The organism is Pseudomonas monteilii, from assembly GCA_001534745.1.
Classification (GTDB): domain Bacteria; phylum Pseudomonadota; class Gammaproteobacteria; order Pseudomonadales; family Pseudomonadaceae; genus Aquipseudomonas; species Aquipseudomonas alabamensis.
The window spans coordinates 457,303-918,675 of record CP013997.1; the positions used below are offsets into that span (position 1 = coordinate 457,303).

Annotated in this window: 396 protein-coding genes, 7 tRNA genes, 3 rRNA genes, 2 other RNA genes, 6 pseudogenes and 1 other annotated feature (2 of these 415 cut by a window edge); of the genes and pseudogenes, 245 read left to right on the forward strand and 169 right to left on the reverse strand. The window is 64.5% G+C overall.

Annotated features, from left to right (window positions below; genetic code table 11):
* The 3 genes from APT63_02100 to APT63_02110 form a co-directional block, all read left to right on the forward strand.
* On the forward strand, positions 1-170 hold the end of the coding sequence (locus APT63_02100) for an MFS transporter (GenBank protein ID AMA44503.1). 1,225 nt of this gene lie to the left of the window's left edge; only the last 170 of its 1,395 coding nucleotides appear in the window; its start codon lies off the left edge, out of view; it ends in the stop codon at positions 168-170.
* 9 nt (positions 171-179) lie between these two features.
* The gene (locus APT63_02105) at positions 180-749 is read left to right on the forward strand and encodes a single-stranded DNA-binding protein (protein AMA44504.1); all 570 of its coding nucleotides are present in this window, start codon (positions 180-182) and stop codon (positions 747-749) included.
* A gap of 216 nt (positions 750-965) precedes the next feature.
* Positions 966-1,466 carry a hypothetical protein gene (locus tag APT63_02110; protein ID AMA44505.1) on the forward strand — a complete coding sequence of 167 codons (501 nt, stop codon included), beginning with the start codon at positions 966-968 and terminating at the stop codon, positions 1,464-1,466.
* A gap of 33 nt (positions 1,467-1,499) precedes the next feature.
* Here APT63_02110 and APT63_02115 read toward each other — a convergent pair whose 3' ends face one another.
* The 4 genes from APT63_02115 to APT63_02130 all read right to left on the reverse strand — a co-directional run bounded on the left by APT63_02115 (position 1,500) and on the right by APT63_02130 (position 4,974).
* Positions 1,500-2,036, reverse strand: a complete 537-nt coding sequence (locus APT63_02115; GenBank protein ID AMA44506.1) for a hypothetical protein — start codon at positions 2,034-2,036, stop codon at positions 1,500-1,502.
* Positions 2,037-2,041: 5 nt separating this feature from the next.
* Positions 2,042-2,230 (reverse strand): hypothetical protein, encoded by a 189-nt coding sequence (locus APT63_02120; protein ID AMA44507.1) that lies wholly within the window; start codon positions 2,228-2,230, stop codon positions 2,042-2,044.
* A gap of 239 nt (positions 2,231-2,469) precedes the next feature.
* Positions 2,470-3,459, reverse strand: coding sequence for an L-asparaginase 1 (locus APT63_02125; protein AMA44508.1), 990 nt, complete (start codon positions 3,457-3,459; stop codon positions 2,470-2,472).
* A 72-nt stretch (positions 3,460-3,531) separates the two neighbouring features.
* The gene (locus APT63_02130) at positions 3,532-4,974 is read right to left on the reverse strand and encodes a sodium:alanine symporter (GenBank protein AMA44509.1); all 1,443 of its coding nucleotides are present in this window, start codon (positions 4,972-4,974) and stop codon (positions 3,532-3,534) included.
* 175 nt (positions 4,975-5,149) lie between these two features.
* Between APT63_02130 and APT63_02135 the strand changes: the two genes are divergently transcribed.
* On the forward strand, positions 5,150-5,968 hold the full coding sequence (locus APT63_02135; GenBank protein ID AMA44510.1) for a Cro/Cl family transcriptional regulator: 819 nt from the start codon (positions 5,150-5,152) through the stop codon (positions 5,966-5,968).
* Between the two features lie 4 nt (positions 5,969-5,972).
* Here the strand turns inward: APT63_02135 and APT63_02140 are convergent, their stop codons facing one another.
* Positions 5,973-6,764, reverse strand: coding sequence for a hypothetical protein (locus APT63_02140; GenBank protein ID AMA44511.1), 792 nt, complete (start codon positions 6,762-6,764; stop codon positions 5,973-5,975).
* A 548-nt stretch (positions 6,765-7,312) separates the two neighbouring features.
* Here APT63_02140 and APT63_02145 point away from each other — a divergent pair.
* Together APT63_02145 and APT63_02150 are read left to right on the forward strand one after the other, a co-directional pair.
* A complete protein-coding gene (locus tag APT63_02145; GenBank protein AMA47763.1) occupies positions 7,313-8,182 on the forward strand; it encodes a dTDP-4-dehydrorhamnose reductase in 870 nt (289 codons plus the stop codon).
* Positions 8,175-9,104, forward strand: coding sequence for an NAD-dependent dehydratase (locus tag APT63_02150; protein AMA44512.1), 930 nt, complete (start codon positions 8,175-8,177; stop codon positions 9,102-9,104). Before APT63_02145 ends, APT63_02150 begins: the two co-directional genes overlap by 8 nt.
* A gap of 51 nt (positions 9,105-9,155) precedes the next feature.
* Here APT63_02150 and APT63_02155 read toward each other — a convergent pair whose 3' ends face one another.
* The 5 genes from APT63_02155 to APT63_02175 form a co-directional block, all read right to left on the reverse strand.
* Positions 9,156-9,839 carry a hypothetical protein gene (locus tag APT63_02155; GenBank protein AMA44513.1) on the reverse strand — a complete coding sequence of 228 codons (684 nt, stop codon included), beginning with the start codon at positions 9,837-9,839 and terminating at the stop codon, positions 9,156-9,158.
* 109 nt (positions 9,840-9,948) lie between these two features.
* Complete coding sequence (locus tag APT63_02160) at positions 9,949-10,464, reverse strand: hypothetical protein (GenBank protein ID AMA44514.1); 516 nt, start codon at positions 10,462-10,464, stop codon at positions 9,949-9,951.
* An 8-nt stretch (positions 10,465-10,472) separates the two neighbouring features.
* Entirely contained in the window at positions 10,473-11,738 is a 1,266-nt protein-coding gene (locus APT63_02165; GenBank protein AMA44515.1) for a peptide ABC transporter permease, read from the reverse strand.
* Positions 11,738-12,448, reverse strand: a complete 711-nt coding sequence (locus tag APT63_02170; GenBank protein ID AMA44516.1) for a methionine ABC transporter ATP-binding protein — start codon at positions 12,446-12,448, stop codon at positions 11,738-11,740. The genes APT63_02165 and APT63_02170 overlap by 1 nt, the downstream gene beginning before the upstream one ends.
* Before the next feature lies 1 nt (position 12,449).
* Complete coding sequence (locus tag APT63_02175; protein ID AMA44517.1) at positions 12,450-13,037, reverse strand: zinc-binding protein; 588 nt, start codon at positions 13,035-13,037, stop codon at positions 12,450-12,452.
* Positions 13,038-13,167: 130 nt separating this feature from the next.
* Here APT63_02175 and APT63_02180 point away from each other — a divergent pair, with 130 nt between their 5' ends.
* Positions 13,168-13,524 carry a hypothetical protein gene (locus tag APT63_02180; protein ID AMA44518.1) on the forward strand — a complete coding sequence of 119 codons (357 nt, stop codon included), beginning with the start codon at positions 13,168-13,170 and terminating at the stop codon, positions 13,522-13,524.
* Between the two features lie 4 nt (positions 13,525-13,528).
* On the opposite strand, the gene APT63_02185 is transcribed toward APT63_02180, so the two are convergent.
* Genes APT63_02185 through APT63_02195 form a run of 3 tightly spaced genes read right to left on the reverse strand, consistent with a single transcriptional unit; the run spans position 13,529 to position 15,544 of the window.
* A complete protein-coding gene (locus tag APT63_02185; protein ID AMA44519.1) occupies positions 13,529-14,401 on the reverse strand; it encodes a co-chaperone YbbN in 873 nt (290 codons plus the stop codon).
* A gap of 31 nt (positions 14,402-14,432) precedes the next feature.
* Positions 14,433-15,092 (reverse strand): methyltransferase, encoded by a 660-nt coding sequence (locus tag APT63_02190; GenBank protein ID AMA44520.1) that lies wholly within the window; start codon positions 15,090-15,092, stop codon positions 14,433-14,435.
* Complete coding sequence (locus APT63_02195) at positions 15,092-15,544, reverse strand: hypothetical protein (GenBank protein ID AMA44521.1); 453 nt, start codon at positions 15,542-15,544, stop codon at positions 15,092-15,094. The genes APT63_02190 and APT63_02195 overlap by 1 nt, the downstream gene beginning before the upstream one ends.
* 106 nt (positions 15,545-15,650) lie before the next feature.
* Here APT63_02195 and APT63_02200 point away from each other — a divergent pair, with 106 nt between their 5' ends.
* The 10 genes from APT63_02200 (at position 15,651) to APT63_02245 (ending at position 23,145) form a co-directional block, all read left to right on the forward strand.
* The gene (locus APT63_02200) at positions 15,651-16,115 is read left to right on the forward strand and encodes an NrdR family transcriptional regulator (GenBank protein ID AMA47764.1); all 465 of its coding nucleotides are present in this window, start codon (positions 15,651-15,653) and stop codon (positions 16,113-16,115) included.
* 2 nt (positions 16,116-16,117) lie between these two features.
* Positions 16,118-17,248 (forward strand): bifunctional diaminohydroxyphosphoribosylaminopyrimidine deaminase/5-amino-6-(5-phosphoribosylamino)uracil reductase, encoded by a 1,131-nt coding sequence (locus APT63_02205; GenBank protein AMA44522.1) that lies wholly within the window; start codon positions 16,118-16,120, stop codon positions 17,246-17,248.
* A 40-nt stretch (positions 17,249-17,288) separates the two neighbouring features.
* Positions 17,289-17,954 (forward strand): riboflavin synthase subunit alpha, encoded by a 666-nt coding sequence (locus APT63_02210; protein AMA44523.1) that lies wholly within the window; start codon positions 17,289-17,291, stop codon positions 17,952-17,954.
* An 18-nt stretch (positions 17,955-17,972) separates the two neighbouring features.
* Entirely contained in the window at positions 17,973-19,064 is a 1,092-nt protein-coding gene (locus APT63_02215) for a 3,4-dihydroxy-2-butanone 4-phosphate synthase (GenBank protein AMA44524.1), read from the forward strand.
* Between the two features lie 92 nt (positions 19,065-19,156).
* Positions 19,157-19,633 (forward strand): 6,7-dimethyl-8-ribityllumazine synthase, encoded by a 477-nt coding sequence (gene ribH, locus APT63_02220; GenBank protein AMA44525.1) that lies wholly within the window; start codon positions 19,157-19,159, stop codon positions 19,631-19,633.
* Positions 19,630-20,130 (forward strand): N utilization substance protein B, encoded by a 501-nt coding sequence (locus tag APT63_02225; protein AMA44526.1) that lies wholly within the window; start codon positions 19,630-19,632, stop codon positions 20,128-20,130. The genes ribH and APT63_02225 overlap by 4 nt, the downstream gene beginning before the upstream one ends.
* A gap of 18 nt (positions 20,131-20,148) precedes the next feature.
* Positions 20,149-21,114, forward strand: coding sequence for a thiamine monophosphate kinase (locus APT63_02230; GenBank protein ID AMA44527.1), 966 nt, complete (start codon positions 20,149-20,151; stop codon positions 21,112-21,114).
* Complete coding sequence (locus APT63_02235) at positions 21,111-21,614, forward strand: phosphatidylglycerophosphatase (protein ID AMA44528.1); 504 nt, start codon at positions 21,111-21,113, stop codon at positions 21,612-21,614. Before APT63_02230 ends, APT63_02235 begins: the two co-directional genes overlap by 4 nt.
* Before the next feature lie 17 nt (positions 21,615-21,631).
* A complete protein-coding gene (locus tag APT63_02240) occupies positions 21,632-22,372 on the forward strand; it encodes an ABC transporter substrate-binding protein (protein ID AMA44529.1) in 741 nt (246 codons plus the stop codon).
* A gap of 155 nt (positions 22,373-22,527) precedes the next feature.
* Positions 22,528-23,145 (forward strand): GTP cyclohydrolase, encoded by a 618-nt coding sequence (locus tag APT63_02245; GenBank protein AMA44530.1) that lies wholly within the window; start codon positions 22,528-22,530, stop codon positions 23,143-23,145.
* Between the two features lie 60 nt (positions 23,146-23,205).
* Here the strand turns inward: APT63_02245 and APT63_02250 are convergent, their stop codons facing one another.
* The 5 genes from APT63_02250 to APT63_02270 all read right to left on the reverse strand — a co-directional run bounded on the left by APT63_02250 (position 23,206) and on the right by APT63_02270 (position 28,637).
* Complete coding sequence (locus APT63_02250) at positions 23,206-25,104, reverse strand: 1-deoxy-D-xylulose-5-phosphate synthase (GenBank protein AMA44531.1); 1,899 nt, start codon at positions 25,102-25,104, stop codon at positions 23,206-23,208.
* Between the two features lie 121 nt (positions 25,105-25,225).
* Entirely contained in the window at positions 25,226-26,113 is an 888-nt protein-coding gene (locus tag APT63_02255; protein AMA44532.1) for a geranyl transferase, read from the reverse strand.
* Positions 26,110-26,352: an exodeoxyribonuclease VII small subunit gene (locus tag APT63_02260; protein ID AMA44533.1), complete on the reverse strand. Its 243-nt coding sequence runs from the start codon at positions 26,350-26,352 to the stop codon at positions 26,110-26,112. The genes APT63_02255 and APT63_02260 overlap by 4 nt, the downstream gene beginning before the upstream one ends.
* Before the next feature lie 78 nt (positions 26,353-26,430).
* Positions 26,431-27,084: a 3,4-dihydroxy-2-butanone 4-phosphate synthase gene (locus APT63_02265; protein AMA44534.1), complete on the reverse strand. Its 654-nt coding sequence runs from the start codon at positions 27,082-27,084 to the stop codon at positions 26,431-26,433.
* Positions 27,085-27,159: 75 nt separating this feature from the next.
* Positions 27,160-27,301, reverse strand: a binding site (FMN riboswitch).
* A gap of 439 nt (positions 27,302-27,740) precedes the next feature.
* Positions 27,741-28,637: an esterase gene (locus APT63_02270; GenBank protein AMA44535.1), complete on the reverse strand. Its 897-nt coding sequence runs from the start codon at positions 28,635-28,637 to the stop codon at positions 27,741-27,743.
* A gap of 328 nt (positions 28,638-28,965) precedes the next feature.
* Between APT63_02270 and APT63_02275 the strand changes: the two genes are divergently transcribed.
* From APT63_02275 to APT63_02295, 5 genes are read left to right on the forward strand one after another with little or no spacing between them, the layout of a single operon-like run.
* Positions 28,966-30,660: an ATPase gene (locus APT63_02275; protein AMA44536.1), complete on the forward strand. Its 1,695-nt coding sequence runs from the start codon at positions 28,966-28,968 to the stop codon at positions 30,658-30,660.
* An 8-nt stretch (positions 30,661-30,668) separates the two neighbouring features.
* Entirely contained in the window at positions 30,669-32,729 is a 2,061-nt protein-coding gene (locus tag APT63_02280) for a potassium-transporting ATPase subunit B (GenBank protein ID AMA44537.1), read from the forward strand.
* Positions 32,730-32,740: 11 nt separating this feature from the next.
* Positions 32,741-33,301 carry an ATPase gene (locus APT63_02285; protein AMA44538.1) on the forward strand — a complete coding sequence of 187 codons (561 nt, stop codon included), beginning with the start codon at positions 32,741-32,743 and terminating at the stop codon, positions 33,299-33,301.
* A gap of 14 nt (positions 33,302-33,315) precedes the next feature.
* Complete coding sequence (locus APT63_02290; GenBank protein AMA44539.1) at positions 33,316-35,940, forward strand: histidine kinase; 2,625 nt, start codon at positions 33,316-33,318, stop codon at positions 35,938-35,940.
* Positions 35,937-36,638: a two-component system response regulator gene (locus APT63_02295; protein ID AMA44540.1), complete on the forward strand. Its 702-nt coding sequence runs from the start codon at positions 35,937-35,939 to the stop codon at positions 36,636-36,638. The genes APT63_02290 and APT63_02295 overlap by 4 nt, the downstream gene beginning before the upstream one ends.
* Positions 36,639-36,857: 219 nt before the next feature.
* Here APT63_02295 and APT63_02300 read toward each other — a convergent pair whose 3' ends face one another.
* The 8 genes from APT63_02300 to APT63_02335 form a co-directional block, all read right to left on the reverse strand.
* Complete coding sequence (locus tag APT63_02300) at positions 36,858-37,574, reverse strand: hypothetical protein (GenBank protein ID AMA44541.1); 717 nt, start codon at positions 37,572-37,574, stop codon at positions 36,858-36,860.
* Positions 37,575-37,741: 167 nt separating this feature from the next.
* Positions 37,742-38,269, reverse strand: coding sequence for an inorganic pyrophosphatase (locus APT63_02305; GenBank protein AMA44542.1), 528 nt, complete (start codon positions 38,267-38,269; stop codon positions 37,742-37,744).
* 93 nt (positions 38,270-38,362) lie between these two features.
* The gene (locus APT63_02310; protein ID AMA44543.1) at positions 38,363-39,178 is read right to left on the reverse strand and encodes a zinc-dependent peptidase; all 816 of its coding nucleotides are present in this window, start codon (positions 39,176-39,178) and stop codon (positions 38,363-38,365) included.
* 7 nt (positions 39,179-39,185) lie between these two features.
* Complete coding sequence (locus tag APT63_02315) at positions 39,186-39,833, reverse strand: hypothetical protein (GenBank protein ID AMA44544.1); 648 nt, start codon at positions 39,831-39,833, stop codon at positions 39,186-39,188.
* A gap of 1,102 nt (positions 39,834-40,935) precedes the next feature.
* Entirely contained in the window at positions 40,936-41,736 is an 801-nt protein-coding gene (locus tag APT63_02320) for an ethanolamine ammonia-lyase (protein ID AMA44545.1), read from the reverse strand.
* Positions 41,737-41,745: 9 nt separating this feature from the next.
* The gene (locus APT63_02325) at positions 41,746-43,140 is read right to left on the reverse strand and encodes an ethanolamine ammonia-lyase (GenBank protein ID AMA44546.1); all 1,395 of its coding nucleotides are present in this window, start codon (positions 43,138-43,140) and stop codon (positions 41,746-41,748) included.
* A gap of 75 nt (positions 43,141-43,215) precedes the next feature.
* Positions 43,216-44,664: an ethanolamine transporter gene (locus APT63_02330; GenBank protein AMA44547.1), complete on the reverse strand. Its 1,449-nt coding sequence runs from the start codon at positions 44,662-44,664 to the stop codon at positions 43,216-43,218.
* A 183-nt stretch (positions 44,665-44,847) separates the two neighbouring features.
* Positions 44,848-46,368 (reverse strand): aldehyde dehydrogenase, encoded by a 1,521-nt coding sequence (locus APT63_02335; GenBank protein ID AMA44548.1) that lies wholly within the window; start codon positions 46,366-46,368, stop codon positions 44,848-44,850.
* Positions 46,369-46,633: 265 nt separating this feature from the next.
* Here APT63_02335 and APT63_02340 point away from each other — a divergent pair, with 265 nt between their 5' ends.
* From APT63_02340 to APT63_02355, 4 genes are all read left to right on the forward strand, one after another.
* Positions 46,634-48,529, forward strand: a complete 1,896-nt coding sequence (locus tag APT63_02340; protein AMA44549.1) for a Fis family transcriptional regulator — start codon at positions 46,634-46,636, stop codon at positions 48,527-48,529.
* 66 nt (positions 48,530-48,595) lie between these two features.
* Positions 48,596-49,945 (forward strand): UDP-N-acetylmuramate:L-alanyl-gamma-D-glutamyl-meso-diaminopimelate ligase, encoded by a 1,350-nt coding sequence (locus tag APT63_02345; protein AMA44550.1) that lies wholly within the window; start codon positions 48,596-48,598, stop codon positions 49,943-49,945.
* A complete protein-coding gene (locus tag APT63_02350) occupies positions 49,942-50,574 on the forward strand; it encodes an aromatic acid decarboxylase (GenBank protein ID AMA44551.1) in 633 nt (210 codons plus the stop codon). Before APT63_02345 ends, APT63_02350 begins: the two co-directional genes overlap by 4 nt.
* Positions 50,571-50,864 carry a hypothetical protein gene (locus APT63_02355; GenBank protein ID AMA44552.1) on the forward strand — a complete coding sequence of 98 codons (294 nt, stop codon included), beginning with the start codon at positions 50,571-50,573 and terminating at the stop codon, positions 50,862-50,864. Before APT63_02350 ends, APT63_02355 begins: the two co-directional genes overlap by 4 nt.
* Before the next feature lie 329 nt (positions 50,865-51,193).
* Here the strand turns inward: APT63_02355 and APT63_02360 are convergent, their stop codons facing one another.
* The gene (locus APT63_02360; GenBank protein ID AMA44553.1) at positions 51,194-51,835 is read right to left on the reverse strand and encodes a nucleoside-diphosphate sugar epimerase; all 642 of its coding nucleotides are present in this window, start codon (positions 51,833-51,835) and stop codon (positions 51,194-51,196) included.
* 29 nt (positions 51,836-51,864) lie between these two features.
* The gene (locus APT63_02365) at positions 51,865-53,598 is read right to left on the reverse strand and encodes a peptidase C13 (GenBank protein AMA44554.1); all 1,734 of its coding nucleotides are present in this window, start codon (positions 53,596-53,598) and stop codon (positions 51,865-51,867) included.
* A 160-nt stretch (positions 53,599-53,758) separates the two neighbouring features.
* Between APT63_02365 and APT63_02370 the strand changes: the two genes are divergently transcribed.
* The 3 genes from APT63_02370 to APT63_02380 are packed head-to-tail and all read left to right on the forward strand — an operon-like array spanning position 53,759 to position 55,434.
* Positions 53,759-54,121, forward strand: coding sequence for a murein hydrolase transporter LrgA (locus APT63_02370; GenBank protein ID AMA44555.1), 363 nt, complete (start codon positions 53,759-53,761; stop codon positions 54,119-54,121).
* Positions 54,118-54,834 carry a hypothetical protein gene (locus APT63_02375; GenBank protein AMA44556.1) on the forward strand — a complete coding sequence of 239 codons (717 nt, stop codon included), beginning with the start codon at positions 54,118-54,120 and terminating at the stop codon, positions 54,832-54,834. The genes APT63_02370 and APT63_02375 overlap by 4 nt, the downstream gene beginning before the upstream one ends.
* A 9-nt stretch (positions 54,835-54,843) precedes the next feature.
* Positions 54,844-55,434, forward strand: coding sequence for an ATP-dependent protease (locus APT63_02380; GenBank protein AMA44557.1), 591 nt, complete (start codon positions 54,844-54,846; stop codon positions 55,432-55,434).
* 10 nt (positions 55,435-55,444) lie between these two features.
* On the opposite strand, the gene APT63_02385 is transcribed toward APT63_02380, so the two are convergent.
* Together APT63_02385 and APT63_02390 are read right to left on the reverse strand one after the other, a co-directional pair.
* Positions 55,445-56,785 carry a phosphoesterase gene (locus tag APT63_02385; GenBank protein ID AMA44558.1) on the reverse strand — a complete coding sequence of 447 codons (1,341 nt, stop codon included), beginning with the start codon at positions 56,783-56,785 and terminating at the stop codon, positions 55,445-55,447.
* A gap of 3 nt (positions 56,786-56,788) precedes the next feature.
* Entirely contained in the window at positions 56,789-57,478 is a 690-nt protein-coding gene (locus tag APT63_02390; GenBank protein AMA44559.1) for a 3-methyladenine DNA glycosylase, read from the reverse strand.
* Between the two features lie 497 nt (positions 57,479-57,975).
* Here APT63_02390 and APT63_02395 point away from each other — a divergent pair, with 497 nt between their 5' ends.
* From APT63_02395 to APT63_02455, 13 genes are all read left to right on the forward strand, one after another.
* Positions 57,976-59,247, forward strand: a complete 1,272-nt coding sequence (locus tag APT63_02395) for a gamma-glutamyl-phosphate reductase (protein AMA44560.1) — start codon at positions 57,976-57,978, stop codon at positions 59,245-59,247.
* A gap of 1 nt (position 59,248) precedes the next feature.
* Positions 59,249-59,908: a nicotinate-nicotinamide nucleotide adenylyltransferase gene (locus APT63_02400; GenBank protein AMA44561.1), complete on the forward strand. Its 660-nt coding sequence runs from the start codon at positions 59,249-59,251 to the stop codon at positions 59,906-59,908.
* Positions 59,909-59,950: 42 nt separating this feature from the next.
* The gene (locus APT63_02405; protein ID AMA44562.1) at positions 59,951-60,370 is read left to right on the forward strand and encodes a ribosome silencing factor; all 420 of its coding nucleotides are present in this window, start codon (positions 59,951-59,953) and stop codon (positions 60,368-60,370) included.
* A gap of 9 nt (positions 60,371-60,379) precedes the next feature.
* A complete protein-coding gene (locus tag APT63_02410) occupies positions 60,380-60,847 on the forward strand; it encodes a 23S rRNA (pseudouridine(1915)-N(3))-methyltransferase RlmH (GenBank protein ID AMA44563.1) in 468 nt (155 codons plus the stop codon).
* 17 nt (positions 60,848-60,864) lie between these two features.
* Complete coding sequence (locus APT63_02415) at positions 60,865-62,754, forward strand: penicillin-binding protein 2 (GenBank protein ID AMA44564.1); 1,890 nt, start codon at positions 60,865-60,867, stop codon at positions 62,752-62,754.
* A 38-nt stretch (positions 62,755-62,792) separates the two neighbouring features.
* Positions 62,793-63,896: a rod shape-determining protein RodA gene (locus APT63_02420; GenBank protein ID AMA47765.1), complete on the forward strand. Its 1,104-nt coding sequence runs from the start codon at positions 62,793-62,795 to the stop codon at positions 63,894-63,896.
* 17 nt (positions 63,897-63,913) lie between these two features.
* Positions 63,914-64,924, forward strand: coding sequence for a lytic transglycosylase (locus tag APT63_02425; GenBank protein AMA44565.1), 1,011 nt, complete (start codon positions 63,914-63,916; stop codon positions 64,922-64,924).
* A complete protein-coding gene (locus APT63_02430; protein ID AMA44566.1) occupies positions 64,924-65,928 on the forward strand; it encodes a hypothetical protein in 1,005 nt (334 codons plus the stop codon). The genes APT63_02425 and APT63_02430 overlap by 1 nt, the downstream gene beginning before the upstream one ends.
* 207 nt (positions 65,929-66,135) lie before the next feature.
* A complete protein-coding gene (locus APT63_02435) occupies positions 66,136-67,296 on the forward strand; it encodes a D-alanyl-D-alanine carboxypeptidase (protein ID AMA44567.1) in 1,161 nt (386 codons plus the stop codon).
* 73 nt (positions 67,297-67,369) lie between these two features.
* The gene (locus APT63_02440) at positions 67,370-67,645 is read left to right on the forward strand and encodes a hypothetical protein (protein ID AMA44568.1); all 276 of its coding nucleotides are present in this window, start codon (positions 67,370-67,372) and stop codon (positions 67,643-67,645) included.
* The gene (locus tag APT63_02445; protein ID AMA44569.1) at positions 67,645-68,292 is read left to right on the forward strand and encodes an octanoyltransferase; all 648 of its coding nucleotides are present in this window, start codon (positions 67,645-67,647) and stop codon (positions 68,290-68,292) included. The genes APT63_02440 and APT63_02445 overlap by 1 nt, the downstream gene beginning before the upstream one ends.
* Before the next feature lies 1 nt (position 68,293).
* Positions 68,294-69,310 carry a lipoyl synthase gene (locus APT63_02450; GenBank protein ID AMA44570.1) on the forward strand — a complete coding sequence of 339 codons (1,017 nt, stop codon included), beginning with the start codon at positions 68,294-68,296 and terminating at the stop codon, positions 69,308-69,310.
* Positions 69,311-69,742: 432 nt separating this feature from the next.
* Entirely contained in the window at positions 69,743-70,681 is a 939-nt protein-coding gene (locus APT63_02455) for an LD-carboxypeptidase (GenBank protein AMA44571.1), read from the forward strand.
* A 47-nt stretch (positions 70,682-70,728) separates the two neighbouring features.
* Here the strand turns inward: APT63_02455 and APT63_02460 are convergent, their stop codons facing one another.
* The 6 genes from APT63_02460 to leuS form a co-directional block, all read right to left on the reverse strand.
* Positions 70,729-72,060: a murein transglycosylase gene (locus APT63_02460; protein ID AMA44572.1), complete on the reverse strand. Its 1,332-nt coding sequence runs from the start codon at positions 72,058-72,060 to the stop codon at positions 70,729-70,731.
* A 60-nt stretch (positions 72,061-72,120) separates the two neighbouring features.
* Positions 72,121-72,285, reverse strand: coding sequence for a lipoyl synthase (locus APT63_02465; GenBank protein ID AMA44573.1), 165 nt, complete (start codon positions 72,283-72,285; stop codon positions 72,121-72,123).
* Positions 72,286-72,679: 394 nt separating this feature from the next.
* The gene (locus tag APT63_02470) at positions 72,680-73,627 is read right to left on the reverse strand and encodes a transposase (GenBank protein ID AMA44574.1); all 948 of its coding nucleotides are present in this window, start codon (positions 73,625-73,627) and stop codon (positions 72,680-72,682) included.
* Between the two features lie 318 nt (positions 73,628-73,945).
* Positions 73,946-74,983: a DNA polymerase III subunit delta gene (locus APT63_02475; GenBank protein AMA44575.1), complete on the reverse strand. Its 1,038-nt coding sequence runs from the start codon at positions 74,981-74,983 to the stop codon at positions 73,946-73,948.
* Between the two features lie 40 nt (positions 74,984-75,023).
* Complete coding sequence (locus APT63_02480) at positions 75,024-75,629, reverse strand: hypothetical protein (GenBank protein ID AMA44576.1); 606 nt, start codon at positions 75,627-75,629, stop codon at positions 75,024-75,026.
* Between the two features lie 61 nt (positions 75,630-75,690).
* Positions 75,691-78,297, reverse strand: a complete 2,607-nt coding sequence (leuS, locus tag APT63_02485; GenBank protein ID AMA44577.1) for a leucine--tRNA ligase — start codon at positions 78,295-78,297, stop codon at positions 75,691-75,693.
* A gap of 236 nt (positions 78,298-78,533) precedes the next feature.
* Between leuS and APT63_02490 the strand changes: the two genes are divergently transcribed.
* The gene (locus APT63_02490; GenBank protein AMA44578.1) at positions 78,534-78,851 is read left to right on the forward strand and encodes a hypothetical protein; all 318 of its coding nucleotides are present in this window, start codon (positions 78,534-78,536) and stop codon (positions 78,849-78,851) included.
* 77 nt (positions 78,852-78,928) lie between these two features.
* Complete coding sequence (locus APT63_02495) at positions 78,929-79,696, forward strand: hypothetical protein (protein ID AMA44579.1); 768 nt, start codon at positions 78,929-78,931, stop codon at positions 79,694-79,696.
* Here APT63_02495 and APT63_02500 read toward each other — a convergent pair.
* From APT63_02500 to APT63_02515, 4 genes are read right to left on the reverse strand one after another with little or no spacing between them, the layout of a single operon-like run.
* Complete coding sequence (locus APT63_02500) at positions 79,693-81,210, reverse strand: apolipoprotein N-acyltransferase (protein AMA44580.1); 1,518 nt, start codon at positions 81,208-81,210, stop codon at positions 79,693-79,695. The genes APT63_02495 and APT63_02500 overlap by 4 nt on opposite strands.
* Positions 81,211-81,212: 2 nt before the next feature.
* Positions 81,213-82,058, reverse strand: a complete 846-nt coding sequence (locus APT63_02505; GenBank protein ID AMA44581.1) for a magnesium/cobalt efflux protein — start codon at positions 82,056-82,058, stop codon at positions 81,213-81,215.
* Positions 82,059-82,063: 5 nt separating this feature from the next.
* Entirely contained in the window at positions 82,064-82,558 is a 495-nt protein-coding gene (locus APT63_02510; GenBank protein ID AMA44582.1) for an rRNA maturation factor, read from the reverse strand.
* Positions 82,551-83,549, reverse strand: coding sequence for an ATP-binding protein (locus APT63_02515; GenBank protein ID AMA44583.1), 999 nt, complete (start codon positions 83,547-83,549; stop codon positions 82,551-82,553). The genes APT63_02510 and APT63_02515 overlap by 8 nt, the downstream gene beginning before the upstream one ends.
* A 215-nt stretch (positions 83,550-83,764) precedes the next feature.
* Here APT63_02515 and APT63_02520 point away from each other — a divergent pair, with 215 nt between their 5' ends.
* On the forward strand, positions 83,765-84,091 hold the full coding sequence (locus APT63_02520; GenBank protein AMA47766.1) for a hypothetical protein: 327 nt from the start codon (positions 83,765-83,767) through the stop codon (positions 84,089-84,091).
* A 23-nt stretch (positions 84,092-84,114) separates the two neighbouring features.
* Here the strand turns inward: APT63_02520 and APT63_02525 are convergent, their stop codons facing one another.
* The 4 genes from APT63_02525 to APT63_02540 all read right to left on the reverse strand — a co-directional run bounded on the left by APT63_02525 (position 84,115) and on the right by APT63_02540 (position 87,570).
* Complete coding sequence (locus APT63_02525) at positions 84,115-84,666, reverse strand: hypothetical protein (GenBank protein AMA44584.1); 552 nt, start codon at positions 84,664-84,666, stop codon at positions 84,115-84,117.
* Between the two features lie 163 nt (positions 84,667-84,829).
* The gene (locus APT63_02530) at positions 84,830-86,113 is read right to left on the reverse strand and encodes a glutamate-1-semialdehyde 2,1-aminomutase (protein AMA44585.1); all 1,284 of its coding nucleotides are present in this window, start codon (positions 86,111-86,113) and stop codon (positions 84,830-84,832) included.
* 18 nt (positions 86,114-86,131) lie between these two features.
* Complete coding sequence (locus APT63_02535; protein AMA44586.1) at positions 86,132-86,755, reverse strand: thiamine-phosphate diphosphorylase; 624 nt, start codon at positions 86,753-86,755, stop codon at positions 86,132-86,134.
* 17 nt (positions 86,756-86,772) lie between these two features.
* Entirely contained in the window at positions 86,773-87,570 is a 798-nt protein-coding gene (locus APT63_02540) for a hydroxymethylpyrimidine/phosphomethylpyrimidine kinase (protein AMA44587.1), read from the reverse strand.
* Between the two features lie 160 nt (positions 87,571-87,730).
* Between APT63_02540 and APT63_02545 the strand changes: the two genes are divergently transcribed.
* The 3 genes from APT63_02545 to APT63_02555 all read left to right on the forward strand — a co-directional run bounded on the left by APT63_02545 (position 87,731) and on the right by APT63_02555 (position 91,546).
* Positions 87,731-89,383, forward strand: a complete 1,653-nt coding sequence (locus APT63_02545) for a DNA alkylation response protein (protein AMA44588.1) — start codon at positions 87,731-87,733, stop codon at positions 89,381-89,383.
* A gap of 69 nt (positions 89,384-89,452) precedes the next feature.
* Positions 89,453-90,916 (forward strand): AMP nucleosidase, encoded by a 1,464-nt coding sequence (locus APT63_02550; protein AMA44589.1) that lies wholly within the window; start codon positions 89,453-89,455, stop codon positions 90,914-90,916.
* A gap of 6 nt (positions 90,917-90,922) precedes the next feature.
* Positions 90,923-91,546, forward strand: coding sequence for a pseudouridine synthase (locus APT63_02555; protein ID AMA44590.1), 624 nt, complete (start codon positions 90,923-90,925; stop codon positions 91,544-91,546).
* 19 nt (positions 91,547-91,565) lie between these two features.
* Here the strand turns inward: APT63_02555 and APT63_02560 are convergent, their stop codons facing one another.
* Positions 91,566-92,042: an AsnC family transcriptional regulator gene (locus APT63_02560; protein AMA44591.1), complete on the reverse strand. Its 477-nt coding sequence runs from the start codon at positions 92,040-92,042 to the stop codon at positions 91,566-91,568.
* Positions 92,043-92,440: 398 nt separating this feature from the next.
* Here APT63_02560 and APT63_02565 point away from each other — a divergent pair, with 398 nt between their 5' ends.
* Positions 92,441-93,247: a hypothetical protein gene (locus tag APT63_02565; GenBank protein ID AMA44592.1), complete on the forward strand. Its 807-nt coding sequence runs from the start codon at positions 92,441-92,443 to the stop codon at positions 93,245-93,247.
* Positions 93,248-93,604: 357 nt separating this feature from the next.
* Here the strand turns inward: APT63_02565 and fieF are convergent, their stop codons facing one another.
* Both fieF and APT63_02575 read right to left on the reverse strand, forming a co-directional pair.
* The gene (fieF, locus tag APT63_02570; protein AMA44593.1) at positions 93,605-94,474 is read right to left on the reverse strand and encodes a cation-efflux pump FieF; all 870 of its coding nucleotides are present in this window, start codon (positions 94,472-94,474) and stop codon (positions 93,605-93,607) included.
* Between the two features lie 25 nt (positions 94,475-94,499).
* A complete protein-coding gene (locus APT63_02575; protein AMA44594.1) occupies positions 94,500-94,910 on the reverse strand; it encodes a polyribonucleotide nucleotidyltransferase in 411 nt (136 codons plus the stop codon).
* A 117-nt stretch (positions 94,911-95,027) separates the two neighbouring features.
* Between APT63_02575 and APT63_02580 the strand changes: the two genes are divergently transcribed.
* The gene (locus APT63_02580) at positions 95,028-97,550 is read left to right on the forward strand and encodes an ATP-dependent helicase (GenBank protein AMA44595.1); all 2,523 of its coding nucleotides are present in this window, start codon (positions 95,028-95,030) and stop codon (positions 97,548-97,550) included.
* Between the two features lie 1,045 nt (positions 97,551-98,595).
* Here the strand turns inward: APT63_02580 and APT63_02585 are convergent.
* Together APT63_02585 and APT63_02590 are read right to left on the reverse strand one after the other, a co-directional pair.
* A complete protein-coding gene (locus APT63_02585) occupies positions 98,596-98,943 on the reverse strand; it encodes a hypothetical protein (GenBank protein ID AMA44596.1) in 348 nt (115 codons plus the stop codon).
* Between the two features lie 76 nt (positions 98,944-99,019).
* Complete coding sequence (locus APT63_02590) at positions 99,020-99,334, reverse strand: hypothetical protein (protein AMA44597.1); 315 nt, start codon at positions 99,332-99,334, stop codon at positions 99,020-99,022.
* Between the two features lie 1,256 nt (positions 99,335-100,590).
* Between APT63_02590 and APT63_02595 the strand changes: the two are divergent.
* Positions 100,591-101,145, forward strand: a pseudogene (locus tag APT63_02595) (MFS transporter).
* Positions 101,146-101,506: 361 nt separating this feature from the next.
* Here APT63_02595 and APT63_02600 read toward each other — a convergent pair.
* Positions 101,507-102,058, reverse strand: coding sequence for an acetyltransferase (locus APT63_02600; protein AMA44598.1), 552 nt, complete (start codon positions 102,056-102,058; stop codon positions 101,507-101,509).
* A gap of 170 nt (positions 102,059-102,228) precedes the next feature.
* Here APT63_02600 and APT63_02605 point away from each other — a divergent pair, with 170 nt between their 5' ends.
* The gene (locus APT63_02605) at positions 102,229-102,498 is read left to right on the forward strand and encodes a hypothetical protein (GenBank protein AMA44599.1); all 270 of its coding nucleotides are present in this window, start codon (positions 102,229-102,231) and stop codon (positions 102,496-102,498) included.
* Between the two features lie 232 nt (positions 102,499-102,730).
* Here APT63_02605 and APT63_02610 read toward each other — a convergent pair whose 3' ends face one another.
* Both APT63_02610 and APT63_02615 read right to left on the reverse strand, forming a co-directional pair.
* Positions 102,731-103,231, reverse strand: coding sequence for a hypothetical protein (locus APT63_02610; protein ID AMA44600.1), 501 nt, complete (start codon positions 103,229-103,231; stop codon positions 102,731-102,733).
* 173 nt (positions 103,232-103,404) lie between these two features.
* Positions 103,405-104,061, reverse strand: a complete 657-nt coding sequence (locus APT63_02615; GenBank protein AMA44601.1) for a hypothetical protein — start codon at positions 104,059-104,061, stop codon at positions 103,405-103,407.
* A gap of 151 nt (positions 104,062-104,212) precedes the next feature.
* On the opposite strand from APT63_02615, the gene APT63_02620 reads away from it, so the two are divergent.
* Both APT63_02620 and APT63_02625 read left to right on the forward strand, forming a co-directional pair.
* Complete coding sequence (locus tag APT63_02620) at positions 104,213-104,974, forward strand: ABC transporter substrate-binding protein (protein AMA44602.1); 762 nt, start codon at positions 104,213-104,215, stop codon at positions 104,972-104,974.
* Positions 104,975-104,996: 22 nt separating this feature from the next.
* Positions 104,997-105,476: a nuclease gene (locus APT63_02625; GenBank protein ID AMA47767.1), complete on the forward strand. Its 480-nt coding sequence runs from the start codon at positions 104,997-104,999 to the stop codon at positions 105,474-105,476.
* Between the two features lie 37 nt (positions 105,477-105,513).
* On the opposite strand, the gene APT63_02630 is transcribed toward APT63_02625, so the two are convergent.
* Positions 105,514-105,981 carry an AsnC family transcriptional regulator gene (locus APT63_02630; GenBank protein AMA44603.1) on the reverse strand — a complete coding sequence of 156 codons (468 nt, stop codon included), beginning with the start codon at positions 105,979-105,981 and terminating at the stop codon, positions 105,514-105,516.
* Between the two features lie 157 nt (positions 105,982-106,138).
* Between APT63_02630 and APT63_02635 the strand changes: the two genes are divergently transcribed.
* Both APT63_02635 and APT63_02640 read left to right on the forward strand, forming a co-directional pair.
* Positions 106,139-107,080: a hypothetical protein gene (locus tag APT63_02635; protein ID AMA47768.1), complete on the forward strand. Its 942-nt coding sequence runs from the start codon at positions 106,139-106,141 to the stop codon at positions 107,078-107,080.
* Positions 107,081-107,116: 36 nt separating this feature from the next.
* A complete protein-coding gene (locus APT63_02640; GenBank protein AMA44604.1) occupies positions 107,117-108,448 on the forward strand; it encodes a DEAD/DEAH box helicase in 1,332 nt (443 codons plus the stop codon).
* Between the two features lie 607 nt (positions 108,449-109,055).
* Here APT63_02640 and APT63_02645 read toward each other — a convergent pair.
* Both APT63_02645 and APT63_02650 read right to left on the reverse strand, forming a co-directional pair.
* Positions 109,056-110,306 (reverse strand): NAD(FAD)-utilizing dehydrogenase, encoded by a 1,251-nt coding sequence (locus tag APT63_02645; GenBank protein ID AMA44605.1) that lies wholly within the window; start codon positions 110,304-110,306, stop codon positions 109,056-109,058.
* Between the two features lie 145 nt (positions 110,307-110,451).
* A complete protein-coding gene (locus APT63_02650) occupies positions 110,452-111,366 on the reverse strand; it encodes a histone deacetylase superfamily protein (GenBank protein AMA44606.1) in 915 nt (304 codons plus the stop codon).
* 141 nt (positions 111,367-111,507) lie between these two features.
* On the opposite strand from APT63_02650, the gene APT63_02655 reads away from it, so the two are divergent.
* The 4 genes from APT63_02655 to APT63_02670 all read left to right on the forward strand — a co-directional run bounded on the left by APT63_02655 (position 111,508) and on the right by APT63_02670 (position 115,354).
* Positions 111,508-112,077 (forward strand): GNAT family acetyltransferase, encoded by a 570-nt coding sequence (locus APT63_02655; protein AMA44607.1) that lies wholly within the window; start codon positions 111,508-111,510, stop codon positions 112,075-112,077.
* Positions 112,078-112,151: 74 nt separating this feature from the next.
* Complete coding sequence (locus tag APT63_02660; GenBank protein ID AMA44608.1) at positions 112,152-113,021, forward strand: acyl-CoA thioesterase II; 870 nt, start codon at positions 112,152-112,154, stop codon at positions 113,019-113,021.
* Positions 113,018-113,608, forward strand: coding sequence for an HAD family hydrolase (locus tag APT63_02665; GenBank protein ID AMA44609.1), 591 nt, complete (start codon positions 113,018-113,020; stop codon positions 113,606-113,608). Before APT63_02660 ends, APT63_02665 begins: the two co-directional genes overlap by 4 nt.
* A gap of 339 nt (positions 113,609-113,947) precedes the next feature.
* On the forward strand, positions 113,948-115,354 hold the full coding sequence (locus APT63_02670; GenBank protein AMA44610.1) for a GABA permease: 1,407 nt from the start codon (positions 113,948-113,950) through the stop codon (positions 115,352-115,354).
* Positions 115,355-116,075: 721 nt separating this feature from the next.
* On the opposite strand, the gene APT63_02675 is transcribed toward APT63_02670, so the two are convergent.
* Positions 116,076-117,701, reverse strand: coding sequence for a chemotaxis protein (locus APT63_02675; GenBank protein AMA44611.1), 1,626 nt, complete (start codon positions 117,699-117,701; stop codon positions 116,076-116,078).
* A 226-nt stretch (positions 117,702-117,927) separates the two neighbouring features.
* Here APT63_02675 and APT63_02680 point away from each other — a divergent pair, with 226 nt between their 5' ends.
* Positions 117,928-119,235, forward strand: coding sequence for a chemotaxis protein (locus APT63_02680; GenBank protein AMA44612.1), 1,308 nt, complete (start codon positions 117,928-117,930; stop codon positions 119,233-119,235).
* Positions 119,236-119,670: 435 nt separating this feature from the next.
* Here APT63_02680 and APT63_02685 read toward each other — a convergent pair whose 3' ends face one another.
* The 5 genes from APT63_02685 to APT63_02705 form a co-directional block, all read right to left on the reverse strand.
* Positions 119,671-120,804 carry an ADP-ribosylglycohydrolase gene (locus tag APT63_02685; protein AMA44613.1) on the reverse strand — a complete coding sequence of 378 codons (1,134 nt, stop codon included), beginning with the start codon at positions 120,802-120,804 and terminating at the stop codon, positions 119,671-119,673.
* A gap of 187 nt (positions 120,805-120,991) precedes the next feature.
* Complete coding sequence (locus tag APT63_02690) at positions 120,992-121,621, reverse strand: hypothetical protein (GenBank protein AMA47769.1); 630 nt, start codon at positions 121,619-121,621, stop codon at positions 120,992-120,994.
* 98 nt (positions 121,622-121,719) lie between these two features.
* Positions 121,720-122,385, reverse strand: a complete 666-nt coding sequence (locus APT63_02695) for a hypothetical protein (GenBank protein ID AMA44614.1) — start codon at positions 122,383-122,385, stop codon at positions 121,720-121,722.
* Entirely contained in the window at positions 122,382-123,842 is a 1,461-nt protein-coding gene (locus APT63_02700) for a hypothetical protein (protein AMA47770.1), read from the reverse strand. The genes APT63_02695 and APT63_02700 overlap by 4 nt, the downstream gene beginning before the upstream one ends.
* Positions 123,843-123,854: 12 nt before the next feature.
* A complete protein-coding gene (locus tag APT63_02705; GenBank protein ID AMA44615.1) occupies positions 123,855-124,283 on the reverse strand; it encodes a hypothetical protein in 429 nt (142 codons plus the stop codon).
* A gap of 178 nt (positions 124,284-124,461) precedes the next feature.
* On the opposite strand from APT63_02705, the gene APT63_02710 reads away from it, so the two are divergent.
* Positions 124,462-125,412, forward strand: a complete 951-nt coding sequence (locus tag APT63_02710) for an AraC family transcriptional regulator (protein ID AMA44616.1) — start codon at positions 124,462-124,464, stop codon at positions 125,410-125,412.
* Between the two features lie 12 nt (positions 125,413-125,424).
* Here the strand turns inward: APT63_02710 and APT63_02715 are convergent, their stop codons facing one another.
* Positions 125,425-126,759 carry a histidine kinase gene (locus tag APT63_02715; GenBank protein ID AMA44617.1) on the reverse strand — a complete coding sequence of 445 codons (1,335 nt, stop codon included), beginning with the start codon at positions 126,757-126,759 and terminating at the stop codon, positions 125,425-125,427.
* On the reverse strand, positions 126,759-127,451 hold the full coding sequence (locus tag APT63_02720) for a two-component system response regulator (protein AMA44618.1): 693 nt from the start codon (positions 127,449-127,451) through the stop codon (positions 126,759-126,761). Before APT63_02720 ends, APT63_02715 begins: the two co-directional genes overlap by 1 nt.
* A 326-nt stretch (positions 127,452-127,777) precedes the next feature.
* Here APT63_02720 and APT63_02725 point away from each other — a divergent pair, with 326 nt between their 5' ends.
* The 3 genes from APT63_02725 (at position 127,778) to APT63_02735 (ending at position 131,707) form a co-directional block, all read left to right on the forward strand.
* A complete protein-coding gene (locus APT63_02725; protein ID AMA44619.1) occupies positions 127,778-129,955 on the forward strand; it encodes a TonB-dependent receptor in 2,178 nt (725 codons plus the stop codon).
* Positions 129,956-130,184: 229 nt separating this feature from the next.
* Positions 130,185-130,877 (forward strand): hypothetical protein, encoded by a 693-nt coding sequence (locus APT63_02730; protein ID AMA44620.1) that lies wholly within the window; start codon positions 130,185-130,187, stop codon positions 130,875-130,877.
* A 2-nt stretch (positions 130,878-130,879) separates the two neighbouring features.
* The gene (locus APT63_02735) at positions 130,880-131,707 is read left to right on the forward strand and encodes a hypothetical protein (GenBank protein ID AMA44621.1); all 828 of its coding nucleotides are present in this window, start codon (positions 130,880-130,882) and stop codon (positions 131,705-131,707) included.
* A gap of 61 nt (positions 131,708-131,768) precedes the next feature.
* On the opposite strand, the gene APT63_02740 is transcribed toward APT63_02735, so the two are convergent.
* Positions 131,769-132,392, reverse strand: coding sequence for a glutathione S-transferase (locus APT63_02740; protein ID AMA44622.1), 624 nt, complete (start codon positions 132,390-132,392; stop codon positions 131,769-131,771).
* Between the two features lie 461 nt (positions 132,393-132,853).
* Here APT63_02740 and APT63_02745 point away from each other — a divergent pair, with 461 nt between their 5' ends.
* From APT63_02745 to APT63_02755, 3 genes are all read left to right on the forward strand, one after another.
* The gene (locus tag APT63_02745; GenBank protein ID AMA44623.1) at positions 132,854-135,043 is read left to right on the forward strand and encodes a TonB-dependent receptor; all 2,190 of its coding nucleotides are present in this window, start codon (positions 132,854-132,856) and stop codon (positions 135,041-135,043) included.
* A 376-nt stretch (positions 135,044-135,419) separates the two neighbouring features.
* Complete coding sequence (locus APT63_02750; GenBank protein ID AMA44624.1) at positions 135,420-135,665, forward strand: hypothetical protein; 246 nt, start codon at positions 135,420-135,422, stop codon at positions 135,663-135,665.
* A gap of 14 nt (positions 135,666-135,679) precedes the next feature.
* Positions 135,680-135,931, forward strand: a complete 252-nt coding sequence (locus APT63_02755) for a hypothetical protein (GenBank protein AMA44625.1) — start codon at positions 135,680-135,682, stop codon at positions 135,929-135,931.
* A gap of 705 nt (positions 135,932-136,636) precedes the next feature.
* On the opposite strand, the gene APT63_02760 is transcribed toward APT63_02755, so the two are convergent.
* Positions 136,637-136,930: a hypothetical protein gene (locus tag APT63_02760; protein AMA44626.1), complete on the reverse strand. Its 294-nt coding sequence runs from the start codon at positions 136,928-136,930 to the stop codon at positions 136,637-136,639.
* 4,757 nt (positions 136,931-141,687) lie between these two features.
* Here APT63_02760 and APT63_02765 point away from each other — a divergent pair.
* The 9 genes and pseudogenes from APT63_02765 to APT63_02805 all read left to right on the forward strand — a co-directional run bounded on the left by APT63_02765 (position 141,688) and on the right by APT63_02805 (position 156,925).
* Positions 141,688-142,167 (forward strand): hypothetical protein, encoded by a 480-nt coding sequence (locus APT63_02765; GenBank protein ID AMA44627.1) that lies wholly within the window; start codon positions 141,688-141,690, stop codon positions 142,165-142,167.
* Positions 142,168-142,577: 410 nt separating this feature from the next.
* On the forward strand, positions 142,578-142,787 hold the full coding sequence (locus APT63_02770; GenBank protein AMA44628.1) for a hypothetical protein: 210 nt from the start codon (positions 142,578-142,580) through the stop codon (positions 142,785-142,787).
* A 168-nt stretch (positions 142,788-142,955) separates the two neighbouring features.
* Positions 142,956-144,492 (forward strand): annotated as a pseudogene (locus tag APT63_02775) (transposase).
* A gap of 814 nt (positions 144,493-145,306) precedes the next feature.
* The gene (locus APT63_02780; GenBank protein AMA44629.1) at positions 145,307-147,610 is read left to right on the forward strand and encodes a hypothetical protein; all 2,304 of its coding nucleotides are present in this window, start codon (positions 145,307-145,309) and stop codon (positions 147,608-147,610) included.
* Positions 147,607-148,887 (forward strand): restriction endonuclease, encoded by a 1,281-nt coding sequence (locus APT63_02785; protein ID AMA44630.1) that lies wholly within the window; start codon positions 147,607-147,609, stop codon positions 148,885-148,887. Before APT63_02780 ends, APT63_02785 begins: the two co-directional genes overlap by 4 nt.
* A gap of 496 nt (positions 148,888-149,383) precedes the next feature.
* A complete protein-coding gene (locus APT63_02790) occupies positions 149,384-149,623 on the forward strand; it encodes a hypothetical protein (GenBank protein ID AMA44631.1) in 240 nt (79 codons plus the stop codon).
* Positions 149,624-150,594: 971 nt separating this feature from the next.
* Positions 150,595-153,983: pseudogene (locus tag APT63_02795) on the forward strand (restriction endonuclease subunit R).
* Positions 153,984-155,450, forward strand: coding sequence for an SAM-dependent methyltransferase (locus tag APT63_02800; protein ID AMA44632.1), 1,467 nt, complete (start codon positions 153,984-153,986; stop codon positions 155,448-155,450).
* Between the two features lie 1,193 nt (positions 155,451-156,643).
* Positions 156,644-156,925: a restriction endonuclease subunit S gene (locus tag APT63_02805; protein AMA47771.1), complete on the forward strand. Its 282-nt coding sequence runs from the start codon at positions 156,644-156,646 to the stop codon at positions 156,923-156,925.
* A 1,649-nt stretch (positions 156,926-158,574) separates the two neighbouring features.
* Here APT63_02805 and APT63_02810 read toward each other — a convergent pair.
* The 8 genes and pseudogenes from APT63_02810 to APT63_02845 all read right to left on the reverse strand — a co-directional run bounded on the left by APT63_02810 (position 158,575) and on the right by APT63_02845 (position 168,972).
* A complete protein-coding gene (locus APT63_02810; protein ID AMA44633.1) occupies positions 158,575-158,850 on the reverse strand; it encodes a hypothetical protein in 276 nt (91 codons plus the stop codon).
* Positions 158,847-159,827 carry an integrase gene (locus tag APT63_02815; GenBank protein ID AMA44634.1) on the reverse strand — a complete coding sequence of 327 codons (981 nt, stop codon included), beginning with the start codon at positions 159,825-159,827 and terminating at the stop codon, positions 158,847-158,849. Before APT63_02815 ends, APT63_02810 begins: the two co-directional genes overlap by 4 nt.
* Before the next feature lie 942 nt (positions 159,828-160,769).
* Positions 160,770-162,026 (reverse strand): annotated as a pseudogene (locus tag APT63_02820) (integrase).
* Between the two features lie 187 nt (positions 162,027-162,213).
* Positions 162,214-162,604: a transfer-messenger RNA gene (ssrA, locus tag APT63_02825) on the reverse strand.
* 102 nt (positions 162,605-162,706) lie between these two features.
* Positions 162,707-163,003 (reverse strand): tmRNA, encoded by a 297-nt coding sequence (locus tag APT63_02830; GenBank protein ID AMA44635.1) that lies wholly within the window; start codon positions 163,001-163,003, stop codon positions 162,707-162,709.
* A gap of 184 nt (positions 163,004-163,187) precedes the next feature.
* On the reverse strand, positions 163,188-166,022 hold the full coding sequence (locus APT63_02835) for a 4Fe-4S ferredoxin (GenBank protein ID AMA44636.1): 2,835 nt from the start codon (positions 166,020-166,022) through the stop codon (positions 163,188-163,190).
* Between the two features lie 73 nt (positions 166,023-166,095).
* A complete protein-coding gene (gene lldD / locus APT63_02840; GenBank protein ID AMA44637.1) occupies positions 166,096-167,241 on the reverse strand; it encodes an alpha-hydroxy-acid oxidizing enzyme in 1,146 nt (381 codons plus the stop codon).
* Between the two features lie 66 nt (positions 167,242-167,307).
* The gene (locus APT63_02845) at positions 167,308-168,972 is read right to left on the reverse strand and encodes an L-lactate permease (GenBank protein ID AMA44638.1); all 1,665 of its coding nucleotides are present in this window, start codon (positions 168,970-168,972) and stop codon (positions 167,308-167,310) included.
* 226 nt (positions 168,973-169,198) lie between these two features.
* Here APT63_02845 and pdhR point away from each other — a divergent pair, with 226 nt between their 5' ends.
* Positions 169,199-169,966 carry a transcriptional regulator PdhR gene (gene pdhR / locus APT63_02850; GenBank protein AMA44639.1) on the forward strand — a complete coding sequence of 256 codons (768 nt, stop codon included), beginning with the start codon at positions 169,199-169,201 and terminating at the stop codon, positions 169,964-169,966.
* Between the two features lie 276 nt (positions 169,967-170,242).
* Here pdhR and smpB read toward each other — a convergent pair whose 3' ends face one another.
* Positions 170,243-170,725, reverse strand: coding sequence for an SsrA-binding protein (gene smpB, locus APT63_02855; protein ID AMA44640.1), 483 nt, complete (start codon positions 170,723-170,725; stop codon positions 170,243-170,245).
* A 160-nt stretch (positions 170,726-170,885) separates the two neighbouring features.
* Here smpB and APT63_02860 point away from each other — a divergent pair, with 160 nt between their 5' ends.
* Positions 170,886-171,320, forward strand: coding sequence for a ribosome association toxin RatA (locus APT63_02860; GenBank protein ID AMA44641.1), 435 nt, complete (start codon positions 170,886-170,888; stop codon positions 171,318-171,320).
* Between the two features lie 81 nt (positions 171,321-171,401).
* Here APT63_02860 and APT63_02865 read toward each other — a convergent pair whose 3' ends face one another.
* Entirely contained in the window at positions 171,402-171,929 is a 528-nt protein-coding gene (locus APT63_02865) for a hypothetical protein (GenBank protein ID AMA44642.1), read from the reverse strand.
* 97 nt (positions 171,930-172,026) lie between these two features.
* Between APT63_02865 and APT63_02870 the strand changes: the two genes are divergently transcribed.
* Positions 172,027-172,434: a Fur family transcriptional regulator gene (locus APT63_02870; protein AMA44643.1), complete on the forward strand. Its 408-nt coding sequence runs from the start codon at positions 172,027-172,029 to the stop codon at positions 172,432-172,434.
* A 182-nt stretch (positions 172,435-172,616) separates the two neighbouring features.
* Here APT63_02870 and APT63_02875 read toward each other — a convergent pair whose 3' ends face one another.
* Complete coding sequence (locus APT63_02875; GenBank protein AMA44644.1) at positions 172,617-174,287, reverse strand: DNA repair protein RecN; 1,671 nt, start codon at positions 174,285-174,287, stop codon at positions 172,617-172,619.
* 296 nt (positions 174,288-174,583) lie between these two features.
* Between APT63_02875 and APT63_02880 the strand changes: the two genes are divergently transcribed.
* The 8 genes from APT63_02880 (at position 174,584) to APT63_02915 (ending at position 185,196) form a co-directional block, all read left to right on the forward strand.
* The gene (locus APT63_02880; GenBank protein AMA44645.1) at positions 174,584-175,144 is read left to right on the forward strand and encodes a molecular chaperone GrpE; all 561 of its coding nucleotides are present in this window, start codon (positions 174,584-174,586) and stop codon (positions 175,142-175,144) included.
* Between the two features lie 101 nt (positions 175,145-175,245).
* Positions 175,246-177,171: a molecular chaperone DnaK gene (gene dnaK / locus APT63_02885; protein AMA44646.1), complete on the forward strand. Its 1,926-nt coding sequence runs from the start codon at positions 175,246-175,248 to the stop codon at positions 177,169-177,171.
* Between the two features lie 210 nt (positions 177,172-177,381).
* Entirely contained in the window at positions 177,382-178,506 is a 1,125-nt protein-coding gene (locus APT63_02890) for a molecular chaperone DnaJ (GenBank protein ID AMA44647.1), read from the forward strand.
* 13 nt (positions 178,507-178,519) lie between these two features.
* Positions 178,520-179,326, forward strand: a complete 807-nt coding sequence (locus APT63_02895; GenBank protein AMA44648.1) for a 4-hydroxy-tetrahydrodipicolinate reductase — start codon at positions 178,520-178,522, stop codon at positions 179,324-179,326.
* Positions 179,327-179,824: 498 nt separating this feature from the next.
* Entirely contained in the window at positions 179,825-180,961 is a 1,137-nt protein-coding gene (locus tag APT63_02900) for a carbamoyl phosphate synthase small subunit (GenBank protein ID AMA44649.1), read from the forward strand.
* A gap of 107 nt (positions 180,962-181,068) precedes the next feature.
* A complete protein-coding gene (carB, locus tag APT63_02905; protein AMA44650.1) occupies positions 181,069-184,290 on the forward strand; it encodes a carbamoyl phosphate synthase large subunit in 3,222 nt (1,073 codons plus the stop codon).
* A 2-nt stretch (positions 184,291-184,292) separates the two neighbouring features.
* Positions 184,293-184,769, forward strand: a complete 477-nt coding sequence (greA, locus tag APT63_02910) for a transcription elongation factor GreA (GenBank protein ID AMA47772.1) — start codon at positions 184,293-184,295, stop codon at positions 184,767-184,769.
* Positions 184,747-185,196 (forward strand): MFS transporter, encoded by a 450-nt coding sequence (locus APT63_02915; protein AMA44651.1) that lies wholly within the window; start codon positions 184,747-184,749, stop codon positions 185,194-185,196. Before greA ends, APT63_02915 begins: the two co-directional genes overlap by 23 nt.
* 13 nt (positions 185,197-185,209) lie before the next feature.
* On the opposite strand, the gene APT63_02920 is transcribed toward APT63_02915, so the two are convergent.
* The gene (locus tag APT63_02920) at positions 185,210-185,518 is read right to left on the reverse strand and encodes an RNA-binding protein (protein AMA44652.1); all 309 of its coding nucleotides are present in this window, start codon (positions 185,516-185,518) and stop codon (positions 185,210-185,212) included.
* 102 nt (positions 185,519-185,620) lie between these two features.
* Between APT63_02920 and APT63_02925 the strand changes: the two genes are divergently transcribed.
* The 16 genes from APT63_02925 (at position 185,621) to APT63_03000 (ending at position 201,620) form a co-directional block, all read left to right on the forward strand.
* Positions 185,621-186,244: a 23S rRNA methyltransferase gene (locus APT63_02925; GenBank protein AMA44653.1), complete on the forward strand. Its 624-nt coding sequence runs from the start codon at positions 185,621-185,623 to the stop codon at positions 186,242-186,244.
* 218 nt (positions 186,245-186,462) lie between these two features.
* Positions 186,463-188,376, forward strand: a complete 1,914-nt coding sequence (hflB, locus tag APT63_02930) for an ATP-dependent metalloprotease (GenBank protein ID AMA44654.1) — start codon at positions 186,463-186,465, stop codon at positions 188,374-188,376.
* A gap of 8 nt (positions 188,377-188,384) precedes the next feature.
* Positions 188,385-189,236, forward strand: coding sequence for a dihydropteroate synthase (folP, locus tag APT63_02935; protein ID AMA44655.1), 852 nt, complete (start codon positions 188,385-188,387; stop codon positions 189,234-189,236).
* A gap of 20 nt (positions 189,237-189,256) precedes the next feature.
* Positions 189,257-190,597 carry a phosphoglucosamine mutase gene (gene glmM, locus APT63_02940; GenBank protein ID AMA44656.1) on the forward strand — a complete coding sequence of 447 codons (1,341 nt, stop codon included), beginning with the start codon at positions 189,257-189,259 and terminating at the stop codon, positions 190,595-190,597.
* 66 nt (positions 190,598-190,663) lie between these two features.
* The gene (locus APT63_02945) at positions 190,664-191,419 is read left to right on the forward strand and encodes a triose-phosphate isomerase (protein ID AMA44657.1); all 756 of its coding nucleotides are present in this window, start codon (positions 190,664-190,666) and stop codon (positions 191,417-191,419) included.
* 4 nt (positions 191,420-191,423) lie between these two features.
* A complete protein-coding gene (locus tag APT63_02950; protein AMA44658.1) occupies positions 191,424-191,822 on the forward strand; it encodes a preprotein translocase subunit SecG in 399 nt (132 codons plus the stop codon).
* A gap of 18 nt (positions 191,823-191,840) precedes the next feature.
* Positions 191,841-191,926: transfer RNA gene (locus APT63_02955), tRNA-Leu, on the forward strand.
* A 98-nt stretch (positions 191,927-192,024) separates the two neighbouring features.
* Positions 192,025-192,101: transfer RNA gene (locus tag APT63_02960), tRNA-Met, on the forward strand.
* Between the two features lie 128 nt (positions 192,102-192,229).
* Positions 192,230-192,688, forward strand: coding sequence for a ribosome maturation factor RimP (locus tag APT63_02965; protein AMA44659.1), 459 nt, complete (start codon positions 192,230-192,232; stop codon positions 192,686-192,688).
* Between the two features lie 59 nt (positions 192,689-192,747).
* A complete protein-coding gene (gene nusA / locus APT63_02970) occupies positions 192,748-194,229 on the forward strand; it encodes a transcription elongation factor NusA (GenBank protein ID AMA44660.1) in 1,482 nt (493 codons plus the stop codon).
* 27 nt (positions 194,230-194,256) lie between these two features.
* Positions 194,257-196,791, forward strand: a complete 2,535-nt coding sequence (locus APT63_02975; GenBank protein ID AMA44661.1) for a translation initiation factor IF-2 — start codon at positions 194,257-194,259, stop codon at positions 196,789-196,791.
* Positions 196,792-196,911: 120 nt separating this feature from the next.
* Positions 196,912-197,310, forward strand: a complete 399-nt coding sequence (locus APT63_02980; protein ID AMA44662.1) for a ribosome-binding factor A — start codon at positions 196,912-196,914, stop codon at positions 197,308-197,310.
* Positions 197,311-197,313: 3 nt separating this feature from the next.
* A complete protein-coding gene (locus APT63_02985) occupies positions 197,314-198,231 on the forward strand; it encodes a pseudouridine synthase (protein ID AMA44663.1) in 918 nt (305 codons plus the stop codon).
* Positions 198,232-198,378: 147 nt separating this feature from the next.
* Entirely contained in the window at positions 198,379-198,648 is a 270-nt protein-coding gene (locus APT63_02990; GenBank protein AMA44664.1) for a 30S ribosomal protein S15, read from the forward strand.
* Between the two features lie 251 nt (positions 198,649-198,899).
* A complete protein-coding gene (locus APT63_02995) occupies positions 198,900-201,005 on the forward strand; it encodes a polyribonucleotide nucleotidyltransferase (GenBank protein AMA47773.1) in 2,106 nt (701 codons plus the stop codon).
* Positions 201,006-201,266: 261 nt separating this feature from the next.
* Positions 201,267-201,620 (forward strand): phospholipid-binding protein, encoded by a 354-nt coding sequence (locus APT63_03000; GenBank protein AMA44665.1) that lies wholly within the window; start codon positions 201,267-201,269, stop codon positions 201,618-201,620.
* Between the two features lie 107 nt (positions 201,621-201,727).
* Here APT63_03000 and APT63_03005 read toward each other — a convergent pair whose 3' ends face one another.
* From APT63_03005 to APT63_03050, 10 genes are all read right to left on the reverse strand, one after another.
* On the reverse strand, positions 201,728-204,640 hold the full coding sequence (locus APT63_03005; GenBank protein ID AMA44666.1) for a hypothetical protein: 2,913 nt from the start codon (positions 204,638-204,640) through the stop codon (positions 201,728-201,730).
* 82 nt (positions 204,641-204,722) lie between these two features.
* Positions 204,723-205,592, reverse strand: a complete 870-nt coding sequence (locus APT63_03010) for a histidine kinase (protein AMA44667.1) — start codon at positions 205,590-205,592, stop codon at positions 204,723-204,725.
* Between the two features lie 128 nt (positions 205,593-205,720).
* A complete protein-coding gene (locus APT63_03015) occupies positions 205,721-207,385 on the reverse strand; it encodes a glucose-6-phosphate isomerase (GenBank protein ID AMA44668.1) in 1,665 nt (554 codons plus the stop codon).
* A 213-nt stretch (positions 207,386-207,598) separates the two neighbouring features.
* A complete protein-coding gene (locus tag APT63_03020; protein AMA44669.1) occupies positions 207,599-208,468 on the reverse strand; it encodes a pantoate--beta-alanine ligase in 870 nt (289 codons plus the stop codon).
* Positions 208,465-209,265: a 3-methyl-2-oxobutanoate hydroxymethyltransferase gene (gene panB / locus APT63_03025; protein AMA44670.1), complete on the reverse strand. Its 801-nt coding sequence runs from the start codon at positions 209,263-209,265 to the stop codon at positions 208,465-208,467. Before panB ends, APT63_03020 begins: the two co-directional genes overlap by 4 nt.
* A gap of 213 nt (positions 209,266-209,478) precedes the next feature.
* Complete coding sequence (locus APT63_03030) at positions 209,479-209,976, reverse strand: 2-amino-4-hydroxy-6-hydroxymethyldihydropteridine pyrophosphokinase (protein AMA44671.1); 498 nt, start codon at positions 209,974-209,976, stop codon at positions 209,479-209,481.
* The gene (locus tag APT63_03035) at positions 209,960-211,342 is read right to left on the reverse strand and encodes a poly(A) polymerase (GenBank protein ID AMA44672.1); all 1,383 of its coding nucleotides are present in this window, start codon (positions 211,340-211,342) and stop codon (positions 209,960-209,962) included. The genes APT63_03030 and APT63_03035 overlap by 17 nt, the downstream gene beginning before the upstream one ends.
* Positions 211,343-212,049: 707 nt before the next feature.
* Complete coding sequence (locus APT63_03040; protein ID AMA44673.1) at positions 212,050-213,492, reverse strand: Fis family transcriptional regulator; 1,443 nt, start codon at positions 213,490-213,492, stop codon at positions 212,050-212,052.
* Between the two features lie 4 nt (positions 213,493-213,496).
* Positions 213,497-216,466 carry an ATPase gene (locus APT63_03045; protein ID AMA44674.1) on the reverse strand — a complete coding sequence of 990 codons (2,970 nt, stop codon included), beginning with the start codon at positions 216,464-216,466 and terminating at the stop codon, positions 213,497-213,499.
* Positions 216,456-216,632 carry an MFS transporter gene (locus tag APT63_03050; GenBank protein ID AMA44675.1) on the reverse strand — a complete coding sequence of 59 codons (177 nt, stop codon included), beginning with the start codon at positions 216,630-216,632 and terminating at the stop codon, positions 216,456-216,458. The genes APT63_03045 and APT63_03050 overlap by 11 nt, the downstream gene beginning before the upstream one ends.
* 14 nt (positions 216,633-216,646) lie before the next feature.
* Between APT63_03050 and APT63_03055 the strand changes: the two genes are divergently transcribed.
* Positions 216,647-216,835 (forward strand): hypothetical protein, encoded by a 189-nt coding sequence (locus APT63_03055; protein AMA44676.1) that lies wholly within the window; start codon positions 216,647-216,649, stop codon positions 216,833-216,835.
* A 516-nt stretch (positions 216,836-217,351) separates the two neighbouring features.
* Here APT63_03055 and APT63_03060 read toward each other — a convergent pair.
* Positions 217,352-218,239, reverse strand: coding sequence for a glutamyl-Q tRNA(Asp) ligase (locus APT63_03060; GenBank protein ID AMA44677.1), 888 nt, complete (start codon positions 218,237-218,239; stop codon positions 217,352-217,354).
* A 63-nt stretch (positions 218,240-218,302) separates the two neighbouring features.
* A complete protein-coding gene (locus tag APT63_03065) occupies positions 218,303-218,749 on the reverse strand; it encodes an RNA polymerase-binding protein DksA (protein ID AMA44678.1) in 447 nt (148 codons plus the stop codon).
* A 210-nt stretch (positions 218,750-218,959) separates the two neighbouring features.
* On the opposite strand from APT63_03065, the gene APT63_03070 reads away from it, so the two are divergent.
* Both APT63_03070 and APT63_03075 read left to right on the forward strand, forming a co-directional pair.
* Positions 218,960-220,132, forward strand: a complete 1,173-nt coding sequence (locus APT63_03070) for an aminotransferase (protein AMA47774.1) — start codon at positions 218,960-218,962, stop codon at positions 220,130-220,132.
* Positions 220,132-220,839: an XRE family transcriptional regulator gene (locus APT63_03075; protein AMA44679.1), complete on the forward strand. Its 708-nt coding sequence runs from the start codon at positions 220,132-220,134 to the stop codon at positions 220,837-220,839. The genes APT63_03070 and APT63_03075 overlap by 1 nt, the downstream gene beginning before the upstream one ends.
* On the opposite strand, the gene APT63_03080 is transcribed toward APT63_03075, so the two are convergent.
* From APT63_03080 to APT63_03090, 3 genes are all read right to left on the reverse strand, one after another.
* A complete protein-coding gene (locus APT63_03080; protein AMA47775.1) occupies positions 220,808-221,152 on the reverse strand; it encodes an MFS transporter in 345 nt (114 codons plus the stop codon). The two genes, APT63_03075 and APT63_03080, sit on opposite strands and share 32 nt — an antisense overlap.
* Before the next feature lie 387 nt (positions 221,153-221,539).
* Entirely contained in the window at positions 221,540-221,818 is a 279-nt protein-coding gene (locus APT63_03085) for a competence protein TfoX (GenBank protein AMA44680.1), read from the reverse strand.
* Positions 221,819-221,960: 142 nt separating this feature from the next.
* A complete protein-coding gene (locus APT63_03090) occupies positions 221,961-223,520 on the reverse strand; it encodes a hypothetical protein (GenBank protein ID AMA44681.1) in 1,560 nt (519 codons plus the stop codon).
* Between the two features lie 116 nt (positions 223,521-223,636).
* Between APT63_03090 and APT63_03095 the strand changes: the two genes are divergently transcribed.
* The 19 genes and pseudogenes from APT63_03095 (at position 223,637) to APT63_03185 (ending at position 250,661) form a co-directional block, all read left to right on the forward strand.
* The gene (locus tag APT63_03095; GenBank protein AMA44682.1) at positions 223,637-225,958 is read left to right on the forward strand and encodes a penicillin-binding protein 1B; all 2,322 of its coding nucleotides are present in this window, start codon (positions 223,637-223,639) and stop codon (positions 225,956-225,958) included.
* Positions 225,959-226,009: 51 nt separating this feature from the next.
* Complete coding sequence (locus tag APT63_03100; GenBank protein ID AMA44683.1) at positions 226,010-226,771, forward strand: hypothetical protein; 762 nt, start codon at positions 226,010-226,012, stop codon at positions 226,769-226,771.
* Positions 226,768-227,100 (forward strand): pseudouridine synthase, encoded by a 333-nt coding sequence (locus APT63_03105; GenBank protein ID AMA44684.1) that lies wholly within the window; start codon positions 226,768-226,770, stop codon positions 227,098-227,100. Before APT63_03100 ends, APT63_03105 begins: the two co-directional genes overlap by 4 nt.
* A 408-nt stretch (positions 227,101-227,508) precedes the next feature.
* Complete coding sequence (locus APT63_03110) at positions 227,509-229,233, forward strand: acetolactate synthase 3 catalytic subunit (protein AMA47776.1); 1,725 nt, start codon at positions 227,509-227,511, stop codon at positions 229,231-229,233.
* A gap of 1 nt (position 229,234) precedes the next feature.
* Positions 229,235-229,726 (forward strand): acetolactate synthase small subunit, encoded by a 492-nt coding sequence (gene ilvH, locus APT63_03115; GenBank protein AMA44685.1) that lies wholly within the window; start codon positions 229,235-229,237, stop codon positions 229,724-229,726.
* A gap of 52 nt (positions 229,727-229,778) precedes the next feature.
* The gene (locus APT63_03120) at positions 229,779-230,795 is read left to right on the forward strand and encodes a ketol-acid reductoisomerase (protein ID AMA44686.1); all 1,017 of its coding nucleotides are present in this window, start codon (positions 229,779-229,781) and stop codon (positions 230,793-230,795) included.
* A gap of 148 nt (positions 230,796-230,943) precedes the next feature.
* Positions 230,944-231,795: a CDP-diacylglycerol--serine O-phosphatidyltransferase gene (locus APT63_03125; protein AMA44687.1), complete on the forward strand. Its 852-nt coding sequence runs from the start codon at positions 230,944-230,946 to the stop codon at positions 231,793-231,795.
* Between the two features lie 76 nt (positions 231,796-231,871).
* Positions 231,872-232,885, forward strand: coding sequence for a mononuclear molybdenum enzyme YedY (locus APT63_03130; protein ID AMA44688.1), 1,014 nt, complete (start codon positions 231,872-231,874; stop codon positions 232,883-232,885).
* Positions 232,885-233,499, forward strand: coding sequence for a sulfoxide reductase heme-binding subunit YedZ (locus APT63_03135; GenBank protein AMA44689.1), 615 nt, complete (start codon positions 232,885-232,887; stop codon positions 233,497-233,499). Before APT63_03130 ends, APT63_03135 begins: the two co-directional genes overlap by 1 nt.
* A 484-nt stretch (positions 233,500-233,983) precedes the next feature.
* Positions 233,984-235,530 (forward strand): 16S ribosomal RNA (locus tag APT63_03140).
* 68 nt (positions 235,531-235,598) lie between these two features.
* A tRNA-Ile gene (locus APT63_03145) sits at positions 235,599-235,675 on the forward strand.
* Positions 235,676-235,695: 20 nt separating this feature from the next.
* A tRNA-Ala gene (locus tag APT63_03150) sits at positions 235,696-235,771 on the forward strand.
* Positions 235,772-236,019: 248 nt separating this feature from the next.
* Positions 236,020-238,932: ribosomal RNA gene (locus APT63_03155) — 23S ribosomal RNA — on the forward strand.
* Positions 238,933-239,047: 115 nt separating this feature from the next.
* A 5S ribosomal RNA gene (gene rrf / locus APT63_03160) occupies positions 239,048-239,163 on the forward strand.
* The 16S, 23S and 5S rRNA genes sit together here with 2 tRNA genes alongside, the layout of an rRNA operon.
* A gap of 125 nt (positions 239,164-239,288) precedes the next feature.
* Positions 239,289-242,768, forward strand: a complete 3,480-nt coding sequence (locus APT63_03165; protein ID AMA44690.1) for an exodeoxyribonuclease V subunit gamma — start codon at positions 239,289-239,291, stop codon at positions 242,766-242,768.
* A complete protein-coding gene (locus tag APT63_03170; protein ID AMA44691.1) occupies positions 242,765-246,442 on the forward strand; it encodes an exodeoxyribonuclease V subunit beta in 3,678 nt (1,225 codons plus the stop codon). Before APT63_03165 ends, APT63_03170 begins: the two co-directional genes overlap by 4 nt.
* Entirely contained in the window at positions 246,439-248,514 is a 2,076-nt protein-coding gene (locus APT63_03175) for an exodeoxyribonuclease V subunit alpha (protein ID AMA44692.1), read from the forward strand. The genes APT63_03170 and APT63_03175 overlap by 4 nt, the downstream gene beginning before the upstream one ends.
* Positions 248,515-248,539: 25 nt before the next feature.
* Positions 248,540-248,686, forward strand: a pseudogene (locus tag APT63_03180) (addiction module antitoxin).
* Between the two features lie 487 nt (positions 248,687-249,173).
* Positions 249,174-250,661, forward strand: coding sequence for a sulfate transporter (locus APT63_03185; protein AMA44693.1), 1,488 nt, complete (start codon positions 249,174-249,176; stop codon positions 250,659-250,661).
* Between the two features lie 106 nt (positions 250,662-250,767).
* Here APT63_03185 and APT63_03190 read toward each other — a convergent pair whose 3' ends face one another.
* Positions 250,768-251,712 (reverse strand): LysR family transcriptional regulator, encoded by a 945-nt coding sequence (locus APT63_03190; protein AMA44694.1) that lies wholly within the window; start codon positions 251,710-251,712, stop codon positions 250,768-250,770.
* 134 nt (positions 251,713-251,846) lie between these two features.
* On the opposite strand from APT63_03190, the gene APT63_03195 reads away from it, so the two are divergent.
* Both APT63_03195 and APT63_03200 read left to right on the forward strand, forming a co-directional pair.
* Positions 251,847-253,370: a methylmalonate-semialdehyde dehydrogenase gene (locus tag APT63_03195; GenBank protein ID AMA44695.1), complete on the forward strand. Its 1,524-nt coding sequence runs from the start codon at positions 251,847-251,849 to the stop codon at positions 253,368-253,370.
* Positions 253,371-253,380: 10 nt separating this feature from the next.
* The gene (locus tag APT63_03200) at positions 253,381-254,268 is read left to right on the forward strand and encodes a 3-hydroxyisobutyrate dehydrogenase (protein ID AMA44696.1); all 888 of its coding nucleotides are present in this window, start codon (positions 253,381-253,383) and stop codon (positions 254,266-254,268) included.
* A 40-nt stretch (positions 254,269-254,308) separates the two neighbouring features.
* Here the strand turns inward: APT63_03200 and APT63_03205 are convergent, their stop codons facing one another.
* A complete protein-coding gene (locus APT63_03205) occupies positions 254,309-254,653 on the reverse strand; it encodes a cupin (GenBank protein AMA44697.1) in 345 nt (114 codons plus the stop codon).
* Positions 254,654-254,823: 170 nt separating this feature from the next.
* On the opposite strand from APT63_03205, the gene APT63_03210 reads away from it, so the two are divergent.
* Positions 254,824-255,588: a hypothetical protein gene (locus APT63_03210; protein ID AMA47777.1), complete on the forward strand. Its 765-nt coding sequence runs from the start codon at positions 254,824-254,826 to the stop codon at positions 255,586-255,588.
* A gap of 129 nt (positions 255,589-255,717) precedes the next feature.
* A complete protein-coding gene (locus APT63_03215; protein ID AMA44698.1) occupies positions 255,718-257,385 on the forward strand; it encodes a gamma-glutamyltranspeptidase in 1,668 nt (555 codons plus the stop codon).
* Positions 257,386-257,732: 347 nt separating this feature from the next.
* On the opposite strand, the gene APT63_03220 is transcribed toward APT63_03215, so the two are convergent.
* The 5 genes from APT63_03220 to APT63_03240 all read right to left on the reverse strand — a co-directional run bounded on the left by APT63_03220 (position 257,733) and on the right by APT63_03240 (position 264,721).
* Entirely contained in the window at positions 257,733-259,652 is a 1,920-nt protein-coding gene (locus APT63_03220; protein AMA44699.1) for a chemotaxis protein, read from the reverse strand.
* Positions 259,653-259,826: 174 nt separating this feature from the next.
* Entirely contained in the window at positions 259,827-260,708 is an 882-nt protein-coding gene (locus APT63_03225; GenBank protein AMA44700.1) for a metallopeptidase, read from the reverse strand.
* Positions 260,709-260,900: 192 nt separating this feature from the next.
* Positions 260,901-261,986 carry a tRNA (uridine(54)-C5)-methyltransferase TrmA gene (locus tag APT63_03230; protein AMA44701.1) on the reverse strand — a complete coding sequence of 362 codons (1,086 nt, stop codon included), beginning with the start codon at positions 261,984-261,986 and terminating at the stop codon, positions 260,901-260,903.
* Entirely contained in the window at positions 261,983-263,278 is a 1,296-nt protein-coding gene (locus APT63_03235) for a guanine permease (protein ID AMA44702.1), read from the reverse strand. Before APT63_03235 ends, APT63_03230 begins: the two co-directional genes overlap by 4 nt.
* Before the next feature lie 219 nt (positions 263,279-263,497).
* On the reverse strand, positions 263,498-264,721 hold the full coding sequence (locus tag APT63_03240) for an MFS transporter (protein ID AMA44703.1): 1,224 nt from the start codon (positions 264,719-264,721) through the stop codon (positions 263,498-263,500).
* 310 nt (positions 264,722-265,031) lie between these two features.
* Between APT63_03240 and APT63_03245 the strand changes: the two genes are divergently transcribed.
* The 3 genes from APT63_03245 to APT63_03255 are packed head-to-tail and all read left to right on the forward strand — an operon-like array spanning position 265,032 to position 267,648.
* A complete protein-coding gene (locus APT63_03245; GenBank protein AMA44704.1) occupies positions 265,032-266,468 on the forward strand; it encodes a cytochrome D ubiquinol oxidase subunit I in 1,437 nt (478 codons plus the stop codon).
* A gap of 3 nt (positions 266,469-266,471) precedes the next feature.
* Entirely contained in the window at positions 266,472-267,479 is a 1,008-nt protein-coding gene (locus tag APT63_03250; GenBank protein AMA44705.1) for a ubiquinol oxidase subunit II, read from the forward strand.
* 16 nt (positions 267,480-267,495) lie between these two features.
* Entirely contained in the window at positions 267,496-267,648 is a 153-nt protein-coding gene (locus APT63_03255; GenBank protein ID AMA44706.1) for a cyanide insensitive terminal oxidase, subunit III, read from the forward strand.
* A gap of 3 nt (positions 267,649-267,651) precedes the next feature.
* On the opposite strand, the gene APT63_03260 is transcribed toward APT63_03255, so the two are convergent.
* Together APT63_03260 and APT63_03265 are read right to left on the reverse strand one after the other, a co-directional pair.
* Positions 267,652-268,776 (reverse strand): 50S rRNA methyltransferase, encoded by a 1,125-nt coding sequence (locus APT63_03260; GenBank protein ID AMA44707.1) that lies wholly within the window; start codon positions 268,774-268,776, stop codon positions 267,652-267,654.
* A 95-nt stretch (positions 268,777-268,871) separates the two neighbouring features.
* Positions 268,872-269,573 carry a LuxR family transcriptional regulator gene (locus tag APT63_03265; GenBank protein AMA44708.1) on the reverse strand — a complete coding sequence of 234 codons (702 nt, stop codon included), beginning with the start codon at positions 269,571-269,573 and terminating at the stop codon, positions 268,872-268,874.
* Between the two features lie 201 nt (positions 269,574-269,774).
* Here APT63_03265 and APT63_03270 point away from each other — a divergent pair, with 201 nt between their 5' ends.
* Positions 269,775-270,551 carry a ferredoxin--NADP(+) reductase gene (locus APT63_03270; GenBank protein ID AMA44709.1) on the forward strand — a complete coding sequence of 259 codons (777 nt, stop codon included), beginning with the start codon at positions 269,775-269,777 and terminating at the stop codon, positions 270,549-270,551.
* A 44-nt stretch (positions 270,552-270,595) separates the two neighbouring features.
* Here the strand turns inward: APT63_03270 and mscL are convergent, their stop codons facing one another.
* A complete protein-coding gene (gene mscL, locus APT63_03275) occupies positions 270,596-271,015 on the reverse strand; it encodes a large-conductance mechanosensitive channel (protein ID AMA44710.1) in 420 nt (139 codons plus the stop codon).
* Between the two features lie 173 nt (positions 271,016-271,188).
* Here mscL and APT63_03280 point away from each other — a divergent pair, with 173 nt between their 5' ends.
* Positions 271,189-272,559: a DNA repair protein RadA gene (locus APT63_03280; protein ID AMA44711.1), complete on the forward strand. Its 1,371-nt coding sequence runs from the start codon at positions 271,189-271,191 to the stop codon at positions 272,557-272,559.
* A gap of 176 nt (positions 272,560-272,735) precedes the next feature.
* On the opposite strand, the gene APT63_03285 is transcribed toward APT63_03280, so the two are convergent.
* Entirely contained in the window at positions 272,736-273,113 is a 378-nt protein-coding gene (locus tag APT63_03285) for a pilus assembly protein (GenBank protein AMA44712.1), read from the reverse strand.
* A gap of 163 nt (positions 273,114-273,276) precedes the next feature.
* On the opposite strand from APT63_03285, the gene APT63_03290 reads away from it, so the two are divergent.
* The 3 genes from APT63_03290 (at position 273,277) to APT63_03300 (ending at position 276,603) form a co-directional block, all read left to right on the forward strand.
* Positions 273,277-275,343, forward strand: coding sequence for a carbon starvation protein A (locus APT63_03290; protein AMA44713.1), 2,067 nt, complete (start codon positions 273,277-273,279; stop codon positions 275,341-275,343).
* An 18-nt stretch (positions 275,344-275,361) separates the two neighbouring features.
* Entirely contained in the window at positions 275,362-275,562 is a 201-nt protein-coding gene (locus tag APT63_03295) for a hypothetical protein (GenBank protein ID AMA44714.1), read from the forward strand.
* Between the two features lie 63 nt (positions 275,563-275,625).
* Positions 275,626-276,603 (forward strand): GTP-binding protein, encoded by a 978-nt coding sequence (locus tag APT63_03300; GenBank protein ID AMA47778.1) that lies wholly within the window; start codon positions 275,626-275,628, stop codon positions 276,601-276,603.
* A 13-nt stretch (positions 276,604-276,616) separates the two neighbouring features.
* On the opposite strand, the gene APT63_03305 is transcribed toward APT63_03300, so the two are convergent.
* The 3 genes from APT63_03305 to APT63_03315 all read right to left on the reverse strand — a co-directional run bounded on the left by APT63_03305 (position 276,617) and on the right by APT63_03315 (position 282,639).
* Complete coding sequence (locus APT63_03305) at positions 276,617-277,174, reverse strand: hypothetical protein (protein AMA44715.1); 558 nt, start codon at positions 277,172-277,174, stop codon at positions 276,617-276,619.
* A 195-nt stretch (positions 277,175-277,369) separates the two neighbouring features.
* Positions 277,370-278,623: a serine hydroxymethyltransferase gene (gene glyA, locus APT63_03310; GenBank protein ID AMA44716.1), complete on the reverse strand. Its 1,254-nt coding sequence runs from the start codon at positions 278,621-278,623 to the stop codon at positions 277,370-277,372.
* A gap of 185 nt (positions 278,624-278,808) precedes the next feature.
* Entirely contained in the window at positions 278,809-282,639 is a 3,831-nt protein-coding gene (locus tag APT63_03315) for a diguanylate phosphodiesterase (GenBank protein AMA44717.1), read from the reverse strand.
* A gap of 300 nt (positions 282,640-282,939) precedes the next feature.
* Here APT63_03315 and APT63_03320 point away from each other — a divergent pair, with 300 nt between their 5' ends.
* From APT63_03320 to APT63_03330, 3 genes are all read left to right on the forward strand, one after another.
* Positions 282,940-283,359 carry a hypothetical protein gene (locus APT63_03320; protein ID AMA47779.1) on the forward strand — a complete coding sequence of 140 codons (420 nt, stop codon included), beginning with the start codon at positions 282,940-282,942 and terminating at the stop codon, positions 283,357-283,359.
* Positions 283,360-283,515: 156 nt separating this feature from the next.
* Positions 283,516-285,183 carry an energy-dependent translational throttle protein EttA gene (locus tag APT63_03325; protein ID AMA44718.1) on the forward strand — a complete coding sequence of 556 codons (1,668 nt, stop codon included), beginning with the start codon at positions 283,516-283,518 and terminating at the stop codon, positions 285,181-285,183.
* A gap of 218 nt (positions 285,184-285,401) precedes the next feature.
* Positions 285,402-286,742: a glutamate dehydrogenase gene (locus APT63_03330; GenBank protein ID AMA44719.1), complete on the forward strand. Its 1,341-nt coding sequence runs from the start codon at positions 285,402-285,404 to the stop codon at positions 286,740-286,742.
* Positions 286,743-287,123: 381 nt separating this feature from the next.
* On the opposite strand, the gene APT63_03335 is transcribed toward APT63_03330, so the two are convergent.
* The 3 genes from APT63_03335 to APT63_03345 form a co-directional block, all read right to left on the reverse strand.
* On the reverse strand, positions 287,124-287,612 hold the full coding sequence (locus tag APT63_03335; GenBank protein ID AMA44720.1) for a transcription elongation factor GreAB: 489 nt from the start codon (positions 287,610-287,612) through the stop codon (positions 287,124-287,126).
* 91 nt (positions 287,613-287,703) lie between these two features.
* On the reverse strand, positions 287,704-289,557 hold the full coding sequence (locus APT63_03340) for a hypothetical protein (GenBank protein AMA44721.1): 1,854 nt from the start codon (positions 289,555-289,557) through the stop codon (positions 287,704-287,706).
* 75 nt (positions 289,558-289,632) lie between these two features.
* Entirely contained in the window at positions 289,633-290,121 is a 489-nt protein-coding gene (locus APT63_03345) for a hypothetical protein (GenBank protein ID AMA44722.1), read from the reverse strand.
* A 252-nt stretch (positions 290,122-290,373) separates the two neighbouring features.
* Between APT63_03345 and APT63_03350 the strand changes: the two genes are divergently transcribed.
* The 5 genes from APT63_03350 (at position 290,374) to APT63_03370 (ending at position 295,284) form a co-directional block, all read left to right on the forward strand.
* Entirely contained in the window at positions 290,374-292,812 is a 2,439-nt protein-coding gene (locus APT63_03350) for an ATP-dependent protease (protein AMA44723.1), read from the forward strand.
* A gap of 162 nt (positions 292,813-292,974) precedes the next feature.
* Positions 292,975-293,313 carry a hypothetical protein gene (locus APT63_03355; protein AMA44724.1) on the forward strand — a complete coding sequence of 113 codons (339 nt, stop codon included), beginning with the start codon at positions 292,975-292,977 and terminating at the stop codon, positions 293,311-293,313.
* Positions 293,314-293,413: 100 nt separating this feature from the next.
* The gene (locus APT63_03360; protein AMA44725.1) at positions 293,414-293,902 is read left to right on the forward strand and encodes a hypothetical protein; all 489 of its coding nucleotides are present in this window, start codon (positions 293,414-293,416) and stop codon (positions 293,900-293,902) included.
* Between the two features lie 373 nt (positions 293,903-294,275).
* Positions 294,276-294,581 (forward strand): cation transporter, encoded by a 306-nt coding sequence (locus APT63_03365; protein ID AMA44726.1) that lies wholly within the window; start codon positions 294,276-294,278, stop codon positions 294,579-294,581.
* Between the two features lie 85 nt (positions 294,582-294,666).
* Positions 294,667-295,284, forward strand: a complete 618-nt coding sequence (locus tag APT63_03370) for a peptidylprolyl isomerase (GenBank protein AMA44727.1) — start codon at positions 294,667-294,669, stop codon at positions 295,282-295,284.
* Positions 295,285-295,422: 138 nt separating this feature from the next.
* Here the strand turns inward: APT63_03370 and APT63_03375 are convergent, their stop codons facing one another.
* From APT63_03375 to APT63_03385, 3 genes are all read right to left on the reverse strand, one after another.
* Positions 295,423-295,668 (reverse strand): hypothetical protein, encoded by a 246-nt coding sequence (locus tag APT63_03375; protein ID AMA44728.1) that lies wholly within the window; start codon positions 295,666-295,668, stop codon positions 295,423-295,425.
* A 145-nt stretch (positions 295,669-295,813) separates the two neighbouring features.
* Positions 295,814-296,152, reverse strand: coding sequence for an alkylphosphonate utilization protein (locus APT63_03380; GenBank protein ID AMA44729.1), 339 nt, complete (start codon positions 296,150-296,152; stop codon positions 295,814-295,816).
* Positions 296,153-296,275: 123 nt separating this feature from the next.
* Positions 296,276-297,244 (reverse strand): octaprenyl-diphosphate synthase, encoded by a 969-nt coding sequence (locus tag APT63_03385; protein AMA44730.1) that lies wholly within the window; start codon positions 297,242-297,244, stop codon positions 296,276-296,278.
* Between the two features lie 245 nt (positions 297,245-297,489).
* On the opposite strand from APT63_03385, the gene rplU reads away from it, so the two are divergent.
* The 5 genes from rplU to APT63_03410 all read left to right on the forward strand — a co-directional run bounded on the left by rplU (position 297,490) and on the right by APT63_03410 (position 301,284).
* Positions 297,490-297,804 carry a 50S ribosomal protein L21 gene (gene rplU, locus APT63_03390; protein ID AMA44731.1) on the forward strand — a complete coding sequence of 105 codons (315 nt, stop codon included), beginning with the start codon at positions 297,490-297,492 and terminating at the stop codon, positions 297,802-297,804.
* A gap of 36 nt (positions 297,805-297,840) precedes the next feature.
* Complete coding sequence (gene rpmA / locus APT63_03395; GenBank protein ID AMA44732.1) at positions 297,841-298,098, forward strand: 50S ribosomal protein L27; 258 nt, start codon at positions 297,841-297,843, stop codon at positions 298,096-298,098.
* A gap of 207 nt (positions 298,099-298,305) precedes the next feature.
* Complete coding sequence (gene obgE / locus APT63_03400) at positions 298,306-299,529, forward strand: GTPase Obg (protein ID AMA44733.1); 1,224 nt, start codon at positions 298,306-298,308, stop codon at positions 299,527-299,529.
* 164 nt (positions 299,530-299,693) lie between these two features.
* Positions 299,694-300,812: a glutamate 5-kinase gene (locus APT63_03405; protein AMA44734.1), complete on the forward strand. Its 1,119-nt coding sequence runs from the start codon at positions 299,694-299,696 to the stop codon at positions 300,810-300,812.
* A 10-nt stretch (positions 300,813-300,822) separates the two neighbouring features.
* Positions 300,823-301,284, forward strand: a complete 462-nt coding sequence (locus tag APT63_03410) for a hypothetical protein (protein ID AMA44735.1) — start codon at positions 300,823-300,825, stop codon at positions 301,282-301,284.
* A 650-nt stretch (positions 301,285-301,934) separates the two neighbouring features.
* Here the strand turns inward: APT63_03410 and APT63_03415 are convergent.
* From APT63_03415 to APT63_03425, 3 genes are read right to left on the reverse strand one after another with little or no spacing between them, the layout of a single operon-like run.
* Positions 301,935-304,802: a chromosome partitioning protein ParA gene (locus tag APT63_03415; GenBank protein AMA44736.1), complete on the reverse strand. Its 2,868-nt coding sequence runs from the start codon at positions 304,800-304,802 to the stop codon at positions 301,935-301,937.
* Positions 304,799-305,473 carry a chromosome partitioning protein gene (locus tag APT63_03420; protein ID AMA44737.1) on the reverse strand — a complete coding sequence of 225 codons (675 nt, stop codon included), beginning with the start codon at positions 305,471-305,473 and terminating at the stop codon, positions 304,799-304,801. Before APT63_03420 ends, APT63_03415 begins: the two co-directional genes overlap by 4 nt.
* Positions 305,463-306,740, reverse strand: coding sequence for a hypothetical protein (locus APT63_03425; GenBank protein AMA44738.1), 1,278 nt, complete (start codon positions 306,738-306,740; stop codon positions 305,463-305,465). Before APT63_03425 ends, APT63_03420 begins: the two co-directional genes overlap by 11 nt.
* Positions 306,741-306,907: 167 nt before the next feature.
* Between APT63_03425 and APT63_03430 the strand changes: the two genes are divergently transcribed.
* Genes APT63_03430 through APT63_03440 form a run of 3 tightly spaced genes read left to right on the forward strand, consistent with a single transcriptional unit; the run spans position 306,908 to position 308,841 of the window.
* The gene (locus tag APT63_03430) at positions 306,908-307,705 is read left to right on the forward strand and encodes an energy transducer TonB (protein AMA47780.1); all 798 of its coding nucleotides are present in this window, start codon (positions 306,908-306,910) and stop codon (positions 307,703-307,705) included.
* Positions 307,698-308,153 carry a ribosomal-protein-alanine acetyltransferase gene (locus APT63_03435; GenBank protein ID AMA44739.1) on the forward strand — a complete coding sequence of 152 codons (456 nt, stop codon included), beginning with the start codon at positions 307,698-307,700 and terminating at the stop codon, positions 308,151-308,153. The genes APT63_03430 and APT63_03435 overlap by 8 nt, the downstream gene beginning before the upstream one ends.
* A gap of 34 nt (positions 308,154-308,187) precedes the next feature.
* On the forward strand, positions 308,188-308,841 hold the full coding sequence (locus tag APT63_03440) for a carbonic anhydrase (protein AMA44740.1): 654 nt from the start codon (positions 308,188-308,190) through the stop codon (positions 308,839-308,841).
* A 42-nt stretch (positions 308,842-308,883) separates the two neighbouring features.
* Here APT63_03440 and APT63_03445 read toward each other — a convergent pair whose 3' ends face one another.
* Both APT63_03445 and APT63_03450 read right to left on the reverse strand, forming a co-directional pair.
* Positions 308,884-310,020, reverse strand: coding sequence for a hypothetical protein (locus APT63_03445; GenBank protein AMA44741.1), 1,137 nt, complete (start codon positions 310,018-310,020; stop codon positions 308,884-308,886).
* A 183-nt stretch (positions 310,021-310,203) separates the two neighbouring features.
* A tRNA-Met gene (locus APT63_03450) sits at positions 310,204-310,280 on the reverse strand.
* Positions 310,281-310,521: 241 nt separating this feature from the next.
* Here APT63_03450 and APT63_03455 point away from each other — a divergent pair.
* From APT63_03455 to APT63_03475, 5 genes are all read left to right on the forward strand, one after another.
* Positions 310,522-311,733 (forward strand): Fosmidomycin resistance protein, encoded by a 1,212-nt coding sequence (locus APT63_03455; protein AMA44742.1) that lies wholly within the window; start codon positions 310,522-310,524, stop codon positions 311,731-311,733.
* 99 nt (positions 311,734-311,832) lie between these two features.
* On the forward strand, positions 311,833-313,017 hold the full coding sequence (locus APT63_03460; protein ID AMA44743.1) for an MFS transporter: 1,185 nt from the start codon (positions 311,833-311,835) through the stop codon (positions 313,015-313,017).
* Positions 313,010-313,651, forward strand: coding sequence for a DNA-3-methyladenine glycosylase (locus APT63_03465; GenBank protein ID AMA44744.1), 642 nt, complete (start codon positions 313,010-313,012; stop codon positions 313,649-313,651). Before APT63_03460 ends, APT63_03465 begins: the two co-directional genes overlap by 8 nt.
* Positions 313,652-313,758: 107 nt before the next feature.
* Entirely contained in the window at positions 313,759-314,811 is a 1,053-nt protein-coding gene (locus APT63_03470; GenBank protein ID AMA44745.1) for a 6-O-methylguanine DNA methyltransferase, read from the forward strand.
* Between the two features lie 59 nt (positions 314,812-314,870).
* Positions 314,871-317,303 carry a mechanosensitive ion channel protein MscS gene (locus APT63_03475; GenBank protein AMA44746.1) on the forward strand — a complete coding sequence of 811 codons (2,433 nt, stop codon included), beginning with the start codon at positions 314,871-314,873 and terminating at the stop codon, positions 317,301-317,303.
* A 21-nt stretch (positions 317,304-317,324) separates the two neighbouring features.
* On the opposite strand, the gene APT63_03480 is transcribed toward APT63_03475, so the two are convergent.
* Positions 317,325-317,588 (reverse strand): transposase, encoded by a 264-nt coding sequence (locus tag APT63_03480; protein AMA44747.1) that lies wholly within the window; start codon positions 317,586-317,588, stop codon positions 317,325-317,327.
* Positions 317,589-317,831: 243 nt separating this feature from the next.
* Here APT63_03480 and APT63_03485 point away from each other — a divergent pair, with 243 nt between their 5' ends.
* Positions 317,832-320,765, forward strand: a complete 2,934-nt coding sequence (locus tag APT63_03485; GenBank protein AMA47781.1) for a hybrid sensor histidine kinase/response regulator — start codon at positions 317,832-317,834, stop codon at positions 320,763-320,765.
* A gap of 42 nt (positions 320,766-320,807) precedes the next feature.
* Here the strand turns inward: APT63_03485 and APT63_03490 are convergent, their stop codons facing one another.
* From APT63_03490 to APT63_03530, 9 genes are all read right to left on the reverse strand, one after another.
* Positions 320,808-322,787 (reverse strand): chemotaxis protein, encoded by a 1,980-nt coding sequence (locus tag APT63_03490; GenBank protein AMA44748.1) that lies wholly within the window; start codon positions 322,785-322,787, stop codon positions 320,808-320,810.
* A gap of 282 nt (positions 322,788-323,069) precedes the next feature.
* Positions 323,070-324,170 carry a GTP-binding protein gene (gene ychF / locus APT63_03495; protein ID AMA44749.1) on the reverse strand — a complete coding sequence of 367 codons (1,101 nt, stop codon included), beginning with the start codon at positions 324,168-324,170 and terminating at the stop codon, positions 323,070-323,072.
* 22 nt (positions 324,171-324,192) lie between these two features.
* Complete coding sequence (locus APT63_03500; protein ID AMA44750.1) at positions 324,193-324,777, reverse strand: peptidyl-tRNA hydrolase; 585 nt, start codon at positions 324,775-324,777, stop codon at positions 324,193-324,195.
* A gap of 78 nt (positions 324,778-324,855) precedes the next feature.
* On the reverse strand, positions 324,856-325,455 hold the full coding sequence (locus tag APT63_03505; GenBank protein ID AMA44751.1) for a 50S ribosomal protein L25/general stress protein Ctc: 600 nt from the start codon (positions 325,453-325,455) through the stop codon (positions 324,856-324,858).
* Between the two features lie 122 nt (positions 325,456-325,577).
* On the reverse strand, positions 325,578-326,519 hold the full coding sequence (locus tag APT63_03510) for a ribose-phosphate pyrophosphokinase (GenBank protein ID AMA44752.1): 942 nt from the start codon (positions 326,517-326,519) through the stop codon (positions 325,578-325,580).
* Positions 326,520-326,567: 48 nt separating this feature from the next.
* Positions 326,568-326,642: transfer RNA gene (locus tag APT63_03515), tRNA-Gln, on the reverse strand.
* Between the two features lie 33 nt (positions 326,643-326,675).
* Positions 326,676-327,521, reverse strand: coding sequence for a 4-(cytidine 5'-diphospho)-2-C-methyl-D-erythritol kinase (locus tag APT63_03520; protein AMA44753.1), 846 nt, complete (start codon positions 327,519-327,521; stop codon positions 326,676-326,678).
* Positions 327,522-327,524: 3 nt separating this feature from the next.
* Complete coding sequence (locus APT63_03525) at positions 327,525-328,139, reverse strand: lipoprotein localization factor LolB (protein AMA47782.1); 615 nt, start codon at positions 328,137-328,139, stop codon at positions 327,525-327,527.
* Between the two features lie 8 nt (positions 328,140-328,147).
* Positions 328,148-329,875 carry a hypothetical protein gene (locus APT63_03530; GenBank protein AMA44754.1) on the reverse strand — a complete coding sequence of 576 codons (1,728 nt, stop codon included), beginning with the start codon at positions 329,873-329,875 and terminating at the stop codon, positions 328,148-328,150.
* 169 nt (positions 329,876-330,044) lie between these two features.
* On the opposite strand from APT63_03530, the gene APT63_03535 reads away from it, so the two are divergent.
* From APT63_03535 to APT63_03555, 5 genes are read left to right on the forward strand one after another with little or no spacing between them, the layout of a single operon-like run.
* Positions 330,045-331,322: a glutamyl-tRNA reductase gene (locus APT63_03535; protein ID AMA44755.1), complete on the forward strand. Its 1,278-nt coding sequence runs from the start codon at positions 330,045-330,047 to the stop codon at positions 331,320-331,322.
* Positions 331,319-332,401: a peptide chain release factor 1 gene (gene prfA / locus APT63_03540; GenBank protein ID AMA44756.1), complete on the forward strand. Its 1,083-nt coding sequence runs from the start codon at positions 331,319-331,321 to the stop codon at positions 332,399-332,401. The genes APT63_03535 and prfA overlap by 4 nt, the downstream gene beginning before the upstream one ends.
* Positions 332,402-333,232: a protein-(glutamine-N5) methyltransferase, release factor-specific gene (locus APT63_03545; GenBank protein ID AMA44757.1), complete on the forward strand. Its 831-nt coding sequence runs from the start codon at positions 332,402-332,404 to the stop codon at positions 333,230-333,232. It begins immediately after the preceding gene.
* Positions 333,226-333,981 carry a molybdopterin-synthase adenylyltransferase gene (locus APT63_03550; GenBank protein ID AMA44758.1) on the forward strand — a complete coding sequence of 252 codons (756 nt, stop codon included), beginning with the start codon at positions 333,226-333,228 and terminating at the stop codon, positions 333,979-333,981. The genes APT63_03545 and APT63_03550 overlap by 7 nt, the downstream gene beginning before the upstream one ends.
* Positions 333,974-334,771 carry a glutamate racemase gene (locus APT63_03555; protein AMA44759.1) on the forward strand — a complete coding sequence of 266 codons (798 nt, stop codon included), beginning with the start codon at positions 333,974-333,976 and terminating at the stop codon, positions 334,769-334,771. The genes APT63_03550 and APT63_03555 overlap by 8 nt, the downstream gene beginning before the upstream one ends.
* 23 nt (positions 334,772-334,794) lie before the next feature.
* Here APT63_03555 and APT63_03560 read toward each other — a convergent pair whose 3' ends face one another.
* The 5 genes from APT63_03560 to APT63_03580 form a co-directional block, all read right to left on the reverse strand.
* A complete protein-coding gene (locus APT63_03560) occupies positions 334,795-335,331 on the reverse strand; it encodes a hypothetical protein (GenBank protein AMA44760.1) in 537 nt (178 codons plus the stop codon).
* 168 nt (positions 335,332-335,499) lie between these two features.
* Positions 335,500-336,924 (reverse strand): deoxyribodipyrimidine photolyase, encoded by a 1,425-nt coding sequence (locus APT63_03565; protein ID AMA44761.1) that lies wholly within the window; start codon positions 336,922-336,924, stop codon positions 335,500-335,502.
* Complete coding sequence (locus APT63_03570) at positions 336,915-337,835, reverse strand: helix-turn-helix-type transcriptional regulator (GenBank protein AMA44762.1); 921 nt, start codon at positions 337,833-337,835, stop codon at positions 336,915-336,917. The genes APT63_03565 and APT63_03570 overlap by 10 nt, the downstream gene beginning before the upstream one ends.
* Positions 337,825-338,793 (reverse strand): hypothetical protein, encoded by a 969-nt coding sequence (locus tag APT63_03575; protein AMA44763.1) that lies wholly within the window; start codon positions 338,791-338,793, stop codon positions 337,825-337,827. The genes APT63_03570 and APT63_03575 overlap by 11 nt, the downstream gene beginning before the upstream one ends.
* Before the next feature lie 96 nt (positions 338,794-338,889).
* On the reverse strand, positions 338,890-339,876 hold the full coding sequence (locus tag APT63_03580; GenBank protein AMA44764.1) for an FAD-dependent oxidoreductase: 987 nt from the start codon (positions 339,874-339,876) through the stop codon (positions 338,890-338,892).
* Positions 339,877-340,066: 190 nt separating this feature from the next.
* Between APT63_03580 and APT63_03585 the strand changes: the two genes are divergently transcribed.
* On the forward strand, positions 340,067-340,984 hold the full coding sequence (locus APT63_03585; protein AMA44765.1) for an epimerase: 918 nt from the start codon (positions 340,067-340,069) through the stop codon (positions 340,982-340,984).
* Positions 340,985-340,997: 13 nt separating this feature from the next.
* On the forward strand, positions 340,998-342,014 hold the full coding sequence (locus APT63_03590) for a ferrochelatase (protein AMA44766.1): 1,017 nt from the start codon (positions 340,998-341,000) through the stop codon (positions 342,012-342,014).
* Positions 342,015-342,078: 64 nt separating this feature from the next.
* On the opposite strand, the gene APT63_03595 is transcribed toward APT63_03590, so the two are convergent.
* Together APT63_03595 and upp are read right to left on the reverse strand one after the other, a co-directional pair.
* Positions 342,079-343,344, reverse strand: coding sequence for a uracil/xanthine transporter (locus APT63_03595; GenBank protein ID AMA44767.1), 1,266 nt, complete (start codon positions 343,342-343,344; stop codon positions 342,079-342,081).
* Position 343,345: 1 nt separating this feature from the next.
* Entirely contained in the window at positions 343,346-343,984 is a 639-nt protein-coding gene (gene upp / locus APT63_03600; GenBank protein ID AMA44768.1) for a uracil phosphoribosyltransferase, read from the reverse strand.
* Between the two features lie 163 nt (positions 343,985-344,147).
* Here upp and APT63_03605 point away from each other — a divergent pair, with 163 nt between their 5' ends.
* The 3 genes from APT63_03605 (at position 344,148) to APT63_03615 (ending at position 345,681) form a co-directional block, all read left to right on the forward strand.
* On the forward strand, positions 344,148-344,705 hold the full coding sequence (locus tag APT63_03605; protein AMA44769.1) for a hypoxanthine-guanine phosphoribosyltransferase: 558 nt from the start codon (positions 344,148-344,150) through the stop codon (positions 344,703-344,705).
* A 146-nt stretch (positions 344,706-344,851) separates the two neighbouring features.
* Positions 344,852-345,322 carry a hypothetical protein gene (locus tag APT63_03610; GenBank protein AMA44770.1) on the forward strand — a complete coding sequence of 157 codons (471 nt, stop codon included), beginning with the start codon at positions 344,852-344,854 and terminating at the stop codon, positions 345,320-345,322.
* A gap of 68 nt (positions 345,323-345,390) precedes the next feature.
* Complete coding sequence (locus tag APT63_03615) at positions 345,391-345,681, forward strand: aminopeptidase (GenBank protein ID AMA44771.1); 291 nt, start codon at positions 345,391-345,393, stop codon at positions 345,679-345,681.
* 74 nt (positions 345,682-345,755) lie between these two features.
* On the opposite strand, the gene APT63_03620 is transcribed toward APT63_03615, so the two are convergent.
* Positions 345,756-347,261 (reverse strand): malate:quinone oxidoreductase, encoded by a 1,506-nt coding sequence (locus APT63_03620; protein AMA44772.1) that lies wholly within the window; start codon positions 347,259-347,261, stop codon positions 345,756-345,758.
* A 610-nt stretch (positions 347,262-347,871) separates the two neighbouring features.
* Entirely contained in the window at positions 347,872-348,105 is a 234-nt protein-coding gene (locus tag APT63_03625) for a hypothetical protein (GenBank protein AMA44773.1), read from the reverse strand.
* A gap of 145 nt (positions 348,106-348,250) precedes the next feature.
* Here APT63_03625 and APT63_03630 point away from each other — a divergent pair, with 145 nt between their 5' ends.
* Positions 348,251-348,835 (forward strand): hypothetical protein, encoded by a 585-nt coding sequence (locus APT63_03630; GenBank protein AMA44774.1) that lies wholly within the window; start codon positions 348,251-348,253, stop codon positions 348,833-348,835.
* 365 nt (positions 348,836-349,200) lie between these two features.
* Here APT63_03630 and APT63_03635 read toward each other — a convergent pair whose 3' ends face one another.
* Complete coding sequence (locus APT63_03635) at positions 349,201-349,407, reverse strand: hypothetical protein (GenBank protein ID AMA44775.1); 207 nt, start codon at positions 349,405-349,407, stop codon at positions 349,201-349,203.
* Between the two features lie 148 nt (positions 349,408-349,555).
* Positions 349,556-350,719, reverse strand: a complete 1,164-nt coding sequence (locus APT63_03640; GenBank protein ID AMA44776.1) for a glycerol acyltransferase — start codon at positions 350,717-350,719, stop codon at positions 349,556-349,558.
* Positions 350,720-350,842: 123 nt separating this feature from the next.
* Here APT63_03640 and APT63_03645 point away from each other — a divergent pair, with 123 nt between their 5' ends.
* The 4 genes from APT63_03645 to APT63_03660 all read left to right on the forward strand — a co-directional run bounded on the left by APT63_03645 (position 350,843) and on the right by APT63_03660 (position 352,837).
* On the forward strand, positions 350,843-351,028 hold the full coding sequence (locus tag APT63_03645) for a hypothetical protein (protein AMA44777.1): 186 nt from the start codon (positions 350,843-350,845) through the stop codon (positions 351,026-351,028).
* On the forward strand, positions 351,028-351,288 hold the full coding sequence (locus tag APT63_03650; protein ID AMA44778.1) for a hypothetical protein: 261 nt from the start codon (positions 351,028-351,030) through the stop codon (positions 351,286-351,288). The genes APT63_03645 and APT63_03650 overlap by 1 nt, the downstream gene beginning before the upstream one ends.
* Positions 351,289-351,302: 14 nt before the next feature.
* The gene (locus APT63_03655; protein AMA44779.1) at positions 351,303-351,926 is read left to right on the forward strand and encodes a hypothetical protein; all 624 of its coding nucleotides are present in this window, start codon (positions 351,303-351,305) and stop codon (positions 351,924-351,926) included.
* Between the two features lie 95 nt (positions 351,927-352,021).
* Positions 352,022-352,837, forward strand: coding sequence for a peptidase M48 (locus APT63_03660; GenBank protein ID AMA44780.1), 816 nt, complete (start codon positions 352,022-352,024; stop codon positions 352,835-352,837).
* Between the two features lie 104 nt (positions 352,838-352,941).
* Here the strand turns inward: APT63_03660 and APT63_03665 are convergent, their stop codons facing one another.
* From APT63_03665 to APT63_03675, 3 genes are all read right to left on the reverse strand, one after another.
* On the reverse strand, positions 352,942-353,526 hold the full coding sequence (locus tag APT63_03665; protein AMA44781.1) for a hypothetical protein: 585 nt from the start codon (positions 353,524-353,526) through the stop codon (positions 352,942-352,944).
* A gap of 247 nt (positions 353,527-353,773) precedes the next feature.
* Positions 353,774-354,772, reverse strand: coding sequence for a 16S rRNA methyltransferase (locus APT63_03670; GenBank protein ID AMA44782.1), 999 nt, complete (start codon positions 354,770-354,772; stop codon positions 353,774-353,776).
* 49 nt (positions 354,773-354,821) lie between these two features.
* Complete coding sequence (locus APT63_03675) at positions 354,822-355,784, reverse strand: glycerate dehydrogenase (GenBank protein ID AMA44783.1); 963 nt, start codon at positions 355,782-355,784, stop codon at positions 354,822-354,824.
* Between the two features lie 255 nt (positions 355,785-356,039).
* Here APT63_03675 and APT63_03680 point away from each other — a divergent pair, with 255 nt between their 5' ends.
* From APT63_03680 to APT63_03695, 4 genes are all read left to right on the forward strand, one after another.
* On the forward strand, positions 356,040-357,914 hold the full coding sequence (locus tag APT63_03680; GenBank protein ID AMA44784.1) for an adhesin: 1,875 nt from the start codon (positions 356,040-356,042) through the stop codon (positions 357,912-357,914).
* A 150-nt stretch (positions 357,915-358,064) separates the two neighbouring features.
* A complete protein-coding gene (locus tag APT63_03685; protein AMA44785.1) occupies positions 358,065-359,672 on the forward strand; it encodes a hypothetical protein in 1,608 nt (535 codons plus the stop codon).
* Positions 359,669-360,361 carry a histidine kinase gene (locus APT63_03690; GenBank protein AMA44786.1) on the forward strand — a complete coding sequence of 231 codons (693 nt, stop codon included), beginning with the start codon at positions 359,669-359,671 and terminating at the stop codon, positions 360,359-360,361. Before APT63_03685 ends, APT63_03690 begins: the two co-directional genes overlap by 4 nt.
* 121 nt (positions 360,362-360,482) lie before the next feature.
* The gene (locus APT63_03695) at positions 360,483-361,184 is read left to right on the forward strand and encodes a cell envelope biogenesis protein OmpA (GenBank protein ID AMA44787.1); all 702 of its coding nucleotides are present in this window, start codon (positions 360,483-360,485) and stop codon (positions 361,182-361,184) included.
* Positions 361,185-361,614: 430 nt separating this feature from the next.
* Here APT63_03695 and APT63_03700 read toward each other — a convergent pair whose 3' ends face one another.
* Positions 361,615-363,702, reverse strand: a complete 2,088-nt coding sequence (locus tag APT63_03700) for a phosphate acetyltransferase (protein AMA44788.1) — start codon at positions 363,700-363,702, stop codon at positions 361,615-361,617.
* 330 nt (positions 363,703-364,032) lie between these two features.
* On the opposite strand from APT63_03700, the gene APT63_03705 reads away from it, so the two are divergent.
* Positions 364,033-364,518, forward strand: coding sequence for a peptidylprolyl isomerase (locus tag APT63_03705; protein ID AMA44789.1), 486 nt, complete (start codon positions 364,033-364,035; stop codon positions 364,516-364,518).
* Positions 364,519-364,661: 143 nt separating this feature from the next.
* Complete coding sequence (locus APT63_03710; GenBank protein AMA44790.1) at positions 364,662-365,144, forward strand: glutathione peroxidase; 483 nt, start codon at positions 364,662-364,664, stop codon at positions 365,142-365,144.
* A gap of 124 nt (positions 365,145-365,268) precedes the next feature.
* On the opposite strand, the pseudogene APT63_03715 reads toward APT63_03710, so the two are convergent.
* Positions 365,269-366,408, reverse strand: a pseudogene (locus APT63_03715) (glycoside hydrolase).
* A gap of 175 nt (positions 366,409-366,583) precedes the next feature.
* On the opposite strand from APT63_03715, the gene APT63_03720 reads away from it, so the two are divergent.
* Entirely contained in the window at positions 366,584-367,900 is a 1,317-nt protein-coding gene (locus APT63_03720; protein ID AMA44791.1) for a chemotaxis protein, read from the forward strand.
* A gap of 36 nt (positions 367,901-367,936) precedes the next feature.
* On the opposite strand, the gene APT63_03725 is transcribed toward APT63_03720, so the two are convergent.
* From APT63_03725 to APT63_03735, 3 genes are all read right to left on the reverse strand, one after another.
* A complete protein-coding gene (locus APT63_03725) occupies positions 367,937-368,323 on the reverse strand; it encodes a hypothetical protein (protein ID AMA44792.1) in 387 nt (128 codons plus the stop codon).
* 191 nt (positions 368,324-368,514) lie between these two features.
* A complete protein-coding gene (locus tag APT63_03730) occupies positions 368,515-368,730 on the reverse strand; it encodes a hypothetical protein (GenBank protein ID AMA44793.1) in 216 nt (71 codons plus the stop codon).
* Between the two features lie 41 nt (positions 368,731-368,771).
* Positions 368,772-369,536, reverse strand: a complete 765-nt coding sequence (locus APT63_03735; GenBank protein AMA44794.1) for a sulfate transporter CysZ — start codon at positions 369,534-369,536, stop codon at positions 368,772-368,774.
* A 236-nt stretch (positions 369,537-369,772) separates the two neighbouring features.
* Between APT63_03735 and APT63_03740 the strand changes: the two genes are divergently transcribed.
* Both APT63_03740 and APT63_03745 read left to right on the forward strand, forming a co-directional pair.
* Positions 369,773-370,372, forward strand: a complete 600-nt coding sequence (locus APT63_03740; protein ID AMA44795.1) for an alkyl hydroperoxide reductase — start codon at positions 369,773-369,775, stop codon at positions 370,370-370,372.
* A gap of 120 nt (positions 370,373-370,492) precedes the next feature.
* Positions 370,493-371,455, forward strand: a complete 963-nt coding sequence (locus tag APT63_03745) for a thioredoxin reductase (protein AMA44796.1) — start codon at positions 370,493-370,495, stop codon at positions 371,453-371,455.
* A 93-nt stretch (positions 371,456-371,548) separates the two neighbouring features.
* Here APT63_03745 and APT63_03750 read toward each other — a convergent pair whose 3' ends face one another.
* Complete coding sequence (locus tag APT63_03750) at positions 371,549-372,397, reverse strand: nicotinate-nucleotide pyrophosphorylase (protein ID AMA44797.1); 849 nt, start codon at positions 372,395-372,397, stop codon at positions 371,549-371,551.
* Between the two features lie 240 nt (positions 372,398-372,637).
* Here APT63_03750 and APT63_03755 point away from each other — a divergent pair, with 240 nt between their 5' ends.
* From APT63_03755 to APT63_03765, 3 genes are all read left to right on the forward strand, one after another.
* Positions 372,638-374,806 carry a hypothetical protein gene (locus APT63_03755; protein ID AMA44798.1) on the forward strand — a complete coding sequence of 723 codons (2,169 nt, stop codon included), beginning with the start codon at positions 372,638-372,640 and terminating at the stop codon, positions 374,804-374,806.
* Between the two features lie 66 nt (positions 374,807-374,872).
* Positions 374,873-375,436 (forward strand): N-acetyl-anhydromuranmyl-L-alanine amidase, encoded by a 564-nt coding sequence (locus tag APT63_03760; GenBank protein AMA44799.1) that lies wholly within the window; start codon positions 374,873-374,875, stop codon positions 375,434-375,436.
* Positions 375,433-376,263, forward strand: coding sequence for a hypothetical protein (locus APT63_03765; protein ID AMA44800.1), 831 nt, complete (start codon positions 375,433-375,435; stop codon positions 376,261-376,263). The genes APT63_03760 and APT63_03765 overlap by 4 nt, the downstream gene beginning before the upstream one ends.
* Positions 376,264-376,277: 14 nt before the next feature.
* Here APT63_03765 and APT63_03770 read toward each other — a convergent pair whose 3' ends face one another.
* Positions 376,278-377,054, reverse strand: a complete 777-nt coding sequence (locus APT63_03770; protein AMA44801.1) for a hydrolase TatD — start codon at positions 377,052-377,054, stop codon at positions 376,278-376,280.
* A 2-nt stretch (positions 377,055-377,056) separates the two neighbouring features.
* Positions 377,057-378,052, reverse strand: a complete 996-nt coding sequence (locus APT63_03775; protein AMA47783.1) for a transcriptional regulator — start codon at positions 378,050-378,052, stop codon at positions 377,057-377,059.
* A gap of 430 nt (positions 378,053-378,482) precedes the next feature.
* On the opposite strand from APT63_03775, the gene APT63_03780 reads away from it, so the two are divergent.
* Genes APT63_03780 through APT63_03790 form a run of 3 tightly spaced genes read left to right on the forward strand, consistent with a single transcriptional unit; the run spans position 378,483 to position 384,027 of the window.
* Positions 378,483-381,347, forward strand: a complete 2,865-nt coding sequence (locus tag APT63_03780; protein AMA44802.1) for a PTS fructose transporter subunit IIA — start codon at positions 378,483-378,485, stop codon at positions 381,345-381,347.
* Complete coding sequence (locus APT63_03785) at positions 381,347-382,294, forward strand: 1-phosphofructokinase (protein ID AMA44803.1); 948 nt, start codon at positions 381,347-381,349, stop codon at positions 382,292-382,294. Before APT63_03780 ends, APT63_03785 begins: the two co-directional genes overlap by 1 nt.
* Positions 382,291-384,027, forward strand: coding sequence for a PTS fructose transporter subunit IIBC (locus APT63_03790; GenBank protein ID AMA44804.1), 1,737 nt, complete (start codon positions 382,291-382,293; stop codon positions 384,025-384,027). The genes APT63_03785 and APT63_03790 overlap by 4 nt, the downstream gene beginning before the upstream one ends.
* A 152-nt stretch (positions 384,028-384,179) precedes the next feature.
* On the opposite strand, the gene APT63_03795 is transcribed toward APT63_03790, so the two are convergent.
* A complete protein-coding gene (locus APT63_03795) occupies positions 384,180-384,395 on the reverse strand; it encodes a hypothetical protein (GenBank protein AMA44805.1) in 216 nt (71 codons plus the stop codon).
* A 203-nt stretch (positions 384,396-384,598) separates the two neighbouring features.
* On the opposite strand from APT63_03795, the gene APT63_03800 reads away from it, so the two are divergent.
* Positions 384,599-385,180: an aldehyde dehydrogenase gene (locus APT63_03800; GenBank protein ID AMA44806.1), complete on the forward strand. Its 582-nt coding sequence runs from the start codon at positions 384,599-384,601 to the stop codon at positions 385,178-385,180.
* 188 nt (positions 385,181-385,368) lie between these two features.
* Here the strand turns inward: APT63_03800 and APT63_03805 are convergent, their stop codons facing one another.
* The 5 genes from APT63_03805 to APT63_03825 all read right to left on the reverse strand — a co-directional run bounded on the left by APT63_03805 (position 385,369) and on the right by APT63_03825 (position 390,465).
* Complete coding sequence (locus tag APT63_03805) at positions 385,369-386,661, reverse strand: porin (protein ID AMA47784.1); 1,293 nt, start codon at positions 386,659-386,661, stop codon at positions 385,369-385,371.
* A 243-nt stretch (positions 386,662-386,904) separates the two neighbouring features.
* Positions 386,905-387,129, reverse strand: coding sequence for a hypothetical protein (locus APT63_03810; protein ID AMA44807.1), 225 nt, complete (start codon positions 387,127-387,129; stop codon positions 386,905-386,907).
* Between the two features lie 246 nt (positions 387,130-387,375).
* Positions 387,376-387,705, reverse strand: a complete 330-nt coding sequence (locus APT63_03815) for a hypothetical protein (protein AMA44808.1) — start codon at positions 387,703-387,705, stop codon at positions 387,376-387,378.
* Between the two features lie 113 nt (positions 387,706-387,818).
* Positions 387,819-388,718 carry a chemotaxis protein CheW gene (locus APT63_03820; GenBank protein ID AMA44809.1) on the reverse strand — a complete coding sequence of 300 codons (900 nt, stop codon included), beginning with the start codon at positions 388,716-388,718 and terminating at the stop codon, positions 387,819-387,821.
* Between the two features lie 202 nt (positions 388,719-388,920).
* Positions 388,921-390,465: a nitric oxide reductase transcription regulator gene (locus APT63_03825; protein AMA44810.1), complete on the reverse strand. Its 1,545-nt coding sequence runs from the start codon at positions 390,463-390,465 to the stop codon at positions 388,921-388,923.
* A gap of 159 nt (positions 390,466-390,624) precedes the next feature.
* Between APT63_03825 and APT63_03830 the strand changes: the two genes are divergently transcribed.
* From APT63_03830 to APT63_03880, 11 genes are all read left to right on the forward strand, one after another.
* Complete coding sequence (locus APT63_03830; GenBank protein AMA44811.1) at positions 390,625-391,797, forward strand: nitric oxide dioxygenase; 1,173 nt, start codon at positions 390,625-390,627, stop codon at positions 391,795-391,797.
* 466 nt (positions 391,798-392,263) lie between these two features.
* Positions 392,264-392,581, forward strand: coding sequence for an addiction module toxin RelE (locus tag APT63_03835; GenBank protein AMA44812.1), 318 nt, complete (start codon positions 392,264-392,266; stop codon positions 392,579-392,581).
* Positions 392,582-392,959: 378 nt separating this feature from the next.
* Positions 392,960-393,466, forward strand: a complete 507-nt coding sequence (locus APT63_03840; protein AMA44813.1) for a disulfide bond formation protein B — start codon at positions 392,960-392,962, stop codon at positions 393,464-393,466.
* A 553-nt stretch (positions 393,467-394,019) separates the two neighbouring features.
* Complete coding sequence (locus APT63_03845; GenBank protein ID AMA44814.1) at positions 394,020-394,961, forward strand: cytochrome ubiquinol oxidase subunit II; 942 nt, start codon at positions 394,020-394,022, stop codon at positions 394,959-394,961.
* Positions 394,962-394,964: 3 nt separating this feature from the next.
* Positions 394,965-396,983, forward strand: a complete 2,019-nt coding sequence (locus APT63_03850; GenBank protein AMA44815.1) for a cytochrome ubiquinol oxidase subunit I — start codon at positions 394,965-394,967, stop codon at positions 396,981-396,983.
* 3 nt (positions 396,984-396,986) lie between these two features.
* Positions 396,987-397,610, forward strand: coding sequence for a cytochrome o ubiquinol oxidase subunit III (locus APT63_03855; protein AMA44816.1), 624 nt, complete (start codon positions 396,987-396,989; stop codon positions 397,608-397,610).
* Positions 397,610-397,942, forward strand: coding sequence for a cytochrome o ubiquinol oxidase subunit IV (locus tag APT63_03860; protein ID AMA44817.1), 333 nt, complete (start codon positions 397,610-397,612; stop codon positions 397,940-397,942). The genes APT63_03855 and APT63_03860 overlap by 1 nt, the downstream gene beginning before the upstream one ends.
* An 11-nt stretch (positions 397,943-397,953) precedes the next feature.
* Positions 397,954-398,841, forward strand: coding sequence for a protoheme IX farnesyltransferase (locus APT63_03865; protein ID AMA44818.1), 888 nt, complete (start codon positions 397,954-397,956; stop codon positions 398,839-398,841).
* Between the two features lie 240 nt (positions 398,842-399,081).
* A complete protein-coding gene (locus APT63_03870; GenBank protein ID AMA44819.1) occupies positions 399,082-400,290 on the forward strand; it encodes a glutamate-pyruvate aminotransferase in 1,209 nt (402 codons plus the stop codon).
* Between the two features lie 245 nt (positions 400,291-400,535).
* Complete coding sequence (locus APT63_03875; protein ID AMA44820.1) at positions 400,536-400,919, forward strand: ferredoxin; 384 nt, start codon at positions 400,536-400,538, stop codon at positions 400,917-400,919.
* A gap of 77 nt (positions 400,920-400,996) precedes the next feature.
* Positions 400,997-401,533: a hypothetical protein gene (locus APT63_03880; protein AMA44821.1), complete on the forward strand. Its 537-nt coding sequence runs from the start codon at positions 400,997-400,999 to the stop codon at positions 401,531-401,533.
* 43 nt (positions 401,534-401,576) lie between these two features.
* On the opposite strand, the gene APT63_03885 is transcribed toward APT63_03880, so the two are convergent.
* Complete coding sequence (locus APT63_03885; GenBank protein ID AMA44822.1) at positions 401,577-402,692, reverse strand: tRNA 2-selenouridine(34) synthase MnmH; 1,116 nt, start codon at positions 402,690-402,692, stop codon at positions 401,577-401,579.
* Positions 402,692-403,726, reverse strand: coding sequence for a selenide, water dikinase (locus APT63_03890; GenBank protein ID AMA44823.1), 1,035 nt, complete (start codon positions 403,724-403,726; stop codon positions 402,692-402,694). Before APT63_03890 ends, APT63_03885 begins: the two co-directional genes overlap by 1 nt.
* Positions 403,727-403,968: 242 nt before the next feature.
* On the opposite strand from APT63_03890, the gene APT63_03895 reads away from it, so the two are divergent.
* The 4 genes from APT63_03895 to APT63_03910 are packed head-to-tail and all read left to right on the forward strand — an operon-like array spanning position 403,969 to position 407,199.
* Positions 403,969-404,823 (forward strand): phosphonate ABC transporter substrate-binding protein, encoded by an 855-nt coding sequence (locus APT63_03895; GenBank protein AMA44824.1) that lies wholly within the window; start codon positions 403,969-403,971, stop codon positions 404,821-404,823.
* Entirely contained in the window at positions 404,820-405,614 is a 795-nt protein-coding gene (locus APT63_03900) for a phosphonate ABC transporter (protein ID AMA44825.1), read from the forward strand. The genes APT63_03895 and APT63_03900 overlap by 4 nt, the downstream gene beginning before the upstream one ends.
* A complete protein-coding gene (locus APT63_03905; protein ID AMA44826.1) occupies positions 405,608-406,435 on the forward strand; it encodes an ABC transporter permease in 828 nt (275 codons plus the stop codon). The genes APT63_03900 and APT63_03905 overlap by 7 nt, the downstream gene beginning before the upstream one ends.
* Complete coding sequence (locus tag APT63_03910) at positions 406,432-407,199, forward strand: phosphonate ABC transporter permease (GenBank protein ID AMA44827.1); 768 nt, start codon at positions 406,432-406,434, stop codon at positions 407,197-407,199. The genes APT63_03905 and APT63_03910 overlap by 4 nt, the downstream gene beginning before the upstream one ends.
* Here APT63_03910 and APT63_03915 read toward each other — a convergent pair.
* On the reverse strand, positions 407,162-408,100 hold the full coding sequence (locus tag APT63_03915; GenBank protein ID AMA44828.1) for an effector protein: 939 nt from the start codon (positions 408,098-408,100) through the stop codon (positions 407,162-407,164). The genes APT63_03910 and APT63_03915 overlap by 38 nt on opposite strands.
* A 275-nt stretch (positions 408,101-408,375) precedes the next feature.
* Here APT63_03915 and APT63_03920 point away from each other — a divergent pair, with 275 nt between their 5' ends.
* The 6 genes from APT63_03920 to APT63_03945 all read left to right on the forward strand — a co-directional run bounded on the left by APT63_03920 (position 408,376) and on the right by APT63_03945 (position 413,044).
* Entirely contained in the window at positions 408,376-409,440 is a 1,065-nt protein-coding gene (locus APT63_03920) for a diguanylate cyclase AdrA (GenBank protein ID AMA44829.1), read from the forward strand.
* Between the two features lie 88 nt (positions 409,441-409,528).
* The gene (locus APT63_03925; GenBank protein AMA44830.1) at positions 409,529-410,011 is read left to right on the forward strand and encodes a thiol-disulfide oxidoreductase; all 483 of its coding nucleotides are present in this window, start codon (positions 409,529-409,531) and stop codon (positions 410,009-410,011) included.
* Positions 410,012-410,210: 199 nt separating this feature from the next.
* Complete coding sequence (locus APT63_03930; protein AMA47785.1) at positions 410,211-410,840, forward strand: acetyltransferase; 630 nt, start codon at positions 410,211-410,213, stop codon at positions 410,838-410,840.
* A 196-nt stretch (positions 410,841-411,036) separates the two neighbouring features.
* Complete coding sequence (locus APT63_03935; protein AMA47786.1) at positions 411,037-411,741, forward strand: matrix metalloproteinase-11; 705 nt, start codon at positions 411,037-411,039, stop codon at positions 411,739-411,741.
* A 49-nt stretch (positions 411,742-411,790) separates the two neighbouring features.
* Entirely contained in the window at positions 411,791-412,534 is a 744-nt protein-coding gene (locus APT63_03940) for a hypothetical protein (protein AMA44831.1), read from the forward strand.
* Positions 412,535-412,663: 129 nt separating this feature from the next.
* Entirely contained in the window at positions 412,664-413,044 is a 381-nt protein-coding gene (locus APT63_03945) for a hypothetical protein (GenBank protein AMA44832.1), read from the forward strand.
* A 101-nt stretch (positions 413,045-413,145) separates the two neighbouring features.
* Here the strand turns inward: APT63_03945 and APT63_03950 are convergent.
* Positions 413,146-413,230: transfer RNA gene (locus APT63_03950), tRNA-Leu, on the reverse strand.
* A gap of 108 nt (positions 413,231-413,338) precedes the next feature.
* On the opposite strand from APT63_03950, the gene APT63_03955 reads away from it, so the two are divergent.
* The 6 genes from APT63_03955 to APT63_03980 all read left to right on the forward strand — a co-directional run bounded on the left by APT63_03955 (position 413,339) and on the right by APT63_03980 (position 419,439).
* Positions 413,339-414,388: an S-adenosylmethionine:tRNA ribosyltransferase-isomerase gene (locus tag APT63_03955; GenBank protein ID AMA44833.1), complete on the forward strand. Its 1,050-nt coding sequence runs from the start codon at positions 413,339-413,341 to the stop codon at positions 414,386-414,388.
* Complete coding sequence (gene tgt / locus APT63_03960; protein ID AMA44834.1) at positions 414,385-415,518, forward strand: tRNA guanosine(34) transglycosylase Tgt; 1,134 nt, start codon at positions 414,385-414,387, stop codon at positions 415,516-415,518. Before APT63_03955 ends, tgt begins: the two co-directional genes overlap by 4 nt.
* Positions 415,519-415,582: 64 nt before the next feature.
* Positions 415,583-415,921, forward strand: coding sequence for a preprotein translocase subunit YajC (locus APT63_03965; protein ID AMA44835.1), 339 nt, complete (start codon positions 415,583-415,585; stop codon positions 415,919-415,921).
* Between the two features lie 62 nt (positions 415,922-415,983).
* Positions 415,984-417,849 (forward strand): preprotein translocase subunit SecD, encoded by a 1,866-nt coding sequence (secD, locus tag APT63_03970; GenBank protein AMA44836.1) that lies wholly within the window; start codon positions 415,984-415,986, stop codon positions 417,847-417,849.
* Positions 417,850-417,858: 9 nt separating this feature from the next.
* Entirely contained in the window at positions 417,859-418,767 is a 909-nt protein-coding gene (locus APT63_03975) for a preprotein translocase subunit SecF (GenBank protein ID AMA44837.1), read from the forward strand.
* Positions 418,768-418,890: 123 nt separating this feature from the next.
* Positions 418,891-419,439 carry a hypothetical protein gene (locus APT63_03980; protein ID AMA44838.1) on the forward strand — a complete coding sequence of 183 codons (549 nt, stop codon included), beginning with the start codon at positions 418,891-418,893 and terminating at the stop codon, positions 419,437-419,439.
* A 661-nt stretch (positions 419,440-420,100) separates the two neighbouring features.
* Here APT63_03980 and APT63_03985 read toward each other — a convergent pair.
* The 4 genes from APT63_03985 to APT63_04000 form a co-directional block, all read right to left on the reverse strand.
* A complete protein-coding gene (locus tag APT63_03985) occupies positions 420,101-420,679 on the reverse strand; it encodes a phospholipid-binding protein (GenBank protein AMA44839.1) in 579 nt (192 codons plus the stop codon).
* On the reverse strand, positions 420,676-421,269 hold the full coding sequence (locus APT63_03990; GenBank protein ID AMA44840.1) for a phosphoheptose isomerase: 594 nt from the start codon (positions 421,267-421,269) through the stop codon (positions 420,676-420,678). Before APT63_03990 ends, APT63_03985 begins: the two co-directional genes overlap by 4 nt.
* A gap of 88 nt (positions 421,270-421,357) precedes the next feature.
* On the reverse strand, positions 421,358-421,729 hold the full coding sequence (locus APT63_03995; protein AMA44841.1) for a hypothetical protein: 372 nt from the start codon (positions 421,727-421,729) through the stop codon (positions 421,358-421,360).
* On the reverse strand, positions 421,729-423,558 hold the full coding sequence (locus tag APT63_04000; GenBank protein ID AMA44842.1) for a hypothetical protein: 1,830 nt from the start codon (positions 423,556-423,558) through the stop codon (positions 421,729-421,731). The genes APT63_03995 and APT63_04000 overlap by 1 nt, the downstream gene beginning before the upstream one ends.
* Positions 423,559-423,739: 181 nt before the next feature.
* Between APT63_04000 and APT63_04005 the strand changes: the two genes are divergently transcribed.
* The 18 genes from APT63_04005 (at position 423,740) to APT63_04090 (ending at position 443,164) form a co-directional block, all read left to right on the forward strand.
* On the forward strand, positions 423,740-424,624 hold the full coding sequence (locus APT63_04005; protein AMA44843.1) for a methyltransferase: 885 nt from the start codon (positions 423,740-423,742) through the stop codon (positions 424,622-424,624).
* A gap of 55 nt (positions 424,625-424,679) precedes the next feature.
* An RNA gene (gene rnpB / locus APT63_04010) (RNase P RNA component class A) lies at positions 424,680-425,039 on the forward strand.
* A 308-nt stretch (positions 425,040-425,347) separates the two neighbouring features.
* Positions 425,348-425,803, forward strand: a complete 456-nt coding sequence (locus APT63_04015) for a division/cell wall cluster transcriptional repressor MraZ (protein AMA44844.1) — start codon at positions 425,348-425,350, stop codon at positions 425,801-425,803.
* Positions 425,800-426,747: a ribosomal RNA small subunit methyltransferase H gene (locus APT63_04020; GenBank protein ID AMA44845.1), complete on the forward strand. Its 948-nt coding sequence runs from the start codon at positions 425,800-425,802 to the stop codon at positions 426,745-426,747. Before APT63_04015 ends, APT63_04020 begins: the two co-directional genes overlap by 4 nt.
* Positions 426,744-427,037: a cell division protein FtsL gene (locus APT63_04025; protein AMA44846.1), complete on the forward strand. Its 294-nt coding sequence runs from the start codon at positions 426,744-426,746 to the stop codon at positions 427,035-427,037. Before APT63_04020 ends, APT63_04025 begins: the two co-directional genes overlap by 4 nt.
* On the forward strand, positions 427,034-428,770 hold the full coding sequence (locus APT63_04030; GenBank protein ID AMA44847.1) for a cell division protein: 1,737 nt from the start codon (positions 427,034-427,036) through the stop codon (positions 428,768-428,770). Before APT63_04025 ends, APT63_04030 begins: the two co-directional genes overlap by 4 nt.
* Entirely contained in the window at positions 428,770-430,254 is a 1,485-nt protein-coding gene (locus APT63_04035) for a UDP-N-acetylmuramoyl-L-alanyl-D-glutamate--2,6-diaminopimelate ligase (GenBank protein AMA47787.1), read from the forward strand. The genes APT63_04030 and APT63_04035 overlap by 1 nt, the downstream gene beginning before the upstream one ends.
* The gene (locus tag APT63_04040; protein ID AMA44848.1) at positions 430,251-431,618 is read left to right on the forward strand and encodes a UDP-N-acetylmuramoyl-tripeptide--D-alanyl-D-alanine ligase; all 1,368 of its coding nucleotides are present in this window, start codon (positions 430,251-430,253) and stop codon (positions 431,616-431,618) included. Before APT63_04035 ends, APT63_04040 begins: the two co-directional genes overlap by 4 nt.
* A complete protein-coding gene (locus APT63_04045) occupies positions 431,618-432,700 on the forward strand; it encodes a phospho-N-acetylmuramoyl-pentapeptide-transferase (GenBank protein AMA44849.1) in 1,083 nt (360 codons plus the stop codon). The genes APT63_04040 and APT63_04045 overlap by 1 nt, the downstream gene beginning before the upstream one ends.
* A 6-nt stretch (positions 432,701-432,706) precedes the next feature.
* On the forward strand, positions 432,707-434,053 hold the full coding sequence (gene murD / locus APT63_04050; GenBank protein AMA44850.1) for a UDP-N-acetylmuramoylalanine--D-glutamate ligase: 1,347 nt from the start codon (positions 432,707-432,709) through the stop codon (positions 434,051-434,053).
* Entirely contained in the window at positions 434,050-435,264 is a 1,215-nt protein-coding gene (locus APT63_04055) for a cell division protein FtsW (GenBank protein ID AMA44851.1), read from the forward strand. Before murD ends, APT63_04055 begins: the two co-directional genes overlap by 4 nt.
* Entirely contained in the window at positions 435,254-436,333 is a 1,080-nt protein-coding gene (murG, locus tag APT63_04060; protein ID AMA44852.1) for a UDP-N-acetylglucosamine--N-acetylmuramyl-(pentapeptide) pyrophosphoryl-undecaprenol N-acetylglucosamine transferase, read from the forward strand. Before APT63_04055 ends, murG begins: the two co-directional genes overlap by 11 nt.
* Positions 436,326-437,780: a UDP-N-acetylmuramate--alanine ligase gene (gene murC, locus APT63_04065; protein AMA44853.1), complete on the forward strand. Its 1,455-nt coding sequence runs from the start codon at positions 436,326-436,328 to the stop codon at positions 437,778-437,780. The genes murG and murC overlap by 8 nt, the downstream gene beginning before the upstream one ends.
* Positions 437,777-438,736: a D-alanine--D-alanine ligase gene (locus APT63_04070; GenBank protein ID AMA44854.1), complete on the forward strand. Its 960-nt coding sequence runs from the start codon at positions 437,777-437,779 to the stop codon at positions 438,734-438,736. The genes murC and APT63_04070 overlap by 4 nt, the downstream gene beginning before the upstream one ends.
* A gap of 6 nt (positions 438,737-438,742) precedes the next feature.
* Entirely contained in the window at positions 438,743-439,612 is an 870-nt protein-coding gene (locus APT63_04075; GenBank protein ID AMA44855.1) for a cell division protein FtsQ, read from the forward strand.
* 15 nt (positions 439,613-439,627) lie between these two features.
* Positions 439,628-440,881 (forward strand): cell division protein FtsA, encoded by a 1,254-nt coding sequence (locus tag APT63_04080; protein AMA44856.1) that lies wholly within the window; start codon positions 439,628-439,630, stop codon positions 440,879-440,881.
* 56 nt (positions 440,882-440,937) lie between these two features.
* The gene (locus APT63_04085; GenBank protein AMA44857.1) at positions 440,938-442,140 is read left to right on the forward strand and encodes a cell division protein FtsZ; all 1,203 of its coding nucleotides are present in this window, start codon (positions 440,938-440,940) and stop codon (positions 442,138-442,140) included.
* Between the two features lie 112 nt (positions 442,141-442,252).
* A complete protein-coding gene (locus APT63_04090; protein ID AMA44858.1) occupies positions 442,253-443,164 on the forward strand; it encodes a UDP-3-O-[3-hydroxymyristoyl] N-acetylglucosamine deacetylase in 912 nt (303 codons plus the stop codon).
* Positions 443,165-443,224: 60 nt separating this feature from the next.
* Here the strand turns inward: APT63_04090 and APT63_04095 are convergent, their stop codons facing one another.
* Positions 443,225-443,680 (reverse strand): RNA-binding protein, encoded by a 456-nt coding sequence (locus APT63_04095; GenBank protein AMA44859.1) that lies wholly within the window; start codon positions 443,678-443,680, stop codon positions 443,225-443,227.
* Positions 443,681-444,384: 704 nt separating this feature from the next.
* Here APT63_04095 and secA point away from each other — a divergent pair.
* From secA to APT63_04110, 3 genes are all read left to right on the forward strand, one after another.
* Positions 444,385-447,123: a preprotein translocase subunit SecA gene (secA, locus tag APT63_04100; GenBank protein ID AMA44860.1), complete on the forward strand. Its 2,739-nt coding sequence runs from the start codon at positions 444,385-444,387 to the stop codon at positions 447,121-447,123.
* A 124-nt stretch (positions 447,124-447,247) separates the two neighbouring features.
* A complete protein-coding gene (gene argJ / locus APT63_04105; protein AMA44861.1) occupies positions 447,248-448,465 on the forward strand; it encodes an ornithine acetyltransferase in 1,218 nt (405 codons plus the stop codon).
* Between the two features lie 234 nt (positions 448,466-448,699).
* Positions 448,700-449,644: a hypothetical protein gene (locus APT63_04110; protein AMA44862.1), complete on the forward strand. Its 945-nt coding sequence runs from the start codon at positions 448,700-448,702 to the stop codon at positions 449,642-449,644.
* A 991-nt stretch (positions 449,645-450,635) separates the two neighbouring features.
* Here the strand turns inward: APT63_04110 and APT63_04115 are convergent.
* The 3 genes from APT63_04115 to APT63_04125 are packed head-to-tail and all read right to left on the reverse strand — an operon-like array spanning position 450,636 to position 454,186.
* Complete coding sequence (locus APT63_04115) at positions 450,636-451,202, reverse strand: cobalamin adenosyltransferase (protein AMA44863.1); 567 nt, start codon at positions 451,200-451,202, stop codon at positions 450,636-450,638.
* A 1-nt stretch (position 451,203) separates the two neighbouring features.
* Positions 451,204-453,231 (reverse strand): PAS domain-containing sensor histidine kinase, encoded by a 2,028-nt coding sequence (locus APT63_04120; protein ID AMA44864.1) that lies wholly within the window; start codon positions 453,229-453,231, stop codon positions 451,204-451,206.
* Between the two features lie 37 nt (positions 453,232-453,268).
* Positions 453,269-454,186, reverse strand: coding sequence for a 2-dehydropantoate 2-reductase (locus tag APT63_04125; GenBank protein ID AMA44865.1), 918 nt, complete (start codon positions 454,184-454,186; stop codon positions 453,269-453,271).
* A gap of 104 nt (positions 454,187-454,290) precedes the next feature.
* Between APT63_04125 and APT63_04130 the strand changes: the two genes are divergently transcribed.
* The 3 genes from APT63_04130 (at position 454,291) to APT63_04140 (ending at position 457,139) form a co-directional block, all read left to right on the forward strand.
* Positions 454,291-454,776, forward strand: a complete 486-nt coding sequence (locus APT63_04130; GenBank protein ID AMA44866.1) for a YajQ family cyclic di-GMP-binding protein — start codon at positions 454,291-454,293, stop codon at positions 454,774-454,776.
* A 111-nt stretch (positions 454,777-454,887) separates the two neighbouring features.
* Positions 454,888-455,730: a mechanosensitive ion channel protein MscS gene (locus APT63_04135; GenBank protein ID AMA44867.1), complete on the forward strand. Its 843-nt coding sequence runs from the start codon at positions 454,888-454,890 to the stop codon at positions 455,728-455,730.
* 146 nt (positions 455,731-455,876) lie between these two features.
* Complete coding sequence (locus APT63_04140) at positions 455,877-457,139, forward strand: MFS transporter (protein ID AMA44868.1); 1,263 nt, start codon at positions 455,877-455,879, stop codon at positions 457,137-457,139.
* On the opposite strand, the gene APT63_04145 is transcribed toward APT63_04140, so the two are convergent.
* Together APT63_04145 and APT63_04150 are read right to left on the reverse strand one after the other, a co-directional pair.
* Positions 457,140-458,687, reverse strand: a complete 1,548-nt coding sequence (locus APT63_04145; protein ID AMA44869.1) for an AmpG family muropeptide MFS transporter — start codon at positions 458,685-458,687, stop codon at positions 457,140-457,142.
* Between the two features lie 43 nt (positions 458,688-458,730).
* Entirely contained in the window at positions 458,731-459,084 is a 354-nt protein-coding gene (locus APT63_04150; GenBank protein ID AMA44870.1) for a DNA base-flipping protein YbaZ, read from the reverse strand.
* Between the two features lie 151 nt (positions 459,085-459,235).
* Between APT63_04150 and APT63_04155 the strand changes: the two genes are divergently transcribed.
* The 3 genes from APT63_04155 to APT63_04165 form a co-directional block, all read left to right on the forward strand.
* Entirely contained in the window at positions 459,236-460,243 is a 1,008-nt protein-coding gene (locus APT63_04155; GenBank protein ID AMA44871.1) for a hypothetical protein, read from the forward strand.
* A gap of 315 nt (positions 460,244-460,558) precedes the next feature.
* Positions 460,559-461,290, forward strand: coding sequence for a heme iron utilization protein (locus tag APT63_04160; protein ID AMA44872.1), 732 nt, complete (start codon positions 460,559-460,561; stop codon positions 461,288-461,290).
* A gap of 65 nt (positions 461,291-461,355) precedes the next feature.
* A protein-coding gene (locus APT63_04165; protein AMA44873.1) for an exclusion suppressor FxsA crosses the window boundary here: on the forward strand, positions 461,356-461,373 show its beginning. Its footprint extends 444 nt past the window's final position; 18 of the gene's 462 nt are visible here — the first part of the coding sequence; the start codon lies at positions 461,356-461,358; its stop codon lies beyond the right edge, outside the window.

The following is a 461,373-nucleotide window of genomic DNA, read 5'->3' on the forward strand; positions in this document are numbered from 1 at the left end:
CGTTGCGCGAGGCCGGATTGACCACGCGCCTGATGGCCGTGCCGGGAGTGACCGATGCCGTAGTGGTAGAGGAAGAAGCTGCCATCTACATCAAACTCGATACGAAAATTTTGGATCGCGCGACCCTCGAGCGTCTGGTAGACCCGACCTCGACCGCGCGTGAAGCCTAGGAGAACGTTATGGCCCGTGGGGTTAACAAAGTCATTCTGGTCGGTACCTGCGGCCAGGATCCCGAAGTCCGCTATCTGCCCAACGGTAACGCCGTGACCAACCTGAGCCTGGCGACCAGCGAGCAGTGGACCGACAAGCAGTCCGGTCAGAAAGTCGAGCGCACCGAGTGGCACCGCGTTTCCCTGTTCGGCCGTCTGGCCGAGATCGCCGGCGAATACCTGCGCAAGGGTTCCCAGGTGTACATCGAGGGCAAGCTGCAGACCCGCGAGTGGGAAAAGGACGGTATCAAGCGTTACACCACCGAAATCATCGTCGATATGCAGGGCTCCATGCAGCTGCTCGGCGGCCGTCAGCAGAACCAGGACGGTGGTGGTCAGTACAACCAGGGTGGCGGTAACCAGGGTGGTGGCAACTACAACCAGGGCCAGAACCAGGGCGGCAACGAGTACAACCAGGCTCCGCCACGCCAGCAGGCCCAGCGCCCACAGCAGGCGCCACAGCGTCCGCAGCAGCAACCGGCACCCCAGCAGCAGCCGGCGGCTGATTTCGACAGCTTCGACGACGATATTCCGTTCTGAGTCGAACCGTCAGGCAGTGCGCCAGACCACAAACCCGGGGCTCATGCTCCGGGTTTTTTTATGCCTACCGCGAGTGAATGCGAAAACACCCTGGCGAAAACATGAAGTCGTCCGAAGAAACTTCTTATTTTACTGTAGGGAGCTTCTGAGCGTGCGCTTAGGTCCCCCACTTGCTGCCGTAATTGCTTAGCATCCAGATTTTCAAGGGAGTGGATCATGCAATCGGAAGATGAGGCCTTCGATCGAATCGAAGTCAAGCTGGATGCAGTGGTAGGCAAGCACCATATTCCAAGATTTTGCGAACTTTATGCGCTCTATCTTGGCGGTTATAGAAAAAGTGATGCCTACGTAGGCGGAATCCTGATTGCAGCGGGTGCTGCGATCGCCTTACTGGCTCTGCTTGTACTGGCCTTCGATCCATCAGCGGGCCGCTACTCCCGCTCCGCCGGTCTCTTCTGGCTCGGGTATGTACGTCTGTATGCAGCGCCCCTCTTTATGGCAGGCGGTGCGCTATTCACCTTGGGCTGTCATCTGTACGCCAATAAACCCGTGGGGCCCATAGACTTTTTGATGTCGATCTACACACTTACCCCTCCAGAAGGGCAGTTGCCTATGGACAAGTTGCATATTCGGTATGTGGGAGGCGACTATTTCATCATAACCGTTGATGAAGAAAACCTGGATACGTGCGCACCCGAGGACCGGCCACCTTCGTGATTGGCTGTGCGTACAGGGACTAACATGGCGTAATCAGGCGTCATCGGACCTGGCAGGTGCATCCGATTCACCCGCTGAATCACGTGGCGCCGACGGGTTGTTGAGGATCTTCACGTCGAAGATCTGCTCGATCACTTGCCTGGGGCCTTGGTTGAGGCTCCATGTAAAGATGACCAGCACTCCCAAGAGCAGCACGAAAATGATCGAGGCCACTACCCCCTGGGAAACGCCTAGCCAGAAGCTTGGCTTGTAGCCTCTTATCGCATCGGTTGTTTTGGTCTCGTAATACTGCTCGAGTGCTTCAGCTCTGGTTTCCAAGGAGATCGTCAAGAAATCTTGAGCCAGTTTGTCCGCCTGGTCGCGATAGGCCTGTAACTGAAAACTCGAGTTGCTGACTTCGTGAAAGTGGGAGAGGTCAGCGTCTGTAGGATCTCGGCCATGCTTAGCCTTGAACGCTTTGATAAATTCGATTTTCTGCCGCTTGTAGAGCGAGTAGGCAATGATGCCCAGAATGTCATCTTCGTTCTTGACCAGTTCGGTGTAGATGAAGTTGTAACCACCGTTCTCCATAGGCCTTACATTTTCCTCAAGCGTGCCGAAGCGATCTCGAAGGCAGTCCGGATTTCATCTGTGCTCTGACGCATACTGTAGATGATGTCACCTACTTCTAGCGGAAGCGTACGGCGAGTGCCGTCTCGGCGTTTGGCAAGTTTGGCGTTGGCCTCGACGACCAATTGATCCGAGAAAAACACCTTGGATTTCATGGGTCTGTACCTCTGTGCTCTTGGCATCCAGCATAGCACCAAGGCTGCCCTCGAACCACAGCGCTGAGGCGTACGTCCAGCAGACAGCTGCGCGGGTACAGGGAAGGGAATCGATGGGGCACATGAGGCGCGCTTGCCTTCAGCACCCTGCTTGGACGAGCGGCAGGATGCCGAGCAAATATCTATCTTGTGTGCGGCCTATGCAGCGTACCCTACAACAGACCAGTTGCAGGCAGCGCTCAAGCGCGCTCGCCACACAGGTCCAGCCCGAACCAGTGCTCACACGCCTGCGCATCCAGCCCCGCGCCCAACAGGGCGAACAGCTTGCCCAGTGCTGCCTCGCGGGTCATGCCACCGCCACTGATCAACCCGGTATCACGCAGGCGGCTGCCGGCTTCATAGGTGTCGAACTGCACCGCGCCTTCCGGGCATTGGCTGATGGCGGCAATGACCACGCCATCGCGGTGCGCTTCGCTCAAGGCATCGAGCAGGGCCTGGTCTTCGGACGGCCCGGTGCCACTGCCATAGCACTCCAACAGCAGCCCTTGAACACCGCTGGCCAGCACGGCCCGTACATGGGCAGCGCGTACACCAGGGAACATGGGCATGACTGCCAGGTTGACGGGCTGGCGACGCTGCCGGTAGCTGAGCACGTCCGGCACCGCTTCGGCCGTTGGGCCATGGCGCTCGCGTGGCAGCACGGTGAAGGCGTCGAAGGCCTCGCTGCGCAGCTTGGAGGCACGGCAGCCATGCAGTCGCTTGCCATGGAAGTAGAGCTGCACACCCGCGTCCATGCCGTTCTCGAGGGCATGCAAGGCACCCCGCAGGTTGTCCCAGGCGTCGCTGTCAGGCACACCGGCCGGCAGCATCGAGCCGGTCAGCACGACCGGTACCGGCAAGCCGAGCAGCAGAAAGGACAGGGCTGCTGCGCTGTAGGCCAAGGTGTCAGTGCCGTGCAGCACCAGCACACCGTCATGCCCGTCGCGCTCGACGGCGTCGACGATGGCATCGCGCATGGCCAGCCAGTTGGCCTGCTGCATGTTGGCGCTGTCGATCAGCGGGTCGAGCTCACGCAAGGTCCAGCTCAGTCGAGGGGCATCGCTGCAGGTCGCGAGGTGATCGCGCATCCGCGCTTCGAAGCCGCCCGCAGGCGCCAGGCCCGAGGGGGTCTCGAGCATGCCGATGGTGCCCCCGGTATAGAGGACGAAGAGATTCTTGACTGCACGCATGGCGCATTCCGTAACGAAAGAAGCGAAGAGAAGCAGCCGCCCGCGGACGGGGCGGCTGGCGCAGAGGCTGGATCAGTGGCGGGCGTGGGCCGCTGCAGGTGCCGCGTCGACCGGCGCGTCGACGGTCGGGTTGGCCGGCCAGGCGGCACGGTCCAGGTCCAGGTCCTGGAACTTCGCCGAGTCGAACACCGGCTGCTTGATGCCGGCACGGCGCTGGGCGTCATAGTCGCGCATCACCCGCAGGCCGACATTGAACAGCAGGGCCAGGGCGACCAGGTTGACGAAGGCCAGGCAGGTCATGGTGATGTCGGCGAAGGCGAACACGGTCGTCAGGTCCTGGGTCGAGCCCCAGATCACCAGTACCAGCACCAGGGCGCGGAAGCCCATCAGCACGGCGCGGTTGCGGGTCAGGAACTGCAGGCTGTTCTCGCCCAGGTAGTAGTTATAGAGGATGCAGGTGAAGACGAACAGCGATAGCGCCACGCTGACGAAGATACGGCCCCAGTCACCGACCACGGCGGCCAGCGAGTTCTGCGTCAGGACGATGCCGTCACCTTCGAAGCCAGGGGTATAGAAGCCCGACAGCAGGATCAGCAGCGCGGTGCAGGTGCAGATCACGAAGGTGTCGAGGAACACGCTGAACGCCTGCACCACGCCTTGCGCGCCCGGGTGCTTGACGGCGGCCACGGCGGCCACGTTCGGGGCACTGCCCAGACCGGCTTCGTTGGCGAACACGCCGCGCTTCACGCCCATGACGATGGCGCTGCCCAGCAGGCCGCCGAAGGCAGGGTCCAGGCCGAAGGCGCTCTTGAAGATGGTTTCCAGCATGGCCGGCACGTGTTCGATCTGAGTGCCGATGACGTACAGGGTCACGCCGATGTAGGCCATGGTCTTGATCGGGACCAGCAGGTCCGAGACCGAGGCGATGCGCTTGATGCCGCCGATGAAGGTCAGGGCCAGCAGCACGGCCAGCACGATGCCCGTATGGGTCGGCTCGAGCGAGAAGGCGTTCTGCAGCGAGTGGGTCACGGTGTAGGACTGCAGGCCGATGAAGGCGAAACCGTAGGTGACCAGCAGCAGGAGCGAGAAGACGATCGCCATGCCCTTGAATTTCAGGCCGTGCAGGATGTAGTACGCCGGGCCGCCGCGGTACAGACCGTCACCGTCGGCGCGCTTGTAGACCTGCGCCAGGGTGCACTCGAAGAAGCTGCTGGCCATGCCCACCAGGGCCGTGACCCACATCCAGAACACGGCGCCCGGGCCACCCAGGGTCACGGCGATGCCGACACCTGCAATGTTACCGGCGCCGACGCGACCGGCCAGGCTGAGCATCAGTGCCTGGAAAGAACTCAGTTGGCCTGCCTGGCCGCGCAGCGATTCCTTGAAGACGCCGAACATGTGGGCAAAGTGGCGGAACTGCACGAACCGCGAGCGGATCGTGAAGTAGCTGCCGAGTCCGACGATCAGCACGATGAGGAGTTTCCCCGAAAGGAAATCGTTGAGCGCATCAAGCATGGAAGAACCTCGATTCTTATTCTCTTGGCATGGAAAAAGCGGCTCGACGCGGGCGCGCCGATGCCATGGGGCGCATGGTTGGGCATGACAAGTACAGTTACAATTTCGCGGCTTGCTCTGAATTGATGCGACTTGATGCTATGATGGCGTCCATAGCATCACCCGGACGCCCACGATGAGCGAACATTTCGCCGCCAATCTCAAGCTTGCCTGCAGCCATTACCGCTCCATTTCCGAGGTCTGCCGGCAGCTGTCGATCAACCGCGCCCAGTTCAACAAGTACCTCAGCGGACAGAGCCAGCCCACGCCCTACAACCTCAAGCGCATCGGCGATTTCTTCGGCGTCGAGGACTACGAGTTGAGCCTGCCCGGCGAGCAGTTCGCCCAGCTGTTCGGAGCGCGCCAGGCGACGCCGGCGACCACGCCGGACGGCGATCCGATCAGTGAGCTGTTCAGGCCCTTGCACGCCCACGCCGGCAACCTGTCACGCTACTGCGGCTACTACTTCGAGTATTCCAACTGCCTCTCGGTCCCCGGCATGATCCTGCTGTCGCTGGTGCACCTGCGTGAGGAGCGCGGCGCGTTCCTGTTCGAGCGTCAGGAACGCCAGGAACGGACCAGCAGCACCGACGTGCAGGCCGAAGACTGGGTACGCTGCCGCTACCTGGGCGCGGCCTTCCAGTTGCAGGACCGGCTGTTCCTCGTCGACTACGAGTCGCTGACCTTCAACGAGATGAGCCAGACCATCCTGATCCCCAGCTTCAAGAGCCGCATCACCCGGCTCAATGGCCTGAAGGCCGGCGTGTCCAGCGGCGACCGGCGCAACCCGGCCTGTACCCGGGTGGTCTGGGAGTACCTGGGCACCGAGATCAACCGCATCAGCACCTATCGCCAGGTGAAGCTGTATCGTCCTGACGATCCGCGTATCGATGAGGATGTGCGTGAGCGGCTGAGCAGCAGGCCTTCGAACAACGGGCTGTTCGAAGTCGAATGACGGCCTACCCTGGCAATGCCTCGATCCAGAGACGCACGGGGTGTTCTGCGCTCCAGAGCAGCTTCAACGCCATCAGGCAGCATACGATGATGACGACAGGCTTGATCAAGTGTGTGCCGAAGCGCAAGGCGCACCGCGCGCCTAATTGCGCGCCCGTTATCGCCGCCACCGACATGATCAGTGCCAATGGCCAGAGCACGGCGCCGTTGAGCATGAAGACCGACAGGGCGCCGACATTACAGGCGGCGTTGAGAAGCTTGCTTCGGCAGACTGCTGTAAGCAGTGGCTGTGCGAGCAGCAGCATGAAGGCAATCATGAAGAAAGATCCCGTCCCAGGACCGAATACCCCGTCGTAGAAGCCGATGATCGGGACGACGGCCAACATGAAGGCGTAACGTGAGATCCGACTTTTTCGCGGCCGCTCATCGACCTTCGGGCTCAGCGCGAAGTAGGCAGCTACGGCGAGCAGCAGGAGGGGTATCGCAGCTTGAAGCACGCCTCGAGGGATCATGCTGATGGACAAGGCGCCTACTGCTCCCGCCATGCATGAAGCGATGGCAGGCCCTGCGTCGGCTCGCCAGTCGATCATGCCCCTGCGAGCGAAGGCCGCCGTTGCTGAAACGCTGGCGCAGGACGCTTGTAGCTTGTTGGTGGCCATGGCCGATAGCGGATCGAGACCGGCTACGAACAGGGCTGGCAAGGTCAGCAAACCACCGCCACCGACGATGGCGTCGAAGAAGCCTGCCAATAGCGCGACCATGCCGAGTATCAGTGCAATCGAGAGATCAATGTCCATAAGGGTCTCGAGGCGCTTAGCCGCGCACGATGAGTGGGTCGGCTCGAATGACGAGGGGATGCACGCGCGACGAATAACCGAACAGACGTACCAGCAATCGAGCATTGTCGCGCAGGGTCGCTCTGCCATGCAGAACGCTTGCGTTATCGATCAACAATGCCTTATCTGGTTGTAATACATAGGCATCTGGGACTGAAAGGCGCACGAGTTCGTGAAGTGCATCGAGGGCTTGCTTGGCGAGCGGGCTGGCGTGAGGCGCTGTCGTTCATCAAACAGGATTGGCGCCTGGCTTGCCCTCATGATTTTCCTTCTCCGTTTACACACGTCGAATCCCTCGAACCTGGGAAGTAGGAAAATTTGAACAGGTTATTTTCGAGAGTGATGCCGGAATCTATCGCTTCTGCATGCAAGATCGTTCCTAGGCTTGCGTAGGAGAAATCCGGAGCCCGCTTCGCCCTGCCAGGGTTGCGCTCTGCCGAAAAGAACCCGCAAAATGGCTGCTTTCTAACCACCTGTCCGGATCTGCTGACTCTATGCGAATGCGCCTGATGCTGTTGGGGGGTGGAAGTGCCCTGGGGCAATCGCTGATTCGCCTCGGTGCCGAGGAAGACATTCAGTTTCTGGCGCCCAGGCCGCCTGACCAGGGGTGGGATGCCGCGAGCCTGACGCAGCTGCTCGATGATCATCGTCCCGATGCCCTGGTCAACCTGGCCTATTACTTCGACTGGTTTCAGGCCGCGTCGGTCAGCGAAGCCCGCCTGGCCTTGCAGGAGCGTGGCGTCGAGCGTCTGGCCGAGCTGTGCCAGCACCACCAGATCACCCTGGTCCAGCCTTCGAGCTACCGCGTCTTCGACGGCTCACGTGCCACGGCGTACAGCGAGAAGGACGAGCCGGTGCCGCTCGGCCTGCGCGGTCAGGCGCTCTGGCGCATCGAGCAGAGTGTACGCGCTGCCTGTCCGCAGCACGTGCTGCTGCGCTTCGGCTGGTTGCTCGACGAGAGCCGTGACGGCGTGCTCGGGCGCTTCCTGACGCGGGCCGAGCAACCCCATGAGCTGCTGCTGGCCGATGACCGGCGCGGCAACCCCACCCCGGTGGACGATGCGGCACGGGTGATCCTGTCGGTGCTCAAGCAGCTCGATTGCGAGGCGCCGTTGTGGGGGACCTACCACTATGCCGGCAACGAAGCGACCACGCCCCTGGCGCTGGGCCAGGCGATCCTGAGCGAAGCCGCGCAGTGGCAGAAACTGGCCATCCAGGCGCCCACCGCCCAGGCACACGCCGCCCGTGCCGACGCCAGCGAAGAGCCCCAGCACGCGGTGCTGGCCTGCAAGAAAATCCTCCACACCTTCGGCATCAAGCCACGCGCCTGGCGCGCCGGCCTGCCTCCTCTCCTGGATCGGTTCTATCGACATGGCTGACGCGCCCATTCTGATCACCGGCGGTGCCGGTTTCATTGGTTCGCACTTGAGCGACGCGCTGTTGAGGCAGGGCCATGCGGTCCGTATCCTCGACGACCTGTCCACCGGCAAGCGCGACAACCTGCAATTGCACGATCCTCGCCTCGAGCTGATCGAAGGCGACGTGGCCGACGCAGCGCTGGTCGCGCGGGCCATGGAAGGCTGCCAGGCGGTGGTGCACCTGGCCGCGGTGGCGTCCGTGCAGGCCTCGGTCGATGACCCGGTACGCACCCACCAGAGCAACTTCATCGGCACCCTGAACGTCTGCGAGGCGATGCGCATCCATGGCGTGCGGCGCGTGGTCTTCGCCTCCAGCGCGGCGGTCTACGGCAACAACGGGGAAGGTCAGTCGATCGTCGAAGACACGCCCAAGGCGCCGCTGACCCCCTATGCGGTGGACAAGCTGGCCAGCGAGCAATACCTGGACTTCTATCGCCGGCAACATGGGTTGGAGCCGGTCGTGTTCCGCTTCTTCAACATCTTCGGGCCGCGCCAGGACCCGTCCTCGCCGTACTCCGGCGTGATCAGCATCTTCGCCGAGCGTGCCAGCAAGGCGGTGCCGATCACCGTGTTCGGCGACGGCGAACAGACGCGCGACTTCTTCTATGTGGGGGATTTGGTCAAGCTGCTGGTGCAAGGGCTGACGTTGCCGACGGTGGAAGAGGGCGCCATCAACGTCGGCCTGAACAAGGCCACCTCGTTGAACCAGCTGTTGGCGGCACTGGGCGAAGTGCTGGGTGGGTTGCCTGCGGTGAGCAACGGCCCGGCGCGCTCGGGTGACATCCGGCATTCCCGGGCAGACAACCGGCGCCTGCTGACGCGGCTGCGCCTCGACGAGCCGACCCCGCTGGTGGAAGGCCTGGCTCTGCTGCTGGGGCGCTGACCGTCCGCGCCGGAAAAAGAAGCGGCGTGCCAGGCACGCCGCGTGACGCGTTTAGAACTTGTAGCCGACACCGACCATGTAGACCCACGGGTCCACTTCCACGTTGACCTTGGTCTTGCCCACGCCCAGCGCGCTGGGGCCGTCGATCGAGGCCTTGGTGTTGATGTCCACGTACCACACGGCCGCGTTCACCAGCAGGTGATCGGTCAGCATGTAGTCCATGCCCAGCTGCCCGGCCAGGCCGACCGAGTCCTGCATCTTCAGGTTGCGGAAGCCCTGGGCCTTGCGCGTGCTGCTGAGGTCTTCGTCGAAGAACATCGTGTAGTTGATGCCGATGCCCGCATACGGCTGGAAGCGCGACGACGCGTCGAGCGGGTAGTACTGCAGCGACAGGGTCGGCGGCAACTGCTTGATGTCCGCCAGCTTGCCATCCAGGCCAGCGCCCAGCCCCTTGACCCCGACCGTGTGCTGGAACGGCGTGGCGGCCAGCAGTTCGATGCCGACGTGCTCGGTCAGCATGTAGCCGAGGGTCAGACCCAGCTGTGTGTCGCTGTCCAGGGTCGCCTTGGTGCCGGATACCTTGGCACCGTCGAGTTTCAGCTCGCCGCTGTCTTCGTTCGGCGCGGTGACGATGGCGCCGGCGCGCAGGATGACGTCACCCGGTTGATAGGCGTGCGCCACGGGGGCCGCGAGCGCCAGGGCAACGAGCGAGGCGCCGAGCAGGGACTTGTTCATGGGGGCTCCAGAAAGGACGTGAATAATCGAGGGGCCCCATGGTAAGGACGCGGCTTCGCCAAACTTTTGACCCAGCTCAAGGAACTGGGCGTAAACCGCGACGTAGACGCTATTTCAGCTCGTACGCGTAGATTTTCTCGGCCTCCATCTGGTAGCCCGCCTGCGCCAGTTCGCTGGCGACCGATTTCACCTGCATCCGGCCCTCGATCCAATAGGGTTGGTAGAGGTCTTCGAGGCGCACGCCCATCTCGCTGACCACATGCACGATCTGGTTGGCCGGCGGCGGTGGCACATGGATGCAGGCGCCGTAGTACGGCACCAGCAGGAAGTCCGTGGTCCGGCCTTCCTCGCTCACCTCCAGCGGCACGATGTAGCCGGGCAGCTTCACCGCCTGGCCATCGAGGGCCTTGACCACCGGTGCATCGGGCGCCGGTTGCTGGGCGGCCGGTGCCCCTTCGCCACCCAGGGCGCTACCCAGTTGCGACAGGTCGTGCAGCGGGGCCATCTGCGGCACGATGACCGGTGCCCCTTCAGGGATCAGCTGCGGCCAGTCCAGCTCGCGGGGTTCGGCCGCCCAGAGCGGCGCCATGGCCAAGGCCAGTACCATCGACAGCACACGACGCATGACGACCCTCACAGGTGAATGGACAAACCATCGGCCAACGATTGCCGGTAGGCACGCCAGGCCGGCACGCTGCCCATCAGCAAGGCCGCGCCCAGGATGATACCCAGCAAGGTCCATTCGTGGGCACTGGGCCAGGCCAGGGGCAGGAACAGCCCATAGTGGGCCTGTACGTAGCCTTGCGCCAGCGCGATGCCGACATAGAGCAGGGCCAGCCCGGCCAGGATGCCGACCAGGGCCAGGGTCAGCGCTTCGAGCACCAGCAGCCCCGCGATGTGCCAGGGGCGGGCGCCGACCGAGCGCAGGATGGCCATTTCCCGACGCCGTTCGTTGAGGCTGGTGAGAATCGCCGTGAGCATGCCGATCAAGCCGGTCAGTACCACGAACAGCGAGACCACGAACAGCGCCTGCTCGGCCGTGCTCATCAGGCTCCACAGTTCCTGCAGGGCGACGCCGGGCAGAATGGCCAGCAAGGGCTCGCCCCGGAATTCGTTGATCTCGCGCTGCAGGCTGAAGGTGGCGATCTTGCTGTTCAGGCCCAGCATGAACGCCGTGATGGCGGTCGGCTGCAGGTCCATGGTGCGCGCCTGATCCGCGCTGATCCGGCCCGCACCCCGCGCAGGCACACCGTTGTGCCAATCGACGTGAATGGCTTCCATGCCGGCCAGGCTGATGTGCAGCGTGCGGTCGACCGGGGTGCCGGTGCGCTCGAGGATGCCGACCACCGTGAAGGGTTTGTCGTCGTGCTTGACCAGGCTGATGGCCGCCACGCCATGGGCCAGTACCAGCCTGTCGCCCAGCGAATAATGCAGCGCCTCGGCCACGTCGGCGCCGAGCACCACCTCGAACGGATCGTTGGCGAAGGGGCGGCCCTGGGCGATGTGCAGGGGCTGCTGGCGCGCATAGCGGTAGTGGTCGAAGTAGGCGCCCGTGGTGCCCATCACACGATAGCCCCGGTGCGAATCGCCCAGGGAGATCGGGATGGCCCATTTTACCCGCGGGTCGTTGGCGTAATGGGTGTAGCTGTCCCAGCGGATGTTGTTGGTGGCGTTGCCGATGCGAAAGACCGAGTACAGCAGCAGGTTCACCGAGCCCGATCGGGCGCCGACGATCAGGTCGGTGCCGCTGATGGTGCTGGCGAAACTGGTACGAGCTTCGGTACGTACCCGTTCCACCGCCAGCAGCAGGCACACCGAGAGAGCGATGGCGAAGGCGGTCAGAAAGGCGGTGAAGCGCCGATTGGCCAGGCTGGCCAGGGCAAGACGGAGCAGGTACATCAAGCCTCCTGGGGCGTACTGGCGCGGTTGAGCTCGGCCAGCGACAGATGACGGTCGAACAGGGGGGCCAGACTCTGGTCGTGGCTGACGAACAGCAGGCTGGCGCCCGCACTTTGGCATTCGGCGAAGAGCAGCTGGAGGAAGGCTTCGCGCGTGTCGGCATCCAGCGCCGAGGTGGGTTCGTCGGCGATGATCAGCTCGGGCTGGCCGATCAGGGCCCGTGCGGCTGCGACCCGTTGCTGCTGGCCGATTGACAGCGTGTCGGCCCGCCGCGTCTGCAGCGCCTCGTCCTTCAGTCCCAGGTGCGTCAGCAAAGCGGACGCGGCACGCTCCACGCTGCCATGCCGTTGCGAGGCACGTTCGGCGCGGCTGCGCGAGAAGCGGCAGGGCAGCTCGACGTTTTCGCGCACCGACAGGAATGGCAGCAGGTTGAACTGCTGGAAGATGTAGCCGGTGTGGTCGACCCGGAAGCGATCCCGGGCGCCCTGACCCAGCGCCTCCAACGGTTGCCCGAGCAGACGAACACTGCCGCGGTCTGGCCGGTTGACGCCGCCGAGCAGGCCCAGCAGCGTGGTCTTGCCGCTGCCGCTGGGGCCCTTGAGAAACAGGGTTTCGCCTGCCTGCAGGTCGAACGCGGCGATGTCCAGCAAAGGCGGCTGACCTGGCCAGGCAAAGGACAGGTCACGCAACTCGATCAGCGGCGTCCCCATCTTAGAACGCGACCTTGGCCTGGGTGGCGGTAGCCTCCAGCCCCTTCTGACCGTTGGGGCCTATGAGCTGGACGTGCAGCGTACGCGTGGCCGGGAAGTGCTGGAACAGAGGCGCCAGGTCGAGCTGGGTGAGGGCGCCCGGCGTGGTGCAGGTCAAGGCGTAGTGGGCGTGGATGTCGCTGTGCGCGTGCTCGTGCTCATGGGCATGCGCGTCGGGCTTTTCGTGTGCATGCTCATGGGCAGCGGGTGCCTGGCCGAAAAGAGGGCTTTCCAAGGTCTGCTGCGTGACGCTGCAGCCCGCGGCGTCGTTCAGGGTGAACAGGGTCCGTGGGTCGGCCAGTTGCTCACGCACACGGGCCACCGTGGCCTTGTCCGCGTCGGAGGCGGCGGCATGCTCGAAGCCGACCAGGTTCATCGCCGGGCTGTCCAGTTCCAATTCGAGCGTGTTGCCATCGAGGGCCACGTTCAAGCTGGCAACCCCGTGCTCGTGGGCGCCAAGGGTACCGTGTTCGTGGTCATGCGCGTCGTGCGCGACGGCGGCGGTCAGGGGCAGCAACGCAAAAGGCAGGGCAAGCAACAGACGACGCATGGAAAGACTCCGGGCACGGTAGGATGTTACGTGATGTTATAACAAGTTTGGCGCAGGTGGCCAGTGCGTCTGGTGCCCATGACCCGCGCGTGGGAGCATGCCCTTCATTTGCGAACAGGAGGAACGACGCATGAGAATTCGAGGCCAGATCGGGCCATGGCCGGTGGACCTGACCATCGACCTGGACCCAGCCGAATGGGCGCAATTGAAAGCGCAGGGTGAGGTGGAGACTGCCGGCACGGTCGCTTCGCCAACGCCAACGCCAACGCCAACGCCGGTGCAACGGCCGGACGACGCGCAATGGCAGGCGGCCTGTACCGTGCTGGCCCAGGCCGGGCACATGACCGGGCCTGCCTTGCTGGAACACCTGGAAGGGCTGGCCGGCAGTACCGCCGCCGGCAAGCGCCTGCTGGTGCGGCTACGACACAATCCCAACGTCCGTGTGGAAAGTGGCGTGGATGCGCCGATCTACCACTGGGTCGAGTGAGCGATCAGTACAGGGCAGCGAACAGCTTGCGTCGGTAGGTGCCGACCAAAGGGTGATCGTTGCCCAGCAGCTCGAACACCTGCAGCAGCGACTTGTGCGGCAAGCCTTCGCCATAGCCCCGGTTGCGCTGGAACAGCTTGAGCAGGCCTTCGAGGGCTGCCTCATACTGCTGACGCGCCAGCTGCTGGATGCACAGCTGGTAGGCGGCTTCGTCATCGTCCGGGTTCTGCGCCAGTCGCGCCTTGAGGTCGGCGGCCTCCGGCAGGCTGGCGGCCTGGCGCAGGAAGGTCAGCTGGGCCTTGGCGCCGGCCAGTGCGGCCTTGTGCTCATCGGTCTTGACCGCTTCCAGCACCGTCTGCGCTTCATCCAGTTCGTTGCGCTCGGCCAGGCAGCGGGCGTAATAGATCAGGGCTTCGGCGTTGCTGTTGTCTTCGCCCAGCAGCGCGACCAGTATCGCTTCGGCCTCGGCGAAGCGGCTGTCGGCGAACAATGCCTTGGCCTGCTCCAAGGGCGAGGCAGCAGGTGCTTCAGGCCGTTGTACGTGGGGCTCGAGCAAGGCGCGGATCGCCGACTCCGGCTGAGCGCCCGAGAACCCGTCGACCGGTTGACCGTCCTTGAACAGCACCACCGTCGGCAGGCTGCGGATACCCAGCTGCGCGACGATCTGCTGCTCGGCGTCACAGTCCATCTTGGCCAGCAGCAGCTCGCCCTGGTAATCCTCGGCGATCTTGGCCAGCAGCGGCATCAGCGCCTTGCACGGTGCGCACCATTCGGCCCAGAAGTCCACCAGGACCGGCTTGTGGAACGAGTTCTCGATCACCAGCTGTTCGAACGTGGCGTCGGTGGCATCGAAAATGTACGGCGTCTCTTGGCTCATCGCGGCTCTCGCAAATCCTTGAATGGCACCACTATAAAGGCTCGCCGCTGGCGTGGTACAGGCTGACGCGGCGGAATTCGTGCGGCTCGGCCAAGTCCGGCAAGGTCAGGGCGTCCAGCGTGCCGGGCGCCCGATAAAGGCGGTGGCGGAAGTCGCGGACCCGCGAGTCCGCCACCAGCGTGTCGCGGCTTCGCAGCGGGAACTGGTCGAGCAGGGGCAGGTTGGCGCGGTCGTACAGCACGTCGGCTGCCAGGATCAGGTCGAAGCCGTCCTGGTGCGCGAAAAAGTCCTCGCTGTACTGCAGCTCGACGCCATTGAGCGCGGCATTGGCCCGACAGGCGCGCAACGCCAGCGGGTCGAGGTCGCAGGCCACCACCTCGCGTGCGCCGGCACGGGCGGCGGCGATCCCGGCAATGCCCGAGCCGGCGCCGACATCCAGCACGCGCTTGCCACGCACCCAATGCGGATGCTCGGCCAGAAAGCGCGCCAGCGCCAACCCACTGGCCCAGCAGAAGCCCCAGTAAGGCGGTGTCTCGAGGATGCGCTGCGTTTCAGCCGGGCTGAAGGCGCGGTTCATGTCCTGCGCATCGATCAGCCACAGGGCCAGGTCGCTGCCTGGAAGCGGCGTGACGCTCAGCTGCGCCTGGTCGATCACCTCGCCCAGGGCGCGTTGCAGGACGTCCAGGCCCATCAAGGCGCGCGTTCGAAGCGCAGCGGGCCGGTCGCCTGGGTGTCAGGGCGCAGGATCGACTGCGAGGGCAGGTGCAGGATCAGCTGGCCCGACTGGCTGGCACGTCCGCGCAGCTCGACACGCGCGTCGGTCGGGAAGGCCTCGGGGTTGAAGCGCAAGGCGTAGGGCAGCGGCTGGCCCGTGCCGCTCAGCGTGCTGCTGGCCAGCAAGCGCTGCGGACGACCGCGGCTGTCGATCACCAGCAGGGCCAGCTCGACCTCGGCCCCTGCCGGCACCTCCAGCAGCGTACCGCTCAGCTCGCGCTGGTAGGCCGGCAGCGGCCCTGGCGTCTTGGGCGCCTCGGCGACCTTGGGCGGCGGCGTGGTGGGCGCCGGCTCGGTCTTGGGGCGGTCGCTGCCACAGGCGGCGAGCAGGCAGGCAAGGCTGAGCACGACGAGCGCGCGATGGTGCATGGGGGAGATCCTTCACGGGCAGATTTGACCGGATGGTACCGCCTTTGGCTTGTCTTGCCAGTGGGATGCGCTACCATGGCCCTCCCTTTTTTTGTTGCCTGCCACCATGCACTGTCCATTTTGCGGTGCCAACGACACCAAGGTCATCGACTCGCGCCTGGTTGCCGAAGGCGAACAGGTCCGTCGCCGACGCGAGTGCGTCGCCTGTGGCGAACGTTTCACCACCTTCGAGACCGCCGAACTGGTGCTGCCGCGGCTGATCAAGCAGGACGGCACACGTCAGCCCTTCGATGAGGACAAGCTGCGTGCCGGCATGCAGCGCGCGCTGGAAAAGCGCCCGGTCAGCGTCGAACGCCTGGAGGCCGCCCTGGCGCACATCAAGCACCGGCTGCGAGCCACGGGTGAACGCGAGGTCAAGTCGCTGGTGGTCGGCGAGCTGGTGATGGCCGAGCTGCGCAAGCTCGACGAGGTGGCCTACATCCGGTTTGCCTCCGTCTACCGCAGCTTCCGCGACCTCGAAGAATTCCGCGAAGAAATCGACCGACTGGCCCGCGAGCCGGCCAAAGAGTGAGCATGTCCAGCCAGACCGCGATCCTCGACGCCCATTACATGGCCCGCGCCCTCGAACTGGCGCGCAAGGGGCTCTACAGCACCCACCCCAACCCTCGGGTCGGCTGCGTGATCGTGCGTGACGGCGAGGTGGTGGGCGAGGGCTGGCACGTGCGCGCGGGCGAACCCCACGCCGAAGTCCATGCGCTGCGCCAGGCAGGGGAGCGCGCGCAGGGGGGCTGCGCCTACGTCACCCTCGAGCCGTGCAGCCATCAGGGCCGCACGCCGCCCTGCGCCAACGCGCTGATCGAGGCGGGCGTGGCCCGTGTGGTGGCCGCCATGCGTGACCCCAATCCGCAGGTGGCCGGGCAGGGCCTGCAGCGCTTGGCCGCAGCCGGCATCGAGGTGCACAGTGGCGTGCTCGAGACCGAGGCGCGGGCGCTCAATCCTGGTTTTCTCAAACGCATGGAGCAGGGCCTGCCGTTCGTGCGCGCCAAGCTGGCCATGAGCCTGGATGGCCGCACCGCCATGGCCAGCGGCGAAAGCCAGTGGATCACCGGCCCCGCCGCCCGCAGTGCCGTGCAGCGCCTGCGCGCCCGCTCCAGCGCCGTGCTGACCAGCGCCGCCAGTGTGCTGATGGACGGTGCCCGCATGACCGTGCGCGGGGCCGAACTGGGCCTGGACGCCGAAGGCACTGAATTGGCCTTGTCGCGACCGCCGGTGCGTATTGTGATCGACGGGCGTCTGCGCCTGCCGCTGGACGCGCCGTTCTACCAGGCCGGGCCCGCTCTGGTGGTGACCGCACAACCGGTCGACCCGGCCTATGCCGCGGCGGGCCACGAACTGTTGAGCCTGCCTGGCGAGGCGGGCCGCGTCGACCTGGCGGCGCTGCTGAACGTGCTGGCCGCGCGTGGGTTGCACGAGATTCTGCTCGAGGCGGGTGCCGGCCTGGTCGGCGCCTTCGCCCAGCAGGGAGCGATCGACGAATACCAGCTGTTCGTCGCCGGCACCTTCCTGGGCTCCACCGCCCGACCGTTGCTCGACTGGCCCTTGTCGCGGATGGACCAGGCACCCCGACTGACCATCACCGACATGCGCGCCGTCGGCGATGACTGGCGCATCACGGCCATCCCCAAGGCGGCCGACGGCGTATAATCGCCGACACGCCGTACACGCCTTGCCCCGAGGAGGACTCATGTTCACAGGCATCATCGAATCGATCGGCAGTATCCGCAGCCTGTCTCCACAGGGTGGCGACTACCGTGTGCACGTCCAGACCGGCAAGCTCGACCTGGGCGACGTCAAGCTGGGCGACAGCATCGCCGTCAACGGCGTCTGCCTGACCGCCGTGGAGCTGCCAGGCGACGGTTTCTGCGCCGACGTCAGCCGCGAGACCCTGGCCCGTACCGCCTTCACCGAGCTGAAGAACGGCAGCCGCGTCAACCTCGAGAAAGCCCTGACGCCGACCACCCGCCTGGGCGGTCACCTGGTCAGCGGCCACGTCGACGGCGTCGGCGAAATCATTTCGCGCAGCGATAACGCCCGCGCCATCCAGTTCCGCGTACGCGCACCCAAGGAGCTGGCCAAGTACATCGCCCACAAGGGCTCGATCACCGTCGACGGCACCAGCCTGACGGTCAACGAGGTCGATGGCGCCGAATTCGAGCTGACCATCGTCCCGCACACCCTGTCCGAAACCATCATGGCCGACTACCGCCCAGGGCGTCGGGTGAACCTTGAGGTCGACCTGCTGGCCCGTTACCTGGAGCGCCTGCTGCTGGGCGACAAGGCCGCCGAGTCGAGCAAGGGCAGTGGCATCACCGAAAGCTTCCTGGCCGCCAACGGCTACCTGAAATCCTGATTGAGAAGGGGGTGCCGCGTGGCGCTCGACAGTATCGAAGAGCTGGTGGAAGACATCCGCCAAGGCAAGATGGTCATCCTCATGGATGACGAAGACCGCGAGAACGAAGGCGACATCATCATGGCCGCCGAGTGCTGCCAGGCCGAGCACATCAACTTCATGGCCAAGCATGCCCGTGGCCTGATCTGCATGCCGATGACCCGCGAGCGCTGCGAAACGCTCAAGCTGCCGCTGATGGCGCCGCGCAACGGTTCGGGCTTCGGCACCAAGTTCACCGTGTCGATCGAGGCCGCCGAAGGCGTCACCACCGGCATCTCGGCCGCCGACCGCGCCCGTACCGTGCAGGCCGCCGCCGCACGCGATGCCAAGGCCGAGGACATCGTCAGCCCAGGGCACATCTTCCCGCTGATGGCCCAGCCCGGTGGCGTGCTGGCGCGTGCCGGCCACACCGAAGCCGCCTGCGACCTGGCGCGCATGGCCGGGTTCGAGGCCAGCGGCGTGATCTGCGAAGTGATGAACGACGACGGCACCATGTCCCGTCGCCCGGAGCTGGAGGCGTTCGCCGCCCAGCACGGCATCCGCATCGGCACCATCGCCGACCTGATCCACTACCGCATGATCCATGAGCGTACCGTTCAGCGGGTCACCGAGCAGGTGATGGACACCGAGCTGGGCCCGTTCAACCTGGTCACCTACCGCGATTCGGTCGAAGGCGACGTGCACATGGCCTTGACCCTGGGCGAGATCCGCGCCGAGGAGCCGACCCTGGTGCGCGTGCACAACATGGACCCGCTGCGCGACCTGATGCTGGTCAAGAGCCCCGGCCGCTGGAGCCTGCGTGCGGCCATGGGCGCCGTGGCCGAGGCCGGCAGCGGCGTGGTGCTGCTGCTCGGTCATCCGCTGGACGGCGACCTGCTGCTGGCGCACATCCGCGAAGCCGCGGGCGAGGCACAGCCCAAGACGCCGACCACCTACAGCACCGTCGGTGCCGGTTCGCAGATCCTGCGCGACCTCGGTGTGCGCAAGATGCGCCTGATGAGCTCGCCGATGAAGTTCAATGCGATATCCGGATTCGATCTGGAAGTTGTAGAATACGTGCCCTCCGAGTGAGGCGAGCGCTGCGATCGCTTCGCCGCTCGTGGCAAAACCCTTTTTGCAGGCCGCTCACTGGCGGCCTCGCTCTTTAAGATGAGAACACCCGAATGACCCTGAAGACCATCGAAGGTACCTTCATCGCCCCCAAAGGTCGCTATGCCTTGGTGGTTGGCCGTTTCAACAGCTTCGTCGTCGAAAGCCTGGTCAGCGGCGCCGTCGACGCCCTGGTACGCCACGGTGTGGCCGAAAGCGAGATCACCCTCATCCGTGCCCCAGGCGCCTTCGAGATCCCGCTGGTCGCCCAGAAGATCGCTCAGAAGGGCGAGTACGACGCGATCATCGCCCTGGGCGCGGTCATTCGTGGCGGTACTCCGCACTTCGAATACGTGGCCGGCGAATGCACCAAGGGCCTGGCCCAGGTCTCCATGGAATTCGGTGTGCCGGTCGCCTTCGGCGTGCTGACCGTCGACTCCATCGAACAAGCCATCGAGCGTTCCGGCACCAAGGCTGGTAACAAAGGCGCCGAAGCGGCCCTGTCGGCCCTGGAAATGGTCAGCCTGCTGGCGCAGTTGGAGGCCAAGTGATTAGCGACGACAGCGATCGTTTCAATCCACGCGAGCCCAAGCCTGCGGATGCCGGCAAGCCGTCCAAGAGCCTCAAGCGCCGCGAAGCACGCAAGCTCGCGACCCAGGCGCTGTACCAGTGGCACATGGCCAAGCATTCGCTGAACGAGATCGAAGCGCAGTTCCGCGTCGACAACGACTTCACCGACATCGACGGCGCCTACTTCCGCGAGATCCTGCACGGCGTGCCGGCGATCAAGAGCGAGATCGACAGCGCCCTGATGCCTTGCCTGAACCTGACGCTGGACGAGCTGGACCCTGTGGAACTGGCCGTGCTGCGCCTGTCCACCTGGGAGCTGATCAAGCGTGTCGACGTTCCTTACCGCGTGGTCATCAACGAAGGTGTGGAGCTGGCCAAGGTCTTCGGTGCCACCGACGGCCACAAGTTCGTCAACGGTGTGCTGGACAAGCTGGCCCCGACCTTGCGCGAAGCCGAAGTCAAGGCGGCACGGCGCTGACCGTGGCGCCGATCGCCCATGGGTGAATTCGAGCTGATCGCACGCTTCTTCGCCGCCGCGCGCTGTGCTCGGGGCGGGGAGGGCGTGGCGCTGGGCATCGGCGACGATTGCGCCCTGCTCGATGTACCGGCAGGCGCCTCCCTGGCGGTGTCCACCGACACCCTGGTGGCCGGCGTCCACTTTCCCCTCGCATGCGATCCGCACGCACTCGGCCAGCGCTCGTTGGCCGTGGCGGCAAGCGACCTGGCGGCAATGGGTGCCACCCCGCTGGGGTTCACCCTGGCGCTGACCGTACCGGAGGTCGACGTCGACTGGCTGGCCCAGTACGCCGCCGGCCTGGACCAGATGGCCGGGCAGTGCGGGCTCAGCCTGGTGGGCGGCGATACCACGCGAGGTCCGCTGAGCCTGACCGTGACGGTCTTCGGCCACGTGCCGCGGGGCCAGGCGCTCACCCGGCAGGGCGCCCAGGTCGGTGACCTGCTCTGTGTGGGCGGCGACCTGGGCAACGCGGCCGGTGCCCTGCCGCTGGTCCTGGGTACGTGCGAGGCACCGTCCGGGGTGGCCAAGCCGCTCCTGGTGCACTATTGGGCGCCCTCACCGCAATTCGCCCTGGGCCAGGCCCTGCGTGGTCAGGCCAGCGCGGCCCTGGACATCTCCGACGGTCTGCTCGCCGATGCCGGCCATATCGCCAAGGCGTCCGGGCTGTGCCTGGAAATCAACCTTGAACGGCTGCCGCTGTCCGATGCGCTGAAGGCCCTGCTTGGGCAGGAGGGTGCACGCCAGGCTGCCCTGACCGGCGGCGATGACTACGTCCTGCTCTTCACCCTGCCGCCTGCGCGGCTATCCTGTCTGGAGAAGACCGGGCTGCCCGTGCAGGTCATCGGCCAAGCCGTGGCCGGGCAAGGGGTACGCCTGCTGGATGCGCAGGGCCACGACATCACCCCGACGCAGCGGGGCTATCAACATTTCAGGGGGACCCCGTGACCGACCATCCGAATCAAGTGCCCGCCGAATTCGTACCGCCCTCGGTCTGGCGCAACCCCTGGCACTTCATCGCCTTCGGGTTCGGCTCCGGAACCATGCCCAAGGCGCCGGGTACCTGGGGTTCGCTGGTGGCGCTGCCTTTCGTGCCGTTGTGGCAGATGCTGCCGGACTGGGGCTACTGGCTGCTGCTGGGCATCACCATGCTGTTCGGCTTCTGGCTGTGCGGCAAGGTCGCGACCGATCTGCGCGTGCACGACCATGAAGGCATCGTCTGGGACGAAATGGTCGGCATGTGGATCACGCTCTGGCTGGTGCCCGAGGGCTGGTTGTGGCTGGTGGCGGGCTTCCTGATGTTCCGCTTCTTCGACATCCTCAAGCCCTGGCCGATTCGCTGGATCGACCGGCATGTGCATGGCGGTGTGGGGATCATGCTCGACGACGTGCTGGCGGGTGTGTTCGCCTGGCTGGCCATGCAGGGCCTGGTGTGGTGGCTGGCCTAAGACCCAGAGGTGGCGCGATGGTCATGAGATACCTGCTGTTGTGTCTGGCGCTCGTGACCGGCAGCCCGCAGGTCATGGCCGCAGCGCTTCCCGAACAGATCCGTCTGGTCAGCGAAGCGTGGATCGACTACACCAATGCCGACGGCACCGGCCTGGCCTGGGACGTGCTGCGCAAGGTGTACGAACCGGCCGGGGTCAAGGTCGACATCCAGAGCGCGCCCTACAGCCGTGCCATCGGGCTGGTCAAACGCGGCCAGGCCGACGCCTGGGTCGGTGCGTACAAAGGCGAGAAGGACTACGCATACCCGCGCTGGCATTTCGACATGGACCATATCTATGTCCTGGGCCTGGCCAGCCGTCCGGCACCCACGTTGCAGACCATCGGCCAGTACCGCCTGGCCTGGGTGCGCAGCTACGAGTTCAAGCAGTACCTGCCCAACGTCGAGCAGTTCCGCGAGATCCAGCGGCGCGAGGGCATCCTGCCCATGCTCGAGCATGACCGGGTGGACTTCTACATCGATTCGCTCACCGAGGTCGACTACGTGATGGCGCAGGCCGCGGACAAGCGATTGTTCCGGCGCAGCCACCTGACCGAGCTGCCGCTGTACCTGGCGTTCGGCGAGGGGCCTGAGAGCCAGGCGCTGCGCGACCTGTTCGATCAGCGCATGGAAACACTGGTGCGCAGTGGCGAGCTTCGACCGATCTTCGAGCGCTGGGAGCAGCCCTATCCGTTCACACGGCAGAGCCGTCCGCAGTGAGCCGCGTTCACACCGGACGCCGGATGTGTCGCCCGGATGTACCACCGATCGAAGGGTTCGATGCATCACCTCAGGATCCTGCTCGCGCACACCGCGCGCCCTGCTGATACAATCGCCCTCACGTGAAATTCCAAGTTACCAATCAGGAGCACAACGTGCCCGTCGTTTTCGTCGCCGCCTCCAAACTCCCCACGCCTTTCGCGACCTTCACCATGCATGGCTTCCTCGATGAGGCCACGGGCCGCGAACACGTGGTGCTCAGCTTGGGTGATGTAGCCGATGGCAAGCCGGTGTTGGGTCGGCTGCATTCCGAATGCCTGACCGGCGATGCCTTGTTCAGCCAGCGCTGTGACTGCGGTTCGCAGCTCGAGGCGGCCTTGCAGGCCATCGCCCGCGAAGGCCGCGGTGTGCTGCTGTACCTGCGTCAGGAAGGCCGGGGCATCGGCCTGCTCAACAAGATTCGGGCCTATGAGCTGCAGGACGGAGGCGCCGACACCGTCGAAGCCAACGAGCGCCTGGGGTTCGCGGCCGATCAGCGGGACTACGCCATGTGCCTGCCCATGCTCGAGCACCTGGGCGTGACGTCGCTGCGGCTGATGACCAACAACCCGCGCAAGGTCAAGGCCCTGGGCGGCATGGGGATCGTGGTGGCCGAGCGGGTGCCGCTGCACACCGGCCACAACCCGCACAACAGCCACTACCTGGCGACCAAGGCGGGCAAGCTGGGGCACATGATGGGGAATGAACACCAGGGCGAAGTGCCTCAGGCGTAAAACGCGACCGGGGCTGCCCGGCAGCCCCGTAGCAGGGCGCCTGCCGGGCAGGCGCCTGTGTCAGAGGCCGAGCAGCGTCATCCGGGCGCGAACGGCCGCTTCGATGCCCGGCGCATCCAGGCCGCACTCGGCCAGCATCTGTGAAGGCTTGGCATGCTCGACGTAGAGGTCCGGCAGACCCAGGTGCAGCAGGGGTTTGACCAGCGCCTCGCGGGCCAGGAACTCACCCACCGCCGCGCCCGCACCGCCCATGATGGCGTTTTCCTCGACCGTCACCAGCAGCGCATGGCTGCCGGCCAGTTCACGGATCAGGGCTTCGTCCAACGGCTTGACGAAGCGCATGTCGACCACGGTGGCATCCAGCGTCTCGGCCACTTTCAGGGCCTCGGCCAGTTGCACGCCGAACACCAGCAGCGCGACGTCCTTGCCGTGGCGACGAACGACGCCCTTGCCGATCTCCAGCGGGTCCAGGTCGCCGCCGATCAAGGCGTTCGGGCCATTGCCGCGGGGGTAGCGCACCGCCGCCGGGCCTTCGTAGACGTAGCCGGTGCTGAGCATCTTGCGCAGCTCGCCCTCGTCGCTCGGCGCCATGATCAGCATGCCGGGGATGCAGCGCAGGAAGGACAGGTCGAAGCTGCCGGCATGGGTCGGGCCGTCTTCGCCCACCAGGCCAGCGCGGTCGATGGCGAACAGCACGTCGAGGTTCTGCACGGCCACGTCGTGGATCAGCTGGTCATAGCCACGCTGCAGGAAGGTGGAGTAGATGGCCACCACCGGCTTGGCGCCCTCGCAGGCCATGCCGGCCGCCAGGGTCACGGCATGCTGCTCGGCGATCGCCACGTCGAAGTAACGCTCCGGGTAGCGCTCGCTGAACGCCACCAGGTCGGAGCCTTCCTTCATGGCCGGGGTGATGCCGACCAGGCGTGTGTCGGCGGCGGCCATGTCGCACAGCCACTGGCCGAACACGGCCGAATACTTCGGCCCGGTCGCCTTGCGCGGCGCGACGGGCGGCGCGTTGGCCGGTTCCAGCTTGGTGATGGCGTGGTAGCCGATCGGGTCGACCTCGGCCGGCGCGAAGCCCTTGCCCTTCTTGGTGACCACGTGCAGGAACTGCGGCCCCTTGAGGTCACGCATGTTGCGCAGGGTGGCGATCAGGGTCGGCAGGTCATGGCCGTCGATCGGGCCGATGTAGTTCCAGCCCAGCTCCTCGAACAGCGTGCCCGGCACCAGCATGCCCTTGGCGTACTCCTCGGTGCGTCGGGCGATTTCCCAGGCACCCGGCAGGCGCGAAAGCACCTTCTTGCTGCCCTCGCGCATGCTGGTGTAGGTGCGGCTGGAGAGGATCTTGGCCAGGTAGTTGGACAGACCGCCGACGTTGCGCGAGATCGACATGTCGTTGTCGTTGAGGATCACCAGCATGTCAGCGTCCACTTCCTGGGCGTGGTTGAGCGCCTCGAACGCCATGCCGGCGGTCAGCGCGCCGTCACCGATCACGGCGATCGACTTGCGCGGATCGTTCTGCAGTCGGGCGGCGATGGCCATGCCCAGGGCGGCGCTGATCGAGGTGCTCGAATGCCCGACGCCGAAGGTGTCGTACTCGCTCTCGACCCGACGCGGGAAGGCGGCGACGCCGTCCTTCTGCCGCAGGGTGTGCATGCGCTGGCGCCGTCCGGTGAGGATCTTGTGCGGGTAGGCCTGGTGACCGACGTCCCACACCAGCCGGTCGTCCGGCGTGTCGAAGACGTAGTGCAGGGCGATGGTCAGCTCGATCACGCCCAGGCCGGCGCCGAAATGCCCACCGGTTTCACCGACGCAATAGAGCAACTCCTGGCGCAATTCATCGGCCAGGGTCTCCAGGTCGGCTTCGGCCAGCCGGCGCAGACCGACGGGCGTGTCGGCACGGTCCAGCAGGGGCGTGACCGGGCGTTCGCGGGGAATCTCTTGAAACGTCGTGGGCATCAGGCGAATCGTTATAGGTGTGAAGTGGCGGCAGTTTAACCCATTGAGGGACAACTGCCCATTTTGCCAGCGACTCCAACGACCGGCCGGTAATGGGGGCCGGAACGCGGGAATGATGGGCTCAGTGACGGCGCTCGACGATGTAGCAGGCCAACGCCCGCAGCGGCTCGGCAGACTCGCCGAAACCTTCCAGTGCGACCAGGGCCTGGTCGCGCAGTTCCACGGCGTAGGCCTTGGCCGCCGGCAAGCCCAGCAGCGCCGGGTAGGTCGGTTTGTCGCGAGCCAGGTCGGCGCCCTGGTGCTTGCCCAGGGTCGCCGTGTCGCTCTCGATGTCGAGGATATCGTCCTGCACCTGGAAGGCCAGGCCGATCGCCTGGGCATAGGTCTGCAACGCCGCCAACTGGCTCGCGCTGGCCCGACCGCTGGCCAGGGCGCCTAGGCGAACGCTGGCTTCGATCAACGCGCCGGTCTTGTGGCGGTGCATGTATTCCAGGGCCTGCTGGTCGAGCTTCAGGCCCACCGAGCCCAGGTCGATGGCCTGGCCGCCGACCATGCCCGCCGAACCAGCGGCCTCGGCCAGGGCACGGACCATGGCCAGGCTGGTGTCGGCGTCCTGGGTATTCAGGCGCGGGTCGAGCAGGGCACTGAAGGCCAGGCTCTGCAAGCCGTCGCCGGCCAGGATCGCGCAGGCTTCGTCAAAAGCCTTGTGCGTGGTCGGCTGGCCACGGCGCAGGTCGTCGTCGTCCATGGCCGGCAAGTCATCGTGCACCAGCGAGTAGGCGTGGATCAGCTCCACCGCGCAGGCCGCACCGTTGGCGCGCTGCCCGTCGGCGCCCAGCGCTTCGCAGGCGGCATAGGCCAGCAGCGGACGGACCCGCTTGCCGCCGTTCATGACGCTGTAGCGCATGGCGGCGTACAACCGCTCGAGTTCGGGCGAGGGGGCCTGGAACAGCGGCTCCAGGGCCGCATCGACCTGGGCCTGGCACTTGGCCTGGTAGGCGGCGATCATGCCGTCGGTTCCGCGTCGAACGGCTCGGCCGCCAGCGCGCCGTCGCGCTCGAGCAGGATCTGCACCTTCTGCTCGGCCTGCGACAGCGCGCCCTGGCATTCACGGGTCAGGCTGATGCCCTGTTCGAAGGCGACCAGCGAATCCTCGAGCGACAACTCGCCGTTTTCCAGGCGTTCTACCAGCGCTTGCAACGCGGCGAGGGATTGCTCGAAATCGATGGACGCTTTTTTACGGGCCATGGCGGCTGTCTCGTGGCTGTGGTGAACGCCGCGACACTAGCAGAGCGGGGCGGGGTGAGCAAACGCCCCAGGCACTCCTCACGCCACGGCTTCGGCCTGTTGCGCGCGCAGGGCCAGGCGATAGCGCGCCAGCTCCTCGATGGTCAGCACCGGCAGGTCGTGCTGGCGCGCGTACGCCGCCACCTGTTCGCCACGGGCCATGGTGCCATCGGGGTTCATCAGTTCGCAGAGCACCGCGGCCGGACGCAGGCCGGCCAGGCGCGCCAGGTCGACCGAGCCTTCGGTGTGGCCGCGACGGGTCAGCACACCGCCCGTACGTGCACGCAGCGGGAACACGTGACCCGGGCTGACGATGTGCCGCTCGCTGGCGCTGGACGCCAGCGCGGCCTGGATGGTGGTGATGCGGTCCTGGGCCGAGACCCCGGTGGTGATGCCTTCGGCCGCTTCGATGGTCACGGTGAAGCCGGTGCCATGACGGGCCTGGTTGTGCTGCACCATCGGCGCCAGCGCCAGCGCATCGACGGTGGCTTCGTCCAGGCACAGGCAGACGATGCCGCTGCAGTCGCGGATCATCATGGCCATGGTCTGCAGCGAGATGTTCTCGGCCGCCGCGATGATGTCGGCCTCGTCCTCGCGATCGTCGTCGTCGAGCAACAGCACAGGCTTGCCGGCACGGAAGGCGGCAAGGGCGGCGGTGACATTGGGATAGTGCGTGGGGTGTGAAGTGGACATGAAACGCTCCTCGTTGAGATGAACGTCTCGGGGCAAGCAAAAAACGCGCGTGCAAAGGCCCAGGGGACCTTCGCCTGACGCCTTCTTTCATCCGGACTATGACCGTCGGCCCTGGAATCTCACCAGGTCTGCTGACCCTTGGCATGGCCAAGGCGCTCGCGGGCTCGTCTGTCGACTTACCGCCGGTGGGGAATTGCACCCCGCCCTGAAGACCGGGCAAGCATACCCCAGGCAGGTACCCCGATGGCAAGGCGGGGGTGTACGACCTTGGGAGGGCATCGGAGCGCGAGAGGGCTTGTCGCCGGGCCTGCGCCCTGCAGGATCAGCCCTCAGCCTTCTGTGGGAGACTCTATGGTTTCTGCCAAGTGCTGATGTGGGCCCTGGCGGGCCCAATCGCGGCCGGTCCGGCGCCCCGGCGGGGGCCGCTCCTACACCCGTAGTCCCACCGCGGGGTTGCAGGTTAGGTCGAAATTCAGAGCATTGGGCGAAATCGACAGCGGCTACACGCGTAGCCGCATCACGATGTTGCAGGCTATCGCGGTCACCTGTAGGAGCGGCCCCTGTGCCGCGATCGGCCCCGCAGGGGCCGCTGCATCAACCTGCACGATGCCACCTCCATGCAGCGACCGATCCGCGACGATCGATCACCCACGCCTTCAATGCGACAGCTGCTCCACCACATACCCCAGCGACGCCGGCAACATCGGGCCATGCCCCAACCCTTCGAACACCTTCGACCGCACCGTCACCCCCGGCGCCTCGGCCAAGGCCGCGTCCAGTCGCCGTGCGCCGGCGTCGGCATCGGCCTTCGATACCTGTCCCGGTGGCACCCCTTCGGCACTGCCCTTCATCAGCAGCAGGCGAGGGTGCTGCCCGGCCAGGCGCTGCTCCAGCCCGGCCGCATCGGCCACCACCGCGCCCTGGCGCCACCACAGCGAGGGGCTGGCCGCCGCGTAGTCGGTGAAGGCCCCAGGCCGGGTGAACAACGCATGCAGAACGGCCAGCCCGCCATAGGAATGCCCCCACAGCGTCTGGTGCCGTGGATCGAGCGGCACCACCTGGCCTACCGCGGGACGCATGCGCTGCTCGAGCAGGTCGAGAAACGCATCGACGCCGCCACTGGGCAGGCCGGTGAGCGGGTCCTGCTGCTGCGCCAGCCCCTTCACCGGCGGCGTGTAGTCCAACGTGCGGCCCGCGCGGTCGATGCGGGCCTCGGTGCGGTAACCGACGGCCACCAGCACGGGCGCCTGCCCGGCCGCCAGGCCGTCCAGTTGCTCAGGTGACAGCGCCCCGATCGCGGCATTGCCATCGAGCATCCACAGGGCCGGATAACCCGCCGCCGGTGCCGGGCGCTTCGGAATGCCGACCCACAGCTGGTAATGCCGTTGGCCGTCGACGGCGTCCACAGCCAGGGTTTTGAAGCGGTAAGCCAGATCGTCACGCTGCAGCACAGGTGCCTCCATCGTCTGTCCAGGGGTCGGTTGCGCCAGGGCCGGCGGCAGAACGGCGGCCAGGGCCACCGACAGCGCCAGGGAAAACAGGGAAGCTCTCATCGAATACGCTCATGGGGGTGAAGAAACGCGAACGCCCGCGCGGCCTTCGTTGCCGTGCGACGGGCACGCTCGCGTAAAACGCCGTGGATTGCAAATGCCAAACGTGCGGGCGCCGCCGCCTGGCATGGCCGTCGTTACGAAAACTTTACGCCCAGGCAGGTCCTTGCCAATCGATCCTTTACGCCCCTCGCCCGAATACTGCAGACCTGTCCCTCGCCCTGTCAGGAGCACCCCATGGGCCCCATCGAGCTCTTTTCCCTGCTGGCCGCCACGGCCCTGTTCCTCTACCTCGTGATCGCGCTGCTGCGCGCCGACCGGACGTGATGCCATGCACAGTCATGACCTCGCCCTGATCGGGCTGTTCCTGCTGCTGGTGATTCTGCCGGCGCCCTGGCTGGGCCGCTTCTACTACCGCGTCATGGAGGGTCAGCGCACCTGGCTGCACCCGGCATTGGCACCGATCGAGCGCGGCTGCTACCGCCTGGCCGGTGTCCAGCCGCAGCAGGAGCAGGGCTGGCAGCGCTATGCCCTCGCGCTGCTGGCATTCAACCTGGCCGGGTTCGTGGCGCTGTTCGGCCTGCTCATGCTGCAAGGCCTACTGCCGCTCAATCCTCAAGGCCTGCCGGGCTTGGACGCGGCGCTGGCGTTCAACACGGCGGTCAGCTTCGTCACCAACACCAACTGGCAGGCCTACAGCGGCGAGGCGTCGCTGAGCTACCTGAGCCAGGCGCTCGGGCTGGGCGTGCAGAACTTCGTCAGCGCCGCCACCGGGCTGTGCGTGCTGGTGGCCCTGTGCCGGGGCCTGGCCCGTCGTTCGGCGAGCACCGTCGGCAATGCCTGGGCGGACCTGACCCGCGCCACCCTGTACGGGCTGCTGCCGCTGAGCCTGCTGCTGGCCGTGCTGCTGCTGTGGCAAGGCGTGCCGCAGAACCTGGCGCCCTACGTCGAGGCCCACACCCTGCAAGGCACGCTCCAGCAGCTGCCGATGGGGCCGGCCGCGAGCCAGGTGGCGATCAAGCAGCTGGGCACCAATGGCGGAGGGTTCTTCGGAACCAACTCGGCCCACCCCTTCGAGAACCCGACGGCCTGGAGCAACCTGTTCGAGCTGGTGGCGATCCTGTTGATCCCGGCGGCCCTGGTGTTCACCTTCGGCCATTACGTCAAGGACCTGCGCCAGAGTCGGGCGATCTTCGCCACCATGCTGGTGCTGCTGTGCCTGGGCGGCGGGGTGGCGCTGTGGGCGGAGACGCAGCCGCTGACCGGGCTCGACCCGCACCTGATCCAGTCCGCCGCCCCGCTGGAGGGCAAGGAGGCCCGCTTCGGCAGCCTGGCCACCAGCCTATGGGCGGTGGTCACCACGGCCGCGTCCAACGGGTCGGTCAACGGCATGCACGACAGCCTGAACCCGCTGACCGGCCTGGTGGCAATGGTCAACATGATGCTCGGCGAGGTGGTCTTCGGCGGCGTCGGTGCCGGGCTCTACGGGATGTTGCTGTTCGTGCTGATCACCGTGTTCCTGGCAGGCCTGATGATCGGACGCACGCCCGAGTACCTGGGCAAGAAGCTCGGCGCCCACGAGGTCAAGCTGCTGGTGGCGACCTTGCTGGTGATGCCGGTGGGCGTGCTGGTGCTCGGCGCCATCGCCGCCAGCCTGCCCGGCATCGAGGCGGCCCTGAGCAACCCGGGGCCCCACGGCTTCAGCGAATTGCTCTATGCCTACACCTCGGCCACGGCCAACAACGGCTCGGCCTTCGCCGGCTTCAACGCCAACAGCACGCCGCACAACCTGCTGCTGGGGCTGGCGATGCTCATCGGCCGCTTCGGCTACATCCTGCCGGTGCTGGCCCTGGCAGGCAGCCTGGCGGCGAAGAACGCCACGCCGGTCGGCCAGGACACCTTCCCCACCCACGGGCTGCTGTTCGTGGTGTTGCTGACCGTCACCTTGCTGGTGGTCGGCGGTTTGACCTTCCTGCCGACCCTGGCCCTGGGGCCGGTGGCCGATCACTTGAGCGTCGTGCGTTGAGGACTGCCATGAACCTGCCCGTAGAACCTGCCCGTGAAAGCACCCCTGTCGTGCCCGTGGCCCAGACGCACCTGTCGGCGTTGTGGCGCCCGGCGTTGTGGCAGGCCGTCGTCAAGCTCGACCCCCGGCAGTTGCGCCGTTCGCCAGTGATGCTGGTGGTCGCGGTGACAGCGCTGTTCGCCACGTTGCTGTGCCTGCTGCCCAACGACGCCGTACCGGTGTCGGTCGGCGTGCAGATCGCGCTGTGGCTGTGGTTCACCGTGCTGTTCGCCAACTTTGCCGAGGCCCTGGCCGAAGGGCGCGGCAAGGCGCGTGCCGACAGCCTGCGGGCAGGCAGCGTCGATGTGCAGGCCCGTCGCCGCACGGCCCAGGGGACCTTCGAGTCGGTCTCGGCGACCACCCTGCGTCGAGGCGACGTGGTGCGGGTCGACGCCGGTGAGCTGATCCCTGGCGATGGCGAAGTGCTCGAAGGCATCGCTGCCGTCGACGAAGCCGCCATCACCGGGGAATCGGCGCCAGTGATTCGCGAGTCCGGGGGCGATCGCTGCGCGGTCACCGGCAACACCCGGCTGGTCTCCGACTGGCTGTTGGTGCGCATCACCGCCAACCCGGGCGAGTCCACCCTCGACCGCATGATCGCCCTGGTCGAAGGCGCCCGCCGGCAGAAAACCCCCAACGAAACCGCCCTGGACATCCTGCTGATCGGGCTGACGCTGATCTTCCTGCTGGTGGTGGTGACCTTGCAGCCGTTCGCCGCCTTCGCCGGGGGCGCCTTGCCGCTGCTGTTCCTGGTGGCGTTGCTGGTCACCTTGATCCCGACCACCATCGGCGGCCTGCTTTCGGCCATCGGCATCGCCGGCATGGACCGTCTGGTGCGCCTCAACGTGATCGCCAAGTCCGGGCGCGCCGTGGAGGCGGCCGGTGACGTGCACGTGCTGCTGCTCGACAAGACCGGCACCATCACCTTCGGCAACCGTCGCTGCACCGGGTTGTACGCCGCGCCGTCGGTCAGCAAGGCCGAGCTGGCCGATGTCGCCCTGCTGGCCTCGCTGGGCGACAGCACCGCCGAAGGCAAGTCGGTGGTGACCTACGTGGAGCAACTGGGCGTGGTGCGTCATCCGCAGCCGCCACAGGCCACGCCGGTGCCGTTCAGCGCCGAGACTCGCCTGTCCGGGCTGGACCTGGGCGAGCGTCGCTACCGCAAAGGCGCGGTGGACGCGCTGCTGGCGTACCTGGGCAGCACCCGCGCAGCCTTGCCGGACAGCCTGGCGCGCGAGATCGAGCGGATCGCCCAGGCCGGCGGCACGCCCTTGCTGTTGGCGTGCGACGACCGCCTGATCGGCGCCATCGAACTGACCGACGTGGTCAAGCCAGGCATCCGTGAACGGTTCGATGCCCTGCGCCAACTGGGCATCCGCACGGTGATGGTGACCGGCGACAACCCGCTGACCGCCGCCGCCATCGCCGCCCAGGCCGGAGTCGACGACGTGATCGCCGAAGCCACGCCGCAGAAGAAGCTCGAACGCATCCGCCAGGAGCAAGGCCAGGGGCGTCTGGTCGCCATGTGCGGCGACGGCGCCAACGATGCCCCGGCGCTGGCCCAGGCCGATGTCGGCATGGCGATGAACGAAGGCACCCAGGCCGCGCGCGAGGCCGCCAACATGGTCGACCTGGACAGCGACCCGACCAAGCTGCTCGACGTGGTGCGCATCGGCAAGGAACTGCTCATGACCCGGGGTGCACTGACCACCTTTTCGGTGGCCAACGACGTGGCCAAGTACTTCGCCATCCTGCCGGCCCTGTTCGCCAGCCTCTACCCGCAACTGGACGTGCTCAACGTCATGCACCTGCACAGCCCGCAGAGCGCGATCCTGTCGGCCATCGTCTTCAACGCGCTGATCATCGTCGCCCTGATCCCCCTGGCGCTGCGCGGCGTGCGGGTCCGGGCCGCCAGCGCCAACAGCCTGCTGCGACGCAACCTGCTGATCTACGGCGTGGGCGGGCTGCTGGTGCCGTTCGTCGGCATCAAGCTGATCGACCTCGCGTTGACTGCCCTTCACCTGGTTTGAGGAACGCCCCCATGAACACTGTGCTTCGTCCCGCCATCAGCCTCCTGGCTGCGCTGGCCCTGCTGACCGGGGTCGCCTACCCGCTGCTGGTCGGCGCCATCGGGCGCCTCGCCTTCACCGAGCAGGCCCAGGGCAGCCTGGTGCGTAACCCCCAGGGCCAGGTGATCGGTTCGACGCCGATCGCCCAGGCGTTCACCGGCGATGCCTGGTTCCAGCCCCGACCTTCGGCAGGCGCCTTCGCCACCGTCGCCAGCGCCGCCAGCAACCTGGCCACCCATAACCCGGCGCTGGCCCAGCGCCTGCGTGACGATGCCGAACGCCTGAGCGGGCAGGGCGAAGGGCCGGTGCCGCTGGCCTTGCTGACCACCTCCGGCAGTGGTCTGGACCCGGACCTTCCGCCGGACGCGGCGTTGTGGCAGGTTAAGCGCATCGCCGCTGCCCGCCACCTGGACGCCGCCGTGCTGGAAGCCCTGGTGCGCCAGCAGGTGCGCACGCCGTGGGTCGGCCCGCCGGTGGTCAACGTGCTGGCCTTGAACCTGATGCTGCAGCAACGCTGGCCCCTGATGCCCTGATGAGGTACTGCTCGATGAAGGATGCGGCTCGCGCCGACGCGCTGCTGGCGGCCCTGTCCGATGGCCGGGGCCGCCTGAAGGTGTACCTGGGCGCCAGCGCCGGTGTCGGCAAGACCTGCGCCCTGCTGCGCACCGCCCATGACCTGCAACGCCAGGGCGTTCGGGTACGGGTCGGCTGGGTCGAGACCCATGGTCGCGCCGAGACCGAAGCCTTGCTGGTGGGGCTGCCTATGCAGCCACGCGTGCGACGGCCTTATCGCGACCGGACCCTCGAAGCGCTGGACCTCGACGCCCTGCTGGCGGCCCGACCCCAGGTGGCGCTGGTGGACGAACTGGCGCACAGCAATGCACCGGGCAGCCGGCATGCCAAGCGCTGGCAGGATGTCCGCGAATTGCTGGCTGCCGGCATCGACGTGCACACCACCCTCAACGTCCAGCACCTGGAAAGCCTCAACGACCAGGTTCACGGCATCACCGGCGTGCGTGTCCAGGAGACCGTGCCGGACTGGGTGGTGCTGGAGGCGCACGAGCTGGTGCTGATCGACCTGCCACCCCGTGAGCTGCTGGAGCGCCTGCGGGCCGGCAAGGTGTACATGCCCGAGCAGGCCCGCGCGGCCATCGAGGCGTTCTTCGTGCCGACCCACCTGGCCGCATTGCGCGAACTGGCGATGCAGGTCGCCGCGGCCCACGTCGAAGGCGATGTCGCCCAAGGCTATCGCCAGCAGGGGCTGCCGTTGCCGCAAGGGCGGGGGCGGCTGCTGGTGGCGGTCCAGGGCGATGCGCAGGCCGAGCGCCTGGTTCGTCACGCCAGCCGGGTCGCCGAGCGTCGCCACCTGCCCTGGGCGCTGGTGCACGTCGATACCGGTCGTGGCCTGGACGACGCGCATCGGCAACGGCTGATGGCGGCGCAGCGCCTGGCCGAGCGGCTGGGCGGCGAGGTGGTCCGGCTGCGCGCCCACGACGTGGCCGATGCCTTGCTCCAGCATGCCGCCCAACGCCGGGCCACGGTGCTGTTGCTGGCCGCCGCACGGCGTCGCCTCTGGGGGCTGGGCCTGCCAGGTCGCTTGCTGGGCCGGGCCAAGGGGCTGGAAGTCGCCGTGCTCGACCGCGAGGCCGCAGACGCGTCCCGGACACGGCGCTGGCGTCCGGCCACCCGACGCCGGTATCTGGCCCTGGCGGTGCTGGTCTCGGCCCTGGCGGCCGCGCTGTCCTGGGGGCTCTCCACCTGGCTGGCGCTGCCCAACATCTCCCTGGTGTTCCTGGCCGGTGTCCTGGTGGTCGCGGTGATCGGCGGCCTCGGGCCGGCGCTGCTGAGCGCGGGGCTGTCGTTCCTGCTCTACGATTTCCTGTTCATCACGCCGTTGTATTCGTTCTCGGTGGACCTGCAGGAAGACGTGCTGACCTTGCTGTTCTTCCTGTTCATGGCGACCGTGACCGGCAACCTGGCCACTGCTCAGCGCCGGCAGTTGCTGGCGCTGCGCGACACCCAGGCGCACACCGACGAACTGCTCGACCTGTCCGGTCACCTGGCCGCCGCCAGTGACCGTGAGGCGGTTCTGGCGGCAGCGCGCCGGCACTTCGAGGGCTGGACCGACGTGCACGTCACCGTCCATGGACAGGACCCCCATGGGGCGCTCGACCTGCCCTCGAGCCGTGCCGAGGTCGACCGCGCCACCGCGCAATGGGCCTGGAAGCACGGGCAGGCGGCCGGCCAGGGCACCGGCACGCTGCCCGCCAGCCAGGCCTGGTGGTGGCCCTTGTGCGTCGAGGGCGGCAGCGTCGGCCTGCTCGGCCTGTGGCCGAAGGCAGGTCAGCCGATACCCGAGGCACGACGACGCCTGGCCATGGCGCTGGGCCAGCCTTTGGGCCAGGCGCTGGCCCGCGCGGCCCTGGCCGAAGAGCTGGAGGCCGCCCGCTTGCTGGGCGAAACCGAAACCTTGCGCAGCGCCTTGCTGGCCTCGGTCTCCCATGACCTGCGCACCCCGCTGACCGCCATGCGTGGCAGCCTGGAGAGCCTGCAACTGTTCGGCGAGACCCTGGATCAGGCCGATCGCGACGCCCTGCTCGAAGGCACGCGCCTGGAGTGCGAGCGGCTCGACCGCTACATCCAGAACCTGCTGGACATGACCCGCCTGGGCCACGGCGCGCTCAGTCTGGCCCGCGACTGGGTCGCGCCGGCCGACATCGTGGCCTGCGCGGTGCAGCGCCTGCAGGCGGTCCTGGCGCCCGTGCGCCTGCGGCTCGAGCTGCCCGAGGGGTTGCCGCTGCTCTATGCGCACCCGGCGCTGATCGAGCAGGCCCTGGTCAACGTCCTGGAGAACGCCGCACGCTTCTCCCCACCCCAGGGGCAGGTGGTGGTGTCGGTCACCGTCGAAGGCGACCGGCTCGGGCTCTCGGTCAGCGACCAGGGCCCCGGCATTCCGCCCGAGGAACGGGCCAAGGTCTTCGACCTGTTCTACACCGCCAGCCGTGGCGATCGCGGCGGGCAGGGCACCGGGCTGGGCCTGGCCATCTGCCAGGGCATGGTGGGCGCCCACGGTGGGCAGGTCAGCGTCGAGGCCGGACCGGACGGGCAGGGCACCTGCATCACGCTACACTTGCCGCTTCACCCTCAGCCGGCCGAAGAGACCCCCGCATGACCCTGGCACCCACCGTTCTGGTGATCGACGACGAACCGCAGATTCGCAAGTTCCTACGCATCAGCCTGAGCAGCCAAGGCTACACGGTACTGGAGGCCGAGACGGCCACACAGGGCCTGGGCCTGAGCGCCACCCGCCAGCCCGACCTGATCGTGCTCGACCTCGGCCTGCCGGACCGCGACGGCCAGGACGTGCTGGTCGAACTGCGCGAATGGAGCGCCACCCCGGTCCTGGTGCTCTCCGCCCGCGCCAGCGAAGCGCAGAAGGTCCAGGCCCTGGACGCCGGGGCCAACGACTACATGGTCAAGCCGTTCGGCATCCAGGAGTTCCTGGCCCGCGTGCGTGGGCTGCTGCGCCAGGCCGGTGGCCGCGAACACACCCAGGCCGTGGTCACGGTGGGCGACCTGCGCCTGGACTTCAGCGCCCGCGAAGTCACCCTCGACGGACGCCGCCTGGCGCTGACGCCCCGGGAGTATGCGGTGTTGTGCCAGCTGGCCCGACATCCGGGACGGGTGATCACCCAGCGCCAGCTGCTGGCCGACATCTGGGGCGCGACACACCAGGACGACACGCACTACCTGCGCGTGGTGGTCGGCCACCTGCGGCAGAAGCTCGGCGATGCGTCGGCGGCGCCGCGCTACCTGCATACCGAGGCGGGGGTGGGGTATCGGTTGGGCGATGGCGAGACGTGTGGCTGAACGGCGGGCACTAAAAAGCCGGCTTGTGGCCGGCTTTCGGCGATGGTCTGGACCTACTTTTGGTAAGCCATGACCACCTGCAAAGGGTGATCGGCCATAAAGGCCTCAGGGGACGAGCCGCGAGGTTCGCGGTGGTCCGAGCCCTGTCTGCGCGAAGGCCGACAGTGACAGAAAGTAGGCGGCAGGATACCTGGCATCGCCGCGCTTGCCCAGTGGCAATTACCCCGTCTGGTACAGCCGCGTGCTGCACAGGTGCGAATACCAGAACACCCGACCGATCACCTCGATCCCGTGGACCCGTCGCTGGGCCAGGCTGTAGTACTCGCTCGGGTACTCGTCATCGTCATGGTTGTGCAGGCACAGGACGTTGTCCCGGTCCAGGGCGACCTGGTGTACCCGCAGCGTGCCCAGGTGCAACAGGGCATAGAGGTCACCGTCGACGATCTGGGTCTGGCCGCGGTCGACCGCCAGGGTAGCGCCCACTGCCAGGCGCGGCTGCATGTTGCTGCCGGGCACGGTAAGGCAGATCGCCTGGGCCAGGTCGACGCCCTGTGCGTCGAGCAATGGCCGGGGCAAGGCCAGGAAGCGGTCGGGGGTGGACTGCAGCTTGCCTTCGCAGACCGTCTGGTGAGGCAGGCGAACGATCTCGGCCTCCTGCGCGACCAGCTCGGGCGACAGCGGGACTGCTTGCTGAGGATGAGCGATGCACGGCGGGTGCTGGGCCGAGTGCGGGTGCTTGCGCCCTTGGCCCGACAGCAGCCAGCGGCGATTGACCGACAGCAACTGGGCGAATTCGTCGAGACGCGCCAGGGGAACGCCGCGCTTGAACCAGTTGTGGACGTGCTGGGGCGTGACGTCGCGATGGGCCGCGAAGTCGGCGGGGGTCAGGTTGCATTCTTGCAGGAGGGCCTTGAGGCGGTCGCCGGATGTCTTCATGGCGCCGAGTCTAGCGAGCAGGCGAGGGTGGGGGAATAAACGCGGTGTTTACGCCAGCCGGCAGGCTGTAGGAAACGTCTGGACGACCTGAAGGGTGGACCGGTAGGAACCGGGGCCAGAGGGCCCCGATCGTCGCAGGCGTGGCCAGGACGTGCCTGGCCGTCGCATCAGCCCTTGTAGGCCGCTGCCGACTTGGTGATCGCTTCGCGGGCGGCGTCAGCGCCGGCCCAGCCTTCGATCTTGACCCACTTGCCCTTCTCCAGATCCTTGTAGTTGGCGAAGAAGTGCTCGATCTGCTGGATCAGCAGCGGTGGCAGGTCGGTGTATTCCTTCACGTCGACGTACAGCTGCGACAGCTTGTCGTGCGGCACGGCGATGACCTTGGCGTCGCCGCCGCCGTCGTCGGTCATGTTCAGCACGCCGACCGGACGGGCGCGGATCACCGAGCCTGGCGCGACCGGGTACGGGGTGACGACCAGCACGTCCAGCGGATCACCGTCGTCGGCCAGGGTGTTGGGGATGAAGCCGTAGTTGGCCGGGTAGAACATCGGGGTGGCCATGAAACGGTCGACGAACAGGGTGTCGCTGTCCTTGTCGATCTCGTATTTGATCGGCGCGTGGTTGGCCGGGATCTCGATGGCAACGTAGATATCGTTCGGCAGGTCTTTGCCTGCCGGAATCTTGCTGTAGCTCATTGGGCTGTGCCCCCATGTTTGACCAGAAAAATTGGCCGCGATTATAGGCACATTCCCCCGGCCCATGCCACGCCCGCCGGGCCTTCGTGGGGCTCAGGCCGGGTCCGGGCGATAGTGAGGGTGCTCAGCCTGCAGCCGGCTCAGGCGGGCGCGCGGGTCCTGTCGATAGAACCGCTGCAGCTGCTGGTACACCTGGGGATAGGCCTCGTGCAGCAGGTCCGGTGCGCTGAAGAAGTACTCGCTGGTCACGGCGAAGAACTCGGCCGGGTTCTCGGCGGCATAGGGGTCGATGGCGGTCTGCGCCTCGGGGTTGGCGTCCAACTGACGGTTCAGGTCGTCGTAGGCGCCTTGCATGGCCTGGGCCCAGTCTTGCACCGACTGGTCGCGGTGCAGCGGTGGCAGGCCGTTGGCGTCGCCGTTGAGCATGTCGAGCTTGTGCGCCAGTTCGTGGATGACCAGGTTGTAGCCATCCCAGCCACCGCTGGCCAACACCCCCTGCCAGGCCAGGATCACCGGCCCCTGCTGCCAGGCCTCGCCACTGTGCTCGCCGTCCCAGGCATGCTCCACGCCACTGGCGTCGCGGTGTCGCTGCGGGCTGCGGAAGTCGTCGGGGTAGAGGATCAGTTCGTGAAAGCCCTGATACCAGTTCAGGTCGCCCAGGTGCAGCAGTGGCAACTGGGCCTGGGCCGCCAGAAACAGGCGCTGGTCGGCGTCCAGTTCGAGCCCGGACAGGCTGGTCAGGTGCTTGTCGTGCAGGAACAGCACACTGGCCTCGCGCAGCCAGCGGTCTTCCTCGTCGCTCAACCCGTCGAGCAGCGGCAGACGTTCACGCACGGCCTGCCACTGCTGGGCATCGAGCGGGTAGCGGGCCAGGGTGCGCCGGCGCTGCCAGGCGCGTAAGGACCACATGGGCGTCTCAGTGTGCCTTGGCCGTGCGTGCGCCGCGCCCGCGCACCAAGCCGATGATCATCGGTACCAGCGATACCAGGATGACCACCACGACCATCAGCGATAGGTGCTGCTTGATGAACGGCACGTTGCCGAAGAAGTAGCCGAGCGTCACCAGGCTGCCGACCCACAGCACCGACCCGGCGACACTGAAACCGAGGAAGCGCGGGTAGTTCATGTGCGCGATGCCGGCCACGAAGGGGGCGAAGGTGCGCAGGATCGGCAGGAACCGCGCCAGGGTGACGGTCTTGCCGCCATGGCGAGCGTAGAAATTGTGGGTCTGGGCCAGGTAGTCGCGGCGGAAGATCTTCGAGTTCGGGTTACGGAACAGCCGCTCGCCGGCGGTGCGGCCGATCACGTAGTTGGTGCTGTCGCCGAGAATCGCCGCTGCCATCAGCAGGCCGCCGAGCAGGACCGGGTCCATGCCACCACCCGCTGCCACCGCACCGGCGATGAACAGCAGCGAGTCACCCGGCAGGAAGGGCATCACCACCAGGCCGGTTTCACAGAAGATCACCGCGAACAGGATGGCGTAGATCCAGGGGCCGTAGTTGTTGACCAGCAGGTCGAGGTAGGCATCGAGATGCAGGATGAGATCCAGCGGGTTGAAATCCATGTACAGCACCTGTTCTGGAGCCACGTCGGAGCGACTCGCGATGACGGAAAGGGCCTCGGTGTAGGCAGGTATACCCAGGGGTGGGTAATTTTTCACACAAGATTAACGGCATTATACGGTCAGATGACGTTTATGCCTGGAGAGATTGTAGCGAGGGATTACCGGGCGGGGCGGCGGGGTCAGCGAGCTTCAGGCGAAAGCGAGGTGCGCTGATTCTACGGGTCCTGCGGACCCGATCGTGGGCAAGCCCGCCCCCACAGAACATAAAATATCTTTTTGATTTTAAAAGGAATAATTCAGGATTTTGTGGGCCCTGCGGGCCCAATCGCGGCCGGTCCGGCGCCCCGGCTGGGGCCGCTCCCACAGGTGACCGCGATAGCCTGCAACCCCGCGGTGGGGCTACGGGTGTAGGAGCGGCCCCTGTGCCGCGATGGGCCGCAAAGCGGCCCTAAAATCGACTAGCAATGAGGCTTCGGATCCTGCCAGCTATCGCCATGTTCTCTGCGCGACAGCGCGGCGCCAAGGCGGCGGGCGGACTACCACCCAGATCTCGACACCCTGTTGGTGTAGGCATGGCTGCGCGAGCAGCTTGTAGGAGCAACTGTCTTTTTCTACTCGGTAGATGCCCGACCGCATGGGCTGATGTGTGGGCTTACCTGCGACGCAGGTGATGCCTGACAGGGCCCTATCGCGGGCAAGCCCGCCCCACCCAGATCTCTACAACCTGTTGGTGTAAGCATGGCTGCGCGAGCAGCTTGTAGGAGCAACTGTTTTTTTGTACTCGGTACATGCCCGACCGCATGGGCTGATGTGTGGGCTTACTCGCGACGCAGGCGGTGCCTGACAGGGCCTTATCGCTGGCAAGCCAGCTCCCACTCAGATCTCTGCAGCCTGTTGGTGTAGGCATGGCTGCGCGAGCAGATTGTGGGAGCGGGCTTGCCCGCGATGGCGTCCGGTCCGTCGCCGCCTGCATCGCAGGTGAGGCTGTCCTCACAAACGAGTGCGACGGTCTTCCAGACCAGCCACGCGGTCCAGGCTGCGGGGCCGCTGCTGATGCAATCGGGTGTGCGGGCACCCTGAACGCGCCCGCCCTCACGCCCGTTCATTCGAGCAGAAAATTCCCGGCCGGCCGGGTCGCGTCCCCCTCGACCTGCTGCAGCTGCGCCTCATCCTTCAGCTTGACCCCCGACAGCTGGCGCACGCAGGCTTCGCGCATCAGGTACAGCAGCCGGTGCGCGGCCAGCCCGTAGCTCAGCCCTTCCAGGCGCACATTGGAAATGCAGTTGCGGTAGGCATCGGTCAGCCCTGCCCGTGGGCCATAGGTGAAGTAGATCCCCAGGCTGTCCGGCGAACTGAGCCCCGGGCGCTCGCCGATCAGCATCACGGTCATGCGTGCCCGCAGGCGTTCGCCGATCTCGTCGGCCACGGCCACGCGGCCTTGTTCCACCAGCGCCACGGGTGCCATCGACCAGCCTTCGCTCGCCGCCTGCTCCTCGAAGCGCGCCAGCAAGGGCAGGGCGTGACGATGCACCGCCAGGGCCGACAGACCGTCGGCGATCACCACCGCCAGGTCGACGGCGTCCGGGTGCGAGCGGGCGTGTTCCTCCAGCGTGGCCACCGACGCTTCGTCCAGACGCCTGCCCAGGTCCGGGCGTTGCAGGTACTGGTCGCGGTCGTGGGCGGCGCTGTGCAGCGACAGACTGGGCCGCCCCTGTTGTGCCAGGGCATCGCGCAGCGTGGCGTGGTCGAACGGCAGGTGCACCGCATCGCGCGCCTGGGCGTGGGCGAACTGGAAGTCCAGTTGCGCCTGGGTCGGCAGGCTGGTGCCGACCCGGCCCAGGGCGATGCGCGCCGAGGTCAGGTTGCGCAGCGATGACCAAGGGTTCGCAGGCGTGTTGTCCATGTCCAGCTCCTATCCCAGTTGCGCCAGGGCCTGGCGGAAGGCCGGCGGCAGGTGCTCGCCGAAGCGTACCCGGCCATCGGCCTGGGTGAAGATCCCGGTACGTGCCAGCCACGCCTCGAACTCCGGCCCTGGCCGCAGGCCGAGGGTCTGGCGCGCGTAGAGCGCATCATGGAACGAGGTGGTCTGGTAGTTGAGCATGATGTCGTCCGACCCCGGAATGCCCATGATGAAGTTGATGCCGGCCACCCCCAGCAGGGTCAGCAGGGTGTCCATGTCGTCCTGGTCGGCCTCGGCATGGTTGGTGTAGCAGATGTCGCAGCCCATCGGCACGCCCAGCAGCTTGCCGCAGAAGTGGTCCTCCAGGCCGGCGCGGATGATCTGCTTGCCGTTGTAGAGGTATTCCGGGCCGATGAAGCCGACCACCGTGTTGACCAGGAACGGCTTGAAGTGCCGGGCCACGGCATAGGCGCGCGCCTCGCAGGTCTGCTGGTCGACCCCGTGGTGGGCGTTGGCCGACAACGCACTACCCTGGCCGGTCTCGAAGTACATCAGGTTCTGCCCCAGGGTGCCGCGCTTGAGGCTCAGGCCGGCTTCGTAGCCTTCCTGCAGCAGGCTCAGGCTGATGCCGAACCCGGCGTTGGCGGCCTCGGTGCCGGCGATCGACTGGAACACCAGGTCCAGCGGCACGCCCCGGTTGATCGCTTCGATCGAGGTGGTGACGTGGGTCAGCACGCAGGACTGGGTCGGGATCTCATAGCGCTGGATGATCGCGTCGAGCATCTCCAGCAGCGCGCAGATCGACGCCGTGCTGTCGGTGGCCGGGTTGATGCCGATCATCGCATCGCCGTTCCCGTACAACAGGCCGTCGAGGATGCTCGCGGCGATCCCGGCCGGGTCGTCGGTGGGGTGGTTGGGTTGCAGCCGGGTCGACAACCGCCCGCGCAGGCCCATGGTGCCGCGAAACCGGGTGACCACGCGGATCTTCTGTGCGACCAGCACCAGGTCCTGCACGCGCATGATCTTCGAGACCGCCGCAGCCATCTCCGGCGTCAGCCCTGGGGCCAGGGCGCGCAGGCTGTGCTCGTCGGCCTGCTCGCCGAGCAGCCAGTCGCGCAATCCGCCCACGGTGAGGTGGCTGACCGGCGCGAAGGCCTGGGCGTCATGGGTGTCGACGATCAGACGGGTGACTTCGTCTTCCTCGTACGGGATCAGTGCCTCGTTCAGGAAGTGCTTGAGCGGGATGTCGGCCAAGGCCATCTGCGCCGCCACGCGCTCACCGTCGTTGCGGGCGGCGATTTCTGCCAGAAAGTCGCCCGAACGGGCCGGGCTGGCCTTGGCCATGACGTCCTTCAGGCTGTCGAAACGGTAGGACTGGTTGCCAACCGTGTGTACGAAAGATGCCATCTACAACCTCCAAAGCGGCGCCACCCAGGCGCCGCGTGGCTTCGAACGCCCCCGTCGAGGAGGCGCACGCGTCGATCAATGCAAGGTCTGCTCGGCCTGCTGGATCGCCGCCAGTTCTTCTTCGGGCGTGCCGGCCACCAGGTGGTGGCGGCTGTAGAACGCGAAGTAGGCGATCAGCACCGCGTAGATCACCGCCGCGCCGATCACCACGCGCGGATCGACCAGGAAGCCGGCCACCACCGCGATGCACGCCAGCACCAGTGCCACACCAGAGGTCACGATCCCACCCGGGGTGCGATAAGGACGCTCCATTTTGGGGCGTCGAATACGCAGGGTGATGTGCGCCGCCATCATCAGCACGTAGGACAGGGTCGCGCCGAACACCGCCACCAGGATCAGCAGATCGCCCTGGCCGGTGAGCGACAGCGCGAAACCGATCAGCCCCGGGATCACCAGTGCCAGCACCGGCGCCTTGCTCTTGTTGGTTTCCGACAACTTGCGCGGTAGGTAACCGGCCCGCGAGAGGGCGAAGATCTGCCGCGAGTAGGCGTAGATGATCGAGAAGAAGCTGGCGATCAGGCCGGCCAGGCCGACCAGGTTGACGAAGCTGCCCATCCAGGTCGAACCGCCGTAGGCCTTGGCCAGCGCCTCGACCAAGGGGTTGCCCGAAGCCTTGAGCGCTTCGGCACCCGCACCGCCCGGGCCGATCACCAGAATCAACAGGGCGAAGCTGAGCAGCACCAGCATCGCGCCGATCAGGCCGCGGGGCAGGTCGCGTCGTGGATTCTTGGTCTCTTCGGCGGCCAGGGGCACGCCTTCGACCGCCAGGAAGAACCAGATCGCATAGGGGATCGCCGCCCACACGCCCACGTAGCCGAAGGGCAGGAAGTCGCTGGCGCCGGCGGCCTGGGTCGGGGCGATGTCGAACAGGTTGGCGGCGTCGAAGTGCGGCACCAGGGCCAGCAGGAACACCGCCAGCGCGATGGCGGCCACCGCCGTGATGGCGAACATCAGTTTCAAGGCCTCACCGACCCCGAAGATGTGGATGCCGATGAACACCACGTAGAAGGCCAGGTAGATCATCCAGCCGCCGATGCCGAACAGCGACTGGCAGTAAGCGCCGATGAACACGGCGATCGCCGCGGGCGCGATGGCGTACTCGATGAGGATTGCCGTCCCGGTCAGGAACCCGCCCCAGGGGCCGAAGGCACTGCGGGCGAAGCCATAGCCACCGCCGGCGGTGGGGATCATCGACGACAGTTCGGCCAGGGAGAAGCACATGCACAGGTACATGGTGGCCATCAGCAGCGTGGCCAGGAACATCCCGCCCCAGCCGCCCTGGGCCAGGCCGAAGTTCCACCCGGCGTAGTCGCCGGAAATCACATAGGCCACGCCCAGGCCCACCAGCAGGACCCAGCCTGCCGCGCCCTGTTTCAGTTGTCGTTGCTGGAAATACGCGGAGTCGACGTTCTCGAAGTCGACCGACGCGCCCGCCGGCGCGTTTGCAGCCTGTTCGCTTGGCATAGGTTCACCTTTCTTCTTGTTGGCCGGCATGGTGCCGGCCCCGTGGTGATAGGGTGTGCAGGAAGCGGGCCAGGCGAGGCGGGAGAGCTGCAAGCTAGAAGCTACAAGCTACAAGCCGTGCACCCCATGCCGCCTCACCACCGTCCCGCTTTTACTTGCCGCTTGCAGCTAGCCACTTGCAGCTTAAAAGAACCCCAACGGATTGATGTCGTAGCTGACCAGCAGGTTCTTGGTCTGCTGGTAGTGGTCGAGCATCATCTTGTGGGTTTCGCGCCCCACGCCGGACTTCTTGTAACCGCCGAACGCCGCATGCGCTGGGTACAGGTGGTAGCAGTTGGTCCAGACCCGACCGGCCTTGATGCCACGGCCCATGCGGTAGGCGCGGTTGATGTCGCGGGTCCAGACGCCGGCGCCCAGGCCGAACTCGGTGTCGTTGGCGATCGCCAGGGCTTCGGCCTCGTCCTTGAACGTGGTCACGCTGACCACCGGGCCGAAGATCTCTTCCTGGAACACGCGCATCGCGTTGTTGCCCTTGAGCAGGGTCGGCTGGATGTAGTACCCGGTGGCCAGGCTGCCTTCGAGTTTCTCGACCTTGCCGCCGGTCAGCAGCTCGGCGCCTTCCTGCTGGGCGATCTCGAGGTAGGAGAGGATCTTGTCGAACTGCTGCTGCGAGGCCTGGGCGCCGACCATGGTGTCGGTGTCCAGCGGGTCGCCACGCTTGATCTTCTTGACCTTCTCCATCACCACCTGCATGAACTGCGGGTAGATCGACTCCTGCACCAGCGCGCGCGACGGGCAGGTGCACACCTCGCCCTGGTTGAAGAACGCCAGGACCAGCCCTTCGGCGGCCTTGTCGATGAAGGCCGGTTCGGCGTTCATGACGTCTTCGAAGTAGATGTTCGGCGACTTGCCGCCCAGCTCCACCGTGGAGGGGATGATGTTCTCGGCGGCGCACTTCATGATGTGCGAGCCCACTGGGGTGGAGCCGGTGAAGGCGATCTTGGCGATGCGCTTGCTGGTGGCCAGGGCTTCACCGGCTTCACGGCCGAAGCCCTGGACGATGTTGAGCACGCCCGGCGGCAGCAGGTCGCCGATCAGCTCGGCCAGCACGGTGATGCCCAGGGGCGTCTGCTCGGCCGGCTTGAGCACCACGCAGTTGCCGGCGGCCAGGGCCGGGGCCAGCTTCCAGGCGGCCATCAGGATCGGGAAGTTCCACGGGATGATCTGCCCGACCACGCCCAGGGGCTCATGGAAGTGGTAGGCCACGGTGCCTTCGTTGATCTCCGCGGCCGCGCCTTCCTGGGCACGCAGGCAGCCAGCGAAATAGCGGAAGTGATCGACTGCCAGGGGGATGTCGGCATTGAGGGTTTCGCGGATCGGCTTGCCGTTGTCCCAGGTTTCGGTGATGGCCAGCAGCTCCAGATTGGCCTCGATGCGGTCGGCGATCTTCAGCAGGGTGTTGGAGCGGTCCTGCACCGAGGTGCGGCCCCAGGCCTCGGCGGCGGCATGGGCGGCGTCCAGGGCCTTGTCGATGTCGTCGGCCGTGGAACGGGGGAATTCGGCGATCGGCTGGCCATTGACCGGCGACGTGGTGGTGAAGTACACGCCGTTCACCGGTGCGACGAACTCGCCGCCGATGTAGTTGCCGTAGCGGGCCTTGAAGCTGACCTGGGCGCCGTCGGTACCGGGATGTGCGTAACGCATGGTGTGTCTCCTGGCTCTTGTGTTGTGGTGGAGTCCCAAAGCGTAGAGCAAACCCCGGGCCAACGCCGTGGAAGGCGCTGGGGCAGGGGTTTCAAGGCATCGAGGCAAGGATCGGGTACCAGGGTGTGCCAGTCCCGGCGCAGCCTTTCGCCACAGTCTGTACCGTTTCTGACACGTTTCACGGACACGTCCGGCGCCCTTCGTTGCAAACCCGGCGTGGGTGGAGGATGCTGGCCGCACGAGTCATCTGCGGAGAACAACAACCATGCAGAGCACGTCCTTGAGCCGCCATGCCAGCCAGGTGCTGACCGTGGCGCGAGGCGCGAAGAGCGATGCCGTCAGCGACCCGTCCATCGCCCGGTCCTGGCTACGCTGCCTGGACGACTATCACCTCGATCCGGCCGTCCTGCAGGACCCGGTGGTGCTGGAGCAGGCCGGCCTGCGGGAGCGCCGCGAGCGCCTGCAGCAGGTGCTGGACATCGCCAGCGGCGAGCTGAACAGCCTGCACCAGCAACTGGCCGGGGCCGGGCATGCGGTGCTGCTGACCGATGCCCGAGGCATCATCCTCGAATGCGTCACCGCACCGACCGAACGCCGCGTGTTCGAGCGCGCCGGGCTGTGGCTGGGCGCGGACTGGAGCGAAGCGCGCGAGGGCACCAACGGGATCGGCACCTGCCTGGTCGAGCGGCAACCCTTGACCATCCACCAGGACGAGCACTTCCGGGGGCGGCACACCGGGCTGACCTGTTCGGCGAGCCCGGTGTTCGACCCCCACGGCGACCTGCTCGCCGTGCTCGACGTGTCCTCGGCCAAGGCCCAGGTGTCCCGGCAGAGCCAATTCCACACCATGAGCCTGGTGAACCTGTCGGCGCGGATGATCGAAAGCTGCTACTTCCTGCGCCAGTACGCGCACCAGTGGCTGTTGCGCTTCCACCCCCGCGCCGAGTCGGTCGGGCTGTTCAGCGAAGGGTTGCTGGCCTTCGATGAGGAAGGCCGCGTGTGCGCCGCCAACCAGAGCGCCTTGAATTTGCTGGCGATCAGCCGCGAAGCGTTGCTGGGGCAGGCGCTGACCCACTGGTTCCGCTGTGACCCGCAGATGCTGATCCAGCGCGCCATGCCTCAGGGCAGCACTGTCTGGCCGCTGCACACCCGCGACGGCCGCTCGCTGTTCGCCAGCGTGCGCGGGCCTGCCGTCGCCCGGCCCCAGGGCGTGGCCCCCCCGGTCCAGGCCGTGGGCGAGGGGCTGTGCCTGCTCGATGCCGGGCTGCGCGAGCAGTTCCGCCGGGCCTTGCGGGTCTTCGAGCGGGACGTGCCGTTGTTGCTGCAGGGCGAGACCGGCGTGGGCAAGGAGGCGTTCGCCAAGGCGATCCACCAGGCCAGCACGCGTCGGCAGGCGCCGTTCGTGGCCATCAACTGTGCGTCGTTGCCCGAGAGCCTGATCGAGAGCGAGCTGTTCGGCTACCGCGGTGGCAGCTTCACCGGCGCGCGCAAGGACGGCATGCCCGGCAAGCTGTTGCAGGCCGATGGCGGGACCGTGCTGCTGGACGAGATCGGCGACATGCCGCTGGCCTTGCAGACCCGCCTGTTGCGGGTGCTGGAGGAGCGCCAGGTGGTGCCGATTGGCGGCCAGGCACAGGCGCTGGACGTGCGTATCGTCAGCGCGACCCACCGCGACCTGCTCGAACAGGTCGCCCAGGGCAGCTTCCGGGAAGACCTCTATTACCGGCTCGCGGGGCTCGAAGTCGAGCTGCCGGCCGTGCGCGAGCGTACGGACACCGCGCACCTGCTGGAGGTGCTGCTCGCCCAGGAGGCCGGCGACCGTCCCGTGCGGCTGGAGGCGACGGCGCGCCAGCGTCTGCTGGCCTTCGCCTGGCCCGGCAACGTCCGGCAGTTGCGCAACGTGCTGCGCACCTTGGTGGCGCTGTGCGACGACGGGCTGATCCGGTTCGAGGACCTGCCGGCCGCGATCCGTCGGTCAGGTGTGGCCGAGGCCTCGCCACCCGTGACCAGCAACTGCCTCGAGGACGCCGAGCGCGCGGCCTTGCTGAGCACGCTCGAGGCCCACCGCTGGCACATGACCCGCGTCGCCGAGCAGCTCGGCATCAGCCGCAACACCCTCTACCGCAAGCTGCGTCGACACGGCATCGAGCGCCGTCGCTGAGCGAAACAGCGGGTGCGATTTGCGCCCGCCTGGGCTACCCTGCCTCGACGTTTTGCGAGGTCGATCATGCACATTCACATTCTCGGTATCTGCGGCACTTTCATGGGCTCTCTGGCGGTACTCGCCAAGGAGCTCGGCCACCGGGTCACCGGCTCCGACGCCAATGTCTATCCGCCGATGAGCACCCAGCTCCAGGCCCAGGGCATCGAACTGACCCAGGGCTACGACGCCGCCCAGCTCGATCCGGCGCCCGACCTGGTGGTGATCGGCAATGCGCTGTCGCGCGGCAACCCGGCCGTCGAGCACGTCCTCAATGCCGGGCTGCCCTACGTGTCCGGCCCGCAGTGGCTGGCCGACCACGTGCTCCAGGGGCGCTGGGTGCTGGCAGTGGCCGGCACCCACGGCAAGACCACCACCAGCAGCATGCTGGCCTGGGTGCTGGAGCATGCCGGAATGAGCCCGGGCTTTCTCATCGGGGGCGTGCCGCAGAATTTCGCGGTGTCTGCCCGATTGGGCGGCACGCCGTTTTTCGTGGTCGAGGCCGACGAGTACGACAGCGCCTTCTTCGACAAGCGTTCGAAGTTCGTGCACTACCGCCCGCGCACGGCGATCCTCAACAACCTCGAGTTCGATCACGCCGACATCTTCCCGGACCTGGCGGCCATCGAGCGGCAGTTCCATCACCTGGTGCGCACCATCCCGGGCGAAGGGCTGGTCATCCACCCGACCACCGAGCCGGCGCTGGCGCGGGTGATCGACATGGGCTGCTGGACACCGGTGCAGACCACCGGCGAAGGCGGCCAATGGCAGGCCCGCCTGCTGAGCGCCGACGGTTCGCGATTCGAGGTGCTGCTCGATGGGCAGGCGCAGGGCGTGGTGGACTGGGCGCTGACCGGCCAGCACAACGTCGCCAATGCCCTGGCGACCCTGGCAGCGGCTCGCCACGTCGGGGTCACCCCGGTCATGGCGATCGACGGTCTCAGCGCGTTCAAGAGCGTCAAGCGCCGGATGGAAACGGTCGCCGAGGTCGCGGGTGTGACGATCTACGACGATTTCGCCCACCACCCGACCGCCATCGCCACCACCCTCGACGGCTTGCGCAAGCGGGTCGGCGAAGCCCCGGTGATCGCCATCATCGAACCGCGCTCCAACTCCATGAAGCTGGGCGCGCACCGCGATGGATTGCCGGAGAGCGTGGTCGCCGCCGACCAGGTGATCTGGTACGCACCGCCCAACCTGGGCTGGGACCTGGCTGGCACGGCGGCGAACTGCCCGGTGCCGGCCGTGGTCGCCGACAGCCTCGAGGCGATCATCGAGCGCGTGAAGGGCCAGGCGCGGCCCGGCACCCACGTGGTGATCATGAGCAACGGCGGCTTCGGTGGCCTGCATGGCAAGCTCGCCGGGGCCCTGCGATGAGCGGGCCACGGCGCGTCACCCTGGCCATGACCGGCGCTTCGGGCGCGCAATACGGCCTGCGGCTGCTGGACTGCCTGGTGCGTGAAGACCGCGAAGTGCACTTTCTGATTTCCAAGGCCGCGCAGCTGGTGATGTCCACCGAGACCGACGTGATCTTGCCGGCCAAGCCCCAGGCCATGCAGGCCTTCCTCACCGAGTACACCGGCGCGGCGGCGGGGCAGATCCGCGTGTATGGCAAGGAAGACTGGATGTCGCCGGTCGCCTCCGGCTCCGGTGCCCCGGCGGCCATGGTAGTGGTGCCGTGTTCCACCGGCACCCTGTCGGCGATCGCCACGGGCGCCTGCAACAACCTGATCGAGCGCGCCGCCGACGTCACGCTCAAGGAGCGCCGGCAGCTGATCCTGGTGCCGCGCGAGGCGCCGTTCTCCACCATCCACCTGGAGAACATGCTCAAGCTCTCGCAGATGGGCGCGGTGATCCTGCCGGCGGCGCCGGGCTTCTATCACCAGCCGCAGACCCTCGACGACCTGATCGACTTCGTCGTCGCGCGGATCCTCAACCTGCTGGAGATTCCGCAGGACATGCTGCCCCGCTGGGGCGAGCACCACCTGGGCGCCGCCGAGGAGTGAAACCGAACCGCAGCATCGCCCTGGCCCTGGTGCTGGCCCTGAGTTGCGGCTGCGCCACCGTGCGCACCCTCGATGCGGCCCACCCGGGCGCGCCGGTGGTGTACGCCGGCACACGGCTGGACCTGTATGCGCTGAACGGCGGGTGCTGCGCGATGCAGCGCTTCGGCACCGAGGCCCCCGCCTGGCCGCGCCTGGACCTGCCGGGGAGTCTGGTGCTCGATACGCTGCTGCTGCCGTTGTCGGTGCTGACGGTGCTGGGGATTCGGTATCAGGCGCAGGGTGGGTTGTAGGCGGCACGCTTCAGAGTTCAGCCATCGTCCTGGGTCCACGGGCTGCCTTGCCGCCCATCGCGGGCAAGCCCACCACAGCAGGGTTGCAGGCTATCGCGGTCACCTGTGGGAGCGGCCCCTGCCGGGGCGCCGGACCGGCCGCGATTGGGCCCGCAGGGCCCACAAAAATTCTAAAATTATGTCCTTTGAAATCAACAAACTATTTTTTGTTCTATAGGAGCGGGCTTGCCCGCGATGAGGCCAGGACCGGCAATACTGTTCTCAAGCTTGGAGGGTAAGCGACCGGCGCCCTTCGCCGCCGGTTGCCAGTCGGCCACGTCATGCCGTCATCACTTGCCCAGCCGCCGCAATTCATCCGACTCCACCACCCGCACACCGTCCTGCTCCTCCAGGGCCAGGCGCCACAACGCCCGCGCCAGGACGCAGGCTTCGATTCCGTGGTACTTGCCCGGCACCAGTCGCGACAGCGGTGCGGCGATGCGTTCGGCCAGGCGTGGCTCCAGGCGCTCGCCAATGAGCAGCGAAGGACGAGCCAAGGTCAGCTGCGGCCAGTCCTGCGCGCGCAGTGCCTGCTCCATCTCGCCCTTGACGCGGTTGTAGAAGATCGACGATTCCGGGTCGGCGCCGATGGCGCTGATCACCAGCAAATGCCGTGCGCCCAACGCACGGGCACGGGCGGCGAACGCCACGACCAGGTCCAGGTCGATCGCACGAAAGGCCGCTTCGGAACCGGCCTGCTTGAGCGTGGTGCCCAGGCAGCAGAAGGCGATGTCCACCGGGCCTTCGAGCTGCTCCAGGACCTGGGCAGGCTCGCCGACCGGGTTCTCGAGATGCGCATGGGCGACCAACGGACGCCGGGTCGGGGCCAGCACCCGACTGACAGTCGGCTCGTTCAGCAGGCGGTCGAGCAGGTGCTCGCCGGTCAGCCCGGTGGCGCCGGCGAGCAGGACGTGCTGAGGGGTCAGGTACATGGCGGTTTCTCCCGGAAAGGCGACGCGGTCTAACGGCGGACCGTGCTGCTCGCGTGTGACGAGGCCGGTTTCGAGGCGACGTTGCGCAGGGCATCTTCGGCTTGCTGGTGACGCAATCGCCGCCAGTGCGCGAGCACCGGCTCCGGTGCCCAGATCTGCGGTTCGGACGCTTCGAACCCTTCCTTCTGTTCCCGTTCGGCAACGCTCTGGCGCGCCAGTTCAAACGCCTGTTCGAGGTCGTCGGTCTGGTTCAGTGCCTGGGCGAACAAGGCGTCGCCGAAATAGGTGAAATCCGCTTCCTCGGAGCAGCCGAACGACACCCGATCTGCCCGCGCCGCGGTCATGATCAGCGTGTGCTCGTCCTTCAGCGGCGCCAGGTAGCCGCCCGAGTAGCAGGCGGATATGACGATCACCTTGTTGCGTGACTTGAGCGGCGCCAGGGCGCTGGCCAACTGGTCGGCCGACAGGTCGGCCAACTGCAGGCGCGGCTGGTCTAGCACCAGCTGATGGTCGCTGCTGCCATGGCTGGTCAGGTAGATGAACAGCAGGTCGTTCGGCCCGCTGCGCTCGGCCAAAGTGCGCGCGGCGCGGGTCAGGTTCTCGCGGGTCGCCATGGGCCGATCGGCCAGGTGATCACGGTGGTTGACCAGGGTGACCTGGCTGCGTGCGCCGAAGCGCACCTTGAGCAGGTTGCTGACGTAATCGGCCTCGCGCAGGAACACGCTCTGCTGGCCATCGCCGGCCACCACCAGGCTGTACAACTGGATCGCCTTGCCCGACCGGGTGACCGCGCCCAGCGCCTTGTCCAGCAGCGTGCCCTGGTTGAGCAGCGCCAGTTCGAGCGGGTCGGGCAGCAGCGCGCCTTTTTCGTCCCGCACGCGCACGCCATTGATCCATTGCCCGCTCTCGACCCGCCCGTCGGCCAGCAGCAATCGACCGTGGCCGTGGTAGGCGTCGTTGTCGAAGCCGCCGACGTACTGGCTGCCATCGGCCAGTTGCAGGCGGCCTTCGCCACTGAAGCGCCAGTCGCGGAAGCCGCCCTTGTAGCGGCTGCCATCGCTGCCGAGCAGTTCGCCCTCGCCGGTCAGCGCGCCGTCCTTGAAGGTGCCGATCCAGACGTCGCCGTCGGCGTTCTCGTAGCGGCCACGGCCTTCCAGGCGACTGTCCTTGAACTCACCGATGTACTGCTCGCCCTCGACGCTGTTGTAGGTGCCGCTGCCCTGCAGCAGGCCATTGACGAACTGGCCGCTGAACTGGTTGCCGCTCGGGTCGCTGCGCATGCCGGTGCCATTGGGCTTGCCGTCGCTGAACAGCCCCTGGTAGCGGCTGCCGTCGGCCAGGTCGAGCTGCCCGGCGCCCGAGTACTGATCGTCCTTGAACTGGCCGCGGTAGGTCGACCCTTGCTCCTTGAGCGTGCCTTCGCCATCGCGCCTTCCGTGCTTGAACGTGCCGGCGTAATGGCTGCCGGAGGTGACCAGGTCGCCCAGGCCATGGAACAGGCCCTGGGCGAATTCGCCTCGGTACACCTCGCCGTTGCTGCCGTGCCATTCGCCCTGGCCATGCCACTGCCCGTTGACGAAATTGCCGGCATACCAGCTGCCGTTGGGGTAGTCGATGCGTCCTGCACCCTGCAGCAGGCCGTTCACCACCTCGCCGCGATAGCGGCCGCCGTCCGGCAGACGGGCGTCGGGCGGCGCAAGTGACTCGCCCTCGCCACAGGCGGCGAGCAACAGGATCAAGGACAAAGGCAGCAGTGGGCGCATGGCGGCTTCCGGGCACAGGATGGCGCGAGTATGCCGCAGAACGGGCAGGCGCAGACAGTCACCGAACGTCTACCGATGGCTGTGTTCGGACGAAACGCGGCCTTGCCGTAAAGAAGGAAGGGCATGGTTATAATGCCCCGTCATGCGAAGGAGGTCCTCGATGCTGTTGCGCGGTCTGACATGGCTGGTGCTGTTCCAACTCTTGGGCACGGCGCTCAACCACCTGCTGGTACCGGTCTTGCCCGGGCCGATCATCGGCCTGCTGCTGCTGTTGGTGTTCCTGATGCTGCGCGGCGAGGTCGGCAAACCGCTGAGCGAAGCCTCGGCCAGCCTGCTGCGTTACCTGCCATTGCTGCTGGTGCCGCCTGCGGTGGGCGTGATGGTGTATGCCGCTGCCATCGCCGCCGACTTCTGGGCGATCGTCGGTGCGCTGGTGGTGTCCTGCCTGGTGACGCTGGTGTTCGTCGGCCTGCTGATGCAACGGCTGATGCGCCGTCATGCCCACCCCGAGGACCGACCATGATGCTCGACTGGCAAGGCGCGGCGGGCGCCGTGACCCACCATCCCCTGTTCGGCATCGGCGTGACGCTGGGCGCCTACCAGCTGGCCCTGGCGCTGTACGAAAAGACCCGCTGGATCTTCCTGCAGCCGGTGCTGCTGTCGATGCTGCTGGTCATCGGCGTGCTGCTGGCCTGCGGCATCGACTACCGTGAGTACCGGAGCAGCACCGAGATCCTCAACATCCTGCTCGGGCCGGCGACGGTGGCCCTGGCGGTGCCGCTGTACCTCAACCTGCGGCGCATCCGCCAGCTGTTCTGGCCGATCCTGATCACGCTGGTGCTTGGCGGCGTCTTCGCCACCGGGGCCTGCGTGGCACTGGGGTACGGGTTCGGCGCCGAGCACATGATCCTGATGACCATGGCGCCCAAGTCGGTGACCTCGCCCATCGCCATGCTGGTGGCCGAGCAGATCGGCGGCGTGGCGGCCCTGGCGGCGGTGTTCGTGCTGATCACCGGGGTGCTGGGCGCGATCTTCGGCCCGGCGCTGCTGACCCGCTGCGGCGTGCTCAGCCCCGAAGCACGTGGCATGGCCCTGGGGGTGACCGCCCATGCGGTGGGCACCTCGGTGGCCTTGCAGGAAAGTGACGAATGCGGCGCCTTCGCGGCGCTGGCGATGAGCCTGATGGGCGTGGCCACGGCGGTGTTCCTGCCGCTGGCGGTCAGCCTGGCGACCTGAGGAATGACGATGAGCCTACCGCTGTTTCCCCTCGATACCGTGCTGTTTCCCGGCTGCTGGCTGGACCTGCAGATCTTCGAGGCCCGTTACCTGGACATGATCGGCCAGTGCATGAAGCAGGGCGATGGCTTTGGCGTGGTCTGCATCCGCGAAGGCGAGCAGGTCGGCAAGGCACCCCTGGCCGTGGCGCCGATCGGCTGCGAGGCGGTGATCCGCGACTTCACCCAGCAGGACAACGGTCTGCTGGGCATCCGGGTCGAGGGGCGCCGACGTTTCGAGCTGATCGACACCCAGGTCGACAAGCGCCAGCTGATGCACGCCGAGGTGCGCTGGCTGGACGAGATGGCCGACAGCCCGCTGGTCGAGCAGGACGACGACCTGCTGGCGCTGCTGACGGCCCTGGGCGAGCACCCGATGGTCGAGGCGCTGGGCATGCCCACGGCGGTGACCGGGCGCCAGGCCTTGGCCAATCAGTTGGCCTACCTGCTGCCGTTGATGGACGAGGACAAGCTCGAACTGCTGGCCATGGACGCACCTGGGCAACGCCTGGACCGCATCCAGGCCTTGCTCGAGCGCTTGCAGGGCGAGTTGTTCGCCTGAACCGCGCCGCTCAGGGCTGCGGCGCGTCGAGCAGCTCGTAGCGGTAGCGCGCCACGGCGTCGGGCAGCGCGTACAGGGCGAAGAACGTCAGCAGTGCGACACAGGCCGGCACGACCAGCCACCAGACCCGTGGTGCCAGGGCCGGCAGCGGCTGGTGGCGCTGGACCAAGGCCAGGCTGGTGGCGCAGACGCAGCAGGCCAGCAGTGAGCCGGCGAGGATATCGGTCGGCCAGTGGGCGCCCAGGTAGACCCGCGACGTCGCGATCGCCAGCGCTGGCAGGCAGCCGAGCACGATCCAGGTCAGGCGCAGGCGCACCGGCTGGCTACGCCCGGCCAGCACCGCCACCGTCAGGAAGAACGCGAACGACGCCGAACTGTGGCCGCTGGGCATGCTGTAGCTGGTCAGCGGGTCGCTCAGCACTTCCGGGCGGGCGCGGGCGAACAGCCACTTGAGCGTGCCGTTGGCCACCGCGGTGCCCAGCAGCGTGCCGCAGGCGAACAGCGCATGGCGCCACTGCCGAGTGATCAGCAGCAAAGCGGTGAGCAGGGCGGCCAGAACGAACTGGGTGCGGAAGTCGCCGAGCCGCGTGATGACCACCATGACCTGGTCGAGGGCTTGACGGCGATGCTCCTGGATCAGCGTCATCACCCCCTGGTCGAAGTGCAGCAGGTACGGCCAGCCCAGGAACAGCGCGACCAGCGCCACCAGGCTGACACCGGCGATCAGGCGCGTGCCGTACCGCTGGTGGCGCACGCTGCTGTTGATGCTCAAACCGATCAGCACCGCCAATACGCCAGCGATGATCCCGGCTTGCCACCAGAAGCCCTCGGGCAGCGGCAGACGCATCGCCGCGCCGGTGGCCCAGCCGGGCAGCAGGTAGGCGACCGACCAGCCGGCGGCAGCCACCACGCTGACGCCGATGAAGCGCGCCAGGGGCATGTCGAACATCCCGGCGACCATGGGCAGCATCGGCCGCAGCGGGCCGATGAAGCGGCCGACCAGCAGACTGGCGATGCCGTAGCGATGGAAGTAGGTCTCGGCGCCGCCGATCCACTCCGGGTGGTCGCGCAGCAGCGGCAGTTGGCGGATGTTCTGGTGGAAGCGCCGGCCCAGGGTGTAGGACAGGGCATCACCCAACAGTCCGCCGGCGAACCCCAGCAGCAGCGTCTCGCTTAGCGACATCGCGCCGCTGCCGGCCAGCACCGCCACCGCGAACAACAGCACTGTGCCGGGCACGATCACCCCGGCGATGGCCAGGCACTCGATGCAGGCCACCAGAAAAATCGCGACGCCAAGCCATTGAGGGTTGGCGCTGAGCCAGCCCGTCAGGCTGTCGAGCCATTGGCCCATGGTTCAGCTTCCTTGTTCGAGAATGAAGAAATCCCGGCCTTCGACCTGGCCACGCCGAAGCGGGTTGCGTGTGCAATGGCGGGCGTAGTCGGCATCGACGAAGCGGTAGGGCAGGTGCTCGTCGCGGCCGTGGGGGATCCCCAGGCGGGTGGTCTGGATGATGCGTTTGACCTCGATGCCGCAGTCTTCGACGTACAACCGCTGCGGGTCGAAACGCTGGGCGTCCCACTGCGGCACCTTAAGCCCCAGGGCCCGGCAGAGCAGGGTCTGCCCGGCACACAGGCGTTCCGGCGGTCGCGGCTGGCCGCTGGCGTCGGGGTTGTTGAGTTGCATCTGTGCCAGGCTGTTGGCATCGGAGATGGCATCGACCCAGGGGTAGGCGGACTTGATCAGCACCGCGTTGCCCGGGCCGTGGGCGCTGAAGTTCACCGAGTCGCCGCCGCGGGCGTAGTACATGTAGATGTGCCCGCCATCGAGAAACAGGGCCTTGCGCTTTTCGGTGTAGCCCAGCGACGCATGGCTGCCCTTGTCGGACAGGTAGTAGGCCTCGGTCTCGATGATCCGCGCCGCCAGCCACAGGTCGCCCTGGCGGTGGCGGATGACCTTGCCCAGCAAGGCCTGGGCCAGTGTCTGGGCATCACGGTCGAAGAACGTGTCGGGCAGGGCGACCGCAGGGCAGGGGGCATCAGGCATACGGTCGGCTCGGCTGGGCGGTGTGGGGATCATAGCAAGTCGTCGGTGTCCGGTGGATGAGGTCTCGTGCGCGAAACGCGTTCAGTTGCCTAGACCGCAGTGGGTGGAAAAACTCACCGGGCCGATTGTATCGAGGCACGTCGTGGATGAGCGCCCCCTTTGTGGAAGCGGGCTTGCCCGCGATGCAGGCGGCGCCGGGCCGGACGCTATCGCGGGCAAGCCCGCTCCCACAAGCTGCTTGCGCAGCCATGCCTGCATTGACGGCTGCAGAGGTCTGGGTGGGAGCTGGCTTGCCAGCGATAGGGCCTGCTGGGTTGCTCCTAGGCGTAATCCCACCCCGTTCAAGGAGGCGTTTCACGGTCTTCAGGTCAACCCCGGTTACATCTTTCATACAGATTATTCCTACACAACATCTGCCATCGGCCTGCCACCGCTGGGCGTATACCCATGTGGCAGTTATAATCAGCCGCTTTCCCCATCGCCAAGACACAGAACCCATGACTGAGTCCGTTCTTGACTACATGACCCGTCTCGGTCAGGCCGCCCGTGAAGCCTCCCGTGTGATCGCCCGTGCCAGCACCGCGCAGAAGAACCGCGCGCTCAATGCGGCCGCCGACGCCCTGGATGCCGACCGCGAGGCCTTGGCCGCCGCCAATCAGCGTGACCTGGACGCAGGGCGTGCCAACGGCCTCGAGCCGGCGCTGCTCGACCGTCTGGCGCTGACGCCGGCACGCATCGACGGCATGATCGCCGGGCTGCGTCAGGTCGCCGGGCTGCCGGATCCGGTGGGGGCAATCCGTGACATGAGCTACCGCCCGTCGGGCATCCAGATCGGCAAGATGCGCGTGCCGCTGGGCGTGATCGGGATCATCTACGAGTCGCGGCCGAACGTGACCATCGATGCGGCGAGCCTGTGCCTGAAGTCCGGCAACGCCACCATCCTGCGCGGCGGCTCCGAGGCGATCCATTCCAACCGGGCCATCGCCGCGTGCATCCAGCGTGGGCTGGCCACCGCCGACCTGCCGCCTGCCGTGGTGCAGGTGGTCAAGACCACCGACCGCGAAGCGGTGGGCGCCTTGATCAGCATGCCGCAGTTCGTCGACGTCATCGTGCCGCGCGGTGGACGGGGCCTGATCGAGCGCATCAGCCGCGACGCCCGTGTACCGGTGATCAAGCACCTGGACGGCATCTGCCACGTCTACGTCGGCGAACACGCCGACCTGGACAAGGCCTGGCGCATCGCCTTCAACGCCAAGACCTACCGCTATGGCATCTGCGGCGCCATGGAGACCTTGCTGGTCGATCAGCGCCTGGCCTCGGCCTTCCTGCCGGAAATGGCCCGGCGCTTCCAAGACAAGGGCGTGGAACTGCGCGGGTGCGAGCGCACGCGCCAGTTCATCGAGGCGATCCCGGCCAGCGAGGACGACTGGAGCACCGAATACCTGGCGCCGATCCTGTCGATCCGCGTGGTCGAGGGCCTGGACGCGGCAATCGAGCACATCAATCACTACGGCTCGCACCACACCGACGCCATCGTCACCGAACACCAGGGCCAGTCGCGGCGCTTCATCGCCGAAGTCGATTCGGCCTCGGTGATGCTCAACGCACCGACCTGCTTCGCCGACGGCTTCGAGTACGGCCTGGGCGCGGAGATCGGCATCTCCACCGACAAGCTGCACGCACGTGGGCCGGTCGGGCTGGAAGGGCTGACCTGCGAGAAGTACGTGGTGATCGGCGACGGTCAGCTACGCGGCCAGGAGCCTTCCTGAGGTGAGTGGCGCGCAGGCGGTGCGACGCGTCGGGATTCTCGGCGGCACGTTCGATCCGGTGCACATCGGCCACCTGCGCGGTGCGCTGGAAGTGGCCGAGTTCATGGACCTGGACGAGCTGCGCCTGCTGCCCAACGCCCGCCCGCCGCACCGCGATACGCCCCAGGTGACGGCCAACGACCGTCTGGCGATGGTCCGGCAGGCGGTGGAGGGTGCCGAGCGTCTGAGCGTCGATGCGCGGGAGCTGTCGCGCGACAAGCCGTCGTATACCATCGACACCCTCGAGTCGATCCGCGCCGAACTGGCGCCGAACGATGCGCTGTTCCTGCTGCTGGGCTGGGACGCCTTCTGCGGCTTGCCAGGCTGGCACCGCTGGGAAGAGCTGCTGCAACACTGTCACATCCTGGTGCTGCAACGCCCGGATGCCGACGTCGAACCCCCGGACGCGCTGCGCAACCTGCTGGCAGCGCGTTCACAGAACGATCCCACCGCGCTGCCAGGGCCGGCGGGGCATATTTCGTTCGTCTGGCAGACGCCGCTCGCGGTGTCGGCCACACAGATCCGACAGCTGCTGGCCAGCGGCAAATCGGTACGGTTCCTGGTGCCGGACGCAGTACTGGCCTACATCGAGGCGCACGATTTGTACCGTGCGCCGAACTGAAGGCGCGCCACGCGCCTCATCCAATGAGTTGAACGAGTTTTTATGACCAAGCAGAACATTACCGGCGAAGAGCTGGTCGAGCTGGCCAAGTCGGCCCTCGAAGACGTCAAGGCCCAGGACATCCAGGTCATCGACGTGCGCGACAAGCACAGCCTGACCGACTACATGATCATCGCCACGGGTACGTCGACCCGCCAGATCAACGCGATGCTCGAGAAGACCCGCGAAATCGTCAAGCAGAAAGGCGTGCAGCCGCTGGGCGAAGAAGGCAAGGGCGACAGCGACTGGGTCCTGCTGGACCTCAACGACGTCATCGTGCACATGATGACTGCCGCTGCCCGTCAGTTCTACGACCTCGAGCGCCTGTGGCTCGGTGCCGAGCAGAGCCGTGCGGCCGATGGCAAGCACCACAGCCCGGAAAACACCCACAGCTACGCCGACAACCTCAAAGATCGCGGCTGAGGACGGATCGTGCGTCTACGCCTGATCGCGGTCGGTTCGCGCATGCCTCGCTGGGTGGAGGACGGTTGGCACGAGTATGCCAAGCGTCTGCCGCCCGAGCTGGCCCTGGAGCTGGTGGAAATCCCGCTCAATACCCGCGGCAAGAATGCCGATGTCACGCGCCTGATCCGTCAGGAGGGCGAGGCCATGCTGGCCAAGGTCCAGCCGGGCGAGCGGATCGTCACCCTCGAGGTGCACGGCAAGCCGTGGAGCACCGAGCAGCTGGCGGTCGAACTGGACCGCTGGCGCCTCGATGCGCGCACCGTCAACCTGATGGTCGGTGGCCCGGAAGGCCTGGCGCCGGAGGTCTGCGCGCGCAGCGAACAGCGCTGGTCGCTGTCGCCGCTCACGCTGCCGCACCCGTTGGTAAGGATACTGATCGGCGAACAGCTCTATCGCGCCTGGACCGTGCTGTCCGGGCATCCTTACCATAAATGAGCCAGTAAGCCTTCCCGATGTCGCAGCCGATTCGTCTCAAGGACCACGAGAAGGACGCCCGCCTGGTGCGCAATCGTGTCGTGGTCGGCGCGAGCGCGGTCATGCTGCTGGTGTGCGTGCTCATCGCGCGCCTGTATTACCTGCAGGTGATCCAGTACGACTATCACTCCACGCTGTCGGAGAACAATCGGGTGCATGTGCAGCCGATTCCGCCGACCCGTGGGCTGATCTTCGACCGCAACGGGGTGATCATCGCCGACAACCGGCCCAGCTTCAGCCTGAGCATGACCCGCGAGCGGGCCGGCGACTGGCAGCAGGTGCTCGACGCCATCGTCGAGGTGCTGGAACTGACCGAGGACGATCGGGCGCTGTTCGAGAAGCGCATGCGCCAGGGGCGTCGGCCGTTCGAGCCGGTGCCGATCCTGTTCGAGCTGACCGAGGAACAGATCGCCCGCGTGGCCGTCAACCAGTTCCGCCTGCCCGGTGTCGAGGTGGTGGCACAACTGGTGCGTCACTACCCGCAAGGGGCGCATTTCGCGCACTCGGTCGGCTACGTCGGGCGCATCAACGAGAAGGAACTCAAGACCCTCGACCCGGTGAACTACAGCGGCACCCACCACATCGGCAAGACCGGCATCGAGCGCTTCTACGAGCCGCAGCTGCATGGCCAGGTGGGCTACGAAGAGGTCGAGACCAACGCCCGCGGCCGTGTGCTGCGGGTGCTCAAGCGCACCGACCCGAAACCGGGCCAGGACATCGTGCTGAGCCTGGACATCAAGCTGCAGGAGGCTGCCGAGGCTGCCCTGGCCGGTCGCCGGGGCGCCATCGTCGCCCTGGACCCGCGTACCGGCGAGGTGCTGGCGATGGTCAGCCAGCCGAGCTTCGACCCCAACCTGTTCGTCACCGGCATCAGCTTCAAGGCCTATGCCGAGCTGCGCGACTCGATCGATCGCCCGCTGTTCAACCGCGTGCTGCGCGGGCTGTATCCGCCCGGATCGACCATCAAGCCGGCCGTGGCCATCGCCGGCCTGGACAGTGGCGTGGTGACGGCGGCCAGTCGGGTGTTCGACCCCGGTTACTACCAGCTGCCCAACTACGACCACAAGTACCGTAACTGGAATCGCAGCGGCGATGGCTGGGTGGATCTGGACACCGCGATCATGCGCTCCAACGACACCTACTTCTACGACCTGGCGCACAAGATGGGCATCGACCGACTGGCCAGCTACCTGAACCGCTTCGGCATCGGCCGGCGCGTCTCGCTGGACATGTTCGAGGAGTCCGCCGGGCTGATGCCGTCGCGCGAATGGAAACGCGCCACCCGGCGCCAGGCCTGGTTCCCCGGCGAGACGCTGATCCTCGGCATCGGCCAGGGCTACATGCAGGCCACGCCCCTGCAGCTGGCCCAGGCCACTGCGCTGATCGCCAACAAGGGCAAGTGGAACCGTCCGCACCTGGCCAAGACCATCGAGGGTCAGCCGCCGGTGGATGATGACCCGATGCCGGACATCGTCCTGCGCGACAAGTCTGACTGGGCCAAGGTCACCCATGGCATGGAGCAGGTGATGCACAACGCCCGGGGCACCGCACGCAAGGCCTCGATCGGCGCCCAGTACCGCATCGCCGGCAAGAGCGGCACCGCCCAGGTGGTGGCGATCAAGCAGGGCGAGAAGTACGACCGCAACAAACTTCAGGAGCGCCACCGCGACCACGCCCTGTTCGTCGGCTTCGCCCCGGCCGACGATCCGCGGATCGTGGTCTCGGTGATGGTCGAGAACGGCGAGTCCGGCTCCGGCGTCGCCGCCCCGGTCGTGCGCCAGGTGATGGACGCCTGGCTGCTCGACGAGCAGGGTCACCTCAAGACCGAATACGCGCCAGCCACCGTCGCCCAGGAAACGGCCCCGTGAAGAACAATTTCGATCGCATGCTCTCCAGCGAGGACGTGATGCGTCGACGCGCCAGCTTCTTGCAGCGCATCCACATCGACGGTCCTCTGCTGATCATCCTCCTGACCCTGGCCGCCGGCAGCCTGTTCGTGCTGTATTCGGCCAGTGGCAAGAACTGGGACCTGCTGCTCAAGCAGGCCAGCTCCTTCGGCCTGGGCCTGGCCTCGATGTTCGTCATCGCCCAGCTCGAGCCGCGCTTCATGGCGCGCTGGGTTCCCCTGGCCTACCTGGTCGGGGTGCTGCTGCTGGTGGTGGTGGACGTCATGGGCCACAACGCCATGGGCGCCACGCGCTGGATCAACATTCCGGGGGTGATCCGCTTCCAGCCCTCGGAGTTCATGAAGATCATCATGCCGGCCACCATCGCCTGGTACCTGGCCAAACGTACCCTGCCACCGCACCTCAAGCACGTGATGATCAGCCTGGTGCTGATCGGCGTACCGTTCATCCTCATCGTGCGCCAGCCCGATCTGGGCACGGCCTTGCTGATCCTCGCCTCGGGCGCCTTTGTCTTGTTCATGGGCGGGTTGCGCTGGCGCTGGATCCTCAGCGTGGTGGCCGCGGCGGTGCCGGTGGCGGTGGCCATGTGGTTCTTCGTCATGCACGACTACCAGAAGCAGCGCGTGCTGACCTTCCTCGACCCGGAGAGCGATCCGCTCGGCACCGGCTGGAACATCATCCAGTCGAAGGCCGCGATCGGCTCGGGTGGGGTCTTCGGCAAGGGCTGGCTGCTGGGCACCCAGTCGCACCTGGACTTCTTGCCGGAAAGCCACACCGACTTCATCATCGCCGTGCTCGGCGAGGAGTTCGGCCTGGTGGGCATCTGCGCGCTGCTGCTGATCTACCTGCTGTTGATCGGCCGTGGCCTGATGATCACGGCCCAGGCCCAGACCCTGTTTGGCAAGCTGCTGGCAGGCAGTCTGACCATGACATTCTTCGTCTATGTGTTCGTCAACATCGGCATGGTCAGCGGCCTCTTGCCCGTGGTGGGGGTGCCGCTGCCCTTCATCAGCTACGGCGGAACTTCGTTGGTGACGCTGCTGTCAGCGTTTGGCGTTTTGATGTCGATCCACACGCACCGCAAATGGATCGCACAGGTTTGAATAAGGTGAACACTCATATGCAAGCAGTGCGTGGCTGGGCAGCCCGTTGTATGCCGTGGATCGGCGCGATCGGGCTGGTTGGCGCCGTCCAGCAGGCCATCGCCGGCGACTATGACGGCTCACCGCAGGTCGCCGAGTTCATCGGCGAGATGACGCGCGACCATGGCTTTGCCAGCGAACAGCTGACGAGCGTGTTCAGCGAAGTCCAGCGCAAGCAGTCGATCCTCGACGCCATCTCGCGGCCGGCCGAACGGGTCAAGCCGTGGAAGGACTACCGGCCGATGTTCCTCACCGAGGCGCGCATCGCCCGTGGCGTGGACTTCTGGCGCCAGCACGAGGCGGTCCTGGCGCGTGCCGAGCAGACCTACGGCGTACCGGCCGAGGTCATCGTGGCGATCATCGGCGTGGAAACGTTCTTCGGTCGCAACACCGGCAACTACCGAGTCATCGACGCCCTGTCGACCTTGGGCTTCGACTATCCGCCCCGGTCGGCGTTCTTCCGCAAGGAGCTGCGCGAGTACCTGCTGCTGGCACGTGCCGAGCAGCTCGATCCGCTGGTGCCCAAGGGCTCCTACGCCGGTGCCATGGGCCTGCCGCAGTTCATGCCCAGCAGCTTCCGCGCCTATGCCGTGGACTTCGACGGCGACGGGCACATCAACATCTGGACCGACCCGGACGACGCCATCGGCAGCGTGGCCAACTACTTCAAGGCCCATGGCTGGGTCGCCGGGCAGCCGGTGGTCAGCCGCGCCGTGGTGATCGGCGACCGGGTCGACGAAGGCCTGACGCCGGGCATCGAACCGGCCAGCACCGTGGCGCAGTTGCGGGCGCTGGGCTGGTCGAGTCAAGATGCGCTGCCCGACGACCTGTCGGTGACCGCCTTCCGCCTGGACGGCGAGCAAGGCCCGGAATACTGGATGGGCCTGAAGAATTTCTATGCGATCACTCGCTATAACCGCAGCGTGATGTATGCCATGGCGGTGCATCAGCTATCGCAGCAGCTGGTTCAAGCCCGGGGTATCAAGTAATGCGTGCACCGTACATCGTCACTTCCTTCAAGTTGCTCACCTGCCTGGCCCTGGGCCTGGCCGTGGCCAGCTGCTCGTCCAGCCGTCCCACCGCGCCCAAGGCCAAGGGCCCGTCGGTGGTGCGTGCCCAGCCAGGGCTCGACATCAACCGCGCGCACAAGGACGGCGCGCCCTGGTGGGACGTGGACGTGAGCAAGATCCCCGACGCCACGCCGACGCTGCACACCGGCAACTACAAGGCCAACCCCTACACCGTGCTGGGCAAGACCTACTACCCGATGCAGGACTTTCGCGGCTACCGCGCCGAAGGCACCGCGTCCTGGTACGGCACCAAGTTCCACGGGCAGAACACCGCCAACGGCGAAGTGTACGACCTCTACGGCATGAGCGCCGCGCACAAGACGCTGCCCCTGCCGGCCTACGTCAAGGTCACCAACCTGGACAACCAGCGCAGCGTCATCCTGCGGGTCAACGACCGCGGGCCGTTCTATTCCGACCGTATCATCGACCTGTCTTATGCGGCGGCCAAGAAGCTGGGCTACGCCGAGACCGGCACCGCGCGCGTGCGCGTCGAAGGGATCGACCCGCAGCAATGGTGGGCCTCCCGGGGTCGCCCGGCGCCCCTGGTGCTCAATGAGCCGCAGGTTGCCCAGGCCCAGCCGATCACGAAGAGCACCGGCACGGTAGAGCAATGGACACCGCCGCCCCAGCAGCACGCGGCTGCCGTGGTACCGGTCCAGGTGTCCAGTGGCGCCGTGCCGAGCAACAACGGCGGCATGTTCCTGCAGGTCGGCGCTTTCGCCAACCCGGACGCTGCCGAGCTGCTGCGGGCCAAGCTCAGCACCATGGTCAGCGCACCGGTGTTCATCAGCTCCATCGTGCGCAACCAGCAGACGCTGCACCGCGTGCGCCTGGGCCCGATGAACAGCCAAGGCGAGGTCCAGCAGACCCAGGACAGCGTACGCCTGGCCAACCTGGGCCAGGCCAAGCTGGTCACGGACTGAGGCCGCCGCAAGCCATCAGCGCTGGGCGACCGGCGGCAAGTGACAGGCAGGGCGATCACCGCTGCTGCTTTCACTTGCCGCTTGAGGCTCAAAGCTTGAAGCTTGACGCGGCCCTTCCATGTACAATGGCGGCTTTTGCCCACCAGCCGCTGGCCTTTGAACAGGCTGCCTTCGGGCAGCGAGACCATTAGCCATTTCGAGAGACGGATGAACATCACCTCTATTGCCAAACGCCTTTGCCTGCCCGTTCTGCTGCTGATCGCTCCCGTGACCTTCGCGGCCGAGCAGATGATGCCGGCGCCCCCGCAACTGGCCGCCAAATCCTATGTGCTGATGGATGCGTCCAGTGGCAACGTGCTGGTCGAGAACAATGGTGACGAGCGCCTGCCGCCGGCCAGTCTGACCAAACTGATGACCGCCTACATCGCCACGCTCGACATCCGTCGCGGGCAGATCGGCGAGAACGACCCGGTCACCGTCAGCGAGAACGCCTGGCGGACCGGTGGTTCGCGGATGTTCATCAAGGTGGGTAGCCAGGTGACCGTCAGCGACCTGCTGCACGGGATCATCATCCAGTCGGGCAACGACGCCAGCGTCGCGCTGTCCGAGCACATCGCCGGCAGCGAAGACGCGTTCGCCGACATGATGAACAAGACCGCCGCCGACCTGGGCATGAGCAACAGCCACTTCATGAACCCGACCGGCCTGCCGCACCCGGAGCACTACTCCTCGGCGCACGACATGGCCCTGCTGGCGCGCGCGATCATCAACGAAGACCCGGCGCACTACGCGATCTACTCGCAGAAAGAGTTCTTCTGGAACAACATCAAGCAGCCCAACCGCAACCTGCTGCTGTGGCGCGACAAGACCGTCGACGGCCTGAAGACCGGTCACACCGAGGAAGCCGGCTACTGCATGGTTGCCTCTGCCGTGCGTGATGGTCAGCGCCTGATCGCCGTGGTGTTCGGCACCAACAGCGAGCAGGCCCGTGCCGCCGAGACCCAGAAGCTGCTGACCTATGGCTTCCGCTTCTACGAAACCCAGACCTTCTACCAGAAGGGCACCGAACTGGCCCAGTCGCCGGTCTGGAAAGGCGCCACTGGTCAGGTCAAGGCCGGCCTGGCCGACGACCTGACCCTGACCATGCCCAAGGGTCAGCTCAAGCGCCTGGCAGCGTCCATGAGCCTGAATCCACAGCTGACCGCGCCGATCGCCAAGGGCGACGTCATCGGCAAGGTCGAGGTCAAGCTGGACGACAAAGTGGTCCACAGCGCCGACCTGATCGCCCTCGACGCGGTCGAGGAGGGTGGTTTCTTCCGCCGTATGTGGGATAGCATTCGTCTGTTCTTCTACGGGTTGTTCAACTGATCCGTGACCTGCATGCCCCTGCGCGCCGCGCGGGGGCTTTGTTGTCGCCACGCCTTGCGAGGCCGTACCCGCCATGAGCGAAGCAGACGTCAAGTCGCACAAAATCGAATTCCCCTGCGAGGACTACCCGATCAAGGTGATCGGCGAGACCGGTGTCGGTTTCAGAGACAGCGTGATCGAGATCCTCAGCAAGTACGCCAAGGTCGACCTGTCCACCCTGGCCGAGCGTCAGAGCAAGGAAGGCAAGTACACCACGGTGCAACTGCACATCGTCGCCACCAGCGAGGACCAGCTGCAGGACATCAACAGCGCCCTGCGCGCGACCGGCACCGTCAAAATGGTGCTGTGATGTCCGCCTGTCTCGGTGTTCGCGTGCTTGGCCTGCAGCCCTATGAACCGGTGCTGGAGGCCATGCGGCGATTTACCGAGCAGCGCGATGCATCGACCATGGACGAAGTCTGGCTGGTCGAGCATCCGCCGGTCTTCACCCAGGGGCAGGCCGGCAAGGCCGAGCACCTGCTGGTGCCGGGCGAGATCCCCGTGGTCCAGAGCGACCGCGGCGGGCAGGTGACCTACCATGGGCCAGGTCAGCTGGTCGCCTACCTCCTGCTGGACGTGCGTCGCCTGGGTTTTGGCGTGCGCGACCTGGTCAGCCGCATCGAACGCAGCCTGATCGAGTTGCTGGCAGGGTATGATGTCCAGGCCGCCGCCAAGCCGGACGCGCCAGGCGTCTACGTGAACGGCGCCAAGATCGCTTCTCTGGGGCTGCGTATTCGCAACGGTCGCTCGTTCCATGGCCTGGCCCTGAACGTGGACATGGACCTGGCACCGTTTCGCCGAATCAACCCTTGCGGCTACGCCGGGCTGGCCATGACCCAGCTGCGCGATCTCGCGGGGCCGATCGAATTCAACGAGGTCAGCACAAGGCTGCGCGAACAGCTGGTCAAGCACCTCGACTATGCCGAGCAGACGACCCTCACGGGCGGAATCGACTGATATGACTATTGTGCAAGAAGCCGTGCCTAACCTGATCCCGACCACCGACGCAACCGCGCGCCCTGCGCCGCGCAAGGTCGAGGCCGGCGTCAAGCTGCGTGGCGCCGAGAAGGTCGCGCGCATCCCGGTGAAGATCATTCCCACCGAAGAATTGCCGAAGAAGCCTGACTGGATCCGTGTACGCATCCCGGTCTCCCCCGAGGTGGATCGCATCAAGCAGCTGCTGCGCAAGCACAAGCTGCACAGCGTCTGCGAAGAAGCGTCCTGCCCGAACCTGGGCGAGTGCTTCTCCGGCGGCACCGCGACCTTCATGATCATGGGTGACATCTGCACCCGTCGCTGCCCGTTCTGCGACGTCGGCCACGGTCGACCCAAGCCGCTGGACGTGGACGAGCCGAAGAACCTGGCCGTGGCCATCGCCGACCTGCGTCTGAAGTACGTGGTGATCACCTCGGTCGACCGCGACGACCTGCGTGACGGTGGCGCCCAGCACTTCGCCGACTGCATCCGCGAGATCCGCGCGCTGTCGCCCGGCGTGCAGCTGGAGACCCTGGTGCCGGACTACCGTGGCCGCATGGACGTGGCGCTGGCCATCACCGCGGCCGAGCCGCCGGATGTGTTCAACCACAACCTCGAGACCGTGCCGCGCCTGTACAAGGCTGCGCGTCCGGGGTCGGACTATGACTGGTCGCTGGACCTGCTGCAGAAGTTCAAGCAGCTGGTGCCGCACGTACCGACCAAGTCGGGCCTGATGCTCGGCCTGGGCGAGACCGACGAGGAAGTGATCGAGGTCATGCACCGCATGCGCGAGCACGACATCGACATGCTGACCCTGGGCCAGTACCTGCAGCCATCGCGCAGCCACTTGCCGGTGCAGCGCTTCGTGCACCCGGACACCTTTGCCTGGTTCGCCGAGGAAGGCTACAAGATGGGCTTCAAGAACGTCGCTTCCGGGCCGCTGGTGCGCTCCTCGTACCACGCCGACCAGCAGGCGCACGAGGCCAAGATCAAGCTCTGATCACCAGCCGTCTGCGAATGCCGGCGCACGTCCACGGACGGCGCCGGCATTTTGCTGTCTGGCAGCCTGCCGTTCGACCTGCCACGGACGGGGTGAAGCGACCCTCGCTATCGCGGGCAAGCCCGCTCCCACACCTGTAGTCATACCGCAGCAGTACAGTCGATCGCGGCCCCTGTGGGAGCGGGCTTGCCCGCGATGGCGCCAGATCCGTCACCGCCTTCGCGGGCAAGCCCTACGCCCGTCGTCATACCGCAAGAGTAGAGTCGATCGCGGTCCTCTGTGGGAGCGGGCTTGCCCGCGATGGCGTCAGATCCGTCACCGCCTGATTCTGGGCTCGGCGCATTCCGGTGTTCTTCGGCAGGATCGCTGCTGTATGGTGAAAACCCTTCCAATCCACTGCATCCCCAGTCATCGCGCAAAAGGACGCCTCGCATGTCTCTCGCTTCCGCCTCCGTTTCCCGGCTGCCCAAGGCGCTCACGGCCAACGCCTGCTTCGCCATCATCGCACCCGCAGGCCCGGCCCGACTGGACGCCGAACAGGCGCGTCTCTGGCTCGCGCAGCACGGCTACCGCTGCCGGGTGTTTCCTGGCGTGTTCCAGGCCGAAGGCTACCTGGCCGGTCCGGACGAACAACGCCTGGCCGACCTGCACGCGGCCTTCGCCGACCCGGACATCGACGCGATCCTCTGCATGCGCGGCGGCTACGGCAGCATGCGCCTGCTCCACCGGCTGGACTTCGACCTGCTGCGGGCCCATCCCAAGCCACTGATCGGCTACAGCGACATCACCGCCTTGCACACGGCCATCCATCGCCACGCCGGCTTCCCCACCTTCCACGGAGCCATGCTCAACGCCGACCTGCTGGGCGACAAGCAACCCCCCACCAGCAGCTCACTGTTCCAGCAGCTCAGCGGCATGTTAAGCGAAGGCTCGGTCATCGAGCATCCGCACGCATTCGCGCTGTCCTGCCTCGTGCCTGGTGTGGCGGCGGGGCGCCTGATGGGGGGCAACCTGTCCATGCTCGGTGCGACCTTGGGCACCTGCGCCGAGGTCGACCTCGAAGGCTGCATCCTGTTCATCGAGGACGTGAACGAACCGCTCTATCGCGTCGACCGTCTGCTCACGCAGCTGCGCCTGGCAGGCAAGCTCGGGGGTGTGAAAGGGGTGCTGGTGGGGGATTTTGCCGGTATCACGGTGACAGCGCTGACGCCTCTACTGCGCGATATCTTCGAGCCACTGGACATTCCAGTGCTGGCCGGCTGGCGCAGCGGGCATTGCGACCCTAACGTGTGCCTGCCTCTGGGCGCCCAGGTGACGCTCGACAGCGAGGCCATGTGCCTGTCGTTGAATCAGGCACTATTCGCCCTGTGATCACGCAAGCGGCCTGCCATGGCTGACAGGCCGCTTGCAGCGCCGACTCACGGCTGGCGCAGGCTGTCGAGCAGGGGATGGGTCGGGTACCCGTCGGCCGGCCAGCCCAGGGCCTGCTGAGCGTTACGGATCGCCTTGCGGGTATTGGCGCCGATGATGCCGTCGGCATTGCCGGCATCGTGGCCCCGAGCATTGAGCAGGTTCTGCAGCTCCATCCGCTCGCTGCGGGTCAGCGGCTTGTCGTCCTTCGGCCAGCTGCCGGCGATGAAGCCCCAGCCCGAGAACCGATCGCCCAGCAGGCTGACCGCCAGCGCATACGACGACGAATTGTTGTAACGCAGGATGGCGCGGAAGTTGTCCAGCACCAGGAACGCCGGGCCGCGTGCGCCTGCTGGCAGCAGCAGGGCAGCCGACAACTGCTGGCTGCCGTCCGGAAGGCGCGTACCCGTCGGCAGCTGGACGCCCATCTGCAGCCATTCGCTCACGGTCTTGCGCTGTGCGCCGTCGGCCTGCCAGTAGTCGAACCCGCTGGGGACTTGTACCTCGAAGCCCCATGGCTGGCCACGCTTCCAACCCGAGCTTTGCAGGTAGTGCGCGGTCGAGGCCAGGGCATCGGGCGTGCTGTTCCAGATGTCCCGCCGGCCATCACCGTCGAAGTCCACGGCGTGGGTGTTGTAGGTGGTGGGGATGAACTGCGTCTGGCCCATGGCGCCGGCCCAGGAGCCGCGCATGGCGTCAGGCTGGATGTCGCCGTTCTGCACGATCTGCAGGGCGGCGATCAGCTGGTCATGGGCGAAGGCCGGACGGCGCCCTTCGTAGGCGAGGGTGGCCAGCGAGCGAATCACCGACTTGTTGCCCTGGAACTGGCCGAAGTTGCTCTCCATGCCCCAGACCGCCACGAGGATCTGCCGGTCGACGCCATAGCGCTGTTCGAGCTGCTCGAGCAGTGCGGCATGCTTCTCGAGCAGCGCCTTGCCGTTGCGCACGCGAACCGGCGACAACGCACCGTCGAGGTATTCCCACACCGGTCGGGTGAATTCCGGCTGGCTGCGGTCGGCCTTGATCACGTCCAGGTCAGGGGTGACACCGGCGAAGGCGGCATCGAAGACACTGGCACGAATGCCGGCCTGCAAGGCCTGTTCACGGAACTGCGCCTGCCACTGCTCGAAGCTCTGCTGTGGCTGGATCTCGTTGTCCGACGGCGGAGTGACCCGCGGCTGCACCACGGCGGGCGCAGGCGTACTGGCCGGTTGCGAGGTAGCGGGCAGCGGCACCGCATCGGCAGCCGTGGGCTTCTCGGCGCACGCCACCAGCAGGATGAGGCTGGTAGCGGCCACCAGTTGACGAGGCTGTTGACGCAGCGAAAGACAAGAGAGCATGCACGAATCCAGAAAATGCAGATTAGGTGAAGACCATACCATGCCCGCGCGGTTCGTGCCTCACGCGGCCAAACGGCAAGAAGCCTCCCAATCTCTCGATTGGAAGGCTTCGCGGCGGTAGCTGCCTTTGCCCTTGCCGGCGCGTTCCTGACGACAGCGGAACAGCGGCTGGGCGACGATCGACTTGGCTTTGTTGGGGCGGGTGGTGCTGGACTTCTTGCTCATGGGCAGGGCCTCGTGAGGGGATTGCGAGGCGCACTGTAGAGGCGAGGGGATTCGGGGGCTAATTGATTGTATGCATCGAAAGCTCGAGGGCGGCTGATTGCCCAACCACGGCCGGTCCAGCGCCCCGGCAGGGGCCGCTCACCCGTAGCCCCGCCGCGGGGTTGCAGGCTATCGCGGTCACCTGTGGGAGTCCGCCCGCCGCCTTGGCACCGCGCGGTCGCGCAGAGAGCATGACGATAGCTGGCATGGCTCAGAGGCTTTATCTCTGATCGATTTCTGGGGCCGCTTTGCGGCCCATCGCGGCACGGGGGCCGCTCCTACACCCGTAGCCCCACCGCGGGGTTGCAGGCTATCGCGGTCACCTGTGGGAGATTCTATGGTAATTGCCAAGCGCTTAAGCGGCTTTGGGACGATATTCCTCTCCGCTTCTGATCAGGGCAAAGACCACTCGAGCCAGCTTGCGGGCCAGCATGACCAGGACTTGAGTCTTTTTAAAACCGCGGCTCTGCTTGTCTTCGTAAAACGTTTTCCAAGCAGCTGTCCTACCTGCTGACATCGCCGCGTTGTGCAGCAAACGACGGACCTCTGGATCGCCTCGTTTGGTCAACGTCGAGCGTTCTTTTTTCTTGCCCGACTGAGCCACTCGCAGGTCCATTCCTAGAAAGGCGATAAAGGCATCGGCACTCTTGAACTCGCCTCGCTGGTAGGTGGCGACCAAACGCGCAGCGGTAAGAAAACCAATACCTTCAACTTTCATACACTGCTTTACTAACGGCATCAGTCCTGCCTGGTCGAGCAGCTTCTTGATCATGTTTTCAATGAGGTCTTCAAGGCGCTTCATCGAGGTGAGCTGGGACTTCAAAAGGCTCTTGAGCAGCGGCTCACCCTCCCAGCTCAGTCTCAGCGCTGTACGCGTCTGGACGAGCATCGCGCGCCTGCGAAACAGGCTGACAAGGTCGCGATAGAGCGTCGAAGGTGGGACCCAGGGGGTAAGATTAGCGCCTTCGTTCTTGAGGTACCGGGCCAGTACCCTTGCATCGATCGGGTCAGTCTTGGCGCGTGAACCAATACCTTTTCGGTAGTGACTCAGGGCATAACCATCCATCAAGTAAAGGGTATGTCCTGCTTCATGGACCATATCGGTAAACAGCAGGTGATAGACATTGGTGGCCTCGATTGCAATCGAGACCTTGCCGTGCAATGCCTTGATCCATTGCTTGATGGCCGTCTTGTTGTTGGCAATAGTGCTCAACTGTCCGGAGCTGTCTTCGTAAATGACGAGCTCAGCCTTAGCAACGTCGACGCCTATGATCGTGCTGTGTTCGGATGATGGCATTGCCATGAGCGCGTCTCCGCAGGTAAGGTCTAAGGGCTTGAAGGGCCACCCAGAGGCGCAGGCTTGTACTTTCGTCGGTCAAAACCGGAAGCATTCCTTATCGGCGCTTGGGTGAAGGGAGGAGGGGCGAAATCTCCCACGGTCTGTACTGCGCGAACAGTCAGAAGCGGATCTAGTCCCTCCTCCTCCCTTCAAGTCCTACCATACAAGCGGCCCCAGTGCCGCGATTGGGCCCGCAGGGCCCATGAAACCCGCCACGCCATCTGTCAGATCAGCTACGGCAACGACCAGCAGGATAGTCCCATCGGCACCTGCTCGGACCCGTTACTGCGCCGGCAACGACACGCGCTGCCCGGCCATCAACAGCACCAGCCTCGCCAACCCCATCCACGGCGAACCCTCCGACTGGCCCTTGATCTGCGCATCGATCCGCTGGGCATCCACCAGCAACTGGTTCCAGCGCGGCGCCGACAGCCGCTGCAGCGCCTTGCCGACCAAGGGCCGGCGCTTGTCCCAGACTGGGGGCTTGGCCTGGCTGAAGGCCTTGTCCAGCGGGATGCCCTGGCTGAATTGCTGGGCGATGCCGGCCAGCAGGCGCAGCTCGCGTGCCAAGGCCCAGAGGATCACCGGTGCTTCGACCCCTTCGCCCCGCAAGCCTTCGAGCATGCGCAGGGCATGGCTTGCCTCGCCCTTGAGCACCGCATCGACCAGCCCGAAGACATCGAAGCGTGCGCTGTCGGCCACTGCCGCCTGCACGGTCTCCACCGTCACCTGGTTGCCCTCGGCCAACAGCTTGAGCTTCTCGATCTCCTGGGCCGCCGCCAGCAGGTTGCCCTCCACGCGCGCTGCGATCAGGTCGACCGCTTCGCGCTGGGCGGACAGCCCGGCCCGCGAGAGGCGCTGGTTGATCCATTGCGGCAGCTGGTGGGCATCCACCGGCCAGATCTGCACGAACTGGCACTGGGCACTTTCGATCAGGGCCTTGCCCCATTTGGATTTCTGCGCGCTGGCATCGAGCCTGGGCAGGCTGACCAGCAGCACCGTGTCTTCGGCCGGCCGGCTGACGTAATCGATCAGCGCCGCAGCCCCCTTGTCGCCCGGCTTGCCGCTGGGCAGCCGGACTTCCAGGAGACGCTTCTGGGCGAACAGCGACAGGCTGGCACCGGCAAGCAGCAGGCTGCCCCAGTCGAAGTTGGCATCGGCGGAGAATACCTGGCGCTCGTCGTGACCCTGGTGGCGCGCTGCGGCGCGGATGGCGTCGGCGGCTTCCTGGCACAGCAACGGGTCGTCGCCGCTGACCACGTAGATGGGGGCCAGCGTGCCTTGCAGGTGCTTGTCGAGTTGAGCGGGGGCGAGTTTCATGGGCGGGAGGGCAGGACACCCGGAGGTGCCCCGCCTGGCATCACTGAGCCGGCAGTTCCAGAGGCGACTGCTGCGGCGTCTCGTCCTGAGCGCGGCGTGCGTCTTCCAGGGCCTGGGCTTGCGCGCGGGCACGGGCGTCGGCGTCCTTCTGCAGCTCGTCCAGGCGTGCTGGGGTCAGCAGTTGCAGACGTACGATCATGGCCTGGATCAGGTCGCGACGCATTTCCTTGCGCACCTGGGCCGCTTCCTGGTCGCCACCGGTGACGTTGTTGCCGTCACGGGTGTAGACACGGCGTACGGTGACCTTGTCCGACAGCAACTCGGCGTTGTTCAGGCCGGCGATGGTGTAGTTCAGCACGGTGGTCAGCTCGTAGTCGGCCGAGCGGCTGCCGCCGGCGTAGGTGGCGGCGCGCTGGTTCTCTTCCTCGCGGGTCAGGATCAGGCGATAGGGCGCGCTGCTGCGCACGGCCACACCGTCGTTCTCCAGGGCCTGGCGCAGCTGCTTCACGGTGTCGCCATAGGCGTTGCGGGCGCTGACGTCCAGTTCGCGCAGGCTCAGGTCGGATTGGCCGGTGCCACGCAGCTGGAAACCACAGGCGCTCAGCAGCACGGCCAGGCCCACTACCAGCAGATTGCGTTTGATCATGTTGTTGCTCCCTTCTGGGCCGATTCCGCCTGCCTGCGCCGTTCGCAGACAGGCGTTGCCATCAATTGGCGACGATGTTGACCAGCTTGCCTGGCACCACGATGACCTTGCGGATGGTCAGGCCTTCGGTGAAGCGCAGCACGTTCTCGTTGGCACGGGCGGCGGCTTCGACTTCTTCGCGGCTGGCGCCGGCCGGCATCTCGACCTGGCCGCGCAGCTTGCCGTTGACCTGTACCACCAGCACGAGGCTGTCCTGTACCAGCGCCTGTTCGTCCACGGCGGGCCAGGGCGCATCGATCACCGGCTGTGCATGGCCCAGCTGCTGCCACAGCACGTGGCTGATGTGCGGGGTGATCGGCGCCAGCAGCAGCGTGACGGCTTCCAGGCCTTCGTGCAGCAAGGCACGGTCCTGCTCGGTAGCCTGCGGGGCTTTTTCCAGCACGTTCATCAGCGTCATCACCTGGGCGATGGCGGTGTTGAACTTGTGGAACTGACCCACGTCGGTCCCGGCCTGCTTGATGGCGGCATGGATGGCGCGGCGCACGACCTTCTGTGCGTCGTCCAGCGCGGCCACGTCCAGCGTGCCCGGCAGGCCGGCGCTCACGTGGGCCTGGGCCAGGCGCCAGACACGGCGCAGGAAGCGGCTGGCACCTTCGACACCGGCGTCGGACCACTCCAGGCTGGCGTCAGGCGGCGAGGCGAACATCATGAACAGGCGGCAGGTGTCGGCGCCGTAGACCTCGATCATCGACTGCGGGTCGACGCCGTTGTTCTTCGACTTGGACATCTTCTCGGTGCCGCCGATTTCCACCGGCAGGCCGTCGGACTTCAGGCGTGCGCCGATGACCTTGGCCTTGGCGTCACGCTCGATCTCGACGTCGGCCGGGTTGAACCAGTCCTTGCCGCCATTGCTGGCCACACGGTAGTAGGTGTCGGCGACCACCATGCCCTGGGTCAGCAGGTTCTTGAACGGCTCGTTCGAGGTGACCAGGCCTTCGTCGCGCATCAGCTTGTGGAAGAAGCGCGCGTACAGCAGGTGCAGGATGGCGTGCTCGATGCCGCCGATGTACTGGTCCACCGGCAGCCAGTGGTTGGCCGCCTTGGGGTCGACCATGCCGCCTTCGTAGTGGGGCGAGGCGTAGCGGGCGAAGTACCAGGACGACTCGACGAAGGTGTCCATGGTGTCGGTTTCGCGCTTGGACGCCGCGCCGCAGGTTGGGCAGCTGCAGTCGTAGAATTCGGGCATGCGGGCCAGCGGGGAACCGGCGCCATCGGGCACCACGTTCTCCGGCAGGGTCACCGGCAGTTGGTCTTCCGGCACCGGCACGTCACCGCAGTTCGGGCAGTGGATGATCGGAATCGGGCAGCCCCAGTAGCGCTGGCGGCTGATGCCCCAGTCGCGCAGGCGGAACTGGGTGCGCGACTTGCCGAGGTCCTTGCGGATCAGGGCGGCTTCGATGGCATCGAAGCCGCCTTCGAAGTCCAGCCCGTCGAACGCGCCGGAATTGATCAGTTGGCCGTGCTCGCCGTAAGCCGGCTGCCACTCGTCACCGACCGTGTCGCCCGCGCTGGTGCGCACCACGGCCTTGATCGGCAGCTGATACTTCTGGGCGAACTCGAAATCGCGCTCGTCGTGGGCCGGGACCGCCATCACGGCGCCGTCGCCGTAGTGCATCAGCACGTAGTTGGCGACCCACACCGGCAGCTTCTCGCCGGTCAGCGGGTGCTCGACGAACAGCGACGTCGGCATGCCTTTCTTTTCTTGGGTGGCGATGTCGGCTTCGGCGACGCTGCCGCTCTTGCAGGCGTCGATGAACGCTTGCAGCTCAGGGTTGCCTGCGGCGGCCTGGGTGGCCAGCGGGTGCTCGGCGGCCACGGCCACGTAGGTGGCGCCCATCAGGGTATCGGGACGCGTGGTGAAGACTTTCAGCGCGCCGGCATGGCCGATGCTGGCCAGGTCGTGCGGGAACTGCACTTCCATGCCGCGCGACTTGCCGATCCAGTTGCGCTGCATGGTCTTGACCTGCTCGGGCCAGCCCGGCAGCTCGTCGAGGCTTTCCAGCAGCTCGTCGGCGTAGTCGGTGATGCGGAAGTAGTACATCGGGATTTCGCGCTTCTCGATCAGCGCGCCCGAGCGCCAGCCGCGACCGTCGATGACCTGCTCGTTGGCGAGCACGGTCTGGTCGACCGGGTCCCAGTTGACGGTACCGTTCTTGCGGTAGATGACGCCCTTCTGGAACAGGCGGGTGAACAGCCACTGCTCCCAGCGGTAGTAGTCCGGCTTGCAGGTGGTCACTTCGCGCGACCAGTCGATCGCCAGGCCCAGGCTCTTGAGCTGGGTCTTCATGTACTCGATGTTCTCGTACGTCCACTTGGCCGGTGCGACGTTGTTCTTCATCGCGGCGTTTTCCGCCGGCATGCCGAAGGCGTCCCAGCCCATGGGCTGCAGGACGTTCTTGCCGAGCATGCGCTGGTAGCGGGCGATCACGTCGCCGATGGTGTAGTTGCGCACGTGCCCCATGTGTAGCTTGCCGCTCGGGTACGGGAACATCGACAGGCAGTAGTAGGTGTCCTTGCCTGGCTGTTCGGTCACGGCGAACGACTGGTTCGCTTCCCAGGCCTGCTGGGCGGCGGCTTCGATTTCACGGGGCTGATATTGTTCGTGCATGGCTACTTTGCGCTGAGAGATGAAAGACCCTGTCCAGGCAGCGAAAACCTCGCTGCGACGGCAATCCGGCGTCGGTGGAGTGAACGCCGTAGCATACATGAGCGCCGCCTACCGTGGGAAACCCTGATTGCGTCGGGGCCTTGCCGATGGCCGTTGGTCGCGGCGTCCGGCTGCCGGCGCAGGTGCCGCTAAGCTCAGGGGTGCAATGAGACTGTCATCCCCAACGAGGTGCCCGCATGGGAGAGCCGCACACACCCCAACCCCCAACCAATGTCTATGAACGTCTGATCGACCGACTTGGCCTAGCCCTGGAGACGGCCCGCACGTCGGTGCGATTGCGTGACGAACAGCCGCTCGAACTGGAACTGCGCGGCCTGAGCCGTGCCGAGTACGACGTGCTCAAGACCTACCTGGACGCGCTGCCCCCGCATCAGGGCCTGGCGGCCGAGGCGCCTCGACAGCGTCCCGCCAGACGCACCGCCGAGGTCGTCTGGCTGCGCGATCGCAAGCGCCGCGACACGTCGGCCCGCGCACACCGCCTGCCGGCGCGCTGACCGCTCTCGACACCGGGCCATGGCTTGTGGCCCGGTGTCGATCCCCCTAGGCTGCGTGCACCGACACGAGGTGCACCATGCCGATCCGCTTTCTCCTCAAACACCTGTTGCTGCCCCCAGGCTCGCTGTTGCTGCTGGTCATGGCCGGCTGGTGGCTGCGGCGCCGTCGTCCGCGCCTGGCCCGGGCGTGCCTGGTGCTGGGGCTGGGTGGGCTGTGGCTGATGAGCCTGCCGCTGGTGGTGCAGCAGGCGGCGCGGCTGCTCGAACGCGAACCGCCCCTGCCCCTGGCGCACTGGTCGACGCTGGCCTCCGAGGCCCAGGTCATCGTGGTGCTCGGCGCGGGCCGCGAGCGGGGCGATCCGGCCTGGGGCGGGGAAGATCAGCCGACCGGTGTGGCCCTCGAGCGCATGCGGTTCGCGGCGCAACTGGCCAAGGCCTCGGGGTTGCCGCTGCTGACCAGCGGCGGGCTGCACGAAGGGACACCGCCAAGCGAAGCGCACTTGATGGCCAAGCGCCTGCGGGAGGACTTCGGGGTAGAGGTGAGCTGGGAGGAGGGCGCCAGTCGCACGACCTGGGAGAACGCCCGGCTCACGGCCGAACGGCTGCGTCCCCTGGGCATCGATCGGGTGGTGCTGGTGACCCAGGCCTGGCACATGCCCCGTGCCCGCTGGAGCTTCGAAGCCAATGGCCTGACCGTGGTGCCGGCGCCCGTGGGCTTTCTCGGCCACGCACCGGTCGGGCCTTTCGCCGGGCTGCTCCCCGAGGGCCGGGCGTTCTGGCGCAACGGACAACTGCTCAACGAGGCGGCAGGCCTGGTGGGCTACCGCCTGTTCGAAGGTAACTAAGCGCGAGCCGAGCGACGCCGGGCCAGTGCGGCCCAGCCCAGCAACAGGGCACAGACCAGTGCCAGTGGCCACGACCGCCAGCGCAGGTAGGGCGTCAGTTGCTGCATCGGTACCACCTCTCCGTACAGCACGGCCTGCTGGAACTGCGGCACCCGCTCGGTGATCCGGCCGAACGGGTCGATCAGCGCGGTGACGCCGTTGTTGGTGGCGCGGATCATCCAGCGACCGGCTTCCAGGGCGCGCATCTGCGCCATCTGCAGGTGCTGTAGCGGCCCGATCGAGGTACCGAACCAGGTGTCGTTGCTGATGGTCAGCAGCAGGTCGCTGCGCGCGGCCAGGCCGGCGGCGAACTCCGGATAGACCACCTCGTAGCAGATGTACGGCGCGATCCTGTGTCCCTTGGCTTCCAGCAGCGCCTGCTGCGCCGGGCCACGGGCGAAGTCGGACATCGGCAGGTTGAAGAACTCGATCAGCCCGCGCAGCATGTCCTGCAAGGGTACGTATTCACCGAACGGCACCAGCTTCTGCTTGAGGTAGGTCCCTTCGCCGCCGCCGGCCACGGTGACACCGTTGTAGTAGCGCGACTGGCCATCGACTCGCTCGCGTACCGGCACGCCGGTGATCAGCGACGAGTGACGGTCCGTGGCGAACGTCCCCATCATGTCGATGAAGCCCTGAGCCTGGTCCTTGAGCACCGGCACCGCGGTTTCCGGCCAGACCAGCAGGTCGACCGGCCGCGAGGCGAAACTCAGGTCGCGGTACAGCGCCAGCTGCGCATTGACGTGCGCCGGGTCCCATTTCAGGTCCTGCTCGACGTTGCCCTGGATCGCCGCCACGGTCAGGGGTTTGCCGGAAGGTTGCGTCCAGGCATGCCCCTTGAGTGCCCAGCCCAGTGCCCAGGGCGCGATCAACAGAACCAGGCCGCCAGCCAGCAGCCCTCTTCGGGCACGCAGGCGCGGCAGGTTGCACAGCAGCGCCGCGCTCAGGGCCAGTACGAACGACACCAGCCAGACACCGCCGAGCGGCGCCAACCCGGCCAGTGGGCCGTCGAGCTGGCTGTAACCGGCGTACAGCCACGGGAATCCGGTCAGGAACCAGCCACGGAAGGCTTCCTGCAGCAGCCACAGGGCCGCGAAGCCCAAGGCATCGGCCAGCGGGGCTTCGTCGCGCCGCAGCCAGCGTGCCCAGAGCCAGGCGGGCAGGGCAAAGAACCAGGCGATGGCGGCGAAGAAGGCCAGCAGCAGCAGGGTCGCCAGCAAGGGCGAGGCGCCGCCGTAGGTGTTGATGCTGACGTAGATCCAGCTGGTGCCAGCGCCGTACAGGCCGAAACCGTAGCACCAGCCACGGCCCAGGGCCTGACGCGGGCTGAGCTGGCGCAGGCCGAGGTAGAACACAGCGATCGCCAGGAGGGCGAGCGGCCAGACGTCGAACGGCGCCAGGGCCAGGGAGGTGCTGGCGCCGGCCGCCACGGCCAGCAGGTTACCGGGCCAGCCGGGGCGGGTGATCCAACGCATGACTATCCTTGGCGATTGATGGGGGTCAGACGCAGCAGGTGGATGCGGCGGCTGTCGGCGTTCAGGACGCGGAAGCGGTAGGCACCGATCTCGGTGGTCTCGTTGCGCTTGGGCATGTAGCCGAACGCCTTCATGACCAGCCCGCCGACGGTGTCGAATTCGTCATCCGAGAAGTCGCCGTCGAAGGACTCGTTGAAGTGCTCGATCGGGGTCAGTGCCTTGACCAGGAAGTCGCCGTTGGGCAACGGCTTGATGTAGCTGTCTTCCTCGACGTCATGCTCGTCCTCGATGTCGCCGACGATCTGCTCGAGCACGTCCTCAATGGTCACCAGGCCTGCCACGCCGCCGTACTCGTCGATGACGATGGCCATGTGGTTGTGGTTGGCGCGGAATTCGCGCAGCAGCACGTTCAGGCGCTTGGACTCGGGCACGAAGGTGGCCGGGCGCAGCAGGCCCTTGATGTCGACGCTGTCGCCGTTTTCCTTAAGGATCAGCGGCAGCAGGTCCTTGGCCAGCAGCACGCCGAGCACGTCATCGTGGCTTTCACCGATGACCGGGTAGCGCGAGTGCGCCGCGTCGATCACCGCCGGCAGGAATTCGCGCGGGGTCTGGGTGGCGCGGATGCTGATCATCTGCGAGCGCGGCACCATGATGTCGCGCACCTGCAGGTCAGCGACCTGGATGGCGCCCTCGACGATGGCCAGCGCTTCGCTGTCCAGCAGTTTGTTCTGGTGGGCTTCGCGCAGCAGCTCGAGGAGCTCCTGGCGGTTCTTCGGCTCATGGGCAAAAGCCTGGGTCAGTTTGCCCAGCCATGACTTCTGCCCATTGCTCGATCGGTCTTCGCTCATGGCGGTTACTCGTGATCCTTGCAGGTATCGGGGTGTGAAGGGTCGGTGTCGTCGTCGGCGTACGGGTCGGGGTGGCCGAGCTCCGCCAACAAGGTACGTTCCAGTGCTTCCATTTCCTCGGCCTCATCGTCATCGATGTGGTCGTAGCCGAGCAGGTGCAGGCAACCGTGGATGACCAGGTGCGCCCAGTGCGCCTCCAGGGCCTTGCCCTGTTCGGCGGCTTCGCGCTCGACCACCGGCACACAGATCACCAGATCGCCGAGCAGCGGAATGTCCAGCAGCTCGTCGGGCACGTCCGCCGGGAAGGACAGCACGTTGGTGGCGTAGTCCTTGTGCCGGTAGGTGTGATTGAGATCGCGGCCCTCGTCGAGGTCGACCAGGCGAATGGTCATCTCGGAGTCGGCGCTGCGCTGGCGCAGGGCCAGTTCGCACCAGCGACGGAAGGCGGCGTCATCGGGCGCAGCGGCCTCGGTGGCCCGCTGCAGATCGAGTTCAAGCATTTTTGCCGGTCGCCTCGGGCTTGGCCTGCTGGGCATCGAAACGCTCGTAGGCTTCGACGATGCGCTGCACCAGCGGGTGGCGCACGACGTCCTTGGGCTGGAAGTGCGTGAAGCTGATGCCCGGCACGTCGCGCAGCACCTCGATGACGTGAGCCAGCCCGGACTTGGTGCCACGCGGCAGGTCGACCTGGGTGATGTCGCCGGTGATGACCGCCGTGGAGCCGAAGCCGATCCGGGTCAGGAACATCTTCATCTGCTCGAGGGTGGTGTTCTGGCTTTCGTCGAGGATGATGAAGCTGTTGTTCAGGGTGCGGCCACGCATGTACGCCAGCGGCGCGATCTCGATCACCTGGCGCTCGATCAGCTTGGCCACGTGTTCGAAGCCGAGCATCTCGTAGAGGGCGTCGTACAGGGGGCGCAGGTACGGGTCGATCTTCTGGGCCAGGTCGCCGGGCAGGAAGCCGAGCTTCTCGCCCGCCTCGACCGCCGGACGCACCAGCAGGATGCGGCGCACCTGTTCACGCTCCAGCGCATCCACCGCCGCGGCCACGGCCAGGTAGGTCTTGCCGGTACCGGCCGGGCCGATGCCGAAGTTGATGTCGTTGGCCAGGATTTCCTTGACGTAACGCTGCTGGTTGGCGCCGCGCGGGCGGATGTTGCCCTTGCGGGTGCGCAGCGACACGCTGACTTCGTTCGTTGCCGGGGTTTCGAGGGCTTCCACGGTCGACTCCTGGAGGTACAGGTGGACCATTTCCGGCGACAGCTCGGTGGCTTTCGCTTCGCGGTAGAGCCTGCGCAGCAGCTGTTCGGCGGAGAAGGTGGTCTTGGGCTCGCCAATGAGCTCGAACTGATTGCCGCGGTTGCGGATCTCGATGTCCAGGCGCTGTTCGATCAGGCGCAGGTGCTCGTCGAACTGTCCGCACAGGTTGGCGAAACGATGGGCCTCGAAGGGCTCGAGGATGAAGCGATGGGGTTCTATGGGTGCGTTCAAGGTGGTCTTGGGCCGCTCGCCGGCTAGGGAATGTGAGATCAAGAATAACCCTTGATCGGCAGTGGCGAAAGGTCCGCTGCGATCAAGGGTTGTCCGGGGTCGTTCATGCCTGTTTGGAGCGCACGCAGACGCGATGGTTTCATGGGTCGGGCCAGCATGGCCAGGCGCCGTCTGCTATGCTGCGCGCCCTTTTCCGCACCGTTGATCCTGCCGCCATGACCAAACGCGACGCGCCGCTGTTCAAAGTGATCTTTCTCAACCAGGGCCAGGTGTTCGAGATGTACGCCAAGCAGATCTACCAGAGCGACTTGTGGGGGTTCCTGGAAGTCGAAGAGTTCGTCTTCGGCGAGCGCACCCAGGTCGTGGTCGATCCCAGCGAAGAAAAGCTCAAGGCCCAGTTCGACGGCGTGGTGCGCAGCTTCGTGCCGATGCACGCCATCGTGCGCATCGACGAGGTGGAGCGGGTCGGCGCGGTGAAGATCAGCGAGGCCAGGCCCACCGGCAACGTCATGCCGTTCCCGATGCCGATGCCGGAGAAGTGAAGGTCGGTTGAGCCGCGTGCCGCTCAGGGCAGGGGCGAGAAGGGCGTACGGCCGTCGGCGTTCTGCAGTTCCAGCAGGTACTTGCGGAAGATCTGCCCCAGCACCTGGGTCGCCCGCTCGAGTTCTTCGCGCGGCATGCTGGCCGACACCTCGTCGGCCATGTCCAGCGCATCCTCGGCGCCATTGACCGCGGCCATCTTCAACAGGATGTAGGCCTGCACCTTGTTGGCCGCCACCCCTTCGCCCTGGAAGAACATGGCGCCCAGCTTGGACTGTGCCTCGGCATGGCCGAGCAACGAGGCCTGCTCGTAGTAATCCAACGCCTTGTGCAGGTCCTGCGGCACCTGGTCGCCCGCATGGTACAGCTCGGCCAGCTCGTACTGCGCCTGGGCATCGCCCGACGCCGCCAACTGCTCGCACGCCTTCAGGGCCCTGTCCACATCCTGCGGCCGGGTGTCGAACGTGCAACGTCCCGTGGTCGGGATCAGCAGCGAGTTGCCGCCTTCCGCCAGGGCCGACAGAGGCTGGAGGAGAAGCAGGCAGCCCAGGCTGAGGGCGCGGCCGGTGCGGTTCATGGGGATCGACTTACCTCTGCAAAGCTGCGGCCAATGTCTCTGGTGGCTCATTATGGGATAAGCCACCCGTACCTTACAAAGTTTTACTCGATTTTCTGGCGATTGCAGGGACAGGCCCCCGGACCTCCGCCCCAGGGGGCCGACGGTCGGGGGCAGCGACTGCTCATTTCAGCGCGGCGAAGGCCTTTTCCGCAGCGTCCAGGGTGATCTTCAGCTCGGTCTCGCCGTGGGCGATCGAGGTGAAGCCAGCCTCGAAGGCGCTCGGGGCCAGGTACACGCCGCCGTCGAGCATCAGATGGAAGAACCGCTTGAAGCGTTCCGCATCGCTGCCCATCACGTCGTCGAAGGTGACGATGTCGTCGGCGCCGGTGAAGTACAGGCCGAACATGCCACCGGCCTGGGTGGTGACGAACGGCACGCCCGCGGCATCGGCACGCTGTTGCAGGCCGTCGAGCATGCGGCTGGTAAAGGCGCTCAGCTCGTCGTGGAAGCCCGGACGGCTGATCAGGCGCAGGGTGGTCAGGCCCGCGGCCATGGCCAGCGGGTTACCGGACAGGGTGCCGGCCTGGTAGACCGGACCCAGTGGCGCGATGCATTCCATGATCGCGCGCTTGCCGCCGAAGCAGCCTACCGGCATGCCGCCGCCGACGATCTTGCCGAAGGTCGACAGGTCGGGGGTGATGCCGTAGTGGCCCTGGGCGCCGCCCAGGGAGACGCGGAAGCCGGTCATCACTTCGTCGAAGATCAGCACCACGCCATGCTTGTCGCACTGCTCGCGCAGGCCTTCGAGGAAGCCCGGCGCCGGCGGCACGCAGTTCATGTTGCCGGCCACCGGCTCGACGATGATGCAGGCCACGGTCTGGCCGACGTCGGCCAGGGTCTTCTCCACCGCGTCCAGGTCGTTGAACGGCAGGGTCAGTGTGTGCTTGGCGAAGTCCGCCGGCACACCGGCCGAGCTGGGCACGCCGGAGGTCAGCAGGCCGGAGCCGGCCTTGACCAGCAGGCTGTCGGAGTGGCCGTGGTAGCAGCCTTCGAACTTGATGATCGCGTCGCGGCCGGTGTAGCCACGGGCCAGGCGGATGGCGCTCATGGTCGCCTCGGTGCCGGAGCTGACCATGCGCACCATTTCCATCGACGGCACCAGCGAGCAGACCAGGTCGGCCATCTCGGTTTCCATCGCGGTCGGTGCGCCGTAGGACAGGCCGTGCACCAGTTGGCGACGTACCGACTCCAGGACGTCCGGGTGGCCATGGCCGAGGATCATCGGCCCCCAGGAGCCGACGTAGTCGACGTAGCGCTTGTCATCTTCATCGATGACGTAGGCGCCTTCGGCGTGCTTGAAGAACAGCGGGGTGCCGCCGACGCTGCGAAACGCGCGCACGGGCGAGTTCACGCCGCCGGGGATGTGCTTCTGGGCTTGGGCGAACAGGGATTCAGAACGGGACATAGAAAGGCTTCTCTCGAATCAGGAGGCGAACAGGGCGTTGAAGGCGCGAGCGCGGCGGGTGACGTCCTGCGCGCTGTCGGCACCGAACAGGCCGTGGATCACCGCCAGCAGGTCGGCACCGTGGGCGACCAGCGGGGCGGCGTTGTCGAGGGTGATGCCGCCGATCACCGCGATCGGCAGCGGCAGGTCGGCGCGCGCCTGGGCCAGCAGGTCGAGGCTGGCCACCGGGGCGCCGGGCTTGGTCATCGAGTTGAAGAAGCGGCCGAAGGCGACGTAGCTGGCGCCTTGCGCCACCGCCTGCTGAGCCAGGTCGAGACGCCCATGGCAGGTCGAGCCGATCACCGCCTGCGGGCCCAGCTGCGCACGTGCCGGGTGCAGCGGGCCGTCGGTCTGGCCCAGGTGCACGCCGACGCCCAGCGCGGCCGCCAGTGCCACGTCGTCGTTGATCACCAGGGGCGTGTCGTAGCGCTGGCACAGCTCGCGCAGGGCCTCGGCCTCTTCCCGGCGACGCGCGGCATCGCCGCTCTTGTCGCGGTACTGCAGCAAGGCCAGGCCGCCTTCGAGCGCCGCTTCGACGTGCGACAGCAGCCGCCCGGCCAGAAGCTGGCTGTCGGTGATCGCATACAGGCCGCGTCGTGTCATGTCGCCCTCGTGTCAGGTCAGGAACAGAAATCCAGCGGCAACCGGCGTGGCACGTACTGGCCACGGCCCAGCTGTTCGGCATCGCGCAGCGTGCGCCAGGTGTAGTCCAGGGCGCTGCGCACCGCGCTGTGCAAGTGCTCGCCCTGTGCGAGGCGGCCGGCCAGGGCACTGGCCAGGGTGCAGCCCGAGCCGTGGTAGCTGCCGGGCAGACGCTCGCAGGTCCAGACCTGGCAGTCGCCGTCGCGGCTGTAGAGGCGGTTGTGGATCTGCTGCTCGTCGCCGTGCCCGCCGGTGATCAGCAGGTGCCGGCAGTACGGCAGCAGCTTCTCGGCGCACTGGTCCGCCGTGCCGTCCGGCAGTTCGGCGAGGATGCGGGCTTCGGGCAGGTTGGGCGTGGCGATCGCCGCCAGCGGCAGCAGACGCTCCCGCACGGCGTAGCCGACTTCGTCCTTGCCCAGCCGCCCGCCACCGCCTGCGCGCAGCACCGGGTCGCAGACCATGGGCAGGTGCGGATGCGCCCGCAGCAGCTCGGCGACCGTGTCGACCATGTCGATCGAGCCGAGCATGCCCAGCTTGACCGCCGCCACGCTGGAGTCGGCGAGCACGGCGTTGGCCTGGGCCAGCACCCACTCGCGGTCCAACACCCGGAAATCGGACACATTGACGGTATCCTGCACGGTCAAGGCGGTGACGGCAGGGGCCGCATGGCAACCTTGGGCGAGCAGGGCTTCGATATCTGCCTGCAGGCCGGCGCCGCCACTGGGGTCATGGCCGGACAGACAGAGGACAACGGGGCGAGAGCTGTAGATAGTCATGGAGGGCGAGCTTACCACCAAACGTTTCCAGGTGCCTCCGTCCCATGGCTGTGACGCCTGCCTTCTGCTCCGACGCGTGGCGCGCGCCAGGCCGCCCGCTTGAGCATCCGGCATGGCGCTGCTTCACTGTCCTGACCTGCCCCGAATCGGGAGTCGTCCCATGCCCCTGCGCGCGTTCGCCGAGACCCACACGGTCACCAACCAGCCGCCCCCGCTGGACGGCGCCAACCTGTACCGCCTGGACCTGCCGTTGCAGGCGGGCGTACGACGCCACGGTGCGACCTGGGCCGAGGCACGCCTGGACACCTACGGCGCGCTGGCCGGGGGGCCGTTGAGCGAGGCCGGCCTGCTTGCCGAGCGCTGCCCGCCGCGCTTCAGCAGCCATGACCGCTACGGCCATCGCATCGACCTGGTGGAGTTCCACCCGGCCTACCACACACTGATGCGCACCGCTGTCGAACATGGCCTGCCGGCGTTGCCGTGGGCTTCGCCTGGCGAAGGGGCGCAGGTCGCACGCGCCGCGCTGGTCTACCTGCACATGCAGGCCGATGCCGGCAGCGGTTGCCCGTTGACCATGACCTTCGCCGCCGTGCCCGCCTTGCGTCGCCAGCCGAGCCTGGCCGCCGACTGGTTGCCCAAGGTGCTGGCGCCGACTTATGACCCGCGCAACGTCGGGGCGGCGCACAAGGCCGGGGTCACCCTGGGCATGGCCATGACCGAGAAACAGGGCGGCACCGACGTGCGCGCCAACACCACCCGCGCCTGGCCGGTGGGCCAGCCCGGCCCTGGGCAGCCCTATGAACTGGTGGGGCACAAGTGGTTCTGCTCGGCGCCGATGAGCGATGCCTTCCTGACCCTGGCCCAGACCGACCAGGGCCTGAGCTGCTTTCTGCTGCCCCGACACCAGCCCGACGACAGCCGCAACCTGCTGTATATCCAGCGCCTGAAGGACAAGCTCGGCAACCGCTCCAACGCCTCCAGCGAGATCGAACTGCGCGGTGCCCTGGCCTGGATGGTCGGTGAAGAAGGCCGTGGCCTGGCCACCATTCTGGAGATGGTGAGCCTGACCCGCTTCGACTGCGTGCTCGGCTCCAGCGCCTTGATGCGCCAGGCCCTGACCCAGGCGACCCACCACTGCGCGCACCGGCAGGTCGGCGGCCGCCCGCTGGCCGAGCAGCCCTTGATGCAGAACGTGCTCGCCGACCTGGCGCTGGAAAGCGAAGCGGCCTTGGCCTTGAGCCTGCGCCTGGCCCAGGCCCTGGACCAGCAGGCCGATCCGCGCCAGGTGGCCTTGGTGCGGCTGGCGACGGCGGTGGGCAAGTACTGGGTCTGCAAGCGTGCGCCGGGCATGATCAACGAAGCCGCCGAATGCCTGGGCGGCGCCGGTTATGTGGAAGACAGCGTGCTGCCACGGCTGTACCGCGAGGCGCCGGTCAACTCGATCTGGGAAGGCTCGGGCAACGTGCAGTGCCTGGACGTGCTGCGTGCCCTGGCCAAGACGCCGGCATGCGCCGAGGCTCTGTGGCACGAACTGGACGGCGGGCATGGCGATACACGGCTGGCGCGGCACGTGGCCGCCTTGCAGCGGGCACTGGCCGATCCTGGAGACCAAGCCTACCGCGCCCGTCAGCTCAGCGAGGACATCGCCCTGGCGCTGCAGGCCAGCGTGTTGCTGAAGGCCGGTGACGACAGGGTCAGCGACGCCTTCATCGGCAGCCGCCTGGCGCCGGGCGGGCGCGCCTACGGCTGTCTGCCGCGCGGTATGGATGTGCGGGCGCTGCTGGCGCGGGCGACGCCTGCCTGGCCGGGCTGAGTAGGGGGTGTATTTGCCGGTGAACCTAGGCAAGATGGAACGCTTGCAAGTCCAGACAGGAAACACAGTGTGAGCCAAGCGTTCGTTGTCGTTGATACCCCCGAGCAGGCCGTCGACCGTCTCGCGGCGCTGCATGAACAAGCCACCGGTGCCCTCAGCCAGGCCCTGAAACGTTACCTCAAGGACCGCACCGAACCGGATGCCGACGAGCGTGCCCTGTACCGCTACCCGGCGCTGCGGCTGACCTACTACTGCCAGGGCGATGCGCCGGTCACCACGCGGGCCTACGCCAAGGTCCAGGTTGCCGGCACCTACACCGTGACCATCACCCAGCCCAAGGCCTTCCGCAACTACCTGCTCGAGCAGCTGCGCCCGCTGATGAGCGACTTCAGCGTCACCGTCGAAGTCGGTGCCAGCGCCCAGGACATTCCCTACCCGTACGTGGTCGAGCAGGGCGACGAGCTGGCCGGCAGCGGCATCACCGCTGCCCAGCTGGCGCGGGTATTCCCCAGCACCGATCTGTCGGCGGCCACCGATGACATCGCCGACGGCCTGCACGACTGGGACGGCGCCGAGACCTTGCCGCTGGCGCTGTTCGACGCCGCGCGCGTGGACTTCTCGCTGCGCCGCCTGGTGCACTACACCGGCAGCGACTGGCGCCACGTGCAGCCGTGGATCCTGCTGACCAACTACCACCGCTACGTCGACCAGTTCGTCGCCCATGGCCTGGAGCAGCTGCGCCAGGACCCGCGCTTCGTGCGCATGGTGCTGCCAGGCAACGTGGTGATCGAGAAGGACGTGCCGGAAGACCAGGTGCAGGCCCTGGTCGCCGGCGTGGTCTGGCACCGCTTCCAGATGCCGGCCTATCACCTGATCGCCGCCGACGGCGACGGCATCACCTTGGTCAACATCGGCGTCGGCCCGTCCAACGCCAAGAACATCACCGACCACCTGGCCGTGCTGCGGCCGCACTGCTGGCTGATGATCGGCCACTGCGGCGGCCTGCGCCAATCGCAGACCATCGGCGACTACGTGCTGGCGCACGCCTACATGCGCCGTGACGGCATCCTCGACCGCGTGGTGCCGCCGAACATCCCGATTCCGGCGCTGGCCGAGGTGCAGCTGGCCTTGCAGGAAGCGGCGGCGCAGATCACCGGCGAGCGGGGCGACCAGCTCAAGAAGCGTCTGCGCACCGGCACCGTGCTGACCTACGACGACCGCAACTGGGAGCTGCGCTGGGCCCAGGAGCGTCCGCTGATCAACCTGTCGCGCGCCGTTGCCGTGGACATGGAAAGCGGCACCATCGCCGCCCAGGGCTATCGTCTGCGGGTGCCGTACGGCACCTTGCTGTGTGTCTCGGACAAACCGCTGCACAGCGAGATCAAGCTGCCCGGCTCGGCCAACGCCTTCTACAACCGCGCCGTCAGCCAGCACCTGAAGATCGGCATTGCCGCCCTCGACCTGTTGCGCACCGAGCTGGATGCGCTGCATTCGCGTAAACTGCGCAGCTTCGATGAGCCGCCGTTCCGCTGAGGTTGCATGCCACCGCCGTCCCGTCCCACGCCGCGTCGCCCCTCGACGCGGCCCACCGGCCCGCGCCGCCCGGCCAAGGCCGCCCCTGCTGAAACGCGGCTGATCCTGTTCAACAAGCCGTTCGACGTGCTGACGCAGTTCAGCGACGGCGAAGGGCGCGCCACGCTCAAGGACTACATCGACGTGCCCGGTGTGTACCCGGCCGGTCGCCTGGACCGTGACAGCGAAGGCTTGCTGCTGCTGACCAACAACGGGCGCCTGCAGGCGCGCATCGCCGACCCCCGGCACAAATTGCCCAAGACCTACTGGGTGCAGGTGGAGGGCGAGCCTGACGACGAGCAGCTGCAGCGCCTGCGCGAGGGCGTGCAGCTCAACGATGGCCTCACCTTGCCCGCCGAGGCGCGGCGCCTGGACGAGCCGACCCTCTGGCCACGCAACCCGCCGGTGCGCTTTCGCAAGAGCGTGCCGACGCACTGGCTGGAACTGGTCATCCGCGAAGGCCGCAACCGCCAGGTCCGGCGCATGACCGCTGCCGTCGGCCTGCCCACCCTGCGCCTGGTGCGCGTGCGCATCGGTGACTGGACTATCGACGGGCTCGAGCCTGGGACGTGGCGGGAGGGTGAGGTCTAGCGGCCGTTTGCAGCCGCCCTTACCGCAAGTGGGTCAGCGGCATCTCGGTGCTGGCCAGGACCTGGTTGAGCACGAAGCTCGAACGCACGCTGGTGACGCCTTCGATGCGGGTCAGGCTGCCTAGCAGCAGCTTCTGGTAATGATCCATGTCGGGCACCACGACCTTAAGCTGGTAGTCGGCGTCGATACCGGTCACCAAGCAGCATTCGAGCACCTGCGGCAGGCTGCGGATTGCCGCTTCGAAGGTTTCGAAGCGCTCGGGCGTGTGGCGGTCCATGCCGATCAGCACGTAGGCGGTCAGGCTCAGCCCCAGCTTCTTGCGGTCGAGCAGGGCGACCTGGCGAGCGATGTAGCCGTCGTCTTCCAGCTGCTTGACCCGGCGCGAGCACGGCGAGGGCGACAGGCCGATGCGTTCGGCCAGTTCCTGGTTGGAGATGCGCGCGTCGCGCTGCAATTCGGCAAGAATGCTCAGGTCGTAACGGTCAAGTTTGCTCATGGCAGAAGCCTTTTCTATCTGGATTGCGGCGAATTATTGATCTTGAGTCAAAAATTGCGCAAGTCATATTTAATCCAGCAATCTTAGCAATCCTCTGCCGCCGCCGATCCCTTATCGTTATCCACAGAATCACTGCCCGGACATCAGTCCACGGCGACCGACCTTAGGCAGGCGGTTGCGGCCAGACGCTCCTACAGGCGTCGTCAGGCCCCCGGGCTACGCCCCGTCCAGAAGACGAGGCGAGGTGAGCCGACGCCACAAGCGTCGAGCACGGACTCTATCTTCCAGAAGGGAGGCCCTCGGGCCTCCCTTTTTTCATGCCTGAAATTCGTCTGCATGCGCTGGCGGCGTTATAGACTGCGCCTTAATCGAACCATCTCCCTATCGAGGGCAATTCCATGACGTCGCGTGTATGGCAGTGGGCGGCACTGACGGTGTGTTGCATGGCCAGCGGTATGCCCGCCTGGGCCCAGGACCCGAATGCCGGCCCCGGTCCCGGCCACTCCCCGTTGCAGTCGCGCGACGAAGTGCGCCAGACCCAGCCGCCGCGTCCCGGGTATTACCAGGACATTCCACGGCGTCCGGGCGATGGGCGCGGCTGGCAGGCAGGCGGCCCCGGGCAACGTCCTGGCGACGGGTGGGGAGGGCGGCCTGGCGAGCCTGGAGATGGCTGGGGGCCAGGGCCGCGCTATCGTCCGGGCCAGGCCATCGGGCAGTTTCCCGATCGCTACTGGAGAGTGCCCTATCGTGGGCGGGAGTATTTCTTCTCGGGGGGCTACTGGTACCAGCCCCAGGGACCGGGCTACGTCGTGGTGCGTCCGCCATTCGGCGCGCGGGTCGGCTACCTGCCGCCCTATGCCCGTGAAGTGTGGGCGGGCGGTACATTGCTCTACGGGGTGGCCGACGCCTACTACCAGTACCAGCCCGAGAGCGGGGAATACGTGGTGGTCGACCCGGCCCAGGTGGGGCAGGTGTCGGCGGGCGCCGAGGGGCAGGGCAACGGCTACGACGTCATCGCCTACCCGGCGCAGGGGCAGCCGCCGCAACAGCAGGAGCAGGATCGCTATCAGTGCCATCGCTGGGCGGTGGAGCAGTCGGGGTTCGACCCGGCCGGTGCCGGGTATGCACCACCCGGTGACGGCGTGCAGGTGTACAGGCGAGCGCTGGGGGCGTGCCTGAGCGGGCGCGGTTACAGCGTCAATTGAGGTGTGGCGGCGGTATCATGTCGCTGACCTGTTCGGGTTGACTGCCGCCACCCCATCGCTGGTTTTACGGCCCCTGCGGGCCCGATCGCGGCACAGGGGCCGCTCCCACAGATGACCGCGGTGGCCTGCAACATCGTGGTGGGACTACGGGTGTAGAAGCAGCCCCTGTGCCGCGATCGGCCCATATCGGCACTTGGCAGAACCCTAGAATCTCCCACAGATGACCGCGATAGCCTGCAACCCTGCGGTGTGGGCTACGGGTGTAGGAGCGGCCCCAGTGCCGCGATCGGCCCCGCAGGGGCCGTAAAATCAGCGATCCCGCTCATACCGGCACACACTGCCCACCCAGCCCCCACCTCACACCGGATCCGCATGCACCATCACATCGGCCTGTGGATAACGCGCCCTTATCCGCGCCGACGCCTCCACGCACAACGCATGCGCCTCATGCAACGGCAACTCCCCCGGCAACTCCAGGTGCACCTGAACGAACCACCGGTGCCCCGACACCCGCGTGCGCAGGTCATGCGCGCCCACCACACCCGGCAGCCCACACACCAACGCGCGCATGGCCTCGGACACCTCACTGGGCAGTTCCTTGTCCATCAGGATGCCGCCACTCTCCCGCGCGATCTGCACCGCACTCCAGAAGATGTACACCGCGATCCCCAGGCCGAACAGCGCATCGAGCTGTGGCCAACCGAAACGCGCCAGCAGCAGGGCGACCAGGATGCTGCCGTTGAGCAGCAGGTCGGAGCGGTAATGCAGCGAGTCGGCACGGATGGCCGTCGAGCCGGTGACGCGCACGACCTTGCGCTGAAACGCCAGCAACCCCACCGTCAACACCAGCGACAGCAGCATCACGCCGATACCGGCCGTGGTATTGCCCAGCGGCGCGGGCGACTGCAAGCGCTCCACCGCCTGCACGGCGATGATCACCGCACTGGCACCGATGAACAGCGCCTGGGCCATCCCGGCCAAGGCCTCGGCCTTGCCATGCCCGTAGCGATGGTCGTCATCGGCGGGGCGCAAGGCGTACTGCACTGCCAGCAGGTTGAGCAGGGACGCCACCGCGTCCAGCGCCGAGTCGGTCAACCCGGCCAGCAGGCTGACCGAATCACTGAACCACCAGGCCAGCGCCTTGCTGATCACCAGCACGCAGGCCACCGTGAGCGACGCCCGCGTGGCCAGTCGCAGCAGGCGCTGGTGCTCGGCGCTCGGGGTCATGCCCAGGCTCCGCGCCGTGACGGGATCATGCCGCCGGCACCGTGTTCAGCGCCGCCAGCTGCTCGACGCTGCCGCGCTGCTGGATCAGCCGCGGATCGTCCAGCGGCAGGCGCTGGCCCAGCTCGGCCTCGAGGATCGCCTGCAGCTTGAGCCTGTCCACCTGGCCATCGGCATTGATCGCCGGTCGCAAGGTGGCCGGGTCGACCTGCGCCGTGACGCCGCCCGGGTAGTAGATGGCGCCCGTGGCGAAATCGATGCCGAAGGCGATCAACCCCGGGATCACGTAGAAGAGCAGGCCGACCGCGTCCAGGGCCACGATCACCGGGTCGACCCGGCCATCGATCTGACCGCGACGATCGGGGTAGAACAAGGTGCCACAGGCGGTCAGTTGCGTGGCGATCAGGGCGCCACCGATCAGGCGAGTGGGAATGCGCATGGGAGTCTCCGCGAAAAAGGGCGCAACGAGGCGGGCAAACGCCGGCCTCCGTGAATGGGACCGTGACGAGTCAGGCCCGGTTCGCCGTTATACTGGTCCGCTCGCCTGAGGACCACTATGATTTCACTACCGATCGATACCGTGTTGCCCGCGCTGCGCCAAGCCCTCGAGGCACGCCATGAAGTCGTACTCGAAGCGCCGCCGGGCGCCGGCAAGACCACCCGCGTGCCGCTGGCCCTGCTCGATGCACCCTGGCTGCAGGGCCAGACCATCGTCATGCTCGAACCCCGCCGCCTGGCCGCCCGCGCCGCCGCCGAGCGCATGGCCAGCGAGCTGGGCGAACGGGTCGGTGAAACGGTCGGCTACCGCATTCGGCTGGACAGCAAGGTCGGGCCGAACACGCGGATCGAGGTGGTCACCGAAGGCATCCTGACTCGCCGCCTGCAGGACGATCCGGCGCTGGAAGGCGTGGGGCTGGTGATCTTCGACGAGTTCCACCTGCGCAACCTGGACGCCGACCTGGCCCTGGCCCTGGCGCTCAACGGCCGCGAGCTGTTGCGCGAGGATCAGCCGCTCAAGGTCCTGTTGATGTCCGCGACCCTGGAGGGCGAACGCCTGTCGCGCCTGCTCGACGACGCGCCGATCGTCACCAGCGAAGGGCGCATGCACCCGGTCGACATCCGCTGGGGGCGGCCGACGCAGCCGGGCGAATTCATCGAGCCACGGGTGGTGCAGGCCTGCCTGGAGGCGCTCGACGAGCAGACCGGCAGCCTGCTGGTGTTTCTGCCGGGCCAGGCCGAGATCCGCCGGGTACAACAGGCCCTGGACGAGGCGCTGGGCCAGACGCCCCAGGTGCAGGTCTGCCCGCTGCACGGTGAACTCGACCTGAACGCGCAACGGGCAGCGATCGACCCGGCGCCGCCCGGACAGCGCAAAGTGGTGCTGGCCACCAACCTGGCCGAGACCAGCATCACCATCGAAGGCGTGCGGGTGGTCATCGACGCCGGACTGGAGCGCACGCCACGTTTCGACCCACGCAGTGGCATGACCCGCCTCGATACCCAGCGCATTTCACGGGCCAGCGCCACCCAGCGCGCCGGCCGGGCCGGACGGGTGGAGCCGGGCGTGTGCTACCGGCTGTGGTCACAGGCCCAGCACGAACAGATGGCCGCCTTCAGCGCGGCCGAAATCCTCCAGGCCGACCTGGCCGGGCTGGCCCTGCAGCTGGCCCGTTGGGGCGTCGAGCCGGACCAGCTGACCTGGCTCGACGCGCCGCCCGGCGCCGCCTTCGCCCAGGCCCGCGACCTGCTCGAACGCCTCGGCGCGTTGCAGCCCGAGGGCGGTCTGTCCCGCCATGGCCAGGCCATGGCCGAACTGCCCGCGCACCCGCGTATCGCCCACGTGCTGCTGCGCGGCCACGCCCTGGGCCTGACCCAGCAGGCCTGCGACCTGGCCGCCTTGCTGGGCGAGCGCGACATCCTGCGCGGCGGCGGGGCGGACGTGCACAGCCGGCTGGCCCTGCTCGCAGGCGATCAACGCCTACCCCGAGGCACGCAGGGCAGCACCCAGCGCGCCCGACAACTGGCCCGGCAGTACCGCGCACACCTGCGCGGCGCCTCCGGCGACAGCGTGAAAGACCCAGAGCATCCACGGTGGACCGGCTGCCTGCTGGCGCTGGCCTACCCTGACCGCGTTGCACGCCAGCGCCAGGCCGGCGGCGGCGACTACCGCTTGGCGAACGGCCGCGCCGCGCAGTTCGGCGAGCCCGACGCGCTGATGAAGCACGCCTGGCTCGCCATCGCCGACCTGGGCAGCCGCCAGGGCCAGCGCGAAGAACGCATCTACCTGGCCGCCGACCTCGACCCGGCGCTGTTCGAGACCGTCCTGGGCGAACAGGTGCGCCAAGTCGACATTCTGGAATGGGACGAACGCGAAGGGGCCTTGCGCGCCGAACGCCAACGCAAGGTCGGCGAACTGGTGCTCGACCGCCAGCCCTTGCCCGACCTGGACGCCGACGCACGCGCCCAGGCCCTAGCCGGACTGGTCCGCCGCAAGGGCCTCGAGCTGCTGCCCTGGACTCCGGAGCTGCGCCAGTGGCAAGCCCGCGTGGCACTGCTGCGCAGCCTCGACCTCGCCCAGACCGGCACCAGCGACTGGCCCGACCTGAGCGACACGGCCTTGCTCGCCTCGCTGGAGCAGTGGTTGGCGCCCTATCTGGGCAAAGTCACCCGACTGAGCCATTTCGCCCAGCTCGACCTGTCCTCGATCCTGCGCAACCTGCTGCCCTGGCCCCTGCCGCAGCAGCTGGACAACCAGGCCCCACAGACCCTGGCGGTGCCCTCGGGGTCGAACATCCGCATCGACTACAGCGAACAGCCCCCCGTGCTGGCCGTGCGCTTGCAGGAACTGTTCGGCCTGGCCGAGACGCCGCGCATCGCGGGTGGCCGTCAGGTGCTCAAGTTGCACCTGCTGTCACCGGGGCGCCGGCCTGTGCAGGTGACCCAGGACCTGGCAAGCTTCTGGCGCACGACCTATGACGAGGTGAAGAAGGATTTGAAGGGGCGGTATCCGAAGCATGACTGGCCGGACGATCCGTTGGTGGCGGAGGCGACGGCGCGGGCGAAGCCGAGGAAGGTTTGAGGGGCGGCGGGGTGTTTCAGATGGCGCGTTGGGGGAGGGGTGGATTTGATGCCGACTGGGGTTCTGGAGTGCCGAGGTGGGAGGGTGTTTCAGAGGTGCCGTATGGGGCAGATGCATCGGGAGAGCTTGATCGTAATATGATCATCAGCTCGTCGGCAGGCAACGTCGAGGCGAACTGTCAGGCTTTGCGCTTTATGGCGTCATAGCCAAAGCGATTGGTGAGCTTGTCCTGGCTACGGTAGCCCTCGCGGTGCAGCTCGTTACGTCATGTTTGCTTCTATCACTGAATTTGTAGAACTTCATGGCAGCGCTCTCACCTCAAACTATTTCGTTGGTACGGTCGCACGCCTGAAGGATGCTCATGTTGGACGTAAAATTTGATCTGGCATCAAACCTACAATCTAAAGAGCGCCTTTAAGATGTGCTATTGTTCGTCCCTGTCCCCATGCAAGGTAATCAACTCCAGAATCTGTCCGGCGTATTTTTTTGCATGAGGAATCCTGGATAGCTTTAAATAGGCAAGTAGTTTTTCTGGGGATTCTGTTCCCAAGAGGTACTCAATTGTATTGGTCAGTAAAAAACCTTGAGAATAAGTGCCAGCTGAAATTGTTTTGCTTCTGTCATGCGATTCAGGCTCCTCCCCTGGAGGGTACTCTCCATCATTTTCATCGTCACTAGACATCAAGTTAAGCTTTGCAATCGAGTAGCTGATTATTTGCTGACCGTTTTCACCTAAAGTGCGAGATATGTCTCCAGCGTCAATTTGTGCTCTTGCAAGTTTAGCCAGATCAAGATTGGCGAGCACGTCCTCGTACGCGGGCTCAATCTTGATATTCGCTATGCCCTTTATTTTAAGTAGCCCATCCTGGTAAGTATCAGAAGCCACCAGTGCTTGTACTTCGTGTAAACTGTCAGCTGCCATGCGTCAACCTCGTTAACAACCTTGATCAAACATCCCGCAGTATCCGCAGCTTTCGCCATAGGAAGCGCTTCTGCTCGGCCAGAGTACTGATCTTAACCCGAGCCAGCGCTTACGCTCGCCGGTTCACTTGCCGCGCAGTGACGCTAGCGCCTTTTCTAGCGTAGACAGGTTTTTTACATCTCCACCAGTATCCAGATAGTTAAACCAGGCCGGAATGGCTTTTTTGAACAACTCAATGGCTTCGCTACTCGAATCGGAAGCGTTTAACACAAAGTCTTGCCTTAGGTTTCCCGAGGCATCGAAGGGATTGACGTAAATTAATTCTTCGCTTTTTAAGAAGTCCATCAAGTTCGTGAGTTGCTCCCGCACCATGCCCTTGTAGTCTTCGTTTTTGTTTCTGCTCATGAGCATGGGTACGCTGCAAAGTTTAAAGTCCATGGTTTCTCCCTGTCCAATGAAGTCGTATAGCATCAGGCGCGTCTAGGGTTTCTATCAGCTGTCTTATTCTTGGGTCTCACCACGCACTTTATCCAGCGTGCGCACCAGTTCATCGACCGGGTTCTAGCTGGTAACGGCGGTGGATCGCGTTGTAGCGATGTTCCACATAAAGCGCCGTCTGGATGCCTGCGTTGTACACCTGCAACAGCTTGTCGGCAGGCAGTGTCGAGGCGTACTGCCACGCCTTGCGGCCTGTGGCATCGTAGCCAAAGCAGCTGGTAAGCTTGCCCTGAGTGCGATACACCTCACGATGCAGGTCATCGCGCTCCATGTCGTTGATGACCTGGCCGTCCATGTTTAGCTGGTGCAGGTGACCGCTGCCGTAATACAGGTGATTGATCTTGCGCCCATCGAGCAAGGTCAATGTGGTTTCACGATCAAAATACTGACCCTGCCCTCCAAGACATTGCTCGATCTCTTTTACTAGAATCTTTTTTGGTTCGACCCATGACCGACACGTCACCCGCCATACAATGATGGAATTAATCATGGTATTTTTCTGGGTTTTTTAGGTGGCTTCGGAGGCTTCCAAGATATCAAAACCCCGTGCGCGCCCAGCTCGTTATTAACCTTCTCTAGCTCCCATTCATCCACTGTCCAAAACCACAAGTTTCTAGGTCCTTGCCTTAGAGTACCATGTGATGCATCACTTGAAATCCACTCGCGCAAGCTATAAGCGCCAATCCGTAACTCTAAGTGCGCATCATTTATAACATTTGCAGAATACGCCATTCTGAGCTTTTCTTTTTTGTAAAGCTCCGCCCCTTCGAACACGCCTCCTGTTTCCATGTAGAAAAGATCTGGATCCTCATTGTCATACACTCTTACAAAATTTCCACCTGCAGCATAATAGAATGCGTCAGTTACATCATCAGTAGAGTAAAAAATCGCGTAATCCATTGATCCCGTTGTGCAAAAATTGCTTGCAAACTCTAAAAATTTTTCTTGACTAAAATGTGAGGCTAACCCCTGAGCATCAATATGATAGAATCCTCCGAAATCCTTTGTTGAATAACCAAAGGAAGCATCCCAAAGAGCCCTGCTATTGCTTTCATGGTAAAGCCTAAAAGAGGTTGCGCTTCCATTCTCAATTGCAAGTCTCAGGTCACTTAGCGAAACATCTATAAGATTAAGGTCCTCCTCTGATCTGTCTTCGCGATATTTGTAATAAGCGGCACTTGTGATGCTTAAACCCATAACCTCGAAAAACATCATGCCTATTTCATAAATTTTTTTCGGGGTATTTTCTTCTATCCCATAAACTGCTAAAGCGTTTGCATTGCGCATATCAATCTACCTATAATTATGCCTTGCTAATCAAGTTATCTAGCATTGTTTTTATTGTTGAAGCCTCGTAAGGATGTTTCAATACTACAATCTTTCCCCGATTGGGCATAGGCATTTTTTTCATTGCATCCTCATTTCGAGATGTCAAAGAGGGTAATTTCCTGCCTATATCAGTTTTAGAAGCAAGCTCAATTGCATGAACCCTTCCAGATTTGTCAGCGGCCATAATATTTGGACGCCGGGCAGATACATCTTTGCTGTTCGCAAAGCTACAAGATCTATTCATATAAACTTCTTTGAATTTTCCACTCATTGCCAATTTATTAGCAATGATCAGCGGCCATGGTCATCGGCCAGCACGGCGCCGGCAAGGACAGCTATGCCGCGTTGCAGGTGGCAGGGGCCGTGGCGACCATCGTCGTTCTGTTCGTGCTGGCTCGCGTCGTGCTGTCACTGCGGGTACTCGGCGGTGTCGGCTACTGCATGATCGCAACCGGTGCACTCATCACGGCGTTGAGTCCGGGCCTGTTCGGTTATGGCGTGGGCTTTCTGCTGATCGTTGCGTTCGACAAGATGTTCAACGTCTACATGCGCACGATTCGCCAGCAGGTGATACCGCCCCAGGACTTCGGAAAGACCGTTGGTGTGATGACGCTGTTGAACAACCTGTCCCAGCCACTGGCGGGTTTGCTGGTGGCGTTGTTGGCTGCGCCCCTGGGGGCACGGTACGTCATTCTGATCGTGACGGTGATGACGGTGCTGTTGGGGGCGAGTGCCGTGGTGCGCTTTGGGAGAAGGCGCCATGGCGTCCCGCTCTCTGGACTCGATCACGGTGCAGAGGCTATTCGAGTACAGGACGAAGAAAGCTCCTCTCGTAGCTCACGATGAACTTCAACGTTGTCGCTTCTTCCACCAGACGCATACATTCGGGATCGTGTGCTGCTGCTTGCCGGTACTGCTCGTACTCGGCAAGGGTGGCGAAGCTAAAGAGGCAATAGGCGACGTTGTTGGCGCCTTCGGCCGGTAGGAAGTAGCCGTGATGTTGTCCTCCCAGGCGCTCTACTATTGAGATCCATGCGCGTGAATAGCGCTCGAATGCACTGACCTGGTAAGGATCGATGATGTATCGGACATGGCAAGTGATCATGAAAAGACGTCCTTGAGTGAGCGTGCTTGATTCCACAGGCATCGACAGCGCGCAATAATGATGACGAGAGGGCTGATGATGAATGATTCAGTCGACATTAGGTCAGGTGGTCGATTTTTTTAACCAATCGGCCCGCGTCATTTCCCATATCTCAGCCTTCATCGGTCCAGACACGAACGTTCGTTCCTGCATGCCTACCAAGTGCATGCCTTCATGCTCGGACACGCTGCGAGACGCCTGGTTGGCCACCGCTTTGGGAACCTGCATGAGCGGACGCGCCAGGGTCACGAACCAGTAGCCGTTGATGACCTGGCATGCCTCACGCATGTAGCCGTTTCCCCACCACTGCGGGGCGAGCCAGAAGCCCCTGTTGTTTCCAGGCTGGTCGTACAAGCTGATGCTGCCCAGGGTGCAGCCAGCCTCGTCGCGCTTGCGGATCATCCAGTGCCATTCACGTCCTGCTGCCATGGCGGGCAGGGCGATATCCCGGACATAGACCAGCGCCCCATCGTCTGGGTACGGCCAGGGGACTCGGCTGTCCAGGTAACGCACCACTTCCCACTGGGGAAATAGCGCCTGAATGACAGGAGCGTCCTCCAATTGAAGAGGCGTGAGCGTCAGCCGATCGGTGATGAGCGTAGGAGGAGCATCCATGGCAGTTATTCCTGGGCATTGCTGTCAGGTTTTGATTATCTGTACCGAGCCTGTCCGTGTCGACCGGCCGTTTGTCATCGGATGGGCAGCCTGCGGTTCGACGTTCTGGCCTGTCCGGAAGATTGAACGACGCCTGAAAGCCTGTTCTTGCCAGGAGTAAGCCAACGACCATGACCCCTCAAAAGCTGCTGACCTACCTGCCACGTGATCTGGTCGAGCCGATCACCCGTGATGTCGCCCAGGCGACGGTCTGGCAGATGCTGGGTGCTGATAAGCACGTCCATGAAATCCTGACGGCACGGGTGCCCGCGATGCAGGCGGCGCCTGACAGGGCCCTATCGCTGGCAAGCCAGCTCCCACCCAAAGCTCTGCAATTTGTCGGTGCAGGCATGGCTGCGCAAGCAGTCTGTGGGAGATGTTATGGCTCTGCCAAGGGCTGATATGGGCCCTGGCGGGCCCAATCGCGGCACAGGGGCCCACACACCTGTAGCCCCACCGCAGGGTTGCAGGCTATCGCGGTTACCTGTGTGCGGGTTTGTCCGCGATGCAGGCGGCGTCTGACAGGGCCCTATCGCTGGCAAGCCAGCTCCTACCCAGATCTCAGCAATTTGTCGGTGTAGGCAGCATGCCAGGCAGCACGCAGTCCAGGCCCTGCGACCCCTGCCAAGTGCTCTACACCACCTCTTCGATCAGATACTCGTGCAACTCACCTTCACCCACCGTCAACGAATAGAACTGACCGGGCTGGTGATGCGGCGTATCCGGCTCGGCCTTGACCTGATGCCCCAGGTGGTCGCGCCAGCGGCAGATCAGGCGGCCGTCGATGACCTCGAGCGGCTCGATCTTCCAGTCATCGGTCACCTCGGCACGCTCGTACAGCCCCAGGTAGCCATTGCGGCTGATGCCGAGCTGGCCGCGCGCGCGTGGGCCCGTCCCTGATATGCGGTAGTGCCAACGGTCCTCGATGTGAGACACGTAGGTGAACTGCAAGACGGGCGGCCATTCGTCGCCGCCGGCTTGTAGCCAATCGTACGCTGGGGCAATCCCCCAGCCGAACTTGTCTTGGGTGCGGCTGATACGCAGCGGGAGGGCACAGTCGCCTTGCAGCAGGTAGACGCGGGCTCGGAAGGACGTGCCCGGCTGAAGCAGGGCAGATGACGAGGCTTGGGTCATGAGAGGGGCTCCTGTCGGTCGTGAGGGTCGGCACCATGACGGTGCCAGGCGACCCTACAGCGGGGCAGGAGAGGGGCGAAGATTGAAGGGTTTCCGGGGTGGCGCCGGGCCTTGCGTGCCGAATTGCAGGGGCAGCGCGCAAGACCCTTGGTGAGCGTACGGTACGCTCATCCCTAGCGCGGTTGCTGCTCCTCGACCAGCATGAACAGGCGATACAGCACCACCAGGCTGAACAGCTGCAGGAAGGTGCTCAGGCTGGACAGCGCGATCCGTCCTACCAGCGATAGATCAGGCACCAGCACGAGTGTCCCAAGCTCCAGTAGAACGATCGGCACCATCACCGCCAGCATGCAGAACATGATCCTGAAGAAATGGCCACGGGTCATGCGTACGCTTTCGCGCATGGCCTCGACGATCGGGTAGCCGCGCAACACCAGCAGGTACTGAGCGAAGACCAGCCGAACCATGACCCAGATGGCTGGCACGACAAGCAACATGAAGCCGATCAGAACCAGCAGGGCACCAAGCGCCCGTTGGCCCAGCACTTTCGGGTAGAACGGGCACATGCGATTGAACACGGCGCGCAGGGTGGGCGTCTTGCCGCGGCTGCGGGCGTCGAGGTACAGCAGCAGCAGGGTGCTGTACATCGGATAGAACACAGCGCCCACGACCACGGCCTGCACGGATTGCTCGTCACCGTCGAATTGCCAGAACCACAGTTGCAGCAGCACCGACTCGAGCACGATCAGTGGCAGACACAATCGGACAATATTCATCAGGTGTCGGCGGGAGAAGTACAACGAGTCGCGTAAAACGGTCAAGACATCCATAAGTCCGGGTCGCCAAGCAGAAAGCAAGGCCCCACTTTAGCCCAGAGCCCGGCCCGGGCTGAAGAAAGTTTCACCCGGCGTGATTGAATCCGTTCGCGTCTTGCCCCATCTTCAGCACTGTCCGATGTCCAGGCACTGCATGAGGTAGCCCATGAACACTGAAGAACAAACCTTGATCGATGGCCTGTTCGGTCGTATCCGACAAGCCGAAGACGCCGGCCAGGCGCGCGACGCCCAGGCGCTGGCGCGCATCGAGGAGCACGTCCGTCAGCAGCCGGCGGCGCCGTACTACATGGCCCAGGCGATCCTGGTGCAGGAAGCGGCGATCAAGCGCCTGGACGAGCAGAACACCAAGCTCGAGGCCGAGCTCAAGCAGCTGCGGGCACAGGCCTCGGCGTCCCAGTCACAGTCCCAGCAGGGCGGGGGCGGCGGCTTCCTGTCGAACCTGTTCGGCGGCACCTCGCGACCTGAACCCCAGCGCCCCTCGGCCCCGGCATCCGCACCCGCTCCGGCGTCGGGTGGCGGCTGGCGTGACGGGCCGCGCTCCAACTTCCAGGGGCAGGCACCGGCTCAGCCCCAGGCCTCGGGCTTCGGCGCTGCGCCAGCGGCCGGGCGCGCGGGTGGCGGGTTCATGAGCGGTGCCTTGCAGACCGCGGCGGGGGTGGCCGGTGGCGTGCTGTTGGCCCAGGGCATCAGCAGCCTGTTCCACGACAAGCCTGAAGAGGTGGTCGAGGTGATCCAGGAAGAGCCGGCACACGCCAGCGACAGCGGCGGTGGCTGGAACGACCAGGGCGAGCATGCGCAGGTGGCCGACAATGGCTACGGCAACGACCAGGGTGGGTTTGCCGACACCGACTACGGCAGCGACGATGGCGGTGGCGACTTCTTCTCGGACGACGACAGTTTTGTCTGAGGTGCCTGGTCAGGCGGCCCGAATTCCGCGGGTCGCGCTGTTCGCCGACGTGCAGAACCTCTACTACACCGTGCGCCAGGCGCACGGTTGTCATTTCGATTACAGCGCGCTCTGGGCCCAGGTCAGCCGCGAGGGCGAGATCGTCGAGGCCAAGGCTTATGCCATCGAGCGCGGCGACAGCAAGCAGCAGCAGTTCCAGCAGATCCTGCGCAACCTGGGTTTCGAGGTGCGCCTCAAGCCCTTCATCCAACGCAGCGACGGCTCGGCCAAGGGCGACTGGGACGTGGGCATCACTCTGGACGTGGTCGACGCGGCGCCCCAGGTCGATCGGATCGTCCTGGCCTCCGGTGACGGTGACTTCGACCAGCTGCTGCAGCGGGTCGCCGAGCGTCATGGCGTCGAGACGGTGGTCTACGGCGTCCCCGGCCTGACCGCCAATGCGCTGATCCGCGCTGCGGACCGTTACGTACCGATCGAAGGCCGCCTGCTGCTGCGGCGCTAGGCGTGTACGGACGTCGAGCGACGAGCCGACACGTTACCTACAACGCCTGGGCCTTGCGCCCAGCCTGAAGCAGATGCTCCAGCGGCACCCGCTGCTCGATCGGGCTGGACAGGATAATCGAGGTCTTGCTGAAGCCGAACTGGGCAATCTGGTCGATCACCGTTTCCAATTCCTCCATCGAGCCGACGGCTGCCAGCAGCACGACGCAGGCGTCGCCGGTCACTCGGTGACACTGCGTCAATTGCGGGATGCGCGCCAGCGCCTCGTAGGCCTGCGGGTTGCCGTGATGGCTCAGGCGCAGTTCGACCAGGCACTGGATCGGCAGGCCGATACGGTCCAGGTTCACCTTGGCGGTATACCCGGTGATGACCCCACTGGCTTCGAGCTTGGCCACCCGCTCGGCCACGGCCGGGGCCGACAGGTTGACGTGGCGCGCCAGCTGCGCAAAGGAGGCGCGGCCGTTTTCCAGAAGAGCGGCGAGAATCAGGCGGTCGTAGCGGTCCATACGGGTCTCGTGGGTAGGCTGTGGATTCGATGGTCAAAGGGCGACAGAACCGTTCATTCGAAGGTGAAGGGCCCCGGCAAACCCTCTTCGCGGCTTAAGTTTGCGCGCTGGCCTTTCTAAACTAAGCCACCTTCAAATGGATTTCGAGTACTTCCTCATGCCTGCCTCTTCGCGTTTGCCGTGGTTGTTGATCGGTGCCTTCCTGGCGCTCTACCTGGTCTGGGGGTCGACCTACCTGGCGATCCGCATCGGCGTCGAGTCCTGGCCGCCGATGATGATGGCCGGCATTCGCTTCCTGGTCGCGGGCGGGCTGCTGTATGGGTTTCTGCGCTGGCGCGGCGTGCCGGCCCCGACCTGGGTACAATGGCGCTCGGCGGCGGCCATTGGTTTTCTGCTGCTCAGCTGCGGCAACGGCGGCGTGACCCTGGCCGAGCATGCCGGGGTGGCTTCCGGCGTCGCGGCCCTGGCGATCGCCACGGTGCCGCTGTTCACCTTGCTGTTCGGCCTGTGGTTCGGGCAGCGCACCACGCGCCTGGAGTGGGCCGGGATCGTGCTGGGGCTGATCGGCATCGGCCTGCTCAACCTGGGCCCGAACCTGCAGGCCAGCCCCATGGGCGCGGCGCTGGTGGTGTTCGCCGCAGCGGCCTGGGCCTTCGGCTCGGTGTGGAGCAAACGCCTGCCGCTGCCCCAGGGCGCCATGGCCAGCGCCGCCGAGATGCTTGGCGGTGGCCTGGTGCTGCTGATCGGCAGCGTGCTGAGCGGCGAGCGCCTGACCCAGATGCCGTCGGTGGCGAGCTGGGCCGCGCTGGGCTACCTGATCGTGTTCGGCTCGATCCTGGCGTTCAGCGCTTACCTGTACCTGCTCAAGCACGTGCGCCCGGCGGCGGCGACCAGCTACGCCTACGTCAACCCGGCCGTTGCGGTCCTGCTGGGCATACTCTTCGCCGGCGAGCGCATCGAGCTCGAGGAAGGCCTGGCGATGCTGGTGATCATCAGCGCGGTGGTGCTGATCGGCCTGCCGCAGTGGCGCCGTCGGGGTGTGCAGCCGGTGGTGGTGGGCGATGGCGAAATGTGCAAGCCGGGCAAGGCGTTGCGGTAAACTGCCGGCTTTGCTGAACCTCTACACGGTATTGCCATGACCTTCGCCACGCTCGGCCTGATCGAACCCCTGCTGCGCACGCTGCAACAGCGGAATTACACCACCCCAACGCCGATCCAGGCCAAGGCGATCCCCGCCGTGCTGGCGGGGCGCGACGTGATGGCGGCGGCGCAGACCGGCACCGGCAAGACCGCCGGTTTCGCCCTGCCGGTGCTGCAGCGCTTGACGCAGGAAGGCGGCAAGGTCGCCAGCAACTCGATCCGGGCGCTGGTATTGGTGCCGACCCGCGAACTGGCCGAACAGGTGCACACCAGCGTGCGCGAGTACGCCGAGCACCTGCCGGTGAGCACCTATGCGGTCTACGGTGGCGTCAGTCTCAACCCGCAGATGATGCGCCTGCGCCGTGGGGTCGACCTGTTGGTGGCCACGCCTGGCCGCTTGCTCGACCTGTTCCGGCAGAACGCAGTGACCTTCGGCCAGGTGCAGATGCTGGTGCTCGACGAAGCCGACCGCATGCTCGACCTGGGCTTTGCCGAGGAGCTGCGTGCGGTGTATGCCGCGCTGCCACGTCAGCGGCAGACGCTGCTGTTCTCCGCCACCTTCTCTGAGCAGATCCGTCTGCTGGCCGGCCTGGCGCTGAACGATCCGCTGAGCATCGAAGTCAGCCCGCGCAACACCACCGCCAGCACCGTCAAGCAGTGGCTGGTGACGGTGGACAAGAAGCGCAAGGCCGAGTTGTTCCTGCACCTGCTGCGCAAGCACCGCTGGAAGCACGTGCTGGTGTTCGCCAAGACTCGCAACGGTGTGGATCAACTGGTCGAGCTTCTGCAGGCCGAAGGCATCAGCGCCGACGGCATCCACGGCGACCGGCCGCAGGCCACGCGCCAGCGCGCGCTGGACACCTTCAAGGCCCGCGAGATCCAGATCCTGGTCGCCACCGACGTGGCCGCCCGGGGACTGGACATCGACGACCTGCCGCTGGTGGTCAACCTCGACTTGCCGATCGTCGCCGAGGACTACGTGCACCGCATCGGGCGTACCGGGCGGGCGGGCAACAAGGGCGAGGCGATTTCCCTTGTGTGCGCCGACGAGGTGCAACTGCTGTCGGCCATCGAAGTGCTGATCCGTCAGACCTTGCCGCGTCACGACGAGCCGGACTTCATCCCGGACCACCGTGTGCCGCTGACCGATGCCAGCGGGCAGGTGATCAAGAAGCCGAAGAAACCCAAGAAGCCCAAGGAAAACAGCGCCAAGCGCGGCCTGGGCCGCTGGATGGACAGCGACGAGACACCGGCCAAGGCGCCTGCGGTGAAGGCCGTGCGCAAGGTGCCAAGCTTCAATGGGGGAGCGCGCAAGCGCAAGCCGTGAGCGTTTCAGGCTTTTTGGGGGCTGCGGGCCCAATCGTGGCCGGTCCGGCGCCTTGGCGGAGGTCGCTCTTGCACCCGTAGTTACACCGCAGTGATACAGGCGATCGCGGTACTGTGGGAGCCACCGTCTTTTCTACTTGTTACATGCTCGACCGCATGCGGCGCCTGGCAGGGCCCTATCGCTGGCAAGCCAGCTCCCACACAGATCTCTGCAGCATCAAATAGAGGCATCACTGCGCAAGCAGCTTGTGGGAGCAACTGTCTTTTCTACTTGTTACATACATGCCCGACCGCATGCGGCGCCTGGAAGGGTCCTATCGCTGGCAAGCCAGCTCCCACCCAGACCTCTGCAGCTGTCAATGTCGGCATGGCTGCGCAAGCAGCTTGTGGGAGCAACTGTCTTTTCTACTCCGTACATGCCCGACCGCATGCAGCGCCTGGCAGGGCCCTATCGCTGGCAAGCCAGCTCCCACCCGGACCTCCGCAGCCGTCAATGTCGGCATGGCTGCGCAAGCAGCTTGTGGGAGCGGGCTTGCCCGCGATAGCGTCCTGCCCGGCGCCGCCTGCGTCGCGGGCAAGCCCGCTCCCCCACGGTCCGTGACAGCCAGTCACGCCGCGCCGACGGCCCGTTTCGCCCACGCCGCAGCCGCCTGGCCAGCCTTCAGCCCGCTGGCGAAGCAGGCGGTCAGCAGGTAGCCACCGGTAGGCGCTTCCCAGTCCAGCATCTCGCCTGCGCAGAACACGCCGGGCAGCGCCTTGAGCATCAAGCCCTCATCCAATGCCTCGAATCGCACACCGCCAGCGCTGCTGATCGCTTCGTCGAGCGGACGGGTGCGCACCAGTTCGATGGGCAAGGCCTTGATCGCTTGCGCCAGGGTGACTGGGTCGGCGAAGGCCGCCGGGTCGGTCACTTCACGTAACAGGGCGGCCTTGACGCCGTCCAGCCCCACCTGGCCCTGCAAGTGCTTGGCCATCGAGCGCGAACCCCGGGGCTTGCTCAAGGCGCGCACCAGGTTATCCACTGGCCGGTCGGGCAACAGGTCGAGCCACACTGTGGCGCGCCCGGCCTGATCGATGGCCTGGCGAATCGGCGCCGACAGGGCATACACCAGACTGCCTTCCAGGCCTTGGGCGGTGAGGATGCACTCGCCCTTGCGCGGTGTGCTGCCGGGCAAGGCCATGGCCACGTTCTTCAGCGGCGCGCCAGCGAACTTGTCCTTGAGCAGGTCGCTCCAGGCCTCGACCTCGAACCCGCAGTTGCTCGGTCGCAGGTCGGTGACCTCTACACCCCGCGCTGCCAGCAGCGGCAGCCAGGCACCGTCCGAACCCAGACGCGCCCAGCTGCCGCCGCCCAGGGCCAGGACCACCGCCGCGGCCTCGATGACGCGCTCGCCCTGGGGGCCAGCCACGCGCACCCGGCCATCGGCCTGCCAGCCAAGCCAGCGGTGGCGGGTGTGAATGACCACGCCGTCGTCGCGCAGGCGCTTGAGCCAGGCGCGCAGCAGCGGGGCGGCCTTCATGTCGGTCGGAAACACGCGGCCCGAGGTGCCGACGAAGGTGCTGACGTCCAGGCCATGGATCCACGTACGCAAGACCGTGGCGTCGAAGCCTTGCAGCAGGCGATCGACCTCGTCGCGGCGCTCGGCGTAGCGACCGACGAAGGCCGGGTAGGGCTCGGAATGGGTGATGTTCATGCCGCCCACGCCGGCCAGCAGGAACTTGCGGCCCACCGACGGCATGGCATCGAACAGCTCCACGGCCAGGCCGGCCTGGGCCAGCGCTTCGGCGGCCATCAGGCCGGCAGGGCCGCCGCCGATGACGGCGACCAGGGGGCGAGGGGAGGGGGCGGAATCGGTCATGGCAACCTGGGCTGTGGAAAAACCGGCATTCTACCGCACCTGCGTCGCCCCAGGCGCTGTACGAAAAATGATCAGTTCTCTGCAGGGCTTGTGGCGTAAGGGCTAGCGAGGGTTTCGCTCAGGTTATCCACAGGCGGTTCCACACTCAGTGTGCACAACCCAGCACCTGGGCGGCCGTGTGGTGCAAGATGCCATGCCGCCTGGCCAGGGCCTCGCGGTCCTTGTCGTAACCGCCGCCGATCACGCCCGCCACCGGGATGTCCCGGCCCAGGCAATGGCGCAGCACCCGCGCATCCCGCTCGGCCAGGCCCTGATCGGTCAGTTGCAGGTAGCCCAGCGCATCGTCCCGGTGCACATCGACCCCGGCGTCGTACAGCACCAGGTCGGGTTGATACAGCGGCAGCAGGTAGTTGAGCGCATCGTCCACCACGTCCAGATAGGCCGCATCGCCCATGCCGCGTGGCAGCGGAATGTCCCAGTCGCTGTGGGCCTTGCGCGCCGGGAAGTTCTGCTCGCAGTGCAGCGACACGGTGATCGCGTCCGGGGTGTCTTCGAGCATGCGCGCGGTGCCGTCGCCCTGGTGCACGTCGCAATCGAAGATCAGCACCCGCTGCACGCGACCGGCTGCCAGCAGGTAGCGGCTGATCACCGCCAGGTCGTTGAAGATGCAGAACCCTGCCGGATAGTCGTGATGGGCATGATGGGTGCCGCCGGCCAGGTGGCAGGCCAGGCCATGCTCGAGGGCCAGCTCGGCGGTGAGCAGCGAGCCGCCGACGGCCCGCACGGTCCGGCGCGCCAGGGCCTCGCTCCAGGGCAGGCCGAGGCGGCGCTGGTCCTCGCGGGACAGGTCGCCGCTCAGGTAGCGCTCGATGTAGCCGCGGTCGTGGGCCAGGGCGAGGATGTCGTGGGAGCAGACCTCCGGGCGGATCAGCGCCGCGTCGGTGGTCAGCCCGGTGTCCACCAAGTGGTCGCGCAGCAGGCGGAACTTGTCCATCGGAAAGCGATGCTCCGGTGGAAAGGTCGGGCTGTAGTCGTCGTGGTAGATCAGCGGCAAGGGCATGGCAGGATCGCATCGGGGCGTGGATCGATCTTGCCAGTGGCGCTCGCCTGGGGCAACGGCGAGGCGCCGAAGGGTGCGCCGTGTTGCCTTTGCGACGGCTACGCTCCTAGCATGGCGTTCAGTCGAACGCGGAGTGCTTCCATGAACCCTGTCCTGCGCCTGGAAAGTGCCCGGCTCCTGCTGCGCCAGTGGCGCGACGAGGACCTGGCCCCCTTCGCCGACCTGTGCGCCGACCCCCAGGTGATGCGCTACTTTCCCGCGCCCCTGACGCGGCTCGAGGCCGCGGCGCTGATCGGGCGCATCCGGGGGCATTTCAGCGAACACGGCTTCGGCCTGTGGGCGCTGGAGCGGCTGGACACCGGCGCGTTCATCGGCCTGACCGGGCTGCTGCGGGTGAACTTCGAGGCGCCGTTCGCCCCGGCGGTCGAGATCGGCTGGCGCCTGGCCCGCCGCCACTGGGGGCAGGGCTACGCCAGCGAAGCGGCCTGGACCTGCCTGCGCTGCGCGTTCTCGCAGTTGCACCTGGACGAGGTGGTGTCGTTCACCAGTGTCTCCAACCTGCCGTCGCAGAAGGTCATGCAGGCCATCGGCATGGTCGAGGACGTCCAGGGCCGCTTCGAGCACCCGCGCCTGCCGGTCGGGCACCCGCTGCGTCCCCATGTGCTCTACCGCATGGACCGCGCGCGCTGGCAACGGACCTTGCACGGGTGAGCGCGGCCTGACGGTCAAAACTTGTATCATCTGCCGGCCTCTATAATGCCGTGATGCCTTGCCGGGAGATTTCAATGAGCCATGTGCTGGACGACCTCGTCGACCTGTTGAGCCTAGAACCGATCGAAGAAAACCTGTTCCGCGGGCGCAGTCAGGACCTGGGCTTTCGCCAGCTGTACGGCGGCCAGGTGCTCGGCCAGTCGCTGTCGGCCGCCTGCCAGACGGTCGAGGACGCACGCCACGTGCACTCGCTGCACGGCTACTTCCTGCGTCCGGGCGACGCCAGCCTGCCGGTGGTCTATTCGGTGGACCGGGTGCGCGATGGCGGCAGCTTCAGTACACGCCGGGTGACCGCGATCCAGAAGGGCCAGCCGATCTTCACCTGCAGCGCCTCGTTCCAGTACGACGAACAGGGCTTCGAGCATCAGGCGCCGATGCCGGACGTGGTCGGGCCTGAAGGCCTGCCCAGCGAGGTGGAGCTGGCGCGCACCCATGCCGAACGTCTGCCGGAGCGTCTGCGCGACAAGATCCTCTGCGCCAAGCCGATCGAGATCCGTCCGGTCACCGAGCGTGACCCGTTCAATCCGCAGCCGGGCGATCCGGTCAAGTACACCTGGTTCCGCGCCGACGGCCAGTTGCCGGACGCGCCGGCCCTGCACAAGTACCTGCTGGCCTACGCCTCGGACTTCGGCCTGCTGACCACCTCGCTGCTGCCCCATGGCAAGTCGGTGTGGCAGCGCGACATGCAGATCGCCAGCCTGGACCATGCGCTGTGGTTCCATGGCAACCTGCGCGCCGACGAATGGCTGCTGTACGTCAACGACAGCCCCTGGGCGGGCAATGCCCGTGGCTTCAACCGGGGCAGCATCTACAACCGCGCGGGTCAACTGGTCGCGTCCTCGTGCCAGGAAGGCCTGATTCGCCATCGCAAGGACTGGGCATGACACTTTCCGAGATTCGCCACTGGGTGTTCGACATGGACGGCACGCTGACCGTGGCCGTGCACGACTTCGTCGGCATTCGCCGGGCGCTGGAGATCCCGCTCGACGAGGACATCCTCACCCACCTGGCCGGCCTGCCCAGCGAGGTCGCCGCGGCCAAGCACGCCTGGCTGCTGGAGCACGAACGCGATCTGGCGCTGGGCTCACGGGCGGCGGACGGGGCGGTGGAACTGGTGCGCGAGCTGGCAGGGCGGGGGTGCCAGCTGGGCATCCTGACGCGCAATGCCCGCGAGCTGGCCCACGTCACCTTGCAGGCCATCGGCCTGGCCGACTGTTTCCCGGTCGAGCAGATCCTCGGGCGTGACGAGGCGGCGCCCAAGCCCAGCCCGGACGGGTTGTTGCAGATCGCCAAGGACTGGAACGTCGCACCGTCGCAGCTGGTGATGGTCGGCGACTACCGGTTCGACCTGGACTGCGGGCGGGCTGCCGGGGCGCACACGGTGCTGGTGAACGTGCCGGACAACCCCTGGCCGGAACTGGCCGACTGGCATGCGCACGACTGTCATGCCTTGCGGCGTCTGCTGGGCTGACCGCCGCTGCGCGGACGCGATAGGCGACCCTCACAGGGCTGTCGAGTTGCCATCATTGCGGGTTGCGTCACGGGTCATGGCGCGGATGGATACGTCATCCGCGACATCTGGCGCATCCAGGCATTGCCTGTCGTGATCGAACAGTTGCGGGACGTTTTCGAATAATTTCCGCACGCGGTGCCCGGCTTACAGTGAGGCCGCACTTCACTGACGCGCCGCGATCCTGCATCGCCGACAATAACAACGCTTCGGTGATCCACATTCCCCCTCGTCCCACAGGAGACGCTTTCGCCTACGCCTGCCTTCCTTCCTTGTGTCAGCAAAAAGAGAACAAGATCAATGAACACCGTGGGATCTGATGGTAGTGCCCTTGCACAAGGGTTCAAACCACGTCATGTAACGATGCTGTCGATTGCCGGCATCATCGGTGCAGGGCTGTTCGTCGGTTCAGGACACGCCATCGCGGCGGCCGGTCCGGCAACCATAATCGCTTACCTGGTGGCCGGTACCCTGGTGGTGCTGGTCATGCGCATGCTCGGCGAAATGGCCGTCGCTCATCCGGATACCGGGTCGTTTTCCACCTACGCCGACCAGGCCATCGGGCCTTGGGCCGGGTACACCATCGGCTGGTTGTACTGGTGGTTCTGGGTGCTGGTGATCCCCATTGAGGCACTGGCGGCCGGGCATGTGCTCAACCTCTGGTTCCCGGAGGTGGACAGCTGGCTGTTCGCCCTGGCCTCGATCGTGCTGCTGGCGGCGACCAACCTGTTCAGTGTGGCCAAGTACGGTGAGTTCGAGTTCTGGTTCGCGGTGCTCAAGGTCACGGCGATCATCGGCTTCATCAGCCTGGGCTTCGCCGCGCTGATGGGGTGGTTGCCGGAGCGTGAGGTCAGTGGCCTGGGATCGTTGATGGCCCAGCATGGCGGCTTCGCCCCGAACGGCGCGTCGGCGGTGGTCGGTGCGTTCATCACGGTGATGTTCAGCTTCATCGGCACCGAGGCGGTGACCATCGCCGCGGCCGAGTCCAGCGACCCTTCGCGCAACATCGCCAAGGCCACCCGCTCGGTGATCTGGCGGATCAGTACCTTCTACCTGCTGTCGATCCTGGTGATCATCTCGATCGTGCCGTGGAACGACCCGCAGCTGGCGGTGGTGGGTTCCTACCAGCGCGCGCTGGAGCTGATGAACATCCCCTATGCGTCGTTCATGGTCGACTTCGTGGTCCTGGTCGCCGTGGCCAGCTGCATGAACTCGTCGATCTACATCGCCTCGCGGATGATGTACTCGCTGGCCAAGCGCGGCGACGCGCCGGCCATGCTGAAGAAGACCTCCCGCGTCGGCGTGCCGCGTGCGGCGGTGTTCGGCAGCACGCTGATCGGCGTGGCCATCACGGTGCTCAACTATTTCGCACCCAAGGGCGTGTTCGAGTTCCTGCTGGCCAGCTCCGGCGCCATCGCCTTGCTGGTGTATCTGGTGATCGCCATTTCCCAGCTGCGCATGCGTGCACGCCTGGAGCGCGAGAACGCCCAGCTGAAGTTCCGCATGTGGCTGTTCCCGTGGTTGACTTGGGCGGTGATCGTGTTCATCACCTGCGCGTTGGGGGTGATGATGTTCACCGAGGAGCATCGGGCGGAAATCAGTGCGACCTTGGGGCTGGCGATCGTGATCTCGTTCCTGGGCATCATCAGTTCGCGCGGGCATGCGCGGGCGGCGCAGGGGCGGGTGTTGGGGGAGGTGAGGTCCTGAGGTTCTGAGGTTCGGGGCTGGGCATCGGCTTATCGCCGGAAAGACGGAGGGGCTGGTTTACGGCCCCTGCGGGCCCGATCGCGGCACAGGGGCCGCTCCTACAGGAGACCGCGATCGCCTGTTCAACCGCGGCGTGAATACGGGTGTAGATCGCGGTACCGGATCCACGGCCATCGCGGGCAAGCCTCACAAGGGGGCTGCGACCGCCTGTTCAACCGCGCTGTGACTACGGGTGTAGGAGCGGCCCCTGCCGGGGCGCCGGACCGGCCGCGATCGGGCCCGCAGGGGCCGTAGACCCGCCACGCTGACCTCTCCATGTGCCACATCCAACCAGCAGCGGAAAAGCCTCTGCAACACCCCCGTCTGCCTGCCGAGGACCTCGGTACCGGATCCACCGCCATCGCGGGCAAGCCCGCTCCCACCGGCCCTCATTCCAGACAGCTACTCGGTATCGGCCTAATGACTGGTCCCCATTCCAGACAGCTACTCGGTATCGGCCCAATGACTGGTCCCCATTCCAGACAGCGCCGGTCTCAGCCCAATGACTGGGTCCTCATTCCAGGCAGCCACCCGGTATAGGCCCAATGACTGGCCCCCTGTGGGAGCGGGCTTGCCCGCGATGCAGGCGACGCGTAGCCCGGCATTGCCACTGACAAGCCAGCGCCCATTGCTTCCTGTTTCAGGCACCGCGCGCTTCACACCTCATCAGTGCCTGCCGTCCTCATACCTGAAACCGCGCCACCATGCCGTTGAGCTCCACCGCCAGCCGCGACAGTTCCTGGGCCGAAGCGCTGGTCTGGTTGGCGCCGGCCGAGGTCTGCATCGACAGGTCGCGGATGTTGACTAGGTTGCGGTCCACCTCGCGCGCCACCTGGGCCTGTTCCTCCGAGGCACTGGCGATCACCAGGTTGCGCTGGTTGATCGAGGCGATGGCCTCGGCGATGGTCTGCAACGCCTGACCGGCGCCCTGGGCGATGTCCAGGGTGCCGGTAGCACGGCCCTGGCTGTTGTGCATGGCGCTGACCGCGCGGGTGGTGCCGGACTGGATGGCGGCGATCATCTGTTCGATCTCCTGGGTCGACTGCTGGGTGCGGTGGGCCAGGGCACGCACCTCGTCCGCCACCACCGCGAACCCGCGCCCGGCTTCACCAGCACGCGCCGCCTCGATGGCCGCGTTGAGCGCCAGCAGGTTGGTCTGCCCGGCGATGGCGCCGATCACGTCCAGCACGCGGCTGATCTCGTTGGCGCTGGCGGCCAGCTGTTCGATGTCCTGGGAGGTGCCGGTCACGTCCTCGACCAGCGACTGGATCGACGCCAGCGCCTGGTTGACCCGCTCGCGCCCTTCGCGGGTGGTCTGGTCGGCGTCCTTGGAGGCATCGGCGGTGCTGACCGCGTTGTTGGCCACTTCTTCCACCGCAGCGGTCATCTGGTTCACCGCCGTGGCGGCCTGGTCGATCTCGGCGCTCTGCTGGTGCAGGCCGCGGCTGGTGTCCTCGGTCACGCTGTGCAGCTCTTCGGAAGCCGAAGCCAACTGGTCGGAGGACGCCGCGATCTGGCGGATGGTGTCGCGCAGGTTGGCCTGCATGCGTGACAGGGCGCCGAGCAGCAGCGCCGGCTCGTCACGGCCCTCCACGGTGATGTCCTGGGTCAGGTTGCCGGAGGCGACGCGCTCGGCCACCGCCACGGCCTCGGCCAGTGGCGTGACGATGCTGCGCGTGAGCAGCACCGCGATGGTCACCAGCGCAATGAGGATTACGCCCAGGGCCAGGGTGATCAGCATGAACGCCTCATCGGCGGCCTCGGCGCTACGGGTGGCGGCACGCTCCGAGCCGTCGGCGTTGTACGTCATCAGCGCCGTGAGGGTCGTCATCATCGCTTCGGTGCTCTGGGCCAGCGGGCCGTTGACCAGCTGACGGGCGTTGTCCAGACGGTTGGCCAGCACGGCTTCACTGACATTGGCCTGTTGCGCCTGGTACTGCCCCTTGGCTGCCATGAAGGCCTCGAACAGGGCACGGTCTTCCGGATCCTGGATGGTGCTTTCGTAGAACGTCAGGTTCTTCTGCAAGCCCTGATTGATGTCGTTCACTTTGCGCAAGGTCGCTTCACGGGTGCTGGCCTGGTCCTCGAGGATGCTGCGCATGGTCAGTGCGCGGGCACGCCCCACGTCGCGGCTCACCTCGCTCAGGGCCAGCACGGCAGGCATCCAGACGGTCCGGGTCTCGGCGCTGGCGCTGTCCATCTTGCGGGTTTCGTACAGGGCGACCGACCCCAGCAGTGCGACCAGCACGCCGATCAGGGCGAACAGGACCGCCGCGCGTTTACCCACCTTGATGTGTCTGAATTGCATGAAGCGTTCCTCTCCAAGTGCCGGACAGCACAAGCCTTTGTTGTCGTGTGGGTTCGATGATGGCAAATCGGCATCGTTCCGTGGCCCACGGGCGCTTGTCGGCATTTAGGTATTTTTTTGCGCACCCCGAGCCGTTTGCATTCAAGCGTGGTCCATACAGGTCGATAGATAGTGGCACAGGGCCATGGATTCGGCTGTCTTGGTCCTTTGAATGAGTGTCTTGAACATGTTCCAAATGTTTCGCAGCCGTGATGAGCGTCAGGCCTTGCAGCAGGTCCTGCAGAGCCTGCCTGGGTCGGAAGGTGGCATGCAGCCAGGCAAGGCCGGCTGGCGCAGAGTGCTCGCGGCCTGGCAAGCCCTGAGCGAGCGTGCGCAGGCCAGTGCCACCCGCGAGGCGCACTTGCAGGCCGAACTGAGCGCGACCCGTGAGCTGCTCGAGCAGGCGACCGCTTCGGCGACTGCATCGGAGACCCGTTTCGATCTGGTCAACCGCGCCTCGAGCGAAGGGTTGTGGGACATGGAGGTGGTCGCAGGCGACCCAGTCAACCCGAAGAATCGTTTCTGGTGGTCCCAGCAACTGCGGCACCTGCTGGGTTTTCGCGATGAAAACGACTTCCCCAACGTGCTGGCCAGCTGGGCCGACCGCCTGCACCCCGAGGATCGCCAGGCGACCCTGGACGCCTTTGCCCGCCACCTGAACGACAAGTCCGGCGCTACCCCCTACCGGGTCAAGAACCGGCTGGCGATGAAGGACGGCCGTTACCGCTGGTTCTACGCCCAGGGCGAAACCCTGCGCGACAGCCGTGGCACGCCCCTGCGTGTGGCCGGTTCGCTGCGCGACATCCATGACGAGCTGGAGCGCGATCAGGCCCACGAGGTGATCATCACCCGCTTCGAGCTGGCGCGCGAAATGCTCTCCGATGGCCTGTGGGACATGGAAGTGATCGCTGGCGACCCGGTCAACCCGAAGAACCCCTTCTGGTGGTCGACGCAGTTCCGTCGGCTGCTGGGGTTCGAGACCGTCGAGGAATTCCCCGACGTGCTGGACAGCTGGGCGTCACGCCTGCACCCCCAGGACAAGGAAGCCAGCCTGATCGCGTTCGCCGCGCACCTGAACGATCGCACCGGCAAGACGCCGTTCGACATCGAGTACCGGTTGAAGATGAAAAGCGGCGAGTATCGCTGGTTCCGGGCCCGCGGACAGACCCGACGCGATGCCCAGGGGTTGCCCCTGCGGGTGGTCGGCGCGCTGGTGGACGTCGACCTCGAGCACCAGCAGCAGGCGATGCGTGAAGCGGAGGCGGCGCACCAGCAGAGCCTGGAAGCGAACATCGCCCAGTTGACCGAGATCGTCGGCACCATTCAGAGCATTGCCAGCCAGACCAACCTGCTGGCGTTGAACGCGGCAATCGAAGCAGCGCGGGCGGGGGAGGCGGGCAGGGGGTTCGCGGTGGTGGCGGACGAGGTGCGCAAGTTGGCGACCCGGACGACCGAGGCGACCCAGCAGGCGGCGGGGATGATGGCGCGTAAGTAGGGGGAGTCGGGGGCGGCGGGGCTGGGCCTCAGATGTATGCCGGAGGGGCAGAAGGGCTGGTTTTGTGGGCCCTGCGGGCCCAATCGCGGCCGGTCCGGCGCCCCGGCAGGGGCCGCTCACCCGTAGTGACACCGTGATGAGGCAGAACATCGCGATCCTGTGTGCGGCCCATGCCGGTGCAGCTCGCTTGGGTGTGGGAGCGACTGCTTTTTCTACTCGGTACATGCCCGGCCGCATGCGGCGCCTGGTAGGGCCCTATCGCTGGCAAGCCAGCTCCCACCCAGACCTCTGCAGCATCAATATAGGCATCACTGCGCAAGCAGCTTGTGGGAGCGGGCTTGCCCGCGATGGCGTCTGGTCAGCCACCCTCGTACCCGCCGACATATACCTGCCTCAAGGCCTCCCCCTAACCAAGCCATCACCCTTGGCCCTCACTCAATACCCCGGATACTTTCGCCAGATCCGCTCATTCAACGCCAGCTCCGGGCTGTACTCGCCAATTCCCCACCCGCGAAAGTCATAGAGATCCTGCGCCAACTCGGCAATCACCTCACGCAGCTCCAGCGGCGCCAGCCAGCGTTCGGGGATCGCCTGCACGCCGTGCACTGCCCCCAGCAGGTTGCCCACGATCGCCCCGGTCGAATCGGAATCGCCATCGTGGTTCACCGCCAGGATCACCGCCTGTTCGAGGTCAGGCGCGACCAGCGCGCAATACAGCGCGATCGCCAGGGCTTCCTCCGCTACCCAGCCTTCGCCCAGGCGTGCAATGGCCTGGGCAGGGGGCAGGTCGGACCGCGCCAGGGCCTCGGCCTGTTCGATGGCGTGCAAGGTCTCTTCAGAGTGGGGTGCCTTCTGCAACGGCACCTTGGCTGCGGCGATGGCTGCCTGCAAACCAGCGCCCTCGACCAGGGCCAGGATCAGCGCCGCCAACACCCCACCGGTCAACGACCCGGTCGGGTGACCATGGGTCAGCGCCGCCAGGTCCGTGCCCAGGGCGAACGCCTCGCCCACGGCGTTCGCCTGCTCCAGGCGCGAAAGGAACAGCCCCACCGGCGCGACCCGCATCACCCCGCCACAGCCCTTGCTGTCGTTGCATGCCGGTCGCCCCAGGACCGGCATGTCACGCAGCGCCTTCAGGCACGTCATGCCCGGTGCGCGCCGGTGGTGCAGGGCGTCCTGGCCGATCAGCCAGCCCGCCTCGCCGTGCAGGGACGCCTCGAGTGGCGACTGTTCGCCCTGGGTCTTCAGCCAGCGCAGATAGGCATGGGCGGTCACGCCGGTATAGGTGGTGATGCCCTTGAAGCAGCCACGCACCCAGGCGCGCAGCAGGCCTTCGGCGGTGAACAGGGTCATCTGCGTGTCGTCGGTGATACGGCCCAGGCCACCGTAGGCCTTCGCGTAGTCGGTGATCCCCGAGGGGCCGAAGCGGCGCAGGATCTCGGCGCGCGAGAGAAACTCCACGGGCGCGCCCAGCGCATCGCCGACGGCACCGCCCAGCAGGCAGCCGAGAAAGCGCTCTTCGACGGTAGGGAGGCGCACAGAAGGGGGCAAGTGGGGATCAAGCGGCATGGGGCGTCCTCGACGGTCAGCGCAGTCGACACCGATGCTATCAGCCCAGGCCTTGCGCAGGGCAGGCAAGGCTGCGCGGTTGCCGTGCGGGCAGTGGAGCCGGGACGCGTGCCGTCAGCCAGAGGCGCGTCCCGGAGGTAGGGCGGCAGGGCGCGACGTCAGCGCCCGGCTGCCCGGCGCGATGGGTTCAGTGCGCCTGTTCGTTCAAGGCGTCCAGCTGTCGCTGCGCGCAGGCCGCCTGCCAGTAGGCATGCAGGGTCTCAGCGATTTCCTCGGTGCTCAGCTTGCGGCCGTTGCACATCAGACCGGCCGACAGGATGCGCAGATGCGGCACGGGCTTGTTCAGGGCCATGGCCTGGTTGCCGAACAGCTTGCCTGTGGCGCGGTGGGTCGGCAGCGTGCAGTCGGGCCGCACGATCAGCTTCTGCTGGGTGATCAGCCCTTCGTCCTTGACCTCGACGTCGACGATGTCGGTCAGGTCCACCGGCGCGCTCAAGGTGTCGACGAACAACTGGCGGCGGGTCAGGCGCATGAACACGTGGCGACCGGAGTTGCGGTGCTGCCAGGTCAGCACGGCGAACACCAGGGCCATGAGACCGCCGAAGATCGTCAGCTTGTTCCCGTCCTGGGTCAGCCCCGCGGCTGCCATGGCCAAAGCACCCAGCAGCAGGACGGGGCCCAGCACCTTGAAGCGAGCGGTGTTGGTGAATTCGCTCTGCTCGGGCACGCGTTCGATCACTTCGCGAAGGTCGGCGACGACCTGGCCGCGCTGGGCTTCACGGGCCTGGCCGTACTCGTTGCCCAGCGCCTCGGACAGGCGTGACAGTGGATCGGGCTGCGAAGGGGTGCTCATGGGATGGATCCTTGTCTGAAAGGGCTGCATCGGGCAGCCCGAGGGGTCATGGGGAAGGCGGCTCACGCGTCGCGCGGGGCAGTGCGCAACGCCTGTAACTGGGCATGGGCCCGGGCGACGTGACAGTACCCGTAGAGCAGTTGCATCAACTCTTCAGCGTCGAGCAGCTCGCCATCCAGCTCGAGCCCATAGACCGACAGGCGAACCTGAGGCACACGACCGCGCTTGATCTTGGCCGTGGGCATCAGCGGTCCGAACCGCTTGCGGATGCCGGGCAGGGGGGCGCTGCGATCCAGGCACAGGGTGATCTGCGTCATGCGTCCATTGGCGATGCGCACCTCGGTGACGTGCTGCAGCTCGATCTCGGCATCCAGCGCCGGGAACCACAGGTGCGTGTGGGTCAGGCGCATGCCCACCTCCGTGCCCGCGTTCCGGTGCACCCAGAAACCGGCGACGAAGCCCAAGGTCATGATCAGCAGGGGCACACCCGCCAGCCGGGCAGCGTCGTCCGTCAGGCAGAACACGCTCAGGCCGCCCAGGAACAGCGTGAAGATCACCAGCGTGCGATAGATCTTGCGGGTGGTCTTCAGCTCGGTGACGGCCGGGTAACGGGCCAGCAGCTGCTCGTGCTCCTGGATCGCGTGCTGCTGGCTGGCACTGGCGTGCTGGTTGAAGTCCTGGGTCAGCGACTGGCCAAGGTCGGCCAGTGGATCGTTGGGGTGGCTCATGCGGGTGTTCCCATGTCAGTGGTGTCAGTCGTGGGGCGCACGTGGCTCGCCAGGCGTCCGAACCACTGGCGATCGTCTTCGCTTGGCATGCGGGTCGCCTGGGCCAGCAGGGCGGCGTCCATGTCCACTTTCAAGTGCTCGAGGCGCTGCACGGTCGGTGGGTGCGTGTCGAAGGGGTGGGCGATTGCCTGGGCGATGACGCGCTGGTCGACACTCAACGAGGTCTGTCGCAGGTGCTGGGCCAAAGCCTGCACCAGGTCCCCGCCTCGCTGCGCGTGCAGCAGGCGGGTGACTTCGCCTTCCAGGGCGATCACCCGCAGCAAGGCCTGGCAGAACACCCGCTCACCGGCGACCTGCGCGCCTGCGCGGTCCGCGACCAGCTCCTGGGCGCGGCTCCAGTGATGCACCGCGACCTGGAAGTGGTAGAGGAACTGCCCGGCCATCCAGATCGCCGGACGCTCGATCCAGGCCGGGTCGGCATCCTCGGCGCTGATCAGCGCGAAGTGCGCGCACATCAGGCTGAAGCGTGCGCCGGTTTCGCTGCCGCGCTCGGTGTCACGGCTGCTGAAGTGGCCCAGTTCATGGCCGACGATCGAGGCGGTTTCCTGCTGGCTCAGCGCCGACAGGTACGGCAGGGGCAGGTACAAGGTGCGCCCGGTCAGCAGTTGCCCGGACGGTTGCAGCGCCACGTCGACGCTGGTGACGAAGAACGACTGGTCGATGCCGACCACGATGTGGTCGGGCACCGGGGCGTTCAGGCGGTTGGCCACCGTTTCGATCCAGGCCCAGACACCCGGGGCCTCGGCGCGGCTCAAGGCCCGGCCGAGGAAAGCCGAGCCTTGGTGGTCCAGTTCGAACCACTGCTTGCGCAGGCGCTCGATCAGCAGCACGCCCAGGTACATCACAGCCGCCACGGGCACGCTGAACAGCAGCATCACCCAGCCGCCATCGGCGCGATGGCTCCAGCCCCAGCTGAGCTGGTACAGCAGGATCATCCCCAGCGAGGCGCAGACCAGGCCGGTGTAAGCCACCAGCCAATGCCCCAGGGTGCGCCAATTGTCGGCCAGGTGATCGTGCAGGTAATCCCGTGAGGCACGGGCACGGCGCGCATCCAGGCGCAGCTTGATCCAGGTCGCCGGTCCGGCGATCAAGGCCGCGACGGCCAGCCAGTAGCCGAGCCCGGCCAGGACCTGGCGCAGCCGCAGCCCGGCGGTGTCGGCCTCGGCGAGCGCGACGCGGTACTGGAAGTTCTCGCGCCGGCCCTGCTCGCTGATCACTTCCTTGCGTTCCCTGACCGACAAGGCTTCCAGCCAACGGTCGTCAGGCGCTGCCAGCCACTGGCGCATGGCATGCGCCTCGTCCAGTACGCTGTCGGCGCGCCAGCCCTGCAGGCTGCTCCAGCCCATCAGGATCAGCGGCAGCACCAGGATCATCAGCGCCCAGCTCAACCGTCGTATCGCGGTCATGGGTCATTGCGCCTGCAGGTAATCGGTGAGGAACGCCTGGGCGTTGCCTTGTTCGGAGAGGTACTCGTCGTAGGAGACGTTGATGGTCTGCGACTCGCCCGGCAGGGTCAGTTCGCCCCAACCGTTGCGCACGATCAGCGCGACGAAACGCTTGCCGTCCACGGTGGTGACGTAACGGGTATCCTTGTCGGTCTTTTCCACGGCCATCTTCTGGATCTTCATGTCCCAGTCGTGGTCTACGCCTTCGAGCTGCACCAGGGCCTGGTGTTCGCTGCGCGCACCGATGCGCAGGGTCCAGACCTTGATGTTCTGCTCGCCCGCGTAGGCGACCACCTTGTCAGCCACTTCAGGGCGGTCTTCGGCGTGGGCGAACCCGGCCAGGACGGCCAGCGTCAGGCCCAGCAGGGCCATCCATGTGCGATAGATCGGCATCGGTCGAGCTTCCTAGAAATGTCAGGGGGGCAACCATTGAAGTCAACCATCGCCGCCCTGCCAAGCCAGGTGGCCGCCGCGCACAATCAATAACCACTCGTTCACAAGGGCGCCTGCCCAAGGTGTGACCGGGTTAACATGGCCTGCCTATGCCAGGCACCGACGGACACCCCTGCCAATGAAACGCTGGAACCCTTATCTGGACACGCAGTTCTGCTTCGACCGGCCCGAGGCGCTGGACCAGGCCGGTGTGTTCGACCAGCGCGCGCGGCAGGTGGTCGGCAGCGCCGTGGGCCATTACCGCGCCCGCAGCGTGCGTCCGCAGTTGCAGTACTTCGACTGCAATTTGCAGTTTCCCGAGCCGGTGCGCATCGACAAGGTGCTGCCCGACAGCCTGTGCCTGGTCCAGGTGCTGGAAGGGCAATGGCAACACCGCGTGGACGGCCACCTCAATCGCTACACCCAGGGTGCCACCCACGCGCTGGGCCTGAGCGAAAGCATGGAAGCGGTGGACGAGCTCGGTGCCGGCAGCCATGCGCGCATGGCCGGGCTGCGCATCGGCCGTGAGCTGCTGCAGGAGCTGGCCGAGGAAGACGACGCCTTCACGCCCCTGCTCGGGCTGATCGGCGACGGCATGCGGTTTTCCGAGCTGCACGCCTGCCAGGCCCTGGGCGGGCTGCTCGAGCGGCTGTACCACTCGCCCTACACCGGCGCGATGGAACGGCTGAATCAGGAGAGTCTGAGCCTGGCAGTGCTGGTGGAGCTGGCGGCCTTCCTGCAACAGACGCCCAGCCGGCCGACGACGGTGCCGCGCGGCCAGCGCGAGATCGCCTTCGAGGCGCGTGCGGTGCTGGACGCAAACCTGGTGGAGCCGCCCGGCAGCGCCGACCTGGCGCGCTCGGTGGGCGTCGGCGAAACCACGCTGCGCCGGGCCTTTGCGGGGGTGTTCGGGCAGTCGATGCTGCAGTACGTGCGTCAGCAGCGCATGGAGCTGGCGCGGGTGCTGCTGCGCCAGCACAAGTGGCAGGTCGCGCAGATCGCCTACCGGCTGGGCTACACGCACCCGGCCAACTTTAACCACGCTTACAAGGCCTACTTCGGCCACCCGCCGGGCATGGAACGCGGCTAGAGCACCGTCGCCTCAGCCGTGGGCGACCGGCAAGGTCAGGTGCAGGCACAGACCGGGATGACCGTTGCTGGCCCACAGTCGCCCGCCTTGCAGTTCGATGGCGCGCCGGGCAATGGCCAAGCCCAGGCCGAAGCCGGCACCCGTGCCGTCCAGACGTTGATAGGGCAGGAAGATGCGTTCCAGATCGGCCGGTGGCACACCGGGGCCCTGGTCGCTCAGGCGCAGGTGCCAGTGATCGTCTTCGCGCCAGCCATCCAGGCGGATCCGGCCCTCGGGCGGTGAATGGCGCAGGGCATTGCGCATCAGGTTTTCCAGGGCCTGGGCCAGGCTGTCCAGGTGCGCCTGTACGCGGCAATCGAGGCCGAGCGAGCAGGGCAGGCGCGCGCGGTCCCAGCCGCTTTCGAAGCACAGGTCCTCGCACAGGGCTTCCCACACCGACACCACCAGCACCGGCTCTGTGGGCAGGGCCGGCTGTTCCGTGTCCATCCACGCCAGGTCCAGGGTGTCCTCCAGCAGCGTCTGCATGCCGGCGACCTCACGGTCCAGGCGCTCGCGCAACTGCGCCGCGGGCAGGTCGCTGTCGTGGGCGATGCGTAGCCGCGCCAGGGGCGTGCGCAGCTCGTGGGACAGGGTGCGCAGCAACAGCCGTTGCTGTTCCAGGCTCTGGCGCAGGCGCCCGGCCATGTGGTCGAAAGCCTGGGCCAGCTCGCCCAATTCGTCACGCCGGTGTCGCAGCGGCAGGCCCGGGTTGTCCAGATCGTCGGCGCGCAAGGCGTCGGCGCGGTCGCGCAGCTGATTCAGCGGCACCACCAGGTGGCGATAGAGCAGCAGCCCCAGCAGCAGAGCCAGCAGGCTTGGCGCCAGGCCATGGGTGACCAGGTGGGTCCAGGGCGTCAACCCGGTAGGAAGCAGGCGTTCGGGCAGCTGCAGCACCAGGCGCCCGGCCTGCGGCTGCTGCGGAAACTCGATGCTGACATAGGGCAGCTCGTCACGCAGGCGCCGGCTCAAGGGCCAGTTCAGCTTGCGCATGAAGGTCAGGTGGCTGGCTTCCTCCGCGCTCAGGGGCGTCGTGCCCAAACTTTGCAGATGGGGGCCGACCAGCGCCACCCAGGTGTGCTCATCCCGTGACAGCCGCATCCGAAAGGCCTCGGCACCCGCCGCGCCGCCCTGGCGCCAGGCCTGCTCGGCCTCCTGCGCATGGCGGGCCAGGTAGTCCTGGTCGGCCTGGGGCAAGAAGTAGGTGCTGCGCTCCACCGACAGCCCCCAGGTCCAGATCAGCCAGGTCAACAGCAGGCAGAAGCCGATCTGCAAGCCGGCGAGCTTCCACAGCAGGCGATGGCGGCGCATCACGCCGGGCCCGCTTCGACCAGCAGGTAGCCTTGCCCGCGCACCGCCTGGATCTGCACATGCTGCGCCCCGACGTCGGCCAACTTGCGGCGCAGGTTGCACACGTGCACGTCCAGGCCACGGTCCAGGCGGGTGTAGGCCCGGTGCAGCACGGTCTGGTAGAGGAACGCCTTGCTCAAGGCCTCGCCAGGGCAGGCCTGCAGCGTGACCAGCAGGCGGAATTCGGAGGCCGTCAGCCCAGCGGCCCTGCCGTCATGACGCACGTCCTGGGCCTCCGGGTCGAGGGTCAGGGCACTGGCAGGGGCCCGTGACGGCAGCCGCCGGTCGAAGGCCACGCGCCGCAGCAGGGCATCGACCCGCGCATCCAGCTCCGCCAGGCTGAAGGGCTTGGGCAGGTAGTCGTCGGCGCCGCGGGTGAAGCCACTGATCCGATCCTGCTCGGCCCCCAGCGCCGACATCAGCATCACCGGCACCGCCTGCCGACGGCGCAGTTCGTCGAGCAGGCTCAGGCCGTCGATGCCCGGCAGCATGATGTCCAGCAACACCAGGTCGAACGACGCCTGGCGCAGCACGTTCAAGGCCTGGGTACCGGTGGCGCATGCCTGGACCTGAAAGCCGCGCTGCAGGAAGTGGCGCGCCAGGTCCTGACGCAGGTGGGGGTCGTCTTCGGCGAGCAGCAGGGAAGTGGGCACGGTGAGCCTTGAATGAGAACCTGTATCAGTTGCGGATCATCCCACCGCGCGTGGGGGAGGGCAACGCCTGCTGTGTTAAGAAGGTTAATCCTGCTGCACCACTGGCAGCCCTGCGGTATCGTTCGCAAAAAGCAATGTGTTTCGTTTGCGAATTACTGTCATTCATGCGGCTGCTGGCCCATGTCCCAGTCTCCCTGCGCGGTGATCGTCCGGCCCTGCCCGTGACGCCGCACAGGGCTGCCCGCCAGAACGTGGTCCGAACCACGCGACGCGGCGCAGACGAACCCTTGCGCCTCTGTCATCGCAGTGCCAACGAAGGAAGGGTCATGAACGGTTCGAAAGGTATGGGGCGCCCGTACGGCGCACGGGGCTGGCTGGTGCTAGGGTTGATGGCGCCGTTTTCACTGTCGGCGCTGGCCGAGACGGTCGCCGAGCCGATCACCATCGACAGCGGCGCGCTCGACCTGCCGGCCCTGACCATCGACGGCAACCGCTTGTACGACATGCTGCCGTCGGAAGCCACCGGCGGCTACAGCGTCGATGCCGCCACCGTCGGCACCAAGACGCCCGCGGCGCTCAAGGACATCCCGCAGTCGATCACCGTCTACACCCAGGACTACGTCAAGGATCGCCGTTTCGTGCACCTGGACGACCTGGCCAAGTACACCGCCGGCCTGCGCACCCTGACCAACGACAGCGGCCGCTCGTCGATCTATGCCCGGGGCTACGAGTACAGCGAGTTCAACATCGACGGCCTGCCCGCGCCGATGGCCAGCATCTTCGGCACCGTACCGTCGCTGGCAGCGTTCGACCGGGTCGAGATCATGCGCGGCCCGGCCGGGCTGTTCAGCAGCACCAGCGAACTGGGCGGTATCGTCAACATGGTGCGCAAGCGCCCGACCGCCGAGTTCCAGGGCCATGTCGAAGGCAGCTACGGCACCTGGGACACCAACCACGAAGAAGTCGACCTGAGCGGCCCGCTGGACGACGCCGGGCGTGTGCGGGGGCGCTTCGTCGCCTCCCGTGACGACACCAACGGCGAAGTCGACTACAACGCCAACACCAGCAACACCTACTACGGCGCGCTGGACATCGACCTGGACGCGGACACCCTGCTGTCGTTCGGCCTGATCCACGAAGTGAAGAACCTCGTCCCGCACAACGGCTACCCTGCCACCTTGAACGGTGAAGTGCCGGACTTCAGCCACTCGCGCTTCCTCGGCGCCGACTGGAACAGCTTCGACGGCAAGACCACCGACCTGGTCGCCGAACTGACCCACCGCTTCGACAATGGCGGCTACGGTCGCATCGCCGCCCGTGGCTCGCAGCGTGACACCGAGTACCTGTACGCCTTCACCGCCACCAACGCCAGGAACGGGGCCAACTCCGAGCGCGCCAGCGCCCGTGACTTCACCCAGGACACCTATTCGCTGGACGCCAGCTACAGCCAGCCGTTCGAAACCTTCGGCCAGATCAGCGAGTTCGTGGTCGGCAGCGACTACAAGAACTACGACAGCGAATACCGCAACGGCACCACCAACCTGGGCACCATCAACGTCAACACCTACTCGCCGACCCGCTTCGGCAAGCCAGCGCCGAACTACAGCACCGAGGTCGGCACCCAGGAAGAAGAGTACGGCCTCTACTCCAAAGTCACCTTCCGCCCCATCGAGCGCCTGGCGCTGATCGGCGGCGGCCGTTTCAGCTGGTACCGTGGCGACTTCTACACCACTACCCTCAAGACGGGCGCCACCGATGCCGACAGCAAGCGCGTGGACGGCCACTTCACGCCTTACGGCGGGCTGGTCTATGACCTGAACGACACCCATGCGCTGTACGCCAGCTATTCACAGGTGTTCAAGCCACAGTCGGCCACCGACGGCCAGGGCCGGGTACTCAAGCCGCGCGAAGGTCAGCAGTACGAAGTCGGCGTGAAGAGCAGCTACTTCGGCGGCGACCTCAACACCCGCCTGTCGGCCTTCCGCCTGACCGACGAGAACCGCGCCAGTGCCCTGTACGACGCCGACGGCGTGGCCACCACCAACTCCGTCGCCTCCGGCAAGACCCGCGTCAAGGGTGCCGAAGTGGAAGTCAGCGGCAAGCTGACCCCGAACTGGGAGCTGCTGGCCGGCTACACCTGGATGCAGACCGACACCGTCAAGGGCGACCCCGAGACCACCTTCTTCATCATGCCGCGCCACCAGGCCTCGCTGTGGAGCAAGTACACCCTCAGCCAAGGCCCGCTCGAAGGGCTGGCCATCGGCGGTGGTGTGTCGGCCATGAGCAACTTCCATTCCGAGAACGGCGGGGTGCGCATCGACGCGCCGGGGTATGCCACGGTGGATGCGCTGCTGTCGTACCCGGTGACGCCGAAGCTGACCGCCACCCTGAACGTCAACAACCTGTTCGACCGGGATTACCTGTCGCGGGTGGGATCGACCTCGACGTTCAACTTCTATGGGCCGTCGCGCAGCATGGTGGTGGGGGCGCGGTACGACTTCTAAGGGCAGGGTGAGCCCAGGGGCCGCTGGACGACGACATCGCCCGAGCGCCCTCTGGGCCCGCGCCGACAGCGGGTCATCGCCTCATGCGTGGCACCGCTGACGGCTTGAAACATTTTGAACCAAATATTCCGCGGACTTCTCCATCGAGTACGCAGCGAAGCAATGGATCGCCCCGCCGGTAACGGACCTGGCGCGCCGCGTAACCCTTTCGCTGCCTTCGGAGAGTCCCATGGTTCAGACCCCGCTACTCATCGGCTTCATCGTGATGTCGCTCGCCTCCCTGATCATCTACGCCAAAGGCGTGCACCACGGCCCCTTGCGCGGCCACACCCTGATCCATGCCGCCGTCCCCTTCATCGCCGCCACCGCCTACCTGTCCATGTACCTGGGCGTTGGCAACCTGATCAAGCTCGATGGCAGCGTGACCTACCTGGCGCGCTACCTGGACTGGACCTTCACCACCCCGTTGCTGCTGGCAGGCGTCGTCTCCTCGGCGTTCCTCGGCGCCCGTGAGCAGGAAGGCAAGGCCGGGTTCGTGGCGTCCATCGTCACCCTCGACGTGGTGATGATCGTGACCGGCCTGATCGCCTCCCTGGCGCCCTATGGCGTGGTCAAGTGGGTGTTCTTCGCCTGGTCCTGCGCAGCCTTCGCCGGCGTGCTGTACCTCCTGTGGAAGCCCCTGGTGACACTCGCCAACCAGCACACCTCGATCGGCGCCGCCTACCGCCGCAACGTGGGTTTTCTGAGCGTGCTGTGGTTGATCTACCCCGTGGTCTTCGCCGTCGGCCCGGAAGGCATCTGGGCGGTGAGCGATGCCGTGACCGTCTGGGTATTCCTGATTCTCGACGTGCTGGCCAAGGTGGTCTACGCCTTCACCTCCGAACGTAACCTGCGCACGGCACTGGCAGGCCGGAGCGCCTGAGTATGATCCCCGCCGGGCGCGGCTGGGATCTGCTGGCGCTGTGCGCCGGGGTCGCCAGCCTGGTCGGCGGTGGTGCGCCCCTGGCCTTCGCCCTGGCCGTCGGGTTGGGGTTGGGGCTGCTGCATGGGGCCAGTGATCTGCAACTGGTCGCGCGGCCTCGTTGGCTGCGCTTTCTCGCCTGGTATCTGGGCGTGGCTGTGGGTTACCTGCTGCTCTGGCAGGTGGCCGGTGTGGTCGCGCTGGTAACCTTTCTGCTGATGTCGATCTGGCATTTCGCCCATGAAGATGACGTCTTCGCGCACCGCCATGAACAGGTGGCGTTGGGCGTGTTCATCGTGGGCGGGCCGGCGGTGCTGCATGCCGAGGCGGTCGGACGGTTGCTGGACCTGGCCATGGGCGCTGGGGCGCCGGCCGGGCTTGGAGCGGGATCGGCCGAGGTGCTGGCGGTGGGCGGCGCGTTGGCGGCGGCGGTGCTGGCGCTGACGGCCTGGCGGACGCGGGATGGGCGGTTGGCGGTGACGTTGCTGCTGATCGTGGCGCTGCCGCCGCTGGTGGGGTTTGCGCTGGGGTTCTTCCTGCTGCACGCGGCGCCGCAGACGTTGGTCAGGCAACGGCTGTTGGGGGCAGGGCGGCTGGGGGCGTATGTGTGGCGGATCTGGCCGGTGCTGCTGGCGGCATTGGGGTTCGCGGTGGTGGGCGGGTGGGTGTTCGTGGTGCAGGAGCAGACCGGGATCCGCTCGCTGTTCGCGGTGCTGGCGGCGTTTGCGTTGCCGCATATGGTGGTGTTGCCGCGGTTTGTGGCTTGCACACCGCATCACGCACGGGCCTAGGGCGTTTGTCTGGTCCAGGGCACATGGTCGATGGCGTAGGCGAGCGCCTGGATCAGTGCTTTCACGGTGTACCGTTGCGGCCATGCAGACGGAAGCCGGGTCGCTCGCTCAGGCGCTGGTAATAGGCGCCGACCGCCGGAAAGTCCGGGTGGTCCAGCGGCGTTTCGAACCAGCGGTTGACCGATAGACCGATCGGAATGTCCGCCAGGGAAAATGTGCTGCCGCTGACGTATGCGCCCGTCGCGTCGAGTTGCCTGTCCAGGATTGCCATGTGCCGGGTCCATTCGCGGCATCCCCATGCCAGCGCGTTCGGGTCTTGGTGGGCAGCGCTTTGCCTGACCAGCGACATGAAGGCATAACTCCAGGCTGCGTTGAAGTCGGTCGCCTGCCAATCCATCCACTGGTCTACACGGGCCTTGGCTTTTGCCTCGGTCGGGTACAGGTGCTCGGCGCTGGTCCTGTTCGCTAGGTAGCGGATGATCGTGTTGGATTCCCACAGCACGAATCCGTCGTCATTGATTACTGGCACCTTCGCGTTGGGGTTCAGCGCTGTGAAATCGGGGGTGGTGGTGTCTCTGAAGCCAGTGCCCCAGTCGTGTCGTTCAAAAGGCAGCTGCAGTTCGGCGCAGGTCCAGAGGACCTTGCGCACGTTGATCGAGGAGGCTTTGCCGAGTAGGTGGAGCATGTCATTTCCTTATGATGGTGGGACTTCGCCCTTCGTCCTGAAGTTGGCTGTGACGCAGAGAACATGACGAGCGTTGGCAGCGCTCAGAGGCTCTGTCGCCGGTCGGTTTTTGGGGCCGCCTTGCGGCCCATCGCGGCACAGGGGCCGCTCCCACACCCGTAGCCCCACCGCGGTGGTGCCGACAGTCGCGGTCCTCCTGTAGGAGCGGCCCCTGTGCCGCGATTGGGCCCGCAGGGCCCACAAAGCCTGTAAATCACTTCTTTCAAACCAACAATATAATTTCACGAGAGCAGCCCTGCTTATCACCCCCGCTGCGAGATTAACCCCAAGCGTCAGGAGCATCCGTCCCACACCCACCGGGAAACCTCCTACACAAGACCCAAAATCGATACAACTTGACATATCTATTGATAGGAATTCTTATTCGCTACCTTTTCCTATCAACACGGACCGTTCAATCCATGTCGTATCGTCCCTCATCAAGCCGTTTCACGCCGGCCCACAACCTCCTGGCCGCCGCCGTCTGCCTGGCCACGCTGACGCCCGCCTGGGCTGCCACCCCTGATGAGGGCCAAGCGCAGAGCACTCCAGGTGTCATGGAATTGGGGGCTACCGAAATCATCAACACCCAGCTAGGCAGCGTCACCGAAGGCTCGCAGTCCTACACCACAGGCGCCATGTCCACCGCGACCAAGCTGCCCCTGACCATGCGTGAAACACCCCAGGCCACCACAGTGATCACCCGTCAGCGCATGGACGATCAGAACATGACCAGCATCAATGACGTGGTGAAGAACGCACCCGGTCTGTTCCTCAACTTCTCCAGCGGCCCAGGCCGCCAGACCTATTCGGCGCGCGGCTTCGACATCGATAACCTGATGTACGACGGCATCCCCAGTGGCTACGAAGGCTGGACGGTCGGCTCGCAGCCCAACCTGGCGATGTTCGACCGCGTCGAGATCGTGCGCGGTGCCACCGGTCTTGTAACCGGTGCAGGCAACCCCTCGGCGGCAATCAACCTGGTGCGCAAGCGTCCCCTGGCCGAGCAACGGGTCACCCTGACCGGCGCCGCCGGCAGCTGGGACGACTACCGCGGCGAGATCGACGCCTCCAGCCCGCTCAATGACAGCGGCACCCTGCGCGGTCGCGTGGTCGCCTCGTACCGCGGCAACGACAGCTTCGTGGATGATGTCGACGAGGACCACGGCCTGTTCTACGCCGTGACCGAAGCGGACCTGAGCGACGACACCACGCTGACCCTCGGCTTTTCGCACCAGAAGGACAAGACCAACTACTTCTGGGGCTCCTCGCTGGTCGGCCTCGATGGCCGCCACCTGAACCTGCCGCGCTCGTTCAACCCAGGCAGCAAATGGGAAGACAAGGACCAGGAGATCGACACGGTGTTCGCCGAAGTGCGTCACCGGCTGGCCAACGACTGGAACCTGCAGGTCAACGCCAACTACAGCCAGCAGGACGCAGTGTTCTCCGGTTCCTACTTGTCGCGCTTCGATGATCTGAAACTGAACCGCACTGTGTACCAGTCGGGCCACGATCAGAAGAAGTCAGGTGTGGACGCCTTTGTCAGCGGTCCTTTCGAGGCATTCGGCCGGACACACGAGTTGGTGGTGGGCGCCAGCAAGCGCGTCTACGACATGACCCAGAAGAATTACTCGCCCTATACGACTGAATGGCCAGTTGACGGCGCCAAACCCAATTTCAATCGCACGGGCAAAAGCCACGACGTCACGACACAAGATGGCGTGTACATGACCACACGCCTGACCCTGGCTGACCCGCTCAAGTTGATTCTCGGCGGGCGTCTGGACTGGTATGAGTACGACGACAAGGGCAGTTCGGAATCCGACCAGAAAGTGACCCGCAACGTCACCCGCTATGGCGGGCTGATCTACGACCTGGACGACCACCACTCGGTGTATGTCAGCTACAGCGACATCTTCAACCCGCAGACTAACAAAGACGCCGGCGGTGGCATGGTCAAGCCGGTGGAAGGCAAGAACTACGAGATCGGGCTGAAAGGCGAGTACTTCGATGGCGCCTTGAACACCAGCGTCGCGGTGTTCCGCGTCGATCAGGAGAACCGGGCTGTTTCCGTGATTGGTGCTGACCGTTTCAACTGTGATGACCCAACCAACTGCTACGAGGCCTCGGGCGAGATCCGCAGTCAGGGCGTGGAGTTCGAAGTGCAAGGCTCGGTGCTGCCGAACTGGGAGGTGGGGGCAGGGTACACCTATGCGCGTACGCACTACCTGAAGGACGCCAGCAACCCGCAGAACGAGAACCAGCAGTTCGACACCGACATGCCGGAACACCTGTTCAAGGTGACCACCAGCTACCGGTTCCAGGGGCCGCTGGAAAAGCTGCGCGTGGGCGGGAACGTGTATTGGCAGAGCCGGATGTACAACGACGTGACCACGGCGGATGGCAGCGTGTACCGGTTGCAGCAGGGCGGGTATGCGGTGACGGACCTGATGGCGGGGTATCGGGTGAACGAGCACCTGGACCTGCAGGTGAATGCGAACAATATCTTTGACCGCAAGTACTACTCGGCGATTTCGAGTTCGATTGAGTACGGCGGGGATGTGTATGGGGCGCCGCGGAATGTGATGGTGACGGGGAAATATACGTTCTGAGAACGAGGTGCTCTGCATTAGCGATTCTGGCGTTTTCTCGCCAGGCGCCATGAAGTAGCTGTAAGACAAGTCTGAATCTCACCCTAAATGCTTGGGGAGGATCACGTTCGGAAGTATCCTACAGCCGCTTCGGAAGCTTCCACCTTGGCGTGGAAATGTCGCAGGGGTAACGTCGCCGGGTCGTCGATGTTGACGACCGGGTGTGAGAAGCCCGTGTGGACTACGACAGCTTCCAGTAATGGTAGCCGGGCACGAGCAGGTTTCGGCCTGGCCGTGGTGTCGTGGACACGGTCTTCTCACCTCGCGTCCGGCTACCACCCGATCTGTGAGAAGGGCAGGTGAGTAGCTTTCCGTAGCTATCCACGAAGACCATTCCATGAAAAAGATCGTCCCAGATCCGCCAGCCAACCTCATCACTACTCCCTATTTTTCCATCCACTCCGAAATCATCCCGCCGGATGCCTTGGCGCATGCTAGTGAGCTGTTGCGTGGCGTGGAGGAAACCTTTGCCCACTGTCGACGAAATCAGGACGGTGACCCCTGCGTGAACATGCTCGCCAATGCTCAGCATGCGACCGAAATGGCTCGGGTGCTCATTGAGCATGCCCTTAGTAAAATCTGACTTGGGGATGGCGCATGGAGAATTTGACAACTGCCTGCAGCACGGCGGGTGAGGAACACTTTCTTGAGCTGTTTTGCGTTCAGCGTGGGGTTCCGTACGACCGGGTGTTCGAAGAGCTCTCGGTGCTGCTGGGCTGTATTCGAGATCTGACCTATAGGGCAGAGGTGGAGAAGGATTTGCCTTCGCTCACGTCGATTCGGTACCTGAGTTCGCTTGCCAAGGCGCTCATCAATGACATTGAGCTTGCCGGGCATCGTAGCGGCTGAGTCGTAGGCGGGGCCACAGAGAAAAACCGAGCGCAGGCTCGGTTTTTTGAAAGAGGCGCCTGATGTGGCCGGCTAGCATCCTTCACAACAGCTTCATCCGCTCCGGCTACCAGTCTCTGGCTTCTGGCGTCGACTTGGTCCCGATGTAGCCTTTACTCGATCCCAACTTGGTCCCAATGTAGTCTCTACTTGGTCTCTGTTTCGACCATATTTAGCCCCATTTGGGCCTAACTTAGTCCCCCCTATGTTAGCTAAAAATTAGTCAGATAAAAGCAAGGTGTCGTATACCGATAGGCATCTTCCATAACGAGTCGACTATGCCAATCAATCGGGAAACCTATGGCTGCTAAGTCAATTTCCAAACGCGCCAGATCATCCATGCAATCGGCAGTTCTTGCTGGTATGCGCGCTGGCCTGACTCATCAGCAGAGTCAGAATGTACAACTGCGCGGTTTTGTACGCGCCGGCCGAGATAATCATGGGTAGGGCAGGTGTCTTGCGTGACAGGATAGACACGATAGGCCGCTTTGCAGACAGATTGGCTCCACGTTGGCGAGCAAAACGCCATTTCGCCGCATGATTTTAGCGCTATCTCCAGTGAGCTTATTGATCACGTATCCTGTGTGCTAAAAGAATCAAGCCATGGCAAGTGATGGATCAGCCGGAAGACTGAGCCTTGCCTAAGTTTATGTGGCTCGCAACATTCTACGAAACCAGATCGATATAGGAGTATTTTGTGAGTGATGTACAAGGAAGGTCGTTCATAGTTGGCTGACGGACACAGGAAAAACACTCGATACCGCCAATAGCTACCTCGCTGGCCTCAACGCGGTAAGCGAACATTTGGGCCGCAACGTTCTGCATATCCATGATGGGGAGGAACTGGTCTCGCTGTACCGTCAGTACGGGCCGGATGGTGAATTTGCGGACGTTGGCGGAAATAGCAGCAATAACGTGCAAAGCGGGCTGAAGCAATGGCTTGAATACCAGCGACAGCACAACTCAGGTGCCATAGCGGGTTACGCCGACCAACGCGTGCTGCAGCTGATGAGTAAGGGGACGAAGGAGGAGCGGATGTGGGTGTGGAACCTGATCCGACGCTTCTGCAAGAAGTACCCTCAGGCTGACCATTGGGCTGTCAATTCGACACCAGCAAAAATCCGAATAGGTATGCGCGAGCCAAACAACCTAAAAGGAAGGCCCGCATTCACACTTTACTGGTACGGCGGTGAGATATGCTGTGCTGTTCGCAATATCAGCGATCATCGTGAGCTGTTGGAAGCTCAAAGCACCCGCTGGAGAGTCAGCGCAAGCACTTGCCCCACCCAATCTGATGTGGGGAGCTAGCTGAACTCGGTCGACCAAATCCTTACCGAAAGGCATCTGCCAACGCAGGGCATGGGCCTCGTACCTAGCGACTATCACCACACTGAACAGGACGAAGCCGTGCCTTTCATTGATCTGCCAACAACCAAGCACCGCTCAGCCAATCCTATTCGGCCCGCCTGGCACTGGCAAAACCTATGCGACCATCAACCAAGCTTTGGCGATACTCGCGCCCGATTTCCTCGCTCAACACTCCGGCAATACGCCCGAAACTCACCAACGACGGCCTCAGTGTAAACAGGATGGTCAGGCAGTAAAATTTTGGGGAGGTTGAGACATCACTGCCCCCGGTGTCACTGAGTAGAGGCTGGGGGCGATGTAAGCAAAAGCTTCGCGTGTACGTTACGGCCCAGGAGGCAGACCTACCGGGGCCCTGGGGCCGAGGCATCCGTCTGCTCCCTTGCCATGAACATCCTGAATCCAGGTACTGTAGTACTCCTGGACAGAGTCTCAGAATGCTGGCTAACTCTCCTGTCGGCTATTAAAATTCCGCCCTAGCGCCCGGCTGTGGCGAAAGCAGCAGCGATAAACAGGGTTACGTACGCCATGAATGACGCATAAGGAAACAATAGGCAGAATGTGGAAAAATAATAACTGGCATACTTATGACGAAGCAAGCGACACGGCGATCATATTTGTTCATGGCTTTTTTTCAAACTCGCATAGCTGCTGGGCTAACAAAAAAGCAAAAACTTTCTGGCCAGATCTAGTAGTCGAAGATGTGAGGATTCCTCGTGTGTCAATCTACTTGGGCGGATATTATACTAATGTCGATTCGGGTCTGTTGGGGGTTCGAGAGTGCTCCGATCAACTGTTCGATGCTTTGCGTCGAAGAAGCCAAATAGGAGATGCGGCACCGATCACATTCCCAAAATTGGTATTTGTGTGCCACAGTTTGGGTGGGATTGTTGTAAGGTACATGCTGGAATCCTATAGAGAACATTTTGCAAGCCACAAAATCGGCGTGGCTCTGATGGCGTCACCGTCAATCGGCTCAGATTACGCTGACACATTAGCGAAGATTGCAAGTTTCTACAAAAACAGAGTTGGTAAGCAGCTGCGCATGAACAGCGAGCTGTTAGCTGATTTAGATGGCCGCTTCAAGGCATTTGTTGAAAGCCGCGAGCACGGAACTTTTATGGGTATTGAGGCGGTCGAGCACGTAGGATTCTTACACCTACGCTGGCTACCTGGATTTAAGCCAATAGTCTTAGAGCAGTCGGCATCGAGATATTTTTCAGGGCGACGGATTATCCCTGATACAAATCACTCGACGATTGTAAAGCCTGGTGATTTGGATCATGGCGGTCACTCAACATTGGTTGACTTCCTGAATAATAAATTCTTCCCCTCAGTTGGCGAGCCAGTCATAACTGAAAAGGATGCTTCTGCTGTTAAAAGCCAAAAGCACCGTTTTAAATTGGCCGTCGGGCAAGGGCCTCTTTTTGATATTTATGATGAAACCTGTGAGCCCTATTATCTTGAGCGAAAGATTGATAAACAGATTGCAGTGGAATTTAGCCTCAATAGTTTTTGGGTGTATGGGGACTCTGGAACAGGAAAAACCTCAATAGTCAAAAGACTGCTGGGTTGTGCAGGTGCGAAAGCAGTCGAAATGTGCTTCTCACAATGTACAGATAGCGACTATAGAAAAGCTTTTATTGCTGAAATGATAGAGACTCTACACCTTAGTGATAATAATGCAGAAACAATTCCAGATCGAACTTTTAATAATTTAAAGCGAATAATATTGGATGGTGTTGAGGCAAATAAATTCCTATTTATCTATATTGATGAGGTTCCCAGTACTGGCGATCGAGAAGGCGCTGAGAAACATTTGTTACTTCTGGTTGAGGAGCTACTCACCGCAGTGAAGCAGTTGGCAAAGACAAATGCATTTCGTTTAGTCGTTTCTTCCTTGAAAAAACCGAACCTTGACTCGAGCCAGAATCTTTCTAAGCTTAGTGGTTATATGCGATTTGTTGAGTGCGAAAGGTGGACGGAAGATGAGCTAGCGGCTTTGATCGAATTAATAACCGATAATTTAGATATGGTTGGATGTGATGACCTCCCAGATAATTTAATATCTAATTCTCATGGTTCTCCTCGCTTCATTAAAACGTTTTTAAAGTCGAAGATTTCGTACCCTGATAAGAGTGACGCCGAGCTTATTAGTATTTCGTCTCAGGGCTTCCAATTTTAAGGTAGAGAACATGGTTACAAAAAAGATCAAGCCGTATGCTATCGTTCCCCCAGACATGTACGTTGAGAGGCAAGCAGACATACAGCTGCGCCAGATCATCGAAGATATGGGGCGTCCGAGCTATGTTTTAGTATCGCGACAGATGGGTAAAACGAATCTATTGCTCAATGCGAAAAGAGAGATTGACTCTCAAGATGATTTGTTCTCATACCTCGATGTGTCGAATTGTTTCTCGGATCTCAGATCGTTCTTCAGAAATATAATTGACACCACGATTTTAGCTAGAGATCAGCTTTCTGAAGTTTTGTTTGATGATCTTACTCGGATGCGTTCTAGTACAGTAAATTTACAGGCGCATAAAGAGCATGAGCTTGAGCTAAAGAAGATACTCGATATACTTCCTGGAAAGCTTGTTATTTGTCTTGACGAAATTGATGCTCTGACGAACGTTGATTATTCAGATAATGTCTTTTCGCTGATTAGGAGCATATACTTTTTTGGCAGGACTCAATTCGCCCAGTTTAAGAGATTAACGTACGTACTTTCAGGTGTGGCTGATCCAGCTGAGTTGATTAAAAATAAGGCAATATCTCCATTCAATATCGGTGAGAAAATTTACCTTGAAGACTTTACGTTTTCTGAAACGAAAAGATTTCTTGAGCAGTGTTCCTTGGTGCTGCCTGATGAAGCCGTCGAAAGAATCTATCACTGGACTTCGGGAAATCCTCGTGTAACGTGGGATGTATGCTCAGCTGCGGAAACTGAGCTGTCTCAAACATCAATGCTAAACGAAAGTTCGATAGACAAGATTGTTAACTCGCTATATTTGACGAGTTTTGATTTGCCACCGTTTGATCACATTCGCACCAGAGTTCAAAGCGATAAAGAACTGCGAAATTCGGTCATGGTAATCCACTACGGAAAAACAAAATCACTTTCAGATAAAGTAAAGGACAAGCTTTACTTGGCCGGAATAAGTACTCCGAAGACAGAAACCGGTGAAATATCGTTCAAAAATAGGATCATGTCTGAATCGTTGTCCGAAAAATGGGTATCAGATATTGAGGGTGAGTTGTTAACAATTGACGAGCGCGCCAATGAGAAAATTAAGCTTAAGCGCTACGATGAAGCTCTCGCTTTATATCGTGAATCTCTTGCCCAACATATAGACCCTGAAAGCTGCTTGGCTTCTCGGCTAAATATTGGGTTTTGTCTTATTCAGCTTGGTGACATAGAGTCAGCTATTGTTGAGTACGAGAGTTGCGATACTAATAATATTGATGACAGATCTCTGCTTAATGCTAAGCTCCACTGGTCAGGTGTGTGTTATATGTTTTCACACCGCTGGGATGATGCGGCGGCCCAGTTTCGCGCATTGATTAATGGTGCCGCAGGTAACAAAAAAGGTATTTTCTTTCCAGAGGCTTGCGTTAATCTGGCTAGTGTATTGTTAGCTCAAGCTGACACGGGAGCGTCTAATACAGCTCTGCCTGAGGAGATCGAACATGTCCTATTGAGCGCAATCGATTATGTTAGGACCGTCAGCTCTAGCGGTTCAGCTACCGAAAATCATATTCTGTATTCGGCATATTATCAACTGAGTAGATACTACAGCATGGCCAAAAATGCCGATATGGGAAGAGACTATTTGGATGAGGCTCTAGAGGTAAGTATTTCTGAGGTTAGGAGTACTTTGCTTTATCAGAGGGCATCGTATGAAAGCGATCCATTCGAGCAGGCAAAATATTATGAGCGTTGCGCTAGGAATATTATAGATAATAAGCTGTCACTCACAGGGAAAGATATATCTAATCAATTGAGATTTGGACATGCGGAATGCTCACCACTTCTAATGGATTTGGTACGTCTTGATAGGCAGTCCGCCGCTGACGAACTGTATCGATACATCTGCTCTATAGAGTCTAAGCAAAATTTCAGTGCTTGGGAGGTAATTACAAATTGCGTTATGAGTGGTGCATCTGGGAGTGACATATCCAAATTACCAGACTTGACCAGGCTTGCGTTGAGATATAAGAGCGCACCAGTTGAGGAATTACGGCAAATACTTACGCTGAGCATATTGGTAAATTCATCTACTGACATTGATCAGAACAAGGTCTTGTATGATGCCTATCTTTCGCTGTTTGGCAAACTCGAAAACCCTTCAATGCTTGAGGGCGATTTCAGGATAATTCACGACATATTTAGTCAATACTTTATTAGGGATGAGTACGAACGTTGCGAAGAGATTATTGCTGCAATTGAAGTTCTTTTTGAACAGACTGTCGAGCAGGGATCACTTTCGGACCAAGTTATTAGCTCTGGAGCATTAATACTACTGCTGCTGAGGCTGAGGTTGAATACATCGCGAGCTGATTCAGACTCTCTGCCTAGTCAGTTGATGCCGTATTTGGATAATATAAAGAGCACAGATAGTTTTTCTTTATTATATTTTCCGAGTGACTACTCTGAGTCATTAGCACAAGCTTTTAGGAAAATGGTACATCCCGATTTTTTTGATGAAAATGCGATAGATATTGGTCAAAATGTGATCGTGACTGTGCAGTATAACTCTGGTAAGGTTAAACAGGGTAAGTTTAAAAAATTTAAACTTGACATAATTAAGAAGTTGTGCAGGGTGGTTTGAGTTGCTTGCTAAAAAGCTTGCCGCGGCGACGTGGCGAGCTTTATGGTCAGGGAATCCCTGCTGTGTCAAGTTTCATAAAGATTACGAGAAGGATTTAGTGATGCTATGATCTACTAAACCTTTAGCCTGGCGGCGGCAAAAATTGAGTGTAACACCTGACCAATCCGGTAGTAAGCACTCCATGAACTGCACCTACCGCAAGGTGGCGCTACGGTTTACCATGGCATCTCCGATAAGCGGTTCCACGGAAGCAACGCTTCATAGTCGGCCACCGACTGCGCATGTGGCAGCCTTTTAAGTATGTGGCGCAGCCACGCATAAGATCCGTAAGCGCTCCATGAACCCCACATGCCACGCGCTTGTTTGATGCTCGATACTGTGCTCCCGATTCTCTGAGGAGCCCATTTGCCATGATGCGACCCGGTACCAAAGTCGAAAAATTTTATCTCTACCCCAAACCCGTCGACTTTCGAAAGTCCATCGACGGCCTGACCGCCCTGGTCGAACTGGACATCAAAGTCGCCGTGTTCGAACCGGTGCTCTTCGTTTTCCTCAACAAGGCCCGTAATCGGATCAAAGTGATGTATTGGGAGCGCAATGGCTTCTGCCTCTGGCTCTAGCGCCTGGAAGCCGAGCGCTTCAAGACGTCTCCAGACACCACCGACGACGTCATCGTCCTCACGGTGCAAGAGCTGAACTGGTTGCTTGACGGTTTCGACCTCTGGCGCAACCGTCCTCACCAGGTTTTAACTCCACGCTACGTGGCATGACCCGGTATGATCCGGGCCATGATTTCATTGCCCGATGACCTTCCTGAGGACCCTGCTGCGCTCAAGCAATTGCTTGCGCAGCTGCTGGCTGAGCGCACGGTTGACAAAGACCACATCGTCGACCTGAAAGAGCAGATCAGGTTATGGCGTGACCGTTTCTTTGGCCGCAAATCCGAGCAAATCGTCGACCCCAATACGCCGCAACTGGCCATGTTCGACGAAGTGGAGAACGAACCTCTGCTGGCTGTGATCGACGATGCCGACGAAGAAGTCGTCGCCCCAATCAAGCGTCGTGGCAAACGCAAACCGCTATCCGCTGACCTCCTGCGCATCTAAGTCATCCACGACCTGCCCGAGCACGAGCTGACCTGTGCCTGCGGTTGCCGCAAGCATGTGATCGGCGAAGAGACCAGCGAACAGCTCGACATCGTGTCGATGCAGATTCGTGTCCTCGAGCACGTACGCAAGGTCTACGGCTGCCGCGATTGCGAAGCAGCTCCGGTCACTGCCGACAAGCCGGCACAGCTGATCGACAAGAGCCTGGCCAGCCCGAGCGTGTCGGCCATGTTGCTGACCATCAAGTATGTCTACGGCCTGCCGCTGCATCGCTTCGAAACGGTATTGGCCCGGCACGGCATCGACATCCCTCGGCAAACGCTGGCCCGTTGGGTCATCCAGTGCAGCGAACACGTCCAGCCCTTGCTGAACCTGATGCGTGATCGATTGCTGGACAGTCCGGTGATCCACTGCGACGAGACACGGGTTCAAGTGTTGAAAGAATCGGATCGTGACCCGACTAGCCAATCCTGGATGTGGATGCAGGCCAGTGGGCCGCCTGATCGACCGGTCGTGTTGTTCGACTACACCACCAGCCGTGCGCAGGAGGTGCCGTTGCGTCTGTTGGAAGGCTATCGCGGCTACGTGATGACCGACGACTACGTAGGATACAACGCCCTGGCGTTGCAGCCCGGCGTCGAACGCCTGGCGTGCATGGTGCATGCGCGGCGCAAGTTTGTCGAGGCGCAGAAGGTGCAACCCAAAGGCAAGACCGGCCGTGCCGATGTCGCGCTGGACATGATCAACAAGTTGGATGGCATCGAGCGCGACCTCAAGGATGTCAGCGACGAGCAACGCTTGTTCGGTCGCCAGGCGCGAAGTCTGCCGATCCTCGCAGAGCTGAAGCGCTGGCTGGACAAGACGCAGTCCCAAGTCACGCCGCAAAGCGTGCTGGGCAAGGCGGTCAACTACCTGGCGAACAACTGGAGCCGGCTGGAGCGCTATGTCGAGGCGGGCCACTTGCCGATCGACAACAACTTGGCCGAGCGTGCGATAAAGCCGTTCGTCATCGGGTGCAAGGTCTGGTTGTTCAGTGACACGCCCAAAGGCGCTGGGGCCAGTGCGCGGATTTACAGTTTGGTCGAGACCGCCAAGGCCAACGGCCAGGAGCCCTATACGTGGCTTCGCCACGTCCTGGAGCGGTTGCCGCATGCGTCGTCGGTAAGCGGATTACGAAGCGCTTCTGCCGTGGAACTGCTCGCCAGAGATGCCACGGTAACGCGCTGGTCTCGCGGTGGGTAGGTGGGGTTTATGGATCGCACTCGTTCCTCCTCTCATTGCAGGGGGTATTCTTGCCGACGTTGACTTGGTCGCTTCCTTTGTCAGGTCGGATCATGTGGATAGAAATAAGGCATCAAGCACCATTCGGTGTTTTCCAAGATGGATCATCCTATAAATTGATCAGGAAGCCCGTGGCGATTGAGTCGATTTAGCAAGCTCGCTGAGTCATTCATGCAAACGCCTACCACCACTTAGATGCGGGATGAACTGGCACATTAGTAGATTCAGATACGCAGCAAGGTGAGAATCAGCGAGTTCTGTATTGGCTATTGCAGGGCTTCTATAAGAGCTGGTCGTTTTGGCAGGTTGGACTGTTTGCTATCTCACAACTGCGCAAGGCGCGCAGGCGGGGCGGATGGTCGGAAGGGGACGCACGGGGGCTGCGATAATGACCCTGACAAGTGAGGCTTACTGAGAAGTCTGACAAATAATAAAAACCCGCTACAATTTGTGCATGGCTGCGCAGAAGTCATAGGCATGGCGGGTATGTTACTCGGCAAGATAAGCTCGGCAGGGCTGACTTGCAAGCAGTTTGGCTTCCCGTTGGTGAGCAGAAAGATCGTGTTGCCGCCTAATTTTGTAGCCGTTTCGGTGAGCGTATTGACCCGGCATCCTGCTTGCTGAAAGATCAGCACAAGTACCCGTCAAAGGGGCGAGCCATTGATGCAATGGGTCAGTCGAAAGGATGAGGGCGTGCTCAAATACATGAATCGCGATTTTCTACGAAAACCAAGTCGATACAGGAGTGTTTTGTGAGTGACGAGCAAGGAAAGCTGTTCAAGGCTTGGCTGACGGATACAGGGAAAAAACCTAATACCGTCACCAGTTACCTATTCGGCCTCAACACGATGAGCAAGCACTTAGGACGTGACGTGCTGCTTATCAGTGATACGGAAGAGCTGGCTTCGCTTTGCCAGCAATACGGGTCGGGCGGTGAATTCGCGCACGTTGGCGGGAACAACAGCAATAAAGTGCAAAGCGGGCTGAAGCAGTGGCTTGAGTACCAGCGCCAGCACAATTTAGGCGCCATCGCAGGCTATGCCGACCAACGTGTGCTGCAGCTGATGAGTAAAGGCACGGAGGAAGAACAGGCTTGGGTGTGGGGCCTGATTCGGCACCTCCGCCACCAGTACCCTCAAGCTGATCACTGGTCGGTCAATTCGGCACCAGCAAAAATCCGAATAGGCATGCGCGAGCCAAACAACCTAAAAGGAAGGCCCGCCTTCACGCTTTACTGGTACGGCGGTGAAATATGCTGTGTGGTTCGCGATATCAGTGATCACCGTGAACTGTTGGAAGCTCAAGGCACCCGCTGGAGAGTCAGCGCAAGCACTTGCCCCACCCAATCTGACGTGGGGGACTGGCTGAGCTCAGTCGACCAAATCCTTACCGACAGGCATCTGCCAACGCAGGGCATGGGCCTCGTACCTAGCGACTATCACCACACTGAACAGGACGAACCCGTGCCCATCATTGACCTGCCAACGACCAAACCACCGCTCAACCAAATCCTGTTCGGCCCGCCTGGCACCGGCAAAACCTATGCGACCATCAACCAAGCTTTGGCGATACTCGCGCCCGACTTTCTCGCGCAACACACCGGCAATACGCCCGAGACTCGTCAACGCTTGAAAGCCGAATTCGAACGGTTCGCCTCAAAGGATCGCGTGCGCTTCGTGACCTTCCACCAAAGCTTCAGCTATGAAGATTTCGTCGAAGGTATTCGCGCGGATTCAGACAGCGAGACAGGACAGTTGCGCTACCCCATCGAAGCCGGCGTGTTCAAACGCATCTGCGACGACGCGAAGACGCAGCCTGCTACCGATCTAGGCATACGAGCGAACCCTGCCATCTGGAAGATCTCCATCGATGGCGCAGGCATGTCGTCCAGCAAAAGCTATTGCTTGGCCCAAGGTGAAGCCCGTATCGGTTGGGGCAAAAGCGGTGATTTGCGTGAAGACCGCGAAAATAACGCGTATTACCAAGGCCTGGGCTCGGGGGATAAGGGCACACTCGATTACTTCGCCGAGCAAATGGCGATAGGGGACATCCTGCTGTGCATTCAGTCAGCTGAGAAAATCGGCTCGATTGGGGTCGTGACTAGCGAATACCGCTATGAAACCAAGGTGCCCGCGGGTGTGAATGCTGACTACCAGCATGTGCGCTCGGTGCGCTGGTTATACAAGGACATCAACCTCCCCATCTTGCCAATCAACGGTGGCCGCCAGTTCACGCTGAAGACCGTCTATGCCATGAACCGCTTCAGTTGGGCAGACTTGCTGACGTATCTTCAGCACGAAGACGCAAAGCCCGTCGACCCCTCACCACTGAGCGACGCCGCTTCTACAGACATGCCTTATGTCCTGATCATCGATGAGATCAACCGAGGCAACGTGTCACGCATTTTCGGTGAATTGATCACCTTGATTGAGCCTTCCAAGCGTGATGGCGCGGACGAAGCGCTTAGCCTGCAACTGCCTTATTCGAAGAAGCCATTTACGGTACCGCAGAACGTCTACCTTATCGGTACCATGAACACGGCAGACCGTTCGCTGGCAGGGTTGGATATCGCGCTGCGTCGCCGTTTTGCGTTCAGGGAAATGCTGCCAGAGCCGCATCTGCTGGATGGAACACGCGTAGAGGGCGTGGACATCGGCCAGCTGTTGCGCGTGATGAATCAGCGTATCGAAGTGCTGTTGGATCGAGAGCACTGCCTGGGGCACGCCTACTTCATGCCGCTGCTGAACGAGGGGACGCTTGCACAGCTAGAGCTCATCTTCCGCAATCAGGTACTGCCGCTGCTGCAGGAGTACTTCTTCGAGGACTGGCAGCGCATTCAGTGGGTGCTGAACGACCACCGTAAACGGCCTGAGGATCGCTTTGTGGTCCAGGACAAGCATGACCTGCGGGCGCTGTTCGGAGACACCGTGCCTGCGCAGGACCACGTCTGGCGTATCAACCCGTCGGCGTTCAACCGACCTTCTGCTTACGCTGGAATCATCGATATAGCCAAAAGCCCTATGGTCGATGCAAGCGCAGAGGAGCAGCAGGGTTGAGCACGAACGTCGTCGTTCGAGAATACGCCACCCTCACGACTGCACCCGTGCCGTTGGAAAGCCTGGATTGCGCCCGCATCTCGGAGACTGCTTTCGATTGGCTGTGCGACCTCAGCGCGAGCTTCAACCGTTCCGGTGCGAAGCTATTGCAGGTGGAAGGTCGGCGGTCGCTGAAGTGGGACAGCTACGTCGGTGTACTCGAAACACCCTGCGGCACGAGGCTGGAAATACTGCCAAAGCATGTCGAGCAGGATGGGTGTATTCAGAAAAGCCGGGCGCTGTTACGCAAGCTGATCCAAGCCGCGCTGGACCTGAAGCCACGGCAAGTATCAGTGGCAGCGCTCGAGTTGTTCAATGCGCCGCTCAGCGAGTGGGTGATGGGCCAGTTCTTGAGCGAGCTGGATACGCTGGTGAAGCGCGGTATTCGCTTCGATTATAGGCGTGTCGAAGAAGAGCAACGGTTTCTCCGTGGGCAACTGAACGTAGTGGCACAGCTTCGCCAGCCGCCTGCTCGCCAGCACCATTTTCAGATTCGCCATGATGTGTATTTGCCCAACCGTGCTGAAAATCGCTTGCTCAAATTGGCGCTCGAGCAGGTCGCTGCGGCTACGCAGGCACCTGCCAATTGGCGACTTGCGAATGAGCTGCGGGCGCTGTTAGCAGACATACCGGCCAGTCGGCAGGTCGCACAAGATTTGCGCTCTTGGAGCAGTGACCGTTTGATGGCGCATTATTGCGCTATCAAGCCATGGTGCGAGCTGATATTGAATCAGCAGATGCCTGTGGCGGTGAAGGGTGCTTGGCAAGGCTTGAGTCTGTTGTTCCCAATGGAGCGGTTGTTCGAGCGTTACGTGGCGCAGTGGCTAGGCAAGCAATTGCAGCCTGGTGCGAAGCTAACGACGCAGGCTGCGAATGAGCACCTGTGTCGTCATGGGGGAAGCGGGATGTTCCGTCTGAAGCCGGATCTTCTGATCGACACTGCGCACCGGCGTTGGGTGCTGGATACCAAGTGGAAACGCATCGATCAACATAGCCCTGGGCGGAATTACGACCTCAGTCAGAGTGATTTTTACCAGCTGTTTGCCTATGGGCATCGGTATCGCAGAGATGAACATGCACCGACGTTGGTGCTGATTTATCCCTATTGGTCTGGGCTGCAGCGTGCCTTACCCGTGTTTGACTATGGGGGCGGGATGCAGCTCTGGGCGTTGCCATTTGATTTGGAAAACGAGCGCTTGCTGGAGGCGGAGGTGGCTGGTGTGCCGCTGGTGCTTTGAGGAGCGACTTGCACAGGTGGCAATGGAACCATGGCTCTAGGTCGTGTTGCATTCTTTGCCTGTAGCAACATATTCCACGGGCGTTCGCGGCGACGTGTGTTCACAATTGGTTTCTGGATCGGCGGGAGTGCGACAGTACGGCTACGTAGGCTGACCTGCAGCGATGCGCAGATGCTAAGAGGGGCGAGTGATCGGGACCGTTGATTACGGGGAGGGGTGGCCTTGGGATCTGCCTGACGTACTCGCTACTGGGAAAATTTGGTTTGGCCTGTCTAGCCCTCGTAGCCTGGTGCTTACCTTCGATGTGGTACACATTCTCCCCATCGAGGGTTGTGTACCTGCATTCACAAGAAAATTGCTCATTTGCGCCTAGGCGCCATCACATAAGGTGCTGCCAGCGCTCGCTGTCTACGCGAACGTGTCGATGCGATGGAAGGATTTTCATCGACGATGTACTAACCTTGAGCACAGGCGACGCCTGACCATAGAGATGACCATGAGTCTAATAGAACAGTTGGATGCACTACGTATCGCCAAAGACCTTCGTACCCCTATCGAGCGGCTGATGCGCGCGCTGGATGAAGCGGTGGACGAAGAGGAGGTGGCCAGGGAAGCGCAGGTGCAGATTGAGTTCGTGCAGGCCATGGAGGTAGCCAGAAAACTGCGTGGGCCGCAGGTGGAAGCGCTCTACATTCTGTTTGATGATGCGGTGCAGGCGCGGCTGGGGGCTTTGTAGGACTATCTCGGTAGGCACAGCCAAAAAATCAGTAGGCCGTTTTGTGGTGCTCATTGCAGCCAAAAGCCCAAGCTTTAAGTAGGGGTATAGAAGTCCCAGGAGGCAACTGGCTCTGAGCAACCTATATCCAGAAATATGGGGCCAAGCTGAACAAAGCGATCAATTCGGTTCCTCTTGGGTTGCAGCCTAAGGATGCTGACCTCTATAGTTCTTTGGGAGAAAAGGAGCGCAGACGGCTTGAGCAAGGTGTATTTTTCAACGGCCAGGGGAATTGACCATCACGTCATAGGTGTGGTAGCGCTAAGGCATTACATAGTCGGGTCAAGAGCGGCAAAATCCAGTGCTGCAGGTCAAAAAGCACTGCAGCTGCTCACCTAGTACCTTCTGATGTAGCAGATTTGGTGCCGGGGGGATTTGAACTGATCTTTTAATTTATTGATTTTGATTTCAATAGTTGTTCTCTACTTTTCGTTTGGAATGCATTTTGGAATACCTTCGACGTGCTGACCAGGGAACCTGACAGCGTTTTTGGTCGGCTCAGTGCGGCGATCGTTGGCGCCAAAGGAGCGGGCGTGCTGCGGGTTGACAGGCACCGCACGTAGGTAGGATTTGCTCTTTGTCACGACAGTGGAGACGACTATGTCCTGCAAAAATCTGATGGTGTCAAACCTGGCCTTTCGCCGATGCATACCTCTTAGGGGGCTACAATGAAACATACGATACGTCTTGAGTGAGAAACAGCCTCTACGGTAGCCGGCTGCCAAAGTGTTAAGTGTGTTGCATCAATAACGTCCCTCACTCAAGAGGGAGCGGAACCGACTCTGGCTCGCGAGAAGTGAGGGCAAATGGCCGTAAAATGATCTGGACGAAGCAGAGGCGATTGCCATAGATTCCATGGTAAATGCTGCCATGGATGTCAAGATGGGGCCTAATGACTACGGCGTAGCCGAATCTGGTCACTTGGTAACGGATTGGGGGGAAAAGTGGATTCGTTGAACTTCGGTTTCTTGGGACTGCACAACAAACAATTAGTCACCCTTGGTGGCCTTGCAGAGAGCTATTTCCCTAACGATCCGTCTACTGCGATCGTCAAGCTACGCCAGTTTGCTGAACTGATGGCGAAGCTTGTTGCTGCCCATCACGCTGCTTATCGTGATGAGCGCGAAACATTCGACGAAACTCTGCGGCGTCTGTCGTATGACCGACTGATACCGAAGGAAGCCGCTGATATCTTTCATGCCCTACGGAAGGCTGGTAACAGCGCCGTGCATGAAGCTACGGGCGACCACTCTATTGCTCTCACAGCACTGAAGTTCGCTTGGTCTCTAGGCATCTGGTTTCATCGGACTTACGGCGGCGCTCCGAACTTTAGGTCAGGTGCCTTTGTGCCGCCGCGCCAACCCGCCGATGCGACGGTTGCGCTGCGTGAAGAGATTGAAAAACTCAGGCAAAGAGTAGCGGAAACCGAGGGGGAGGCGGCTCGCGCTCGCCTCGAAGCCGAGGAACAGGCTCACGCACGTGAGGCGGTTGAGGAGAAATTGGCGCGTGAGGCTGATGAGCGTGCTGTATGGGAGAAGATCGCCCAGGACATCGATGCCGAGAGAGGAGAGGTCACAAGCAAGCTCGCCGCACTTCAAGCCGAGGCGGAAGCCACCCCTCGTGCTCAGGCTGCTCAGCTGGTGGAGCGGGGTGAAAAGGCTGCGGTAAAAATTGACCTCGACGAGGCGGAAACACGCGTGCTCATAGACCAGCAACTGCGTGACCGCGGATGGGAGGTTGATACCCGCGACCTTCGATATAGAAAGGGGGTTCGCCCAGTCAAAGGCCGTAATCTCGCCATCGCTGAATGGCCAACGGCGAATGGCCCCGCAGATTACGCCCTGTTTGTCGGCACCATCCTAGTCGGCGTTGTTGAGGCGAAGCGGCGTCGGAAGAACGTTTCCGCTGCGATCGACCAAGCTGAGCGCTATTCGACCGGCATCAAAGACAGCGGCGACTTCAGTTATGCCGGTGGCCCTTGGGGGATTTTAAGGTGCCATTTGTGTTCAGCGCGAATGGACGACCCTACCTCAAACAGATTGATACAGAGAGCGGCATATGGTTCCGCGATACCCGCCGTGCTGCAAACCATCGCCGAGCGTTGGTGGACTGGCCGACGGCGGAAGGCCTCAACGGGCAGCTTGAGGTCGATCAGGACGCGGCAGTTGCTGCCCTAAAAGCGCAGCCATTCGAGTTCGGATTTCCACTCCGCCACTACCAGGAGAGCGCGATCCGCGCGGTCGAGGCCGCCGTGTCTACTGAACAACGGGCGGTCTTGGTCGCAATGGCAACTGGCACCGGTAAGACTAAGCTCGCCATCGCCATGCTTTATCGTTTGCTGGCGGCCAAGCGATTTCGGCGCATCTGCTTCGTGGTCGATCGCAGTGCTCTAGGCGATCAGACTCAGGGCGAGTTTTCCACTACCAAAGTCGTATCTGGAAAGACATTCGCGGAAATTTTCGGCCTCAAGGGGCTCGGAGACATGACGCCGGATGTGGAAACTAAAGTCCACATCTGCACGATTCAAGGCCTAGTAAAGCGCGTGCTCTTCGCTACCGATTGTGCATCGGTGCCCCCCGTTGACCAGTATGATCTGATGGTCATTGATGAATGCCATCGTGGCTATCTACTTGATCGCGAAATGTCCGATGTTGAGCTGAGTTTCCGGGGCCAGGACGATTACATTTCCAAGTACCGCCGGGTGCTTGAATACTTTGATGCGGTAAAAATCGGTCTGACCGCTACGCCTGCGCTCCATACCACCGATATTTTCGGCGATCCGGTCTTCACCTATTCCTACCGTGAGGCGGTGGTTGAGGGGTTTCTAATTGATCATGAGCCGCCGATCCGCATCGAAACCGCGCTGGCAAAGGCCGGTATCAAGTTCGAGAAGGGTGAAAAACTCGAGAGGCTCAACAGCCGGACCGGCGAGATTGATCTGGCTCATGCGCCAGACGAAATCCGTTTCGAGGTCGAGGCATTCAACCGGAAGGTCATTACCCCGGAATTCAATCGCGTCGTTGCGGAGGAGCTGGCGCGTCATATTGATCCGGCGCTACCAGGAAAAGCGTTGATCTTCGCCGCTACCGATGCCCATGCAGATATGGTGGTCAGCGCCATAAAGACCGCATTTGCCGAGGCCTATGGCGAAATTGATGACGCCGCCGTAAAGAAAGTTACCGGGAGCGTGGACAAGGTCAAGAAGTTGATTCTCTCGTTTCGCAATGATGCCAATCCACAAATCGTAGTGACGGTCGATCTACTTACCACCGGAGTTGACGTGCCGAAGATCACTAGCCTCGTGTTCTTGCGCCGAGTGAACAGCCGTATTCTGTACGAACAGATGATCGGTCGTGCGACGCGTCAGTGCCCTGAAATAGGGAAAGAGGTTTTCCGAATTTTCGACGCCGTCGATCTCTATCCGCATCTTCAGAACATGACTGACATGAAGCCTGTCGTCGTCAACCCGTCGATCAGCTTCGATCAACTTGTTCGGGAACTAACTGGCGCGGAAAATGATGAGCAGCGGGAGGCTATTCGTGGACAGCTCGCGGTGAAGCTGCGCCGCCGGATCAAGAAGCTGACTGATGAGGCACGGCAGCAGTTCGAAGCTGAAGCGGGCGAAACACCGGAGGTTATGCTGCAACGGGTCGTTTCCGGGGATACACTTGACCTAGCCGAATGGCTGAAGGGCCGTGCAGCGATCGGCCTGATCCTTGATTGGCAGGCTGATGATAATAGTCTCGGCTATGTCCCGATTTCCAAGCACACGGATCAGATTGTCAATGTGTCGCGTGGTTATGGGAGTGCAGCGAAGCCAGAGGATTTTCTGAATAGTTTTGCCTCCTTCGTGCGCGACAATATCAACACGATCGCCGCGCTCAAGCTCGTCGTGCAGCGCCCTCGTGATCTGACCCGTGCCGATCTAAAGGAGTTACGCCTTGCCCTTGATTCCAAAGGGTTTTCCGACGCCAATTTACGCCGTGCTTGGGCCGATGCGCGCAATGAGGAGATCGCCGCCTCGGTCATCGGGTTCGTCCGTCAGGCCGCGCTGGGTGATGCCCTGATTCCATACGAAGACCGTGTCCGGGATGCGATGCGTGCGATCATGGCGAGCCGCGCATGGACCGATCCGCAGAAACGCTGGCTGAAGCGGATCGGCGAACAGATTGAAAAAGAGATCGTGGTGGACCGCGCTGCCATCGACAAGGAGCCGTTCATTGCCGACGGCGGTTTCAATCGTCTTAATAAGGTATTCGGCGGAGAACTTGAAAGCATCCTCGCCGGGATTAATGAAGAGTTGTGGAAGAAGACTGCGTAAATGAAAACTACCACCGATATCGTCGCCAAGCTTTGGGGCCTATGCAACGTCCTGCGCGACGATGGCATTACCTACAACGAATATGTAACGGAGCTGACCTACCTGCTGTTCCTCAAGATGCTGGAGGAAACCACCAAGCAAGAGCGTCTGCCGGAAGGGTGGCGCTGGGGTCTGCTCGCCAAGCTTGAGGGTATGGAACAGCTCGATTATTACAAGGCAATGCTGCTCGAACTTGGCAAGGCGAAGGACGAGCTGGTCGGCGCGATTTTCATCGACGCCCAGACTCGCCTACGTAAGCCTACCAACCTAAAGGCGCTGACGTCGAACATTGATCAGCTTGATTGGTTCTCCGCTCGTGAAGAAGGGCTGGGCAACCTCTATGAAGGATTGTTGGAAAAGAACGCGGCTGACAAGAAATCCGGCGCGGGGCAGTATTTCACACCCCGCCCGCTGATCGACTGCATCGTGCGCTTGATGCAGCCACAGGCTGGGGAGGTGATCCAGGACCCAGCAGGGGGAACGGCAGGCTTCCTAGTGGCGGCAGATCGCTACATCAAGGACCACACCGAAGATCTGTACATGTTGACCGAGCAACAGGCCTTCTTTCAGCGTCACAACGCCTTTTCAGGGGCGGAGCTGGTACCCGATACCCATCGGCTGAGTATGATGAACCTGCTGCTGCATGGCATCGAAGGCGGGATGAAAAATATCGACACGCTTTCGCCCGATGGCGAGGCGCTGCCTAAAGCAAACTTGATCCTGACCAATCCGCCCTTCGGCACCAAGAAGGGCGGAGGGCGTCCGACACGCTCCGACTTCTCGATCACGGCCGATACGTCCAACAAGCAGCTAGCCTTTGTCGAGCATATTGTCCGCGCATTGGCGCCCGGCGGCCGCGCGGCCGTTGTCGTCCCCGATAACGTGCTATTTGAGGATAATACTGGGCGCCGCCTTCGCACTTGGCTGATGGATCTTTGCGACCTACATACCATCTTGCGCCTGCCAATCGGAATTTTTTATGCACAGGGCGTCAAGACGAACGTGCTTTTCTTCCAGCGTGGCAAGAGCGATAAGGGAAATACAAAGGCCGTCTGGGTCTATGACATGCGTGCGAACATGCCCGCCTACGGCAAGACCCGTCCACTGACCCTGGCCGACTTCGCAGATTTCGAGGCAGCCTATGGCGCTGATGCAAACGGCGGAGCCACGCGGCAGGATCAGGGCGAGGATAGTCGCTGGCGCAAGTTTGATCGTGCAGCTCTCAGGAACCGCAATGACAAACTCGACATAAACTGGCTTCGGGATACAGAAGCAGAGGCGGAAGAAGCGCTGACTGAACCGGAGGACATTGCGGCCGCCATCATAGGTCACTTGAAGGCCGCGTTGGAGGAAATCGAGACATTGTCGGAGGAGCTAGAACAAGATAGTACAGTAGTAGGCGCTGTGGTTGCGGGGGCTGTGGAATGACTGAGTTGCGGTCGGGGTGGCAGATTACTTCCACTTCAGAGGCGTGCGGGCTTGTCCAGAGCGGTGGAACTCCGAAAGCTGGGTTCGTTGCTTCAGCAGGTATTCCTTTTCTCAAGGTCTATAATATCGTAGATCAGAACATTCGGTTTGAATACAAACCGCAATTCGTCACGCAAGAAGTTCATGAGGGCGAGCTGCGAAAATCGAAAATTCGGCCAGGTGATGTTTTGATGAACATTGTAGGGCCCCCACTCGGAAAGGTCGCAATTGTTCCGGATACCTATCCAGAATGGAATGCAAATCAGGCACTCACAATTTTTCGCCCAAGTGCTGCGGTGTCCACAGACTGGCTTTACTACTTCCTTTGCGGGGGAAGCAGCGTTCAGAGTGTAATTAATGAAACTCGAGGCTCAGCTGGGCAGGTCAACATCTCGTTGTCGCAGTGCCGCAGTTTTGAGATACCGCTGCCGCCTCCAGCGGAACAACAGCGGATCGTGGCGAAGATCGACAGCATCACCGGGAAAGCTAGACGAGCCCGCGACAATCTCGACCACGTCCCCCGTCTGGTCGAGAAATACAAACAGGCCATCCTCGCCGCCGCCTTTCGGGGTGATTTGACGCGCGAATGGCGCGCTGCGAATCACACCTTGGAAACGGCTGCTCAAATTGTTGACCGCATTGATCCGCCCGTGCAGTCACGAGGCGGTCGTGAGGCCACAACTAATATCGTCCCTGGCATAGCAGGGCTTTCCGTCAACGATCCCGGCACGAAAGCACCGGAAGGCTGGTCGTGGATCGGGCTTCGACGCATTGCGCGACAAGAGACAGGGCACACGCCAAGCCGCTCGAAATCAGCTTATTGGAACGGTGGAATTCCTTGGATCGGTATTCGCGATGCTGGCAGTCATCATGGCCAGGTAATTCATGACACGATCCAAACCATTAGTGATGAAGGGTTAGCGAATTCTTCAGCAAGACTTCTCCCTGCCGGCACGGTCTGCCTTTCACGCACTGCATCGGTAGGCTATGTCACGGTGATGGGCAGGCCAATGGCTACGAGCCAAGATTTCGCAACTTGGACCTGCACTGAAGCCTTGTTGCCCGCTTATCTGATGTACGCTCTAATTGCGGAAGGTGAGCACATTCGCGAATTTGGCGAAGGATCGACACACACTACGATCTATTTTCCCGAAATTCGGGCGCTGCACATTTGTTTGGCGCCACTGGAGGAGCAGAGGGAAATCGTTCGGCGTGTAGAAAGCTCGTTCGCTTGGATCGAACGCCTCGCTGCTGAAGCCACAAGTGCGCGCAAGTTGATTGATCATTTGGACCAAGCTGTGCTTGCCAAGGCCCTCAGGGGAGAACTTGTCCCACAGGATCCGACCGATGAGCCCGTTAGTGCTGTGCTCGACCGCATCCGAATGGAGCGCGCCGCCGCGCCGAAGATCAAACGCGGTCGCACTAGGTCTACCTGATCTTATCGCCATACCCAATTAACAAAGATTGATGCTGCCGGTGATGCGCCTCACTGTTAGGGGCGCACAGTACGTGGGCTATGCGGCCGAGTGCATTGCCCACGATCTTGCCCTCAGCCCGCCGAGGGTGATGAAATGTTGTCAAAGAACGGCAGCGGCTACACCATAACTGCATACATTGGTCAAACCTCTAAATATCCAAGTCGGGCCTTGTCGCTTCGTTGAATCGTGGACGCGTCATCGTGACCCATGCGGGCCTAGCGCTGCTCAGCCCAGTCTCGGGCGGGTCGGCGTGAACGAGCTGAAAGACTATTGGAGGCTTTTACAAATTTCACAGCGATCAGAAACCTTCCGATTCGGTTTCTGCTCTATCCATTTGAGCTATAAGATCCTCAATAGAGAGTGCTGGAAATTTTCTATGCAACATCGCGTGACAATTAGGGCAAACTGGGCGAAGATCGGTTACCGGGTTGAGTTCATAAGATTCTCCTATTTCAGCTAATGGTTTTAAGTGATGGACATGAATAAATTTTTCGCCCAGCTCCCCATATTTTTCCGAGAAGTCGAACTTGCAAACAAAACACTTCCAGCCCCAGTGGTGGGTGCATTTTAGACGAGCGCCTCGGTCTCGCTCGTAAATCTTAGTCGTTACAAATTTAGCTCCACCTTCGGTCACTGTATCGCGATTGTTGGTTTGTAAAATTGATTCGATATCTGATTCTAGGAGGTCTTGATCAAAATCCCAGATTACCTTTACTGGTGAAGTATTGGATACTTGGTAAGGTTTAGCGACTCCTGCAAATATGAATGGCTCACGATCAGACTGGCGATAAAATATGTAGACGCGACCTAGAGGTTTTAGCAGTCTCTGTATTGAGTTGTGTTGCAACTTTGACGGGCCTTTGCCTGACCACACCAAGCGATCACCTTCAAAATAGTTTTCGTAATTATGGCCAGTTCGTCCAGGAGCACCAATGTTGCAAAATATAAAAGCATTCCCCTCGTGCTCCGTGTAGCCGGTGAACCAAGCGCCACCTTTTGGTTCGGGACTCAAGCCAAGTATTTTGAATACATCGGACCTGCTATATATTTCACCCAAAATAAACTTCGGTAAAGTTGGCTGTTTTTTTTGGCTAGCAGGTGAGTCAATTTTTCGTAAAGGGATATCAGAAACCTCTGAGGCAGCAATCACATAGCCGACCTGCTTAAGACGTATTTCTGCTGCTCGGAGGATATCTGCGCTAAAGCAGCGCCGCCATATACTTTGCGTAACTAGAGCTTCAACTGAAAGATCCAGTCTTCCGCCCTCCCAAAGTTTGGTAAATCCATCGGATGGTTTCGAATGGGATATCAAGGAAATCACGGTTTGATATCCACCTAGCGAACCTAGCATTTGGAGGAATAATGCTGGTCGGTAGTTTAGTGCTGATTGTGCTTCCATCGCTTTATGGCGCAAGAATGTTGTGAACTCTTCGTCTTCCACAGTTGTCATCGGCATTTTGGTTCTCTTATATTTTGTAGTGTGCTGATTGTGCGATTACTGGCTTCAAGCTGCAACATGTGTTTGAGTCGATCCTCAGTCCATAGGCATAGATATTTGGCCGCTTCTGTTGATTGCTGTCGGTTGAGACTATAAAAATCAGATTCGATCAGATGTTGAACACCCATGTTTTTCCCAGGCGGAGGGCAAGCAGCCGCACGGTCAGCAGATAGTAATACCGGGTGGCCTTGCTTCGTCGATCCAAGCGATGCTCGAGAAACCAAACCAAATGCTTTCGCTGCCAGGCCCAGGGTGTCGCTCGCTGCCATCGCTCTGCAATTTCAGCCTGGATCATCTTCGCCTGCCGCAAATGACGTTGCCGGGTCGCGGACGAGCCGGTCAGAACACCAGCCAAGAACAATCCCATATCGAATGGCTTACTCATGCCCGGCCACCAATGTAGGCCGCGACCACGTCGATCCGACCGTGTCCAAGCTCGTAACTGATTCGCCTCTGGGCCTCGCCATCAAGGTTCCTATCTACCTGGTAACATTTGCCACCATTGATTGGCGCGGGGCATTGGGTGATCTGCTCGTAGCGCTCACATGCGTACGCTGCTCGTAGCTCATGGAAGCCTTTGAGGTTGTGTGCATGCAGGATATCCCGCGCAGGGCGGATAACTTGTTGCAGAAGATCTAGGTAGTTTTCGTGTGCCGCAATCAGGTTGCGGCTGCCCGCAGACGACACCTGCTGCGCAAACTCAAGTGCACTTCGAACATGGTCATCTACCGCAATCCAACGGGGCGCCGAGGCGCCGGCGCGGCCGCCTTTGGTGCCATCTTGAATGTTAATTCTGCCTAGCTCTTTAGCCTCATGGCTCAGCCGTGGCAGGTCTGCCAGGATGGCCTCGCGCAAGCGCATGCCGGTGGCTCGCGCCAACAGAACGATCGCGGCGGCCTGCAGATGATCACGAATGCAAAGTGCGTCGACAATCTTCTTAACCTGTTCGCGGTCTTGGCCCTGAGGCACCGAGTGTCGAACCCCGGTGCGCTGCATACCCAACGCCTTGCTAGGACTTGGCAAATTCACGTACTGATCACCGCGAAGCGCAGCCATGGTCCTGTTAACGCTGGATAGCCGATTTTGTGCGGTGCTGACAGCGAGATCACCGCGCCTAACCATGTCGCGCAGGTACGCCGCATAGTCGGCCAGCACCTCCCGATCAATCAGCCGCGCATCATTGATACCGGGCCCTTGTTCGGAGCGGCACCACTTCACGAATGCCTGCCACCGATCACAGTGTGCCCTCACCGTGCCGTAGTGACCGCCGCCGAACATGTCTTTCAACGCCTGCGGCCCTGCATAGCTCAGTTGCCTGCCGTAGCCGAAGTTACGGCCATCGCGTCTACCCACCAATGCCATGTCGAATCACCTCATCGCCTGGTCTCCGATCCTCGCCCCACGTCATCCCGCCAAGAATGTTGAGTGTTATCAGGGATCAAGGCCCCTGCGACCTGTGGGGATGTCCACTACGCGGGACTAGCGGCTCCTTACGTCCGGGAGCAAGGGCATCTCATGATCTGGCCTCCTGAACACCGTTACCGGTGGGCGGGTGGAGGCAGCACTGGCTGACGAGACCAGCGCCTGAAGATCCTGAGCCATGTGCAAGCAGCAATGCGATGACCGGGGCATACCTGACTGTCAGTCAGGTGCAGTCCATTCCTTGGTCTGCGGCACCATCATCTACAGCGCTGTTGCTGGTGACATCGGCGTTTGTCACGCCGATTGTCACGAGGGGGAATGCCGCAAAGCCTTGTGCGATCAGGGCTGCAGCAGTGGTAGAAGTGCCCGTCTCTTTCCAGAAGAAAGAGACGGGCACAGGTTGGCGCAGTATTCGGCCAAGCGGATAGGTTGCTGCAGGGCAGCGAGGTACGGTGTATCTGGCGCACGAGCGCTACATGTGTAAGAGCATCCATCACATGGGTAGTGACCGTACGAGCTGCCGGATGCGAATCGTACTTGGGCTGAACCACCGCGGGAGCGGCGTGACCTTTAAGGCTCGGGTCACCTGGGGTGCTGTCATCGACAGCCTTTGCACGGCCAGTTCTACGCCTGTGGATAAACCCGGTCAAGGGCCGAAATTAAGCGCCCTTGAGGACGTGAAAAGCGGTTATCCATCGGTGGAATTACTTGGTAAATCCCGGACAACGTCGTGGCTTTTAGCTCTTCAAAATGAGGTCCATCCAAACAGGGCGGCTTCGCAGCCCTGTTTGGATGGACCCGCGCTGAGAAGCAGATAAGCGAGGCTGCTTGCCCCGAATCTTGGACGTTCAGTTGTTTCCGCAATTCTTGCGCCGTACAGAGCTAGCGGATCGGTACCACGTTCTTGTCTCTGACTTGACCGTATGCTGAGGCAAGCAGGCTGCCGGTGGCAGCTTTCTGGATGTACTCACTCCACCAGGCCATCATCGGTCGTCTGCGTTCAATGTAGTCGGCTCGGTTGTAGGCGCTGCGCACCTCATCCTTGTCGACATGCGCCAGTGCGACCTCAATGAGTTCGGGGTCCCACCCATGTTCATTCAAGATGGTGCTGGCCATCGAGCGCATACCGTGGCTGACCAATCGATCCTGAAAACCCATGCGTTTCAACGCCATGTTGGCGGTCTGGCTATTGGCGTGAGTGCGTGGATTTCTATCGGCCGGAAAGACGTATTCGCGATGGCCGCTGTGAGTCTTCAGTGACTCCAACAGTGCGACAGCGTGATCACTCAACGGGATGCTGTGTGGGCGGCGCTTTTTCATCCGCTCCGGTGGGATAGTCCAGACACGCCTTTCAAAGTCGATATCTGCCCAGCGAGTGGTCGCCGCCTCGGCGGGGCGAGTCATCGTGTGCAACTGCCACTCGATCAGGCAGCGGGTGGTGCGTTTGATGTTGGCGTTCGCGATCTCCAGCATGAGTTCGGGGAGTTCTTCGGGCGGGAGCGCAGCCATGTTCTCTTTCTTGGGCTTCTTGAATTCTGCTCTGATGCCGGTGAGCGGGTTGGCGAAGATCAGGCCGGAGTTTACGCCGTAGGTCATGATCACTTTTAGTCGCTGGCTGAGACGCTTGACCGTCTCCAGGCTGCCTTTCGCTTCGATTAGACGAAGCAATGCGATCACCATCGGCGCGGTGATCTTCATCAGTGGGGTCGTCTTCAAATCGGGAAACACGTGCAGCGTGAGCGACCACCAGATGTCCTCGGCGTAGGCCAGGGTGACCGAGTCCTTCTTGAGCTCGAACCAGGCGGTGGCCACGTTCTCGAAGGTGTGTTCGGTTTCTGCGCGCTTGGCTTCATTCAACGTATTGCGCTGTACCTTCGGATCGATGCCTTAGGCGAGCAGCTCGCGGGCACCGACTGCCATCTTTTTTGCATTCACGAGTGACGGTTCGGCATAGGTCCCGAAGCCGATGTTAATGCGCTTCTTGGTCACCGGTTCGCGGTAGTTGAAATTCCACAGCAACGAGCCGTTGCTGCGTACGCATAACTGCAAACCATCATCGTCAGTTAGGACGTAATCTTTGGACGCTGGTTTGACTCCCTTGAGCTGTCGATCGGAGAGGCGGAGGTTTTGAGCAGGCATGAGATTGTCCTCAGGCACTGATTCGGTATTCCAAAGATTAGCATCGGACGGGCTGGAAACCGTCTGGAATCCCCGAATGGCTGTAACTCAAAAACGCTCAAAAGACCGTACAAGCGCTGAAAGCCACGTATTCACCGAACTGCAGACACAAAAAAAGACGCCCTAAGGCGTCTTCTCTTTTCGGATTTGGTGGAGCCGGGGGGATTTGAACCCCCGTCCGCCAGTGCTCCGCTGTCGGTCCTACATGCTTAGCCGTGTCTATTCAGTTAACCCGCAGCCGCCCGACGGGCAGGGTGCTTTGGGCGAGTTGTGTAAGTTTTAGCCACTTCGTCCACAACGTACTACGCGGCGATCCTGTTCTGTATGACAATCAGGTCGGGTTTACAGGCATCCCCTAGTGATTGCTGGAGCCGAAGCTACCAGAAGGGAGGGCTCGGCTGCTTACGCAGCGAGAGCGTATTCCCCGTAGGTTTCGTCATTGGCAACTATAGAAGTTGCAACAGTGGATTTACGAGTTCTGTTACCAACTCGGCATGCACCTAAAGTTTCACTACCGGCGTCGAATCCTAATCGGCCCCAGGGTCAAGCTCAGGTTGCCGTACCTCGCGGTACGTGAAACGGACTATACCGCATCTGGCGGGCGGCGTCGACTCCTGGTCTGGCCGCCTGCCGGGGGCGGCTTAGCGGCCGTTGCTGCTCTTCTCGAGGTTCTCGAGGTCGGTCACGACCTTGCTGGTGATCGCGATGCATTTCTTGGTGTCGCCAGCGGCCTGGGCGTCCTTGGCTTGCTTGGTCTGCTCGTCGATGTCGGCAGCTGGGCCACCGGTTTCGGTGGTGCCGACGTTGGCGGCGGTATTGGTCGCCTGCATGTCGTTGATCTTCTGCAGGTTGATGGCGCACAGGTCATCGGCGGCGAACGCCGGAGAGGCCAGCAGGGTGGCGGCTGCGAACAGGGCCGAAAGCGCGGTACCTTTCATAGATGTCTCCTCGGACAATGGCCTCTCACAGATGGGCCTGTTCCATGGACTGTGCGCGCTCACGTAGGGTTCAATCGGGACTGTGCCGCGATCTCCCATGAACGGCCCGGCTGGCCGGGCCTGGCAACATTTCGAATCGATATCGAACGCGGCCAGGCCTGTCAGCATGGGTGGCTTCAGGCCATCAGGCGGGTTCCGGTACGGGCGCGGTCTTGTTCAGCGGCCGTGTGACGCGGTCCACCAGGTAGACCAGGCCGTGGTAGTCGATGCCGCTGTGGTCGGAGAGGCCGATCTCGCAGGTGCGGCTGGTGGAGATACCTTCGCCGCAATACTGCACCGCGTCCTTGAGGCTGCGCAGGGCGTGGGCGTTCAGCTCGGGGGTGGTGAAGCCCTTGTCGCCGGCGAACCCGCAGCAGTGGATGCCTTCGGGGACGATCACCTGCGTGCTGCAGCGTCGGGCCAGGTCGATCAGGGCCTGGCTTTCGCCCAGGTGCTGGGTGCTGCAGGTCACGTGCACGGCAACGGGTTCGTCCTGGGGGGTGAACTCGAGCTTGTCGAGCAGGTAGGTGCGGATGAAGCGCACCGGGTCGTGCAGTTCCAGGCGGGTGTCGTCCAGGTCCTGGACCAGGCGCAGGGTGCAGGGGCTGGTGTCGCAGTAGATCGGGTCGATACCGCCGCGGCTGGCCTGGAGCAGGGCGTTGATCAGTTCCTGGCGCTTGAACTCGGCCTGTTCGGCATAGCCCTTGGAGGCGAAGGGTTGGCCGCAGCAGAGGCTGTCGGCGTTGTCGGGGAAGACCACCTGGTAGCCGGCCTTTTCCAGCAGGGCGCGGGTCTTGTCCAGCAGGGAGGTCTGCTCGCGGTCGCTGGCGGCCGGGCCCATGACGCGGGAGACGCAGGCGGCGAGGTAGACCACCCGTGGGCGTTGGTCCTGCTGGGTGGCCAGGGCGGGGGGTGTGCGCAGGGGCTGCGGCAGGGCCGGGGTCCACTGGGGCAGGCGGCCGCCGCTGGCCTGGGTGAGGGTGGCGCTGAGGCGGGCCAGGCGTGGGGCGCCAAGCAGTTTGCGGGCGCTGTTGGCGGCGGCCAGGGTCAGGCGGGCGCCGCGCAAGGTGGTGTGGAAGTGGTCGGCGAGCCAGTCGGCGGTCTTGGCGTGGGTGGCGGCCTGGGCGCGGAGCTTCTTCACCAGCTCGCCGGTGTTGATGCCGACCGGGCAGCGCTGGGCGCACAGGCCGGTGGCGGCGCAGGTGTCGATGCCTTGGTACTGGTAGGCCTGCATCAGCTCGCGAGTATCTTCGCCGGCGCGCTGGCGGGCCTGGATGTCGCGCCACATGACGATGCGCTGGCGTGGGCTGAGGGTCAGGCCCTTGGATGGGCACACCGGTTCGCAGAAGCCGCACTCGATGCACTTGTCGACGATGGCGTCGGCGGCGGGCAGCGGCTTGAGGTGCTTGAGGTGGATCTGCGGGTCGTCGCTGAGCACCACGTCGGGGTTGAGGATGCCGTCGGGGTCGAGCAGGCGTTTGAGCGTCCACATCAGCTGGTAGGCGTCGTGGCCCCACTCGAGTTCGACGAAGGGTGCCATGTTGCGGCCGGTGCCATGTTCGGCCTTGAGCGAGCCGCCGAATTCCACCGCCACCAACTGGGCGACGTCGTCCATGAAGGCCTGGTAGCGCGCCACTTCGGCGGGGCTGTTGAAGCCCTGGGTGAAGACGAAGTGCAGGTTGCCCTCCAGGGCATGGCCGAAGATGATCGCCTCGTCGTAGCGGTGCCGTTCGAACAGCTGGATCAGCCGGTTGACGCCTTCGGCCAGGCGTTCGACGGGGAAGGTGACGTCTTCGATGATCACCGTGGTGCCGGTCTGGCGCACGGCGCCGACGGCGGGGAAGGTGTCCTTGCGGATCTTCCACAGGAGGTTGTATACGCCTGGGTCTTCGCTAAAGTCGACCTTCTGCTCCAGGGGGAAGTGGACGATGGCGGCGCGCACCTGGTCGAGCTGCTCGTGCAACAGGCTCTGGGTGGCGGCGCGCGACTCGATCAGCAGGGCGCAGGCGCGGTCGGGCAAGGCCTTGACCCAGGTCGGCATGCCGACCATGTCCTGCACCGAGCGCAGGCTGCGGCGGTCGAGCAGTTCGACGGCCGAGACCGGCTGGCGCTTGAGCAGGGTCACGGCGTTGCAGCAGCTCTCGACGTCGGGGAAGACGATCAGCGCGGTGGCCTTGTGCGGGTGGTCGGGCACGGTGTCGTAGGTGACGGCGCTGATGAAGCCGAGCGTGCCTTCGGAGCCGACCATCAGGTGGCAGAGGATGTCCAGCGGCTGGTCGTAGTCCACCAGGGCGTTGAGCGACAGGCCGGTGGTGTTCTTCAGGCGGTACTTGTGGCGGATGCGTTCGGCCAGGGCGGTGTTGGCGCGGGTCTCGCGGCCCAGGCGCGCCAGTTCGGCGAGCAGCGGGGCGTGGCTGCGCTCGAAGGCGGCGACGCTGGCCGGGTCTTCGCTGTCCAGGCAGGTGCCGTCGGCCAGCACCAGGCGCAGGCCGGCCAGGGTGTGGTAGGTGTTCTGCGCGGTGCCGCAGCACATGCCGCTGGCGTTGTTGGCGACGATGCCGCCGATCTTGCAGGCGTTGATCGAGGCCGGGTCGGGGCCGATCTTGCGCCCGTAGGGGGCCAGCCAGGCATTGGCCTGGGCGCCGATGACGCCGGGTTGCAGGCGGATCTGCGCGCCGTTGTCGCGGATCTGCCGGCCGTTCCACTGGTCGCCCAGCACGATCAGCACCGAATCGCTGATGGCCTGGCCGGAGAGGCTGGTGCCGGCGGCGCGGAAGGTCAGCGAGACGCGGTCGCGCTGGGCCAGGTGGATCAGGCCGACCACCTCGTTCTCGGACTCGACGCGTACCACCAGCTGGGGGATCAGCCGGTAGAAGCTGGCATCGGTGCCGAAGGCCAGGGTCGAGGTCGGGTCGTCGAAGCGGCGCGCGGCCGGGATCAGGCGTTCGGCGTCGCGCAGGAAGGTGGCGGGCAGGCTCATGCAATCTCCTCGCGGGGCCGTGCCGTCTGGCGCGACAGGTGCCCCGGTCAATCGGGCGGTGTGAAGGGCGGGGTCAGGCGCCCAGTTCGCGCACCAGCGAGTCACGGCTGATCTCGCTGATGGACTTGGCACCGGTCAGCACCATGGCCACGCGCATTTCTTTTTCGAACAGGTCGAGCAGGTTTTTCACGCCGGCCTCGCCATGGGTCGCCAGGGCGTAGAGGAAGGCGCGGCCGATCAGCACGCTGTCGGCGCCGAGGGCGATCATGCGCACCACGTCCAGGCCGCTGCGGATGCCCGAGTCGGCGAGGATGGTCAGGTCGCCCTTGACCGCATCGGCGATCGCCGGCAACGCGCGGGCGCTGGACAGCACGCCGTCGAGCTGGCGGCCGCCGTGGTTGGAGACGACGATGCCGTCGGCGCCGAAGCGCACCGCGTCACGGGCGTCGTCGGCGTCGAGGATGCCCTTGATCAGCATAGGGCCGTCCCAGGTGTCGCGAATCCACTCCAGGTCCTTCCAGGAGATCGACGGGTCGAAGTTGGCGCCCAGCCAGCCGATGTAGTCGGCCAGGCCCGTGGGGTTGCCGCGGTACGCCGAGATGTTGCCCAGGTCGTGGGGGCGGCCGTTGATACCGACGTCCCAGGCCCACTGGGGGTGGGTCATGGCCTGCAGCACGCGGCGCAACGGGCCGTTGGCGCCGCTCATGCCGGAGTGGGCATCACGGTAGCGCGCGCCGGGCACCGGCATGTCGACGGTGAACACCAGGGTCTTGACCCCAGCGGCCTTGGCCCGCTCCAGGGCGTTGCGCATGAAGCCGCGGTCCTTGAGCACGTAGAGCTGGAACCACATGGGCCGGTCGATGGCCGTGGCGACTTCTTCGATCGGGCAGACCGAGACGGTGGACAGGGTGAAGGGGATGCCCTTGCTGGCGGCGGCGCGCGCGGCCTGCACTTCGCCGCGACGGGCGTACATCCCGGCCAGGCCGATCGGCGCCAGCGCCACCGGCATGCTTAGGGTCTCGTTGAACAGGCGGGTTTCCAGGCTCAGCTCGGACATGTTCTTCAGCACCCGCTGGCGCAGGGCGATGTCGGCCAGGTCCTGGACGTTGCGGCGCAGCGTGTGCTCGGCGTAGGCGCCACCGTCGGCGTAGTGGAACAGGAACGGTGGCAGCTTGCGTTGTGCGGCTGCGCGGTAGTCGGTCGAGGCGGAAATGATCATGGGATCTCGCAGCGTGAAGTGTGGGAAAAGGCCGGGCGCAGGTGTGCACGCCCGGCGTTCGTCACGTCAGTGCACCAGCATACCGGTCAGCCAGTAGGCCTGGACCAGGGTGATCAGGCCGACGATGGTGGCGAAGAACAGGCTGTGCTTGAGGGTGAAGCGGAACAGGTCCGATTCCTTGCCGACCAGCCCGGTGGCGGCGCAGGCCACGGCGATGGACTGGGGCGAAATCATCTTGCCGGTCACGCCGCCGCTGGTGTTGGCCGCCACCAGCAGAGTGTCGCTGACGCCGATCTGGTGGGCGGTGGTGGCCTGCAGCGAGCTGAACAGGGCATTGGACGAGGTGTCCGAGCCGGTCAGGAACACGCCCAGCCACCCGAGGAACGGCGAAAAGAACGGGAAGGCGGCGCCCGTGCCGGCCAGGACCAGGGCCATGGTCGACGACATGCCCGAGTAGTTGGTGACGAAGGCAAAGGCCAGCACCATGCCGATCGACAGGATCGGCCAGCGCAGTTCGTACAGCGTCTCTTTGAAAGTGGTCAGACCAGTTTTGACGTCGATCTTCAGTACCAGCATCGACAGCAGGGCGGAGAGGAAGATCGCGGTGCCGGTGGCGGAGATCGGGTCGAGCTTGAACACCGCTGGCATGGGCGTCGCGTTGACGACGATCGGCGCGGTCTTGATCACCAGCTGGTCGAGGTGCGGGATGGCGAAGTTGAACACCCAGTCGTACATCGCCCCGCCCGAGGCGAACGCGGCCTTGAACGGCTTGAGGGTCCAGACCGTCACCAGCACGGTGAGGATCAGGAACGGCGACCAGGCCTTGAAGATCTCGCCCAGGCTGTAGGGGCTGGGCTGAATGCCGCCGCCACTGGCGACCGCGGCGGTGCTGCCGGCCATGCTGGTCATGGCGCGCTTGGGCTGCCAGACCTTGAGGAACAGGGTCAGGGCGATCAGGCTGGCCAGGGCCGAGGTGATGTCCGGCAGTTCCGGGCCGATGAAGTTGGAGGTGAAGTACTGGGTGACGGCGAAGCTCAGGCCCGCCACCAGCGCGGCTGGCCAGGTTTCCTTCACGCCGCGCAGGCCGTCCATCATGAACACCAGCCAGAACGGCACGAACAGCGACAGCAGCGGCAGCTGGCGGCCGGTCATGGCGCCGATATGGAAGGCGTCGATGCCGGTTACCTGGCCGGCGACGATGATCGGGATGCCCAGGGCGCCGAAGGCCACCGGCGCGGTGTTGGCGATCAGGCACAGGCCGGCGGCGTACAGCGGGTTGAAGCCCAGGCCGACCAGCAGCGCGGCGGTGATCGCCACGGGCGCGCCGAAGCCGGCAGCACCTTCCAGGAAGGCCCCGAAACAGAAGCCGATCAGCAGCACCTGCAGGCGCTGGTCGTCGGTGATCGACAGCACCGAACTGCGAATGACCTCGAACTGGCCGCTCTTGACCGTGAGTTTGTAGAGGAACACGGCAGCGACGATGATCCAGGCGATCGGCCACAGCCCGTAGGCGAAGCCGTAGCCTGCGGCGGCGATGGCCATGTCGGCAGGCATCTGGAAAGCGAAGATCGCCACCAGGATCGACAGCGCCAAGGTGATGCTGCCGGCCACATGGCCTTTGAGGCGGAACACGGCCAGAGCCAGGAAGAAGAACACGATCGGGATGACGGCGGCGAGCGCGGACAGGCCCAGGCTGCCAAGCGGCGAGTAGAGTTGTTGCCAGGTTTGCATAATGGGGTGGCCCCTAATTGTTGTTGGTCATGCGCTGGCATTGTAAATTGGTAATACCAATTTACAATGTGGAGTGAGTAGGGTAAAAGCCTCGCCCAGGGTGTGTCAATTTGTCTCGGTGTCGACGTTGGTCGCAAGGCGATCGGCGGTGGCGCGGGTGGATGTCGCGCGGTAGTGGATGAGCGACAATGCGCGCCTGTGAGCGCGTGGTGAAGGAGTGCGTCAGATGGTGTTTGATCAGGTTCGCCAGCGGCGGTTGTCCGACGATATCGTCGAGCGCCTGGAAGCGATGATTCTCGAGGGCACCTTGACCTCCGGGCAACGCCTGCCGGCCGAGCGCGCGCTGGCCGAGCAGTTCGGCGTGTCGCGGCCTTCGCTGCGCGAGGCGATCCAGAAGCTGGTGGCCAAGGGGCTGTTGGTCAGTCGCCAGGGGGGCGGCAACTATGTGGCCGAGTCATTGGGGTCGACGTTCAGTGATCCGCTGCTGAACCTGCTCGAGCACAGCGGGGATGCCCAGCGGGATCTGCTGGAGTTTCGCCATACGCTGGAGGCTTCATGCGCGTATTACGCGGCCCAGCGTGCGACCGAGCCGGACCGGGAGCGGCTCAAGGCGGCGTTCGATGCGCTGCAGGATTGCTATTCACGGGCCGACCGCGTGAGCCGGGCGGAGGAGGGCGCTGCCGATGCGCGTTTCCACCTGGCGATTGCCGAGGCGAGCCACAACGCGGTGCTGCTGCACACGATCCGCGGGTTGTTCGACCTGCTCAAGCGCAACGTGGTGACCAATATTGGCGGCATGTATCAGCAGCGGGCGGAGACGCGGGACATGCTGATCACGCAGCACCGGGCGCTGTACCTGGCGATCGTCGAAGGTCGGGCGGATGAGGCGCGGGAGGTGTCCAGTCAGCACATTCTGTATGTGCAGGAGGTGTTGCAGGAGGCGCAGCAGGAGGCCCAGCGGGTGGCGAGGGCGGAGCGGCGGAGTGGGCGGTGAGTGGCTGAGTGTTTGGGGATTGATGTGAGAGGGGGTGGGCGGGGTTTACGGCCCTTGCAGGGCCGATCGCGGCCGGTCCGGCGCCCCGGCAGGGGCTGCTCCTACACCGACCGCGGCGGCTCAGGCGAACGCGATCTCCTGTAGGAGCGGCCCCTGTGCCGCGATTGGGCCCGCAGGGCCCACAAAACCAGCAACGCCGATCAAAAGCAGCAGTGCGGTACTCGGCACCCGAGATACAACGGTGTGCCAGGCGGCTACACGCCACCCAAATCCACCTTACTCGTCCTTGCCCTTGCTCCGCACGGCCCGCTGCATTTCGCGGTTGGAATCGCGCTCGCGCTCGGTGTCGCGCTTGTCGTATTCCTTCTTGCCCTTGCCCAGCGCGATCTCGCACTTGATCAGGTGCTTGCTCCAGTACAACGCCAGGGCCACGCAGGTGTAGCCCTTCTGCGCGACCGCCGCCTCGACGCGTTCGAGCTCGCGCTTGTTCAGCAGCAGCTTGCGCGTGCGTTGCGGGTCGGCGATGACGTGGGTGCTGGCCGCCGTCAGGGGGGTGATGTGGCTGCCGAACAGCCAGGCCTCGCCATCCTTGAGCAGCACGTAGCTGTCCGTCAGGTGGGCCTTGCCCGCTCGCAGGCTTTTTACTTCCCAACCGGACAGGACCAGTCCGGCCTCGAACTTGTGTTCGATGAAGTAATCGTGTCGCGCTTTCTTGTTCTGCGCGATGGTCCCGGTCGGATGTTTCTTTTGCTTAGCCATAGGGTTGGCATTATAAGCAGCGGTTTGCGTTGTCGGCTACGGGATTTCTGCATGCTTGAGCCTGCCGGACGAAACCCGGACAATACAGGCACTGTCTTTCCTACAGGACAGGTCCAGAGGCGCCACACGGCGCTGCCGCCCCCGCTTTGGAAGTGATGCCTTGACTACCCATATCCAACGTTCCGCCTTGCTGCCTTATCCCGCCCAGGCGCTCTACGATCTGGTCAATGATGTGGCCAGCTATCCACAGTTCCTGCCCTGGTGCTCGGCCGCGACGGTGCTCGAGTCCAGCGACACGCACATGCGCGCCAAGCTGGAAGTGGCCAAGGGCGGGATGAGCCAGCAGTTCGTCACCCGCAACATCCTGGTGCCGGGCCAGTCCATCGAGATGAACCTCGAGGAAGGGCCGTTCACCCAGCTGCACGGTGTCTGGGTGTTCAAGCCCCTGGGCGACAAAGCCTGCAAGATCAGCCTGGACCTGGCGTTCGATTACGCCGGGCCTATCGTGCGGGCGACCCTCGGGCCGTTGTTCAACCAGGCGGCCAACACCCTGGTCGACGCGTTCTGCCAGCGCGCCAAGCAGCTGCACGGCTGAATGCAAAACGGCCCGTCCAGTGACTGGACGGGCCGTTTCAGGCGAGCGCGGGTGGCGAGGCGACCCGCGAGGTCGACGCTGTTACTGCGGAGACGTCTCGAGCGGCGCCGGTGTCGGCACGGGCGTGGTCTCGATGGTGTCGATCTCGCGCTGGATCGACTCTTCCAGCGAACCAGGCTTGGCAGGCTGCTCGGCCGGTTGCGGCTGGCCGTTTTCATCCACGGGCGTAACGGTGGTGTCACCGCTGCCTTCGAGGATCGCCTGGTCCTTGCTCACGCCTGGCATGAAGTCGCCAGACAGGTTGACCAGTTGGTCGCTGTCGTTGAAGAAGACGCTCATGCGCTCTTGCTGACGCTGGCCACCACCGGGCTGCAGGGTATAGAGATAATCCCAGCGATTGGTGTTGAACGTGTCCTGAAGCAGCGGGTTGCCCATGATAAACCTTACCTGGCGCCGGGTCATTCCGGGGCGCAATTGGTCTATCATGTCCTGCGTGACGACATTGCCCTGCTGGATGTCGATTTTGTAAACCCCGGGAAACGAGCAACCGGCGAGTGCGAGCAGTCCCACGAAGGTGAGGCTGGTTAGCAAGAGCTTGGTGTTTTGCATCGGTGGGCGACTTCCACTATCTTGGCTGGACAACGTAAACCCCGATCATACCCGTATTAAGAGAAGCTGCGAAGCAGCATCGGCGAGAAAGCTGACCATGGTTGAAAATAGCGAATTACGCAAAGCCGGTCTCAAGGTGACACTGCCTCGAGTCAAGATCCTCCAGATGCTCGACCTGAACGAGCAGCGCCACATGAGCGCCGAGGATGTGTACAAGGCACTGATGGAGGCCGGCGAGGACGTGGGTCTGGCGACCGTTTACCGTGTCCTGACCCAGTTCGAAGCGGCTGGCCTGGTCGTGCGTCACAACTTCGACGGCGGTCACGCCGTGTTCGAATTGGCGGATGGCGGCCACCACGACCATATGGTCAACGTGGATTCCGGCGAAGTCATCGAGTTCTTCGACGCAGAGATCGAGCGGCGTCAGAAAGAGATCGTGCAGGAGCACGGTTACGAACTGGTGGACCATAACCTGGTCCTGTACATCCGCGCCAAGAAGGCGTGACCTGAGGGGGTATAGGGCGGCGAGGGCGGTGTGACAGCCGGTGCCGCCTGACCTGGACGACCGGGAGCCGGTCAGCGTCTCAACGGATCGGGGCGGCGCGCTTCCCGTCCAGGGCTGCCGTCTCGGCGGCACCTCTTCTTGGCAGGCGGCCCCAGGGCGCACCTGCCAGCCCCTTCCTTCCTTTATTTACCGCTGACGACCATCTTGCGTGCGTGGGCCAGGGATTCCTTGGTCAGGTCGATGCCGCCCAGCATGCGCGCCACCTCTTCTACCCGTTCCCGTTTGCCCAGGCTGGCGACTGCCGTGTGGGTGGTGTCGCTGTGTCGAACCTTGTGCACGAACAGGTGATGGTGCCCTTGCGCCGCCACCTGGGGCAGGTGGGTGACCGTCAGCACCTGGCCGCGATCGCCCAGGCGTCGCAGCAGTTGACCGACGATCTCGGCGGTCGGGCCACCGATGCCGACGTCGACTTCGTCGAAGACCAATGTCGGGATGCGCGAGGTCTGTGCGGTGATCACCTGGATCGCCAGGCTGATGCGTGACAGCTCGCCACCGGACGCGACTTTCGCCAGACCCTTGAGGGGCTGCCCCGGGTTGGCGCTGACCAGCAGTTCGACCGACTCCAGGCCGTGGGGCGAAAGATCGTCGCCGTTCAGCGGTGTCAGCGCGATGTGGAAGCGCCCGCCCGGCATGCCCAGCCGCTGGATCTCCTGCTCGACGGCATTGGCCAGTTGGCCGGCCGCCTGGTGGCGCAGGCCGCTGAGTTCGGCAGCCTTGAGCTGGTAGTGCTTGGCGTACGCGGCCAGCTCTTCACCCAGGCGTTCGACCGATTCATCGCTGGCGTTGAGGCCTTCGAGTTCGTCGATCAGGCGTTGCTGCAGTTCGGGTAGCTCGCTGGGTTGCACGCGGTGCTTGCGCGCCAGGGTGTACAGCGCATCGAGACGTTCTTCGAGGGCCTGCAGGCGCATCGGGTCGGCATCGAAATGGTCGAGGAAGCGGTTGAGTTCACCGACCGCTTCTTCGATCTGGATCTGTGCGCTGGCGATCAGGTTGGCCGCTTCGCCCAGGGCCTTGGGCCCGTCGCCGGTATTGCCCAGGCGACTGAGGCAGGCGCTCAGCACGCTGAGCACGTTGCCCGAATCGCTTTCGCTGCACTGGTCGATGACCTGGCGGCAGACGCCGAACAGGGCTTCGGCGTTGGTCAGGTTCTTATGCTCCTGCTCGAGCAGCTCCAGTTCGTTCTCGCCCAGGTTGAGGTTTTCGAGTTCCTCGAGCTGGTAGCTGAGCAGCTGGTGCCGCGCGCGCTGCTCGTCGCTGGAGTTGGACAGGCGCTCCAGCTCCTGGCGCGTCTGTCGCCAGCGCTGGGCGGCCAGTTGCACCTGGCGGGCCAAGTCGCTGGCGCCGGCGTACTCGTCGAGCAGGCGGCGGTGGGTGTCGGTCTTGAGCAGGGACTGGTGCTCGTGCTGGCTGTGGATGTCGATCAGCAGCTCGCCCAGGGCCTTCAGGTCGCCGAGCGGGCAGGGCGTGCCGTTGATGTAGCCACGGCTGCGGCCTTCGGCGGTGATCACCCGGCGCAGGATGCACGGGCCATCCTGCTCCAGGTCGCGTTCCACCAGCCAGGCATGGGCCTCGGGGATATCGACCAGGTCGAAGGTGGCCAGGATGTCGGCCTTGTCGGCGCCCGGGCGAACCACCCCGCAGTCGGCGCGATCGCCCAGGGCCAGGCCCAAGGCATCGAGCATGATCGACTTGCCGGCGCCGGTCTCGCCGGTGATGACGCTCATGCCGCGTGCAAGCTCGAGGTCAAGGTGTTCGACGATGGCGTAGTTGTGGATCGACAGATGCACCAGCATGGGCGGCTCCCGAGGGGTCAGGTCTGGTTATACATTCAGGTCTGGTTATTTATACAGTTCGCACGAAAGCGTGGCAATGCCCATTGGCCGGGTGGTGTTTGGCAGGGTGTTGCACGCGGAGGGCAAAGGCGCGTACCAGGCCGAGATTTAGTGAGCGCCGCGCCGGTTCGCGAGGTCGAAGCCAGCACGCCGATCACGACGGGCGGTCAGCCCTTGAAGCTGGCATTTCAGCCCCCATATATCCGGCAGACCAGCGAGCACGCCTCGCACAGACCCATTTGCGCAGGAGAGAGACCATGGCTGACGAACAGCTGGACGAGAACATCCTTAACGGCAACGTCGACGAAACCGGCGCGGACGAGCTCAGTGCCCGTGTCCAGGTGCTCGAGGAGCAGCTGGCCGCCGCCCAGGATCAATCCCTGCGTGCCGTCGCGGACCTGCAGAACGTGCGCCGCCGCGCCGAGCAGGATGTCGAGAAGGCGCACAAGTTCGCGCTGGAGAAGTTCGCCGGTGACCTGCTGCCGGTCATCGACAGCCTCGAGCGTGGCCTGGAGCTGTCCAGCGCCGACGACGAGACGATCAAGCCGATGCGCGAAGGCATCGAGCTGACCCTGAAGATGTTCAGCGACACCCTGGCACGCTACAACCTGCAGCCGATCGACCCGCACGGCGAGCCGTTCAACGCCGAGCATCACCAGGCCATGGCCATGCAGGAAAGCGCCGACGTCGAGCCCAACAGCGTGCTCAAGGTGTTCCAGAAGGGCTACCTGCTCAACGGTCGCCTGCTGCGCCCCGCCATGGTGGTGGTCAGCAAGGCGCCGACGGCAGCGCAACCTTCTATCGATGAAAAGGCTTGAAATCCTTCCGGGCATCCCCATCTAGGTGTCAAGCACTCACGTATTGCCGCAGTTGGCCTCAGCCGCCGCTGTAACCTAATTCAAGTTTCGGGAGAGTTTACATGGGCAAGATCATCGGTATCGACCTGGGGACCACCAACTCGTGCGTCTCCATCCTCGAAAACGGTAACGTCAAGGTCATCGAGAACGCCGAAGGCGCGCGCACCACGCCGTCCATCGTCGCTTACGCCAACGACGGTGAGATCCTGGTCGGCCAGTCCGCCAAGCGCCAGGCCGTGACCAACCCGCACAACACCCTGTTCGCGGTGAAGCGCCTGATCGGCCGTCGCTTCGAAGAAGACGTCGTGCAGAAAGACATCAAGCTGGTGCCGTACAAGATCGTCAAGGCGAACAACGGTGACGCCTGGGTCGAGGCCTCCGGCAAGGAAATGGCGCCGCCGCAGATCAGCGCCGAAGTCCTGAAGAAGATGAAGAAGACCGCCGAAGACTACCTCGGCGAAGCGGTGACCGAAGCGGTCATCACCGTACCGGCCTACTTCAACGACAGCCAGCGTCAGGCTACCAAGGACGCCGGTCGCATCGCCGGTCTGGACGTCAAGCGCATCATCAACGAGCCGACCGCCGCGGCCCTGGCCTACGGCATGGACAAGGCCAAGGGCGACCACACCGTGATCGTCTATGACCTGGGTGGTGGTACCTTCGACGTCTCGGTCATCGAGATCGCCGAAGTCGACGGCGAGCACCAGTTCGAAGTGTTGGCCACCAACGGCGACACCTTCCTGGGTGGCGAAGACTTCGACATGCGCCTGATCGACTACCTCGTCGACGAGTTCAAGAAAGAGTCCGGCATGGACCTGAAGAACGATCCACTGGCCCTGCAGCGTCTGAAAGAAGCCGCTGAAAAAGCCAAGATCGAGCTGTCCTCGGCCCAGTCGACCGACGTCAACCTGCCGTACATCACTGCCGATGCGACCGGTCCGAAGCACTTGAACGTGAAGATCTCCCGCGCCAAGCTGGAATCGCTGGTCGAAGACCTGGTCAAGCGCACCATCGAGCCATGCCGCACCGCGCTGAAAGACGCCGGTATCGACGCCAGCAAGATCGACGACGTGATCCTGGTCGGTGGTCAGACCCGTATGCCGATGGTGCAGAAGGCCGTGGCCGACTTCTTCGGCAAGGAAGCACGCAAGGACGTCAACCCGGACGAAGCCGTCGCCATGGGTGCTGCCATCCAGGGCGCCGTTCTGGCCGGTGACGTGAAGGACGTGCTGCTGCTGGACGTCAGCCCGCTGACCCTGGGTATCGAAACCATGGGCGGCGTGATGACCGCGCTGATCGAGAAGAACACCACCATCCCGACCAAGAAGTCGCAGGTGTTCTCGACCGCCGACGACAACCAGAACGCCGTGACCATTCACGTGCTGCAAGGTGAGCGCAAGCAGGCGTCGCAGAACAAGTCCCTGGGCAAGTTCGACCTGGCCGACATCCCGCCAGCCCCACGCGGCGTGCCACAGATCGAAGTGACCTTCGACATCGACGCCAACGGCATCCTGCACGTCGGTGCGAAGGACAAGGCCACCGGCAAGCAGCAGTCGATCGTCATCAAGGCCAACTCCGGTCTGTCGGACGACGAAATCGAGCGCATGGTGCGTGACGCCGAGGCCAATGCCGAGGAAGACCGCAAGTTCGAAGAGCTGGTCGCTGCCCGCAACCAGGGTGACGCGCTGGTCCACTCGACCCGCAAGATGGTCACCGATGCAGGCGACAAGGTGACGGCCGAAGAGAAGTCTTCGATCGAGTCCGCCGTGGTTGCCCTGGAAGCTGCCCTGAAAGGCGACGACAAGGCTGCCATCGACGCTAAGGTCGAAGAGCTGTCCAAGGTCTCTGCTCCAGTCGCGCAGAAGATGTACGCCGAGCAAGGCGAGCAGGCGCAAGGCGGTGCCCAGCAGCAGGCTGAGCCCGAAGCGAAAAAGGACGACGTGGTCGACGCCGAGTTCGAAGAAGTGAAAGACAACAACAAGCAGTAATCCCTGCAAGTTGTCGGCCAGTTGATCGCCTGGGGGCGATCAACTGGTAGGATGTCGCCGCGCGGGGGCTTGCTCCCGCGTTGGCGTGTCTGGAACACGAGAATTTTTACGGCATCTGTCTGGGCGCTTCCGAGTGTGGCGGCAGGTGCTGTCGGCACGGCGCATGATGCGCAGAGGTTTGCCGAACGCCCTCAAGAGTGCAAATGACCTATGGCAAAGCGTGATTATTATGAGGTGCTGGGTGTCGAGCGCGGCGCCAGTGAAGCTGACCTCAAGAAGGCCTATCGCCGTCTGGCGATGAAGCACCACCCGGACCGTAACCCGGGTGACAAAGAATCCGAGGACATGTTCAAGGAGGCCAACGAGGCCTACGAAGTGCTGTCCGACGCCAGCAAGCGTGCAGCGTACGACCAGTACGGCCATGCCGGTGTCGACCCGAGCATGGGTGGTGGCGGCGCTGGGTTCGGCGGCGCGAACTTCTCGGACATCTTCGGTGATGTCTTCAGCGACTTCTTCGGCGGTGGCCGGGGCGGCGGTCGCGGTGGCGCCCAGCGTGGCAGCGACCTGCGCTACACCCTCGAACTGAACCTGGAAGAAGCGGTGCGCGGCACCACCGTCAGCATCCGCGTGCCGACTCTGGTCAACTGCGCGCCGTGCGATGGCACCGGTGCCAAGAAGGGCTCCTCGCCGATCTCCTGCCCGACCTGTGGCGGCATCGGCCAGGTGCGCATGCAGCAAGGCTTCTTCTCCGTTCAGCAAACCTGCCCGCGCTGCCATGGCCAGGGCAAGATCATCAGCGACCCATGCACGTCCTGCCAGGGCGAAGGGCGCGTCGAAGAGTACAAGACGCTGTCGGTCAAGGTGCCGCCAGGCGTCGACACGGGCGATCGCATCCGTCTGTCCGGGGAAGGCGAGGCCGGTACCCAGGGCGGCCCGACGGGCGACCTGTACGTGGTCATCAGCGTGCGCGAGCACTCGATCTTCCAGCGCGACGGCAAGCACCTGTACTGCGAAGTGCCGATCAGCTTCATCGAAGCGGCGCTGGGCGGTGAACTCGAAGTGCCGACGCTCGATGGTCGCGTCAAGCTGAAGATTCCGGAAGGCACCCAGACTGGCAAGCAGTTCCGCCTGCGCGGCAAGGGCGTCGCGCCCGTGCGCGGTGGTGCACCGGGCGACCTGCTGTGCCGCGTGGCCGTGGAGACCCCGGTCAATCTCAGCCGCCGTCAGCGCGAGCTGCTCGAGGAGCTGCGTGATTCGCTGCAGGTCGACAGTTCCCACTCGCCCAAGGCCAGTGGCTGGTTCGACGGCGTGAAGCGCTTCTTCGGCGATCTCTGACAAGGAACACGACATGCGACGTATTGCGGTGATGGGCGCGGCAGGGCGGATGGGCAAGACGCTCATCGAGGCCGTGCAGCAACAGGCGCCAAGTGCGGGTTTGACGGCCGCGGTCGACAAGCCCGACAGCTCGCTGGTCGGTGCCGATGCCGGCGAGCTGGCGGCACTGGGCCGGATCGGTGTGCCCCTGTGCGGGGACCTGGCCAAGGTGGCGGACGAGTTCGATGTGCTCATCGACTTCACGCACCCGTCGGTGACCCTGAAGAACCTGGCCTTCTGCCGCAAGGCGGGCAAGGCCATGGTGATCGGCACCACGGGCTTCACGACCGATGAAAAGGCCCTGCTGGCCGAGGCGGGCAAAGAGATTCCGATCGTCTTCGCCGCCAACTTCAGCATCGGCGTCAACCTCTGCCTCAAGCTGCTCGACACGGCGGCTCGCGTGCTGGGCGACGAGGTGGACATCGAGATTCTCGAGGCGCACCACCGGCACAAGGTCGATGCGCCGTCCGGGACCGCATTGCGCATGGGTGAGGTCGTGGCTCAGGCGCTGGGGCGCGATCTGGATGAAGTGGCCGTGTACGGTCGCGAAGGCCAGACCGGCGCGCGGGACCGCAAGACCATCGGTTTTGCCACCGTGCGTGCAGGCGACGTGGTCGGCGATCACACCGTGCTGTTCGCAGCCGAAGGCGAGCGCGTGGAGATCACCCACAAGGCCTCGAGCCGCATGACCTTCGCCAAGGGCGCGGTCCGTGCCGCGCTGTGGCTGGATGGGCGCGCGCCTGGGTTGTATGACATGCAGGATGTGCTGGATCTGCGTTGAGTAAAGGTGGGTGCCTGGGCTGGTAAGGTCAGGTGCCTGCCGTGGGCTTTCAGCGGGGCGGTGCGGGTGGGTCATGCTGGCTGGCAGTGGTGTGGCGGATTGGCGGGTCCTGCGGACCCGATCGCGGCACTGGGGCCGCTCCCACAGGTGACCGCGATAGCCTGCAACCCCGCGGTGGGACTACGGGTGTAGGAGCGGCCCCTGCCGGGGCGCCGGACCGGCCGCGATCGGGTCCGCAGGACCCGCAAAGGCCTGCACCTCCTTCTCCGGGCATGCCACGCAAACAGGCCCCACGATCTACCCATGTCGCCATCCCATGTTTTTCAGGCACATATCCGGTAGACCCAAAACCCTCACTCCTGTAAGCTACAGCTTTAGTGTGTCCACTAAAAGCGCGCAGATAATCAGCATATTAAAGCGGAGTGACGTGTCCATACGTCATTCCGCTTTTTTGCAACCTGCGATCGCCCTTTCAGGCTTGATTTACGGGAGGTCTTCTTGACTAAGCCAGCCATACTCGCCCTTGCCGATGGCAGCATTTTTCGCGGTGAAGCCATTGGAGCCGACGGGCAGACCGTTGGTGAGGTGGTGTTCAACACCGCAATGACCGGCTACCAGGAAATTCTCACGGACCCTTCCTACGCCCAGCAAATCGTCACCCTGACCTACCCGCACATCGGTAACACCGGCACCACCGCCGAAGACGCCGAATCCAACCGTGTCTGGTCCGCCGGCCTGGTCATCCGCGACCTGCCGCTGCTGGCCAGCAACTGGCGCAACACCCAGTCGCTGCCTGATTACCTCAAGGCCAACAACGTTGTCGCCATCGCCGGTATCGACACCCGTCGCCTGACCCGCATCCTGCGTGAGAAGGGCGCCCAGAACGGTTGCATCCTGGCCGGTGACGACATCACCGAGGAAGCGGCGATCGCTGCAGCCCGCGGCTTCCCGGGCCTGAAAGGCATGGACCTGGCCAAGGTCGTGAGCACCCAGGAGCGCTACGAGTGGCGCTCCGGTGTCTGGGACCTCAAGACCGACAGCCACCCGACCATCGATGCTGCCGACCTGCCGCATCACGTCGTCGCCTTCGACTACGGCGTCAAGGTCAACATCCTGCGCATGATGGTCGACCGCGGTTGCCGCCTGACCGTCGTACCGGCACAGACCCCGGCCAGCGAAGTGCTGGCGCTGAACCCGGACGGCGTGTTCCTCTCCAACGGCCCGGGCGACCCCGAGCCGTGCGACTACGCGATCCAGGCGATCAAGGACATCCTCGAAACCGACATCCCGGTCTTCGGCATCTGCCTGGGTCACCAGCTGCTGGCCCTGGCCTCCGGTGCCAAGACCGTGAAGATGGGTCATGGCCACCACGGCGCCAACCACCCCGTGCAGGACATCGACTCCGGCGTGGTGATGATCACCAGCCAGAACCACGGTTTCGCCGTCGACGAAGCGACCCTGCCGAGCAACGTGCGCGCCATCCACAAGTCGCTGTTCGACGGCACCCTGCAGGGCATCGAGCGTACCGACAAGAGCGCGTTCAGCTTCCAGGGCCACCCCGAGGCGAGCCCAGGGCCGACCGACGTCGCGCCGCTGTTCGACCGCTTCATCGATGCCATGGCCAAGCGCCGCTAAGCATCCTGCTCCAGGGCTCCCGGACCGGCACACGCCGCGTCCGGACGCGCCCGACCAAGATCGTTCAAGACGGCTTGCCGACTGACCCGCGGATTTGAGTGACAACCATGCCAAAACGTACAGACATCAAAAGCATCCTGATTCTCGGCGCTGGCCCGATCGTGATCGGCCAGGCCTGCGAATTCGACTACTCCGGCGCCCAGGCCTGCAAGGCCCTGCGCGAGGAGGGGTTCCGCGTCATCCTGGTGAACTCCAACCCGGCCACCATCATGACCGACCCGTCGATGGCCGACGCCACCTACATCGAGCCGATCAAGTGGCAGTCGGTGGCCAAGATCATCGAGAAGGAGCGCCCTGACGCGGTGCTGCCGACCATGGGTGGCCAGACCGCGCTGAACTGCGCCCTGGACCTGGAGCGCCATGGCGTGCTCGAGCAGTTCGGCGTGGAAATGATCGGTGCCAACGCCGACACCATCGACAAGGCCGAAGACCGTTCGCGCTTCGACAAGGCCATGAAGGCCATCGGCCTGGAATGCCCGCGTTCCGGCATCGCCCACAGCATGGACGAAGCCAACGCCGTCCTCGAGCGCCTGGGCTTCCCGTGCATCATCCGTCCGTCCTTCACCATGGGCGGCACCGGGGGTGGCATCGCCTACAACCGTGAAGAATTCGAAGAGATCTGCGCCCGTGGTCTGGACCTGTCGCCGACCAAGGAACTGCTGATCGACGAATCGCTGATCGGCTGGAAGGAATACGAGATGGAGGTGGTCCGCGACAAGAAGGACAACTGCATCATCGTCTGCTCCATCGAGAACTTCGACCCGATGGGCGTGCACACCGGCGACTCGATCACTGTCGCTCCGGCCCAGACCTTGACCGACAAGGAATACCAGATCATGCGCAACGCCTCGCTGGCGGTGCTGCGTGAGATCGGTGTCGAAACCGGCGGCTCCAACGTGCAGTTCGGCATCTGCCCGGACACCGGCCGCATGGTCGTCATCGAGATGAACCCGCGGGTGTCGCGTTCCTCGGCGCTGGCCTCCAAGGCCACCGGCTTCCCGATCGCCAAGATCGCCGCCAAGCTGGCCGTCGGCTACACCCTCGACGAGCTGCAGAACGACATCACCGGCGGTCGTACCCCGGCTTCGTTCGAACCGTCGATCGACTACGTCGTCACCAAGCTGCCACGCTTCGCCTTCGAGAAATTCCCCAAGGCCGACGCCCGCCTGACCACCCAGATGAAGTCGGTCGGTGAAGTCATGGCCATCGGCCGGACCTTCCAGGAATCCCTGCAGAAAGCCCTGCGCGGCCTGGAAGTCGGCGCCTGCGGCCTCGACCCGAAAGTCGACCTGGCCAGCCCGGAAGCGGCCAGCACCCTCAAGCGCGAACTGACCGTGCCGGGCGCCGAGCGTATCTGGTACGTGGCCGATGCCTTCCGTGCCGGCATGACCCGCGACGAGATCTTCGCCCTGACCAGCATCGACCACTGGTTCCTGGTGCAGATCGAAGACCTCATCAAGGATGAGGAAAAGATCAAGACCCTGGGCCTGGCCGACATCGACGCCCACCTGATGCGTCGCCTCAAGCGCAAGGGCTTCTCCGACCAGCGCCTGGCGAAACTGCTCGGGATCACCGACAAGAACCTGCGCCGTCATCGCCACAAGCTGGACGTGCTGCCGGTCTACAAGCGCGTCGACACCTGCGCTGCCGAGTTCGCCACCGACACCGCCTACCTGTACTCCACCTACGAGGAAGAGTGCGAGGCCAACCCGTCGACGCGCGACAAGATCATGATCCTCGGCGGCGGCCCCAACCGTATCGGCCAGGGCATCGAGTTCGACTACTGCTGCGTCCATGCGGCCCTGGCGCTGCGTGAAGATGGTTATGAAACCATCATGGTCAACTGCAACCCCGAGACCGTGTCGACCGACTACGACACCTCCGACCGCCTGTACTTCGAGCCACTGACCCTGGAAGACGTGCTGGAAGTCTGCCGCGTCGAGAAGCCCAAGGGCGTCATCGTCCACTACGGCGGCCAGACCCCGCTGAAACTGGCTCGCGCCCTGGAAGAGGCCGGCGTACCGATCATCGGCACCAGCCCGGACGCCATCGACCGCGCCGAAGACCGCGAGCGCTTCCAGCAGATGGTGCAGCGCCTGAACCTGCTGCAGCCGCCGAACGCCACCGTGCGCAGCGAAGACGAAGCCATCCGTGCCGCCGGCGACATCGGCTACCCGCTGGTGGTGCGTCCTTCGTACGTGCTGGGCGGTCGCGCCATGGAGATCGTCTACGAACTGGACGAGCTCAAGCGCTACCTGCGTGAAGCGGTCCAGGTCTCCAACGACAGCCCGGTGCTGCTCGACCACTTCCTCAACTGCGCCATCGAGATGGACGTGGATGCGGTCTGCGACGGCACCGACGTGGTGATCGGCGCGATCATGCAGCACATCGAACAGGCCGGCGTTCACTCCGGTGACTCGGCCTGCTCGCTGCCGCCGTACTCGCTGAGCCAGGAAGTCCAGGACGAAGTCCGCGAGCAGGTGCGCAAGATGGCCCTGGAGCTGGGCGTGGTCGGCCTGATGAACGTGCAGCTGGCCCTGCAGGGCGACAAGATCTACGTGATCGAGGTCAACCCGCGCGCCTCGCGTACCGTGCCGTTCGTGTCCAAGTGCATCGGCACCTCCCTGGCGATGATCGCCGCGCGCGTCATGGCCGGCAAGACGCTCAAGGAACTGGGCTTCACCGAAGAAATCATCCCGAACTTCTACAGCGTCAAGGAAGCCGTCTTCCCGTTCGCCAAGTTCCCGGGCGTGGACCCGATCCTCGGCCCAGAGATGAAGTCCACCGGTGAAGTGATGGGCGTGGGCGACAGCTTCGGCGAAGCCTTCGCCAAGGCCCAGATGGGCGCCAGCGAAGTGCTGCCGACCGGTGGCACCGCCTTCATCAGTGTGCGTGACGACGACAAGCCGCAAGTCGCGGGCGTGGCCCGTGACCTGATCGGCCTGGGCTTCGAGATCGTGGCCACTGCCGGCACCGCCAAGGTGATCGAGCAGGCCGGTCTGAAGGTGCGTCGCGTCAACAAAGTGACCGAGGGGCGCCCTCATGTGGTCGACATGATCAAGAACGACGAAGTATCGTTGATCATCAACACCACCGAAGGCCGTCAGTCGATCGCTGACTCCTACTCGATCCGCCGCAACGCGCTGCAGCACAAGATCTACTGCACCACGACCATTGCCGCGGGTGAAGCCATCTGCGAAGCGCTGAAGTTCGGTCCGGAAAAGACCGTGCGCCGCTTGCAGGATCTGCACGCAGGACTCAAACCATGAGCATGACCAAGTACCCCATGACCGTTCAGGGCGCTCGCGCCCTGGAAGAGGAGCTGACCTTCCTGAGCAAGACCGAGCGTCCGCGCCTGAGCCAGGCTATCGGCGAAGCGCGCGAGCTGGGCGACCTGAAGGAAAACGCCGAATACCATGCCGCCCGTGAAGAGCAGGGCATGGTCGAGGCGCGTATCCGTGACATCGAAGGCCGCCTGCAGAACGCCGTGGTGATCGACGTCACCACCATCGCCCACACCGGCAAGGTCATCTTCGGCACCACCGTGCTGCTCGAGAACACCGAAACCGGCGATCAGGTGACCTACCAGATCGTCGGCGAGGACGAAGCCGACGTGAAGAAGGGCAAGCTGTCCAGCAGCGCCCCGATCGCCCGTGCCATCATCGGCAAGGAAGAAGGTGACACGGTGGTCGTCAAGACGCCCAACGGCACGGTCGAGTACGAGATTGTCGAAGTCAAGCACGTCTGACCGGCGCCTGCGGGCGCCGTCCCTCGAGGGCATCCTCTGGCAGCTGGCCCAGGTTTTCTGGGTCGGCGGCCTGTGGGTGTTCCACGTGGGGCTGGTGCCGGCGCTCAAGGTCAGCGGCCTGGCACCCTTGCTGGTGCAGGATGTCGCCGCGCAGATCGACCGTTGGCTGGTCGGCGTGGCATGGCTCGGGCTGATGATCCAGCTGGCGGTGCTGGCGCGGGTCGACGGTCTGCCGGCCTGGTGGCGTCAGTTCCGTGGGCAGATGCTGTTGCTGGGATTCACTGCCTGCGTGGCGTACTACACGCTGCGCTACGGCATTGCCGTCGGGGAGCGGTGGCAGATGCTCTGCTTCCTGACGCTGGGCTTTGCCGGCATCGTGCTGGTGGCCCAGCCGGTCCCCGTCAGGGCGCGCACGCCGCGCCGCTGAGGGGCTTCACCGCTTACTTGTAGCGGTGGACGTTCGACAGCTGCTTGTTCGGCTGCGGGTTCTTGCGGTAGATCAGGGCTTTCTTGCCGATGGTCTGCACCAGTTCGGCGCGGCCGACCTTGCACAGCTCGGCGATGGCCGCGGCACGTTCTTCGCGATCTTCCGAGCGGATCTCTACCTTGATCAGCTCGTGATCGGCCAGGGCGCGCTCCAGTTCGGCCACCACACCTTCGTTCACCCCATTGCCGGCGACGATCAGGACAGGCTTGAGGTCATGACCAATGGACTTGTACTGCTTCTTCTGCTCGTTATTGAGCGGCATAATCTGACCCTTTTCGTCTGATTCTGTAAAATTGACGGGCATTTTACCCGAGGGCCCGTGGCTCCGCCCAGTCAATCACGACGCATATCATCGAGGTGCCCCGTGGCGCAACGTTCCAAAAGCAGCCATAACTGGCTGAGAGAGCATTTCAACGACCCCTTCGTCAAACAGGCGCAGAAAGACGGCTACCGCTCGCGCGCCAGCTACAAGCTGCTGGAGATCCAGGAAAAGGACCGATTGATCCGCCCCGGCATGAGCGTGATCGACCTGGGCGCGGCCCCCGGTGGCTGGTCGCAGGTGACCAGTCGTCTGATCGGCGGGCAGGGGCGCCTGATCGCCTCCGACATCCTCGAGATGGACAGCATTCCCGACGTGACCTTCATCCAGGGCGACTTCACCCAGGACGAGGTGCTCGAGCGCATCCTGCAGGCGGTCGGCGATTCCCACGTGGACCTTGTGATTTCCGACATGGCCCCCAATATGAGTGGTACCCCCGAGGTCGACATGCCGCGGGCGATGTTCCTGTGTGAGCTGGCCCTGGATCTGGCCAGCCGTGTGTTGAAACCTGGCGGCGATTTCCTGATCAAGATATTCCAGGGAGAAGGCTTCGATCAGTACCTCAAGGACGTGCGTGGCAAGTTCGACAAGGTGCAGATGCGCAAGCCGTCCTCGTCGCGGGACCGTTCCCGCGAGCAATACCTGCTCGCCAGAGGTTGGAAGGGGTAGGGCGTGCCACAGGGCAGGCGCTGCCACGTCAAGTGATAGTTAATTCCAATCGGCGTTTTCTGACGGGCTTGTCGGATCTTCGTGTAGGCTAAGTTTCACAAAGGGTTACAGACGGCGCCTGCGGATGCGTAGGTAATGTAGTAAGTTACGCCGGTGAATATCATGCGAGGCACGGCCGCGTCGTGCGCCGGACCTCAGAGGGTAGCTAATTGAACGACATGGCAAAGAACCTGATCCTGTGGTTGATCATCGCGGCGGTCCTCGTGACGGTGATGAACAACTTCTCCAGCCCGAACGAGCCGCAGACCCTCAACTACTCCGACTTCATTCAGCAAGTGAAGGAAGGCAAGGTCGAGCGCGTGACCGTCGACGGCGCCGTCATCACGGGCAAGCGTACCGATGGCGACAACTTCAAGACCGTCCGCCCGGCCATCGCCGACAACGGCCTGATCGGCGATCTGGTCGACAACCGTGTCGTGGTCGAAGGCAAGCAGCCTGAACAGCAGAGCATCTGGACCCAGCTGCTGGTGGCCAGTTTCCCGATCCTGGTGATCATCGCGGTGTTCATGTTCTTCATGCGCCAGATGCAGGGTGGGGCCGGTGGCAAGGGCGGCCCGATGAGCTTCGGCAAGAGCAAGGCGCGCCTGCTTTCCGAGGACCAGGTCAAGACCACCCTGGCTGACGTCGCCGGGTGCGACGAGGCCAAGGAAGAAGTCGGCGAGCTGGTGGAATTCCTGCGTGATCCGGGCAAGTTCCAGCGCCTCGGTGGCCGCATCCCCCGCGGTGTGCTGATGGTCGGCCCGCCCGGCACCGGTAAGACCTTGCTGGCCAAGGCCATCGCCGGTGAAGCGAAGGTACCGTTCTTTACCATCTCCGGTTCGGACTTCGTCGAGATGTTCGTCGGTGTCGGCGCCAGCCGCGTGCGCGACATGTTCGAGCAGGCCAAGAAGCATGCACCGTGCATCATCTTCATCGACGAGATCGACGCCGTCGGCCGCCACCGTGGCGCCGGCATGGGTGGCGGTCACGACGAGCGCGAGCAGACCCTCAACCAGTTGCTGGTGGAGATGGACGGCTTCGAGATGAACGATGGCATCATCGTCATCGCCGCGACCAACCGTCCCGACGTGCTGGACCCGGCGCTGCTGCGTCCTGGCCGCTTCGACCGCCAGGTCGTGGTGGGGCTGCCGGACATCCGTGGCCGTGAGCAGATCCTCAAGGTGCACATGCGCAAGGCGCCGATCAGCGAGAACGTCAACGCGGCGGTCATCGCCCGTGGCACCCCTGGCTTCTCCGGTGCGGACCTGGCCAACCTGGTCAACGAGGCCGCGTTGTTCGCTGCCCGTTCAGGTAAGCGCACGATCGAGATGAAGGAATTCGAGCTGGCCAAGGACAAGATCATGATGGGCGCCGAGCGCAAGACCATGGTCATGTCCGAGAAAGAGAAGCAGAACACCGCTTACCACGAAGCCGGTCACGCCATCGTCGGTCGTGTGGTGCCTGAGCATGACCCAGTCTACAAGGTGTCGATCATCCCCCGTGGTCGCGCCCTGGGCGTGACCATGTTCCTGCCCGAGGAAGACCGCTACAGCCTGTCCAAGCGCGCGCTGATCAGCCAGATCTGCTCGCTGTACGGCGGCCGGATCGCCGAGGAAATGACCCTGGGCTTCGACGGTGTCACCACTGGCGCTTCGAACGACATCATGCGGGCCAGCCAGATCGCCCGGAACATGGTCACCAAGTGGGGCCTGTCGGAGAAGCTGGGTCCGCTGATGTATGCCGAGGAAGAGGGCGAAGTGTTCCTGGGTCGCGGCTCGTCGGGGCAGAACACCAGTGTCTCGGGTGAGACCGCCAAGCTGATCGACTCCGAAGTGCGCAGCATCATCGACCACTGCTACGACACCGCTCGCCAGATCCTCACGGAGAACCGCGACAAGCTCGATGCCATGGCCGAAGCGCTGATGAAGTACGAAACCATCGACGCCGACCAGATCGACGACATCATGGCCGGTCGCACCCCGCGCGAGCCGCGTGACTGGGACAACAACGACGCCGGGCCGTCCGGCACGCCGGCCGCGCCACAAGGCGATCGTCCCGAGTCCCCGATCGGTGGCCCTGCCGCTCAACACTAAGGGCGCCTATGAGCTCTCAGCAGTACCCCACCCGGTTGCCTTGCGGCAGCCGGGTGCTTGATCTGTCCCAGACCCATGTCATGGGCATTCTCAATGTCACCCCCGATTCCTTTTCCGACGGCGGCCAGTTCGCGCGTCGCGACGCGGCATTGCGCCACGCCGAGGCCATGGTGGCCGCCGGTGCGACGCTGATCGACGTCGGCGGCGAGTCGACCCGGCCGGGTGCGCGCGCCGTGTCGGTCACCGAGGAACTCGAGCGTGTGGCGCCCATGGTCGAAGCCATCGCGGCTCACCTGGACGTGATCGTGTCGGTCGATACCTCCACGCCCGCGGTCATGCGCGAAGCGGCGCGGCTCGGTGCTGGCCTGATCAACGACGTGCGCGCCCTCGAGCGCGACGGTGCACTGGATGCAGCGGCCGCCACCGGGTTACCCGTGTGCCTCATGCACATGCGCGGCGAGCCTGGCACCATGCAGGACGATCCTCGCTACGACGACGTGACCCAGGACGTGGCGCGCTACCTGGAATCGCGCATGGCAGCCTGTGCCGCCGCCGGTATCGACGCCAGCCGCATCGTGCTCGACCCGGGGTTCGGCTTCGCCAAGACCCTGGCCCACAACCTGAGCCTGTTCAAGCACCTCGAGGCGTTGCATCGCCTGGGTCGCCCGCTCTTGGTCGGCGTCTCGCGCAAGAGCATGATCGGCCTGACCCTGGAACGATCGGTCGACGAGCGACTCTATGGCAGCCTGGCGTTGGCTGCCTTGGCGATGACCAAGGGCGCGCGTATCCTTCGCGTCCATGATGTGCACGAGACCGTCGATATGGTGCGCATGATCGCTGCGGTGCAGAACGCCGAATAAAAGAATCCTGGAGCCTCGTCATGAGCAGAAAATACTTTGGTACCGACGGCATCCGTGGCCGTGTCGGTGAATACCCGATCACGCCCGACTTCATGCTCAAGCTCGGTTGGGCCGCAGGCATGGCCTTCCGCAAGCAGGGCAACTGCCGTGTGCTGGTCGGCAAGGACACGCGCATCTCCGGCTACATGTTCGAATCGGCCCTCGAGGCCGGGCTTTCCGCCGCCGGTGCCGACGTGATGCTGCTGGGACCGATGCCGACGCCGGCCATCGCCTATCTGACGCGCACCTTCCACGCCGAAGCCGGCATCGTCATCAGTGCCTCGCACAACCCCCACGACGACAACGGCATCAAGTTCTTCTCGGGCCAGGGCGTCAAGCTGCCCGACGACATCGAGCTGATGATCGAGGAACTGCTCGACCAGCCGATGACCGTGGTCGAGTCGAGCAAGCTGGGCAAGGTCTCGCGGATCAACGACGCCGCCGGTCGCTACATCGAGTTCTGCAAGAGCAGCGTGCCGAGCAGCACCGATTTCGCCGGCCTCAAGCTGGTGGTCGACTGTGCCCACGGCGCGACGTACAAGGTGGCCCCAAGCGTGTTCCGCGAGCTGGGCGCCGACGTCACCGTGCTGCATGCCCAGCCCGATGGGCTGAACATCAACGAGGGCTGTGGCTCGACGCACATCGAGTCGCTGCAGGCCGCCGTGCTGGTCGGGCATGCCGATCTGGGCATCGCCTTCGATGGCGACGGTGACCGCGTGCTGATGGTCGACCACACCGGTGCGATCGTCGACGGTGACGAACTGCTGTTCATCATCGCCCGCGACCTGCAGGAGCGCGGCAAGCTGCACGGGGGTGTGGTCGGTACCCTGATGAGCAACCTGGGCCTTGAGCTGGCCCTGGGCGAGCTGGGCATTCCGTTCGCGCGCGCCAAGGTCGGCGACCGTTACGTGATGGCCGAACTGCAAGAGCGCGACTGGCAGCTCGGTGGCGAGAACTCCGGGCACGTGGTGTGCTGCAACCACACCACCACCGGTGATGCGATCATCGCTGCCTTGCAAGTGCTGATGGCGCTCAAGCGTCGCGGCGAGACGCTGGCCCAGGCCCGCCAGGCGCTGCGCAAGTGCCCGCAGGTGCTGATCAACGTGCGCTTCTCTGGCAGCGACGTCGACCCGCTGGAACATCCCGAGGTCAAGCAGGCCAGCGCCGAGGCGACCGAGGCCATGGCCGGGCGTGGCCGCGTGCTGCTGCGCAAGTCGGGGACCGAGCCGCTGGTGCGGGTGATGGTCGAGGGCGACGACGAAGGCCAGGTGCGCAAGCATGCCGAATCGTTGGCCAAACTGGTCACCGAGGTTTGTGCGTGAAAGAGGCTTGCCAGCGCGAATCCGTTTGGATAAGATCTGCGCCCACTTTGATCGACGAGGTAAAGCATGCGTCGCCCCATGGTAGCTGGTAACTGGAAAATGCACGGTACCCGCGCCAGCGTCGCTGAGCTTGTCTCCGGCCTAAGCAGGCTGGCCCTTCCGGGCAGTATCGAAGTGGCGGTATTCCCCCCTGAGTTGTTCATCCATCGCGTTGTCGAGGGTGTGCAAGGCACGGGAATACTCATCGGGTCACAGAATTCTGCGGTACAGCCTGGGCAAGGCGCGTTGACCGGTGAAATATCACCGGCTCAACTGGCCGATGCAGGGTGCACACTGGTCCTGATCGGGCACTCCGAGCGACGCCAATTGATAGGCGAAGATGACGACGTGCTCAATCGCAAGTTTGCAGCTGCCCAGGAAAGTGGTTTGAAGCCCGTGCTGTGTATTGGGGAAACCCTTGAAGAGCGCGAGGCGGGCAAGACGCTGGAAGTTGTCGGCCGGCAGTTGAACAGTATCATCGATGCATTGGGTGTTACGGCCTTTGCCAATGCGGTCATTGCCTACGAGCCTGTTTGGGCCATCGGTACAGGGCTGACGGCGACGCCTCAGCAGGCCCAGGATGTGCACGCCGCGATCCGAAGCCAGCTGGCGGCAAAGGATGCCGAGATCGCCGCCAACGTACAGATCCTGTACGGCGGTAGCGTCAAGGCAGCCAATGCGGTTGAGTTGTTCGGCATGCCGGATATCGATGGGGGGCTCATTGGTGGAGCGTCCCTGAACGCAGACGAATTCGGTGCAATTTGTCGCGCCGCAGGAAACTGAACAAATGCTGGAAACAGTCGTAGTCGTTTTTCATCTGTTGGGTGCCATCGGGGTTATCGCGCTGGTGTTGCTGCAACAGGGTAAAGGTGCGGAAGCCGGTGCCTCGTTTGGCGCAGGTGCTTCGAATACCGTATTCGGTAGTCAGGGCTCCGCAACGTTCCTCAGTAAAATCACTGCTATACTTGCTGCCTCTTTCTTTTTGACAGCACTTGGGTTAGGATACTTCGCAAAGCAGAAAGCACATGAGCTTTCTCAAGCCGGTCTTCCAGATCCAGCGGTCATGGAAGTTCAGCAGCAACAAAAACCGGTATTGAATGATGATGTACCGGTGCTCCAAGAACAGAAGAGCGCAACGACCCCTAACACGGGTGATGTACCTCCTCCGGCTGAAGAGCAGCAGTAACAGGTTTCATGTAGTATTGCCGAGGTGGTGGAATTGGTAGACACGCAACCTTGAGGTGGTTGTGCCCATAGGGTGTAGGGGTTCGAGTCCCCTTCTCGGTACCAATTGAAGCATGAGAGCCCGCTGTTGCGGGCTTTCTTGCAGGTGGAGGTCAGATTGACCCCTTCGCGGGTTCGGTCTTATACTTTCGCTCCAGCGTTGACGCGGGGTGGAGCAGTCTGGTAGCTCGTCGGGCTCATAACCCGAAGGTCGTTGGTTCAAATCCAGCCCCCGCAACCAATGTCAGCGGAGCCCCTTCACAGGGGCTTTTTGTTAGCTGAACAGTCTTAGCGCCGTTGTCCGACGGCGTATCAGGGATGGGCGCTTCGCCCATTTTTTATTTGCACAGCATGCACGAGGGGGTTCAGGTGTCGAGCAAGCTAGAACAGTTGCAGGCCTTGCTGGCCCCGGTTGTCGAGGGTCTGGGCTACCAATGCTGGGGGATCGAATTCATCTCCCAAGGCAAGCATTCGGTCCTGCGTATCTACATCGACAAAGAGGGCGGCATCCTGGTGGACGACTGCGAAGCGGTCAGCCGTCAGGCCAGTGGCGTACTGGATGTAGAAGATCCAATCAGCTCCGAATATACCCTCGAAGTGTCTTCTCCCGGCATGGACCGGCCGCTGTTCACCCTTGAACAGTTTGCCCTGCATGCCGGTGAACAAGTGAAGATCAAACTGCGTACGCCGTTCGAAGGGCGGCGTAACTTCCAAGGCCTTCTCCGCGGTGTGGAGGAGCAGGACGTGGTGGTTCAGGTAGACACCCACGAGTTCCTGTTGCCGATCGACTCGATCGACAAGGCCAATATCATTCCCAGTTTTGACTGAGACGTGCCTGGCCCGGCGGAGATTCCGGGTCTGAAGGCTTGCGCAAGGCGAGGCGTACGATGAGCAAAGAAGTACTGCTGGTTGTTGAATCGGTATCCAACGAAAAGGGCGTTCCGCCCGGCGTCATTTTCGAGGCGCTGGAAGTGGCCCTGGCCACCGCGACCAAGAAGCGTTTTGAAGACGAAGTCGACCTGCGTGTGGAAATCAACCGCCACACCGGTAGCTACGAAACCTTCCGTCGCTGGACCGTGGTCGAGGAAGACGACCTGGACGATCCGGCCATTGAAGTCTGGCCGAGCAAGATCCAGGAAAGCCACCCCGAGGCCAAAGTCGGTGACGTGATCGAAGAAAAGATCGAGTCCATCGAGTTCGGACGCATCGCCGCCCAGACCGCCAAGCAGGTCATCGTACAGAAGGTCCGCGAGGCCGAGCGTGCGCAGATCGTCGACGCCTACCGCGAGCGCGTCGGTGAAATCATCTCGGGTACGGTCAAGAAAGTCACCCGCGACAACGTCATCGTCGACCTGGGCAATAATGCCGAGGCCCTGTTGGCGCGTGAGGACATCATTTCCCGCGAGACCTTCCGGGTCGGCGTGCGCCTGCGTGCGCTGCTCAAGGAAATCCGTACCGAAAACCGTGGTCCGCAGCTGATCCTGTCGCGTACCGCCCCACAGATGCTGATCGAGCTGTTCCGGATCGAAGTCCCGGAAATCGCCGAGGGTCTGATCGAAGTGATGGCTGCGTCCCGTGATCCGGGTTCGCGTGCCAAGATCGCCGTGCGCTCGAAGGATAAGCGCATCGACCCGCAAGGTGCCTGCATCGGCATGCGTGGCTCGCGCGTCCAGGCCGTTTCCGGCGAACTGGGTGGCGAGCGCGTGGATATCGTCCTCTGGGACGAGAACCCGGCACAATTCGTCATCAACGCCATGTCGCCCGCTGAAGTGGCAGCCATCATCGTCGACGAGGATGCCCATGCCATGGACATCGCCGTGGCCGAGGACAACCTCGCCCAGGCGATCGGTCGTGGCGGTCAGAACGTTCGCCTGGCCAGCCAGCTGAGCGGCTGGACCTTGAACGTGATGACCGAGAAGGACATCCAGGCCAAGCAGCAGGCCGAGACTGGCGATATCCTGCGCAACTTCATCGAAGAGCTGGAAGTCGATGAAGAACTGGCTCAGGTGCTGGTCGACGAAGGCTTCACCAGCCTGGAAGAAATTGCCTACGTACCGTTGGAAGAAATGCTCAACATCGACGGCTTCGACGAAGACATCGTCAACGAGCTTCGCGCTCGTGCCAAGGATCGTTTGTTGACCAAGGCCATCGCTACCGAGGAAAAACTGGCAGACGCTCACCCGGCCGAAGACTTGCTCTCCCTCGAGGGCATGGACGACGACCTGGCAGCGGAACTGGCGGTGCGCGGCGTGGTTAACCGCGAAGACCTGGCCGAGCAGTCGATTGACGACCTGCTCGACATCGACGGCATCGACCAAGAGCGTGCCGGCAAGTTGATCATGGCCGCCCGAGCCCACTGGTTCGAGTAATTAGGCGCGGCCTGAGGAGAGAAGTGCATGACGCAAGTCACGGTGAAAGAACTGGCCCGAGAGGTCGAAGCACCGGTAGAGCGCCTGCTGCAGCAGATGCGTGAGGCAGGTCTGCCGCACACCGACGCCGGTCAGGTAGTGACCGACAATGAAAAGCAGGTTTTGCTGAACCACCTGAAAAGTGGCCACAAGGCCAAGGCGGAAGAGCCGCGCAAGATCACCTTGCAGCGCAAGACCACCAGCACCCTGCGTGTCGCCGGTAGCAAGAGCATCAGCGTAGAAGTACGCAAGAAGAAAGTATTCGTTCAGCGCAGCCAGGAAGAGATCCAGGCGGAGCAGAAGCGCGAGCTCGAAGAGCGTCGTGCCGCCGAAGAAGCCGCGCGTGTCAAGGCCAACGCCGATTCCCGTCAGCGCATCGAGGAGCAATCCCGTCGCGAGTCGGGTGCAGCGCCCAAGGCCGCACCTGCCGCTGCACCTGCTGCCGCTGCACCGGCACCGGCTCCGGCCGCCGCACCTGCGGCCAACGCACCGACGTCCGAAGACGCCGCTGCGCGAGCTGCCGAGCGCAAGAAGGACGACGCCCGTCGTGGCGAGCGTGCCCGTGAGGACGATCGTCGTGGCGAGCGCCGCAACGAAGCGCCGCGCGTGTCGGTGAAGGTCAAGGTCAAAGAGAAAGAGAAGGCCCCGACGCCGCGTGCCGCGCCGCGTACCACCGAAGAAGAAAGCGATGGTTTCCGTCGCGGTCGCGGTGGCAAGGGCAAGCTGAAGAAGCGCAACCAGCATGGCTTCCAGAGCCCGACCGGCCCGATCGTCCGTGACGTCACCCTCGGCGAGACCATCACCGTCTCCGAGCTGGCACAGCAGATGGCCGTCAAGGGCGCTGAAGTCGTCAAGTTCATGTTCAAGCTGGGCACGCCCGTCACCATCAACCAGGTGCTGGACCGTGAGACCGCACAGCTGGTCGCCGAAGAGCTGGGCCACAAGGTCAAGCTGGTCAGCGACACTGCGCTGGAAGACTCCCTGGCCGAATCGCTGAAGTTCGAAGGCGAGACCGAATCGCGTGCACCGGTGGTGACCGTGATGGGTCACGTCGACCACGGCAAGACCTCGCTGCTCGACTACATTCGTCGTGCCAAGGTCGCCGCAGGCGAGGCCGGTGGTATCACCCAGCACATCGGTGCCTACCACGTGGAAACCGACCGCGGCATGGTCACCTTCCTCGATACCCCGGGCCACGCCGCGTTCACCGCGATGCGTGCCCGTGGTGCCAAGGCGACCGACATCGTCATCCTGGTGGTGGCAGCGGACGACGGCGTGATGCCGCAGACCCGCGAAGCCGTCCAGCATGCCAAGGCAGCGGGCGTTCCGCTGGTCGTGGCGGTGAACAAGATCGACAAGCCGGGTGCCGACCTCGACCGCATCCGCAACGAGCTGTCCGTCGAAGGCGTGACCTCCGAGGACTGGGGTGGTGACACGCCGTTCGTGAAGGTCTCGGCGAAGATGGGTACCGGTGTCGACGAGCTGCTCGAAGCCGTCCTGCTGCAGGCCGAGATCCTCGAGCTGAGCGCGACGCCGACCGCTCCAGGTCGTGGCGTCGTGGTCGAATCGCGTCTCGACAAGGGCCGTGGTCCGGTCGCTACCATCCTGGTTCAGGACGGTACGCTGCGTCAGGGCGACATGGTGCTGTGCGGTTCCAACTACGGCCGCGTCCGTGCCATGCTCGACGAGAACGGCAAGCCTGTGAAGGAAGCCGGCCCGTCGATTCCGGTCGAGATCCTCGGCCTGGATGGTACGCCGGAAGCCGGTGACGAGCTGTCCGTGGTCGCCGACGAGAAGAAAGCCCGTGAAGTGGCGATGTTCCGTCAAGGCAAGTACCGCGAGGTCAAGCTGGCCCGCGCCCACGCCGGCAAGCTGGAAAACATCTTCGAGACCATGGGTCAGGAAGAGAAGAAGACCCTCAACATCGTGCTCAAGACCGATGTGCGCGGTTCCCTGGAAGCGCTGCAAGGCTCGCTCGGCGGGCTGGGCAACGACGAAGTCCAGGTGCGTGTGGTCGGTGGCGGCGTCGGTGGTATCACCGAGAGCGATGCCAACCTGGCGCTGGCGTCCAACGCCGTGCTGTTCGGCTTCAACGTGCGTGCCGATGCCGGTGCGCGCAAGATCGTCGAGCAGGAAGGTTTGGATATGCGTTACTACAACGTGATCTACGACATCATCGAAGACGTCAAGAAAGCCCTGACCGGCATGCTCGGCAGCGATGTTCGCGAGAACATCCTGGGCGTCGCCGAAGTGCGTGACGTGTTCCGTTCGCCGAAGTTCGGCGCCATCGCTGGCTGCATGGTCATCGAAGGCACCGTCTACCGCAACCGTCCGATCCGCGTACTGCGCGAGGACGTGGTGATCTTCGAAGGCGAGCTGGAATCGCTGCGTCGCTTCAAGGACGACGCTGCCGAAGTGCGTTCGGGCATGGAGTGCGGCATCGGCGTCAAGAGCTACAACGACGTCAAGGTCGGCGACAAGATCGAAGTCTTCGAGAAGGTCCAGGTGGCACGTACGCTCTAAGCGATGTGTCAGGGAGAACGTCGGGTCGTCTTCTGCGAGGCCCGATCGCTCTCTACAAACAGCGCCCGGTCAGGCTTTCGCCTGGTCGGGCGTTTGCCGCTTCAGTGACAGGTAACAACGATGGCAAAAGAATACAGCCGTACCCAACGTATCGGCGATCAGATGCAGCGCGAACTGGCTGAGCTGATTCGTCGCGAGGTCAAGGATCCCCGTGTCGGTCTGGTGACCATCACCGCCGTGGACGTCAGCCGTGACCTGGGCCATGCCAAGGTGTTCATCACCGTCATGGGTGCCGACGGTTCCGACACCGTGGCGCAGACCCTCAAGGCGCTCAACAGCGCCGCCAGCTTCCTGCGCCTGCACCTGGGCCGCGCGATGAACCTGCGCAGCGTCCCGCAGCTGCACTTCCACTTCGACGAGAGCATCAGCCGGGGTGCCCACCTGTCGGCGCTGATCGAGCGCGCGGTGGCCGAAGACCGTCAGCACCAGGATGCCGACAAGCCGGACGCCGAGGAGTAAGCGGTGGCCCAGGTCAAACGTATCCGTCGTAACGTCAGCGGCATCATCCTGCTCGACAAGCCCTTGGGCTTCACGTCCAATGCGGCCCTGCAGAAGGTGCGCTGGCTGCTCAATGCCGAGAAGGCCGGCCACACCGGCAGCCTCGATCCGCTGGCCACCGGCGTGCTGCCGCTGTGCTTCGGGGAGGCGACCAAGTTCTCCCAGTACCTGCTCGATTCCGACAAGGGCTACGAGACGGTCATGCAGCTGGGCCAGACCACCAACACTGCCGACGCCGAAGGCGAGGTGCTGTGCACGCGCGAGGTGACCGTCGGTCGCCCCGACATCGACGCTGCACTGCCGCAGTTCCGGGGTCCGATCAGCCAGGTACCGCCGATGTACTCGGCGCTCAAGCGCGATGGCCAGCCGTTGTATAAACTGGCACGTGCAGGAGAGGTAGTGGAGCGCGAGGCGCGTTCTGTTACTATTAACCACCTGGAACTGCTCGACGTCGATGGCACACGTGCCAGACTGTCGGTGGGTTGCAGCAAAGGCACCTACATCCGCACGCTGGTCGAGGATATCGGCGAAGTGCTCGGATGCGGCGCCTACGTCGCCGAGTTGCGGCGTACGCAGGCCGGTCCCTTCGACCTGGCCCGTACGGTGACGCTCGAGGCGCTCGAACAGGCTCATGCCGAAGGCGGACACGAAGCGCTCGATCGCTTCCTGCTCCCTTCCGACAGCGGCCTGCTCGACTGGCCGCTGGTGCAGTTGTCGGAACACAGTGCGTTCTACTGGCTGCATGGGCAGGCAGTAAGGGCACCGGAAGCACCGGCCTTCGGCATGGTGCGCGTACAGGATCACGACGGTCGCTTCATCGGTATCGGTGAAGTGAGCGAAGACGGGCGTATCGCGCCGCGTCGCTTGATTCGGTCGGAATGACCGAAACCATGGGCAAAGGCTTCGGCCGATGCCCGTGGACCGAGGATGGCTGTCAATAGGCACGGTCACGCCTCTTACATTAATACAGGGCTCCGTCCCTGGCCTATTGGACCCCGCGTGCGGGATCCGTTTATCAGGAGAAGCCACATGGCCCTCAGCGTCGAAGAAAAAGCTCAGATCGTTGCAGACTATCAGCAAGCCGCCGGCGACACCGGTAGCCCGGAAGTTCAGGTTGCCCTGCTGACCTTCAACATCAACAAGCTTCAAGGCCACTTCAAGGCCAACGAGAAAGACCACCACTCGCGTCGTGGCCTGATCCGCATGGTTAACCAGCGTCGTAAGCTGCTGGACTACCTCAAGGGCAAGGACACCACCCGTTACAGCGCCCTGATCGGTCGCCTGGGCCTGCGTCGCTAATAGCGGCTCGGCCACGTGGTGCACATGGCGTGTTGCGGTCTCGAGCATCGCTGCCTGGCAGCGGTGCACGAGAACAGGTCATGTTCGTCGAAGAGGTTGGCGGTCTGGTCTGGTCGAGCGATGTTCAGCTCGGCCAGCCAGGCTTCCAACCTTTTGTTTTATCTGGACGGTCGACAGGGCCGATTCCCTGTACTGCCCAAGCATTCGCAAGAAACCCGTTTCCCCCAGAGCCATTGAAGAAGGTAGAAACCGTGAACCCGGTCATCAAGACATTCCAGTTCGGTCAGTCGACCGTTACGCTCGAAACGGGCCGCATTGCCCGCCAGGCCTCCGGCGCCGTGCTGGTCACCGTCGATAACGACGTGACCGTGCTGGTCACCGTGGTCGGTGCCAAGCAGGCCGATCCGAGCAAGAGCTTCTTCCCGCTGTCCGTGCACTACCAGGAAAAGACCTACGCCGCCGGCAAGATCCCAGGTGGTTTCTTCAAGCGTGAAGGCCGTCCTTCCGAGAAAGAGACCCTGACCTCGCGCCTGATCGACCGTCCGATCCGTCCGCTGTTCCCCGAAGGGTTCATGAACGAAGTGCAGGTCGTCTGCACCGTCGTCTCCACCAGCAAGAAGACCGATCCGGACATCGCCGCGATGATCGGTACCTCGGCTGCCCTGGCCATCTCCGGTATTCCGTTCGAAGGCCCGATCGGCGCCGCCCGTGTTGCCTTCCATGAAAGCACCGGCTACCTGCTGAACCCGACCTACGAGCAACTGGCTGCCTCCAGCCTCGACATGGTCGTGGCCGGTACCGACTCCGCCGTGCTGATGGTCGAATCCGAAGCCAAGGAACTGACCGAAGACCAGATGCTGGGCGCCGTGCTGTTCGCCCACGACGAGTTCCAGGCCGTCATCAAGGCCGTCAAGGAACTGGCTGCCGAAGCCGCCAAGCCGACCTGGGAGTGGCAGCCTGCCGCCGCCAACACCGCACTGCTCGACGCCGTGCGTGGCGAGTTTGGCGCAGCCATCTCCGAAGCCTACACCATCACCCTGAAAGCCGATCGCTATGCCCGTCTGGGCGAGCTGCGCGACCAGGTCGTGGCACGCTTCAGCAACGAAGAAACCGGCCCGAGCGCTGGCGCGGTCAAAGAGATCTTCGGTGAGCTGGAATACCGCACCGTCCGCGAGAACATCGTCAACGGCAAGCCGCGTATCGACGGCCGTGACACCCGCACCGTGCGTCCGCTGAACATCGAAGTCGGCGTTCTGCCCAAGACCCACGGTTCGGCCCTGTTCACCCGTGGCGAAACCCAGGCCCTGGTCGTCGCGACCCTGGGTACTGCCCGTGACGCCCAGCTGCTGGACACCCTGGAAGGCGAGAAGCGCGATGCCTTCATGCTGCACTACAACTTCCCGCCGTTCTCGGTGGGTGAGTGCGGCCGCATGGGCGGCGCCGGTCGTCGTGAAATCGGTCACGGCCGCCTGGCCCGTCGTGGCGTTCAGGCCATGCTGCCGAGCGACAGCGAATTCCCGTACACCATCCGTGTGGTCTCGGAAATCACCGAATCCAACGGTTCCAGCTCCATGGCCTCGGTCTGCGGTGCTTCGCTGGCCCTGATGGACGCCGGTGTCCCGATGAAGGCCCCCGTGGCCGGTATCGCCATGGGCCTGGTCAAGGAAGGCGACAAGTTCGCGGTCCTGACCGACATCCTGGGTGACGAAGACCACCTGGGCGACATGGACTTCAAGGTGGCCGGTACTGCCAAGGGCGTTACCGCGCTGCAGATGGACATCAAGATCAACGGCATCACCGAAGAGATCATGGAGATCGCCCTGGGCCAAGCCCTGGAAGCGCGCCTGAACATCCTCGGCCAGATGAACCAGATCATCGCCCAATCGCGTACCGAGCTTTCGGCCAACGCGCCGACCATGATCGCGATGAAGATCGACACCGACAAGATCCGTGACGTCATCGGTAAAGGCGGCGCGACCATCCGTGCCATCTGCGAAGAGACCAAGGCGTCGATCGACATCGAAGACGACGGCTCGATCAAGATCTTCGGCGAAAGCAAAGAAGCGGCCGAGGCTGCGCGTCAGCGCGTGCTGAGCATCACCGCCGAAGCCGAGATCGGCAAGATCTACGTCGGCAAGGTCGAGCGTATCGTCGACTTCGGTGCCTTCGTCAACATCCTGCCGGGCAAAGACGGTCTGGTGCACATCTCCATGCTCAGCAACGAGCGCGTGGAGAAGGTCACCGACATCCTCAAGGAAGGTCAGGAAGTCGAAGTGCTGGTACTGGACGTGGACAACCGTGGCCGTATCAAGCTGTCGATCAAGGACGTCGCCGCGGCCAAGGCCTCGGGCGTCTAAGCACGACACTGCGTCAAGAAAGGGCCCCTCGTGGGCCCTTTTTCATGCCCGCCGTGCGAAGGCATGCGGCAAGCTTGCATCTTGCCTGCAAAAAAACGCGACAGTATGCAATTTGCACGACGCATAATATTCCGCTAGCTGATAAGCTGTTGATTTAAAAGGGTTTTATTAAGAATTGAACCTGGCATCGCTTGTGCACTCTGATAAGTACTGACGCCGCAAAGACTGGCTCAGCCCTATCGAAGACCAGGAGTGTTCCGTATGAAGAAGTTCGCCATTGCTGCCGCTACTGCTACCGCTCTGACGCTGACCATGGCTAACGCCGCTTTCGCTCAGCAGTCTGCACAGGCACCTATGACGCTGGCGGCCAACACGACTACCCAAGAAGTCAAGCAAGACACCTCTGACACCTGGATCACCACCAAGGTCAAAGCTGACCTGCTGACCGAGAAAGGCATTCCAGGCAGCGACATCAAAGTCGAAACCAACAAAGGCGTGGTTTCCCTGTCCTCCGACGTGAAAGTCAGCGAGTCGCAGAAAGAAGTCGCCGTCTCGATCGCCAAGAAGATCAAAGGCGTTCAGGCTGTTTCGGCTGACGGCCTGAAAGCCGAATAAGCACCCAGCGAGTGGCCAGACGGATCTGGCCAACGTTGACCAAGACCCCCGGCAGCGATGCCGGGGGTCTTTTCGTTTGCGCCTCGTGTTCGGTCGGCAGACGTAGCTTATTCAGCGTCCAGGTGCAGCGGCGTGACGATACGGCCGTCAGGTCGTGCGGTGCCCAGGGTCGTGTCGATGAAGTAGACGCGTTCGTCCGCCAGCTTGCCGTGGCTGACCAGGTAATCCTTGATGCTGCCGGCACGCTCCTGCCCGAGCAGCCGCAGCAGGGTAGGGCTTTTCGCCCATGTGTCGAGAAGGGCATCGCGCAGCCGTGCGGTACGTTGCGCGGCATCGAGGCGCTCCCATTCGGCGGGCGGCTGCTGCTTGAGCCGTGTGCGGTAGATGCCTTCGAGCAACGCAGGCTTGTCTTCGTCCTTGACCTGCAGCAGCGAAGCGTCAGCGGGCACCTTGTCGCCGCGGCGCTGGAGGACTTTGTACCACGTGGTCTGGTACTCCCGCTCCAGGCGCTGCTGGGCGATCAGCGGGCCGTCGCTGGCCTGCGCACTGGTGCCTTCAATCTCCAGGCGTAGCTTGGGTCGCTTGGCCAGGGCTGCGGCCAAGGTATCCAGGGAGGCGCGCGCCGAGGCGTCCAGTTCGCTCGAGCCAGGGACGAAGCTGACCGTGCTCAAGTCCTCGGCATCGCCCCCGGCGACCAGGCCACCGATGAAGCGGAAGGGCGATTGCACCGCGCGCAGGGCCAGGTTGCGCAAGGTCTGCCAGACGATCGGCATGACCTGGAACTGCGGGTTGCGCAGGTCGCCCGAGACGGGCAAGGACAACGAGATGGTGCCCTTGCTGTCCTTGAGCAGCGCCACCGCCAGGCGGATCGGCAGGTCGAGCGCGTCGGGGCTGTCGACCCGTTCGCCCAGTTGCAGCTGTTCGACGACCACTTCGTTCTCGGCCACCAGTCGCCCCTGGGTGATCACGTAGTGCAGGTCCAGGTTGAGCCGGCCCTTGCGGATGCGGTAGCCGGCGAACTTGCCGGCATAGGGCGTCAATGTGGTCAGCTCGACACGCCTGAAGCCGGCGGCGATGTCCAGGCTGGCCATGGGGTCGAAGGGGTTGAGCTTGCCATTGATCGCGACCGGCGCATAACGGTCGACCTTGCCCTCGATGTCGATCCGGGCGGGCTCGGCGCGGCGGTTGTCGATCGTGCCGATGGTGCCGTGAAGCTGCTGGACGGCCGTGGCGAAGAACGGCGTGAGGGTGAAGTCGGCGAAATTCGCCGCACCGTTCTTGATCAGCGTACGGCCGATGTGAATGCCCAGGGCCGGTTCGGACGGGGTACTGGTACGTGCCTGCTGACGCTGGGCCTTTTCCGACGGCGTCTCGATGAGCAGGTCGTCGATGTTGGTGCTGCGGTCTTCGTTGATCATGAACCGCGCATAGGGCTGGTCGAGCGTGGCCGTGTCGACTGTCAATGCATCGCCCTGCACGTATGACAGCCCCTCGAGGGTCAGGCGCTGCCATTTCAGCAGGTCGCGGTCCTTGAGGGTGTCGAGGGTATGCAGCTGGTCCACCTGGGCCTTGCCGGTCACGGTGAACGCCAGAGGCTCCATGCGCTCGAGGTCCACCTTCAGGTCGCTGTCGAGTCGGCCACTGCGCAGCTCGAGGCGGATGTGCGGGGTGATGTAGGCCTGGGCGATGCGCAGGTCGAGGTCGCGGGTGACGACATCGAGCTGGGCGCTGACCGGTGCGAGATTGACCTGGCCTGTTGCCTGGAGCCGGCCCTCCTTGCCCACGCCCGTGTCGAGCGTAAGGGTGAAGGGGGTCTTGTTCAGGCTGTCGAAGCGTTTCACGTCCAGGTTCAGCGGGCCGACGTCCAACAGGACGGGCTCTGCCGGACGACGGTCCGCGAGGTGCACCCGGTACCCTCGCAGGCGTGTATCGTTGACGCGTATCTGCCAGGGGGTGCCAGTGGTCTTTGGCGAACGCGGTGTCGCCTCGTTGCGGGCGGTGCGAGCGGAGGTGTCCGCAGGCGGGGCTAGCAGCGCCTGCCAGTCGAGTCGACCATCTGCCTCGAGCGCGACCCAGGTCTCCAGGTTGTCGCTGCGCAAGGTGCCGATGTCGACAGTCTGCCGGACCAGGTCAACGGACGCGTCACGTGCACGCAGGTTGGCGACACGCAGCAGTTTCGAGCCATCGCGGGTCTTGAGGGCGAAGGGCGCAATGGTCAGCGAGGCCTTGTCCAGTACCAGCTCGGTCCGTCGGGTCAGGTCGAGACGATACCGGGTCTCGAGGTTGAAGCGTCCGTCTTCCAGCACCAGAGGCACGTTATCGCGGACATACGGCCACCAGAGCTTCATCTGCCCGTCGGTGATCTTCAGCGTGCCCTGGGAGCGGAACGGCAGCAGGCTGAACGTGCCGGCCCAGTCGATCTGTCCGCCGTCGGGCCCCTTGGCCACCAGGGTCATCTCGGCGTCGTCGCCCGGTAGCGTGCTCAGGTGCTTCAACTCCAGGTTCAGCGAATCGTACAGCAGCACGATCGGCTCGCTCGGGCGAGCGTCGCGCACACGCAGGTAGCCGTCATTGATCCGCACCTGGTCGATGCGCACGGGTAGCGGCCTGGCCTCGGGCTCGTCCGCTGCCGTTGGGGACTTGGGCAGCGTGAACAACTGGGCAAGGTTGAGCGTACCGTCCTTGGCGAACGCCACCTGGGTGCGGGGCTTGTCCAGCTCGACCTCGCTCAGGTGCAGGACGCCGCGCCAGGCGCTGCCCAGCCGCAGATGCCCGTACAGCCGCTCGAACCCCAGGGTTGGCTTGTCCGGTGCGCCGATCTTCAGGCCCCAGAGCGTCAGTTCGAGGCTGAAAGGGTTGAATTCCAGGCGTTGCAGCTCGGCCGGAACCGTCGCGTACTGCTGCAACTGCTGGTTGGCGATGCGCAGGGCGACGCCCGGCAGGATGAAGAAACCGATCAGGCCGTACAGGGCCACGAGGGCCAACAGGGCCGCGGCAAGGCGGCTCACTCCTTTGATCATGTCAGCAGTCGTCTGTCGCGAGCGGGGGAGGGTTGGAGTCTGGCAGGGTGCTTGGGTTCCGAGGGCCATCACCCAGCCTGTTTCAGGTGATGCCCATGCGTCGCCGCGCCCGGTACAGCGAGCTGTCACGCACGGCCCAGCGCAGGATCGGCGCGATGCCATGCACGCCCACGCGCGTCAGGCGGCGCTCGATCGGGCCCAGTTGCAGGCCGAGCAGGTGCTGGCCCCACTCCGGGACCAGGTCGATGCCGGCGTTGAGCATCAGCTTGCCCACGGGCACCGCCAGACGACTCGGGGCCGGTGCGTCGAGCAGCACCTGCACCACTTCGAGGCTGTGGGCGTCGCAACGCAGTTCCGGGCGCGCGGCTTCCAGGTACCTGGCGATCTCGGCACGGTTGCGGGGCACGCCGCGTGCCCCCAGGCGCTCGGCGGTCAGGGCCACTTCGTCGTAGTAGCGGTCCTGGTCGGCGGGCGTCATGTGCGGATCGTGATAGCGCAGGTGTGCGGCCAGAAAGCTGCTGACCTCGGCCACGTGCACCCAGGTCAGCAGGTCCGGGTCGCTGGCGGCATAGGGCCTGCCATCCGGGGCGGTGCCCACCACATGCAGGTGGACCTTGCGCACTTTCTCGATCAGCCAGTCAGTGTCCCGAGTCGAGCCGAACGTGGTGCCGGCCACGAACTGCCCGGTACGCCGCAGCCGACCGATCAAGTCCTTGCGGAAATTGGAGTGATCCCAGACCCCGGCCAGGGCCAGGGGGTGCAGCAGCTGCAACAGCAGCGCGCTGATACCGCCGATCAGCATGCTGGTGAAGTCACCATGCACGCGCCAGCACACGCTCTGTGGGCCGAACAGGCCGGGGTCGCCCTTGGGGTTTTCCAGGTCGAGCTGGCCGAGGGCCAGACCGGTCATGCTGAGCACCTGGGTTTCGATACGTCGGCGAATGGCTTCCATGGCGACCTGCGGTTAGGCCTTTCGAAGCGATCGGCCGTGGGTGAGAGGACGGCTGTGCGGTGGTCGAGTGGCTCACGGGCCGGCCGAGCCTCGAGGCAGGCCGACCCATGAGCGACGGGGCAGGGCGATCAGCCGCGGTGGCGTCCGCGGAAGTAGTTGATCAGGCCCTGGGTCGAGCCATCATCGGCGGCCTGCGCTTCGCTGCCGACCAGACGCTGGTAGACGCCCTTGCCCAGCTCCTTGCCCAGCTCCACGCCCCACTGGTCGAAGGCATTGATGCCCCAGATGACGCTTTGCACGAACACCTTGTGCTCGTACATGGCCACCAGGGCGCCCAGCCGGCGTGGGCTGATGCGTTCGACCACCAAGGTGTTGCTCGGCCGGTTGCCGGGGATGACCTTGTGCGGCGCGACGCGCTGGACTTCGGCCTCAGGCAGGCCTTTTTCGCGCAGTTCGGCTTCGGCTTCTTCGCGGGTCTTGCCCAGCATCAGGGCCTGGCTCTGGGACAGGCAGTTGGCATACAGCCACTGGTGGTGGTCGGCGACCGGGTTGAAGCTCACCACCGGCACGATGAAGTCGGCCGGGATCAGCTGGGTGCCCTGGTGCAGCAACTGGTGATAGGCGTGCTGACCGTTGCAGCCTACGCCGCCCCAGATCACTGGCCCGGTGTCGATCTTCACCGGGCTGCCGTCCTGCAGCACGCTCTTGCCGTTGGACTCCATGTCCAGTTGCTGCAAGTGCTTGGTGATGTTGCGCAGGTAATGGTCGTACGGCAGGATCGCGTGGCTCTGCGCACCCCAGAAGTTGCCGTACCAGACGCCCAGCAGCCCCAGCAGGACCGGCATGTTCTGTTCGAACGGCGCGTTCTGGAAGTGCTGGTCCATGGTGTAGGCGCCCGACAGCAACTCCTTGAAGTTGGCAGTGCCGATGGCCAGGGCGATCGGCAGGCCGATGGCCGACCACAGCGAATAACGACCGCCTACCCAGTCCCACATCGGGAAGATGTTCTCTTCACGGATGCCGAACGCCACGGCCGCGGTCTTGTTGCTCGAGACCGCGATGAAGTGACGGTACAGCTCGGCTTCCGACCCGCCCTGCGCCAGGTACCAGGCGCGCGCTGCGGTGGCATTCTTCAGGGTTTCGAGGGTGTTGAAGGACTTCGACGACACGATGAACAGTGTGGTCTCGGCGCGCAGGCGGGCCGAGAGTTCGTGGAATTCGCTGCCATCGATATTGGCCAGGTAATGGCAACGTACGCCGCGCTGGGCGTAGGGCGTCAATGCCTCGGACACCAGTTCCGGGCCCAGGAAGGAGCCGCCGATACCGATGTTCACCACGTCGGTGATGGGCTTTTCGCTGTAGCCGCGCCACAGGCCGTCATGGATACGCCCGACCAGCTCGGTGATCTGGTTCAGTACCTTGTGCACCTCCGGCATCACGTCGGTGCCGTTGACCTCCAGCTTGTCACCGATCGGACGACGCAGGGCGGTGTGCAGCACCGGACGGCCTTCGGAGGCGTTGATGATCTCGCCCGAGAACATCGAGCCGATGGCCTCCTTGAGGCCGACGTCCTGGGCCAGCTTCACCAGCAGGTCACGGGTCTCTTCGTTGATCAGGTTCTTCGAGTAGTCGAGAAACAAACCACAGCTGCTGAGGGAGAAATGCTCGAAACGCTGGGCGTCCTCGGCGAATGCCTCGCGCATGCTGAATCCTTGCATGGCGTCGCGGTGCCGCTGGAGCGCATGCCAGGCAGGCAGCGCCGTCACATCATGTGGGGTACGGTAATACGCCATTGCGAATGGTTCCCTAGGTGCGTTGACTTGCCTTGGACACTGGCCGACGCGGCCAGTTGCAGGCATGCAGGCATTATAGGCACACGTCAGGAACGGATGGACAGGCACACAGGGCGCCAGGCGCGTGAAACCACAGGGACGGTCGTCGAAAGACAGGCCTGCGAAGCCGGGTCGACTTCACAGCGCCTGTCGGGAGAGCAGGGCCAGTCGTGCTCAGGCGTCAGGTGACACGCGCTGGAGCTTGACGTGCACGTTGTCGATCAGTCGCGTGGTGCCCAGGTAGGCCGCCGCGATGATGACCACATCGTCGTCCTCGGCCTGGGCCGGTTGCAGGGTGACCGCGTGGCGGATCTCCAGGTAGTCGGGCCGCAGCCCGGCGGCCAGCAGCCTGGCCTGGGCAGCGCTGATCTGCTGGGCAAAGTCGCGCGTGCCCTGGCGCAGCGCTTCGGCAATGCCGCTCAGGACCTGATACAGCACGGGTGCGACGGCGCGCTGGGTGGCGTCGAGGTAGCCGTTGCGCGACGACAGGGCCAGGCCATCGGCCGCGCGCACGGTCGGCTCACCGAGGATCTGCACCGGCAGGTTCAGGTCGCGGACCATGGCGCGGATCACCGCCAGTTGCTGGAAGTCCTTTTCGCCGAACACGGCCAGGTCCGGCTGCACCATGTTGAACAGCTTGCTGACCACCGTCGCCACGCCTTCGAAATGCCCAGGACGGCTGGCGCCGCACAGGCCTTCGGACAGGTAGGGCACGCTGACCCGGGTCTGCACGGCCATGCCATCGGGGTACATGTCCTCGACCCCCGGTGCGAACAGCAGGTTGCAGCCGGCGTCGAACAGCTTCTCCTGATCGGCCGCCAGGGTGCGCGGGTAGTTGCCCAGGTCCTCGTTGGCGCCGAACTGCAGCGGGTTGACGAAGATGCTGGCGACCACGAAGTCGGCGCGCTGCGCGGCCTTGGTCACCAGGGCCACATGACCGCTGTGCAGGTTGCCCATGGTCGGCACGAAGCCGATCCGCTTGCCTTCCCCGCGTGCGCGGGCCACGGCGGCACGCAGTTCCCGGACGGTCTTGACGGTATTCATGCGCTGAATCCATGTTCGGTGGCAGGGAAGGTGACGTGTTTGACGGCCTCGACATAGGCTGCCAGGGCGCTCGGGATGTCCGGCTGGCCGGCCATGAAGTTCTTCACGAACCGCGGCGAGCGACCGCTCAGCGACAGGCCGAGCATGTCGTGCAGCACCAGCACCTGGCCATCTGTGGCGCTGCCGGCACCAATGCCGATCACTGGTACGCTGGCGGCCTGGCTGATCTGTGCGGCCAACTCGGTGGGCACGCATTCGAGCAGGAGCATGGCGGCGCCGGCGCGCTCCAGGGCCAGGGCGTCTTCACGCAACTGCTGGGCCTGGCTTTCCTGGCGACCTTGCACCTTGTAGCCGCCCATCACGTTCACCGTCTGCGGGGTCAGGCCCAGGTGCGCGCACACCGGCACCCCACGTTCGGCCAGGCGGGTGATGGTCTCGGCCAGCCAGGCCGCGCCTTCGATCTTGATCATGTGGGCGCCTGCCTGCATCAGCGTGGCGCTGTTGGCGAAGGCCTGCTCCGGCGTGGCATGGGCCATGAAGGGCAGGTCGGCCAGGATCAGCGAGCGGGGCGCGGCGCGTTTAACGCAGGCGGTGTGGTAGGCCATGTCGGTGACACTGACCGGCAAGGTGCTGTCATGCCCTTGCAGCACCATGCCCAGCGAATCACCCACCAGCAGAACCTCCACACCTGCATCACTGGCGGCCTTGGCGAAGGTCGCGTCGTAGCAGGTGAGCATGGTGATCTTTTCCCCCTTGGCCTTCAGGCCGTACAGGGTGGTCAGGGTGACGTCAGGCATGTGGCATTCCTCGTTGGCGTCGCAGGCAGGCCGGTTCGCTCCGGCTGCCATGGCGTCGGCACATCATCGTACGTGATGTTCATGGTCTACGGCCGTGACGGCAGGGGCCACGGGCCGCCTATAGTCGTGAGCGAGGCAGGGGAAGTCAATGATCCTGTTACCGCGACGTTACCCTGTGCCGGGCGGTGTTACCGAGGCACAGGTAACGCGGGATTACAGGCGCTCCAGCCCAATGAGCGGGCAGGCCTGCAGCAGGTCCGCCAGGCGCCGGCCATCGGCCAGCTGGAAGTCGGCCGGGACCAGTTCTGCCAGCGGGTAGAGCACGAACGCGCGGGCGTGCAGGTGGTAGTGCGGCACTTTCAGGCGGGGCTCGTCGATGAGCGCGTCGCCGAACAGGATGATGTCCAGGTCCAGGGTCCGCGGCCCCCAGCGCTCGTGCCGCTCACGGCCTTGGACGTGCTCGATGGCCTGCAGGGCATCGAGCAACGCCAGCGGCGCCAGTTCGGTGTCCAGCGCCGCGACCGCGTTGGTGTAGCGGGGCTGGCCGGGCAGCAGCGAATCGCTGGTGTAGAACGACGACACGCTGGCCAGGTGCGACGCAGGGAGCGCCGCCAGCGTCTGCACGGCGCTGTGCAGCTGGGCCGTCGGCGCCGACAGGTTGCTGCCCAGACCGATGTAGGCGCGTACGCTCACGTCAGTCCCAGCTGTCATCGCCGCCCTGCTTGCGCTTGCTGTTGCTGCGCTTGCGCTTGCGCGGCGCGGCGCCTTCGTCGCGGCTGCCCAGGTCACGGATCATGGCGCGTCGTCCGCCTTCGTTGGCGTCCTGGTAGTCGGTCCACCACTGGCCGAGCTCGTCGGTCTGCTCGCCAGCGCTTTCACGCAGCAGCAGGAAGTCGTAGCCGGCGCGGAAGCGTGGGTTGTCCAGCAACAGGTCGGCCCGTTTGCCGCTGCGCCGTGGCAGGCGTTCCTGCATGTCCCAGATCTCGCGGATCGGCAAGGTGAAACGCTTGGGGATGGCGATGCGCTGGCACTGATCGGCGATCAGGTCGTTGGCCGCGGCGTTCATCGCCGGAATCGGCGGCACGCCCTGGCTCTGGAGGTACAGCACACGCCCCGGCAAGGCCGGCCACAGCAGCGCGGCGAACAGGAACGCAGGCGTGACCGGCTTGCCCTGGCTGACGCGCAGGTCGGTGTTGGTCAGGGCCTGGCTGATCAGGGTGTGGGTGTAGGTCGGACGCTCGTCCAGCGCATGGGCGCTGTCCGGGAACAACGCCTGGAACAGCTCCAGGTCGACCAGCATCTCGAACGCCAGCGCGCCATGGCCGGAGAGGAACAGCTTGAGCACTTCCTCGAACAGGCGGGCAGGCGGGATTTCCCGCAGCAGCGACGACAGCTCGCGAATGGGCAGGAAGGTGTGCTTCTCGATACCGAAGTCGAGCTTGGCGGCGAAACGCACGGCCCGCAGCATGCGCACCGGGTCTTCCTGGTAGCGCTGGGTCGGATCACCGATCAGGCGGATCAGGCGGTTGCGGATGTCGTGGACACCATTGGCGTAGTCGAGGATGCGCTCGCTGACCGGGTCGTAGTACAGCGCATTGATCGTGAAGTCGCGGCGCTGCGCATCGTCTTCGAGGGTGCCGTAGACGTTGTCGCGCAGGATGCGGCCGCTGGCGTTGTGCGACGAGCGGTGCGTGTCCGACTGGTCTTCGTCCGAGTGATGGGCACGGAAGGTAGCGACTTCGATGATGTCGCGGCCGAACTGCACGTGCACGAGCTTGAAGCGGCGACCGATGATCCGCGCATTGCGGAATTCGGCCCGTACCTGCTCGGGCGTGGCGCTGGTGGCGACGTCGAAGTCCTTGGGCTGGATGCCCAGCAGCAGGTCGCGCACGCAGCCACCGACCAGGTAGGCCTGGTAGCCCGCGGCCTGGAGGCGCTCGACGATGCCGACGGCATGGCGGCTGAACTGGCCGCGCTGCAGCGAATGTTGGCTACTGTTGATCACCTCGGGCGTGGTGCGCCGGTGGTGCTGGCCCCCAACGGGAGGGCGGAATGACTGGAACAGCTTCTTCAGCATGGGAGGCACTGTTTGAAGGAATGTTCGGCCAAGGATGAGTGAATGGCCGCATGATGGGCGGGGATTCTAGCATTTACTCGAGGAATGGTGTAGGCGGGACGAGCAGGGTGCTGGAGGCCGGAAACGACATGGGGAGCCGAAGCTCCCCAGGAAAGTCGTTGCGTGCTCTTGTTGTTTTTCTAGCGGGCTTCTTGTTTTTGTTGAGTGCCCTACCCGGGGGATCTCCCCTGGGTCACTCCCAAAGCGGGAGTGAAGAGCAAACGGATTGCTTTGGACGCCGAGTCGTGCTGATCAACCGATCCAATCTGTTCAGGCGCTGCTTTTCAGTGCAGTTTTTGTTGTTCTCTGCCAGATTGTGGGGCAAGCCCCAAACACCATTCCTCTCCAAAAGAATCAGTTAGCTGCGCCTCCGCCGTCTTGTTCTTATTGTGCGTGAGCCGATTCGTCTTGTTCTTATTCTGTTTTGCCATGCTTGTTATTGTTTTTGTACTAAGCATATAGCAGATGCCGTGCCAACTTTGCGAAACCCCCTGAAACCGGGGGTCTGACGGCAGACAGGCCTGCGACGGGCTGTCGCAGGAGAAAGATTTCGTTACCGTACGCCTCGGACTGTTACGCCAGAGGCCGGAGAGGTAACAGTTTTGTCGGGAGCTGGAGCCGCACGGCTCTGGAAAGCGCGAAGGCGGCCACTGCCGCCTTCCTGGGTGTCAGCCTTCGCTGGCCACGTTGCTCTTGCGCCGAGGAATGCCCAGGCGCTGTCGGCGCTCCCACAGGCATTTGCGGCTCACGCCCAGCTTGCGGGCCAGTTCGGTCTCGGTCATGTGGTCCTGATGCTCGAGTACGAAGTGGTGGAAGTAGTCTTCCAGCGACAGGTCTTCGGTCGGCTCATGGTTGCTCGGGCCGGTGCTGTTGACGTTCGAGTCCTCGAACGGGCCGTCGTCCTCCAGATCACCCAGCTCGATGTCGATGCCCAGCAGGTCGGCGGAAATTTCCGCGCTTTCGCTCAGGATGACGGCGCGCTCCACCGCGTTTTCCAGCTCGCGCACGTTACCCGGCCAACCGTAATGACGGATGGCCTGCTCGGCCTCGTGGGAGAAGCGCAGGTCATCACGGCCCAGGCGGGTGGCGTGCCGGGCCAGGAACGCCTTGGCGATCTCGTTGACATCGCTGCCGCGCTCGCGCAAAGCCGGCAGCTTCAGGGCGATCACGTGCAGGCGGTAGTACAGGTCTTCGCGGAACTGGCCGATCTTGGCCAGGCTCTTGAGGTCCCGATGGGTCGCGGCGATCAGGCGCACGTCGACCTTCTGCGACTGCACCGAGCCGACCCGGCGAATCTCGCCTTCCTGCAGCACCCGCAGCAGACGGGCCTGCGCTTCCAGCGGCAGCTCGCCGATCTCGTCGAGGAACAGCGTGCCGCCATCGGCGGCCTCCACCAGCCCCGCACGCCCGGCGTTGGCACCGGTGAACGCGCCTTTCTCGTGGCCGAACAGCTCCGACTCGATCAGGGTTTCCGGAATGGCCGCGCAGTTGACCGAGATCATCGGGGCCTTGGCGCGTCGCGACAGGTTGTGCAGGGCGCGGGCGACCAGTTCCTTGCCGGTCCCCGATTCGCCTTGCACCAGTACGTTGGAATCGGTGGGCGCCACCTTGCGAATCTTGACGAACAGGTCCTGCATCGGGGCACAGGCGCCGATGATGCCGATGTCGCCATTGCCGTTGAGGGCAGGGGCGCCCTTGTCGCCGGCGGCCGGCTTGCTCGCGGGCCGCGTTTCGCCAGGGCCAGGAGACGCCGGGGCACGCTGGTGATCGCGCAGGATACGGGCGACCGCCTGGAGCATCTCGTCGTGGTCGAACGGCTTGGCGATGTAGTCCACCGCGCCCATCTTCATCGAGTCCACCGCCGAGCGCAGGCTGGCGTAGCTGGTCATGATCAGCACCGGAGTGCCTTCGCCCAGCTTGATCAGTTCGGTCCCCGGTGCGCCAGGCAGGCGCAGGTCGCTGACGATCATGTCGAAGCTGGGGATGCTGAAGCGTTCCTGGGCCTCCTGCACCGAGCCCGCTTCGCTGACCTGGTACTGGTTGCGCTCCAGCAGGCGGCGCAGGGCCGAGCGGATGATGGTTTCGTCTTCGACGATCAGAATGTGCGGCATTGATTCAATTCTCTCGACGGTCTCGATTCTCGGGGGACGTCGCCGTGACATGCCGGGGCAGGGTCACGCGAATCCGGGTACCTCGTTGCCGTTCGATATCGGCCGGGCTGTCGATCGTGATGTGTCCATAATGCTCTTCCACGATGGAATAGACCAGTGCGAGCCCGAGCCCGGTTCCCTCGCCAGGGTCCTTGGTGGTGAAGAACGGTTCGAACAGGCGGTCCATGATCGCCTTGGGAATGCCGGTGCCCTCGTCCTCGACGATCAGGTCGACGGTGTGCTCGCAGGCCGTGCTGCGCACGCGCACGGCGCTGCCGGGTGGCGAGGCGTCGCGGGCGTTGGACAGCAGGTTGATCAGCACCTGGGCCAGGCGTTGCGGGTCGCCCTCGGCCCAGTGTTCCGGGTCGCACAGGTTGAAGAACTGCACTTCGAAGTTGCGCCGGTTGAGTGCCAGCAGGCCGATCGCATCCTGCGCCACCTCGGCCAGCGACACCGGCTCTTCGGTGTTCTGGTGGCTGCCGCCGGCGTGGGCGAAGCTCATCAGCGACTGCACGATGCGCGACACGCGCTTGGTCTGCTCGAGGATCTGCCCCGACAGTTCGGTGATCTCGCCATCGTCCTCACGCTCCTCGCGCAGGTTCTGCGCCAGGCAGGCGATGCCGGTGATCGGGTTGCCGATCTCGTGCGCCACCCCGGCGGCCAGGCGCCCGATGCTGGCCAGGCGTTCGGAATGCACCAGCTTGTCTTCCAGCGCCTGGGTGACGGTCAGGTCTTCGACCAGCAGCACCAGGCCACTGTTGCCGGGGGCCAGGGGTTCGGCGATGGCCGCCTTGTGCAGGTTGAGCCAGCGGCTCTGGCCGTCCGGCGCCAGGCGCTGCTTGTGCAGGTGCTCGTCGGGCACGTTGATGAAGTCCAGCAGCAGGGCGCGCCAGGGTTCGTCGATGGTGGTCAGGCGTGAGCCGACCACGTGCTTGGCGGCGATGCCGGTGAGTTCTTCCATGGCCTTGTTCCACATCAGGATCTCTTGGTCCTTGGCCAGCGAGCACACCCCCATCGGCAGCTCCTGCAGGGTCTGGCGGTGGTAGCGGCGCAGTGCATCGAGTTCGGCGGCCAGGCCGGTCAGGCGCGAGTGGTAGTCCTCGAGCCGACTCTCGATGAAATGGATGTCTTCGGTGACGTAGTTCTCGCTGCCGGACTTGTACGGCAGGAAGGTCTCGACCATGTCCTGCGCCACGCTCGGCCCCATCAGGCCCGAAAGGTTCGCCTCGATGCGGTCGCGCAGCCGGCGCAGGGCATAGGGGCGTCGCTCGTCGAACGGTAGATAAAGGTCACGCAGGGCCTGCTCGACTTCCTTCTGCGCCGCCTTGGCGCCCAGGGGCTTGGCCAGCTGAGTGGCGAATTCCTGGGGCGAGGCGGCATGCAGTTCGCGCCGCTGGGGCCGGCGCACGTTGTCCACCGCGCAGGCCTCGGCGGCGCTGACCTCTTCGGCGCTGGCATGGGTGAACAGCGAGATCAGGGTGAACAGCAATACGTTGGCCGCCAGGGAGGCGATCGCCGCCATGTGCCAGCTGGTGTCGTCCAGTACGTAGATCATGTCCAGCGAGGGGATGTAGAAGCCCTGCAGGTTGCCGAGCATCGGCAGCAGCATGGTGACCATCCACACCAGAAAGCCCGCCAGCAGCCCGGCGATGAAGCCCCGGCGGTTGGCGGTCGGCCAGTACAGCACCGACAGCACGCCGGGCAGGAACTGCAACGTGGCGACGAAGGCGACGATGCCGAGGTTGGCCAGGCTCTGGTGGTTGCTCTGGGTCAGGTAGACCACGAAGCCGGCGGCGATGATCGCCACGATCAGCGCGCGTCGGGTCCACTTCAGCCAACGGTAGATGTTGCCCTCGGCCGGCGGCTGGTAGAGCGGTAGGACCAGATGATTCAGGGCCATGCCCGAGAGCGCCAGGGTGGTGACGATGATCAGCCCGCTGGAGGCCGACAGGCCGCCGACGTAGGCCAGCAGCGCCAGCGCCGGGCTGTCGGCGGCGATGCCCAGGCCCAGGGTGAAGTATTCCGGGTTGGTGCTGGCGCCCAGGCGCAGGCCGGCCCACAGGATCAGCGGCACCGCCAGGCTCATCAGCAGCAGGAACAGCGGCAGCCCCCAGCTGGCACTCACCAGCGAGCGGGGGTTGAGGTTCTCGGTGAAGGCCATGTGGTACATCTGCGGCATGACGATGGCCGAGGCGAAGAACACCAGCAGCAGGGTGCGCCAGGGGCCTTCCTGCAGGGGGGTGTGCAAGGCCGCCAGCGCGGTCTGGTTCTGCAACAGCCAGACTTCCAGCTGGTGCGGCCCGCCGAACACGCCATACAGCGCATACAGGCCGATCCCGCCCAGGGCCAGCAGCTTGATCACCGACTCGAAGGCGATGGCGAAGACCAGGCCCTCGTGCTTTTCGCGCGTGGCGATGTGGCGTGAGCCGAAGAAGATCGTGAACAGGGTGATCATCGCGCAGAAGGCCAGGGCCACACGCGCCTTGATCGGTTCGCCGGTGAGGATGTTGATCGAGTCGGCCACAGCCTGGATCTGCAAGGCCAGCAGGGGCAGCACCCCGATCAGCATGAACAGGGTGGTCAGCGCCCCGACCCAGGTGCTGCGAAAACGAAACGCCAGCAGGTCGGCCAGTGATGAAAGCTGGTAGGTGCGGGTGATCTTGAGGATCGGGTAGAGCAGCACCGGGGCCAGCAGGAAGGCGCCGGACACACCCAGGTAGACGGCCAGGAAACCATAGCCGTATTGATAGGCCAGGCCGACCGAGCCATAGAATGCCCAGGCGCTGGCATAGACACCGAGCGACAGGGTGTAGGTCAGAGGGTGGCGGATCACCGCACGCGGGATCAGCCCACGCTCGCTGACCCAGGCCACGCCGAACAGGACCAGCAGGTAGGCGGCGCTGATCAGGATCAGCTGGGTCAGGCTAAAGCTCATCGGCATCTCGCTGGCTCTGCAGAATGAAGGTGACGACGATGAGGATCAGCCAGAGCAGGTAGGGGCGGTACCAGGCGCCGGTCGGCTCGATCCACCAATCCATGATGGCGGGCGAGAACAGGTAGATCCCCACCACCAGAAGCAGGACCAAACGATAGATGTACATGCTGGCCTCGAGGGTTGGGCGCTGCGGGCGTGGACGCTTTATCGGCGCACGTGACCGAGGGGATGCTAGCGGGAATCGCCGGGGTTAGCCAAGAGGTTGATTTGGCGGGGTTTGCTTTTGTACGGGACAAGGCTGTCCGGCTGTTCTCGCGGGTGAGTGCAGCGAGCGTTCAGGCCTCTCGCAAGGATCGTATCTGCCTATGAGGCCGAGATGACGCTACGGGTGTGGGGGCGGGCTTGCCCGCGATACAAGCGGCGCGTGACGGGGCCCTATCGCTGGCAAGCCAGCTCTCATAGAACATAAAATATCTTGTTGATTTTGAAAGGAACAATTTTAGGATTTTGTGGGCCCTGCGGGCCCAATCGCGGCCGGTCCGGCGCCCCGGCTGGGGCCGCTCCCACAGATGACCGTGATAGCCTGCAACCCCGCGGTGGGGCTACGGGTGTAGGAGCGGCCCCTGTGCCGCGATGGGCCGCAAAGCGGCCCTAAAATCGATGAGCAGTAAAGCCCCGGACTCTGCTAACTATCGCCATGTTCTCTGCTCGACAGCGCGGCGCCAAAGCGGCGGGTGGACTCCCACTTAGATCCATGCAGCCTGCCGGGGAAGCATTGATGAGCACAGGAAGGACAAAGCAGAAAAGACAGTTGCCTGAGTGAAGGGCGACGGCGTTCTGGCACATCAGTGTCGGGGAGAGGCCCTTGAGCAGATCGGCAAACGCTCAGCGCAAATCCGCTTCAGGCATCGTCGTCGTCCGGGCAATCGCCTCCGGCCGCCACCGCGTGCGGGCCACGGCCAGGACTTCGGCCGGTGTCGCCTGCACCTGCTGCGGCTCGGTTTCCTGCCCCAGTGCACGCAAGGCCCGCAGCAACAAGGGCGTCGCCTGATCCCCCTGCAACGGCGGCGAGCGGTAGGATTTGCCCAGCTTGTGGCCATCCGGCTGCACGAGCAGGGGGATGTGCAGGTAGCGTGGCTGCGAGAACCCCAGCAGCTCTTGCAGGTACAGCTGACGCGGGGTGTTGTCCAGCAGGTCGGCCCCGCGCACGATGTCGGTCACGCCCTGCCAGGCATCGTCCAGCACCACCGCCAGCTGGTAGGCATACAACCCGTCGCGACGCTGGATGACGAAATCGCCCACCTCGCGCCCCAGGTGCTGCGCGTACTCGCCCTGCACCCGGTCGGTGAAGCGGTAGAGCAGTTCCGGCACCCGCAGGCGGATGGCCGCGCCTTCGCGGGCATGCCCGGCGTTGCGGCAAAAGCCTGGATAGAGGCCGTTGTAACCTTCCAGTTGCTTGCGCGAACAGGTGCAGGCATAGGCCAGGCCCAGGCTGAACAGGCGGTCGACCACGGCGGCATAGGCGTCATGGCGCTGACTCTGGCAGACCACCTCGCCGTCCCAGTGCAGGCCGTAGGACTCGAGGGTCCGCAGGATCGCATCGCGGGCACCAGGCATCTCGCGGGGCGGATCGGTGTCCTCGATGCGCAGGAGCCAGCGGCCGTCGACGGCACGCGCATCCAGCCAGGACGCCAGGGCGGCGACCAGAGAGCCAAAATGCAGAAAGCCGCTGGGGGTAGGGGCGAAGCGTCCGATGTAACGAGAGTCGGTCATGGGCAGGTGGGGTCGGCAAACGAAACGGGGCGCCTTACGCGCCCCGTTCAGGTGGAAGAACGATCAGCCTTTGCCGACCGTCTTTTCCTTCTTCTCGGCAATTTCCTTGCAGTCGAAGCACAGGTCGGCGGTCGGACGGGCTTCCAGACGGCGCAGGCCGATCTCGATGCCGCAGCTGTTGCACCAGCCATAGTCGTCGTCGATGATCAACTGCAGGGTCTTGTCGATCTTCTTGATCAGCTTGCGCTCGCGGTCACGGTTGCGCAATTCCAGAGCGAACTCCTCTTCCTGGCTGGCGCGGTCGGCCGGGTCCGGGAAGTTGGCAGCTTCGTCTTTCATGTGGTCGACCGTGCGATCCACGCTCTGCATCAGATCTTGCTTCCAGGCATTGAGCAGGTTGGTGAAGTGAGCCTTCATGGGCTCGCCCATGTACTCCTCACCTTCGGCGACCTGGTAGGGTCCTATTTCATCGTAGTGCTGACTGCTTTTATGCTTTTCTTGGGTGGACATGGAATAGACCGCCTCTCACTCTTTGATCCAATGCACAGGCTTGCTCCATCTCCGGCACCTGCCGGCCCTGCGACTGTGAGCCGCCGAACTTACCAGATAGAGGGTGCGGTATGCTACCCCGCCTGCATCGTGCTAATGGACAGCGGCGTGCAGTACACGTTCGCCACTTCCTGGCAGAATTATCAGTTCCGTTCGGATTGGAAAAAAACCATGCCTCGACCCTATAGCCAGCGTAGCCGCGCCATCGAACCGTTCCACGTCATGGCCTTGCTGGCGCGGGCCAATGAGCTGCAGGCGGCCGGGCATGATGTGATCCATCTGGAGATCGGCGAGCCGGACTTCACCACCGCCGCGCCCATCGTGCAGGCCGGCCAGGCAGCGCTGGCCGCCGGCCACACCCGCTACACGGCCGCACGCGGGCTGCCCGCCTTGCGCCAGGCCATCGCGCGCTTCTATGGCGAGCGCTACGCCGTGGACGTCGACCCGCAGCGGATCCTGATCACCCCCGGCGGTTCCGGCGCGCTGCTGCTGGCCAGCAGCCTGCTGGTCGACCCTGACAAGCACTGGCTGTTGGCCGACCCCGGCTATCCTTGCAACCGGCATTTCCTGCGCCTGGTCGAAGGGGGCGCGCAGCTGGTACCGGTCGGGCCGGATGACAACTATCAACTGACGCCCGAGCACGTGCGCCGGTGCTGGAACGAGCAGACCGTCGGCGCCCTGGTGGCTTCGCCCGCCAACCCCACCGGCACCGTGCTCGACCGCGAAGCGTTGGCGAGTCTGTCGCAGGCCGTGCGCGCCCAGGATGGTCACCTGGTGGTGGACGAGATCTACCACGGGCTGACCTACGGCATGGACGCGCCCAGTGTGCTGGAAGTGGACCAGGACGCCTTCGTGCTCAACAGCTTCTCCAAGTACTTCGGCATGACCGGCTGGCGGCTGGGGTGGCTGGTCGCGCCACCCGCAGCGGTGGCCGATCTGGAGAAGCTGGCGCAGAACCTCTACATCAGTGCGCCGAGCATGGCCCAGCATGCCGCGCTGGCCTGCTTCGAACCGGACACCCTGGCGATCTTCGAGGCGCGCCGTGCCGAGTTCGCCCGGCGGCGCGACTTCCTCCTGCCAGCGCTGCGTCAACTGGGCTTTCGGATCGAAGTGGAGCCGCAAGGCGCGTTCTACCTGTACGCCGACATCAGTGCGTTCGGCGGCGATGCGTTCGCCTTCTGCCAGCATTTCCTGGAGACCCAGCACGTGGCCTTCACGCCTGGGCTGGATTTCGGCCGGCACCTGGCCGGCCACCATGTGCGCTTCGCCTATACCCAGAACCTGCCTCGCCTCGAAGAAGCGGTGCAGCGCATCGCCCGTGGCTTGCAGGGGTGGCAGGGCTGATGCTGTTTGCTCCCGAACTCGAGCGAGGGCGGCTGCTGCGCCGGTACAAGCGTTTTCTGGCCGATATCGAGCTGCCCACGGGTGAGCAATTGACCATCCACTGCCCCAACACGGGCTCGATGCTCAACTGCATGCGCGAGGGCGGCGATGTCTGGTTCACCCGCTCCAACGACCCCAAGCGCAAGTTGCCCGGCACCTGGGAGTTGAGCGAAACGCCCCAGGGGCGGCTGGCCTGCATCAATACCGGGCGCGCCAACGCGCTGGTGGAAGAGGCGTTGCGCGCCGGGATCATCACCGAACTGGCCGGGTTCCACACTCTGCGCCGCGAAGTCGCCTATGGCGAGGAACGCAGCCGGGTGGACTTCTACCTGGAGTACGCCGAGGGGCCGGCCTACGTCGAGGTCAAGAGCGTGACCCTGGGGTACCCGGACAGTGCCGTGGCGGCGTTCCCGGATGCGGTGACCCAGCGCGGCGCCAAGCACCTGCGCGAGCTGGCCAGCCTGGCCCGGCAAGGCGTGCGTGCCGTGCAGCTGTACTGCGTGAACCTCAGCGGGGTCGAGGCGGTGCGTCCGGCCCAGGAAATCGACGACGCCTACGCCCAGGCCTTGCGTGCGGCGGTGCGCGACGGGGTCGAGGTGCTGGCCTACGGCACGCGGGTGGAGACCTCGGGGATCGTCATCGATCGGCCGTTGCCGGTGAAATGGTAGTCGCTCGCCACAGACTGCCTGCTGCTTCCAGGCACCTGACCGGCTCCAGGCGCTGACCTTCGCACGGACCGGTGACGCATTCGCCGTCCTCGATGAGAAACAGCGCGCCATGCCGAGCGCAACGGATCAGGCTGCCACTGTCGTCGAGAAAGCCGCCGTCCTGCCAGTGCAAGGGCACATGGCGGTGCGGGCAGCGGTTGACGTACACGTAGGCGCGGCCCTGGTGGCGTACTGCGAATACTGTCGTGTCCGGGAGCTCGAACAGGCGGCTGGTGCCTTCGAGGAGTGCATCGGAGCGGCACAGCAGCGTCATGCCGGGCGGCGGCGAACACTCGTCGGTGGCGGACCCAGGGGAAGCAGTGGACGGCATTGGCTCGGTTTCCTGACGATCGACAGCACCATAGTGCGAAGTCTCGTGGTTTCCGGCAAGCACGCGGGCGTCAAAGCGGCGTGGCGCAATGACATGAAGTGTCAGGGCAAGACTGGACAACGCTGCCTGTTGGCCCTCTTCAGGCAACAGCCTGCTGAGCGAGCACGCAAAAAAAGACCCGGCAAAGTGCCGGGTCAATAACCGTGATTAGCCTGATGAGGAGATAATCTGAACGTCCGAACCAAGGTCTTCCAGATTACCCAACCAGTCTCGCGACCAGTTGTGATAATCATAACGATTCTCATTTCACAGTCAATGCCTTTGTGCACTTTATTTTTCTGCCGTCCCTGACGACGTTTCGCCCAGCAGGCGCTGATCCAGCGCACGCTTGTGATCGGCAGGCAGTTCATTCCAGTGGATGTCGAGCAGCGCCCCTTCGAGGGCGTACAGCAACGCCTTGGAAGCCCGGAAGCCACGTGTCTTGACGGCCTGATAAGCGACGACCGCTCCCAGGCGGCGCAAATCCGATTCGTTATGGATGCCGACGGCGTGCAGCCACTGTGCCGACGTCTTCCCCAGGTTCTTCAGGCCTTGCAACTCGTCGTTCATCCAGGCTCCTTGCTGTGGCGGGCGGCGGGTCAGGGAAGGCAGGCGCATCACAGCAGTGTAGCGGGGCGGGGGCAGCCGTGTGGACGCATGCCCCGATGGCCGACGGGTTGCCTGTTGCAGGCGCCGTCGGCCTGGCTCGGCCTTACAGACCTGGCAGGGACTGGCGGATCTGGTCGATCAGGCTGTCCATGCTGGCGCAGACCTGGGTGTCGACGCGTTTGCTGCAGGCCTGCTCTTCGGCTTCCAGCGGTTCGCGCTCGGCCTGTTGCGCCTGGATCACCTCGAGCGTGGCATCGGACGGATCGCGCTGCTCGGCCTGGCGTTGTTGCAGCCAGCTGGCGATCACCGCGTCCGGGGCGTGGCAGTCGAGAATCACGAAGGGCACGCCGGTCTCGCTGGCGACAGCTGCGGCGGCCTGGCGCTGCTCGCGCTTGAGGTAGGTGGCATCGAGCACCACCGGGAACCCGGCGCGCAGGATGACGGCGGCCAGGTGATGCAGACGCTGGTAGGTCTTCTGGCTGGCCTGTGGGTCGTACAGACCGGCATGCAGCGCTTGCTCATCCTGGGCCTGCTCAGGGAACAGGCGCTTGCGCTCGACGTCCGAACGCACGCGAATCGTGCCCAGGGCTTCGACCAGGCGCATCGACACATGGCTCTTGCCCACCGCCGAGACGCCGTGGGTGATGGCCAGCAGGCGCGACGGGATGGCGCTGTAGCTTTCTGCCAGGTTGGCATAGTTGCGGTAGGTGCGCAGCGTGGTGGCGCGTTCCACGCCCGTGGCGTTGGGCGACAGGCCGAACAGGGCGACCTTGGCCCGTACCAGGGCGCGGTAGGCCTTGTAGAAGTTCAGCAGTTCCAGCCCCTCGTAGTCACCGGTCAGTTCCAGGTACTGGCTGACGAAGCGACGCGACAGGCTTTTCAGGCCGCGGTCTTCCAGGTCCATGGCCAGGAAGGCGATGTCGGCGTACACATCGGTCAGGCGGAACGGCTCGTTGAACTCGATGCAGTCGAAGATCACCACCTGCCCATCGATCAGCGTGGCGTTGCCCAGGTGGATGTCGCCATGGCATTCACGGATGAACCCCTCGGCCTTGCGCGCCTCCAGCAGCGGGCGCAGACGCTCGAAGCTGCTCTGGGCCCAGGATTGCAGGCTGTCGAGTTGCCGCAGGTCGGCCTCATCTGTGAGGAACGGGCGGATCTGCTCGAAGTTTTGTTCGACCGGTTGCAGGACGCTTTCTGGCGTGCCGAGCGGATGGTCGACGGGCACGGTCGGCGCGTGCAGGTGGAAGTCGGCGATCTGCGCCGCCATCTGGTCGATGTGCGCGGCGGTCAGTTCGCCATTGGCCTGCAGGGTGTTGAGCATGTGCGCCTGGGGGAACTGGCGCATCTTCAGGGCATATTCGATCGCCTCGCCCTGGCCGCCCAGCTGCGGCGCGTCTACCGAGCCCGTGATCGGCAGCACGTCGAGGTAGACGTCCTGGGTCAGGCGCTGGTTGAGGCGCAGTTCTTCGTTGCAGAAGTGCGCGCGCTGGCCCAGGTCGGTGAAGTCGAGAAAACCGAAGTTCATCGGCTTCTTGATCTTGTAGGCATAGTCACCGGTCAGCAGGACCCAGGAAATGTGCGTCTCGATCAGCTGGAAGCCGTCGACGGGATGGGGGTAGAGCGCGGGGTTCTGCAGCGCGTTGATCAGAGCTTGGCTCACGGGCGATCCTTCTGGGTCAGGGAATTCGAATCCGTCATTATGGTCAATGGTGCCGCCCCTGCAAACCGCCAGAGGGCGCCTGCCCAGCCTCAGCAAAGTGCGTATAATCCGCCGCCATGACTCGTACCAAGACTTCCCGCACCCCCAAAAAACGCCCGACCGGACGCACTCGCGCCTGGCTGGGCTGGGCTCTCAAGCTCAGCCTGGTCGGCCTGGTGATACTCGCCGGCTTCGCGGTCTATCTCGACGCCGTCGTCCAGGACAAGTTCGCCGGCAAACGCTGGTCGATCCCGGCCAAGGTCTACGCGCGGCCGCTGGAGCTGTTCAATGGCCAGAAGCTCAGCCGCGACGATTTCCTGACCGAGCTCGATGCCCTCGGCTATCGACGCGAAAGCTCGGCCAATGGCCCGGGCGCCGCCTCGGTCAATGGCAACACGGTCGACATCAACACCCGTGGCTTCCAGTTCTACGAAGGGCTGGAGCCCGCGCAGTTCGTGCGCGTGCGCTTCTCCGGCGACTACGTGACCGGGCTCAGCGGGGCCAATGGCGCCAAGCTCGACGTGGTGCGCCTGGAGCCGCTGATGATCGGCGGCATCTACCCGAAGAACCTCGAGGACCGCATCCTGATCAACATCGACCAGGTGCCGCCGTACCTGCTCGAGACCTTGGTCGCGGTCGAGGACCGTGACTTCTACAGCCATATGGGCGTTTCGCCCAAGTCGATCGCCCGGGCGATCTGGGTCAACACCTCGTCCGGTGCCATGCGCCAGGGCGGCAGTACCCTGACCCAGCAGCTGGTGAAGAACTTCTACCTCACCAACGAGCGCAGCCTGAGCCGCAAGCTGACCGAGGCCATGATGGCCGTGCTGCTGGAACTGCACTACGACAAGCGTGAGATCCTCGAGGCTTACCTCAACGAAGTGTTCATCGGCCAGGATGGTCAGCGCGCGGTGCACGGCTTCGGCCTGGCCAGTCAGTTCTTCTTCAGCCAGCCGCTGTCGGAACTCAAGCTGCACCAGGTGGCCTTGCTGGTGGGCATGGTCAAGGGGCCGTCCTACTACAACCCGCGTCGCTACCCTGAACGCGCCCTGAATCGCCGCAACCTGGTGCTCGACCTGCTCGCCGAGCAGGGCGTGGCGACCCAGGAAGCCGTCGATGCAGCCAAGAAGATGCCGCTGGGCGTGACCAAGCGCGGCAGCCTGGCCGACAGCTCCTTCCCGGCCTTCCTCGATCTGGTCAAGCGTCAGCTGCGCCAGGACTACCGTGACGAAGACTTGACCGAAGAAGGCTTGCGCATCTTCACCAGTTTCGACCCGATCCTGCAGATGAAGGCCGAGTCGGCCATGACCGAGACCTTCAAGCGGCTGGCCGGGCGCAAGGGCGCCGACGAGGTCGAGTCGGCGATGGTCGTGACCAACCCGGAAACCGGTGAAGTGCAGGCGCTGATCGGCAGCCGCCAGTCCGGTTTCGCCGGCTTCAACCGGGCCATCGATGCGGTCCGGCCGATCGGCTCGCTGGTCAAGCCGGCGGTCTACCTGACCGCGCTGGAGAAACCCAGCCAGTACACCCTGACCAGCTGGGTGCAGGACGAGCCCTTCTCGGTCAAGGGCGCCGATGGCCAGGTCTGGCGGCCGCAGAACTATGAGCGCAAGCCCCATGGGACCATCTACCTCTACCAGGGGCTGGCGCACTCCTACAACCTGTCCACCGCCAAGATCGGCCTGGAAGTCGGCGTGCCCAATGTGATCAAGACCATCGGGCGGCTCGGGGTCAACGTCGATTGGCCACCGTACCCGGCGATGTTGCTGGGGGCCGGCGGCATGTCGCCAGTGCAGGTGGCGACCATGTACCAGACGCTGGCCAACGGCGGCTTCAACACGCCCATGCGCGGTATCCGCAGCGTGCTGACGGCCGAAGGCGAGCCGCTCAAGCGCTACCCGTTCCAGATCCAGCAGACCTTCGACCCGGGCGCCATCTTCCTGGTACAGAACGCCATGCAGCGGGTCATGCGTGAAGGCACTGGCCGCTCGGTGTACAACACGCTGCCCAGCTCCTTGACCCTGGCAGGCAAGACCGGCACCAGCAACGACTCGCGCGACAGCTGGTTCTCCGGCTTCAGCCAGGACCTGCTGGCCGTGGTCTGGCTGGGCCGCGACGACAATGGCAAGACGCCTTTCACCGGGGCGACCGGTGCCTTGCAGGTGTGGACCAGCTTCATGCGCAAGGCCGACCCGCTGCCGCTGGACATGCCGCAGCCGGACAACATCGTGCAGGCCTGGATCGACCCGTACTCGGGCAAAGGCTCCGATCCCAGCTGTCCGGGAGCCGTGCAGATGCCGTATATTCGCGGCAGCGAACCGCCTGCCGGCGCCGCCTGCAACGCTCAGCCCGAGGCCGAAGATTCGGTCATGGACTGGGTCAAGGGCTGGATGAACTGAATGCGTGGCCTGCCATCAGGGCGGGCCACCTGATGCTTGAGAGGGTGTGACGTGAACAAGTGGTGGTTTCCTGCCTTGACGGCGCTGGCCATGCTGCATGGCTGCTCCAGCGTTCCACGTGGTTCGATCCCGGTGGTGGATTCGAGCACGCGCGTGTCCAACAGCGAGCGGGTCCAGGCCACTCGCACGCCGGCAGCCTCGGTCAACCGAGGCACGGCGCAGGCCCAGTCGATGCCGACCGACACCGGGGTGATGGTCATGGTGCCCCAGGGTGCCGGTGCCGCACCGATCCAGACGTTCCCGGCCTCGACCGCCGCGGCGCCGATCAGCACCGGGCCGATCACGCCAGCGCCTGCCGGCGATGACGAACCGTTCGACATCGCGGCCATGGATGCCGCCGCTGCCAGCAAGGCGGCGGCTGCCAGCACGCCTACCGGCATCCCACGGAGCAACGCAGCGGCCAGTGGCGGCCTGTCGGCCGACGAGCAGCTCGACGGCCCCGTGTTGGCGCTGTTGACCACGGCCCAGCAACAGCAGGGCGGTGGTGACTTCAACGGTGCCTCGTCGAGCCTCGAGCGCGCCCAGCGCATCGCGCCCCGTGAGCCCCAGGTGCTGTTCCGCCTGGCCCAGGTGCGACTGGCCCAGGGCGATGCTGCCCAGGCCGAGCAACTGGCACGCCGTGCGCTGACCTACGCCAACGGACGCCCGAACCTGCAGGCCGAGCTGTGGAACGTGATCGCCCAGGCCCGCGAGAAGCAGGGCGACAGTGCCGGTGCCGCACTGGCCCGGCAGAAAGCCCAGGTCGCTTCGTGATGGAGCCGCGCATCCTGGAGATCGCCGACCACTTGCTGCTGATCGAGCGCGAACTGCGCGTGCAAGGGTGGTGGGACCACACGCCGCCCAGCGAGCAGGCACTGGCCAGCAGCGTGCCTTTTGCACTCGACAGCCTGCGCTTCGAGCAATGGCTGCAATGGATCTTCCTGCCGCGCATGACGCAGATCCTCGAGCACGGTCTGCCGCTGCCTCACGCCTCGGGCATCCTGGTGATGGCCGAAACGGTCTATGTCGACCGTCCCGAGCAAAGTCGCGAGCTACGGCGCCTGCTGGCCGCATTCGACCAATTGATCGCACCATCCGCCTGATTTTTTCGGTTTTACCTCTCAGGGCCGCAGATTGTGGCCCTTTTTTATGGAAATCTTTATTTTCCTGCTGCAAGCGTTCTCGTTTGTGGTGACTGTAATTGAAGTCTTGGAAATATTGGCAATAATTTTTCTTGACTTGTCGCCGCCGAATCACAAGAATCCAGTTTCCGCTGTAGGGGGACTGCCAGAAGCAGACCCGCCAAGCCGAACATGAGGCGCACACCCGCGCCGACCTGTTTTACCCCGCAACGCGTTACCTCGCGCTGGGTGGGAAGGTCCCGAAACACTCAGGGACGCTCCCAATACTTGCTCAGTCAGTGCTGAACGTTCGCTCATGCTCTGCTTGGCAGTAAACCTATCAAGACCCCGCCCCTCGGGCGGTACTCTGGCGTTTTAGAGGTGAACAACGTGGAGCTTTTATCTGGCGGCGAGATGCTTGTCCGCTTCTTGCGTGACGAGGGCATCAAGCACATCTACGGGTACCCTGGCGGTGCTCTCCTTCATGTCTACGATGCCTTGTTCAAGGAACCAGAGATCGAGCACATCCTGGTTCGTCACGAACAGGCCGCGACCCACATGGCCGACGGCTATGCACGCGCCACCGGCAAGGCCGGCGTGGTGCTGGTGACCTCCGGCCCAGGCGCCACCAACGCCATTACCGGTATCGCCACGGCGTACATGGACTCCATCCCGATGGTCATCCTGTCGGGCCAGGTGCCCAGCACCATGGTCGGCACCGATGCCTTCCAGGAAACCGACATGATCGGTATTTCCCGGCCGATCGTGAAACACAGCTTCATGATCAAGCACGCCTCGGAAATCCCGGAAGTCCTGAAGAAGGCCTTCTACCTGGCCGAGTCCGGGCGTCCCGGTCCGGTGGTGGTCGACATTCCGAAGGACATGACCAACCCGGCCGAGAAGTTCGAGTACGTCTATCCGAAGAAGGTCAAGCTGCGCTCCTACAGCCCGGCCGTGCGTGGTCACTCCGGTCAGATCCGCAAGGCGGCCGAGATGCTGCTGGCGGCCAAGCGTCCGATCCTCTATTCCGGTGGCGGCGTCATCCTCGGTGGTGGCTCCGAAACCCTGACCGAGATCGCCCGTGCGCTGAACCTGCCGGTCACCAATACCCTGATGGGCCTGGGTGGCTACCCCGGTACCGACCGCCAGTTCCTCGGCATGCTCGGCATGCATGGCAGCTACCCGGCCAACATGGCGATGCACCATGCCGATGTGATCTTCGCCGTCGGCGCGCGCTTCGACGACCGTGTGATCAACGGCCCGGCCAAGTTCTGCCCGAACGCCAAGATCATCCACATCGACATCGACCCGGCGTCGATCTCCAAGATGATCAAGGCCGACGTGCCGATCGTGGGCCCGGTCGACAGCGTGCTCGCCGACATGCAGGCCATCCTCAAGGAAATCGGTGGCAAGCCCGATCAGGCGGCCATGGATACCTGGTGGAAGCAGATCGACGAGTGGCGCGGTAACCGTGGGCTGTTCCCGTACGACCAGGGCGATGGCGAAGTGATCAAGCCGCAGAAGGTCATCGAGACCCTGTGCGAAGTCACCCAGGGCGATGCCTTCGTCACCTCCGACGTCGGCCAGCACCAGATGTTCGCGGCGCAGTACTACCGCTTCAACAAGCCCAACCGCTGGATCAACTCCGGTGGCCTGGGCACCATGGGCTTCGGTTTCCCGGCGGCCATGGGCGTGAAGCTGAACTTCCCGGACGACGACGTGGCCTGCGTCACCGGCGAGGGCAGCATCCAGATGAACATCCAGGAGCTGTCGACCTGCCTGCAGTACGGCTTGCCGGTGAAGATCGTCAACCTGAACAACGGCGTGCTGGGCATGGTGCGCCAGTGGCAGGACATGTCCTACAACAGCCGCCACTCGCACTCCTACATGGAATCGCTGCCCGATTTCATCAAGCTGGTCGAAGCCTATGGTCACGTCGGCATCCGGATCACCAGCCTGAAGGACCTCAAGCCCAAGCTCGAGGAAGCCTTCGCGCTGAAGAACCGCCTGGTCTTCATCGACATCCAGGTCGACAGGAGCGAGCACGTCTATCCGATGCAGATCAAGGATGGCTCGATGCGTGACATGTGGCTGAGCAAGACGGAGCGTACCTGATATGCGGCACATCATTTCCCTGCTGCTGGAAAACGAACCCGGTGCCTTGTCTCGCGTGGTCGGGCTGTTTTCCCAGCGCAACTACAACATCGAAAGCCTGACCGTGGCACCGACCGAGGACCCGAGCGTTTCGCGTCTGACGTTGACCACCATCGGCCACGATGAGGTGATCGAGCAGATCACCAAGAACCTGAACAAGCTCGTCGAAGTGGTCAAGCTGGTCGACCTGTCGGAAAGCGCGCACATCGAGCGTGAAATGATGCTGGTCAAGGTCAAGGCCACCGGTGCCCAGCGCGCCGAGATCAAGCGCACCACCGACATCTTCCGTGGGCAGATCGTCGACGTCACCGCCAGCGTGTACACCGTGCAACTGAGTGGGACCAGCGACAAGCTCGACAGCTTCATCCAGGCGATCGGCACCACGTCGATCCTTGAAACCGTTCGCAGTGGCGTCACCGGCATCGCCCGGGGCGACAAAGTGCTCAGTATCTAACTTCAACAATTAGCGTTGGCTCCCGTGAGCCAGGATATAACAGGGGTAGTTCATGAAAGTTTTCTACGATAAAGATTGCGACCTTTCCATCATCCAGGGCAAGAAAGTCGCCATCATCGGTTACGGCTCCCAGGGTCACGCCCAGGCGTGCAACCTGAAGGACTCCGGCGTCGACGTCACCGTCGGCCTGCGCAAAGGCTCGGCCACCGTCGCCAAGGCAGAAGCCCACGGCCTGAAAGTCGCTGACGTCGCTTCCGCCGTCGCCGCTGCCGACCTGGTCATGATCCTGACCCCGGACGAGTTCCAGGGCGCGCTGTACAAGAACGAAATCGAGCCGAACATCAAGCAGGGCGCGACCCTGGCGTTCTCCCACGGCTTCTCGATCCACTACAACCAGGTCGTGCCGCGTGCCGACCTGGACGTGATCATGATCGCGCCGAAGGCCCCAGGCCACACGGTACGTTCCGAGTTCGTCAAGGGCGGTGGTATCCCTGACCTGATCGCCATCTACCAGGACGCCTCGGGCAACGCCAAGAACGTCGCACTGTCCTACGCCGCAGGCGTCGGCGGTGGCCGTACCGGCATCATCGAGACCACCTTCAAGGACGAGACCGAAACCGACCTGTTCGGTGAGCAGGCCGTTCTGTGCGGCGGTACCGTCGAGCTGGTCAAGGCCGGTTTCGAAACCCTGGTCGAAGCCGGTTACGCGCCGGAAATGGCCTACTTCGAGTGCCTGCACGAGCTGAAGCTGATCGTCGACCTCATGTACGAAGGCGGTATCGCCAACATGAACTACTCGATCTCCAACAACGCCGAGTACGGCGAGTACGTGACCGGTCCTGAAGTCATCAACGAAGAATCCCGCAAGGCCATGCGCAATGCACTCAAGCGCATCCAGGACGGTGAGTACGCGAAGATGTTCATCAGCGAAGGCGCCACCAACTACCCTTCGATGACCGCCAAGCGTCGCAACAACGCTTCCCATGGCATCGAAATCATCGGCGAGCAGCTGCGTTCGATGATGCCGTGGATCTCGGCCAACAAGATCGTCGACAAGAGCAAGAACTGATCCTGTCCTGACGTGACGAAGAACGCGGCCTCGGCCGCGTTTTTTCGTTCAGGCGCCCGCATCTGGTATAAAGCGACCAGGGGCAGGCGTCGAACCTCCGTCGCCTGCCCGCGTCGAATACTTTCCATCCTGTTGCAAGGTAATCTCCATGAGCGAACGTCCCGAAGAGCCGCACACGCCCTCCGACGCCGAAAGCCTGCTACCTGTCGATGAGCACATTGAAGAGGGGCATGACGCCGAAGGGCGCAAGGTTCGGCATCGCGGCATCTATCTGTTGCCCAACCTGTTCACCACCGCCAACCTGTTTGCCGGGTTCTACGCGATCATCAGCGCCATCAGCGCGCACGGCTACCTCAGCGCCGGTGACCCCCACGAAGGCAGCAAGTACCTGGCGTTCGCCGCCATCGCGATCTTCGTGGCCATGGTGCTCGACAGCCTCGATGGCCGTGTGGCGCGCATGACCAATACCCAGAGCGCCTTCGGCGCCGAGTACGACTCCTTGTCGGACATGGTGGCCTTCGGTGTGGCGCCGGCATTGCTGGCCTTCGTCTGGGCGCTGGGGGACATGGGCAAGGTCGGCTGGATGGTGGCCTTCATCTATGTCGCTGGCGCGGCACTGCGCCTGGCGCGCTTCAACACCCAGGTCGGTACCGCCGACAAGCGTTACTTCATCGGTCTGGCCAGCCCGGCGGCTGCCGGTGTGGTAGCCGGTACCGTGTGGGCGTTCAGCGACTACGGTATCCAGGGCTCCAAGCTGTCGTTCCTGGTGGCCTTGCTGGTCGCGGCGGCCGGCATGCTGATGGTCAGCAACGTCAAGTACAACAGCTTCAAGGAGCTGGACCTCAAGGGCCGCGTGCCCTTCGTCGCCATCCTGGCGGTGGTGCTGGTGTTCGCCGTGGTCTTCAGCGATCCACCGCGCATCCTGCTGCTGATCTTCCTCGCCTATGCGGCTTCCGGCCCCGTGCAGTACCTGCTGCGCAAGCGCCGCCGTAAAGTGTGAAATCGATTTAATGGCGGAATAACCCCGCGGCCCTACAGTCTATTGGTACATCCTTGTCCAATGCTGTGGGGTCCACATGCTCATCCAGCTTCCCAGATCGTCCGATTGCAAGCTGTCGGACGTCACACCCGAATCCCTCTATCTCTCGCGTCGACGCATGCTCGGTGGTGCAATGGCCGGGCTGGCGCTCGGTGCCTTGCCTGCCGTCGGCCGCGCGGCTGACGCTGCGCGCTACCCGGATGTCGAACCCGGCAAGCCCGCCGGGTGGTTCACCGACAAGCTCGCGGCCACGCGCTGGCAGGCGGTGACCGTGAAGGACGAAGCCATCACCCCGTTTCGCGATGCGACCCACTACAACAACTTCTATGAGTTCGGGCCTGGCAAAGGCGACCCGGCCGACAGCGCCGGCAGCCTGCCCACCGAGCCCTGGCGCCTGGTGATCGATGGCGAGGTCGACAAGCCGGGCAACTATGCGCTGGAAGACTTCGTCAAACCCTACCAGCTGGAAGAGCGCATCTACCGGCTGCGCTGCGTCGAGGCTTGGTCGATGGTGATCCCGTGGCTGGGCTTTCCGCTGGCAGACATCCTCAAGCGCGTCCAGCCGACGTCCAAGGCGCGCTATGTACGCTTCGAGACGTTGCGTGATCCTGAGCACATGCCCGGGCAGCGCTCGGGGTTCGCGCTGATCGACTGGCCCTATGTGGAAGGCCTGCGCCTGGACGAGGCGATGAACCCGCTGACCCTGATGGCCGTCGGCATGTACGGGCGCGAGCTGCCGAATCAGAACGGGGCGCCACTGCGGCTGGTGGTGCCTTGGAAGTATGGTTTCAAGAGCATCAAGTCGATCGTGCGCATGAGCCTGGTCGCCGAGCAACCCAAGACCACCTGGCAGGGCCTGGCGCCCGAGGAGTACGGCTTCTATGCCAACGTCAATCCACAGGTCGATCATCCACGCTGGACGCAGGCGCGTGAGCGACGGCTACCGAGTGGGCTGTTCAGCCCGAATGTACGTGACACGCTGATGTTCAACGGCTATGCCGAGCAGGTCAGTGGTCTGTACGCGGGGCTGGACCTGCGGAAGAACTACTGATGCGTTATCCAGGGTTGCGTCTGGCGCTGTTTCTGTTCGGCTGTCTGTTGCCGGCCTGGTGGCTGTACGAGGCAATGAGCAACCAGCTGGGGCCCGACCCTGGCAAGGTGCTTGTCACGCGTCTGGGCCTGGGCGGCTTGATCTACCTGCTGGTCGGTCTGTGCATGAGCCCGCTCCAGCGCATGACCGGGTGGGCCGGCTGGATCGTGGTGCGCAGGCAGATCGGCTTGTGGAGCTTTGCCTACATCCTGCTGCACCTGCTCGGCTATCTGGTCTTCATGTTGGGCCTGGACATCGGGCAGCTGGGCGTCGAGTTGCGACGACGGCCCTATATCATCGTCGGTACGCTGGGGTTCCTGGGCCTGCTCGTGCTGGCGGTGACCTCGAACAGGGCCAGTCAACGACGACTGGGCGCGCGCTGGCGGTCCCTGCACCGGCTCGTCTATGCCGTATTGGGGTTGGGGCTGCTGCATTTTCTGTGGGTCGTGCGTTCTGACCTGGGGGAGTGGACCCTGTATGCGGGGGCAGGGTTGGCAGTGATGGTCATGCGCATCCCGGCTGTCTGGAGGCGGCTGCCACGGTTCAACCAGAAAAAGCGAAATGAATTGAAATAAAGGGTTGACGGGGTTTCAGATCCCCTTATAATGCGCACCACTTCCAACGCAGTCGGAACGATAAACGCCTTGTTAATCAACAGGTTGCGTGAATCGAGATGAAGCTGGAAGGGCTTCGGTCCCGACCGGAAGCGGTGAAAAAAGGCAGTTGACAGCAGGTTGTAACGCTGTATGATTCGCCTCCCGCTTCGAGAGATCGCAGCGAGTCAAGTGGTTGAAGTTGTTAGGGTTTCCCGAAAAAAACTTCAAAATAAACGCTTGACACACAACGAGGACAGCGTAGAATGCGCGCCTCGGTTGAGGCGAAAGCTTCTCAGCCAAACGCTCTTTAACAAATTGAATCAAGCAATTCGTGTGGGTGCTTGTGAGTTTGGACTGATAGTCACATAGATTATCAGCATCACAAGTGACACATGAGTAATCATAGTAGTCATTTGAGATTGCTGAGCCAAGTTTAGGGTTTCTTAAAAACCCAAGCAGTATTGAACTGAAGAGTTTGATCATGGCTCAGATTGAACGCTGGCGGCAGGCCTAACACATGCAAGTCGAGCGGATGACGGGAGCTTGCTCCTGGATTCAGCGGCGGACGGGTGAGTAATGCCTAGGAATCTGCCTGGTAGTGGGGGACAACGTTTCGAAAGGAACGCTAATACCGCATACGTCCTACGGGAGAAAGCAGGGGACCTTCGGGCCTTGCGCTATCAGATGAGCCTAGGTCGGATTAGCTAGTTGGTGAGGTAATGGCTCACCAAGGCGACGATCCGTAACTGGTCTGAGAGGATGATCAGTCACACTGGAACTGAGACACGGTCCAGACTCCTACGGGAGGCAGCAGTGGGGAATATTGGACAATGGGCGAAAGCCTGATCCAGCCATGCCGCGTGTGTGAAGAAGGTCTTCGGATTGTAAAGCACTTTAAGTTGGGAGGAAGGGTTGTAGATTAATACTCTGCAATTTTGACGTTACCGACAGAATAAGCACCGGCTAACTCTGTGCCAGCAGCCGCGGTAATACAGAGGGTGCAAGCGTTAATCGGAATTACTGGGCGTAAAGCGCGCGTAGGTGGTTTGTTAAGTTGGATGTGAAAGCCCCGGGCTCAACCTGGGAACTGCATCCAAAACTGGCAGGCTAGAGTACGGTAGAGGGTGGTGGAATTTCCTGTGTAGCGGTGAAATGCGTAGATATAGGAAGGAACACCAGTGGCGAAGGCGACCACCTGGACTGATACTGACACTGAGGTGCGAAAGCGTGGGGAGCAAACAGGATTAGATACCCTGGTAGTCCACGCCGTAAACGATGTCAACTAGCCGTTGGAATCCTTGAGATTTTAGTGGCGCAGCTAACGCATTAAGTTGACCGCCTGGGGAGTACGGCCGCAAGGTTAAAACTCAAATGAATTGACGGGGGCCCGCACAAGCGGTGGAGCATGTGGTTTAATTCGAAGCAACGCGAAGAACCTTACCAGGCCTTGACATGCAGAGAACTTTCCAGAGATGGATCGGTGCCTTCGGGAACTCTGACACAGGTGCTGCATGGCTGTCGTCAGCTCGTGTCGTGAGATGTTGGGTTAAGTCCCGTAACGAGCGCAACCCTTGTCCTTAGTTACCAGCACGTTATGGTGGGCACTCTAAGGAGACTGCCGGTGACAAACCGGAGGAAGGTGGGGATGACGTCAAGTCATCATGGCCCTTACGGCCTGGGCTACACACGTGCTACAATGGTCGGTACAGAGGGTTGCCAAACCGCGAGGTGGAGCTAATCTCACAAAACCGATCGTAGTCCGGATCGCAGTCTGCAACTCGACTGCGTGAAGTCGGAATCGCTAGTAATCGCGAATCAGAATGTCGCGGTGAATACGTTCCCGGGCCTTGTACACACCGCCCGTCACACCATGGGAGTGGGTTGCACCAGAAGTAGCTAGTCTAACCCTCGGGAGGACGGTTACCACGGTGTGATTCATGACTGGGGTGAAGTCGTAACAAGGTAGCCGTAGGGGAACCTGCGGCTGGATCACCTCCTTAATCGACGACATCAGCCAGCTGATGAGCCCCCACACGAATTGCTTGATTCTTTGTAAAAGACGATCAAGACCCTGTTATAGGTCTGTAGCTCAGTTGGTTAGAGCGCACCCCTGATAAGGGTGAGGTCGGCAGTTCAAATCTGCCCAGACCTACCACTTCTCTGTAAAAAGAGCATGGGGCCATAGCTCAGCTGGGAGAGCGCCTGCCTTGCACGCAGGAGGTCAGCGGTTCGATCCCGCTTGGCTCCACCACCTTCGTGGTACCTGTTCAGTGTGCTGTTCCTTGATCAGAACCTAGAAATGAGCATTCCTCGCTGAATGTTGATTTCTGGCTTTTGTCAGATCGTTCTTTAAAAATTCGGATATGTGATAGAAATAGACTGATGGCCACTTTCACTGGTGGTGATCAGGCTAAGGTAAAATTTGTGAGTTCTGCGCGAGAGCGCAACATGCGAATTTTCGGCGAATGTCGTCTTCACAGTATAACCAGATTGCTTGGGGTTATATGGTCAAGTGAAGAAGCGCATACGGTGGATGCCTTGGCAGTCAGAGGCGATGAAAGACGTGGTAGCCTGCGATAAGCTTTGGGGAGTCGGCAAACAGACTGTGATCCAGAGATCTCTGAATGGGGGAACCCACTCAGCACAAGCTGAGTATCCTGCACTGAATACATAGGTGCATGAGGCGAACCAGGGGAACTGAAACATCTAAGTACCCTGAGGAATAGAAATCAACCGAGATTCCCTTAGTAGTGGCGAGCGAACGGGGACCAGCCCTTAAGTTGGTTGAAGATTAGTGGAACGCTCTGGAAAGTGCGGCCATAGTGGGTGATAGCCCCGTACACGAAAATCTTCTTCCAATGAAATCGAGTAGGACGGAGCACGAGAAACTTTGTCTGAATATGGGGGGACCATCCTCCAAGGCTAAATACTACTGACTGACCGATAGTGAACCAGTACCGTGAGGGAAAGGCGAAAAGAACCCCGGAGAGGGGAGTGAAATAGAACCTGAAACCGTATGCGTACAAGCAGTGGGAGCCTACTTGTTAGGTGACTGCGTACCTTTTGTATAATGGGTCAGCGACTTATATTCAGTGGCGAGCTTAACCGAATAGGGGAGGCGTAGCGAAAGCGAGTCTTAATAGGGCGAACAGTCGCTGGGTATAGACCCGAAACCGGGCGATCTATCCATGGGCAGGTTGAAGGTTAGGTAACACTGACTGGAGGACCGAACCGACTACCGTTGAAAAGTTAGCGGATGACCTGTGGATCGGAGTGAAAGGCTAATCAAGCTCGGAGATAGCTGGTTCTCCTCGAAAGCTATTTAGGTAGCGCCTCATGTATCACTGCTGGGGGTAGAGCACTGTTTCGGCTAGGGGGTCATCCCGACTTACCAAACCGATGCAAACTCCGAATACCAGCAAGTGCCGAGCATGGGAGACACACGGCGGGTGCTAACGTCCGTCGTGAAAAGGGAAACAACCCAGACCGTCAGCTAAGGTCCCAAAGTCATGGTTAAGTGGGAAACGATGTGGGAAGGCTTAGACAGCTAGGAGGTTGGCTTAGAAGCAGCCACCCTTTAAAGAAAGCGTAATAGCTCACTAGTCGAGTCGGCCTGCGCGGAAGATGTAACGGGGCTCAAACCATGCACCGAAGCTACGGGTATCACCACTAGGTGATGCGGTAGAGGAGCGTTCTGTAAGCCTGTGAAGGTCAGTTGAGAAGCTGGCTGGAGGTATCAGAAGTGCGAATGCTGACATGAGTAACGACAATGGGAGTGAAAAACTCCCACGCCGAAAGACCAAGGTTTCCTGCGCAACGTTAATCGACGCAGGGTTAGTCGGTCCCTAAGGCGAGGCTGAAAAGCGTAGTCGATGGAAAACAGGTTAATATTCCTGTACTTCCGGTTATTGCGATGGAGGGACGGAGAAGGCTAGGCCAGCTTGGCGTTGGTTGTCCAAGTTTAAGGTGGTAGGCTGAGATCTTAGGCAAATCCGGGATCTCAAGGCCGAGAGCTGATGACGAGTTGCCTTTAGGCGACGAAGTGGTTGATGCCATGCTTCCAAGAAAAGCTCCTAAGCTTCAGATAATCGGGAACCGTACCCCAAACCGACACAGGTGGTTAGGTAGAGAATACCAAGGCGCTTGAGAGAACTCGGGTGAAGGAACTAGGCAAAATGGCACCGTAACTTCGGGAGAAGGTGCGCCGGCGAGGGTCAAGGACTTGCTCCGTAAGCCCATGCCGGTCGAAGATACCAGGCCGCTGCGACTGTTTATTAAAAACACAGCACTCTGCAAACACGAAAGTGGACGTATAGGGTGTGACGCCTGCCCGGTGCCGGAAGGTTAATTGATGGGGTTAGCGCAAGCGAAGCTCTTGATCGAAGCCCCGGTAAACGGCGGCCGTAACTATAACGGTCCTAAGGTAGCGAAATTCCTTGTCGGGTAAGTTCCGACCTGCACGAATGGCGTAACGATGGCGGCGCTGTCTCCACCCGAGACTCAGTGAAATTGAAATCGCTGTGAAGATGCAGTGTATCCGCGGCTAGACGGAAAGACCCCGTGAACCTTTACTATAGCTTTGCACTGGACTTTGAATTTGCTTGTGTAGGATAGGTGGGAGGCTTTGAAGCGTGGACGCCAGTCTGCGTGGAGCCATCCTTGAAATACCACCCTGGCAACTTTGAGGTTCTAACTCAGGTCCGTCATCCGGATCGAGGACAGTGTATGGTGGGTAGTTTGACTGGGGCGGTCTCCTCCCAAAGAGTAACGGAGGAGTACGAAGGTGCGCTCAGACCGGTCGGAAATCGGTCGTAGAGTATAAAGGCAAAAGCGCGCTTGACTGCGAGACCCACACGTCGAGCAGGTACGAAAGTAGGTCTTAGTGATCCGGTGGTTCTGTATGGAAGGGCCATCGCTCAACGGATAAAAGGTACTCCGGGGATAACAGGCTGATACCGCCCAAGAGTTCATATCGACGGCGGTGTTTGGCACCTCGATGTCGGCTCATCACATCCTGGGGCTGAAGCCGGTCCCAAGGGTATGGCTGTTCGCCATTTAAAGTGGTACGCGAGCTGGGTTTAGAACGTCGTGAGACAGTTCGGTCCCTATCTGCCGTGGACGTTTGAGATTTGAGAGGGGCTGCTCCTAGTACGAGAGGACCGGAGTGGACGAACCTCTGGTGTTCCGGTTGTCACGCCAGTGGCATTGCCGGGTAGCTATGTTCGGAAGAGATAACCGCTGAAAGCATCTAAGCGGGAAACTTGCCTCAAGATGAGATCTCACTGGGATCTTGAATCCCCTAAAGGGCCGTCGAAGACTACGACGTTGATAGGTTGGGTGTGTAAGCGCTGTGAGGCGTTGAGCTAACCAATACTAATTGCCCGTGAGGCTTGACCATATAACACCCAAGCAATCTGCCGAGCGCAGGTTGGGTGCGAAGACACACGAACCGAAAGTTCGCAAACACACAAAGATCACATATCCGAATCTGCTGGCCTGTCGATACGACAGTCCGGCTACCGAATTTCTTGGCGACCATAGAGCATTGGAACCACCTGATCCCTTCCCGAACTCAGCAGTGAAACGATGCATCGCCGATGGTAGTGTGGGGTTTCCCCATGTGAGAGTAGGTCATCGCCAAGATTCATTTCGCAAAACCCCTATCTGCGTATGCAGGTAGGGGTTTTGTCTTTGCGCGCCTGGAAAAAATCGCGTAGCCCCCATGGTAAGGTTTCTCTTTCGACCGTCTGCTTCACCAGGATGACCCGATGCCCACCAATGTCCGTCCCCAGCCCGGCTTCATGATCGTCCACGGCAATCGGCTGGACGACTTGCGCAGCCTGGTCGTCAGCTGGATGCGTCGGATGCCGCTGGCCCCTCTGGAGAACGAGATCGCCCTGGTGCAAAGCAACGGGATCGCCCAATGGCTGAAGCTGGCCCTGGCCGAAGATCCCCTGGACGACGACCAGGGCGGCTGCGGCATCGCCGCCGCCATCGACGTCCAACTGCCGGGCAGCTTCATCTGGCAGCTGTACCGCAAGGTCATGGGTCGCGAAGAGATCCCCGAAGTCTCGATGCTCGACAAGGCCCCGCTCACCTGGCGGCTCATGCGCCTGTTGCCTGCGTTGATCGAGCGACCGCATTTCGAGCCGCTGCGACGTTTCCTGACCGACGACGATGACCTGCGCAAGCGCTATCAACTGGCCGAACGACTGGCCGACCTGTTCGACCAGTACCAGGTGTACCGCGCCGACTGGCTCGACGACTGGTCCAAAGGCAACCATGTGCTGCACACCGCACGTGACGAGCGCAAACCCTTGCCTCCCGGCAACTGCTGGCAGGCCGAGCTCTGGAAAGCCTTGCTCGACGATGTCGGCGAACAGGGCATGGCGCAGAGCCGGGCCGGGGTCCATCTGCGGTTCATGCGACGCATGGAGGCCCTGGAAGATCGCCCCAAAGGCCTGCCTTCACGGGTCATCGTGTTCGGCATTTCCTCCTTGCCCGCCCAGGTGCTCGAAGCGCTTGCCGCACTTTCGCGGTTCAGCCAGGTGCTGCTGTGCGTGCACAACCCATGTCGCCATCACTGGGCCGACATCGTCGCCGACAAGGACCTGCTGCGTCACCACTACAAACGCCAGCAGCGCAAGCAGGGCATGCCCCAGGACCTCGACCCCGAGGTCATGCACCAGCACGCGCACCCGTTGCTCGCGGCCTGGGGCAAGCAGGGGCGTGACTACATCAGCCTGCTCGACAGCCATGATGACCCCAGCGTCTACCAAGGCATCTTCAGCGAGGGCCGCATCGACCTGTTCAGCGAAGCGGACACCCAGACACTGCTGAACCAGCTGCAGGACGACATTCTCGAACTGCGCCCCTTGGCAGAGACGCGAACGCTCTGGCCAGCCGTCGACCCGCGCACGGATGCGTCCATTCGCTTTCACGTGGCCCACAGCCCCCAGCGCGAAGTGGAGATCCTGCACGATCAATTGCTGGACGCCTTCAGCCACGACTCCACGCTGCGTCCGCGTGACATCATCGTCATGCTGCCGGACATCAACACCTATGCGCCCCACGTCCGTGCAGTCTTCGGCCAGATCGACCGTCAGGACCCGCGCTACATTCCCTTTACCTTGACCGACCAAGGGCAGCGTGGCCGCGATCCGCTGCTGATCGCCCTCGAACACCTGCTCAAGTTGCCCGACAGCCGCTTTGCCGTCAGTGAAGTGCTGGACCTGCTGGACGTACCGGCGCTGCGTGCGCGCTTCGGCATCCAAGAGGCCGACCTGCCGACCTTGCACCGTTGGATCGAAGGGGCCGGCATCCGCTGGGGGTTGGACGCCCCGCAGCGAGCCTCGCTCGGCCTGCCGGAAGGGCTGGAGCAGAACAGCTGGCGCTTCGGCCTGCGGCGCATGCTGCTGGGCTATGCGGTGGGTAACGGCGAGGGGTGGGACGATATCGAGCCGTTCGATGAGATCGGCGGGCTCGACGCCACCCTGATCGGCCCGCTGGTGGCCTTGCTCGAAGCCCTGGACGTGGCCCTGTATAGCCTGTCGCAGCCTGCCACCGCCGCCGAGTGGGGCGAACGCTTGAACGCACTGCTGCAGGTGTTCTTCCTGGCCCAGGACGAGCATGACGACTACCTCCTGGTGCAGTTGCAGACCCTGCGTGAAACCTGGCTGCAGACCTGCGAGTCGGTCGGTCTGCAGGAGGAACTGCCATTGACTGTCGTGCGCGAAGCCTGGCTGGCCGGGCTCGACGACGGCAAGCTGTCGCAGCGATTCCTGGCCGGGTCGGTGAATTTCTGCACGCTCATGCCCATGCGTGCCATTCCGTTCCGCATCGTCTGCCTGTTGGGCATGAACGATGGCGACTACCCGCGCGCGCAGCCGCCCCTGGATTTCGACCTGATGGCCTCGGACTACCGGCCTGGGGACCGTTCACGCCGTGAAGACGATCGCTACCTGCTGCTCGAAGCCCTGCTCTCGGCCCAGGAGCGCCTGTACGTCAGCTGGGTCGGTCGCAGCATCCGCGACAACAGCGAGCGTCCGTCTTCGGTGCTGATCGGCCAGCTGCGCGACCACCTGGCCAGTGGTTGGCGACTGGCGTCGTCCGCGTCGGACGCGCTCGAGGACAGCGGTCGACAGCTGGTCGAGGCGCTCACCCAGGAGCACCCGCTGCAGCCGTTCAGTCGACGCTATTACCAGAAGGACAGTGCGCTGTTCAGCTTCGCCCAGGAATGGCATGCCCTGCATCAATCGGAGGCTGTCGTCCCGGCCCTGGCAAGCGCACTCGAAGCCCACGTCAGCGACGAACCTTTGAGTTTGGCTCAATTGCAGGATTTCCTGCGCCACCCGGTCCGGCATTTCTTCAGTCAACGTCTGAAAGTGTTCTTCGAGACCTTTGAAGACCCTGTCGCCGACGAAGAACCCTTCACCCTGGATGGCCTGCAACGCTACCTGCTCAGCGAAAGCCTGCTGAACGCGGCGCTGGTCGAGCCCGACCGTGCCGAGCAGGTGCTCGAGCGTGGCGCCAGACGGCTACAGGCCAGCGGCCAGTTGCCCTTGGCTGGTTTCGGCGAGTGCCTGCAAGCCGAACTGGTCGAGCCGCTGCCTGGCATCCTGCACCGCTATCGGCAGTTGCTGAAGCGGTGGCCGCAGGAGATCCAACAGGCCCTGCCGCTGCGCTTCACCCATGCGGGGCTGCGGCTCGAAGGCTGGTTGGGGCGCGCCTACCAGGCAGTGGATGGCAGTCTGCTGAGCATCGGCACGGTGCCCAATACCTTGCAGGCGGGCAAGGCCGGCCTGAAGTGGCATCGCCTGATCGCCACCTGGACGCTGCACCTGGCCGCCGCGGCATCGGGGCTACGCTTGCACAGTGCCCTGGTGGCCGCCGACGTGACCTTGCTGCTGGCGCCCTTGCCGGTCGACGAAGCCCGCGAGCGGCTCGGTGAACTGCTGCTGGCGCGCCAGGCCGGCATGAGCGCACCGCTGCCGGTCGCCGCCAAGACCGCGTTCGCCTGGCTGGCCCAGGACGACCCGGACAAGGCCTGGGCGGCCGCCGCCAAGGCCTACGAAGGCGATGGCCAGAACAGCGCAGGCGAGCGCGCCGAGCACCTGGCGCTGTCACGGCAGTTCCCGGATTTCGCCGCGCTGGGTGAGGACGAGACCTTCACCGGCTGGTGCGAAACCTTGTACCGACCCCTCTACGCGGCGGATTGGCAGACCTTCGGCAAGGACGATATGGCATGACTCAAGCGCGTCCCCTGGCCCTGCGCTTTCCCCTGCACGGCAGCCAACTGATCGAAGCGAGCGCCGGGACCGGCAAGACCTTCACCATTTCCGCGCTCTACCTGCGCCTGGTCCTGGGCCATGGCGACGCGCAAGGCTTTACCGGCGAGCTGTTGCCGCCGCAGATCCTCGTGGTGACCTTCACCGACGCGGCGACCAAGGAGCTGCGCGAACGCATCCGCACGCGCCTGGCCGAAGCGGCGCGGTTCTTCCGCGGTGACGTGCAGGAGGCCGACCCGCTGCTGCGCCAGCTGCGTGACGATTACCCGGCCGAGGCCTGGCCGCGCTGCGCCAGCCGGTTGGAGATCGCCGTGCAATGGATGGACGAGGCCGCCATCTCGACGATTCACGGTTGGTGCCAGCGCATGCTGCGCGAGCATGCCTTCGACAGCGGCAGCCTGTTCACCCAGAACCTGGAGACTGACCACAGCGAACTGCTGGCGCACGTCATGCGCGACTACTGGCGCCGCTTCTGCTACGCCCTGAGTGGCGAAGCCCTGGCGTGGGTGCGCAGTCATTGGGTCAGCCCCGATGCCCTGTTAGGCAAGGTCCGTCCGCTGTTCGGTCGACGCAGCATCGACAGCGGCGAAGAGGAACCGCAGCAACTGATCGACGCCGTCCTGCGCCAGCGTGCCGAGCAGCTGGTGGCGCTCAAGGCGCCCTGGCGGCAGTGGGCCGACGAACTGCTACAGATCTGCCGCGACGCCACTGCCGCCAAGCAGGTCAACGGCAAGCTGCAGGCCCGCTACTTCGAGCCCTGGTTCGCCACGCTCAAGCAATGGGCCGAGGATGAGCAGGCCGTGGCGCTGGACCTCAAGACCGGCTTTACCCGCCTGACCCGCGACGGCCTGGCCGAAGCCTGGAAGAGTGGCGCTCCCCCGGAGCACCCGGGGCTGGAGGCCATGGAAACCTTGGCCGCGAAGCTCGAGCGCCTGCCCGCGCCCGATGCCTGCCTGCTGGAGCATGCCGCCGCCTGGGTCATCCAGCGGTTCGAGGCGGAGAAGCGTCGACGCGCGGAGATGGGCTTCGACGACATGCTGCTGCGCTTGCGCCAGGCCTTGCAGGGCGAGGCGGGCGAACGCCTGGCGGCGCTGATCCGCGAGCAGTTCCCGGTGGCCATGATCGACGAGTTCCAGGACACCGACCCGGTGCAGTACGGCATCTTCGAGCGCATTTACCACATCGCCGACAACCGTCCGGCCACCGGTCTGTTCATGATCGGCGACCCCAAGCAGGCGATCTATGCCTTCCGCGGCGCCGACATCCACACCTACCTGGCCGCACGCCTGGCCACGGCCGGCCGGCTGCACAGCCTGGACACCAACTTCCGCTCCAGCCAGGCGATGGTCAGCGCGGTCAACCGGGTGTTCCAGCAGGCCGAGCAGCGCGAGCAGGGGCGGGGCGCCTTTCTGTTCCGCCGTGGCACGTACAACCCGTTGCCGTTCATCGAGGTCAACGCCAAGGGGCGCGACGAGCGCTTGCTGATCGACGGCGAGGGCACGCCGGCTTTGCAGCTCTGGCACCTCGACAGCGACGAGCCGGTGTCGGGCACCCATTACCGTCAGGCCATGGCCGCCAGTTGCGCCAGCCATGTCGTGTCGTTGCTCACGGGCGCCTTGGCCGGGCATACCGGCTTCGAGACAGCCGATGGCACATTCAGGCCCTGCCAGCCTTCGGACATCGCCATCCTGGTGCGCGACGGCCGCGAAGCACAGATCGTGCGCGAACAACTGGCCGCGCGCGATGTGCGCAGCGTCTACCTGTCGGACAAGGACTCGGTGTTCGCCGCCCAGGAGGCCCGTGACCTGCTGGCCTGGCTCAAGGCCTGCGCCGAGCCGGATGTGGAGCGTCTGCTCAAGGCCGCTCTCGCCAGCCCGACCCTGAACCTGGGCCTGGATGCTTTGGAAGCGCTCAACCGCGACGAGCGGATCTGGGAGCGCTGGGTCATGCAGTTCCGTCAGTACCGTCACCTGTGGCGCCTGCAAGGCGTGCTGCCGATGCTGCGCCGCCTGCTGCACGACTTCGCCTTGCCGCGCACGCTGTTCGGGCGCAGCGACGGTGAGCGGGTGCTGACCAACCTGCTGCACTTGGCCGAGCTGTTGCAGCAGGCCGCCACCGAACTGGATGGCGAGCAGGCGCTGATTCGTCATCTCGCCGAACAGCTGGCCAGTTCGGGTCAAGCGGGTGAAGAGCAGATCCTGCGGCTGGAGAGCGACGAACAGCTGGTCAAGGTGGTGACCATCCACAAGTCCAAGGGGCTGGAATACCCGCTGGTCTACCTGCCCTTCATCTGCACCAGCAAGCCGGTGGATGGCCAGCGCCTGCCGCTGGTCTGGCACGACGATGACGGCCAGGCCCACCTGACCCTGACGCCGGACCGCGAGCAGATCGCCCGGGCCGACGACGAGCGCCTGGCCGAAGACCTGCGCCTGCTCTACGTGGCGCTGACCCGTGCCCAGCACGCCTGCTGGCTGGGGATCGCCGACCTCAAGCGCGGCGCCAGCAAGGCATCGCGCCTGCACCTGTCGGGCATCGGTTACCTGCTGGGCGGTGGCGAGCTATTGCCGTCCTCCGCTGCGCTGAGCGACTGGCTGGCGCAGCTGCGTGGCGAGACCGAGGCGATCGCCATCGTGGCGCCGCCCGACGCGGACGCACGGCGCTATGCCGGACGGGCCCAGCGCAGCGAAGTGACCGCCGCGCGTCGCCCGCGCCGGTATGCGGCCGAGGCTTGGTGGATCGCCTCCTACAGTGCCTTGCGCGTCGGTACCCAGGCGCTCGAACTGACCGCCGATACCTCGCTCGCCCAGCAGCTACTCGACGACGAGCGCGCTGACGTGCAGCCTCGTAGCGTGGCTGCCGACAGTGGCGACATCCACCGTTTCCCACGGGGCCCTAACCCCGGCACCTTCCTCCACGGCTTGCTGGAGTGGGCCGGTCGGCAGGGCTTCGCCGAGGTCAGTGCCGATCCCGAGCAGATCGAGCGCACCGTCGGCCAGCGCTGCAACCGTCGCGACTGGACGGGGTGGATCCCGACCCTGACCCAGTGGCTGCATCGCCTGCTGGTGCAGCCCATGCCGCTGGCGCCCGACCAGCCGCCCGTGACCCTGAGCGCGCTGACCCAATACCAGATCGAAATGGAGTTCTGGTTCGCCAGCCACCAGGTCGAGGTGTCCACCCTGGACTACCTGGTCGGCCAGCACGTGCATGCCGGCAGGCCGCGCCTGGCCATCGAGTCGTCACGGCTCAACGGCATGTTCAAGGGCTTCATCGACCTGGCCTTCGAGCATGAAGGCCAGTACTACGTGGTCGACTACAAGTCCAACTGGCTCGGCCCCGACGTCGGCGCCTACAGCCAGGCGGCCATGGAGCAGGCCGTGCTCGAGCACCGCTACGACCTGCAGTACGTGCTCTACCTGTTGGCCTTGCACCGCCAGCTGCGCGCCCGACTGCCGGACTACGACTACGATCGTGACGTGGGTGGCGCGATCTTCCTGTTCGTCCGCGGCCTGGACGCCCCGAGCCAGGGCGTGTATTTCGTCAAACCGCCGCGCGCCTTGATCGAGCAGTTGGACGCCTTGTTCCAAGGGATCTACCGCCCGCACCAGACCGATCTGTTCCAGGATGAGTTGCCATGAAGCGCACCTTGAGCGACCTGCTCCCCACCCCGCTGCAGGCCACGCACCTGGCCGCGCTGGCACCGTTGCAGCGCAGCCAGGACCTGATGGTGCTGCTCGATCGCTGGGTCGAGCGCAACTGGCTGCGGCCCCTGGACCGCGCCTTCGTCGCCTTTCTCGCCACCTTGGAGCCCGGCTGCGACCCGTTGGTGCTGCTGGCCGCCGCGCTGGCCAGTCACCAGCTGGGCCATGGGCATGTCTGCCTGGACCTGCCCCAGACCCTGCTGGAACCCGATTTCGCCCTGTCGCTCCCACCGGAAGGGGACGCCCTGGCCGGCCCCTTGCTGCTGCCGTCGCAACTGCTCGGCACCCTGGACGCGACGACCTGGCTGCAGCGCTTGCGCGACAGCGTCCTGGTGGCCGAAGGCGACGCGCCCACGCAGCGTGAGCGTCCGCTGGTCGTACGCCACCAGCGCTTGTACCTGCGTCGCTACTGGCGCTACGAGCGACGCATCGACCAGGCCCTACGTGAGCGCCTGCGCGTGGAAGAACACCTGCCGCCGGGGCTGGCGGCGGACCTGGCGCGGCTGTTCGCCGACGGTGCGCCACCGGGGCAGATCGACTGGCAGAAGCTGGCCTGTGCCCTGGCCACCCGGGCTGCGTTCAGCATCATCACCGGCGGCCCCGGTACCGGCAAGACCACCACGGTGGTGCGACTGCTGGCGCTGTTGCAAACCCCCGCGGTCGAGCAGGGTCACCCATTGCGCATCCGTCTGGCCGCCCCCACGGGCAAGGCGGCCGCACGCCTGACCGAGTCCATCGGCCAGCAGGTCGAACGCTTGGACGTCGACGCCGCGGTCCGCGAGCATATTCCCACCGACGTCAGCACCGTGCACCGGCTGCTGGGCAGTCGGCCAGGGTCGCGGCATTTCCGGCACCATGCCGGGAATCGCTTGCCGCTCGACGTGCTGGTGGTCGACGAAGCCTCAATGATCGACCTGGAAATGATGGCCAACCTGCTCGAGGCCATGCCGCCCCAGGCGCGCCTGGTGCTGCTCGGCGACAAGGACCAGCTCGCCTCGGTGGAAGCCGGCGCGGTACTGGGCGACCTGTGCCGCGAGGCCGAGGAGGGGTTCTATTCGCCCGACACCCTCGACTGGCTGCAACGGGTCAGTGGCGAGGCCCTGGGCGAAGCGGGCCTGCAGGTCGGCAGCGTCGAGCGGCATCCGTTGGCGCAGCAACTGGTCATGCTGCGCCACTCCCGGCGCTTCGGCGAAGGCAGCGGGATCGGCCAACTGGCCCGCTGCGTCAATCGTCAGCAGGCCGAGGCCGCGCGCGCGCTGCTCGCCCAGGGCGCACACGACCTGTTCTGCCTGACCATGCGCGGTGAGCAGGACCGCGCCTTTGATCGCCTGCTGCTCGACGGCCTCGAGCAAGGCCCGGACGGACCGCAAGGCTACCGCCTGTACCTGAACCAGCTGGGCCGCCGTCGCCCACCACCGGACACGCCCTGGGACGACCCACGCTGGACCGCCTGGGCGGGCGAGGTGCTGCGCCAGTTCGAGCGCTTCCAGCTGCTGTGCGCGGTACGGCGCGGGCCCTGGGGCGTCGAAGGCCTCAATCAGCGGGTCGCTGCCGTGCTGCACCGTGCTGGCCTGATCGACAACCAGCAGCAGTGGTACGAGGGCCGGCCCGTGCTGGTGACCCGTAACGACTACGGCCTGGGCCTGATGAACGGCGACATCGGCATCGCCCTGCGCCTGCCTGACGAGCAGGGCGAGCCCACCCTGCGCGTGGCTTTTGCCCGCAACGACGGGCAGGGCGGCATTCGCTTCGTGCTGCCCAGCCGCCTCAACGACGTCGAGACCGTATTCGCCATGACCGTGCACAAGTCCCAGGGCTCGGAATTCGCCCACACCGCCCTGGTGCTGCCCGACGTGCTCAACCCGGTGCTGACCAAGGAGCTGGTCTATACCGGCATCACCCGGGCCAAACAGTGCTTCAGCCTGATCGAACCCCGCCAGGGTATCTTCGAAGAGGCCGTGACCCGCAAGGTCCGGCGCATTTCCGGGTTGATGCTGGAGCAGTGCTGACGCCATGACCCAGGAGCCACAGACGATGACCGAACACCTTCATCCCTACGACCCGGCCGACGCGCTGGACACTCTCGAGGCTTTGGCTGCGTTTCTGTCCGACGCGTTGGACGCACAGGATACGGGCCACCTGATCCAGGCCCTGGCGGTGGCGGCGCGGGCCAAGGCTCGCCAGGGCGACACCTCGGCGGCCGAGGCCGTGGCAGCGGCCCTGGCAGAGGTGCCGGCTCACGCCGAGCTGCCGCTGGACACCTTCCGAACCGTGCTACGTCATTTGGGCCTGACCCTGACGGTTGCCGCGTGCGAGGTCGAGCAAGGCCCGGCGTGAGTGCCGATGCCCTCGCTTCTCGACTGAAATACTCTCGCGGACTCTGTGGCAAGTGGTCAGCGTTCTTGATGGATGGATGCTCACTCAGCTACCATCCAGCGGTCTGACTGCTCCATTTCGAAGGAAATAGCTTTGTCTCGCTCCAACTGGCTGCCTACGCCGCCATAGCGCTACGCCCCCTCGCAATGCCCTGATCGCCTCCTAGCTGCGGTCGCCCTTTGCTGCGCCTGATTTTTGGCCGCGGCCACTCCATCACTCAATGAAGATAGAAGCACATGCATCGCTCAGCGCTGGCCGCTGTGCGTCATGCCGTGCCTGCTATGGGTAGACTATGATCGAAACCATTAAAACCGCTTGGCTATCCAATGTCCGAGCAGACCTCCTCGCGGGTCTGGTCGTTGCGTTGGCTCTCATTCCCGAAGCTATTGCCTTTTCCATCATTGCCGGGCTCGACCCCAAGGTCGGCCTCTACGCATCGTTCTGCATCTGCACGGTCATCGCCTTCGTAGGAGGGCGCCCTGCAATGATCTCAGCTGCCACCGGCGCCATGGCATTGCTCATGGTGGACCTGGTCAAGGATCATGGCCTCCAGTATCTGCTCGCCGCTTCGTTGCTATGCGGTGTGCTGCAGATAATCGCGGGGTATCTGCGCCTGGGCGAGTTGATGCGCTTCGTGTCACGTTCGGTGGTAACGGGGTTCGTCAACGCCCTGGCAATCCTGATCTTCATGGCCCAGTTACCCGAACTGACGGGGGTAAACTGGCCCGTGTACGCCATGACGGCGGCCGGTCTGGCAATCATCTATCTCTTTCCTCGACTGCCGATGCTGGGCAAGCTTCTGCCTTCGCCCTTGGTGTGCATCATCGTACTCACCGCGATCTCGATCTACATGGGCTTGGAAATCCGTACCGTGGGCGACATGGGCGCGCTCCCGGACAGCCTTCCGATCTTCATGTGGCCAAGCGTGCCGCTGAACCTCGAAACACTGCTGATCATCCTTCCTTACTCAGCCGCGTTGGCAGTGGTAGGGCTGCTGGAATCCATGATGACCGCGACCATCGTGGATGACCTGACGGACACGGGCAGTGACAAGAACCGAGAGTGCAAAGGTCAAGGCGTCGCCAATATCGCGGCCAGCCTTATAGGAGGAATGGCGGGGTGTGCGATGATTGGCCAGTCGATGATCAATGTTAAATCCGGCGGGCGTACTCGGCTTTCTACCCTGTTTGCCGGGGTCTCTCTGCTGATCATGGTGGTGTTTCTGGGCGATTGGCTGGCTCGCATTCCAATGGCAGCCTTGGTGGCCGTGATGATCATGGTGTCCATCAGTACCTTTAGCTGGGGATCCATTCGCATGCTCAAGACGTATCCGCTCTCGACCAACATCGTGATGCTGGTCACCGTGGTGGTGGTCGTGGCGACGCATAATCTGGCGTTCGGCGTGGTCGCGGGGACTTTGCTGGCCGCGATGTTCTTTGCCAACAAGATCGGGCATTACCTGGATGTGACCTCCAGGCGTGATGCTGAGCATGCCCACCGTACGTACGAGGTGACGGGCCAAGTGTTCTTTGGCTCGGCAGACAGGTTCTTGAACGCTTTCGATCTCAAGGAGCCACTGGACACCCTGACGATTGACCTGCGTGGGGCCCATTTCTGGGACATCACTGCTGTGGCCGCGCTGGACAAGGTCGTGCTCAAGCTGCGTCGCGAGGGCATCCATGTGGATGTGATCGGGATGAATCAGGCGACCTCGACGTTGGTCGATCGCTTCGGTGTACATGACAAGCCTGACGGTATCGACACGCTGATGGGACATTGACAGCGCGCCTGGGGACAAGGCTTTGTCCCCGCTCCTGATTACGCACCTCGACCCAAGGACGGGCTAGACAGAGGCTGGATCGATTCTTCAGCCTTGCCGATCCCGGCTACGTAACGCGCATCTCACGCGTTTCCCCCCGCAACAGCGGCGCATTCAACTCCGTCACCTGCCGGATGTACTCCCACAACAACGTGATCCGCTTGAGCTTCCTCAAGTCCTCCCGACAGTACATCCAGAACTGCCGATCGATCACCACCTCCTCCGGCAACAGCGCCACCAGCCGTGGATCTTGCGCCGCCAGGAAGCACGGCAGGATCGCCAGGCCATGCCCCTGCAGCGTCGCGGTGTACTGGGCCACCACGCTGGTGCTGCGCAGGTGCACGTTGGCATCGGGAATCAGGTGGTTCAGGTACAGCAGCTCGGCGCTGAAGGCCAGGTCGTCGACGTAGCTGATGAAGCGGTGGCGGGCCAGGTCGGCGACGGATTCGATCGGTGCGTGGGCGTCCAGGTAGGCCTGGGTCGCGTACAGCCGCAGTCGGTAGTCGCACAGCCGACAGCAGACATAGGGGCCGTGCTCCGGGCGTTCGAGGGCGATGACCAGGTCGGCCTCGCGCTTGGACAGGCTGATGAAGTGCGGCAGCGGCAGGATGTCCACCGAGATGGCCGGGTACCGCTCGACGAAGTGGCTCAGTTGCGGGGTGATGAAGAAACTGCCGAAGCCTTCGGTGCAGCCCATGCGGATGTGCCCGGACAACGCCATGCCGGAGCCTGAGACTTGCTCGCAGGCCGCATGCAGCGTGCTTTCCAGGGTTTCGGCGAAGCCCAGTAGGCGTTGCCCCTCGGCGGTCAGGGTAAAGCCGTTGGCGCGGGACTTCTCAAACAGCAAGGTGCCCAGGCTGCGCTCCAGCGAGGCGATACGCCGGGAGACGGTGGTGTAGTCCACTCCCAGACGCTGGGCTGCGCGGCTGGCCTTGCGCGTGCGCGCCACTTCGAGGAAGAACTTCAGGTCGTCCCAGTTCAGGGTGCTGAGGGCAGTAAGGTCTTTTTGCATGATCGACCGGCTTTTTTATCAGGGCGTGTCGGATATTTGCCTATCTATACTCCAAACCACCCCCAGGCCCAAGCGTTCGTGCAATGCCCGACGCTGGCCGTTTCGCGCCCATAACAAGTCCAAGGAGAGCGCACATGAATGCACCCCTGACCGCCGAGCGGACCCAGGTCCAACAGGCCCGCCTGCTGATCGAGGGCCGCTGGGTCGAGTCCCAGTCGAGCGAATGGCACGATGTGATCAACCCCGCCACCCAGCAAGTCCTGGCGCGGGTGCCCTTCGCCACGCCCGACGAGGTCGATGCAGCCATCGACGCCGCCCAGCGCGCCTACGCCAGCTGGCGCGACACACCGCTCGGCGCCCGCATGCGCATCATGCTCAAGCTGCAGGCGCTGATCCGCGAACACAGCACGCGCATCGCCGCGACCCTCAGCGCCGAGCAGGGCAAGACCCTGGCCGATGCCGAGGGCGACATCTTCCGCGGGCTGGAGGTGGTGGAGCATGCCGCCTCGATCGGCTCGCTGCAGATGGGCGAATTCGCCGAGAACGTTGCCGGTGGCGTGGACACCTACACCTTGCGCCAGCCCATCGGCGTCTGTGTCGGCATCACGCCGTTCAACTTCCCGGCGATGATTCCGCTGTGGATGTTCCCGATGGCGATCGTCTGCGGCAACACCTTCGTGCTCAAGCCCTCCGAGCAGGATCCGCTGTCGACGCTCATGCTGGTCGAGCTGGCGCTGGAAGCCGGGGTGCCGCCGGGCGTGCTCAACGTGGTGCAGGGCGGCAAACAGGTGGTGGACCGGCTGTGCACCCACCCCAGCGTCAAGGCGGTGTCGTTCGTCGGCTCCACCGCCGTCGGGACCCATGTGTACGAGCTGGCCAGCCGTCATGGCAAGCGGGTGCAGTCGATGATGGGCGCGAAGAACCACGCCGTGGTGCTGCCCGATGCCAACCGCCAGCAGACCGTCAATGCGCTGGTCGGCGCGGCCTTCGGTGCCGCCGGGCAACGCTGCATGGCCACCTCGGTGGCGGTGCTGGTCGGCGCGGCCCGGGACTGGCTGCCGGACCTGGTAGCGGCGGCCCGCCAGCTCACGGTCAATGCCGGCAGTGAGCCGGGCACCGATGTCGGCCCGCTGATCTCGCGCAAGGCCAAGGCCCGTGTGCTGAGCCTCATCGAAAGTGGCCTGGACGAAGGCGCCGTGCTCGAACTCGACGGGCGCCACGTCGAGGTGCCGGGCTACGAAGACGGCAACTTCGTCGGCCCGACGCTGTTCTCCGGCGTGACCACCGACATGCGCATCTACACGGAGGAGATCTTCGGCCCGGTGCTGGTGGTGCTGGAAGTCGACACCCTCGAGGAGGCCATCGCTCTGGTCAACCGCAACCCGTTCGGCAACGGCACCGGGCTGTTCACCCAGAGCGGCGCGGCGGCGCGGACGTTCCAGAACCGTATCGACGTCGGCCAGGTGGGGATCAACATCCCGATCCCCGTGCCGGTGCCGTTCTTCAGCTTCACCGGCTCGCGGGGTTCGAAGCTGGGCGACCTGGGCCCGTACGGCAAGCAGGTCGTGCAGTTCTACACCCAGACCAAGACGGTTACCGCCCGCTGGTTCGACGACGACAGCGTCGGCGGCGTCAACACCACCATCAGCCTGCGTTGAGGAGTTCGCCATGCGTATCGCATTCATCGGCCTGGGCAACATGGGCGCGCCCATGGCCCGCAACCTACTGGCCGCAGGGCATGAGCTGACGCTGTTCGACCTCAACCAGCAGGTGCTGAGCGAACTGGCCGAACGCGGCGGGCAGGTGCGCACCTCCCCCAAGGCCGCGGCCGCGGACGTCGAGCTGGTCATCACCATGTTGCCGGCCGCGGCGCACGTGCGCAGCGTCTACCTGGGCGACGACGGCGTGCTGGCCGGTATCCGTCCGGGCACACCGGCGCTCGATTGCAGCACCATCGACCCACAGACCGCCCGTGAAGTGTCCCAGGCCGCGGCTGCCCAAGGCGTCGACCTGGGCGATGCGCCGGTGTCCGGCGGCACCGGCGGGGCCGCGGCGGGCACCTTGACCTTCATGGTCGGTGCCAGCCCGGCCTTGTTCGACACCCTCAAGCCGGTGCTGGCGGTGATGGGGCGCAACGTGGTGCATTGCGGCGAGGTCGGCACCGGCCAGATCGCCAAGATCTGCAACAACCTGCTGCTGGGCATTTCCATGATCGGCGTCTCGGAAGCCATGGCGCTGGGCAGTGCGCTGGGGATCGACCTGCAGGTGCTGGCCGGCATCATCAACAGCTCCACCGGGCGTTGCTGGAGCTCCGAGGCGTACAACCCGTGGCCCGGCATCGTCGAGACCGCGCCGGCATCGCGTGGCTATACCGGAGGGTTCGGGGCCGACCTGATGCTCAAGGACCTGGGCCTGGCGACCGAGGCGGCCCGGCAGGTTCGGCAACCGGTGATGATGGGGGCGCTGGCGCAGCAGCTGTATCAGGCTATGAGCCAGCGCGGGGAGGGCGGCAAGGACTTTTCCGCGATCATCGAGAGCTATCGCGCCTCGTCCTGAGCCCGAGCGGGTCGCCCGTGTGGGCGACCCGTCGCGTCGATCAGGCGAAGACGAAGTACTTGCGCACGGTCTCGACCACTTCCCAGGTGCCTTTCATGCCCGGTTCGATGACGAACACGTCACCGGCCTTGAGGTGCTTGGGGGCCTCGCCTTCGGGGGTGATGATGCAGTAGCCGTCGAGGAAGTGGCAGAACTCCCACTTGTCGTAGTTGACTTCGAACGTGCCTGGCGTGCAGATCCAGGTGCCCATGATCTTGCTGCCGTCCTGGGACTGGTAGGCGTTGAGGTTGACGGTGTGCGGGTCGCCGCCGATGCGCTTCCACTTGGTGGCGTCGACCACGGGCGTCGGGCAGGTTTCACGCAGAACGGTGATGAAGTCGGACATGCAAGGCTCCAGGGAAAGGTTCGAAGAAGCCGCCACCATAGGCCGAACCTGCTCGCCGCGATTGTCCAGACTCGACCCTAAGCTGTCTGTACGCGCTAAGCGCCCAGTCGCTTCGACGTTCAGGAACTGCCACCATGGAGGCCTCTCACTGCCCGAGGCAACGGATGGCCATGTCGACGTTCACACTGCTGTACCAGAACCTGGGCGTTGCCCTGACGTTGTTGGTGGTCGGCACGTTCCTGCTGGCCGGCATGGTCAAGGGCGTCATCGGGCTCGGCCTGCCCACCGTCGCCATGGGGCTGCTGGGCCTGGCCATGCCACCGGCTCAGGCCGCGGCGCTGCTGATCGTGCCCGCCACCCTCACCAACCTGTGGCAGCTCGCCCTGGGCGGGCACCTGCGTGCGTTGCTGGGCCGGCTCTGGCCCATGCTGGCGATGATCTTTTTCGGCACCTTGCTCGGCAGCGTCTGGCTGGGCATCGACAGCGGTCCCTGGGCGGCGCATGCCCTGGGCGGTGCGTTGCTGGTGTACGCGCTGTATGGCCTGTTGGGCCCGGCCTTGCACATCGCCCCACGGCATCAGGGGTGGGCCGGGCCCATGGTGGGTGGGGTCACTGGGCTGATCACCGCGGCGACCGGGGTGTTCGTGATGCCGGCCGTGCCCTACCTGCAGGCGCTGAACCTGCAGCGGGACGAACTGGTGCAGGCGCTGGGGCTGTCGTTCACCGTCTCGACCGTGGCCCTGGCCATCGGGCTGGCCGGGCAGTCGGCGCTCGACGTGCAGGCCCTCGGCGCCTCGATGCTGCTGCTGGCGCCCGCCGTGCTCGGCCTGTTCGTCGGGCAGTGGCTGCGTCAGCGCATCCGCGCCGCCGTGTTCCGACGTTGCTTCTTCATCGGGCTGGGGATGCTGGGCATCCACCTGTTGATCAACGGTTAGGGGTGTCAGGCAGCGGGTTTGAAAGAATCCTTTGTCATAAAGCTAGGAAATTTCCTACGCTGTAGATCGGTACTAGCTGATGCCTGTGCCCACACACGGTCCAACAAGAACGAGAACAAGGAAACCCAGATGCGAATCGTCATGTTCCAGTCCTTGGCCTTCGGCGCCGCGATCCTGGCCAGCCCCGGATTGTTCGCCGCGACGCTGGAAGGCGGTGCGGTCGCCGCGCCCGATGAGTACGCGGCCAAGGTTGCCGCCGAGATCCTCAAGAAGGGCGGTAACGCGGTGGATGCCGCGGTCGCCACGGCCTTCACCCTTGCCGTGACCTACCCGGAGGCCGGTAACATCGGCGGCGGTGGTTTCATGACCCTCTACGTCGACGGCAAGCCGTATTTCCTCGATTACCGCGAGGTTGCCCCCAAGGCCGCCACTCGGGACATGTACCTGGACGAGAAGGGCGAAGTGGTCGAGAACCTGAGCCTGGTCGGCCCACGCGCCGCCGGCGTGCCGGGCACCGTCATGGGGCTGTGGGAGGCGCATCACAAGTTCGGCAAGCTGCCCTGGAGCGAGCTGCTCACGCCGGCCATCGGCTATGCCAAGGACGGTTTCACGATCGCCGCCAAGCAGTACCAGTACCGCGACGACGTGCAGTCGCTGTTCAAGGGCGCGACCAACTTCAATGACTATTTCGGCAGCATGAAAGTCGGTCAGCGCTTCAAGCAACCCGAGCTGGCGCAGACGCTGGAGCGCATTGCCGACAAGGGCGTGAGCGAGTTCTACACAGGCAAGACCGCCGACCTGCTGGTGGCGCAGATGCAGGCCGACAAGGGCCTGATCACCAAGCAGGACCTGGCCGACTACACGGCCGTGTGGCGCAACCCGATCGCCATCGCCTGGCGCGGCAACACCGTCTACACCGCGCCGCCGCCCAGCTCCGGTGGCGTCGCCCTGGCGCAGCTGCTCGGCATCAAGGAAGACCGCGCCGCCGATTTCAAAGGGGTGGCGCACAACTCCGCACGCTACATCCACCTGCTGGCCGAGATCGAGAAACGCGTGTTCGCCGACCGTGCCGACTACCTGGGCGATCCGGGCTTCACCAAGGTGCCGGTGGACAAGCTGATCGACAAGGCCTATCTGGCCAGCCGCGCCGCGCAGGTCAACCCGACGGCCATCTCGGCGACCGAGGGCGTTCGTCCAGGGCTTGAGTCGCACCAGACCACGCACTTCTCGATCGTCGACAAGGACGGCAACGCGGTGAGCAACACCTACACCCTGAACCTCGACTACGGCAACGGCGTGGTGGTGAAAGGGGCCGGGTTCCTGCTCAACAACGAGATGGACGACTTCAGCGCCAAGCCAGGCATGGCCAATGCCTTCGGCGTGGTGGGCGGCAATGCCAATGCCATCGCACCGGGCAAGCGCATGCTGTCTTCCATGAGCCCGACCCTGGTGACCCGCGACGGCAAGGTGACCCTGGTGCTCGGTACGCCGGGCGGCTCGCGGATCTTCACCTCGATCTTCCAGGTGATGAACAACCTGTACGACTACGACATGCCTCTGGAGAAGGCCGTGGGCGCGCAGCGCGTGCACCATCAGTTGCTGCCCAAGGACACGATCTACTTCGACAGCTACGCGCCGCTCACCGGCAAGGTGGCGGATGAGTTGAAGGCGATGGGGTACGTGCTGGAGGATCAGGGCTGGGAAATGGGCGATGTCCAGGCCATCCGCGTGACCGGCGAGACGCTGGAAACGGCCTCCGACCCCCGTGGTCGCGGGGTAGGGATGGTGGTCAAGTAACCGGCAGTCGGGTGTAAGGCCCGCACGGCGGTGAAGGCGGGGTGGTCGATGCGACCGCCATCGCCGGCAAGCCGGCTCCCATACCCGTAGCCATGCCGCAGTCGCGGGCCCCTGGGGACATTTCAGGGTTTTTGCCGAGTGCTTTGCAGGCCCAATTGCGGCCGGTCCCACACCCGTAGTCACACCGCGGCGATGTCAGGACATCGCGGTCCCTGTGGGAGCGGCCCCCGTGCCGCGATCGGGCCCGTAGGGCCCGCATGACCGGCACCTTCAACCTATCAGGACCCCGCTACGTGTGGGAGCCGGCTTGCCGGCGATGGCGGCGGCACCGGCCCGGCCGGGGGTGACTACACCCGGAACTCGCTGACCAACGTCTGCAAACGTGCGCCCAGTCGGGCCAGCTCGATGCTGGAGGCGGCCGTCTCGTTGCTGGCCGTGGCCGTCTGCTCCGACACGTCGCGCACGTTCAGCACGCTGCGGCTGATCTCTTCGGCCACCACGCCCTGCTGCTCGGCGGCAGCGGCGATCTGCTGGTTCATCGCCTGGATGCTCGCCACGGTCCCGGTGATGCTGCTCAGCGACACACCGGCCTTGCGCGCCAGTTCGACGCTGCTGTCGGTCAGACGCGTGCTGTCGAGCATCACCGTGGCCACTTCCTGGGTGCCGTCCTGCAGGCTGGCGATCAGCGCCTCGATCTCTTCGGTCGATTGCTGGGTGCGCTGGGCCAGCGCACGCACTTCATCGGCCACCACCGCGAACCCACGCCCGGCTTCGCCTGCGCGGGCCGCCTCGATGGCCGCGTTGAGGGCCAGCAGGTTGGTCTGCTGGGCCACCGACTTGATCACGTCCATCACGCTGCCGATGCGCTGGCTTTCCTGCTGCAGGCTGCCCATGGCCGCGCTGGAGCGGTGCACTTCTTCGGCCAGGCGCTCGATCTGGGCGATGGCCTCGTTGACCACGCGGTCGCCGCTCTTGGCCTCGTCGTCGGCCTGGGTCGCCGCGCGCGACGCTTCTTCGGCGTTGCGCGCGACTTCCTGGACCGTGGCCGCCATTTCATGCATGGCCGTGGCCACCTGGTCGGTCTCGATCTTCTGGCTGTTGGCGCCGCTGCTGGTCTGCTCGGTCACCGCCGACAGCTCTTCCGCTGCGCTGGTCAGCTGGGACACCCCTTCACGGATACCGCCGATCAGCTCGCGCAGCGTCGTGCCCATCCGTGCGATGCCTTGTTGCAACTCACCCAGTTCGTCGCGACGGGTGATCCGCACGTTGTGGGTCAGGTCGCCTTGGGCGATGCGTTCGACCACCTGCAAGGTCTCGCGCAGCGGGCGGGTGATCTGGCGGGTGATGATCACGGCCGCGGCGATGCCGACCAGTAGGGCCAGCAAGGTTGCGGTGAGCTGCCAGGTGCGCGCGGTGGTGCTTTCGGCGTCGCGGCGGTCGAGCTGGATCTGGTACAGCGCGTCGCTGGCCTTGACGATGTCCGCCCCCTGTACGGTCATCTCCTGGCGAGCTTCCTTGACCTGGGCCATTGCATCACGCCACTGGCGAACCGCCTCACGATAGGCCGTCGCCGCGGTCTCCAGCGTCTGGAAGCGGGCCGCATCGCCCGGCACGCGTGCGCCCAGGGTGCCGACCTGCGCCAGCAACGCCTCGATCTGACGCAGCGCGGTCTGTTCGCTGGCGTCGGTGGGGTTGGCTACATAGCCTCGGGTATCGACCTGCGACTGCAGCAGTTGCTGTTCGGTCGTGCTGACGGCCTGGTAGTACGCCAGGCGGGTGCCGTCATCCACGGCACGGGCCAGGACCTGGGCGCGCATCGCTTCCAGCGTGTCACGGGCCTGGCCAATGGTGCGGAGCATGTCCCCACGCGCAGCCGTAGCCTGCTTGTAGCCTGCACGCATCTTGTCCAGCGAGACACGGTAGTCGCTGATCGACTGCGCCTGCTGACGCAGCAGCGCCAGGTTTTCCGGGCTCTTGAAGGTCGACAGCAGTTTTTGCTGCTGGGCACTGAACGCATCGAGCTTGGGCACGATGGCTTGGGCGGCGGCATCGTCGCCATTGGTCAGCATGTACTGCAGGCGCACGACCCGTAGATTGGTCAGGTCACTGTTGAGCTGGGTGATGTCGCTCATCCAGTTGCTGCGGTCGATCAGGCCGGACAAGCTCATCCAGCCGGTCAGGGCCAGCAGGCCCGTCAGTAGAAGCACCAGGCCGAAACCCAGTCCAAGTTTGAGGTTGATGCCGATATTGGCAAACCAAGCGTTCATGCACGCGCTCCCGAGAGATCCTTTGGGGTAAAAAGTCCACGGGTTTTGTTTTTCTGCTTGGTCACCCGCCGTTTGTGCAGGCTGTATCGGCCAGACCGGCCAGAGCTGAAACGCTTTTTCAGCGTCGTTTCGCTCAAGCCGGCCTGGTGGAGGGAGGGCGCGTGAGGAGGGGTGTTACAGCTGTCGCGCGTTGAAGGTGTCGCAGCGCTCTACCTCGCCGTTTTCGAAGCCTGCCTTGAACCAGCGGACCCGCTGCGCCGAGGTGCCGTGGGTGAAGGAGTCCGGCACGACACGGCCTTGGCCTTGCTGCTGCAGGCGGTCGTCACCGATGGCGTTGGCGGCGTTGAGGGCTTCTTCCACATCCCCCGGCTCCAGCCAGTTCAGGCGTTTCTGTGCCTGATAGGCCCAGACCCCGGCAAAGCAGTCGGCTTGCAGTTCCTGGCGAACCAGCAGGCCGTTGGCGCCTTCGAGCTTCTGTCCACGCTGACGCGCGGCATCGACCTGATCCGAAATGCCCATCAAGGTCTGCACATGGTGGCCGATCTCGTGCGCGATCACGTAGGCCTGGGCGAAATCACCGGCGGCAGCGAAGCGGGTTTCCATCTCGCGGAAGAAGCTGGTGTCCAGGTAGACGCGCTGGTCGGCGGGGCAATAGAAGGGGCCGACCGCCGAGGAGGCGAAGCCGCAGGCCGACTGGATCTGGCCGTTGAACAGCACCAGCTTGGGTTCGCGGTACTGGCTGCCATTCTGGGCGAACAGGGCTTTCCAGGTGTCCTCGGTATCGCCGAGGATGGAGCTGACGAAGGCGGCCTGCTGGTCGTTGGCCGGTGGCGCCTTGGTGTCGCCCTGGGTCGCGACCGGCGCCTGGCTGCCCTGGCCGGTCAGTTGGCCGAGCAGGCGCAGCGGATCCTGGCCGGTGAGCCAGCCGATGCCCACGATCAGCAGGATGGCGCCGAGCCCGAGGCCCTTGCCGCCTCCGAAGCGCATGCCACCACCACCGCCGCTGCCGCGTGCGTCCACCACGTTGTCACTGCGTCGGCCTTTTCGCCAATCCATGTCGGTTCTCCAGGGCGTTTCGATCGTATCGAGGAAGGTAGTTCAAGGAATGTAGTCTGCGTGCAGTGCCCGTGGGCATAACACTGTAGTGATGGACAACCGAACGGTTGTGGCTATCCATTGGTACCTGCACAAAACATCGACTGACCTCGAACCGATCCGACCGGGCGCCCTGGCACCCGGTCGGACGGCTCACCGCCGGACCAGCAGGACGCCGCTTTCCATGTGGTGCGTGTAGGGGAACTGGTCGAACACCGCACAGCGCTCGATGCGGTGCGTGTCGTGCAACTGGGCGATGTTCGCCGCGAGGGTCTCGGGGTTGCACGAGATGTACAGGATGCGCTCGAACCGCCGCGTCAGCTCGCAGGTGTCCGGGTCCATGCCGGCACGGGGCGGGTCGACGAACACGGTGCCGAAGTCGTATTGCTTCAGGTCGATGCCTTCCAGGCGACGGAACGGACGGACCTCGTTCAGGGCCTGGGTGAGTTCTTCGGCCGACAGGCGCACCAGGCGCACGTTGTCCACGCCGTTCTCGTCGAGGTTGCTCAGGGCAGCGTTCACCGAGGTCTTGCTGATCTCGGTGGCCAGTACCTGGCGCACCCGGGTGGCCAAGGGCAGGGTGAAGTTGCCGTTGCCGCAGTACAGCTCGAGCAGGTCATCGTCACGCTCGCCGAGCGCCTCGAAGGCCCAGCTCAGCATCTTCTGGTTGACCGTGCCGTTGGGCTGGGTGAAGGCACCTTCCGGCTGGCGGTAGCTGAACGTGCGCCCGGCAACGTCGAGGCGCTCCCGTGCATAGTCGCGGCCGATCACCGTACGCTTGCCTTTGGAGCGGCCGATCACGCTGACGTCGAGGTCGGCGCTCAACTGGCGCGCGGCGGCTTCCCAGGCTTCGTCCAGCGGGCGGTGGTAGCACAGGGTGATCATTGCGTCGCCCGCCAGCGTGGTCAGGAACTCCACCTGGAACAGCTTGTGGCCCAGGGCCTCGCTGGCCTGCCAGGCCGCCTTCAGGCGTGGCATCAGCGCGTTGATGCGCAGGCTGGCGATGGGGAAGTCGTCGATCAGGATCGGCGTGTGCTTTTCCCCCGGTGCGAACATCGCGTAGTGCCGCTGGCCGTCCTCGCGCCACAGGCGGAATTCGGCGCGCAGGCGGTAGTGCTCGCGCGGCGAGTCGAACACGGCGGGCGCCGGCGCGTCGAACGGGGCCAGCAGCGCGTTCAGGCGCTGGACCTTGCCGTCCAGCTGCGCGTCGTAGGAGGCGGTATCCAGAACGGTCGTCATGCTTGCAGCCACCCCAGCTTGATCACGAACAGGATGGACAGGATCACCAAGGCAGCGTTCAGGTCGCGGTGGCGGCCGGAAATCAGCTTGATGGCGGTCCAGGAAATGAAGCCGAAGGCGATGCCGTTGGCGATCGAGTAGGTCAGCGGCATGGCCAGCGCGGTGATGACCACCGGCGCGGCTTCGGTCACGTCGTCCCAGTTGATCTCGGCCAGGCCCGAGGCCATCAGCACGGCGACGAACAGCAGCGCCGGGGCCGTGGCGAAGGCCGGCACGCTACCGGCCAGCGGGGCGAAGAACAGCGCCAGCAGGAACAGCACGGCCACCACGATGGCGGTCAGGCCGGTACGGCCGCCGGCGCTGACGCCAGCCGCCGATTCGATGTAGCTGGTGGTGGTGGAGGTGCCCAGCAGCGAACCGGCCATGGCGGCGGTGCTGTCGGCGATCAAGGCACGGCCCATCTTCGGCATGTGCCCGTCCTTGTCCATCAGGCCGGCGCGCTTGGCCACGCCGATCAGCGTGCCGGAGTTGTCGAACAGGTCGACGAACAGGAAGGCGAAGATCACACTGATCAGGCCGACGTCCAGGGCGCCCTTGATGTCCAGCTGCAGGAAGGTCGGTGCCAGCGACGGCGGCATCGAGACCACGCCGGCGAAGGGCGTCACGCCCAGCACGATCGCCACCACGGTAACCGCCATGATGCCGATCAGGACGGCGCCGCGCACCTTCAGCGCTTCCAGGCCGACGATCAGGAAGAAGCCCAGGGTCGCCAGGATCGGGGCCGGCTCGCGCAGGTCGCCCAGCCCTACCAGAGTGGCCGGGTTGTCGACCACGATGCCGGCGTTGTGCAGGGCGATCAGCGCCAGGAACAGCCCGATACCGGCGGCGATCGCCGAGCGCAGGGGCAAGGGGATGCTGTTGACGATCCACTCGCGCACCCGCAGGATCGACAGCAGGAAGAACAGCACCGCCGAGATGAACACCGCGCCCAGCGCCACCTGCCAGGTATGGCCCATGTGCAGGACCACGGTGTAGGTGAAGAACGCGTTCAGGCCCATGCCCGGCGCCAGGGCGATCGGGTAGTTGGCGATCAGGCCCATGGTCACCGAGCCGATGGCCGCGGCCAGGCAGGTGGCGACGAACAGCGCGCCCTTGTCCATGCCGGTTTCGCCGAGGATGCTCGGGTTGACGAACAGGATGTAGGCCATGGCCAGGAAAGTCGTGATGCCCGCGAGTATCTCGGTGCGCACGTTGGTGTTGTGTGCTCTCAGTTGAAACAGCCGTTCCAGCATGCCCGCTCCTCAAGACGCCGGGGCGTCGTGAAATGATCGACCCCGACAGGCGCACGCGGGCCGTGGTGGCCTCGCATTTCGTTCAGGGTGAAAAAAGCCGCGCATCATACCAGCATGCGGCGCGGGGGCCTATGACCGTTGAGAGGTGGGTGGGCAGGGGGCCAGGAATGCCCAGGGCCGTCGACGAAGGCGCCCACGACGGGCCGCCGGCGTCCGCGCTCACTCGCCCCCGTGCAACCGATCCCGCCCCGCCAGCCCAGGGAACAGCTTGATCCACACGCCCGTCACCACCAGCGTCCCCACGCCCCCCAGCACCACCGCCGGTACCGTGCCCAACCAGTGCGCGGTCACGCCCGATTCGAACTCGCCCAGCTGGTTCGAGGCGCCGATGAACAGCCCGTTGACCGCGCTGACCCGTCCGCGCATGTCGTCGGGGGTCTGCAACTGCACGAAGGCACTGCGGATCACCATGCTGATCATGTCCGCCGCGCCCAGCACCACCAGTACCGCCAGGGAGAACCAGAACGAGGTGGACAAGCCGAAGGCGATGGTGGCCACGCCGAACAGCCCGACCGCCGTGAACATCACCCGGCCGACGCGTCGCTCGATCGGAAAGCGTGCCAGCCACAGCGACATCCCCAGCGCGCCCAGCGCCGGTGCCGACCGCAGCAGGCCCAGGCCCAGCGGGCCGGTCAGCAGGATGTCCCGGGCGAACACCGGCAGCAACGCCGTGGCGCCGCCGAGCAGGACGGCGAACAGGTCGAGCGAGATGGCCCCCAGCACGTCCCGACGGCTGCGGATGAAGCGAATGCCGGCCAGCAGCGAATCCAGGGTCGCACGCCCACGCTGCATGACCTGTTCGCGCACCTTCAGGCTGAGCGTCAGCGTGCAGGCGATGGCGTACAGAGCCACTGTCGGGCCATACACCCACAGGCTGCCGAAGGCATAGAGCAGGCCGCCCACGGCGGGTGCGACCAGGGTGGCCGATTGCGTCGCCGAAGCCGAGGCGGCGACCGCCCGCGGAAACAGACCCGGTGGCACCAGGTTGGGCAGCAGGGCCTGGGTCGCCGGCATCTCGAACGCCCGCGTCGCCCCCAGCAGGAAGGCCAGCACGAAGATCAGCGTGCGGCTGACCTCGTCGGTGGCGCTGCCCACGGCCAGGGTCAGGGCGATCAGGCCCTGCAGGCTCTGGCACAGGGCCGCGACCTTGCGCCGGTCGTAGCGGTCGGCCACATGGCCGGTGTGCAGCATGAACAGCACCCGTGGGGTGAACTCCACCAGCCCGACCAAGCCGAGGTCCAGCACATTGCCGGTCAACTGGTAGAGGTGCCAGCCAATGGCCACGGTCAGCATCTGGAAGCCGCTGGCGGTGAAGACGCGGGCGAACCAGAAGGCGACGAAGGAACGGTGGTGTCGCAACAAGGGGGATGTGGAAGCAGGCATGAGACGGGGTCCTGATGAGACACGCACAGAGCGACACGCCCTGGAGTGTAACAAAGGATTGCAAAATACCGGGCCCGGGAAGGGTTGCAAGAAGGGCAACCGACCTGTGGCAACGCACCGCATCTATTCAGGCCCCAGATGGGACTATGCTCTTGGCAAGCATTGACGTGTATCAAAGAATGTCCCCACGGAATCTGATCGTTCGGCCCAGGCAACGAAGCCCGATCGAACAATCCGTAGAGATGCGTACTCGATAGACGTGGACGGCAGGGCACAGGCCCATGCCAAGGTTCATCCGTCAGGAGGCAGCATGTTCGGTCTCGAAGCACTCGATCTGGCCCGTATCCAGTTCGCCTTCACCGTCTCGTTCCATATCCTGTTCCCGGCCATCACCATCGGCCTGGCGAGTTACCTGGCGGTGCTCGAAGGCCTCTGGCTGAAGACCGATCGCCAGGTCTATCGCGACCTCTACACCTTCTGGTCGAAGATCTTCGCAGTCAACTTCGGCATGGGCGTGGTCTCCGGCCTGGTCATGGCCTACCAGTTCGGCACCAACTGGAGCCGCTTCTCGGACTTCGCCGGTGCCATCACCGGCCCGTTGCTGACCTACGAGGTGCTGACCGCATTCTTCCTCGAGGCAGGCTTCCTGGGCGTGATGCTGTTCGGCTGGAACCGCGTCGGACGCGGTCTGCACTTCTTTGCCACGCTCATGGTGGCCTTGGGAACCCTGGTCTCGACCTTCTGGATCCTGGCCTCCAACAGCTGGATGCACACCCCCCAGGGTCACGCGATCATCGATGGCCGGGTAGTCCCGATGGACTGGCTGGCGGTGATCTTCAACCCCTCGTTCCCCTTCCGCCTGATGCACATGGCCGTCGCCGCCTTCGTCGCCACCGCGTTCTTCGTCGGTGCCTCGGCGGCCTGGCACCTGCTGCGCGGACGTGACAACCCGGCGGTGCGCACGATGCTGTCGATGGCCATGTGGATGGCATTGATCGTGGCGCCGATCCAGGCCGTGATCGGCGACTTCCATGGCCTCAACACCCTCGAGCATCAGCCGGCAAAGATCGCGGCCATCGAAGGCCATTGGGAAAACCCGCCTGGCGAGCCGACGCCCCTGATTCTCTTCGGGCTGCCCGACATGCAGGCCGAAACCACACGCTACGCGCTGGAGATCCCGGTGCTCGGCAGCCTGATCCTGACCCACAGCCTGGACAAGCAGGTCCCGGCGCTGAAGGACTTCCCGCCCGAGGACCGGCCCAATTCGACCATCATCTTCTGGTCGTTCCGGGTCATGGTCGGGCTGGGCATGCTGATGATCGCCACGGGCCTGTGGAGCCTCTGGCTGCGCAAGCGCGGCACCTTGTACAGCTCGCGTCCGTTCCTGTACCTGGCGCTGTGGATGGGGCCGGCCGGGTTGATCGCGATCCTCGCCGGGTGGTTCACCACCGAGATCGGCCGACAGCCCTGGGTGGTCTACGGCCTGATGCGCACCGCCGATGGCGTGTCCAATCACAGCTACGCCCAGCTGGGCTTCACCCTGGTGATGTTCGTGCTGGTGTACTTCGCCGTGTTCGGCGTCGGCTTCGCCTACATGATGCGTCTGGTGCGCAAGGGGCCCCACAGTGGCGAAGGGCACGAGCGCAAACCAGGCGGCCCGGGTCGCCCACGTACGCCGGCGCGGCCCCTGTCGGCCGCCGTCGAAGGCCAGGACGGCACGTCCGCTACCCCGACCGAGAGGACTTGAGCCATGGATATCGATCTTCCGCTGATCTGGGCCGTGATCATCATCTTCGGCATCATGATGTACGTGGTGATGGACGGCTTCGACCTGGGTATCGGCATGCTCTTCCCCTTCGTCAAGGCCGAGCACGACCGCGACGTGATGATGAACACGGTCGCTCCGGTCTGGGACGGCAACGAAACCTGGCTGGTGCTGGGCGGCGCCGGATTGTTCGGCGCCTTTCCCATGGCGTACTCGGTGGTGCTGTCGGCGCTCTACCTGCCCCTGATGCTGATGCTGGTCGGCCTGATCTTCCGCGGCGTGGCCTTCGAGTTCCGCTTCAAGGCCAAGGCCGACCGACGTCACGTCTGGGACAAGGCCTTCATCGGCGGTTCGCTGGTGGCAACGTTCTTCCAGGGTGTCGCGCTCGGCGCGTTCATCGAAGGCTTCAAGGTGGTCGATCGCAGCTATGCCGGTGGTGCCTTCGACTGGCTGACACCGTTCAGCCTGTTCTGCGGTGCCGGGCTGATCGTCGCCTATACGTTGCTGGGGTGCACCTGGCTGATCATGAAGACCGAAGGCCCGTTGCAACGGCAGATGCACGTGCTGGCGCGGCCGCTGGCCATTGCCTTGCTGGCGGTCATCGCCATCGTCAGCCTGTGGACACCGCTGGCCTATCCGCAGATCGCCGGCCGCTGGTTCGCGATGCCCAACCTGCTGTGGTTCCTGCCCGTGCCGCTGCTGGTGCTGGCAACCTTGTACGGGTTGATCCGTGCGGTGGCCCGGGAGGCGCACTACGCGCCCTTCCTGCTGACGCTGATGCTGATCTTCCTGGGCTACAGCGGGCTGGGCATCAGCCTGTGGCCGAACATCATCCCGCCCTCCGTGTCGATCTGGGAAGCCGCGGCACCGCCGCAGAGCCAGAGCTTCATGCTGGTGGGCACGCTGTTCATCATCCCGCTGATCCTGGGGTACACCTTCTGGAGCTACTACGTGTTCCGCGGCAAGGTGACCCACGAAGATGGCTACCATTGATCCAGGGAGGCCCCTCATGGACAAGCGTGAACAGGAAGGCGAACGATCACCGCTCTGGCAGCGTCTGGGGTGGCTGGCCCTGATCTGGACGCTCAGCGTGGCGGCCCTGGGTGTAGCCGCCTACGGCATGCGCCTGTTCATGAGCGCGGCCGGGCTGACCACGCACTGAAGGTCACTTGCGGGCCTTGAGCACCACGAACTTCGGTGTGGCCGCGACTTGCTCGACCCCTCGGAACAGACGGGCCAGCTTGCTGTGGTAGCCCAGGTGGCGATTGCCGACCATGTACAAGGCGCCACCGACCACCAGGGCCTCGCGGGCCTGCTGGAACATCCGCCAGGCCAGGAAGTCGCCGACCACCTGTTGCTGATGGAAGGGTGGGTTGCACAGCACCACGTCCAGCGACTGCCGCTCGATCATGTCCAGGCCGTCGGCGGCCTCGATGACCGCCGGGCGCTCGCCCAGAGCTGCCTGCCAGTTTTCCTGCGCTGACTGCACCGCCATGTAGGACTCGTCGACCAGGGTATAGTGCGCGTCCGGGTTGTTCAGGGCGCTGGCGATCGCCAGAACGCCGTTGCCGCACCCCAGGTCGGCGACCCGGGCCGCCCCCAGGTTGGCGGGCAGGTGAGGCAGAAAGGCGCGCGTGCCGATATCCAGGCCCTCGCGACAGAACACGTTGGCATGGTTGATCAGTTCCAGGGCAGGGGCCTCCAGTCGGTAGCGCGACGGGTAGGGCGAGCGAGCCAGCGGTCGTTCGGCCGGGGTGGACGTCAGCAGCCGCGCCTTGCGCGAGGCCAGCGACGCCTGCACCGGGCCGATGTAGCGCTCCAGCAGGTCACCGGCCGCTCGCGGCAGGTGCTTGACCATGGCGCCGGCGATGACCTGGGCGCCTGGCGCCAGATGGCCGTGCAGTCGGATCAGTTGCTCTTCCAACAGGGCAAGGGTCTTGGGCACGCGGATCAGCACACGGTCGAACACGCCGTGGAAGGGTGCGCTGGCGGGCACGAACGGCACGCTGTCGAAGGCCTTGCCATGGCGTACCAGATTCTTCTCCAAGGCCAGTCGACCCAGGTGCGAGTCGCCGCTGCTGGTCACCTGCACCTGGCCTGCCAAGCTGACCGCCAGGGCACCGAAGCTGTCGTTGAGCACCAGCACACGGCAGGCGTTGTCCGGTTGCTGCTGGGCAAGCTGCTCGAGCAGGTACTGGTCGGCGGCGTCGAAGGCCTGGAGAGGATCGTTGGCCTGCTCCGGCTGGCGGATCAGGTCGAGTTCGGCGAAAGGGCTGTTCAGCAAGGGCATGGCAATACACTCTGGTGCGGGGGCGCCTGATCCCGCGTGGGACCGGTCATGGGACGCAATTCTACAGAGGTTTGCCCAAGGGCGTGGCGCGTGCGTCAGATCAGGCCATAGGTGACTCCGATGGCGATGGCGGCAGCCTTGTTGGTGGCGTTGGTCTTGCCGATGATGCTGCGGATATGGAAATTGACCGTGCTCAGCGAGAGCGACAGGATCATGGCGATGTCGCCTGCCGTCTTGCCCGCCGCCGACCAGCGCAGGATCTCCAGCTCACGGTTGCTCAACTTGGGCAGCGGCTGGCGCTGGGCAAGCAGGTGTTCGGTGAGCGCGCGGTGCAAGGTCGTGCCCAGCCAGCCGATCTGTACGCTCTTGTCGTAGAACTCGGTGATTGAGATCTTGCGTTCCGGCCGGGCGACGCTGATCTGGCTTTCGTTATGGTGCAGATCGTGCACCGCCTGCGTCCAGCCATGGCGCAAACCATGGGCGCTGGCCTGCTCGCGCAGGTCAGGGACGCTTTCGAACAGCGCGTCGTCCCAGAGCACGGCGCTGGTCGTGTGGCGGCAGACATGGGCGACCGGATCGGTCGCCAGGAACTTCTTTTCGTAGAGCAGGCCCCAGGCCTCGGGGAAATTGTTGTAGAAGGTGATCTGCTGCTTGGTGCCCGGCGTGTTCGAAAAGAACGTCCAGCTGATGTAGGGCATGCCCAGCGACCGAGACAGGCTGACGGCCTGCTCGAACAAGCGGGCGGGATCACGCTCCTCAAGCAAGCGCCGTATCTGCTCCGTGCTCCAGTGTTGCATGGTGAGGCTCCCTCCACGTGTCCGATAGGATCCAAGTTTTACAAAGGGTCTGAGCAGTGTAGGAAAAGACTATCGCTTTAGCAGGAAAAATTTGCGATTACGCGACGTGTTCTAATTCCGTTTGGCATCCGGGAGATATCCTGTCGGTGTTCATCACGCACTGATTACGCGACACTACGCCTCCGACCGATGGAGACCCCCATGACTGCCAGTGCCGACAAGTTCACCTGCCAGACGCTGCTCGACGTGCAGACGTTGACGCCCAGCCTCTTCAGCCTGCGAATGACCCGCGATCCTGGCTTCCGGTTTCGCGCCGGTCAGTTCGCACGGCTGGGCGTGACCAAGGCGGACGGCAGCGTCGTCTGGCGCGCCTACTCGATGGTATCGGCGCCACATGACGAATTTCTGGATTTCTTTTCAATTGTCGTGCCAGGCGGCGAATTCACCAGCGAACTGAGCCGCCTCGGGGTAGGGGACACGGTCATGGTCGATCGCCAGGCCTTCGGTTATCTCACTCTGGACCGCTTCAGCGGCGGTCGCGATCTGTGGCTGTTGGCCACGGGAACGGGCATCGCGCCGTTCGTCTCGATCCTGCAGGATTTCGAGGCCTGGGAGCGGTTCGAGTCGATCAAACTGGTGTATTCGGTGCGTGAGGCACAGGAGCTGGCGTATCGAGAGATCATCGACGGGCTCGAGCAGCGCGATTACCTGGCCGAGTACGCGGGCAAGCTGCAATTCATCCCGGTGGTGACGCGCGAGCCCCATCCAGGTGCACTGAACGCTCGCATCACCACGCTGATCGAAAACGGCGAGCTGGAGCGCGTGGCCGGCGTGGCACTGAGCCCGGAGCATTCGCGTATCATGCTCTGCGGCAACCCCGAGATGATCGACGACACACGCCAGGTGCTCAAGACACGTGACCTGCAGCTGGCGCTGAGCCGTCGGCCCGGACAGGTCGCGGTCGAAACCTACTGGTGAAACGCCTGGCCGGCCTCTGAGGGAGCCGGCCAGAGACGCATCGTTCAGGGCAGGCGGTTCTGGTTCTGCGCCTTGAGCAGGTCACGGATTTCCGTGAGCAGCGTTTCCTGCGGGGTCGGGGTGGGCGGCGCGCTCGGGGCGACGGCTTCTTCGCGCTTGAGGCGGTTGATCGCCTTGACCCCCATGAAGATGGCGAAGGCGATGATGATGAAGTCGATCACCGTCTGGATGAACTTGCCATAGGCCAGGACCACGGCGGGCACGTCGCCTTGGGCGGCCTTGAGCGTGATGGCCAGATCGCTGAAGTCGACCCCGCCGATCAGCAGGCCCAGTGGCGGCATGATCACATCGCCCACGAAGGATGAAACGATCTTGCCGAAGGCGGCGCCGATGATGATACCGACGGCCATGTCCACGACGTTGCCTTTGACCGCGAAGGCCTTGAATTCCTTGAGCATGCCCATGGTGTGTTCCTTGTGACGAGTGAAAAGGGTAAGGCGGTTCAGACGGACTGCACGCGCGTCATGCGCCGCTGAGCAGTTAATGACTGCACACAGACCGAATAGTTTTGTCGCCTTCTGGCGCATTCACGGCACATCGGCTCGGTTATCATGGCGGTTTTCCCGGGAGATCGACCATGGCCAAGGCCAAGCGTTTGTACGGCTGCACGGAATGCGGCGCGACCTTTCCCAAATGGGCCGGCCAATGCGGCGAATGCGGGGCCTGGAACACCCTGGTGGAAACCATGCTCGAAAGCGGGGCAGCGGCGGCGCCCAGCGGGCGTGCCGGCTGGACCGGCCAGCAAGCCCAGATCAAGACCCTTGCAGAAGTCAGCGTAGAAGAAATCCCGCGCTTCACCACCAGCAGCACCGAGCTGGACCGTGTGCTCGGCGGCGGCCTGGTCGACGGCTCGGTGGTGCTGATCGGTGGCGACCCCGGCATCGGCAAGTCGACGATTCTGCTGCAGACCCTGTGCAACATCGCCACGCACATGCCTGCGCTCTACGTCACCGGCGAAGAGTCCCAGCAGCAGGTGGCGATGCGCTCGCGGCGCCTGGGCCTGCCCCAGGACCAGCTCAAGGTGATGACCGAAACCTGCATCGAGACGATCATCGCCACGGCCCGCCAGGAAAAGCCGCGGGTCATGGTCATCGACTCGATCCAGACGATCTTCACCGAGCAGCTGCAGTCGGCGCCGGGCGGCGTGGCCCAGGTCCGTGAAAGCACCGCCCTGCTGGTGCGCTATGCCAAGCAGAGCGGCACGGCGATCTTCCTGGTCGGCCACGTCACCAAGGAAGGCTCGCTGGCCGGCCCGCGGGTCCTCGAACACATGGTCGACACGGTGCTGTACTTCGAAGGCGAGTCCGACGGGCGCCTGCGCCTGTTGCGCGCGGTGAAGAACCGTTTTGGTGCGGTCAACGAGCTGGGCGTGTTCGGCATGACCGATCGCGGGCTCAAGGAAGTCTCCAACCCCTCGGCGATCTTCCTCAACCGCACCCAGGAAGAAGTGGCGGGCAGCGTGGTGATGGCGACCTGGGAAGGCACCCGGCCGATGCTGGTCGAGGTGCAGGCGCTGGTGGACGACAGCCACCTGGCCAACCCCCGGCGGGTGACCCTGGGTCTGGACCCGAACCGCCTGGCCATGTTGCTGGCGGTGCTGCACCGCCATGGCGGCATCCCGACCCATGACCAGGACGTCTTTCTCAACGTGGTCGGCGGCGTCAAGGTGCTCGAGACCGCCTCGGACCTGGCCTTGCTCGCCGCAGTGATGTCCAGCCTGCGCAACCGGCCGCTGGCCCACGGCCTGCTGGTGTTCGGCGAGATCGGCCTCTCGGGCGAAGTCCGGCCCGTTCCCAGCGGGCAGGAGCGTCTCAAGGAAGCGGCCAAGCATGGTTTCAAGCGCGCCATCGTGCCCAAGGCCAATGCTCCGAAGGAAGCGCCTGCCGGCTTGCAGGTGATCGCCGTGACGCGGCTGGAGCAGGCGTTGGATGCGTTGTTCGAGGAGTGAGCTGCAAGCCACAAGCTGCAAGCTGCAAGCTACAAGCTACAAGCTGATGTGCTGGGCTGAGGGTCAGCAAAACGGGCGACGCAACAGGCGCTGAACCAGAAGCGCTGCCGGTCGCCTTGCTTGTAGCTTGTAGCTTGTAGCTTGTAGCTTGTAGCTTGTAGCTTGTAGCTTGTAGCTCAACGCCCCCGATGCTCTTCGATCAACGCCTGCCATTCCCGCCTCATCGCTTCCTGATCCGCCAGGTTCAGCTCCACCAATCGGTGCAGGTGCGTCATCGAGTCCACGTCGATCGTCTCGCAGGCGAACCCCAGGTGGTTGGACTCCTCGTGGCGCAGCTCGACCTGCATCACCACCTGCGCCTTGTCGCTGAGTTCGATCACCGCCTCGAGCGCACGCGTCGTGTCCGCGTCCCACTGCGCCGGACGCTCGACCAGCAGGCCATGGAGCGACAGGTCCAGCAGATGCACGTCCCAGGTCAGGCCATCCTGGCGCAGGTGGGTGGTAGCATCGAAGGCGATGCGTTGGAAGCGGCGGCGTTCGTCGTGGGATGACATGGAGCGGACCCTCCGAAGGGTTTCCTGCAGGAATGAACGGATCGGCCCCAGGGGCGCTCGATAGAGCGGCGCACGGCTTTGACCAAAGCAGGTGTGGCAATGCGCCAAGTCTCGCCCTAGACTCGCTGGGCGGTCTTTTCCAATCCATCAGTGGAAGTAAACCATGAACAACAATAATAGCCTGCTACGCCATCTGCCATGGCTACTGCTGGCGGTCCTCGGGGCCGGTGCGCTGGGCGTGGTCGCCCTGCGCCGTGGCGAAGCGATCAATGCCTTGTGGATCGTCGTCGCGGCAGTGGCCATCTACCTCGTTGCCTACCGTTACTACAGCCTGTTCATCGCCACCAAGGTCATGCAGCTCGACCCGCGTCGTGCGACCCCGGCGGTCCTCAACAACGACGGTCTGGACTATGTGCCGACCAACAAACACATTCTCTTCGGCCACCACTTCGCGGCCATCGCCGGTGCCGGCCCCCTGGTCGGTCCGGTGTTGGCCGCGCAGATGGGTTATCTGCCGGGCACCTTGTGGCTGATCGCCGGTGTGGTCCTGGCCGGTGCGGTCCAGGACTTCATGGTGCTGTTCATGTCCACCCGCCGCAACGGTCGCTCGCTGGGCGACATGGTGCGCGAGGAAATGGGGCGCATCCCGGGCACCATCGCGCTGTTCGGCTGCTTCCTGATCATGATCATCATCCTGGCGGTGCTGGCGCTGATCGTGGTCAAGGCACTGGCGGAAAGCCCCTGGGGCATGTTCACGGTGATGGCGACCATCCCGATCGCCATGTTCATGGGCATCTACATGCGCTATATCCGGCCAGGCCGCATCGGCGAGATCTCGCTGATCGGTGTGGTCCTGCTGCTGCTGTCGATCTGGCTGGGCGGTGTCGTCGCCGCCGACCCGACCTGGGGGCCGGCCTTTACCTTCACCGGCGTGCAGATCACCTGGATGCTGGTCGGCTATGGCTTCGTCGCCGCCGTGCTGCCGGTCTGGCTGGTGCTGGCACCGCGTGACTACCTCTCGACCTTCCTCAAGATCGGCACCATCGTGGCCCTGGCCATCGGCATCCTGATCCTCGCGCCGGAACTGAAGATGCCGGCCCTGACGCAGTTCACCGACGGCACCGGCCCGGTGTGGAAGGGCACGCTGTTCCCGTTCCTGTTCATCACCATCGCCTGTGGCGCGGTCTCCGGCTTCCACGCGCTGATCTCCTCGGGCACCACGCCCAAGCTGCTGGACAACGAGACCAACGCCCGCTACATCGGCTACGGCGGCATGCTGATGGAGTCGTTCGTCGCCATCATGGCCATGGTCGCCGCGTCGGTCATCGAGCCGGGTGTGTACTTCGCCATGAACAGCCCGGCGGCCGTGGTCGGCGCCGATGTCGTGTCGGTGGCGCAGACGGTCAGCAGCTGGGGCTTCCTGATCACGCCTGAGCAACTGGAAGCCACCGCCCGCGACATCGGCGAGCACACCGTGCTGGCCCGCGCCGGTGGCGCACCGACCCTGGCCGTGGGCATCGCCCAGATCCTGCACCAGGTGCTGCCGGGCGAGAACACCATGGCCTTCTGGTACCACTTCGCGATCCTGTTCGAGGCGCTGTTCATCCTCACCGCAGTCGATGCCGGTACCCGTGCCGGTCGCTTCATGCTGCAGGACTTGCTGGGCAGCTTCGTGCCGGCGCTCAAGCGCACCGACTCGTGGCCGGCCAACCTGATCGCCACCGCAGGCTGCGTGGCGTTGTGGGGCTACCTGCTGTACCAGGGCGTGATCGACCCGCTGGGCGGCATCAACACCTTGTGGCCACTGTTCGGCATCTCCAACCAGATGCTCGCCGGCATCGCCCTGATGCTGGGTACGGTCGTGCTGATCAAGATGAAGCGCCAGCGCTATGTGTGGGTCACCTTGCTGCCTGCCGTCTGGCTGCTGATCTGCACCACCACCGCCGGCCTGATCAAGCTGTTCGATCCGAACCCGGCCGTGGGCTTCCTGGCCCTGGCCAACAAGTACAGCACCGCGCTGGAAGCCGGTCAGGTCCTGGCCCCGGCCAAGGACATCGGCCAGATGCAGCACGTGATCTTCAACGCCTACACCAACGCCGGTCTGACCGTGCTGTTCCTGGTCGTGGTGTTCAGTATCCTGTTCTTCGCCCTCAAGGTCGGCTACGCCGCCCTGGGCCGTTCGGAGCGCAGCGACAAGGAAACCCCGTTCCAGGCCTTGCCTGATGCATAACGCCAGAGGTGGCTACTGATGTTCAACGATCTCGGTCGACTGGGTAAGTACCTGGGGCAGGCAGCCCGCCTGATGGTCGGCATGCCCGACTACGACACTTATGTGGAGCACATGCAGACCAAGCACCCGGACAAGCCGGTGATGAGTTACGAAGTGTTCTTCCGTGAACGTCAGGAAGCGCGTTACGGCGGCGGCAACGGTTCGACCCGCTGCTGCTGAGTCCACCGCCACACCACGCGCCACGCTTGTCGTGGCGCGTTCATTTCAGGAGTCGCAATGTCCATGGCAAACCCTATCCCGGTGACCGTGCTGACCGGTTTTCTCGGCGCCGGCAAGACCACCTTGCTCAAGCACATGCTCAAGGCCGAGCACGGCCTGAAGCTGGCGGTCATCGAGAACGAATTCAGCGAGGCAGGCATCGACAGCCAGCTGCTCGGGGACGAACCCGTGCAGGTGATGACCTTGGCCAACGGCTGCGTCTGCTGCAGCATCCATGGTGACCTGACGCGCGCGCTGTACCTGCTGCTGGAGCGGCTGGACGCTGGCGAGATCGCCTTCGACCGCCTGGTCATCGAGTGTACCGGCCTGGCCGATCCTGCCCCGGTGGCCCAGACGTTCTTCATCGACGAAGACCTGCGCGAGCGCTATTTGCTCGATGGCATCATCACGCTGGTGGACGCGGCGCATGCCGACACGCACCTGGCCCAGACCATCGCCCAGGCCCAGGTCGGTTTCGCCGACCGCCTGCTGCTGAGCAAGACCGACCTGGTCACGCCCGAAGCCGTGGAGACACTGCGCGAGCGGCTGGGCCGCATCAACGGTCGTGCGCCGATCCGTGTGGTCGAGCAGGGACGCATCGACCTGGCCGAGCTGCTCGATGTGCGCGGCTTCAACCTCAACACCGACGTGGAGGGCAGCCTCAAGCCGGTCTTGCGACCTTTGCTCAAGCCTGCGACCCCTGACCGTATCGCGACCTTGGTGTTGCGCACCGAGGCCCCGTTGGACATCGACCGGCTCAGCGACTTCATGAACGCGTTGCTGGAAGACCATGGCAAGCAGTTGCTGCGCTACAAGGGTGTCCTGAACATCGCGGGCGATGAGCGGCGGCTGGTGTTCCAGGGGGTGCTGAAGCTGTATGGCTTCGACTGGGACACGGAGTGGCCGGCCGACCAGCCCCGGGAAAGCGTGATGGTGTTCATCGGCGATGACCTGCCCGAAGCGCAGATTCAGGCAGGTTTCAAGGCCCTGAGCGAGACCTGAGGCGCGTACCCTGTCATCGCTCGTCAGGCGTGCTCAACCAGGGCACGTTGCGCTCTTGGATCGTCAGCGTCCAGTGAGGGGCCGCACCTGGCGCGAACGACAGGTACAGGTTGGCGGTGTTTCGCCGGGCCACTGGAGCGAGGTACCGGCCGTTCAGCGCCAGACGAACCGCTTGCGTGTCGACGGACAGGTCCGGCAGGCCGATCGGAGCACCGGCAACGGTCTCGAGTGTCAGCACGCTGGGTGACCTGTCCGCCGTTGCGCCCAGCCCCAGGTAGTCGCCAAACAGGCAGACCCCCTTGCCGAAGTGGCGACCAGGCTCGCGCACGTACAGTGCGTAGCCCGACTCGGTATGGCGGAAGTACAACGCGATGGGGGTATCGGTCACGCCTGGCTGACAGCTGAGAAAGTGCGAGTCGTTCCTGACGGTACTGACCAGGCCGGGCAGGATACCGCCGCCGCCGAGCCAGTTGACCCAGGCGGGCTTGCCCAACAAGGTGTCCAGTGTATGAAGGGGCGTCCCCTGCAGGGTCAAAGTGCCGATGAAGGATTGTTGGCGATGGGTGGGCATGTTCGTGGCTCCTGTAGTCGACGAGGCGTGCGGATACACGCGACGGCATGCTGCGCCACAGGGTGCGAGGGCGGAACGAGGACGGTCTTCCGCTGGCGAGGCGCCTGGAACAGGCGGCCATGAAAAAACCCCAAGGCCACGACGACCTTGGGGTTTGGCGAGGCTTACAAGCCTCGAGGCACTACACGGTGCGAATTACTGGCCGTACACCGGCAGTCGCTTGCAGATCGCCTTGACCTTCTCACGCACGCTGTCGATGACCGCTTCGTTGTTCAGGTCGGCCAGGATATCGCAGATCCAGCCGGCCAGTTCACGGCACTCGGCTTCCTTGAAACCGCGTGTGGTGACGGCGGGGGTGCCGAAACGCAGGCCGGAGGTGACGAACGGCGAGCGCGGGTCGTTCGGGACCGAGTTCTTGTTCACGGTGATGAACGCCTTGCCCAGGGCCGCATCGGCGTCTTTGCCCGAGATGTCCTGCTTGATCAGCGACAGCAGGAACAGGTGGTTCTGGGTGCCGCCGGAGACGATGTCGAAACCACGCTCGATGAACACTTCGGCCATGACCTGGGCGTTCTTCACCACTTGCTGCTGGTAAGCCTTGAACTCAGGCTGCAGGGCTTCCTTGAAGCAGATCGCCTTGGCGGCGATGACGTGCTCCAGCGGGCCACCCTGGGCGCCTGGGAACACGGCGGAGTTGAGCTTCTTCTCGATGTCGGCGTTGGCACGGGCCAGGATCAGGCCGCCACGTGGACCGCGCAGGGTCTTGTGGGTGGTGGTGGTGACCACATCGGCGAACGGCACCGGGTTGGGGTAGACGCCGGCAGCGACCAGGCCTGCGACGTGGGCCATGTCGACGAACAGGTAGGCACCGACCTTGTCGGCGATGGCACGGAAGCGTGCGAAGTCCAGCACCTGGGAGTAGGCGGAGAAGCCGGCGACGATCATCTTCGGCTTGTGCTCGTCGGCCAGGCGCTCGACCTCGTCGTAGTCGATCAGGCCATTGCCGTCGATGCCGTACTGAACGGCGTTGTACAGCTTGCCCGAGGCGCTGACGCTGGCGCCGTGGGTCAGGTGACCACCGTGAGCCAGGCTCATGCCCAGGATGGTGTCGCCTGCCGACAGCAGGGCCAGGTAGACCGCGGCGTTGGCCTGGGAACCGGCATGGGGCTGGACGTTGGCGTAGTCGGCACCGAACAGCTGCTTGGCGCGGTCGATGGCCAGTTGCTCGACCACGTCGACGTACTCGCAACCGCCGTAGTAGCGCTTGCCCGGGTAGCCTTCGGCGTACTTGTTGGTCAGGACCGAACCCTGCGCTTCCATGACAGCCGGGCTGGTGTAGTTTTCCGAAGCGATCAGCTCGATGTGCTCTTCCTGGCGCAGAGCTTCTTGCTCCATGGCGTTGGAGAGCTCGGCGTCGTACTTGGCAATGGTCAAATCACGGCTGAACATGGCGGTCCTCAAGGATCGGGCTGGATTGGGCGGGCATTCTACCCCATTGCTTCCCGGGTGGCATATGAATGGGATTCATGTTTCGGGTGAGCGGCGGGGCAGGAGTGAACTCCAGGCTGCAAGCGGACGGTCGTGCGGTGCGTCGGGTGTCGACAGGACGTTGAGGCGCCACTGACGCTCTGGCTTTACCCCAGCATGAACAACGTCTCATTGCTGAACTGCGACTCGAACTGCACGGCCGGCATGGGGCGGCCGAACAGATAACCCTGCACTTCGTCGCAGTCATGCTCGCGCAGGAACTCGAGCTGCTCGTGCGTCTCCACGCCTTCGGCGATCACCGCCAGGTTCAGGCTATGGGCCATGGCGATGATGGCGCGGGCGATCTGGGCGTCCTGTTCGCCCTCGGGCAGGCCATCGACGAAGGTACGATCGATCTTCAGCACGTCGATCGGGAACTGCTTGAGGTAGTTGAGCGAGGAATAGCCCGTGCCGAAGTCGTCCACCGCGATGCTCAGTCCGAGCTGCTTGAGGCTGTCGAGGATCAGCATGGCCTCGTTGACCTCGCGCATCAGGATGCTTTCGGTCAGCTCCAGCTCCAGGCAGCCGGGCGGCACCCCGGTCTCTTCGAGGATATGGGCGATCCGCGTCCCCAGCTGGCCGTCGGAGAACTGCCGCGCGGAAATGTTCACCGACACCTTCGGCACGCGCACGTTGGCCTGGCGCCAGGCCTTGAGCTGGCGCGTCGCTTCGCGCAGCACCCAGTCGCCGACGTCCACCACCAGGCCCAGCTCTTCGATGACCGGGATGAAGTCGCCGGGCGGCACCAGGCCGCGCCGAGGATGGCGCCAGCGCAGCAAAGCTTCGGCGCCGGTCAGGCGCTTGCCGTCGCCGCTGAACTGCGGCTGGTAGAACAGCACGAATTCATCCTGCTCCAGCGCGTGGCGCAGGTCGCTTTCCAGCTCCAGCCGCTCGAGCGCGCTGGCATTCATGTCGGCCTGGTAGAACTGGAAGTTGTTCTTGCCACGTTCCTTGGCGTGGTACATGGCCGTGTCGGCGTTCTTCATCAGCTGGCTCAGCTCGCTGCCGTCCTGCGGACTGAGGGCGATGCCGATGCTGGCGGTGACGAAGAACTCGCGGTTCTCCAGCACGAACGGGCGCACCAGGCTGCCCAGGATGTGCTCGGCCACGTGAATCGCACGGGTCAGGGCCATCTGCCGCGTCGCGCGCGGTTGCAGCAGCAGAGTGAATTCATCGCCCCCCATCCGCGCCACGGTGTCATCGTCGTCCACGCAGCCCAGCAGGCGCTCGGCCATGTCCTTGAGCATGCGATCGCCGGCGGCATGGCCGAGCGAGTCGTTGATCGGTTTGAAACGGTCCAGGTCGAGAAACATCAGCACTACCCACGACTTGTGCCGCTCGGCCTGCTGCAAGGCGGTGTACAAGCGATCCTGGAACAAGGTGCGGTTGGGCAGGTGCGTCAGGGCATCGTAGTAGGCCAGGCGATGGATGCGCTGTTCGCTGGCCTTGCGCTCGCTGATGTCGGTGAAGAAGCAGACGTAGCTGGCCAGGTCGCCTTCCTCGTCGAACACGGCCGTGATACCGACCCAGGCCGGATAGTGCTCGCCGCTGCGGCGCTTGAGCCACACCTCGCCCTCCCAGCTGCCGCGCTGGTGCAATTGCTTGAGCACGTAGCCCAGGTGGGCCTGTTGCTGATCGTCCACGGTCAGCATGCTCGGGCGCTGGTCCAGCACGTCGTCCACCGTGTAGCCGCTGACCCGGCTGAACGCTTCGTTGGCCTGGACGATGTAGCCGGCCGGATCGGTGATCAGGATCGCCGAGGTGGAATGCTCGAAGACCGTGGCGGCCATGCGCAGGTCTTTCTCGGCGCGCCGCTGTTGGCTGATGTCGCGGCCGACCCCGAGGATGCCCTCGAACCGTTCCTGATCGTCCCAGACCAGGACCAGGCGCAGCTCGATCGGGATCTTGCGACCGTCGGCGCGCAGGCAGTCGAACAGGTACAGCGGCGTCGGCAGCTGCGCGCGCAATTGGCTCAACTGCGCGGCGTCGTCCAGCGCGGCATGCACCTGCGCCATGAAGGTGAAGATCCCGGTCAGCTGGGACGGGTTGGCGATGGTCGATTGCCAGCCATGCTCGAAGATCCATTCCGGCGAGTACCCCAGCACCGTCGTGGCCGATGGACTGACGTAGTTGAGCTGCAAGGCCGGGTCGGTGGAGAAGATCACGTCGCTGATGCTTTCGGCGAGCATCCGGTAGCGACGCTCGCTGTGGCGCAGCGACTCGCTGGCTTCCAGTTGCACCGTGACGTCCTTGCCCACGCCGATGATCCGCGTGGCCAGGCCGGCGCCATCGCGGGTGAGCACGTGCTCGCGAATGTCGTAGCAGCGCCATTTGCCGTCCCGGTGGCGGAAGCGCAACTGGCAGTGCAGTGCCTCGTCGTGGCCGCTGTCATGCTGGCGCTGACGCAGCAGCCTGAAGTCGGTGGCATCGTCCGGGTGCAGCAGCAGTTCCCAGAAACGGTCGCCCATCTGGGTCAGTTCGGCGCGGTCATAACCCAGCGTGTGGCCCAGGTGACGGTTGCTGAAGATCATCGCCTGGGTGTGCACATCCTGGACGTACAACTGGTCCGGCACCGTGCGCACCACGTTGGACCAGAAGCTTTCGCGCTCGAGCAAGGACAGCTCCACCTGCTTGCGGCTGGTGATGTCGCTGATGCTGAGGATCACCGCCGTATGGTCGGTGCGCGTCTGCGGCAGGCGGACCGTGAGCCACAGGTGCAGGTCGCCGTCGCGGGGCGTGGTCAGGCGCACTTCGAGTTCCAGCTGGGCCCGCTGGTCGATCAGCGCTTCGAGCAGTTGCGCCCCGACGCTGCCGCGCCCTTCGCCACCGCCATCGATCAGGCGTCTCCAGGCGCCTTCGGGGCTGCCGACATTGAGCAACTGCCGAGCTACCTCATTGATCTCGGTGACCTTCAGTTCGCGCAGCAAGGTGTGGCGCAGCTCGGGGTCCAACGCCAGGCTCTGTTTGAGGGCCTGTGGGTTACGCACATGATGGCGTTCGAGCAGGCCGGGCAGGCTGGACAGATCCAGGACACACAGCGCGACCCCCGTGCCTTCGAAGATCGCCTGATAGCGGCGCCGGTCTTCGTGCAGCGCCAGTTGGCGCTGGCGCATCTTGATCAGTGCCAGCAGGGGCAACAATGCACAGCACAGTACCAGCAGGCACTTGGCGATCAGGGCCGGTAACAGCTGCTGGCGAACGGCTGCCGCATCGTACAGGCCGCGCAACTGCCAGGCGCTGTTGTCGATGAACGCCAGCATCACGCTCTGCAGCGGCTCGCTCGCCTGCGCGTCGGCTGCGCGACCGTCCAGCACCTGCCCGGTCCGACCGTTCTCGAGCTGCCAGGCCGGTTGCCCAGGGCTTTCCAGGGGACGGGTCAGCTCCTGGTAGTACGCTTTTTCGAAGCGCAGCAGCCAATAGCCATGACCGCGACCGGTCGGCTGGCGCAGCAGCAGGTAGACCAGGCCATTGTCCTGGGCATTGCCATAGAAGTACTGCCGTCCCTGAAGCCGCGAAAAGTACTCGCGTACCTGTTGCTGATCATCGCCCGTGCCCAGGCTGTCGTTCTGGATGCGACCGTTGCTGTCCAGCCAGGCCATGTGGCGCAGCTGCGGCAGGCGTGTCTGCAGGCCGCGCAACAGCGTGGGCAGCGTCGTGGAGGTGGGCGCCTGGCTGTAGGGTTGGATCAGGTTGATGACCTGCTGGGCCTTGAGCGCCAGGTTCAGGCTCATGTGATCGGCCAGTTCCGAGGTCTCGGTCACGATCTGCTCGCGCAGCGCCTGCTGGGTCTGCTGGAACTGGCTGAACAGTTGCCACATGAGCAGCCCGAGCAGGATCAGCGCCAGTGCCGCCAGCGCGCTTTTCAGCGAGCCACGCAACGGCATGACGGCCAGGGGGGTGGTCGATCGCGGTGGAAGCGGTTGATTGAGGTTGGTCACGCGTCGATCCTGCGATTGGCGAGCGGGGCAGGGAAAGATCGGGCAAGGCGGGTTTCACGGACGGACGACTGCCGGCCCGGCCGGGGCGCTAGCATGCCCGCAATTGTGGCAAAGTGCCAGTGGCTGGCCTGCGTCGACGCGTGGCATTCGTCGGGTATGGGTTTCGGCATGGGGCGCGACCTGTGCGAAAATGCGCGCGCTTTCGGTGCTGCGGCCCGTCTGGAGGGTAACGGGCATCGCTCCGCTCTCCGACGTCGCCGCCTCACCTGCTTTGATCATGAATGCTTGGAGATGCACGGTTTGGTGACTCATTACTCCCTCAATGGCCTCGACGCCGCCTGCGGCCGCAGCAGCGCAACCTTGCTCGGCACGGCCGACGCGGCCTCGGTTTCCTGCAAGTCGTGCCAGCGCAGCCTGGCACGACCGGCCGCTGCCGGCGCCAGCGTGCGCAAGTCGCCTTCGCTGGCCGACCTGCGCAAGTCCGTGGGCCGTGAGGCGCCCTCGGTTGCGCCGACCGTCGTACGGTCCCCCGCCGTGTCAGGCCGTGCCACGTCGATCGCCACCGCCTCCAGCCCTGTCGTCCAGGCACCTGCGGCCGACTCGGCGCGTCCGGCCTCGGCTGCCGGTCTGAGCGTCAAGGCGGCCTGGGCACAGAAACTGGCGGCCCAGAGCGACCGCTGCCGCCTGCCACGCGGCAAGGCAGGTCAGCGCCAGGTCTGACCACCGCGCCCGACGCGCCCACCTGTGCAACGGCGCGTCTTGGCGTAGAATGGACGACTTTGTCCATCGATATTTCGTACACGACCTTTCCCGCTGGCCCGTTGCCGGGCCGGGATCGTCGTCGATGTCTTCACCCATCTGAGAGAGGGCTTGGTTTTGGCTCAATACGTCTACACCATGCATCGGCTGAGCAAGGTCGTGCCGCCGAAGCGGGAAATCCTGAAAAACATCTCCCTGTCGTTTTTCCCGGGCGCCAAGATCGGCGTGCTGGGCCTGAACGGCGCGGGTAAATCCACGCTGCTGCGCATCATGGCCGGTGTCGACAAGGAGTTCGATGGCGAAGCCCGTCCGATGCCCGAGCTGAACGTCGGCTACCTGCCCCAGGAGCCCCAGCTGGACCCGAGCAAGACCGTGCGCGAAGTGGTCGAGGAAGCCGTCAGCGTGATCAAGGACGCCCAGGCGCGCCTGGACGAGGTCTATGCCGCCTACGCCGAGCCGGATGCCGATTTCGACAAGCTCGCCGCCGAACAGGCCAAGCTCGAGTCGATCCTGCAGGCGGCCGATGGCCACAACCTCGAGCGTCAGCTCGAAGTGGCCGCCGACGCCCTGCGTCTGCCTGCCTGGGAGGCCAAGATCGAACACCTGTCCGGTGGCGAGAAGCGCCGTGTGGCGCTGTGCCGCCTGCTGCTGTCGGCTCCCGACATGCTGCTGCTCGATGAACCGACCAACCACCTGGACGCCGACTCGGTCGCTTGGCTCGAGCGCTTCCTGCACGACTTCCCCGGCACCGTGGTGGCCATCACCCACGACCGTTACTTCCTCGACAACGTCGCGGGCTGGATCCTCGAACTGGACCGCGGCGCCGGCATTCCGTACGAAGGCAACTACTCGGGCTGGCTGGAAGCCAAGTCCGATCGTCTGGCGCAGGAGTCCAAGCAGCAGAGCGCCCACGAGAAGGCCATGAAGGAAGAGCTGGAATGGGTGCGCAAAGGCGCCAAGGCCCGCCAGTCCAAGTCCAAGGCACGTCTGGCACGCTTCGAGGAAATGCAGTCGCAGGAATTCCAGAAGCGCAGCGAAACCAACGAGATCTACATCCCGGCCGGTCCGCGCCTGGGCGACAAGGTCATCGAGTTCAAGAACGTCAGCAAGGGCTACGGCGATCGCGTGCTGATCGAGAACCTGTCCTTCGCCATGCCCAAGGGTGCCATCGTCGGCGTCATCGGCGGCAACGGCGCGGGTAAGTCGACCCTGTTCCGCATGCTGATGGGCAAGGAGCAACCGGACTCCGGCAGCATCGAGATCGGCGAAACCGTGCAGCTGGCCTGCGTCGACCAGAGCCGCGAGGACCTGGACGGCAGCAAGACCGTGTTCCAGCAGATCTCCGACGGCTCCGACCAGATCCGCATCGGCAACTACGAGATCCCGTCGCGTACCTACGTCGGCCGCTTCAACTTCAAGGGCGGTGACCAGCAGAAGTTCGTCAAGGACCTCTCCGGCGGTGAGCGTGGCCGTCTGCACCTGGCCCTGACCCTGAAGGAGGGCGGCAACGTCCTGCTGCTCGACGAACCGTCCAACGACCTCGACGTCGAGACCCTGCGTTCGCTGGAGGAAGCCCTGCTGGACTTCCCGGGCGCGGCCATCGTGATTTCCCACGACCGTTGGTTCCTCGACCGTGTGGCTACCCACATCCTGGCGTACGAAGACGACTCCAACGTGGTCTTCTTCGAAGGTAACTACACCGAGTACGAAGCCGATCGCAAGAAGCGCCTGGGCGATGCTGCGGCCCAACCGCACCGCGTTCGCCACAAGAAACTGGCGCAGTAAAGGCAGCATTGTCTGCACGGGAATGGGGCCTTGATGGCCCCATTTTTGTGCCTGAAAGCGACGTAATACGGCACTTTAGGCGCCCCTTCTGGCATACAGTTATATAAATGCACCAGAAAATTTCATAAAAACGACATCGCGCCCTGTTGCGGTGCAAAAGGTTCTTGCTACAGTCGAGGAAACCAACAACTACAATCCCGACGTGGTGAGATGCATCCATGACTGAATCTGTCGACGATTTCCTGGCCCGCCTCAAGCAGCGCGATCCTGCCCAGCCCGAATTCCATCAGGCGGTCGAAGAGGTGCTGCGCACCCTGTGGCCGTTTCTAGAAGCCAACCCTCATTACCTGGACGCTAGTATTCTCGAGCGCATGGTCGAGCCCGAGCGGGCCGTGCTGTTCCGGGTGTCCTGGGTCGACGACCAGGGCAAGGTCCAGGTCAACCGCGGCTACCGTATCCAGATGAACAGCGCCATCGGTCCCTACAAGGGCGGCTTGCGCTTCCACCCCTCGGTGGACCTGAGCGTGCTCAAGTTCCTGGCGTTCGAGCAGGTCTTCAAGAACTCGCTGACCTCGTTGCCGATGGGCGGTGGTAAAGGTGGCTCGGACTTCGATCCGAAAGGCAAGAGCGATGGCGAAGTCATGCGTTTCTGCCAGGCGTTCATGAGCGAGCTGTACCGCCACATCGGCGCGGACCTGGACGTCCCGGCCGGGGACATCGGGGTCGGCGCGCGTGAAATCGGCTTCCTGTTCGGCCAGTACAAGCGCCTGGCCAACCAGTTCACCTCGGTGCTGACGGGCAAGGGCATGAGCTATGGCGGCAGCCTGATCCGTCCGGAAGCCACGGGCTATGGCTGCGTGTACTTCGCCGAGGAGATGCTCAAGCGCAAGCAGCTGAGCGTCGAGGGCCAGCGCGTGGCTATTTCCGGTTCAGGCAACGTGGCCCAGTACGCCGCACGCAAGGTCATGGACCTGGGCGGCAAGGTGATCTCGCTGTCCGACTCCGAAGGCACGCTGTACTGCGAGTCGGGCCTGACCGAGGCGCAATGGGAAGCGGTGATGACGTTGAAGAACGTCAAGCGCGGACGCCTGAGCGCACTGGCCGCAGAGCTGGGCCTGGAGTTCCGCCCGGGGCAGGCGCCGTGGTCGCTGCCGTGCACCATCGCCTTGCCGTGTGCCACGCAGAACGAGCTCGATGCCGAGGCCGCCCGTACCCTGCTTGCCAATGGCTGCCTGTGCGTCGCCGAAGGGGCGAACATGCCGACGACCCTCGAGGCCGTGGACCTGTTCATCGACGCCGGCATCCTGTTCGCGCCGGGCAAGGCGTCGAATGCGGGGGGCGTGGCCGTCTCGGGCCTGGAGATGTCGCAGAATGCCATGCGGTTGCTGTGGACCGCAGGCGAGGTGGACAGCAAGCTGCACGGCATCATGCAGTCGATCCACCACGCATGCGTGCATTATGGTGAAGAGGCCGATGGCCGCGTGAACTACGTCAAGGGCGCCAACATCGCCGGGTTCGTCAAGGTGGCCGACGCCATGCTGGCGCAGGGTGTGGTCTGACCCCATAGGCGATGCCTGCAAGACCCAGGGGCCGCTCCGCGGCCCCATCGCGGGCAAGCCCGCTCCCACAGGCTGCTTGCGCAGCCAGGCTGGCACTGAACTGACAGGTTGCCAAGGTTTGGGTGGCACTGAATTGAATGGCTTGCCTCACCGCGGTGGGGCTACGGGTGTAGGAGCGGCCCCAGTGCCGCGATTGGGCCCGCCAGGGCCCACATTAGCACTTGGCAGAAACCATAGAGTCTCCCATAGGTTGCGGCTCAAGGTCTCTAAAGATTCGAGGATGGCCTCTCTGTGGGGGCTTGCCCGCGATGAAGCCGACGCCGTTCTCGCCTGAACCCAGGACGCCGACGCCTCGGCTACTCGCTTTGCAAGACCTGCCCTCTATTCGATGGCGACGATCTCGATCGTCTGATCACCCGCCGGCCTGCGCCATATCACTTCATCCCCCTCGGCCGCGCCCAGCAGCGCCCGCCCCAGGGGCGACCCCCAGTTCACCTGTCCATGCGCGGCGTCGGCTTCATCCTCGCCCACCAACTGCACCCTATGCTCCACGTCCTGCTCATCGACGAAACGCACCCGGTTGCCGATCTGCACCTTGCCACCTGGTGCCGGTGCAGGGACGACCTGAGCGCTCTGCAGGCGTGCCGTGAAATAACGCAGGTCGCGCTCGCTGTCGGCCACCCGCTGCTTGTCCACCGCATCCCCTTGCGCCAGCAGTTCGCTACGCTGCGCCGACAGCTCGGCCACGCGCTGCTGCAACTGGGCGTATCCGCTGGGGGTCACGTGGTTGGGCTGATCGCTGACGCGTCGCTCCACGGGCGGGCTGGCCTGGGCGGCCGCCTGGTCTTCGTTGACGAATGCGCGACTCATGATGATCTCCTGGTCCTTCGAACGACGGGGCGCACCCCCTGACGTGGGTGGTGCGCTTCGTTCGTTGGACACCCCGGCACGGTCGTGTGCTTCAGTAGTGATACCACTTCATTTCCAGCATCACCTCGTTCTGCGCCGACGCCAGGTGGCTGAACTCGCGCTTGGCGCTCAGGCGCAGGCCCAGGTTACGGGAAATTTCCCACTGCTGGTTCAGGCTCAGGCTGCGACGCACCTCGCCATTGGTGAAGAAATCGCCCTTGGCTTCCAGGCTCAGGTTGCCCAGGCCGTTGCGCCACAGCACGCCTCCATTGAAGCCCGCAGCGGGTGAGACGAATTCGGCGAAGTCGTTATGGTGCTCGATGCGTACCGTGCCCAGGGCAAAGCCCAGGACATCCTCGCCCAGCTGCCAGGTGCCCCCGGCGCCGCCGTTGACGTGGCTGACCAGCACCTCGTCGTCGTGCTTGCCCGGTACCCGCTCCAGCCCACCGGCCACTTGCCAGGACCAGGGCTTGAGCAGGTCGTTGCGCGGCGTCAGCGAGCGGATCGTGGCCAGATCCAGCCGCTGCACTTGCCATTCGTTGCCTTCGTACTGGCGCACCTTGAGCTGCAAAATCTCGATCTGCGCACCCAGGGGGAAGCCGTAGGCGTTGTCGTTGAGGTCGTGATAGGCCATGCGCAGACCGTATTCGGCATAGGCGCGGTCACCACGGGTACCGGCGCCCAGCTGCCAGGTGCGTGACTGATGGCCTTCTTCCGGCAGTCCGGGTTTCTCGACCTCCAGCGGCGGTGGCGGGTTGCGGTTGATCGCCCGTAGCAGCTCGAAGCTGCGCGCCGCCTGGGCCGGGTCGCGCGCCTGGCCATTGGCGCGGTAGCGCTCCAGGCGATAGGCCGTGTCCTGGATCAGGGCTTGGCGCTCCTTCGGCAGGGCCGTGAAGGCAGGCGCCTGCAAGTGCTGGGTGTCAGCACTGAGGGCCAGCACCTGCTGGGTCTCGTCGGCATCCAGCGGCTCGGCGCGCGCCAGCAGCTCGCGCTCGCGGGACGGTCGATAGCGGGTGTCGGCCACCAGCCCGGCCTGCTTCACCGCCTTGACGGTATCGGTCGGGATGGCGGTCAGCGGGAACTGCGAGGTCAGGTCCAGGCTGGGGCGCGCCACCTGTAGCAGCTCCAGCAGCCGGTAGGAGCAGTTCTCGTCGAAGAAGAAATAGTCGAACTGCACCTGCCGCAGTTCCCAGACGTGCTCGACCATGCGCCCGGTCTCTTCGGGCGTCAGGTTCAGCTGGTACTCCCACAGGTCACGGTTTTCCAGGCTGCGGTACTCGGACAGCTTGGCCTGGTAGGGCATCAGGGCGAACAGGCCGGGGTAGCCACCGGCCAGGCCTTTCCAGGCGTACAGGATGCTGTTGTCATTGCCTTCGATGTAGGCGCCGAAGTTGATGGCATAGCTGAGCAGCGAGGTCTTGTTGCTGTGGGTGTCGGCCTGGTCGATGCGCAGCAGCGTGTGACCGAACATCGACGACGGGCTGTTCAGGTAGGCCGCCGGAAAGATCAGCGCGGCGCTGTGGGGGGCCACATCGTCGTACCAGGTCCGGTAGTCGCTGCACACCGGCTGCGGCAGGTCGCGCAGGTCGAGCTGCTCGCGCAGCCAGCGGGTGCGCGCCGGAAACACGCACTGGGCGTGCCGGTTGCCCAGGTCCGCCGGGGCATAGAGGGCCTGGACCGTGGCCGCGAGTTCACGCTCAGGGTGATGAGCGCCATCCTCGGCCAGGAAGAATTTGGGGTCATCGACATAGCTGCGCCAACCGCCGAACGTGCCGCTCTCGTAATGGCCCAGGGCAACCCAGTAGGGCAGGGCAGCGAGCTGTTGCAGGCGAGCGTGGTCGAGGGAAGGTGCGGCATGCAGCGAGGGGCTGACGCTGAGCGCCAGCAGGCAAAGGCGTTTGAGCATGTCGGGCAACTAGTCAGGAAAGTGCCGATAGAATGCACGAACCCGCCCTGTCGTGCAGGGCGGGTTGGGCAGGACTCAGGCCTCGGTCGCGTACTTGGCCAGTTGCGGGTCGTTTTTCAGCACAGCCAGGGTGTTGGTGTGAACGGTTTCAGCGGTCGCATCGGCGCTGCTGAAGATCTGCTGGAAGTGGTCGTGGGTCACGGCCGCGAAACGCTCACGGTCCTGAGGCGCCACGCCCATGACCACGGCGTAGGTGGTCAGGGCTTCGCCCTGGCCCTGGGCCATGTCTTCGGACAGTTCGTTCATCATGCCATTCATGGCCAGCCACGACTTGCCGCCGTAGGTCAGCGCGGAATTGGTCGAGCAGCCGTTGGTGCCGGAGGTCATGCCGAAGGTGGCGTTGCCCGAGGTACCGTTGGTGGTGGAAGCCAGGAAGTGGGCAGGGGTGCCACGCTGGCCTTCGAACAACATGTTGCCCCAACCGCAGTTCGGACCACCAGGCGCTTCGGCCATGGCGTTGATCGAAACGACGGTGAACAGCGTACCCAGAAGAATCCGTTTCATAGCTTTGTTCTCTTTATCAGTAAACATGCCAAAGGTCATGGTCCCGACAACATCGGCTGCCGGATGGGGCAAGCATTCGCCTTCCCGCGCAAGTTGGAGTTTAGGCACGTTCCAAAGGTTGCGTGGCGGGATGTGAAAATTTCCTTGAGCGCACCGTCCTGACGCAGATGACATAAAGCGTCTCGCCACCTTGCAAGGCGCGCGCAAGCGGCGCCAGAATGCCGTCATCTGCCCGAGAACCAAGGAAGCCCAATGCCCGATTCCGTCGCTGCGAGTCTGCGTCTTGAACCTCATGCCCTGACCCGGCGTTTTTCCGCCGACCAGTTTGCCTTTTCGAGTACCGATGACCTGGAGCCGTTTCGGGGTGTGCTGGGCCAGGAGCGCGCGGTTGAAGCCTTGCAGTTCGGCGTGGCCATGCCGCGTCCTGGGTACAACGTCTACGTGATGGGCGAGCCGGGCACCGGTCGCTTCTCGTTCGTCAAACGCTACTTGAACGCCGAAGGCAAGCGCCAGCAGACGCCCGCCGACCGGGTCTACGTCAACAACTTCGACGACCTGCGCGAGCCGCGTGCGCTGGAGTTGCCGGCAGGCAGCGCCCATGCGTTCATCGCCGACATCAACGCGCTGATCGGCAACCTGGTGGCGACCTTCCCGGCCGTCTTTGAACACCCGTCGTACCAGCAGAAGAAGGGCGCCATCGACCGCGCCTTCAACCAGCGCTACGACCGTGCCCTGGACATCATCGAGCGTGCGTCGCTGGAAAAGGACGTGGCTTTGTACCGCGACGCTAGCAATGTCGCCTTCACGCCGATGAGCGAGGGCAAGGCGCTGGACGAGGCCGAGTTCGCCCAGTTGCCCGAGGCGGTGCGCGAACAGTTTCACCAGGACATCGCAGCCCTCGAAGAGCGGCTGAACGAAGAACTGGCCAGCCTGCCGCAGTGGAAACGCGAATCGAACAACCGGCTGCGCGAACTCAACGAAGAGACCATCACCCTGGCCCTGCAGCCGTTGCTGGCGCCGCTGTCCGAGAAGTACGCGGAAAACGCCGCCGTGTGCGCCTACCTGCAGGCCATGCAACTGAACCTGCTGCGCACCGTTGTCGAGCAACTGGTCGACGACAGCAAGACCGACGCCGAGGCGCGCAAGCTGCTCGAAGAGCAGTACGCCCCGAGCCTGGTGGTTGGCCATCCGGCCAAGGGCGGCGCGCCGGTGGTGTTCGAGCCTCATCCGACCTACGACAACCTGTTCGGGCGTATCGAATACAGCACCGATCAGGGCGCGCTGTCGACCTCCTACCGGCAACTGCGGCCGGGTGCCCTGCACCGGGCCAACGGTGGCTTTCTGGTGCTGGAAGCCGAGAAGATGCTCGGCGAGCCCTTCGTCTGGGACGCGCTCAAGCGTGCCCTGCAATCGCGCAAGCTGAAGATGGAATCGCCCCTGGGCGAGCTGGGCCGGGTCGCCACGGTGACGCTGGCGCCGCAGGTGATCCCGCTGAGCGTGAAGGTGGTGATCATCGGCTCGCGGCAGCTGTACTACGCCTTGCAGGACCACGATCCGGAGTTCCAGGAGATGTTCCGGGTACTGGTCGACTTCGACGAAGACATGCCCATGCTCGATGAGAACCTCGAGCAGTTCGCCCAGCTGCTGCGCACGCGCACCAACGAGGAAGGCATGGCGCCGCTGACCGCCGATGCGGTCGCGCGCCTGGCGACCTACAGCGCGCGCCTGGCGGAGAACCAGAAGCGGCTGTCGGCGCGCATCGGCGACCTGTTCCAGCTGGTCAGCGAAGCGGACTTCATTCGCCAGCTGGCCAACGACGCCACCACCGACGCCGGACACATCGACCGTGCCCTGCGCGCCAAGGCCACGCGCACGGGGCGGGTGTCGGCACGCATTCTCGACGACATGCTCGCCGGCATCATCCTGATCGATACCGATGGTGCGGCCATCGGCAAGTGCAACGGCCTGACCGTGCTCGAAGTCGGTGACTCGGCCTTCGGTGTCCCAGCGCGGATCTCGGCCACCGTCTACCCCGGCGGCAGCGGTATCGTCGACATCGAGCGCGAGGTCAACCTGGGGCAACCGATCCACTCCAAGGGCGTGATGATCCTCACCGGCTACATGGGCAGCCGCTATGCCCAGGAATTCCCGCTGGCGATCTCCGCCAGCATCGCGCTGGAGCAGTCCTATGGCTATGTGGACGGCGACAGCGCCTCGCTGGGTGAGGTCTGCACGCTGATCTCGGCCTTGTCCAAGACGCCGCTCAAGCAGTGCTTCGCCATCACCGGCTCGATCAACCAGTTCGGCGAAGTGCAGGCGGTCGGCGGCGTCAACGAGAAGATCGAAGGCTTCTTCCGTCTGTGCGAGGCCCGCGGCCTGACCGGTGAGCAGGGCGTCATCATCCCGCGTGCCAACGTCGCCACGCTGATGCTCGACGAGCGCGTGCTGCAGGCAGTGGAAGAGGGGCGCTTCCATGTCTACGCGGTCAGCCAGGCCGACGAGGCCCTCAGCCTGCTGGTGGGCGAGCCGGCCGGGGCACCGGACGAGCAGGGCGAGTTCCCCGAGGGCAGCATCAACGCCCGCGTGGTCGAGCGCCTGCGTGTCATCGCCGAGATGGTCAGCGAGGAAGACATCAAGGAAGCCGAGAAGGACCGGCTCGAGGAAGCCCTGGCGCAGGCCCAGCCCCGGTAATCCCGCGCCGCGCGCGCTGGCGCCGACGGCCCGACCGTCTGGCGCCGGGGTCGCGGCCTTGCCGGGTGTCTTCTATGCTCAGGTCAGGATGTCCTCGGCCTTCAGGAAGGAGGCCGCCTGCCCCTGCCCTGGACACGGGGCCTGAACGAGGGAGACGCGACCATGCGCAACCTCAGCCTGACCCGCCAGTGCCTCGGCCTGGTGACCCGCATCGAATGCAGCATCCGTCCCTTGGCGGGTGACACCGGCCTGTGGACGTTGCTGTTCGCCGCAGGCATGGCCGGGGAGCAACCTTCGGCGATCAAGGCCCAAGGGCCGTTCCACGGTCCCCAGGTGGCCGAATCGGTCCTCGACGCCATTCTCGAGAGCCTGACCGTGCATGGCTATGAGGTCGCCGAGGGGCCGCAGATCTGGTGCACGCACCTGCAAGCCCAGTTGCGCCGCATCAACGGCGAGCGCTGCCGGCACCTGGGCGATTACCAGTTTCATCCCGATGCGTGAGCCTCGACGGCTGCGGCACAGCAGCGCAGGCTTTCTCTGAGGCGGACGGGGTGGCTATACTCGCGCTCGTTTTTCGCCCTCCGACGAGTATGACGCTGCAATGGAACGTATCCTCGAAAACGCGATGTATGCCTCGCGCTGGCTGCTCGCACCGATCTATTTCGGTCTTTCCCTGGGCCTGCTGGCCCTGGCGCTGAAGTTCTTCCAGGAAGTGATCCACGTCCTGCCCAATGTGTTCGCCCTGAGCGAGGCCGACCTGATCCTGGTGATCCTGTCGCTGATCGACATGTCGCTGGTCGGCGGCCTGCTGGTGATGGTCATGATCTCCGGTTACGAGAACTTCGTCTCGCAACTGGACATCGACGAGAGCAAGGAAAAGCTCAACTGGCTGGGCAAGATGGACTCGTCCTCGCTGAAGATGAAGGTCGCGGCCTCGATCGTGGCCATCTCCTCGATCCACCTGCTGCGGGTGTTCATGGACGCCCAGAACATCACCACCGACTACCTGATGTGGTACGTGATCATCCACATGACGTTCGTGATCTCGGCTTTCGTGATGGGCTACCTGGACAAGCTGACCAAACACTGAGAAACCGCTGCGCAGCCGTGGCCATACCGGCAGGCTGCACATGTCTGGGTGGGAGCTGGCTTGCCAGCGATAGGGCCCTGCCAGGCGCCGCCTGCATCGCGGGCAAGCCCGCTCCCACAAGCTGCTTGCGCAGCCATGTCGACATCGACAGGTCGCAGAGGTCTAGGTGGGAGCTGGCTTTCCAGCGATAGGGTCCTGCCAGGCGCCGCGATGCATCACGGGCAAGCCCCACAAGGTCTGCGACAGCTGGCCTCACTGTGTTGTGGTCATGGGGGAGCGATCCCGGGCGGACTCCCACCGCCACACGCACGCCCGTTGTCCTTTCCCCCGAATCCTGGCAACAATGGTCCTCTTAATCCAGCGAGGGCGTCCCATGAACCTTCAGCAACTCGACCTCGAGATCCAGGCCGGCCGTGTCCAGGAACTGAACGTGATCTCCATCGAGGGTGGCGACTACCTGCTCGAGGCCCTGATCGGCGAGCGTGTCTGTCCGATCAAGGACACGGACGGCACACGCCTGCGCGCGCGCTCGGTCGAGCACATCCGCCAACAGGTGCAGACGCTTCCCGATGTCCCCATGCACCTGATCCACCCGTCGGCCTACGACGAGATGTGCGGCCTGGGCGAACATCCGCGCAACGTGCTCAAGGTGCCGATCTCCCAGCGCTCGGCCTGGTAGCTGATGCGCCTGGCGCAGTGTGCTAGGCTGCGGACCCATTTCATCAGGGGCGCAGCGTGCTGACGCCCCGCAGCGGAGCACGTTCATGTCCGAAATCAACCTGTCCACCGACGAATCCCGCGTCAGCTACGGCATCGGCCGTCAGCTGGGTGGCCAGCTGCGCGACAACCCGCCACCAGGCGTGAGCCTCGAGGCGATCCTCCTGGGCCTGACCGATGCGTTCAATGGCCAGGACAGCCGCGTCAGCGAAGCCGATCTGTCGGCCAGCTTCAAGGTCATCCGCGAAGTCATGCAGGCCGAAGCCGCTGCCAAGGCCGAAGCCGCAGCTGCCGTGGGCAAGCAGTACCTGACCGACAACGCCACCCGTGAAGGCGTGATCACCCTGCCATCGGGCCTGCAGTACGAAGTGCTGGCCACCGGCGACGGCGCCAAGCCAGGCCGCGAAGCCACCGTGCGCACCCACTACCACGGCACCCTGATCGACGGCACCGTGTTCGACAGCTCTTACGAGCGCGGTCAGCCGATCGAATTCCCGGTCACGGGCGTGATCGCGGGCTGGACCGAAGCGCTGCAACTGATGAACGCCGGCAGCAAATGGCGCCTGCACGTGCCGAGCGAGCTGGCCTACGGCGCCCAGGGCGCGGGCAGCATCCCGCCGCACAGCGTGCTGGTCTTCGACGTCGAGCTGCTCGACGTTCTGTAAGCGATAAGCGGCAAGCTTCAAGCAAAAGCAGCGTGCAGTGCGTTATCGAGCGAGCACGCACAGTCCGCGCGGACTCGCTTTGGCTTGTAGCTTGTAGCTTGTAGCTTGTAGCTTGCAACTGACGGCTCGCCACCGCCGTCAGTGCCATTCATGCCCACCCGGTCGCAATGCCCGGGCATAGCAGAACAGGAACAGGTTCCTGACCATTTCCTTGAGCACACTCGGTTCGCTGGAATTCAGACAGCCCAGGTCCAGGTCGCCCTGGTCACGCAGTTCGTCGAGTGCTTCCTCTTCGAGCACGGCGCACACGCGACCGGTCTCTCGGTGCAGAATGCGCAGGTAAGGGTGAGGGCGGTCCAGCCAGGCGTCGATCAGGTACGTCATGAGCGTCTCCTCGAAAAACATTTCGATGAGAATAATTCTTATTATCAGAATAGCAAGTACCTATTGGCGGTTTTCATCTCGCCATGCCCGGTGCCCGTTGCAGGCAGGCCAAGGGCCACCGTGTGGCGGCCCTGGTAGGCAGGCCTCAGACCTTGCGCACGAACTCCGATTTCAGCTTCATCGCACCGATGCCGTCGATCTTGCAGTCGATGTCGTGGTCGCCGTCGCACAGGCGGATGTTCTTGACCTTGGTGCCGACCTTGACCACCAGGGACGAGCCCTTGACCTTGAGGTCCTTGATCACCGTGACGGTGTCGCCATCCTGCAGGACATTGCCGACCGAGTCTTTCTTCACCACCTCGTCGGAGGCCTCATCGGACGCGACAGTGGACCATTCGTGGGCGCATTCGGGGCAGATCAGCTGCGTGCCATCCTCGTAGGTGTATTCGGAATTGCAGCGGGGGCAGGGTGGCAAGGTGCTCACAAGGGTTCCTCAAGGGTGGGCGAAAAGGCGCAAATTATATGAGGTTTTGCCCCCGGAGGGATACGCCCGTCGCGATCGCGCGGGCGCATGACGTCATTTCAGGCAGGCCGGGAGGCCCGGCGCTCAGTGCGTGCGGGCGACGGCGAACTCGCTCAGTTCCACCAGGGCATCACGGCATTCGCTGGCCGGCAGCACTTCGAGGCAGGCGATGGCGCGGGCGACGTAGTCGCGTGCCATGCGCGCGGTGTAGTCCAGGGCGCCCGAGGCCTCGACCGCGGCGCGGATGCTTTCGAGGTTCTCGATGCCACCCTTCTGGATGGCCTGGCGGACCAGGGCTGCCTGTTCGGCCGTGCCTTCGCGCATGGTGTAGATGAGCGGCAAGGTCGGCTTGCCCTCGGCCAGGTCGTCGCCGACGTTCTTGCCCAGGGTGTCGGAGTCGCCCTTGTAGTCCAGCAGGTCATCGACCAGCTGGAAGGCCACGCCCAGGTGGTCGCCGAAGGTGCGCAAGGCTTCGCACTGCTCGGCGCTGGCGCCGGCCAGCGCGGCGGCACTGTGGGTGGAGGCCTCGAACAGCATCGCGGTCTTGCCGCGGATGACCTCCATGTAGACCTCTTCGGTGGTGCTGGCATCGCGTACCCGCGACAACTGCAGCACTTCACCCTCGGCGATCACCCGGGTCGCCCGGGACAGGATCTGCATGACCGGCATGGAGCCCAGCTGGACCATCATCTCGAACGAGCGCGAATAGAGGAAGTCGCCGACCAGCACGCTGGGTGCGTTGCCCCACAGGGCGTTGGCGGTGGAGCGGCCACGGCGCATGCCGGACATGTCGACCACGTCGTCGTGCAGCAGGGTTGCGGTGTGCAGGAACTCGATGGTCGCCGCCAGCAGGCGCAGGTCGTCGCCTTCGCGGCCCAGGGCCTTGCCGCAGAGCAGCACCAGCAAGGGCCGCAGACGCTTGCCCCCGGCCGACGTGATGTAGTCGCCGATCTTCGATACCAGCGGCACACGCGACGTCAGCTGCTGCTTGATGATCTCATCGACGGCGCTGAAATCTTCGGCCACCGCGCGATAGAAGGTCTGGGGTTGCATCGGTTGCTCCATTGAGGTTGCGCGGCATGCTAGGTCGCGGGTCCCGGTGTGTCAAGGCACGCGGGGCAGGCGGGCGGGGCGAGGCTTGCGTGCCGCTCGCCGGTTGCGTACAATCGCGCACCCTAACTTTCCTGGGCAGCACCTGCCTTACGCAATTGCACCGGGTCGTTCCAGCCCTGTGCAGCCATGCCAGCCAATACTTATCCTATAAAGCGCTGGGTGAGCAGGATTATCGGAGAAATACCATGTCTTACGCAGTAATTGTTACCGGTGGCAAGCAATACAAAGTCGCCGAAGGTGAATACCTGAAGATCGAGAAGCTCGAGATCGCCACCGGCGAATCCGTGACCTTCGATCGCGTTCTGCTGGTTGCCAACGGTGACGACGTCACCATCGGTGCACCCGTTGTCGCCGGTGCCAAGGTCGTTGCCGAAGTCATTTCGCAAGGCCGTCACGACAAGGTTCGCATCATCAAGTTCCGTCGTCGTAAGCACCACATGAAGCGCATGGGCCACCGCCAGTGGTTCACCGAGATCAAAATCACCGGTATTCAGGCTTAATCGCCTCGAACCCTGAATTTTTTGGAGAATTGAACCATGGCACACAAAAAAGCTGGTGGTAGTACCCGTAACGGTCGCGACTCAGAATCGAAACGCCTTGGCGTGAAGATGTACGGCGGCCAGGTCATCAAGGCCGGCAACATCATCGTGCGTCAGCGCGGCACCCAGTTCCACGCCGGCTACGGCGTTGGCATGGGCAAGGATCACACCCTGTTCGCCAAGATCGAAGGCGTGATCAAGTTCGAGAAGAAAGGCGAGTTCAATCGTCGTTACGTGAGCGTCGTCGCGGCCTGATCGCGTTGTCGCTGGAAAAGCCCCGTCACGCGACGGGGCTTTTTCGTTTCTGCGGAGCCTCTTGCAAAGCTGTTTGTATGGGCTGCCGGCGCTGAGTGTGACCACACAGGCCACCACGGTCGTTGACGGGGGTCGCCGCGCTCATTTTTGCAAGAGCCTCATGTTCTTGAGTCATTTCACCTCGTCCACCGACGAGAGGCGGTTTTTATGAAGTTTGTTGACGAAGTATCGATTCGGGTCAAAGCCGGCGACGGCGGTAATGGGTGCATGAGCTTCCGTCGGGAGAAGTTCATCGAGAACGGCGGCCCCAACGGGGGCGACGGCGGTGATGGTGGGTCGGTCTACATGGTCGCCGACGAAAACCTCAACACCCTGGTCGACTACCGTTACACCCGTCACCACGAGGCCCAGCGCGGCTCCAATGGCGGCAGCACCGACTGCACCGGCAAGAAGGGCGAGGACCTGTTCCTGCGCGTGCCGGTCGGCACCACGGTGATCGACGCCACCACCCAGGAAGTGATCGGTGACCTGGTCGCGCCGGGGCAGAAGCTGATGGTCGCCCAGGGCGGCTGGCACGGCCTGGGCAACACCCGCTTCAAGTCCAGCACCAACCGTGCGCCGCGCCAGACCACGCCGGGCAAGCCGGGCGATCAGCGCGACCTGAAGATGGAGCTCAAGGTACTGGCCGACGTCGGCCTGCTGGGCCTGCCCAATGCCGGCAAGAGCACCTTCATCCGGTCCGTCTCGGCCGCCAAGCCGAAGGTCGCCGACTACCCGTTCACCACCTTGGTGCCGAACCTGGGCGTGGTCAGCGTCGACCGTTGGAAGAGCTTCGTCATCGCCGACATTCCGGGCCTGATCGAAGGCGCCTCGGACGGTGCCGGCCTGGGGATCCGCTTCCTCAAGCACCTGGCCCGTACCCGCGTGCTGCTGCACCTGGTCGACCTAGCGCCGCTGGACGAGAGCAGCCCGGCCGATGCCGCCGAAGTCATCGTCAACGAACTGACCCGCTTCAGCCCGTCGCTGGCCGAGCGCGAACGCTGGCTGGTGCTGAACAAGACCGACATGCTCATGGACGACGAGCGCGACGAGCGCGTCAAGGACGTGGTCGAGCGTCTGCAGTGGGAAGGTCCGGTCTACGTGATCTCGGCCATCGCCAAGCAGGGCACCGAGCAGCTCAGCCACGACCTGATGCGCTACCTCGAAGACCGTGCCGATCGCCTGGCCAACGACCCGGCCTATGCCGAGGAGATGGCCGAGCTGGATCAGCGCATCGAAGACGAGGCCCGCGCCCAGCTGCAGGCCCTGGACGATGCCCGCACCCTGCGCCGTACGGGCGTGAAGAGCGTGCACGACATCGGCGACGATGACGATTGGGATGACTTCGAAGACGACGAGGACGGTCCGGAAATCATTTACGTGCGCGACTGACCGGTTGCAGTACACTGAACGCCGCGCCTTGGTGCGTGGTGCTCGGTCGAGGTGGGCTGGCCCTGCGGGAGATTTCCGCGAGGGTGGGCCGTTCGAATCCTCCTCCGACACCATGCCCAGGCGCGGCGTTTTGGTATCTACAGATCGACATAGGTTGGAAGAAGATGCGAGACAAGGTGACGGGCGCGCGGCGCTGGGTCGTGAAGATCGGCAGTGCCCTGCTGACCGCCGATGGCAAGGGGCTGGACCGCGGCGCCATGGCCGTCTGGGTCGAACAGATGGTCGCGCTGCGTGAAGCGGGCGTCGAACTGGTGCTGGTGTCCTCCGGGGCCGTGGCTGCCGGCATGAGCCAGCTGGGCTGGGCCCAGCGACCGAGCGCGATGAATGAGCTGCAGGCCGCCGCCGCGCTGGGCCAGATGCGTCTGGTGCAGGCCTGGGAGTCGAGCTTCGGCGAGCACGGCAAGCACACCGCGCAGATCCTGCTGACCCATGACGACCTGTCCGACCGCAAGCGCTACCTCAATGCGCGCAGCACCTTGCGCACGTTGGTGGAGCTGGGCGTGGTGCCGGTGATCAACGAGAACGACACCGTGGTCACCGACGAGATCCGCTTCGGCGACAACGACACCCTGGCGGCGCTGGTGGCCAACCTGGTCGAGGCCGACCTGCTGGTGATCCTCACCGACCGCGACGGCATGTTCACCGCCGATCCGCGGCACAACCCCGATGCCCAGCTGATCCACGAAGCCCGCGCCGACGACCCGAGCCTGGACGCGGTGGCAGGCAGCACGGGCGGCGCCCTGGGCCGCGGCGGCATGCAGACCAAGCTGCGCGCGGCGCGCCTGGCCGCCCGTTCGGGTGCCCACACCCTCATCGTCGGCGGACGGATCGAGCGCGTGCTCGATCGCCTCAAGGCCGGCGAACGCCTGGGCACGTTGCTGTCACCCGAGCGCGGCATGCTCGCCGCGCGCAAGCAGTGGCTCGCCGGGCACTTGCAGACGCGCGGTACCCTGATGCTCGACGCCGGCGCCGTGCAGGCCCTGCGTCAAGCCAACAAGAGCCTGCTGCCAGTGGGCGTCAAGGGCGTGCAGGGCAGCTTCCGCCGGGGCGAGATGGTGGTGTGCGTCGATCCCGATGGCCAGGAGGTGGCTCGTGGCCTGGCCAACTACAGTGCCGTCGAGGCGCAGAAGATCATCGGGCAGGCGTCGGATGCCATCCAGACGGTGCTCGGCTATGCGGCCGAACCAGAGCTGGTGCACCGCGATAACCTGGTACTGGTCTGAGGAGGCCATCATGTTGAAACCACTGCTTGCCCTGGCGCTGCTGGCCAGCGTGTCGTCGATGGCCGGTGCCGAGGAAATCGGCCGGGTGTCGACGGTGTTCAAGATGGTCGGTCCGAACGACCGGATCGTGGTCGAAGCGTTCGATGACCCCAAGGTGGAGGGGGTGACCTGCTACCTGTCACGGGCCAAGACCGGGGGCGTCAAAGGCGGGCTGGGCCTGGCCGAGGACCGTGCCGAGGCATCCATCGCCTGCCGTCAGGTCGGGCCGATCCGTTTCAAGGGTGAGTTGAAGGACGGCGACGAAGTCTTCAAGCAACGCACCTCGCTGGTGTTCAAGACCATGCAGGTGGTGCGCTTCCTCGACAAGAAACGCAATACGCTGGTGTACCTGGTCTACAGCGACCGCGTCGTCGAAGGCAGCCCGCAGAACGCCGTGACGGCAATCCCGATCGCGCCATGGCCGCAGCAGTGAGCGTACCGGGCTAGGCCAAGGTAGCGGATTCCACGGCCCCAGCGGGGCCGATGCCGCACGGCGGCGCCGCTTTGCCTATGCGTCAGCGCTGCATCCTCGCCAGCGCCGGAAAGGCTGACAGTCTGCATTGGCACCTGTGGGAGCTGGCTTGCCAGCGATAGGGCCCCTGCATCCTCCTCAAGTCGACAGGACGGCGCTCGACCTGTTGACGAAGCGGTGACGCTACCGCCGCCATCGCGGGCAAGCCCGCTCCCACACCCGTAGTCACGCCGCAGTACCCGTAGTGACGCCACAGTAGTACAGCTGATTGCGATCTCCATATGGGAGCAGAAGCCTGTCGGGGCAGACGGTGGCGGCTGATTCCACGACCCCGGCAGGGCCGTACGCGTCCGGTCAGGCGCTACTTTGCATCGTCGCCAGCGCTGAAAGGCTGGCAGGCTGCACTGGCACCTGTGGGAGCTGGCTTGCCAGCGATAGGGCCCTTACATCCTCCTCAAGTCGACAGGACAGCGCTCGACCTGTTGACGAAGCGGCGACGCTACCGCCGCTATCGCGGGCAAGCCCGCTCCCACAGGTGACTGAGCGATGGTCTGCAACGCCGTGGTGCGATCGCTCTGAAGAATGGCGCCTTCTCAGGCGCCTGCTTCCCATCAGCCCGGCATCGCCTCTTCTTCGACGTCCCGCACGTCCTCTGCCTCACCCGCCCGCACGTCCTCTGCCTCACCCGCCTGCACGTCCAGGCGGCTGATGTACTTCCAGTCCGCCTCGTCGAGGTAGATCCCGTTCGGCCCGCTACCGCCTTCCAAGTCGATCGCCACCCGTGCCGACACCTGCGGCTTCACGCTGGCCAGGATCGGCACGAAGCCCAGCTGCTGGCTGGTCTCGAGCAGGGCCGTCTGGTTGCGCTCGTCGATGTCCGCCGCTTCGTCCAGGTAGTAGGGCAGGCGCACGCGTCCGGCCAGGTCGCGGTCCATCAGGTGCAGCAACAGGTACATGTTGGTCAGCGCCTTGATGGTCATGGTGGTGCCGTTGGACGCTGCGCCATCGATGTCGGCATGGATCACCGGCTGGCCGTTGACCTTGGTGATCTCGAAGGCCAGCTCGAACAGGTCCCTGAGCCCCAGCTGGTTGTGGTTAGCGGCGACCAGGCGGGCCAGGTACTCCTTGGCTTCCTCGTTCTTGTGGTCCTGCTCGGCCGTCTGGCTCAGGTCGAACACCGACAACGTCTCGCCTTCCTCGTACTGGCCGGCGCTGTGGATGATCTGGTCGATGTGCTTGAGCGCCTCCTTGTTCGGCGCCAGCACCACGCGGAAGCTCTGCAGGTTGGACACCTGTCGCTTGTTGATCTCGCGGTTGAACAGCGCCAGTTGGTGCTCGAGGCTGTCATAGTCGCTGCGGATGTTGCGCAGGGTCCGGGCGATGTCGGTGACCGCCGCACGGCGGGCCTTGGCCAGGGTCAGCGCCTCGTCGCCGCGGTGGGCGTAGGCGTTGATCAGCAGGGTCAGGCGACGCTCCATGTCGTCCTCGCTGTCGAACTTGGCCACGCCTTTGAGGCGCACCTGCGCGTACAACGCCTCGATCTGGTTGTCGACCCGCTGCAGCCCCTGCCAGCTGTCCTGGTAGTCGTTGAGCAACGGCAGCAGGTTGTCCAGGCTGTCGTCGACCGGCTCCATGAACGGCGTGCCTAGGGGCAGGCCGGCCGGCAGCAGGTGACGGCGGCGCAGGGCGTCGTCGAGAGTGCGCTGGCGCGCCTCGAGGTCCGCCAGCTGTCGGCCGACCAGTTGCAACTTGGCCGACAGCTGCTGGACGCGCTCGGTGAAGGCGTCGCTGGAGCGCTTGAGCTCGTCCTGGGCCGCCTCGAGCTGGGCCAGCTGTTCCAGCTTCTGGGCTTCCTCGGCGCCCAGGGTCTGGGCGCGGCGATAGTCTTCCAGGGCCTTCTGCGCATCCAGCACCGCCTGGTACAGGGCTTCGCTCTGGGTCTTGCTGGCGGTGCGGTCGGCGCTCACCGACTGCTGGGTCTGCAGCTGGTGCAGTTCTTTTTCCAGACGATCCTTCTGCTCGCGCAGGGCCGCGCGATCGACCAGCGCCCGTAACGCCGGTGGATCGATGTGCGACAGGTCGATCGACAGGCCAGGTGCCTCGAAGCGCTCGCCGTTGAATCCTTCCAGCACGCGCTCGAGAGTCTTGACCCATTGCTCGCCGTCATCCAGCGCAAGGCCTGCCTGGCCCAGCGGCAGACTGAACAAGGCGCCGTTGAACAGGCGCATCAACCGCTCCAGGTCCTGCTGGGAGAATTCCTCGCGCAGACGGGCATAACTGTTGTTGTCGGCATGGTCGAGCTGCTGGCGGACCGACTTGAGCCGCGCCTGCACATCCTGCACCCGTTGATCCAGGTCCTCGGCACTGAACTGGCGCGATTGCGCCAGGGCGCCGGCCAGTTCGTCGTGGGCATCCTTGGCGGCCAGCAACTGCTGCTCCAGTACCCTGACGTCGTCCACCAGCGCGAAGCGGTGCTTGAGCACGGACAGCTCGCCCAGCCAGCGCTGTATGCCGGTCAGTTCCCGCTCCAGGCGCATCAGTTCCTGGGTGCTGTTGCGTTGGGTGTTCTGCAGGTTGTCCTGCTCGTGCTGATAGTGCTCGGCCTGGATGACCAGTTCTTCCTTGCGGGCGACGGCATAGTCCTGCCAGGTGCCGAGCAGGTGGTCGAGCAGCGGCGAGAGCCGGTGCAGCTTGCCGCGCAGCACGTCGCGCTGGGCGACGCCATTGGCCAGCGACTCGACGAGCGGCCCGGCGACGACCAGGGCGTTGTAGTCCTGCTCCATGCGCCGCACGTCGCGGAACGCTTCTTCGCAGGCGGCGATGTAGTCGATGCTGCCCGAACGCAGGCTGTGCTCGAACGCGTCCAGGAACAGCTGCTTGAGCTTGGCGGCGGTGATCTCGCGCATGTGCAGCAGGTTGATGAACAGCGCGCGGAAGGTCTTGAGGCTGTGCTCGCTGGTCGAGCGCAGCGGGATCAGCGTCAGGTCGAGCGGCACCGAGGTATGCCCGCCCACCAGCAGGCGGCGCAGCTCGTCGGGCTTGAGCTCGTAGGCTTTCAGGCCGTGGCGGTCGAGGTTGGCGAACAGCTCCTTCTGCCGCAGGCAGGTGTCGTCGCGCTGGTAGTGGGCCAGGTCCAGCTCGCCGGCGTAGGCGAAGAACTGATGGCCGAACCCGCCGCCCGGCCCACGCCCGACCACGCCGATCACATGGGGGCCATGGGGCAGGTTGAGCTCGCAGAGGATGTAGCTGGTGTCGCTGGCGAAGTAGAAGCGGCGCGACTGCTCCAGGCTGTACTTGCCGAAGCTCATGTCGGACATGCGCGCCAGGATCGGGAACTGCAGCGCATTGATCGAGGCCGACTTGCCCAGGTTGTTGGCGCCGTACACCGACAGCGGTTCCTCCAGCGGGAACACCCCCAGGCTGTAGCCGGCCGTGTTGAGCAGGGCGAAGCGGCGGATCCCGTAGCGTTCCTGGCTCATGGGTAGACCTCCTGCTGTTCTTCGGCAATGGCGCGGGCCAAGGCGTCGTCTTCATTGTCATCGAGGGCGTCGAAGCCGGTCGGCCCGTCGTCCTCGGCCAGGACCGGCGTCGGCAGCGGCAGGTCGCTGTGCAGCGTGGCCGCCAGGTCGCGGTCCTGCTGCACCGACAGGCAGACGTCGAGGAAACGGTGCATCGGCGGCAGGAAGCGGTAGAGGCCACCTTCCTCATGGGCGAACCCCAGCTGGGTCATGCGCCGCAGGATCTTTTCCTCCAGGTCCTCGACGCTCTGCACCTCGGCCTGGACGAACAGGTCGCGGTACTTGTCCAGCAGGGCGGGCAGTTCGTCACGGCCCAGGCTGCCGCCGTCGAGCACGGCGATGGGGTCGCGCCCCTGGTCGGCCAGGTGCTCCACCAGAATGAAAGTCATCAGCGACAGGCGCTGGGCCGTCTTGTTGACGTGGGCGGCGGCCTGTTCCGGGACGAAGTAGTAGAAACCGCGGGTGTCGCAGACCAGCTCGAAGCCCAGGGCCTTGAACAGGGTCCGGTAGGCGTCCTGGAACGTCGACAGCTGGGCGTACAGCTCCGGGTCGCGGCGGCTGATGTGGAAGCCTTTGTACAGCTCGCGGAACAGAGGCGCGAGCTGGGACAGTTCGGAAAGATCAAGATGCATGGACAGGGCCTGGCGTGGCGTCGGGCAAAGGCGCGCGACGGGAGGTCAGGGCGAACGAGCGCAGACTGACCTTGTGTTCATGGGTAAAGTAGTCGCGGCGCTCGAGCCGCTCGCGCTGAAAGCGCTTTTCGCGCGACAGGCGCGAGAACCAGTACAGCAGCTCGTCGGTCTCGCCTTCCGGCTCCTGCTCGAGCAGCCAGCTCATCAGGTCGGGCAGCGGCAGGGCCTGCTCGCAACGGTCGAGCATTTCCTTGACCGTGCGCGGTGCCTTGGCCGGGGCGTCCTTGTCGGTCTTGTGCGCCTTGGGAAAGCGCGCCGGCTTGGGCTCGAAACGCGCCAGGGCATAGACGTAGGCCTCGACTTGGCTGGCGCTGCCGAGAAAGGTGCTCTGCGGCCGGGTGAACAACGGCAGGGCGGCGTGGGGCAGGGCGTCGAGCCCCTTGCGCCGGATCACCGCCAAGGCCAGCGCCGCGCCCCGGGTCACGGTGTTGTGCCGGCGGGCTTCCTCGCGCAGGGGCAGCAGCAGCTCGCGGGCATGACGCAGGGTCAGCTGCGCGCTGGTCTGCATCTCCAGGATCCGCGCATGGGTGCGCAGCAATCGGTCATCGTCGACCAGCTGACCCAGGCGCGCCTGTTCGCTCAGCAGGTGCAGCAGCACTGTCTCGACCTTGCGCACGCCCTGCTCGAAGGCGCCGTCGGCGTTGACCAGCTGGATCATCGGCTCGACGTACTCGTCCCAGGTCGCCAGCACCTCGGCATACCGCTGGCGCAGCGGGATCTGCCGGTCGCGGGTCTTGGCACGCTCGGCCACCGCCACCAGCGCCTGCTCGTCGTTGTCGAGCTTCTTCAGCACGTCGCGCACGCGCATGTCGAGCAGGCGCAGTTGCCGGGCCAGGTCATCGCGATCGCGGGTTTCGAAGGCGTCCTGGATGTGCCCGGCCAAGCGTTCGAGGTGACGCAGGTAGGCCTCGATCTCTAGGCACAGGCCCAGCCGGTGCTCGCGGCGCAGGTAGGCCAGGAAGTCATGGATCTGCGCGTTCAGCTCGAAGCGATTGGGGCTTTTCGCCACGGGCACCAGGATGTCCAGGCGGATCCACAGGTCCAGCAGGTGGGTGACGTCCTGTGGCGTCGCCTCGCCGGGCTGGCGGGCCAGGTGCTGGCGCAGTTCCACCAGGCTCAGGGTGCCCTGGTCGAAGCGGGCGCACAGCGGTTCGAGCAGGGCCCAGTGTTCGGCGAGGGCGCGCAGGACGCGCTTGGGTTCGATCATCGACGGTCGGCTCGCTGCCAGGTCAAAAGCGCCAATTGTACTGTATCGCAGGGGCAGGATTTCACCCCCTGGTCGTTACGGCGGGTTTCCCATCGATCCAGTGCGGCGCGCACGCGGCAACGGCGGTAGAATGGCCGACCGTTCGCTGACCCTGGATGACCCGTGCCGTGCTGACCGAGTCTCGCCGCCGCGCTTATTTGAACGCCATGCAGGTGGTGCACTGGCTGCCGCGCGCCGAACTGCCGTTCGCGGCGCCCTCGCGGCCCGAGTTGCTGATGCCGGTGGCGCCACCGAGCGTGCCCGACAGGCCGAGCGTCGAGCCGGTGCCCCTGGCGGCACCCGGGCCGCGCCCGAGCGCTGCGCCACAGGCCCGCAGCGGCGAGCGCCCGAAGATCGAGATCCCGCGGCCTGCCGCGCTCGCCAAGCCGGCGGCGGTAGCGCCTGCCGAGGCCCCCAGCCCCGCGCCGCGCCCGGTGCAGACACCACCCCCGCGCTTTGCCCTGCAACTGCTGCGTGCAGGGCGTTGCCTGCTGCTGGTGGAGCTGGCCACCGGCCAGCCGTTCCAGAGTCGCGACCCGTCCTACCTGCTGCTCAAGGACATGCTGCGCGCCGCCGGCCTGTCGGACGCGCCACAGATCATCGGCGAGCCGGTGCGCTGGCCGCTGCTGATGCGCGGCAACCTCGACCAGGGGCCGGAGGCGGCGCAGGATTTCGTCCAGGGATTCATCCAGGCACGCCTCGAAGAGTCGCCCTGCGCATGCCTGTGGCTGATCGGCCTGCCAGCGATCCGGTTCGCCGGGCAGGCCGACGAGCAGGCGTATTACCGTGAACTACCGATCGACGGCCTGGGCGATGCCTGGGCCTTGCCGGGTCTTGAACTGTTGATGGACGAGCCGCAGCGCAAGGCGGACGTCTGGAAAGCCATGCGCCAGCTGATGGCGCGCTGGAACGCAATGAATGAGTGAATCGATCAGTTTCCGCCCGATGACCGAGGCGGATCTGGATGCCGTGCTGAAGATCGAGTATGCCGCGTTCAGCCATCCCTGGACCCGCGGCATCTTCCAGGATGCGCTCAAGTCGTACGAGGTCTGGTTGATGTTCGATGGCCAGCAGCAGGTGGGGCACGGCGTGATCAACGTGATCATCGACGAGGCGCACCTGCTGAACATCACCGTCAAGCCGGAGAACCAGGGGCGCGGGCTCGGCCTGCGCCTGCTCGAGCATCTGATGGCCCGGGCCTGGGCATTGAACGGGCGTGAGTGCTTTCTCGAAGTCCGGGCCAGCAACCAGTCGGCCTATCGCCTGTACGAACGCTATGGCTTCAACGAGATCGGTCGCCGCCGCGACTACTATCCCGCGCCAGGTGGCCGCGAGGATGCGCTGGTGATGGCCTGCACCTTGCTCGAAGCCTGATCCGATGACGCTGCTGCACTGACGAGGCACGACCATGCATGACCTGCAGGAACTGATCGACAACAACGCCCGCTGGGCCGACGAGATCAACGCGCGCGACCCCGAGTTCTTCGCCAAACTGGCGCGCCAGCAGACCCCGGAGTTTCTCTGGATCGGCTGCTCCGATGCCCGGGTGCCGGCCAACGAGATCGTCGGCATGCTGCCGGGCGATCTGTTCGTGCACCGCAATGTCGCCAACGTGGTGCTGCACACCGACCTCAACTGCCTGTCGGTGATCCAGTACGCGGTGGACGTGCTCAAGGTCCGGCACATCCTGGTGACCGGGCATTACGGCTGCGGGGGCGTGCGCGCGGCGATGCAGGATCGCCAGTTCGGCCTGATCGATGGCTGGCTGCGCTCGATCCGCGACCTGTACTACGAGAAGCGTGGCGAACTGGCGGTGCTCGAGGACGAGGAAGCCCGCGTCGACCGCCTGTGCGAGCTGAACGTGATCCGGCAGGTGGCCAACGTGGCGCACACCAGCATCGTCCAGAACGCCTGGCACCGGGGTCAGCCGCTGTCGATCCATGGCTGCATCTACGGCATCAAGGATGGCCGCTGGAAGAGCCTGGACACCACCCTCGAAGGGATCGACCAAGTGCCTGCGCAGTACCGGTTGCGGCCGGTGGAGGCAGGCACGAAGGCTTGACGTGTCTCGGTCAGGCCTCGCTGTCCACAGGGCGATTGGACGCTAGATCGGCTCGCGCAGATCGCGCAGGCGTCGCGTCATCTCGCCCGTGTTGCACTTGGCCGCCGCCTGCTCGGGCGTGTAGGTGCGCACCGTGCGGAAGAACAGCTCGCACGTCTGTTTTCTCTGCGTGACCTGCCAGCGGGTCGAGCAGGCCTCCAGCGTCTGCCTGGCATCGGCTTGGAGGTCGCGCCCCATGCCCGCCTGCCAGCAAGCCGCCGTCAGGTCCTGCCCCATCATCTTCAGGCCCGCCACGTCGGCTGCGTCCTGATCGCCGCCATGGCTGTTCTTGTTCGCCGCGTACCAGATCGCACTGGGGTGGTTGGCCCCCAGCACCGGCACGTGTGCACCGGGTTGCGGACTGATGCTGACCAGGTCCAGCACGCCGACCTTGGGGCCATACTGCTGCTCGATCCAGGTGTGCACGGGAGCACCGAAGGCGACCATCGGCAACGGGCTGGCAGCGCTCTGCAGGGTCATCTCGCGGACCATGCGCACCTGGTAGTCCTTGAAGTAGCCGTAGGTGTCCGCCAGGGCGGCACCTGCGCTGGCGGGTGCCGCGATCGGGGCGATGTCGACGATGGTCTGGTACGCCGGCGTCTGGTCGGCCTCCACGCCATTGAAGGTCAACAGCTCGGCCCAGCGGTCGGTGGTGCTGGAGCGCAGGTAGTCCTGGGCCTGGGTCAGCGAATAGTCGGGCGGGAAATGCAGCAGTTCGATGCTGCGGCGATTTTGCAGGGCCATGCCTAGCGGCAGGAACAGGTACCAGTCATAGGACCATTTGCCGTCCTTGTTCAGCCGGGTGGCGCCGTCGTAGGCCAGCTCACCGCTGTCGAGCAGCCTGCGCAGCGGTTCGGCATAGTGGGCGGGCACCTCGCTGAAGGTGGCGTGCAGGTGATCGTGGTCGCGGCGGACCTGCACCTGGGCGTTGGCATAGCCGTCGCGGCGTACGCTCTGGGTCAGGTAATGCTCGACGGTCTGTTCCAGCGTCCAGTCGCGGTAGCAGATCACATGGCAATTGTTGGGAAAGCCGAACAGGCGCGTGACACGCTGGGCGTCGCCCAGGTCGATGTGCGCGTCGGCCATGGCCAGGCCGCAGAAGGCGAGGGCGGCGAGGCCCGGTAAAGCGGATTTCGTCATGCTCGATTCCTTGTCAGGACCGCACGGTTGGGCGGCCGCGCGCATAGTGCGACAGGGCGCCTATCCGTGAGAAGCGTGAGAGCATGGCATAGGATGAGGAGTGCGCTGGGTGACGTCGAGTCCGTGTCACTTTTTTCCAGGCAAAAGAAAAGGGCCTACCTTGCGGTAAGCCCTTTTCGGATTTGGTGGCTACACAGGGACTTGAACCCCGGACCCCAGCATTATGAATGCTATGCTCTAACCAACTGAGCTATGTAGCCAATGGCGCGCATTATTCCCTCGTGCGGGGCCTGTGTCAACACTCCTCTCAAAAAAATTTGCACGGTTTCAACCGCTTAGCCGCCTGGACAAGGGTTGTCCGACGAGTAGCACGGGGCTAGACATCCTTAAGAGGAGGGCAAGCGCTGCTGCCCGGGCGCCACGCACGCAAGAAAACAGTAGCGATGTTCCGGACCGATTCCCGATAATCCGCTTCCCTACCTGCGCCGGGAATCCACGCCAATGGCCACCAGCAGCACCTCCACCGCCAGCACCGGTACGGCGAATTCCGCCCAGCCGCTGGTGATGCGCATCATCACCTTCTGTGCCCTGGCGCACCTGATCAACGACCTCATCCAGTCGGTGCTGCCGGCGATCTACCCGATGCTCAAGGCCAGCTACGACCTGAGCTTCGCCCAGATCGGCCTGATCACGCTGACGTTCCAGATCACCGCTTCGCTGCTGCAGCCCTGGGTCGGCTTCTACACCGACCGGCGCCCCAACCCCAACCTACTGCCCCTGGGCACGCTGTGCACCCTGGTGGGCATCGTCATGCTGGCCTTCGTCGGCAGTTTCCCCATGATCCTGCTGGCCTCGGCCCTGGTCGGCATCGGTTCCTCGACCTTCCACCCGGAAACCTCGCGCATCGCCCGGCTGGCTTCCGGGGGCCGCTTCGGCCTGGCGCAGTCCAGCTTCCAGGTCGGTGGCAACGCGGGTTCGGCGTTCGGCCCCTTGCTGGCCGCCGCCATCGTGATTCCGTTCGGGCAGACCCACGTGGCCTGGTTCGGCCTGGCCGGGCTGTTCTTCTTCGGCGTGACCCTGCTGCTGCGCCGCTGGTACAAGGATCACCTCAATCAGTTCAAGGCCCGTCAGGGGCAGCAGGCCAGCCATGGTCTGTCGCGCCAGCGGGTCGTGCTCGCCTTGGGCGTGCTCGGGCTACTGGTGTTCTCCAAGTACTTCTACATGGCCAGCCTGACCAGCTACTACACCTTCTACCTGATCGAGAAGTTCGGCGTGACGGTGGCCAGCTCGCAGTTGCACCTGTTCCTGTTCCTCGGCGCGGTGGCCGCCGGAACCTTCTTCGGCGGGCCTATCGGCGACCGTATCGGGCGCAAGGCGGTGATCTGGTTCTCGATCCTCGGCGTGGCGCCGTTCACCCTGGCATTGCCCTACGCGGACCTGTTCTGGACCACGGTGCTCAGCCTGATCATCGGCTTCATCCTCGCCTCGGCGTTCTCGGCGATCGTGGTCTATGCCCAGGAACTGGTGCCGGGCAATGTCGGCATGGTCGCCGGGATTTTCTTCGGGCTGATGTTCGGTTTCGGCGGGATCGGCGCGGCGCTGCTGGGCTACCTGGCCGACCTGCGGGGTATCGAGTACGTCTACAGCCTGTGTTCGTTCCTGCCGCTGTTCGGCGTGCTGGCGGTATTTCTGCCGTCCACCGATAAGCGCTGAGCGGTCGATTGACGAGGCCAAGGGACTGGCTTAGGGTCCTGCCGGTCGCAGGATCACGGTCGAGCAGGCGCCAGGGCGCCCCGACCTTCAGGAGTGGACATGAACACACGTTTGCTGGCGGGCCTGCTGTTCGCCGTCTCGGTCGTCGGCTTCAGCCTGGGCGCCAGCCTGCCGCTGGTGTCGCTGCGCCTGCTTGATGCCGGCGCCAGTACCTTGCAGATCGGCATCGTCTCGGCGATCCCGGCAGCAGGCATGATGCTGTCGGCCTTTCTGGTCGATGCCTGCTGCCGACACCTGAGCCGTCGGGTCATCTACCTGGGCTGCTTCAGCCTGTGCGCGGCGAGCATCGCCCTGCTGGAGTGGGGCTTCGCCTCCTTCGCCTGGCTGGCGGCCTTGCGCCTGGCGCTCGGGCTCGGCATGGGCATCGCCATCATCCTGGGCGAATCGTGGGTCAACGAACTGAGCCCGGAGCACAACCGCGGCAAGATCATGGCGCTGTACGCCACCAGCTTCACCGGTTTCCAGGTGCTCGGCCCGGCCCTGCTGGCGCTGCTCGGTGCCCACGGCCCCTGGCTGATCGCGATCGTCTCGGTGGCCTACCTGCTGGCGCTGGTGTGCATCGTGTTCACCGTGCCGAATGATCGGGTGCGCCACGAGGGCGACGACACCAGGACCTTTACCCTGGGCGGTTTCCTACGGGTGGCGCCGGCCTTGTGCATCGGCGTGCTGTTCTTCTCCTTCTTCGACGCCGTGGTGCTGTCGCTGCTGCCGGTGTATGCCACCGGCCTGGGCTTTGCGGTCGGCGTGGCAGCCCTGATGGTCACCGTGGTCTTCGCCGGCGACATGCTGTTCCAGTTGCCATTGGGCTGGCTGGCCGACCGCGTGGAACGCACGGGCCTGCACCTGGCTTGTGGCCTGGTGGTGCTGGCGATCGGCCTGGGCCTGCCGTGGCTGATGCAGGCCCAGGCACTGCTCTGGCCACTGCTGGTCCTGCTCGGCGCCGTGGCCGGGGGCATCTATACCTTGGCCCTGGTCTTGATCGGGCAGCGCTTCAAGGGTCGCGACCTGGTGACCGCCAATGCCAGCGTCGGTCTGCTCTGGGGAGTGGGCAGCCTGATCGGCCCGTTGGTCAGCGGCATGGCCATGGGCATGGCCCCTCATGGGTTGCCCATGGCCCTGGCCGCGATGGCCGGCCTGTTCGTGTGCGCGGCGTGGCCTGCCTATCGACGGGCCGACAGGCGCTCGAACCTGGCGCGTGGAGCCGGGGAGGGCAGCGATGCCTGAGCACGACAACGAGCTGACGGCGAACAGGCCCGACGACCATCGCCAGGCCAGCCTGCACCTGACCGCACAGGATGCCGACTGGGCCCGGCACATCGCCGCCATCGGCCCCTGCCAGCACCGCGCGACCCTGCACCGCGAGCCCTTCGAAGCCCTGGTCAGGTCGGTGGCCTATCAGCAGCTCCATGCGCGTGCGGCCGAGGCGATTCTCGGTCGGCTGCTGGTCTTGTTTCCCGGTGTCGAGTTCCCCAGCGCCGAAGCCTTGCTCGCCATCGACCCCCAGTGCATCCGTGCCTGCGGTTTTTCGGCGCGCAAGCTGGCGACCGTGCAGGCTCTTGCCCAGGCGCGGCTGACGGGGCAGGTGCCGACCCAGCAGGAAGCCAAGGCCTTGACTGACGAGGCGCTGATCACGCGCCTGACCGCCTTGCCGGGCATCGGCCGCTGGACGGTGGAGATGCTGCTGATCTACGGGCTGGGGCGTCTGGACGTGCTGCCGGTCGACGACTATGGCGTGCGCGAGGGCTATCGCCGGCTCAAGGGCCTGGACAAGGCCCCGACCCCGGCGCAGATGCGGACGCTGGGCCAGGCCTGGAGCCCTCATCGGACCGTGGCGGCCTGGTACCTGTGGCGGGCGTGAGCCCGTGAGCGAGGGCGCAGCGTTCCTCGATTACCGCGCAAGAACCGGAGTGTTCGCCCCGCCAGGGCCTGTCAGACTGGCGCCATCCCCTTGTGGAGTACCTGCGCATGTCATCCCCACCGGCCTACGTCACCGATAGCCAACGCTGGCACGCGATCGTCACCCGCGATCACGCCGCCGCCGGCCAGTTCGTCTATGCCGTGCTCAGCACCGGCATCTTCTGCCTGCCCGGTTGCGCGGCCCGGACACCCCGGCGTGACAACGTGGTGTTCTTCGAGGGGCCTGCCGCCGCCGCCCAGGCAGGTTACCGGGCGTGCCAGCGCTGCTGGCCGAAGCAGGCACGGGCGCAATGGATCGCCGATGCCTGCCGGCTGCTCGAGGCCGACGAGGCGGCGCTCGACCTGCAGGCGCTGAGCGAACGGTTCGGCCTCAGCGCGGGTTACCTGCAACGGTGCTTCAAGGCCGAGACCGGGCTGACGCCCAAAGCCTACGCCGATGCCTGCCGAGCCCGGCGCCTGCAGCAGGCGCTGGCAGCCGGGCAAGGGTCGGTCACCGAGGCCATCCACGCGGCCGGTTACGGCTCCAGCAGCCGCGTCTACGAGCGTGCCCAGCAGCGCCTGGGCATGCGTCCACGGCAACTCCAGGGCCAGGGGGCGGGCACGACCGTGCGTTTTGCCATTGGCCAGTGCAGCCTGGGCGCCATTCTGGTGGCGCAGAGCGAGCGCGGCATCTGCGCCATCTGGCTGGACGACGATGCCGACGTGCTGCTCCGGCAGGTGCAGGACTGCTTCGCCCAGGCCGAGTTGATCGGGGGCGATGCGGGGTTCGAGCGGGTGGTGGCCGAGGTGGTGGGGTTCGTCGAACAACCGGCGCTCGGCCTGCACTTGCCCCTGGACATCCGCGGCACGGCGTTCCAAGAGCGCGTCTGGCAGGCACTGCGTACGCTGCAGGTCGGCGAGCGGGCCAGCTACCGCGACATCGCCACGCGCATCGGCGCCCCCCGTGCCGTACGCGCGGTGGCCAAGGCCTGCGCCGCCAATCGGCTGGCCGTGGTCATTCCCTGTCACCGCGTGGTGCGCAGCGACGGCGCGCTCAGCGGTTATCGCTGGGGGCTGGAACGCAAGCGCGCCCTGCTCGAACGTGAAGCCGAGGCACCCTGAGCCGGGCAAGCAGCGTAGAATCGGTCGATCGAATGACGATGGACAGAGAGGACACTTCGATGAGGCGCCTACGCCTTGACCGTTTTTGCGCAGGGTTGCTGGCCCTGCTGTTGTGGGTCGCGGTACCGGCCTGGTCGGCCCCCGAGGCACCGGCACGGGTTGCCAGCGGCGAACTGCCGGTGCTGGCCGAAGACGCCAGCCTGGCTCAGTTGAACGACCGGCTCGACCTGATTCGCCAAGGGGTGTCGAGCAACGCCAACGATGACCTGCTGACCCAGTTGCGTCAGGCGAGCCTGCAAGTGCAGCGCCAGGCCAGCGCGCTGGCTGCGCAGCGCACCACCGACATCGCCCGGCTGGACGACCAGCTCAACGTGCTGGGGCCCGTGCAGGCCGACGAAGCCGACACCCTGACGCGCCAGCGCCGCGACCTCACCGCCGAGCGCAAAGGGCTGGTGGCCGAACAGACCCAGGCCACGCAACTGGCCCAGTCGGCGACCGACCTGTCGACGCAGATCGTCAACCTGCGCCGCAGCCAGTTCAACTCGCAGGTCAGCAGCCGTGCCGCCAGCCCCTTGAGCCCGGCGTTCTGGTCCAGTCTGATCCGCCCGACCGACGAAGACCTCACGCGCCTGCGCACGTTGCGCAGCGAGGCGGCCGATGCCCTGGCCAGCGCCTGGAGCCCGGAGCACCGGACGCTGTTCATCGTCAGCCTGGTGGCCGCGCTCCTGGTCTGGACCCTGGTAAGACGGGTGCTCGAGCGCCTGCTCGCGGCCGCCATGCTGCGCTGGATCCCCGAAGGGCGGCTGCGGCGCAGTGCCCTGGCCTTGAGCGTGGCCGTGGCCACCCTGACCACCATCGGCGGCTCGGTCTCGCTGGTGCGCTGGGGCCTGGAAAACAGCGCCACACTGGGTGACAACACCTCGACGCTGATCGACCACATCCTCACCCTGGTGGTGCTCACCGCCTTCATCGCCGGCCTGGGCCGCGCCATGCTGATGCTGCAGCGGCCGTCCTGGCGCCTGCCGCCGATCCCGGACCCGGTCGCCCGTGCGCTGGCCTGGTTCCCCCAGGTGCTGGCATTGGTGCTGATGCTGTTGCTGACCCAGGAACGGATCAACAGCGTGATCGGCACCAGCCTGGCCTTGACGGTGGCCACCAATGGCCTGACCGCGCTGGCCTTGGCGGTCCTGTACGGCGCGGCGCTGATCGGTTACCGGCGTGCCCGCCGCCAGCATCAGTTGCAACGTCCGAGCGGGCTGGCCGGCCTGGTGCCGTTCGTGCTGACGGTCTGGGTGGCGGTGATCGTCGCCGCGCTGCTCACCGGCTACCTGGCGCTGGCCTATTTCCTCGCGACCAAGCTGTTGTGGATCAGCCTCGTGGCCACCTGCGCCTACCTGCTGACCTGCGTCTTCGTCGACCTGTGCGAAACCCTGCTGTCGCCGCGTCATCCAGGCGGGTTGGCGCTGGCGTCGGCCCTGGGCCTGGCGCAGCGTCACCAGGCGCAGGCCAGCACGCTGCTCATGGGCGTGGGCAAGACTCTGCTGCTGTTCACCGCGCTGCTCTTCGCCTTCCTGCCGTCGGGCACCAGCCCCGGCGAGCTGGTCATGAGCCTGGCCGAATGGGACGGCAGCGGCGGGCGCATCCTCGGCAACCTGAACCTGGTGCCTGGCGACATCTTCCTGGCCGTGGCGATGTTCTTCATCGGCCTGTTCGCCATCCGGGTACTCAAGCGCTGGCTGGGCGAGCGTCTGTTGCCGGAGACCGAAATGGACGCCGGCATGCGCGCCTCGCTGGTGACGCTGGTCGGCTACCTGGGCTTCCTGTTCCTGGCCAGCCTCGTGATGTCGGTCCTGCACATCAACCTCAGCAGCCTGACCTGGGTGGTCAGCGCGCTGTCGGTGGGGATCGGTTTCGGCCTGCAGGCCATCGTGCAGAACTTCATCTCGGGCCTGATCCTGCTGACCGAGCGCCCGGTGAAGGTCGGCGACTGGGTCAGCCTGGCTGGCGTGGAGGGGGACATCCGGCGGATCAACGTGCGCGCCACCGAGATCCAGATGTCCGACCGCTCGACGGTGATCGTGCCCAACTCGCAGTTCATCTCGCAGAACGTGCGCAACGTGACCATGGCCAACGCCCTGGGCGTGGTCGGCATCACCCTGACGCTGCCGCTGGACACCGACGCCCAGCAGGTGCGCGAGCTGCTGCTCCAGGCCTACGCCGAACACGACGCGATCCTCGATACACCAGCGCCCTCGGTGTCGTTCAAGGACCTCACCAATACCGGCATGGTGCTGGCGGTCAGCGGATACGTGGCCGGGCCACGAGTGGTGGGCGGCACCCGCAGCGACCTGCTGTTCACCATTCTGGGGCGCCTGCGCGAGCAGGGCATCGCCTTGTCGGCGCCGCAGAGCATGGTCTTGCTCAGCGATGGTACGCAGGCCGTCGGGCCGGCGCCTGCACCCACGACGACGCCTGCGCCAACGCAAGGCTGAGTCAGGCGACCCGTACGGGTTTCACGACCGGTGCGGGTCGCCAGGTGCCGATTCGGGTTCGGGCACGCCGAACAGGCGCTCGGCCACTTGACGGCCAAGCGCCTCGCCTTCTTCCGTCAGATGGATCGATTTACGCTTGCCTGCCGGCTGGGTGATCAGGCCGCGCTCGTGCAGGCGGTCCATCACGCCCCAGTCATAGCCTTTCCAACTGCGGCCCCCGTCGAACGAAAACGTCTCCAGCAGGGCCAGGACTGCGTCGTCGATACGTGCTTTGTCGTATTTCATGACATGCTCCCTGGGTGGTTCGTGCAGGGGGGAGTATAGGGGCAGACTGAGCATCGCCCAAGAAGCGGACAGGCCCACGGGGACAACGCAGGCATGAGCACGTGAGCATTCCCGCCGCAGCCGTGGTCCCATGCCCGCTGCACGCTTGACGCCCGCCCCGGCGAGCCTCACTGTGCGCTACGTGGCGCCCGCAGCGTGAGCCGGCTCGCCAGCGGCAACCTTGATGTGCAGAGAGGACAGACCCTGAAAGACCTTACCCGTGAAGCGCTCGAGCTCGAGGTCGCGCACCTGCGTGCCCTGCTCGAACAGGCGGGAATCGACCCGCAGCACCCTTCGCTCCTGCCCAGCCCCTGTCGCAAAGGTCCGATGGCCTGCGTCCGCGATGCCGCCCGGCAGCGCGCGGTGTTCGACAGCGCCATCGACTTCGCCATCGTCCTCACCGACCCCGACGGCATCATCACCGACTGGAACGCGGGCGCCGAGCAGGTGATGGGCTGGAGCGCCGCGCAGATGCGTGGGCAGCACATCGCCCGCATCTTCACGACCGAGGACCGTACCCAGGGCCAGGTTGAACAGGACATGCAGGTGGCCTTGCAGGAGGGGCGCACCAGCGACGAACGTTGGCTTCTGGGCGAGGGCGACCGTCACCTGTGGGGCTCGTGCGAGATGATGCCGCTGCATGACGAGGCCGGTACGCACCTGGGCTTCATGAAGATCCTGCGCGACCGCACCCGCGAGCACCTGGCCGGCCGTGCCATGGCGCAGACCCGCGAGCGTTACCGACTGGCCGCCAAGGCGACCAACGACGCCATCTGGGACTGGGACCTGGTGGGCAACCACGTGCTCTGGAACGATGCGCTCGAGCAGGCCTACGGGCATCCGCTCGCGCAGATCGAGACCACCGGGCAATGGTGGCTCTCGCAGATCCATCCCGAGGACCGGCAACGCATCCACGACTCGATCCACGGCGTGATCGATGACCAGGGCAGCGCCTGGAGCGATGAATACCGTTTCCGGCGCCAGGACGGCTCCTATGCCGAGATCCTCGACCGTGGCCACGTCATCCGCGATGGCGAAGGCCGGGCCATCCGCATGATCGGCGCGATGCTCGACCTGACCAGCATGCGCCATGCCCAGACCGCCCTGCGCAAGAGCGAGGAGCGTTTTCGCACCGTCGTCGACACCATCGACGCGGCCTTCGCCATCGTACAGGTCAAGTTCGACAGCGACGACAAACCGATCGACTACCGTTTCATCGAGGTCAACCCCGCCTTCGCCCGTGAGTCCGGCGTGGACCTGCGCGGCAAATGGGTGACCGAGTTCGCGCCGGATCTGGAGCCCTTCTGGTTCGAGACCTACGGTCACGTGGCCAAGACGGGGGAGCCGGCCAACTTCGAAAACTACGCCGAAGCCTTCGGCCGCTGGTTCGACGTGCGCGCCACGCGGGTGGGCGATCCGGCCGAGCGCCAGATCGGGATCGTCTTCAACGACGTCACCGCCCGGCGCAATGCCCAGGAGCGCCTGCGTGCCAGCGAGGCCCTGGCCCGCGAGAACGTCGAGCGTGTGCAACTGGCCCTGGCCGCCGGTGCGATCATCGGCACCTGGCACTGGCACTTGCCCACCGACTGCTTCACCGTCGACGAGGCCTTCGCCATCGCTTTCGGCCTCGATCCGGCCCTGGGCCGAAGCGGCCTCAGCCTGGAGCAGGTGATCTCTACCGTGCATCCCGACGATCGCCAGGGCCTGATCGATGCCATCGACGATGCCATCGCACGGGGCGGTGCCTACGCGCATCAGTACCGTGTGCGTCGCGCCGACGGTCACTACTACTGGATCGAGGCCAATGGCCGGATCGATCATGCCGAGGACGGCACCCCCACGGATTTCCCAGGCGTCTTGATCAACGTGCAGGAGCGCCGTGCCATCGAGGCCGAGCGCGACCGGGCCACCAACGCTTTGCGCGCGCTCAACGACACCCTCGAACAACGGGTCGCCGAGCGCACCACGGCCCTGATGCAGGCCGAAGAAAAGCTGCGCCAGTCGCAGAAGATGGAGGCGGTAGGGCAGTTGACCGGCGGGCTGGCCCACGACTTCAACAACCTGCTGGCGGGCATTTCCGGCTCCCTGGAGCTGATCGGCGCGCGAATCGCCAAGGGCCGCGCCAACGAGGTGGACCGTTACCTGCACGCGGCCCAGGGCGCCGTGAAGCGTGCCGCTTCGCTGACCCACCGCCTGCTGGCCTTCTCCCGGCGGCAGACCCTCGATCCACGGCCCACCGACGTGAACATCCTGGTGGCGGGCATGAGCGAGCTGATCCAGCGTTCGGTAGGGCCGGGGATCCAGGTCGAGACCGCGCCGACGGCCGGGCTGTGGCCGGCTCGGGTCGATGCCAGCCAGCTGGAGAACGCCTTGCTCAACCTGGCGATCAACGCCCGCGACGCCATGCCCGAGGGCGGGCGCATCATCATCGAGACCAGCAATCGACGCATCGGCGACGAGCTGGCCATGGCCCTCGACCTGGCCAGCGGGCACTACCTGTGCCTGTCGGTGGCGGACACCGGCACGGGCATGAGCGAGGACGTCATCGCCAAGGCCTTCGACCCCTTCTTCACCACCAAGCCGCTGGGGCAGGGGACGGGCCTGGGGCTGTCGATGATCTACGGCTTCGCCAAGCAGTCCGGCGGCCAGGTGCGCATCCACTCCCTGGTCGGGCAAGGGACGACGGTGTCGATCTACCTGCCGCGGCATCTGGGCGACGTGGTGCGCGACGAAGATCAGGACGGCGATTTCCCGGCCGCGTCCACCGAGTCGGGCGAGACCATTCTGGTGGTGGACGACGAGCCGACCGTGCGCATGCTGCTCACCGACGTGCTGGGCGATCTGGGCTACACCGTGCTCGAAGCGGGCGACAGCCTGTCAGGGCTGCAGCTGCTGCGCTCTGACCTGCACATCGACCTGCTGGTCACCGACGTCGGGCTGCCCGGCGGCATGAACGGACGGCAACTGGCCGACGCCGGGCGCGAACTGCGGCCTGGCATGCGCACGCTGTTCATCACCGGCTATGCCGAAAGCGCGGCGCTCGACGACAACGACCTTGGCCCCGGCATGCAGGTGCTGACCAAGCCGTTCGCGGTGGATGCCCTGGCCATGCGGGTCAAGGAACTGATGAGCCATTGACCCGGCGTCGGGCGCCTGCACGGCGCCCGGTGCGGCCCGGGATCAGGCGTTGACCCTGAAGCGATCCACTTCCCGGCGCAGCTGCGCGGCCAGCCCTTCGAGTTCCTTGGCCGTCGCGGCCAAATCGTTGGCCACCTCGTGCTGCTGCCCGTTGGCCTGAGCGATGCTCTGCAGGTTGCGACTGAGCACGGTCGCCGTGCTGCTCTGCTCCTGGGTGGCGGTGTTGATCAAGGCGAACTGCTCTCCGGCGGCGCGGCTCTGTTCGTCGATCTGGGCCAGTGACTGGGCGACCTGGTCGTTGCGAGCCAGGCCTTCGTGCATCAGCTGATTGCCGTGCGCCAAGGTACCGATTGCCTGTTCGGTCTGCTGCTGGATGCTGGCGATCATGCCTGAAATCTCGTCGGTCGCCTGCCGCGTGCGCCCAGCCAGACTGCGGACCTCATCGGCCACCACGGCGAAACCACGGCCCTGCTCACCCGCGCGCGCAGCCTCGATGGCCGCGTTGAGCGCCAGCAGGTTGGTCTGGTCGGCGATGGCGGTGATCACCCCGACGATGCCACCGATCTCCTGGGAGCGCGCACCCAGCGTGTCCATTGCCGCCGCCGTGCCACCCAGGGCTTCGGCGATCTGCCGCAGCGAGGTCGAGGCTTCGTCCATGGCGCTGCGTCCGACGCGGGTCTGCTGGGCGTTGTCCCGCGCGGTACGCTCAGTGCCCGCCATGTTGTCGGCGATGTCCAGCGAGGTGGCGCTGAACTCTTCCACGGCGCCCGCCATGCTGGTGATCTCGCCCGACTGCCGCTCCATGCCATCGCACGCCGCGGCAGAGAGACCGGCCAAGGCATGGGCCCGCTCGCTGACCTGCCCGGACGCCTGGCGAATGTGCTCGACCATGGTGGTCAGGGCATCGGCCATCTGGTTGAAGCTGCCGGCCAGTTGCCCGATCTCGTCCTGGCTGGTCACCGGCAAGCGTGCGCCGAGATCACCCGCCCCCAGCGCCTGGGCCTGGGTCACCAGCCCGGCCAGTGGCCGCAGCTTGCGTCGCAACAGCCAGAGCGTGGCGGCGATGGCGAGCGCCATGGCCAGCAAGCTGCCGATGGCCAGGCGCAGGCCGACGCTCCAGGTCACTTCCTCCAGCTCCGCCTCGGGCATGCTCGCGACCACCGTCCAGGGGCCTTCGGCGAAGGGCGTGGTGACACTGAACAGGGTGCGCTGGCCGTCCTGCCAGAAGCGTCCCGGCTGGCTGGCCGTCCCCGCGAACGCCTGGCTGGCGGCCGCCGTGTCGCTCACCTCGGCCGGGGCGACCAGCCAGGTGCCGTGCTCGTCGAGCAAGGCCAAAGAGCCGGTCTGACCGATACGGAACCGCGTCAGGTTGGCGAACTGGGTGTTCTGCGCGTCGGTGTAATCGAAACCGACGAACAGGACGGCGATGACCTGACCGCTGCCATCGCGCACAGGGACGTAACGGGTCATGTAGTTGCGCTCGAACAGCACGGCGCGACCGACATAGGGCTGGCCTGACAACAGGCGCGCGTAGGCGGGGTGCTGACGGTCGAGCCGGGTGCCCAGGGCACGGCTGCCATCCTGTTTGGTCAGCGACGTGCTGATGCGCACGAAGTCATCGCCACTGCGCACGAACACGGTGGCCACGCCCGCCGTCATGTCCTTGAAGTCGTCGACCTGCTGCACGTCGTTGTTCAGCAACCGATCGTTCAGGTAGAGCGCGGGCGTGGCTTCCCCGGCCACAGCCACCGTCTCGCCGCCCCGCAAGGCCAGGCCCGTGGCGAAGCGCCGCTCGAACAATCCGCTCAGGCGCTGGGTATTGTCCTTGAGCGAGCCATGGAAGGTATCGAGCTGGTCGGCCAGCAGGCGTGCTTCGCTGAGCAAGTGCTCCTGGCGGGTCTCGAGGTTGGCATCGTTCAACGCATGCAAGGCGAAGAGGGTGCTGCCGGTGATCACGACGGCCAGCACGGCGGCGAGGGCGACGCCGAGCTGGGAGGCGATGTGGGTACGGGGGCTGGGCATGCAAGGCTCCTGGCGAAAAGGCAAAGTGACCGGACTGTGTCGAGCGGTCTTTTCTTGTCCAGGCCGTCCATGTCCAGTTCTGGGGCGCTGGTGTTACTGGATCGACATCGGGTGGGATTTCTTGAGCGGGGCAGGATGTGCGGCACGTGACCAGGCAGAGCGCGAAGCGCTTCGTGACGTGACCCGTAGTGCCAAGGTGCGAGGTGATCGCCCAATGAAAAGGCCCCCCGATCGGAGATCGTGGGGGCCTTCATGTGGCGAGCCGCACGGAGGCGGCTGCCGTCAGACGTTGAAGCGGAAGTGCATCACGTCACCGTCCTTGACGATGTAGTCCTTGCCTTCCAAACGCCACTTGCCCGCTTCCTTGGCGCCGCTTTCACCCTTGTACTGGATGAAGTCGTCATAGGCGACCACTTCGGCACGGATGAAGCCTTTCTCGAAGTCGGTGTGGATGACGCCGGCCGCCTGGGGGGCGGTGGCACCGATGCGCACGGTCCAGGCACGGACTTCCTGCACGCCGGCGGTGAAGTAGGTCTGCAGGTTGAGCAGGCCGTACCCAGCGCGGATCACACGGTTCAGGCCAGGTTCTTCGAGGCCCAGGGCTTCGAGGAACATGTCTTTCTCTTCGCCTTCGTCGAGTTCGGCGATCTCGGCTTCGATCTTGTTGCACACCGGCACCACGACCGCGCCTTCTTCCTCGGCGATGGCCTTGACCACGTCCAGGTGCGGGTTGTTCTCGAAGCCGTCTTCGGCCACGTTGGCGATGTACATGACCGGCTTGCTGGTCAGCAGGTGGAAGCCGCGGATGACGGCCTTCTCGTCGGCGCCCATGTCCTTCATCAGGCTGCGCGCGGGCTTGCCTTCGGTGAAGTGGGGGATGAGCTTCTCGAGGATGGCTTTCTGTGCCAGGGCCTCCTTGTCACCGCCCTTGGCGTTGCGGGTGACCTTCTGCAATTGCTTCTCGCAGCTGTCGAGGTCGGCGAAGATCAGCTCGAGGTCGATGATCTCGATGTCGCGCTTGGGGTCGACGCTGTTGGAGACGTGGATCACGTTCTCGTCTTCGAAGCAGCGCACCACGTGGGCGATGGCGTCGGTCTCACGGATGTTGGCCAAAAACTTGTTGCCCAGGCCTTCACCTTTGGACGCACCGGCCACCAGGCCGGCGATGTCGACGAATTCCATGGTGGTCGGCAGCACGCGGTTGGGCTTGACGATGGCCGCCAGGGCATCCAGGCGGGCATCGGGCATCGGCACGATGCCGCTGTTCGGCTCGATGGTGCAGAAGGGGAAGTTTTCCGCCGCAATGCCCGACTTGGTCAGGGCATTGAACAGGGTGGATTTGCCCACGTTGGGCAGGCCGACGATGCCGCAGTTGAAACCCATGGGTATTCCCCTCTTGGTGAATTCAGGCCTTCTGGCTGTGCAGTTCGCGCATGGCCTTGGCGAAATCGCCGGCCAGGACGTCCGGCAGCACGCCGAGGGCAAAATCGATGCTGGCGTCGAGCTTGTCCTGTTCGGCGCGTGGCGCACGACCCAGGACGAAGTTGGACACCAGCTTGGCGTCACCCGGGTGGCCGATGCCGAGCCGCAGGCGGTGGAAGTCGTTCTGGTTGCCGAGCTGGGCGATGATGTCGCGCAGCCCGTTGTGCCCGCCGTGCCCGCCGCCGCGCTTGAGCTTGGCGACGCCGGGAGGCAGGTCGAGTTCGTCGTGGGCCACCAGGATCGCTTCCGGCTTGATGCGGAAGAAATTCGCCAAGGCCGCCACGGACTGGCCGCTACGGTTCATGTAGGTGGTGGGGATCAACAGACGAATGTCTTGGCCTTGATGGCTGAATTTAGCCGTCAGGCCGAAATACTTGCGGTCAGCGGTCAAGGTGACGCGCTGGGCGCTGGCAATGCGTTCAACGAAAAGAGCCCCTGCGTTATGCCGGGTCTGTTCGTATTCGGGGCCGGGGTTACCCAGGCCGACGATCAACTGGATGGCGGTCACGTCAGGGGCTCTTCCTTGGAGTTGGTGGGTCACCGTGCGTAGGGCAGGGTGACCCGGTCAACGCCGGCGTGCGAGTGATTACTCGGCAGCGCCTTCTGCTTCGTCTGCGGCTTCGACGCGTGGCGCGTGAACGTTGGCAACAGCCTTGTCGTCGCCGTGGGCCAGGGCCACGAACTCGACGCCCTGAGGAGCCTTGAGGTCCGACAGGTGGATGATGGTGCCGATTTCAGCGTTGCCCAGGTCCACTTCGATGAACTCAGGCAGGTCCTTGGCTTCGCAGGAGACTTCGATTTCGTTCTCGGTGTGCGAGATTTCGCCGCCTTTCTTGACCGGTGCTTCTTCGTTGATGAAGTGAACCGGAACCTTGGCGGTCAGCTTCTGGCCAGCGACGACGCGAACGAAGTCGGCGTGCATGATGAAGCCCTTGGACGGGTGACGCTGCATCGCCTTGACGATGACGTTCTGCTTGGCGCCGTCGACGTTCAGTTCGATCACGTGGCTGAAAGCCGCTTCGTTTTCGAACAGCTTGGCGATTTCCTTGGCCACGACGGTCAGGGATTCGGCTTCTTTGTTACCACCGTAGACAACGGCAGGGACGTTGGCGGCGTGACGCAGGCGGCGGCTCGCACCTTTCCCCAGGTCAGTACGCGCTTGGGCGTTCAGGATGAAATCGGTCATGTTGTTTCTCCAAATGAGCCTTCCGGGGGTGCTTGCGACCAGCACGTGACCGGAGAGGGCAAAAAAGCCCCGCCCCGGCGCGAACGTCGGGGCGGGGCGTATGTATCAGCGTGACGTCCGCGTTAGCGGAACATCGCGCTGATCGATTCTTCGTTGCTGATGCGGCGGACCGCCTCGGCAACCACCGGCGCGATATCCAGCTGGCGGATACGGTCGCAGGCTTGAGCAGCGGCCGACAGCGGGATGGTGTTGGTCACCACCAGCTCGTCGAGCACGGACTTCTCGATGTTCTCGATCGCGCGACCCGACAGGACAGGGTGCGTGCAATAGGCATAGACCCGTGCAGCGCCGTGTTCTTTCAGGGCCTTGGCCGCGTGGCACAGGGTACCGGCGGTGTCGACCATGTCGTCTACCAGGATGCAGGTGCGTCCTTCGACGTCGCCGATGATGTGCATCACTTCGGAGTGATTGGCCTTTTCACGGCGCTTGTCGATGATACCCAGGTCGACGCCCAGGGACTTGGCGACAGCGCGTGCACGCACGACGCCACCGATGTCCGGGGACACGATCATGAGGTTCTCGAAGCGCTGGTCTTCGATGTCGTCGACCAGTACGGGCGAGCCGTAGATGTTGTCGACGGGGATATCGAAGAAGCCTTGGATCTGGTCTGCGTGCAGGTCGACGGTGAGTACACGGTCGATACCCACGACCGTGAGCATGTCAGCGACCACTTTGGCACTGATGGCAACACGAGCCGAACGCGGACGGCGGTCCTGGCGGGCGTATCCGAAGTAGGGAATCACGGCGGTGATTCGGGAGGCTGAGGAGCGGCGGAAGGCATCAGCCATCACGACCAGTTCCATCAGGTTATCGTTGGTTGGCGCGCACGTAGGCTGAATGATGAAGACATCCTTACCGCGGACGTTTTCATTGATTTCAGTGCTGATTTCGCCGTCGGAGAACTTGCCGACAGAAACATCACCCAGAGGGATGTGCAGCTGACGTACGACACGCCGAGCCAGATCGGGGTTGGCATTCCCCGTAAAGACCATCATCTTGGACACGCGCAGTACCTGAAGGCTGAGGGTATACCTGGATGAGTATAAGGAAAATGGCAGGGGCGGCTGGATTCGAACCAACGCATGGCAGGATCAAAACCTGCTGCCTTACCGCTTGGCGACGCCCCTGTATCTGTTGCTTTCGAGTGCGATACTCGATACCTAGAGCAGGCTTTGAAGCGTTCGGTGCAACATCGAAACGTTGCTGCCCTTGGCGACGAACCCTGTTTGGGTCTCTGAAAGGAGGGCCAGAACTCTATCAGCTTCGGCTTTGCTTGGGAAGGACCCAAACACGCAACTTCCAGTCCCGGTGAGTCGAGCCTCAGTGTATTTACCCAGGTCATTCAGTGCTTCGCGAATGGCTGGATAACTGTGCTCTACCACAAGTTGGCAGTCATTTCGACTGTTTCCCTCGGGAACGGGGCGCATCTTAAGGGGGAGGGAATCACGTGTCAACTGCGGATGTGAAAAAATTTCCGCAGTGCTGACAGACACTTGCGGCACCAGCACCACATACCAGGGCTCGGCAGGATCGACCGGGGTCAGCCGCTCGCCGACCCCTTGGGCGAACGCCGCGTGCCCGCGCACGAACACCGGCACGTCGGCGCCCAGTGTCAGCCCCAGTTCGGCCAGGCGATCGTGGCTCCAGTCCAGCTGCCAGAGATGATCGAGCGCCAGCAGGGTGGTCGCAGCGTCCGAGCTGCCGCCGCCGATGCCGCCGCCCATGGGCAGGACCTTGTCCAGCCAGATGTCCGCGCCCAGCGTGCAACCCGACGCCTGCTGCAGGGCGCGCGCGGCGCGCACGATCAGGTTGCTGTCGTGGGCCACCGAGGCCAGGGTGTCGTGCAGGCGGATCTCACCGTCCTGGCGAACCTCGAAGCTCAGCTGGTCGGCATGCTCGAGAAACTGAAACACGGTTTCCAACTCATGGTAGCCGTCGGCCCGGCGGCCAAGGATGTGCAGCCACAGATTGAGCTTGGCCGGGGCGGGCAAGGTCAGGCGCGCCACGGATCAGTGTCCCAGCTGGCGCGGTTGCCAGTCCTTGATCACCAGCGTGACGTCCAGGTCCTGGCCATGCAGCTTGATGCGCTCGGGCACGGTGAAGCCGTTCTGCTCGGTGTAGCTCAGGTACTGCACCTGCCAGCCGTCCTGGTTCAGGCTCGCCAGGTGGCTGTCGCCATCGAGCGTCAGCTGGCTCTTGCTGTCCGGTGCCGGCAGGCCGCGGACCCACCACACCAGATTGGAGACTGGCAGCTTCCAGCCCAGCTGTTCTTCCAGCAGGGCCTCGGGGGAGGGTGACTCGTAGCGGCCCTGGTTGGCCACTTCCAGCACCACGCCGCCCGGGCGACCGGTCAGGCGCGCTGCACCGCGACCGAGCGGGCCGGACAGGCGAATGTCGTAGTAGTCCTGGCGTTGCAGCCAGAACAAGGTGCCGCTGCCCGAGTCCTTCGGAGCGCGGATGCCGATCTTGCCATTGATCTGCCAGCCGTCGAGGTTCGACAGCTGCTGTTTGTGGGCTTGCCACTGCTGTGGATTGCCGTGCCCTTGCAGGGCTTCGCGCGAACCGGTGCCGGCACAGCCGGCGAGCAGGGCGATCAGGAGGAAGGTGGTGCAGTGGCGCAGCATGGACATGGTCAAAGGCTCTCGGATCCGGTCAGGCGCAGGACGGTCTTGCGCAGGAGGGGGCTGTCGGGCTGGGCGGCGAAGCCCTTGGCCCAGAACTGGCGCGCTTCGCGGCGCTTGCCATTGGCCCACAGCACTTCGCCCAGGTGGGCCGCGACTTCGGGGTCGGGGAATTGCTGGAAGGCCTGGCGCAGCAGGCGTTCGGCCTCGTCCAGGTGACCCAGGCGGTAGTTCACCCAGCCTAGGCTGTCGAGCACGGCCGGATCGTCCGGGGTCAGCTGGTGGGCCTGCTCGATCAGCGCCTTGGCTTCGGCATAGCGGGTGGTACGGTCGGCCAGGGTGTAGCCCAGGGCGTTCAAGGCCATGGCGTTCTGTGGCTCGCGGGCCAGGATGGCGCGCAGGTCGCGCTCCAGGCGCGGGATATCGCCGCGTTTCTCAGCCAGCATGGCATGGCTGTAGAGCAGGTTGAGGTCGTCCGGGTAATGCGTGAGGGCCTGGGTCAGCACGGCCTCGGCCTGGGCGTCCTTGCCATCGTTGCTGAAGGCCTCGGCCTCCACCAGGTACAGCTGCACCGCCAGGTCCGGCTGGGCCTCGCGCGCCTGGTCGAGCAGGCGCGAGGCTTCCTTGTCGCGGCCCTGGGTGATCATGATGGCCGCCTGGCGCAGGCGGGCGGCGAGGTACTGCTCGCCCGGACCGACCAGGGCGTATTCACGCAGAGCACCGGTGGCGTCGCCCCGGTCTTCGCGGATGCGGCCCAGGTTGAGGTGGGCGGCATCGACGTTGCTGTCGCGGTCGATCAATTCTTGCAGGTAGCCTTCGGCCTCCTGCCAGTCCTGGGTCTCGATGCTCACCAGCGCCAGGGAATAACGCAGTTCGTCGTCGTCCGGGTACTGCTGCAGCAGGCTGGCGAACTCGGCCTTCGCTTCGGCCAGGCGGTCCTGTTCGACCAGGGTGCGCGCATAGGTCAGGCGCAGGCGCTTGTCGTCGGGGTTCTCGCGGATTGCCTTCTGCAGCAGGGGCAGTGCCTCGGGCCCGCGATCGAGCGCCTGCAGCAGCCGGGTGCGCAGCAACAGCGGGGCGATGTCGTCGTCCTGAGCCGGGTGCGCCTCGAGCAGGTCGAGGGCCTCCTGCGTCTTGCCGTCCTGGTTCAGCAGCAGGGCCTTGCCGAACAGCAACTGGCCGTTGTCGGGGTGCTTGACCAGCAGCCGGTCGAAACTCTTGAGCAGGCCGTCGCGGGTGGCCTGGTCGGTCTCGGCCGCCGACAAGGCGAGAAAATCGAAATGCGTGTCGCCCTGGCCCTGCAGCACGCGTTCCATGTACGTCATGGCATCGTCGTAGCGCCCGGCACGGGCCAGCTGGATGGCCGCGGCGCGTTGGGCGTCCAGGCTGTCGGGGGCATGCCGCGCCCAGATCAAGGCGGTGTCCAGCGCCGGCTGATCGGCGCCCAGGTACTCGGCGATGCGGTAGGCCCGCTCGGAGACGGCTGGGTCCTGGGTCTTCTCGGCCTGGTCGACGTAGTTGTCCAGCGCGATGTCGAAGCGGTTGCGCTGACCGGCCAGTTCGGCCACCAGCAGGCTGTACAGCGTGTCGGGCGCGAAGGAGCCGTACACCACCGGCTTGGCCGGTTCGGCAGGCGCCGCCTCGGGCGCGGGCGCAGCGGTCTGCGGCGTCTGCGACGGCAGGCTCTGGCAGCCCTGGAGCAGGGCGAAGGCGAGTAGCAGGGCGTGGGGTCTGGTCATAGAAGAGGCTTTGGAGGGCTCACCGGCAGTCGTGGCAATCATGACACAAGCGCTGGGGCAAACCCACCTGCGATGGCCAAGGTCTATTGAGACAATAGTGAACGGTGGTTGTTCTGGAACCTGCGAAGTAGGACAATTATCGGCTTCCTGTCATCACCAGCGATTTTGCATGGCCTTTCTCGCACTTGGCATCAACCACAAGACCGCTTCGGTGGACGTCCGCGAGCGCGTGGCGTTCACGCCCGAGCAGTTGGTCGATGCCCTGCAGCAACTGTGTCGCCTGACCGCCAGCCGTGAAGCCGCGATCCTCTCGACCTGCAACCGCAGCGAGCTGTACCTGGAGCAGGAGCACCTGTCGGCCGACGACGTGCTGCTGTGGCTGGCCGACTACCACCGCCTGAGCCTGGACGAACTGCGCGCCAGCGCCTACGTGCACGAAGAGCACGATGCCGTGCGCCACATGATGCGCGTGGCCTCGGGTCTCGACTCGCTGGTGCTGGGCGAGCCGCAGATCCTCGGCCAGATGAAGTCGGCCTATGCCGTGGCGCGCGAAGCCGGTACCGTCGGCCCGCTGCTGGGTCGGCTGTTCCAGGCCACGTTCAGCGCCGCCAAGCAGGTGCGCACCGACACCGCGATCGGCGAAAACCCGGTCTCGGTGGCCTTCGCCGCCGTCAGCCTGGCCCGGCAGATCTTCAGCGACCTGGGTCGCAGCCAGGCGCTGTTGATCGGCGCCGGCGAAACCATCACCCTGGTCGCCCGTCACCTGCACGAGCAGGGCGTGCGTCGGATCGTGGTGGCCAACCGGACCCTCGAGCGCGCCAGCCTGCTGGCCGAGCAGTTCGGCGCCCATGCCGTCCTGCTGGCCGACATCCCTCAGGAGCTGGCCAATAGCGACATCGTCATCAGCTCCACGGCCAGCCAGTTGCCGATCCTTGGCAAGGGCGCGGTGGAAAGCGCGCTCAAGCAACGGCGGCACAAGCCGATCTTCATGGTCGACATCGCCGTGCCCCGCGACATCGAGCCGGAGGTCGGCGAACTCGAAGACGTCTACCTGTATACCGTCGACGACCTGCACGACGTGGTGGCGGAAAACCTCAAGAGCCGCCAGGGCGCGGCACAGGCGGCCGAAGAGCTGGTCGGCGCCGGCGCCGAGGACTTCATGGTGCGCCTGCGCGAGCTGGCGGCCGTGGACGTGCTCAAGGCCTACCGGCAGCAGAGCGAGCGCCTGCGTGACGAAGAACTGCAGAAGGCCCAGCGATCGCTGGCCAACGGCGGCAGCCCGGAAGAAGTGCTGGCCCAGCTTGCCCGGGGGCTGACCAACAAGCTGCTGCACGCGCCGAGCGTGCAATTGAAGAAGCTGTCCGCCGAAGGTCGCGTCGATGCGCTGGCCATGGCTCAGGAATTGTTTGCCCTCAACGAAGGCCCCACGGACAAGACTCCGCAATGAAAGCGTCGCTGCTCAATAAACTGGACACGCTCCAGGACCGTTTCGAAGAACTGACCGCCCTGCTGGGCGATGCGCAGACGATTGCCGACCAGGCACGCTTCCGGACCTATTCGCGCGAATACGCCGAGGTCGAGCCGGTGATCGCCGCCTACCGCCAGTGGTGCAAGGTGCAGGACGACCTCAAGGGCGCCGAGGCACTGCTCAAGGACAGCGATCCGGACCTGCGTGAAATGGCCGTCGAGGAGGTCAGCGAGGCCAAGCAGCAGTTGCAGGCGCTCGAAGGCGGCCTGCAGCGCATGCTGTTGCCCAAGGACCCCAACGACGGGCGCAACGTGTTCCTGGAGATTCGCGCCGGCACCGGTGGGGACGAGGCGGCGATCTTCTCCGGCGACCTGTTCCGCATGTATTCGCGGTACGCCGAAAAGCGCGGCTGGCGCCTGGAAATCCTCTCGGAAAACGAGGGCGAGCATGGCGGCTACAAGGAGATCATCGCCCGGGTCGAAGGCGACAATGTCTACGCCAAGCTCAAGTTCGAGTCCGGCGCGCACCGCGTGCAGCGCGTCCCGGAAACCGAATCCCAGGGGCGCATCCATACCTCGGCGTGCACCGTCGCGGTACTGCCCGAACCCGATGAGCAGGCCGCGATCGAGATCAACCCGGCCGACCTGCGGGTGGACACCTACCGTGCCTCCGGCGCCGGGGGCCAGCACGTCAACAAGACCGATTCGGCGATCCGCATCACCCACTTGCCCACCGGCATCGTGGTCGAGTGCCAGGAAGAGCGTTCGCAGCACAAGAACCGCGCCCGCGCCATGGCCTGGCTGTCGGCCAAGCTCAACGACATGCAGACCAGCGCCGCGCAGAACGCCATGGCCAGCGAGCGCAAGCTGCTGGTCGGCTCGGGCGACCGCTCCGAGCGCATCCGCACCTACAACTACCCACAGGGGCGGGTGACCGATCATCGGGTCAACCTGACCCTGTATTCGCTCGACGAGATCCTGGCCGGCGGCGTCGATGCCGTGATCGAGCCGCTGTTGGCCGAATACCAGGCCGACCAACTGGCCGCCCTGGGGGACTGAATGACCATCATCGCCAGCCTGCTGCGCGGCGCGCAGTTGCCGGACTCGCCCACCGAACGCCTGGATGCCGAGCTGCTGCTCGCCCATGCCCTGGGCAAGTCACGCAGCTACCTGCACACCTGGCCCGAGCGCATTGTGCCCAGCGAGGCGGCGCAGGCCTTTGCCGACTACCTGGCGCGTCGCCGGGCCGGCGAACCCATCGCCTATATCCTCGGGCAGCAAGGGTTCTGGAAACTGGACCTGGAAGTCGCGCCCCATACGTTGATTCCTCGCCCGGAAACCGAGCTGCTGGTCGAAGCCGCGCTGCAGCGCCTGCCCGCAGGTCCGGCACGCGTGCTGGACCTGGGCACGGGCACCGGCGCCATCGCCCTGGCCCTGGCCAGCGAGCGCCCTGCCTGGCAAGTCATGGCCGTGGACCGTGTCGAGGCGGCCGTGGCCCTGGCCGAGCGCAACCGTCAGCGACTGCGCCTGGACAATGTCCATATCCTGGCCAGCCACTGGTTCGAGGCGCTGGCCGACCAGCGCTTCGACGTGATCCTGAGCAATCCGCCCTACATCGCCAGCGCCGATCCGCACCTGGCCGCAGGCGACGTACGCTTCGAGCCCAGCAGTGCCCTGGTCGCCGGCCCCGATGGCCTGGACGACCTGCGCACGATCATCACCCAGGCCCCGGCGCACCTGTCCCCTGGCGGGTGGCTGCTGCTCGAGCATGGCTTCGATCAGGCCGAAGCGGTGCGTGAACTGTTGGTGCGCCAAGGCTTCGGCGACGTCGCCAGCGTGGCCGATCTGGCCGGGCACCCGCGTATTAGCCTGGGCCGCCTGCCATGCTGAGCGACCAGGCGCTGCTGCGCTACAGCCGTCAGATCCTGCTGCCGCAGGTCGACATCGAAGGTCAGTTGCGCCTGCAGCGCAGCCGTGTCCTGATCGTCGGTCTGGGTGGGCTGGGGTCGCCGGTTGCGCTGTACCTGGCGGGCGCCGGCGTCGGCGAGCTGCACCTGGCCGACTTCGACGAGGTGGACGTGACCAACCTGCAGCGCCAGATCCTGCATGACACGGTCAGCGTCGGCGCGAGCAAGGTCGATTCCGCGCTCCAGCGCCTGAGCGCGCTCAACCCCGAGGTGCGCCTGGTCGCCCATCGACAGGCCCTGGACGACGAGGCGTTGGTCGAGGCCGTGGGCGCTGTCGATCTGGTGCTGGACTGCTCCGATAATTTCGCCACCCGCGAAGCGGTCAACCGAGCCTGTGTGCGCCAGGAAAAGCCCTTGGTCAGCGGTGCGGCGATTCGCCTGGAAGGGCAGTTGACGGTCTTCGACACCCGCCAGGCCCATAGCCCGTGCTACCACTGCCTGTACGGGCATGGCAGCGAGGCGGAGCTGACGTGCAGCGAGGCCGGGGTGCTTGGCCCGCTGGTAGGGCTGGTGGGCAGCCTGCAGGCACTCGAAGCGCTGAAGGTGCTGGCCGGCTTCGGTGAAACCCTGGTCGGCCGGCTGCTGCTGATCGACGCCCTCGGTACGCGCCTGCGCGAGCTTCGCGTCAAACGTGACCCGGCCTGTGCCATCTGCGGACATCGCCATGGATGAGCGCAACGCACCGATCGGTGTGATGGATTCGGGCGTGGGCGGGTTGTCCGTGCTCGCCGAGATCCGGCGCTCATTGCCTTCGGAGAGCCTGCTGTACGTGGCCGATGGTGGGCATGTGCCCTATGGGGACAAGTCGCCCGAGGTGATCCGCCAACGCTGCCGGGTGATCGCCGATTTCTTTCGCGAGCAGGGTGCCAAGGCCCTGGTCCTGGCGTGCAACACGGCGACGGCCGCCGCGGTGTCCGACCTGCGCGAGGCGTACCCAGGCTGGCCGCTGGTGGGCATGGAGCCGGCGGTCAAGCCTGCGGCCTCGGCCACGCGCAGCGGCGTGGTGGGGGTACTGGCGACCACCGGCACCTTGCAGAGCGCCAAGTTCGCCGCCTTGCTCGATCGCTTCGCCAGCGACGTCCGTGTGATCACCCAGCCCTGCCCAGGGCTGGTCGAGCTGATCGAAGAAGGAAATCTGCACAGTCCGGCGTTACGCACCCTGCTGGCAGGCTACGTGCAGCCGCTGATCGCAGCCGGTTGCGATACCGTGATCCTGGGCTGTACCCATTACCCGTTCCTGAAACCATTGCTGGCCGAGCTGCTGCCGCCTTCGGTCATTCTCATCGACACGGGAGCGGCCGTCGCACGGCAGTTGCGTCGATTGCTGGAAGACCGTGGGCAGTTGGCCACGGGGCCGGCGAAAGCCGCCCGCTTCTGGACCAGCGGTGATCCGGCTGCCTTTGCGCGAACGCTGCCGGTGTTGTGGGGCGACTGTGATGAGGTGCAGCGCCTGGCACGCTGAAGAAGCGGCAAGCCAGGCGTCGACTAGAGCGGCCAGAGCGCGTCCATGTTCAGCGCTTCCAGGACCAGCTCAGGGTGTCGGCCTGGCAGGGTCTCGACGATCCGGTGGGCGGCCTTGTCAGCGGTCCACTCGCCTGGCGGCAGGGGTTTGCCGAATACCGGCAGCTTGATGGACGACGGTGCGATCAGCGATAGCGCGACGCCCTGGGCCTGAAGGGGCTGGCGTTGCTCCCTGAACCATTGCGCAAGGCTGTTGCTGCCGCAGAGGGGCAGGGTGGGGTCGCCTTGCTGGGCCGCCGAGGCTTGGCTGAACAGGCCGAGCACCAGGGGCTTGCGTGCCTTGACCAGCAAAGGCGTCGCTGCCTCGAGCACATGCCTGGCGGTTTGCCAGTTGGTCTGGACCAAGCTGGCGAACAACGTATTGGCCGTGACATCGGCAGGCAGATAGTCGCAGGTGCCGGTGTTGAGGATGCAGAGGTTCAGGCCACCCCAGCGTGCCTCGATCGCAGCGCTGGCCTCGAGCGCCGCCTGAGCGTCAGTCAACTGGCCAGGCAGCTGCAACAGATTGGGCAGATCCTGATGATCCGGGAATGCCGTCGCCGGCGTATCGGGCCGAACGCTCGCCGCTACACGATGGCCATTGCACAACAAATAGCGCACCAACGCGTGTCCAAGGCCACTGGACGCGCCCGTTATCCATACAACCAGCGACTCCCCCACACCGACTCCTTACCCTTTACTACGAGGCAACCCTTTGAAGGCCTCCAAGGCACGTTCTCGGCTCCTGCTCAGATCCACGATCGGTCGCGGGTAAACATTGTTTTTGAATATGTCAGAATCGGGCGGCGGCAGATGGATATTTTTGAACAGGTGATCAATTTCCGGTATCCATTGGCCGATAAAGCGTCCTTCTGGGTCGAATCGGCGTGATTGCGTGACCGGATTGAAGATGCGGAAGTACGGCACCGAGTCCGTACCCGTGGAGGCGCTCCACTGCCAGCCGCCGTTGTTGGACGCAAAATCGCCGTCGATCAGGTGACGCATGAAATGGCGTTCGCCTTCACGCCAGTCGATCAACAGGTTCTTGGTCAGGAACATGGCCGTGATCATGCGCAGCCGATTGTGCATCCAGCCGGTGGCGAGCAGCTGGCGCATCGCAGCGTCGATCAACGGAAAGCCCGTACGGCCTTCCTGCCACGCCTTCAGCTCTTCAGGTGCATGGCGCCAGGGCAGGGCTTCGGTGTGCGGACGGAATGCACGATGGCGGGAGACACGCGGGTAACCGGTCATGATGTGCTTGTAGAACTCGCGCCAGATCAGTTCGGTGATCCAGGTCTGCACACCTTTGTTGCCACTGTCGAGGTCACCCCGGTTGCGGTGGAGGGCTGCATGCAGACACTGGCGAACGGAAATCACGCCCGCGGCCAGGTAGGCCGAGAGCTGGCTGGTACCCGGTTTCGCGGGCAGATCACGCAGGCGATCGTAGTCTTCGGCCGTCTCGTCCAGGAAGCGCTCCAGTCGGCGCTGCGCTTCGGCCTCGCCGGCCGGCCAGTGTGCGCGTAACGATTCGGGTGGGGTCTCGAACCCTTCGACATGCGTGGGCAACTGACTGCTGCGAATGGACAGGGGCGCCTGCTTGCGGATCTTCGGCACGAGGGGCGGCATGCTGTTCAGCAGGCGCTCCATGCAGGTCCTGCGGAACTGGCCGAAGACCTGGAAGTAATGCCCGCTACGGGTCAGGACCGAGCCGGGCTTGAACAGCAATTGGTCGAGGTGGTTGCGCGCCCCGAGACCGGCTTCTTCCAGCGCGGCCCGTACCGCAGCATCGCGCGCCTCTTCGTTGATGCCGTACTCATCGTTCCAGTGGACGGTCTCGACCTTGTGCTGGCGGCATACGCTCAGCACGGCCTCCGTGGCCTCATCCCATGTATCGATACGCCGGATCAGCAAGGGGATGTTGACCGCATCCAGCCGCTCGCGCAGCGCGTGCAGGTTGCGTAGCCAGAAATCGACCTTGCACGCGGCTTCGTCGTGGGCCTGCCACTGGCCAGGCGTGACCAGCCAGAGCGCGATACTCGGGCCGCGCTCGCAGGCGGCATGCAGGGCAGTGTTATCGTCAAGGCGCAGGTCGTTGCGCAACCAGGTCAGGTGCATGCAGGGTCTTCGTCAGGAGGGGAGAGATAGGTGCTGGCGTGCTTGATGGCCTGGAAACGACGCAGCGCGGCGTGAGGCGTGTCGAACAGAAGGCGACCGGCCTGAACGAGGTCCTGCAAGTCCGCCTGATGCGTGGTGACTGAGGGCCCTCCGAGGAGCACGGGCACGTGGATGCCCTCGAGCGTCCGGCGCAGGGTTGCCAGATCCAGAGAGCGTCCCAGGTGCAGCACGACCGCACAGGGCGCCAGGCGCAGCACGGCCTGTTGCAACTGTCGGCCGGTCACGGGTTGCTCGAGGGTTTCCACCGCCTGCCCACTGCTGCTGAGCAGCCAGGCCGTCAGCCAGAAGTGGGCATCGAACGGCTCACGGTTGTCCGTGGCCAGCAACACGGCGGGGCCTTCCAGGGACTGGACGTCGTGGTATACCCGTGCGCCCAACTTGCTGCGCAGCCAGCCGTGGAAGAAGACCGTCTCCAGTTCGGCTTCGAACGGTGGCTGCCAGCGGTGCGCCAGGTGCTCGAGTACCGGCAGCAGCAAATGCTCGCACAAGGTGATGGCGGGGTAGAGCGCCATGGCCTGGTTGAGCTGCTGGTCGAGGGCGCGCTGTGACAGGCGGCCGATGGCTTCGATCAATTGCTTGGCACGTACCTGCCACTCACCCTGAAGCTCAGGCAGGGCCGTCGACTGCTGCTCGAGCAGGGCGCGTACCTGACCGACCGAAGCACCTCGGTCGAGCCAGCCGAGGATGACGCGCACGCGGCCGAGCTGTTCCTGGGAGTAGAGGCGGTGCCCCTTGGCGGTGCGCTGTGGAACGATCAGCCCGTAGCGCCGTTCCCAGGCCCGCAACGTGACGGGATTGACGCCTGTCAGGCGAGCAACGTCGCGAATGGGCAGCAGCGTTTCAGATGACATTACGCAGTCCGAGCTTTTCTGGATGAGGGTTGAGGTACGTCTGTTGCAGCAGATAAGGGTCAGGGTGATTGTGCAGGTGATGCTTGAGCAGGGTCATGGGCACGACCAGCGGGACGATGCCTTGCTGGTACTGGGTGATCAGCCGCTGCAACTCGACCTTGTCATCACTGCAGATGACGGGACGCAGGTAGCCGACCAGGTGCTGCAGCACATTGCTGTGGGTGCCTCGGTTGGCACAGCGGCGCAGCGCTGCCATGAGCTGACTGAAGTAATGCGCGCCGATCACCTGCGGGTCATCGTCGCGGGTCATGGTGCCCAGCAGACGGCCCAGTTCGCGATAGGCCTGAGGGTTGTGCGCCATCAGCAGGTACTTGTAGCGCGAGTGGAAGGCGATCAGCGCACCGCGGTCCAGGCCTTGCGCCAGCTGCGCTTGCCAGTCGGCATAGGCGTAGACGCGGCTGACGAAGTTCTCGCGCAGCACGGCGTCATGCAGGCGGCCTTCCTCTTCCACCGGCAGGTCGGGCTTCTCGGCACAGAACGCGGCCGCATAGGCGCCTCGACCGCCCTTGAGGGAAGGATGGCCGTTTTCCTGGTAGACCTTGACGCGCTCCAGGCCACAGGAAGGCGATTTCTGCATGAAAATGTAGCCACAGATGTCGCCCAGTTCCTTGGCCATCCGCGTGCCGTAGTCGCGCAGCGCAGGGCCGTAGTCCTCGTCAGGATCACGGGTAGTGACCACGTTCGGCGCCTCGGGATCGCCGATCAGGCGGATGGGCTCGCGCGGCACGCCCAAGCCGATGGCCATCTCGGGGCACAGGGTGACCCAATCGAAATGCTCGTCGAACAGCTTGTGGCACAGCGAGGACGACTTGTGCCCACCGTTGTAGCGGACTTCATCGCCCGCGAGGCAGGCACTGACCCCAATGCGGGGCTTGCTGGAAGGCACGGACGTGTTCATCGTCATCTCCGGAAAATACCTGTACAGAGGACAGCGCGTGTACAGGGCAATTCCATTGCAAAAACCGGCTTCGTGCAACCTGTACAGGCGCGCGGTTCAGTCCAGGTGCTCCAGCAACCGACGCGCTGCCTCCAGCCCACTGAGCCAGGCACCTTCCACACGACCTGACAGGCACCAGTCGCCGCAGGCGTACAGCCCTTGGTCGGCGTCGGCCAGTGCACCCCATTCATGGTGGCCGGCCGGTCGTGCATACAGCCAGCGATGGGCGACGCTGAAGGCCGGTGCAGGCACCGCGCAGTGGAGCAGCTCGGCGAATTCACCTCGCAACTGTTCGATCACGGCGTCCTTCGACAGGTCGATGTGCTGCTTGCTCCAGGGCGAGCCCGCATGCAGAACCCAGGTATCGAGCGGTTCGTCACGGCCGGGCTTGCTGCGGTTGCGTGCCACCCAATCCAGGGCGCTGTCCTGCACGAAGCAGCCTTGCATGGGCGTGTCCAGCGACTGTTCGAAGGCCAGGGCAATCGCCCAGACCGGCTCCATCTGCACATTGGCGGCCACGGCGGCCAGCTTCGGTGTCGCGGCCAACAGAGGCGTGGCTTGCGGCGCGGGCACCGCGATCACCACACGGCTGTAAGGGCCATGATTGTTGCCCTCGGCATCCTGCAGGTGCCAATACGCCTGGCCACGGAACACTTCGGTGATTCGGCAGCCAAAGTTGACGGTATGTCCGTCGAGCAGTCCACGAGTGATGGCGCTCATGCGCGGCACGCCGACCCAGCGCAGCTGTTCGTCCGGAGAGGGACTCAACTGACCACTGCGGCACTGGAACAACTGGGGCGACCAGGGCTTGGCCCAGCCGGCATTGGCCCACTGCTGAACTTCGTCGACGAAGCGACGGTCACGAGCGGTGAAGTACTGAGCGCCCAGGTCGAGCGCGCCGACGTCGCTGCGCTTGCTGGCCATGCGGCCACCGCTGCCGTGACCCTTGTCGAACAGGTGGACGGAATGCCCGGCCTTTTTCAGGGCCTGGGCAGCGGACAAGCCGGCGATGCCGGCGCCGATGATGGCGATGGGTAAGGTCATGTTGGCCTCTTCGAACCGTGCGTGAGGGCGGTCGGTGCCGCCAAGGCATACCTGTACAATCCTGCGGAGTTGTATAAGGTTTGGTCCGCTCGATGCAACAGGGTGTCCTATGTTTATCCGAGAGCGTATGCCCCGAAAAGTGCCTTGGTCTTGACGATAGACCATGGCTGAACCCAAGAGGATGCAAACCATGCATATCGTGCTGACTGGTGGCACCGGTCTGATCGGCCGCCATCTCTGCCGCCACTGGTTGGCGCAGGGCCATCGCCTGACGGTCTGGAGCCGTACGCCCGATCAGGTGTCGCGGGCGTGCGGTCAGGCCGTGCGCGGCGTTGCCCGGCTCGACGACATCGCGTCCGACGACCCCGTCGATGCGGTGATCAATCTGGCCGGCGCGCCCATCGCCGATCGCCCCTGGAGCGCGGCGCGACGGCAACTGCTCTGGGCCAGTCGCATCGGTGTCACCGAGCAACTGCTGGCCTGGTTCGAGCATCGCCGCCAGACGGGCGGTAGCCTGCCGGCGGTCCTGGTTTCCGGCTCGGCAGTAGGGTGGTATGGCGACGGCGGCGAACGGGAGCTGACCGAGGGGTCGCCGCCGGTCAAGTCGGATTTCGCCAGCCAGCTGTGCATCGCCTGGGAAGAGACCGCGCAGCGCGCCGAGGCGCTGGGCATTCGTGTGGCGCGGGTGCGCACCGGGCTGGTGCTGGCCTCGGACGGCGGTATGCTGGCGCGTCTGCGCGTGCCCTTCAAGCTGGGCCTGGGTGGGCGGATCGGCAATGGCCGGCAATGGATGCCGTGGGTGCACATCGACGATCAGATCGCCTTGATTGATTTTCTTGTGCAGCACGGCGAATGCAGCGGTCCCTATAATGCGTGCGCCCCGGCGCCGGTGCGCAATCGTGAGTTCACCCAGGCCCTGGCGCGCGCGCTGCATCGACCGGCCTGCCTGCCGGTGCCGGCGTTTCTGCTCAAGGCTGGCCTGGGCGAGATGTCGAACCTGCTGCTGGGTGGGCAACGCGCACTGCCGCAGCGCCTGCGCGAAGCGGGCTTCGTGTTTCGCTTCACTGACTTGAAATCGGCGCTGGACGCACTGTCCGAGCGCCTCTGACATAGGATGCGGCATGACCGATCATGCGTTGTTGTTGGTCAATCTGGGTTCGCCGGACTCCACGTCGGTGGCAGACGTGCGGCGCTACCTCGACCAGTTCCTGATGGACCCTTACGTGGTCGACCTGCCCTGGCCCCTGCGACGGCTGCTGGTGTCGCTGATCCTGATCAAGCGTCCCGAGCAGTCGGCCCATGCCTATGCGTCGATCTGGTGGGAGGAGGGCTCGCCCCTGGTCGTGCTGACTCGTCGCCTGCGGGCGGCGATGGTCGAGCACTGGCCGCACGGGCCGGTCGAGTTCGCCATGCGGTACGGCCAGCCGGCCCTGCCGGACGTACTCCAACGCTTGGCCGCGCAGGGCGTGCGTCAGGTGACGCTGGCTCCGCTGTACCCGCAGTTCGCCGACAGCACCGTGACCACGGTGGTGGAGCTGGCGCGCCAGACCGTCGAGGCCAAGCAGTTGCCCTTGAGCCTGCGCGTGCTGCAGCCGTTCTACGATTCACCGGTGTACATCGAGGCGCTGGCGGCCAGTGCACGGCCTCATCTGGAGCAGCCTTACGATCACCTGCTGCTCAGCTTCCACGGCCTGCCGGAGCGGCACCTCAAGAAGCTGTTCGCCAAGGGCGTCAAGCATGACCTGCGCGCCGCCGACTGCTGCCGGGATGCCGACGCGCAGACGCGAGCGGTGTGCTACCGCGGTCAGTGCCTGGCGACCGCCAAGGCCTTCGCGCGCCAAGCCGGCATACCCGATGGCAAATGGTCGGTATCGTTCCAGTCGCGCCTGGGCAAGGACAAGTGGATCGAGCCCTACACCGAGCCCTGCCTGGATGCGCTGGCCAAGGCCGGGGTCAAGCGCCTGCTGGTGATGTGCCCGGCGTTCGTCGCCGACTGCATCGAGACGCTGGAAGAGATCGGTGATCGCGGGCGCGAGCAGTTCCTCGAGGCTGGCGGCGAGGAGCTGGTGCTGGTGCCGTGCCTGAACGATGATCCGGCGTGGGCCAGGACGCTGGCCGGGATGTGCCAGGCGGTGTGAAACGAAAACGCCCTGGTCGCAAGGGCCAGGGCGTTGGGGATGTCGTCCGTGTACGAGGCGCCGATCAGTCGTCGGCGGCCTTGTGCTTCCAGCTGTCATTGCCTGGCAACAGCAGGTTCAGGGCAATGGCCACCACCGCGCACAATGCGATGCCTTTCAGGCCCCAGTCGTCCGGACCATCGCCGCTGCCGATCAAGACCCCGCCGATGCCGAAGACCAGCGTCACCGACACGATGACCAGGTTGCGCGCCTCGGCGAGGTCGACCTTGTGGCGGATCATGGTGTTGAGGCCGACCGCTGCGATCGAACCGAACAGCAGGCAGAGAATGCCGCCCATGACCGGCACGGGAATGCTCTGCAGCAGCGCACCGAACTTGCCGATGAAGGCCAGGACGAGGGCGAACACGGCCGCCCAGGTCATGATCTTCGGGTTGTAGTTCTTGGTCAGCATCACCGCGCCGGTGACTTCGGCGTAGGTGGTGTTGGGCGGGCCACCGAACAGGCCGGCTGCCGTGGTGGCGATGCCGTCACCGAGCAGGGTACGGTGCAGGCCGGGCGTCTTCAGGTAGTCGCGTCCGGTCACGCTGCCCACGGCGATCACGCCGCCAATGTGCTCGATCGCAGGCGCCAGGGCGACAGGCACGATGAACAGGATGGCCTGCCAGTTGAAGGCCGGTGCGGTGAAGTTCGGCAGTTCCAGCCAGGGCGCTGCGGCGATCTTGGCCGTATCGACCACGCCGAAGGCGAACGACAGGGCGAACCCGACCAGCACGCCGGCGATGATCGGTACCAGGCGGAAAATGCCCTTGCCGAACACGGCCACGATCAGCGTGGTGAGCAGCGCGGGCATGGAGATCAGCATGGCGGTCTGGTAGGGCAGCAGGACACTGCCGTCGCCCGACTTGCCCATGGCCATGTTCGCGGCGATGGGGGCCATGGCCAGGCCGATGGAAATGATCACCGGGCCGATCACCACGGGCGGCAGCAGCCGGTCGATGAAACCGGTGCCCTTGATCTTCACCGCCAGGCCCATGAAGGTGTAGACGAACCCGGCCGCCATCACGCCGCCCATGGTCTCGGCCAGGCCGAACTGGCCCTTGGCGAGGATGATGGGGGTGATGAAGGCGAAGCTCGACGCCAGGAAGACGGGCACCTGACGACCGGTCACCACCTGGAACAGCAGCGTGCCCAGGCCTGCGGTGAACAGGGCCACGTTAGGGTCCAGGCCCGTGATCAGGGGCATCAGCACCAGTGCGCCGAAAGCCACGAAGAGCATCTGCGCGCCGGAGACGACCTGACGCCAGAGCGGGTCGTTGAAACCCTCCTGCATGTCAGGCGTCCTTCTGCTTGGTGCCGAAGATCTTGTCGCCCGCATCGCCCAGTCCAGGGATGATGTAGCCGTCCTCGTTCAGGCACTGATCGATGGAGGCGGTGTAGAGACGCACGTCCGGGTGCGCGGTTTCGACGGCGGCGATGCCTTCCGGCGCGGCCACCAGGACCATGGCGCGGATGTCACGGCAACCGGCTTTCTTCAGCAGGTCGATGGTGGCGACCATCGAGGCGCCGGTGGCCAGCATCGGGTCGATGATCAGGGCCAGGCGCTGGTCGATCTCCGGGGCCAGCTTTTCCAGGTAGGTGTGCGCCTCGAGGGTTTCCTCGTTGCGGGCCACGCCCACGGCGCTGACCTTGGCGCCCGGAATCAGGCTGAGCACGCCGTCGAGCATGCCGATGCCGGCACGCAGGATCGGCACGACGGTGATCTTCTTGCCGGCGATCTTCTCGACCGACACCTTGCTGTGCCAGCCGTCGATCTCGTAGGTTTCGAGCAGCAGGTCCTGGGTGGCTTCATAGGTCAGCAGCGCGCCGACTTCCTGGGCGAGTTCGCGGAAGTTCTTGGTGCTGATGTCGGCACGGCGCATGAGGCCGAGCTTGTGGCGGATCAGCGGATGGCGGATCTCACGAATGGGCATAAAAGGTAAGCTCCGGAAGGCGGGCAAAAAAACCGCGCTAGATTAATCTATTCAGCACGGCATGTCGCAGTCATTCTGCACGTTAGTCCATAAACGCTTGATCTGGCGTCGACGGGTGCGTACCTTTGCCCGCTTTTCTCATCCGCGCCCCCTGGAGTCCGTCATGTCCGTCGACCTCGAGCACATCAATCACGTCATGCGCGAAGCTGACTGCCTGTACACCGAAGCCCAGGTCGAGGCGGCGATAGCCCAGGTCGGCCGGCAGGTCAGCCAGGTCATGGCCGACAAGAATCCCGTGGTCTTCTGCGTGATGAACGGTGGTCTCATCTTTGCCGGCAAACTGCTGACGCATCTGCAGTTTCCGCTGGAAGTCTCCTACCTGCACGCCTCGCGCTACCGTAACCAGACCAGCGGCGGCGAGCTGTTCTGGAAGGCCAAGCCTGAAATCTCGCTCATCGACCGCGACGTGCTGATCGTCGACGACATTCTCGACGAAGGGCATACCCTCAGCGCGATCATCGATTTCTGCCGACATGCCGGCGCACGCGACGTGCAGACCGCGGTGCTGATCGACAAGGACCACGACCGCAAGGCCAGCCCGGACCTGAAGGCCAACTACGCCGGCCTGCCCTGCGTGGACCGCTACATCTTCGGCTATGGCATGGACTACAAGGGCTACTGGCGCAATGCCAATGGCATCTTCGCCGTCAAGGGGCTCTGAACGGGCCTCGCTTCAAGGCGCCTGCTCGGCCCTGTGTCCCTGCCGCTGCAACGACGTGGTGGCAGAGCATATCCAGGCAAACGGTTCCAAGGCCATCGGCCGCGTACGCGCATGCTAGAGTGCGGCTCTCTGCCAAGGAGTCCTTCATGCGCGTCGTTCTTCCTCTGTTGATGGCCATGGCACTGCCCGTGTCCGCCGCCCCCCTGCACAGCCAGTTTCTTCCCCCGGACGAGTCGAACGTGCGCCAGGAGGCACCCGAGCACCAGCAACTGCTGCAGGTCACCGACTACTCGGTGGTCGTCGGCACGCAGCGTCAGTCCGACCAGCAGCCGATTCCCATCACCTCGTCGGTGACGCTGCGCCTCAAAGGCAAGCCCCTGAGCAAGGGTGCGACCGTCACCCAGGTACTGCTGAGCTTCGATGGCGAAGGCGGCAAGAGCCTGAAGAAGCCTGTCTACGACGACAAGACGCGGACCCTCAGCCTCAATTACCCGATCAGCGCCTACCGGGTGATCATGGACCTGCTGCGCCACGACACGCTCTACGTGCAGTTCCTCAGCTACGCCAATGGCCACGTCTGGGCCGACGTGCACACAGGCACCGTAAACGCGCGTTGAGCAGGGCCGCCGGCCACGGGTAAACTGCCGGGCTTCGTGATACCCCGACGGTCCAAGTGGAGCCCGCAATGCGTAAAGACAAGAAACAGGTGATTGGCGACGAGATCAGCGATGACTACGTGAAGTCGTTCCTGGTGTTCGAGCCGGCCGATGGCGTGACCTCGCCGTCGTTGCACAAGCTGATCAAGGCCTATCGCGGGCTGCGAATCGACGACTTCGAACGTTTCGTGGGCTTCTTCGTCGAGGCCGGGCTGGACCTGGACGGCAAGGACGAGAAGGGCAGGACCTTTGTCGAGGCCATCGCCGACCAGCGCAATGCCCCCGAGTACATCCAGGTCATCGAGCGCGCGCGCGGCTGATGGGCTAGGGCGCGCCCTCCCTGGCATCCGACCCTTCGCCAGCGCGACAGGACGGATGCCGGGCAGGCACGTCGTCAGGCCGGCTGGACGACCTGGTCCTGTGGGGTCAGTTGCAGGGCCTGGTCGTTGTAGGCGCTGACCTTGCGATACAGCTCAGCATCCGTGGCCAGGGCTTTCTCACGCGCCGGGAAGATCTCGTCGAGCTTGCCCTTCCAGGCGCCGTTGGCCTGCTCCGGGAAGCAGCGCTGCAACAGGTCGAGCATGATCGACACGGTGACCGAGGCACCCGGCGAGGCCCCCAGCAGGGCTGCCAGGCTGCCGTCGGCGGCCGAGACCAGCTCGGTGCCGAACTGCAGTACGCCGCCTTTCTTCGGGTCCTTCTTGATGATCTGCACACGCTGGCCCGCCACTTCCAGGCGCCAGTCCTCGGCCTTGGCTTCGGGGTAGAAGCGACGCAGGGCTTCCAGGCGTTGCTCCATGGACTGCATCACTTCGCTGACCAGGTACTTGGTCAGGTCCATGTTGTCGCGCGCCACGGCCAGCATCGGGCCGATGTTGCCCAGGCGTACCGACAGCGGCAGGTCGAGGAGCGAGCCATGCTTGAGGAACTTGGTGGTGAAGCCTGCGTAGGGGCCGAACAGCAGCGATTTCTTGCCATCGACCACGCGGGTGTCGAGGTGGGGCACCGACATGGGCGGCGCGCCCACGGCCGCCTGGCTGTAGACCTTGGCCTGGTGCTGACGGACGATTTCGGGGTTGTCGCAGCGCAGCCACTGGCCGCTGACCGGGAAACCGCCGAAGCCTTTGCTCTCGGGAATGCCCGAGGCCTGCAGCAAGGGCAGGGCGGCACCGCCGGCGCCGAGGAAGACGAAGCGGGCGTCGACCTGGCGGCTGCTGCCGCTGTTGACGTCCTTGATGGCCACGGTCCAGCCGCTGCCGTTGCGGTGCAGGCCGACCACTTTCTTGCTGTACTTGACCTGGGCATCGGGCTTGCCGCTCAGCAGGGTGAGCAGCTTGTTGGTCAAGGCGCCGAAGTTGACGTCGGTACCGCGTGCCACGCGGGTGGCGGCGATGTGCTGATCGGCCGGGCGGCCGGGCATCATCAGCGGCATCCAGGCGTTCATCTTCGCCTTGTCTTCGGTGTATTCCATGTCGGCGAAGGCATGATGCTGGCTCAGCAGCTCGAAGCGCTTGCGCAGGAACGCCACGCCCTTGTCACCCTCGACGTAGCTCAGGTGCGGGACGGGGTTGATGAAGTCACGGGGCGAGCCGAAGTGGCCCTGCTGGCTCAGGTAGGCCCAGAACTGCCGGGACACCTCGAACTGGGCATTGATGTGCACGGCCTTCTTGATGTCGATGCTGCCATCGGCCGCCTGCGGCGTGTAGTTCAGCTCGCACAGGCCTGCGTGACCCGTGCCCGCGTTGTTCCAGGGGTTGGAGCTCTCCGCCGCGCCGGAGTCCATCGCCTCGACGACCTCCAGTCGGATCGAGGGATCGAGTTCCTTGAGCAGCACGGCCAGGGTGGCACTCATGATGCCCGCGCCTACCAGTACCACATCAACCGATTCGTTCTGCGACATTCCGCGTCTCCACACTCTACAGCCTAATTGACAGCACAGGATCCCTGGGGTGCCTGGGATCGCCATGTCCGATTGTTCGCAATGCCTGCCATTGCCACGGACACTCGCCAATCAGTCACAGCGTCTTCGCATTGAACGCTGGCTGCCGCCCTGCGGCAATTCGACCAATGGTCAAGATGTCCGGAATGCGTCATGGTCCGCCCTCAGGCGGCACCACCGGACGCGCTGGTGCATCGGTCGAAAAAGGCGTTACTGCGGACTTCGACAGCTATTGCACTTGCCAGACTGTTCATTCTGCTCGCCACACTCTTGTGAAGTTGTGAATTACCCGTTCTTTCACGCTCTTCTGGATGCGTGAACCTCTGAAAGTGGGCCGTGCGATGACGACCCGCAGTGTCGAGCGGGGCCGAACGCGTGAAAACGCGCGCGAGGGCCGATGCAAGACCTGTCGTGGAAGGCTCTCTGTGGGCGAAGTCAGGAGGTGCCGTTCGTAGGAAGCGGCGTACTGCGGGGCCCGATCAGGAGACGTCCTTGTAATCGGGGGGAGATTATAACGATGTCGCAGGCAGAAAGGTCGTTATTCGCGGTTTAATTGTCGTTTTCCACAAGCTCAGGCGGGCAGCCCGCGCCTCGGCCAGTTCGCCTGCACCTGCACGCACGCCCGTGCGCTGGCCGGCAACGGCAGGCCCAGCCAGCCCAGGCGTGTTTCCGTGACCTCCACCCAACCGGCACCGGCCGGCCGCTCGGCGCAGTGCTTGAAGGCCTGGCAGCAGCCTTCGGTATCCAGGTACGCATAGGCGCGCAGGGTCGGACGGCGAAGCAGCAGGTTCCAGAAAGCGAGCATGAGGGTCGGTCCTTGAGCGAGCGGGTGTGCCTACACGGTAACCGTCGGACCATGAAGCCTGTATGACAGCCCTTGCAGGCCGATGGCCGCTCATCGGGCGGCTGGGTATACTGCGGCCTTTGCGGCCTTTTCTGGAGAAACGCCCATGTTGCAACGTCTGTTGTTCGGTTTGATCGCGGTGGCCAGCGTGAGCCTGGTCGGGTGTGCCCACAGTCCACAACAGCTCAGCCCGCAGCCCACCCTCACGGCGCAGCTGGCCGCCGTCGGTCGTGGCCAGCCGGTGGTCGTGCGCGTGGTGGACGGGCGTCAGAGCCAGTCCCTGGGCACCCGTGGTGGCCTGTACCCGGAAACCAGCACCATCAGCGTCAGTGGCAACGAGGTCGTGCCCAAGCTGCAGGCCCAGGCCGAGGCAGCCGTGCGCCTGCTAGGCTTCACCCCGACCGCCAACGCCTACAACGCGCCTCAGCTGACCGTCACCCTGGCTGAGCTGAAGTACCAGTCGCCCAAGGACAAGATGTACGTCACCGAGGCCACCATCGGCGCCACCTTCCGGGCGGACGTGAACAACGCTGGCCGTCGCTACAACGGTCGTTACGGCGCGTCGCTGGACCAGCGCTTCGGCATGGCGCCGAACCAGGAAACCAACACCAAGCTGGTCAGCGATGTGCTGAGCGACGCACTGACGCGCCTGTTCAAGGATCCGACCATCGGCCAGGTGCTGGCGCAGTAACGACCAAGCCCGCCTAGTGTCGATCGCCGCCTAGTCTCATGGCGGTGATCGACACGCTTCTCATGGCCTTGCGGGCCAGTCGCAGTCGGTCTGGCAGAGGTTGCATATGTTGAACTGCCTTGCGAGTCCGACAGCCCGACGCGACCTGTTGTAGGAGCGGGCTTGCCCGCGATGCAGGCGGGGGCGGACCAGGCGCTATCGCGGGCAAGCCCGCTCCCACAGGGTCCGCGACAGCAGGTCCTGCTGTGGCGTGGTCATGGGTGAGCGACCTTGGAAATCGATCAGCGATAAAGCCTCTAGCGTGCTCGTTACTGCCCCGTTCTCCGCGCGACAGCAGGGCGGCGGGCAGACGCTCGCCAATCCCGTCAGGCCGCTTCGAAGGACCAGTCCAGCACGCTGATGCCCGTCTGCGCATCGACATCCGGCAGATCATGATGGGCATGCCCCCCCAGCGCGCAGTACGTCAGCCAGCGACGATCCTGCACGTTGATGGAAAAGCCATCGATCAGCGCGGCCTGCTCGTCGCTGTGCGCGACCCTGTACAGATGATCCTGGTTTTCAGCGTGCAACATGATGGGCTCCCATGCGAAGAAGGCCGACAGCGTGGCCTCTTTGCATGACGAGCGTGTGACACTGGCGTTTACCCCCGCAGCGAACCGCGAGTCGGCCACGTCACCGGCCTGTGTCGGGAGGCAGCCGCACGCTGCCCCCGCGATCTGCTCAGCGCCCGAGGGCGGCCTTGACCTGGTACTGGTTGCGTACCGGCGTTGCGTACTGCTCGATGAGGTAGGGCCGATGCTCGGGGGGACACGCGTCCAGGCGGCGCTGCCACTCGGCCTGGGCCGTCGCCAGTTCTTCCTTGGCGAACAGGCTCTCGGCCGTCGGTACGGCCAGTGCCGGGTCGGCTTCGGACCACATCCCGTAGGCCAGGTAGTGCGCTGGGAACAGCCGGTACCCGGCCAGGACCTGGCGGTCGACTTCCTGCGCCAATTGCTTGGTGTCCTCGAAGGCCGCGGCGATCGGCGTGGCGAAGTGGATGTGCACCCGCCCTTTGTAGCCGGTGATGCCCTTGGCGATGCTCGAGTCGTCCTCGCCAGGCGCCTTGGCATAGGTGCCGGTGGTCGCGCGGATGTACAGCTCGCGGGCCTTGTCCAGGTCGCACGGGTCGTATTCGTAGCTGATCGAGACCGGGGTGAGGTGCAGGCTCTGGATCACCTCGCCAAAGGGTTCATCCTTGCGGCTCATGTGGAACATCTTGAGGATCGCCGAGTCGGTCCGGTCGTCCCCGTCCTTGGCGCGCCCCTCGGCCTGGGCGATCCAGATCGACACGCAATCGTGGCGGATCGAATGGTTGATGTAGGCCGACAGCAACTGGTAGGCCGCCAGCTTTTCACGCCGGCCCGTGAGCGAACGGTGCACGATGAAGCTCTTGTTCAGGCGCATCATGTCGCTGACGAAGGGCTTCTGCAGCAGGTTGTCGCCGATCGCGATGCGCGGCGTCGGCAGGCCGGCATGGTAGACGGCGTAGTTGACGAACGCCGGATCCATCACGATATCGCGGTGGTTGGCCAGGAACAGGTAGGCTGTGCCGGACTTGAGCTGCTCGACGCCGGTATAGGTCACGCCGTCGGTCGCGCGCTCGATGGTCTTGTCGACATAGTGCTCGACCTTGTCCTGCAAGGTGGCCACGCTGTCGACGCCTGCGAATTCCTTACGCAGACGGCGGGCGATCAGGGGTTTGAGCAACCAGCCCAAAGCGCCCGCCGCACGCGGGAAGCGGAAGTGGGTGAGGATGTCGAGGAAGGCCGCGTCGCTGAACAACCGTGCCAGCACGGCAGGGACCTCGGCGTCGTCGTAGGGTCGGATGGCATCGAATTCGCCCATCATGCTCTCTTGTTGGAAACGACTAAGGTAAAAGGTGATCACCGCCGCCTGCAAACGGATGCGAAATGGCGCGGTCTACAGGCAGACCGGCAATTATACGCACAAGTCTTCCCGGAGGCCGCGATGCTTGAAGAAGCGTTCTACGATTGCCCTTACTGCGGCGAGACGGTGGACACCTCGGTCGACCTGTCTGGCGGCGATCAGACGTACATCGAAGACTGCCAGGTCTGCTGCCGGCCGATCGTCTTCACCCTGCACGTGCAGGACGACGAATGGACCCTGCAGACGCGCAGCGAGGATGAGGCCTGATGCGGCGGATCTACGACCCGGAAAACCTCATGGAAGCCCAGTTGCTGACCGACATGCTGGCCAGCGAGGGCGTGGTCGCGCACCTGGCCGGACGGCATCTGACCGGTGCGCTCGGTGAGCTGCCGGTGCAGGGGCTGCTGGCCCTGGCAGTCGCCGATGAGGACGCCGAACGCGCGCGCGAGCTGATCGCCGCGTACACTAGCGCTCAGCCACTGGCCGGTGACGAGCCGGAGAGTTTTTCTGCCATCTTGATCTGTTAGGCCCTTTACGCCCCATGTCTGGACGTTATGCACTGTTTCGCTGGCCGCCGACCTTTACGGCACTGCCCGGCTTTCCTGACGGGCAGCCGCCGCGCTGGAACATTGCGCCCGGGGCCCGGGTGCTCATCCAGCGACAGGTCGACGGCCAATTGCACGTGGCCCAGGCGCGCTGGGGCCTGACGCCGGCCTGGCTCACCGACCTGACGCGAACGCCGGCCCATGCCCGTGCCGAAACCCTGGCCGATCAGCCGATGTTCCGCGACGCCTTCGTCCAGCGCCGTTGCCTGATGCCGGCCAATGGGTTCTACGAATGGCGCGGCACCGCACGCAAGCGGCCCTATTGGCTGACCGACGGGCAGGGCGGCCTGTTGGCCTTCGCGGCGGTCTGGGAGGCTTATCCGGTACAGGATCAGGTCTGGTTGAGCTGCGCGATGGTCACCCAGGCCGCCATGAATCAGCGTCGGCCGCTGCTGCTCGATGCCGCCGCACAAGCGGCCTGGCTCGACCCCCAGACGCCGATGCCACGGCTGCACGAACTGCTCGCCCAGCCGCCGGCGAGCCTGCGCGAGCGCCTGCTCGCCAATTTCGTCAACGACCCGGCGCTGGACGCGCCCGAGTGCCTGACCCCGGCTTCGTGATGCAGGTCGCACTGGCGAGGCAAACCGCCGCGTGGCGCTGGCTTGGAGCGGGCGTTACGCCTAGGATACGCGGCACGTAAAAAGGGAGTGTTTTCATGCGCAAGTCATTCGTCGCCAGCGCCTTGGGCGCCAGCATCCTGCTCGCCGGCTGCCAGGCCGTGAACACCACCAGCGGCGGAGCCGTGGGGGTAGAGCGCAAACAGTACATGTTCAGCATGCTGTCGACCGACGAGGTCAACCAGATGTACGCCCAGTCCTACCAGCAGACCTTGAGCGAAGCCTCGAGCAAGGGTGTGCTGGAGAAGAGCGGCGTCAACGCCAAGCGGGTCCAGGCGATCGCCGATCGCTTGATCGCCCAGGCGCCGCTGTTCCGCCCCGACGCGGCGCAGTGGAAGTGGGAGGTCAACCTGATCGACAGCGACGAACTCAACGCCAACTGCGGCCCAGGCGGCAAGATCATCGTCTACAGCGGCCTGATCGAACAGCTCAAGCTCACCGACGATGAGCTGGCCGCGGTCATGGGTCACGAGATCGCCCACGCCTTGCGCGAACACGGCCGCGAAGCCATGTCCAAGGCCTATGGCGTGCAGATGGCCCGCCAGGGCGCCGGCGCGATCTTCGGGTTGGGCGACACCAGCCTGGCACTGGCCGACAAGGTCGTCGAGTACTCCCTGACCCTGCCCAACAGCCGCTCCAACGAGAACGAAGCCGACCTCATCGGCCTGGAGCTGTCGGCACGCGCGGGCTACAACCCGAATGCCGCCATCACCTTGTGGAACAAGATGACCCAGGCCTCCAATGGCGCGCCGCCCGAGTTCATGAGCACCCACCCGGCCTCGAGCAGCCGGATCGCTTCGCTTCAGGCCGCGATTCCGAAAGTCATGCCGCTTTATCAGGCGGCGAAGAAGTAGGCGAGTGGCACGCTAGAAGCTGAGCGTGGCGCCTGGGCGTCTTCGAGCATGAGCTGCTCGGGTTGCCCGGGTGTGGCGTGCCGCCTCTAGCATACGGCGTGCCGCTATACCCACCCGCTGCTTTGCATCGCCGCGTAGACCGCCACCGCAGCCAGGACGAAGAAGGCGGCGGCGGCCAGGCGGCGAATCAGCGCCAGCGGCAGTCGGTCGGCGGCGAAGTTGCCGGCCAGCACCACTGGAACGTTGGCGATCAGCATGCCGACGGTGGTCCCGATGATGACCATGATCAGCGATGGATACTGCGCGGCCAGCATGACCGTGGCCACCTGGGTCTTATCGCCGATTTCGGCGAGGAAAAAGGCGATCAGCGTGGTGAGGAAGGGGCCGAAGCGACGCGCAGTGGAGGCTTCGTCGTCGTCGAGCGTGTCCGGCACCAGCGTCCACAAGGCCGTGGCGGCGAAGCTGGCTGCCAGGATCCAGTGCAGCACGGTATCGCTGAAGAAGTCCCCGACCCATGCGCCTACCGCGCCTGCCGCTGCATGGTTGGCCAAGGTCGCGGCGACGATGCCGGCGATGATCGGCCAGGGCTTGCGAAAGCGGGCCGCGAGCACGAGCGCGAGCAACTGTGTCTTGTCGCCGATTTCGGCGAGCGCCACGATGGCGGTGGGGACGAGCAACGATTCCAGCATCAGGATTCCTACAGGGGCGGGTCGACACGGCTATGACACGTACGACCTCCCCGCCCCGGGTAAGGTGTGCGTGTCATAGGTCTTGTCAAACCCCGGATCCGTCTGCGCGGACCGTGGGTCGCATGCGCCATGGCCTGAGGGCCAAGTATGTTGACGCATGCCGGGCGAGCAGGGCGCTCGCGGGAGACTACTCCCCTAGGACGGGGCGGATTCTGCCTAGCCGGGCGCCGTTGGGCAAGTGTTGTTTTCAGCCACGTCGCGCGCTGTAGATCCTGAACCCCTGGCCTTCGCCCAGCACCTGACACGACCCCAACGCCTGTTCGATCAACGGTTGATAGCGCAGGAAGCTATTGGCAACCAGGCGCAGTTCGCCGCCTTTTCTCAAGTATTCGCCGGATTTTCGCAGCAAGTTCTCCGCCGCTTCGTAATGGGTATGGACGCCGGTGTGGAAGGGCGGATTGCTGAGGATCACGGTCAGCTCACGCGGTGCAGCCTCGATGCCGTCGCCACTGAGCACCTCGCCCTGCAGGCCATTGGCGGCCAGGGTCAGACGGCTGCTGGCCACGGCGAATGCATCGACGTCCAGCAAGGTGACGTCGCTGGCCGGAGAACGCCGCTTCACGACCGCGCCCAGCACGCCAGCGCCGCAGCCGAAATCGAGTACCTTGCCTTCGGGCAGCGCATCGAGGTGATCCAGCAACAGGGCCGTGCCCTTGTCCAGGCGGCCATGGCTGAAGACGCCTGGCAAGCTGACGACCTGCAGCGGACCGTCTGCCAGGGCCAGCTCGAAGTGCTCGGCCAGCGCTTCCACAGGCCGTGCAGGCGGCGCGTCCTGCACGCTCACCTGCCAGAGCTGGCAATGCCGGGCGCTGTCGAGCTTGCGCGGCGCGCCAAAGCGTTGCAGCTGCTTGGCCGCGCCTTCGATGCCGCCGCGCTTCTCGCCGACCAGGTAGAGCGTGCCGGTGGTCATCTGACCCGCCAGGGCCTCGAGCAGGTAGGCCGCCAGGTCGCGTGACTTGGGCAGGAACAGCACGGCGGCTTCGAAGGCATGCTCGGCAGGTGCGACACCGTGATGGACGCGGCCGGCGAAGCGCTGCTCGAGACGGGCCAGGTCGCCTGCGTGCCAGGTCCAGCCCCGGGCCTGTGGCAGGCGTCCGAGCAGATCGTCCGGCGGCAGGCCGGCCAACAGGACCTGACCCTGGAAAAGCTCGGCCTGACGAAGCAACACTTCACTGCGCGGGTCCATGGGGGAGTGTCTCCTGGCAAAAAGGGCGCAGTTTAGCAGAGCCGTCGGGCTAGACGACGCGGCGGGGTTGTCCGGCAAGGAACGCTTGGGCGTTTTCGGCGAGCTGACCGACGATGCGCTGGCGGGCCTCAACGGCGCCCCAGGCGCTGTGCGGCGTGACGATCAGGCGCGGCACATCCGTCGCCAGCAACGGGTTGCCTGCCACCGGCGGTTCGGTGCTCAGCACGTCGGTCGCCGCACCCCCCAGGTGCCCGCTGCGCAGGGCATCGGCCAAGGCCTGCTCGTCGATCAGCCCGCCGCGCGCTGTGTTCACCACCAACGCACCGGGTTTGAGCAGCGCCAGTTCACGGGCGCCGAGCATGTGCCGGGTGCGCTCGTTCAAAGGGCAATGCAAGGTCAGCGCATCGACCTGTGGCAGCAGCTCGTCCAGCGGCAGGCGGTCCGCGCGCGCCGGACGGCCTGGCACCTGGCCGCTGAGCACGCGCATGCCGAACGCTTCGGCCAGCCGTGCCACCGCACCGCCCAGCTCGCCGTGGCCGAGCAGGCCCAGTGTCTTGCCTTCCAGCTCGACGATGGGGAAATCCAGCAGGCAGAACTGACTGGCCTGCGCCCAGCGACCCTCGGCGACCGCCTGGCGGTAGTCGCACAGGCGCGTGGCCAGGGCCAGCAGCAGGGCCAGGGTGTGTTGCGCGACCGAAGGTGTGCCGTAGCCCTGGCAGTTGCACACCGTGATGCCCTGGGCACGCGCAGCGGGCAGGTCGACGTTGTTGGTGCCGGTGGCGGCCACCAGGATCAGGTCGATGTGCGGGTTGGCCTGAAGAATGGCGGCGTCGAGCACGACCTTGTTGGTGATCACCACCGAGGCGCCCCGCAGGTGCTCGGCAATCTGGTCGGGAGACGTGGCGTCGTACAAGGTGAACGTATCGAACAGGCGTTGCAGGGGCGACAGGTCGAGATCCCCCAGGTCGAGCGAGTGATGGTCGAGAAACACGGCATGACGTGGGCTGGGCATGAAGACTCCACTGGCGAGAGGGCAGAGGTGGACAGTGGCCCAGCGGAGGGTCGGTTGACAAGCCTGACGTCTGGCGCGCGCTGGCACTGGCCTTATCCATCCGATCACGACCCAGGCCAAAATGGCCGAGCCAGTCTGACGATGCTCCCGCTACACTGCGTCCGGCAACGTCCGCCGCCTGCCGTGGTCAGACCTCTGCCTGCGGCGACCCGGCCGCGCCGTTCTGCGTGCCTACCTTGATCTGGAGAACCGTCGATGACCTCTGCCCGCGCCTGTTGGCGACGTGCCCGCCTGCCACTGGCCATCAGCCTGGCATCCTCGCTCGCCCCACCTGCGTTCGGCGTCAGCTTCAACATCGGCGAAGTGGAAGCGCAACTGGACACCACGCTGTCGATCGGCGCTGGCTGGTCCACCGCCAAGCCCGACAAGGGATTGATCGGCGCCAACAACGGTGGTCGGGGGCTGGCGCCGATCAGTGATGACGGGCGGCAGAACTTCAAGCGCGGCGAGACCTTCTCCAAGGTCTTCACCGGGCTACATGGTCTGGAGCTGAAGTATGGCGACAGCGGGGTATACCTGCGGGGCCGCTACTGGTACGACTTCGAACTCAAGGACGAAGGCCGTCCGTTCAAGGACATCGACGATTCGCACCGCGCGCGCAGTGCGCGGTCCTCCGGTGGCGAACTGCTCGAGGCATTCGCCTACCACCATTACACCCTCGGCGCGCAGCCCGGCACGGTCCGCCTGGGACGGCAGGTGGTGAACTGGGGCGAGGGCCTGTTTATCGGCGGCGGCATCAATGCCATCAACCGCACAGACGTCAGCGCCTTCCGGCGGCCTGGCACCGCGCTCAAGGACGGGCAGGCGCCCGTCAATCTGTTCTACGTGTCCCAGCAACTGACCGATGCCGTGTCGGCCGAGGCGTTCTATCAGCTCGAGTGGGCGCAAACCGATGGCGAGAACTGCGGCACGTTCTTTTCACAGTCCGATGTCCTGGGCAACGGCTGCACCGACAACCTGCGCCTGCTCGACAGCCGTCGCACCGTGTCGGCGGCCGACCAGGCGCTCCTGGCCGGGCAGGGGGTGGCCATGGACGACGAAGGCGTCAAGGTCGGGCGAGGCGTGGACCGCGACGCCCGGGACGGCGGTCAGTTCGGGCTGGCCTTGCACTACCGCTTCGAGCCGCTGGACACCGAGTTCGGTGCCTACGTCATGAACTACCACAGCCGGCTGCCGTTCCTGAACGCCCGAGGCGCCTCGGCATCGGCGCTGGCCGCGAGTCAGACGCTGCCCGAGGCACTGCGCCCCCTGGCCTTGGGCGGCAACAGCCGCTATGCCGTGGCGTACCCGGAAGACATCCGCCTGTACGGGGTGAGCTTCGCCACGACGCTGCCCACGGGCATGGCCTGGCGTGGTGAACTGAGCTACCGGCCCAACGCGCCCGTGCAGCTCAATACCCACGATGTCCTGTACGCCAGCCTGCGCCCTGCCGGTGGCGCCTGGGCCGAGGCCTCGTTGCTCGACGGGGCCGTCGGCGAGGCGATACCCGGCTACCGGCGCAAGGACGTCACGCAGTTCCAGACCTCGTTGACCCAGGTGTTCGACCAGCTCATGGGCGCTCGTCGCTTCACCGTGATGGGGGAGCTGGGCATGACCTACGTGGGCGGCCTGGACAGCACCCACCAGGCGCGCTACGGCCGCGATGCCGTGTTTGGTCCCGGGCCTTTGCCCCAGGCCGATGGCGGGAACGGCTGCGCCCGACTGAATGCCAGCACCTACGCAGGTTCAGGCCTCGGCAACGGCGCCGATCCTGGCCGTCACTGCGAAAACGACGGTTATACCACCCGTCTGGCGTGGGGCTATCGTGCGCGTGCGGCCTGGGAGTACGACAACGTCTTCGCCGGTGTCGACCTCACGCCGAGCATCGCCTGGTCCCACGACGTTTCGGGCTATTCGCCAGGCCCGCAGTCGACGTTCGAAGAGGGCCGCAAGGCCGTGAGCCTGGGGCTGGACGCCGAGTACCAGAACACGTACATGGCCAGCGTGGCCTACACCAACTTCTTCGGCGGCGCCTACAGCACGATGAGCGATCGCGACTTCCTGACGCTGAGCGTGGGCGTGAAGTTCTAGCCGTTCTTCACGTCGGGAAATGATGGCTCGACGCCATCGGACGCCTGTGATGAAATCCGGCTCATCTTTTCCCGATGGCGGTCGATAGCCTGCATGGCGTCTGGCAACGGCATGCGCCATTTCCCTTCTACACCAGGACAGGTCGCGTAGATGCTGCAGTACGGGCAAAAATCCTTTCTGATCGTCGACGACTACACCGACTTCCGGACGTCGACGCGTTCCATGCTGCGCGAGCTCGGTGCTCGCGATGTGGACACCGCCGACAGTGGCGAGCAGGCGCTGCGCCTGTGCGCGCAGAAGCGCTACGATTTCGTGCTCCAGGACTTCCACCTGGGCGATGGCAAGAAGAACGGCCAGCAGGTGCTCGAGGACCTGATCATCGACAAGTTGATCAGCCATGAATGCGTGTTCCTGATGGTCACGGCCGAAAGCAGCCAGGCGATCGTGCTCAGCGCCATCGAGCACGAGCCCGATGCCTACCTCACCAAGCCCTTCAACCGTGTCGGGCTGGCGCAGCGTCTGGAGAAACTGACCCAGCGCAAGGCCTTGCTCAAGCCGATCCTGCAGGCCCTGGACCGGGGTCGCCCTGGCGAAGTGCTGGCGGCCTGCGCGGAGCTGTGCAAGAAGGACCCACGGTTCGCACCGTTGTGCCTGCGCTACCGCGCCGACGCCATGCGCGACCTGAACCGCTTCGAGGAGCTGGAGAAGTTCCTCAAGGCGATCCTGGCCAGCCGTCCACAGCCCTGGGCCTACGCGGCGCTGGGCAACCTCATGCACAAGCGCGGCAAGTACGGCCAGGCCCAGGGCGTCTTCGAGCAGGCGCTCAAGGCCTTCCCGATCATGCCCAACCTGTACGACGGCATGGCCGAGGCGCTGGTGGCGCAGGGCGACACCCAGCGCGCGCAGACCCTGCTCGAGGAGGCCGTACGCCTGTCGCCCCTGGCGGTGCGCCGTCAATCGCTGCTGGGCAAGCTGGCGATGGAGAACGGCGACTTCGACGGTGCGGCCAGGGCTTTCCGCCAGGCGGTCAACCAGGGCAAGAGTTCGCGCTACAAGGACCCGGAGTGCAACCTGGGCCTGGCCCAGGCACTGATGAGTCGGGGCCAGGCCCAGGGCCTGGATGCGCGGGCGCGGGTCGAAATCAATACCACGCTCAGCGAAGTGGCCAAGGAAAACGCCGACGATCCAGGCCTCCAGGTGCGTGCGCGCATGATGAAGGCGGCCAGCCTGCAGCAGGTCGGCGATCCCGACACGGCGCTCAAGCTGACCGAACAGGCCGTGCAGCGGCTGGAGAAGATGGACCAGTTCTTCTCCGTGGATGCCGCGCTGACCGTGGCCAAGCAACTGCAGCAACTGGGGCAGGGCGAGGCGGCCAACAACATTCTCAAGAGCTGCGTCGAAACCTATGGCGACGACCCGAAGGTCATGGACAGTGTCTCGCAACTGACCGACGACCCGAGCGTGCTCACTGCCGTGACCCAGGCCGTCGAGCTCAACCGCCAAGGCGTGCGCAGCTACCAGGCCGGTGCCGTGCCGCAGGCGCTGGACACCTTCCGGCGCGCGCTCGGCATGCAACCGAAGAACATCAGCATCGCCTTGAACACCACCCAGGCCCTGCTGCGGATCGCTGGCGACAAGCTATCCGATGACATCCTGCAAGAGTGCCGTCGTAGCCTCCAAGGCGTTTCGGGCATTCCCACCAGCGACAGCCGCTACGAACGCTACCGTAAACTGCACCTTCGAGTCTTTGGCGCATGAATCAGGAAAACCAGGGGCTGGATTTCTCCACGGTGATCGCCTCCACCGTACACGACATGAAGAACTCCCTGGCCGCACTGATCCAGGCCCATGGCCAGTGGGTCGCGCGAATGCCCGAGGACCTGCGCACCGGTGCCGAACACGGCGTGATCGAGCACGAGTTCGCCCACCTCAACAGCATGCTGGTGCAGTTGCTGGGGCTGTACAAGCTGGGGGTCAACCAGCTGCCGGTGTGCCCGGACTACCACGAGCTGGATGACTTCATCGAGGCGCAGCTGGCCCTGCACCAGGACGTGCTGGTGCAACGCAACATCCAGGCCTCGTGGCGTGTGGATGCCTTCAGCCCGCTGGGGTTCTTCGACCGCGAACTGGTCGCGTCGGTGGTGGGCAACATGATCGACAACGCCGTTCGGCATGCCGGCCATGCCTTGCTGCTGACCATCGACGAGGAAGACGAGCAGCTGGTCATCAGCATCAATGACGATGGCCCGGGCTACCCGCAGGCCATGCTCGATCGCCAGAAGGAGTTCATCCAGGGCATCGAGCCGAGCAGCGGCAGTACGGGCCTTGGGCTGTACTTCGCCTCGCGTATCGCGGCGTTGCACGGGCGCGACGGTATCCAGGGGCGTATCGAGATCTCCAACGGCGGTGCGTTGGGCGGTGGCGTGTTCCGCCTGTTCCTGCCCTAGAGGCGCGTCGCAGGGGGCGGGTGCGCCCCGGGCAAGGAATTTTTCTCCGCGATCACGATCCAAACCGGCACGGGCCTGCCAGAGGCCCCACGCACTTTTTGAATCGAGTAGGAGCTTGCCCATGTTCAACATGCAGCGTCTTGTCATCGCAGTCACGGCGGCCGCCGTGATGTCCGGTTGCGCCAGCCAGAACCCTTACACCGACCAGGGCCAGGCGTCGGGTGGCGTGAGCAAGACGGCCAAGTACGGCGGACTCGGCGCACTGGCAGGCGCCGTGGCAGGCGCGGCCATCGACCACAATCACCGGGGCAAGGGTGCGTTGATCGGCGCGGCGGCCGTGGGCGCGGCAGCGGCGGGCTACGGCTATTACGCCGATCGCCAGGAAGCCGCCTTGCGCGAAAGCATGGCCAACACGGGCGTCGAAGTGCAGCGCGAGGGCGATCAGATCAAGCTGATCATGCCGGGCAACATCACCTTCGCCACCGATTCGGCGAGCATCTCGCCCAGTTTCTACAAGCCGCTCAATGACCTGGCTGGCTCGTTCAAGCAGTTCAACCAGAACACCATCGAAGTCGTCGGTTTCACCGACAGCACCGGCAGCCGTCAACACAACATGGATCTGTCCCAGCGCCGCGCCCAGGCGGTCAGCAGCTACCTGACGTCGCAAGGGGTGGATCCTTCCCGCGTCTCGGCACGCGGCCTGGGGCCAGACCAGCCGATCGCCAGCAACGCCGACACCAACGGTCGCGCGCAGAACCGCCGCGTCGAAGTGAACCTCAAGCCCATTCCCGGCCAGGACTACCAGCAGCAAGGGCAGCAGTAAACGGTGGGCCGGGCTGGCGTCGTCCTTCGAGGAGGACGGCGCCGGTCAGGCCGCCATCGCGGGCAAGCCCGCTCCCACAAGTGCCAGATCGGGCCAGACTACCGCATCAGCCCTGGTCTCATGCCGATGCAGGCTGTGCTGACAAGCCGGTTCTTGCGGGTCCATGCAGGCTGATTCCTGTGGGTCCATGCAGGCTATGCCGGCAGACCTGCCCAGATGGCAAAACCAGCCTATGGGAGCTGGCTTGCCAGCGATGGCGGCAGTGCCGTCACCCTCGACATGGAATTGGCCTTCAGCTCACGGCAGACGCAATAGCAGCAGCAGGCTGCCCAGGTGGCAAAACCAACCTGTGGGAGCTGGCTTGCCAGCGATGGCGACAGCGCCGTCACCGCCGTCCATCTATCCTTCCCTGCACGCACCAACCCCTCTCTCAGACCGTACTCGCCTGAATCGCCGTCAGGGCAATGGTATGGACGATGTCATCCACCTGCGCACCTCGCGGCAAATCGTTCACCGGCTTGCGCAGCCCTTGCAGCATCGGGCCCAGGCTCACGCAATCGGCACTGCGCTGCACGGCCTTGTGCGTGGTGTTGCCCGTGTTGAGGTCGGGGAACACGAACACCGTGGCACGCCCTGCTACCGGGCTGTCGGGGGCCAGCTGTCGTGCGATGGCCGGATTGGCCGCCGCGTCGTACTGCAGAGGGCCATCGATCACCAGGGACGCCTGCTCCTGCTGCGCCAGGCGCGTGGCTTCGCGCACCTTCGCCACCTCATCGTCGGTCACCGCCTGGTCGCTGGAGTAGCTGAGCATCGCCACCCGTGGCGCGATGCCGAAAGCCTGCGCCGACGCCGCACTCTGCCGGGCGATCTGCGCCAGCTCGTCCGCGTCAGGGTGCGGGTTCATCATGCAGTCGCCGTAGACCAGCACCTGCTCGGGGAACAGCATGAAGTACACCGACGACACCAGGCTGTTGCCCGGTGCGGTCTTGATCAGCTGCAAGGCCGGGCGGATGGTGTTGGCGGTCGAGTGCACCAGCCCCGACACCAGCCCATCGACCTCGTCCAGCGCCAGCATCATGGTCCCGATCACTACCGGGTCTTCCAGCTGCTGCTCGGCCATCGGGGCGTTGAGGCTCTTGCTCTTGCGCAGGCGCACCATCGGTTCGACGTACTGGGCACGGATCCGGTCCGGGTCGAGAATCTCCAGCCCTGGCGGCAGCACGATGCCCTGGGCCTGGGCGACGGCCTGGACCTCCTCGGGCTTGGCCAGCAGCACGCAGCGCGCAATGCCTCGCTCCTGGCAGATGGCCGCAGCCTGGATGGTCAGCGGCTCGGCGCCCTCCGGCAGGACGATGCGCTTGTCGACCTGGCGGGCGCGCTGGATCAGCTGGTAGCGGAACACCGCCGGCGACAGGCGCAGCTCCCGCGGTGTGCCGCAGCGTTGATGCAGCCAGGCGGCATCCAGGTGGCTGGCGACGAAGTCGGTGATGACTTCCGCACGCTCCCGGTCATCCACCGGAATTTCCCGGTTCAGCTGGTGCAACTGATTGGCCGTCTCGAACGAGCCGGTGCCGACCGACAGCAGCGGCAACCCGGCCTGCAAGGCCCCCTGGCACAGCCCCAGGATCCGGGGATCGGGCTTGCTGTCGCTGGTCAGTAACAGGCCTGCCAGCGGCACGCCATTGATCGCTGCCAAGCTCACCGCCAGGATGATGTCGTCGCGATCGCCTGGGGTCACCACCAGCGTGCCCGGCTTGAGCAAAGGCACCGTATTGGCCACGGTGCGTGCGCAGATGATCGTGGTGTTCATGCGCCGCTGCTCGTAGTCGCCGGCATTGAGCACCTGGGCGCCGAGCAGTTCGGCCACATCGCGGGTACGCGGCGCGTTCAGCTCGGCCTGGTAGGGGATGCAGCCGAGCAGCCGGAAATCGTCCCCGCGCAGCAGCGGCAGATGCTCGCGCAAGCGGCTAGCGAAGGCGGGCATGCTCTCTTCGCTGCGCACCTTGTTCAGGATCACCCCCAGCACCTTGGGGTCGCGTGGGCCGCCGAACAGCTGCGCCTGCAATTCCACGCGGCCGGAGAGCTCGCTGAGCGCCTCGTGCTCGGCGGCCGACACCAGGATCACCTCGGCGTCGAGGCTCTTGGCCAGGTGCAGGTTGACCCGCGCCGCATAGCTGGCATGGCGTGTCGGCACCATGCCTTCGACCACCACCACGTCATTGTCGACGCAGGCCTGCTGGTACAGGCGAATGATCTGTTCGAGCAGTTCGTCCAGCTGCCCGTCGCCGAGCATGCGCTCCACATGCGACAGGCTCAGGGGCGTGGGCGGCTTGATCCCGTGGGTGCGGGCGACCAGTTCGGTGGAGCGCTCCGGGCCGGTGTCGCCCGGGTGGGGCTGGGCGATCGGCTTGAAGAAGCCTACCTTCAGGCCCGCGCGCTCCAGCACACGGACCAGTCCCAGGCTGATGGACGTCAGGCCGACACCGAAATCGGTCGGCGCGATGAAGAATGTCTGCATGCAGGCTCTCGAACGCAACGGGTGGAGGATCAGGCCCCAAGAGTAGTCCCATCGGCCCCTCGAGCGCACCAGCCGCAGGCAAATACCTGCCCCAGGCAGTCGGCCCGGCGTTCGGCATCCAGCACCCACGGGCGCACCTGCCAGGGTGGCTGGTGGCGCAGGTGCTGGGTATGGCCGCAGGACAGCTCGACCACCCAGTGGCCGTGGTCGTCTTGATGAAAAGCGACCATCCGACTGGTGGGGGCGACATCTTCGGAGGCGCGTTCGCAATCGGGCGATGCCTTGGTTACACTTGTCCGTTCTACATTCTTTTGCAAAGGTCTCCTCCCCATGCTGATTGCCGCCAACAAGGCTGTCTCGATCGACTATACCCTGACCAACGACGCCGGGGAGGTCATCGACAGCTCCGCCGGTGGTGCGCCGCTGGTCTACCTGCACGGTGCAAGCAACATCATCCCGGGTCTGGAAAAGGCCCTGGAAGGCAAGCAGGCCGGTGACGAACTGAATGTCGCCGTCGAGCCCGAAGATGCCTACGGCGAGTACATGGCCGAGTTGGTCAGCACCCTGAACCGCAGCATGTTCGAGGGCGTCGACCAACTGGAAGTCGGCATGCAGTTCCACGCCTCGGCGCCGGATGGCCAGATGCAGATCGTCACCATTCGTGACCTGGACGGCGACGACGTGACCGTCGACGGCAATCACCCGCTGGCCGGCCAGCGCCTGAACTTCAAGGTCAAGGTCGTCGACGTTCGCGACGCCACCGAAGAAGAGATCGCTCATCGCCACATCCATGGCGAAGGTGGTCACCAGCACTGATTTCTGCGCTAAGCTCAGAAGCAGAAACGAGGCGCTGGGTACGCCGGACATGCGCGCTCGCAACGCATGACCGGCGCGCCCAGCGCCTTTTTGATGCGCAACGTTCATTGCCGCGATGACCGGCATGTTGGGGGAATCTCATCATGAGTGCGTTTCACGACCTCACCCTGCAGACCCTGGACGGCGCGCCGTTGCCCCTGGCGCCGTTCAAGGACAGGGTGACGCTGGTGGTCAACGTCGCTTCCAAGTGTGGGCTGACGCCCCAATACTCGGCGCTGGAAGCGCTCTATCAGCGCTACAAGGACCGCGGCCTGACGGTGCTGGGCCTGCCGTGCAACCAGTTCGCTGGCCAGGAGCCTGGAACCGAGCAGGAGATCCAGCAGTTCTGCAGTGTCACGTACGGGGTGACATTCCCCATGGCGGCCAAGCTCGAGGTCAACGGGCCTCACCGTCACCCGTTGTACCGTCTGCTGGCCGGGGAGGGCGCCGAATTCCCGGGTGACATCACTTGGAATTTCGAGAAGTTCCTGGTCGGCAAGGATGGGCGCGTGCTGGCACGCTTCGCACCTCGTACGTCGCCTGACGATCCGGCGGTGGTCCAGGCCATCGAGAAAGCCTTGGCCTGACGTCATGCGTCAGGCAGTGTGATGCTCACTTTGGCGACAGGGACTTCGCCGAAGGTGAGGCCGTGAGGTCCGCTCCAGCGATCGGGCGTGTCTCCGACACGGCGTCTACAGCCCTGCTCGAGGGCCGGCAGGCCTCACGCAGATACCCCTCGAACTGTTCGACGATGGTCGACCAGCCCTGTCGACTGGCGTGCCACCGTGCATTGAGTCGAACCCGACGCAAATGCTCGTCCTCCTCCAGCAACCAGCTGGCCGCTTCGATGAACCCGCTCTGATCGCCCGGCATGGCCACTACGCCATTGTCGCCATGACGAATGTGCTGGGCGGCGGCGGCCTGGTCGTAGGCCACCACGCCCAGGCCTGAAGCCATCGCTTCGAGCACGACATTGCCGAACGTCTCGCTCAGGCTTGGAAACAGGAACAGGTCGCCACTGGCGTAGTGCTCCGCCAGCGCCTCGCCCTGCTGCGCGCCGCAGAAGACGGCCTCTGGCAACTGCTGTTCCAGGGTAGCGCGTTGGGGTCCGTCGCCGACGATCACCAGGCGCATGCGGCGCGCTGGATGAGCCTGGCGCAGGGCCAGCAGGCAAGGGCGCAGCAACCCCAGGTTCTTTTCCGTGGCCAGCCGTCCGACATGCAGCACCGCGATGTCGTCCGGGCCGATGCCCCAGCGATCGCGTAGCGCCTGGCTGCGCCGACACGGGGTGAACAGCGAGGCGTCGACGCCACGACTCAAGAGCGCCAGACGTTCGAAGCCACGACGTTCCAGCTCAGTCCGCTGGCTGAGGCTCGGTACCAGCGTCAGGGCGGTCCGGCGATGGAACCAGCGCAGGTAGTGGGTCACCGGTCGGGTCAGCAGGCCGAAGCCATAGTGCCCGGCATACTGCGCGAAATTCGTGTGAAAGCCACTGACCACGGCGATGTTCAAGCGCCTGGCCGCCCGCAGCGCGTTCAATCCCAGCGGGCCTTCGGTAGCAATGTAGAGCACATCCGGCCGCTCCCGGCGCCACTCACGCAGCAGCACGCCCAGGGCGATCTCGCCCCACTGCAAGCCTGGGTAGCCTGGCAATGACCATCCGCGTGACAGCAGCACCTGCGGTCCTGGCGGTGTGGCCAGATCGACCGCCTGGCGAGGGCGCAGTACCTGCACGCGGTGGCCACGCTGCCGCAACCCGTCGGCCAGGCGCCCAAGGGTGTTGGCCACGCCATTGATCTCGGGTGGGAAGGTTTCGCTGACCAAGGTGATGCGCAGGGACGGTGTGCTCATACAGAACAGTATGGACGCTCTGCATTGCAGCGACGTGTCATCGCCATGACCCCCTGATGACGACGTGCCAGGTCGAATGGGGACGCGTGAATATTTATTCACGCCACTCAAGAATCGCTCGCACTTGGCCGATGGCCTGTCAACGAACCCTCGATGCCCTCCAAGGAGAGCGGTAATGTTCCACAACAAACTGAAGAAAGAACTCCAGCGCCTGCGCGAAGACCTGCTGTCGGTCTCGCAGATCAAGACGAGTCTCGACAACGAGATGCTGGTGCTTCAGCTCGATCCACAGGGACGCATCGAGTCGGTCAACGGCAATTTCGAACGGGACATGCATTACCGCGCCGAGCAGCTGGTGGGACGGCCGCTCGAGGACATCGTGCCGCCCCACGTGAAGACGTTGGAATTCCACCAGCGCATGAGCCGTGCCATCCGCAATGGCGAGCATTACCACGGGGCGTTCAGGCTGTTGCGTGGCGACGGTGAAGAGGCCTGGCTGCGCTCGATCCTGCAACCGGTGCTGGATGCTTCAGGCCGTATCAGGTGCTTCACCATCCACTCCAGCGACCTGACCCGTACCATCAAGACGTCGCGCGAGCATGAAAGCCTGATCAAGGCCCTGCAACGCTCCACGGCGGTGATCGAGTTCAACCTCGACGGCGAAGTGCTGACCGCCAACGAGCGCTTCCTGGAGGCGACCGGCTACACGTTGGAGCAGATCCGCGGCAAGCATCATCGCATCTTCTGCGAACCCGAACAGGCACGCTCGAGCGATTACCAGGCCTTCTGGGAAAAGCTGCGACGCGGTGAATACATTGCCGATCGCTTTGAGCGCGTCGATTCACGGGGCCGTACCATCTGGCTGGAGGCTTCGTACAACCCGATCTTCGATGCCCACGACGTGCTCTACAAAGTGGTCAAGTTCGCCACGGTGATCACCGACCAGGTCAATCAGGAGCAGGCGGTGTCCAGGGCTGCGGACATCGCCCATTCGACCTCGGTGCAGACCGACGCCAGCGCCCGCAAGGCCAGCGAAGTGGTCAGCCAGTCGATGGGGGTGATGCGCGAGCTGGAGGCCTGCATGCAGCAGGCCGCCGAGAGCATCGAGGCGCTGGACAAGCAGTCGCGGGTGATCGGCGCGATCATCAAGACCATCAGCGACATCGCCGGGCAGACCAACCTGCTGGCACTCAATGCGGCCATCGAGGCCGCCCGGGCGGGCGAGCAGGGGCGGGGGTTCGCCGTGGTCGCCGACGAAGTGCGCCAATTGGCCTCGCGTACCAGTGGCGCGACCGAGGAAATCGCCCAGGTGGTGAAGCAGAACGAGCAACTCGCTCAGGCGGCGGTGGCGATCATCGACGCCAGCAAACGCCAGGCCGAGCAGAGCCTGGCGCTGGCAGGGCAGACCGATGCGGTGATCGCCGAGATTCAGGATGGCGCGCGCCAGGTGGTCGGCGCGGTAGGCCAGTTCGCCCATCAACTGGGTCGATGAGCGAACGGACACGCCCCGTCATGGGGGCGATACCGATCAAGCGGCTCGCTCGGTTTCCTTGATGTGGTCGTAGACGACACCCAGGGCGTCGCTGACCAGATTGATGTCGACATCCACATGCAGGTCCTGGCTGGTCTGACCACGGACCTTGAACAGACCGCCATGGGGACCGATGGCGGGGCGTTCGCTGTCCAGCACGGCACGGGTCAGCAGGTCGATCAACGATTCGCTGTAGTTCACCACGCCATCCTGGTCCCACGTGGTGTAGAACAACCGATCATGGGGTTCGTCGATGTCGCGTGCTTCGAGAATCTCGCGCAGGCGCCATTTGACGCGGTGTTCGGCGATGACGGCGTTCTGCAGGTGCGCAGGCACGCCGGCCAGGTCGATGAAGTCTTTCGAGGTGACGTCGTAGAAGTCCATGGGTGATCTCCAGGTGAGGGGGCCGCCCCGTGCGGCCGGGCCACATTGAAGATCGGACCGAGATCGAACCGGCGCTACATAGTTAGCGGGTCCGCTCTCTCACGCACCACGCTTGAGGTCCGGCTGGCCGACAACAGAAGCAACCGCTGCCCGATGGGCTGGCTGCAGGGTCGCTTCGGCCCACCCTTCGATCATCGCCAGCCCATCGCCCATACCTGGGCATCGCGCAGCACCCGCCAGTCCAACCACTCGCTGCGCCCGCTGTGCACGGCCTGCAGTTCCACACGCAGAAGGGTGCCCGCTTCGTCATGCTCCAGGTCGGTGACCAGAAAGTGCTTTTCACGGTTCACCGGGTGCGTCGCAGTCCATTTGGACAGCTTGAGCTTGGCGGGGTTGAAGCGATTCATGGGAAGCTCCTGTGGACGAGGTAAGATCAGGTCGGGGCGTTTCAGGCCCGATGATCGGGCATGCCTGCAACGCGGGTATCACCTTTTTCCCGCACCCAGAACACCGTCGCCCCCGCTACCGCCGCCGGCATCATCAGGATGTTCACCAGCGGAATCAATAGCGCCAGGTAGGTGATGCCACCGAAACCCAGGCTCTGCCAGCGCTTGCTGCGCAGCCAGGCGAGCATGTCCTGCCAGCTCATCTTGTGGTTGTCGGCCGGGTAGTCGATGTACTGGATGGCCATCATCCACACCCCGAACAACAGCCAGAGCGGCGCGGCGATCACGTTCACCACCGGGATCAGCGACAGCACGAACAGGCCCAGGGCCCGCGGCAGGAAGTAGCCCAGCTTGCGCATTTCACGGCCGAAGGTGCGCGGGACCATGGCGACCAGTTCGCCCCAGCTGAACGCCGGGAAAGGGTCCTGGCCGCTCACGACCACCTCGACCTTTTCCGCCAGGAAGCCATTGAACGGGGCCGCAATGATGTTGGCGACCAGGGTGAAGGTGAAGAACACCATCAATGCCACCAGCACCACGAACAACGGCCAGATGATGTAGCTCAGAAAGCCCAGCCAGTCCGGCAGGTTCGGCATCAGGGTATCGACCCACAGCCCGAACTGATGCCAGGCGAAGTACACCAGGGCGCCGAACAGCAGCAGGTTGGTCAACAGCGGCAGCAGCACGAACAGGCGCAGGCCAGGGCTCAACACCAGCCTGAGCCCTTCGCGCAGGTACTGAGGGCCGGACAGAACGGGAACGGGCATGTAAGGGCACTCCAGGTTCGACAGAAGGGCCGACCTTACCGAGTTTGCACGGCAGGCGGAAGCGACCTGCCTGTGACGGGGTGTGACGGCCCAGGTTCCCCGGCGACGAAGCCGCTTGAAGGCATAGAGCGGGGCTATGAGGTGGATTGTCGATGGATATTTCCTTACTCTCTGCGACCTCGCTACAGTGCTTCAACTTTCAAACCCTTCGGATCTCGACTTAACAAGGAGTCACCATGAGCATTCTGGTCAACAAGCAGGCCCCGGATTTCGACGCAGCCGCCGTTCTGGGCGATGGCTCGATCGTCGACAGCTTCAAACTGTCCTCGCTGCGCGGCAAGTACGTCGTGCTGTTCTTCTGGCCGCTGGACTTCACCTTCGTCTGCCCATCGGAAATCATCGCCCACAACAACCGCATGGATAAATTCCGCGAGCTGGGCGTCGAGGTGGTCGGTGTATCGATCGACTCGCAGTTCACCCACCACGCCTGGCGCAGCACGCCGGTGGAGAAGGGCGGCATCGGCGCGGTCGAGTTCACCATGGTCGCCGACGTCAAGCACGAGATCACCCGTGCCTACGGCATCGAGCATGAAGCAGGTGTCGCGCTGCGTGCCTCGTTCCTGATCGACCAGCAAGGCGTGGTACAGCACCAGGTGGTCAACAACCTGCCCCTGGGTCGTGAAGTCGACGAGATGGTCCGCCTGGTCGAGGCGCTGCAGTTCACCGAGGCCCATGGCGAAGTCTGCCCGGCCGGCTGGCGCAAGGGCCAGAAAGGCATGAAGGCCGACGCCCAGGGCGTTGCCGACTACCTGGCCGAGAACGCCACCAACCTGTAACACGCAGTCTTGCTTCACCGCGGCCGGCGCTCCAGCGCCAGGCCACGGTCTTCAACATCCAGCCGGCCTCGCCGGCGCCACGACGACGGTCCTGCGTGATCGCGTCGACAGGAGTGCATCATGTCCGAATCACGTCACTCGCGCGTCATCATTCTCGGCTCGGGCCCTGCCGGCTACAGCGCTGCCGTTTATGCCGCACGTGCCAACCTCAAGCCCTTGATGATCACCGGGATGCAGGCAGGCGGTCAGCTGACCACCACCACCGAAGTCGACAACTGGCCTGGTGACCCCCATGGCCTGACCGGCCCGGCGCTGATGCAGCGCATGCAGGAACACGCCGAGCGTTTTGAGACCGAAATCGTCTTCGACCACATCAATGCCGTGGACCTGGCCAACAAGCCGTTCACCCTGACCGGCGACAGCGCGACCTACACCTGCGACGCACTGATCGTCGCCACCGGTGCCAGTGCCCGCTACCTGGGTCTGCCGTCGGAAGAGGCGTTCATGGGCAAGGGCGTGTCGGCCTGCGCGACCTGCGACGGGTTCTTCTACCGCAACAAGCCGGTGGCCGTGGTCGGGGGTGGCAACACCGCCGTGGAAGAGGCACTGTACCTGGCCAACATCGCCAGCAAGGTGACCCTGATCCACCGTCGCGATACCTTCCGCGCCGAGAAGATCCTGATCGACAAGCTGCACGCACGTGTGGCCGAGGGCAAGATCGAGCTCAAGCTCAACGCGAACCTGGACGAAGTGCTGGGCGACAACATGGGCGTGACCGGCGCGCGGTTGAAGAACAACGACGGCAGCAGCGATGAGATCAAGGTCGATGGCGTCTTCATCGCCATCGGTCACACGCCGAACACCTCGCTGTTCGAAGGTCAGCTGACCCTCAAGGACGGCTACTTGGTGGTCAGCGGCAGCCGTGAAGGCAACGCGACCGCCACCAACGTCGAAGGCGTGTTCGCCGCAGGCGACGTGGCCGACCACGTCTACCGCCAGGCGATCACCTCGGCCGGTGCCGGCTGCATGGCCGCTCTGGACGTGGAACGCTACCTGGACGGCTTGCAGAACGCGTCGTTCTGATCCGCTAGGGCGACTGCACCCGGCATGCGCCGGGTCGCGTGTCGAAAAAGCCCGGTATCGCCTGTGCGGTCCGGGCTTTTTCGTGCCTGTGCGTCAGAGGCTCAGGCGCATCGACAGGTCGACGGCCTTGACGTCCTTGGTCATGGCCCCGATCGAGACGAAATCGACGCCGGTCAGGGCGATGTTCCGCAGGGTCGTTTCGTTGACCCCGCCACTGGCCTCGAGCTTGGCCTTGCCCGCCGTCCGACGCACGGCTTCCCGCATGTCGTCCAGGCTCAGCTCGTCGAGCATGATGATGTCGGCTCCCGCGTCCAGGGCCTGGCTCAGCTCATCCAGGCTCTCGACTTCGACCTCCACGGGTTTACCGGGCGCAATGCGGTGCGCGGCGGCCACTGCCTGCGCGATACCGCCACTGGCAGCAATGTGGTTTTCCTTGATCAGGAAAGCATCGAACAGACCGATGCGATGGTTGTGCCCGCCGCCGCAGGTGACCGCGTATTTCTGCGCCAGGCGCAGGCCGGGCAGGGTCTTGCGGGTATCGAGCAGGCGTACCGAGGTATCGGCCACCAGGTCCACGTAGTGCCGGACGTGCGTCGCGACGCCCGACAGCAACTGCAGGAAGTTCAGCGCCGAGCGCTCGCCGGTGAGCAGCGACCGGGCTGGCCCCTCGAGGTGAAACAACGTCTGATCGGCCGTTGCCCGCTGACCGTCGACGACGTGCCAATGCACCGCGACGCGCGGGTCGAGCTGACGGAAGACCGCATCGACCCAGGCCGTGCCGCTGATCACGCAGGCCTCGCGGGTGATGACCGTGGCCTTGGCCAGACGCTCGGCCGGGATGAGCTGGGCGGTGATGTCGCCGCTGCCAACGTCTTCGAGCAGGGCGCGGCGGACGTTGGCGTCGATTTCGGCAGAAAGGTCGGCAAGGCTTAGGTTCGGCATGTCGTGCTCCAAAACGGGATGCCGGCGATTATAGGGCAGGCCGCGATCCTGTACAGGGACGCGGCCTGCTGCCTTTTGTCAGGCGGTAGGGAGCTTTGTGTACCTTTTATGGTCTGTGATTACGACCGTCCCCACGCCAAGGAAAGACGGTGCAGACGTCATGGTCGAGGCCAAGCCGATTGGCCTCGTGAATACGGACCCGCAGCAGCGTCGATGACACGCCCTGTCAAGGAGATCGGGATGTACAAGGAAAGCAATGTTGTGAACCTGGCGCAGGCCATGCGGCACGGCCTTCGTGCCGTCGAGCCAGGGCTGCCCATGCTGGTCGTGCAGGTGCGCGACAAGGCGGCCCTGCAGCTGCACCAAGGCATGCGCACGCTGTTCGACATTGCTGACGATACGCTCTTCGAACTGGCCGACAAGGCCCTCTGCGACCATGATCGACGGCTGATGCTCGATGCCATGCACGAGATTCGTCAGCAGCGCAAACATTTAGAGCGCACGTTTATGGATATGTTCCATGACGCCTTCTATCAAATCAGCCGCTCCCGTGCGGCGACCTGGCCAACGCGCTCCGTGGAGCAGAGCTGGAATCCACCGGACTACCGTGAGTCGGCCTTGGTGCTCGAAACCCTGGTCGAGCGGGCGGTCGCACGCGACAGCCAGGCCCTGCACCATTTGAATGTGCGCTTTCATCACCTGCTCGAAGCGCCCCTGGACATGCAGCACAACCCGCTGGGCCCCCGTTGCCTGGGCGACTATTTCCTGAGGATCGTGCACATGCTCAGTGTCAGCGCCAAGGTCAAGCTGGTCCTGGTGAAACTCTTCGAACGCTGCATCTTGCGTGATGTGGATTTGATGTATGCCGAAAGCAATCAGATGCTCATGGCCGCCGGTGTCCTGGGCGCGCTCAAGTCTGCGCCCCGGCGGCGTGCCCAGGATGGTCAGCGCATGAGCAGCGCGCGGCCTGCCAATCAGGACGACACCCACCTGGCACCGGACCAGGGCGTCGATGGCGAGTGCTTCACCACGGCCTACGCCTTGCTGACCCCGCGCCGGGGCCGGTTGTCGTCCGGTGCCTCGGGCGGTCGTGGCCTGCAGGTGATCGAGGGGCATGACCTGCTCCGGTTGCTCACGGCGTTGCAGCAGCGTGCCCTTGCGCCTGAAACGCCAGCCCTCTTCGACGTCGTCGAACAGCTCGGGTCGGCCCTGTCGCACATCACCAAGCGGGGTGCCGTGACCTGTTGCATTACAGAGCACGACGAAGCGGTGATCGACCTGGTGGGGCTGTCCTTCGACCAGATTCTGGCGGACCCGAATCTGCCGCGATCGCTCAAGGCGCTCATCGATCGCGTGCGGATTCCGGTGATGAAAGCCGCGTTGATGCAGCCAGGATTCTTCGACCACCCAGGCCACCCGGCCAGGCGCCTGATCCAGGCGCTGGCCGACACCGGCATGGGCTGGAGCGACGAGGGTGAACAGTCCCCCGAAGGCGTGCAGGTGGTGCTCGAGCACCTGGTCCATCGTCTGGTGGCCGATTTCACCGAGGACATGGGCCTGTTCAACGCGGTGCTGAACGAGTGCCTGGTGCGGGTGGAGGAAGAGCGGCAGCGTACTGCCAGGCTCGAACAGCGTGTCCGCGACGCCGAGGAAGGCCGCCTGCGCTGGTTGCAGGCGCGGCAAAGCGTGCAGCGCGAACTCAACCTGCGGCTGCATGGCCGTTTCGTACCGCATATGGTGGTGGACATGCTGGTCACTGGCTGGAGCCAGGTGTTGCTGATGGCCTGGCTCAAGCATGGCGAGCGTTCCTTGCCGTGGTCCAAGGCCCTGGCGACCATGGACTCGCTGCTGCTGAGCGTGGCGCCTCATCGTCAGACCTTGGCCAGGCAGGAGCTGCTCGAGCGCGTCCCAGGGCTGCTCAAGGCCCTGCGTGAAGGGCTGGCAGGCGTGGCCATGGAGTCGACTGCCATGAGCACGTTCTTCCAGCGGCTGCAGCAACTGCATCTGCGCGCCTGTAGCCCGTCGGAGGAAGGCGAGGATGCTCAGGAGGCGCTGGTGCATGTGCAGGACGAAATCGTCCTGGCCGTGCCCCAGGAGAGCATCTGTGGCCCCCTCTGGCAGCCGGCGGCGGACGACCCTTCGCTGCTGAGCGTGCGCGCGCTCCGCACGGGGCAGTGGATCGTCACCGACGATGGCGAGTCCGATCGCTGCAAGTTGGTAGCGTCTCTGGACGACGCCGATCGGCTGGTGTTCACCCACCAGGGAGGGCGCAAGGTCCGCGAATGGACACGCGCAGGCCTGACCATGGCCATGCGTCGCGGCGAAGTCCGGTTGCTGGAAGACGGGCCGGTATTCGAGCGCTGCTGGCCGCGTGTCCTGACCCAGTTGCGCGGGCAGTCCTTGCACTGAATCTTCATGCAAGCGCCAGGGCCTCACGGCATACTGGCGCCTCCTTTCCGTGATGCAGGAACGATCATGCAACTGGACCCCGCGACCGGCTGGTTCACGGACGTCGTACGATGCCCTTCACCGAACTTCAACGCCCGCCCGGCGAACGAGCCGATTTCCCTGCTGGTCATCCACAACATCAGCCTGCCGCCGGGTCGCTTCGGCACGGGCAAGGTCCAGGCCCTGTTCCAGAATCGCCTGGACCCGGCCGAGCATCCTTATTTCGAAGGCCTGCGTGGGCTGACCGTATCGGCGCACCTGCTCATCGAGCGCACGGGGCAGGTGACCCAGTTCGTCTCCTTGCTCGACCGTGCCTGGCATGCCGGCGTGTCCTGCTTCGACGGCCGCGAAGGCTGCAACGACTTTTCCATCGGCATCGAGCTGGAGGGCACCGATGACGAACCCTATACCGAGCCTCAATACAGGGTGCTGGCCCAGCTTACCCGGCTCATCCAGGCCACGTGGCCGATCATCGACGCAGCGCGTATCCAGGGCCACAGCGACATCGCCCCAGGGCGCAAGACCGACCCGGGGCCAGCCTTCGACTGGGCACGGTTCGAGGCTGACCTGAGCGACAAGGTGCTTTCATGAGTTTTCTGGTGCTGATCCTGATCCTGGGGATCGAGAAGTTTTCGGCCTGGCGTCCGCGGCTTCAACGGGACGGGTGGTTTCTGCGTGAACTGGCGCGCCTGGAGCGCGATGAGACGATGCCGTCTCTTGGCGTACTGGCTGTGCTGGTGCTCGTTCCGGTAGGCCTGCTGGCCTGGCTGCTGCACGTGCTCGAGCCCGTGGCGTATGGCCTGCTGGCATTGCCTGTGCACGTGCTGGTGCTGCTCTACAGCCTGGGGCGAGGGCAGGCCAAGGGCGCACTCGGACCCTTCCGCGATGCCTGGCGCCGGGGCGACAGCCAGGCCAGTCTGTATGCGGCCGAACGTGATCTGGGCATTCGAGAGGAAGACACCGAGTCGGTGCTGGGGCGCGTTCAGGGCCACCTGATCTGGCGGGTCTACGATGGATTCTTCGCGGTGATCTTCTGGTACGCGGTGCTCGGGCCGGCAGGTGCCCTGGGTTTCCGCTTGCTGACCCTGTGCCAGCACCACGGTCGCCGACAGGGCCTGGTGGTCCATGCCGCACGGCTGCGTCATGGGCTGGACTGGATACCGGCCAGGGTGTTGGTGGTCAGCTTCGCCCTGGTCGGCCATTTCGTCGCCGTCATGCGCCTGCTGTTGCAGGAAGTGCTGGCCTGGCGTCTCCCGGCGGCAACGTTGCTGGCCAAGGCAGGGCAGGCCGCCGATTCGCCTATCGGTCCACGGGCAGGCCAGCCTGGGCTGGACTACCTGGACAGCCAGTGGGCGTTGCTGCAGCGTAGCGCCGTGCTGTGGTATGTCGGCCTGGCGGTGGCGGTGGTGCTTGCCTGAACCGGTTGTCGGCCCTACCAGTCGAACACGGCATCGGCATTGCGGCTGCTGGCCTGCGCCAGCGTATCAGGCTCGATGCCCATGACCTGGGCCAGGGCGGCGGCGATCTGGGGCAGATGATCCGGGCTGTTGCGTTGCCCAGGGAACATCGACGGCGCCATGTCCGGGGCGTCGGTTTCCAGTACCACGCTGTCCAGGGGAAGCTGGGGCAGGGTACGCTGCAGGCGCAGCGCCTGCGGCCAGGTGCCAGCGCCGCCCAAGCCTAACTTGAAGCCCAGCTTGATGTATTCACGCGCTTCCTCGACGCTGCCGGCGAACGCATGGATGATGCCTGGCCTGGGCATGCGGTAGCGCTTGAGGGTGGCGATCACCTGGGCATGGCTGCGCCGCACATGCAGCAAAGGTGGCAGTTCGAATTCCACGGCCAGCTGCAATTGCGCTTCGAACAGCGTTTGCTGGCGAGCCTTGTCGAGGGCGGGCAGGTAGTAGTCCAGGCCGAATTCGCCCAGGGCGCACAGGCGCTTCTGGCTGTGCAGGCGGTCGAGCCAGGCGCGCAGTTCGACCAGATGCTCGGGACGATGCTGGTCGAGGTAGACCGGGTGCAGGCCAAGTGCGGCATGGACCGCCTCCTGGCTACAGGCCAGGTCCCAGACCCGCTGCCAGTTGGCCTGGTAGACACCCAGCACCACGATGCGCTCCACGCCCCCTGACCGAGCCCGGGCCAGGACCTGGAGACGGTCCTGATCGAAATCCTCGAAGTCCAGGTGGGTGTGGGTGTCGATCAGGCGCATGGTCAGGCCTTGAGCAGGCGTTGCTTGAAGGTACGGGCCACCGCGTGCACGCCGGGCTGGTAGCGCCCTTGTTCCACGGCGGCCACAGCCAGCTCCAGTGCCGTGTGGGCGATCAGGCCGTGTTGCTGAGCCATGGCATTGACCGGCAGCGGCAGGAAGTCCAGCAGCTGGTTGTCGCCGAAGGTGCCGAGCCGCAGGTGCCGGGAATCGTCGCCGCAGGTGCGCAAGACGTCGAACACGCCCTGCAGCAGCACGTACGAAGTGGTCACCAAGGCATCGGGCAGCCCGCCGAAGTCATCGATCAGGCGCTGCATGAGGCGCTCGCCCCAGTCACGGCTGAAGGCTTCGCCCTCGTAATGCGCCACCTGCCCGGGGTAGGCCTGCAAGGCCTGGTCGAACCCCCGCAGGCGCGCCTGGCTCACGCCCAGCGCCGGACGCGCGCCGATCAGCGCGATGCGCTGGGGGGCGGTGGCCAGCAGGCTGGCGGTCAGCAGCCGACTGGCCTCCTGGTCATCGCTGATCACCGAGCAGAAATGCGCAGGGTCCATGTGCCGGTCGATGGCGATGATCGGCAGGCCCTGGGCGTGCAGCGTGCGGTAACTGTCATCGTCCGCTGGCAGGCAACTGGCGACGAACAGGGCATCGCAACGCCGCGCCCGAAACAGCTGCTGCAACTGCCGCTCGCTCTCGGGTTGATCGTCGCTGCTGGCGATCAGCAGTTGGTAGCCCCGCGCCCGCGCGCCTTGCTCCAGCTGCTTGGCCAACCGTGCATAGCTGGGGTTTTCCAGGTCGGGAAGAATGAAGCCCAAGGTTCGCGTGTGACGGCTGCGCAGCCCGGCAGCCTGCGGGTTAGGCGTGAACCCATGGGCCTCGACCACCGCGCGCACACGCTCGACCGTGGCCTGGCTGATGCGTTGCTGTTCGGCCTTGCCATTGATGACGTAGCTGGCGGTGGTCACGGAGACTCCCGCCAGTCGAGCGATATCGCTGAGTTTCACCACAGATTCCTTGTCATGACCGACAGTCCGGCCTTTCTCGACAGTCTTGCCGATCCGCTGCACCCAGCGCAGGCGACCAATGTCGTAGTTGTCTGACGTCATGGTAACGCCGTTGTCTCGAGAAAGTCAGACGTTGTACGTCATCTGCGGCCTGTCGCACGGATGGCCGGTGGCGGTGAAAGCCTCGCCCCGAGGATGGGCCATACTGGCTACAACCGCGACAAGGCCAGGCGTCCAGGGGGCATGGGCGACAGGCTGGGCTTTTTTGCCGACCGAATATCGAGTAACGTGGCCGGTTTAATCAGGTTAATCGTTTCAGCAGGCGCTTACTGTCACCGTCTTCACGCCTGCCGGGGATCAGCGACACGTTCCCGCCCTGTACTCACAACAATACCAGGTACCGCATTCGGGTACCGTAAAGGAGAAGGTCATGCTAGAGCTCGCCAAAGAGCAGATAGCCATGGGGCAGGTGGCGGCCGACAAGCCCGCCGCGCTGCGCCTGCTTGCCGACCGCCTGGTCGCCGACGGCCTGGTGGCCGAGGGTTATCTCGGTGGGCTGGAAGCCCGTGAGGCCCAGGGGTCGACGTTCCTCGGGCAAGGCATCGCCATTCCGCACGGCACGCCGGACACCCGCGAACTGGTGTTCACCACAGGCGTTCGCCTGATGCAGTTCCCCGAGGGCGTGGACTGGGGGGGCGGGCAGATCGTCTACCTGGCGATCGGCATCGCCGCACGTTCGGACGAACACCTTCGGCTGCTGCAACTGCTGACCCGTGCCCTGGGTGAAACTGATCTGGCCGAGGCCCTGCGCCGTGCCAGCTCTGCCGAGGCCCTGCTCAAGCTGTTGCAGGGCGCGCCGAAGGAGCTGGCCCTGGACGCCCAGTTGATCGGCCTGCAGCAACCGGCCGAAGACTTCCAGGAACTGGCCTGGCGTGGCGCGCGGCTGTTGCAGCGCGCCGGCTGTGCCGACGAAGGCTTCGCCGGCGTGCTGCAACAGGCCGAGCCCCTGCCATTGGGTGAAGGGCTCTGGTGGCTGCACAGCGAGCGCCACGTGCGCCAGCCTGGCCTGGCGTTCGTCACCGCACAACAACCGCAGACCTACCGCGGGCAGCCGCTCAACGGCCTGTTCTGCCTGGCCAGCCTGGGCGCCGCCCACCAGGCCTTGCTCGAGCGCCTGTGCCAGGTGCTGATCGAAGGCCGTGGTCAGATGCTGTACCAGGCCACCAGCAGTCGCGCGGTCCTGGAGGTTCTGGGCGAGCAGGTGCCAGCCGACTGGCCGAGCGAACGCATCGTGCTGGCCAATGCCCACGGGCTGCACGCCCGCCCGGCCAAGGTGCTGGCGCAGCTGGCCAAGGATTTCGAGGGCGATGTGCGGGTGCGTGTGGTGGAAAGCGGGCAACCGGCCGTGTCGGCCAAGAGCCTGAGCAAACTGCTGAGCCTGGGGGCTCAACGTGGCCAGACCCTGGAGCTGAGCGCCGAGCCCTCGATCGCGGCAGACGTCCTGCCCGCCTTGCTGGCAGCGATCGGCGAGGGGCTTGGCGAAACCGTCGAGCCCGTGCAGGCCAGCGAAAGCGTGGTGCAGCCGGCAGCGTCCGCCGTGGCTGAACCCATCGCACGCGCGCCAGCTGCGGGCACGCGGATCCAAGGTGTCGCGGCGGCGCCTGGTATCGCCAGCGGCCCGGCGCACCTGCGTATCGAGCGGACCATCGACTACCCCACGCGAGGCGAGTCGCCCCGCGAGGAACGCGTCAAGCTCGAGCAGGCCATCGCGGCCGTCAATGCCGACCTGCAACGGCTGATCGAGCGCAGCGATCGGGCGATCGGCGAGATCTTCGTCACCCACCAGGAAATGCTCGCTGATCCAGGGCTGACCGACGAGATCGAACAGCGCATCGGCCAGGGCGAAAGCGCCGCCGCGGCCTGGATGGGGGTCATCGAGGCGGCTGCCCGGCAGCAGGAATCGCTGCGCGATGCCTTGCTGGCCGAACGTGCCGCCGACCTGCGCGACATCGGGCGCCGTGTGCTGGCCCAGTTGTGCGGCATCGTCGAAGCCGAGGAGCCGACCGAGCCCTACGTACTGGTCATGGCCGAGGTCGGTCCATCGGACGTGGCACGGCTCGACCCGGCGCGTGTGGCCGGGATCCTGACTGCCCATGGGGGCGCCACGGCGCACAGCGCGATCGTCGCCAGGGCGCTGGGCATTCCGGCCGTGGTCGGCGCAGGCGACAGTGTGCTGCTGCTGGAGCCCGGCACCGCCTTGCTGCTCGATGGTCAGCGGGGTCAGGTCAGCGTCGCGCCGGCCGCGGACGAGCTGGCCCGGGCCCTGGCCGAGCGCGATGCCCGTGAGCGTCGCTTGCAGGCCGCCTGGGAACGTCGCATGGAGCCTGCCGTCAGTCGCGACGGCCAGGCCATCGAAGTGTTCGCCAACATTGGCGAAAGCACGGGGCTGGAGAAGGTCGTGGACTGTGGCGCCGAAGGGGTCGGCCTGCTGCGCACCGAGCTGATCTTCATGGCCCATGCCCAGGCGCCGGACGTGGCGACCCAGCAAGCGGAGTACACGCGCGTCCTGGACGGTCTGGACGGGCGCCCCCTGGTGGTACGCACGCTCGATGTCGGCGGTGACAAGCCGCTGCCGTACTGGCCGATCGAGGCCGAGGAAAACCCGTTCCTGGGCGTGCGTGGCGTGCGCCTGACCCTGCAGCGGCCCCAGGTGATGGAAGATCAGCTGCGGGCCTTGCTGCTGGCCGCGGGTTCACGGCCGCTGCGGATCATGTTCCCCATGGTCGGGCAGATCCACGAGTGGCGCGAAGCGCGCGCGATGGTCGAACGACTGCGCCAGGAGATCCCGGTGGCCGACCTGCAACTGGGCATCATGGTCGAGGTGCCCTCGGCTGCCCTGCTGGCACCGCAACTGGCCCGAGAGGTGGACTTCTTCAGTATCGGCACCAACGACCTGACCCAGTACACCCTGGCCATCGACCGCGGCCATGCCAGCCTGTCAGCCCAGGCCGACGGTCTGCACCCGGCTGTCCTGCGGCTGATCGACATGACCGTGCGCGCCGCCCATGCCGAAGGCAAGTGGGTCGGCGTGTGTGGCGAGCTGGCGGCGGACCCGCAGGCGGTCGCCATCCTGTTCGGGCTGGAAGTGGATGAGCTGAGCGTCTCGGCGCGCAGCATTCCGGAAGTCAAGGCGCTGGTGCGCGAAACCGATTACCAGGCCGCGCGCGCCCTGGCCCGCGACGCGCTGGCCCAGGACAGTGCGCAGGCCGTTCGTGCCCTGGTGGAGGCTCACTGATGGCCAAGATACTTACCGTCACGCTCAACCCGGCGCTGGATGTGACCATCACCCTGGACGCCTTGCGCGCCGGGCATGTCAATCGTAGCCAGGGCCAGGCGACCCATGCGGCAGGCAAGGGCCTCAACGTGGCCCAGGTGCTTGCGGACCTGGGCAATACCTTGACCGTCAGCGGCTTTCTCGGCTGCGACAACCTGCAGCCGTTCGAAGCCTTGATGCAGGTGCGTGGCTTTACCGACGGGTTCATCCGCGTGCCGGGCGAGACGCGCAGCAACCTCAAGCTGGTGGAAGCCGATGGCCGGGTCACCGACGTCAATGGCCAGGGGCCGGAGGTCGGCGAAGAGGCGCAGACAGCGCTGCTGCGTCGGCTGGAAAGCCTGGCGGTCGGCCATGACGCCGTGGTCGTCGCGGGCAGCCTGCCCCGGGGCGTCAGCCCGCAGTGGTTCCGGCAACTGCTGGTGCAATTGCGCGAGCAGGGCCTGAAGGTGGTGCTCGACAGCAGTGGCGAGGCCCTGCGTGCCGGTCTCGACGCCGCGCCCTGGCTGGTCAAGCCCAACGCCGAAGAGCTGGCCGACGCGCTGGGTGTGCCACTCGAAGAGTCGACCGCGCGCCGAGAGGCCGTGGCACGCCTGCTCGAGCGAGGCGTCGAACACGTGGTGCTGTCCCAGGGCGAGGCGGGCGTGAGCTGGTTCTCGTCCGGGCAGACCCTGCACGCCAAGCCGCCGACCGTGCGCGTGGCCAGTACCGTGGGCGCCGGCGATTCGCTGGTCGCCGGCATGGTGCACGGCCTGCTCAGCGGCGAGCCGGCCGAGCAGACCTTGCGTCGCGCCACGGCGATCGCCGCCCAGGCGGTGACCCAGGTCGGCTTCGGCATCCATGACCGTCCGCAGCTCGAATGCTTGCAGGCAGGCGTTCAACTCACTTCCCTACACGAGGCTTGCCGATGAACATCGTCATTGTCACCGCCTGCCCCAATGGCCAGGTGTCCAGCGTGCTCAGCGCACGCCTGCTGGCCGCCAGCGCGCATGCCCGGGGCTGGCACACCCACGTCGAGATCCAGGATCCACAGCACGCCAGCCCGCAGGTAGAGTCGGCCGACATCGAGGCGGCCGACTGGGTTCTGGTCGTCGCTACCGGCCCTGTGGACCTGGCGCGTTTCGACGGCAAGCGTCTGTACCAGGCCACCCCGGCCGAGGCCCTGGCCGACCGTGAGCGCTTCCTCGACGAAGCGGCGGCCAACACCCATGTGCACCAGGCGTCGGCGCCTGCCGCGCCTCAAGCAGGCACGAGCACGCCACGTATCGTCGCCATCACCGCCTGCCCGACCGGTGTCGCGCACACCTTCATGGCGGCCGAAGCCCTGCAACAGGCGGCTGCCCAGGCCGGCTACACCTTCCACGTCGAGACCCAGGGCTCGGTGGGTGCGCGCAATCCACTGCCGGACGAGGCCATCGCCGACGCCGATGTGGTGCTGCTGGCCGCCGACATCGAGGTGCCGACCACGCGTTTCGCCGGCAAGCGCATCTATCGCTGCGGTACCGGTATCGCCCTGAAGCAGGCCCGTGCAACTCTGGACAAGGCCCTGGCCGAAGGCCGTGTGGAAAGCGCGGGTCAGGCAGCGGGCGGCGAGGCCAAGAGCAGCGAGAAGACCGGCGTCTACAAGCACCTGCTGACCGGTGTGTCGTTCATGCTGCCGATGGTGGTGGCCGGCGGTCTGTTGATCGCCTTGTCCTTCGTCTTCGGCATCGAGGCCTACAAGGAAGCCGGGACCCTGCCTGCCGCACTGATGCAGATCGGTGGCGAGGCGGCCTTCAAGCTGATGGTGCCGCTGTTGGCTGGCTACATCGCCTGGTCCATCGCCGACCGGCCGGGCCTGGCGCCGGGCATGATCGGCGGCTTGCTGGCGAGCAACCTCGAGGCGGGCTTCATCGGCGGTATCGTCGCGGGCTTCCTGGCCGGTTACAGCGCCAAGGCCATCGCCCGCTGGGCGCGACTGCCCAGCAGCCTGGAGTCGCTCAAGCCGATCCTGATCATCCCGTTGCTGGCTAGCCTGTTCACCGGCCTGGTAATGATCTACGTGGTCGGTCACCCGGTGGCCGCCATGCTCGAAGGCCTGACGCACTTCCTCGACAGCATGGGTACCACCAACGCCGTGCTGCTGGGCCTGGTGTTGGGCGCAATGATGTGCGTGGACCTTGGGGGGCCGATCAACAAGGCCTCCTACGCGTTTTCGGTGGGCCTGCTGGCCTCGTCCAGCTACGCGCCGATGGCCGCGACCATGGCGGCGGGCATGGTGCCCCCCATCGGCCTGGGTATCGCCAGCTTCCTGGCACGGCGCAAGTTCGCCCAGAGCGAGCGTGAGGCCGGCAAGGCGGCCTTGGTGCTCGGCTTGTGCTTCATCTCCGAAGGGGCGATCCCGTTCGCCGCCAAGGATCCGTTGCGGGTGATCCCGGCGAGCATCGCCGGTGGCGCGCTGACCGGTGCCTTGACCATGTACTTCGGCTGCAAGCTCATGGCACCCCATGGCGGGCTGTTCGTGCTGCTGATCCCCAACGCGATCAACCACGCGATGCTGTACCTGCTGTCGATCCTTGCAGGCAGCGTACTGACCGCCGTGATCTATGCGGTGATCAAGCGCAGTGAAAAGGTCGAGATGACCGTGGCCTCGGCGGCGCCCTGAGCCATCCCTCGCGTCGTGCGGAGCGGGTGGCGGTGGCTCGACCGCGGTCCTGACGACGCCTACCGAAAAAGCCGAAGGCTCTGACGCTGCAGCCCCATGAGGGTCGTGGCGTCAGAGCCTTCGGCCTGTAGGGCGCAACGATGAGGTGCCGATCATCGCGTGCGGCGCAACGGCTCGAGTAGGGCGCCCAGCCCGTTGTGGTCGATCTCGTGCATCAGGGCCAGCAGCCGCCCCAGTTCTCCTTCCGGAAAACCCTTGCGTGCGAACCAGGCCAGGTAATCGCCCGGCAAGTCGGCGAGGGTGCGGCCCTGGTATTTGCCGAACGGCATGGTCCGCTCGACGAGTGATTGAAGCGCTTCAGGGTTCACGGCAGGCCTCCCGGGCCGGGCAAAGCGTGCACGATACTGCAATCTGCATGATGGCTGAAGTCGCCATCATGCAGAACACCACCTGACCAGGCGCCGTTCTTGCTGCTAACGTGTTGATTTTGCTAGGTCTTGAAAATTCTTTGAACCTGGCACGAAGGCTGCTCTCACATATAGGGACTATCAACTGCCACGGAGTTTGAGCCATGAGCAATCCAAACAAAGAAGTGATTGATGTACTGAACAACCTGATCGAGTACAGCAAGGACGGCCAGAAAGGTTTCGAAGAGGCTGTTGATGATCTGAAGAATCCAGAGCTCAAAGCGTTCGCTCGCCAGCGCGCTGAAGGCTGTGCACAGGCGGCCCGCGAACTGCAGGCCGAAGTGCGTTCGCTGGGCGGTGACCCAGAGACGTCCACCAGCTTCACCGGCGACCTGCACCGCGGCTGGGTAAACCTGAAGTCGGCCCTGACCGGCAAGGAAGACAAGGCCGTCTTCGAAGAGCTGGAGCGTGGTGAAGACTACGCGCTGAAAGCCTACAAGGATGCCGTCGAGAAGCTGGCCAAGCTGGGCCATGGTGATGTTGCCGTCGGCCACACCACCGTCACCACTGGTGTAGGTGCCACTCACGTCGGCGCCACCGATGGCCTGACCAGCACCGCCACCACGGCAGCGACCGGCAGCGGCCCGTACGCCCTGGTGCGCAAGCAGCTCGAAGGCGTGCAGAAGAATCATGACGAAGTCAAAGCCCTGCGCGATCGTGAAATCGCCAAGGCCAAGCACTCCTGATTCACGGCCCATTCCTGTGTCGCCCGGAACGCAGGCTGCGTTTCTGACACAGGAGGGCTGATATCGATGCTCACGGCTGTACGCCGTGAGTCATCACCGGATAGAGGCAGTGTCTCGACGCTGGCGCGACTACGTTCCGCCAAGCCGACAGCACTGCCTCTTTCCGTTTGGGGGACAGCGTCCTGCTGTCAGAAGATGTTCAGCGGGTAGTCGACGATCACCCGGTATTCATCGACATCGTTGTCGACCCACGAATACCCTTGGCTGCCCCGGTGACTGGCGTAGCGCAGCTGCACGGCCAGGTCCTTGAACTGACCCTCCTGAACCACGTAGCGCACGTCCAGATCGCGCTCCCAGTGGTGGGCGTCCTTGCCATCGGGGTTGTACCAGTTGCCGTAGCCGCTGCTGCTGCGATCGGCCTTGGTCAGGTCGATCTCGCCCCGTGAGTAGGACAGGGTCGTGCTCAGCCCCGGATAGCCCAGTGCCGAGAAGTCGTAGCCGTACTGCAGCTTCCAGGAGCGCTCGTTGGGCCCGTTGAAGTCCGAGTACATCCGCGAGTTGTCGAGGAAGACGCTGTCACCCTGGTTGATGTAGTCGAACGGGGTGTCGCCATTGACGCGCTGGTAAGCGGCCGTGACGCTGTGGCCATCGACGTCCAGGGTCAGGTGCAGGCTGTAGGTATTGTTGTCGATGGTGCCCAGCAGCGCCTTGCCAGTGTCCTGGGTATGGTAGACATGGAACCCAGGATTGAGGCTGACATGGTCGTTGATGACATGGATGTACTCGAAATCGGCGTAGTACTGGTTCCAGATGTCCTGAAGTTCGGCGCCATACAGACTGGCGGTGATGTTCGGTGTACCGCTCCAGGTCGCACCGGCCCAGTTCAGATGATGGCTTTTGCTGCCGTCGGCCAGCGTGCCGTAGAACGTGTCGATACGACGGTGTCCGCTCTGATTGTAAGGCTTGGTGAAGCTGGCCTGGCCGCCTTCGAGCATGAGCCCATCGATGCTGGTGTTGGTCAGGCTGACCCCACGGAAGGTCTGCGGCAGCATGCGCGTCTCGCCACCGGCGATCACCGGGTTGGTGAGGAACAGGTCGCCGGCCTTGAGTTCGGTGTCGAACGCCTTGAGCTTGATCGCTGCCCCTGCCGTGGAGAAGGCGCCTGGCGCCTTGCCCAGTTCGCCGTCGTCCTGGTAATGCAGCGGCAGGATGCTGGTCCCGGCGTGCCCGCCACCGCCATCGAGCTTCAGCCCCAGCATGGCATGTGCATCGAGGCCGAAGCCTACCGTGCCGGGTGTATAGCCGGACTGGAAGCGCGCGACGAAGCCTTGCCCCCACTCGCGGTTGTCGGCATTGCCTGGGTTGAGCTGGTTGCGATTGAAATAGGCATTGCGTGCGTTGACGTTCAGCGAAGCGCCTTCGATGAAGCCTTCGGGCTGTTCGTCAGCCGCGTGAGCGGCAGCAGGAATCGTTGCAGCCATTGCAACGAAAAGCGGCGTGAAGCGGGACACGATGGGCACCGGTACGGGCTCCTTTGTACGAGAGGGTGGACAGGTCGTGTTGTCGGCCCGGCTACTTTCTCGTCAGGAACGTACACACCGCGAAGGGATGAACAGCACACGAAAGAAAAGCCGCCGGTCGACCAGCGGCTGGGTAAACTACCACACCGAAACGATTCGTGCCGCGACGCCATTGGCGTACCGGCAGGTGCGTCGACACGTGGGTCAGCTGTCGCCCTGGGTACTGTCGTGCGCCTTGGAAGCGGTCTGCTGTGCGTCCTGCAGCCCTTCGGCACGCTGTGCGGCGAACGCTTCGCGCGCAGCCTGATGGGTCGCGTCGAGCGCTGCGTTGCGCGCAACGAACGCCGGTGATTCTTCGGCCATCGCCCAAGGTGAAGACAACAGCGTGGACAGCAGGGAAACGCACACGAGTTTGGAATGGATCGACATGAGACACGTCCTTCTTGCCAGGCAAGTATCGGTTGAATGCCCCTACGGTAGGCGTGAAACGGACGTTTAAACAGCGACCGGCTGGAGAATGACTATTGCGTTTCAGGTAATAATTCACCCGAAAGTGGTGGGTATCTTCTTGAAAGCGGCGAGCTTGAGCGATTCAAGCTCGCGCAGGAGGCAGGCCGGTCGGCGCTTCAGCGCTCGGAAAGCCAGCAGTGGGACGACGAAAGGACAGGGCCGTTTCTAGCGGATCAGCCGACCCTTGAGTGACGAGGCCTGCCACTCGCTGACGAAGGCACGTTGCTGCTGCTTGTCGAACAGGCACAATTCGGTGCCGGTGCGTTTGTTCAGGTGCTTTTGTGGGTAGGTGCCTTCGAGCACCAGGGCGCTGTAGCCGACCTGGTCTTCGAACTCGACCGGTTTGCCACGCACGTGGGCGTCCTTGAACTGGCTGGCGGCCAGGCAGGTCTTGAGGACCTGTTGACGGTGTTCGGTCCAGGCCTGTTCACTGGAGGCCTGGGCGGTGCCGACCGATACCAGGCAGGCCAGCAGGGGAAGAATGAAGCGTTTCATGGCGGTCTCGCGTGGGCATGACGTTGACCACAGAGTAATGCCAATCGCGTGGTCGGTTCAAAGCTTCGTTGCCGAGGCGTCCTGTCCGACCGTTCCGACCGTCGTGAACGACGTCAGCGCTCGGCGAAGACCACGGCCTCGGCAGCCGTCATCAGGCAATCGGTCAGCTCCGGGGACGAGAACTTGGTCAGGATGGCGTTGGCGCCGCAAAGCCTGGCCTTTTCGCCGGCCATGGCGCTGTCCAGCGACGTATGCAGCAACACGTAGAGGTGCTGGAAGTCCGGCGTCTCGCGCAAGGTCCGCGTGAAGGCGTAACCATCCATTTCCGACATCTCGATGTCTGAGACCACGATGTTGATCTCCTTGTCGGTGCCTTGCAGTTCCAGCAGCACGTCGATGGCTTCGCGGGCGCTGCGCGCCGTACGGCATTCGATGCCCAGGTTGCGCAAGGTGAACACCGATTGCTGCAGCGCCACCAGGCTGTCGTCGACCACCAGGATGTTGGCTGCGGCCAGCAGCATCGATTGATCATGGTCCAGGGCGCCCACAGGAGGGTCCTGACTGGGCGGAACGATGCCCTGCAAGACCTTCTCGATGTCCAGGACCTGCACCAGTTGCCCGTCGACCTCGGTGACGCCGGTGATGAAGGCGCTGCGGCCTGACCCATGGGGCGGCGACTTGATGTCGTGGCTGCGGCAATGAATGATTCGGCTGACCGACTGCACGTGCAGGCCTTGGCGCGATCGGCTGATGTCGGTGACGATCAGGCAGCCCCCTTGCGGATCGGCCAAGGGGCGCTCGCCGATGGCACGGGACAGGTCGATGACCGACAGCGCCTGGCCACGCAGGGTCGCCACGCCTCGCACGTGCGGATGCGATTGCGGCAGCACGGTCAGGACGGGGCAAGGGATGATTTCGCTGACTTTGAGCAGGTTGATCGCCATCAGCTTGCCACTGCGCAGGGTGAACAGCAGCAGCGACAGAGCGTCCGCACGGGCGTTTCGGGTGGGCATGGTGATCGTCGGGCTCGAGTGGACAGGTTGTCAGGTTATCGACCTGCACGAGGCTGGCTTTAACGGCAGCGACGATATTGAGCCGCAGGGCGGCAGGGCAGTGGTGAGCCACTGCCACCCCGGAGCGCTGTCTGTGCGCCTGATGGGCTGCACGGCAGCCCTGCTGCGCAGTCGTGCACTCTATAAGGATAGACGGCCCTGCTCAGCGCACACCCAGCCGCTTGGCCAGCCGGTTCAGGTTGGCCCGGTCCAGTTGCAGCTCGCGCGCCACGGCGGCCCAGTTGCCCGCCTGACGTGCCAGGCAGGCTGCGATCACCTGCCGTTGGTAATCGTCCAGCGCCTGGCGCAATCCGCCTTCGGGTACGGCAGGGGAGGGTGGTTCGGCAGGTACTACGGACGAAGGCGTCGCAGGGCCCAGGTCAAGATCGGCGACCTCCAGCGTCAGGATGCGCGGACGCCGTTCCTGGCGGCCCAGCGCCTTGAGCGCCGAGCGTCCGATCAGGTGCTCGAGCTCGCGCACATTGCCAGGCCAGGCGTAGTGAAGCAGGGCCGTCTGCGCCGGTTGGCTCAGCCGCAGGCCATTGAGCCCCATGCGCGAGCGATTCTGCTCAAGAAAGTAGCCGGCCAGCAGCAGCACGTCGCGCCCACGCTCGCGCAGCGGCGGGACCTGCAAGGGGTACACGCTCAGGCGATGGTAGAAGTCGGCGCGGTAGCGTCCCTCGCGCACGGCCTCGGCCAAGTCCCGGTTGGTCGCCGCGATGAGCCTCACGTCCACATGATGCTCGCGGTCCGAGCCCAGGCGCTGCAGGTGGCCGCTCTGCATGACGCGCAGCAGCTTGGCCTGTACGGTAAGCGACAGCTCGCCGACCTCGTCCAGGAACAAGGTGCCGCCATGGGCCAGCTCGAACTTGCCGCGCCGCTCCCCGTGTGCGCCCGTGAACGCGCCCCGCACATGGCCGAACAGCTCGCTTTCAACCAATGTCTCCGGCAACGCCGCGCAGTTGAGACTGATCAGCGGTTTGTGCGCCCGGTCGCTGGCCTGGTGCAGCGCCTGCGCCACCAGCTCCTTGCCCACTCCGGTCTCGCCCGTGATCAGCACCGTCATCGGGCTCGCACCCACCAGGCGGATTTCATCAAGCAGGTGCTGGTGCGCCGGGCTCTGGCCGATCATCTCCTGACGCTGACCACCGGCCTGACGATAGACCTCGGCCCGCTGTTGGGCATCCTCGGCGCGCAGGGCCAGGTGTTCGATGCGCTGGGCGACCGTGACGGTCGCGGCGGCCAGGCTGGCGAACGCCTGCAGGGCGTCCAGTTCGACGGCGCCGAACTGACCCGGTGTCAGCGAGTCGAGCGTCAGCAACCCCCACGGCCGGTCGTTGACCCTCAACGGACAGCCCATGCAGTCATGCACTTCGAGGTCGACGTCGGGGGCGTTGATCAAACCGTCATAAGGGTCGGACAACTCGCTGTCGCTGGCGAACCGTGTGGGGTGGTGATGCTCGAGCAGGATCGCGAACCGAGGGTGTTCGCTGATCCGAAATCGCCTGCCCAGGGTGTCGGGCGACAAGCCGTCGACCGCCAGCGGCACCAGCCACTCGCCCTCCAGCTTCAGCAACGCCGCCGCATCGCATGGCAGCAACGCGCGCATGGCGTGCAGCAGGCGCCGGTAGCGCTCCTGGTCGGGCAGGTCGCAAGACAGGTCGCTGACCAAGGGCAAGAGCGCCGTCAGCAAAGGTTTCGAGGTCATAATGACTCCTGGTAGTCGGTAAGACTCTACCGGATCGAGGGTCATTATGACCTGACCTGCATCAAGACACCCTGTCTACAGGGCCAAAGGGGTTGGCACGGTTCCTGAAGAGGCCCCTGCATCCGATTCCTGGCTACCTTGCCCTTTGGAGTGACTGCCATGCTCGATGACCAACAACGCGCGATCATCAAGGCCACCGTCCCGCTGCTGGAAACCGGCGGCGAAGCGTTGACCACGCATTTCTACGCCATGATGCTCGACGAGTACCCAGAGGTGCGCCCGCTGTTCAATCCCGCGCACCAGGCCAGTGGCGCGCAGCCCCGCGCATTGGCCAACGCCGTGCTGATGTATGCGCGACACATCGACCGACTCGAACAGCTCGGCGGTCTGGTCGGGCAGATCATCAACAAGCATGTGGCCTTGCAGATCCTGCCCGAGCATTACCCGATCGTCGGCACCTGCCTGCTGCGTGCCATCCGTGAAGTGTTGGGTGAGGACATCGCCACACCGGCCGTCATCGATGCCTGGGCGGCGGCCTACCAGCAACTGGCCGACCTGCTCATCGGGGCCGAGGAAGACCTCTACCGGCAGAAGGCGCAGGCCACCGGGGGCTGGCGTGGCGCTAGGTCCTTCCGGCTGGTGCGGCGCGAGCGGGAAAGCCAGGAGATCGTCTCGTTCTACTTCGAGCCGGTGGACGGCCAGCCCGTGCTCAAGGCCGAACCCGGCCAGTACATCGGCGTGCAGCTGTTCATCGACGGCGTCGAGCAGCGGCGCAACTATTCGCTGTCCTCGCGCTGCGATGGTCGACAGTACCGGATCAGCGTCAAGCGCCAGCCCGGCGGCACGGCGTCCAACTACCTGCACGATCACCTGCAGGTGGGCGATACGGTGCCGATGTTCCCGCCAGCGGGTGACTTCACCCTGGCAGACGGGCAGGGCCCACTGGTACTGATCAGCGGCGGCGTCGGCATCACCCCGACCCTGGCCATGCTCGAGGCCGCGCTCGAACAAGGACGTCCGGTGACGTTCATCCACTGCGCACGCAATGCGGCGGTGCACGCCTTCGGCGACTGGGTCGATGCGCTGGCGGCACGCCATCCGCAGCTCAAGCGGTTCTACTGCTACGCCGAAAGCGACGGTACGCCAGGCGCCGATGCCATCGGTCTGCTGGACCAGGCGCTGCTCGAACGCTGGCTGCCCAGGGAGGCGCAGGTGTACTACCTCGGGCCGCAACCGTTCATGGCTGCCGTGCGCCGTCATCTCCAGGCACTGGGCGTGCCTGAATCGCAGATGCACCATGAGCACTTCGGGCCGGCTGCTGCGTTGGCTTGAATGCCACACCAGTGGTAACTGACGCATCAGGCGTTTCGCCAAGTGCGTCGTATGGCGCGGCTATGATGGGATCTCCGGCTTTGCCTAGAGCTACTGTCAACGTTTTGAAAAAAGGATCGCTATCGCGGCAACCTTGCTCAATACCGAGCAACCGGCTAGCATACTCGTACGTTGCTACGATGTAGCTACATTATGAGTGGAGGTGATGTCATGGCTACCGCACTGAAAACCACTGACGTGCGTTGCCGCATCGAAGAGGACTTGAAGGAGCGTGCCACTGCGGTTTTGCAGAGTTGTGGTCTCAGCGTCAGTGATGCAATGCGTCTTTTTCTTCGCCAGGTTGTTGCCACACAAGGACTGCCTTTCGAGGTACGTGTGCCCAGCGAAAAAACCGCGCGAGCTCTCGTTCAGGCTCGTGAAATTCGCCGTCAGTTTTATTCGATAGAAGAGATGGTAGAGGATTTGGATGGCGAAGCAGGCGAAGACGCACACGTCGAAGCGGGCCGCACTGCCAAGAAGCGTCGCGTACACCCGTGAGTTCAAGAAGTCTTGGCAACGCTACGAGCGCGCCGGGGTGAGGAATATGAACGAAGCTGTCGAGGTCATGGCGTTACTCTTCAAGGGGCAGCCACTGCCTCCAGAGTATTTGGATCACGAACTGCAAGGAAACTGGGGTGGGGCCCGAGAGTGTCACATCGGTGGAGATTTTCTGCTGGTGTACGAGGACGATGGTCGCATGCTGACCTTTGTCGATCTAGGTTCTCACAGCGAACTCTTTGGCTAAGTTGCACGCTCAGCGCGCCTGTCGATCAGGCGCTGCGTTGCTCCTTGCGCCGATCGCGCAGCTTCCCCGCGAAGGGCTTCTGACTTTCGAAGGCTACAGGGTAATCACGCTGAACGGCTTGCAAGTGCCAGTCCCTTGTCGTTTCAAATACGAACACGTTTCATCTTTAATCGACGGTTAATCCCTGTATCCTTCACTCGCAACGGCTACCGCACGTCGCGGCGTCACGCCGTGGCCGCTCGTTTCATGCGGATGCGTCGTGAACCGTTCGCGCAAAGACCGGTCTGAATCCTCCCGGACAGACTGGATGGCGGTGCCCTACGAACGTTCGCGGCTCAGCAGTGTTGCGCACCGTCTTGTCCACCGAAGGAAACCGCAATGAACGACTACACCTCGCGCCTGAACCGTGAACGGCGCTTTCTGGCACTGCTGGGGCTCATTTGCCTGGCGTTGATCGGCGGGGCGCTGTACATGCAGATCGTGCTGGGCGAAGCGCCTTGCCCACTGTGCATCCTGCAGCGGTATGCACTGCTGCTGATCGCCCTGTTCGCGTTCATCGGGGCCGCCATGCCCACCGCCCGAGGTGTCACACTGTTCGAAGGCTTTGTGGTGCTCAGCGCGATCGGCGGGGTGATTGCAGCCGGCCGCCATGTGTATATACTCGCCAACCCGGATGTCAGCTGCGGCATCGATGTCCTGCAGCCCATCGTCGATGAGCTGCCCCTGGCCAAGGTCTGGCCGCTGGTGTTCCAGGTCGATGGATTCTGCACCACGCCCTACCCCCCCGTGCTGGGGTTGTCGCTGGCCCAGTGGGCGTTGCTGGCCTTCGTCCTGACCGCTGTGCTGGTGCCTGCAGGCATCGTTCGTAACCGCCGCCGTCCCTAGACCAAGCGCGCCACTTGCGCAAGTCGAGCGACCCGCCGAGTGGCCCTGAAAATCCTGTGGTTAATCCCGTTCGAATCGACCGAAGCCTTGAAATAGAAGGGCTGCAAGGGGTGTGAAAGGGGTGTGACAAACTGTCGCGAACCTGATTTTTTGCGGCTTATTGTTACAGTTTTCGCAAGAGACTGTTGCTCAATAAGTCATAGTCAAGGGTTTACGACCTATCTACAATCGCCCCCAATTTCCGTTCGGCACTGCTTGCAAGTCGCAGGATTGAAGGAAGCCAAGGCTCCTTTTTGCTGACTTAGCCAAGCGTCGCCCAACGGCGATACCGGGCGGATCTCCCTCCGCGTTTTCTCGCACCAAATGGACTTGGTCTGCAGTACGGGCTAAGCCTACGAAGCCATATGACACCGCAACTGTGCTCGATGCCGCGTTTCAGCAGTCGAACACCCCGGCACGAGCGCATTCGCACCACATGCTGACGCTTGGCAGGACGAAGTGTTGGTGACCAAAACATAATTGCATTGAAGCAAGCTGATCTAGAGGTCGTGAGATGAGTAAAAAGCGTTACCCCAGACTGTTTGGCATTCTGCCCTTTTTAGGCATGCTTTTACTCAGTGGGTGCAACTGGACCCTGCTCGACCCGAAAGGTCAGGTCGGCATTGAGCAAAAGAACCTGATCCTGATCGCGTTCGGCCTGATGTTGCTGGTCGTGATCCCGGTCATCATCATGACCCTGGTCTTTGCCTGGAAGTACCGTGCCACCAACAAGGCCGCCACCTACACGCCCGACTGGTCGCACTCGACCAAGATCGAAGCGGCCGTGTGGCTGATCCCGATCCTGATCATCATCGCCCTGGGCGTCGTGACCTACAAGACGACCCACTCGCTCGACCCGTACCGTCCACTGGATTCCGACGTGAAGCCCGTGCAAATCGACGTGGTCGCGCTAGACTGGAAATGGCTGTTCATCTATCCAGAACAAGGCATCGCCACGGTCAACAAGATCGTCTTCCCTGCCAACACGCCCGTGAATTTCCGCGTGACCTCTGACGCCGTGATGAACTCCTTCTTCATCCCAGGTCTGGGCGGCCAGATCTACGCGATGGCGGGCATGACCACCAAGCTGCACCTGATCGCCAACGAGAACGGTGAGTTCGACGGTATCTCGGCGAACTACAGCGGCGCCGGCTTCACCGGCATGAAGTTCAAGGCCACTGCAACGTCCCAAGCCGATTTCGACGCCTGGGTCAACGAAGTCAAGCAGTCGCCGAAGAAGCTGGAAAAGGCGCAGTACGAAGCCTTGGCCAAACCTAGCGAAAACAACCCGGTAGAGCTGTACGGCGAAGTGCCGGCCGACCTGTTCCAGACCATCGTCGACAAGTACGAAGGCATGAACCGCGGCAAGCCACTCAGCCACGAAGGTAGCAAGGACGTGGCCACTACCAAGGGTGCGGAGTCGAGTATGCAACCAGCTGCTGGGGCAGAGGAGTAAGAGATGTTCGGTAAATTAAGTCTGGAGGCGGTACCTTTCCACGAGCCGATAGTGATGGTGACGCTTGCCATCATCGCGCTCGGTGGTATCGCTGTGGTAGGTGGCATCACCTACTTCCGCAAGTGGAATTACTTGTGGAGCGAATGGCTGACTTCGGTCGACCACAAGAAGATCGGCGTGATGTACATCGCCGTCGCCATGGTCATGCTGCTGCGCGGCTTCGCCGACGCCATCATGATGCGTTCCCAGCAGGCGCTCGCCACCGGCGGCTCCGAAGGCTATCTGCCGCCTGAACACTATGACCAGATCTTCACCGCCCACGGTGTGATCATGATCATCTTCATGGCGATGCCGTTCTTCACCGGCCTGATGAACCTGGCCCTGCCTCTGCAGATCGGTGCGCGCGACGTTGCCTTCCCGTTCCTGAACTCCCTGAGCTTCTGGCTGCTGGTCGCCGGCGTGATCCTGGTCAACGTCTCCCTGGGGGTCGGTGAATTCGCCAAGACCGGTTGGGTCGCGTATCCGCCGCTGTCCGGGATCGAGTACAGTCCCGGGGTCGGTGTCGACTACTACATCTGGGCGCTCCAGTTATCCGGCCTAGGCACGACGCTGACCGGCGTGAACTTCCTGGTCACCGTGGCCAAGATGCGCGCGCCTGGCATGAAGCTGATGGACATGCCGATCTTCACCTGGACCTGCACCTGGGCCAACGTCCTGATCGTGGCTTCGTTCCCGATCCTGACCGCTGCGCTCGCCCTGCTGACCGTTGACCGTTATCTGGACTTCCACATCTTCACCAACGAGCTTGGTGGGAACCCGATGATGTACGTCAACCTGTTCTGGGCATGGGGTCACCCTGAGGTCTACATCCTGATCCTGCCGGCCTTCGGCGTGTTCTCGGAAGTCACCTCGACCTTCTCCAGCAAGCGCCTGTTCGGCCACCACGCGATGATCTACGCATCGGGTGCGATCGCCATCCTGGGCTTCGCGGTCTGGCTGCACCACTTCTTCACCATGGGTGCCGGCGCCAGCGTCAACACCTTCTTCGGTCTGGCGACGATGCTCATCTCGATCCCGACCGGTGTGAAGTTGTTCAACTGGCTGTTCACGATGTACCAAGGTCGCGTGCGGTTCACCCCGCCGATGCTGTGGACCCTGGGCTTCATGGTCACCTTCTCGATCGGCGGCATGACCGGCGTTCTGCTGGCCGTACCGGGTGCCGACTTCGTGCTGCACAACAGCCTGTTCGTGATCGCGCACTTCCACAACGTGATCATCGGTGGTGCCGTGTTCGGCTACATCGCGGGCTTCGCGTTCTGGTTCCCGAAAGCGTTCGGCTTCACCCTGAACGAGAAGTGGGGCAAGGCAGCGTTCTGGTTCTGGATCTCCGGCTTCTACGTGGCCTTCATGCCGCTGTACGCGCTGGGCTTCATGGGCATGACCCGTCGCCTGAACCACACCGACAACCCACTGTGGGAACCCTACCTGTACGTCGCCGTCGCCGGTGCCGTGCTGATCGCCTGCGGTATCGCCTGCCAGCTGATCCAGCTGTTCGTGTCGGTCCGCGACCGCAACCAGAACCTGGATGTGTCCGGCGACCCATGGGGCGGCCGTACCCTGGAATGGTCGACTTCGTCGCCACCTCCGTTCTACAACTTTGCCACCATGCCGGAAAAAGTCGGTCTGGATGCCTGGCATGAAGCCAAGGAAGCGGGCGTCGCGTACAAGGTTCCGGCCAAGTACGAAGCGATCCACATGCCGAACAACACCTCGACCGGTGTGTTCATGGGCCTGCTGCTGGCAGTCTTCGGCTTCGCGTTCATCTGGCACATCTGGTGGCTGGTCGGCGTCAGCCTGGTCGCGACCATCGCAGTCTTCGTTCGCCACGCTGCACGTGACGACCAGGGCTACATGGTGCCTGCCGAGGAAGTGGCGCGTATCGAAGGTGAACGTCAACGGGCCCTGCAGCTCGCCGGCGTGCCTACCGGTGGCGCTCGTGTCGAAACGTTTGAACGGGTTTAATCAATGTCCAGTCATGTAATCAATGCTGGTGACCATGGTCACGACCATGGTCACGATGATCACCACCACGACTCGGGCCAGATGACCGTCTTCGGTTTCTGGCTCTACCTGATGACCGACTGCATCCTGTTTGCGTCGCTCTTCGCCACCTACGCGGTGCTGTCCGGCAGTTTTGCCGGCGGCCCGTCGGGTCACGACATCTTCGAACTGCCGTTCGTGGCCGTCGAAACCGGGTTGCTGCTGCTGTCCAGTATCACCTTCGGCTTCGCCATGCTGCAGATGTTCAAGGGCAACAAGAGCGGTGTGCTGGGCTGGTTGGCCATCACCTTCCTGTTCGGTGCCGGCTTCATCGGGATGGAGATCTACGAGTTCCATCACCTGATCAACGAAGGCTTCGGTCCTAACCGCAGCGGCTTCCTGTCGGGCTTCTTCGCTCTGGTCGGCACCCACGGTCTGCACGTGACCTCGGGTCTGATCTGGATGGCGGTCCTGATGTACCAGATCAGCACCAAAGGCATCAATCCGACCGTCAAGACCCGCATGAGCTGCCTGAGCCTGTTCTGGCACTTCCTGGACGTGGTCTGGATCTGCGTCTTCACCGTCGTCTACCTGCTGGGGGTTCTGTAATGGCCAATGCACACGACACTCATCACGAAGGCAATCACGGTAGCGTGAAGTCGTATGTCATCGGCTTCGTCCTGTCGGTGATCCTGACCGCGATCCCCTTCGGCCTGGCGATGTACCCGAGCCTGCCGAAGAACCTGACCGTACTGGTCATCGTGGCGCTGGCCGTCATCCAGGTTGTAGTTCACCTGTTCTACTTCCTGCACATGGACCGCTCGAAAGAGCAGCGCAACAACTTGACGACGTTCCTGTTCACCACGATGGTGATCGCTCTGCTGGTCGGTCTGTCGCTGTGGATCATGTTCAGCATCCACGTCGAAATGATGGCCAAGTGAGGTAAGACAGCATGTCCCTGAAGCACTTTATCCAGATCACCAAACCGGGAATCATCTTCGGTAACGTGCTTTCCGTGGCGGGGGGCTTCTTCCTCGCCGCGCAGGGTCATGTGGACTTCGCGCTGTTCCTGGCGGTGGTGGTGGGGACGTCCCTGGTGGTCGGCTCCGGTTGTGCGTTCAACAACTGCATCGACCGTGACATCGACCAGAAGATGGAACGAACCAAGAACCGCGCCATGGTCCAGGGCGCCATGTCCCTTCCGGTGGCGCTGGCCTATGCCACGCTGCTGGGCGTCGTCGGCTTCAGCCTGCTGTACGTGCGTGCCAACCCGTTGGCGGCTTACTGCGCGCTGGCAGGCTTCGTCATCTACGTCGGCTTCTACAGCCTCTGGCTGAAGCGTCGCTCGGTGCACGGCACCCTGGTCGGCAGCCTGTCCGGTGCCATGCCTCCGGTGATCGGCTACTGCGCCGTGAGCAACAGCTTCGACCTGGCTGCCGTCACTCTGCTGGTGATGTTCAGCCTGTGGCAGATGCCGCACAGCTTCGCCATCGCCATCTTCCGCTTCAACGACTATCGCGCGGCGAAGATTCCGGTCCTGCCGGTGGCGCGCGGTATCCTGGCGGCCAAGAAGCAGATTGTGCTGTACGTGCTGGCCTTCGTGCTCGCTACCTTGATGTTGACCCTGGGCGGCTATGCCGGCCTGGGCTACCTGGCCGTCGCGGCTGCCATGGGCCTGTACTGGTTGTACATGGCCTGGGGCGGCTACAAGGCCGAGGACGACAGCAAGTGGGCACGCAAGGTGTTTGGCTTCTCCATCCTCACCGTCACCGCCTTGAGCGTGATGATGTCGGTGGACAGCCAGACGGCGACGGACGTGCTGATGACCTACGCTCGCTGATTCAGCGGTGGCTTGACCAAAGACCCCGGCCTTCGTGCCGGGGTTTTTGTTTGGGCGGGTCTCATGCGCAGAAGAGGGCAGCATTCACCGAGGAAATCTGAACATACCCCTGAAAATAATCCAGAAAACATGGATTTCACCTTTACAGAGGCTTCCATTCGGCATTATCTTTCGATCAGGTCACCGCAGTGACCAACGTCGCTCGGACGGTTCCGGGCGCTTACGTCTGTCGAGGAAATCATGGCCGAACAAGGTTCGCCGCGCCGCTTCGCGCGCATCGATCGTCTCCCCCCTTACGTCTTCAACATCACCGCCGACCTCAAGATGGCCGCTCGCCGCCGTGGCGAAGACATCATCGACCTGAGCATGGGCAACCCCGACGGCGCCACGCCGCCCCATATCGTCGAAAAGCTCGTGCAGGTCGTGCAGCGTGAAGACACCCACGGCTATTCCACGTCCCGCGGTATCCCGCGCCTGCGCCGCGCCATCTCGCGCTGGTATCAGGACCGCTACCAGGTCGACATCGACCCCGAGAGCGAGGCCATCGTCACCATCGGCTCCAAGGAGGGCCTGGCGCACCTGATGCTCGCCACCCTCGACCAGGGTGACACGGTGCTGGTGCCCAACCCCAGCTACCCGATCCACATCTACGGCGCGGTCATCGCTGGCGCGCAGGTCCGCTCCGTACCGCTGATTCCTGGGGTGGATTTCTTCAACGAGCTCGAGCGGGCCATCCGCGAGTCGATTCCCAAGCCAAAGATGATGATTCTCGGCTTTCCGTCCAACCCGACCGCGCAATGCGTCGAGCTGGACTTCTTCGAGCGTGTGGTGGCCCTGGCCAAGCGCTACGACGTGCTGGTGATCCACGACCTGGCCTACGCCGACATCGTCTACGACGGCTGGAAGGCGCCCTCGATCATGCAGGTGCCCGGCGCCAAGGACATCGCGGTGGAGTTCTTCACCTTGTCCAAGAGCTACAACATGGCCGGCTGGCGGATCGGCTTCATGGTCGGCAACCCCGAGCTGGTCAGCGCCCTGGCGCGCATCAAGAGCTACCACGACTACGGCACCTTCACGCCGTTGCAGGTCGCGGCCATCGCGGCCCTCGAAGGCGACCAGCAGTGTGTGCGCGACATCGCCGAGCAGTATCGCCAGCGCCGCAACCTGCTGGTCAAGGGCCTGCACGAGCTGGGCTGGATGGTCGAGAACCCCAAGGCCTCGATGTACGTCTGGGCCAAGATTCCCGAGCACTACGCCCACCTCGGCTCGCTGGAGTTCGCCAAGAAGCTTCTGGCCGAGGCCAAGGTCTGCGTGTCGCCCGGTATCGGCTTCGGCGAATACGGCGACGACCACGTGCGCTTCGCCCTGATCGAGAACCCTGATCGCATCCGCCAGGCCATCCGCGGGATTCGGCAGATGTTCCGGGCCGATGGGTTGCTGGCGCGGTAGAGGGGAGCGACGAGCTAAGAGCTGCGAGCTACAAGTGGATCTCTAGGGCTGTGGGATAGCGAAGGAGATGCTCAAGCCAGACGCTGCAAGCATAGCCATGCAGTGCTTGCAGCTTGTAGCTCGCAGCTTGCAGCTCACCACTCGTAACTTTTCCCCTTCCACCCCCTTCTCAGGCGCCTGCGGTTGGATTACAAAGAGCGGCGGGGCAGACCCGCCCAACGCCAACCTCTTTCAGCCTGCCCATCATGTCCGAAACCAATCCTTGCTTGAACTGCGGCGCCTGCTGCGGGTATTTCCGTGTGTCCTTCTTCTGGGGCGAGTGTGTCTCGGCCGGCGGGCTCGTGCCTGACGAGGCGGTGGTGCAGATCAGCCCGAGCCGTGTGGCGATGATCGGTACCGACAGCAAGCCCTGCCGGTGCACCGCCTTGAGCGGGGAGGTGGGGCAGCAGGTGGCTTGCACGCTCTACGCCCAGCGTTCGAGCACCTGCCGCGAGTTCGAAGCCTCGTGGGAACACGGTGAGCACAACCCGAGCTGCGACGCGGCACGGGCCGCCTATGGCTTGCCGGCGCTCACGCCGCCTGGGGCCAACGAACCGCACTGGCCGGATGACGGCATCGCCGTGGCCTGACGCCAGGCACGGCAGCTGTCGTCCGCATGACAGGTCAGGTAAGGTCGGCGCTTTCGCTCATCGCCTGGAGGGCTACCTTGGCTGCGCGTTACCTGACCCTGACCTTGATCCTGCTGGGTGTCGGCCTGTGCTTCGACGGCGCGCACATGCGTGGCGGTGCGCACATGCCGGCCTTGCAGATGCTGATCTATGGACCCTGGGGTGTGCCTTTCGGGCTGACCCAATGGTTCGCCAACCCGCTGTTCGCCCTGGCCATCCTGGCCCATCGCCGTTACCGGCGTCTGTCCCTGGGCCTGGGGCTGTGGGCGCTGTACCTGGCGGCCACCAGCATTACCCTCGAGCGCTTGCCTGACAACCAGAGCTACGCCTTCCATGACGTGACCCACCTGGGCCTGGGCTTCTACCTGTGGTCGAGTGCCATGGTCGTGTTCTGCCTGGGGCAGGGCTGGCAGATCTGTACCGCGCGCAGCCGCCAGGACGTGCCCGGATGGTCCTGGCCGGACCTGGTGCTGCTGGTGGCGATCGGCGGGCTGGTCTACGGGGCGACGCAGCTCGACTCGCTGCGCTTCGACAGCGACCAGGTGCTCATGCCGCCGGTACAGACGGTGCTCTGACCGGCTGGCTCGTAGTGCAGCCGCGTGCGCGACAGACCGCCGCTTACGGGGCCACCGTATCGCGCAGGGCCCGCGCTTCCAGGTAGGCCTTGACCTGCACCGCATCCCCGATGAACTCGATACGCTCGGCCTTGGCCTCGCGCTGATAGGCGTACATCGGGTCGTAGTACTCGTTGAGCAGGCCTTCGATCCAGCCGCGATGCGCCTCGACCGAGCCACTGCGCAACTGCTCGTCCAGCGCCTGGTGCAACAGGCTGGACAAGCGCTGGAAACGCTCACCGCCAAGCCGTTTGTAGATGCGCGCCATGCTCTGCTGCAGCCGCTCGGCGAAGGCCGGCAGGCCCTGTTCTGGCCCATGGAGCGCGACGAATTCGGCGCTCAGGTCGATCACGTAGTCGCGCAGGATGCGCTCGACGCGGTTGTCGAAGCGGTCTTCCAGCCACACCAGGGGGTAGTGCTGCATGCCCTGGTAGAGCTCGAGCGGCACGGTGCAACTGCCGACGATGCGGCCTTCGTCTTCGAGCACGAACTGGCCGATGCCGCAGTCGCGCTTTTTGAGCACGTCGATCGCCAGGGCGTTCTCGAAGTCGATCTGCGCCGGTTGCCCGGTGGCGCGCTTGCCGAAGCTGGAACCGCGGTGGTTGGCATGGCCTTCCAGGTCGATCACGTTGTCCAGCTGCGTCAGCACGTCGGTCTTGCCGGTGCCGGTCAACCCGCCGATCAGCACGAAGTCGCACTGCGCCACCGCCTGGGTAGTGGTCTCCAGCAGGAACGTGCGCAGCGCCTTGTAGCCACCAGTGATGCGCGGGTAGTCGATGCCGGCGTCCTGCTTGAGCCACTGTTGGGCGATCTGCGAGCGCAGGCCGCCCCGGAAGCAGTACAGGTAGCCGTCAGGGTGGGCCTTGGCGAACTGCGCCCAGGCGTCCAGGCGTGCCTGCTTGACCTCGCCGCTGACCAGCTGGTGCCCCAGGGTGATGGCCGCTGCCTGGCCTTGCTGCTTGTAGCAGGTGCCGACGCGCTGGCGTTCGCTGTCGGTCATCAAGGGCAGGTTGACCGTGCCCGGGAAGGCCCCCTTGGCGAATTCGATGGGCGCGCGCATGTCCATCATCGGCGCGCCTTGCAGGAACAGCGTGCGGAAGTCCGTGCAGTCGTCGCGCATCAGAGCACCTCGACCGCATGCCGCTGTCGCTCGACCAGTTCGCCAATCGGCGCCAGGTCCAGGCCCAGTTCGGTGGCCACCGCGAGAAACTCGGCCTCGCCGTCGGGCGCGACTGCCACTAACAGGCCGCCGCTGGTCTGCGGGTCGCACAGCAGGTGTTTCTGGTCGTCGCTGAGGGCGCCGATCTTGTGGCCGTAGCTGGCATGGTTGCGCAAGGTGCCGCCGGGGATGCAGCCTTCGGCCAGGTAATGCTCGACGCTGGGCAGGCGCGGCACCTGGTCGTAGTGCAGGCGGGCGGTCAGGCCGCTGCCTTCGGCCAGCTCCACCAGGTGGCCCAGCAGGCCGAACCCGGTCACGTCGGTCATGGCCAGGACGCCGTCCAGCTTGCCGAAGCGGCTGCCCGGCGTGTTGAGGGTGCACATCCAGTCACGGGCAAGGCCCTGGTCCTGGGGGCGCAGCTTGGCCTTCTTCTCGGCCGTGGTGAGGATGCCGATCCCCAGGGGTTTGGTCAGGTACAGACGGCAACCGGCACGGGCGGTGTCGTTGCGCTTGAGGTGGCGCTTGCTGACCACACCGGTGACCGCCAGGCCGAAGATCGGCTCGGGCGCGTCGATCGAGTGCCCGCCGGCCAGGGGAATGCCGGCTTCGGCGCACACGGCGCGGCCGCCCCGGATCACCTCGCGAGCGATCTCGGGGGCCAGCAGGTTGACCGGCCATCCCAGGATGGCGATCGCCATCAGCGGGTCGCCGCCCATGGCGTAGATGTCGCTGATGGCGTTGGTGGCGGCGATCCGGCCGAAGTCATAAGGATCGTCGACGATCGGCATGAAGAAATCGGTGGTCGAGACCACGCCCCGCTCCTCGTCCAGGGCATACACCGCGGCATCGTCGCGCGACGCGTTGCCGACCCACAACTTGGGGTCCAGGGCCTGGGTGCCGCTCTCGGCGAGGATCACGTCCAGCACCTGGGGGGAGATCTTGCAACCGCAGCCGGCACCGTGGCTGTACTGGGTCAGGCGAATCGGCTCGCTCATACGCACCTCTGAAGTTCTGATGCGCGATTGTAGCAAAGCTGGCCTTTGCGCCCGTGGCTCTTATAATCAGCCGACACGCGGCGACGGGTGTCAATCGGCAGTAGGGCGTTCGGTGCGGGGCTTCTTCCGTCACGAGCCTGTCCTGGTGCGCCGTCTGCCCGGCGTCATGACGATGGTCTGTCCTTCGCCATGACCTTGCCCATGCTGCCTTTTCTGTTTCGCCCCTCTTATTCGGAGCTTCCATGTTCAAACGTCCCTTTGCATTGGCCGCCGGTCTCGTGCTGGCCTGCAGCGCCGTGCTCGCCCAGGCCGCCGAGACCCTGCGCGTCAGCGCCATCCCCGACGAGGCGCCGACCGAGCTGTTGCGCAAGTTCAAGCCGCTGGGCGACTACCTCGAGCAGCAACTGGGCATGAAGGTCCAGTTCGTGCCGGTCAGCGACTACCCGGCCGTGGTCGAGGCGCTGGCCACCGACCGCCTGGACATGGCCTGGCTGGGCGGTTTCACCTTCGTCCAGGTGCACCTCAAGGACAAGACCGCAACGCCGCTGGTCCAGCGTGAGCAGGATGCGCGCTTCACCAGCACCTTCATCACCGCCAACCCCGACGTCCACAGCCTGGCCGACCTCAAGGGCAAGACCTTCGCCTTCGGCTCGATCTCCTCGACCTCGGGCAGCCTGATGCCGCGCTACTTCATGCTCAAGAACGACAACATCAAGCCGGAAGGCTATTTCAGCCGCATCGCCTACTCGGGCGCGCACGACGCCACCGCCGCCTGGGTACAGGCCGGCAAGGTCGATGCCGGCGTGCTCAACTCCAGCGTCTGGGACAAGCTGGTCGCCTCGGGCAAGGTCGATACCGACAAGGTCAAGGTGTTCGCCACCACGCCGACCTACTTCGACTACAACTGGACCGTGCGTGGCAGCCTGGACCCAGCGCTCAAGGACAAGATCAAGGCGGCCTTCCTGGCCCTGGACCCGGCCAAGCCGGAGCAGAAGGCGATTCTCGACTTGCAGGCGGCCAGCCGCTTCATCGAGACACGCCCCGAGAACTACGACGGCATCGAGCAGGCCGCGCGTGCCGCCGAGCTGCTCAAGTGAGCATCCACCTGCGCGGGGCCGGCCTGCGCCATGGCCAGGTCGAGGCCCTGCGCGACGTCGAGCTGCGCATCGACGCCGGGGAGCGGGTGGCCATCATCGGCCCGTCCGGTGCAGGCAAGTCCAGCCTGTTGCACGCGATGGGCAGCGCCCTGCGGTTGAGCGCGGGGCAGGTCGAGGTGCTGGGGGAAAACCCATGGGCGCTGTCCAGTCGTGCCCGGCAGCGGCTGCGCGCGCGCATCGGGCTGGTGCATCAGGCGCCCCCGCTGCCACCGCGCCAGCGGGTGGTCACGGCCGTCCTGGCCGGGCGCCTGGGGCAGTGGAGCAGCCTGCGTGGGCTGCTCAATCTGCTGTACCCCACCGACGTGCCGGGCGCGCGTCAGGCGCTCGCCGAACTGGGCCTGGCCGACAAGCTGTTCGTCCAGTGCGGGCAGCTGTCGGGCGGGCAGTTGCAGCGCGTGGGCATCGCCCGCGCCCTGTATCAACGGCCGGCGCTGCTGCTGGCCGACGAGCCGGTGTCGGCCATGGACCCGGTGCTGGCCACCCATAGTCTGGGGCTGCTCAATCGGCACGCCGAGGCCCAGGGCATGACCTTGGTCGCCAGCCTGCATGCGGTCGACTTGGCCATGGCGCATTTCCCGCGCATCGTCGGCATCCGCGCCGGCCACGTGGTCTTCGATTGCCCGTCCGCAGGCGTCACCGAGGCGTTGCTGGAGGCGTTGTACGCCAACGAACAGCTGTCGCCGTCCCAGCGCGTCGAGCCCACCCCAGGTGTGCAGATGCCGCGATGCTGAAGGTTGATCAGCGTGATCCCGCTGCGTTGCCGCGCCTGCTGTTGATCGGCATGGCCCTGCTGGTGCTGTGGCCCGGCGTGCACCTGAGCGAACTGAATCCGGCCGTGCTGTGGCAGGCCGACAATCGCCAGCAGATGGCCGCATTCGTCGGTGCCTTCTGGCCGCCGGCCCACGATGCGGAGTTCCTGGCCCTGCTGTTCGACGCCACCTTGCAGACGCTGGCCGTCGCCGCGGCAGGCCTGTGCCTGGCGCTGTTGCCGGCCATTCCTGCCAGCCTGCTGGCCAGCCGTGCCCTGTCGCTGAGCGCCGCCTCCCAGGGTGGTCGGCCCAGGCCGTTGGCGCAGCTGGCACGCTGGCCGGTACGCGGGGTGCTGATCTTCCTGCGCAGCGTGCCGGAGATCGTCTGGGCGCTCTTGTTCGTGCGCGCGGTGGGCCTCGGGCCGACGGCCGGGGTACTGGCCATCGCCATCACCTACAGCGGCATGCTCGGCAAGGTCTACGCCGAGATCTTCGAGTCGGTCGATCAGCGTCCCGCCCATGCCTTGCTGCAGGCAGGCAGCGGCCGCCTGGTCGCGTTCTGCTACGGCATCCTGCCCAGCGCCATGGCCGAGCTGGTGTCCTACACCGTCTATCGCTGGGAGTGTGCGGTGCGCGCCTCGGTGGTGATGGGCTTCGTCGGCGCCGGTGGGCTGGGCCAGCAGATCGATCTGTCGATGCGCATGTTCGATGGCGCGCAGGTGGCCAGCATGCTGTTGGCGTTTCTCGTGCTGGTGATGCTCGCCGACGGTCTGAGCCGGCTGCTGCGTGGGAGGCTGGCATGAATCGGGCGATCAATGGGCTGCTGCTGGTGGCGATCCTGGCCGCGATGCTGGCGTCGTTCGGTTACCTGGGCCTGGACCTGCCCGCCTTGATCGGCGATGGCAGCCTGAGCCAGATGGCCGACTACGCCGGGCGCTTCGCCCATCCGGACGTCTCGGCCAATGCATTGCGCGGCGTGGCTCAGGGTGCCTTGGAGACATTGGCCATGTCGGGGCTCGGCACCTTGCTGGCCGTGGTCATCGGTGTGCTGTTGGCGCTGCCGGCGGCCGGGCGTTTCGGCTGGCCTCTGCAAGCCGCCGCGCGTCTGCTGCTCAATGCCCTGCGGGCCATTCCCGAACTGGTCTGGGCGGCCTTGACCGTGCTCGCAGCCGGGCTGGGCCCGAATGCCGGGACCCTGGCCCTGGCGCTGCACACGGCGGGCGTGCTCGGGCGACTGTTCGCCGAATCGCTGGAGAATGCGCCGATCGCACCGGCCCAGGCCATTCGGCAGCAGGGCGGCGGGCAACTCGTGGCGTTCTGCTTCGGCACCTTGCCCAACCTCTGGCCGCAATGGCTGGCCTACAGCCTGTACCGTTGGGAGAACAACATCCGCATGGCCAGCGTGCTGGGCTTCGTCGGTGCGGGCGGTCTGGGGCAGATGCTCTACACCACCCTGAGCTTGTTCCAGGAAGCCCAGGCCAGCACGGTGATCCTGGCCATGCTGGCGCTGGTGGTACTGGTCGATGCCTTCAGTGGCTGGTTGCGTCAGCGGTACGTTCGGGCGTGAAGGCAGGTGCCTGTTCCGTCATGTCCACGTGCTGGGCTTCACGCTGCATCGATTCCAGGTTGCGCTCGATGGTCTCGCAGATGGTGTCCATCGGAATCTGATGCTCGCTGGCGCGGAACGGGCTCTGCAAGTCGGTACCGATCCGTTCGATGGCCAGCAGCATGAAGCCCACCACCGTGGAGGCCAGCGGCGTGAACCAGCCCAGCGACTCCACCAGGCCGACCGGCACGATCAGGCAGAACAGGCTGATGAACAGCCGCGGAAAGTACACGTAGGGGTAGGGCAGGGGCGTGTTGGCGATGCGCTCCATGCCGCCCTGGGCATTGGACAGGTCCACCAGCGTCGACTCGAGACGCGCCAGGCGAATGCTGTCCAGCCGGCCGGCCTGGTACTCCTTGGCCAGCAACGTGGCCGAGCCGCTGAGAATGTCGTTGGCGAAGTTGTTCGAGTGGTTGCGCCGGTCGAACTCGCTCGGCGGGATGAAGGCGATCAGCTCCGCCGGGCACGGTTCGCGGCGCAGGTGCGCGGCCAGGCAGTTGACGTAGGCCACGTGCCGGCGCAGCAGGGTTGCCTTGATCGGGTTGCTGCTGTCCGTATCGTTGTCGATCAGCGTCAACACCTGGCGCGCGAAGCTGCGCGAACTGTTCACCATCGCGCCCCATAACGTGCGCGCTTCCCACCAGCGGTTGTAGGCGCTGCTGTTGCGAAAGCTGACCAGCACCACCAGCGCGGAGCCGAGCAGGGTCAGCGGGATCAGCGGCAGCGAGAACTTGCTGTCGAAGAACAGCATGAAGTCGATGGTGACCAGGATGTCCCAGATCAGCAGCCAGAACAGCGACCAGCCGATGTAGCCGATCGTCTTCACCACCAGGCGGTACTTGTGGATCAGCATGTCTTTCACAGGAAATGTCTCGCGCAGCGTCGGATCAGCTTCGGACGTTGTCGATCGGACAAGGTTCGCGGCGCGCCGACGTGCGGCGCGTGCTAGACACGTTGAAGGGCCTGACCGCTGGCGCCAGGCTCCGCCGTGAGCCGCAGGGTTTCGGGTTCCTCGTCCGAGAGGTTTGAACTTCGCTTTTCAATAGTGGCACAATGATGCCGTCGCCGAACCGCAAGCCTGGCTTGCCGACTGTCCGGTGCAGTAGCCATGGACAGCTTACAACTCGGTGAACCTTGATGAGCGAACGAACGGGCAAAGGCCTCTCTTTTGCCAAGCGCATGTACGTGCCCCGCGCCCTCGGCACGGGCTTGGGCTTTTTCTGCGTGATGATCGGCCTAGGGCCACAACAGCCGGCCTGGTGGCTGTGGGGGCTGCTGCTGGCCCATGGATTCCTCTGGCCGCACCTGGCCTATCAGCTGGCGCGTCGATCCGCCCAGCCGTTTCGTGCCGAGCAGCGCAGCCTGGTCTGCGATGGCCTGCTCGGGGGTTGCTGGGCCGGCGCGATGGGCCTCAATCCGCTGCCGAGCGTGATCATCCTGTCGATGATCGCCATGGACAAGATCGCGGCCGGTGGCGTGTACATGCTGGTCAAGGTGCTGGTGGCGCAGGTCGTGGGCATCGTCCTGGTCCTGTGGCTCTACGCACCGCCCCTGTTCCCCGAGACCACCCAGCAGCAGATGCTCGCCTGCCTGCCGATCCTGCTGATCTACCCGATGGTGGTCGGTCTGGTCTGCTACCGCATCACCACCCAGCTGAGCGCGCACAAGCGCACCCTGACGCACCTGAGCAAGACCGACAGCCTGACCGGGCTGATCAACCATGGCGCCTGGAAAGAGCTGCTGCGCCTGGAATTCCAACGCTGTCGCGACGTGGCGCACGTCAACACTCTGGCCCTGATCGACATCGACCACTTCAAGACGGTCAACGACCGCTATGGGCACCTGGTGGGGGATGAGGTGCTCAAGGTCATCAGCACGGCGCTTACCGGCCAACTGCGCAAGAGCGACCCGGCCGCCCGCTACGGCGGCGACGAGTTCTGCGTGATGCTGCCCGACGTGACGCCCCGCGAGGCCATCGAGGTGCTCGAGCGCCTGCGCCAGGCCGTCGAAGCCTGGCATGACCCTCGGTTGCCCGGCCTGCGCCTGAGCCTGAGCATCGGTGTCGCACCGTTCGACCACCGCCTGAGCAGCGCCGATGCCTGGCTGCATGCAGCGGACATGGCCCTGTACCAGGCCAAGGACGCCGGGCGTAATCGGATCGTGATGGCGGCCTTGGGGCAGCAACAGCGGGCGGCGGGTTGAGGGTGGCCTGAGTCGCAAGCTGCAAGCTGTCGGCGAAAAGCTGCTAGCGTGTAGCGTGTAGCTCGCCCTGCCACTGGAGACCGTCGCGATGCCCGTGCCCGAACGACGACCGACCCCCGCACCCCTGCTTCGACCCGCTGAAACCGTCGTGCTATACGACGGCGTCTGCAAACTCTGCAACGGTGTCGTGCGGTTCTTGCTGCGCAACGATCCCCAGGCCCGCCTGCGCCTGGCCACCGTGCAGTCACCCGAGGGCCAGGCATTGCTGGCCTGGGCAGGACTGCCCCAGCAGCATTTCAATACCGTGGCGGTGATTCGCGACGATCAGGTCTGGGTGCGCTCCGATGCGTTCTTCGAACTGGTCCCGCAGCTGTCCAGCCGCTGGCACTGGCTGAAAATCTTTCAGTACGTGCCCAAGGCCGTGCGCGACGCGGTCTATGACCTTGTGGCGCGGCACCGCTACCGCTGGTTCGGCCGCTATGAGCGCTGCCAGGTGCCGGACGCGCGGGATCAGAAGCGCTTTCTGAAGGCTGACCGGCAGGCACCCACGGGCGCGCGCGCCCCTGACTGACGCGTGCCGCCGCGTGCGGAGACAGGACAAGCCGGACCAGGCCGTTTAGTATCGACACCCTGCCGCCGGGCAGGGAACGCTGAGTCGAAGAGATCGATACATGAACCAGAACACCACCCAAGCGACGGTCGAAGATCCGGTCGAGCAGGTCCTGACGGCTGCGCGCACTGCCTGGCAGGTCCGCCTGGCGCGCCGGCTCCTGGGGCCGTCGGCCGCCAAGAAGCACTTTCACAAGCGCCTGAAAAAGGGCATCAAGGGGCTGTCCAAGGTCGACCGAGGCCGTGCCGAGTTTCTTGCCCGCTATCCACGCTACAGCATGGGACGTGGCTCCTATGGCATGCCCACGGTGCAGGACTACCGCGCCGGGCAGACCTTGAGGATCGGTGCCTACACCTCGCTGGCGGGCACCTCGCGCATCCTGCTGGGCGGCAACCACCGGATCGACTCGGTCACTTCGTACCCGTTTCATGCCTTCATGGCGCTGGACATGCCCGACCCGACCCCGCCCACGGGCGATGTGGTGATCGGCAATGACGTCTGGGTCTGCACCGCCGCGACGATCCTGTCCGGCGTGACCATCGGCGACGGTGCGGTGGTCGCCACGGGCGCGGTGGTGACCCGGGACGTCCCGCCCTATGCGATCGTCGGCGGCGTGCCGGCCAAGGTCATCGGCTATCGCTTCCCCGAGGACATCCGTGAGCGCCTGCTGGCGTTGGCCTGGTGGACCTGGCCCCACGAAGAGATCCTGTCGATCGCGCCCCTGCTGTCGGTGCCGGACCTGCAGGCGTTCTTCGCCTATGTCGAGCAGCGCGCGCGTCCAGTGGGCTGATACAGGGCAGGGCGGATGGCCTCTGCCCAGCCTGCCTTGCGCTTGCCGCCTGCTCGACTAGGGTTTCAAGCATCCCCTTCGACGCAGGTAAGCGACCATGGCGCCCAGAACCCCCAAGCAACCGCCCGCCGAGCCAGTGACGGAAAACCCCTTTCGCCTCAAGTCCCACACCACGCCCGACCCGGCGCACTCGAACGTGCACCGCTACGGGCCGCACAGCTCGATCATCTGCGACACCGAATCCCGAGGCGGCGTGCGCAACATCGCCGAGCTTCAACTCGACGCCACCCAGGGCTTCATCCCGTTGTGGAGCGAAGGTTCGATCCTGCGCTGGCGCTTTCGCGAGCAGTCGTTGCTGCCCTTCGAGGACCCCGAGGCGGTCAAGGCCGCCATCGAAGCGCTGTTCTGCAAGGCGCTGCGCGCCTGGGGCGAGGCGGTTCCGGTCAGTTTTGCGCGCGACGACGATGCCTGGGACTTCCAGGTCGTGGTGCAGGCCGTCGAGCGCTGCGACGAGACCGGGGGCTGCGTGCTGGCCAGCGCGTTCTTCCCAGACCCCGGCCGGCATGACCTGGTCATCTACCCGACCTTGTTCAAGCAGGACGAAGCCGAACAGATCGAGACCCTCGCCCATGAGCTGGGCCATGTGTTCGGCCTGCGCCACTGGTTCGCCCCCCAGCGTGAAGCGGGCTTTCCCTCGACGCCCTACGGCGTGCAGAACGCCGTGTCGATCATGAACTACGGCCCCGACAGCCAGCTGACGGACGATGACCGCCAGGACCTCAAGCAGCTGTACGAAGACGCCTGGAGCGGTCGCCTGACCCAGATCAACGGCACCCCGATCCGCCTGGTCAGCCCTTTCCACACGCTCAGGGAGCAGCCCAAACGGGTCGTGATGATCTAGTCAGCGTGCGGTCGAACGGGCAGGCCTGTTCAAGCACGTGAGGAGCCAGATGAGCGCGACGGTGTTCGTGGGGTGGGACGTAGGTGGCTGGAATTGCGACAAGAACCCCAGCAGCCGGGATGCGCTGGTGCTGCTCGATGATCGGCGCCGCCCGCTCGGCACGCCCTGGCGCGGCAACCTCAGGGCCGTGTTCAACGACGCCACGACCACCGTCGAGCTGGTCGACGCAGTGCTCGACCTGTGCCAGGTCGAGACCGCGATCGGCGAACGGCCCCGGCTGCTGTTCGCCATCGACACACCCCTGGGCTTCTCGACGCCTTTCGTCGACCTCGTCGTCCACGGGCGTGCCGTCGATACCCTCGGCGCGTCGTCCAGCAACCCCTACCTGCACCGCAAGACCGAGCACTTCCTGTTCCAGCGCGGGCTGTCACCGTTGTCACCGCTCAAGGACATGATCGGCAGCCAGGCCACCAAGGGCCTGCACTTTCTGGCCCGCTACGCACCCCAGGCGGCACGCTGCGGCGTCTGGAGCGATGGCCTCCAGAGCCTCACCGCGATCGAGGCCTACCCGTCGGCCTGCAAGCGTTCGGCCTACATCGAAACGCTACGGGCAGAGGTCGCGCAGGTGTCGGCCATCGAAGCCACGCCACGTCACCCGGACATCGACGATGCCCTGACCTGCGCCCTGATCGGCTGGGCCTTCCAGCATGCGCCCGACCGGCTGGCGCAGCCTGACGCGAGCATCGACCCCCGCGAAGGCTGGATCTTCGTGCCGCTCGATGGGTTGCGCTGACCCGGACGCGACAGGGCAGGTCATGGGACGACAGCGTCGCCTTTCACGGCAGGAACGAAGTGACAGCGGCCCACTCATAGCAGGCATGCCCTCATTGTTTTCGTGTGACCCTCGATCCTTGGAGCCCTCATGAAGTGTGTGACAGCCGTCCTCCTGACCTCGCTCAGCCTAGGCGCACTGGCCGCCGGCCCCCAGCCTGACCTGCCCAGCTGCGACCTGGCTCAGCAACGGCAGATCGCCGGCCAACCCGGCGGCGAGATTTCCGACCCACGCCACGCCCACATCGCGATGCGCGCCAACATCCTGCAGGCCGACATCGGCAACCTGCGCAGGGCGCAACGCCTGACCCACGAGCAGGCGGACGTGTTGTGGAAGCAGGTGGACGCGATTCGCCAGCAGAGCGCCGGGTTCGTCAAGCAGCAGGGGTTCCTGAGCGCAGCCGAGCGGGCGAGCCAGGATCGGACGTTCGATGAGATTGCGCGGGTGATGTGTCCGGGAATAGAGGGTTAGCACATCGCGTGATTGGGCGCGTCGGCAGCCTGAGAGGGCTTGGCACCAGGTTCGAGACAGGCACAAAAAAACCGACGCTAGGGTCGGTTTTTTCTGGATCTTGGTGCCCCGAGGGAGACTCGAACTCCCACTCCTTTCGAAAACGGATTTTGAATCCGCCGCGTCTACCAATTCCGCCATCAGGGCTTGTGGGGGCGCAGTATAGAGAGGCTCCGGGGGGCGGTCAATCGGCTTTCATGGTGAATTTTCACGCGTTGGGCTAAACTTCCCGGCCCTGTCGAACCGAACATCATCATGCGCGTCGCCGATTTTTCTTTCGAACTCCCTGATTCCCTGATCGCCCGCCATCCGCTGGCCGAGCGCCATGGCAGTCGCCTGCTGGTCCTGGACGGGCCGAGCGGGGCGCTGGCGCACCGGCAGTTCACCGACCTGCTGGAGTACCTGCAGCCCGGTGACCTGATGGTGTTCAACAACACCCGGGTGATCCCGGCGCGGCTGTTCGGCCAGAAGGCCTCTGGCGGCAAGCTCGAGGTGCTGGTCGAGCGCGTGCTCGATAGCCACCGGGTGCTGGCCCACGTGCGCGCCAGCAAGGCGCCCAAGGCCGGTACCGTGCTGCTCATCGAGGGCGGCGGCGAGGCCGAGATGGTCGCGCGTCACGAGACGCTGTTCGAGCTGCGCTTCAGCGAAGAGGTGCTGCCGCTGCTCGAGCGTGTCGGGCACATGCCGCTGCCGCCCTACATCGACCGCCCGGACGAGGGCGCCGACCGCGAGCGCTACCAGACCGTGTACGCCGAGCGCGCCGGTGCGGTGGCCGCGCCGACGGCAGGCCTGCACTTCGACGAAGCTTTGCTGGCTAAGATCGCCGCCAAGGGCGTCGAGCAGGCCTTCGTGACCCTGCACGTCGGGGCCGGCACCTTCCAGCCGGTGCGGGTCGATCGCATCGAAGACCACCACATGCACAAAGAGTGGCTGGAGGTCAGCCAGGACGTGGTCGACGCCGTGCAGGCCTGCCGTGCCCGTGGCGGTCGTGTGGTCGCCGTGGGTACCACCAGCGTGCGTTCGCTGGAGAGCGCGGCGCGGGATGGCGAGCTCAAGGCCTTCAGCGGCGACACCGACATCTTCCTGTACCCCGGCCGGCCCTTCCATGTGGTCGATGCCCTGGTCACCAACTTCCACCTGCCGGAGTCCACGCTGCTGATGCTGGTCTCGGCCTTCGCCGGTTACCCGCAGACCATGGCCGCCTATGCCGCGGCGGTGGAGCAGCGGTACCGCTTCTTCAGTTACGGTGATGCCATGTTCATCACCCGCAATCCCGCGCCACGCGGCCCAGAGGATCAAGCATGAGTCGCACCTGTCGTATGTCCTTCGAACTGCTGGCCACCGACGGCAAGGCCCGTCGCGGTCGGCTGACCTTCCCCCGTGGCACCGTGGAGACCCCGGCGTTCATGCCGGTGGGCACCTATGGCACGGTCAAGGGCATGCTGCCGCGGGACATCGAGGCCATCGGCGCGGAGATCATCCTGGGCAACACCTTCCACCTGTGGCTGCGCCCTGGTACCGAAGTGATCAAGAAGCACGGCGGGCTGCACGACTTCATGCAGTGGAAAGGCCCGATCCTCACCGACTCCGGCGGCTTCCAGGTGTTCAGCCTGGGCGCCATGCGCAAGATCAAGGAGGAAGGGGTCACCTTCGCCTCGCCGGTCGACGGCTCCAAGGTGTTCATGGGCCCGGAAGAGTCGATGCAGGTCCAGCGCGACCTGGACTCGGACATCGTGATGATCTTCGACGAATGCACCCCGTACCCGGCCGAGCCGGACGTCGCGCGCACCTCGATGGAGCTGTCGCTGCGCTGGGCGCAACGCTCGAAGAACGCCCATGGCGACAACACGGCCGCGCTGTTCGGCATCGTCCAGGGCGGCATGCACGAAGACTTGCGCATGCGCTCGCTGGAAGGCCTGGACAAGATCGGCTTCGACGGCCTGGCGATCGGCGGCCTGTCGGTGGGCGAGCCCAAACACGAGATGATCAAGGTGCTGGACTACCTGCCGGGGCAGATGCCGGCTGACAAACCTCGTTACCTTATGGGGGTAGGCAAACCGGAAGATCTCGTCGAGGGTGTGCGCCGCGGCGTCGACATGTTCGACTGCGTGATGCCGACGCGCAATGCGCGCAACGGTCATCTGTTCATCGACACCGGGGTGATCAAGATCCGCAACGCGTTCCATCGCCACGATGATTCGCCGCTGGATCCGACCTGCGACTGCTACACCTGCACGCACTTCTCCCGCGCCTATCTGCATCACTTGGACAAGTGCGGTGAAATGCTGAGCAGCATGTTGAATACCATTCATAACTTGCGTCATTACCAGCGCCTCATGGCTGGTTTGCGCGAGGCTATTCAACAGGGTAAATTGGCCGCCTTCGTCGACGCCTTCTATGCCAAACGCGGGCTTCCCGTGCCGCCTTTGGCGTGACTGTCCTTCCTGTGACATCGCAGACGATGACGTCGCGATCACGAGTTAACAACCGGAGTGTCAAATGAGCTTTCTGATTCCAGCCGCCTATGCGGATGCTGCCCCTGCTGCTGCCGCAGGCCCTGCCGGTACCGGCTTCGAGTGGATCTTCCTGGTCGGCTTCCTGGTCATCTTCTACCTGATGATCTGGCGTCCGCAGGCCAAGCGCGCCAAAGAGCAGAAGAACCTGCTCGGTGCCTTGCAGAAGGGCGACGAAGTGGTGACCACCGGTGGTATCGCCGGCAAGATCGTCAAGGTCGCCGACGACTTCGTGGTGCTGGAAGTGTCCGACAACGTCGAACTGAAGTTCCAGAAGGGTGCCGTGGCGGCGACCCTGCCGAAAGGTACGCTCAAGGCTATCTGAGTTACCGGTTTTATTTTCCAGTGGGGCGCGCAACGCGCCCCGCGTCTTGAACGGGCGGCGTGATGCTCAACAAATACCCTCTGTGGAAATACGCACTGATCGTGCTGGTACTGGCGGTCGGCTTCATTTATTCCGCTCCCAACCTCTACCCGGACGACCCGGCCGTGCAGATCAGCGGTGCCAGCACGGCGCTGCAGGTCAACCAGGCCGACCTCGACCGCGCCAGCAAGGCATTGACCGATGCCGGCATCGCCGTCAAGGGCACCAACCTGGGCGAGCAGGGCAGGGGCGCGCTGTTGCGCCTGGAGAACCAGGAAGACCAGTTGCCGGCCAAGGACGTGGTCCGCAAGGCACTGGGCGATGACTACGTGGTGGCGCTGAACCTGGCCCCGACCACCCCGCAATGGTTGCGCAACCTCGGCGCGAGCCCCATGAAGCTCGGTCTGGACCTGTCCGGTGGCGTGCACTTCCTGCTGGAAGTGGACATGGACAAGGCCATGAGCGCGCGCATGAAAGTGTACGAAGGCGAGGTCAAGACCTTGCTGCGCAAAGAACGCATCCGCTACCGCAGCCTGCCACAGCAGGACGGCGCGATCATGCTCGGCTTCGCCGACGATGCGACCCGCGAACAGGCCCGCAGCCTGGTGCGCAAGAATTTCAACGATTTCGACCTGACCACCAACGAGCGCAACGACCTGGCGGTCCTGCGCCTGGCCCTGACCCAGGCCAAGGTCACCGAGATTCGTGACTACGCGGTCAAGCAGAACCTCACCACCGTGCGCAACCGTGTCAACGAGCTGGGCGTGGCCGAGCCGCTGGTGCAGCGCCAGGGCGCCAACCGCATCGTGGTCGAGCTGCCGGGCGTGCAGGACACGGCCGAAGCCAAGCGTATCCTCGGCAAGACCGCCAACCTGGAGTTCCGCTTCGGCGCCGAACCCGGTGCCTCGCGTGCGACCACCGAGGTCTTCGAGTTCCGCGATGGCGGTCGCTCCGCCGCCGTCGAGCGTGGCCTGATCATCACCGGTGACCAGGTGACCGATGCCCAGGCGGGCTACGACGAACATGGTCGCCCACAGGTCAACATCCGTCTGGACGGCCATGGCGGCGAACTGATGAACCGTGCCACGCGCACCAACGTCGGTCGCAGCATGGCGGTGATCTTCATCGAGCAGAAGCCGATCACCCGCTACGAGAAGAAAGTCGTCGACGGCGTCGAGAAGGACGTCGCCGTGCAGACCTTCCAGGAAGAGAAGAAGATCATCAGCCTGGCGACCATCCAGTCCGCCCTGGGTAGCCAGTTCCGCATCACCGGCCTCAACGGCCAGGGTGAATCGTCCGAGCTGGCCCTGCTGCTGCGTGCCGGTGGCCTGGCCGCACCGATGTACTTCGCCGAAGAGCGCACCATCGGCCCGAGCCTGGGTGCCGACAACATCACCAAGGGCATCGATGCGTCGCTGTGGGGCATGCTGTTCGTCTCGCTGTTCATCATCGCCATCTACCGCGGCTTCGGCGTGATCGCCACCATCGCCCTGGCGGGCAACATGGTCCTGCTGCTGGCGCTGATGTCGCTGCTCGGCGCGACCCTGACGCTGCCAGGTATCGCCGGTATCGTGCTGACCATGGGCATGGCGGTCGACGCCAACGTGCTGATCTTCTCGCGGATTCGCGAAGAGATGAACGCGGGCATGTCGGCGCAACGCGCCATCCATGAAGGCTTCAACCGCGCCTACACCGCGATCATCGACGCCAACCTGACCAGCCTGCTGGTCGGCGGCATCCTGTTCGCCATGGGCACAGGGCCGGTCAAGGGCTTCGCGGTCACCATGTCCCTCGGGATTTTCACCTCGATGTTCACCGCCATCATGGTGACCCGTGCCATGGTCAACCTGACCTGCGGCGGGCGTGACATCAAGAAGCTGTGGGTTTAAGGGGCTGCCATGAAAACCATCAACTTCATGGGCGTACGCAACGTCGCGTTCGCCATTACCGTGCTGCTCACCGTGCTGGCGCTGTTCAGCTGGTGGCAGAAGGGCCTGAACTTCGGCCTGGACTTCACCGGCGGTACCCTGATCGAGCTGACCTACGAGCGTCCTGCGAACCTGCAGACGGTGCGTGACGAGCTGTCCAAGTCGGGCTTCCACGAAGCGATCGTGCAGAGCTTCGGTGCCACCACCGACCTGCTGGTGCGCATGCCGGGCGATGACCCGCAGCTGGGCACCAAGGTCGCGCAGGCCCTGCAGCAGGTCGGCGGCGACAACCCGGCCGTGGTCAAGCGCGTCGAGTTCGTTGGCCCGCAGGTGGGCGAGGAGCTGCGTGACCAGGGCGGCCTGGGCATGCTGCTGGCCTTGGGTGGCATCCTCATCTACCTGGCCTTCCGCTTCCAGTGGAAGTTCGCGGTCGGCGCGATCATCTCGCTGATCCACGACGTGGTGGTGACCCTGGGGATCCTGTCGTTCTTCCAGATCACCTTCGACCTGACCGTGCTCGCGGCGGTGCTGGCGATCATCGGCTACTCGCTCAACGACACCATCGTGGTCTTCGACCGGGTGCGCGAGAACTTCCGCGTCATGCGCAAGGCCTCGCTGATCGAGAACATCAACGTCTCCACCACCCAGACGCTGCTGCGTACCATCGCCACGTCGGTGTCGACCCTGCTGGCCATCGCTGCCTTGCTGTTCTTCGGCGGTGACAACCTGTTCGGCTTCTCGCTGGCACTGTTCATCGGTGTCATGGCCGGTACCTACTCGTCGATCTACATCGCCAACGTGGTGCTGATCTGGCTGAACCTGAACAGCGAAGACCTGATTCCGCCGGTCAAGGCCGAGGGTGTGGACGACCGTCCATGACCCTGTCCTGACGCTTCCGGGCGGACACGAAGAAGGCGCGAGCATTGAACTCGCGCCTTTTTTTTCGCTCCAAGGCCGGGAAGAGCGCGGGCGCGGACCCGCAGACAAGATCAGGAGGTTCAGGTGAACAAATCAATGCTCGTGGGTGCAGTCCTGGGTGCTGTCGCAGTGACTGCCGGAGGTGCATTCGCCACCTACAGCTTGGTCAACAAGGGCCCTGAGTATGCCCAGGTGACCGACGTTCAGCCGATCAAGAAAACCATCAAGACGCCACGCCAGGTGTGCAAGGACGTGACCGTCACGCGCCAGCGGCCGGTTCAGGACCAGCACCAGATCGCAGGCAGTGTGCTGGGCGCGGTGGCTGGCGGCTTGCTGGGCAACCAGATCGGCGGCGGCACCGGCAAGAAGATCGCCACCGTGGCCGGTGCGGTGGGCGGCGGCTACGCAGGCAACAAGGTGCAGGAACACATGCAGAACGGCGACACCTACACCACCACGCAGACGCGCTGCAACACGGTCAATGACGTGAGCGAAGAGGTGGTGGGGTACAACGTGAAGTACTCGATCGGCGACAAGGCCGGGCAAGTGAAGATGGACCGCGATCCTGGCTCGACCATCCCGCTGGATGACAACGGTCGACTGGTGCTGAGCGAGGCGCGGACCGGGCAATGAGCCGGGGCTGATCGAGAGGGGGTGGCTTGCAGGTTGAGTATGCGGTGACTGTATAGCCGCCATCGCGGGCAAGCCCGCTCCCACAAGCTGCTTGCGCAGCCCTATCGACACCATCAGGCTGCCGAGATCTAGGTGGGAGTCCGCCCGCCGCCTTGGCGCCGCGCTGTCGCGCAGAGAACATGGCGATAGCTGGCAGGATCCGAAGCCTCATTGCTAATCGATTTTAGGGCCGCTTTGCGGCCCATCGCGGCCGGTCCGGCGCCCCGGCAGGGGCCGCTCCTACACCCGTAGCCCCGCCGCGGGGTTGCAAGCTATCGCGGTCACCTGTGGGAGCGGCCCCAGTGCCGCGATTGGGCCCGCAGGGCCCACAAAATCCTAAAGTTATTCCTTTTAAAATCAAAAAGATATTTTATGTTCTATGAGAGCTGGCTTGCCAGCGATAGGGCCCTGTCAGGCGCTGTCTGCATCGCGGGCAAGCCCGCTCCCACAGTCTGCTCACGCAGCTATATCGATACCGACAGGCTTCCGAGATCTGTGTGGGAGCTGGCTTGCCAGCGATAGGGCCCTGCCAGGCGCCGCCTGCGCCGTGGGCAGGCCATGCATGGGCCCGGCGGGCCCACACAGTCATTTCTTCAGGCATCCCAGATGGACGCCTGCTTCGTCAGTCGATGTATTCGAACAGCTTCACGATCTTCTGCACGCCCGCCACGCCCTGGACCACGGCGGTCGCCTGGTTGGCTTCCTGCTGGCTCACCAGCCCCAGCAGATAGACGATACCATTCTCGGTAATCACCTTGATCCGCGAACTGCGAACGTCGGCATTGCCCAGCAGCTGCGCCTTCACCTTGGTCGTCAACCAGGCGTCGTTGTTGCGCGCCAGGAGGGAGGAGGGCTGCATCACTTGCAGCTCGTTGTGCACCTTCTTGACCCGCTGGACCTGGCTGGCGGTCTGCTCGGCCAGGCTCTTGAGGTCGGCCCGTGGGGTCTGGCCTGCAAGCAGCACCACACCGTTGTAGCTGCTGACGACGATGTGCGAGTTGTTGTCCAGATCAGGGCTGGCCTTGGCGATGTTCACCTCGACCTTGGTCTCGATCAACGAGTCGTCGATCTTGCTCCCCAGGGTGCGGGTGCTGCGATCGTCCTCGATCGGCTTTTCCCGCGCAGTGTTGATGACCGAGCTGCAGCCCGAGAGGCTCAGGCAGAGGGTCAGGGTCATCAGGCCGAAACGTCGTGGGCTCATTCTTCACTCCCGAACAGTTGGCTGTCGATCAGATCGCACAGGCAATGGATCGTCAGCAGGTGGACTTCCTGGATACGTGCGGTAACCATCGACGGCACGCGAATCTCGACGTCTTCCGGCAGCAGCAGCGAGGCCATGCCGCCACCGTCGCGGCCGGTCATGGCTACGACAATCATTTCTCGATCATGTGCCGCCTGGATCGCCTGAATGATGTTGGCAGAGTTGCCGCTGGTGGAGATCGCCAGCAGCACGTCGCCGGGCTGGCCCAGGGCGCGAATCTGCTTGGAGAAGATTTCGTTGTAGCTGTAATCGTTGGCGATCGAGGTCAGCGTGGCGCTGTCGGTGGTCAGGGCGATCGCCGGCAGGCTCGGACGCTCGCGTTCGAAGCGGTTGAGCAGCTCGGAGGAGAAGTGCTGGGCATCGCTGGCGGAACCGCCATTGCCACAGGCGAGCATCTTGCCCTCGTTGAGCAAGGCGTTGACCATGACTTCGCTGGCCAGCTCGATGTGCGGTGCCAGGATGTCCATCGCCTGTTGCTTGGTGTCGATGCTGGCCTGGAACAGCCGGCGAATTCGGGATTGCATGTCCATCTGGTGAGACCTTAAAGGGGGCGGTGGCCGGCGCGACGCGCACCACGAGACCAGCCCGCGAAACACGGAACAGAGTGATAGAACGGGTTCAGCATTCGAAGGCGTTTTTCAGCCATTGAAGCGGTTGGCCGGCATGCTGGCTGCCTTGCAGGGCGACCACGTCGAAACGGCAGGGGTAGCTGGCCCAGCGAGGTGTCTGGTGCAGGAAGTGGCTGGCGGCCAGCGCCAGTCGTTTCTGCTTGCGCCCATCGATGCTGCCCAGGGCGCCGCCGAAGTCCGCGTGCAAGCGGTAGCGGACTTCGACGAATACTACTGTATCGCGGTCGAGCATGACCAGATCGAGCTCGCCACCCCGGCAGCGCCAGTTCTGTGCCAGCAACTGCAAACCATGCGCCTGGAGAAAGGCCAGGGCCTGGCGTTCAGCCAGCTGGCCTTGCGATGTGGGTGACGAGACGGGCATCAGCGGGGCGTGTCCGGCAGGCGTTGAACCTGGCCTCCGGTGAACTGCGCCCAGGGCAGCTGGCGCTCCACACGCTGGTTCTGGTTCAGGCCCAGGCTACCGGACAGACCGTCGATGCGGTTGTCAGGCAGCGCCTTGAGCTGACCCAGGCGGGGTGCCAGTGCGTAGGCATCGGCGCCCATGGCGTACAGGCGGCCCAGGCTGCCTGCCGCCTGCGGCCACTGCTGGACCACCTGCTGGCGCAGCGCGTTGCCGTTGCTGGTGTCGAGCAGCCATGGCGTCTCGCAGAACACGACGCCGTTCAGGTCGTTGTACTGGTTGACGTCACCGCTGGCGCTGTACAGGTTGGACGTGGCGTAGACCGGCAGATTGCCCGCGTACTGGAAATTCAGGGTCGGCTTGATCTGCTGCGCCTGCTGCGGGGTCGCGGCCAGGAACAGGAAGTCGATGTCCTGGCGGCGTGCCGGTTGCGCGGCAACCTCGCCCCCGACAGCGTTCTGCAGGCTCTTGGCACGGCCCTCGCTCTGGCGCAGTTGCAGCAGGTCGGCGATCTGTTGGGCCAGGGCCACGGGCTGCGCGATGTGATCGGCGGCCAGCACGGTGCCGCCACGGGCTTCCCAGTCCTGACGGAAGGCCTTCAGGACGCGGTCGCCCCATTCACCGCTCGGCACCAAGGCGACGGCACGCACCCGGCCATCGGCATGGGCGCGGCGGGACACTTCACGTGCTTCGTCTTCGGCCGCCAGGCCGAACTGGAACAGCTGGGCGGGCGTCTTCTGGCCGGCGTCGGCGTAATTCAGGGCCAGCGTCGTGATGGGCAGCTGTGGGTAATCGGCCAGCTTCTTGACCAGCGGCTTCTCCAGCGGGCCGACCACCAGCTGGATTCCGGCGGCCTGGGCCTCACGGTAGAAGTCGTCCAGGGAGGTGATGCGCGAGCTGTCGAACACCTGGATCTTCGGGGCAGGCTGACCGGCCTGGGTCGCCTGGAAGTGCGCGGCCATGAAACCGTCGCGCAGGGCCTTGGCCACGTTGGCCAGGGGACCTTCCTGGGGCAGCAGCAGGGCGATGCTGGTCAGCGGCTGATTGGCCAGCTCGCGCAGCTTGGCCAGCGACTCCGGCAACTGACGGGCGGCAGGGTGGTTGGGATACTTCGCTCGCCAGGCATCGATCGCGGCCTGTTGGGTTTCCAGAGTGCCCGCGCGCTTGACCGCCAGGGCCAGGCTGGCCCAGCCCGCCAGGTCGTCGGTGCCTTGGCTGGCACCCTCCAATTGCTCGGCGGGCAGGGCAGCGACCAGCGTCCAGATGGCTTCCTGGTTCTTGGCCGCTACCGCCGGCTCGCTCAGCAGGGGTGCCAGCAGCGTGCGCTGGCGGGCTGCCTCGAGCGGTTGGCCATCGGCTTCCAGGGCGGCCGCGTGGACGCTGTAGGTACGGACTTGCAACTCAGGAGGGAGTTGGCCGACATACTGCAGGCTCGGATGCGACAGGGCGTCGACGGCAGCCTTGGGCTGGTTGCGACTCATGGCCAGCTCTGCCGACAGCACGCTGGCGAAGACCTGCTGGGCCGGCTTGAGCGAATCGAGCTTCACCTGCTCGAGGATGCGCGTGGCGCGCGGATAATCCTTCTGGCGATAGGCTTGATCGGCCGCGCTCAGGCGCAACAGGGCGGCTTCTTCCGGCGACTGGCTCGCAGCCGCCTGCTCGAGCAGTTGCTCGATGCTGGCATCCGGGGTGCGCGGCAGCTCGCCCAGGCGGGACGAAGGCGAGCTGGCGCAGGCTGCCAGCAAGGCAGCGAAACAGAGGGCTGCAAGCAGCCGCAGGCAAGCGATCATGGAAAGGTCCTGTTACCTGATCAAATAGGTCGACGATTGTACCCAAGCCGTGGCCGGGGTGCGATGTCGCTGACGTGGATCCTTCAATATAGGCGGTACGCGCCCGTCGGCGGGCAAAGATGTTTGCGCGTTGTGACCGACGGTCGGGCTACAATGGCGCTTTCGATTCGGATCAAGGCAGGTGTACGCAGTGACAGAGGTTCCAGGCGCTTCGAAATCCACGACCGGGACGTTGTACGTCGTCGCCACGCCAATCGGCAATCTGGACGACATCAGTGCGCGGGCGCTGAAGATCCTGGGTGCGGTGAAGCTGATCGCCGCCGAGGACACACGCCACTCGGTACGCCTGCTGCAGCATTTCGGTATCCAGACGCCGCTGGCGCCCTGCCACGAGCACAACGAGCGGGACGAAGGCAGCCGTTTCATCGCCCGTCTGCTGGCCGGTGACGACGTGGCCCTGGTGTCCGATGCCGGCACGCCTTTGATCTCCGATCCGGGTTATCACCTGGTGCGCCAGGCACGCGCTGCCGGTATCACCGTGGTGCCTGTGCCGGGTGCCTGTGCGTTGATCGCCGCCTTGTCGGCTGCCGGCCTGCCGTCCGACCGGTTCATGTTCGAAGGCTTTCTGCCGGCCAAGGCCGTCGGGCGGCGCGCCAGGCTGGAGCAGGTCAAGGAAGAGCCGCGCACCCTGATCTTCTACGAAGCGCCCCATCGCATCCTGGAATGCCTGCAGGACATGCAGGCCGTGTTCGGCGACGAGCGTCCGGCTGTGCTGGCCCGCGAGCTGACCAAGACCTTCGAGACCCTCAAGGGCTTGCCGCTGGCCGAGTTGCGGGCGTTCGTGGAGAGCGACAGCAACCAGCAGCGCGGCGAATGCGTGGTGCTGGTGGCCGGCTGGAGCGCGCCTGAGGACGATCAGGCCGTCAGTACCCAGGCCTTGCGCGTGCTCGACCTGCTGCTGGCGGAAATGCCGCTCAAGCGTGCGGCTGCCCTGGCGGCGGAAATCACTGGTGTGCGCAAGAACCTGTTGTACCAGGCGGCCCTGGAAAAACAGAAGGGCGACTGATCCGGCGCATCTATCGCTTGTCCCGGGCGGCGTCTGTCGGTACCCTTGTCGGCGGAGAGTCGATTGGACAGTCGCTGCCAGCATTCGTTCCGCGAAGGCTGGGGGAGGAAAGTCCGGGCTCCATAGGGCAGAGTGCCAGGTAACGCCTGGGAGGCGCGAGCCTACGGAAAGTGCCACAGAAAACAACCGCCTAAGCGCTTCGGCGCCGGTAAGGGTGAAAAGGTGCGGTAAGAGCGCACCGCACGACTGGCAACAGTTCGTGGCTAGGTAAACCCCACTCGGAGCAAGACCAAATAGGGTTCCATATGGCGCGGCCCGCGTTGGAACCGGGTAGGTTGCTAGAGGCGTCCAGTGATGGCCGTCGTAGAGGAATGACTGTCCTCGACAAAACCCGGCTTACAGATCGACTCTCCACCTCTTTTCTCCCTCGGCGATGCCTGCCGGGCGGCCCTCGGTAAGATGAAAAAATCTTACTCTTCATGCAGTGTCTCAGCATTCTCGCCCAAGTCCTTGAAAGGGCAGCCAATCGCTCTTCGATTGTCCTCCAAAAGCCTTCGCCTTTGATCGTTTGTGACGCTAAATCTTGGCCCCGTAAAGGATTTCCTTATGAACGTGCCTTGACGGTGCAGCGAGCGGATTCCTATAGTGTGCGCGAGTGGCGAAAAGTGGGATGAAGTGGGTTTTTTTGCCATCATCCAGCTCACAATGTAGGGAATCGCAGCCGTGTTTCGCGGAGCCAATGCCATCAGTCTCGATGCAAAAGGCAGGCTCGCCATGCCGAGTCGGTATCGCGACGAGCTGGATTCGCGGTGTGCTGGTCAGTTGATCGTGACGATCGATGCGTCCGACCCCTGCCTGTGCGTGTACCCGCTCGACGAGTGGGAGCATATCGAAGCCAAGTTGCGCGCGTTGCCGTCCTTGCGCGAAGAGAACCGTCGCCTTCAGCGTCTGCTGATCGGCAATGCGGTGGATCTCGAGCTCGATGGCAGTGGGCGCTTTCTGGTACCACCCCGACTGCGTGAGTACGCGCGGCTCGACCGCAAGGCCATGCTGGTAGGGCAACTGAACAAATTCCAGCTGTGGGATGAAGAGGCCTGGGACACCATCTCGGCCGCCGACCTTGCAGCTATTCGACAACCGGGCGCCATGCCCGATGATTTGCGTGATCTGATCCTGTGACCATAGATAGCGGCTTCAACCATATCACCGTGCTGCTCAACGAGGCTGTCGATGCCCTGGCCCTACGCGCCGATGGCTGCTACCTCGACGGCACCTTCGGCCGCGGTGGGCATAGCCGTCTGATCCTCGATCGATTGGGGCCGCAGGGCCGGCTGCTGGGCTTCGACAAAGACCCACAAGCGATTGCCACGGGGCAAGCGCTGGCGGCCGAAGACGGCCGCTTTGTCATTGTGCAGCGCAGTTTTGCCGAGATGGGCCAGGAGCTGGCCGCGCGCGACTTGACGGGCAAGGTCCACGGCGTACTGCTCGACCTGGGCGTGTCCTCGCCACAGCTGGACGACCCCGAGCGCGGCTTCAGCTTCATGAACGACGGCCCCCTGGACATGCGCATGGACCCCGAGCGTGGCCAGAGCGCCGCGCAGTTCATCGCCAGTGCACCGGAAGACGAAATCGCCCGGGTGTTCAAGGAGTATGGCGAAGAGCGCTTCGCCAAGCGCATGGCCCGCGCCGTGGTCGAGCGCCGTGAGCAGACCCCGTTCACCCGCACCAGCGACCTGGCCGAAGTGATCAAGGTCGCCAACCCGGCCTGGGAGAAAGGCAAGAACCCTGCGACCCGTGCCTTCCAGGGGTTGCGCATTCACGTCAACAACGAGCTGGGCGATCTCGAGGCCGGTCTGCAGGCCGCGCTCGATGCGCTGGAAGTCGGCGGCCGCCTGGTAGTCATCAGCTTCCACTCCCTGGAAGACCGCATCGTCAAGCTGTTCATGCGCAAGCTGGCCAAGGGCGAGGCCGACAACCTGCCGCGCAACCTGCCCGTGCGCCATGAACCGTTCCAGCCCTTCATCAAGGTCCATGGCAAGGCCCAGTTCGCCTCCGAGGCCGAGCTCAAGGCCAATCCCCGGGCGCGCAGCGCCGTCATGCGCGTGGCGGAGAAGCTCAGGTGAGTCGTCTGTTCGCCAAGCCGCTGCCCGGTGGGAGCTTTCTCATGCTGCTGATGTTCATCGGCGTGCTGGTCTCGGCCATCGCCGTGTCCTACAGCGCGCACTGGAACCGCCAGTTGCTCAATACGCTCTACGGCGAACTCAACGAGCGTGACAAGGCACAGGCCGAATGGGGCCGCCTGATCCTCGAGCAGAGTACCTGGACCGCCCATAGCCGCATCGAGAGCCTGGCGACCGAGCAGCTCAAGATGCGTGTGCCGGCGGCAGACGAAATACGGATGATCGCGCCATGATGAAGCTCGAAGGGGCACTGTACCCTTGGCGTTTCCGCGTGGTCATCGCCTTGCTGGCGTTGATGGTCGGCGCCATCGCCTGGCGCATCATCGACCTGCAGGTGGTCGACCGCGACTTCCTCAAAGGGCAGGGCGATGCCCGTAGTCTGCGTCACATTCCGATCCCCGCACACCGTGGCCTGATCACCGACCGCAACGGCGAACCGCTGGCGGTCAGTACCCCGGTCACCACCTTGTGGGCCAACCCCAAGGAAATGCAGGGCTCCAAGGAGCGCTGGCCAGAGCTGGCACGCGCGCTGGGGCAGGACCCACGGCAGTTGACCGAGCGCCTGACGCAGCTGGCCAACAAGGAATTCATCTACCTGGTGCGTGGCCTCACGCCCGAGCAGGGCCAGCAGGTGGTCGATCTCAAGGTGCCGGGCGTCTACGGCATGGAGGAGTTCCGCCGCTTCTATCCGGCAGGCGACGTGACCGCGCACATGGTCGGCTTCACCGACCTGGACGACCACGGCCGTGAAGGCGTCGAGCTGGCCTATGACGAATGGCTGGCCGGCGTACCGGGCAAGCGCCAGGTGATCAAGGACCGTCGCGGTCGCCTGATCAAGGACATCCAGGTCACCAAGAACGCCAAGGCCGGCAAGACCCTGGAGCTGTCGATCGACCTGCGCTTGCAGTACCTGGCCACCCGCGAGCTGCGCAACGCGATTGCCGAGCAGGAAGCCAAGGCCGGCAGCCTGGTGATCATGGACGTCAAGACCGGTGAAGTCCTGGCCATGGTCAACCAGCCGACCTACAACCCCAACAACCGCCGCAGCATGTTCCCCGCCGCGATGCGCAACCGGGCCATCATCGACGTGTTCGAGCCTGGTTCGACCGTCAAGCCGCTGTCCATGAGCGCCGCGCTGGAAAGCGGCCGCTGGAAGCCGACCGACAAGGTCGAGGTCTACCCCGGCAGCCTGCAGATCGGCCGTTACACCATCAAGGACGTGTCGCGCAGCGAAGGCCCGATCCTCGACCTGACCGGCATCCTGATCAACTCCAGTAACGTGGGCATGAGCAAGATCGCCTTCGACATCGGCGGCGAAGCCATCTACCGGGTGATGTCGCAGCTGGGGCTGGGGCAGTACACCGGCCTGGGCTTCCCCGGCGAGCGCGTCGGCAACCTGCCCAACCACCGCGAGTGGCGCAAGGCCGAGACGGCGACCCTGTCCTACGGCTACGGCGTTTCTGTGACCGCGTTGCAGCTGGTGCATGCCTACGCCGCCCTGGCCAACGACGGCAAGATGGTGCCGCTGAGCATCCTCAAGGTGGACAAGGAGCCCGAATCGACCCAGGTCGTGCCCAAGGACACCGCCGAGACCATCCAGGGCATGCTGCAGCAGGTGATCGAAGCGCCGCGCGGCGTCTACCGGGCGCAGGTGCCGTTCTATCACGTGGCCGGCAAGAGTGGTACGGCACGTAAAGCGACGGTCGGCGCCAAGGGCTACACCGAAAACGCCTACCGCTCGCTGTTCGCCGGATTCGGTCCGATGAGCGACCCGCGCTACGCCATCGTCGTGGTCATCGACGAGCCGAGCAAGGGCGGCTACTTCGGCGGCCTGGTCTCGGCCCCGGTCTTCAGCAAGGTCATGTCCGGCACCCTGCGCCTGATGAACGTACCGCCTGACAACCTGCCTGCGCCGACCGAGCCGCAGCAGGCCAGCGCAGACCCCGCCAAGGGAGGGCGTGGATGATGACGATGCCATTGAGCAAACTGTTCCCCCAGGCCAGCCGCGATCCGCTGATCCGTGAACTGACCCTGGACAGCCGGCAGGTGCGCCCGGGCGATCTGTTCCTGGCCGTCCCCGGGGCCAAGGTCGATGGCCGTGCGCACATCGCCGATGCGCTGGCCCGAGGCGCTGCCGCGGTGGCCTACGAAGAGCAGGGGGCAAGCGTATTGCCTCTGACCGATGTGCCGTTGATTCCGGTGCGCGGCCTGATCGCCCAGCTGTCGAGCCTCGCAGGTCATTTCTACGGCGAGCCGAGCCGGCAGCTGCCGATGATCGGAGTGACCGGGACCAACGGCAAGACCAGCGTCACCCAACTGGTGGCGCAGGCGCTGGACCTGCTGGGCCAGCATTGCGGTCTGATCGGCACCCTGGGCACCGGTTTCTACGGCGCCTTGCAGAGCGGCCGGTTGACCACGCCCGACCCGATTGCCGTGCAGGCGACCCTCAACGACCTGAAAAAGGCCGGGGCCAAGGCCGTGGCCATGGAAGTCTCGTCCCATGCGCTCGAACAGGGCCGTGTGGCGGCCGTCGATTTCGATGTCGCCGTGCTGACCAACCTGTCGCGCGATCACCTCGACTACCACGGCAGCATGCACGCCTATGAAGCGGCCAAGGCCAGGCTGTTCGCCTGGCCGAGCCTGCGCAGCCAGGTGGTGAACCTGGACGATGGGTTCGGCGAGCGGCTGTGTCAGGCCTATGCGCAGCGCCCGGCCAGCGACCATGTCGAAACGCGCCTGATCACCTACAGCCTGGTACGGCCCGACGCCTCCCTGTACGCGCGCGAGGCCGTGTTCAGCGATGAAGGCGTGCGCGCCACGCTGGTCACCGCGCAGGGCGAGCGTACGCTGCGCAGCCCGCTGCTGGGCCGGTTCAACCTGAGCAATGTGCTGGCCGCCGTCGCCACGCTGCTGGCGCTGGACTACACCCTCGACGAAATCCTGGCCATCACGCCCCGCCTGCAAGGCCCGTTGGGGCGCATGCAGCGCCTGGGCGGTGGCGAGCGGCCGCTGGTGGTGGTCGATTATGCCCACACCCCTGACGCCCTGGAAAAAGTCCTCGAAGCCTTGCGCCCCCATGCACGTGGCCGGCTGCTGTGCCTGTTCGGCTGCGGGGGCGACCGTGACCGCGGCAAGCGTCCGTTGATGGCCGAGGTCGCCGAGCGCCTGGCCGACCAGGTGTGCGTGACCGACGACAACCCACGCAGCGAAGCGCCTCAGCAGATTTTCGACGACATCCGTCCGGGGTTCACCGCCTCGGCCGACGTCACCTTCGTCGCCGGGCGTGGCGATGCCATCGCCGCGCTGATCGCCAGCGCCCATGCCGACGATGTGGTCGTGCTGGCCGGCAAGGGGCACGAGGATTACCAGGAAATCGCAGGCGAACGCCAGGCGTTCTCCGATCTGATCGAAGCCGACAAGGCGCTGGCAGCCTGGGAGGCTCATCCATGATTCATCCCTTCACCCTGAGCACGCTGGTCGAACCGCTGTGCGCCCGTCTGGTCGGGGGCGATGCCACCTTCACCGGCGTCAGCATCGACAGCCGCAGCGTTGCCCAGGGCCAACTGTTCGTGGCCTTGAGCGGCCCGCGTTTCGATGGCCATGATTACCTGGCCGACGTCCAGGGCAAAGGCGCGGTTGCCGCCCTGGTGCAGCGCGAAGTGCCCGGCATCGACCTGCCCCAGCTGGTGGTCGCCGACACGCGTCTGGCACTCGGCCACCTCGGCGCGCTCAACCGCGAAGCCTTCGACAAGCCCGTGGTAGCGATCACCGGTTCCAGCGGCAAGACCACGGTCAAGGAGCTGCTGGCCAGCATCCTGCGCACCGTCGGCCCCGTCCTGGCCACCCGTGGCAACCTCAACAACGACCTGGGCGCGCCGCTGACCCTGCTGGAGATCAGCGGCGAGCACAGCGCGGCGGTGATCGAGCTGGGCGCCTCGCGCCTGGGCGAAATTCGCTACACCGTAGACCTGACCCGTCCCCAGGTGGCCATTCTCAACAATGCCGGGACCGCCCACGTGGGCGAGTTCGGTGGCCCGGACAAGATCGTCGAGGCCAAGGGCGAGATCATCGAAGGCCTGGAGGCCAACGGTACCGCCGTGCTCAACCTGGACGACAAGGCTTTCCCGATCTGGCAGCAGCGCGCCGCCGGTCGCCCGGTCATCACCTTCGCGCTGCACAATGCCGACGCCAGCTTCCATGCCTCGGACATCGCCCACGATGCGCGCGGCTGCCCGGCCTTCCAGCTGCATGGCCCGAAGGGTTCGGTGGCCGTGCAACTCAACCTGCTCGGCACCCACAACGTGGCCAATGCCTTGGCCGCCGCCGCCGCCGCCCATGCCCTGAACGTCGGGCTCGACGCGATCGCCGCCGGGCTGGGCGCACTGCAGCCAGTCAAGGGTCGCACGGTGGCACAGGTGACGCCCCACGGCGCGCGGGTGATCGACGATACCTACAACGCAAATCCCACCTCCATGTGCGCGGCGATTGATATACTCGCCGGCTTTTCCGGCCGCACCGTCCTGGTGCTGGGGAATATCGGCGAATTGGGTGACTGGGCCGAGCAAGGCCACCGCGAGGTCGGGGAGTATGCCCGCGGCAAGGTCGATGCGCTGTATGCGACGGGCGTCGACATGCGGCATGCCGTGCAGGCCTTCGGTGCCGACGGCCGCCATTTCGCCACTCAGGCTGAGCTGATCGACGCCGTGCGCGCCGAGAACGCCAGCGACACCACCATTTTGATCAAAGGCTCACGCAGCGCCGCGATGGAACACGTCGTGGCGGCATTGTGCGGTGCCAGCGGGGAGAAACATTAATGCTGCTGCTGTTGGCCGAGTACCTGCAACAGTTCTACAAGGGCTTTGCGGTCTTCCAGTACCTGTCCCTGCGCGGGATTCTCGGCGTCCTGACCGCCTTGTCGCTGGCACTGTGGCTGGGGCCGTGGATGATCCGTACGCTGCAGATCCGTCAGATCGGCCAGGCCGTTCGCAATGACGGTCCGCAATCGCACCTGTCCAAGTCCGGCACGCCGACCATGGGCGGTGCGCTGATCCTGTCCGCCATCGGCATCAGCACGCTGCTGTGGGCCGACCTGACCAACCGCTACGTGTGGGTCGTGCTGATCGTCACCCTGCTGTTCGGCGCCATTGGCTGGGTCGACGACTACCGCAAGGTGATCGAGAAGAACTCCCGTGGCCTGCCGAGCCGCTGGAAATACTTCTGGCAATCGGTGTTCGGCCTGGGCGCTGCGGTCTTTCTCTACGTGACCGCGCCCACCAGCGTCGAGACCACGCTGATCGTGCCGATGTTCAAGGACCTGACCCTGCCACTGGGCGCAGGCTTCATCGTGCTGACCTACTTCGTCATCGTCGGCTCGAGCAACGCGGTCAACCTCACCGACGGCCTCGATGGCCTGGCGATCATGCCGACCGTGATGGTCGGTGGTGCCCTGGGCATCTTCTGCTACCTGTCGGGCAACGTGAAGTTCGCCGAATACCTGCTCATCCCGTACGTGCCAGGCGCCGGCGAGCTGATCGTGTTCTGCGGCGCGCTGATCGGCGCGGGCCTGGGCTTTCTCTGGTTCAACACCTATCCGGCCCAAGTGTTCATGGGCGACGTCGGCGCCCTGGCGCTGGGCGCGGCCCTGGGCACCATCGCGGTCATCGTCCGTCAGGAAATCGTGCTGTTCATCATGGGCGGCGTGTTCGTGATGGAGACCCTGTCGGTGGTCATCCAGGTCGCCTCGTTCAAGCTGACCGGCAAGCGGGTCTTCCGCATGGCGCCGATCCACCACCATTTCGAACTCAAAGGCTGGCCTGAACCCCGTGTGATCGTGCGCTTCTGGATCATCACGGTGATCCTGGTGCTCATCGGCCTTGCCACCCTGAAACTGAGGTAGTCGCGCGTGTCCTTGATCGCATCTGACCACTTCCGCATCGTCGTCGGCCTCGGCAAGAGCGGCATGTCCCTGGTTCGCTTCCTGGCGAGCCGGGGCATCGCCTTTGCGGTCGCCGACACGCGCGCGTGCCCGCCAGAGCTCGAGACGCTGCGCCGCGACTACCCTTCCGTAGACGTACGCTGCGGTGAGCTGGACGTCGAGTTTCTCTGCCGGGCCGACGAGCTGTACGTCAGCCCCGGTCTGGCACTGGCCACGCCCGCGCTGCAAGCGGCGGCGGCGCGGGGTGTGCGGCTATCGGGGGACATCGAGCTGTTCGCCCGGCACGCCAAGGCCCCGATCGTGGCCATTACCGGGTCGAATGCGAAGAGCACCGTGACCACCCTGGTCGGCGAGATGGCGGCCCAGGCAGGCAAGCGTGTGGCGGTCGGTGGCAACCTGGGCACGCCGGCGCTGGACCTGCTGGGCGATGACGTCGAGCTGTACGTGCTCGAGCTGTCGAGCTTCCAGCTGGAGACCACCGATCAGCTCGATGCCGAGGTGGCGACGGTGCTGAACATCAGCGAAGACCACATGGACCGCTACAGCGGCCTGCCGGCCTATCACCTGGCCAAGCACCGGGTCTTCCGCGGCGCACGCCAGGTGGTGGTCAACCGCCAGGATGCCCTGAGCCGGCCCCTGCCGGTCGAAGGCCAGCCGTGCTGGACCTTCGGCCTCAATGCACCGGACTTCAAGGCATTCGGGCTGCGCGAGGTCGAAGGTGAAAAACACCTAGCCTTCGAATTCCACTCCCTGATGCCGGTGCGCGAGCTGAAAGTCCGGGGCGCCCACAACCAGAGCAACGCGCTGGCAGCCCTGGCCCTGGGCCATGCGGTCGGGCTCCCGTTCGCGCCGATGCTCGAGGCCCTGCGGGCCTTCACCGGGCTGGCTCACCGTTGCCAGTGGGTGCGTGAGCGCGAGTCGGTGAACTGGTACGACGATTCCAAGGCCACCAACGTCGGCGCGGCGCTGGCGGCGATCGAAGGCCTGGGTGCCGACATCGACGGCCAGCTGGTGCTGATCGCCGGGGGCGACGGCAAGGGCGCCGACTTCTCGGCCCTGCGTGGCCCCGTGGCGCGTCACTGCCGCGCGGTGGTGCTGCTGGGGCGTGACGCCGATCGCCTGGCCGAGGCGCTGGGCGACGAGGTGGCCCAGGTGCGCGTGACCACGCTCGAGGAGGCCGTGCAACGCAGTGCGGCCCTGGCCCGACCGGGCGATGCGGTGCTGCTGTCGCCGGCCTGCGCCAGTCTCGACATGTTCCGCAATTTCGAAGAGCGTGGGCGCCTGTTCGCCCAGGCCGTGGGAGCACTGGCATGATCTTCAACGTCATCAAGCCGTATCCCTCGCCGCTGATCAGCGGCCGTGGCATCGACCTGGACTTCGCCTTCCTGGCCGGCTGCCTGGCATTGCTCGGCCTGGGGCTGGTGATGATCACCTCGGCGTCGTCGGAAGTGGCGGCCGTGCAGTCCGGCAACCCGCTGTACCACATGTTCCGGCACCTGGTGTACGTGGCGCTGGGCCTCGGCGCCTGCGGCGTGACCATGCTGGTGCCGATCGCCACCTGGCAGCGCATGGGCTTCACCATGCTGCTGTGCGCCTTCGGGCTGCTGGTGCTGGTGCTGGTGCCCGGCATCGGGCGCGAGGTCAACGGTTCGATGCGCTGGATCGGCTTCAGCTTCTTCAACGTGCAGCCTTCGGAGATCGCCAAGGTCTTCGTGGTCATCTACCTGGCCGGCTACCTGGTGCGCCGCCAGCAGGAAGTGCGCGAGAGCTGGATGGGCTTCTTCAAGCCGTTCATCGTGCTGCTGCCCATGGCGGGCCTGTTGCTGATGGAGCCCGACTTCGGCGCCACCGTGGTGATGATGGGCGCCGCCGCCGCCATGCTGTTTCTCGGCGGGGTGGGGCTGTTCCGCTTCAGCCTGATGGTGGTACTGGCCGTGGTGGCGGTGTTCGTGCTGGTACAGGCCCAGCCTTACCGGATGGCCCGTCTGATCACCTTCACCGACCCCTGGTCCGACCAGTTCGGTTCGGGCTACCAGTTGACCCAGGCGCTGATCGCCTTCGGCCGTGGCGAATGGCTGGGCGTGGGCCTGGGCAACAGCGTGCAGAAGCAGTTCTACCTGCCCGAAGCGCACACCGACTTCGTGTTCTCGGTACTGGCCGAGGAGCTGGGCGTGGTCGGCTCGCTGGTCACCGTGGCGCTGTTCGTGTTCGTCACCGTGCGCGCCCTGTACATCGGCCTGTGGGCCGAGAAAGCCAAGCAATTCTTCGCGGCCTACATGGCCTTCGGCCTGTCCTTCCTGTGGATCGGTCAGTTCCTGATCAACATCGGCGTGAACGTCGGTCTGCTGCCGACCAAAGGGCTGACCTTGCCCTTCCTCAGCTACGGGGGCAGCTCGCTGGTGATCTGCTGTGCCTGCGTCGGGCTGTTGCTGCGCATCGAGTGGGAGAGCCGGACGCACCTGGGCAGCGAGGAGCATGAGTTCAACGAAAGTGATTTTGCCGAGGAGCCTGCCCATGGCCGATGACGGCAAGAATGTACTGATCATGGCCGGTGGCACGGGCGGACACGTCTTCCCGGCCCTGGCCTGCGCCCGTGAGTTCCAGAGCCGCGGCTACCGTGTGCACTGGCTGGGTACACCGCGTGGTATCGAAAACGAGCTGGTACCCCAGGCGGGGCTGCCCCTGCACCTGATCCAGGTCACCGGGCTGCGCGGCAAGGGCAAGCTGTCCCTGCTCAAGGCCCCGTTGACCCTGGTTAAGGCCGTGGCCCAGGCACGGCGCATCATCCGTCAGATCAAGCCGGTCTGCGTGCTGGGGTTCGGGGGTTACGTGACCGGTCCTGGCGGCGTGGCCGCGCGTCTGTGCGGGGTGCCGCTGGTGGTCCATGAACAGAATGCCCGCGCCGGGACAGCCAACCGTTTGCTGGCGCCATTGGCGGCACGGGTCTGCGAAGCCTTCCCCGAGACGTTTCCGTCGAGCGACAAGCGCCGCACCACCGGTAACCCGGTGCGCGCCGAGCTGTTCCTGAACGACGGCCGTGCGCCTCTGGCCGGACGCCGTGCGCGCCTGCTGGTACTGGGTGGCAGCCTGGGCGCCGAGCCCTTGAACGTGCTGCTGCCCCAGGCGTTGGCCAAGGTGCCGGACGAGGTGCGCCCGGAGGTCTTCCACCAGGCCGGCAGGCAGCATGCCGTGATCACCGCCGAGCGCTACCGCGAGGCCGGGCTCGAGGCCCAGGTCGAGCCGTTCATCAAGGACATGGCCCAGGCCTATGGCTGGGCCGACCTGGTGGTGTGCCGGTCCGGCGCGCTGACCGTGAGCGAGCTGGCCGCCGCCGGGCTGCCGTCGATGCTGGTGCCGCTGCCCCATGCCATCGACGATCACCAGACCCACAACGCCCATTATCTGGCCCGCGAAGGCGCTGCCTTCCTGATGCCACAAGCGACAACCGGCGCAGCGCAGCTCGCTGAACGCCTGAACGAGGTGCTGATGCAACCCGAGAAACTCAACGCCATGGCCGGCACCGCACGCCGCCTGGCCAAGCCTGACGCAACCGGCACCGTGGTCGACATCTGCCTGGAGGTCGCCCATGGTTGAAAGTCAGAAAGCCATGCCGCAACCCGAGATGCGCCGCATCCGCACGATCCACTTCGTCGGCATCGGCGGCGTCGGCATGTGCGGCATCGCCGAGGTGCTGCTGAACCTGGGCTATCAGGTCTCCGGGTCGGACCTCAAAGCTTCGCCCGTGACCGAGCGGCTGCAGTCGTTCGGCGCCGAGATCTTCGTCGGCCACCGCGCCGAGAACGCCGCCAAGGCCGATGTGCTGGTGGTCTCCAGCGCGGTCAACAAGGCCAACCCCGAAGTGGCCACCGCCCTCGAGCGGCGTATCCCCGTGGTGCCGCGTGCCGAGATGCTCGCCGAGCTGATGCGCTACCGCCACGGCATCGCGGTCGCCGGTACCCACGGCAAGACCACCACCACCAGCCTGCTGGCGTCGGTATTCGCTGCCGGTGGCCTGGACCCGACCTTCGTCATCGGCGGCCGCCTGAACGCGGCCGGCACCAATGCGCAGCTGGGCACCAGCCGCTACCTGATCGCCGAAGCGGACGAAAGCGACGCCAGCTTCCTGCACCTGCAGCCGCTGGTGGCCGTGGTGACCAACATCGACGCCGACCACATGGCCACCTACGAAGGTGACTTCAACCGGTTGAAGAAGACCTTCGTCGAGTTCCTGCACAACCTGCCGTTCTACGGGCTGGCGGTGATGTGCCTGGACGATCCGGTGGTGCGCGAGATCCTGCCGCAGGTCAAGCGCCCGTCGGTCACCTACGGGTTCAGCGAAGAGGCCGACGTGCGCGCCATCAACGTGCGCCAGCAGGGCATGCAGACCTACTTCACCGTACTGCGTCGCGATCGCGCGCCGCTGGACGTGTCGGTGAACATGCCGGGCAACCACAACGTGCTCAACGCCTTGGCGACCATCGCCATCGCCACCGACGAAGGCATCAGCGACGAAGCCATCGTCCAGGGCCTGTCGGGCTTCCAGGGCGTCGGTCGACGCTTCCAGGTCTACGGCGAGCTGCCGGTGGACGGTGGCAGCGTGATGCTGGTGGACGACTATGGTCACCACCCGACCGAAGTCGCCGCCGTGATCAAGGCCGTGCGTGGCGGCTGGCCGGAGCGCCGTCTGGTGATGGTGTACCAGCCGCACCGCTACAGCCGAACGCGCGACCTGTACGACGATTTCGTCCAGGTACTGGGCGATGCCAACGTGCTGCTGCTGATGGAAGTCTACCCGGCGGGCGAAGAACCGATCCCGGGCGCCGACAGTCGCCAGCTGTGCCACAGCATTCGCCAGCGTGGCCAACTCGACCCGGTCTACATCGAGCGTGGCACCGAGCTGGCCCCCGTGGTCAAGCCGATGCTGCGTGCCGGTGACATCCTCATCTGCCAAGGCGCCGGCGACATCGGCGGCCTGGCCCCGCAATTGCTGCGCAGCCCGTTGTTCGCGGCTGCCCAGGTGAACCAGGAGCACTCGAAATGACGGTGGCCCAGTACCAAGCCCTGCATTCGACCCTCGACCCCAAGGCCTTCGGCCGGGTCGCGGTGCTGTACGGCGGCACCAGCGCCGAACGTGAAGTCTCGCTCAAGTCGGGCGCCGCCGTGCTCGACGCCCTGCAGAGCGGCGGTGTCGATGCATTCGGCATCGATGTCGGCGACGACCTGCTGACCCGTTTGCAGCAAGAGCGCATCGACCGCGCCTTCATCATCTTGCATGGCCGCGGGGGCGAGGACGGCAGCATGCAAGGCCTGCTGGAGTGCCTGGGCATTCCCTACACCGGCAGCGGCATCCTGGCGTCGGCCCTGGCCATGGACAAACTGCGCACCAAGCAGGTCTGGCAGAGCCTGGGTATTCCGACGCCACGCCATGCGGTGCTGGGTAGCGAAAACGATTGTTTTTCCGCCGGGCAGGAACTGGGCTTTCCTTTGATCGTCAAACCCGCGCATGAAGGTTCAAGTATCGGCATGGCGAAGGTGAACAGCGTGCAGGAACTGGTCACCGCATGGAAGGAGGCTGCCACGTACGATTCGCAGGTACTCGTCGAGCAATGGATTCACGGTCCCGAGTACACCATCAGCGTATTGCGCGGGCAGGTGCTGCCGCCAATCGCCCTCGGTACGCCGCACGTGTTCTACGACTACGATGCCAAGTACCTGGCCAATGACACGCAGTACCGCATTCCGTGTGGATTGAGCAGTGACCGCGAGCAGGAGCTGGTCGAGTTGACCGCACGCGCCTGCGATGCCATCGGCATCGAGGGCTGGGGGCGGCTCGACGTCATGCAGGACGAGCAGGGCCGGTTCTGGCTGCTCGAGGTCAACACCGCACCAGGCATGACCGATCATAGCCTGGTGCCCATGGCGGCGCGTGCCGCCGGCCTGGACTTCCAGCAACTGGTGCTGGCGATCCTGGCGGACAGCGTCGAGAAACGAGGTTAACGAGCCATGCAAGGCGCGATGGTACGTCAGCAGCAACCCGCCCCCGGCCGCAACAAGCCGGTGCCGCGCGGTGCCAGTCGTCTGGTGGCTGAAGAGCCCGTGGCGGCGCGCCTGAAGAAAACCCATTTCGGCTTCTTCAAGCGCCTGTTCTGGCCCGTGCTGCTGGTGGCCGCAGGTTTCGGCGCCTACGAAGGCGCCATCCGCCTGATGCCGTATGCCGACCGTCCCATCACCAAGATCGCCGTGCAGGGCGACCTGAGCTACATCAGCCAGCAGGCGGTGCAGCAACGGATCGCCCCGTACGTCGCCGCCAGCTTCTTCACCGTCGACCTGAGCGCGATGCGCGCCGAGCTCGAGCAGATGCCGTGGATCGCCCATGCCGAGGTGCGTCGCGTCTGGCCGGACGAGGTGGTGGTGCGACTCGAAGAGCAACTGCCCGTGGCGCGGTGGGGCGACGATGCCCTGCTCAACAACCAGGGCCAGGCGTTCGCGCCACGCGAGCTGGCCAACTATGAACACCTGCCCAAGCTGGCCGGGCCGCAGCGCGCGCCGCAGCAGGTCATGCAGCAATACCAGGTGCTGAGCCAGATGCTGCGTCCGCTGGGCTTCTCCATTGCCCGGCTGGAGCTGCGCGAGCGCGGCAGCTGGTTCCTCACCACCGGTTCCGGCACGGCCGGACCTGGGATCGAATTACTGTTGGGACGTGACCACCTGGTAGAAAAGATGCGCCGTTTCATTGCCATTTACGACAAGACACTCAAAGAGCAGATCACCCACATTGCCCGCATCGATCTGCGTTATGCCAATGGCCTGGCCGTTGGTTGGCGGGAACCGATTGCACCGACGACGGCCCAACCCGCCGTTGCCAAGAATTAGAGAGAGGCAGGACAAATGGCAAACGCGCATAGCGGAAAGATGATCGTCGGGCTGGACATCGGCACCTCCAAGGTGGTGGCGCTGGTGGGCGAAGTCGGTGAAGACGGTACGCTGGAAATCGTCGGCATCGGGACGCACCCGTCCCGTGGCCTGAAGAAAGGCGTGGTGGTGAACATCGAATCGACCGTGCAGTCGATTCAGCGCGCCGTGGAAGAGGCCCAGCTGATGGCCGGCTGCCGGATCCACTCGGCCTTCGTCGGCGTGGCGGGCAACCACATCCGCAGCCTGAACTCCCACGGCATCGTCGCCATTCGCGACCGCGAGGTCAGCACCGCCGACCTGGAACGCGTGCTGGACGCCGCCCAGGCCGTCGCCATTCCGGCCGATCAACGTGTCCTGCACACCCTGCCGCAGGACTACGTGATCGACAACCAGGAAGGCGTGCGTGAACCCCTGGGCATGTCCGGCGTACGTCTGGAGGCCAAGGTCCATGTGGTGACCTGCGCGGTCAACGCCGCGCAGAACATCGAGAAGTGCGTGCGCCGCTGCGGCCTGGAAATCGACGACATCATCCTCGAGCAACTGGCCTCGGCCTACTCGGTGCTGACCGACGACGAGAAGGAACTGGGCGTGTGCCTGGTGGACATCGGCGGCGGCACGACCGACATCGCCATCTTCACCGAAGGTGCCATTCGTCACACAGCCGTGATTCCGATTGCCGGTGATCAGGTTACCAACGACATTGCCATGGCCTTGCGCACGCCGACCCAGTACGCTGAGGAGATCAAGATCCGTTATGCCTGCGCCCTGGCCAAGCTGGCCAGCGCGGGCGAAACGATCAAGGTGCCGAGCGTGGGTGATCGCCCACCTCGCGAGTTGTCGCGTCAGGCGCTGGCCGAAGTGGTCGAGCCTCGCTACGACGAGCTTTTCACCTTGATCCAGGCAGAATTGCGCCGCAGCGGTTATGAAGACCTGGTGCCCGCGGGCATCGTACTGACCGGTGGCACCGCGAAGATGGAAGGTGCCGTGGAACTGGCCGAAGAGATTTTCCACATGCCGGTACGCCTGGGCGTACCGCATAGCGTTCGGGGACTGAGCGACGTCGTGCGCAACCCGATCTATTCCACAGGCGTGGGGTTGCTCGCCTACGGTCTGCAGAAGCAGTCCGACGACATCCCGCAGGCCGGGCACGGCGGCAACAGTTACGGCGAAGAAACGAAGGCCCCAGTGCTTGAGCGCTTCAAGCGCTGGGTCCAAGGCAATTTCTAAGTTTCAAAAGCAGTAGTGGCAGGCGCACAAAACTAGAGAATGTAAGGAGAGGGAAAATGTTCGAGCTCGTAGACAACGTCCCGCAAAGCCCGGTCATCAAGGTGATCGGCGTCGGTGGCGGCGGTGGCAACGCCGTCAACCACATGGTCAAGAGCAACATCGAAGGCGTCGAGTTCATCTGCGCCAACACCGATGCTCAGGCGCTCAAGAACATTGGTGCGCGCACTATCCTGCAGCTGGGTACCGGGGTCACCAAGGGCTTGGGCGCTGGCGCCAACCCGGAAGTCGGTCGTCAGGCCGCGCTGGAAGACCGTGAACGCATCGCCGAAGTGCTGCAAGGCACCAACATGGTGTTCATCACCACCGGCATGGGCGGCGGTACCGGCACCGGTGCAGCGCCGATCATCGCCGAAGTGGCGAAGGAAATGGGCATCCTGACCGTGGCCGTGGTCACGCGTCCGTTCCCGTTCGAAGGCCGCAAGCGCATGCAGATCGCCGACGAGGGGATCCGCTCGCTGGCCGAAAGCGTCGACTCGCTGATCACCATTCCCAACGAAAAGCTGCTGACCATTCTCGGCAAGGACGCCAGCCTGCTGTCCGCTTTCGCCAAGGCCGATGACGTGCTGGCCGGTGCCGTGCGCGGTATCTCCGACATCATCAAGCGTCCCGGCATGATCAACGTCGACTTCGCCGACGTACGCACCGTGATGGGCGAGATGGGCATGGCCATGATGGGTACCGGCTGCGCCAGCGGTCCGAACCGTGCGCGCGAAGCGACCGAGGCGGCCATCCGCAACCCGCTGCTCGAAGACGTCAACCTGCAGGGCGCACGCGGCATCCTGGTCAACATCACCGCCGGTCCCGACCTGTCCCTGGGCGAGTACTCCGACGTGGGTAGCATCATCGAGGCCTTCGCCTCCGACCACGCCATGGTCAAGGTCGGTACCGTCATCGACCCGGACATGCGCGACGAGCTGCACGTGACCGTCGTGGCCACCGGCCTGGGCGCGCGCATCGAGAAGCCGGTCAAGGTGATCGACAACACGCTGCAGTCGGCAGCCGCCTCGGCTTCCCAGCAGACCCCGGCACCGGCTCCGGTGCGCAACGAGCAGTCGTCGGTCAACTACCGCGACCTCGAGCGTCCGACCGTCATGCGCAACCAGGCCCACCAAGGTGCTGCGGCCGCGGCCAAACTCAACCCGCAAGACGACCTGGATTACCTGGACATTCCAGCCTTCCTGCGCCGTCAGGCCGATTGATGGAATTTATCAGGGCTATGCAGGTGATTGGTGTTCAGCAAAGGTCGGGTCTGTTATCATCCCTGGCCTTTGTTGATACCTGTTCGCAATTTGCGCTGAAGCGGCCGAAGCCATGATTAGACAACGCACCCTGAAGAATACCATCCGTGCCACAGGCGTCGGCCTGCACTCGGGGGAAAAGGTCTACCTGACCCTCAAGCCCGCGCCTGTCGACACTGGCATCGTCTTTCGCCGCGCCGACCTGAACCCGGTCGTGGAAATCGCCGCCTGGGCGAAGAACGTCGGTGAAACCACCATGTCGACGACCCTGGTCGACGGCGGCGTGAAGGTCGATACCGTCGAGCACCTGCTGTCGGCCATGGCGGGCCTGGGCATCGACAATGCCTATGTGGAGCTTTCCGCATCGGAAGTCCCGATCATGGACGGCAGCGCCGGTCCATTCGTGTTTCTGATTCAGTCGGCAGGCCTGGAAGAGCAGGACGCGCCGAAGAAATTCATCCGTATTCTGCGTGAAGTCACCGTCACAGACGGCGACAAGCGCGCGACCTTCAAGCCGTTCGAGGGCTTCAAGGTGAGTTTCGAAATAGATTTCGACCACCCGGTGCTGCGCAACCGCACGCAAACGGCCAGCGTCGACTTCTCCAGCACCTCGTTCGTCAAGGAAGTCAGCCGCGCTCGTACGTTCGGCTTCATGCGTGACCTGGAGTACATGCGCAAGCACAACCGCGCACTGGGCGGCAGCGTGGCCAACGCCATCGTCGTCGACGAGAGCGGTGTACTCAACGAAGACGGCCTGCGGTACGAGGACGAATTCGTCAAGCACAAGATCCTCGATGCCATCGGCGACCTGTACCTGCTGGGCAAGAGCCTGATCGGCGAGTTCTACGGCTTCAAGTCCGGCCATGCGCTGAACAACAAGCTGCTGCGCCGCCTGATCGACGAGACCGATGCCTGGGAAGTCGTGACGTTCGAAGACGCCAGCACGGCGCCGATCTCCTACATGCGGCCTGTAGCTGCCGTGTAAGCGATCGTGCTGTGATGCACTGAAAAGGCCGCCCTCCGGGGCGGCCTTTTTCGTTGGGGCTTAGGGCTTGGGCGGCGCATGCTTGGCCAGCCGTTCCAAGGCCTCGCGCAAGCGCGGATCGCGGATGCCTTCGGCCGAGTCACGGATGCTGGTGGCCGCGTCGTTCGAGAGCATCATGGGCTGGCTGACCCGTGGGGCCGATACTAGCGGCGGGCGGACCTGGAAGCGGATCTTCTGCAGGTTGCCAAAGGCCTCCAGCGCCTGGAGTTGGCGTTGCAGGCGTTTCTGCTGGTACCGCAGGCGCGTGGCCCAGTGCCCGTCGGTGACCACCAGCGACAGGACGCCATCACGCCATGCCGCGATATGGCAGTGAGCGCGTGCCGCAGGCTGCAACTGGCTTTCCAGCAGACGTTGCAGGTGTGCCAGGCGCTGGGCCTGGTTGAGCAGCAGCTTGAGCGGCCGCGCGCCACGCAGCAGTTCGGACGGCGGGCGGGCAGGGGAGGGCTTGTAGGCCATGGGGTAGAGCAACCGACGTGGAAGTGAGCGTTAGCTTACCAGACGAGGAAGGGGGAGTGGCACGCTGCACGTGGCAGGCCGAAGCACTTCCTCTGTGGGAGATTCTATGGTTTCTGCCAAGTGCTAATGTGGGCCCTGGCGGGCCCAATCGCGGCACAGGGGCCGCTCCTACACCCGTAGCCCCACCGCGGTGACTGTGTGCGGGCTTGGCCGCGATGGCGTTCGGTCCGTCACCGCCTGCCATCGCGGGCAAGTCCGCTCTCACAAGCTGCTTGCGCAGCCATGCCTAGACCGACGGCTACAGAGATCTGGGTGGGAGCTGGCTTGCCAGCGATAGGGCCCTGTCAGGCGCCGCCTGCATCGCGGGTAGGCTCACACATCGGCCCATGCGGTCTGGCATGTACCAAGTAGAAAAAGACAGGTGCTCCTACAGGTGCGGCGGTGGGGCGGCGGGCCTTCACAGGGTGGGCTTCGTTGATCGGCGTCAAGCTCACCGCTCACCGCTTTTCCCTCACACCTTGAACTCCCCGGATTCATCCCTATCTTACAAGGGCCCCGTCACAGCGCTGTGCCAGTATCGTGGACATCCGCCACTTTCCTCACCATCGTTTCCGGGTAGAATGCTCGTTCGCATGCGGCCTCCGGCTGCACGGGCGACTTCACGGGGCCGCCCTCCATCCCCACGTGTGGAAGATCCTGCCGATATGTTTGCGCCTTTGTTAAAAAAACTTTTTGGAAGCAAGAACGAGCGTGAAGTCAAACGCATGCTCAAGACGGTGAATACCGTCAATGCCTTCGAAGAGAAGATGGTGGCCTTGTCCGACGAGCAACTGCGTGCCAAGACCGCAGAGTTCAAGGAACGCTTGGCCAAAGGCGAGACGCTCGATCAGTTGCTGCCCGAGGCGTTCGCCGTGGCCCGTGAGGCCGGCAAGCGTGTCATGGGCATGCGTCACTTCGATGTCCAGCTGATCGGCGGCATGACGCTGCACGAAGGCATGATCGCCGAGATGCGTACCGGTGAGGGCAAGACCCTGGTCGGTACCCTGGCCGTCTACCTCAACGCACTGTCCGGCAAGGGCGTGCACGTGGTCACGGTCAACGACTACCTGGCCGGTCGTGACGCCAACTGGATGCGTCCGCTGTACGAGTTCCTCGGCCTGACCGTGGGCATCGTCTCGGCCTTCCAGCCGCCGGAAGAGAAGCGCGCCGCCTACGCCGCCGACATCACCTACGGCACCAACAACGAATTCGGCTTCGACTACCTGCGCGACAACATGGCGTTCAGTCAGGACGAGAAATTCCAGCGCGAACTCAACTTCGCCGTGATCGACGAAGTCGACTCGATCCTCATCGACGAAGCCCGTACCCCGCTGATCATCTCCGGCCAGGCCGAAGACAGCTCCAAGCTGTACATCGAGATCAACCGCCTGATCCCGCGCCTGACCCAGCACATCGAAGAAGTCGAAGGCCAGGTGACCCAAGAGGGCCACTACACCATCGACGAGAAGACCCGTCAGGTCGAGCTCAACGAGGCCGGGCACCAGTTCATCGAAGAGATGCTCACCCAGGCCGGGCTGCTGGCCGAGGGCGAGAGCCTGTACTCGGCGCACAACCTGGGCCTGCTGACCCACGTCTACGCCGGCCTGCGTGCGCACAAGCTGTTCCACCGCAACGTCGAGTACATCGTGCAGGACGGTCAGGTGCTGCTGATCGACGAACACACCGGCCGCACCATGCCCGGTCGTCGTCTGTCCGAAGGCCTGCACCAGGCCATCGAGGCCAAGGAAAACCTCAACATCCAGGCCGAGAGCCAGACGCTGGCGTCGACCACCTTCCAGAACTACTTCCGTCTCTACACCAAGCTGTCGGGCATGACCGGTACCGCCGACACCGAGGCGTTCGAGTTCGCCCAGATCTACAACCTCAACGTGATGGTCATTCCGCCGAACAAGCCGTTGGCGCGCAAGGACTTCAACGACCTGGTGTACCTGACCGCCGACGAGAAGTACGCCGCGATCATCGCCGACATCAAGGAAAGCATGGCCCAGGGCCGTCCCGTGTTGGTCGGTACCGCGACCATCGAGACGTCCGAGCACATGGCCAACCTGCTGGTCAAGGAAGGCATCGAGCACAAGGTCCTCAACGCCAAGTACCACGAGAAGGAAGCCGAGATCATCGCCCAGGCAGGTCGCCCTGGCGCGCTGACCATCGCCACCAACATGGCCGGCCGTGGTACCGACATCCTGCTGGGCGGCAACTGGGAAGCCGAAGTCGCCGCGCTGGACAACCCCACCGCCGAGCAGATCGCCCAGATCAAGGCCGACTGGCAGAAGCGTCACCAGCAAGTGCTGGAAGCCGGTGGCCTGCACGTGATCGCCTCCGAGCGTCACGAATCGCGCCGGATCGACAACCAGCTGCGTGGCCGTGCCGGCCGTCAGGGCGATGCCGGTTCCAGCCGCTTCTACCTGTCGCTCGAAGACAGCCTGATGCGCATCTTCGCCTCCGATCGGGTGAAGAACTTCATGAAGGCCCTGGGCATGCAGTCCGGTGAGGCCATCGAACACCGCATGGTCACCAACGCCATCGAGAAAGCCCAACGCAAGGTCGAAGGCCGCAACTTCGACATCCGCAAGCAGCTGCTCGAGTACGACGACGTCGCCAACGAACAGCGCAAGGTGATCTACCACATGCGCAACAGCCTGCTGGCGGCCGAGAACATCGGCGAGACCATCATCGGGTTCCGCCAGGAAGTGCTCGACGCCACCATCAGCCAGCACATCCCGCCGCAGTCGCTGCCCGAGCAGTGGGACGTGGCCGGCCTGGAAGCGGCGCTGGCCAGCGATTTCGCGATCAAGCTGCCGATCCAGCAGTGGCTCGACGAGGACGAGCGCCTCTACGAGGAGACCTTGCGCGAGAAGCTGCTGAGCGAGATCACCACCGCCTATCACGAGAAGGAAGACCAGGCCGGTGCCGAGGCGCTGCGCTCGTTCGAGAAGCAGATCGTGCTGCGCGTGCTGGACGACCTGTGGAAGGACCATCTGTCGACCATGGACCACCTGCGTCACGGCATTCACCTGCGTGGGTATGCGCAGAAGAACCCCAAGCAGGAGTACAAGCGCGAATCCTTCACCCTGTTCCAGGAGCTGCTCGACTCGATCAAGCGCGACGCCATCCGCGTGCTCTCGCACGTTCAGGTCCGCCGCGAAGACCCGGCCGAGGAAGAGGCGCGCCTGCGTCGCGATGCCGAGGAATTGGCCAGCCGCATGCACTTCGAGCACGCTGAAGCGCCAGGCCTGGAAGAGCAGCCGGTCGCGGAAGGCGAAGCTGCCGACACCGCCGTCGCCACTGCGCCCGTGCGCAACGACCAGAAGCTGGGTCGCAACGAGCCCTGCTGGTGTGGTTCGGGCAAGAAGTTCAAGCACTGCCATGGCCAGATCGACTGATCAGCCCTGAGCCCGCGATACGCCGCTACTGAACACTGCGCCGCGCCGGTTTCGACCGCCGCGGCGTTGTTCCTTCTTCCGCTTCGCCTTACTCTGTGCGATCTATCTACCTAGGAGCGCTTTCATGGCTGTTGGTCTTGGTCCCCTGCCTACCTTGCACCCGGTTCCCGGTTTCGAACTCGGCATCGCTTCGGCGGGCATCAAGCGTCCCGGACGCAAGGATGTGGTCGTCATGCGCTGCGCCGAAGGCGCCAGCGTGGCCGGTGTGTTCACCCTCAACGCGTTCTGCGCCGCGCCGGTCATCCTGGCCAAGCAGCGCGTGCAGGGCACCGTGCGCTACCTGCTGACCAACACCGGCAACGCCAACGCCGGCACCGGTGCACCGGGCCTGGCGGCCGCCGAGCGCACCTGCGCGACCCTGGCCGACCTGGCGGGCGTCGAGGCCAGCGCGGTACTGCCGTTCTCTACGGGTGTCATCGGCGAACCCCTGCCGGTGGAGAAAATCGAGGGCGCCTTGCAGGCCGCGCTGGATGACCTGTCGGAAGACAACTGGGCCGACGCCGCCACGGGCATCATGACCACCGACACCTTGCCCAAGGGCGCCAGCCGCCAGTTCCAGCACGACGGCGTCACCGTCACCGTGACCGGCATCAGCAAGGGCGCGGGCATGATCCGTCCGAACATGGCCACCATGCTCGGCTACATCGCCACCGACGCCAAGGTCGCACCAGGCGTGCTGAAAGACCTGATGCTCGACGGCGCCAACAAGTCGTTCAACCGCATCACCATCGACGGCGACACCTCGACCAACGACTGCTGCATGCTGATCGCCACCGGCAAGGCCGACCTGCCAGAGATCACCGAGGCCAGCGGCCCGTTGTTCGAGGCGCTGAAGGCCGCCGTGTTCGAGGTGTGCATGGAAGTGGCTCAGGCCATCGTCCGTGACGGCGAGGGCGCCACCAAGTTCGTCACCGTGCAGGTCAACGGCGGTGGCAATCATCAGGAATGCCTGGATGTCGGGTATGCCGTGGCGCATTCGCCGTTGATCAAGACCGCGCTGTTCGCCTCCGACCCCAACTGGGGCCGTATCCTGGCCGCCGTCGGCCGTGCCGGTGTGCCGGAACTCGACGTCAGCCTGATCGACGTGTACCTGGGCGAGGTGTGCATCGCCAGCCAGGGCGGGCGCAGCCCGAGCTACACGGAAGAGCAGGGCGCTGCGGTCATGGCCCAGGAAGAGATCACCATCCGCATCGAGCTGGACCGCGGGGCGTGCAGTGAAACCATCTGGACCACTGACCTTTCCCACGAGTACGTGAAGATCAACGCCGAATACCGGACCTGATCGATCCTCCTTCGCCCGTTCGCTGCCCGTGGTCCACGGTCGCAGCCACGGGCATCGGGCCTGCGCCCGTCTGCCCCATCGTCTGCATCATCCCAGGGAGCCTTCCATGCGCCATCACCTGACCTTCGATTCCGCACCCCATGCAGTCTGTCTGCGTAGACTGCGGGCCTGTCGCCCAGCGTTTGCCACGGACCTCGCTTTGCGCGATGTCCGACATTGCCAGGAGGGGGGGCGATGAAACGGGTACATGTCGTTGCAGCGGTCATCCGGGGCGAGGACAGGCGCATCCTGATCGCCCGACGTGACGAGACCCAGCACCAGGGCGGATTGTGGGAGTTTCCCGGTGGCAAGGTCGAGGCGGGGGAGGACGTGAACGCCGCCCTGGCCCGTGAGCTGCACGAGGAGCTGGGTATCCGTGTGCTGCGTGCCAGGCCGTTGATCAAGGTACGCCACGACTACCCCGACAAACAGATCCTGCTCGACGTGCACGAGGTGGAGGCCTTCGACGGCGAACCCCACGGCGCCGAAGGTCAGCCGGTGGCCTGGGTGTCGCCCAGGGCGCTAGGGGACTATGCGTTTCCTGAGGCCAACAGGCCGATCGTCGCTGCCGCGCGTCTTCCCGACCAGTACCTGATCACCCCGGACGGGCTCGAGGTACCGGCACTGCTGCGAGGCATCCGTCAGGCCGTGGCGCAAGGCTGCAAGCTCGTCCAGCTGCGCGCCCCGGACCTGTACGACCCCAAGTACCGGGACGTGGCGGTGGATGCCATCGGGCTGTGTGCGGGCAAGGCGCAGCTCATGCTCAAAGGGCCTCTGGAATGGCTGGGCGATTTCCCATCGGCCGGCTGGCACCTGACCGCACAGCAGTTGCGCAAGTATGCAGCCAAGGGCCGGCCGTTTCCGGTCGATCGCTGGTTGGCGGCCTCCTGTCATGATGAAGAGGAGCTGAGCCTGGCCCGGCAGATGGGGGTGGACTTCGTGACGCTTTCCCCGGTGCAGGCGACCCAGACCCACCCTGAGGCGACCCCGCTGGGGTGGGAAACGGCCCAGCGGCTCATCGACGGGTGTGGGCAGCCGGTCTTTCTGCTCGGCGGCGTAGGGCCGCAGGACAGCGCGCGTGCGCGTACGATCGGGGCACAGGGCGTGGCGGGCATTCGGGCGTTCTGGCCGGTGGATTGAAGAGGCGCCTGCAGGCCGTGCAGGTGCTCTACGGGCGGCGGTCTGTGCTGACATTGGGTGTAGGCCCTGCAGACCCAATCTCGGCCCCTGTGGGGGCGGGCTTGCCCGCGATAGCGTCCGATCCGTCACCGCCTGCATCGCGGGCAAGCCCGCTCCCACAAGCTGCTCACGCAGCCAGGTCGGCGCTAAGCTGACAAGTTGCCGAGATCTGAGTGGGAGCTTGCCAGCGATAGCGTCCTATCAGGCGCCGCCTGCATCGCGGGCAGGCCCCCACAAGCTGCTCACGCAGCCAGGTCGGCACTGAGCTGACAAGTTGCCGAGGTCTGGGTGGGAGCTGGCTTGCCAGCGATAGGGCCCTATCAGGCGCTGCTTGCATCGCGGGCAAGCCCGCTCCCACAAGCTGCTCACGCAGCCAGGTCGGCACTGAGCTGACAAGTTGCCGAGATCTGGGTGGGAGCTGGCTTGCCAGCGATAGGGCCCTATCAGGCGCTGCTTGCATCGCAGGCAAGCCCGCTCCCACAAGCTGCTCACGCAGCCAGGTCGGCACTGAGCTGACAAGTTGCCGAGGTCTGGGTGGGAGCTGGCTTGCCAGCGATAGGGCCCTATCAGGCGCCGCCTGCATCGCGGGCAAGCCCGCTCCCACAAGCTGCTCATGCAGCCAGGTCGGCACTAAGCTGACAAGTTGCCGAGGTCTGGGTGGGAGCTGGCTTGCCAGCGATAGGGCCCTATCAGGCGCCGCCTGCATCGCGGGCAAGCCCGCTCCCACAAGCTGCTCATGCAGCCAGGTCGGCACTAAGCTGACAAGTTGCCGAGGTCTGGGTGGGAGCTGGCTTGCCAGCGATAGGGCCCTATCAGGCGCCGCCTGCATCGCGGGCATGCCCCACAAAGAGATTTCGTCAGTCTGTAAGGCCCGCAATGCCGTTCAGGCTGTGCAGCCCTTGCCGGGGCGCCAGACCGGCCGCGATCAGGCCTGCAACGCCCACAACATCCATCAACGCGGCGACCGCTTCGCCGCCTGCCACAACACCTCGTCCACGCCCTGGCGTCGCCCGATGATCCGCGCCGCCACGAACAGCAGGTCCGACAACCGGTTCACATAGGCCAACCCCACCCCGGCCAACGGCTCCACCTGGTTGAGCTGCTGGCAACGCCGCTCGGCCGTGCGCGCCAGGCTGCGGCACACATGGGCCTGGGCCACCAACGCCGAGCCGCCTGGCAGGATAAAGTTCTCCAACGGCCCCAGCTCGTCGTTCCAGTGATCGATCGCCGCCTCCAGCCGCTCGACTTCGCCGGTGTCCAAGGCCTGGTAGCTGGGCATCGCCAGCTCGCCTCCCAGGTCGAAGAGCCGGTGCTGGCAGGGCGCCAATACTTCGCTCACTTCGTCCAGGCCCACTTCGGCCAACCCGGCCAGCAACAGACCGAGCTGGCTGTTCAGGCTGTCCACTTCGCCGATGGCTTCGATGCGCGGGTGATCCTTGGGCACGCGGCGGCCATCGCCCAGGCCCGTTTCGCCCTTGTCACCCGTGCGGGTGTAGATCTTGGAAAGCCGAAAGCCCATGTCATGATTCCTCGGTGTCCACGGGCAGCGCTGGCGTGCCCAGGGGCAGGCGCAGCGTGAAGCAGGTGCCCTGGCCGGGCGCCGACTGCACTTCCATCTGCCCTTTGTGGTTGTTGGTGATGATGAAGTAGGACACGGACAACCCCAGCCCGGTGCCCTGGCCGATCTCCTTGGTGGTGAAGAAGGGCTCGAAGGTGCGCTTACGCACGGCCTCCGACATGCCGACGCCATTGTCCTCGACCTGGATTTCTGCCCAAGGCGGATTGAGCCGGGTGCGGAGGATGATACGTCCCGGCTCGCCGCCCTCAGGTCGCTGATGAATCGCCTGGGCAGCGTTCTTCAGCAGGTTGAGCAGCACCTGTTCCAGCTCGTTCGCGGTGCAGGGCACCGGCCCCAGTGCCGGGTCGAACTGCCGCACGATCGACTGGCCCTTGAAATCGAAGCCGATGGTCAGGTCGAAGTCGTTCCCGGCGATCTCCACGGCCTGATCGATCAAGGCAGCCAGGTCACAGGGGATCAGCTGTCGATCGCTGCGGCGGCTGAAATTGAGCATGTGGGTGACGATCTTGGCCGCGCGCCCGCCGGCCTGCTGGATACCCTCGAGCAACTGCGGGATCTCCCGGGCTTCCAGATAGCGATTGATGTCGGCCAGGTCCAGGTGCAACGCCTCGGCCTGCTCCAGGTTGCGTGGCAGCTCGGGAGACAGGCGGCGGCGGATGTTCTGCACGTTGTGCACGATCGCCCCGAGCGGGTTGTTGATCTCGTGCGCCATCCCGGCGGCCAGACCGCCCACCGAGAGCATCTTTTCCGACTGGACCATCATTTCTTCCAGCGACAGGCGCTGGGTGATGTCGTCGATCCGGATCACCACGCCACGGCCACCGCCGCCGGTCAGGGGGTAGAACGTCAGGGCATAGTGACGCGGCTCGTCGTGCTTGGGCCAGGTGACCCGCTCGATCTTCTCCACCCGATGCTGCTGCACACTGGCCCTGAGCTGCGGCAGGAAAGGCTTGAGCGGCTCGAAGGCGAGAAACACCGGTTGGTTCAGCGCCTCCTCCAGGCGCGTGCCGGAGAGCGCCGTGGCTTCCTGGTTCCACTGGGTCACGTACAGCTGCTCGTCGAGCGCGATCAAGGCCGAGGGCATCGAGTCGATGATGCTGTTGAGGTAGTTCTGAAAGCCGGTGAGCTTCTTTTCGATCTTGCTGCGTACCTGGACTTCCAGCTCCAGCTTGCGGTTGGTATGGCGTGTTTCTTCAGCCAGCCCCTGGGCCTGGTCGAAGGCCGACTGGAATTCGTCGCGAGCACGCTTGAGCTGCTGCTCGCGCGCCTCGATGCGCGACAGCATGGTGTTGAAAGCCTGGGCCAGGCTGCCGATCTCGTCGTCGTTGCCGGGCTGGGCGCGCAGGGCGTAGCTTTCTTCGCGGGTGACCTGGCGGCTGAGCTCTTCAAGCTGGTGGATCGGCTGGGTGATCAGCCGCTTGATCTGCCGCGCCACCACCAGCCAGAGCAGGATGCTGAACACCAGGATGCCCAGGCTGGCCGTCAGGGTGCCGGTGTAGAACGCCATGGGCAGTTCGCTGCTGGCCACCAGCAGCAGGTGCGAGGGCGGGCTGCCGGGGCGGGGCAGACGGATCAGCTGCGTGCTGCGAAACTCGGTCAGGCGCCAGGCCTCGATGTTGCGGTAGCGCTTGGGCAGGGTCAGCGGCTCGCCATGCTGGATCTGCGCCAGCAGGCGTCCGTCGCTGCCGTAGATCGCGCCTGCACGCAGCGGCGCGTAGTCGTGCAGCGTCTCGAGCAACGCGGTGGCGGAGGCGGGCGATTCACCGGCGCGTGCCGACAGCTGGGGGTTGGCGACCAGCCGACCAAGGGTCTGCAGCGCCTGGGGGGCCATGCTTTCCTGGGTGATCCAGTAGGCGGCGCTGATGAAGGTCAGGTTGGCGACCACCAGGATCGTCACCAGCAGCACCAGCAGGGCTGCCAGCAGTTTCTGCCCGACCGGGAGGTCTTCCAGGCGTTGGCGCAAAGTCATGGGCGTGGCACTGTCCGTGAAGGTGGAGGGCGGGCCGTCAGTCGATGGGCAGGCCGCGCGCCGTGAGGGTATCGACCAGCCGTCGGTGCAGGCGTTCCAGGTGCGGTACGTGCAGCCCATGGTGCCTCGCCATGGCGCAGGCGTGGCCAAGCAAATAACGGTGCTCGGTCCGGCGGCCTTGCTGGACGTCCTGGTGCATCGAAGAATAGTTGGCGGCGGTCGCCTCGATCACATGTTCGACTGTCTGCAACAAACCATGCGCAGCCCCGGGCTGGCCGCAACGTTCGAGCAGGGCCGTGAGTTCTTCGCACAAGGCCACCACCGTGTCGGCGTGCTGGCGCAGCGCCCCATTGCGGCAGTCCAGCAGCACCGTCAGCGGATTGATCGCGCAGTTGAGCGCCAGCTTACGCCACAGCTGCCCCAGGATGTCATCGCTCCACTGGGCGGGGATGCCCGCCTGCTGCAACTCGTCCCACCAGGTCGGCCGCGTCGGGTCGAGGGGGTCGCCCAACCAGTTGGACCCCTGGCCGGCGAAGCGGACCTGCCAGGGTGCTTCGCGGAAGGCGCCCTCGGTGCTGGAGGCGAACAGACAGCGTGCCTGGCCTGCCTGGGCGACCGCCTCCTGCTGGCTGCCCAGCCCGTTCTGCAACAGCACCAGGTCGGCGCCAGGGGCCAGCCGTGGCTCGAGTCGTCGTACGGCCTCGGCCACATCGTAGGCCTTGCAGGCCAGGACCAGGCGCTGGATCGGCTCGTCGTGATCAGGCGTCTGCGCCGTGATGGCATGTCGCGTCACGCGCGTGTCTTCGACCAGCGTGAGGCCGCCGACAGCCTGGTAGGCGGCGAGCCGGTCGGCATCGCGCAGGATCAGCCGGACCGGCTTGCCGGCCCGTGCCAGGCGGCAGGCCCACAGCGTACCGAGGCTGCCTGCGCCGAGAATGTGCCAGGTGCTGCTCATCTGCGTTTCACAACCCGTTATAATCAGCGCACATTTTAACCCTCAATCCCCACGCGCTCCATCGTCGGTCTCGACGCGAGGGGCGCCTATATCTGGAGAGCAGCATGCCTTCGTTCGACGTGGTATCGGAACTGGACAAGCACGAGGTGCACAACGCGGTCGACAACGCCATCAAGGAGCTTGATCGCCGTTACGACCTCAAGGGCAAGGGCAACTTCGAGTTCAAGGAAAAGGACAAGACCGTCGTGCTGACGGCCGAGGCCGAGTTCCAGCTCGAAGCGATGGTCGAGATCCTGCGCCTGGCCCTGGTCAAGCGCAAGATCGACGTCAAGTGCCTGGAAGTCAAGGACGCCTATCCGTCCGGCAAGGAGATGAAACAGGAAGCGATCTTCCGGGAAGGCATCGACAAGGAGCTGGCCAAGAAGATCGTCGCCAAGGTCAAGGACGCCAAGCTCAAGGTGCAGGCCGCCATCCAGGGCGAGCAGGTGCGCATCACCGGCAAGAAGCGCGACGACCTGCAGGAGGCCATCGCCACCCTGCGCACCATGGACTTCGACATGCCCCTGCAATTCAACAACTTCCGCGACTGATGGCCGGCCGGGCCGGAACCTTGCCCGGCTGACACAGTCCACCGCTTCCCGAGGCCGCCAACCCAGGCGGCCTGTTTTTTTGTTCCTGCCGCTCGATTCCGGGAGACCTACATGGATTTGAACGCCGAAGTGGACCACCTGGTCCGCACCTCGCAAAGCTGGATTCCCCTGATCGTGCAATACAGCGGCCGCCTGCTGCTGGCCCTGGTGACGCTGGCGATCGGCTGGTGGATCGTCAACCGCCTGAGCGCGCGCCTGGGCAAGCTGGTGAGCATTCGCCATTCCGATCCGGCGCTGCAAGGCTTCATCAGCACCCTGGCCAACATCATCCTGAAGATCCTGCTGTTCGTCAGCGTGGCGTCGATGATCGGCATCGAGACCACCTCCTTCGTCGCCGCCATCGGTGCCGCGGGCCTGGCCATCGGCCTGGCGTTGCAGGGCAGCCTGGCGAACTTCGCCGGGGGCGTGCTGATCCTGCTGTTCCGTCCGTTCCGCCTGGGCGACTGGATCGAAGCGCAAGGCGTCAGCGGGACCGTCGACACCATCCAGATCTTCCACACCGTGCTGCGCACCGGTGACAACAAGACCGTGATCGTGCCCAACGGCAGCCTGTCCAACGGCATCATCACCAACTACAACCGTCAGCCGACGCGTCAGGTGGTGTTCAACGTCGGGGTCGACTACGACGCCGATCTGCAGAAGGCCCGACAGGTGCTGCTCGACCTGGCCAAGGACCCGCGTGTGCTGCCCGATCCGGCACCTGTCGCCGTGATTTCGGAGCTGGGCGACAGCTCGATCACCGTGTCGCTGCGGGTCTGGGTCAAGACGCCGGACTACTGGAGCCTGATGTTCATGCTCAACGAGCAGACCCGTGATCGCCTGCGTGCCGAAGGCATCGACATTCCGTTCCCGCAGCGGGTGATCCGCGTGGTGCAGGAGCCAGTAGCGCAGTGATTCGGTAGCAACACGCTGCAAGCTTCGAGCGGCAAGCTGAAGCGGGTGACGGATAGTTCGGTATTCGATGCTTGCAGCTTGTCGCTTGTAGTAGGTGGCGCGCAGCCTGTAGCCTGCGCGCCACCTCCCTGCCGCCGAACCCCGTCATGACGCCTCTTCTGCACATCACTCCACGCCGCGCCCTGGCCTTCGGCCTGATCCTGGCGCTCTTCGAGCTCTTGACCTACCTGGCCAGCGACGCCGTCATGCCGGCGATGCCGGTCGTGGTCGCCGACCTTCAGGCCAGCCCCGACTACATTCCCCATGCGCTCAACCTGTACCTGCTCGGCGGTGTGGTGCTGCAATGGCTGATCGGCCCGCTGGCCGATCGCTATGGCCGACGGCCTCTGCTGCTGAGTGGCTGCGCCTGTTTCGCCATCGCTTGCCTGGCGACCTACTGGGTTCACGACATCGGTCTGTTCAACCTGCTGCGGTTGTTGCAGGGCATCGGCCTGGGCTTCGTCGTCACGGTCAGCTACCCCGCGCTGAACGAAGCCTTCAGCGAGGCGGATGCGGTACGCATGATGGCGCTGTTGGCCAATATCGCCTTGCTGTCGCCACTGTTGGGGCCGTTGATCGGCACCCTGATGCTGCAGTGGCTCGACTGGCGCTGGCTGTTCGTGGCCTTTGCGGCCGGGGCGGTATTGACCTGGCTGGCGCTCTATCGACTGATGCCGGAAACCTTGGGGGTAGAGCGCCGTGATGGATCGCGTCTGCCGTTCACGCCGATCCAGGTGCTGCCTCTGGTGCAAGGCTACGGACGCTTGCTGGCCAACCGCCGCTTCATCGCCGGCAGTGTGGCCCTGGGGCTGGTCAGTCTGCCCCTGATTGGCTGGATCGGCCTGTCGCCCGTGCTGCTGATCCACGACGAAGGGCTCAGCACTCTGGCCTATGCGCTCTGGCAGCTTCCCGTCTTCGCCGGGCTGATCAGCGGCAACCTGATCATCAACCGCATCGCCGATCGCTATCCGCTGCACCGACTGGTGCAGGGCGCGCTGTGGCCGTACCTGGCCGGTCTATTGGGCATGGTGGTGGCGACGGCCTGGTGGCCGAGCGTGCTCAGCCTGGTGGTCGGGCTGACGGTCTACGCCCTGGGCCTGGGGGTGGCCAACGCCGTGTTGTACCGGCTGACGCTGTTCGCCAGCGATCAGAGCAAAGGGCTGGTGTCGGCGATGCTGGGCATGATCACCATCGCCTTGCTGGGGTTGGGCGGCGTGCTGATGGCCATGCTTGGCGCGGGCGCCAGCCTGCTGCACTTCGCGGTGATCGCCGGCGTGGCCGGGGCCTTGGCCCTGTGGCCGTTGCGCCGGGTGATCCGCGACAGCCGCGATGCTTTCGAGAGCGCTGGAGCCAAGCCTTCCACGCCCTGATCAGGGCGTGTCGGTGGCCTGTGCTTCGCCCGGCGCCTGCTTGCCGCGCCCGACTTCCTGATGCCAGTGCAAGGCGATCAGGATCAGGGTCGGCACACCCAGCAGGGCGGTGATCAGGAAGAAGTTGTGATAGCCGAGCTTTTCCACCATGACCCCGGAATAACCGCCGATCAGGCGCGGAAGCAGCAGCATGATCGAGCTGAGCAGGGCGTACTGGGTCGCGGAGAACTTCAGGTTGGTAAGGCTCGACAGATAGGCCACGAAGGCCGAGGTCGCCAGCCCGGAGCTGAAGTTGTCCAGCGAGATGGTCACCACCAGCATCTCCAGGTTCGGCCCCATGTCGGCCAGCATCAGGAACAGGATGTTGGTCGCCGCCGACGCCGCGCCGCCGATGAACAGAATCGGCAGGATGCCGAAACGAACGATCAGCAGACCCCCCGCGCCTGCGCCGACCAAGGTCATGATCAGGCCGAAGATCTTGCTCACACTGGCGATCTGGTCCTTGGTGAAGCCCTGGTCGATGTAGAACACGTTGGCCATCACCCCCATCACCGTGTCGGACATCCGGTAGGTGGCGATCAGCCCCAGCAGCAGCAAGGCCTGCCAGCGGTAGCGGACGATGAAGTCGTTGATGGGCGTCAGCACCGGTGCCAGGCCGCGCCGGCCCATGGAGGACAGGCAGGCCCAGGTCAGGCTGGTGTAGAGGATCGCGCGCAGGAAGGCCCGGTCCTCGAGCAGCAGGTCCAGCGGCGTGGCACTGCCGAAGACCATGCTGGCCCAGTCGGTGTTGAACAGCTGCGTGAACATGGCCGGCACCGAGACCAGCAGGATGATCAGCACGAACACCGAGGCGAGCTGGTGGGTCAGGCCGTAGCGCGCGGCCGACAACTGAGTCTGCAGCGCAACCGGCGGCTCGCGCATGACCAGCGTGGTGAACACCGCCGGCAGCATGATCAGGCCGAACAGCACGTAAGTGCCCGTCCAGGCTTCGTGCAGGTAGCTAAAGCCCGTGGAGCCGAACCATTCGGCGAAGAACAGCGCGCCGGCGGTGGCGAGCAGCGCGGCAATGCGGTAGCCGGCCATGTAGCTGGCGGCCAGGGCCGCCTGGCGCTGATCGTCGGCGATTTCCAGGCGATAGGCATCCACCGCGATGTCCTGGGTGGCCGAGGCGAACGCGACCAGCACGGCAAGGGCGATCAGCCAGGACAGGTGCTTCTGCGGATCGCACAGGCCCATGCCGATCAAGCCTGCCACCACCAGCACCTGCGACAGCAACAGCCAGGAGCGCCGCCGCCCCAGCCGCCCCAGTACCGGCAGGCGCCACTGGTCGAGCAGGGGTGACCAGACCCACTTGAACGCATAGGCCAGCCCGATCAGGCTGGCGTAGCCGATCGTTTCTCGGGCCACGCCGGCCTCGCGCAACCAGACCGACAGCGTCGAGAACACCAGCATGTACGGCAACCCGGCAGCGAATCCAAGCAGCAGTAGCACCAGCGTGGACGGGCTGGCATAGGCAGCGAGCGCAGCGCGCCAGGTTTTACGGGGCATGGAGCAACATCTGCCTCAAGGTTGCGAAAACAAAGCGCGCACTCTAACCGCTGTGCTCCACCGGGCGCCAGCCATGGCGCAACATATCCACACGATTGTTCCGGACGGTCACGCCTTCGGCACGCAGCCGTGCGCGCTGCTCGTCCCCTGAGACCGTACCGGATGCCAGGCAGAGGCGGCCGCCTGCTCCCAGGACGCGGTGCCACGGCAGGCGTGTACCGTCGGGCAGTTGGCTCAAGGCACGTCCGACCCAGCGCGCGACAGGCCCCAGCCCGGCCAGGTCGGCCAACTGGCCGTAGCTGACGACCTTGCCCGGTGGCACCTGGTCGAGCACCAGAAACAGCGCCATTCGTCGGGCGTCCGCCTGTTCGGCGGTCAGGCTGCCGGCCTTGGCCATCAGGGCTTCGCCTGATCGGGCAGCAGGACGAAAGGATCAGTGATAAAGATGAGAACGGAACTCAAGTGCATGGGTGCGGTCTGTCCTTGCTTCAATGAAGGGTCGCTGGATAATGCCTGCCTTTTTCCTGGAATCTAACCCGTAGTCGCCTATGTATTCACGTCTTCTGTTGTGCCTCACCGCGGTCGCGCTGTCCTCGTCTGCCTTTGCCGATACCGTCTGGATGAAGAACGGCGACCGGCTCAGTGGCAAGATCAAAGTGTTCGATGGCGGCAAGCTGCTGCTCGAGACCCCCTATGGGGGTTCCATCGCCCTGGACTGGAAACAGGTCAAGACGCTGCAGAGCGATCAGGAACTGTTGGTCAAGCAGGACGCCTACACCGGCGAGAAGACCAAGTCGCTCACCGCTGCCGATGCCGGCAAGGTCACCCTGGCCAATGGCGAGGCGCCCAAGACCGTGGAACTGGCCTCCATCCAGCAGATCCTCAAGCCCAAGCCGGTGGTGCAGGACCTGGTGTGGAAGGGTAACGTCGACCTGGCGCTGGACTACAAGCGCGCCGAGAACGACACCGACGACTACGACATCGATTTCAAGACCACCGCGCGACACGGTCGCTGGCGGCACAGCGCCGAAGGCGAGTACAACCGCGAGACCAAGGATGACGTGACCACCACGGACAACTGGAGCGCCGAGTACGCGCTGGACCGCTTCCTGACCGACCAGTGGTTCTGGCAGGGGCGCCTGGAGTACAAGCGCGACCATGTGGAAGACCTGGCGCGCCAGCGTACCGTCGGTACCGGCCCGGGCTACCAGTTCTGGGATGACGAACTGGGGGCGTTCTCGCTGGGCAGCCTGCTCAACCGCACCGACTATGAATACGCCGATGGCGGCAAGGACAACTTCTATTCGGTGGCGATGAAGTGGGACTACAACCGTTATCTGATTGGCAAGCGCGTCGAATTCTTCACCAATGGTGAGTTGGGCAAGCCGCTGGGCGACGTGGCCGACTACTCGTTGGACGCCGAGGTCGGGTTGCGCTACAAGGTGACCGAATGGGCGTCACTGAACCTGAAGGCCGAGAAGGATGTGATCAGCGGGACGAGCGGGAGCGATCTGGACAAGACGCGGTATACGGCAGGGTTTGGGGTAGCCTGGTAAGCGGAGAGCGGGCTGCAAGCTGCAGGTGTAGGCGGGGCGGAACCTTTCGTGCCTGGCCACAGAGCAGGGGGCTGGTTTCATGGGCCCTGCGGGCCCAATCGCGGCCGGTCCGGCGCCCCGGCGGGGGCCGCTCCCACACCCGTAGTGGCACCGGGGTGAATCAGACAGACGCAATTCCCTCTGTAGGAGCGGCCCCTGTGCCGCGATTGGGCCCGCAGGGCCCACAAAATCAGCTCCGCCTGACTCACCCCTTGCGCCAATCCCAACGCCCCACACTTGCCACTTGCCACTTGCCACTTGCCACGGAACCCGACCATGAGCGCCACCCCCCTGCGCAACGCCCGCGAACTGCTGCTCAAGGCGTATCAAGGTGTCCTCTCGACGCATTCCAAGGCCATGCCAGGCTTTCCCTTCGGTTCGAGCGTGCCGTACTGCCTGGATGCCCAAGGCCAGCCGCTGATCCTGATCAGCCGTATCGCCCAGCACACCCACAACCTGCTGGCCGATCCCAAGTGTTCGCTGCTGGTCGGTGAGCGCGATGCAGCGGACGTGCAGGCCGTAGGGCGCCTGACGGTACTGGCGCAGGCCCGCAAGCTGGAAGAGGCCGAGGCGCTGGACCTCGCTGCCCAGCGCTATTACCGCTACTTCCCGGAATCGGCCGGGTATCACCAGGCGCATGCGTTCGACTTCTGGGTCCTCGAGCCCGTCCGGCATCGCTACATCGGTGGGTTCGGCGCCATCCACTGGCTCGATCAGGTCACCCTGGCCAATCCCTTCGCCGGCGCCGTCGAGACCCGCATGCTCGAGCACATGAACAGCGACCACGCCGACGCGCTCGCCCATTATGTCCGTCTGGCCGGCCTGCCTGACACGGCGCCCGCGTGCCTGGTCGGGTTGGACAGCGAAGGGCTGCACCTGCGGATCGGGCATTCAGTGTACTGGCTGCCGTTTCCTACGCTTTGCAACACGCCGACACAAGTGCGCGAGGCCTTGGTGTGCCTGGCCCGCGCCTCCCATTGGCCGACCGCTCAGAAGGTCGCGGGTTGAAATAACGACTGATTGCATCCATTTGGAGTCTTACTGGAAGGCTGTCTTCCGCAGAGGATCCCTTGATGCGTGTTTTTCTCCTG

Excerpts from the sequence above, each read along its gene's own strand:
- APT63_03065 (AMA44678.1), bottom strand. The coding sequence starts at position 218,749 with ATGTCCACCCAAGAAAAGCATAAAAGCAGTCAGCACTACGATGAAATA.
- APT63_02315 (AMA44544.1), bottom strand. The coding sequence starts at position 39,833 with ATGGATTTCAACCCGCTGGATCTCATCCTGCATCTCGATGCCTACCTC.
- APT63_02425 (AMA44565.1), top strand. The coding sequence starts at position 63,914 with ATGCAAGCAGTGCGTGGCTGGGCAGCCCGTTGTATGCCGTGGATCGGC.
- APT63_03375 (AMA44728.1), bottom strand. The coding sequence starts at position 295,668 with ATGACGTACCTGATCGACGCCTGGCTGGACCGCCCTCACCCTTACCTG.
- APT63_02405 (AMA44562.1), top strand. The coding sequence starts at position 59,951 with ATGACCAAGCAGAACATTACCGGCGAAGAGCTGGTCGAGCTGGCCAAG.
- APT63_03765 (AMA44800.1), top strand. The coding sequence starts at position 375,433 with ATGAGTTTTCTGGTGCTGATCCTGATCCTGGGGATCGAGAAGTTTTCG.
- APT63_03985 (AMA44839.1), bottom strand. The coding sequence starts at position 420,679 with ATGAGCCCACGACGTTTCGGCCTGATGACCCTGACCCTCTGCCTGAGC.
- APT63_02350 (AMA44551.1), top strand. The coding sequence starts at position 49,942 with ATGAGCGGGCCACGGCGCGTCACCCTGGCCATGACCGGCGCTTCGGGC.
- APT63_02510 (AMA44582.1), bottom strand. The coding sequence starts at position 82,558 with ATGCTTGAACTCGATCTGCAGCGGGCCACCGAGGCCGCTGCGCCCGAT.
- APT63_03535 (AMA44755.1), top strand. The coding sequence starts at position 330,045 with ATGGCCTTTCTCGCACTTGGCATCAACCACAAGACCGCTTCGGTGGAC.
- APT63_02535 (AMA44586.1), bottom strand. The coding sequence starts at position 86,755 with ATGACACGACGCGGCCTGTATGCGATCACCGACAGCCAGCTTCTGGCC.
- APT63_02200 (AMA47764.1), top strand. The coding sequence starts at position 15,651 with ATGCACTGTCCATTTTGCGGTGCCAACGACACCAAGGTCATCGACTCG.
- APT63_03565 (AMA44761.1), bottom strand. The coding sequence starts at position 336,924 with ATGCACCTGACCTGGTTGCGCAACGACCTGCGCCTTGACGATAACACT.
- pdhR (AMA44639.1), top strand. The coding sequence starts at position 169,199 with ATGGTGTTTGATCAGGTTCGCCAGCGGCGGTTGTCCGACGATATCGTC.
- APT63_03215 (AMA44698.1), top strand. The coding sequence starts at position 255,718 with ATGCGAATCGTCATGTTCCAGTCCTTGGCCTTCGGCGCCGCGATCCTG.
- APT63_02135 (AMA44510.1), top strand. The coding sequence starts at position 5,150 with ATGAGCGAACATTTCGCCGCCAATCTCAAGCTTGCCTGCAGCCATTAC.
- rplU (AMA44731.1), top strand. The coding sequence starts at position 297,490 with ATGTCTTACGCAGTAATTGTTACCGGTGGCAAGCAATACAAAGTCGCC.
- APT63_03070 (AMA47774.1), top strand. The coding sequence starts at position 218,960 with ATGCCTCGACCCTATAGCCAGCGTAGCCGCGCCATCGAACCGTTCCAC.
- APT63_03490 (AMA44748.1), bottom strand. The coding sequence starts at position 322,787 with ATGCCCAGCCCCCGTACCCACATCGCCTCCCAGCTCGGCGTCGCCCTC.
- APT63_04155 (AMA44871.1), top strand. The coding sequence starts at position 459,236 with ATGTATTCACGTCTTCTGTTGTGCCTCACCGCGGTCGCGCTGTCCTCG.
- APT63_03770 (AMA44801.1), bottom strand. The coding sequence starts at position 377,054 with ATGCGCCTGATCGACACCCACACCCACCTGGACTTCGAGGATTTCGAT.
- APT63_04085 (AMA44857.1), top strand. The coding sequence starts at position 440,938 with ATGTTCGAGCTCGTAGACAACGTCCCGCAAAGCCCGGTCATCAAGGTG.
- APT63_03230 (AMA44701.1), bottom strand. The coding sequence starts at position 261,986 with ATGACGACCGTTCTGGATACCGCCTCCTACGACGCGCAGCTGGACGGC.
- APT63_02670 (AMA44610.1), top strand. The coding sequence starts at position 113,948 with ATGAACACCGTGGGATCTGATGGTAGTGCCCTTGCACAAGGGTTCAAA.
- APT63_02130 (AMA44509.1), bottom strand. The coding sequence starts at position 4,974 with ATGCTTGATGCGCTCAACGATTTCCTTTCGGGGAAACTCCTCATCGTG.
- APT63_04110 (AMA44862.1), top strand. The coding sequence starts at position 448,700 with ATGAAACGGGTACATGTCGTTGCAGCGGTCATCCGGGGCGAGGACAGG.
- APT63_02525 (AMA44584.1), bottom strand. The coding sequence starts at position 84,666 with ATGAACCGCACCGGCCGCGCCCTCAGCCTGGGCTGCCTGCTTCTCCTC.
- folP (AMA44655.1), top strand. The coding sequence starts at position 188,385 with ATGAGCTCTCAGCAGTACCCCACCCGGTTGCCTTGCGGCAGCCGGGTG.
- APT63_03205 (AMA44697.1), bottom strand. The coding sequence starts at position 254,653 with ATGTCCGACTTCATCACCGTTCTGCGTGAAACCTGCCCGACGCCCGTG.
- APT63_03435 (AMA44739.1), top strand. The coding sequence starts at position 307,698 with ATGAGTGAATCGATCAGTTTCCGCCCGATGACCGAGGCGGATCTGGAT.
- APT63_02335 (AMA44548.1), bottom strand. The coding sequence starts at position 46,368 with ATGCGTTACGCACATCCCGGTACCGACGGCGCCCAGGTCAGCTTCAAG.
- APT63_03095 (AMA44682.1), top strand. The coding sequence starts at position 223,637 with ATGACTCGTACCAAGACTTCCCGCACCCCCAAAAAACGCCCGACCGGA.
- APT63_02575 (AMA44594.1), bottom strand. The coding sequence starts at position 94,910 with ATGCGCATTCCCACTCGCCTGATCGGTGGCGCCCTGATCGCCACGCAA.
- APT63_03595 (AMA44767.1), bottom strand. The coding sequence starts at position 343,344 with ATGCAGGAGGGTTTCAACGACCCGCTCTGGCGTCAGGTCGTCTCCGGC.
- APT63_03550 (AMA44758.1), top strand. The coding sequence starts at position 333,226 with ATGCTGAGCGACCAGGCGCTGCTGCGCTACAGCCGTCAGATCCTGCTG.
- APT63_02420 (AMA47765.1), top strand. The coding sequence starts at position 62,793 with ATGCGTCGACGCGCCAGCTTCTTGCAGCGCATCCACATCGACGGTCCT.
- APT63_03660 (AMA44780.1), top strand. The coding sequence starts at position 352,022 with ATGCGCAAGTCATTCGTCGCCAGCGCCTTGGGCGCCAGCATCCTGCTC.
- APT63_03300 (AMA47778.1), top strand. The coding sequence starts at position 275,626 with ATGGCAAACCCTATCCCGGTGACCGTGCTGACCGGTTTTCTCGGCGCC.
- APT63_03250 (AMA44705.1), top strand. The coding sequence starts at position 266,472 with ATGGATATCGATCTTCCGCTGATCTGGGCCGTGATCATCATCTTCGGC.
- APT63_03785 (AMA44803.1), top strand. The coding sequence starts at position 381,347 with ATGGCCAAGATACTTACCGTCACGCTCAACCCGGCGCTGGATGTGACC.
- APT63_03000 (AMA44665.1), top strand. The coding sequence starts at position 201,267 with ATGAAGAAGTTCGCCATTGCTGCCGCTACTGCTACCGCTCTGACGCTG.
- APT63_02120 (AMA44507.1), bottom strand. The coding sequence starts at position 2,230 with ATGAAATCCAAGGTGTTTTTCTCGGATCAATTGGTCGTCGAGGCCAAC.
- APT63_02650 (AMA44606.1), bottom strand. The coding sequence starts at position 111,366 with ATGCCCTTGCCGCTGATCTACCACGACGACTACAGCCCGACCTTTCCA.
- APT63_03135 (AMA44689.1), top strand. The coding sequence starts at position 232,885 with ATGCGTTATCCAGGGTTGCGTCTGGCGCTGTTTCTGTTCGGCTGTCTG.
- APT63_03285 (AMA44712.1), bottom strand. The coding sequence starts at position 273,113 with ATGTCATCCCACGACGAACGCCGCCGCTTCCAACGCATCGCCTTCGAT.
- secA (AMA44860.1), top strand. The coding sequence starts at position 444,385 with ATGTTTGCGCCTTTGTTAAAAAAACTTTTTGGAAGCAAGAACGAGCGT.
- APT63_02545 (AMA44588.1), top strand. The coding sequence starts at position 87,731 with ATGCCCCTGCGCGCGTTCGCCGAGACCCACACGGTCACCAACCAGCCG.
- APT63_03755 (AMA44798.1), top strand. The coding sequence starts at position 372,638 with ATGTACAAGGAAAGCAATGTTGTGAACCTGGCGCAGGCCATGCGGCAC.
- APT63_02750 (AMA44624.1), top strand. The coding sequence starts at position 135,420 with ATGAAAAAGATCGTCCCAGATCCGCCAGCCAACCTCATCACTACTCCC.
- APT63_02875 (AMA44644.1), bottom strand. The coding sequence starts at position 174,287 with ATGCTGGTGCATCTGTCGATCCACAACTACGCCATCGTCGAACACCTT.
- APT63_03825 (AMA44810.1), bottom strand. The coding sequence starts at position 390,465 with ATGACCTCGAAACCTTTGCTGACGGCGCTCTTGCCCTTGGTCAGCGAC.
- APT63_03955 (AMA44833.1), top strand. The coding sequence starts at position 413,339 with ATGCGCGTCGCCGATTTTTCTTTCGAACTCCCTGATTCCCTGATCGCC.
- APT63_04130 (AMA44866.1), top strand. The coding sequence starts at position 454,291 with ATGCCTTCGTTCGACGTGGTATCGGAACTGGACAAGCACGAGGTGCAC.
- APT63_02395 (AMA44560.1), top strand. The coding sequence starts at position 57,976 with ATGACTGAGTCCGTTCTTGACTACATGACCCGTCTCGGTCAGGCCGCC.
- APT63_03850 (AMA44815.1), top strand. The coding sequence starts at position 394,965 with ATGTTCGGTAAATTAAGTCTGGAGGCGGTACCTTTCCACGAGCCGATA.
- APT63_03085 (AMA44680.1), bottom strand. The coding sequence starts at position 221,818 with ATGAACGACGAGTTGCAAGGCCTGAAGAACCTGGGGAAGACGTCGGCA.
- APT63_03125 (AMA44687.1), top strand. The coding sequence starts at position 230,944 with ATGAGCGAACGTCCCGAAGAGCCGCACACGCCCTCCGACGCCGAAAGC.
- APT63_03040 (AMA44673.1), bottom strand. The coding sequence starts at position 213,492 with ATGCCGCACATTCTGATCGTCGAAGACGAAACCATCATCCGCTCGGCC.
- APT63_02890 (AMA44647.1), top strand. The coding sequence starts at position 177,382 with ATGGCAAAGCGTGATTATTATGAGGTGCTGGGTGTCGAGCGCGGCGCC.
- APT63_02695 (AMA44614.1), bottom strand. The coding sequence starts at position 122,385 with ATGAGCCACCCCAACGATCCACTGGCCGACCTTGGCCAGTCGCTGACC.
- APT63_03590 (AMA44766.1), top strand. The coding sequence starts at position 340,998 with ATGACCGATCATGCGTTGTTGTTGGTCAATCTGGGTTCGCCGGACTCC.
- APT63_02730 (AMA44620.1), top strand. The coding sequence starts at position 130,185 with ATGGTTCAGACCCCGCTACTCATCGGCTTCATCGTGATGTCGCTCGCC.
- APT63_03525 (AMA47782.1), bottom strand. The coding sequence starts at position 328,139 with ATGCTGCGCCACTGCACCACCTTCCTCCTGATCGCCCTGCTCGCCGGC.
- APT63_02275 (AMA44536.1), top strand. The coding sequence starts at position 28,966 with ATGCACAGTCATGACCTCGCCCTGATCGGGCTGTTCCTGCTGCTGGTG.
- APT63_02990 (AMA44664.1), top strand. The coding sequence starts at position 198,379 with ATGGCCCTCAGCGTCGAAGAAAAAGCTCAGATCGTTGCAGACTATCAG.
- APT63_03425 (AMA44738.1), bottom strand. The coding sequence starts at position 306,740 with ATGATCGAACCCAAGCGCGTCCTGCGCGCCCTCGCCGAACACTGGGCC.
- APT63_03870 (AMA44819.1), top strand. The coding sequence starts at position 399,082 with ATGGCCGAACAAGGTTCGCCGCGCCGCTTCGCGCGCATCGATCGTCTC.
- APT63_02180 (AMA44518.1), top strand. The coding sequence starts at position 13,168 with ATGAGAATTCGAGGCCAGATCGGGCCATGGCCGGTGGACCTGACCATC.
- APT63_03680 (AMA44784.1), top strand. The coding sequence starts at position 356,040 with ATGACCTCTGCCCGCGCCTGTTGGCGACGTGCCCGCCTGCCACTGGCC.
- APT63_02260 (AMA44533.1), bottom strand. The coding sequence starts at position 26,352 with ATGGCCCGTAAAAAAGCGTCCATCGATTTCGAGCAATCCCTCGCCGCG.
- APT63_03975 (AMA44837.1), top strand. The coding sequence starts at position 417,859 with ATGAAAACCATCAACTTCATGGGCGTACGCAACGTCGCGTTCGCCATT.
- mscL (AMA44710.1), bottom strand. The coding sequence starts at position 271,015 with ATGGGCATGCTCAAGGAATTCAAGGCCTTCGCGGTCAAAGGCAACGTC.
- APT63_03170 (AMA44691.1), top strand. The coding sequence starts at position 242,765 with ATGACTCAAGCGCGTCCCCTGGCCCTGCGCTTTCCCCTGCACGGCAGC.
- APT63_04160 (AMA44872.1), top strand. The coding sequence starts at position 460,559 with ATGAGCGCCACCCCCCTGCGCAACGCCCGCGAACTGCTGCTCAAGGCG.
- APT63_02765 (AMA44627.1), top strand. The coding sequence starts at position 141,688 with ATGCTTGAGGGCGATTTCAGGATAATTCACGACATATTTAGTCAATAC.
- prfA (AMA44756.1), top strand. The coding sequence starts at position 331,319 with ATGAAAGCGTCGCTGCTCAATAAACTGGACACGCTCCAGGACCGTTTC.
- APT63_03080 (AMA47775.1), bottom strand. The coding sequence starts at position 221,152 with ATGACGCTGCTGTGCCGCTCCGATGCACTCCTCGAAGGCACCAGCCGC.
- APT63_03530 (AMA44754.1), bottom strand. The coding sequence starts at position 329,875 with ATGACCAGACCCCACGCCCTGCTACTCGCCTTCGCCCTGCTCCAGGGC.
- murC (AMA44853.1), top strand. The coding sequence starts at position 436,326 with ATGGTTGAAAGTCAGAAAGCCATGCCGCAACCCGAGATGCGCCGCATC.
- APT63_02645 (AMA44605.1), bottom strand. The coding sequence starts at position 110,306 with ATGACCGATTCCGCCCCCTCCCCTCGCCCCCTGGTCGCCGTCATCGGC.
- APT63_03405 (AMA44734.1), top strand. The coding sequence starts at position 299,694 with ATGCGAGACAAGGTGACGGGCGCGCGGCGCTGGGTCGTGAAGATCGGC.
- lldD (AMA44637.1), bottom strand. The coding sequence starts at position 167,241 with ATGATCATTTCCGCCTCGACCGACTACCGCGCAGCCGCACAACGCAAG.
- APT63_03865 (AMA44818.1), top strand. The coding sequence starts at position 397,954 with ATGTCCCTGAAGCACTTTATCCAGATCACCAAACCGGGAATCATCTTC.
- APT63_02770 (AMA44628.1), top strand. The coding sequence starts at position 142,578 with ATGATGCGACCCGGTACCAAAGTCGAAAAATTTTATCTCTACCCCAAA.
- fieF (AMA44593.1), bottom strand. The coding sequence starts at position 94,474 with ATGACCCCGAGCGCCGAGCACCAGCGCCTGCTGCGACTGGCCACGCGG.
- APT63_03665 (AMA44781.1), bottom strand. The coding sequence starts at position 353,526 with ATGCTGGAATCGTTGCTCGTCCCCACCGCCATCGTGGCGCTCGCCGAA.
- APT63_02705 (AMA44615.1), bottom strand. The coding sequence starts at position 124,283 with ATGCCGATCTATCGCACATGGATGGCCCTGCTGGGCCTGACGCTGGCC.
- APT63_03830 (AMA44811.1), top strand. The coding sequence starts at position 390,625 with ATGCTCGATGACCAACAACGCGCGATCATCAAGGCCACCGTCCCGCTG.
- APT63_03270 (AMA44709.1), top strand. The coding sequence starts at position 269,775 with ATGACTGCCAGTGCCGACAAGTTCACCTGCCAGACGCTGCTCGACGTG.
- APT63_03860 (AMA44817.1), top strand. The coding sequence starts at position 397,610 with ATGGCCAATGCACACGACACTCATCACGAAGGCAATCACGGTAGCGTG.
- APT63_03610 (AMA44770.1), top strand. The coding sequence starts at position 344,852 with ATGCGCGTCGTTCTTCCTCTGTTGATGGCCATGGCACTGCCCGTGTCC.
- APT63_03260 (AMA44707.1), bottom strand. The coding sequence starts at position 268,776 with ATGCCCTTGCTGAACAGCCCTTTCGCCGAACTCGACCTGATCCGCCAG.
- APT63_02415 (AMA44564.1), top strand. The coding sequence starts at position 60,865 with ATGTCGCAGCCGATTCGTCTCAAGGACCACGAGAAGGACGCCCGCCTG.
- APT63_04055 (AMA44851.1), top strand. The coding sequence starts at position 434,050 with ATGATCTTCAACGTCATCAAGCCGTATCCCTCGCCGCTGATCAGCGGC.
- APT63_02600 (AMA44598.1), bottom strand. The coding sequence starts at position 102,058 with ATGGATGCTCCTCCTACGCTCATCACCGATCGGCTGACGCTCACGCCT.
- APT63_02205 (AMA44522.1), top strand. The coding sequence starts at position 16,118 with ATGTCCAGCCAGACCGCGATCCTCGACGCCCATTACATGGCCCGCGCC.
- APT63_02230 (AMA44527.1), top strand. The coding sequence starts at position 20,149 with ATGGGTGAATTCGAGCTGATCGCACGCTTCTTCGCCGCCGCGCGCTGT.
- APT63_02190 (AMA44520.1), bottom strand. The coding sequence starts at position 15,092 with ATGGGCCTGGACGTCCTGCAACGCGCCCTGGGCGAGGTGATCGACCAG.
- APT63_03045 (AMA44674.1), bottom strand. The coding sequence starts at position 216,466 with ATGAGCTTTAGCCTGACCCAGCTGATCCTGATCAGCGCCGCCTACCTG.
- APT63_03965 (AMA44835.1), top strand. The coding sequence starts at position 415,583 with ATGAGCTTTCTGATTCCAGCCGCCTATGCGGATGCTGCCCCTGCTGCT.
- APT63_03750 (AMA44797.1), bottom strand. The coding sequence starts at position 372,397 with ATGCCGAACCTAAGCCTTGCCGACCTTTCTGCCGAAATCGACGCCAAC.
- APT63_02345 (AMA44550.1), top strand. The coding sequence starts at position 48,596 with ATGCACATTCACATTCTCGGTATCTGCGGCACTTTCATGGGCTCTCTG.
- APT63_04000 (AMA44842.1), bottom strand. The coding sequence starts at position 423,558 with ATGATCGCTTGCCTGCGGCTGCTTGCAGCCCTCTGTTTCGCTGCCTTG.
- APT63_03235 (AMA44702.1), bottom strand. The coding sequence starts at position 263,278 with ATGCTGGAACGGCTGTTTCAACTGAGAGCACACAACACCAACGTGCGC.
- APT63_03725 (AMA44792.1), bottom strand. The coding sequence starts at position 368,323 with ATGGACTTCTACGACGTCACCTCGAAAGACTTCATCGACCTGGCCGGC.
- APT63_02445 (AMA44569.1), top strand. The coding sequence starts at position 67,645 with ATGTCCGCCTGTCTCGGTGTTCGCGTGCTTGGCCTGCAGCCCTATGAA.
- APT63_03815 (AMA44808.1), bottom strand. The coding sequence starts at position 387,705 with ATGAAACGCTTCATTCTTCCCCTGCTGGCCTGCCTGGTATCGGTCGGC.
- APT63_04040 (AMA44848.1), top strand. The coding sequence starts at position 430,251 with ATGATTCATCCCTTCACCCTGAGCACGCTGGTCGAACCGCTGTGCGCC.
- APT63_02495 (AMA44579.1), top strand. The coding sequence starts at position 78,929 with ATGCCGATCCGCTTTCTCCTCAAACACCTGTTGCTGCCCCCAGGCTCG.
- APT63_03340 (AMA44721.1), bottom strand. The coding sequence starts at position 289,557 with ATGCTCAAACGCCTTTGCCTGCTGGCGCTCAGCGTCAGCCCCTCGCTG.
- APT63_02430 (AMA44566.1), top strand. The coding sequence starts at position 64,924 with ATGCGTGCACCGTACATCGTCACTTCCTTCAAGTTGCTCACCTGCCTG.
- APT63_03460 (AMA44743.1), top strand. The coding sequence starts at position 311,833 with ATGAACACACGTTTGCTGGCGGGCCTGCTGTTCGCCGTCTCGGTCGTC.
- APT63_02565 (AMA44592.1), top strand. The coding sequence starts at position 92,441 with ATGACGTCGCGTGTATGGCAGTGGGCGGCACTGACGGTGTGTTGCATG.
- APT63_03905 (AMA44826.1), top strand. The coding sequence starts at position 405,608 with ATGCTGAAGGTTGATCAGCGTGATCCCGCTGCGTTGCCGCGCCTGCTG.
- APT63_03200 (AMA44696.1), top strand. The coding sequence starts at position 253,381 with ATGCGTATCGCATTCATCGGCCTGGGCAACATGGGCGCGCCCATGGCC.
- APT63_02605 (AMA44599.1), top strand. The coding sequence starts at position 102,229 with ATGACCCCTCAAAAGCTGCTGACCTACCTGCCACGTGATCTGGTCGAG.
- APT63_03545 (AMA44757.1), top strand. The coding sequence starts at position 332,402 with ATGACCATCATCGCCAGCCTGCTGCGCGGCGCGCAGTTGCCGGACTCG.
- APT63_03295 (AMA44714.1), top strand. The coding sequence starts at position 275,362 with ATGTTCAACGATCTCGGTCGACTGGGTAAGTACCTGGGGCAGGCAGCC.
- APT63_03695 (AMA44787.1), top strand. The coding sequence starts at position 360,483 with ATGTTCAACATGCAGCGTCTTGTCATCGCAGTCACGGCGGCCGCCGTG.
- APT63_03255 (AMA44706.1), top strand. The coding sequence starts at position 267,496 with ATGGACAAGCGTGAACAGGAAGGCGAACGATCACCGCTCTGGCAGCGT.
- APT63_02440 (AMA44568.1), top strand. The coding sequence starts at position 67,370 with ATGAGCGAAGCAGACGTCAAGTCGCACAAAATCGAATTCCCCTGCGAG.
- APT63_02170 (AMA44516.1), bottom strand. The coding sequence starts at position 12,448 with ATGGGGACGCCGCTGATCGAGTTGCGTGACCTGTCCTTTGCCTGGCCA.
- APT63_03370 (AMA44727.1), top strand. The coding sequence starts at position 294,667 with ATGTCCGAAATCAACCTGTCCACCGACGAATCCCGCGTCAGCTACGGC.
- APT63_02675 (AMA44611.1), bottom strand. The coding sequence starts at position 117,701 with ATGCAATTCAGACACATCAAGGTGGGTAAACGCGCGGCGGTCCTGTTC.
- glmM (AMA44656.1), top strand. The coding sequence starts at position 189,257 with ATGAGCAGAAAATACTTTGGTACCGACGGCATCCGTGGCCGTGTCGGT.
- APT63_02155 (AMA44513.1), bottom strand. The coding sequence starts at position 9,839 with ATGAACAAGTCCCTGCTCGGCGCCTCGCTCGTTGCCCTGGCGCTCGCG.
- APT63_04125 (AMA44865.1), bottom strand. The coding sequence starts at position 454,186 with ATGAGCAGCACCTGGCACATTCTCGGCGCAGGCAGCCTCGGTACGCTG.
- APT63_03120 (AMA44686.1), top strand. The coding sequence starts at position 229,779 with ATGAAAGTTTTCTACGATAAAGATTGCGACCTTTCCATCATCCAGGGC.
- APT63_02815 (AMA44634.1), bottom strand. The coding sequence starts at position 159,827 with ATGGCATTGGTGGGTAGACGCGATGGCCGTAACTTCGGCTACGGCAGG.
- ribH (AMA44525.1), top strand. The coding sequence starts at position 19,157 with ATGACCCTGAAGACCATCGAAGGTACCTTCATCGCCCCCAAAGGTCGC.
- panB (AMA44670.1), bottom strand. The coding sequence starts at position 209,265 with ATGCCTGACGTCACCCTGACCACCCTGTACGGCCTGAAGGCCAAGGGG.
- APT63_03690 (AMA44786.1), top strand. The coding sequence starts at position 359,669 with ATGAATCAGGAAAACCAGGGGCTGGATTTCTCCACGGTGATCGCCTCC.
- APT63_03360 (AMA44725.1), top strand. The coding sequence starts at position 293,414 with ATGGAACGTATCCTCGAAAACGCGATGTATGCCTCGCGCTGGCTGCTC.
- APT63_02475 (AMA44575.1), bottom strand. The coding sequence starts at position 74,983 with ATGAAACTCGCCCCCGCTCAACTCGACAAGCACCTGCAAGGCACGCTG.
- APT63_03700 (AMA44788.1), bottom strand. The coding sequence starts at position 363,702 with ATGCAGACATTCTTCATCGCGCCGACCGATTTCGGTGTCGGCCTGACG.
- APT63_02830 (AMA44635.1), bottom strand. The coding sequence starts at position 163,003 with ATGAAAGGTACCGCGCTTTCGGCCCTGTTCGCAGCCGCCACCCTGCTG.
- APT63_02300 (AMA44541.1), bottom strand. The coding sequence starts at position 37,574 with ATGAAGACATCCGGCGACCGCCTCAAGGCCCTCCTGCAAGAATGCAAC.
- APT63_02250 (AMA44531.1), bottom strand. The coding sequence starts at position 25,104 with ATGCCCACGACGTTTCAAGAGATTCCCCGCGAACGCCCGGTCACGCCC.
- APT63_02500 (AMA44580.1), bottom strand. The coding sequence starts at position 81,210 with ATGCGTTGGATCACCCGCCCCGGCTGGCCCGGTAACCTGCTGGCCGTG.
- ilvH (AMA44685.1), top strand. The coding sequence starts at position 229,235 with ATGCGGCACATCATTTCCCTGCTGCTGGAAAACGAACCCGGTGCCTTG.
- APT63_02480 (AMA44576.1), bottom strand. The coding sequence starts at position 75,629 with ATGATCAAACGCAATCTGCTGGTAGTGGGCCTGGCCGTGCTGCTGAGC.
- APT63_02740 (AMA44622.1), bottom strand. The coding sequence starts at position 132,392 with ATGCTCCACCTACTCGGCAAAGCCTCCTCGATCAACGTGCGCAAGGTC.
- APT63_03010 (AMA44667.1), bottom strand. The coding sequence starts at position 205,592 with ATGGAAGCCATTCGCCGACGTATCGAAACCCAGGTGCTCAGCATGACC.
- APT63_02635 (AMA47768.1), top strand. The coding sequence starts at position 106,139 with ATGCCTGCCTCTTCGCGTTTGCCGTGGTTGTTGATCGGTGCCTTCCTG.
- APT63_02330 (AMA44547.1), bottom strand. The coding sequence starts at position 44,664 with ATGCCAAGCGAACAGGCTGCAAACGCGCCGGCGGGCGCGTCGGTCGAC.
- APT63_03555 (AMA44759.1), top strand. The coding sequence starts at position 333,974 with ATGGATGAGCGCAACGCACCGATCGGTGTGATGGATTCGGGCGTGGGC.
- nusA (AMA44660.1), top strand. The coding sequence starts at position 192,748 with ATGAGCAAAGAAGTACTGCTGGTTGTTGAATCGGTATCCAACGAAAAG.
- APT63_03645 (AMA44777.1), top strand. The coding sequence starts at position 350,843 with ATGCTTGAAGAAGCGTTCTACGATTGCCCTTACTGCGGCGAGACGGTG.
- APT63_02435 (AMA44567.1), top strand. The coding sequence starts at position 66,136 with ATGAACATCACCTCTATTGCCAAACGCCTTTGCCTGCCCGTTCTGCTG.
- APT63_03625 (AMA44773.1), bottom strand. The coding sequence starts at position 348,105 with ATGCTCGCTTTCTGGAACCTGCTGCTTCGCCGTCCGACCCTGCGCGCC.
- APT63_03855 (AMA44816.1), top strand. The coding sequence starts at position 396,987 with ATGTCCAGTCATGTAATCAATGCTGGTGACCATGGTCACGACCATGGT.
- APT63_02555 (AMA44590.1), top strand. The coding sequence starts at position 90,923 with ATGCCACCGCCGTCCCGTCCCACGCCGCGTCGCCCCTCGACGCGGCCC.
- carB (AMA44650.1), top strand. The coding sequence starts at position 181,069 with ATGCCAAAACGTACAGACATCAAAAGCATCCTGATTCTCGGCGCTGGC.
- APT63_03410 (AMA44735.1), top strand. The coding sequence starts at position 300,823 with ATGTTGAAACCACTGCTTGCCCTGGCGCTGCTGGCCAGCGTGTCGTCG.
- leuS (AMA44577.1), bottom strand. The coding sequence starts at position 78,297 with ATGCACGAACAATATCAGCCCCGTGAAATCGAAGCCGCCGCCCAGCAG.
- APT63_03940 (AMA44831.1), top strand. The coding sequence starts at position 411,791 with ATGAGCGCGACGGTGTTCGTGGGGTGGGACGTAGGTGGCTGGAATTGC.
- APT63_03440 (AMA44740.1), top strand. The coding sequence starts at position 308,188 with ATGCATGACCTGCAGGAACTGATCGACAACAACGCCCGCTGGGCCGAC.
- APT63_03575 (AMA44763.1), bottom strand. The coding sequence starts at position 338,793 with ATGAACACGTCCGTGCCTTCCAGCAAGCCCCGCATTGGGGTCAGTGCC.
- APT63_02865 (AMA44642.1), bottom strand. The coding sequence starts at position 171,929 with ATGCAAAACACCAAGCTCTTGCTAACCAGCCTCACCTTCGTGGGACTG.
- murG (AMA44852.1), top strand. The coding sequence starts at position 435,254 with ATGGCCGATGACGGCAAGAATGTACTGATCATGGCCGGTGGCACGGGC.
- APT63_03020 (AMA44669.1), bottom strand. The coding sequence starts at position 208,468 with ATGAATACCGTCAAGACCGTCCGGGAACTGCGTGCCGCCGTGGCCCGC.
- APT63_03740 (AMA44795.1), top strand. The coding sequence starts at position 369,773 with ATGAGCATTCTGGTCAACAAGCAGGCCCCGGATTTCGACGCAGCCGCC.
- APT63_03685 (AMA44785.1), top strand. The coding sequence starts at position 358,065 with ATGCTGCAGTACGGGCAAAAATCCTTTCTGATCGTCGACGACTACACC.
- APT63_02585 (AMA44596.1), bottom strand. The coding sequence starts at position 98,943 with ATGCTATACGACTTCATTGGACAGGGAGAAACCATGGACTTTAAACTT.
- APT63_03385 (AMA44730.1), bottom strand. The coding sequence starts at position 297,244 with ATGCAACCCCAGACCTTCTATCGCGCGGTGGCCGAAGATTTCAGCGCC.
- APT63_02845 (AMA44638.1), bottom strand. The coding sequence starts at position 168,972 with ATGCAAACCTGGCAACAACTCTACTCGCCGCTTGGCAGCCTGGGCCTG.
- APT63_03420 (AMA44737.1), bottom strand. The coding sequence starts at position 305,473 with ATGCATCTTGATCTTTCCGAACTGTCCCAGCTCGCGCCTCTGTTCCGC.
- APT63_02255 (AMA44532.1), bottom strand. The coding sequence starts at position 26,113 with ATGATCGCCGCCTACCAGGCCAAGTGCCAGGCCCAGGTCGATGCGGCC.
- APT63_02295 (AMA44540.1), top strand. The coding sequence starts at position 35,937 with ATGACCCTGGCACCCACCGTTCTGGTGATCGACGACGAACCGCAGATT.
- APT63_03925 (AMA44830.1), top strand. The coding sequence starts at position 409,529 with ATGCCCGTGCCCGAACGACGACCGACCCCCGCACCCCTGCTTCGACCC.
- APT63_03710 (AMA44790.1), top strand. The coding sequence starts at position 364,662 with ATGAGTGCGTTTCACGACCTCACCCTGCAGACCCTGGACGGCGCGCCG.
- APT63_03220 (AMA44699.1), bottom strand. The coding sequence starts at position 259,652 with ATGAACGCTTGGTTTGCCAATATCGGCATCAACCTCAAACTTGGACTG.
- APT63_02390 (AMA44559.1), bottom strand. The coding sequence starts at position 57,478 with ATGCCTGATGCCCCCTGCCCTGCGGTCGCCCTGCCCGACACGTTCTTC.
- greA (AMA47772.1), top strand. The coding sequence starts at position 184,293 with ATGACCAAGTACCCCATGACCGTTCAGGGCGCTCGCGCCCTGGAAGAG.
- APT63_03910 (AMA44827.1), top strand. The coding sequence starts at position 406,432 with ATGAATCGGGCGATCAATGGGCTGCTGCTGGTGGCGATCCTGGCCGCG.
- APT63_03735 (AMA44794.1), bottom strand. The coding sequence starts at position 369,536 with ATGCCCGTTCCCGTTCTGTCCGGCCCTCAGTACCTGCGCGAAGGGCTC.
- APT63_03875 (AMA44820.1), top strand. The coding sequence starts at position 400,536 with ATGTCCGAAACCAATCCTTGCTTGAACTGCGGCGCCTGCTGCGGGTAT.
- APT63_02725 (AMA44619.1), top strand. The coding sequence starts at position 127,778 with ATGAACGGTTCGAAAGGTATGGGGCGCCCGTACGGCGCACGGGGCTGG.
- APT63_03670 (AMA44782.1), bottom strand. The coding sequence starts at position 354,772 with ATGGACCCGCGCAGTGAAGTGTTGCTTCGTCAGGCCGAGCTTTTCCAG.
- APT63_03445 (AMA44741.1), bottom strand. The coding sequence starts at position 310,020 with ATGACGAAATCCGCTTTACCGGGCCTCGCCGCCCTCGCCTTCTGCGGC.
- APT63_02465 (AMA44573.1), bottom strand. The coding sequence starts at position 72,285 with ATGAGCAAGAAGTCCAGCACCACCCGCCCCAACAAAGCCAAGTCGATC.
- APT63_03840 (AMA44813.1), top strand. The coding sequence starts at position 392,960 with ATGAACGACTACACCTCGCGCCTGAACCGTGAACGGCGCTTTCTGGCA.
- APT63_02325 (AMA44546.1), bottom strand. The coding sequence starts at position 43,140 with ATGGCATCTTTCGTACACACGGTTGGCAACCAGTCCTACCGTTTCGAC.
- APT63_02880 (AMA44645.1), top strand. The coding sequence starts at position 174,584 with ATGGCTGACGAACAGCTGGACGAGAACATCCTTAACGGCAACGTCGAC.
- APT63_03265 (AMA44708.1), bottom strand. The coding sequence starts at position 269,573 with ATGCAACACTGGAGCACGGAGCAGATACGGCGCTTGCTTGAGGAGCGT.
- APT63_02380 (AMA44557.1), top strand. The coding sequence starts at position 54,844 with ATGAGCCTACCGCTGTTTCCCCTCGATACCGTGCTGTTTCCCGGCTGC.
- APT63_02365 (AMA44554.1), bottom strand. The coding sequence starts at position 53,598 with ATGCGCCCACTGCTGCCTTTGTCCTTGATCCTGTTGCTCGCCGCCTGT.
- APT63_02150 (AMA44512.1), top strand. The coding sequence starts at position 8,175 with ATGGCTGACGCGCCCATTCTGATCACCGGCGGTGCCGGTTTCATTGGT.
- APT63_03330 (AMA44719.1), top strand. The coding sequence starts at position 285,402 with ATGACTGAATCTGTCGACGATTTCCTGGCCCGCCTCAAGCAGCGCGAT.
- APT63_03620 (AMA44772.1), bottom strand. The coding sequence starts at position 347,261 with ATGTCGCAGAACGAATCGGTTGATGTGGTACTGGTAGGCGCGGGCATC.
- APT63_02460 (AMA44572.1), bottom strand. The coding sequence starts at position 72,060 with ATGCTCTCTTGTCTTTCGCTGCGTCAACAGCCTCGTCAACTGGTGGCC.
- APT63_02895 (AMA44648.1), top strand. The coding sequence starts at position 178,520 with ATGCGACGTATTGCGGTGATGGGCGCGGCAGGGCGGATGGGCAAGACG.
- APT63_02320 (AMA44545.1), bottom strand. The coding sequence starts at position 41,736 with ATGGACAACACGCCTGCGAACCCTTGGTCATCGCTGCGCAACCTGACC.
- APT63_02185 (AMA44519.1), bottom strand. The coding sequence starts at position 14,401 with ATGAGCCAAGAGACGCCGTACATTTTCGATGCCACCGACGCCACGTTC.
- APT63_03650 (AMA44778.1), top strand. The coding sequence starts at position 351,028 with ATGCGGCGGATCTACGACCCGGAAAACCTCATGGAAGCCCAGTTGCTG.
- APT63_03175 (AMA44692.1), top strand. The coding sequence starts at position 246,439 with ATGAAGCGCACCTTGAGCGACCTGCTCCCCACCCCGCTGCAGGCCACG.
- APT63_02975 (AMA44661.1), top strand. The coding sequence starts at position 194,257 with ATGACGCAAGTCACGGTGAAAGAACTGGCCCGAGAGGTCGAAGCACCG.
- APT63_03030 (AMA44671.1), bottom strand. The coding sequence starts at position 209,976 with ATGACAGCTGGGACTGACGTGAGCGTACGCGCCTACATCGGTCTGGGC.
- APT63_02450 (AMA44570.1), top strand. The coding sequence starts at position 68,294 with ATGACTATTGTGCAAGAAGCCGTGCCTAACCTGATCCCGACCACCGAC.
- APT63_04075 (AMA44855.1), top strand. The coding sequence starts at position 438,743 with ATGCAAGGCGCGATGGTACGTCAGCAGCAACCCGCCCCCGGCCGCAAC.
- APT63_03165 (AMA44690.1), top strand. The coding sequence starts at position 239,289 with ATGCCCACCAATGTCCGTCCCCAGCCCGGCTTCATGATCGTCCACGGC.
- APT63_02280 (AMA44537.1), top strand. The coding sequence starts at position 30,669 with ATGAACCTGCCCGTAGAACCTGCCCGTGAAAGCACCCCTGTCGTGCCC.
- APT63_03355 (AMA44724.1), top strand. The coding sequence starts at position 292,975 with ATGCGCAACCTCAGCCTGACCCGCCAGTGCCTCGGCCTGGTGACCCGC.
- APT63_02835 (AMA44636.1), bottom strand. The coding sequence starts at position 166,022 with ATGAGCCTGCCCGCCACCTTCCTGCGCGACGCCGAACGCCTGATCCCG.
- APT63_02290 (AMA44539.1), top strand. The coding sequence starts at position 33,316 with ATGAAGGATGCGGCTCGCGCCGACGCGCTGCTGGCGGCCCTGTCCGAT.
- APT63_03505 (AMA44751.1), bottom strand. The coding sequence starts at position 325,455 with ATGACCGATTTCATCCTGAACGCCCAAGCGCGTACTGACCTGGGGAAA.
- APT63_02620 (AMA44602.1), top strand. The coding sequence starts at position 104,213 with ATGAACACTGAAGAACAAACCTTGATCGATGGCCTGTTCGGTCGTATC.
- upp (AMA44768.1), bottom strand. The coding sequence starts at position 343,984 with ATGCCCATTCGTGAGATCCGCCATCCGCTGATCCGCCACAAGCTCGGC.
- APT63_02920 (AMA44652.1), bottom strand. The coding sequence starts at position 185,518 with ATGCCGCTCAATAACGAGCAGAAGAAGCAGTACAAGTCCATTGGTCAT.
- APT63_02800 (AMA44632.1), top strand. The coding sequence starts at position 153,984 with ATGAAAACTACCACCGATATCGTCGCCAAGCTTTGGGGCCTATGCAAC.
- APT63_02950 (AMA44658.1), top strand. The coding sequence starts at position 191,424 with ATGCTGGAAACAGTCGTAGTCGTTTTTCATCTGTTGGGTGCCATCGGG.
- APT63_03470 (AMA44745.1), top strand. The coding sequence starts at position 313,759 with ATGTCATCCCCACCGGCCTACGTCACCGATAGCCAACGCTGGCACGCG.
- APT63_03130 (AMA44688.1), top strand. The coding sequence starts at position 231,872 with ATGCTCATCCAGCTTCCCAGATCGTCCGATTGCAAGCTGTCGGACGTC.
- APT63_03920 (AMA44829.1), top strand. The coding sequence starts at position 408,376 with ATGAGCGAACGAACGGGCAAAGGCCTCTCTTTTGCCAAGCGCATGTAC.
- APT63_03240 (AMA44703.1), bottom strand. The coding sequence starts at position 264,721 with ATGCCTGCTTCCACATCCCCCTTGTTGCGACACCACCGTTCCTTCGTC.
- APT63_03800 (AMA44806.1), top strand. The coding sequence starts at position 384,599 with ATGAGCAATCCAAACAAAGAAGTGATTGATGTACTGAACAACCTGATC.
- APT63_02305 (AMA44542.1), bottom strand. The coding sequence starts at position 38,269 with ATGAGCTACAGCAAGATTCCGGCAGGCAAAGACCTGCCGAACGATATC.
- APT63_03365 (AMA44726.1), top strand. The coding sequence starts at position 294,276 with ATGAACCTTCAGCAACTCGACCTCGAGATCCAGGCCGGCCGTGTCCAG.
- APT63_02580 (AMA44595.1), top strand. The coding sequence starts at position 95,028 with ATGATTTCACTACCGATCGATACCGTGTTGCCCGCGCTGCGCCAAGCC.
- APT63_04045 (AMA44849.1), top strand. The coding sequence starts at position 431,618 with ATGCTGCTGCTGTTGGCCGAGTACCTGCAACAGTTCTACAAGGGCTTT.
- APT63_02680 (AMA44612.1), top strand. The coding sequence starts at position 117,928 with ATGTTCCAAATGTTTCGCAGCCGTGATGAGCGTCAGGCCTTGCAGCAG.
- APT63_04030 (AMA44847.1), top strand. The coding sequence starts at position 427,034 with ATGATGAAGCTCGAAGGGGCACTGTACCCTTGGCGTTTCCGCGTGGTC.
- APT63_03305 (AMA44715.1), bottom strand. The coding sequence starts at position 277,174 with ATGCCCACCCATCGCCAACAATCCTTCATCGGCACTTTGACCCTGCAG.
- APT63_02165 (AMA44515.1), bottom strand. The coding sequence starts at position 11,738 with ATGTACCTGCTCCGTCTTGCCCTGGCCAGCCTGGCCAATCGGCGCTTC.
- hflB (AMA44654.1), top strand. The coding sequence starts at position 186,463 with ATGGCAAAGAACCTGATCCTGTGGTTGATCATCGCGGCGGTCCTCGTG.
- APT63_02210 (AMA44523.1), top strand. The coding sequence starts at position 17,289 with ATGTTCACAGGCATCATCGAATCGATCGGCAGTATCCGCAGCCTGTCT.
- APT63_04035 (AMA47787.1), top strand. The coding sequence starts at position 428,770 with ATGACGATGCCATTGAGCAAACTGTTCCCCCAGGCCAGCCGCGATCCG.
- APT63_03640 (AMA44776.1), bottom strand. The coding sequence starts at position 350,719 with ATGGGCGAATTCGATGCCATCCGACCCTACGACGACGCCGAGGTCCCT.
- APT63_03705 (AMA44789.1), top strand. The coding sequence starts at position 364,033 with ATGCTGATTGCCGCCAACAAGGCTGTCTCGATCGACTATACCCTGACC.
- APT63_02160 (AMA44514.1), bottom strand. The coding sequence starts at position 10,464 with ATGCGTCGTGTGCTGTCGATGGTACTGGCCTTGGCCATGGCGCCGCTC.
- APT63_03720 (AMA44791.1), top strand. The coding sequence starts at position 366,584 with ATGTTCCACAACAAACTGAAGAAAGAACTCCAGCGCCTGCGCGAAGAC.
- APT63_02370 (AMA44555.1), top strand. The coding sequence starts at position 53,759 with ATGCTGTTGCGCGGTCTGACATGGCTGGTGCTGTTCCAACTCTTGGGC.
- APT63_02665 (AMA44609.1), top strand. The coding sequence starts at position 113,018 with ATGACACTTTCCGAGATTCGCCACTGGGTGTTCGACATGGACGGCACG.
- APT63_03745 (AMA44796.1), top strand. The coding sequence starts at position 370,493 with ATGTCCGAATCACGTCACTCGCGCGTCATCATTCTCGGCTCGGGCCCT.
- APT63_02105 (AMA44504.1), top strand. The coding sequence starts at position 180 with ATGGCCCGTGGGGTTAACAAAGTCATTCTGGTCGGTACCTGCGGCCAG.
- APT63_03075 (AMA44679.1), top strand. The coding sequence starts at position 220,132 with ATGCTGTTTGCTCCCGAACTCGAGCGAGGGCGGCTGCTGCGCCGGTAC.
- APT63_03060 (AMA44677.1), bottom strand. The coding sequence starts at position 218,239 with ATGACCGACTCTCGTTACATCGGACGCTTCGCCCCTACCCCCAGCGGC.
- APT63_03890 (AMA44823.1), bottom strand. The coding sequence starts at position 403,726 with ATGAGCGAGCCGATTCGCCTGACCCAGTACAGCCACGGTGCCGGCTGC.
- APT63_02630 (AMA44603.1), bottom strand. The coding sequence starts at position 105,981 with ATGGACCGCTACGACCGCCTGATTCTCGCCGCTCTTCTGGAAAACGGC.
- APT63_03480 (AMA44747.1), bottom strand. The coding sequence starts at position 317,588 with ATGAAATACGACAAAGCACGTATCGACGACGCAGTCCTGGCCCTGCTG.
- APT63_02115 (AMA44506.1), bottom strand. The coding sequence starts at position 2,036 with ATGGAGAACGGTGGTTACAACTTCATCTACACCGAACTGGTCAAGAAC.
- obgE (AMA44733.1), top strand. The coding sequence starts at position 298,306 with ATGAAGTTTGTTGACGAAGTATCGATTCGGGTCAAAGCCGGCGACGGC.
- rpmA (AMA44732.1), top strand. The coding sequence starts at position 297,841 with ATGGCACACAAAAAAGCTGGTGGTAGTACCCGTAACGGTCGCGACTCA.
- ychF (AMA44749.1), bottom strand. The coding sequence starts at position 324,170 with ATGGGTTTCAACTGCGGCATCGTCGGCCTGCCCAACGTGGGCAAATCC.
- APT63_03005 (AMA44666.1), bottom strand. The coding sequence starts at position 204,640 with ATGATCAAAGGAGTGAGCCGCCTTGCCGCGGCCCTGTTGGCCCTCGTG.
- APT63_03035 (AMA44672.1), bottom strand. The coding sequence starts at position 211,342 with ATGCTGAAGAAGCTGTTCCAGTCATTCCGCCCTCCCGTTGGGGGCCAG.
- APT63_04115 (AMA44863.1), bottom strand. The coding sequence starts at position 451,202 with ATGGGCTTTCGGCTTTCCAAGATCTACACCCGCACGGGTGACAAGGGC.
- tgt (AMA44834.1), top strand. The coding sequence starts at position 414,385 with ATGAGTCGCACCTGTCGTATGTCCTTCGAACTGCTGGCCACCGACGGC.
- APT63_03015 (AMA44668.1), bottom strand. The coding sequence starts at position 207,385 with ATGGCGTATTACCGTACCCCACATGATGTGACGGCGCTGCCTGCCTGG.
- APT63_03415 (AMA44736.1), bottom strand. The coding sequence starts at position 304,802 with ATGAGCCAGGAACGCTACGGGATCCGCCGCTTCGCCCTGCTCAACACG.
- APT63_03675 (AMA44783.1), bottom strand. The coding sequence starts at position 355,784 with ATGCCCAGCCCACGTCATGCCGTGTTTCTCGACCATCACTCGCTCGAC.
- APT63_02540 (AMA44587.1), bottom strand. The coding sequence starts at position 87,570 with ATGACTATCTACAGCTCTCGCCCCGTTGTCCTCTGTCTGTCCGGCCAT.
- APT63_03350 (AMA44723.1), top strand. The coding sequence starts at position 290,374 with ATGCCCGATTCCGTCGCTGCGAGTCTGCGTCTTGAACCTCATGCCCTG.
- APT63_03835 (AMA44812.1), top strand. The coding sequence starts at position 392,264 with ATGGCGAAGCAGGCGAAGACGCACACGTCGAAGCGGGCCGCACTGCCA.
- APT63_04070 (AMA44854.1), top strand. The coding sequence starts at position 437,777 with ATGACGGTGGCCCAGTACCAAGCCCTGCATTCGACCCTCGACCCCAAG.
- APT63_03345 (AMA44722.1), bottom strand. The coding sequence starts at position 290,121 with ATGAAACGGATTCTTCTGGGTACGCTGTTCACCGTCGTTTCGATCAAC.
- APT63_02490 (AMA44578.1), top strand. The coding sequence starts at position 78,534 with ATGGGAGAGCCGCACACACCCCAACCCCCAACCAATGTCTATGAACGT.
- dnaK (AMA44646.1), top strand. The coding sequence starts at position 175,246 with ATGGGCAAGATCATCGGTATCGACCTGGGGACCACCAACTCGTGCGTC.
- APT63_02870 (AMA44643.1), top strand. The coding sequence starts at position 172,027 with ATGGTTGAAAATAGCGAATTACGCAAAGCCGGTCTCAAGGTGACACTG.
- APT63_03050 (AMA44675.1), bottom strand. The coding sequence starts at position 216,632 with ATGTACATCTATCGTTTGGTCCTGCTTCTGGTGGTGGGGATCTACCTG.
- APT63_03615 (AMA44771.1), top strand. The coding sequence starts at position 345,391 with ATGCGTAAAGACAAGAAACAGGTGATTGGCGACGAGATCAGCGATGAC.
- APT63_04095 (AMA44859.1), bottom strand. The coding sequence starts at position 443,680 with ATGGCCTACAAGCCCTCCCCTGCCCGCCCGCCGTCCGAACTGCTGCGT.
- APT63_02735 (AMA44621.1), top strand. The coding sequence starts at position 130,880 with ATGATCCCCGCCGGGCGCGGCTGGGATCTGCTGGCGCTGTGCGCCGGG.
- APT63_02265 (AMA44534.1), bottom strand. The coding sequence starts at position 27,084 with ATGTCCACTTCACACCCCACGCACTATCCCAATGTCACCGCCGCCCTT.
- APT63_02810 (AMA44633.1), bottom strand. The coding sequence starts at position 158,850 with ATGAGTAAGCCATTCGATATGGGATTGTTCTTGGCTGGTGTTCTGACC.
- APT63_02455 (AMA44571.1), top strand. The coding sequence starts at position 69,743 with ATGTCTCTCGCTTCCGCCTCCGTTTCCCGGCTGCCCAAGGCGCTCACG.
- argJ (AMA44861.1), top strand. The coding sequence starts at position 447,248 with ATGGCTGTTGGTCTTGGTCCCCTGCCTACCTTGCACCCGGTTCCCGGT.
- APT63_03760 (AMA44799.1), top strand. The coding sequence starts at position 374,873 with ATGCAACTGGACCCCGCGACCGGCTGGTTCACGGACGTCGTACGATGC.
- APT63_03585 (AMA44765.1), top strand. The coding sequence starts at position 340,067 with ATGCATATCGTGCTGACTGGTGGCACCGGTCTGATCGGCCGCCATCTC.
- APT63_03820 (AMA44809.1), bottom strand. The coding sequence starts at position 388,718 with ATGCCCACCCGAAACGCCCGTGCGGACGCTCTGTCGCTGCTGCTGTTC.
- APT63_04080 (AMA44856.1), top strand. The coding sequence starts at position 439,628 with ATGGCAAACGCGCATAGCGGAAAGATGATCGTCGGGCTGGACATCGGC.
- APT63_03225 (AMA44700.1), bottom strand. The coding sequence starts at position 260,708 with ATGGATTGGCGAAAAGGCCGACGCAGTGACAACGTGGTGGACGCACGC.
- APT63_02360 (AMA44553.1), bottom strand. The coding sequence starts at position 51,835 with ATGTACCTGACCCCTCAGCACGTCCTGCTCGCCGGCGCCACCGGGCTG.
- APT63_02685 (AMA44613.1), bottom strand. The coding sequence starts at position 120,804 with ATGCCGCTTGATCCCCACTTGCCCCCTTCTGTGCGCCTCCCTACCGTC.
- APT63_02980 (AMA44662.1), top strand. The coding sequence starts at position 196,912 with ATGGCAAAAGAATACAGCCGTACCCAACGTATCGGCGATCAGATGCAG.
- APT63_04145 (AMA44869.1), bottom strand. The coding sequence starts at position 458,687 with ATGCCCCGTAAAACCTGGCGCGCTGCGCTCGCTGCCTATGCCAGCCCG.
- APT63_03190 (AMA44694.1), bottom strand. The coding sequence starts at position 251,712 with ATGCAAAAAGACCTTACTGCCCTCAGCACCCTGAACTGGGACGACCTG.
- APT63_04135 (AMA44867.1), top strand. The coding sequence starts at position 454,888 with ATGGATTTGAACGCCGAAGTGGACCACCTGGTCCGCACCTCGCAAAGC.
- APT63_02470 (AMA44574.1), bottom strand. The coding sequence starts at position 73,627 with ATGGCAATGCCATCATCCGAACACAGCACGATCATAGGCGTCGACGTT.
- APT63_02385 (AMA44558.1), bottom strand. The coding sequence starts at position 56,785 with ATGGGCCAATGGCTCGACAGCCTGACGGGCTGGCTCAGCGCCAACCCT.
- APT63_02660 (AMA44608.1), top strand. The coding sequence starts at position 112,152 with ATGAGCCATGTGCTGGACGACCTCGTCGACCTGTTGAGCCTAGAACCG.
- APT63_03945 (AMA44832.1), top strand. The coding sequence starts at position 412,664 with ATGAAGTGTGTGACAGCCGTCCTCCTGACCTCGCTCAGCCTAGGCGCA.
- APT63_02615 (AMA44601.1), bottom strand. The coding sequence starts at position 104,061 with ATGGATGTCTTGACCGTTTTACGCGACTCGTTGTACTTCTCCCGCCGA.
- APT63_02110 (AMA44505.1), top strand. The coding sequence starts at position 966 with ATGCAATCGGAAGATGAGGCCTTCGATCGAATCGAAGTCAAGCTGGAT.
- APT63_03605 (AMA44769.1), top strand. The coding sequence starts at position 344,148 with ATGTCCGTCGACCTCGAGCACATCAATCACGTCATGCGCGAAGCTGAC.
- APT63_02790 (AMA44631.1), top strand. The coding sequence starts at position 149,384 with ATGAGTCTAATAGAACAGTTGGATGCACTACGTATCGCCAAAGACCTT.
- APT63_03995 (AMA44841.1), bottom strand. The coding sequence starts at position 421,729 with ATGCCCGTCTCGTCACCCACATCGCAAGGCCAGCTGGCTGAACGCCAG.
- APT63_03465 (AMA44744.1), top strand. The coding sequence starts at position 313,010 with ATGCCTGAGCACGACAACGAGCTGACGGCGAACAGGCCCGACGACCAT.
- APT63_03570 (AMA44762.1), bottom strand. The coding sequence starts at position 337,835 with ATGTCATCTGAAACGCTGCTGCCCATTCGCGACGTTGCTCGCCTGACA.
- APT63_03280 (AMA44711.1), top strand. The coding sequence starts at position 271,189 with ATGGCCAAGGCCAAGCGTTTGTACGGCTGCACGGAATGCGGCGCGACC.
- APT63_03635 (AMA44775.1), bottom strand. The coding sequence starts at position 349,407 with ATGTTGCACGCTGAAAACCAGGATCATCTGTACAGGGTCGCGCACAGC.
- APT63_03885 (AMA44822.1), bottom strand. The coding sequence starts at position 402,692 with ATGCGCGACGACTGCACGGACTTCCGCACGCTGTTCCTGCAAGGCGCG.
- APT63_02375 (AMA44556.1), top strand. The coding sequence starts at position 54,118 with ATGATGCTCGACTGGCAAGGCGCGGCGGGCGCCGTGACCCACCATCCC.
- secD (AMA44836.1), top strand. The coding sequence starts at position 415,984 with ATGCTCAACAAATACCCTCTGTGGAAATACGCACTGATCGTGCTGGTA.
- APT63_03245 (AMA44704.1), top strand. The coding sequence starts at position 265,032 with ATGTTCGGTCTCGAAGCACTCGATCTGGCCCGTATCCAGTTCGCCTTC.
- APT63_02310 (AMA44543.1), bottom strand. The coding sequence starts at position 39,178 with ATGTGGTCCTTACGCGCCTGGCAGCGCCGGCGCACCCTGGCCCGCTAC.
- APT63_03630 (AMA44774.1), top strand. The coding sequence starts at position 348,251 with ATGTTGCAACGTCTGTTGTTCGGTTTGATCGCGGTGGCCAGCGTGAGC.
- APT63_02270 (AMA44535.1), bottom strand. The coding sequence starts at position 28,637 with ATGAGAGCTTCCCTGTTTTCCCTGGCGCTGTCGGTGGCCCTGGCCGCC.
- glyA (AMA44716.1), bottom strand. The coding sequence starts at position 278,623 with ATGTTCAGCCGTGATTTGACCATTGCCAAGTACGACGCCGAGCTCTCC.
- APT63_03805 (AMA47784.1), bottom strand. The coding sequence starts at position 386,661 with ATGGCTGCAACGATTCCTGCTGCCGCTCACGCGGCTGACGAACAGCCC.
- APT63_03475 (AMA44746.1), top strand. The coding sequence starts at position 314,871 with ATGAGGCGCCTACGCCTTGACCGTTTTTGCGCAGGGTTGCTGGCCCTG.
- APT63_02560 (AMA44591.1), bottom strand. The coding sequence starts at position 92,042 with ATGAGCAAACTTGACCGTTACGACCTGAGCATTCTTGCCGAATTGCAG.
- smpB (AMA44640.1), bottom strand. The coding sequence starts at position 170,725 with ATGGCTAAGCAAAAGAAACATCCGACCGGGACCATCGCGCAGAACAAG.
- APT63_02195 (AMA44521.1), bottom strand. The coding sequence starts at position 15,544 with ATGCACCATCGCGCGCTCGTCGTGCTCAGCCTTGCCTGCCTGCTCGCC.
- APT63_04090 (AMA44858.1), top strand. The coding sequence starts at position 442,253 with ATGATTAGACAACGCACCCTGAAGAATACCATCCGTGCCACAGGCGTC.
- APT63_02945 (AMA44657.1), top strand. The coding sequence starts at position 190,664 with ATGCGTCGCCCCATGGTAGCTGGTAACTGGAAAATGCACGGTACCCGC.
- APT63_03780 (AMA44802.1), top strand. The coding sequence starts at position 378,483 with ATGCTAGAGCTCGCCAAAGAGCAGATAGCCATGGGGCAGGTGGCGGCC.
- APT63_02745 (AMA44623.1), top strand. The coding sequence starts at position 132,854 with ATGTCGTATCGTCCCTCATCAAGCCGTTTCACGCCGGCCCACAACCTC.
- APT63_03335 (AMA44720.1), bottom strand. The coding sequence starts at position 287,612 with ATGAGTCGCGCATTCGTCAACGAAGACCAGGCGGCCGCCCAGGCCAGC.
- APT63_03895 (AMA44824.1), top strand. The coding sequence starts at position 403,969 with ATGTTCAAACGTCCCTTTGCATTGGCCGCCGGTCTCGTGCTGGCCTGC.
- APT63_03195 (AMA44695.1), top strand. The coding sequence starts at position 251,847 with ATGAATGCACCCCTGACCGCCGAGCGGACCCAGGTCCAACAGGCCCGC.
- APT63_03185 (AMA44693.1), top strand. The coding sequence starts at position 249,174 with ATGATCGAAACCATTAAAACCGCTTGGCTATCCAATGTCCGAGCAGAC.
- APT63_02710 (AMA44616.1), top strand. The coding sequence starts at position 124,462 with ATGAAACGCTGGAACCCTTATCTGGACACGCAGTTCTGCTTCGACCGG.
- APT63_02655 (AMA44607.1), top strand. The coding sequence starts at position 111,508 with ATGAACCCTGTCCTGCGCCTGGAAAGTGCCCGGCTCCTGCTGCGCCAG.
- APT63_02175 (AMA44517.1), bottom strand. The coding sequence starts at position 13,037 with ATGCGTCGTCTGTTGCTTGCCCTGCCTTTTGCGTTGCTGCCCCTGACC.
- APT63_02125 (AMA44508.1), bottom strand. The coding sequence starts at position 3,459 with ATGCGTGCAGTCAAGAATCTCTTCGTCCTCTATACCGGGGGCACCATC.
- APT63_03290 (AMA44713.1), top strand. The coding sequence starts at position 273,277 with ATGAACAACAATAATAGCCTGCTACGCCATCTGCCATGGCTACTGCTG.
- APT63_03455 (AMA44742.1), top strand. The coding sequence starts at position 310,522 with ATGGCCACCAGCAGCACCTCCACCGCCAGCACCGGTACGGCGAATTCC.
- APT63_04150 (AMA44870.1), bottom strand. The coding sequence starts at position 459,084 with ATGGCCAAGGCCGGCAGCCTGACCGCCGAACAGGCGGACGCCCGACGA.
- APT63_02340 (AMA44549.1), top strand. The coding sequence starts at position 46,634 with ATGCAGAGCACGTCCTTGAGCCGCCATGCCAGCCAGGTGCTGACCGTG.
- APT63_03990 (AMA44840.1), bottom strand. The coding sequence starts at position 421,269 with ATGGACATGCAATCCCGAATTCGCCGGCTGTTCCAGGCCAGCATCGAC.
- APT63_02715 (AMA44617.1), bottom strand. The coding sequence starts at position 126,759 with ATGCGCCGCCATCGCCTGCTGTGGAAGCTCGCCGGCTTGCAGATCGGC.
- APT63_02520 (AMA47766.1), top strand. The coding sequence starts at position 83,765 with ATGACCAAACGCGACGCGCCGCTGTTCAAAGTGATCTTTCTCAACCAG.
- APT63_02140 (AMA44511.1), bottom strand. The coding sequence starts at position 6,764 with ATGGACATTGATCTCTCGATTGCACTGATACTCGGCATGGTCGCGCTA.
- APT63_03845 (AMA44814.1), top strand. The coding sequence starts at position 394,020 with ATGAGTAAAAAGCGTTACCCCAGACTGTTTGGCATTCTGCCCTTTTTA.
- APT63_03810 (AMA44807.1), bottom strand. The coding sequence starts at position 387,129 with ATGTCGATCCATTCCAAACTCGTGTGCGTTTCCCTGCTGTCCACGCTG.
- APT63_02145 (AMA47763.1), top strand. The coding sequence starts at position 7,313 with ATGCTGTTGGGGGGTGGAAGTGCCCTGGGGCAATCGCTGATTCGCCTC.
- APT63_04120 (AMA44864.1), bottom strand. The coding sequence starts at position 453,231 with ATGACTTTGCGCCAACGCCTGGAAGACCTCCCGGTCGGGCAGAAACTG.
- APT63_02610 (AMA44600.1), bottom strand. The coding sequence starts at position 103,231 with ATGACCCAAGCCTCGTCATCTGCCCTGCTTCAGCCGGGCACGTCCTTC.
- APT63_02285 (AMA44538.1), top strand. The coding sequence starts at position 32,741 with ATGAACACTGTGCTTCGTCCCGCCATCAGCCTCCTGGCTGCGCTGGCC.
- APT63_03790 (AMA44804.1), top strand. The coding sequence starts at position 382,291 with ATGAACATCGTCATTGTCACCGCCTGCCCCAATGGCCAGGTGTCCAGC.
- APT63_02240 (AMA44529.1), top strand. The coding sequence starts at position 21,632 with ATGGTCATGAGATACCTGCTGTTGTGTCTGGCGCTCGTGACCGGCAGC.
- APT63_03730 (AMA44793.1), bottom strand. The coding sequence starts at position 368,730 with ATGAATCGCTTCAACCCCGCCAAGCTCAAGCTGTCCAAATGGACTGCG.
- APT63_02640 (AMA44604.1), top strand. The coding sequence starts at position 107,117 with ATGACCTTCGCCACGCTCGGCCTGATCGAACCCCTGCTGCGCACGCTG.
- APT63_03580 (AMA44764.1), bottom strand. The coding sequence starts at position 339,876 with ATGACCTTACCCATCGCCATCATCGGCGCCGGCATCGCCGGCTTGTCC.
- APT63_02755 (AMA44625.1), top strand. The coding sequence starts at position 135,680 with ATGGAGAATTTGACAACTGCCTGCAGCACGGCGGGTGAGGAACACTTT.
- APT63_02530 (AMA44585.1), bottom strand. The coding sequence starts at position 86,113 with ATGTCCCGTTCTGAATCCCTGTTCGCCCAAGCCCAGAAGCACATCCCC.
- APT63_02505 (AMA44581.1), bottom strand. The coding sequence starts at position 82,058 with ATGAGCGAAGACCGATCGAGCAATGGGCAGAAGTCATGGCTGGGCAAA.
- APT63_03655 (AMA44779.1), top strand. The coding sequence starts at position 351,303 with ATGTCTGGACGTTATGCACTGTTTCGCTGGCCGCCGACCTTTACGGCA.
- APT63_03210 (AMA47777.1), top strand. The coding sequence starts at position 254,824 with ATGTCGACGTTCACACTGCTGTACCAGAACCTGGGCGTTGCCCTGACG.
- APT63_04140 (AMA44868.1), top strand. The coding sequence starts at position 455,877 with ATGACGCCTCTTCTGCACATCACTCCACGCCGCGCCCTGGCCTTCGGC.